General features: G+C 34.1%; 416 protein-coding genes, 6 tRNA genes, 1 pseudogene and 3 riboswitches (2 of these 426 running past the window's edge). Of the genes and pseudogenes, 202 read left to right on the forward strand and 221 right to left on the reverse strand.

Annotated elements, in window-relative coordinates; genetic code table 11:
- The 6 genes in view from J0383_RS07400 to J0383_RS07425 are tightly spaced (at most 34 nt apart) and all read right to left on the reverse strand, a layout consistent with a single transcriptional unit that may run on beyond the window.
- Positions 1–66 carry the 5' portion of a quinol:cytochrome C oxidoreductase gene (locus J0383_RS07400; protein WP_207297781.1) on the reverse strand. 1,329 nt of this gene lie to the left of the window's left edge, so the window shows 66 of its 1,395 coding nt (coding positions 1–66); its start codon is at positions 64–66; its stop codon lies off the left edge, out of view.
- A 27-nt stretch (positions 67–93) separates the two neighbouring features.
- A complete protein-coding gene (locus J0383_RS07405) occupies positions 94–639 on the reverse strand; it encodes a c-type cytochrome (protein ID WP_207297782.1) in 546 nt (181 codons plus the stop codon).
- Positions 640–647: 8 nt separating this feature from the next.
- Positions 648–1,172, reverse strand: a complete 525-nt coding sequence (locus J0383_RS07410) for a DUF3341 domain-containing protein (RefSeq protein WP_207297783.1) — start codon at positions 1,170–1,172, stop codon at positions 648–650.
- Positions 1,165–2,565: an NrfD/PsrC family molybdoenzyme membrane anchor subunit gene (nrfD, locus tag J0383_RS07415; protein ID WP_012023712.1), complete on the reverse strand. Its 1,401-nt coding sequence runs from the start codon at positions 2,563–2,565 to the stop codon at positions 1,165–1,167. The genes J0383_RS07410 and nrfD overlap by 8 nt, the downstream gene beginning before the upstream one ends.
- Before the next feature lie 34 nt (positions 2,566–2,599).
- On the reverse strand, positions 2,600–5,659 hold the full coding sequence (locus J0383_RS07420; RefSeq protein WP_207297784.1) for a TAT-variant-translocated molybdopterin oxidoreductase: 3,060 nt from the start codon (positions 5,657–5,659) through the stop codon (positions 2,600–2,602).
- 31 nt (positions 5,660–5,690) lie between these two features.
- The gene (locus J0383_RS07425; protein WP_207297785.1) at positions 5,691–7,025 is read right to left on the reverse strand and encodes a cytochrome c3 family protein; all 1,335 of its coding nucleotides are present in this window, start codon (positions 7,023–7,025) and stop codon (positions 5,691–5,693) included.
- A gap of 218 nt (positions 7,026–7,243) precedes the next feature.
- On the opposite strand from J0383_RS07425, the gene J0383_RS07430 reads away from it, so the two are divergent.
- Complete coding sequence (locus J0383_RS07430; RefSeq protein ID WP_207297786.1) at positions 7,244–7,633, forward strand: SPOR domain-containing protein; 390 nt, start codon at positions 7,244–7,246, stop codon at positions 7,631–7,633.
- Positions 7,634–7,772: 139 nt separating this feature from the next.
- Here the strand turns inward: J0383_RS07430 and J0383_RS07435 are convergent, their stop codons facing one another.
- From J0383_RS07435 to rimP, 4 genes are all read right to left on the reverse strand, one after another.
- Positions 7,773–8,282: a DUF4920 domain-containing protein gene (locus J0383_RS07435; protein WP_207297787.1), complete on the reverse strand. Its 510-nt coding sequence runs from the start codon at positions 8,280–8,282 to the stop codon at positions 7,773–7,775.
- A gap of 134 nt (positions 8,283–8,416) precedes the next feature.
- Entirely contained in the window at positions 8,417–11,293 is a 2,877-nt protein-coding gene (gene infB, locus J0383_RS07440; protein WP_239023269.1) for a translation initiation factor IF-2, read from the reverse strand.
- Positions 11,294–11,345: 52 nt separating this feature from the next.
- Positions 11,346–12,596 carry a transcription termination factor NusA gene (gene nusA, locus J0383_RS07445; protein WP_207297788.1) on the reverse strand — a complete coding sequence of 417 codons (1,251 nt, stop codon included), beginning with the start codon at positions 12,594–12,596 and terminating at the stop codon, positions 11,346–11,348.
- A gap of 13 nt (positions 12,597–12,609) precedes the next feature.
- Entirely contained in the window at positions 12,610–13,074 is a 465-nt protein-coding gene (gene rimP / locus J0383_RS07450) for a ribosome assembly cofactor RimP (protein ID WP_207297789.1), read from the reverse strand.
- A gap of 172 nt (positions 13,075–13,246) precedes the next feature.
- On the opposite strand from rimP, the gene J0383_RS07455 reads away from it, so the two are divergent.
- The gene (locus tag J0383_RS07455; RefSeq protein WP_207297790.1) at positions 13,247–14,071 is read left to right on the forward strand and encodes a universal stress protein; all 825 of its coding nucleotides are present in this window, start codon (positions 13,247–13,249) and stop codon (positions 14,069–14,071) included.
- A gap of 119 nt (positions 14,072–14,190) precedes the next feature.
- Here the strand turns inward: J0383_RS07455 and J0383_RS07460 are convergent, their stop codons facing one another.
- Positions 14,191–14,355 carry a hypothetical protein gene (locus J0383_RS07460; protein WP_207297791.1) on the reverse strand — a complete coding sequence of 55 codons (165 nt, stop codon included), beginning with the start codon at positions 14,353–14,355 and terminating at the stop codon, positions 14,191–14,193.
- 232 nt (positions 14,356–14,587) lie between these two features.
- Between J0383_RS07460 and J0383_RS07465 the strand changes: the two genes are divergently transcribed.
- Both J0383_RS07465 and J0383_RS07470 read left to right on the forward strand, forming a co-directional pair.
- Positions 14,588–16,009, forward strand: a complete 1,422-nt coding sequence (locus J0383_RS07465; RefSeq protein WP_207297792.1) for an aldehyde dehydrogenase family protein — start codon at positions 14,588–14,590, stop codon at positions 16,007–16,009.
- A 63-nt stretch (positions 16,010–16,072) separates the two neighbouring features.
- Positions 16,073–16,879 carry a helix-turn-helix domain-containing protein gene (locus J0383_RS07470; RefSeq protein WP_207297793.1) on the forward strand — a complete coding sequence of 269 codons (807 nt, stop codon included), beginning with the start codon at positions 16,073–16,075 and terminating at the stop codon, positions 16,877–16,879.
- A 55-nt stretch (positions 16,880–16,934) separates the two neighbouring features.
- On the opposite strand, the gene J0383_RS07475 is transcribed toward J0383_RS07470, so the two are convergent.
- Positions 16,935–17,005: transfer RNA gene (locus tag J0383_RS07475), tRNA-Gln, on the reverse strand.
- Positions 17,006–17,114: 109 nt separating this feature from the next.
- Positions 17,115–17,185: transfer RNA gene (locus J0383_RS07480), tRNA-Gln, on the reverse strand.
- 246 nt (positions 17,186–17,431) lie between these two features.
- On the opposite strand from J0383_RS07480, the gene J0383_RS07485 reads away from it, so the two are divergent.
- A complete protein-coding gene (locus J0383_RS07485; protein ID WP_207297794.1) occupies positions 17,432–20,713 on the forward strand; it encodes a glycosyltransferase family 117 protein in 3,282 nt (1,093 codons plus the stop codon).
- Positions 20,714–20,804: 91 nt separating this feature from the next.
- Entirely contained in the window at positions 20,805–21,443 is a 639-nt protein-coding gene (locus J0383_RS07490) for a polysaccharide deacetylase family protein (protein WP_207297795.1), read from the forward strand.
- Between the two features lie 17 nt (positions 21,444–21,460).
- On the opposite strand, the gene J0383_RS07495 is transcribed toward J0383_RS07490, so the two are convergent.
- From J0383_RS07495 to J0383_RS07525, 7 genes are all read right to left on the reverse strand, one after another.
- Positions 21,461–21,763, reverse strand: coding sequence for a thioredoxin family protein (locus J0383_RS07495; protein ID WP_207297796.1), 303 nt, complete (start codon positions 21,761–21,763; stop codon positions 21,461–21,463).
- Positions 21,764–21,836: 73 nt separating this feature from the next.
- Positions 21,837–23,072, reverse strand: coding sequence for a metallophosphoesterase (locus J0383_RS07500; RefSeq protein ID WP_207297797.1), 1,236 nt, complete (start codon positions 23,070–23,072; stop codon positions 21,837–21,839).
- A 170-nt stretch (positions 23,073–23,242) separates the two neighbouring features.
- The gene (locus tag J0383_RS07505) at positions 23,243–23,428 is read right to left on the reverse strand and encodes a hypothetical protein (protein ID WP_207297798.1); all 186 of its coding nucleotides are present in this window, start codon (positions 23,426–23,428) and stop codon (positions 23,243–23,245) included.
- A 102-nt stretch (positions 23,429–23,530) separates the two neighbouring features.
- Positions 23,531–24,868: a sensor histidine kinase gene (locus J0383_RS07510; protein ID WP_239023270.1), complete on the reverse strand. Its 1,338-nt coding sequence runs from the start codon at positions 24,866–24,868 to the stop codon at positions 23,531–23,533.
- Between the two features lie 10 nt (positions 24,869–24,878).
- Positions 24,879–25,553, reverse strand: a complete 675-nt coding sequence (locus tag J0383_RS07515; protein WP_207297799.1) for a response regulator transcription factor — start codon at positions 25,551–25,553, stop codon at positions 24,879–24,881.
- 187 nt (positions 25,554–25,740) lie between these two features.
- The gene (locus J0383_RS07520) at positions 25,741–25,923 is read right to left on the reverse strand and encodes a hypothetical protein (RefSeq protein WP_207297800.1); all 183 of its coding nucleotides are present in this window, start codon (positions 25,921–25,923) and stop codon (positions 25,741–25,743) included.
- 46 nt (positions 25,924–25,969) lie between these two features.
- Complete coding sequence (locus J0383_RS07525) at positions 25,970–26,167, reverse strand: hypothetical protein (protein WP_207297801.1); 198 nt, start codon at positions 26,165–26,167, stop codon at positions 25,970–25,972.
- A gap of 301 nt (positions 26,168–26,468) precedes the next feature.
- Here J0383_RS07525 and polA point away from each other — a divergent pair, with 301 nt between their 5' ends.
- Positions 26,469–29,318, forward strand: coding sequence for a DNA polymerase I (polA, locus tag J0383_RS07530; RefSeq protein ID WP_207297802.1), 2,850 nt, complete (start codon positions 26,469–26,471; stop codon positions 29,316–29,318).
- A gap of 116 nt (positions 29,319–29,434) precedes the next feature.
- On the opposite strand, the gene J0383_RS07535 is transcribed toward polA, so the two are convergent.
- Positions 29,435–30,460: a LacI family DNA-binding transcriptional regulator gene (locus tag J0383_RS07535; protein ID WP_207297803.1), complete on the reverse strand. Its 1,026-nt coding sequence runs from the start codon at positions 30,458–30,460 to the stop codon at positions 29,435–29,437.
- 191 nt (positions 30,461–30,651) lie between these two features.
- Here J0383_RS07535 and J0383_RS07540 point away from each other — a divergent pair, with 191 nt between their 5' ends.
- The 6 genes from J0383_RS07540 (at position 30,652) to tsf (ending at position 35,326) form a co-directional block, all read left to right on the forward strand.
- A complete protein-coding gene (locus tag J0383_RS07540; protein WP_207297804.1) occupies positions 30,652–31,398 on the forward strand; it encodes a ferritin-like domain-containing protein in 747 nt (248 codons plus the stop codon).
- A 25-nt stretch (positions 31,399–31,423) separates the two neighbouring features.
- Positions 31,424–32,236, forward strand: coding sequence for a ferritin-like domain-containing protein (locus J0383_RS07545; RefSeq protein WP_207297805.1), 813 nt, complete (start codon positions 31,424–31,426; stop codon positions 32,234–32,236).
- Positions 32,237–32,433: 197 nt separating this feature from the next.
- Positions 32,434–32,889, forward strand: coding sequence for a 50S ribosomal protein L13 (gene rplM / locus J0383_RS07550; protein WP_207297806.1), 456 nt, complete (start codon positions 32,434–32,436; stop codon positions 32,887–32,889).
- Positions 32,889–33,275: a 30S ribosomal protein S9 gene (gene rpsI, locus J0383_RS07555; RefSeq protein WP_012023687.1), complete on the forward strand. Its 387-nt coding sequence runs from the start codon at positions 32,889–32,891 to the stop codon at positions 33,273–33,275. The genes rplM and rpsI overlap by 1 nt, the downstream gene beginning before the upstream one ends.
- 176 nt (positions 33,276–33,451) lie before the next feature.
- Positions 33,452–34,222 (forward strand): 30S ribosomal protein S2, encoded by a 771-nt coding sequence (gene rpsB / locus J0383_RS07560; protein ID WP_008466790.1) that lies wholly within the window; start codon positions 33,452–33,454, stop codon positions 34,220–34,222.
- A 141-nt stretch (positions 34,223–34,363) separates the two neighbouring features.
- Positions 34,364–35,326 (forward strand): translation elongation factor Ts, encoded by a 963-nt coding sequence (gene tsf / locus J0383_RS07565; RefSeq protein ID WP_207297807.1) that lies wholly within the window; start codon positions 34,364–34,366, stop codon positions 35,324–35,326.
- A 63-nt stretch (positions 35,327–35,389) separates the two neighbouring features.
- On the opposite strand, the gene J0383_RS07570 is transcribed toward tsf, so the two are convergent.
- Positions 35,390–37,474 carry a M3 family metallopeptidase gene (locus J0383_RS07570; RefSeq protein WP_207297808.1) on the reverse strand — a complete coding sequence of 695 codons (2,085 nt, stop codon included), beginning with the start codon at positions 37,472–37,474 and terminating at the stop codon, positions 35,390–35,392.
- Positions 37,475–37,593: 119 nt separating this feature from the next.
- Here J0383_RS07570 and J0383_RS07575 point away from each other — a divergent pair, with 119 nt between their 5' ends.
- From J0383_RS07575 to J0383_RS07630, 12 genes are all read left to right on the forward strand, one after another.
- Positions 37,594–41,277, forward strand: coding sequence for a TraB/GumN family protein (locus tag J0383_RS07575; protein ID WP_207297809.1), 3,684 nt, complete (start codon positions 37,594–37,596; stop codon positions 41,275–41,277).
- Positions 41,278–41,322: 45 nt separating this feature from the next.
- A complete protein-coding gene (locus J0383_RS07580; RefSeq protein WP_207297810.1) occupies positions 41,323–42,003 on the forward strand; it encodes a queuosine precursor transporter in 681 nt (226 codons plus the stop codon).
- Complete coding sequence (locus J0383_RS07585; RefSeq protein ID WP_207297811.1) at positions 42,000–42,623, forward strand: hypothetical protein; 624 nt, start codon at positions 42,000–42,002, stop codon at positions 42,621–42,623. Before J0383_RS07580 ends, J0383_RS07585 begins: the two co-directional genes overlap by 4 nt.
- On the forward strand, positions 42,623–43,186 hold the full coding sequence (locus tag J0383_RS07590) for a DNA-3-methyladenine glycosylase I (protein WP_207298662.1): 564 nt from the start codon (positions 42,623–42,625) through the stop codon (positions 43,184–43,186). Before J0383_RS07585 ends, J0383_RS07590 begins: the two co-directional genes overlap by 1 nt.
- A gap of 100 nt (positions 43,187–43,286) precedes the next feature.
- Positions 43,287–43,384: riboswitch (TPP riboswitch) on the forward strand.
- 66 nt (positions 43,385–43,450) lie between these two features.
- Positions 43,451–43,657, forward strand: coding sequence for a sulfur carrier protein ThiS (gene thiS, locus J0383_RS07595; RefSeq protein ID WP_207297812.1), 207 nt, complete (start codon positions 43,451–43,453; stop codon positions 43,655–43,657).
- A 116-nt stretch (positions 43,658–43,773) separates the two neighbouring features.
- Positions 43,774–45,597: a phosphomethylpyrimidine synthase ThiC gene (thiC, locus tag J0383_RS07600; RefSeq protein WP_207297813.1), complete on the forward strand. Its 1,824-nt coding sequence runs from the start codon at positions 43,774–43,776 to the stop codon at positions 45,595–45,597.
- 30 nt (positions 45,598–45,627) lie between these two features.
- Complete coding sequence (locus J0383_RS07605; protein WP_207297814.1) at positions 45,628–46,239, forward strand: thiamine phosphate synthase; 612 nt, start codon at positions 45,628–45,630, stop codon at positions 46,237–46,239.
- Positions 46,197–46,937 (forward strand): hydroxymethylpyrimidine/phosphomethylpyrimidine kinase, encoded by a 741-nt coding sequence (locus J0383_RS07610; RefSeq protein WP_207297815.1) that lies wholly within the window; start codon positions 46,197–46,199, stop codon positions 46,935–46,937. The genes J0383_RS07605 and J0383_RS07610 overlap by 43 nt, the downstream gene beginning before the upstream one ends.
- Positions 46,930–47,568 (forward strand): thiamine phosphate synthase, encoded by a 639-nt coding sequence (locus J0383_RS07615; protein ID WP_207297816.1) that lies wholly within the window; start codon positions 46,930–46,932, stop codon positions 47,566–47,568. Before J0383_RS07610 ends, J0383_RS07615 begins: the two co-directional genes overlap by 8 nt.
- Complete coding sequence (locus J0383_RS07620; RefSeq protein WP_317196739.1) at positions 47,549–48,325, forward strand: thiazole synthase; 777 nt, start codon at positions 47,549–47,551, stop codon at positions 48,323–48,325. The genes J0383_RS07615 and J0383_RS07620 overlap by 20 nt, the downstream gene beginning before the upstream one ends.
- A gap of 136 nt (positions 48,326–48,461) precedes the next feature.
- Positions 48,462–49,574, forward strand: a complete 1,113-nt coding sequence (thiH, locus tag J0383_RS07625; protein ID WP_207297817.1) for a 2-iminoacetate synthase ThiH — start codon at positions 48,462–48,464, stop codon at positions 49,572–49,574.
- Between the two features lie 77 nt (positions 49,575–49,651).
- Positions 49,652–50,362: a HesA/MoeB/ThiF family protein gene (locus J0383_RS07630; RefSeq protein WP_207297818.1), complete on the forward strand. Its 711-nt coding sequence runs from the start codon at positions 49,652–49,654 to the stop codon at positions 50,360–50,362.
- Here the strand turns inward: J0383_RS07630 and J0383_RS07635 are convergent.
- From J0383_RS07635 to J0383_RS07650, 4 genes are all read right to left on the reverse strand, one after another.
- The gene (locus J0383_RS07635; RefSeq protein ID WP_207297819.1) at positions 50,359–51,153 is read right to left on the reverse strand and encodes an MOSC domain-containing protein; all 795 of its coding nucleotides are present in this window, start codon (positions 51,151–51,153) and stop codon (positions 50,359–50,361) included. The two genes, J0383_RS07630 and J0383_RS07635, sit on opposite strands and share 4 nt — an antisense overlap.
- Positions 51,154–51,792: a leucyl/phenylalanyl-tRNA--protein transferase gene (aat, locus tag J0383_RS07640; protein WP_207297820.1), complete on the reverse strand. Its 639-nt coding sequence runs from the start codon at positions 51,790–51,792 to the stop codon at positions 51,154–51,156.
- A gap of 148 nt (positions 51,793–51,940) precedes the next feature.
- On the reverse strand, positions 51,941–52,312 hold the full coding sequence (locus J0383_RS07645) for a DUF3127 domain-containing protein (protein WP_207297821.1): 372 nt from the start codon (positions 52,310–52,312) through the stop codon (positions 51,941–51,943).
- Positions 52,313–52,345: 33 nt separating this feature from the next.
- Positions 52,346–53,221: a flavin reductase family protein gene (locus tag J0383_RS07650; RefSeq protein ID WP_207297822.1), complete on the reverse strand. Its 876-nt coding sequence runs from the start codon at positions 53,219–53,221 to the stop codon at positions 52,346–52,348.
- A 159-nt stretch (positions 53,222–53,380) separates the two neighbouring features.
- Here J0383_RS07650 and J0383_RS07655 point away from each other — a divergent pair, with 159 nt between their 5' ends.
- The gene (locus J0383_RS07655) at positions 53,381–54,535 is read left to right on the forward strand and encodes a sensor histidine kinase (RefSeq protein WP_207297823.1); all 1,155 of its coding nucleotides are present in this window, start codon (positions 53,381–53,383) and stop codon (positions 54,533–54,535) included.
- A gap of 66 nt (positions 54,536–54,601) precedes the next feature.
- On the opposite strand, the gene J0383_RS07660 is transcribed toward J0383_RS07655, so the two are convergent.
- Both J0383_RS07660 and greA read right to left on the reverse strand, forming a co-directional pair.
- Positions 54,602–54,991, reverse strand: coding sequence for an HIT family protein (locus J0383_RS07660; RefSeq protein ID WP_207297824.1), 390 nt, complete (start codon positions 54,989–54,991; stop codon positions 54,602–54,604).
- A gap of 67 nt (positions 54,992–55,058) precedes the next feature.
- Positions 55,059–55,535 carry a transcription elongation factor GreA gene (gene greA, locus J0383_RS07665; RefSeq protein ID WP_207297825.1) on the reverse strand — a complete coding sequence of 159 codons (477 nt, stop codon included), beginning with the start codon at positions 55,533–55,535 and terminating at the stop codon, positions 55,059–55,061.
- A gap of 155 nt (positions 55,536–55,690) precedes the next feature.
- Between greA and J0383_RS07670 the strand changes: the two genes are divergently transcribed.
- Positions 55,691–56,104, forward strand: coding sequence for a Rieske (2Fe-2S) protein (locus J0383_RS07670; protein ID WP_207297826.1), 414 nt, complete (start codon positions 55,691–55,693; stop codon positions 56,102–56,104).
- A gap of 37 nt (positions 56,105–56,141) precedes the next feature.
- Here the strand turns inward: J0383_RS07670 and J0383_RS07675 are convergent, their stop codons facing one another.
- From J0383_RS07675 to J0383_RS07695, 5 genes are all read right to left on the reverse strand, one after another.
- Positions 56,142–58,304, reverse strand: a complete 2,163-nt coding sequence (locus tag J0383_RS07675; protein ID WP_207297827.1) for a TonB-dependent receptor — start codon at positions 58,302–58,304, stop codon at positions 56,142–56,144.
- A 279-nt stretch (positions 58,305–58,583) separates the two neighbouring features.
- Positions 58,584–58,988: an alternative ribosome rescue aminoacyl-tRNA hydrolase ArfB gene (arfB, locus tag J0383_RS07680; protein ID WP_207297828.1), complete on the reverse strand. Its 405-nt coding sequence runs from the start codon at positions 58,986–58,988 to the stop codon at positions 58,584–58,586.
- Positions 58,988–61,102 (reverse strand): DUF4301 family protein, encoded by a 2,115-nt coding sequence (locus tag J0383_RS07685; RefSeq protein WP_207297829.1) that lies wholly within the window; start codon positions 61,100–61,102, stop codon positions 58,988–58,990. The genes arfB and J0383_RS07685 overlap by 1 nt, the downstream gene beginning before the upstream one ends.
- Positions 61,063–61,686, reverse strand: a complete 624-nt coding sequence (gene pnuC, locus J0383_RS07690; protein ID WP_207297830.1) for a nicotinamide riboside transporter PnuC — start codon at positions 61,684–61,686, stop codon at positions 61,063–61,065. Before pnuC ends, J0383_RS07685 begins: the two co-directional genes overlap by 40 nt.
- Before the next feature lie 14 nt (positions 61,687–61,700).
- Positions 61,701–62,432 (reverse strand): geranylgeranylglyceryl/heptaprenylglyceryl phosphate synthase, encoded by a 732-nt coding sequence (locus tag J0383_RS07695; protein ID WP_207297831.1) that lies wholly within the window; start codon positions 62,430–62,432, stop codon positions 61,701–61,703.
- Between the two features lie 94 nt (positions 62,433–62,526).
- Between J0383_RS07695 and J0383_RS07700 the strand changes: the two genes are divergently transcribed.
- The 3 genes from J0383_RS07700 to J0383_RS07710 are packed head-to-tail and all read left to right on the forward strand — an operon-like array spanning position 62,527 to position 63,887.
- A complete protein-coding gene (locus tag J0383_RS07700) occupies positions 62,527–63,123 on the forward strand; it encodes a Crp/Fnr family transcriptional regulator (RefSeq protein WP_207297832.1) in 597 nt (198 codons plus the stop codon).
- 15 nt (positions 63,124–63,138) lie between these two features.
- On the forward strand, positions 63,139–63,492 hold the full coding sequence (locus J0383_RS07705) for a hypothetical protein (RefSeq protein WP_239023272.1): 354 nt from the start codon (positions 63,139–63,141) through the stop codon (positions 63,490–63,492).
- Positions 63,489–63,887, forward strand: a complete 399-nt coding sequence (locus tag J0383_RS07710; RefSeq protein ID WP_207297833.1) for a group III truncated hemoglobin — start codon at positions 63,489–63,491, stop codon at positions 63,885–63,887. Before J0383_RS07705 ends, J0383_RS07710 begins: the two co-directional genes overlap by 4 nt.
- 135 nt (positions 63,888–64,022) lie before the next feature.
- Here J0383_RS07710 and J0383_RS07715 read toward each other — a convergent pair whose 3' ends face one another.
- A complete protein-coding gene (locus J0383_RS07715) occupies positions 64,023–64,673 on the reverse strand; it encodes a 4'-phosphopantetheinyl transferase family protein (RefSeq protein WP_207297834.1) in 651 nt (216 codons plus the stop codon).
- A 306-nt stretch (positions 64,674–64,979) separates the two neighbouring features.
- On the opposite strand from J0383_RS07715, the gene ahcY reads away from it, so the two are divergent.
- The gene (gene ahcY / locus J0383_RS07720; RefSeq protein WP_207297835.1) at positions 64,980–66,296 is read left to right on the forward strand and encodes an adenosylhomocysteinase; all 1,317 of its coding nucleotides are present in this window, start codon (positions 64,980–64,982) and stop codon (positions 66,294–66,296) included.
- Between the two features lie 133 nt (positions 66,297–66,429).
- The gene (locus J0383_RS07725; protein ID WP_207297836.1) at positions 66,430–66,630 is read left to right on the forward strand and encodes a hypothetical protein; all 201 of its coding nucleotides are present in this window, start codon (positions 66,430–66,432) and stop codon (positions 66,628–66,630) included.
- Between the two features lie 372 nt (positions 66,631–67,002).
- On the opposite strand, the gene J0383_RS07730 is transcribed toward J0383_RS07725, so the two are convergent.
- From J0383_RS07730 to J0383_RS07830, 21 genes are all read right to left on the reverse strand, one after another.
- Entirely contained in the window at positions 67,003–67,398 is a 396-nt protein-coding gene (locus tag J0383_RS07730; RefSeq protein WP_207297837.1) for a hypothetical protein, read from the reverse strand.
- A gap of 71 nt (positions 67,399–67,469) precedes the next feature.
- Positions 67,470–68,108, reverse strand: a complete 639-nt coding sequence (locus J0383_RS07735) for a thymidylate synthase (protein WP_207297838.1) — start codon at positions 68,106–68,108, stop codon at positions 67,470–67,472.
- 192 nt (positions 68,109–68,300) lie between these two features.
- Positions 68,301–70,250 carry a hypothetical protein gene (locus J0383_RS07740; protein WP_207297839.1) on the reverse strand — a complete coding sequence of 650 codons (1,950 nt, stop codon included), beginning with the start codon at positions 70,248–70,250 and terminating at the stop codon, positions 68,301–68,303.
- 1 nt (position 70,251) lies between these two features.
- Positions 70,252–71,043 carry a hypothetical protein gene (locus J0383_RS07745; protein WP_207297840.1) on the reverse strand — a complete coding sequence of 264 codons (792 nt, stop codon included), beginning with the start codon at positions 71,041–71,043 and terminating at the stop codon, positions 70,252–70,254.
- A 1-nt stretch (position 71,044) separates the two neighbouring features.
- On the reverse strand, positions 71,045–71,530 hold the full coding sequence (locus J0383_RS07750; protein ID WP_207297841.1) for a hypothetical protein: 486 nt from the start codon (positions 71,528–71,530) through the stop codon (positions 71,045–71,047).
- Between the two features lie 3 nt (positions 71,531–71,533).
- Positions 71,534–72,394: a nucleotidyltransferase gene (locus tag J0383_RS07755; RefSeq protein ID WP_207297842.1), complete on the reverse strand. Its 861-nt coding sequence runs from the start codon at positions 72,392–72,394 to the stop codon at positions 71,534–71,536.
- Positions 72,394–72,675, reverse strand: a complete 282-nt coding sequence (locus tag J0383_RS07760) for a hypothetical protein (protein WP_207297843.1) — start codon at positions 72,673–72,675, stop codon at positions 72,394–72,396. The genes J0383_RS07755 and J0383_RS07760 overlap by 1 nt, the downstream gene beginning before the upstream one ends.
- Complete coding sequence (locus J0383_RS07765) at positions 72,657–73,118, reverse strand: hypothetical protein (protein WP_207297844.1); 462 nt, start codon at positions 73,116–73,118, stop codon at positions 72,657–72,659. The genes J0383_RS07760 and J0383_RS07765 overlap by 19 nt, the downstream gene beginning before the upstream one ends.
- Complete coding sequence (locus J0383_RS07770; protein WP_207297845.1) at positions 73,105–73,419, reverse strand: hypothetical protein; 315 nt, start codon at positions 73,417–73,419, stop codon at positions 73,105–73,107. The genes J0383_RS07765 and J0383_RS07770 overlap by 14 nt, the downstream gene beginning before the upstream one ends.
- 20 nt (positions 73,420–73,439) lie before the next feature.
- Entirely contained in the window at positions 73,440–73,769 is a 330-nt protein-coding gene (locus J0383_RS07775) for a M15 family metallopeptidase domain-containing protein (protein WP_207297846.1), read from the reverse strand.
- Positions 73,766–74,083 carry a hypothetical protein gene (locus tag J0383_RS07780; RefSeq protein WP_207297847.1) on the reverse strand — a complete coding sequence of 106 codons (318 nt, stop codon included), beginning with the start codon at positions 74,081–74,083 and terminating at the stop codon, positions 73,766–73,768. Before J0383_RS07780 ends, J0383_RS07775 begins: the two co-directional genes overlap by 4 nt.
- Positions 74,080–74,307: a hypothetical protein gene (locus J0383_RS07785; protein ID WP_207297848.1), complete on the reverse strand. Its 228-nt coding sequence runs from the start codon at positions 74,305–74,307 to the stop codon at positions 74,080–74,082. The genes J0383_RS07780 and J0383_RS07785 overlap by 4 nt, the downstream gene beginning before the upstream one ends.
- The gene (locus J0383_RS07790; protein ID WP_207297849.1) at positions 74,307–74,759 is read right to left on the reverse strand and encodes a hypothetical protein; all 453 of its coding nucleotides are present in this window, start codon (positions 74,757–74,759) and stop codon (positions 74,307–74,309) included. The genes J0383_RS07785 and J0383_RS07790 overlap by 1 nt, the downstream gene beginning before the upstream one ends.
- A 16-nt stretch (positions 74,760–74,775) precedes the next feature.
- On the reverse strand, positions 74,776–75,813 hold the full coding sequence (locus tag J0383_RS07795) for a hypothetical protein (RefSeq protein ID WP_207297850.1): 1,038 nt from the start codon (positions 75,811–75,813) through the stop codon (positions 74,776–74,778).
- Positions 75,814–75,824: 11 nt separating this feature from the next.
- Positions 75,825–76,424 carry a DUF6046 domain-containing protein gene (locus J0383_RS07800; RefSeq protein WP_207297851.1) on the reverse strand — a complete coding sequence of 200 codons (600 nt, stop codon included), beginning with the start codon at positions 76,422–76,424 and terminating at the stop codon, positions 75,825–75,827.
- A gap of 194 nt (positions 76,425–76,618) precedes the next feature.
- On the reverse strand, positions 76,619–76,957 hold the full coding sequence (locus J0383_RS07805) for a hypothetical protein (RefSeq protein ID WP_207297852.1): 339 nt from the start codon (positions 76,955–76,957) through the stop codon (positions 76,619–76,621).
- A 1-nt stretch (position 76,958) separates the two neighbouring features.
- A complete protein-coding gene (locus J0383_RS07810) occupies positions 76,959–77,375 on the reverse strand; it encodes a hypothetical protein (RefSeq protein WP_207297853.1) in 417 nt (138 codons plus the stop codon).
- The gene (locus J0383_RS07815; RefSeq protein WP_239023273.1) at positions 77,375–78,622 is read right to left on the reverse strand and encodes a DUF2586 family protein; all 1,248 of its coding nucleotides are present in this window, start codon (positions 78,620–78,622) and stop codon (positions 77,375–77,377) included. Before J0383_RS07815 ends, J0383_RS07810 begins: the two co-directional genes overlap by 1 nt.
- 1 nt (position 78,623) lies before the next feature.
- Complete coding sequence (locus tag J0383_RS07820; RefSeq protein WP_207297855.1) at positions 78,624–79,016, reverse strand: hypothetical protein; 393 nt, start codon at positions 79,014–79,016, stop codon at positions 78,624–78,626.
- 12 nt (positions 79,017–79,028) lie between these two features.
- Positions 79,029–79,910 (reverse strand): hypothetical protein, encoded by an 882-nt coding sequence (locus J0383_RS07825; RefSeq protein ID WP_207297856.1) that lies wholly within the window; start codon positions 79,908–79,910, stop codon positions 79,029–79,031.
- 23 nt (positions 79,911–79,933) lie between these two features.
- Complete coding sequence (locus J0383_RS07830; protein WP_207297857.1) at positions 79,934–81,076, reverse strand: Clp protease ClpP; 1,143 nt, start codon at positions 81,074–81,076, stop codon at positions 79,934–79,936.
- Between the two features lie 114 nt (positions 81,077–81,190).
- On the opposite strand from J0383_RS07830, the gene J0383_RS07835 reads away from it, so the two are divergent.
- From J0383_RS07835 to J0383_RS07870, 8 genes are all read left to right on the forward strand, one after another.
- A complete protein-coding gene (locus J0383_RS07835) occupies positions 81,191–81,628 on the forward strand; it encodes a terminase gpP N-terminus-related DNA-binding protein (RefSeq protein WP_207297858.1) in 438 nt (145 codons plus the stop codon).
- Positions 81,629–81,789: 161 nt separating this feature from the next.
- The gene (locus tag J0383_RS07840) at positions 81,790–83,187 is read left to right on the forward strand and encodes a hypothetical protein (protein WP_239023274.1); all 1,398 of its coding nucleotides are present in this window, start codon (positions 81,790–81,792) and stop codon (positions 83,185–83,187) included.
- Positions 83,188–83,199: 12 nt separating this feature from the next.
- The gene (locus J0383_RS07845; protein WP_207297860.1) at positions 83,200–83,625 is read left to right on the forward strand and encodes a phage protein Gp36 family protein; all 426 of its coding nucleotides are present in this window, start codon (positions 83,200–83,202) and stop codon (positions 83,623–83,625) included.
- Between the two features lie 18 nt (positions 83,626–83,643).
- Positions 83,644–84,894: a phage portal protein family protein gene (locus J0383_RS07850; protein WP_207297861.1), complete on the forward strand. Its 1,251-nt coding sequence runs from the start codon at positions 83,644–83,646 to the stop codon at positions 84,892–84,894.
- Positions 84,895–84,926: 32 nt separating this feature from the next.
- Positions 84,927–86,231: a phage head morphogenesis protein gene (locus J0383_RS07855; protein WP_207297862.1), complete on the forward strand. Its 1,305-nt coding sequence runs from the start codon at positions 84,927–84,929 to the stop codon at positions 86,229–86,231.
- 87 nt (positions 86,232–86,318) lie between these two features.
- Complete coding sequence (locus J0383_RS07860; protein WP_207297863.1) at positions 86,319–88,145, forward strand: phage tail tape measure protein; 1,827 nt, start codon at positions 86,319–86,321, stop codon at positions 88,143–88,145.
- Between the two features lie 12 nt (positions 88,146–88,157).
- Positions 88,158–88,715, forward strand: coding sequence for a phage virion morphogenesis protein (locus J0383_RS07865; RefSeq protein WP_207297864.1), 558 nt, complete (start codon positions 88,158–88,160; stop codon positions 88,713–88,715).
- 11 nt (positions 88,716–88,726) lie between these two features.
- Positions 88,727–89,254 carry a hypothetical protein gene (locus tag J0383_RS07870; protein WP_207297865.1) on the forward strand — a complete coding sequence of 176 codons (528 nt, stop codon included), beginning with the start codon at positions 88,727–88,729 and terminating at the stop codon, positions 89,252–89,254.
- 8 nt (positions 89,255–89,262) lie between these two features.
- Here J0383_RS07870 and J0383_RS07875 read toward each other — a convergent pair whose 3' ends face one another.
- The 22 genes from J0383_RS07875 to J0383_RS07980 all read right to left on the reverse strand — a co-directional run bounded on the left by J0383_RS07875 (position 89,263) and on the right by J0383_RS07980 (position 99,750).
- Positions 89,263–89,544, reverse strand: a complete 282-nt coding sequence (locus J0383_RS07875; RefSeq protein WP_207297866.1) for a DUF6150 family protein — start codon at positions 89,542–89,544, stop codon at positions 89,263–89,265.
- Between the two features lies 1 nt (position 89,545).
- Positions 89,546–89,773 carry a hypothetical protein gene (locus J0383_RS07880; protein WP_207297867.1) on the reverse strand — a complete coding sequence of 76 codons (228 nt, stop codon included), beginning with the start codon at positions 89,771–89,773 and terminating at the stop codon, positions 89,546–89,548.
- Between the two features lie 95 nt (positions 89,774–89,868).
- Entirely contained in the window at positions 89,869–90,393 is a 525-nt protein-coding gene (locus J0383_RS07885; protein WP_207297868.1) for a hypothetical protein, read from the reverse strand.
- 236 nt (positions 90,394–90,629) lie between these two features.
- Entirely contained in the window at positions 90,630–90,890 is a 261-nt protein-coding gene (locus J0383_RS07890; RefSeq protein ID WP_207297869.1) for a hypothetical protein, read from the reverse strand.
- Positions 90,887–91,171 carry a hypothetical protein gene (locus tag J0383_RS07895; RefSeq protein ID WP_207297870.1) on the reverse strand — a complete coding sequence of 95 codons (285 nt, stop codon included), beginning with the start codon at positions 91,169–91,171 and terminating at the stop codon, positions 90,887–90,889. Before J0383_RS07895 ends, J0383_RS07890 begins: the two co-directional genes overlap by 4 nt.
- A gap of 2 nt (positions 91,172–91,173) precedes the next feature.
- Positions 91,174–91,404: a hypothetical protein gene (locus J0383_RS07900; protein ID WP_207297871.1), complete on the reverse strand. Its 231-nt coding sequence runs from the start codon at positions 91,402–91,404 to the stop codon at positions 91,174–91,176.
- An 18-nt stretch (positions 91,405–91,422) separates the two neighbouring features.
- Complete coding sequence (locus J0383_RS07905; protein WP_207297872.1) at positions 91,423–91,929, reverse strand: hypothetical protein; 507 nt, start codon at positions 91,927–91,929, stop codon at positions 91,423–91,425.
- Between the two features lie 4 nt (positions 91,930–91,933).
- Positions 91,934–92,212, reverse strand: a complete 279-nt coding sequence (locus tag J0383_RS07910; RefSeq protein ID WP_207297873.1) for a hypothetical protein — start codon at positions 92,210–92,212, stop codon at positions 91,934–91,936.
- On the reverse strand, positions 92,212–92,529 hold the full coding sequence (locus J0383_RS07915; RefSeq protein WP_207297874.1) for a hypothetical protein: 318 nt from the start codon (positions 92,527–92,529) through the stop codon (positions 92,212–92,214). Before J0383_RS07915 ends, J0383_RS07910 begins: the two co-directional genes overlap by 1 nt.
- A gap of 128 nt (positions 92,530–92,657) precedes the next feature.
- Positions 92,658–92,870, reverse strand: coding sequence for a hypothetical protein (locus J0383_RS07920; RefSeq protein WP_207297875.1), 213 nt, complete (start codon positions 92,868–92,870; stop codon positions 92,658–92,660).
- A gap of 1 nt (position 92,871) precedes the next feature.
- Positions 92,872–93,207, reverse strand: a complete 336-nt coding sequence (locus J0383_RS07925; protein ID WP_207297876.1) for a hypothetical protein — start codon at positions 93,205–93,207, stop codon at positions 92,872–92,874.
- Positions 93,194–93,430: a hypothetical protein gene (locus tag J0383_RS07930; protein WP_207297877.1), complete on the reverse strand. Its 237-nt coding sequence runs from the start codon at positions 93,428–93,430 to the stop codon at positions 93,194–93,196. Before J0383_RS07930 ends, J0383_RS07925 begins: the two co-directional genes overlap by 14 nt.
- 2 nt (positions 93,431–93,432) lie before the next feature.
- Complete coding sequence (locus J0383_RS07935; protein WP_207297878.1) at positions 93,433–93,696, reverse strand: hypothetical protein; 264 nt, start codon at positions 93,694–93,696, stop codon at positions 93,433–93,435.
- A gap of 318 nt (positions 93,697–94,014) precedes the next feature.
- Positions 94,015–94,404: a hypothetical protein gene (locus J0383_RS07940; RefSeq protein WP_207297879.1), complete on the reverse strand. Its 390-nt coding sequence runs from the start codon at positions 94,402–94,404 to the stop codon at positions 94,015–94,017.
- Between the two features lie 8 nt (positions 94,405–94,412).
- Positions 94,413–95,087, reverse strand: a complete 675-nt coding sequence (locus tag J0383_RS07945) for a hypothetical protein (RefSeq protein ID WP_207297880.1) — start codon at positions 95,085–95,087, stop codon at positions 94,413–94,415.
- A 4-nt stretch (positions 95,088–95,091) separates the two neighbouring features.
- Positions 95,092–95,376 (reverse strand): hypothetical protein, encoded by a 285-nt coding sequence (locus J0383_RS07950; protein WP_207297881.1) that lies wholly within the window; start codon positions 95,374–95,376, stop codon positions 95,092–95,094.
- Entirely contained in the window at positions 95,360–95,635 is a 276-nt protein-coding gene (locus J0383_RS07955) for a hypothetical protein (protein WP_207297882.1), read from the reverse strand. Before J0383_RS07955 ends, J0383_RS07950 begins: the two co-directional genes overlap by 17 nt.
- Entirely contained in the window at positions 95,632–95,775 is a 144-nt protein-coding gene (locus J0383_RS07960) for a hypothetical protein (RefSeq protein WP_207297883.1), read from the reverse strand. Before J0383_RS07960 ends, J0383_RS07955 begins: the two co-directional genes overlap by 4 nt.
- 1 nt (position 95,776) lies before the next feature.
- On the reverse strand, positions 95,777–96,184 hold the full coding sequence (locus J0383_RS07965; protein ID WP_207297884.1) for a hypothetical protein: 408 nt from the start codon (positions 96,182–96,184) through the stop codon (positions 95,777–95,779).
- A gap of 5 nt (positions 96,185–96,189) precedes the next feature.
- Positions 96,190–96,819: a P-loop NTPase family protein gene (locus tag J0383_RS07970; protein WP_207297885.1), complete on the reverse strand. Its 630-nt coding sequence runs from the start codon at positions 96,817–96,819 to the stop codon at positions 96,190–96,192.
- 1 nt (position 96,820) lies between these two features.
- Complete coding sequence (locus J0383_RS07975) at positions 96,821–97,699, reverse strand: ATP-binding protein (RefSeq protein WP_207297886.1); 879 nt, start codon at positions 97,697–97,699, stop codon at positions 96,821–96,823.
- Positions 97,700–97,716: 17 nt separating this feature from the next.
- A complete protein-coding gene (locus tag J0383_RS07980) occupies positions 97,717–99,750 on the reverse strand; it encodes a hypothetical protein (RefSeq protein ID WP_207297887.1) in 2,034 nt (677 codons plus the stop codon).
- Between the two features lie 441 nt (positions 99,751–100,191).
- Here J0383_RS07980 and J0383_RS07985 point away from each other — a divergent pair, with 441 nt between their 5' ends.
- The 7 genes from J0383_RS07985 (at position 100,192) to J0383_RS08015 (ending at position 106,257) form a co-directional block, all read left to right on the forward strand.
- Positions 100,192–100,854, forward strand: a complete 663-nt coding sequence (locus tag J0383_RS07985; RefSeq protein ID WP_207297888.1) for a S24 family peptidase — start codon at positions 100,192–100,194, stop codon at positions 100,852–100,854.
- Between the two features lie 804 nt (positions 100,855–101,658).
- Complete coding sequence (locus tag J0383_RS07990) at positions 101,659–101,976, forward strand: hypothetical protein (RefSeq protein WP_207297889.1); 318 nt, start codon at positions 101,659–101,661, stop codon at positions 101,974–101,976.
- A 219-nt stretch (positions 101,977–102,195) separates the two neighbouring features.
- On the forward strand, positions 102,196–103,275 hold the full coding sequence (locus J0383_RS07995; protein WP_207297890.1) for a WG repeat-containing protein: 1,080 nt from the start codon (positions 102,196–102,198) through the stop codon (positions 103,273–103,275).
- A 249-nt stretch (positions 103,276–103,524) separates the two neighbouring features.
- Positions 103,525–104,367, forward strand: coding sequence for a bifunctional helix-turn-helix domain-containing protein/methylated-DNA--[protein]-cysteine S-methyltransferase (locus J0383_RS08000; RefSeq protein WP_207297891.1), 843 nt, complete (start codon positions 103,525–103,527; stop codon positions 104,365–104,367).
- Between the two features lie 154 nt (positions 104,368–104,521).
- Positions 104,522–105,235, forward strand: coding sequence for a 2OG-Fe(II) oxygenase (locus J0383_RS08005; RefSeq protein WP_207297892.1), 714 nt, complete (start codon positions 104,522–104,524; stop codon positions 105,233–105,235).
- A gap of 181 nt (positions 105,236–105,416) precedes the next feature.
- Entirely contained in the window at positions 105,417–105,662 is a 246-nt protein-coding gene (locus J0383_RS08010; protein ID WP_207297893.1) for an Ada metal-binding domain-containing protein, read from the forward strand.
- A complete protein-coding gene (locus J0383_RS08015) occupies positions 105,649–106,257 on the forward strand; it encodes an alpha-ketoglutarate-dependent dioxygenase AlkB family protein (RefSeq protein WP_207297894.1) in 609 nt (202 codons plus the stop codon). The genes J0383_RS08010 and J0383_RS08015 overlap by 14 nt, the downstream gene beginning before the upstream one ends.
- A 51-nt stretch (positions 106,258–106,308) precedes the next feature.
- Here J0383_RS08015 and J0383_RS08020 read toward each other — a convergent pair whose 3' ends face one another.
- Positions 106,309–107,064 (reverse strand): NUDIX hydrolase, encoded by a 756-nt coding sequence (locus tag J0383_RS08020; protein WP_207297895.1) that lies wholly within the window; start codon positions 107,062–107,064, stop codon positions 106,309–106,311.
- A 300-nt stretch (positions 107,065–107,364) separates the two neighbouring features.
- On the opposite strand from J0383_RS08020, the gene J0383_RS08025 reads away from it, so the two are divergent.
- From J0383_RS08025 to J0383_RS08035, 3 genes are all read left to right on the forward strand, one after another.
- Positions 107,365–107,622: a hypothetical protein gene (locus J0383_RS08025; RefSeq protein ID WP_207297896.1), complete on the forward strand. Its 258-nt coding sequence runs from the start codon at positions 107,365–107,367 to the stop codon at positions 107,620–107,622.
- Between the two features lie 134 nt (positions 107,623–107,756).
- Positions 107,757–109,820, forward strand: coding sequence for a hypothetical protein (locus J0383_RS08030; RefSeq protein ID WP_207297897.1), 2,064 nt, complete (start codon positions 107,757–107,759; stop codon positions 109,818–109,820).
- Positions 109,821–109,968: 148 nt separating this feature from the next.
- The gene (locus J0383_RS08035; RefSeq protein ID WP_207297898.1) at positions 109,969–111,990 is read left to right on the forward strand and encodes a hypothetical protein; all 2,022 of its coding nucleotides are present in this window, start codon (positions 109,969–109,971) and stop codon (positions 111,988–111,990) included.
- 43 nt (positions 111,991–112,033) lie between these two features.
- On the opposite strand, the gene J0383_RS08040 is transcribed toward J0383_RS08035, so the two are convergent.
- From J0383_RS08040 to J0383_RS08090, 11 genes are all read right to left on the reverse strand, one after another.
- Positions 112,034–114,265: a glycoside hydrolase family 3 N-terminal domain-containing protein gene (locus J0383_RS08040; RefSeq protein WP_207297899.1), complete on the reverse strand. Its 2,232-nt coding sequence runs from the start codon at positions 114,263–114,265 to the stop codon at positions 112,034–112,036.
- A 13-nt stretch (positions 114,266–114,278) separates the two neighbouring features.
- Positions 114,279–115,703 (reverse strand): glycoside hydrolase family 30 protein, encoded by a 1,425-nt coding sequence (locus J0383_RS08045; protein WP_207297900.1) that lies wholly within the window; start codon positions 115,701–115,703, stop codon positions 114,279–114,281.
- Positions 115,704–115,705: 2 nt separating this feature from the next.
- Positions 115,706–116,545: an endonuclease/exonuclease/phosphatase family protein gene (locus J0383_RS08050; RefSeq protein WP_207297901.1), complete on the reverse strand. Its 840-nt coding sequence runs from the start codon at positions 116,543–116,545 to the stop codon at positions 115,706–115,708.
- A 72-nt stretch (positions 116,546–116,617) separates the two neighbouring features.
- Complete coding sequence (locus tag J0383_RS08055) at positions 116,618–117,700, reverse strand: glycoside hydrolase family 16 protein (RefSeq protein ID WP_207297902.1); 1,083 nt, start codon at positions 117,698–117,700, stop codon at positions 116,618–116,620.
- 6 nt (positions 117,701–117,706) lie between these two features.
- On the reverse strand, positions 117,707–119,458 hold the full coding sequence (locus tag J0383_RS08060) for a cellulase family glycosylhydrolase (RefSeq protein ID WP_207297903.1): 1,752 nt from the start codon (positions 119,456–119,458) through the stop codon (positions 117,707–117,709).
- 29 nt (positions 119,459–119,487) lie between these two features.
- Entirely contained in the window at positions 119,488–120,954 is a 1,467-nt protein-coding gene (locus J0383_RS08065; protein WP_207297904.1) for a glycoside hydrolase family 30 protein, read from the reverse strand.
- Positions 120,955–120,979: 25 nt separating this feature from the next.
- Positions 120,980–122,452 (reverse strand): glycoside hydrolase family 30 protein, encoded by a 1,473-nt coding sequence (locus J0383_RS08070; protein ID WP_207297905.1) that lies wholly within the window; start codon positions 122,450–122,452, stop codon positions 120,980–120,982.
- Positions 122,453–122,528: 76 nt separating this feature from the next.
- Positions 122,529–123,983, reverse strand: coding sequence for a glycoside hydrolase family 30 protein (locus J0383_RS08075; RefSeq protein WP_207297906.1), 1,455 nt, complete (start codon positions 123,981–123,983; stop codon positions 122,529–122,531).
- Between the two features lie 138 nt (positions 123,984–124,121).
- Positions 124,122–124,979, reverse strand: a complete 858-nt coding sequence (locus J0383_RS08080; RefSeq protein ID WP_207297907.1) for a hypothetical protein — start codon at positions 124,977–124,979, stop codon at positions 124,122–124,124.
- A 39-nt stretch (positions 124,980–125,018) separates the two neighbouring features.
- Entirely contained in the window at positions 125,019–126,527 is a 1,509-nt protein-coding gene (locus J0383_RS08085) for a RagB/SusD family nutrient uptake outer membrane protein (protein WP_207297908.1), read from the reverse strand.
- 13 nt (positions 126,528–126,540) lie between these two features.
- Complete coding sequence (locus tag J0383_RS08090) at positions 126,541–129,651, reverse strand: SusC/RagA family TonB-linked outer membrane protein (RefSeq protein WP_207297909.1); 3,111 nt, start codon at positions 129,649–129,651, stop codon at positions 126,541–126,543.
- Between the two features lie 345 nt (positions 129,652–129,996).
- On the opposite strand from J0383_RS08090, the gene J0383_RS08095 reads away from it, so the two are divergent.
- Entirely contained in the window at positions 129,997–132,867 is a 2,871-nt protein-coding gene (locus tag J0383_RS08095; protein WP_207297910.1) for a helix-turn-helix and ligand-binding sensor domain-containing protein, read from the forward strand.
- Between the two features lie 33 nt (positions 132,868–132,900).
- Here J0383_RS08095 and J0383_RS08100 read toward each other — a convergent pair whose 3' ends face one another.
- Both J0383_RS08100 and gldJ read right to left on the reverse strand, forming a co-directional pair.
- Positions 132,901–134,187, reverse strand: a complete 1,287-nt coding sequence (locus J0383_RS08100; protein ID WP_207297911.1) for a UDP-N-acetylmuramoyl-tripeptide--D-alanyl-D-alanine ligase — start codon at positions 134,185–134,187, stop codon at positions 132,901–132,903.
- A gap of 115 nt (positions 134,188–134,302) precedes the next feature.
- On the reverse strand, positions 134,303–135,988 hold the full coding sequence (gldJ, locus tag J0383_RS08105; protein ID WP_207298665.1) for a gliding motility lipoprotein GldJ: 1,686 nt from the start codon (positions 135,986–135,988) through the stop codon (positions 134,303–134,305).
- A gap of 213 nt (positions 135,989–136,201) precedes the next feature.
- Between gldJ and porU the strand changes: the two genes are divergently transcribed.
- The 6 genes from porU (at position 136,202) to J0383_RS08135 (ending at position 146,638) form a co-directional block, all read left to right on the forward strand.
- On the forward strand, positions 136,202–140,041 hold the full coding sequence (gene porU, locus J0383_RS08110) for a type IX secretion system sortase PorU (RefSeq protein ID WP_207297912.1): 3,840 nt from the start codon (positions 136,202–136,204) through the stop codon (positions 140,039–140,041).
- Between the two features lie 41 nt (positions 140,042–140,082).
- Positions 140,083–141,291 carry a type IX secretion system outer membrane channel protein PorV gene (porV, locus tag J0383_RS08115; RefSeq protein WP_207297913.1) on the forward strand — a complete coding sequence of 403 codons (1,209 nt, stop codon included), beginning with the start codon at positions 140,083–140,085 and terminating at the stop codon, positions 141,289–141,291.
- Between the two features lie 75 nt (positions 141,292–141,366).
- A complete protein-coding gene (gene cdd, locus J0383_RS08120) occupies positions 141,367–141,849 on the forward strand; it encodes a cytidine deaminase (RefSeq protein WP_207297914.1) in 483 nt (160 codons plus the stop codon).
- A 157-nt stretch (positions 141,850–142,006) separates the two neighbouring features.
- A complete protein-coding gene (gene pdhA, locus J0383_RS08125) occupies positions 142,007–143,005 on the forward strand; it encodes a pyruvate dehydrogenase (acetyl-transferring) E1 component subunit alpha (RefSeq protein WP_207297915.1) in 999 nt (332 codons plus the stop codon).
- A gap of 6 nt (positions 143,006–143,011) precedes the next feature.
- A complete protein-coding gene (locus J0383_RS08130) occupies positions 143,012–144,655 on the forward strand; it encodes a pyruvate dehydrogenase complex dihydrolipoamide acetyltransferase (protein ID WP_207297916.1) in 1,644 nt (547 codons plus the stop codon).
- A gap of 135 nt (positions 144,656–144,790) precedes the next feature.
- Positions 144,791–146,638 carry a hydrolase/aminopeptidase gene (locus J0383_RS08135; protein WP_207297917.1) on the forward strand — a complete coding sequence of 616 codons (1,848 nt, stop codon included), beginning with the start codon at positions 144,791–144,793 and terminating at the stop codon, positions 146,636–146,638.
- Positions 146,639–146,835: 197 nt separating this feature from the next.
- Here J0383_RS08135 and J0383_RS08140 read toward each other — a convergent pair whose 3' ends face one another.
- Complete coding sequence (locus J0383_RS08140) at positions 146,836–148,077, reverse strand: glycosyltransferase (RefSeq protein WP_207297918.1); 1,242 nt, start codon at positions 148,075–148,077, stop codon at positions 146,836–146,838.
- Between the two features lie 113 nt (positions 148,078–148,190).
- Here J0383_RS08140 and miaE point away from each other — a divergent pair, with 113 nt between their 5' ends.
- Complete coding sequence (miaE, locus tag J0383_RS08145) at positions 148,191–148,772, forward strand: tRNA-(ms[2]io[6]A)-hydroxylase (protein WP_207297919.1); 582 nt, start codon at positions 148,191–148,193, stop codon at positions 148,770–148,772.
- A 43-nt stretch (positions 148,773–148,815) separates the two neighbouring features.
- On the forward strand, positions 148,816–151,575 hold the full coding sequence (locus tag J0383_RS08150) for an AsmA-like C-terminal region-containing protein (RefSeq protein ID WP_207297920.1): 2,760 nt from the start codon (positions 148,816–148,818) through the stop codon (positions 151,573–151,575).
- An 86-nt stretch (positions 151,576–151,661) separates the two neighbouring features.
- Here J0383_RS08150 and J0383_RS08155 read toward each other — a convergent pair whose 3' ends face one another.
- The 3 genes from J0383_RS08155 to rplU all read right to left on the reverse strand — a co-directional run bounded on the left by J0383_RS08155 (position 151,662) and on the right by rplU (position 153,843).
- A complete protein-coding gene (locus J0383_RS08155; protein WP_239023278.1) occupies positions 151,662–152,954 on the reverse strand; it encodes a hypothetical protein in 1,293 nt (430 codons plus the stop codon).
- 157 nt (positions 152,955–153,111) lie between these two features.
- Complete coding sequence (rpmA, locus tag J0383_RS08160) at positions 153,112–153,372, reverse strand: 50S ribosomal protein L27 (RefSeq protein WP_008466657.1); 261 nt, start codon at positions 153,370–153,372, stop codon at positions 153,112–153,114.
- A 24-nt stretch (positions 153,373–153,396) separates the two neighbouring features.
- A complete protein-coding gene (gene rplU, locus J0383_RS08165) occupies positions 153,397–153,843 on the reverse strand; it encodes a 50S ribosomal protein L21 (protein WP_207297921.1) in 447 nt (148 codons plus the stop codon).
- Positions 153,844–154,117: 274 nt separating this feature from the next.
- Here rplU and J0383_RS08170 point away from each other — a divergent pair, with 274 nt between their 5' ends.
- Both J0383_RS08170 and J0383_RS08175 read left to right on the forward strand, forming a co-directional pair.
- A complete protein-coding gene (locus J0383_RS08170) occupies positions 154,118–155,440 on the forward strand; it encodes a M16 family metallopeptidase (RefSeq protein WP_207297922.1) in 1,323 nt (440 codons plus the stop codon).
- An 11-nt stretch (positions 155,441–155,451) separates the two neighbouring features.
- Positions 155,452–157,500, forward strand: coding sequence for a M16 family metallopeptidase (locus J0383_RS08175; protein WP_239023280.1), 2,049 nt, complete (start codon positions 155,452–155,454; stop codon positions 157,498–157,500).
- 233 nt (positions 157,501–157,733) lie between these two features.
- Here the strand turns inward: J0383_RS08175 and J0383_RS08180 are convergent, their stop codons facing one another.
- Entirely contained in the window at positions 157,734–157,967 is a 234-nt protein-coding gene (locus tag J0383_RS08180) for a hypothetical protein (protein ID WP_207297923.1), read from the reverse strand.
- Positions 157,968–158,315: 348 nt separating this feature from the next.
- The gene (locus J0383_RS08185; protein ID WP_207297924.1) at positions 158,316–159,182 is read right to left on the reverse strand and encodes a DMT family transporter; all 867 of its coding nucleotides are present in this window, start codon (positions 159,180–159,182) and stop codon (positions 158,316–158,318) included.
- A gap of 103 nt (positions 159,183–159,285) precedes the next feature.
- On the opposite strand from J0383_RS08185, the gene J0383_RS08190 reads away from it, so the two are divergent.
- Positions 159,286–159,663 (forward strand): heavy-metal-associated domain-containing protein, encoded by a 378-nt coding sequence (locus tag J0383_RS08190; RefSeq protein WP_207298668.1) that lies wholly within the window; start codon positions 159,286–159,288, stop codon positions 159,661–159,663.
- A gap of 62 nt (positions 159,664–159,725) precedes the next feature.
- Here J0383_RS08190 and gldD read toward each other — a convergent pair whose 3' ends face one another.
- The 3 genes from gldD to J0383_RS08205 are packed head-to-tail and all read right to left on the reverse strand — an operon-like array spanning position 159,726 to position 162,046.
- Complete coding sequence (gene gldD, locus J0383_RS08195) at positions 159,726–160,286, reverse strand: gliding motility lipoprotein GldD (protein WP_207297925.1); 561 nt, start codon at positions 160,284–160,286, stop codon at positions 159,726–159,728.
- On the reverse strand, positions 160,287–161,582 hold the full coding sequence (locus J0383_RS08200) for a gliding motility-associated protein GldE (RefSeq protein WP_207297926.1): 1,296 nt from the start codon (positions 161,580–161,582) through the stop codon (positions 160,287–160,289).
- Positions 161,583–161,605: 23 nt separating this feature from the next.
- A complete protein-coding gene (locus tag J0383_RS08205) occupies positions 161,606–162,046 on the reverse strand; it encodes a single-stranded DNA-binding protein (RefSeq protein WP_207298669.1) in 441 nt (146 codons plus the stop codon).
- A gap of 224 nt (positions 162,047–162,270) precedes the next feature.
- Here J0383_RS08205 and J0383_RS08210 point away from each other — a divergent pair, with 224 nt between their 5' ends.
- Together J0383_RS08210 and J0383_RS08215 are read left to right on the forward strand one after the other, a co-directional pair.
- Positions 162,271–162,609, forward strand: a complete 339-nt coding sequence (locus tag J0383_RS08210) for a DUF2085 domain-containing protein (RefSeq protein ID WP_207297927.1) — start codon at positions 162,271–162,273, stop codon at positions 162,607–162,609.
- Positions 162,610–162,629: 20 nt separating this feature from the next.
- The gene (locus tag J0383_RS08215) at positions 162,630–162,869 is read left to right on the forward strand and encodes a hypothetical protein (RefSeq protein WP_207297928.1); all 240 of its coding nucleotides are present in this window, start codon (positions 162,630–162,632) and stop codon (positions 162,867–162,869) included.
- A gap of 35 nt (positions 162,870–162,904) precedes the next feature.
- Here the strand turns inward: J0383_RS08215 and mutY are convergent, their stop codons facing one another.
- Entirely contained in the window at positions 162,905–163,939 is a 1,035-nt protein-coding gene (mutY, locus tag J0383_RS08220) for an A/G-specific adenine glycosylase (RefSeq protein ID WP_207297929.1), read from the reverse strand.
- 140 nt (positions 163,940–164,079) lie between these two features.
- Between mutY and J0383_RS08225 the strand changes: the two genes are divergently transcribed.
- The 4 genes from J0383_RS08225 to J0383_RS08240 all read left to right on the forward strand — a co-directional run bounded on the left by J0383_RS08225 (position 164,080) and on the right by J0383_RS08240 (position 167,887).
- Complete coding sequence (locus J0383_RS08225) at positions 164,080–164,370, forward strand: HU family DNA-binding protein (protein WP_007805026.1); 291 nt, start codon at positions 164,080–164,082, stop codon at positions 164,368–164,370.
- Positions 164,371–164,777: 407 nt separating this feature from the next.
- A complete protein-coding gene (locus J0383_RS08230; RefSeq protein WP_207297930.1) occupies positions 164,778–166,322 on the forward strand; it encodes an Rne/Rng family ribonuclease in 1,545 nt (514 codons plus the stop codon).
- A 219-nt stretch (positions 166,323–166,541) separates the two neighbouring features.
- Entirely contained in the window at positions 166,542–167,078 is a 537-nt protein-coding gene (locus J0383_RS08235) for a hypothetical protein (protein ID WP_207297931.1), read from the forward strand.
- Positions 167,079–167,113: 35 nt separating this feature from the next.
- Positions 167,114–167,887 (forward strand): hypothetical protein, encoded by a 774-nt coding sequence (locus J0383_RS08240; protein WP_207297932.1) that lies wholly within the window; start codon positions 167,114–167,116, stop codon positions 167,885–167,887.
- 10 nt (positions 167,888–167,897) lie between these two features.
- Here the strand turns inward: J0383_RS08240 and pbpC are convergent, their stop codons facing one another.
- Positions 167,898–170,273 carry a penicillin-binding protein 1C gene (gene pbpC / locus J0383_RS08245; RefSeq protein ID WP_207297933.1) on the reverse strand — a complete coding sequence of 792 codons (2,376 nt, stop codon included), beginning with the start codon at positions 170,271–170,273 and terminating at the stop codon, positions 167,898–167,900.
- Positions 170,274–170,418: 145 nt separating this feature from the next.
- On the reverse strand, positions 170,419–176,106 hold the full coding sequence (locus tag J0383_RS08250) for an alpha-2-macroglobulin family protein (protein ID WP_207297934.1): 5,688 nt from the start codon (positions 176,104–176,106) through the stop codon (positions 170,419–170,421).
- A 219-nt stretch (positions 176,107–176,325) separates the two neighbouring features.
- On the opposite strand from J0383_RS08250, the gene J0383_RS08255 reads away from it, so the two are divergent.
- Positions 176,326–176,859 carry a hypothetical protein gene (locus tag J0383_RS08255; protein WP_207297935.1) on the forward strand — a complete coding sequence of 178 codons (534 nt, stop codon included), beginning with the start codon at positions 176,326–176,328 and terminating at the stop codon, positions 176,857–176,859.
- On the opposite strand, the gene J0383_RS08260 is transcribed toward J0383_RS08255, so the two are convergent.
- The 3 genes from J0383_RS08260 to J0383_RS08270 form a co-directional block, all read right to left on the reverse strand.
- On the reverse strand, positions 176,856–177,467 hold the full coding sequence (locus J0383_RS08260) for a suppressor of fused domain protein (RefSeq protein ID WP_207297936.1): 612 nt from the start codon (positions 177,465–177,467) through the stop codon (positions 176,856–176,858). The two genes, J0383_RS08255 and J0383_RS08260, sit on opposite strands and share 4 nt — an antisense overlap.
- Positions 177,468–178,124, reverse strand: coding sequence for a hypothetical protein (locus J0383_RS08265; RefSeq protein WP_207297937.1), 657 nt, complete (start codon positions 178,122–178,124; stop codon positions 177,468–177,470).
- 61 nt (positions 178,125–178,185) lie between these two features.
- Positions 178,186–178,629: a nucleoside deaminase gene (locus tag J0383_RS08270; protein WP_207297938.1), complete on the reverse strand. Its 444-nt coding sequence runs from the start codon at positions 178,627–178,629 to the stop codon at positions 178,186–178,188.
- A gap of 60 nt (positions 178,630–178,689) precedes the next feature.
- Here J0383_RS08270 and J0383_RS08275 point away from each other — a divergent pair, with 60 nt between their 5' ends.
- Genes J0383_RS08275 through J0383_RS08290 form a run of 4 tightly spaced genes read left to right on the forward strand, consistent with a single transcriptional unit; the run spans position 178,690 to position 183,136 of the window.
- A complete protein-coding gene (locus J0383_RS08275; protein WP_207297939.1) occupies positions 178,690–179,577 on the forward strand; it encodes a hypothetical protein in 888 nt (295 codons plus the stop codon).
- 2 nt (positions 179,578–179,579) lie between these two features.
- On the forward strand, positions 179,580–180,257 hold the full coding sequence (locus J0383_RS08280) for an energy transducer TonB (RefSeq protein ID WP_239023282.1): 678 nt from the start codon (positions 179,580–179,582) through the stop codon (positions 180,255–180,257).
- 51 nt (positions 180,258–180,308) lie between these two features.
- On the forward strand, positions 180,309–182,096 hold the full coding sequence (locus tag J0383_RS08285) for a 1-deoxy-D-xylulose-5-phosphate synthase (protein WP_207297941.1): 1,788 nt from the start codon (positions 180,309–180,311) through the stop codon (positions 182,094–182,096).
- A 38-nt stretch (positions 182,097–182,134) separates the two neighbouring features.
- Positions 182,135–183,136 carry a DUF3078 domain-containing protein gene (locus J0383_RS08290; RefSeq protein WP_207297942.1) on the forward strand — a complete coding sequence of 334 codons (1,002 nt, stop codon included), beginning with the start codon at positions 182,135–182,137 and terminating at the stop codon, positions 183,134–183,136.
- Between the two features lie 6 nt (positions 183,137–183,142).
- Here the strand turns inward: J0383_RS08290 and J0383_RS08295 are convergent, their stop codons facing one another.
- Both J0383_RS08295 and J0383_RS08300 read right to left on the reverse strand, forming a co-directional pair.
- The gene (locus J0383_RS08295; protein ID WP_207297943.1) at positions 183,143–184,489 is read right to left on the reverse strand and encodes a deoxyguanosinetriphosphate triphosphohydrolase; all 1,347 of its coding nucleotides are present in this window, start codon (positions 184,487–184,489) and stop codon (positions 183,143–183,145) included.
- A 201-nt stretch (positions 184,490–184,690) separates the two neighbouring features.
- Positions 184,691–185,152, reverse strand: coding sequence for an Lrp/AsnC family transcriptional regulator (locus tag J0383_RS08300; protein ID WP_012023598.1), 462 nt, complete (start codon positions 185,150–185,152; stop codon positions 184,691–184,693).
- Positions 185,153–185,309: 157 nt separating this feature from the next.
- On the opposite strand from J0383_RS08300, the gene metE reads away from it, so the two are divergent.
- Positions 185,310–187,631 carry a 5-methyltetrahydropteroyltriglutamate--homocysteine S-methyltransferase gene (gene metE, locus J0383_RS08305; protein ID WP_207297944.1) on the forward strand — a complete coding sequence of 774 codons (2,322 nt, stop codon included), beginning with the start codon at positions 185,310–185,312 and terminating at the stop codon, positions 187,629–187,631.
- A 204-nt stretch (positions 187,632–187,835) separates the two neighbouring features.
- Here the strand turns inward: metE and J0383_RS08310 are convergent, their stop codons facing one another.
- Positions 187,836–188,414: an outer membrane beta-barrel protein gene (locus tag J0383_RS08310; RefSeq protein WP_207297945.1), complete on the reverse strand. Its 579-nt coding sequence runs from the start codon at positions 188,412–188,414 to the stop codon at positions 187,836–187,838.
- A 148-nt stretch (positions 188,415–188,562) separates the two neighbouring features.
- Here J0383_RS08310 and gldA point away from each other — a divergent pair, with 148 nt between their 5' ends.
- Positions 188,563–189,459, forward strand: a complete 897-nt coding sequence (gene gldA, locus J0383_RS08315) for a gliding motility-associated ABC transporter ATP-binding subunit GldA (RefSeq protein ID WP_207297946.1) — start codon at positions 188,563–188,565, stop codon at positions 189,457–189,459.
- 331 nt (positions 189,460–189,790) lie between these two features.
- On the opposite strand, the gene J0383_RS08320 is transcribed toward gldA, so the two are convergent.
- The 18 genes from J0383_RS08320 to J0383_RS08400 form a co-directional block, all read right to left on the reverse strand.
- Positions 189,791–191,191 carry a pyridoxal phosphate-dependent decarboxylase family protein gene (locus tag J0383_RS08320; protein WP_207297947.1) on the reverse strand — a complete coding sequence of 467 codons (1,401 nt, stop codon included), beginning with the start codon at positions 191,189–191,191 and terminating at the stop codon, positions 189,791–189,793.
- Positions 191,192–191,269: 78 nt separating this feature from the next.
- Positions 191,270–192,493, reverse strand: coding sequence for a dicarboxylate/amino acid:cation symporter (locus J0383_RS08325; RefSeq protein ID WP_207297948.1), 1,224 nt, complete (start codon positions 192,491–192,493; stop codon positions 191,270–191,272).
- A 196-nt stretch (positions 192,494–192,689) separates the two neighbouring features.
- Positions 192,690–192,941 carry a hypothetical protein gene (locus J0383_RS23795; protein ID WP_317196741.1) on the reverse strand — a complete coding sequence of 84 codons (252 nt, stop codon included), beginning with the start codon at positions 192,939–192,941 and terminating at the stop codon, positions 192,690–192,692.
- A gap of 63 nt (positions 192,942–193,004) precedes the next feature.
- On the reverse strand, positions 193,005–193,343 hold the full coding sequence (locus J0383_RS23800) for a class I SAM-dependent methyltransferase (RefSeq protein ID WP_317196742.1): 339 nt from the start codon (positions 193,341–193,343) through the stop codon (positions 193,005–193,007).
- Positions 193,344–193,519: 176 nt separating this feature from the next.
- Entirely contained in the window at positions 193,520–194,476 is a 957-nt protein-coding gene (metF, locus tag J0383_RS08335; protein ID WP_207297949.1) for a methylenetetrahydrofolate reductase [NAD(P)H], read from the reverse strand.
- 68 nt (positions 194,477–194,544) lie between these two features.
- Positions 194,545–194,901 carry a four helix bundle protein gene (locus J0383_RS08340; RefSeq protein WP_207297950.1) on the reverse strand — a complete coding sequence of 119 codons (357 nt, stop codon included), beginning with the start codon at positions 194,899–194,901 and terminating at the stop codon, positions 194,545–194,547.
- A gap of 134 nt (positions 194,902–195,035) precedes the next feature.
- Positions 195,036–197,711 carry a methionine synthase gene (gene metH, locus J0383_RS08345; protein WP_207297951.1) on the reverse strand — a complete coding sequence of 892 codons (2,676 nt, stop codon included), beginning with the start codon at positions 197,709–197,711 and terminating at the stop codon, positions 195,036–195,038.
- A gap of 313 nt (positions 197,712–198,024) precedes the next feature.
- The gene (locus J0383_RS08350; protein ID WP_207297952.1) at positions 198,025–198,393 is read right to left on the reverse strand and encodes an NTF2 fold immunity protein; all 369 of its coding nucleotides are present in this window, start codon (positions 198,391–198,393) and stop codon (positions 198,025–198,027) included.
- Positions 198,384–198,806: a hypothetical protein gene (locus J0383_RS08355; protein ID WP_207297953.1), complete on the reverse strand. Its 423-nt coding sequence runs from the start codon at positions 198,804–198,806 to the stop codon at positions 198,384–198,386. The genes J0383_RS08350 and J0383_RS08355 overlap by 10 nt, the downstream gene beginning before the upstream one ends.
- A gap of 3 nt (positions 198,807–198,809) precedes the next feature.
- Positions 198,810–199,814: a homocysteine S-methyltransferase family protein gene (locus tag J0383_RS08360; protein ID WP_207297954.1), complete on the reverse strand. Its 1,005-nt coding sequence runs from the start codon at positions 199,812–199,814 to the stop codon at positions 198,810–198,812.
- Positions 199,815–200,073: 259 nt separating this feature from the next.
- A riboswitch (SAM riboswitch) is annotated at positions 200,074–200,191 on the reverse strand.
- A 336-nt stretch (positions 200,192–200,527) separates the two neighbouring features.
- Positions 200,528–201,580 carry an NAD(P)/FAD-dependent oxidoreductase gene (locus J0383_RS08365; RefSeq protein ID WP_207297955.1) on the reverse strand — a complete coding sequence of 351 codons (1,053 nt, stop codon included), beginning with the start codon at positions 201,578–201,580 and terminating at the stop codon, positions 200,528–200,530.
- Positions 201,581–201,778: 198 nt separating this feature from the next.
- Positions 201,779–202,360 carry a precorrin-2 dehydrogenase/sirohydrochlorin ferrochelatase family protein gene (locus J0383_RS08370; protein WP_207297956.1) on the reverse strand — a complete coding sequence of 194 codons (582 nt, stop codon included), beginning with the start codon at positions 202,358–202,360 and terminating at the stop codon, positions 201,779–201,781.
- 207 nt (positions 202,361–202,567) lie between these two features.
- Positions 202,568–203,341, reverse strand: a complete 774-nt coding sequence (gene cobA / locus J0383_RS08375; protein WP_207297957.1) for a uroporphyrinogen-III C-methyltransferase — start codon at positions 203,339–203,341, stop codon at positions 202,568–202,570.
- Positions 203,334–205,424, reverse strand: coding sequence for a HEPN domain-containing protein (locus J0383_RS08380; RefSeq protein WP_207298670.1), 2,091 nt, complete (start codon positions 205,422–205,424; stop codon positions 203,334–203,336). The genes cobA and J0383_RS08380 overlap by 8 nt, the downstream gene beginning before the upstream one ends.
- A gap of 83 nt (positions 205,425–205,507) precedes the next feature.
- Positions 205,508–206,752: a sulfate adenylyltransferase subunit 1 gene (locus tag J0383_RS08385; protein ID WP_207297958.1), complete on the reverse strand. Its 1,245-nt coding sequence runs from the start codon at positions 206,750–206,752 to the stop codon at positions 205,508–205,510.
- A 137-nt stretch (positions 206,753–206,889) separates the two neighbouring features.
- Positions 206,890–207,789: a sulfate adenylyltransferase subunit CysD gene (gene cysD, locus J0383_RS08390; protein WP_008466601.1), complete on the reverse strand. Its 900-nt coding sequence runs from the start codon at positions 207,787–207,789 to the stop codon at positions 206,890–206,892.
- 331 nt (positions 207,790–208,120) lie between these two features.
- On the reverse strand, positions 208,121–208,831 hold the full coding sequence (locus J0383_RS08395) for a phosphoadenylyl-sulfate reductase (protein WP_207297959.1): 711 nt from the start codon (positions 208,829–208,831) through the stop codon (positions 208,121–208,123).
- Positions 208,832–208,857: 26 nt separating this feature from the next.
- Positions 208,858–209,760, reverse strand: coding sequence for a sulfite exporter TauE/SafE family protein (locus J0383_RS08400; protein WP_207297960.1), 903 nt, complete (start codon positions 209,758–209,760; stop codon positions 208,858–208,860).
- A gap of 308 nt (positions 209,761–210,068) precedes the next feature.
- Here J0383_RS08400 and J0383_RS08405 point away from each other — a divergent pair, with 308 nt between their 5' ends.
- Entirely contained in the window at positions 210,069–210,851 is a 783-nt protein-coding gene (locus J0383_RS08405) for a sulfite exporter TauE/SafE family protein (RefSeq protein WP_207297961.1), read from the forward strand.
- Between the two features lie 92 nt (positions 210,852–210,943).
- Here the strand turns inward: J0383_RS08405 and J0383_RS08410 are convergent, their stop codons facing one another.
- The 11 genes from J0383_RS08410 to J0383_RS08460 form a co-directional block, all read right to left on the reverse strand.
- A complete protein-coding gene (locus tag J0383_RS08410; protein ID WP_008466594.1) occupies positions 210,944–211,354 on the reverse strand; it encodes an RrF2 family transcriptional regulator in 411 nt (136 codons plus the stop codon).
- Between the two features lie 135 nt (positions 211,355–211,489).
- Positions 211,490–211,996, reverse strand: coding sequence for an RDD family protein (locus tag J0383_RS08415; protein ID WP_207297962.1), 507 nt, complete (start codon positions 211,994–211,996; stop codon positions 211,490–211,492).
- Positions 211,997–212,150: 154 nt separating this feature from the next.
- On the reverse strand, positions 212,151–213,323 hold the full coding sequence (locus J0383_RS08420; protein WP_207297963.1) for a trans-sulfuration enzyme family protein: 1,173 nt from the start codon (positions 213,321–213,323) through the stop codon (positions 212,151–212,153).
- 116 nt (positions 213,324–213,439) lie between these two features.
- Positions 213,440–213,865, reverse strand: coding sequence for an OsmC family protein (locus tag J0383_RS08425; RefSeq protein ID WP_207297964.1), 426 nt, complete (start codon positions 213,863–213,865; stop codon positions 213,440–213,442).
- A gap of 83 nt (positions 213,866–213,948) precedes the next feature.
- The gene (gene thrA, locus J0383_RS08430) at positions 213,949–216,363 is read right to left on the reverse strand and encodes a bifunctional aspartate kinase/homoserine dehydrogenase I (protein ID WP_207297965.1); all 2,415 of its coding nucleotides are present in this window, start codon (positions 216,361–216,363) and stop codon (positions 213,949–213,951) included.
- A 1-nt stretch (position 216,364) separates the two neighbouring features.
- Complete coding sequence (locus J0383_RS08435; RefSeq protein WP_207297966.1) at positions 216,365–217,354, reverse strand: alpha/beta fold hydrolase; 990 nt, start codon at positions 217,352–217,354, stop codon at positions 216,365–216,367.
- Positions 217,355–217,426: 72 nt separating this feature from the next.
- A riboswitch (SAM riboswitch) is annotated at positions 217,427–217,535 on the reverse strand.
- A gap of 190 nt (positions 217,536–217,725) precedes the next feature.
- Positions 217,726–217,926 carry a hypothetical protein gene (locus J0383_RS08440; RefSeq protein WP_207297967.1) on the reverse strand — a complete coding sequence of 67 codons (201 nt, stop codon included), beginning with the start codon at positions 217,924–217,926 and terminating at the stop codon, positions 217,726–217,728.
- A 551-nt stretch (positions 217,927–218,477) separates the two neighbouring features.
- Entirely contained in the window at positions 218,478–219,566 is a 1,089-nt protein-coding gene (locus J0383_RS08445; RefSeq protein WP_207297968.1) for a homoserine dehydrogenase family protein, read from the reverse strand.
- 184 nt (positions 219,567–219,750) lie between these two features.
- A complete protein-coding gene (locus J0383_RS08450; protein WP_207297969.1) occupies positions 219,751–221,055 on the reverse strand; it encodes an O-acetylhomoserine aminocarboxypropyltransferase/cysteine synthase family protein in 1,305 nt (434 codons plus the stop codon).
- Positions 221,056–221,119: 64 nt separating this feature from the next.
- On the reverse strand, positions 221,120–221,308 hold the full coding sequence (locus tag J0383_RS08455) for a hypothetical protein (protein WP_207297970.1): 189 nt from the start codon (positions 221,306–221,308) through the stop codon (positions 221,120–221,122).
- 417 nt (positions 221,309–221,725) lie between these two features.
- Positions 221,726–224,572, reverse strand: a complete 2,847-nt coding sequence (locus J0383_RS08460) for a TonB-dependent receptor plug domain-containing protein (protein WP_207297971.1) — start codon at positions 224,570–224,572, stop codon at positions 221,726–221,728.
- Positions 224,573–225,114: 542 nt separating this feature from the next.
- On the opposite strand from J0383_RS08460, the gene metK reads away from it, so the two are divergent.
- On the forward strand, positions 225,115–226,365 hold the full coding sequence (gene metK / locus J0383_RS08465; RefSeq protein WP_207297972.1) for a methionine adenosyltransferase: 1,251 nt from the start codon (positions 225,115–225,117) through the stop codon (positions 226,363–226,365).
- A gap of 75 nt (positions 226,366–226,440) precedes the next feature.
- Here metK and J0383_RS08470 read toward each other — a convergent pair whose 3' ends face one another.
- From J0383_RS08470 to J0383_RS08485, 4 genes are all read right to left on the reverse strand, one after another.
- Positions 226,441–228,681: a hypothetical protein gene (locus J0383_RS08470; protein ID WP_207297973.1), complete on the reverse strand. Its 2,241-nt coding sequence runs from the start codon at positions 228,679–228,681 to the stop codon at positions 226,441–226,443.
- A 154-nt stretch (positions 228,682–228,835) separates the two neighbouring features.
- On the reverse strand, positions 228,836–231,088 hold the full coding sequence (locus tag J0383_RS08475) for a hypothetical protein (protein WP_207297974.1): 2,253 nt from the start codon (positions 231,086–231,088) through the stop codon (positions 228,836–228,838).
- A 90-nt stretch (positions 231,089–231,178) separates the two neighbouring features.
- Positions 231,179–233,866, reverse strand: a complete 2,688-nt coding sequence (locus J0383_RS08480; RefSeq protein WP_207297975.1) for a carboxypeptidase regulatory-like domain-containing protein — start codon at positions 233,864–233,866, stop codon at positions 231,179–231,181.
- Between the two features lie 38 nt (positions 233,867–233,904).
- Complete coding sequence (locus J0383_RS08485) at positions 233,905–234,795, reverse strand: GLPGLI family protein (RefSeq protein WP_207297976.1); 891 nt, start codon at positions 234,793–234,795, stop codon at positions 233,905–233,907.
- Positions 234,796–235,028: 233 nt separating this feature from the next.
- On the opposite strand from J0383_RS08485, the gene J0383_RS08490 reads away from it, so the two are divergent.
- Together J0383_RS08490 and J0383_RS08495 are read left to right on the forward strand one after the other, a co-directional pair.
- Positions 235,029–235,844 (forward strand): hypothetical protein, encoded by an 816-nt coding sequence (locus tag J0383_RS08490; RefSeq protein WP_207297977.1) that lies wholly within the window; start codon positions 235,029–235,031, stop codon positions 235,842–235,844.
- Positions 235,844–236,458, forward strand: a complete 615-nt coding sequence (locus J0383_RS08495) for a deoxynucleoside kinase (RefSeq protein WP_207297978.1) — start codon at positions 235,844–235,846, stop codon at positions 236,456–236,458. Before J0383_RS08490 ends, J0383_RS08495 begins: the two co-directional genes overlap by 1 nt.
- Before the next feature lie 67 nt (positions 236,459–236,525).
- On the opposite strand, the gene J0383_RS08500 is transcribed toward J0383_RS08495, so the two are convergent.
- From J0383_RS08500 to J0383_RS08525, 6 genes are all read right to left on the reverse strand, one after another.
- Positions 236,526–237,875, reverse strand: a complete 1,350-nt coding sequence (locus tag J0383_RS08500; RefSeq protein ID WP_207297979.1) for a hypothetical protein — start codon at positions 237,873–237,875, stop codon at positions 236,526–236,528.
- Positions 237,876–238,161: 286 nt separating this feature from the next.
- Entirely contained in the window at positions 238,162–240,681 is a 2,520-nt protein-coding gene (locus J0383_RS08505) for a sodium-translocating pyrophosphatase (protein ID WP_207297980.1), read from the reverse strand.
- A gap of 112 nt (positions 240,682–240,793) precedes the next feature.
- The gene (locus J0383_RS08510) at positions 240,794–241,324 is read right to left on the reverse strand and encodes an inorganic diphosphatase (protein ID WP_012023556.1); all 531 of its coding nucleotides are present in this window, start codon (positions 241,322–241,324) and stop codon (positions 240,794–240,796) included.
- A 132-nt stretch (positions 241,325–241,456) separates the two neighbouring features.
- Complete coding sequence (locus J0383_RS08515) at positions 241,457–242,056, reverse strand: DNA-3-methyladenine glycosylase family protein (RefSeq protein WP_207297981.1); 600 nt, start codon at positions 242,054–242,056, stop codon at positions 241,457–241,459.
- Between the two features lie 216 nt (positions 242,057–242,272).
- The gene (locus J0383_RS08520; protein WP_207297982.1) at positions 242,273–244,774 is read right to left on the reverse strand and encodes a DUF5686 and carboxypeptidase-like regulatory domain-containing protein; all 2,502 of its coding nucleotides are present in this window, start codon (positions 244,772–244,774) and stop codon (positions 242,273–242,275) included.
- 69 nt (positions 244,775–244,843) lie between these two features.
- Entirely contained in the window at positions 244,844–245,821 is a 978-nt protein-coding gene (locus J0383_RS08525) for a pyruvate dehydrogenase complex E1 component subunit beta (RefSeq protein ID WP_207297983.1), read from the reverse strand.
- A gap of 503 nt (positions 245,822–246,324) precedes the next feature.
- Between J0383_RS08525 and J0383_RS08530 the strand changes: the two genes are divergently transcribed.
- From J0383_RS08530 to J0383_RS08545, 4 genes are all read left to right on the forward strand, one after another.
- The gene (locus J0383_RS08530; protein WP_207297984.1) at positions 246,325–247,071 is read left to right on the forward strand and encodes an electron transfer flavoprotein subunit beta/FixA family protein; all 747 of its coding nucleotides are present in this window, start codon (positions 246,325–246,327) and stop codon (positions 247,069–247,071) included.
- Between the two features lie 126 nt (positions 247,072–247,197).
- Entirely contained in the window at positions 247,198–248,166 is a 969-nt protein-coding gene (locus J0383_RS08535) for an electron transfer flavoprotein subunit alpha/FixB family protein (RefSeq protein ID WP_207297985.1), read from the forward strand.
- Positions 248,167–248,328: 162 nt separating this feature from the next.
- Positions 248,329–248,952 (forward strand): bifunctional nuclease family protein, encoded by a 624-nt coding sequence (locus J0383_RS08540; protein ID WP_207297986.1) that lies wholly within the window; start codon positions 248,329–248,331, stop codon positions 248,950–248,952.
- Between the two features lie 77 nt (positions 248,953–249,029).
- Positions 249,030–249,881 carry a thymidylate synthase gene (locus J0383_RS08545; RefSeq protein WP_207297987.1) on the forward strand — a complete coding sequence of 284 codons (852 nt, stop codon included), beginning with the start codon at positions 249,030–249,032 and terminating at the stop codon, positions 249,879–249,881.
- Positions 249,882–249,918: 37 nt separating this feature from the next.
- Here J0383_RS08545 and J0383_RS08550 read toward each other — a convergent pair whose 3' ends face one another.
- Entirely contained in the window at positions 249,919–250,215 is a 297-nt protein-coding gene (locus J0383_RS08550) for an isoamylase early set domain-containing protein (RefSeq protein WP_207297988.1), read from the reverse strand.
- Positions 250,216–250,453: 238 nt separating this feature from the next.
- Here J0383_RS08550 and J0383_RS08555 point away from each other — a divergent pair, with 238 nt between their 5' ends.
- From J0383_RS08555 to porT, 4 genes are all read left to right on the forward strand, one after another.
- Positions 250,454–250,798: a 2TM domain-containing protein gene (locus tag J0383_RS08555; protein WP_207297989.1), complete on the forward strand. Its 345-nt coding sequence runs from the start codon at positions 250,454–250,456 to the stop codon at positions 250,796–250,798.
- Positions 250,799–250,810: 12 nt separating this feature from the next.
- On the forward strand, positions 250,811–251,293 hold the full coding sequence (locus tag J0383_RS08560) for a dihydrofolate reductase (protein ID WP_207297990.1): 483 nt from the start codon (positions 250,811–250,813) through the stop codon (positions 251,291–251,293).
- 572 nt (positions 251,294–251,865) lie between these two features.
- Positions 251,866–252,597, forward strand: a complete 732-nt coding sequence (gene ubiE / locus J0383_RS08565) for a bifunctional demethylmenaquinone methyltransferase/2-methoxy-6-polyprenyl-1,4-benzoquinol methylase UbiE (RefSeq protein ID WP_207297991.1) — start codon at positions 251,866–251,868, stop codon at positions 252,595–252,597.
- Position 252,598: 1 nt separating this feature from the next.
- The gene (porT, locus tag J0383_RS08570) at positions 252,599–253,312 is read left to right on the forward strand and encodes a type IX secretion/gliding motility protein PorT/SprT (protein ID WP_207297992.1); all 714 of its coding nucleotides are present in this window, start codon (positions 252,599–252,601) and stop codon (positions 253,310–253,312) included.
- A 9-nt stretch (positions 253,313–253,321) separates the two neighbouring features.
- Here the strand turns inward: porT and J0383_RS08575 are convergent, their stop codons facing one another.
- Positions 253,322–254,050 carry an RNA methyltransferase gene (locus J0383_RS08575; RefSeq protein WP_207297993.1) on the reverse strand — a complete coding sequence of 243 codons (729 nt, stop codon included), beginning with the start codon at positions 254,048–254,050 and terminating at the stop codon, positions 253,322–253,324.
- A gap of 37 nt (positions 254,051–254,087) precedes the next feature.
- On the opposite strand from J0383_RS08575, the gene tamL reads away from it, so the two are divergent.
- From tamL to J0383_RS08595, 4 genes are all read left to right on the forward strand, one after another.
- Positions 254,088–256,649 carry a translocation and assembly module lipoprotein TamL gene (gene tamL, locus J0383_RS08580; RefSeq protein WP_207297994.1) on the forward strand — a complete coding sequence of 854 codons (2,562 nt, stop codon included), beginning with the start codon at positions 254,088–254,090 and terminating at the stop codon, positions 256,647–256,649.
- 60 nt (positions 256,650–256,709) lie between these two features.
- Complete coding sequence (gene fbaA, locus J0383_RS08585) at positions 256,710–257,777, forward strand: class II fructose-bisphosphate aldolase (protein ID WP_207297995.1); 1,068 nt, start codon at positions 256,710–256,712, stop codon at positions 257,775–257,777.
- A gap of 111 nt (positions 257,778–257,888) precedes the next feature.
- Entirely contained in the window at positions 257,889–258,746 is an 858-nt protein-coding gene (gene accD / locus J0383_RS08590; protein WP_008466538.1) for an acetyl-CoA carboxylase, carboxyltransferase subunit beta, read from the forward strand.
- 358 nt (positions 258,747–259,104) lie between these two features.
- Entirely contained in the window at positions 259,105–259,506 is a 402-nt protein-coding gene (locus J0383_RS08595) for a helix-turn-helix domain-containing protein (RefSeq protein ID WP_207297996.1), read from the forward strand.
- 187 nt (positions 259,507–259,693) lie between these two features.
- Here the strand turns inward: J0383_RS08595 and J0383_RS08600 are convergent, their stop codons facing one another.
- On the reverse strand, positions 259,694–260,941 hold the full coding sequence (locus J0383_RS08600; protein WP_207297997.1) for an ABC transporter permease: 1,248 nt from the start codon (positions 260,939–260,941) through the stop codon (positions 259,694–259,696).
- Positions 260,942–261,105: 164 nt separating this feature from the next.
- Between J0383_RS08600 and purH the strand changes: the two genes are divergently transcribed.
- From purH to rodA, 6 genes are all read left to right on the forward strand, one after another.
- Positions 261,106–262,632: a bifunctional phosphoribosylaminoimidazolecarboxamide formyltransferase/IMP cyclohydrolase gene (gene purH / locus J0383_RS08605; protein WP_207297998.1), complete on the forward strand. Its 1,527-nt coding sequence runs from the start codon at positions 261,106–261,108 to the stop codon at positions 262,630–262,632.
- A 57-nt stretch (positions 262,633–262,689) separates the two neighbouring features.
- Positions 262,690–263,718: a rod shape-determining protein gene (locus J0383_RS08610; protein WP_008466528.1), complete on the forward strand. Its 1,029-nt coding sequence runs from the start codon at positions 262,690–262,692 to the stop codon at positions 263,716–263,718.
- 111 nt (positions 263,719–263,829) lie between these two features.
- Positions 263,830–264,660 carry a rod shape-determining protein MreC gene (gene mreC / locus J0383_RS08615; protein WP_207297999.1) on the forward strand — a complete coding sequence of 277 codons (831 nt, stop codon included), beginning with the start codon at positions 263,830–263,832 and terminating at the stop codon, positions 264,658–264,660.
- Complete coding sequence (locus J0383_RS08620) at positions 264,653–265,159, forward strand: rod shape-determining protein MreD (RefSeq protein ID WP_207298000.1); 507 nt, start codon at positions 264,653–264,655, stop codon at positions 265,157–265,159. Before mreC ends, J0383_RS08620 begins: the two co-directional genes overlap by 8 nt.
- Positions 265,156–267,120, forward strand: coding sequence for a penicillin-binding protein 2 (gene mrdA / locus J0383_RS08625; protein WP_207298001.1), 1,965 nt, complete (start codon positions 265,156–265,158; stop codon positions 267,118–267,120). Before J0383_RS08620 ends, mrdA begins: the two co-directional genes overlap by 4 nt.
- A gap of 15 nt (positions 267,121–267,135) precedes the next feature.
- Positions 267,136–268,371, forward strand: coding sequence for a rod shape-determining protein RodA (gene rodA, locus J0383_RS08630; protein WP_207298002.1), 1,236 nt, complete (start codon positions 267,136–267,138; stop codon positions 268,369–268,371).
- Between the two features lie 159 nt (positions 268,372–268,530).
- On the opposite strand, the gene J0383_RS08635 is transcribed toward rodA, so the two are convergent.
- The 6 genes from J0383_RS08635 to xrtF form a co-directional block, all read right to left on the reverse strand.
- On the reverse strand, positions 268,531–269,211 hold the full coding sequence (locus J0383_RS08635; RefSeq protein WP_207298003.1) for a DedA family protein: 681 nt from the start codon (positions 269,209–269,211) through the stop codon (positions 268,531–268,533).
- 131 nt (positions 269,212–269,342) lie between these two features.
- Complete coding sequence (locus J0383_RS08640; RefSeq protein WP_207298004.1) at positions 269,343–269,687, reverse strand: heavy-metal-associated domain-containing protein; 345 nt, start codon at positions 269,685–269,687, stop codon at positions 269,343–269,345.
- A gap of 34 nt (positions 269,688–269,721) precedes the next feature.
- Entirely contained in the window at positions 269,722–271,731 is a 2,010-nt protein-coding gene (locus J0383_RS08645) for a TonB-dependent receptor plug domain-containing protein (RefSeq protein ID WP_207298005.1), read from the reverse strand.
- A 112-nt stretch (positions 271,732–271,843) separates the two neighbouring features.
- On the reverse strand, positions 271,844–272,236 hold the full coding sequence (locus J0383_RS08650) for an HYC_CC_PP family protein (protein ID WP_207298006.1): 393 nt from the start codon (positions 272,234–272,236) through the stop codon (positions 271,844–271,846).
- 45 nt (positions 272,237–272,281) lie between these two features.
- Complete coding sequence (locus J0383_RS08655; RefSeq protein ID WP_207298007.1) at positions 272,282–272,728, reverse strand: exosortase F system-associated membrane protein; 447 nt, start codon at positions 272,726–272,728, stop codon at positions 272,282–272,284.
- On the reverse strand, positions 272,718–273,254 hold the full coding sequence (xrtF, locus tag J0383_RS08660; RefSeq protein WP_207298008.1) for an exosortase family protein XrtF: 537 nt from the start codon (positions 273,252–273,254) through the stop codon (positions 272,718–272,720). The genes J0383_RS08655 and xrtF overlap by 11 nt, the downstream gene beginning before the upstream one ends.
- A 71-nt stretch (positions 273,255–273,325) precedes the next feature.
- Between xrtF and J0383_RS08665 the strand changes: the two genes are divergently transcribed.
- The 4 genes from J0383_RS08665 to J0383_RS08680 all read left to right on the forward strand — a co-directional run bounded on the left by J0383_RS08665 (position 273,326) and on the right by J0383_RS08680 (position 277,273).
- Entirely contained in the window at positions 273,326–273,781 is a 456-nt protein-coding gene (locus J0383_RS08665; protein ID WP_207298009.1) for a GAF domain-containing protein, read from the forward strand.
- 33 nt (positions 273,782–273,814) lie between these two features.
- Positions 273,815–274,513: a toxin-antitoxin system YwqK family antitoxin gene (locus tag J0383_RS08670; protein ID WP_207298010.1), complete on the forward strand. Its 699-nt coding sequence runs from the start codon at positions 273,815–273,817 to the stop codon at positions 274,511–274,513.
- Between the two features lie 170 nt (positions 274,514–274,683).
- Positions 274,684–274,950 (forward strand): 30S ribosomal protein S15, encoded by a 267-nt coding sequence (gene rpsO / locus J0383_RS08675; protein ID WP_207298011.1) that lies wholly within the window; start codon positions 274,684–274,686, stop codon positions 274,948–274,950.
- A gap of 178 nt (positions 274,951–275,128) precedes the next feature.
- On the forward strand, positions 275,129–277,273 hold the full coding sequence (locus J0383_RS08680) for a polyribonucleotide nucleotidyltransferase (protein WP_207298012.1): 2,145 nt from the start codon (positions 275,129–275,131) through the stop codon (positions 277,271–277,273).
- An 82-nt stretch (positions 277,274–277,355) separates the two neighbouring features.
- On the opposite strand, the gene J0383_RS08685 is transcribed toward J0383_RS08680, so the two are convergent.
- Positions 277,356–278,429 carry a fatty acid desaturase family protein gene (locus tag J0383_RS08685; RefSeq protein ID WP_207298013.1) on the reverse strand — a complete coding sequence of 358 codons (1,074 nt, stop codon included), beginning with the start codon at positions 278,427–278,429 and terminating at the stop codon, positions 277,356–277,358.
- 105 nt (positions 278,430–278,534) lie between these two features.
- Between J0383_RS08685 and J0383_RS08690 the strand changes: the two genes are divergently transcribed.
- The 12 genes from J0383_RS08690 (at position 278,535) to rpe (ending at position 292,944) form a co-directional block, all read left to right on the forward strand.
- On the forward strand, positions 278,535–279,497 hold the full coding sequence (locus tag J0383_RS08690) for a hypothetical protein (RefSeq protein ID WP_207298014.1): 963 nt from the start codon (positions 278,535–278,537) through the stop codon (positions 279,495–279,497).
- A 187-nt stretch (positions 279,498–279,684) separates the two neighbouring features.
- Positions 279,685–280,080 carry a hypothetical protein gene (locus J0383_RS08695; protein WP_207298015.1) on the forward strand — a complete coding sequence of 132 codons (396 nt, stop codon included), beginning with the start codon at positions 279,685–279,687 and terminating at the stop codon, positions 280,078–280,080.
- Between the two features lie 95 nt (positions 280,081–280,175).
- Positions 280,176–281,906 (forward strand): tetratricopeptide repeat-containing sensor histidine kinase, encoded by a 1,731-nt coding sequence (locus tag J0383_RS08700; protein WP_207298016.1) that lies wholly within the window; start codon positions 280,176–280,178, stop codon positions 281,904–281,906.
- A 2-nt stretch (positions 281,907–281,908) separates the two neighbouring features.
- Positions 281,909–282,655 (forward strand): LytR/AlgR family response regulator transcription factor, encoded by a 747-nt coding sequence (locus J0383_RS08705; protein WP_207298017.1) that lies wholly within the window; start codon positions 281,909–281,911, stop codon positions 282,653–282,655.
- Between the two features lie 162 nt (positions 282,656–282,817).
- The gene (locus tag J0383_RS08710; RefSeq protein WP_207298018.1) at positions 282,818–283,063 is read left to right on the forward strand and encodes a hypothetical protein; all 246 of its coding nucleotides are present in this window, start codon (positions 282,818–282,820) and stop codon (positions 283,061–283,063) included.
- A 192-nt stretch (positions 283,064–283,255) separates the two neighbouring features.
- Positions 283,256–283,999 (forward strand): hypothetical protein, encoded by a 744-nt coding sequence (locus J0383_RS08715; protein ID WP_207298019.1) that lies wholly within the window; start codon positions 283,256–283,258, stop codon positions 283,997–283,999.
- Between the two features lie 5 nt (positions 284,000–284,004).
- Positions 284,005–286,788: a TonB-dependent receptor gene (locus tag J0383_RS08720; RefSeq protein WP_207298020.1), complete on the forward strand. Its 2,784-nt coding sequence runs from the start codon at positions 284,005–284,007 to the stop codon at positions 286,786–286,788.
- A 13-nt stretch (positions 286,789–286,801) separates the two neighbouring features.
- Complete coding sequence (locus J0383_RS08725) at positions 286,802–287,980, forward strand: DUF4249 domain-containing protein (protein ID WP_207298021.1); 1,179 nt, start codon at positions 286,802–286,804, stop codon at positions 287,978–287,980.
- 144 nt (positions 287,981–288,124) lie between these two features.
- Positions 288,125–289,219, forward strand: coding sequence for a DUF4249 domain-containing protein (locus J0383_RS08730; protein ID WP_239023286.1), 1,095 nt, complete (start codon positions 288,125–288,127; stop codon positions 289,217–289,219).
- Entirely contained in the window at positions 289,207–290,928 is a 1,722-nt protein-coding gene (locus J0383_RS08735) for a hypothetical protein (RefSeq protein WP_207298023.1), read from the forward strand. The genes J0383_RS08730 and J0383_RS08735 overlap by 13 nt, the downstream gene beginning before the upstream one ends.
- A gap of 165 nt (positions 290,929–291,093) precedes the next feature.
- Positions 291,094–291,957 carry a sigma-70 family RNA polymerase sigma factor gene (locus J0383_RS08740; protein WP_007804760.1) on the forward strand — a complete coding sequence of 288 codons (864 nt, stop codon included), beginning with the start codon at positions 291,094–291,096 and terminating at the stop codon, positions 291,955–291,957.
- 324 nt (positions 291,958–292,281) lie between these two features.
- Entirely contained in the window at positions 292,282–292,944 is a 663-nt protein-coding gene (gene rpe, locus J0383_RS08745; protein WP_207298024.1) for a ribulose-phosphate 3-epimerase, read from the forward strand.
- Here the strand turns inward: rpe and J0383_RS08750 are convergent.
- Positions 292,921–293,703 (reverse strand): DNA/RNA non-specific endonuclease, encoded by a 783-nt coding sequence (locus tag J0383_RS08750; protein WP_207298025.1) that lies wholly within the window; start codon positions 293,701–293,703, stop codon positions 292,921–292,923. The genes rpe and J0383_RS08750 overlap by 24 nt on opposite strands.
- An 89-nt stretch (positions 293,704–293,792) precedes the next feature.
- Positions 293,793–295,982, reverse strand: coding sequence for a carboxy terminal-processing peptidase (locus tag J0383_RS08755; protein ID WP_207298026.1), 2,190 nt, complete (start codon positions 295,980–295,982; stop codon positions 293,793–293,795).
- 211 nt (positions 295,983–296,193) lie between these two features.
- Between J0383_RS08755 and surE the strand changes: the two genes are divergently transcribed.
- Genes surE through J0383_RS08780 form a run of 5 tightly spaced genes read left to right on the forward strand, consistent with a single transcriptional unit; the run spans position 296,194 to position 300,969 of the window.
- Positions 296,194–296,973: a 5'/3'-nucleotidase SurE gene (gene surE, locus J0383_RS08760; RefSeq protein ID WP_207298027.1), complete on the forward strand. Its 780-nt coding sequence runs from the start codon at positions 296,194–296,196 to the stop codon at positions 296,971–296,973.
- Complete coding sequence (locus J0383_RS08765; RefSeq protein ID WP_207298028.1) at positions 296,966–297,238, forward strand: hypothetical protein; 273 nt, start codon at positions 296,966–296,968, stop codon at positions 297,236–297,238. Before surE ends, J0383_RS08765 begins: the two co-directional genes overlap by 8 nt.
- A gap of 34 nt (positions 297,239–297,272) precedes the next feature.
- On the forward strand, positions 297,273–298,388 hold the full coding sequence (gene lpxB / locus J0383_RS08770; RefSeq protein WP_207298029.1) for a lipid-A-disaccharide synthase: 1,116 nt from the start codon (positions 297,273–297,275) through the stop codon (positions 298,386–298,388).
- A gap of 12 nt (positions 298,389–298,400) precedes the next feature.
- The gene (locus J0383_RS08775) at positions 298,401–298,886 is read left to right on the forward strand and encodes a C40 family peptidase (protein ID WP_207298030.1); all 486 of its coding nucleotides are present in this window, start codon (positions 298,401–298,403) and stop codon (positions 298,884–298,886) included.
- A 55-nt stretch (positions 298,887–298,941) separates the two neighbouring features.
- The gene (locus J0383_RS08780) at positions 298,942–300,969 is read left to right on the forward strand and encodes a ComEC/Rec2 family competence protein (protein ID WP_207298031.1); all 2,028 of its coding nucleotides are present in this window, start codon (positions 298,942–298,944) and stop codon (positions 300,967–300,969) included.
- Between the two features lie 3 nt (positions 300,970–300,972).
- On the opposite strand, the gene J0383_RS08785 is transcribed toward J0383_RS08780, so the two are convergent.
- From J0383_RS08785 to J0383_RS08810, 6 genes are all read right to left on the reverse strand, one after another.
- On the reverse strand, positions 300,973–301,422 hold the full coding sequence (locus tag J0383_RS08785; RefSeq protein ID WP_207298032.1) for a thioredoxin domain-containing protein: 450 nt from the start codon (positions 301,420–301,422) through the stop codon (positions 300,973–300,975).
- Between the two features lie 276 nt (positions 301,423–301,698).
- Entirely contained in the window at positions 301,699–302,151 is a 453-nt protein-coding gene (locus tag J0383_RS08790; RefSeq protein WP_207298033.1) for a thioredoxin family protein, read from the reverse strand.
- A 216-nt stretch (positions 302,152–302,367) separates the two neighbouring features.
- Entirely contained in the window at positions 302,368–302,835 is a 468-nt protein-coding gene (locus J0383_RS08795; RefSeq protein WP_207298034.1) for a thioredoxin family protein, read from the reverse strand.
- A 57-nt stretch (positions 302,836–302,892) separates the two neighbouring features.
- A complete protein-coding gene (locus J0383_RS08800) occupies positions 302,893–304,377 on the reverse strand; it encodes a peptide MFS transporter (protein WP_207298035.1) in 1,485 nt (494 codons plus the stop codon).
- A complete protein-coding gene (locus J0383_RS08805) occupies positions 304,377–306,053 on the reverse strand; it encodes a peptide MFS transporter (RefSeq protein ID WP_207298036.1) in 1,677 nt (558 codons plus the stop codon). Before J0383_RS08805 ends, J0383_RS08800 begins: the two co-directional genes overlap by 1 nt.
- Positions 306,054–306,089: 36 nt before the next feature.
- Positions 306,090–308,261, reverse strand: coding sequence for a S9 family peptidase (locus tag J0383_RS08810; protein ID WP_207298037.1), 2,172 nt, complete (start codon positions 308,259–308,261; stop codon positions 306,090–306,092).
- 180 nt (positions 308,262–308,441) lie between these two features.
- On the opposite strand from J0383_RS08810, the gene J0383_RS08815 reads away from it, so the two are divergent.
- Complete coding sequence (locus J0383_RS08815) at positions 308,442–309,755, forward strand: hydroxymethylglutaryl-CoA reductase, degradative (protein WP_207298038.1); 1,314 nt, start codon at positions 308,442–308,444, stop codon at positions 309,753–309,755.
- Between the two features lie 89 nt (positions 309,756–309,844).
- Positions 309,845–310,759 (forward strand): GYDIA family GHMP kinase, encoded by a 915-nt coding sequence (locus tag J0383_RS08820; protein WP_207298039.1) that lies wholly within the window; start codon positions 309,845–309,847, stop codon positions 310,757–310,759.
- A 5-nt stretch (positions 310,760–310,764) separates the two neighbouring features.
- On the opposite strand, the gene J0383_RS08825 is transcribed toward J0383_RS08820, so the two are convergent.
- The 7 genes from J0383_RS08825 to J0383_RS08855 all read right to left on the reverse strand — a co-directional run bounded on the left by J0383_RS08825 (position 310,765) and on the right by J0383_RS08855 (position 317,719).
- Positions 310,765–311,208 (reverse strand): hypothetical protein, encoded by a 444-nt coding sequence (locus tag J0383_RS08825; RefSeq protein WP_239023288.1) that lies wholly within the window; start codon positions 311,206–311,208, stop codon positions 310,765–310,767.
- A 282-nt stretch (positions 311,209–311,490) separates the two neighbouring features.
- Positions 311,491–313,590: a peptidylprolyl isomerase gene (locus tag J0383_RS08830; RefSeq protein WP_207298040.1), complete on the reverse strand. Its 2,100-nt coding sequence runs from the start codon at positions 313,588–313,590 to the stop codon at positions 311,491–311,493.
- A 108-nt stretch (positions 313,591–313,698) separates the two neighbouring features.
- Positions 313,699–314,958, reverse strand: a complete 1,260-nt coding sequence (locus J0383_RS08835) for a hemolysin family protein (RefSeq protein ID WP_207298041.1) — start codon at positions 314,956–314,958, stop codon at positions 313,699–313,701.
- Between the two features lie 3 nt (positions 314,959–314,961).
- Positions 314,962–315,171, reverse strand: coding sequence for a hypothetical protein (locus tag J0383_RS08840; protein ID WP_394369547.1), 210 nt, complete (start codon positions 315,169–315,171; stop codon positions 314,962–314,964).
- A complete protein-coding gene (gene lptC / locus J0383_RS08845) occupies positions 315,164–315,715 on the reverse strand; it encodes an LPS export ABC transporter periplasmic protein LptC (RefSeq protein ID WP_207298042.1) in 552 nt (183 codons plus the stop codon). Before lptC ends, J0383_RS08840 begins: the two co-directional genes overlap by 8 nt.
- A 50-nt stretch (positions 315,716–315,765) precedes the next feature.
- The gene (locus J0383_RS08850) at positions 315,766–316,992 is read right to left on the reverse strand and encodes a hypothetical protein (RefSeq protein WP_207298043.1); all 1,227 of its coding nucleotides are present in this window, start codon (positions 316,990–316,992) and stop codon (positions 315,766–315,768) included.
- A complete protein-coding gene (locus J0383_RS08855; RefSeq protein ID WP_207298044.1) occupies positions 316,985–317,719 on the reverse strand; it encodes a type III pantothenate kinase in 735 nt (244 codons plus the stop codon). Before J0383_RS08855 ends, J0383_RS08850 begins: the two co-directional genes overlap by 8 nt.
- Before the next feature lie 98 nt (positions 317,720–317,817).
- Here J0383_RS08855 and J0383_RS08860 point away from each other — a divergent pair.
- Positions 317,818–317,890: transfer RNA gene (locus tag J0383_RS08860), tRNA-Phe, on the forward strand.
- A 122-nt stretch (positions 317,891–318,012) separates the two neighbouring features.
- On the opposite strand, the gene J0383_RS08865 is transcribed toward J0383_RS08860, so the two are convergent.
- Positions 318,013–318,573 carry a hypothetical protein gene (locus J0383_RS08865; protein WP_207298045.1) on the reverse strand — a complete coding sequence of 187 codons (561 nt, stop codon included), beginning with the start codon at positions 318,571–318,573 and terminating at the stop codon, positions 318,013–318,015.
- 187 nt (positions 318,574–318,760) lie between these two features.
- Here J0383_RS08865 and J0383_RS08870 point away from each other — a divergent pair, with 187 nt between their 5' ends.
- Together J0383_RS08870 and J0383_RS08875 are read left to right on the forward strand one after the other, a co-directional pair.
- Positions 318,761–320,257 (forward strand): MFS transporter, encoded by a 1,497-nt coding sequence (locus J0383_RS08870; RefSeq protein WP_207298046.1) that lies wholly within the window; start codon positions 318,761–318,763, stop codon positions 320,255–320,257.
- Positions 320,258–320,271: 14 nt separating this feature from the next.
- Positions 320,272–320,499: a DUF6814 family protein gene (locus tag J0383_RS08875; protein ID WP_207298047.1), complete on the forward strand. Its 228-nt coding sequence runs from the start codon at positions 320,272–320,274 to the stop codon at positions 320,497–320,499.
- Between the two features lie 113 nt (positions 320,500–320,612).
- On the opposite strand, the gene J0383_RS08880 is transcribed toward J0383_RS08875, so the two are convergent.
- The 4 genes from J0383_RS08880 to J0383_RS08895 all read right to left on the reverse strand — a co-directional run bounded on the left by J0383_RS08880 (position 320,613) and on the right by J0383_RS08895 (position 329,312).
- A complete protein-coding gene (locus tag J0383_RS08880; RefSeq protein ID WP_207298048.1) occupies positions 320,613–323,489 on the reverse strand; it encodes an alpha-amylase family glycosyl hydrolase in 2,877 nt (958 codons plus the stop codon).
- 83 nt (positions 323,490–323,572) lie between these two features.
- Complete coding sequence (locus J0383_RS08885; RefSeq protein WP_207298049.1) at positions 323,573–324,670, reverse strand: SusE domain-containing protein; 1,098 nt, start codon at positions 324,668–324,670, stop codon at positions 323,573–323,575.
- 20 nt (positions 324,671–324,690) lie between these two features.
- Positions 324,691–326,295 (reverse strand): RagB/SusD family nutrient uptake outer membrane protein, encoded by a 1,605-nt coding sequence (locus J0383_RS08890; protein WP_207298050.1) that lies wholly within the window; start codon positions 326,293–326,295, stop codon positions 324,691–324,693.
- Positions 326,296–326,330: 35 nt separating this feature from the next.
- Positions 326,331–329,312: a SusC/RagA family TonB-linked outer membrane protein gene (locus J0383_RS08895; RefSeq protein WP_207298051.1), complete on the reverse strand. Its 2,982-nt coding sequence runs from the start codon at positions 329,310–329,312 to the stop codon at positions 326,331–326,333.
- A gap of 235 nt (positions 329,313–329,547) precedes the next feature.
- Between J0383_RS08895 and J0383_RS08900 the strand changes: the two genes are divergently transcribed.
- From J0383_RS08900 to J0383_RS08965, 14 genes are all read left to right on the forward strand, one after another.
- Positions 329,548–330,579, forward strand: coding sequence for a LacI family DNA-binding transcriptional regulator (locus J0383_RS08900; protein WP_207298052.1), 1,032 nt, complete (start codon positions 329,548–329,550; stop codon positions 330,577–330,579).
- 175 nt (positions 330,580–330,754) lie between these two features.
- Positions 330,755–332,110 carry an MFS transporter gene (locus tag J0383_RS08905; RefSeq protein WP_207298053.1) on the forward strand — a complete coding sequence of 452 codons (1,356 nt, stop codon included), beginning with the start codon at positions 330,755–330,757 and terminating at the stop codon, positions 332,108–332,110.
- Positions 332,111–332,132: 22 nt separating this feature from the next.
- Positions 332,133–332,789 (forward strand): beta-phosphoglucomutase, encoded by a 657-nt coding sequence (gene pgmB, locus J0383_RS08910; RefSeq protein ID WP_207298054.1) that lies wholly within the window; start codon positions 332,133–332,135, stop codon positions 332,787–332,789.
- 55 nt (positions 332,790–332,844) lie between these two features.
- The gene (locus J0383_RS08915) at positions 332,845–335,148 is read left to right on the forward strand and encodes a glycoside hydrolase family 65 protein (RefSeq protein ID WP_207298055.1); all 2,304 of its coding nucleotides are present in this window, start codon (positions 332,845–332,847) and stop codon (positions 335,146–335,148) included.
- Positions 335,149–335,174: 26 nt separating this feature from the next.
- Positions 335,175–337,289: a glycoside hydrolase family 97 protein gene (locus J0383_RS08920; RefSeq protein WP_207298056.1), complete on the forward strand. Its 2,115-nt coding sequence runs from the start codon at positions 335,175–335,177 to the stop codon at positions 337,287–337,289.
- A gap of 182 nt (positions 337,290–337,471) precedes the next feature.
- Positions 337,472–337,921: a DMP19 family protein gene (locus J0383_RS08925; protein WP_207298057.1), complete on the forward strand. Its 450-nt coding sequence runs from the start codon at positions 337,472–337,474 to the stop codon at positions 337,919–337,921.
- 201 nt (positions 337,922–338,122) lie between these two features.
- Positions 338,123–338,968 (forward strand): hypothetical protein, encoded by an 846-nt coding sequence (locus tag J0383_RS08930; protein WP_207298058.1) that lies wholly within the window; start codon positions 338,123–338,125, stop codon positions 338,966–338,968.
- Positions 338,969–339,016: 48 nt separating this feature from the next.
- Positions 339,017–340,897, forward strand: coding sequence for a glycoside hydrolase family 13 protein (locus J0383_RS08935; protein WP_207298059.1), 1,881 nt, complete (start codon positions 339,017–339,019; stop codon positions 340,895–340,897).
- 257 nt (positions 340,898–341,154) lie between these two features.
- Entirely contained in the window at positions 341,155–342,822 is a 1,668-nt protein-coding gene (locus tag J0383_RS08940; RefSeq protein ID WP_207298060.1) for an alpha-amylase family glycosyl hydrolase, read from the forward strand.
- 121 nt (positions 342,823–342,943) lie between these two features.
- Positions 342,944–343,627 carry a glycerophosphodiester phosphodiesterase gene (locus tag J0383_RS08945; RefSeq protein ID WP_207298061.1) on the forward strand — a complete coding sequence of 228 codons (684 nt, stop codon included), beginning with the start codon at positions 342,944–342,946 and terminating at the stop codon, positions 343,625–343,627.
- A gap of 77 nt (positions 343,628–343,704) precedes the next feature.
- Complete coding sequence (locus J0383_RS08950; RefSeq protein WP_207298062.1) at positions 343,705–344,940, forward strand: BaiN/RdsA family NAD(P)/FAD-dependent oxidoreductase; 1,236 nt, start codon at positions 343,705–343,707, stop codon at positions 344,938–344,940.
- Positions 344,941–344,946: 6 nt separating this feature from the next.
- A complete protein-coding gene (locus tag J0383_RS08955) occupies positions 344,947–345,594 on the forward strand; it encodes an HAD family hydrolase (protein WP_207298063.1) in 648 nt (215 codons plus the stop codon).
- Position 345,595: 1 nt separating this feature from the next.
- Positions 345,596–346,168 (forward strand): Crp/Fnr family transcriptional regulator, encoded by a 573-nt coding sequence (locus J0383_RS08960; protein ID WP_207298064.1) that lies wholly within the window; start codon positions 345,596–345,598, stop codon positions 346,166–346,168.
- A 60-nt stretch (positions 346,169–346,228) separates the two neighbouring features.
- Positions 346,229–346,894 carry an MBL fold metallo-hydrolase gene (locus J0383_RS08965; protein ID WP_207298065.1) on the forward strand — a complete coding sequence of 222 codons (666 nt, stop codon included), beginning with the start codon at positions 346,229–346,231 and terminating at the stop codon, positions 346,892–346,894.
- Here J0383_RS08965 and J0383_RS08970 read toward each other — a convergent pair.
- Together J0383_RS08970 and J0383_RS08975 are read right to left on the reverse strand one after the other, a co-directional pair.
- Complete coding sequence (locus J0383_RS08970; protein ID WP_207298066.1) at positions 346,881–347,873, reverse strand: tetratricopeptide repeat protein; 993 nt, start codon at positions 347,871–347,873, stop codon at positions 346,881–346,883. The genes J0383_RS08965 and J0383_RS08970 overlap by 14 nt on opposite strands.
- A 51-nt stretch (positions 347,874–347,924) precedes the next feature.
- Positions 347,925–348,401: a TspO/MBR family protein gene (locus J0383_RS08975; protein WP_207298067.1), complete on the reverse strand. Its 477-nt coding sequence runs from the start codon at positions 348,399–348,401 to the stop codon at positions 347,925–347,927.
- 143 nt (positions 348,402–348,544) lie between these two features.
- On the opposite strand from J0383_RS08975, the gene J0383_RS08980 reads away from it, so the two are divergent.
- The 6 genes from J0383_RS08980 (at position 348,545) to J0383_RS09005 (ending at position 353,883) form a co-directional block, all read left to right on the forward strand.
- Positions 348,545–349,645: a diphosphomevalonate/mevalonate 3,5-bisphosphate decarboxylase family protein gene (locus tag J0383_RS08980; protein WP_207298068.1), complete on the forward strand. Its 1,101-nt coding sequence runs from the start codon at positions 348,545–348,547 to the stop codon at positions 349,643–349,645.
- 46 nt (positions 349,646–349,691) lie between these two features.
- On the forward strand, positions 349,692–349,946 hold the full coding sequence (locus J0383_RS08985; RefSeq protein WP_207298758.1) for a hypothetical protein: 255 nt from the start codon (positions 349,692–349,694) through the stop codon (positions 349,944–349,946).
- Positions 349,947–349,997: 51 nt separating this feature from the next.
- The gene (locus tag J0383_RS08990) at positions 349,998–350,936 is read left to right on the forward strand and encodes a mevalonate kinase family protein (protein ID WP_207298069.1); all 939 of its coding nucleotides are present in this window, start codon (positions 349,998–350,000) and stop codon (positions 350,934–350,936) included.
- Positions 350,937–351,001: 65 nt separating this feature from the next.
- A complete protein-coding gene (locus J0383_RS08995) occupies positions 351,002–351,592 on the forward strand; it encodes a DUF502 domain-containing protein (RefSeq protein ID WP_207298070.1) in 591 nt (196 codons plus the stop codon).
- Between the two features lie 61 nt (positions 351,593–351,653).
- The gene (locus J0383_RS09000) at positions 351,654–352,610 is read left to right on the forward strand and encodes a geranylgeranylglycerol-phosphate geranylgeranyltransferase (protein WP_207298071.1); all 957 of its coding nucleotides are present in this window, start codon (positions 351,654–351,656) and stop codon (positions 352,608–352,610) included.
- Between the two features lie 364 nt (positions 352,611–352,974).
- Complete coding sequence (locus tag J0383_RS09005) at positions 352,975–353,883, forward strand: pseudouridine synthase (protein ID WP_207298072.1); 909 nt, start codon at positions 352,975–352,977, stop codon at positions 353,881–353,883.
- A gap of 60 nt (positions 353,884–353,943) precedes the next feature.
- Here the strand turns inward: J0383_RS09005 and J0383_RS09010 are convergent, their stop codons facing one another.
- Both J0383_RS09010 and J0383_RS09015 read right to left on the reverse strand, forming a co-directional pair.
- Complete coding sequence (locus J0383_RS09010) at positions 353,944–354,546, reverse strand: DUF937 domain-containing protein (RefSeq protein WP_207298073.1); 603 nt, start codon at positions 354,544–354,546, stop codon at positions 353,944–353,946.
- A 273-nt stretch (positions 354,547–354,819) separates the two neighbouring features.
- Entirely contained in the window at positions 354,820–355,320 is a 501-nt protein-coding gene (locus J0383_RS09015; protein WP_207298074.1) for a DUF456 domain-containing protein, read from the reverse strand.
- A 181-nt stretch (positions 355,321–355,501) separates the two neighbouring features.
- On the opposite strand from J0383_RS09015, the gene J0383_RS09020 reads away from it, so the two are divergent.
- Positions 355,502–356,005: a hypothetical protein gene (locus J0383_RS09020; protein WP_207298075.1), complete on the forward strand. Its 504-nt coding sequence runs from the start codon at positions 355,502–355,504 to the stop codon at positions 356,003–356,005.
- On the opposite strand, the gene J0383_RS09025 is transcribed toward J0383_RS09020, so the two are convergent.
- Positions 356,006–357,109, reverse strand: a complete 1,104-nt coding sequence (locus J0383_RS09025; RefSeq protein ID WP_207298076.1) for a glycosyltransferase family 2 protein — start codon at positions 357,107–357,109, stop codon at positions 356,006–356,008.
- Complete coding sequence (locus tag J0383_RS09030; RefSeq protein ID WP_207298077.1) at positions 357,106–358,050, reverse strand: lysylphosphatidylglycerol synthase transmembrane domain-containing protein; 945 nt, start codon at positions 358,048–358,050, stop codon at positions 357,106–357,108. Before J0383_RS09030 ends, J0383_RS09025 begins: the two co-directional genes overlap by 4 nt.
- A 112-nt stretch (positions 358,051–358,162) precedes the next feature.
- Here J0383_RS09030 and ruvC point away from each other — a divergent pair, with 112 nt between their 5' ends.
- The 9 genes and pseudogenes from ruvC (at position 358,163) to J0383_RS09075 (ending at position 364,163) form a co-directional block, all read left to right on the forward strand.
- Positions 358,163–358,717, forward strand: coding sequence for a crossover junction endodeoxyribonuclease RuvC (gene ruvC / locus J0383_RS09035; protein ID WP_111288456.1), 555 nt, complete (start codon positions 358,163–358,165; stop codon positions 358,715–358,717).
- A 109-nt stretch (positions 358,718–358,826) separates the two neighbouring features.
- Positions 358,827–359,966 carry a radical SAM family heme chaperone HemW gene (gene hemW, locus J0383_RS09040; RefSeq protein ID WP_207298078.1) on the forward strand — a complete coding sequence of 380 codons (1,140 nt, stop codon included), beginning with the start codon at positions 358,827–358,829 and terminating at the stop codon, positions 359,964–359,966.
- Positions 359,967–360,136: 170 nt separating this feature from the next.
- Positions 360,137–360,946: a D-2-hydroxyacid dehydrogenase family protein gene (locus tag J0383_RS09045; protein ID WP_239023349.1), complete on the forward strand. Its 810-nt coding sequence runs from the start codon at positions 360,137–360,139 to the stop codon at positions 360,944–360,946.
- A gap of 19 nt (positions 360,947–360,965) precedes the next feature.
- Positions 360,966–361,790 carry a cyclase family protein gene (locus tag J0383_RS09050; RefSeq protein ID WP_207298079.1) on the forward strand — a complete coding sequence of 275 codons (825 nt, stop codon included), beginning with the start codon at positions 360,966–360,968 and terminating at the stop codon, positions 361,788–361,790.
- 49 nt (positions 361,791–361,839) lie between these two features.
- Positions 361,840–362,241, forward strand: a complete 402-nt coding sequence (locus J0383_RS09055) for a GNAT family N-acetyltransferase (RefSeq protein WP_207298080.1) — start codon at positions 361,840–361,842, stop codon at positions 362,239–362,241.
- Positions 362,238–362,588: a DUF4260 domain-containing protein gene (locus J0383_RS09060; RefSeq protein WP_207298081.1), complete on the forward strand. Its 351-nt coding sequence runs from the start codon at positions 362,238–362,240 to the stop codon at positions 362,586–362,588. Before J0383_RS09055 ends, J0383_RS09060 begins: the two co-directional genes overlap by 4 nt.
- 2 nt (positions 362,589–362,590) lie before the next feature.
- Positions 362,591–362,971, forward strand: a complete 381-nt coding sequence (locus tag J0383_RS09065; RefSeq protein ID WP_207298082.1) for a hypothetical protein — start codon at positions 362,591–362,593, stop codon at positions 362,969–362,971.
- 11 nt (positions 362,972–362,982) lie between these two features.
- Complete coding sequence (locus tag J0383_RS09070) at positions 362,983–363,351, forward strand: MmcQ/YjbR family DNA-binding protein (protein WP_207298083.1); 369 nt, start codon at positions 362,983–362,985, stop codon at positions 363,349–363,351.
- 111 nt (positions 363,352–363,462) lie between these two features.
- A pseudogene (locus J0383_RS09075) lies at positions 363,463–364,163 on the forward strand (PH domain-containing protein).
- A gap of 117 nt (positions 364,164–364,280) precedes the next feature.
- Here the strand turns inward: J0383_RS09075 and J0383_RS09080 are convergent.
- The gene (locus J0383_RS09080) at positions 364,281–365,381 is read right to left on the reverse strand and encodes a DUF4407 domain-containing protein (RefSeq protein WP_207298084.1); all 1,101 of its coding nucleotides are present in this window, start codon (positions 365,379–365,381) and stop codon (positions 364,281–364,283) included.
- A gap of 240 nt (positions 365,382–365,621) precedes the next feature.
- Here J0383_RS09080 and J0383_RS09085 point away from each other — a divergent pair, with 240 nt between their 5' ends.
- Both J0383_RS09085 and J0383_RS09090 read left to right on the forward strand, forming a co-directional pair.
- Complete coding sequence (locus tag J0383_RS09085; protein WP_207298085.1) at positions 365,622–368,432, forward strand: TonB-dependent receptor; 2,811 nt, start codon at positions 365,622–365,624, stop codon at positions 368,430–368,432.
- A 76-nt stretch (positions 368,433–368,508) separates the two neighbouring features.
- On the forward strand, positions 368,509–369,567 hold the full coding sequence (locus J0383_RS09090) for a phytase (RefSeq protein ID WP_207298086.1): 1,059 nt from the start codon (positions 368,509–368,511) through the stop codon (positions 369,565–369,567).
- A gap of 97 nt (positions 369,568–369,664) precedes the next feature.
- Here the strand turns inward: J0383_RS09090 and J0383_RS09095 are convergent, their stop codons facing one another.
- The 4 genes from J0383_RS09095 to J0383_RS09110 form a co-directional block, all read right to left on the reverse strand.
- A complete protein-coding gene (locus J0383_RS09095; protein ID WP_239023289.1) occupies positions 369,665–372,328 on the reverse strand; it encodes a TonB-dependent receptor in 2,664 nt (887 codons plus the stop codon).
- Between the two features lie 49 nt (positions 372,329–372,377).
- Positions 372,378–373,109: a GLPGLI family protein gene (locus J0383_RS09100; protein WP_207298088.1), complete on the reverse strand. Its 732-nt coding sequence runs from the start codon at positions 373,107–373,109 to the stop codon at positions 372,378–372,380.
- 83 nt (positions 373,110–373,192) lie between these two features.
- Positions 373,193–373,927, reverse strand: coding sequence for a GLPGLI family protein (locus J0383_RS09105; protein ID WP_207298089.1), 735 nt, complete (start codon positions 373,925–373,927; stop codon positions 373,193–373,195).
- A gap of 61 nt (positions 373,928–373,988) precedes the next feature.
- Positions 373,989–374,210, reverse strand: a complete 222-nt coding sequence (locus tag J0383_RS09110; protein ID WP_207298090.1) for a hypothetical protein — start codon at positions 374,208–374,210, stop codon at positions 373,989–373,991.
- 134 nt (positions 374,211–374,344) lie between these two features.
- Between J0383_RS09110 and J0383_RS09115 the strand changes: the two genes are divergently transcribed.
- Positions 374,345–374,650, forward strand: coding sequence for a helix-turn-helix domain-containing protein (locus J0383_RS09115; protein ID WP_207298091.1), 306 nt, complete (start codon positions 374,345–374,347; stop codon positions 374,648–374,650).
- A 52-nt stretch (positions 374,651–374,702) separates the two neighbouring features.
- Here the strand turns inward: J0383_RS09115 and pckA are convergent, their stop codons facing one another.
- Together pckA and J0383_RS09125 are read right to left on the reverse strand one after the other, a co-directional pair.
- Positions 374,703–376,307 (reverse strand): phosphoenolpyruvate carboxykinase (ATP), encoded by a 1,605-nt coding sequence (gene pckA / locus J0383_RS09120; RefSeq protein WP_207298092.1) that lies wholly within the window; start codon positions 376,305–376,307, stop codon positions 374,703–374,705.
- Positions 376,308–376,511: 204 nt separating this feature from the next.
- A complete protein-coding gene (locus J0383_RS09125; protein ID WP_207298093.1) occupies positions 376,512–376,898 on the reverse strand; it encodes a DUF423 domain-containing protein in 387 nt (128 codons plus the stop codon).
- A gap of 190 nt (positions 376,899–377,088) precedes the next feature.
- Between J0383_RS09125 and J0383_RS09130 the strand changes: the two genes are divergently transcribed.
- Positions 377,089–378,453 carry a saccharopine dehydrogenase family protein gene (locus J0383_RS09130; protein WP_207298094.1) on the forward strand — a complete coding sequence of 455 codons (1,365 nt, stop codon included), beginning with the start codon at positions 377,089–377,091 and terminating at the stop codon, positions 378,451–378,453.
- Between the two features lie 90 nt (positions 378,454–378,543).
- Here the strand turns inward: J0383_RS09130 and J0383_RS09135 are convergent, their stop codons facing one another.
- Positions 378,544–378,993, reverse strand: a complete 450-nt coding sequence (locus tag J0383_RS09135; RefSeq protein WP_207298095.1) for an energy transducer TonB — start codon at positions 378,991–378,993, stop codon at positions 378,544–378,546.
- Between the two features lie 850 nt (positions 378,994–379,843).
- Positions 379,844–381,232 (reverse strand): dipeptidase, encoded by a 1,389-nt coding sequence (locus J0383_RS09140; protein WP_207298096.1) that lies wholly within the window; start codon positions 381,230–381,232, stop codon positions 379,844–379,846.
- A 109-nt stretch (positions 381,233–381,341) separates the two neighbouring features.
- Here J0383_RS09140 and J0383_RS09145 point away from each other — a divergent pair.
- Positions 381,342–381,426 (forward strand) — tRNA-Leu (locus J0383_RS09145).
- Positions 381,427–381,528: 102 nt separating this feature from the next.
- Here J0383_RS09145 and J0383_RS09150 read toward each other — a convergent pair.
- The 3 genes from J0383_RS09150 to J0383_RS09160 all read right to left on the reverse strand — a co-directional run bounded on the left by J0383_RS09150 (position 381,529) and on the right by J0383_RS09160 (position 383,485).
- A complete protein-coding gene (locus J0383_RS09150) occupies positions 381,529–381,981 on the reverse strand; it encodes a hypothetical protein (RefSeq protein ID WP_207298097.1) in 453 nt (150 codons plus the stop codon).
- Between the two features lie 270 nt (positions 381,982–382,251).
- Positions 382,252–382,878: a hypothetical protein gene (locus tag J0383_RS09155; protein WP_207298098.1), complete on the reverse strand. Its 627-nt coding sequence runs from the start codon at positions 382,876–382,878 to the stop codon at positions 382,252–382,254.
- A gap of 352 nt (positions 382,879–383,230) precedes the next feature.
- A complete protein-coding gene (locus tag J0383_RS09160) occupies positions 383,231–383,485 on the reverse strand; it encodes a hypothetical protein (protein WP_394369548.1) in 255 nt (84 codons plus the stop codon).
- A gap of 66 nt (positions 383,486–383,551) precedes the next feature.
- Here J0383_RS09160 and J0383_RS09165 point away from each other — a divergent pair, with 66 nt between their 5' ends.
- Genes J0383_RS09165 through J0383_RS09185 form a run of 5 tightly spaced genes read left to right on the forward strand, consistent with a single transcriptional unit; the run spans position 383,552 to position 385,793 of the window.
- Complete coding sequence (locus J0383_RS09165; protein ID WP_207298099.1) at positions 383,552–383,782, forward strand: helix-turn-helix domain-containing protein; 231 nt, start codon at positions 383,552–383,554, stop codon at positions 383,780–383,782.
- A 14-nt stretch (positions 383,783–383,796) separates the two neighbouring features.
- Entirely contained in the window at positions 383,797–384,270 is a 474-nt protein-coding gene (locus J0383_RS09170) for a YcxB family protein (protein WP_207298100.1), read from the forward strand.
- A 30-nt stretch (positions 384,271–384,300) separates the two neighbouring features.
- The gene (locus J0383_RS09175; RefSeq protein ID WP_207298101.1) at positions 384,301–385,056 is read left to right on the forward strand and encodes a hypothetical protein; all 756 of its coding nucleotides are present in this window, start codon (positions 384,301–384,303) and stop codon (positions 385,054–385,056) included.
- A complete protein-coding gene (locus tag J0383_RS09180; protein WP_207298102.1) occupies positions 385,044–385,472 on the forward strand; it encodes a hypothetical protein in 429 nt (142 codons plus the stop codon). Before J0383_RS09175 ends, J0383_RS09180 begins: the two co-directional genes overlap by 13 nt.
- A complete protein-coding gene (locus J0383_RS09185) occupies positions 385,473–385,793 on the forward strand; it encodes a hypothetical protein (RefSeq protein ID WP_207298103.1) in 321 nt (106 codons plus the stop codon). It abuts the gene before it with no gap.
- Between the two features lie 296 nt (positions 385,794–386,089).
- On the opposite strand, the gene J0383_RS09190 is transcribed toward J0383_RS09185, so the two are convergent.
- The 5 genes from J0383_RS09190 to J0383_RS09210 form a co-directional block, all read right to left on the reverse strand.
- On the reverse strand, positions 386,090–386,749 hold the full coding sequence (locus J0383_RS09190) for an HAD family hydrolase (protein WP_207298104.1): 660 nt from the start codon (positions 386,747–386,749) through the stop codon (positions 386,090–386,092).
- A 455-nt stretch (positions 386,750–387,204) separates the two neighbouring features.
- Positions 387,205–388,788 carry an efflux MFS transporter permease gene (locus tag J0383_RS09195; protein WP_207298105.1) on the reverse strand — a complete coding sequence of 528 codons (1,584 nt, stop codon included), beginning with the start codon at positions 388,786–388,788 and terminating at the stop codon, positions 387,205–387,207.
- Between the two features lies 1 nt (position 388,789).
- Entirely contained in the window at positions 388,790–389,842 is a 1,053-nt protein-coding gene (locus J0383_RS09200; protein ID WP_207298106.1) for an HlyD family secretion protein, read from the reverse strand.
- A gap of 495 nt (positions 389,843–390,337) precedes the next feature.
- Complete coding sequence (locus J0383_RS09205) at positions 390,338–391,636, reverse strand: TolC family protein (RefSeq protein WP_239023290.1); 1,299 nt, start codon at positions 391,634–391,636, stop codon at positions 390,338–390,340.
- A gap of 567 nt (positions 391,637–392,203) precedes the next feature.
- A complete protein-coding gene (locus J0383_RS09210; protein WP_239023293.1) occupies positions 392,204–393,094 on the reverse strand; it encodes an AraC family transcriptional regulator in 891 nt (296 codons plus the stop codon).
- A 226-nt stretch (positions 393,095–393,320) separates the two neighbouring features.
- Between J0383_RS09210 and ureA the strand changes: the two genes are divergently transcribed.
- The 12 genes from ureA (at position 393,321) to J0383_RS09270 (ending at position 404,112) form a co-directional block, all read left to right on the forward strand.
- Positions 393,321–393,623: an urease subunit gamma gene (gene ureA, locus J0383_RS09215; protein WP_207298108.1), complete on the forward strand. Its 303-nt coding sequence runs from the start codon at positions 393,321–393,323 to the stop codon at positions 393,621–393,623.
- 17 nt (positions 393,624–393,640) lie between these two features.
- On the forward strand, positions 393,641–394,009 hold the full coding sequence (gene ureB, locus J0383_RS09220) for an urease subunit beta (RefSeq protein ID WP_207298109.1): 369 nt from the start codon (positions 393,641–393,643) through the stop codon (positions 394,007–394,009).
- A 1-nt stretch (position 394,010) separates the two neighbouring features.
- Positions 394,011–395,732 carry an urease subunit alpha gene (ureC, locus tag J0383_RS09225; RefSeq protein WP_207298110.1) on the forward strand — a complete coding sequence of 574 codons (1,722 nt, stop codon included), beginning with the start codon at positions 394,011–394,013 and terminating at the stop codon, positions 395,730–395,732.
- A 66-nt stretch (positions 395,733–395,798) separates the two neighbouring features.
- Complete coding sequence (locus J0383_RS09230) at positions 395,799–396,458, forward strand: hypothetical protein (protein ID WP_207298111.1); 660 nt, start codon at positions 395,799–395,801, stop codon at positions 396,456–396,458.
- Positions 396,455–396,964: an urease accessory protein UreE gene (ureE, locus tag J0383_RS09235; RefSeq protein ID WP_207298112.1), complete on the forward strand. Its 510-nt coding sequence runs from the start codon at positions 396,455–396,457 to the stop codon at positions 396,962–396,964. The genes J0383_RS09230 and ureE overlap by 4 nt, the downstream gene beginning before the upstream one ends.
- Positions 396,957–397,649, forward strand: coding sequence for an urease accessory protein UreF (locus J0383_RS09240; RefSeq protein ID WP_207298113.1), 693 nt, complete (start codon positions 396,957–396,959; stop codon positions 397,647–397,649). The genes ureE and J0383_RS09240 overlap by 8 nt, the downstream gene beginning before the upstream one ends.
- A gap of 63 nt (positions 397,650–397,712) precedes the next feature.
- Positions 397,713–398,351 carry an urease accessory protein UreG gene (gene ureG / locus J0383_RS09245; protein WP_207298114.1) on the forward strand — a complete coding sequence of 213 codons (639 nt, stop codon included), beginning with the start codon at positions 397,713–397,715 and terminating at the stop codon, positions 398,349–398,351.
- Positions 398,352–399,149 (forward strand): urease accessory protein UreD, encoded by a 798-nt coding sequence (locus J0383_RS09250; RefSeq protein WP_207298115.1) that lies wholly within the window; start codon positions 398,352–398,354, stop codon positions 399,147–399,149. It begins immediately after the preceding gene.
- A gap of 1 nt (position 399,150) precedes the next feature.
- Positions 399,151–399,852, forward strand: coding sequence for a hypothetical protein (locus tag J0383_RS09255; protein WP_207298116.1), 702 nt, complete (start codon positions 399,151–399,153; stop codon positions 399,850–399,852).
- Positions 399,853–399,886: 34 nt separating this feature from the next.
- Entirely contained in the window at positions 399,887–400,780 is an 894-nt protein-coding gene (locus J0383_RS09260) for an urea transporter (RefSeq protein ID WP_207298117.1), read from the forward strand.
- Between the two features lie 16 nt (positions 400,781–400,796).
- A complete protein-coding gene (locus tag J0383_RS09265; RefSeq protein WP_207298118.1) occupies positions 400,797–403,040 on the forward strand; it encodes a TonB-dependent receptor in 2,244 nt (747 codons plus the stop codon).
- A gap of 166 nt (positions 403,041–403,206) precedes the next feature.
- Positions 403,207–404,112 (forward strand): AraC family transcriptional regulator, encoded by a 906-nt coding sequence (locus tag J0383_RS09270; RefSeq protein WP_207298119.1) that lies wholly within the window; start codon positions 403,207–403,209, stop codon positions 404,110–404,112.
- Positions 404,113–404,271: 159 nt separating this feature from the next.
- Here J0383_RS09270 and J0383_RS09275 read toward each other — a convergent pair.
- The 6 genes from J0383_RS09275 to J0383_RS09300 form a co-directional block, all read right to left on the reverse strand.
- Positions 404,272–404,345 (reverse strand) — tRNA-Asp (locus J0383_RS09275).
- A 526-nt stretch (positions 404,346–404,871) separates the two neighbouring features.
- A tRNA-Asp gene (locus tag J0383_RS09280) sits at positions 404,872–404,945 on the reverse strand.
- 86 nt (positions 404,946–405,031) lie between these two features.
- Entirely contained in the window at positions 405,032–405,958 is a 927-nt protein-coding gene (locus J0383_RS09285) for a DUF58 domain-containing protein (protein ID WP_207298120.1), read from the reverse strand.
- The gene (locus tag J0383_RS09290) at positions 405,955–408,531 is read right to left on the reverse strand and encodes a M1 family aminopeptidase (protein ID WP_207298121.1); all 2,577 of its coding nucleotides are present in this window, start codon (positions 408,529–408,531) and stop codon (positions 405,955–405,957) included. The genes J0383_RS09285 and J0383_RS09290 overlap by 4 nt, the downstream gene beginning before the upstream one ends.
- Positions 408,532–408,628: 97 nt before the next feature.
- Positions 408,629–409,213, reverse strand: coding sequence for a DUF4082 domain-containing protein (locus tag J0383_RS09295; protein ID WP_207298122.1), 585 nt, complete (start codon positions 409,211–409,213; stop codon positions 408,629–408,631).
- A 44-nt stretch (positions 409,214–409,257) separates the two neighbouring features.
- The gene (locus J0383_RS09300) at positions 409,258–409,803 is read right to left on the reverse strand and encodes a hypothetical protein (RefSeq protein ID WP_207298123.1); all 546 of its coding nucleotides are present in this window, start codon (positions 409,801–409,803) and stop codon (positions 409,258–409,260) included.
- A gap of 194 nt (positions 409,804–409,997) precedes the next feature.
- Between J0383_RS09300 and J0383_RS09305 the strand changes: the two genes are divergently transcribed.
- Together J0383_RS09305 and J0383_RS09310 are read left to right on the forward strand one after the other, a co-directional pair.
- Positions 409,998–410,702 (forward strand): LytR/AlgR family response regulator transcription factor, encoded by a 705-nt coding sequence (locus tag J0383_RS09305; protein ID WP_207298124.1) that lies wholly within the window; start codon positions 409,998–410,000, stop codon positions 410,700–410,702.
- Positions 410,703–412,778, forward strand: coding sequence for an ATP-binding protein (locus J0383_RS09310; RefSeq protein ID WP_207298125.1), 2,076 nt, complete (start codon positions 410,703–410,705; stop codon positions 412,776–412,778). It abuts the gene before it with no gap.
- Positions 412,779–412,988: 210 nt separating this feature from the next.
- On the opposite strand, the gene trxA is transcribed toward J0383_RS09310, so the two are convergent.
- Entirely contained in the window at positions 412,989–413,306 is a 318-nt protein-coding gene (trxA, locus tag J0383_RS09315) for a thioredoxin (RefSeq protein ID WP_008466289.1), read from the reverse strand.
- A 245-nt stretch (positions 413,307–413,551) separates the two neighbouring features.
- On the opposite strand from trxA, the gene J0383_RS09320 reads away from it, so the two are divergent.
- A complete protein-coding gene (locus J0383_RS09320; protein ID WP_207298126.1) occupies positions 413,552–416,017 on the forward strand; it encodes an AsmA family protein in 2,466 nt (821 codons plus the stop codon).
- A gap of 81 nt (positions 416,018–416,098) precedes the next feature.
- Positions 416,099–416,872: an HNH endonuclease gene (locus tag J0383_RS09325; RefSeq protein ID WP_207298127.1), complete on the forward strand. Its 774-nt coding sequence runs from the start codon at positions 416,099–416,101 to the stop codon at positions 416,870–416,872.
- A gap of 57 nt (positions 416,873–416,929) precedes the next feature.
- Here the strand turns inward: J0383_RS09325 and J0383_RS09330 are convergent, their stop codons facing one another.
- Positions 416,930–417,286 carry a hypothetical protein gene (locus J0383_RS09330; RefSeq protein WP_317196744.1) on the reverse strand — a complete coding sequence of 119 codons (357 nt, stop codon included), beginning with the start codon at positions 417,284–417,286 and terminating at the stop codon, positions 416,930–416,932.
- A gap of 230 nt (positions 417,287–417,516) precedes the next feature.
- Here J0383_RS09330 and J0383_RS09335 point away from each other — a divergent pair, with 230 nt between their 5' ends.
- Positions 417,517–417,831, forward strand: coding sequence for an HPF/RaiA family ribosome-associated protein (locus J0383_RS09335; RefSeq protein WP_207298128.1), 315 nt, complete (start codon positions 417,517–417,519; stop codon positions 417,829–417,831).
- Between the two features lie 155 nt (positions 417,832–417,986).
- On the opposite strand, the gene J0383_RS09340 is transcribed toward J0383_RS09335, so the two are convergent.
- Positions 417,987–418,649 (reverse strand): hypothetical protein, encoded by a 663-nt coding sequence (locus tag J0383_RS09340; protein ID WP_207298129.1) that lies wholly within the window; start codon positions 418,647–418,649, stop codon positions 417,987–417,989.
- Between the two features lie 130 nt (positions 418,650–418,779).
- Here J0383_RS09340 and J0383_RS09345 point away from each other — a divergent pair, with 130 nt between their 5' ends.
- The 5 genes from J0383_RS09345 (at position 418,780) to J0383_RS09365 (ending at position 423,026) form a co-directional block, all read left to right on the forward strand.
- Positions 418,780–419,268: a nuclear transport factor 2 family protein gene (locus J0383_RS09345; protein ID WP_207298130.1), complete on the forward strand. Its 489-nt coding sequence runs from the start codon at positions 418,780–418,782 to the stop codon at positions 419,266–419,268.
- A 262-nt stretch (positions 419,269–419,530) separates the two neighbouring features.
- Positions 419,531–420,913 (forward strand): ammonium transporter, encoded by a 1,383-nt coding sequence (locus J0383_RS09350; protein ID WP_207298131.1) that lies wholly within the window; start codon positions 419,531–419,533, stop codon positions 420,911–420,913.
- A 363-nt stretch (positions 420,914–421,276) separates the two neighbouring features.
- Positions 421,277–421,954 carry a tRNA (guanosine(46)-N7)-methyltransferase TrmB gene (gene trmB, locus J0383_RS09355; RefSeq protein WP_111368046.1) on the forward strand — a complete coding sequence of 226 codons (678 nt, stop codon included), beginning with the start codon at positions 421,277–421,279 and terminating at the stop codon, positions 421,952–421,954.
- A 41-nt stretch (positions 421,955–421,995) separates the two neighbouring features.
- Complete coding sequence (locus tag J0383_RS09360; protein ID WP_207298132.1) at positions 421,996–422,634, forward strand: LysE family transporter; 639 nt, start codon at positions 421,996–421,998, stop codon at positions 422,632–422,634.
- Between the two features lie 65 nt (positions 422,635–422,699).
- Entirely contained in the window at positions 422,700–423,026 is a 327-nt protein-coding gene (locus J0383_RS09365; RefSeq protein ID WP_207298133.1) for an MGMT family protein, read from the forward strand.
- Positions 423,027–423,225: 199 nt separating this feature from the next.
- On the opposite strand, the gene J0383_RS09370 is transcribed toward J0383_RS09365, so the two are convergent.
- Both J0383_RS09370 and J0383_RS09375 read right to left on the reverse strand, forming a co-directional pair.
- Entirely contained in the window at positions 423,226–424,551 is a 1,326-nt protein-coding gene (locus tag J0383_RS09370; protein ID WP_207298134.1) for a sensor histidine kinase, read from the reverse strand.
- Positions 424,552–424,661: 110 nt separating this feature from the next.
- Complete coding sequence (locus J0383_RS09375; protein ID WP_207298135.1) at positions 424,662–426,005, reverse strand: sigma-54-dependent transcriptional regulator; 1,344 nt, start codon at positions 426,003–426,005, stop codon at positions 424,662–424,664.
- A gap of 157 nt (positions 426,006–426,162) precedes the next feature.
- On the opposite strand from J0383_RS09375, the gene J0383_RS09380 reads away from it, so the two are divergent.
- The 3 genes from J0383_RS09380 to J0383_RS09390 all read left to right on the forward strand — a co-directional run bounded on the left by J0383_RS09380 (position 426,163) and on the right by J0383_RS09390 (position 430,810).
- Positions 426,163–427,401, forward strand: coding sequence for an efflux RND transporter periplasmic adaptor subunit (locus tag J0383_RS09380; RefSeq protein ID WP_207298136.1), 1,239 nt, complete (start codon positions 426,163–426,165; stop codon positions 427,399–427,401).
- 140 nt (positions 427,402–427,541) lie between these two features.
- Positions 427,542–428,249, forward strand: coding sequence for an ABC transporter ATP-binding protein (locus J0383_RS09385; protein WP_207298137.1), 708 nt, complete (start codon positions 427,542–427,544; stop codon positions 428,247–428,249).
- Between the two features lie 134 nt (positions 428,250–428,383).
- The gene (locus J0383_RS09390; RefSeq protein WP_207298138.1) at positions 428,384–430,810 is read left to right on the forward strand and encodes an ABC transporter permease; all 2,427 of its coding nucleotides are present in this window, start codon (positions 428,384–428,386) and stop codon (positions 430,808–430,810) included.
- Between the two features lie 62 nt (positions 430,811–430,872).
- Here J0383_RS09390 and J0383_RS09395 read toward each other — a convergent pair whose 3' ends face one another.
- Entirely contained in the window at positions 430,873–432,492 is a 1,620-nt protein-coding gene (locus tag J0383_RS09395; RefSeq protein WP_207298139.1) for a L,D-transpeptidase family protein, read from the reverse strand.
- A 308-nt stretch (positions 432,493–432,800) separates the two neighbouring features.
- Here J0383_RS09395 and J0383_RS09400 point away from each other — a divergent pair, with 308 nt between their 5' ends.
- From J0383_RS09400 to J0383_RS09415, 4 genes are all read left to right on the forward strand, one after another.
- On the forward strand, positions 432,801–433,931 hold the full coding sequence (locus J0383_RS09400) for an Mrp/NBP35 family ATP-binding protein (protein WP_207298140.1): 1,131 nt from the start codon (positions 432,801–432,803) through the stop codon (positions 433,929–433,931).
- 83 nt (positions 433,932–434,014) lie between these two features.
- Positions 434,015–434,254 carry a NifU family protein gene (locus J0383_RS09405; protein ID WP_012023406.1) on the forward strand — a complete coding sequence of 80 codons (240 nt, stop codon included), beginning with the start codon at positions 434,015–434,017 and terminating at the stop codon, positions 434,252–434,254.
- A 218-nt stretch (positions 434,255–434,472) separates the two neighbouring features.
- The gene (locus J0383_RS09410) at positions 434,473–434,952 is read left to right on the forward strand and encodes a hypothetical protein (protein WP_207298141.1); all 480 of its coding nucleotides are present in this window, start codon (positions 434,473–434,475) and stop codon (positions 434,950–434,952) included.
- 60 nt (positions 434,953–435,012) lie between these two features.
- Positions 435,013–435,330, forward strand: a complete 318-nt coding sequence (locus J0383_RS09415; protein WP_091490641.1) for a 2Fe-2S iron-sulfur cluster-binding family protein — start codon at positions 435,013–435,015, stop codon at positions 435,328–435,330.
- Between the two features lie 142 nt (positions 435,331–435,472).
- Here the strand turns inward: J0383_RS09415 and J0383_RS09420 are convergent, their stop codons facing one another.
- From J0383_RS09420 to J0383_RS09440, 5 genes are all read right to left on the reverse strand, one after another.
- The gene (locus J0383_RS09420; RefSeq protein WP_207298142.1) at positions 435,473–436,333 is read right to left on the reverse strand and encodes a YwqG family protein; all 861 of its coding nucleotides are present in this window, start codon (positions 436,331–436,333) and stop codon (positions 435,473–435,475) included.
- A 158-nt stretch (positions 436,334–436,491) separates the two neighbouring features.
- The gene (locus tag J0383_RS09425) at positions 436,492–437,481 is read right to left on the reverse strand and encodes an aspartate-semialdehyde dehydrogenase (RefSeq protein ID WP_207298143.1); all 990 of its coding nucleotides are present in this window, start codon (positions 437,479–437,481) and stop codon (positions 436,492–436,494) included.
- A gap of 149 nt (positions 437,482–437,630) precedes the next feature.
- The gene (locus J0383_RS09430; protein WP_207298144.1) at positions 437,631–438,305 is read right to left on the reverse strand and encodes a hypothetical protein; all 675 of its coding nucleotides are present in this window, start codon (positions 438,303–438,305) and stop codon (positions 437,631–437,633) included.
- 121 nt (positions 438,306–438,426) lie between these two features.
- On the reverse strand, positions 438,427–438,813 hold the full coding sequence (mscL, locus tag J0383_RS09435; RefSeq protein WP_207298145.1) for a large conductance mechanosensitive channel protein MscL: 387 nt from the start codon (positions 438,811–438,813) through the stop codon (positions 438,427–438,429).
- A 68-nt stretch (positions 438,814–438,881) separates the two neighbouring features.
- Positions 438,882–441,350 carry a bifunctional UDP-N-acetylmuramoyl-tripeptide:D-alanyl-D-alanine ligase/alanine racemase gene (locus J0383_RS09440; RefSeq protein WP_207298146.1) on the reverse strand — a complete coding sequence of 823 codons (2,469 nt, stop codon included), beginning with the start codon at positions 441,348–441,350 and terminating at the stop codon, positions 438,882–438,884.
- Between the two features lie 165 nt (positions 441,351–441,515).
- On the opposite strand from J0383_RS09440, the gene J0383_RS09445 reads away from it, so the two are divergent.
- Positions 441,516–442,121 carry a hypothetical protein gene (locus J0383_RS09445; protein WP_207298147.1) on the forward strand — a complete coding sequence of 202 codons (606 nt, stop codon included), beginning with the start codon at positions 441,516–441,518 and terminating at the stop codon, positions 442,119–442,121.
- Here J0383_RS09445 and J0383_RS09450 read toward each other — a convergent pair.
- Positions 442,116–442,823, reverse strand: coding sequence for a porin family protein (locus tag J0383_RS09450; RefSeq protein WP_207298148.1), 708 nt, complete (start codon positions 442,821–442,823; stop codon positions 442,116–442,118). The two genes, J0383_RS09445 and J0383_RS09450, sit on opposite strands and share 6 nt — an antisense overlap.
- Positions 442,824–443,022: 199 nt before the next feature.
- Between J0383_RS09450 and J0383_RS09455 the strand changes: the two genes are divergently transcribed.
- The 4 genes from J0383_RS09455 to J0383_RS09470 all read left to right on the forward strand — a co-directional run bounded on the left by J0383_RS09455 (position 443,023) and on the right by J0383_RS09470 (position 449,307).
- Complete coding sequence (locus J0383_RS09455; RefSeq protein ID WP_239023295.1) at positions 443,023–443,400, forward strand: hypothetical protein; 378 nt, start codon at positions 443,023–443,025, stop codon at positions 443,398–443,400.
- Between the two features lie 146 nt (positions 443,401–443,546).
- Positions 443,547–445,754 carry a TonB-dependent receptor gene (locus J0383_RS09460; protein WP_207298149.1) on the forward strand — a complete coding sequence of 736 codons (2,208 nt, stop codon included), beginning with the start codon at positions 443,547–443,549 and terminating at the stop codon, positions 445,752–445,754.
- Between the two features lie 162 nt (positions 445,755–445,916).
- A complete protein-coding gene (locus J0383_RS09465; RefSeq protein WP_207298150.1) occupies positions 445,917–448,025 on the forward strand; it encodes a prolyl oligopeptidase family serine peptidase in 2,109 nt (702 codons plus the stop codon).
- A 286-nt stretch (positions 448,026–448,311) separates the two neighbouring features.
- Positions 448,312–449,307, forward strand: a complete 996-nt coding sequence (locus J0383_RS09470) for a Gfo/Idh/MocA family protein (protein ID WP_207298151.1) — start codon at positions 448,312–448,314, stop codon at positions 449,305–449,307.
- Positions 449,308–449,515: 208 nt separating this feature from the next.
- Here J0383_RS09470 and J0383_RS09475 read toward each other — a convergent pair whose 3' ends face one another.
- Positions 449,516–450,490 carry an outer membrane beta-barrel protein gene (locus tag J0383_RS09475; protein ID WP_207298152.1) on the reverse strand — a complete coding sequence of 325 codons (975 nt, stop codon included), beginning with the start codon at positions 450,488–450,490 and terminating at the stop codon, positions 449,516–449,518.
- 178 nt (positions 450,491–450,668) lie between these two features.
- On the reverse strand, positions 450,669–455,207 hold the full coding sequence (gene dnaE / locus J0383_RS09480; protein WP_207298153.1) for a DNA polymerase III subunit alpha: 4,539 nt from the start codon (positions 455,205–455,207) through the stop codon (positions 450,669–450,671).
- A 478-nt stretch (positions 455,208–455,685) separates the two neighbouring features.
- Here dnaE and J0383_RS09485 point away from each other — a divergent pair, with 478 nt between their 5' ends.
- The 5 genes from J0383_RS09485 to J0383_RS09505 all read left to right on the forward strand — a co-directional run.
- The gene (locus J0383_RS09485; RefSeq protein WP_207298154.1) at positions 455,686–456,489 is read left to right on the forward strand and encodes an SDR family oxidoreductase; all 804 of its coding nucleotides are present in this window, start codon (positions 455,686–455,688) and stop codon (positions 456,487–456,489) included.
- Positions 456,490–456,686: 197 nt separating this feature from the next.
- Entirely contained in the window at positions 456,687–457,607 is a 921-nt protein-coding gene (locus tag J0383_RS09490; protein WP_207298155.1) for a helix-turn-helix domain-containing protein, read from the forward strand.
- A gap of 551 nt (positions 457,608–458,158) precedes the next feature.
- Positions 458,159–459,553 carry a 3-isopropylmalate dehydratase large subunit gene (leuC, locus tag J0383_RS09495; RefSeq protein ID WP_207298156.1) on the forward strand — a complete coding sequence of 465 codons (1,395 nt, stop codon included), beginning with the start codon at positions 458,159–458,161 and terminating at the stop codon, positions 459,551–459,553.
- A 157-nt stretch (positions 459,554–459,710) separates the two neighbouring features.
- Positions 459,711–460,307: a 3-isopropylmalate dehydratase small subunit gene (gene leuD / locus J0383_RS09500; protein WP_207298157.1), complete on the forward strand. Its 597-nt coding sequence runs from the start codon at positions 459,711–459,713 to the stop codon at positions 460,305–460,307.
- A gap of 115 nt (positions 460,308–460,422) precedes the next feature.
- Positions 460,423–461,373: the 5' portion of an alpha-isopropylmalate synthase regulatory domain-containing protein gene (locus tag J0383_RS09505; protein ID WP_207298158.1), read on the forward strand. 570 nt of this gene lie beyond the right edge of the window; the window shows 951 of its 1,521 coding nt (coding positions 1–951); its start codon is at positions 460,423–460,425; its stop codon lies off the right edge, out of view.

Raw genomic sequence — 461,373 nt, forward strand, 5'->3', positions numbered from 1 at the left:
TCCTAATAGGCCAAGAACCATTAGGATGATAGAAAAAGTTTTTAATTTACTTGAAAATGTATACATATCTATTACGATCAGTTTGTTCAACAATTATAATTGGCTTTTTAGTTTCAGAACATAGTCAGCAACTAACCAACGTTCGTGAGCACTTAATTGATTTGCATGTGAACCCATTGCGTTTAAACCATAAGTCTCAACATGAAAGATACTTCCTTCAGTGATTTCTCTGTCTTTATAGCTAGGTACTCCAAGAAATTTTTCTCTTTCAACCAATTTACCTTTACCGTTACCAGCAGCACCATGGCAGCTGATACAGTAAATTTCGAAAAGCTCTTTACCTTTTCCTGAATTTCTTTCTTCTTCAGTCAAAGGTGATTTCAAATTAGCTTTTGCTAATTCGTAACCAGCAGTTGAATTTTCATATTCATAAGGTTCAAAACCTCTATTGATAGTTCCTGCAACAGGAAGCTGTCCTTCTTTTCCTCCTTTAAATACTTTTGCTTCTGTATACGGCTCGTAAGCAACAGACTCATACATATTTGGGAAATACTGATAGTTTGGTGCCGAATTATTGTGGCATGATGAAACTAAAATAGTTATACCAACTAAAAGTGTTATTTTATATATCCTTTTCATAGCTACAATTAATTCTTTTCAATTACTTTAACTTCAACAGCTCCAGTGCCTTCGAAAAAAGAAACAAGTTCTGCTTCGTTATCGTTTACAGCAACTTCCATTAAGAAGTGGTCATCTGTTGTTCTAACATCAGGATTCTCAGCTTGTTTAAACGGCCATAATCTACTTCTCATATAAAAAGTAATTACCATTAAGTGAGCTGCAAAGAATACAGTCATCTCAAACATAATTGGCACAAAAGAAGGCATGTTTTGGATGAAACTAAAACTTGGTTTACCTCCAATATCTTGTGGCCAGTCATGAATCATGATGTAACCCATCATAGTCGTTGCAACAGAAATACCAACACATCCATATAAAAAAGCACATATTGCTAATCTTGTTGGTGCTAGTCCCATAGCTTTATCCAATCCGTGAACCGGAAAAGGAGTAAAAACCTCTTCAATATGATGATGAGCAGCTCTGGTTTTTTTTACTGCATCCATCAAAACGTCATCGTCATTATAAATGGCGTATATAACTTTATTACTCATGATGTGAATCTTTATTTGCTCTTTCTCTAATGTAATTATCTCCTGTTCCTTTCAAAATTGTTTTTACCTCTGCCTGAGCAATTACAGGGAATGTTCTAGAGTATAATAAAAACAATACAAAGAAGAAACCAATTGTTCCAATGAAAATTCCAATATCAACAAATGTTGGTGAGAACATTGTCCAAGAAGATGGAAGGTAATCTCTATGTAAAGAAGTAACAATAATTACAAATCTTTCAAACCACATCCCGATGTTTACCACAATCGAAATAATGAATGAGAACATGATACTTGTTCTTAATTTTTTGAACCACATGAACTGAGGAGAGAACACGTTACATGTCATCATTGACCAATATGCCCACCAGTAAGGTCCAGTAGCTCTGTTTAAGAATGCATATTGCTCATATTCTACACCTGAATACCAAGCTACGAATAACTCAGTGATGTAAGCTACACCTACAATAGATCCAGTAATCATGATAATAATATTCATTAACTCGATATGCTGTAATGTAATGTATGCTTCAAGGTTAGAAACTTTTCTCATAACGATCAACAATGTATTTACCATCGCAAATCCAGAGAAAACCGCTCCAGCAACGAAATATGGAGGGAAAATTGTTGTATGCCATCCAGGAATTACAGAAGTAGCAAAGTCCATAGATACAATTGTGTGTACAGAAAGTACAAGTGGAGTAGCTAAACCAGCTAATACTAAAGATACTTCTTCAAAACGCTGCCAGTCTTTAGCTCTTCCACTCCATCCAAAACTTAAGATTGAATAAACTCTTTTGTTAAATGGAGTAATAGCTCTATCACGAAGCATAGCAAAATCAGGTAATAAACCAGTCCACCAGAATACTAATGATACTGAAAGGTAAGTTGAAATCGCGAATACGTCCCAAAGCAATGGTGAGTTAAAGTTTACCCATAAAGATCCAAATTGATTTGGAATAGGTAAAACCCAGTATGCTAACCATGGACGACCCATGTGAATAATTGGAAATAAACCTGCCTGAACTACTGAGAAAATGGTCATTGCTTCCGCAGAACGGTTAATAGCCATTCTCCAACGCTGACGGAAAAGTAAAAGTACTGCAGAAATCAAAGTTCCCGCGTGACCAATACCAACCCACCAAACGAAGTTAGTAATATCCCAAGCCCAACCAACTGTTTTGTTTAATCCCCATGTTCCGATACCGGTAGATACGGTGTAAATTATACAACCTAACCCCCAAAGGAAGGCTACTAATGCGATTGTAAATACAATCCACCATTGTTTATTTGCAGGTCCTTCAACAGGTGCTGCCACATCTACAGTTACATCGTGATATGATTTATCACCTATAACTAAAGGTTTTCTAATGGGTGCTTCGTAATGAGACGACATAATCCTTTATATTGTTTCTTAATTAATAATTTTACTAAGTGTTTCTAACTTTTACGTGATAGAAAACATTTGGTTTTGTACCAACATGCTCTAATAAATGATACATTCTTTCGCTTTCTGCTAATTTAGCAACTTCGCTTTCTTTATCATTTACATCTCCGAATACCATAGCACCAGAAGAACAAGCTGCAGAACAAGCACAAGCATTGTTGAACTCATCTTTACCTACAACTCTTCCTTGACGTTTCGCTTCAAGGATAACTGCTTGTGTACTTTGGATACAGAATGAACATTTTTCCATAACTCCACGAGAACGAACGTTTACGTCTGGGTTTAATACCATACGACCTAAATCATCATTCATGTGATAATCGAATTCACTGTTTTTGTTGTATAAGAACCAGTTGAAACGACGTACTTTATATGGACAGTTGTTAGCGCAGTAACGAGTACCAACGCATCTGTTATATGCCATGTGGTTTTGACCTTGACGACCGTGAGAAGTTGCAGCAACTGGACAAACTGTTTCACAAGGTGCGTGGTTACAGTGTTGACACATTACTGGCTGGAATGCTACTTGTGGATTATCTCCAGGTTTTTCCATTTCATTAAATGTAGATAATGAACTAGATAACCCAGCAATTCCTTCTTTTCTTTCGTTATCACCTTCAAAAGTACTTTCAGAAGAGTAGTATCTATCGATACGTAACCAGTGCATATCACGGCTTCTTCTAACCTCTGCTTTACCTACAACAGGAACGTTGTTTTCAGCGTGGCAAGCAATAACGCAAGCTCCACATCCTGTACAAGCATTTAAGTCAATTGATAAGTTGAAGTGGTGACCTGTAGAACGATCAAATGATTCCCATAAGTCAACAGTTGTAGCTTCAACCTCTTGGTGGTCTAAAGATACCATTGGTTGTTCATTCCAATGTTTAGCATCTTTAGTGTTGAAAATTTCAAGAGTAGTTTCTTTAATAATATCTCCTCTACCCATCAACGTTTTTTGTCCTTGAACACAAGCAAACTCGTGTTCTCCATTTGCTTGAGCAATGGTAACAGACTGAACATTGTTGAAATTTTTATATAAAGCGTAAGCATTAATACCTACTTGCATTTCTTCTTTTAAGCCCTCTTTACGACCATAACCAACAGCCAAACCAATTGTACCAACAGCTTGCCCAGGCTGAACAATTACTGGTACATTCTCTAATTTAAGACCATCAGCAGTAGTAATAGTAGCATAACTTCCGTTTAAACCACCATTTGCTACAATTTCATTTGATAAATTGTATTTTTTTGCATCAGCGTTTGAAACAGTCACATAGTTATCCCAAGAAACTCTTGTAATTGGATCTGGAAACTCTTGTAACCATGGGTTGTTTGCATGTTGTCCATCTCCCATACCTGTTTTAGTATACAATACTAATTCAAGTCCCGAATCAGCTTTTGATTTTGAAAGAGCAGACGCCGCTCCTGCGAAATCATAAGAACCTCCAGATAACGCACCAGTTTCAGCAACTAAAAGACCATCATGTAACACTTTATTCCAAGAAGAACCAGCAATAAATCCGGCAGAATTAGCTTTTACATAATCATAAAAAGTTCCTGGAGTTCCGTTTAGAGATAATAAAACATCTTGAAATTGTTTCGTATCAAATATTGGACGGATAGTTGGCTGTGTTAAGCTATAAGTTCCTTTAGTAAGAACTAAATCTCCCCAAGATTCTAAGTAATGAGGGGCTGGCGCAGCAACTTTAGAAATAGAAGCTGTTTCATCTTCTTTCAATGAAAAAGCAACTGATGTATCAACTTTTTTCAATCCAGAAACAAATGCAGCTGAATCTGCTAAAGTATAAACAGGGTTAACACCACTCATAATTAAGGTATGAACAGTTCCTGCATTCATATCTTTTATCAACTGAGCAACAGCAGCATTAGAACCTTTTCTAATTTGTCTTGTTCCAACAGTAGTGAAAGCCTCACTAGCTAAAATTTGGTTAATAGCCAAAACTAGCAGCTGAGCATTTTTATCTTCAATTCCAGAAACCAATACTCCTTTTGATCCTGCAGCTTTTAATTGTTGAGCCGCTTTCACAACTTCAGCTTTGAATTTTTCATCCAAAGAAACTGGAACAGAAGATCCTGCAATAATATTATAAATTTGAACTAAAGCTTGTTTTTGATTAGCTATAGTCATAGGAACACGCTTGTCAGCTGCTGCTCCTGATAATGTCATATTTGATTCAAACTGGAAGTGACGAGACATTTTTCCATTTTGTGGAATACGTCCTTTCACATATCCTGTATCATATCCACCACCTTGCCAATCTCCTAAGAAATCAGCACCAACAGATACAATTAAAGAGGCTTTAGAAAAATCGTAATCAACTAAAGCTCTTTCTCCAAATACTGTTTCAAAAGCATCTAAAGCCTCTGAAGAAGAAACAGCGTCATAAACAACGTGTTTTGCATTTGGATTTTTAGCAATAAATTCACCTATCAACTTTTCAGTAGAAGGACTTGCTAATGTATTAGTTAACAATACCACTTGTCCACCTTTTGCTTTCGCTCCAGCTAAACCAGATTTAATTTTCAACTCAACAGCAGACCAATTAGATTTTTTATGATCTATTTTTGGCTCTTTTAAACGCATGCTATCGTATAATCCTAAGATAGACGCATGAATTCTAGCATTCGCTGAAAACTTAGCTCCAGGGATAGTATTGTTCTCAATTTTAATTGGACGACCCTCACGAGTTTTCACCAATAAGTTTGCAAAATCAAAACCATCAAAAACAGTAGTTGCATAGTAATCCGCAACACCAGGAATGATCTGCTCTGGTTGTAAAACATAAGGGATAGACTTGTGCACAGGACCTTCGCAAGCAGCAAGTGTAACAGCTGCAGTACTAAACCCTACGTACTTTAAAAAGTCACGACGTGAAGTTCCTGATGAAGCTAATGCTTCAGCATTTCCTAAGAATTCTTCTGTAGGAATCTCTTCAACAAATTCGTTATTTCTAAGCGCCTCAACAATAGAACTATTTTCTAGTTCTTCAACACTTTTCCAGTATTTTTTGTTTGATGACATTGTATATAATATTAAAATCTTAATAATTCGATTAATAGTGGCATTTACCGCATTCTAAACCTCCCATTTGCGCTGCAGTTAATTTTTCTACACCGTATTTTTTAGAAAGTTCAGCATGAATCTTCTCGTAATATGCATTTCCTTCCATCTTAACATCAGTCTTTCTGTGGCAATCCACACACCATCCCATTGTTAATTTAGAATATTGTTTCATGATTTCAAACTCTTGAACAGGACCGTGACAAGTCTGGCACTCAACTCCTGCAACAGAAACGTGTTGAGAGTGATTGAAATAAACGAAATCAGGAAGATTATGAATACGAACCCATTTTACAGGTTTTTGCTTTCCAGTATATGCTTGTTTCGTTTTATCCCATCCAACTGCATCATACAATTTTTGGATTTGAGCATCGTAGAACGCTTTACTGTATTCTGCTGTAGCAGTAGTTTCAGCAACTTCAGAAATATTTTTATGACAGTTCATACAAACATTTAAAGAAGGAATACCAGCAGTTTTACTTACACGCGCAGCAGAGTGACAATATTTACAATTGATTTCATTATCTCCAGCGTGAATTTTGTGTGAGTAGTGAATTGGCTGAATTGGCTCATAGTTTTGATCTACACCAACCTGCATTAAGTATCCATACACAAAATAACCACTAGCCAAAAGTAAAAATATAGCAGTAACCAATACTAAGAACTGATTTCTTGCAAAAGCTTTCCAAATTGGAGTTCTACCTTCTTTTGGAGCAACTACAATTCCGTTATTTGCAGCAACTTTAGTCAATACTTTGTTCACCATGAACAACATAACAACCAAAATAGCCATTACAACAGCAAGAGCGCCTAAAATAACATTATTTGAGATTCCACCACCGTCAACTTGAGTACCCGGAGGCGTTGCAGCAGTACCAGGAGCTGGCGTTGGATCCTTTTTCTCTTCAGAAGTATAAGCAATGATATTATCAATATCACCTTCAGATAATTGAGGAAAAGAAGTCATTACTGCCTTATTATTTTCCTCGAAAAGTTTAACAGCAACTGGATCGCCTGATTTAATCATATCAGAGCTATTGTGCACCCACTTGTAAATCCAAGCCATATCATGCTTAGAAGCAACTCCTCTTAAAGCTGGACCTGTTGATTTAGCATCTAATTTGTGACATGCAGCGCAATTTGCATTAAAAAGTTCTTTCCCTTTTACCGGATCACCACCAGATGTCGCAGCCGGAGCAGCAGCTTCAGGTGCCGCAGGAGCTGCAGCAGGATCTTGAGCAAATGAAGTTAGGGAGAAAATTAACGTTAGCGACAAACTAAGTAATAATTTTCTTGAGATCGAATTATGGTTACCCACCTTTTTCATATAGTATAATAATTATCTACTAATTTTTGGTATGATTTTTTCTGTATTAAACCAGACAAAATACACACCCTCTTTTAAAACTTGCACAAAAATACGACTTATGAACTATTCTCAAAACCTTAAAATAGTCTTAAATATCAATTTATATCAATTCTAAATAATATTAAAATTTCGCACACAAACTTTAAATAGTATTTTTGCATAAAAACCATCACATTATGAGAATTTTAAGCCATACAAAAAACGTTTTCTTAACATTAACATTGACTGCATTAACACATAATATTCATGCTCAAGATCAAAATTTAACACTAAATCAAGACCCTAAATTTGAGCAGTTATTGAATGATAAACGTAAATTTAACACAGCAATAAGTACAAACGATTCTTATAGAATTCAAATTTTCAGCGGAAAGAGCGATGAAGCAAAAAAGACTTTAAGTGACTTCAAAAGAGAATATGCCAACATCGACGGAACTATCATCTTTAACACTCCAAATTACAAAGTTATTGTCGGTAATTTCAAATCGAGAATTGAAGCAGAACGCAATTTAATTGACATTAGAAAAAAATACAGAAATGTTTTCCTTCTTAAACCGGGAAAATAATAAACATTAAAAACACATATAAGAAGCGACACAAAACCCTCGCTTTTTTATAACTTCAAGATAATTTGCATTATCATCCTATTACAAAAAAAAGCTCCATCTTCATGGAGCTTTTTTCTTTTTCAACACAATAAAAAAGTTAATTTGTTACTTTAATACCAGTAGCCATAAATCGAATTTCTTCTTTTGGTTTGGTAATCGCATCTATTTCTGATTTTGTTTTTTTAGCATCTTTCGCATAATGCTTTAATTCTTCTACAGATGTTATTTTTCGCTCTGCCTTCCCTTCCAAAACAACATTTTTTCCTTTTAATGCAGTGGGCACAAAAAAAGCATAATCTTTCATCTTTACAAAAAACGAAGAGTTATCATCCGATTTTACTGTAATCCAGCAACCTCTTTTTTCACATACATCTGTCACCTCGCCTTTTACGGCAACGCTTTCTATTTTTGATGATTTTTTTAACGCATCTTCTAATTGGTTTACAGAAACAGCCCTGTCGATTGCATCATCAGAAACATCTTGTCCATAAAAATCTCCAATGACTGCATTACCTGCTGGCGGCGCTGGTTTCTCTACATCTTCTTGAGAAAATAGAAAACAAGAAGAACATGTAAACAGAACCGTCAATAATACTCTTAATTTCATATCTAAATAGTTTTATTAAAAAATAGCAAATTACAACAACCAAAAATACGTATTTAATTACAAAATAAACTTACAATACGTTCATAAAAAAAGCCCCAATTTTCATTGGAGCTTTTAAATATATTAACTGAATCTTATTTCAATTTCTTTTTAATTGCTACTTCATGGTATGCTTCAATAGCATCATTGATTTCGATATCATTAAATCCTTTTATCTGAATACCACAGTCATAACCTTTAGTAACTTCTTTAACATCGTCTTTGAAACGTTTTAAAGCAACTAGTTCACCAGTATGAACTACTACACCATCTCTAATAACTCTAATCTTAGAAGCTCTTAGAATCTTACCATCAGTCACCATACATCCTGCAATCGAACCAACTTTAGAAATCTTGAATATTTCACGGATTTCTGCTGTTCCCAGAATTTCTTCTTTCATTTCAGGAGCAAGCATTCCTTCCATCGCATCTTTCAAGTCATCAATAGCTGCATAGATAATAGAGTAGTAACGGATATCGATTTCTTCTTTCTCAGCAAGCTGTCTTGCATTTCCTGCAGGACGAACGTTAAATCCGATAATAATCGCATCTGATGCAGAAGCTAAGTTAACGTCAGTTTCTGTAATCGCACCAACTCCTTTGTGAATAATATTAATTTGAACTTCTTCTGTAGAAAGTTTAGAGAATGAGTCAGACAATGCTTCAACAGAACCATCCACGTCTCCTTTAAGGATTACGTTTAATTCTTTAAACTGACCAAGAGCGATACGACGTCCAATTTCATCAAGCGTAATATGTCTTTGTGTACGTACTGATTGTTCACGCATCAATTGAGAACGTTTTGATGCAATTTGTTTTGCTTCTTTTTCGTCTTCAAATACATTAAACTTATCACCCGCTGTTGGAGCTCCATCTAAACCTAAAACAGATACCGGAGTTGAAGGACCAGCCGTTAAAACTGTATGTCCTCTTTCATCATGCATTGCTTTCACTTTTCCATGATGTTTTCCTGCCAACATATAATCTCCAATTTTCAAAGTACCTTGCTGTACTAAAATTGTAGATACATATCCTTTTCCTTTATCTAAATAAGCCTCAACTACTGTTCCCTGAGCCGCTTTGTTTGGATTTGATTTTAAGTCTAAGATTTCAGCTTCTAATAAAACTTTCTCCAATAATTCCTTCACACCTGTTCCAACTTTCGCAGAAATATCATGTGATTGAATTTTTCCACCCCAATCTTCAACAAGTAAATTCATACCGGCCAAACGCTCTTTAATTTTATCAACATTTGCATTTGGTTTATCAATTTTATTGATTGCAAATATAATTGGCACTCCCGCAGCCTGTGCGTGAGAAATTGCCTCTTTTGTTTGTGGCATGATATCATCATCCGCCGCCACTACAATAATTGCAATATCTGTAACTTGAGCTCCACGTGCACGCATTGCGGTAAACGCCTCGTGACCCGGAGTATCTAAGAATGCTATTTTTTGTCCGTTATCTAAAGTAACTCCATACGCTCCAATGTGCTGTGTAATACCTCCAGACTCACCAGCGATAACATTTTCTTTACGGATATAATCCAGTAAAGATGTTTTACCGTGGTCAACGTGACCCATTACCGTAACAATTGGCGCTCTTGTTACTAAATCTTCTTCTTTATCTTCAACAACTTCAATTGCTTCTTCAATGTCAACTGTAATGAATTCTACATCATAACCAAATTCATCAGCAACGATTGTTAAAGTCTCAGCATCTAAACGTTGGTTCATAGTTACCATGATTCCAAGAGACATACACGTTCCAATTACTTTAGTAATCGGCACGTCCATCATAATTGCAATTTCACCAACAGTAACGAATTCTGTAACTTTAATAGTTTTACTTCCTTCATCAAGTGCTCTTTGCTCGTCGTCTGATTTTTGACGGTGAGTTTCTCTTTTATCTCTTCTGTATTTAGCCGCTTTTGATTTACCGCCTTTTCCTTGAAGCTTTTCAAGAGTTTCTCTAATTTGGTTTTTTACTTCTTCTTCGGTAGGTTCAACTTTAGCCACAATTGCTGGACGGTTTCCTTTTACAAAACCTGGTCTTGCACTTCTGTTAGCATTAAAACCACCTCCGTTATTTGAACCTGTTTTATTTTGTCCTTGCTGAGCTCCTTGCCCTTGAGGATTATTATTATTTCCTACAGCAGGTTTTTGAGCTCCCGGTGTACCCGGTTTAGGAGCAATTCTTTTACGCTTATTTTTATTAGCGTTATTTCCTGCTCCAGGAACTCCAGGTTTATTATTTTGAGCTGCTTTTGGATCTTCTTTCTTTTTCTTAGGCTTATTAAATTGAGACAAGTCAATTGTCTGCCCAGTAAGAGTTGTCCCTGAAAGCTTTTGATATTGCGTAGTAATAGTATCTTCTGAAGTTGCAGGATCTGTTGACACAATAGGTTCAGCAGTTTTAGCTTCAGGTTTTACTTCTTTTTTCTCAGTAATAATAGGTTTTTCTACCTTTTTCTCCTCAGAAACTACAGGAGCAACAGACTCTGGCTGTACATTTTCTTTTTGAGCAGGTTTTTCTGGCTGAGAAGGAGCAACAGTTTTAGGCTCTTCGGTTTTAACTTCTTCTGAAGGAGAAACGGCAGGTTTCTTTGGATTCAAATCAATTTTACCAACCTGAACAGGCCCAGTAACAACAGCTCTCGCTTTAATGATTTCTTGTTGTTTCTGACGCTCCTCTTCTTGTCTGCGTTTATCCTCTAATTCTTTCTCACGCTCAACACGTAAAGCTTCTTTTTCTTTTCTTTTTTCTTCTCCTACTTCTTTAGAAGCTTCCTTATTCCCCTTATCGCCCGCAAATTGGCTTTGTAGAATATTAAATTCTCCCTCAGAAATTTTGGCATTTGGATTTGCATCAATAGCAATTCCTTTATCTTTTAGATAATCTACCGCTCTTTCTAACGAAATATTTAATTCCCTTAAAACCTTGTTTATTCTTATTACTCTCTCTTCAGACATATAACCTTTTTATTATTACCTTTTTCGTTGTGTTGTTAGAGCAGATAACAAACTAGTTATCAAACTCTTCTTTTAGTATTCTAATAACATCCAGAATTGTTTCCTCTTCTAAATCTGTTCTTCTTACTAAATCTTCTACTTCTTGTTTTAAAATACTTTTAGCTGTATCCAAACCAATTTTTGCAAATTCTTCGATAACCCAGTCTTCGATTTCATCTGAAAACTCTGTTAATTCAACATCATCATCATCTTCACCGCTTTCAGTATCACCTTCTCTGATTACGTCTAATTCATAACCCGTTAATAGACCAGCCAATTTAATATTATGCCCTCCTCTACCAATTGCTTTAGAAACTTCTTCTAATTTTAAGAATACTTCAGCTCTCTTGTTTTCTTCATCAATTTTGATAGTAGAAACTTTAGCAGGACTTAATGCTCTTGTAATAAACAACTGAATGTTGTTTGTATAATTGATAACATCAATATTTTCATTTCCTAATTCACGAACAATTCCGTGAATACGCGATCCTTTCATACCAACACAAGCTCCAACTGGATCAATTCTGTCATCGTAAGAATCTACCGCTACTTTTGCTTTTTCACCTGGAATACGAACTACATTTTTTACTGTAATTAAACCGTCAAAAACCTCTGGAATTTCCTGCTCGAATAATTTTTCCAAAAACTTCTCTGAAGTTCTTGACATAATAATCTGCGGTTTATTTCCTTTTAATTCAACGCTTTCAATAATTCCACGAACGTTATCTCCTTTACGGAAAAAGTCAGACGGAATTTGTTTTTCCTTTGGAAGCACAATCTCGTTTCCTTCATCATCTACTAAGATAACTACTCTAGGACGAACGTGATGAACTTCTGCGGTGTAAATATCGCCAATAATATCTTTAAATTGTTTATAAAGATTTGTATTATCATGTTCATGGATTTTAGATATTAAGTTTTGACGTAAAGCCAAAATTGCTCTTCTACCTAAATCAATTAATTTAACCTCTTCAGAAACCTCTTCTCCAATTTCAAAATCCGCTTCGATTTTTCTTGCTTCAGTCAGCGTAATTTCCTCGTTCTCAAAATCTAAATCTTCATCAGCAACAATAACTCTTCTTCTCCAAATTTCCATATCACCTTTATCAGGGTTGATAATGATATCGAAATTATCATCTGAACCGTATTTTTTCTTTAATGCATTTCTAAACACGTCCTCTAAAATTGCCATAAGCGTTACACGATCAATAAGTTTATTATCTTTAAACTCTGAGAATGAATCGATCAATGCTAAATTTTCCATGCGAATTCTTTAATTAAAATGTTACTGTAACAACTGCTTCCTTAATATCCGTATAAGGTATTTGTTGTTGTTTTTGAACTGTTTCTTTTCCTTTTCCTACTTTTTTCGGTTCTCTTGCCTTCCAAGACAAAATTATAAAAACATCATTAGCTTCAACCAATTCTGCTTCAATTTTTTCATTATTTGTAGTAACAATCAGCGTTCTACCAATATTTTTCTTGTATTGTCTTATCAATTTTAAAGGTGAACCAACTCCAACAGATGCAACTTCAAGCGAAAAATCCTGCTCTTCACGATCCAGATTATTCTCAATTGCACGACTTATATCGATACAATCCTGTAATGCAACCCCATTATCTCCATCTAAACCAACACTAATCTTGTATGAATCTGACACATGAAGGTCAATCAAAAAGATAGATGGTTTTTCAAGAAGAGCCTCTTCAATTAATCCGTTTACTTTTTCTTTAAATGTCATAATTTTATAAAAAGAGGGGACATTTAGTCCCCTCATTATTTAGATTTCATTAAATAACGTTGCAAATATAGTGATTTTTTTATAAATCAAATAACTAGATTGCTCTAAAAATAATTCTTATCTTTATAATACCAAATAAAAAACATTATTTAAATAATTTAACCCCAACATCATGAAACGAATTTTAGTTCCTACCGATTTTTCAGAACATGCTGAACACGCGTTAAAAGTAGCCGCTCAAATTGCTAGAAAAAACAATTCCGAAATCATCATTTTACATATGCTGGAATTGCCGCATCAATCTAATGATGCCATATTTGGAGGAGTCAGCATTCCCGAAACAATGCTTTTTATGCAAAAAGCAAACGAAACGCTGGACAAAGTTTCCAATAGTGATTTTTTAGATGGAATTCCAGTAACAGAAATTGTAAAAATAGACAAACCCATACACGGAATCACCCAAGTAAGCAAAGAACAAGACGTAGACTTAATTGTTATGGGCTCTCACGGATCTACAGGCATTGATGAATTGCTAATTGGCTCTAACACCGAAAAAGTTGTTAGAAATTCAGACATTCCAGTATTGATAATCAAAAAAGAGATTCAAAATTTTGAGATAAAAAACATTGTTTTTGCTTCTGATTTCAGCGAAGAAACCAAAAAACCATTTCAAAAACTTTTAAAATTCACAAAATCATTTGATGCAAAATTACATTTAGTTACCATCTGCACCCCAAATAGCTTTAAACCGACACATATTATTAACAAAGCTGTGAAAGAGTTTACAGATGATTTTAACCTTACCAATTTCGAAACCCATATTTATAATGATACTAACATCGAAAAAGGCATTCTTAATTTCTCAAACAGTATAAATGCAGATGCAATTGGAATGTGCACACACGGCAGAACTGGATTTGCACACTTCTTCAATGGAAGCATAAGCGAAGGACTAGTAAATCACGCCATTAGACCTGTTATCACCTTAAAGATTTAAAAAAACCAAATCTATAAAAACAACAAAGAGGCTGTCTAGTTTTCACAGATAACCTCTTTTTTTCGTTTAACTAAATATTAGATTTTCTAGTTGCACAGCAATCCTGCCTTCTCATTTTTTTAAGGATTTGTTCCAGAACCTGCTAGCGCACTTATAATAGGAGTCACCACATCTTCAACACTCTTAACCGCATCTAATATCGTATCAAGCAATCCGCCTCCATGCACTTCTTTCATTTCAGAAGGACTTAATTTTTCAAAATTAAATTTTCCTAGATCATTCATAATAACACTCTTTAAAATTATCATTCAGTTAATCCCAAAAAAACATTTAGTATTTTTTTTAAGGACATCAAATTTACACAAAATACTATAAATCAAAAACATATATCCAAAAAAACATTCCTCCAAATAAAAAAATGAGCCCTACAACAAAGTTTATTTGAGCTTCACAACAAAGCAGAACACTTCTTTAATATAGAAATTTGTCAAATAAAAATTCATTAAATCATATCACATGAAAACAATAGACAAAATTTACATTAATGGAGAATTCGTAACACCTCAAGGAACTGAATATTTTAACCTTATAAGTCCAACCACAAACGAAATACTTGGAAAAGTTCTTTTAGGAAATATCAAAGACACTCAAAATGCAATAGAAGCTGCTAAAAATGCTTTTAAGACTTTCTCTAAAACTTCGGCTTCAGAGAGAATCCAATATTTGAAAAATATAAAAACTGCTGTTGAAAAAAGAAAAACCGATTTTATAGATATAATGGTCGAAGAATATGGAGGAACATTTCAATTTGCATCCGTAAGTTACGAATACATGCTAAAAAGCTTTGATTCAGCAATCAGCTTATTAAAAAGCTATGAATTTACTAAGCTTATGGGAGAATCCGAAGTTCAAATGACACCGATTGGAGTTGTCGGAATTATAATTCCATGGAATTCAAGCAATGGTTTTATATGCAGCAAACTATCAACAGCAATTGCAGCAGGATGCACAACTGTTATAAAACCCAGCGAGATGAGCGCACAGCAAACACAATTAATAATGGAATGCCTGCACGACGCCAAACTTCCAAAAGGAATAGTAAACATCGTGAACGGATTAGGAGAAATTGTTGGCGCAGAAATCAGCCGAAATCCTGATATTTCAAAAATTTCTTTTACGGGCTCAACAAATGTCGGGAAAATTATCGCCAAAGAAGCTGTCAACACCATGAAAAGAGTCACATTAGAACTTGGAGGGAAATCACCAAACATTATTCTAGACGATGCCGATTTCTCGAAAGCAATTCCATTAGCCTTGAGCGCTGCATTTATGAACAGCGGACAAGCCTGTATAGCAGGAACCCGACTTTTGGTTCCAGAAAACAAACTTGAAGAAACCAAACTCATCCTTAAAAATGTTTTAGAAAACATAATTGTAGGCGATCCCAAAAACAGCAGCACAGCCGTAGGACCAATGGTAAGCACAAAACAATACCAGCGTGTTCAGGACTACATTCAGGCGGGAATTAATGAAGGCGCCGAAATTCTCGCTGGAGGATTAGGAAAACCTGAAGGTCTTGAAAAAGGAAATTTTGTCAAACCGACTATTTTTGTGAATGCAAATAACCAAATGCGTATTGCAAAAGAAGAAATATTCGGCCCGGTGTTAACGGTCATTACATACAAAACCGAAGAAGAAGCAATTGAAATTGCAAATGATACCACTTACGGACTTCAAGCTTATGTTAGTTCTTCAGACGAAAAAAGAGCACATCGAGTTGCCTCACAAATTAACGCTGGTCGCGTGCAGATTAACGGAATTGGACACGACCCAATGGCGCCATTTGGCGGATTTAAGCAGTCAGGAATTGGTCGTGAATTTGGAACAATTGGACTTGAAGCTTATTTAGAACCAAAAGCCCTTATTCAGCCTAAATAATCATTATAGGATCTGGAAAATTTTCATTAAAAGATTTTCCAGATCTTTTGTAATTTTACGATTATGACAACAAAATCAAACCCAAAACCAAAAATACTATACTCCTGCTACTATGCACGCAGCCGGGAAGGAGAACATTTTATCCCTGAACATGTTTTCAGCTATCAAATTTCTGGAGAAATGACAGCTTGGGACAGCAAAAATACTTTTCACTCAAAAGCAGGCGATTTTCGCTTCAGCAAAAGAAATCATTTAGCAAAATTCACTAAAATTCCGCCAGAGAATGGTGAATTCAAAACCATATCACTTTTTTTAGATCAAGAGATTCTTCGCGAAGTAAACAAAGAATACAATTACAAAGCAAACAAAAAAGTCGATTCAGAAGCGATGATTACATTGGCTCCACATCCGCTCTACAAATCTTTCATGGAATCGCTCATCACCTATCTTGAAGTTGAACAAGAAAACAACGAAGCCTTGTTTAATTTAAAAATCAAAGAAGCCATCCATTTATTATTAAAAGTAAATCCCGAATTAAAAGACATTTTATTTGATTTTACAGAACCAGGCAAAATTGATTTGGAGGCCTTCATGAATAAAAATTTCCACTTCAATGTTCAAATGCATCGATTTGCATATTTAACAGGAAGAAGTCTGGCAACTTTTAAAAGAGATTTTCAAAAAATATTCCAGCAAGCGCCGGGAAAATGGCTCTTAAACAAACGACTTCAAGAAGCTTATTATTTAATCAGCCAAGGAAATCCGCCGTCAGAAGTTTATATTGGTGTAGGCTTCGAAGATCTATCTCATTTTTCATTTTCATTCAAAAAGAAATTCGGAATTGTTCCATCTTCCTTAAATCGCAAATAACTCAAGCAAAAATAACCCTATAAAAAAAGCCTCTCATTTCCGAGAGGCTTTTCTGTTGGTCTACTAGGACTCGAACCTAGAAAGACGGCACCAAAAACCGTAGTGTTACCATTACACCATAGACCAGCAGTGCTGTTAAGCGGGTGCAAAATTAGAACTTTATTTGTTTTATGCAAATTTTATTTAAAACTTTTTTCTGCATAAAAAAAGCCTCTCATTTTTGAGAGGCTTTATGTTGGTCTACTAGGACTCGAACCTAGAAAGACGGCACCAAAAACCGTAGTGTTACCATTACACCATAGACCAGCAATGCGGTTAAGCGAGTGCAAATTTAAGTCTTTATTTAGTTTTTACAAACTTTTTCGCCAAAAAAAATCATTTTTTTAGCTTTTTTTCAGTTTACAATTCTCCCAAACAACAAAAGATCCTTATAACCAATATATTACTATTCACACGTAGTTTTATAGAATTTTTTGTTAATGCTCGTTTCTTTCCATAAAAAAACATTTTCTTTGTAGGATAGAAAAACATACAAAATTTTAACACCTAAATATGGCACAATTCAATTTCAATAAATGGAATACAATTATTGGTTGGTTTGCATTTGCAATCGCTTTAATTACTTACACACTAACTGTTGAACCTACAATGAGCTTTTGGGATTGTGGTGAATATATTGCCACAGCGGCTAAACTTGAAGTTGGCCACCCACCAGGAGCACCTTTATTCCAAATGATGGGCGCGTTTTTTGCCATGTTTGCAATCGATGCCCAACATGTAGCTGTGATGGTTAACATGATGTCTGTTTTCTCTAGCGCATTTACAATTTTATTTATGTTTTGGTCTTCATCTATGATTTTGAAAAAGATTGTAGCTCGTTTTTCAGAAATCAACCAAAACAATTCTATTGTTATTTTAGGAAGTTCTTTTGTTGGTGCCTTAGCTTATACTTTTTCTGATAGTTTCTGGTTCAATGCCGTTGAAGCCGAAGTTTATGCAATGGCTTCTTTATTAATTGCTTTGCTTTTCTGGCTTGGATTACACTGGGAACAAGACATGGACAAACCAAAAGGAAACAAATGGCTTTTAATTATTTCTTTAGTTATTGGACTTTCGTTTGGGGTACACTTTATGGCGTTATTAACTATTCCGTCAATTGGATTTTTATACTATTTCAAACATTACGAAAAAGTTACTATTAAAAACTTTATCATTGCCAATATAGTAGTAATTGGAATCTTATTATTCATCTTTAAATTACTTCTTCCTCTAACCATGGCATCGTTTGGTAAAACCGAAATTTTCATGGTTAACAGTTTAGGTCTTCCTTTTAACTCAGGAACCATATTTGTGGTTTTGGTTTTAATCGCGTTTTTCTATTTCGGACTTAGATTCACCAAACAAAAAGGACTGATTTTTTACAATACCATCATCCTTTGTATCCTATTTATATTAATTGGTTTTTCTACTTGGATTATGCTTCCTGTTCGTGCCAATGCCAATACGGTTATAAATGAGAACAAACCATCTGATGCTGCCGAGGTTTTAGCATATTACAATCGTGAACAATATGGTGTTAATCCATTGTTTTACGGACCACAATACACAGAAGTTTTCGCTGGTCTTGATGCTACTACTCCATACTTAGATAAAAAACCTAACTACGAGAGAGATTACAAAACAGGTAAATACATCATTACTAATAATTATAAAAACGCAGAACAAAATACTGATGACAATCAGAAAACAATTCTGCCAAGAATGTGGAGTACCGAAACTGGACACATTCAAAATTATATCAGCTTTACAAATCCTCCTAAATTCAGAATCAACCCAAATTATGATTATGAAGAAGATTTAGGAAAATACGGAATTGACGCTAGTCAGTTAACCGAAGAAGAGTACAATAAAGCAATTGCACAACTTCGTAATGAGGTTGAAAAAACAGTTTCTGAATTTAGAAATGCTTATGCTCAAAAACAAATTGACAACGAAGGGTATGTTAAGTTCTTAAAAAGTTACGGCGATTATTTAATCGTAGAAAAACCATCGGCTGGAGATAATTTCAGCTTCATGTTTGAATATCAATTTGGGTACATGTACTGGAGATATTTAATGTGGAATTTCGTTGGACGCCAAAGTGATGTTCAAGGAAAATATGACAATCTTGACGGAAACTGGATCAGCGGTATCAAAGCTCTTGATTCTTTGCATTTAGGATCTCAAGACAATTTACCTTCTGATGTTTTAAATAACAAAGGGCGAAATGTTTATTATTTCCTTCCTTTCATTTTAGGTTTAATCGGAATAATGTACCATGCCAATAAAGACCTTAAGAGTTTTTATGTACTATTAGCATTGTTCTTGTTTACCGGAATTGCTTTAAAAATTTATTTGAATGAAAGACCTTTCGAGCCTCGCGAAAGAGATTATGCTCTTGTAGGATCGTTTTATGTCTTTGCCATCTGGATTGGGTTTGGCGTGTATTCTCTATACGAAAGCTTTCAAAAATACATTGCACCAAAAATTGCGGGGCCAATTATTATTGCCGGAAGTTTATTAGCTGCTCCTGTTTTAATGGCTTCTCAAAACTGGGATGATCACGACAGATCTGGCAGATATACTGCTGTTGCAATGGCAAAAGCATATTTGAGTTCTTGTGATAAAGATGCGATTTTGTTTACCATTGGAGACAACGACACTTTCCCATTATGGTATGCACAGGAAATTGAGCATTTTAGAACCGACGTTAAAATCGTAAACACGAGTCTTTTTATGACAGACTGGTATATCGATCAAATGAAGGCTAAATCATATGAGTCAGATCCTTTACCTATTTCTTTCAAGCATGAACAGTACGTGGGAGATAACTTGGATTATGTAGCTTATATTCAAAAAATTGACACACGCTGGAACATTAAAGATTTCCTTGATTTTATTAAAAATCCAAAATCAACGGTAGGCTTACAAAACGGCCAGACTATTCATTTTTATCCAACGAATAAAATCAGAGTAAACGTTGATAAAGATATGATTATCAAAAATAAAGTAGTAAATCCTAAATACAATGATTCGATTGTTCCTTATATGGACATCAACATTAAAGGAAGTGCTCTTTACAAAAACCGCTTAATGATGCTTGACATTTTAGCTAATAACAATTGGAAACGTCCAATTTACTTTAGTGGAGGTGCTTTTGATGATGAAGATTATCTATGGTTAAAAGATTATCTGCAGTTAGACGGAATGGTTTACAAATTAGTTCCTATTAAAAATACGCCTTCTAAAGATGGAGGGCCTATGGATATGGGGCAAATTGACGCCGATAAAATGTATGATATCGTAATGAAATGGGATTGGGGTAACAGCGAAAGCCCTAAAATTTATCATGACCCAGAAACCAGAAGAAACAGCATTACTTACCGTACTAACTTATCGCGTTTAATGTATGAATTGATTGCTGAAGGCAAAATTGACAAAGCTAAAAACGTGATCAATTTAGCAATGACCAAAATGCCTTTGGATAAATTTGGATACTATTCTTTAGTGGAATCTTTTGGTGATGGATATTACCAAGTTGGCGAAACTGCTAAAGCTCATGATTTACTAGACAAGCTGGTTAACAAATACAAAGAAAACCTAAACTACTACAAAACATTGAGTGGTGCTGACCAGACTGATTTAGCGATCGACATTATAACTGATATTGAGCGTTACAGAAGTTTATTGCATGTCATGCGAAATAACAAAGACAATGCATATTATGAAAACCATAAAAAAGTATTCAATACTTATGTAAATATTTTTGAGCGTTTTGGACGTGAGAAAGAATAATATACGAAAAATATATTGATTAAAAAAATGCCGTACTACTTGATAAACAGTACGGCATTTTTTAATTTTACGTATCACTAAATCAGTTAAAATGAGCTTTTATTGGGTAAAAACTAATTCATTTATTAAAAAGGTATTTTCTAAATATTGCTGGGATATTCCGAACAATGAAAAGAAAATATACTTGACTTTTGATGATGGCCCAACCCCAGAAATAACCGACTGGGTTTTAACTGAATTGAAAAAATTTGATGCCAAAGCTACTTTCTTCTGCATTGGCAAAAATATCAAAGCCAATTTATCTTTATTTGAAAGATTAATCAAAGAAGGACATTCCATAGGAAATCACACAATGAATCATGTCAATGGCTGGAAAATCCATACCAATGATTATATCGAAAACGTAAAAAACTGCGCCAAAATTCTGGAAGAAGAAATCAATCCAACCCGTTTATTGTTTCGTCCGCCTTACGGAAAAATCAAAAAAGCACAATCTAAGATTTTACGTAAATTAGGGTACAAAATAATTATGTGGGATGTTTTAAGCGCTGATTTCGATCAAAGTATTACTCCCGAAAAATGTCTTGAAAACGTTACTAAAAACGTAAAATCAGGAAGCGTGATTGTATTTCATGACAGTATAAAGGCATCTCCAAATTTAAAATTTGCATTACCTAAAACATTACATTTTTTAAAAGAAAACGGATATAAGTTTGATATTATTCACTAAATAATATCGTTCAGGATTTATACATTAAATTGTTCCTGAACAATCCCAATAAGAGTATTTGCGTCAAGTTCACCAGATTGTCTCCAGATCATTTGTCCATCTTTATAGATCATTAAAGTAGGAAGGCCTTTTATACGAAGTGCTTCTGCTAGTTCTTGATTTTTATCCACATCAATTTTAATAACCTTCGCTTTATCGCCTAACGCAGCTGCTACATCCTTAATTACCGGATGCATCAATACAGATGATTCGTTCCAGTCTGTGTAGAAGTCAATTAACACTGGAACCTGAGCATTTATAAGTTCTCCAAATTTTGACATAAAACCAAAAAATTTAATTCTTTTTAATCGATTAAAAAGACATAATTAATACAAATGTAGCATTTTTAACGAATTACGCCACATTATTGCCCTTTTTTAGTTCAATGACTGTTATTTCGGGCATAATTCCAACTCTTCCCGGATAGGCATGAAAACCAAATCCGCGATTCACATATACATATCTTCCAGCTTCTTCATATAATCCTGCCCATTGTTTGTAAATGTATTGTGCTAAACTCCATTTAAAATATCCTGGAATTTCGATTCCAAACTGCATACCGTGCGTATGTCCAGATAAAGTTAAATGAAACTTTTTAGGATGCTTTTTTATTTCAGCATCCCAATGGCTTGGGTCATGACTCATTAAAACTTTAAATTCATCTTCAGCAAGATTTTCTGATGCTTTATTTAAATCTCCCGCTTTCTTAAAATTCACTCCCCAGTTTTCAACGCCTACTAACGCTATTTTATTATCTCCCTTCTGAATATATCTGTTTTCATTCAGCATTAAATCAAAACCTATCTGTCCATACAGCTTTTTAATATCTTCGAAGTTCTTTTCTTTTTCTTTTTCAGAAGGCCAAGTTACATATTCGCCATAATCATGGTTTCCTAAAACAGCAAATTTTCCGTATTTGTATTGCTTTATCCTATTAAAAGTTTCCAGCCACGGATGCATTTCTTTGGCATGCGTATTCACAATATCCCCAGTAAATAAAATCATATCTGCTTCCTGCTGATTAATTAAATCAATGGCATAGTTTATTTTATCAGGATTATCAAAACTACCGCTGTGAACATCTGAAATCTGAGTGATTTTAAATCCATCAAATTCATCTGGAAGATCTGGAAAAAAAATAGTCTGTTTAATGACTTTAAAGTTGTATTTTCCTTCGAAGATCCCGTAAATTAAAGATAAAAACGGGACTGCCGCCAAACCCAATGCCAACTGACTCACGAATTTTCTTCGGTCTGGCATCATTTCTTTTCGAGGAGCTTGGTAAATAAAATAATTTACAATGCTGGCTCCAACTCTAAAAATATCTTCGCCAAACATAACCAGTGTCATGACAATTTTAGGCACATAAACCAAGAGCATTAAACCTGTAGTAAACATAAACTGTTTGGTCTGCCCTACAGAACGGTCAAATTGCGTAAAAGAATAAATGATAAAAATTAAAAGCAATAAGCTTATAACTTGGTAGGAAATCAACACCCATCTTAATTTGATTAGAGTACGGAAAGCCTGATATGAATAGAACTCTATAATTAAAAAAAGAGCACACAGAATTGCAAAGCGAAAGATCATTATTTATAGTTTTAAGCAAAGTAACAAAGAATGACAATTCTATCGCTTTTTATTATCAAAAATTTAACTCAAAAATAAAGCTGATGAATCTCTCCATCAGCTCTACTTCTACCAAATTTTTTAAAACCTTTTATCCCAAAACAAGTTTACTTAAGTAAACTTATATCGTCTTATTTTTGAGCTTTAGCAGCTTCTGGCTTAGCAGCCTCTGCTTTTTTAGCTTTTTTATCTGTTTTTTTCTCTTTTTTAGCCGCCTTAGTTTCTTTTGCTGGCGCTTCTTTTGCTGGAGTTGTTTGTGCATTTACCATTGCTGCTGTTCCTAAAACAGCTACTGCTAGCATAACTAATTTTTTCATGGTTATAAGTTTTATGATTATTATTTCATTTATTATACCTCAAAGATAGAATCGCTAAATGAAGACAAAATGAAGATTAATCCTTACCAAAAAAATTAACTTTTAATTATGATTTTCTGTTTCCGTAAACCATAATGTAAAGCTTGTACTTTGCTCCAGTTCTGATTTCACTTTAATATCAATATGATGAAAAACCGCAATACTTTTGGCAATTGCAAGTCCAAGCCCCTGCCCTTCTTGATCAGAACTTATTCTAGTGAATCGGTTAAATATATTTTCTAATTGTGATTCGTTTAAACCAATACCAGAATCAGTGATGGAAATAAAATATCGTTTTTCCTGATAGCCATCTTCTATAATAATTTCACCATTTTGCTTATTATATTTTATCGCATTTGTAACCAGATTGTAAATCAAAATATGAATCAAGGTTTTATTTCCTTTAAAAACAAAATCATGTTTCATATTATTTACAAACTGAATTCCTTTATCCTCAATTCTGTCTTGCAAATCTTCTTGCAAATCTGTTACAAGTTCATGAAAGTTGACTGATTCATTCAATTCATATTGATTGTTTTCGATTCTTGAAATCAATAATAAGTTATTGATGATTTTTTTGAGCATGTCTAATGTTTTCAGGGAGCCGGCGATTTTGTCTACTGCAGTATCGTCCAAAGAATCGTTCTGCAATAAGTTTTCGAGTTTGTTTTTTAACAAAGCAATCGGAGTTAAAAGCTCGTGCGAAACATTAGAAATAAATTGTCTTTCTTTTTTAAACAGCTCCGCAATTCTGTCCATCATTTGATTTAAAACCAAATCAAGTTCTCTAAAATCTCTCGATTTTGCTTTTATTGGTGTATGGTCAAACACTTCAGGTTCATTTACCCGCCTAATTTTCGTATCGATAATTTTGTAAAAAGGTTTCAGCAGATATTCGATATAAACCGTATCGGCCAAAAAGGTAACCAGAAGAATTATCATCAAAACGATAATAATAAACAGTCTTATAATAAACGTAAGATCATTTACTTCCCCTAAACTGCTTCCTATTTCAAGCAGGTATTTTTCATTTCCATAACTGAAATAATGATACAGAATTCGGTATTCATTTTCTTCACCTTCAATAATTCGATATTCATTCGTAAAAATTGTACGCTTTTGACTGGGTTTAAATGATTTTTTAGAAAGAACTAGAAATTCACTGTGAAGCGTGGTAAACTGTGAATACATTTCGGTAGAATCATCAGCATTTTCTATAAAATCATCGATTTCATGCTGATTTAGATTTTCAATGAATTTCTTCTTTTTCTCAATCAACCCATTATTAATATGTCTGTAAACGACATTTTCAACCAAAATAGGAAGCATCAGCCACAAAACTAAAATGACCAGTAATCTGGTAAGAGCATTAAAAATGGCTAATTGATGTTTTATTTTCACAGAAATCTATTTATTCATTAATACGATATCCAACATTTCGGACAGTTTCAAACCAATCGATGGAAGTATGTTTGTCAAGTTTTTTACGAAGATTTCGAACATGAACATCTATAAAATTAGAATCTGAATTCACTTCCAGAATATCTCCCCAAATATGTTCGGTTAACTGTAATCTTGTAATAACTCTGTTTTTGTTCAAAACTAGATATTGAAAAATATCAAACTCTTTTTTCGTCAAGTTGATTGGAGTTTCATCAAAACTGACTTTATAATCCTGAAGCTGCAGCAAAAAACCATGAATACTTAAATTGTTAAGAGTAAAACCATGAATCCTGCGGATTACAGCAAACAATCTTGCGGCAAGTTCCGTCAATGCAAAAGGTTTGGTCAAATAATCATCGGCTCCTAGATGAAGTCCATTAATACGATCGTCTAACTCTCCTCTTGCTGTAAGCACAATTACGGCCATTTTTGATTTGGTTTTTCGGACTTCTTTCAAAACTTCAAAACCATCACCATCAGGAAGCCCTAAATCCAGAAGCATGGCATCATAATCATTACTTCCAAATTCTTCGAGAGCATCAGCGCAGTTATTGGCAATTTTACAAATGTAACCTGCATTGCACAAAAAGTCATACACTTCTATGGCAAGTTCTCTATTATCTTCAACAATTAAAACATTCATAAACACAGTGTTTAAACGCAACTAAAATTAAGCAATTCTGAAAAAACCAATTGCGCGTTATTAAAAAATTAACGAATAAAAAAAGCTGACAAATTTCTTCATCAGCCTTCTTCAATCGCATTCTTCATAATCATTATTCCTGTTTTGTTTTCGTTAGAATGCTGCAAAAACAAAACGAGAACAATTCTTATTTTTTTGTTGCTGATTCTTCTTTTGGAGCTTCAGCTTTTGCTTTTTTATGTCCTTTATGATTATGGTGTTTAGTAGCTTTCACCTCTTTTGCTGGAGCTGTCTGAGCTGGAGTTGTTTGAGCACTTACCATTACACTTGTTCCTAAAACTGCTGCTAATACAATAAATAAATTTTTCATGATTTTAAATTTTTAAATTAATCTTTATTATAAATTTCTTGTTTGTTTATTTTTTTACTTTTGTCGTTTCTGCTTTTGGAGCTTCACTTTTTACTGATTTTGCTTTTTTATCAGATTTGTTTTTTGGGTGCTTTGTCGCTTTTACTTCTTTTGCTGGAGCTGCTTTTCCATCTTTTGCAGGAAATGCATGAACCATTGCACCTGTTCCTAAAACCGCCACTAATACCATCAATAAATTTCTCATGATTTCTAAGATTTAAATTAAATACCTTTTATTTTACAGTTCAAAATTACCTTCGTAACATGAAGAAAAAATGAAGAAATCCCTGAATAAAAAATTTTAACTTGATATTAACTATTTCGCCATTTTCAACCATATAAGTTATATAAGTTGAAGAAATAGAATGGCGCCTGTTTAGACGCAATGAAATGCGTTTCTTCTAAAATGAACTTATATAACTTATATGGTTCAAAAATTTATTTTTCGGAAAGCAAATCGTTTTTTAAAACCCAATTGTTTATTTTTACAGACTAATATTTTTTATATGTCGACTCAAAAACGCCTTTTTCTTCTAGATGCTTATGCATTAATTTTTCGTGGTTATTATGCCTTTATAAAAAACCCGAGAATCAACTCAAAAGGGATGGATACATCTGCAATTATGGGTTTTATGAACTCACTTTTGGATGTTATTAAAAGAGAAAAACCAGATCATTTGGCTGTTGCTTTTGATAAAGAAGGAAGCCATGCCAGAACAGAAATGTATTCTGATTACAAAGCCAACCGCGATGAAACTCCCGAGGCCATTAAAATTGCCATTCCTTATATTCAGGAATTATTAAGAGCCATGCATATCCCAATTATTGAACTTGCAGGTTGTGAAGCCGATGATTTAATTGGAACTATTGCCAAACAAGCCGAAAAACAGAACTACAAAGTCTATATGGTTACTCCCGATAAAGATTTTGCACAATTGGTTTCTGAAAACATATTTATGTACAAACCAGCCCGCATGGGTAACGGAATCGAAATTTGGGGTATTCCTGAAGTTTTGGCAAAATTTGAAGTTGAAAGACCCGAGCAGGTAATCGATTTTCTGGGAATGATGGGTGATGCTGTCGATAATATTCCAGGATTACCAGGTGTTGGAGAAGTTACTGCGAAAAAATTCCTTAAAGAATTTGGCTCAATGGAAAATCTTTTGGCTAATACAGATAAGCTGAAAGGTAAAATGAAAGAAAATATTGAAGCCAATAAAGACAAAGGTATTTTATCTAAAAAACTGGCGGCAATTATGTGCGATTGTGACGTTACTTTTAATGAAGAAGATTACGAACTTTCACGTCCAGACATCGAAAAAACCGATGCTATTTTTCAAGAATTAGAGTTTAGAAGAATGGCAGAACAATTTGATAATTTATTTAAAGTTGGAGCCGGAAGCGAATCTTCTAACACTGCTGCATCTGATGCCAAATTATACAAAAAACCACAGCCGAAAAACGAAGACCAATTTGATCTTTTTGGAGGTGGCGGAACAACTCTTGACGAAAGCGCCGAAGCGGCAAGAAATTCATTTTACAGTACTTTAGAAAACACTGAACATTCTTACCAAACCATTCAAGGTGATTTAGGAATTAAATTGCTTTTGCAGAATTTAGAAAAGCAAACAGCTGTTTGTTTCGATACCGAAACTACAGGAATTGACGCTCTTCACGCAGAATTGGTCGGAATGTCTTTTGCTTACGAAAAAGGAAAAGCATTCTACGTTCCGTTTCCAGAAAATCAGGAAGAAGCCCAAGCTTTGGTTAATAAATTTGTTCCGTTTTTTGAAAATGAAAACATTGAAAAAATCGGGCAGAATTTAAAATACGATTTAAAAATCCTTTCTAATTACGGCGTTACTGTAAAAGGAAAACTTTTTGATACGATGATTGCACATTATCTGATTAATCCAGATATGCGTCATAATATGGATATTTTAGCCGAAACGTATTTGAAATATTCTCCAAAATCTATTGAAACTCTAATTGGTAAAAAAGGAAAAAATCAGCTTAATATGCGTGATGTTCCTTTGGAAGATATTAAAGAATACGCTGCTGAAGATGCCGATATTACTTTGCAGTTAAAAGAAATCTTTACAACTGAATTAGATAAAACGGAAACTAAAAAGTTATTTGATGAAATCGAAATTCCGTTAGTAAGCGTTTTAGCCGACATGGAAACCGAAGGAATTCGTCTAGATGTTGAGTTCTTAAAAGCAATGTCTTCTGAAATGGATGTTGAAATCAAATCTTTAGAAGAAAAAATCTATGAAACTGCTGGAGAGAGATTCAATCTTGCTTCTCCAAAACAATTAGGAGATATTTTATTTGATAAACTTAAAATTGGCGGCGCAAAACAAAAGAAAACCAAAACCGGACAATATGCAACTGGTGAGGAAGTTTTGACTTATTTGGCAAACGACAACCCAATTGTAAAAGATATTTTAGACTGGCGTCAGATGGTAAAACTTCAAAGTACTTACATTTTGGCTTTACCAGAACAAGTAGACAAAAAGACTTTACGCGTTCATACTGATTATATGCAGACGGTTGCTGCAACAGGACGTTTGAGTTCTAATAATCCGAACTTACAGAATATTCCAATTCGTACCCAAAGAGGTCGTCAGATTCGTAAAGCTTTTGTGGCGCGCGATGAAGATTATACTTTAATCTCTGCCGATTACTCGCAAATTGAATTACGAATTATTGCGGCTTTAAGTGGTGAAGAAAACATGATTAAAGCGTTCCAAGATGGAGAAGATATTCACAGAGCAACTGCAGCAAAAGTTTTTAATGTGGCCTTAGAAGAAGTTTCTCGCGAACAAAGAAGCAACGCCAAAACGGTAAACTTCGGAATTATCTATGGTGTTTCTGCTTTTGGATTGAGCAACCAGACTTCACTTTCAAGAAGTGAAAGTGCGGCTTTGATTGATGCTTATTACAAAACATATCCTCGTCTTAAATCTTTTATTTCTGAACAAGTTGATTTTGCAAGAGAAAAAGGGTATGTACAAACTATTTTAGGACGTCGTCGTTATTTAAAAGATATCAATTCGGCAAATGCCGTTGTAAGAAGCGCCGCAGAACGAAATGCTGTAAATGCACCAATTCAAGGAAGTGCTGCCGATGTCATTAAAATTGCCATGATTAACATTCATAAAAAACTTCGTGACGAAAACTGGAAATCTAAAATGCTTCTTCAGGTTCATGATGAGCTTGTGTTCGATGTTCACAAAGACGAACTCGAAAAAATCCAGCCTATGATTAAACACGAAATGGAAAATGCATTTAAAATGTCAGTTCCTTTAGAAGTTGAAATTGGTTTAGGAAAAGATTGGCTAGAGGCACATTAATAATGGTAGATTTCAGATTGTTGATTTTAGACTTTAGATTTTTACAAACTGAAACAATCTTATTCAATACAAATCATAAAAAAAACCATCAGTTGAAACTGATGGTTTTTTAGTATTTATACTTTTCTAGTAGATTCTCTTTCTTTCAATTTTGTTTTGATTACGATGGTTTCGTATTCAGAAATCGTTCCTTCTGGCTCTTCTAATCTTTCGATTAATCTTTTTGCTGCGACTTCTCCAATTTCAACTCCATGCTGGCTTACCGTTGTTAAACTTGGCGACAAACGTCTTGAAGCTAAAATACCATCTGCAAATCCAATAATCGAAATATCCTCAGGAACTCTGAATCCTTTTTTCAAACTCACTCTTAAAGCGGCAACTGAATCATTTTCATCTAAAGCAAAAATTCCATCGATTTTATGATCAAAGAGACCATCAATTTTAGCTTTCATATCGTCCTCAGAATCCGTACGAAGAATAATTTTTTCGTTAACCGGAATATTATTGTCTTTTAAAGCTTTCAAATATCCATCGGCTCTTAATTTTCCAACGCTTAGATTATCTACAGAAGAAATCAGCGCAATATTTTTACATCCTAAATTTATTAAATGCTGTGTTGAATTTAAAGCTGAATCGAAATCATCAACCACTACCTTATCACAGTCTACTTCGTCAGCAATACGATCGAACATTACAATTGGAGTTCCATCATTTATAATTTCCGAAAAATGATTGTAATCCTGAAGTTTTTGTGCTTCCTGAGAAACAGAAAGAATAAAACCATCAATGGTTCCGTTACTCAGCATTTCCAGTGTATGAACTTCTTTTTCTAGAGATTCATTCGAAATACAAGTAATTACATTATAACCTTTTTTATCGGCCACTTTCTCGATTCCGCTAAAAACTTTAGCAAAAAATGAGTTTAAGATATTAGGTATAATTACACCTATCGTTTTGGTTTTACGATTTTTTAAATTCAGACCAATAACATTCGGCTTATAATTTTTGAGTTTGGCATACTCCTTAATCTTCACCTTCGTTTGCTCACTAATTTCCGGACTGTCATTCAATGCTTTAGATACAGTCGAAACCGAAACACCAAGTTCCTTCGCAATTTGTTTTAGAGTTGCTTTAGCTTTCATCCAATTGAATTTTATGTAATTAATACAAATATAGTAGAATTACCTAAAATAAAACAAAAACAACCTACTAGTATTTAAAAATATCTACGTCATTCGAAAAAATAATAAAATACTTATGATTTTTTAAAACCGTCCTTATTAAAATCTCGTTAATACCTGAATACATGTTATTTAACCTAAAAAACTTGATTATGAAAAACGAAGTTAAGATTCATGAAGTTAACCCTTCACTGGATAGCAGAAGGAGCTTTTTGAAGCTCAGTGGACTAACATTAGTTACTGCAGGTTTGGTTCTGGCTGGCTGCAGCGATAATGATAATGATGATGATATGAAGGACAACTCCTTACCCGGAATAAAAAATGGTATTTTCGACCTTGGCTCTGGTGATTTTGGCGTGCTTACTTACGCTTATGCTTTAGAGCAATTAGAAGCAGACTTTTATACGAAAGTTGTAAATGCCTCAAATTTTAATGCCACATTTAATGATACTGAACGTCAGGTTCTAACCGACTTATACCATCATGAAGTAATCCATAGAGATTTCTTTAAGGCGGCATTAAGCGGAGCGCTTCCAGATCCAAGTTCACAACTGCTTCCTTCTTTAGCCTTTACTTACGGTTCTTTGAATTTCAATAGCCGAACAGAAGTTTTAGCAACCGCAAAAGCCCTCGAAGACACAGGAGTGGCTGCTTATAATGGAGCTGGAAGATTAATTAAAACGCCAGATTATTTAGTACTTGCCGGAAAAATTGTTTCTGTAGAAGCGCGTCACGCTTCTGCCATAAGAAGCTTAATCAATCCTAATTCTAAAGATTTTGCAGGAGATGATATCGTAAGCGCTTCAACAGGATTAGATGTTGCAAAAGATCCTTCTAAAATCCTACCAGTTGCTGCTGGATTTATTACAACAAAATTTACTGCCAATTATCTTCCTTAATATTAACTGCTAAAACTTAGAAATTATGAACATTTTAAAATTTATAGAAACTTTTACGGATGACAGTTTAATGAAAAGTACTGGTTCCCGACGAGACAGTTTTACACAATTTGGAAACATTGGAAAAAATTTAGCATTAGCATCAATCCCTTTTGGTCTTTCAGCTTTGGCCAATAAAGCATTAGCAAAAGATATCACCGCAACTCCCGCAACTCCAATTGGAGCACTTCAATTTGCATTGACCTTAGAATATTTGGAAAATGAATTTTACGCAATGGCATTAGATTCAGGTGTTATTCCAGCATCTGAAAACGGAGGACGTGATTTAAAAGTTTTTCAGCAAATTGCAGCACACGAAGCTGATCACGTTTCATTTTTAATAGCCGGTTTAGGCGGAACCATGAGTGCAAATTTTGTTCCAAAACCAACTTTTGACTTTACTGTTGGCGGTGCATTTGATCCTTTTAATGACTATCCAACCTTTTTAGCATTGGCCCAAGCTTTTGAAGATACAGGCGTTAGAGCTTATAAAGGTCAGGCAGCAAACCTAATGTCTACACCTGATTTACTTACAGCGGCATTACAAATCCACTCTGTCGAAGCCCGTCATGCTTCTGAAGTACGACGCCTGCGCGGCTTAAAAGGATGGATCTCTAATGCCGAAAGAGGAGCCGGAATGCCTTCGGCAACACAGGCAGTATACGACGGAGAAGGAATTACAATACAGGCAGGTTTCAATACCGCAGCCGCATTTGGAGCTGCCGCAGGGTCAGAAGCTTACGACGAGCCGCTTACGACACAACAAGTGGTAGATATCGCTAATATATTTATAGTATAATTACACGAAATAATTCAAAAAAGCAGCGCACCTTTGCACCAAAATGCAAAGGTGCTTTTTTTATGCTTTTAAATAAAAAACTGAGAGCCTGATTTTCAGTATTTAAAATATTCTTTTCAGGTATTTGGTTTTAAAATAATTAATTGTACTTTTGCATCCCCTTTATTGGGGATGGAATGTTTAATTAAAATAATATTATGGACGCATTAAGCTACAAAACAGTTTCAGCAAATAAAGCCACTATAACTAAAGAGTGGATTGTTGTTGACGCTGAAGGTCATAACTTAGGACGTCTTGCTTCAAAGGTTGCTATGATCTTAAGAGGTAAGTACAAGCCAAGTTACACACCGCACGTTGACTGTGGAGATAACGTAATTGTTATCAACTCAGAAAAAATTAACCTTACAGGTACAAAATTGAATGACAAAATTTACATGCGTCATACAGGTTACCCAGGAGGACAAAGAACTTTAACTGCTAAAGTATTGCAAGCTAAAAATCCAGCTGCATTAGTAGAAAAAGCTGTAAAAGGTATGTTACCTAAAAACAAATTAGGTGCTGAACTTTTTAGAAATCTAAATGTTGTTGTAGGAGCTGAGCACAAACACGGAGCTCAAAAACCTAGAACTGTTAACCTAAATGATCTTAAGTAATGGGAGTTATTCACAAAATCGGTAGAAGAAAAACCGCTGTTGCACGTGTTTACGTTTCTGAAGGAACTGGAAACATCACTGTAAACAAAAAAGAATTCGCAACTTACTTTCCAACTGCAACTTTACAATACAAAGTTTTACAACCATTGTCTATGACAGAAAACGTAAACAACTTTGACGTAAAAGTAAACGTTTACGGAGGTGGTACAACTGGTCAGGCAGAAGCTGTAAGAATGGCATTAGCACGCGTAATGTGTGAAGTTAACGCTGAAAACAGAGGAATCCTTAAACCAGAAGGTTTATTAACAAGAGACCCTAGAATGGTTGAACGTAAGAAATTCGGTCAGAAGAAAGCTCGTAAGAGATTCCAGTTCTCTAAACGTTAATATTACCTGTCTTGTTCAAATGGGACAAGACATTATCAATTATTTATTGAAATTAAAAAACACAGTTATTGTTGCTCTCCTATCGAGGTAGGATATAGTTTAGCATCTAAATGCATGAAGCCAGAGAAATCGCCATTCATACATTGCTAATCAACAGAACGTAAACTAGTACAAAAATGGCAAACAAAATAGAAGTAAAAGAATTACTAGAAGCAGGTGTTCACTTCGGACACATGACTAGAAAATGGGATCCAAACATGGCTCCTTACATTTATATGGAGCGTAATGGTATTCACATTATCAATCTATATAAAACTGCAGCTAAAATTGAAGAAGCTAACGAAGCTTTGAAAAAAATCGCTGCATCAGGTAGAAAAATTTTATTCGTAGCTACCAAAAAACAAGCAAAAGACATCGTTGCTGATAAAGCAAAAGCTGCAAACATGCCTTACATCACTGAAAGATGGCCAGGTGGAATGTTGACTAACTTCGTAACTATCAGAAAGGCAGTTAAAAAAATGTCTTCTATTGATAAAATGAAGAAAGATGGTACTTTCAACACTTTATCTAAAAAAGAGCGTTTACAAGTGGATCGTCTACGTGCTAAATTAGAGAAAAACTTAGGTTCAATTGCTGATATGTCTAGACTACCTGCAGCATTGTTCGTAGTAGATATCAAAGCTGAACACATCGCAATAAAAGAAGCTCAAAAATTAAACATTCCAGTTTTCGCAATGGTTGATACGAATTCTGACCCAAGAGAGGTTGATTACGTGATTCCTGCAAATGATGACGCTTCTAAATCAATTGACAAAATTTTATCTTTAGTGACTACTGCAGTAATCGAAGGTCTTTCTGACAGAGGTGCTGAAAAAGAAGTTGAAGCTGCTGAAGAAGCTCCCGCTGTTGAAGCTGAAGCTGCTCCTGCAACTGAAACTGAAGAATAAATCAAATCTTAAATTCCAAATTTTAAATTCCAAAGTCCAAAACAAAATTAAAAACGTTATGTTGATAATTTATTAAAATTGGAGTTTGGGATTTAAAAGATGGAATTTTTTACTTTTAAACACATTAAAACTTAAAATATTATGGCAACAATTACTGCTGCAGACGTAAATAAATTAAGACAATCTACAGGTGCCGGAATGATGGACTGTAAAAAAGCTTTAGTTGAAGCTGAAGGAGATTTCGATAAAGCGATCCAAATCCTTAGAGAAAAAGGACAAAAAGTTGCTGCTAACCGTTCTGACCGTGAGTCTTCTGAAGGAGCTGCTGTTTCTTTTATCAATGCTGACCACACTAAAGGAGCTATCATCACTTTAAACTGCGAAACTGACTTCGTAGGTAAAAATGAAGCTTTCGTAACTTTAGCTAAAGATTTAGTTGAAAGAGCTATCAACTTCTCTTCTAAAGAAGAATTATTAGCTTCTGATTTCAACGGAATTACAGTTGCTGAAAAATTAATCGAGCAAACTGGAGTTATCGGTGAAAAAATCGAAATCGGTGGTTTCGAAATTTTAGAAGGCGCTTACGTTGGATCTTATGTTCACGTTAATAAAATTGCTGCTTTAACTGCAATTTCTGCTCCAGTTGCTAATGCTGAAGCTTTAACAAAAGATATCTCTATGCAAGTTGCTTCTATGGGAGCTGACACATTATCTTACAAAGATTTTGATCCTGCTTTCGTTGAATCTGAACTTGCTGCTCGTATTGCTGTAATCGAAAAAGACAATGAAGAAGCAAAACGTTTAGGAAAAACTTTAAAAAATGTTCCTAAATACATCTCTTTCTCTCAATTAACTCCAGAAGTTATCAAACAAGCTGAAGAAGATGCTAAAGCTGAATTAAAAGCTGAAGGAAAACCAGAGCAAATCTGGGACAAAATCCTTCCAGGAAAAGTTCAACGTTTTATCTCTGATAACACTACTTTAGATCAAGAAAAAGCTTTACTTGATCAAAACTTCATCAAAGATGACAGTAAAAAAGTTGGTGATTACGTAAAAGGATTCAATGTTGAAATCACAGGTTTCAAAAGAGTTACTTTAGGTTAATATATTATTTTTTCAATATTAAAAAGCCCGAATATTCAGTTATTCGGGCTTTTTTTATTTCTATTAACTTTCCACTGGAAAATTTCTTGCTCGCATCAACGCGTCAGAATTGGGAGCGTGTCCTCTAAAATTCTCATACATTTCTTCGTTATCAATCGTGTTACCAACACTTAAAACTGTTTTATAAAGACGTTCAGAAATATTTTTATCAAATGGTCCGCCAGCTTCCAGAAAAGCTTCATAAGCATCTGCATTAATGACATCTGCCCATAAATAACTGTAATATCCAGCTGCATATCCGTCACTTGAAAATATATGTGCAAACTGAGGAATTCTGTGGCGCATCACAATTTCTGAAGGCATATTAATTTCACTTAAAACTTTCTTTTCAAATTCATGCGGATCGATAGTTTCTGTTGTTAAATGCAGTTTCATATCAACAAATGAACTTGAAATCGTTTCTACAGTTGCAAAACCTTCATTAAAATTGGCTGCCAGAGCTATTCTCTCTACCAAAGACTGAGACAATGGTTCATTTGTTTTATAATGAAGTGCAAACTTATTTAAAACCTCTGGAGTTGCCAGCCAATGTTCTAATAATTGCGAAGGAAACTCTACATAATCTCTAGCCACTGAAGTTCCTGAAAGACTAGGATACATTACATTTGAACATAATCCGTGAAGTGCGTGACCAAATTCATGAAATAAAGTTGTGGCATCATCCCATGAAATTAAAACCGGTTCATCGCTGTTTCCTTTTATAAAATTGCAGTTGTTCGATACAATTGGAAGCACTTTTCCTTTAATTTTCTGCTGATCGCGATGCGAATTCATCCAAGCTCCAGAACGCTTTCCAACACGCGCATATGGATCAAAATACCACAACCCAATTGGCTCTCCAGTCAATTTATTATTTACTTCCCAAACACGAACATCTTGATGATAGACCGGAACATCAAATAATTGTTTAAATCCTAAATCGAACAACTCGCCTGCTGTCCAGAACATTCCTTCTCTTAAATTTTCTAATTGCAGATATTGTTTGATTTCGTTTTGGTCTAAATCGTATTTCGCTTTACGCACTTTTTCGGCATAATAACGATAATCCCAAGGCTGAATTTTAAAATTTCCTCCCGCTGCCTCTACCATTTCCTGCATAGCCAAAACATCATTTTTGACTTTATCAACAGCAGGTTTCCATACTGAATGCATCAAATCCAATGTTTTCTGTGGATCTTTTGCCATTTTATTAGACAAACTCCACTCTGCAAAATTAGTAAAGCCTAAAATTTTTGCCTTTTCTGCCCTTAATTTCAAAATAGACACCAATGTTTCATTTGTATCATTTTCGTTCTTATTATCACCTCTTTTTACAAAAATATCAAATGCTTTTTCTCTTAAATTTCTTTGATCAGAAAACGTCAAAAAGGGTTCAATCGAAGATCTTGTATTTCCAATACAACCTAAAACATCTAAGTTTCTTTCTTTAGCTTCGGCAATTGCAGCATTTTTAAATTCATCGGGCAAACCATCAAAATCGGCTTCTGTTTTTAATTCTAAAAATTGGCCGTTTTCTTCTGCTAATAATTTTTGGCTGAAAAGCGTAAAAAGTCCTGCAAGTTCTTGATTAATTTTTGCAACTTTCTTTTTATCATCTGCATTTAGCTCTGCTCCTTCTCTCACAAAATCAGAATAATATACCCAAAGCAGACGCTGTTGTTCCTTCGTTAGTTTTTTACTTTCATCTGATTTATATAACGTTTCAATTCTAGAAAAAAGTTTTTCATTCTGATATAATTTATCGCTTATTTCCGCCAGTTTAGGAGACATTTCTGTATCGACAACATTGAATTCAGGAGTACTTAAATTAGAACGATAAATTCCGTAAACCGCATGAATTCGATCCAGTTTTTCTCCTGAAAGCTCCAAAGCCGTAATTGTATTTTCAAATGTTGGTTCTTCAGGATTATTGGCAATTGTATCCAATTCAGTCAGTTTTTCCTGAATCGCAGATTCAATTGCGGGTTTAAAATCAGAAATTTTATATTTTGTAAAATCCGGAACACCTCCGTAAGGACCAGACCATTCTTTTAACAGTGGATTTTCAGCATTACTATCTCCAACTGCTGCTAATTTTTCTTTATTCATGACCAAAATAACATTGTCTTTCTGTTTGTACTATTTTTTTTAAATAACTGAATCAGTTCTACACTCAAAAATACCTAAAAATTCTATATTTGTTTATCAAAAACATTAAACTTACATCCTTGAAAAAGTTACTTTTAATAACCATCTTCATTACCTCATTTGTCTATTCACAAAATAAAAGTTTATTCTGGGAAATATCGGGAAACGGTCTGGCAAAAAAATCCTATTTATATGGCACTATGCACGTAAATGAGAGGGTTTCTTTTCATTTGTCGGATTCTTTTTTCAACAATCTGCTGGCATCTGATATTGTGGCAAATGAAAGCAATCCAGAAACTTGGAGCGACTTGAATGATATTATAAAAAATAACGAAACCAATTATAATCGATACAATAAACTGTATTCGGAGTTTTATTTATTCCCTGTGAGCAAAGAAAATATTAAAAGTATTTTCGAAAATGACAATGAAAAATACTTCAGAAATATGCTTTCTGGTGTAGAAGGAAATCAGGCTGATTTTCAAGAAAACACTGTTCTTGATATGTTTATTTTTCAAACGGGAAAAAAATACAAGAAAAAAATTGCAGGTCTTGAAGATGCCAAACAATCTATGATTTCTATTTTAAATATCATGGACAAAGATGCCATGCCAAAGGATGAAAATAAAATTCCTTTGATGAAAATATTGAAAAACAGAAATTTAGATGACGTCTTAAAAGAATATTACCGCGAGAAAGACATCGTTATGCTGGATTCAATCTATAAACTGATATTTTCCAAAAAAGCCCACGATGCTCTTATTATCAACCGTAATAAAGTAATGACAAGAAGTATTGACTCTATTGCCAAAACCGGAAGTTTATTTTCGGCAGTTGGAGCGGCGCATCTTGCTGGAAGCGAAGGAATAATTGAACTTTTAAGAAAAAAAGGATACACGGTAAATCCAATTATCGATGTTTTTACCGAAGCTGGAAAAAATAAAAAGAAAACCATAGAAGCTTATTTTCCAAATCCTACCTTCATTGCTGCATCTACTAGAGACAAAATGATACAATTACCGCTTTACAAAGCTGTTATTGAGGAAAAGCAAAATCTAGGATCACCAGATTTTACAAACGGAGCAGCAATCACCATCAAAAGAATGCCTTTAAATTATTTTTTAAAGAATAATGAGACGGCTTATAATGCCAAATCGTTAGACAGTTTGTTTTTTGAAAAAATTGCAGGAGATATTCTCGAAAAGAAATACTTTGAACAAGCCAGTTATTCTGGATACGATATAAAAAACGTTACAAAAACGGGAAACGCACAGCACTCAAAATTTATCGTTACACCACTTGAAATTATTTCGATTTTAATGACAGGTCCTGCAAATTATGTTCGCCAGTATGAAAATGACGTTTATGAAAACATCAAAGTAAAATCTTTTAAAAACGAATGGGAGAAAATAAAACCTTTAAAAGGCGGTTTTGAAACCGAAATTCCTTCCTTTAATCTTGTTTTTGGAAACATTCCAGAAAAAGGAAATGATATTGAAATTCAAGCGTATGATAATCAGGAAAAAGGATATTATTTTCTGAAAGAAAAAACATTAAGCAATACGGATGTTTTAGAAGATTCTGAATACGAACAGAAACAAATTCATTTTCAATTCTATTTACAACAAGATCAAGATTCGACAAACGTTCGATACAATAAAGCCGAAAATACACTTGTTTCTTCTTCAAAAATTGGAAATCGAAACATGAAACTAAAAACTGTTATTTCTGGAAGTAAATACTACTTACTAGGCACTGTAAATGCATCTGAAACAAATACAAATCGTTTCTTTAATTCATTTACCATCGCTCCATTTACTTATAAAGCAAAAACAAGAGTTTACACCGATTCGACTGCAAACTATAAAGTAGAAATTCCCGAAAAAGAAAATGAAAGTCTGTTTTGGAATTTAAAAAAGACCGATACTGATTCGAAAAACACTTTTACAGAAACTTATAAATTTCAGTCGTTCAATTCTGAAACTGGAGATAAAATTGGTTTGGTTTATTATAAATATCCTAAATACGAACACACTCTTTCTATCGATTCTATCCAGAAAAACCTCAAAAAGGATTTTCTAAAACAATCCGCTCAAGATTATGTAAGCAACGATTTTGACGACAACTACTATTTTACACCTACTTCTTTATTAAATAGTGCAGTATATTCGAAAATAGGATTCTCAAAATCAAACTGGAACAATCTGTTGGCCGATAAAAAAAATAATTACGATTTTTTATCTTACACTACGAAATACGACAAGACAAACGAATGTTATATTATTGATGCTTTGGTATCTAAACAAAGCAGTACGCAAGCCGTAAAATATAGAGTATTGTATAAAAATAACGCATACTGCACTTTAAGTGCGCTTGTCGATAAAAACTACAAAAACGAAAATCCTTTTATAGAAAAAACCTTCAATTCCTTGGTGTTACTCCAAGACAACAAAAAAGAGTCTGAAGACAAAATCACACTTTTTATGGAAGACGCTGGAAGTAAAAGCGATACCATTCGATCTTCGGCTTTACATGCGGTACACAATCTTGATATTACGCCAAATGATTTTGAAAAAGTTACTAACTTCATTAATACATTCAATTTTAAAGAAAGTGAAACCTATGTTAAAACCGCTCTAATTGAAAAAATCGGCGAATTAAAAGATGAAAGAGTTATTCCGTTTTTAGAGAATTATTATAAAAAAGAAAATACTAAGACTGAAGTTCAGGTTAGTATTTTAAGAGCACTTTCAAAACAAAAATCAAAAGCGGCTTATAAAAAAATCAATGAGTTATTAGATTATGATCTGCCAATTCCAGACAATCAATTTGATATACGAATGCTGTTTTCTGCCTTTGAAAGCGATGCTGAAAATAGCAAAGAACTCTTTCCTGAAATTTTTCAGTATTACAGCATCAAAGAATATCAAAATCCAGTTATAAGTTTCAGTAATTTATTATTAGAGAAGAAATTAATTTCAATCAAAAAATTAAAAACCTTCAAAAAAATAATCGTTACCAATACAAAACTCGAATACAAAAGAGCTTTGAGCTGGAACCAAAAAAACAAACCCGCTGAAGATGAAACCGACAGCGAAGAAGTAAAATCTGTATATCTAAACAATTATTCAGAATCGTTTTCTGACTTGGTTAATTATACCACGCTGGTGTACAATTATGCGGATGATAGTGCTGTAAAAGATCTCCTTAAAAAAATAAAAAAGCTGGACAATCTAGCCGTAAATACTGAATTGGTTAGACTTGGAATTACACACAACAATCTAACAGATTCAGAAATCAATGATTATTTAAAAGATCCTAAAACTCAGTTTGCAACAATTAACTTGTTACTGAACAATAATAAAAAAGATTTAGTAAATTTTACCGACGAAGAAATTTCGAAAGCAGCCGTAATCAACTTTCAAAACTTGGTAAGCAAGGATTCAATTAATTTATTAAACAAAAAAATCATTGAAAAAAATGGTCAGCAAATCTCCCTTTTCTTCTATAAAATCAAAAAGAAAAATGCAGAAGCTGGTTCGCTGAAAAGTCCGCTTTACACAATTGGTTTTATAAATAAAAATGGAAAAATAGATCCTCTTGCGTATACTATTATCAACTCTAAACAAGTGAATGATGACGAGGAAATTCTGGAGAAAAAGTACGATCTTATCGTAAGCGAATTTTTGAATGCAGAACATTTAAGAGCTAGTTTTTCGAAACAAAAAGACGAAGAAGAATCTTTTTATGATGAGGAATATTAAATTTGTAAAACTATTTCGAGACTTAAAATAAACCTTTAAAAACATATGTTTAAAACCCGAAAAGAAATCGTCTTTGTAATCTTGGCTGGAATTTTTATAACCAACGCCGTTGTTGCCGAACTTATAGGTGGAAAATTAATTCAGATTGGTCCTTTTGTAATGAGTATAGGAATTCTGCCCTGGCCAATTGTTTTTTTAACAACCGATTTAATCAATGAATATTTTGGAGAAAAAGGCGTTAAAAAACTTTCTTTTATAACTGCCTGTCTTATTGCATACGCATTTCTAATCCTTTTTATGGCCATTACAATTCCGGCTGCCAAAGGAATAAGTCCTGTTAATGACGAACAGTTCGAAGCCGTTTTTGGACAAAGTATGTGGATTATTGTAGGGAGTATAATCGCCTTTATGGTTTCGCAATTAATAGATGTGAGTGTTTTTTGGTTTTTCAGAAATCGTACTGGACATAAAAAAATATGGTTAAGAACCACCGGCTCTACAGTCATTTCCCAATTATTTGATTCGTTTATTGTGCTTGGAATTGCATTTTGGCTTCCAGGAAAAATTGATTTTGATACTTTTATCTCATCTGGTTTAATTGGATATGTTTTTAAACTATCAATTGCCATTTTATTGACTCCGGCGATTTATTTAGGACATCATTTAATTAAAAAATATTTGGAAAAAGACGATCTCGACAAAAAACAGGAAGGTTCACAAGAATGAAAACTTACAAAACATTTCTTTTAGCGATCGTTTTAAGCTTTGCAAGTTGTTCTAAAGATATCAAAAAGCAAATATTGGAAGTCACCGATAAGATTTCAAACAAAATAGAAAGTATTTCAGAAAGTACTGTCGAAACCGTAAAAGAATATAAAAATTCAATTGTAGACAAAATCACTACAACCGAGGTTTCTGCTGAAAATAAAGAAACCGTAAACGATACTATCGCAGAAGAAAAAATTGAAAATGAAAAGTTTATCGGAATTACCCATTTTAAAAAATTCATAGCTGAGTGTAAAACAGGCGAAACCATAACACAAAAAGAACTTATTGAAAACCATAATATTCCAGCTGACGGAATAAAACTCATAAAAAGCATTACCAAAACTGCCGAAGACGAAATTGAAATCAAATGGAAATCAACTTGGTTTATTGAAAGAATTTCGGACGCAAAATTTACCGATGCCAAAATAAAATTCAAGTTCGAAGCCAATAAAATGTATACTTCTGGAAAAGCCATCGGGATCAAATACAAAAAGAAAATCTATACCGATCTCATCATAATTGGCACAAAAGCTTACATACCGAGCGTAAAAGGTTATCACTGGAAAATTGGAAAATGATGGAGGATAAAATAAGATGCGGCTGGTGTACTTCCAGCGATTTATACAAAAAATACCATGATGAAGAATGGGGCGTTCCAGTTTATGACGACCCAACTTTATTCGAATTTTTAATTCTGGAAACTTTTCAAGCTGGATTAAGCTGGATTACTATTTTAAATAAAAGAGAAAATTTTAGAGCTGCTTTTGATCATTTCGATTATAAAAAAATGGCTAATTATTCTGAAGAGAAAATCGAAGAATTAATGCAGAACACAGGTATTATTCGAAACAAACTAAAAATCAAAGCCGCAGTTTCCAATGCTCAGGCTTTTATGAAAGTTCAGGAAGAATTTGGAACTTTCTCCGATTATATTTGGAAATATACTGATGGAAAACCAATTGTAAACCATCTGAAAAATTCAAAAGATGCTCCAGCCACTACGCCGCTTTCAGATGAAATCAGCAAAAATTTAAAAAAACGAGGATTTAAATTTGTTGGTTCAACCGTCATTTACGCACACATGCAAGCCACCGGAATGGTCAATGATCATGTGGAAGATTGCTGGACAAGAACAAAGTAAAAGTTGGTTTCAAGTTTCAGGTTTCACGTTATAACTGCACTCAAAAAAACAACTTGAAACCTAAAACTTGAAACTTTAAACAAAAATTATCTATATTTGCTTCACACTTTAGGGGTGTCTACAAACTTGTAGGCTGAGATTTTACCCTCTGAACCTGATCTAGTTCATACTAGCGTAGGGAAAAGTAAGATGACTTCTGCACGCATTTTTATGCGTTCTTGTAGCCATTCCTAAAGTGTATCTATACACTAAACTCAAAAAGGAATGGAACTAAAAATCAATCAACAAACCAAAAAATTCAATGCCGAATCGCTAAGCGTTCAATCATTGCTCGATCTCGAAATTCCGCACAAACAAAACGGAATAGCCGTTGCTGTCAACAATACCGTTGTTCCAAAAACCAAATGGAACGAATTCTTTGTACGCGAAACTGACGATATTTTGATTATTTCTGCTACCCAAGGTGGTTAAATTTCAATATAAAATTCCAATATAAAAAATCCAAATTCCAAAATTTCACTTTGCGTAGACGCACTTCAGTGCGCCTTTACAACACTCATAACTTATAACTCATAACTTCTTTTCTTATGACAAACGAAGAACAAATATCCAGAACCCCTTTTCCGAATTCTAAAAAAGTATATATCGATGGAGAAATTCATCCGATAAAAGTAGCGATGCGAGAAATTACTTTGAGTGATACTAAACTTTCAAATGGCGGCATTGAGAAAAACCCACCTGTAACTGTTTACGATACTTCGGGCGCTTATACTGATCCAAATATTGAAATTGACATTAGAAAAGGGCTACCTCGTTTAAGAGAAAAATGGATTTTAGACCGAAATGACGTTGAAATCCTAAAGGAAATTACCTCAGATTATGGACAAAGCCGATTAAAAGATGAAAGCTTAAATCACCTTCGTTTTGAATATTTACATCAGCCAAAACGTGCAAAAAAAGGCGCGAACGTTACACAATTGTATTACGCCAAACAAGGAATCATTACTCCAGAAATGGAATATATTGCGATTCGCGAAAACCAGCGTATCGAACTTTTAAATGAACAAACCAAAGCCATGCAATGCCAGCACGGCGGAAACAGTTTTGGTGCAAACACTCCAAAAAACAAAATTACTCCAGAATTTGTTCGTTCTGAAGTCGCTTGCGGAAGAGCCATTATTCCAAACAATATTAACCATCCAGAAAGCGAACCAATGATTGTAGGTCGTAATTTCTTGGTAAAAATAAATGCCAATATCGGAAACAGCGCAGTAACTTCAAGCATTGAAGAAGAAGTTGAAAAAGCCGTTTGGGCTTGCCGCTGGGGAGCTGACACAATTATGGATTTATCTACGGGAAAAAACATTCACGAAACCAGAGAATGGATTATTCGCAACTCTCCTGTTCCAATTGGGACTGTTCCGATTTATCAGGCATTAGAAAAAGTAAAAGGAATTGCTGAAGATTTAACTTGGGAAATTTTCCGCGATACATTGATTGAGCAAGCAGAGCAAGGTGTTTCGTATTTTACAATTCATGCAGGAGTTTTACTTCGATACATTCATTTAACGGCCAATCGTGTCACCGGAATCGTTTCTCGAGGCGGATCGATTATGGCAAAATGGTGTTTATTTCATCATAAAGAAAACTTCTTATACACGCATTTTGAGGAAATCTGCGAAATCATGAAGCAATACGATGTGGCTTTTTCTCTTGGAGATGGTTTACGTCCGGGTTCGATTGCAGATGCAAATGATGCTGCACAATTTGCCGAATTGGAAACTTTAGGCGAATTGACAAAAATTGCTTGGAAACATGATGTTCAAGTTTTTATTGAAGGACCAGGACACGTTCCGATGCACATGATTAAAGAAAACATGGACAAACAATTAGAACATTGTCATGAAGCTCCGTTTTATACTTTAGGCCCTTTAACGACTGATATTGCGCCGGGTTACGATCATATTACATCAGCAATTGGCGCTGCTATGATTGGCTGGTACGGCTGTGCAATGCTATGTTATGTTACGCCAAAAGAACATTTAGGCTTGCCAAACAAAAAAGACGTTAAAGACGGCGTAATCACGTATAAAATTGCGGCTCATGCAGCCGACTTGGCAAAAGGTCATCCGGGCGCGCAATATCGTGATAATGCGTTGAGTAAAGCCCGTTTTGAATTCCGTTGGGAAGATCAGTTTAATTTGGCTTTAGATCCCGATACCGCAAGAGAATTCCATGATGAAACACTTCCTGCCGATGGCGCAAAAGTGGCACATTTCTGTTCGATGTGCGGACCAAAATTCTGCTCTATGAAAATATCTCAGGAAATTCGAGATGTCGCTGCAGCAGAAAAAGGAATGCAGGAGAAATCAGAGGAATTTATTGAACAAGGGAAAGAGATTTATATCTAGAAAATAGAGTATAGAAGAAAGAGAAAAGACATGATAGTAATTACGAATCCTTTTTTTGTTAAAGATGAAATACATATTCTTCATTCTTTATTGGAGGAAGGATTGTCTTTGCTTCATATTCGGAAACCTGATTTTTCTGAATTGGAAATGGCGCAGTTTATTCATCGGATAAAATTGGAATTCCGAGCTAATTTGGTTTTGCATAATCATCATGATTTAGCAGAAGATTTTGGTATTGAACGGTTTCATTTTTCTGAAAAAGAAAGAAAAAGTCTTAATGACCTTCCTGCAAGGTTTTCAAAACCTTGTAGATATCAATATTCAACATCAACACATTCAATTGAAGACTTTAATTCGCTTGAAAATTTCGATTATGCTTTTCTGAGTCCGATTTATAAAAGTATTTCTAAAGAGAATTATTTTCCTGGAAAAGATCTTTTTGAAGCAATAAAATCAAGGACAAATCATCAAACAAAAATGATCGCTTTAGGCGGAATTGATTCAAAAAACATTTTGGAAGTCTTAGAAAAAGGTTTTGATGATGTCGCGCTTTTAGGAAGTATTTGGAAAAATGAAAATCCATTAAAACAATTTAAATTATGTCAACAGATCGCCCTTTCGTACTCACAATCGCAGGTTTAGACCCGTCTGGTGGAGCTGGGATTTTAGCAGATATCAAAACCTTTGAACAACACAAAGTAACTGGTTTTGCGATTTCGACGGCGAATACCATCCAGACTGAAAAGCAGTTTTATGAAATCCAGTGGACAGATTTGAGTTTTGTAATTCGCTCTATTGAAACACTGTTTTTGAATTATAAAATCAGTGCGGTAAAAATTGGAATTGTATCTTCTTTACACGATTTAAACCGAATTGTTTCGACTATAAAACTGCTTTCTCCTTCAACCAAAATGGTTTGGGATCCTGTTTTGAAATCGAGTACAAAATTTGAATTTATGAATATTGAAAATCGTTCTGACTTAACTAAAATATTGTCAAAAATCGATTTGATAACGCCAAACTATCTTGAAGCCGAAATTCTGTTTCCTGATTTTATTTCGAAAGAAAAGGAATTTTCAACGAACATTTTACTAAAAGGCGGACATAATGAAAAAGCTTTAGGAACAGATCGTTTATTTCTAAAAAATGAAGTTTTAGAATTGCTCCCATCAGAGAAAAACTGCTTCGAAAAACACGGTTCGGGCTGTGTGCTTTCTTCTGCAATTGCTTCCAATTTGGCTTTAAATCTAACAATAAAAGAAGCTTGTAAAAACGCTAAAATCTATATCGAAAATTACTTGAGTTCAACAACAACTTTAATCGGATATCACTATGTATAGCAAACTTCAATATATCTCTCAGGGCGAAACGATTGAAAAACAATTGTACAACATTCATCAAGCGCTTGATGCAGGATGCAATTGGGTACAAATGCGTTTTAAAAACCAGTCCGAAAAAGATGCGCTCACTTTAGCGGAAGCGGTAAAACCTTTATGCGAAAAATACACCGCCAATTTTATTGTAAATGACAATTTACATCTTACCAAAGAAATAGATGCTGACGGTGTTCATTTAGGTTTAACCGACACCAAAATCGATGAAGCGAGAACGTTGTTAGGAACCTCAAAAATCATTGGAGGAACTGCGAATACTTTTGAAGACATCGAAAATCACGTTAAAAATGGTTGTGATTATATTGGATTAGGACCTTTTCGCTTTACGGCTACAAAAGAAAAATTAAGTCCTATTTTAGGATTGTTGGGTTATTTTGACATTCTTCAAAAACTCAAAAAAAACAAAATCGAAATTCCTGTTTATGCTATCGGAGGCATCACATTGCAAGATGTGAGTTCGTTAATGGAAACAGGAATTCATGGAATTGCCGTTTCTGGAATCATTACCGAAAGTGATGAGAAAGAAAAATTAATTCAACAAATAAACGAAAAATTATATGCAAACATCATTGTTTAACATAGGAGACAAAACCTTCAAATCCCGCTTGTTTTTGGGAACGGGAAAATTTGGGTCTAATGAAGAAATGGAGCAAGCGATTTTAGCTTCGGAAAGCGAATTGGTTACCGTTGCCTTAAAACGTATCGATCTTGAAACGGATACTGATGCTATTTTATCGCATTTAAAACATCCGAATATCAATTTATTACCCAACACATCAGGAGCACGAAATGCCAAAGAAGCTGTTTTTGCTGCACAATTGGCGTGTGAAGCTTTAGAAACCAATTGGGTAAAACTGGAAATTCACCCAGATCCAAAATATTTAATGCCCGATCCTATTGAAACTTTAAAAGCAACTGAAGAGTTGGCAAAATTGGGTTTTATTGTGCTCCCATACATTCACGCTGATCCTGTTTTATGCAAACATTTGGAAAGTGCTGGAACTTCTGCTGTAATGCCTTTGGGTTCGCCAATTGGAAGCAATAAAGGTTTAAAAACGATCGATTTCTTAGAGATTATTATTGAACAAAGTACCGTTCCGGTTATTGTTGATGCCGGAATTGGAGCGCCGTCTGATGCGGCAAAAGCAATGGAAATTGGTGCTGATGCTGTTTTGGTAAATACTGCAATTGCTGTTGCTGGAAATCCTAGTTTAATGGCTGAGGCTTTTAAAGAAGCGGTTATTGCAGGAAGAAAAGCTTTTGAGGCTAAAGTTGCAAACCAGCAAAATTATGCTTCGGCTTCTAGTCCTTTGACTTCTTTTCTTTACGAATAATTTAACCGCAAAGTCCACAAGGTTTTTTCGCAAAGTTCGCTAAGCTTTGCGAACTTATTATTAATAATTAAGAACTCAAAGCTTAGCGAACTTTGCGTAATTCTTAGCGCTCTTTGCGGTAAAAAAACACAGTAGCATGAAAACATTCAAATCTATTTTCGAGCAATATAATTGGGATGAAATCCAATCTAGAATATATAAAACCACATCAAAAGATGTTGAACGAACTCTGGCTAATAGCAAATACAATCTCGATGATTTTTTGATTCTGATCTCTCCTATTGCTCAAAATTATTTAGAACAAATGGCACAGAAATGCCATGAAATCACCAAGAAACGTTTTGGAAAGACCATTCAAATGTATGCTCCGCTTTATCTGAGCAACGAATGCCAAAACATTTGTACCTATTGCGGCTTTAGCCTAGACAATAAAATCAAAAGAAAAACACTTACTGACGCTGAAATAAAACTTGAAGTCGAAGCTTTAAAAAATACTGGTTTCGATCATGTTTTATTGGTTACGGGCGAGGCAAATTATACCGTAAACATCAACTATTTCCTGAATGCAATTCATTTAATCAGAGAAGATTTCTCGATTATTTCTGTTGAAGTCCAGCCGCTTTCTACCGAAGATTATGAACGTTTGCATGATGCTGGAGTATATTCGGTTTTGGTTTATCAGGAAACATATCATCAGGAAGTTTACAAAAAGTACCATACAAAAGGTAAAAAATCAAATTTTGATTATCGATTGGAAACACCTGACCGAATTGGAACTGCTGGAATTCATAAAATTGGTTTGGGTGTTTTGTTAGGCTTGGAAGATTGGCGAACAGATAGTTTCTTTAATGCGCTACATTTAGATTATTTGCAGAAGAAATATTGGCAGACTAAATATTCGGTTTCTTTTCCGCGTCTTCGCCCTGCTGAAGGCATTATCGAACCGAATTTTATTATGGATGATAAAGATTTAACCCAATTGATTTGCGCTTACCGATTATGGAATGAAGATCTGGAAATTTCAATTTCAACTCGAGAAAATGAAAAATTCAGAAACAACATTATACCAATTGGCGTTACGAGCATGAGCGCGGGTTCTAAAACAAATCCGGGCGGTTATGTAGTTGATCCACAGTCTTTGGAACAATTCGAAATCAGTGATGAACGCTCTGCAGAAGAAATTTCAAAAATCATAAAAAATGCTGGCTATGAACCCGTTTGGAAAGATTGGACAAAAGCTTTTGTTTGAATATCAAATTCCAATCTAAAAAATTCCAAATTCCAAAATCAATCTAAAATCTAAAATCAGAAATCTAAAATTAAAACATGAGCATCATAAAAGAATTCCTTCGCTACAACAGACAAACCATTCTTCCTGAAATTGGCGACGAAGGTCAGGAAAAATTAAAAAAAGCACGTGTTTTAGTAATTGGAGCAGGCGGATTAGGCTGTCCGATTTTACAATATATTGCAACTGCTGGCGTTGGTTTTATCGGAATTATGGATTTTGATACTATTGAAATTCATAATCTTCATCGACAAATTTTATATACTGAAAATGAGATTGGCCAGCATAAGGCAATTGTGGCAAAAGAGGTAGTTTCTAAATTAAATCCTTTGATTGAAGCTGTGGCTATTAATGAAAAATTAACGGCTGAAAATGCATCTAAAATCATTCAGCAATATGATATTATTGTGGATGGTTCCGATAATTTCTCGACTCGTTATTTGGTGAACGATACTTGCGTTGAACTTAAAAAACCTTTGGTTTATGGAAGTATTTTAAAATTTGAGGGACAAATTGCTGTTTTCAACCATAACGGAAGTAAAAATCTTCGTGATCTGTTTCCAGAAATGCCAGATCCAAAAGATGTTCCAAATTGTAATTTAAATGGCGTTTTAGGGACATTGCCTGGAATTATAGGCAATATGATGGCACACGAAACGTTGAAATTGATTCTAGAATTGCCAACTTTAAATAATGAATTAATACTTTTTAATACTTTAAATTGGAATTTCACGAAATTGAATTTCTAAAAAACAACCTCATCACCAACATTAATAATTCCCGAATTTAGACTCACAAGATTAGTTCCGAATAAAACAGAATTATTTACATTTCTATATTTGCTCAAGGTTTTTAACGGTTCTTTTTTTACAATTGCTTTCTGCGGATCATTATTTACCATAATACATCTTCCGCACGGTTTTATGTTTTTAAATTGAACTTCTCCAATTGTAAAAGTTTTAAAATCATCCTCTTCGTGAGCACTTTTGGTACTTACAACAATGTTTGGACGAAATCTTTTTACGGTGATTTTTTCTTCTAATTTTCCATTTAAAAAATCAAGGCTTTCAGTTCCAATTAATAAGTACGGATATCCATCAGCTAAACTGACATTGTAGGTTTCATTTGTTTTGGAACTTTCATGTTTACGGGCTCCAATTTTATTGATTTTTACCAATCTGCATTCGATACCTAGTTTATCACTAAACCATTTTGAAGAATTTTTGCTTACTTCAAAAACCTCACTTTTATCCTCCCAAACATGCGAATTTATTGGATTTTCTAAATATTCATTAATAGAAAATTCATGCGTTTCTCCTTCAAAAGTAATTTGAATTTTATCTCCCAAAATCTCTGGATAAAATTGACTCATGATTGGATATTCTCTTTGTGTAACATGAATATTTTCAGCATTAATCAGCATCCATCTTCGGTCATTTTCAAATCCCATTTCTTCAGCTTTCGCGCTTTTTAAACTTATTCCGGCTAAACTTTTTATGGGATAAATATAAATTTCTTTTACACTGTAAACGGCACTCATTTATTCGCTTTTTAAAATGTCCATAAATTCTTCTCGATCAATTTCACGGCAGCCTAAACTGTCCAAATGTGGATTGTAAACCTGACAATCTAATAATTTATAATTCTTTTCTTCTAAATGTTTTACCAAAGATATAAAAGCCACTTTTGAAGCATTTGATACTTTCGAAAACATACTTTCTCCGCAGAAAACATGTCCTAAATCTACTCCATATAAACCTCCAACTAACTCCCCTTCCTGCCAAACCTCAACTGATTTTGCAATTCCCTGACGATTTAATTCGCAGTACGATTCGACAATATCATCTGAGATCCAAGTTCCATCCTGACCAATCCGTTGTATTTTCTGGCAGTTCGAAATTACTTCTTTAAAATTGGTATTAAAAGTAACGGTAAATTGTTTTCTATTTAAAATATTCCGCATGCTTTTAGAGATAATCAATTCATCTAAAAACAAAACCATACGAGGATCCGGCGCCCACCAAAGAATAGGTTCGCCTTCATTAAACCAAGGAAAAATCCCGTTTTTATAAGCTAGTTTTAAACGTTCTGGACTTAAATCACCTCCAACAGCCAGAATACCTTCTTCATCGGCTTCTGAAACGGGCGGAAAATATAAATTATCAAATAAGAAATACATTTTTAAAATAATCAGATTTTAAATTCCAAATTCCATTACTCTGCAATTTGGTCATTTATAACAAATTAACTCAAAAACAAAATTCCAAATCCCAGATTCACTTGAATGAATTGGAATTTGGAATTTAAAAATTTTGAGATTTACTTTCTTAGAATGGTAAATCGTCTGGTTCGTCTTCGTTTACATTTGAAGCAGGAGCAAATGTTTCTGCTGCTGGCATTGCAGGTGCTTGACCTGGAGCTTCAGATGCTAATCTTTCGATTCTCCAACCTTGAATACTATTAAAATATCTAGTTTCTCCTTGTGGATTAACCCATTCTCTTCCTCTTAAATTGATAGAAACTTTTACTGCCTCTCCTTGCTTATAGCTGCTTAATAAATCGCATTTATCTTGTGTAAATTCGATTAAAATGTGCTGTGGATACTGCTCATCTGTAGTTACTACTAATTCTCTTTTTTTGAATGAAGCACTAACTTGCTGCTCAGGATTTACCACTTTTACTTTTCCTATAACTTCCATCTTCGTCTATAATTATTTATTGTTTCTATTCATTTATTTTTTAGCTAAAAGCACTTTCCACGCTGAGATAACATCTTCTTTATCGAGATATTTTTTGGCTTCTAAATGTACTTTTTTCTGATCGTCTGAGCTTAAAACTCCTTTTACAGAAAAATTTTCTTTCACAAATATAGTAACTTCTTCCGTTGTAGGCAAGGCTTCAATGTTTCCTAATTTTCCTAAGTCATTTCCGTTAAACACAGGACTTTCCTTCACAAAATTCGGAATTGCATCTACTCCAACACCTAATGTTGTAAGTGGTTTTGCTACTTCAAATAGTCCTTGATTCGATCTCGAATACCAATTTCCTCCCAATCTTGAAACCAAATCAATTTTATGCTGATCGATTGCGCCGTTCTCGTCTAAAATCGATTCGTTGATATGAATTTTTACTACTTCACACAAAATCAGGTTTCCAGCTCCTCCTTCTGTTCCTAACGGAATAATTTGTGTAATCTTGCATTCAAATTGAACTGGAGATTCTTTTACACGATATGGTTTTACCAAATCAGACGGAATTTGTGTTAATCCGGCTTTAATAAATTCATTTACGCCGTCTCCATATTCGGTGCTAGCCAACGACGTTTGTTGTACCAAATCGTAGTTTACAACATTGATTACTACTTCTTTGGTCGCTTCGGCATTAATTAGAGTATGTTTAACGGTATTGTCACGAACACGTCTTGAAGGCGAAAAAACCAAAATTGGCGGATTAGCACTAAACACGTTGAAGAAACTAAATGGCGATAAATTAGGAATTCCTTTTTCGCTTATTGTACTTGCAAACGCAATTGGTCTTGGTCCTACTGCACTTTGCAGATAACCTTGCAGTTGTGCTGTAGGTATCTCTTTTGGATTGATGCTAATCATAATTTTTCTATTTAACCAAACCTCATTTTGGCAGTTACAAAAGTAGAGAAATGGTTTAATTTCCGAAAATAGTTTGAGCAGATAAAAACAAATCTTTTAAAGCCTCGCAAAATATAAAATGTGTTTATTTCGTTATATTTATACCTCAAAAATTAGTTTATGCGCTTTGCCGAAAGTAGAAATACAACCCGTTGGATAATCATATTCATTTCCTTTTTGATCATTTCTCTGATTCTCTGGAATACGTATACATTCTTCCAAATATTCAAAAACGAGGAACGATTAAAAATGAAGTTGTTTGTAAATGCGCAGATTACAATTGTGAATGCCGATGAAAATACGGATGTAGAACTTCCTCTACAGATTTTCAGCAACAATACTTCCATTCCTGTTGTGTTAATATTATATGATAAAGTGGTCAGCTCTAAAAATGTACCAAATGAAATTCTAAATGATCCTAAGAAAATAAAGGGATTTTTGAATAAGCTAAAAAATGAAAATGAGCCAATAACTTTTGAATATGCTCCGGGAAAGTACCAAACTTTATATTACGGAAATTCAGCTTTACTCAATAAACTAAAATACTATCCGGTTGCTTTACTGCTTATTATATTTTTATTTGGGGCTTTGATTTATAATTTCTATAAAAGCACTAAAATGGCGACGCAAAACAAATTGTGGGCTGGAATGGCGAAAGAAACGGCACATCAAATTGGAACCCCTTTATCCTCTTTAATTGGGTGGATTGAGATATTAAAAACCGAAGACATTGATCAGTCTATTACAACGGAAATAGAAAAAGATGTTGAACGTTTGCAAACTATAACCGATCGTTTTTCTAAGATTGGTTCTGTTCCAGTTTTAGAATCTCATGATATTGTTTCGGAAACTTTGAATACGTATGAATATTTGCAATCCCGTTTTTCTAAACAAGTCGAATTTACGTATCAAGCACCTCAGCAACCTCTGTTCGCATTTATAAATCCTACGCTTCACAGCTGGACAATCGAGAATTTAATCAAAAATGCCATTGATGCGATGAAAGGAAAAGGAACTTTGGATATTAAGATTGAACAGGATTCCCATCATATAAAAATTAACGTGAAAGATTCTGGAAGCGGTATCCCTAAAAATCAGTTCAGAACTATTTTTGAACCCGGATTTACAACTAAAAAACGCGGCTGGGGATTAGGACTTTCTTTAACAAAAAGAATCGTTGAGGAATATCACAATGGAAAAATCAAGGTTTTGCATTCTGAAATTGGAAAAGGAACTACTTTTCAGATTTTATATAAAATCAACAATCCAGTTTAAATAAAAAGCATAAAAAAACACCAATTCAAAATCTCGAACTGGTGTTTTTTTATACTGTAAAGTCTCTTAAAGATTTGCTTGAATATCTTTTGCTAATGCTTCAAATTCTTCTTTTGTAAGCGAAACTTTGTTTATAAAACGCATTTCATCCATATGATTCAACGGAATCAAATGTACATGTGCATGAGGTACTTCTAGGCCAACAACCGCAATTCCGATTCTCTTGCAAGGAACTGTTTTTTCTAAAGCTGCCGCCACTTTCTTAGAGAACTTCATTAATCCTAAATACAACTCGTCATCCATATCAAAAATCTTATCGATTTCTTGTTTCGGAATACAAAGCGTGTGTCCTTTTGCATTTGGGTTTACATCTAAAAAAGCCAAATAGTTATCGTCTTCCGCTATTTTGTATGCTGGAATTTCTCCGTTTACTATTTTCGTGAATATTGATGCCATTGTTTATTCGTTTATTTGGTTAATCGTTTAACCGATTTAACGATTCAACGGTTAAACTATAAAAAATTTATTCTCTTGTGATTTCAAGGATTTCGAATTTCAAAGTACCGTTAGGAACAGTGATTTCAGCAATTTCGCCAACAGATTTCCCAAGTAAACCTTTTCCAATAGGGGAAGTAACTGAGATTTTTCCAGATTTTAAATCGGCTTCACTTTCTGCAACAAGTGTATATTTCATTTCCATTCCGTTGCTTTGGTTTTTAATTTTCACATTTGAAAGCACCAAAACTTTAGAAACATCTAATTGTGATTCGTCAATTAATCTTGCGTTTGCATACACTTCTTCAAGTTTAGCAATTCTCATTTCTAATAAACCCTGCGCTTCTTTTGCAGCATCGTATTCAGCATTTTCAGATAAATCTCCTTTGTCTCTTGCGTCTGCTATATCTTGAGATGCCTTAGGACGCATTACACTTTTTAAATGCTCTAATTCATCTTTTAATTTTTTTAAACCGTCTGCGGTGTAATAAGATACTTTACTCATAACTTCATCGTTTATATAAATAGAAAAAATCCCATCGGGACGGGATTTTGTATTACAAATATACTATTATTTTTAATAGTACATAATTATATGTTAATCATATAAAAATCAAATCTAAATAAATTATTTTTGTTTCACTAATTCTTATTAAAATAATGAAAAAAATCTGGCTTTTAATCGTCTTTGTTTGTGTCCTTTCTGCTTGCAGCGAAAGTGACCGTAATAATAAAAACCCTTATATACCAAGCTATGCCGTTAATTTATCTGTAGATATGAATCTTCCTTTGTATTCTAATCTTAAGTATGCAAGTAATGGTGTTATTGTTCCAAATTATGGTGCAAAGGGAATTATTATTTTTAATACCGGAAGCGGATACAATGCCTTTGACGCTGCCTGCCCAAATCAGGAAATCAGTTCTTGCACGGCCATGACAATTGACGGTATAAATGCTGTATGTTCCTGCGACAAAACTTCTTACAGTTTATTTACAGGACTAGGAAATAAAGAATATCCTTTAAAACAATATAAAGTTCAAGTAAGCGGAACTGTAATTCACGTTTACAATTAAAACATAAAAAAAGCCTGAAATTCAGGCTTTTTTTATTTTAGAATTTCAGACTCAATCCAGCTAAGAAATTAATTCCTGCCTGCGGATAATAATAGGGATAGATATCCCACATCGCTCCGTTTGAAACATATTTTTTATCTAAAATATTATTTACCAAACCCGTAATCGTAATAGATTTAAATACTGATTTTGGTTGTATTTCGTAAGAGATATTCAAATCGTTTACAAAGTAATCAGCTAGTTTTGCCGAAGGTAATTCGATATTATTCATATACTGTTCTCCTACATATTTTTGTAATAATGAAATATACAATCTGTCAATAGGTTTGTAAACAATAATATTTCCTGCAATTACTTCTGGAGAATAGGCAATTTTAGTTGTTCCATAATATTGTCCTTCTACAGCCAGATCAACATTTTTATTACTGCTTAAAGTAAAGTTTGGTCGAAGTGTGAATTTTTCTGAAAGTAAAATAGTGGCATCAAATTCAAAACCTAAACGATAACTTTTCTCGGTATTGGCACGAATTGGGTTTCCAACATCATCTAATCTTCCTGTTAAGATTAATTGGTCTTTGTACCCCATATAATAAAGGTTAGAATTCAACTGAAATTTCTCTGAATTAAATCTCCATCCAAATTCAAAATCGTTTAATTTTTCAGGTTTTACATTTCCGCCTTCATAATCGGTTCTGTTAGGTTCGCGATTGGCACGAGCGTACGAAAAGTATAAGGTATTTTTTTGGTTGATTTCGAAATTTAATCCTGCTTTTGGATTAAAGAAATCAAAAGTATCATCTACTATACCTGTTTCATAGCTATTGGCTTTGTAATGAACTCTACGATATTGTAAATCACCATAAAAACTCAATTTTTCAGTTAATTGATAATTGGCTTTTGCAAAAATATTTCCATCTGTTTTTGTTGAGAAATCATCATAATAATGATCTCCAAGTTCTGATTGTGATGCGTATCTGGCCCAGATTACTTTTCCGTAATGATCGCCTTCGTATTTGTTCCAGCCTCCGCCAAAAATAGCGTCTAGTTTTTCTTCTTTATATTTTACTGAAAAGGTTGTTCCGTAAAAATCATTGTCTAACCATTTCTGACGTACTAAATCTGTTGTGGTAATAGTTCCAACAGGATTTAGATTGTAATCAGACATTTCAGCATCTTCTTTGTAATTTTCGTAATATCCCTGACCTTTTGTGTAATGAAAAGCAAGATTTGTACTCCATTTATCCGAAAGTGATTCGCTCCAATGCAGCTGATAATGGTTTTGTTTGTAATTATCAGTTTCATTATCATAAAAACGAACATTTCCAGCCTCATCTGTATACATTCCAGCCGAATTGAATGTTCGGTCTGAATTTAAGGTTTGAGCATCAATTCCGTTCCAAGATTGGTATGTTTTTTCGGTTCCGCCAAAAACCAAAGCTTTGATTAATGTGGTTTTCCCAACATACGTTCCTTGAAGGAAATACGATTTCAAATCAGAACTTGCACGATCAACATATCCATCAGATTTAATGGCAGACAAGCGTCCAGCAACTTCAAAATGATCATTTAATAATCCTGTACTGAATTTTACGGTGTTTTTCATCGAGTTAAAACTTCCGTAAGAACTTGAAATTTCTCCATTGGCTTTAGAAGCATAACTATCAGTCAGCATATTTAAACTGGCACCAAAAGCACCTGAACCATTTGTTGATGTTCCAACACCACGCTGCAGCTGAAGACTTTCGACAGAAGAAGCAAAATCAGGCATATTTACCCAAAAAGTTCCCTGACTTTCAGCATCGTTATATGGAATCCCGTTGATGGTAACGTTTACACGAGTTGCATCGCTTCCGCGGACTCTGATTCCAGTATACCCTATTCCGCCTCCTGCATCAGATGTTGTAACCACCGAAGGAAGATAGTTCATTAAAACTGGAATATCTTGACCCAGATTTCTGTATTTAATCTCTTTTTTATCCATATTACTAAACGTAACTGGTGTTTTAGAAGTCACACGAACTGCCGAAACCAAAACCTCATCAAGAGAATTTACTTTGGTAGAGTCTTGCTGTTGTGCAAAAGAGAATAGAGGAAAGAAAATAGAAGAAAGAAATAAAACAGACGACTTTTGGATCAGCTTTGAACCTTTGCGCCTTTGCAGCTTTGTACCTTTAAAAGTACCTTTAAATAAAGTTTTCATTCGTAAAAAATTACGAATAAAAGGGGGAATTATTCTTTTGTTAAATTAATAAATGTGTTTCACGACAAAATAAAGTGTGCACGCTCGATAGTGTCGTTTTCCCTTAGCAACATTACTCGCTCAGGTTCTTTGGGTATGATCTCAGCTCGTTATTTAGAGCACCCCTTTGAGACAGTGCAAAGGTAATGTTAAAATATTTAAAACTCCAAAAAAGAAATTCCAAATTCCATTGAAATGCTTTTAAAGCTGTTTTTGGAATTTGGAACTAAGTATTGGGATCTAATCTAAATTTGGTTTTTTGCGGGATTGTTTTAAATCAGAAAGATTCTTTTTATCCTTGATTCTTTTTTTGATTACAGACTTTGGAACTTTTGTAGCTTTTCTAACCTTTGGAACATACAATCCCTTTTTAAGGATTTCAAAAAATCGTTTGGTGACAATTTCTTTATTTTTGAGCTGGCTTCGGTCTTCGTCACAATTTAAAATCAAGATGTTTTCTGAAGTTAATCTTGCCGATAAATTTTCTTTTAATAATAACTTTTCATCATCAGATAACGCTTGTGAATTTTCGAGATCAAAAGACAAAATGACTTTTGATGAAACTTTGTTCACATTCTGTCCGCCCGCACCACTGCTTCTAACGGCTTTAAAGTTTAATTCTGATATGATTTTATCGTTATCCATTATTGTGGCTGATGTGCCGGTTTTAATAAATCATTTACCGTTTTTACAGGATTAAAAGTGATAAGCGGCACTGCAACAAAAACGGTCAGCCAATTTGCCATCGAACCATTCCATAATCCTGGAAGCTCGTAACTTCTTACTGGTTTTCCTTCAACACTTTTTTCAACAATAAATCCAGATTTATGATCTACAAATTCTTTTAAATCAAATTTCTGCCCTTTATAATTTTTAATTCCGCAGACCAAGTCTACAGGATTAAAATGTGTCGCTTCTTCGAGAATTTCCCGTTGTTTTTTATTTGATAAATCTACTTGAGAAGCTTCCACAATTTGAAGTGATATTTCTCCTTTTCGATTCATTATCCAGAACGGTCCTCCACCGGGTTCGCCTTCATTTCTAACCATTCCACAAACTCTGATTGGGCGGTCTAATACTTCTTTAATTTTGTTTATTTTATTTTCAAAAGTGAATTTATGAAAGTCTTTTCCTAATTCAATATTCAGCTTTTTCGATAAAAACTCAGTAAGATCAGACAAAGAATCTTCATTTATCTGTTGGTCTTCAATAACTTTTAAATATTTAAAAACTTTTTGCTGTACTTCAATCAACACTCCGCCTAAAGCTTTTTTATATAAAGTAATTTTATCAATATGGTTTTGGATTACATTATCGATGTTTTTAATAAAGATTATATCTGCATTCAAATTATTTAGGTTTTCAATTAAAGCTCCGTGTCCGCCCGGTCTAAAGATTAGATTTCCATTTGAACTTCTAACGATCTTATTTTTGGCATCAACATTTATCGAATCTGTACTTTTATTTTGATAAGAATACCCAATATTTATTTGTATTCCTGAAGGCTTTTCAATTTTCTCTCTTACTTCATCTACGGCTTTTTCAAATAAATTTTGATGAATTTCTGAAACGGTAAAATGAAGATTTGAAACATTCTTTGATGTTGCATAATGTACACATTCATTTAAATGTTCTTCAATTGGATTTGCAATATGATCGACATACTGATGAAATGGTAAAACTGCCTTCGGTTTATTGGCCGAATTAAAATATTCCGGCGACAATAATAATTTTATGAAATAATAGTTTTTAAAATCTCTCTCTAAACTTTCAAAATCAGGATAAATTTCTCTTAGTTTTTTATCTACCTCATCAAAAAACGGAAATTTCTCCATTCCAATAATAAAAATAGCAAGTTCTTTATCGTTATTTCGATTGATATAGGCATTTATCGTTTCCTTTTTAATGTCAAAATCATTTAAAAAGGCTGTTAGAAATTTATACATTCGGGTTGCAGCACCTGAAGCCGGAACAAATTTTTTGATTTTTAATTCCTCTTTTTGGCTGTCAAAAAAGGCTGCTTTCCTTTCAAAATCTGATTCTGTTAAACTTAAAATACCATTATTTACAGTAGCTGGACTTATTAAGTTACTTTTAGCAATTCCTTTTTTGAAAAATTTTAATTGTTTTAAAATATCATCAGAAGAGATTCCGTGATTATAAATTTCAACAAAGTCTTTTGAGGACAATCCTTTTTCTTTCAAAACACTCAAGGCATCAATAATAGCTGTTGCTTTTGCTAAACGGCTTTCTTTATTTCCAGAAAGTGTTATAAAAGGTTTTTTAGTATCTATTAAAGTTTGTTTGAAAACAGAAAATACAGTTTCTCTTCCTTCAGCTTTATCCCTAATATCATCTTTTTCCCAAGGAACATCAATATTCGTTAAAAAGAATAAATCATAATCGTGTTCCAATGCCGCTTCATTTAAAAGCGGATCGCAAAAACCATAATATACTTCCGAAAAAACTTTGGTAACCATTAAATTGGTATCACAGAACAAATATTTTTTAGCCGAAGAAAGCTTTTCATTTTCCAATGCCACTTGTCCGTACGCAATAGGCATCATATCATCGGCATTACAAACATGCTGGTTTTCTTCCCATTTTTTTTGCAGATAATCACGTGCAAATTCAGGAACCCATTCGGTTTCATAATACTCTGCAAGCTGTTTTGCTAAAGTCGTTTTGCCTGTACTTTCAGGACCAAACAAAGCAATTTTTATGATATTTGTTTTTTGCTGTCTAAGATTTTTCTCCATTCTAAATAAGCTGAAATAGCTAAAATTGTAAAAATTAAATATTGAAGTGACAACATCCCTAAGCCGCGATGAGCATAAAGAGGCACAACAATAATATCACCAATGATCCAGAGTGTCCAGTTTTCTATTTTTTTTCTGGCCATGTACCACATCCCTGCAAAGAATATTCCTGATGAAATCATATCTACATAATTGTCTTTATGAATTTCGTAATCAAAATATTTATAAATCCCGAAAACTACAAAAACGGTTACAATAAACAGTAAGAACCCTATTATTTTTTCATTAAAAGTTGTTCGGGTAATGGGAAGATTGTCTTCAACTGTTCCTCCTTTTGCCCACATATACCAGCCATATATACTCATAATTGAGAAATAAGCATTAATAATCATGTCTCCAATATATCCGGCAATATATAAAAGATATACTGAAATTACTGTTGCAATTAAACCCGTTGGATATACCCATATGTTTTCTTTTTTAGCAAACCAAACGCTTAAAATACCGCATACAAAAACCAAAAATTCAAGTATAATATGCCACAATGGAGCATTTTTATAGCTTTCTAAAAAAAAATCAATCATAAGAAACTTTAGGTTTAAGATTCAAAAAAATGGCTGTCATTCTCAAAAGCAGTTCCAATTACCACTAAATCAGCACCTGCTTTATAGGCATTTTGAATTCCGTGCAAATCTACAATTCCTCCGCCAACAATAATAGGAATTGTAATGTTTTGAGCAATCAGCGAAATCATCTCTAATGGCACTGGTTTTTTAGCACCACTTCCAGCTTCTAGATATATGAGTTTACTGCCCAGCATTTCTCCTGCTTGAGCTGTTGCCAAAGCCAAAGCTAAATTTTCACGATTGAGTGGTTCAGTTTTACTAACGCGCGCTACAGCAGTTTCGTTGCCACTTTCTATTAAAATATATCCTGTAGAAATGACTTCCAGATTTGTTCTTTTCAAAATTGGAGCTGCTTGAACCTGATATTCAATTAAATAATCTGGATTACGTCCTGACAATAATGATAGAAACAAAATAGCATCTGCTTGCGGAGAAATCTGCGAAGGATTTCCAGGAAAAATAACAACCGGTAGATTTGTTTTTCCCTTTAACTGTGCAATTAAATCTTCTAAAATAGTACTTTGAACAATACTTCCTCCCACAAAAATATGGGTTGCAGGCGATTGGTTTATTTTAAGTAATAAATGATCTAAGTTTTCCCAAACTATTTTATCAGGGTCCAAAAGTATAGCTAATAATTTCTCGCCTTTACTTTTAGCGTCTAAAATTTGCTGATGGATATTGGTACGTAATTTTTGTTCCATAATGGCTGTAAAAGTAAAGTTTTTGCTGTAGAAGAACTATTTTGAATGAATTATATTTGTAAAGTCTCTATAACCAACTCGAAGACACAAATCTATGATTGCTCCTGAATTACTAAAAAAATACGGTGCTGTAAAAAAGTCTTTCGGCAAAAACGAAATTATTTTTGAAGAAGGAAATCTGCCATCCTATTATTATCAAATCATTTCGGGCGAAATTAAAATGAGTAACTATAATGATGACGGACGAGAGTTTATTCAAGGCATATTTTATAAAGAGCAATCTTTTGGTGAACCGCCATTATTTCTAAACCAAAAATACCCTGCCAATGCTATTGCGGTTGAAGACAGTGAAATCATGCTTCTGCCAAAACCTGCATTTATGAAATTATTAGATGAAAATTCTTCTATCAGCCTTAAAATTATCGAAAATCTTGCACAGCGTTTGTATTATAAATCGGTTATGGCAGCTGAGATTTCGACACACGAACCAGAACACCGTGTGTTAAAATTAATCGATCATGGAATTGCTTATTTTAATTTTCAAAAAGATACAAATGGTTACCTGATTAATTTTACCCGTAAGCAAATTGGCGATTTAACTGGTTTACGAGTAGAAACGGTCATTAGAGCCATAAAAGCATTGGAGAAAAAAGGCGAATTGAAGATTATTAACCGAAAAGTATACAGATAAAAAAGTTCTTGTTTTATGATTTTAATCATAAAATGGAGCGGAAATGTGGACGTACCTTTGTCATATAAAAATCTGAATATCATGACACTATACCACACAACATTCGACATTTTCAACAAAAATTATATGGGTTCTGCTGCAATGGCAGTAATTGGACAAAGCTGTTTAGGAGGCGCTGCAGCCATGTACGTTTTAGCAAATGGAACTTCAATCCCGCAAATGATTCAGCTGGCTATTATCGTTTTGGCCTGTATCTTTGTAAACACTTCAATTTTGGCTCAAATGAAACATAAAGTAGTTTTTAATCTTTTAATTCTGAGTTCAGTATTAAGTGTATTATTTATTCTTTTAAACACAATTTTTCTGTGAAAAAACAAATAGAAAATAGAGCCGATATTACTTTTCTAGTAAATACATTTTACTACAAAATAAGAGCCGATCAAGAAATCGGCTTTTATTTTAATGAAATAATTACCGATTGGGATTTACACCTAGAAAAACTAACTGATTTTTGGGAAACCAATTTATTTGGTGTTCGTAAATACAAAGGAAATCCACATGCTGTTCATAATGAAGTTGATGCTCATTTTGATGAAAAAATCACGGCAAATGAATTCGGAATCTGGCTTAATCATTGGGCTCAGACACTAAACGAACATTTTGAAGGCGAAAATGTGGAAACTTTAAAAAGGCGCGCTAGAAAAATGAGTACTTTTTTATATATGAGTATGTTTCAGCATCGTCAAAAAGAAAGTGAAGTTTAAATGTCATTTCGAGAAACGAAGCAAACATCCAACTAACTTATCTAACAAATGGCGGAATTTCTTGTGCGACTTCTCCTTTCGGCGGAATGACAACATTCCCAAAATTGGAATTTGGAATTTGAAAAAATTTGGAATTTATTTTTCAAAAGCATAAACCAAAGTAAACTTACCATCAAAATTATCAGATTTGATTTCTTGGTAATGCACATCAAAATCCTTAATCAAATCATCAAAATGAAGACTTGCGTGCGTTTGGGTTTCTTCTAAAGAAAAATTATCTACGTTGATATGGTCTTTAAAACTGATTCCTTTTTCATTTCTGATTTTAAAGATCGCCTCTTTTGCTCCCCAGATTACGGTAAGTTTTTTTATGTATTCTTCGGTAGATGATGGATTTAAATAATCACATTCAAAATCTGTAAATTTATCTGCGATTCTCTGAATTTTTTCGCGTTGTAATTCCATATCAATTCCAACGGTTTCATGACTTATAATTATGGCCGCAAAATGATAGGAATGCGTAATTGAAATATAATTATGACAATCAAAATAGGGTTTGCCAAATTCGTCATAATGCAGATCTTTATCTGTAAAACCCATTTCCTGAATCAGCATACGAACACTCAAAAAAGCACGTTGATGCATTTGAGATTTCATTCCGTCTAATCTTTTCTGTGTTTTTTCTTTTAAAGTTACACAACTATACAGTTCATCAAAAGATTCTGTTATTTCCCAAATTAAAATTTTAGTTGTTTCGTTAAACTGTATGGTCTGAAATAGAGGCATTTCTTTTTAATTCTAAATGATGAGTGGTTAATTGTAATTTTTTTTAACCATATAAGTGATATAAGAAAATATAACTTTGGGGTTAAAATATCTCTTAAGTAAATTTAAGCAATTCTCTGTAAAGGTTTATAGTTAAGATCTTTTTTAAATGAACTTATATCTCTTATATGGTTCAAAACATTTTTTAAACTAACATTCTAAAGATTAAGAAATTAAAGATTTCACAAATCTTACAGAAAATAGTAAAATTCAAAAGCTATTCCTTAAATTTGCAAAAAATTTTACAATTATACAAATATAATATAAATGAGTACTACAACTACGCCTTATGTGGCTTTCAAAGTAAAAGACATTTCTCTAGCAGCTTGGGGAAGAAAAGAAATTGAACTAGCTGAAGCTGAAATGCCAGGTTTAATGGCACTTCGCGCTGAATACAAAGACGAACAACCTCTTAAAGGTGCGCGTATCGCTGGATGTTTACACATGACGATTCAAACTGCTGTTTTAATCGAAACTTTAATTGCTCTTGGTGCAGAAGTTACTTGGTCTTCTTGCAACATTTTCTCTACACAGGATCAAGCTGCTGCTGCTATTGCCGCTGCTGGAATCTCAGTTTATGCTTGGAAAGGTTTAAATGAAGAAGAATTTGACTGGTGTATTGAGCAGACTTTATTCTTTGGCGAAGACAGAAAACCATTAAATATGATCTTAGATGACGGTGGAGATTTAACTAACATGGTTATCGATCGTTACCCAGAATTAGTTCCTGGAATTAAAGGTCTTTCTGAAGAAACTACAACTGGTGTTCACAGACTTTACGAAAGAGTAAAAGCTGGAACTCTTCCAATGCCTGCAATCAACATTAACGATTCTGTTACTAAATCTAAATTTGATAACAAATACGGATGTAAAGAATCTGCTGTAGATGCTATTCGTCGTGCAACTGACTTAATGTTAGCTGGAAAAAGAGTGGTTGTTTGTGGATACGGTGATGTTGGAAAAGGAACTGCAGCTTCTTTTAGAGGTGCTGGTTCTATTGTAACGGTTACTGAAATCGATCCAATTTGTGCTTTACAAGCTGCAATGGACGGTTACGAAGTTAAAAAATTAGATACTGTAATTGCTAATGCTGATATCATCATTACAACTACAGGAAATAAAGATATCGTTGTGGGAAGCCACTTCGAAAAAATGAAAGATAAAACTGTTGTTTGCAACATCGGACACTTTGATAACGAAATTGATATGGCTTGGTTAAACAAAAACCACGGTGCTTCTAAAATCGAAATCAAACCTCAGGTTGACAAATATACTATCGCTGGAAAAGATATCATCATTTTGGCCGAAGGTCGTTTAGTTAACCTTGGTTGTGCTACAGGTCACCCAAGTTTCGTAATGAGTAACTCATTTACAAACCAGACTTTAGCTCAAATCGAATTATGGAACAACAGCGCAGCTTACAAAAACGAAGTTTACATGTTACCAAAACATTTAGATGAAAAAGTAGCTGCTTTACACTTAGCTAAATTAGGTGTTGAGCTTGAGGTTCTTAGAGAAGATCAAGCAGCTTACATTGGTGTTGAAGTTCAAGGTCCATTCAAACCAGAGTACTACAGATACTAATCTTACTTTTAGCACTAATAAAAAAAACCTTGTAATAAACACAAGGTTTTTTTTTGAAAAAAGTGTTGACATTAACAAACAAAAAAATTGATAATTTTTAATTGACTCTACTTTACCAAATAATAATTTAAAAATGAAACTTAACCATTACATTACATTAATAATTTTAACCATATCTGCAATCGCTTGTGAAGACGGAACAGATGGCACAAACGGACAAGAAGGAAAAAAATCATTAGTAAATTTAGATATTGAAGCTAAGGGAGCGAATTGCTCTACAGGAGGTTTGAAAATTACTTCTATAATCGAAAAATTGAAATGTACACAAATATAAATTGAAATGTTCATTTTTTGACGAAAGAAATATACATTTGACATCTGCAGTGGACAAACGGCAAAGTCTGAAAGTCGTAAGGCGAACATAGGCGATGGCAACATTGAAGGACTATGGTATTATAAGGTTCAAATCCTTATCTGCAGGACAAATAAAAAGCCAATGTTTCTTTAACATTGGCTTTTTTCGTCCTTTCATGTAGCGTTGCATGGCATTATCCTGACGGCGTGTTGATGTTTCGCTAGACTTTTCCTTTTTCAAAGATACAATTTAAACACCTTTTAAACAAGCTTTAAAAGCTCCAAAAAAAATGTAAAATTAGGGTCCTTTTTTATGCTTAAAATTTGGCTAACTCGTTACATTTCACTATCTTTAGAGTGTGTTAGAATTGTCCTTTTCATCTGGGTAACGTCTGTCACACCAACCCGGTTTATCAAAATCAGGCTGGTCTTTTCCTAATGGCTGAGGCTTTTTCGCATACGCCTGAATCACCTGCTGAGGCTTTCCATACATTACAGTACGCCTGTAGTTCTCTTTCGCATTTGGTTTTAACGCCACACCGTTTGTGATAAATTCATACTCTAAACGCAGGTGATCTAAAACTTTTGTAAAGTTTACAAAAACACTGTAGTCCTTACTTAACGAATCGTGCAGAATACTTCCATGCAGCAATAATCTTGTGAGGCCTCTGTAGCCGATTGATGTCGGACGCAGGTTTGACGAAAACAGTAAATGATAATCGATTTCTAATTCTTCCTGGGGTGTCATGATCTAATAATATTTAACCATGCAAAATTAATTAGGTCCTGCAGTATCTGATTGTCTCAAATTGTATCAAATTACCCCACGTTTAAGTTAAATTTTACTGATTCACCTGCAAGCAGCTGCTTTGTGAGGTCTAAATTGTTCTCATAAATATGAACATTCGCCAGAAAAAGAGTGATGCTTTTTAATTTGAGGTCGATTTTCTTGCTTATAAGATACAAATGATAGATATCTGAAGGCAAACCTAGATTAGCGTCAGAACTGCGCTGATATGCGCTTAAAATCAGTTTGTCGTTTTCTTTCTGGAATTGTATGAGACTTAAACACGGCTGCTGGTTGCTTTCAGTATCATTTGCGCCTAAATACAATACATAATTCTTTGACGGCCGTTTCTCCTGGTTGATCTTATCAATTAGTTTCGGCAGTTTTTCAAGATACGTCGGGTAGCTGTTAACCAGTATGGGTCCGCAGTAGTCCCACCAGCTTACACCGATCTCGCGGTACTTTTCCGTTGATCTTTCACCGGCCATGAAAAGCGATAATTCATCTTTTAATTTTTTCTTTGCAACCGCGTGGCCTTCGAAGAGTTCCAGCAGATCAATCGGCTTTAATTCTAAAACCTGGTTTTTCAGGTCGGTTATTTTTCCTTTTTTGTTATCCTGGTGTTTTCCTTTGGTGATAATTTTATTTAGTATCTGGTGATATTTGTTCATTTTTTTAATTCTGTTGTTTTTTGATTGATGATTGTTATATTTGCAGTTCCTACGATAATTAAACATGACGAAAAGCCACGTGTCAGAAGACTTTTACAGTCCTCCAACGCCGTGGCTTTGTCGCTATATATAATTACCGTAGGAAGTATTATTTATGTTGGAGGACTTCTTTCAAATCCTGTCCCCCTTGGATTAAATTATAAAGTTCTGCGCACCGTTAGACCTTATATTGATCTTATCATACTGCGCAGCCAGCACCTGGGTGTTAGATGCATTGATAAGTTCTGCACCGCTTCCCCTAACTGTTACCGTATTTGCCGAAACATCGGTTTTTACAACTCTTACCTCATAGCCCGGTGATGCAGCTGCTGCCGGAAGTGTAATTGTTAACGAACCGCCCGAGGCATTACAGAAAATTACCAGACAGTTATTGTTTGGAAAATCATTCATTAAAATCTGATAATCCGCTGTCTTTGTCAGATAATTATCTTTTTTCTCCAATAAGTTTAAACCGTTCGTGTTGATCTTGTTATTGATTGAACCGTACGAGCCTTTCCCATTATTGTACGCTGCGCCCTGGAGTAAAACAGTGTAATCGGCAAAGTTGTTATACTTCACTTTGATTAACTGTGCCGGCGCTGTCGTATCATAAATGTTGTATTCTCCGTTCAGAATAAGATAACCGTCTCTTGTTATCGAATTATCGTCCGTTATCGCAGAAGGCAGTGCGATAGCTTCCTCAGATGCTAATGTCGTACAGTCTAATCTCAGCAGTGACTTTCTGTAAACATTTGTTATCAAAAGCTTATTGTTAAAAATTCCCATCCAGTGCGGAACTGCATAAGTACTTCCTGAAACTATACTTACAAAAGGAATGTTTGTGCGCTCCCTTCTCAAATTTCCCTGCAGATCATAAACCCTCATTGCCATAAGATCACCTGCAAGCAGAAATGGAATATAAACTTCGTCACAGTAAATTAAGAAAGGAGAAGTCGGAGCTGTCCAGTAAGCTGCGTTGAAAGGTATGTTAAATACATTTCTGTACTGGGTCAGGTTATCTGATATTTCAACAAACTTTGAAGTCTGGTACCAGTCTGCAGTAACCAGAACATAGAGTTTATCTTTATATCCTAAGATATCCGTTGTCTGTCCGCCGTATGTTGCATCATTTGGAAGCGATAACGTTCTTATGTCTGTGAAATCATACGGGTTAATCTTAGCAATGTTGGTTGTTGTGGTTCTGGTAGCACTGTAAAGAAATCCGTTATGAAAAATTAATCCGTGTATAGGCGCAGGGAAAACTGCATACTTGGAAGAATCGAATACTAAAACATTATTTCTGATTCTGCAGTTAATGAGGCTTACAATAAATGCCGTTAAACTGTTGTCATAAGAATAATTCCCGACAACAAAAATATCATTGCCGTTTCGGACTATTTCATTAGTATTTGTGATCGCAGTTCCAACAAACGGCTGCAGATCAATTTCTCTGAATGTGTCAGTTTTATAAAGCAGTTTTGTACTGTCAATAAGAGTTGCGATGTAGAAATCTTCTGCTATCGGCGTAACTTCTAAAAGTGCAACCCGTGCCGCCAGAACTTTTCCCATTTCAGCAGTAAGCGCCTTAGTAGTTCCGCCCGTTGTCAGATCATTGACAAGAAAGGCGTCAAGACCTTCCTGTATTTCCTTAATCTTGTCAACGATCTCCTGGAGCGTATCAAGATCAATATCGTCAGTGCCGATTGCAAGGTTAATTGCGTCCAGCTGTATCTGGATTATTTTTCCCTGTTCTGCAGTCAGCGGATTGGAACCGCCTGTTATCAGATCATCGACCATATTCAGATAATCTGAAACAATTTTCCCGAATCCATCAAGCGGAGCGTAACCGCCCGGTGCGCCTTTGTTGATTTTATCCTCTTTTAAATTGAATAATCCGGCATGTGCATTCGTGTCGGTTTTATGAGCATCAAACTGGCTCTTTTCTGCCTTTGCATTCAGAACCGTAGTAAGATTAGAAATTGAACTCTGCGGGATTGCTTCATCCTTATGCCAGAATGAATCCCAGGTTGCCCAGAATTGCGATTGTGTTGGTTTTAAACCGGTTTTAAACCAGTTTTTAATTGTATTTAAGTTTGTTGCCATGTTATCCGATATATTCAATAAAGTAAACTACTCGATATGGGTTCAAAATTGAAAATGACTGACCGCCCCCAAACGGCTTGATAAGCTCTCCAGGATTAAAATTTGCTGTTCCGGTATCACCAACTGTAAGTCCCGTTGTTCCTCCAAAACCGGTGCCTTTCTTCAAGAATGTTCCGTTTATTGGTGATATCACCGGAAGTTCAGATTCAGAAAGCGTTTTGGTTTTACTTCCAGACGCAAAGCCTAATGTGTCAAATTCTGGCTGCGAAGCATCAAGACCAACAGGCATTTTTCCACGCCAGTTTACTACTTCCTGCCAGCCTTCCGGGATTTCATTTGCAGGTTTGTTCCATAACACCATACCGCCGCCGGCTTGAAATACTGCAGCTTTTTTTTCTAAAATTGCCATTCTGGCCATAAGTACTGCAATAGGGTCAAGTCTTTTAAAATCTGACCACAGCCATGAAGTATCTGCAGTTCCTATCGATGCGTAACGAACCGTATAAATTTCTTTAACTGTTCCATTTTTGAAAGGTTTCGATACTGGTTCCTCATAAATAATAACTGTGGAATCAGCATCGAATGCAGCTTCACGAAATTCTATTGGTACGCCGTCAATAATAACAGTACCGTCTTTAATTGTGGTCCCTACAATCTCACATCCTGTAACAATTGTCAGATCACCGGCAAGATTTCCAAAAGAGGTGAAGATTTGAAATGTTGTCTGCAGTTCCTGCAGTCTGTCAGCTGTCAGCGGATATCCTTCTGTTTGTACAAATTTTGAGTTATTCATTTTATGGAATTATTAGTATGGTGTAATTCTTTCCACCTGTTTTATAAAAATCAATGTGAGCTTTAAGCCCGTTAATCTGAGTGTCGAATACTTCTTGAGGCACCCACACGATAAAATCAAAGCCGCTGTCAGAGGTTTCTGCGTCAGTGTACAGCCATATTACTTCGTCTTCGGTTTCTGTGTGGAGCCATACTTCCTGATTTTCTGCCTCAGTGAAAATATAGAATGGTTCATTCTCCAAACCGTTACCGATATAAATTCGCCGCTGCTGCGGGTCGAACTTATCATTTAAAGAACCTCTCAGTGAACAGACCTGCCCGGTATGTTCTACCTTGTAAATATTCTCAACACGCCAGTTATACCAGAGATAGTATAAAAAATCAACCGGCTTTATTAAAGCCTGCAGATAAGAGACTAAAGCTTCTTTTCTTAAGAAGGTCGGCAGATATAGAACTACGAGTTTATTATAATCTATTTTGAACCACATAAGCTATACATAAGTAATGTTGTCAAATCCCTGAACTTCAAAATACCCGCTCACCGGAATAGTTTTAATATTAATTGGCTGCGGGGGTCCATAACCTCCCGCATCTGCATCAATCCAAGAACTCTGGGCACTTAAGATTGTCGGAATTTTTACACCGGGAACCTTCTGCAGTTTATCGGTCAGGTGCGCTAGTGCCAATTGTCCATCGAATGGAAGTTCTTTCATATACTGCTGGATTGCATCGTTAACAGGATAGTTACCGTTTAATATACTCATACCGTTTGCGTCCAATACCAGCGGGTCACATTCAATCTGAATAACCAGATACAGACGGTCGGGAAGAAAGTTGATTACATCAACATCGACACCGCCCCATTTGAATTCTTCAACATATTCCAGAAATGAAACCAGAGCTTCTGCAGGTATTGGAGCAAGGGCGTTATTAATCTCCCCGGCGATTTTGATAACAAGCCTTCCCGGAGGCTGGGTAACAGCAGCGTATTTTACAATCTTCGAAGCTTCGATCTGTTCTTCTGTGGCAGCTCCATTATCGAAATAATCTTTATCCGGTACCAGGGAAAACCCATATTGAAACTGCAGTGCCATGTATCTGTACCAGCTTGGCCTTCCTGATTTCTGATTGGTTAGTTTATCGTCAATTTCCGCTTTATGTTTATCAAAAAGTGTTTCAAGTGTAAAAACACAAAAAGCGATGATATCAAATAATATACTTTCAAGAGCGGTATTCGAAAAGGTTTCTTCGAAGGCTGCGCCGATCTGAAAACCGTATAACAGACTTAAAACCCCATTATTCATAAATGAGGCTGTAATTTCTTGTTTTATTTCTGCAGTTGTTCTTGCCATTATCGTACAATAAATGTGTTTTCTATGCTCATTGCACCTATACCGTCATCAGGTGTTATGATTGATGTGTCTAAATCGCTCAGCGCTGTAGCCGGCTCAATTTTGTTTCTCTGGTAATAATTGGAAATTGGTGCGTTATCAATTAGTACATTGTAATTCTCGCCGATCACCGGCTCATCTGTAATACTGATATTTGGATCAATATTAAGTATGTTTTCAAGCGATCCGCCCTGTAAGGCGATATCAAGAAAACTTTGCCCTTCTAACGCAGCTTTTTCCATTTTGCAGCAATTATAATTATCAGCCACACTAAAAGAAGAAAACAGAACAGTTTCCCAGTGCCTATCCAAAAACGCTGCAAAAAGCTGAGTTCTACGGTTTTTTGTGTATTGTTTACTTTCAGAGCTTCTGACAGCCTGTTAATCTCCCTGTCTTTACTGATTACTATTTTTTCGATACTGTCGCAGCTGGCCGTAATAATATAGCCGTTGCCATTAGGTTGTGCTTTTACTTTTGTCCTTCCCTGGAAAGAACTCTGCGGTTTAATCTGATCGCAGGGAAGTTCAATCTGGATTTTTTCACCAGGTATTTTAAGGGTATCGATTTTAACACGCTCAACATAACTTATACTGTCTTTGCGCTTTTCGTGAGACTGTTCGACCGTCTTTACGGTTTTGCATCCTATAAAAAGGATGACCAATAGAATGATGCTAATTTTGTTCATTGTTGATTTCTTTATTAATTTCATCAGCGAGGTCTGGGTCGAATTTCTGCAGTGCTTTTGTGAATTTTGCCACTGCAACATGCAGTCGCCTATTCTCATTTCTCATTTTCACAATGTCCTCACGTAATTCTTTTATTTCGGCCTGCAGATCAGTTGCTGTTTTCTGCCAGATTTCGATTGCCTTTTGAACTGAGTCCAGTTCGCTTAATTCATTTTCGATTTTGTTTTTCCTATATCCAACGATATAAGCGATTACTGCAGAAGCAACTGCAATAATCACCTGTCCTGCTATTTCTCCCATTTGTTTAGTTATTAGCAGCGTTATTTCATTTCAAAGTGGTTGGCGTCCCATCCCCAGTCATAACCCGCTACGTTATCCGGGTGCAGAGATTTCCACTTAACAGCCAAAGGCTTATAAGGCTCTCTGGAAGTTTGGTAAACTCCTTTTATAAAGAGGTTCAAATCACCTGCAAGCCTGTCCTGATGCTTGCTTCTTACGGCCTTTGTCAATCCTTTTTTGATATTGATTGCGTGCTGTTCATCTGTTCTGAACAGTTCACCTGCAGTTACCTCATAGCCGTTTTCATTAGCCCAGATTATTAGTAATGCGAAATTCTTTAGGAACGTAACTTGTTTATCTTTTAAACTCATTTTTGATTAATTTTAAATTCTGTACCGTCTGCAGAAACTATTACTTCTGCATTAATACCATCCGCTTTTAACTCTTTTTGAAGTTCTGTTTTAAACTTCTGATTATTATCTATTACAACACCACGCATATAGTTCTCAATCCCGAAACCAAGCGTTGGCGAGCCTTTCAAATCGCCTTTCTGGGCGATTGTAATCATGTGGCATCTTTGATAATCAATATTGCCAAGGACAAGGCCGCTTGTGATCTTTCCTGTGCTGTCTCTCACAACATCAATAATTAAATTGAAATCCTGGTCTACTTTTATCCCTGTCATATAATAATTCCTTTAGTGGTTGTCTGACCAGTCTGAGCAGCAGCGGTTCCGGTAGTACTCACACTCTGTCCCTCTTGTACTTCTGCAGTTTTTACAAAGTCATAAATGACTGTAGATAACCTATCTGCCAGTACTTCGATGGAGTTTTCCTGACTGTCATTTGTACTCATTTGCTGAAAAACAGTTTTAAGACTGTTTTTTAAAGTTTCTTTATTGAGTGCCATTACTTGAATATTTTTTTGAAATCTTCTTCAACTGCAGTAAGTTTCTGAATTGTTGCCGGGCTTACGGTTCCGGCTCCTGCAGGTGTGTTGATAATTGCGTTTTTAACTTCTGTAATAAAGCTGCTTAAGACATCAATAAAGGAAACTCCGCCGCATTTAATTCGCATGTTCTCAACTTCGGAGCACTTAAGTACTACGGCCTCGGTTTTCAGACCGTCCATTATACCTACCACCACATGACTTTTGTCTTTTGGATAGATCGTAACCTGATCTTCAATTTCATCATCGATCGCATTTAGCCTCACTCCTGTAAGGTCAGGCGAACCCTCTCTCTGTACCGTGCAGGTTGCTTCGGTGATATCTGTGGCAATTCCAGAAACAACCTGAATAAAACGCGAGGATTGAATCTGCTTTTTCATAACACGGCTGAATAATTCCTCAACGTCCGGCATGTTTTATTATTTAAGGTTAGTAAACTTTGTAGCTAAGGGTGTTCTTTCTTGAAAAACCGTTATCGTCATAAGAAATTTCGACTGTCTCAATCATGTAAGTTCCTTCGCGTTCCGGGTTCTGCTCGTCAATTATTTTAAGACAGTCCCCGCACCTGGTAAGAGGGTTTCCAAAACCGGTAACTGAGCCGGTATAACCATCGAATACCGCTTTTGCCAGTACAGCTTCTGCTTTCTGCTTTAATTCAGCTTCAGAAAAGTTTCCGGCAAAATTCAGGGTCTTTTCACTTGCATTTGGAAGTTTAGACCCCACCATTACGGTTTTCTTTTTACCGTTAGGCAGGTTGGCTACTGCTTTAAACCGTACCTGCATATCTTCCTTGCGCTTGTACTTTAACTCGTTTGCTTTTACATCACTTCGGATATCGTAGGTGTGGACTTTACTCAGGTCTGCAAAATCGTACGCTAAACCAACTTTTAACGTGTTTCCCGTAATTCTTGAATATAAACCGTGATCGTTCTGCAGGTCCTGGATAACATTATAAGAGCTGGCGTTGTCAATCTCCAGCTTTCCTAAATTAACCTGAGGGCTGTCAATTGTAAGACCGGGAAACAGCTCCTGCAGTAATGGTTTTAATTCTATCCTTTTGTAATGCTTTACCCAGTTGTTCTGTTTGTACGGCCACATTTTATCATCGCAATGAATAATCAGCGGCGCATCAGCTTCAATCTCACTGATATATCCTTCGAACTCCTGATTGTAGACTCCGTTATATCCGAGATCTATTTTGACAGGGTCACCGACTTTCATTAACTCTAAAATTGGTTTTTGGCCAATCTTACCATAAGCCTTCGGCACCACTAATTTTGCAGTGGAACTCAGTTCTTGCACTGTCTGGGTAATATTAAAGCTGGTAATGTTGTTTAACTGGATACTGCCTAATACGGCTTTTGAATTCATGTTTAAATACAGCATATCATTGGTATTTAAGTTTGTTCTGGCTTGTGTTAATGCTGTAGACAGCAGCGCCAAGCTGATTAAAATAATCTTTCTCATTTATTTGTTTTTTATTTTTGGGTTAATAATTGGTATTCTAAATCTTTGATCGCTTTCATTTTAAAGCTGTAGGCAATTGTATCTTCATAACCTTCTACAAATTCGATCTGTACTTCTGAAATGTATACTGCAGTAATTTCTAATGCGTCAAAAATTTCACTCGAGACATTCCAGATTCCATTAAACTTGAATATCTCATTTAACTGTTTAAGTTTGTCTGCAGGAAACGTATGGTTGTCCATATCGATTAGAAGACCTTTCCAGTCTATTTCATAAGGAGAGGTATTGTAACGCTCAACCCTTTCGATATCATCTACATTATCAATACTGGTAACAATAAGTTTTTTCTGCCTGCTGAAACTTAGCATCGGCGGTGTTGCAAAAACAGTGTTGTATTCTTCGGCAACCTGCCGGAATGCGAAATCAAATTCTATCTTGTCCCGGTAAAGTTTTACTTCGTCAAACTTTGTTTTATCGTTCCAAAGAAGAATCTGCGAGTTCTGGGGCTGTTCTACCTCGGCTTCAAAGCCTTTCGCTTTCAGCGGCGTGCTCATCTTAGCTGCAACAAAACCAAATGCTATCTTGAATCGATCTCCTAAATTTCCTGTCATTTATAGTGATTTTAATAAACCCTGTTCTGATAAAAATTTCAGCTCTTTAACTCTCCTGGCAAATTCATAGTCACATAGATTGTCGGGGTTTTCTTTGAAATAGAGTCGAATCATTGCATCATACTGAAAACAGAGCTGGTCAATATCCAGTGAATCGTCTGACTGTGCAATTAGAGGAATGTCCTCTAATTGCGTTAGACATTTTTTATGATACCCTTTCTAACAACGATTAATTCTGAAATAGTAGCCATTACTGCAGTAAAGAGATCATCATCACCCAAAACCTCGTCTTTATGCGAAAGCAGGCAGGCTTTCACTAAAATATCATCTGCCTTTTTCGGGTCTGTGTCCATGTATCTTCTGAACTGTCCTAAGACTGTTCGTGATGGTACACAAACTAAAAAGTCACGTGTATTGCCGTCATCATCGATCGGAACTTCTGCAAGTCTTACATCTAATCCTTTCCCTTTGGCAGCATCGATCATCTGCTGGGTGATACCTTCCGGTAATTGTTTTTCCGTTTCTTTTTTCATTTTAAACATTAAATTTCATTTCCGTTGGAAATAGTTCGTATTCTTTTTCGATATCGCCGTCATTGGTTACAGTACGGCCGTTGCCTTTGAATTTTGCTGTAATGATATCTTTTATCATTTCATTTTCAGAATTCAAAAAGGTAACAATGATTGGAAAAGGTCTGATTAAGGCGATATCGCCGTTAGGTGCGCTTTTCTCAATTTCGGCAATTGCGTCAAGAGGCAGTGTTATTTTAGCGTCCATTTCCTGAGCCCCCATTCTCCAAGCTCGAGCTTGTCTTCTGAGACCTTTTTGATATTCATGCGCATAATTTGAGTTGTACTCAATTGCTGAGGGATTAATATCATAAATACCGTTAACGGTCACTGTAACATCGCCTGATGAATAGGCCTCGTGCATTCTTTTTATTTTAGCCATTAGATACTGGTTTTAAGATTAATGGTTCCTACAAGTTCGTTAATGGTTCCCGTTGGGACTACTGTAAACTGTACGTCTAATTCTTTAATTCCGATTAGATCACTGTTAGGGTCTACATTGGTTTTTCCTTCACTGATAAGTCCGGCAGCTGCCATTCTTTTAAACATATCATCACCGATAGCATTGTAGTATTCTACCATGTCTGCCGGAAGCAGGCCGCCTTCGAGTGGAACCGGTTTTTTGATTTCCGGCAGATAGATCAGACGAAGTGCCCTTACGCACTGGTCAATGGTATGAGAGAAATAAATCGTATGCTGATTCATGTTACCCTGAGCATCAATAACGATTGGTGCCATAGTAGGTCCGTCATTAAACCAATATCCTGCAACGCCCTGGTATTTAATTGGAATGATATACCCTTTGTCGTTTAGTGTTTCCAAAGACTCGAATACATCTTTGTGTTTTTTATGATTGGAAAGCCCGCCGATCAGCCAAGAGCCTAAAGGGACATTCTGAATATTTTTGGTCGCTACTTCACCTGGGTTCCTGTTCCATGCGTGGGAAGCAATCACCCCTAAAAAGGTGCCAACATCAGCAAACTTCTTAGCGTTTCCAGTAAAGGCTTCTGCGTGGTTCCAGTCCTGGGCTATAACCATACTTACTTTTGTTGCAGATATTTTAACGGGGTCTTCATCAACTAAAATTTCAAAATCACGCAGATCAGCAAGATTGCTTAATGTATCTGTAATTCCGTAGCCTTCTACAATGGTATGAAGCGGCATGTCGTTCTGCGCTGCCCAAACTGCCAAGTTCTGCAGTTCCGGGATTGCTTCATTAAGCGTTGTTGGAAGCCCGTTAATTAGTGTAATGACCGCATCTGAATTGACGAAAAAGCCTAAATCTGAGATCATTCCCTCAGCACTTACGATAAGTGATTTAGCGGGTGTTATCATGTTTTTAAGTGCTACCGTGTCAGCAACAAGCAGTATATTTAAAATCCTGCCTGGTCCATTCATTCGATAGAATTCAGAGATATGACGATGCACATGCATGTTGTTCTCAAGATCATAAGCCGCTGTTATTCCAAGCGCTTCTGCATCTTCAATACGGCGAAGCGCGTACGCCGTATCGAGTGCTAATTTTCCAGCTATTGCAGCACCGTTTCCTATAAGACCAAACTGGCGGGTATCGCCGGTTTGATTTACTCCGATGTTACCTTCACTGATTGATACACCTCTTAAACTCATTTTAAACTGATTTTAAAGTTTCTTTAAAGTTTGTAAGAGCTGTTATTAAAGTATCGGCCTTGTGATCTTCAGTTGTGATCTCGAAAAACTTAACTAGAGCTTTCATAGTCTGGTAGTTCTCTTTTCTAAGTTCCGTTTCTGCTAATAGCTTTAAGTTTTTTTCTTTCAGCTCTGCAGCCTGAGCTTCTGCAGCTTCATCTTTTTTGTCTGTCGCAGTTGTGTCAGACTCTTTCTGATCTGCTTTAGACTTTTTAATGAATTCAGCTTCTTCGTCGCTTGCTTTTGCAAGACCTTCGTCGAAGAACAGTTCACCTGCTGAGTTTACCCAGACACCTTTTATTGATTTATCGGCCAGATATTCCTGGGCAATATCTTTTTCTTTTTCTGTTACCATTTTTCTTTAGGATTAAGCTACATCAGACATGATTGCACCCATACCTTTTGATTTCTTAGGCATAGCGATGTAACGGTGGTTAAAGTTGATTTTGTTTCTTTGGTAGTCAGTGTCATTCTCTGCAGGCGACCAGTACATTTTTGTACTGCCTGTACATTTGAATACAAATGGTTTGTAGTATGAAACTGATGCATTGAAATTAGTTGACGTAGGCAGCGACCCTAATGAACCTTTTGCACCTGCACTTGTATACACCGGGCATGAAATATGCTCGTAGATTGTAAAACCGTACATATTGGCAACCACGCCAGTTGTATAGTTGTAATACTGCTTTTCAAACTTCTGATCTGCTGCTAACAAATCGTTCACGTGGTCTGTACATAACACCAATACTAAATCAGAAGCGATTCCCATTTTATTGTATGCATTTTTAAGTGCTACAACATCTTTTGGAAGCAGTGTTTTTCTTCCATTAACAACCGGACCGGTAGTTTTAATAACCGGCGTGTCAGCTGTATTAGCTGCAGGCGCAATAGAGTGAAGTGCTTTTCTAAATTTAGAAATTGCAATCGCTGAGGCATGTTTATCTTTTACCGTTGCAATTTTGTCATAAGACAACGCATACAGCTCATCGTCTGAGATAGGGGTTGTTTTAGTTGTGAACTTATCCAGTTTAATCGGGATATCGTCATCATCTAATGACTGCAAGGGAATTGGATAAGTCGTGTTATTGATAATAACGTCCGGTTCCACACCAACATCCACTAAGTGGATAACATCATTTTCCGCATACTGCGAACTGTCCGGGATTGTTTCTAAAAACGTTCCTGATTCTGCTGTACTGATCGTCTTTACAAGTTCACCAGTCCAGACTTCTTTATATACATCTGCCATTTTTTAGGTATTTATTTTAATAATTAAAGTTTTGGTTCTACTCCGTATTTAGCCTTGTAAAGTGCTTGGAATACTTCAGGTCTGTTTTTCTTTACTGATTCGAGTTCCCCTGATTTTTTTGCTAGTGCGTCCCATGTTTCGGATGAAATTGGTAACTCACCGTCTGCAGAAACATTTACTGCTGCAGCAGCACCAGCTGCAGGCGCAGTTTTGACAAGAGCTGCCAATGGAACAGCCTGCTGTGCAGGTTTTTTAAGTACCGGCAGCATTGCTTTCATTTTGTCAATTCCCAATGCCTTACCAACTTCTTTGTAAGCTGCAGTCTGATCTTTTTTGATTGCCTCGGCAGTTACATATTCTTCCAGCAGGTCATCGATATTTTTTTCTTTGTCTGCCTCCGCTTTTTCCTGCAGTTCTTTGATTGTAGCATCCTGCTCCGTTCTTTGTTTTTTAATTGCTTCAATGATCTCTACATCACTTGAAGCCTCCGTTACACCTTCTAATTTTAAAGATGCGATTAGGTCTTTTTTCATACTTGTTTCTTTTAAAGTGTTAGGTTCCGAGACTGCAAGACGTGCAGTAAATTTTTCAAATACATTCTTAGTGTTGGCTAATACTTCTGCTTTGGAGATTGGTGCTCTGCCCGTTACAATGATTTCATCGATAAGCCCAGATTCCTTAGCCTCGGCCGCATCCATCCAGTTGTCTTTACCATTAAGCCAGAGTGCATTTACTTCGTCAATGGTTTTTCCTGAAATTTCAGCATAGCGTTTAGCCATGGTGCCTCTCATTGAGGTTAATATTTTAGCTGTTTCCAGCATTACATCTTCATCGCCTTCGACGTATGAAACTGGTCGATGCAGCATAATAAAGCTGTCATCATTCATTCGACGTCTGTCGGCAGGAAGCATGATAACCGTTGCCATACTTGCGGCGATTCCGGTAATATCGACCAGCTTTTTGACTTTGGTATTTGACAGGGTATTGTAGATAAGGTTTCCTTCTATTACCGAACCTCCAAAACTGTGGAGATCAATAAAAAGGTTACACTTTTTATCCTCTGCCATTGCAACGGCTCTAGTGAAGTCTGAATTCGAAATATCAAAGGGGTTTATATCACCGTGCGCCCGTACTTCGACTTGTTTGTTAATGAATTGAAATTGCATGTGTTTGTCTCATTTGAACGGCAAACCTACAAGCGTTAAATCGGAATCAGAAAACACTGTGACAGAGTGTCCTAAGTAATTTTTAAAGGGTCTTTTTAGTGACACATTTGCATCATGAAAAAGATAGAAGCACTAGAAAAAAGCGCCGAAGTTAACATTGCGGAAATGCTTTACATCGAGAAAAATTTCACGATAAAAGCTATTGCGGAAAAACTCGGTAAACACCCTAAAACAATCGCTGCCTGGCGTGATAAATACAATTGGGATGAAGCAAAAGAATTACTGCAGGGAAGTCCTTTGGAACTGAACAAACTGCTGCTGAAAGAAGCAATCAATATCAGCAAGGGAGGCAAAGCAACCTTTGATTCGGTTGCACTCGGCAGAGTGATGAAAGCCTTTGACTACATGGCCAAAAAGACCAACCCTACCGTGGTTATGGAGGTACTTATGGAACTGGACAACTTTCATTCAGCAATTGACCCTAAAGAGGCACACAAACAAACGGAAATCCACAGGCAGTTTTTGCTGCATAAAATTCAATTACAAGGATAATGGCGTTTATAGTAAATTATGATAAAATAACCAAGTTATACGATTCGCACTGCAAGCGCATCGAAAAGGCGTGTACAATTGATATACACGAAACACCCCACGAGAAAATTGCGAGGATCAAAGACCTGGAATCGGATTATATCAGATGGTTCGAATATTACATGAAAGATTTTGCGACCTGCAAGTCAGCACCATTCCACAAAACGATATCAAACATCATTATTAAGAACCCTGTCTGTAAACTTTTAAACGACGCTTTCAGGGGTTCGGCAAAATCAGTTCATACGATGCTGGGCGTGCCTTTATATCTGGGTTTTGTAAAAAAGGAAATGAATTTCATGCTGCTGATCGGTGAGAATGAAGAAAAAGCCAAACGCCTTATTTCTGACGTTCAGGCGCACCTGAAACATAACACCCGGTTCATAAACGATTACGGTGAGCAGTTCAATCAGGGTGACTGGGCAGAAGGAAACTTCACCACTAAAAATGGTATTCATTTTCATGCATTAGGTTTTGGGCAGGACCCGAGGGGATTAAGGTTTGGAGAGTTCAGACCCGACTACATCGGGTGCGACGATATCGACACGCTGAAACGATGCAACAATGACAGGCTTATACGTGAGGCAATCGATTATATCACTGGTACATTATGGGGCTGTTTTGACAAAGGAAAAGAGCGCTTTGTTTTCAATAATAACCTGATTCACAAAAACTCAATCATGGCAAAACTGATTGAGCTTTCTAAGGTTGCCAACAAAGAGAGTAAAAAACAAGGCTTCAAAAACCCGTATCACCATATCAAAACCAAGGCGGTTCTGGACGATCAGTTTACGCCGAGCTGGCCTGAAAAATACACCGCTCAGTACTGGCTTGAAAAGAGACTCGCTACACCGTATCGAAGCTGGATGCGTGAGTATATGTGCACCCCGCTTATGGATGGTGCGATTTTCAAACCCGAATGGATGCAGCATCGAAAGATGTCAAAACTCGATAAGTATGATGCTTTGCAGTTTTACGGTGATTTGAGCTACAAAGATAAAGGTGATTACAAGGCTATGTTCCTGATAGGTAAAAAAGGACGTGACTTTGATATCATTTTTTCATTCTGCAGACAGACCTCACGAAGTGTATGCGCGTCCTGGCTCTATGATCTGTACGAAAAACATAAACTGGAACGGTACCCGATCATTTATAAGATTGAAGGTCTTTTTGCTATGGATGAGTTTGTAAGTGATTTTGACGTCGAAGGGGATTACAGAGGGTACCACATTCCGGTTATAGCTGACAAAAGACCAAAGGAAGGCAAGTTTGAACGTATCGAGGCTAACTCAGGACATTTCGAGCGTCTGCGTGTGTATTGGAATGAAGACGAAAAGGACACCCTAGACCAAACAACAGCAATAGACCAGCATCTCGCGTTTGAAAAAGGTTCAGGAGCCAATGACGATGCACCGGATGCTGTTCAGGCAGATATGGCCGATCTGAACAAAGCCACTTTTGTAAGCAGTTTTGATATGCAGACCAATTCAAGATCAAGCATGAAAGAGAGACATTTTTAACAAGTTACCACTATGAGATATATACTAGAAGAAGATTACGAAATGCAGATCAAACAGGAAATTGTGCGCCTTTTGACTGCTCAGGATTTTTACAATTCTCCAAAACTCGTCAGAGCTGAGAAAACTGCTGCAGACCAGCTGCGCCAATATGTAGGTAAACGTTATGACCTGCAGGCCTTTTACGATCTGCCGGAACGTGACGAATTCATTGTAACACTGCTTATTGATGTGGCTTTATACCATCTGTATTCACAGACCGGCCTTAAAGATATTCCCAAACACAGGGATGACCGCTATCAGGACGCACTGGATTGGATGCGCGGTGTAGGTAAAGGCGAAATTCCTGCTGATCTGCCGGAGATAACAGACGATACCGGCGAAACCTATTCAGAGGTGAAAATATGGAGCGCAAGACCTCCGCAAGATCATAAGTATTAAAATTAAAAGCATTTTAAAATGACTATAAAAAGAAAGAAATATACTTCATCACGCGCATTTCAGGCAAAGACTTCTACAGCAAAACAAAGTGATGAAGCAATCATAAAGACGATAGTGGCCGAGTTTAAAGACATGACCCGAAAAGATATACAGAAGTGGCGAAAGGCAATTACTGCGGCTGAAAACCCAACAGAACCGCGCTGGGCTGCAATGCAGGATTTAATCGACGAAATGATTATGGACGGACATGTTGAAAGTGTTTTAACTATTCGTTATGCTGCAACGCTGAATCATCGTTTTTATGTCAAAGATTCAACCACCGGAAAGCCATTAGAAGAACAGACTAAACTCCTAAAAAAACAATGGTTTTATCAATTTTTAGAAGCTTGCTGCGACGCCCTGGTACATAAGTACAATGTCGTGCAGATCATTTCTGCAGAGGAAAAATTAAAAGTTGTTCCGGTGCCTTATCGCAATATTTCAATCACACAGCAGCGTATGTATCTGGAAGCTTTTGGGACTAAGTACGTTGATTACATGGAGGTGCCCGGAATTATTGAAATAAACCACCGGTCAAGGCTTGGTATTATAAACAGCGTAATTCCCAACATTATCTGGAAACGTAACGCAATGCAGGCATGGGCAGAATTTTCAGAAAAGTTTGGAATGCCTTTGATTACAGCTACCACAGCAAACCGAAATGATATCAAACGTATCGAAATGATGCTTAAGGCTCTCGGTGAAGCTGCACAGGCCGTAATGCCTCACGGAACCGATGTACAAATACATGATCTGGCCAATGCAGGAAACCCTGTAAACACTTACGAAAAGCAGATCAGACTGCATGACGAGCAGATCAGTAAGCCTATTGTTGGAAGCGCAACTATGACCGACACTGCGGGGAACCGAAGCCAGACTGAAGTTCATGAAAGAACGCTCGACGATAAAATTGCCACTAATGACAAGCGTTTTTTTGGTTTTATTATCAACGATCAGCTTTTCCCTGTACTGCAGCAGATGGGACTGCCATTTGATAATACTAAAATGGAATTTGTTTTCGATGATACTGAAACAATGACAATGTCTGAGCATTGGAAAATGGTTTTTGAGGCGATCAGCGAATTTGATATCGATACCGAGTGGATAGCAACGACTTTTAACATGCCGATAACAGGTGTTAAAACCACAACACCGGAGCCTGCTGCAGTAGATGATAAAAAGAAGACACCAAAGGCAAAAGCAAAAGGGCTCTTTGAAAATTTTCAGTAAGCCCCTTAGACGGTGAGGGGCATAAGCCAAAATTGTACGATGCCGGTTGTCCGAAATGTGCCGGCAGATCATTTACTGCAGACGCAGATAACGAGCCGTCAGAAGCCTATAAAAAAGCAGTTGAGGAAGCTGTAAACCGTGTTTTAAAAGACGCATATAACAAAGATTACAATGCAGAGCTTGCAAGTATAACCGCTCAGGAACTGGCACGAATAACAGCCAAAGAATACAGCAGTGTCAATGTTGACTGGAATGCACCGGACACAGAAATGCTGCAGCGCTTAACGCGTGATGTATGGCAGTTTTCAAGTGCAAAAAACTATCAGGAATTAAGTGATCTAACCTCGCTTTTAAAAGATGATAACGGAGAACTGCGCTCTTTTTCTGATTTTAAAAACGAAGCTTCAAAGGTAACGGAACGTTATAACGAGAATTGGATGCAGACCGAGTATAATACTGCAGTGGCAAGCAGTCAGAACGCTGCAAGATGGACAGAGTTTCAAAATGATAAGAGTGTAATTCCTAATCTTGAATATCAGACCGTCGGCGATGGTGCAGTAAGGGCAGAACATCAGGTATTGGACGGTATTGTTAAACATATAGATGACGTGTTCTGGGCTTCACATTATCCGCCTAACGGCTGGGGATGCAGATGTGAAGCAGTACAGACTTTAGAGACCAGTACAACGCCGGCCAATAAGACCCCAAGTATCGTAATACCAAAGATGTTCAGGACAAATTTAGCTGCAGACGGTCTGGTATTTCCAAAGGGGCATCCTTATTACGTTGAAATTCCGCAGCATGTTTTAATTAAAACCTTAAAACTGATTCCTGCAGAAGATGCCTTCCGGGTTGATTATTACAAAGACAAACCGGTACTAACTCACATCAACCACCATGCACACGAACTGCATAACAATAATGTCATTGCCAGGACATTGATTGATAAGTATAAATCAATCAGCAAAGTCGAGTTACTTCCCGATATCAGCAGTAAGGAAATGGAACTTAAAAAGAAGTTTTATCCTAAGCGATGGTTTGAACAGCTTGACGCTAAAAATGCCGATGCGCTGATTCAGATAAAAGGAAAAGACACTATCGTCGAATTCAAGTATTTGACCGGGAACGGGAAACATATTAAACGCCATTTGGAAAATGCTGCAGAAAAAAGCGAGTACGCTGTCATAATGCTGACAGAGGAAAGTACACTCAAAAAAGAATGGATTGAGCGCAAACTTGATGCATGGTTTTTAAATACTGATAAAACGCATTTTAAAGGGGTTTTAATTCTGGATGCCGATGGCAGAGAATTGTATAAAAAAAGCAGCCTATTGTAAAACAGGCTGCTTAATATCAGGAACCGCGGTCCGCAAACCTCGATGTTCAAGCCTGATAGTGCAAATATAACAAATTAAATTAATATAATGAGTGCAACAGCAAGAATGGAACTGCATATATCCCTGAGAGAAAAACTCTCGATGGGATTAAACAGTGCAAAAAACAAGGTTAACAAGGCTGTTAACCAGATGCAGGGGAAACTTAATTCCCTGCGGTCAAGCGGTGCAAAAATGCTTAGTGCTTTCGGAGCTGAAATACCACAGCTGGGAGAAGCATTAGCATTATTAACAAATCCGATTGCTTTGGTTGTAGCCGGAGTTGGTGCGGTTGCCGCTGCCATAGGCTACGCCACGAAACAAGCTAATGCCTGGTGGGAAAGTATGGCGCAGATTAACGTCACGGCTGAACTCTCCCGCGACAGACTCAAAAAGCTGTCCGATAAGCTGCTCGAGATCGGCAGCCGGAATGTTGCGCCGCTCGAAGAAATACCCAAGGCCTTTAACAGAATTATTTCTGCAGGTCTCACAGTTAAACAGTCAATGGAAGCCTTAGAGCCTACACTTAGAGCAGCAAAAGCAGGATTTACAGACATTGAAACAGTTGCCAGCGCGGCAATTTCTGTGATGTCATCGAGCGGGGAAAAGGTCAACAAGGTATATGATATCTTGTTTGCCACTGTAAAATCAGGTAACGCTGAGTTTAAAGACATTGCCAATTATCTGCCTAAGATCATTCCCCTGGCAAAGAATGTCGGGTTTGCTCTGGATGAAACTGCAGGCGCTTATGCAGCGCTTACGACCAAGCTTTCTGCAGAACAGTCGTCAACAGCGCTCGAAGGGATTTTACGATCACTGTCAAATACTAAAGTAGTGGGGCAGTTCAAGAAAATAGGTATTGACGTTTTTGATGTAAAGACTGGAAAGGTTAAACCTATTTTAGAAATTATGAAACAGCTTGATAAACAAATGGCTGGTCTTACAGACAATCAGAGAATGAAGAAAATGGCTTCTTTAGGACTTGACCAAAGCTCTGCAGTAGGTTTTGGAACGCTTATTCAGGATATTAAAGGACTTGAAAGTGCTGTAGATGCTTCCAAAAACAGTCAAGGCGCTTTAAGCAAAGCCTATCAGGATTCTTTAACACCAATGGAGTCCTGGAAAATAGTCTGGAACCAGATTCAGGTTCTTATTGTAAAATTTGGCGAGTTATTTCTGCCGATTATGACTAACGCTGGGAATAAAGTTTTAGATATGATGAACTATTTTAAGAAGTTATGGAATGAATCTGTAATTTTAAGGGACTATATATCATATCTGGGAACCGTATTAGAATGGCTGTTTCTGATAGCAACCTCAGGAATGAGAGCCTTGTGGAACGGATTAAAAATGGTAATTGGAGGCTTTATAAGTTTTTATTCAGCGGTGTGGAACGGTATTAAAGCTATCACGGGTTTCAAAGGTTCTTTTACTGACTTGTACTTAAAAGTCAAACCAATACTAATATGGATGAAAGAACTGCTGGGACAGATTGCCAGTATTATGTTTGATGTTTTCACTTTTGATTTTGCATCCGCCATGGATAAGATTAAAAACTTCAAATTTCCAAATTTGAAAGAAATCACCGCAAAGGTAATGCTTGATGCAAAAAATCCGTCAGATACTGATCTGGTTGATGACCCTGACGGGGAACCAGATGGAGGAATGCCCCCTGTAACACCTTCGAGTCCGGTCGATGATGCCAACACCATTTCAGGCGGAGGACAGGCCAAAAACCTAACAATTAACATTGGCAGTCTGGTTGAAAACTTATCAACTCGATCACAGGAATTTAACCAAATGAACCCGCAGCAGCTTGAAAAAGCAATGACAGAATTATTAATGCGTGTGCTTCGAAGCGGTGAGCTTGCATTTTAAATTGGGAGAGATATGAACGACTTTGTAAAAATGGTTGACAACCTTATAAAAGCCCGAAAATCTCTGCCAAACAAAGTTGCTGTACTGGCAGTCAGGTTCAGTAAAGAACGCTTTAGAGATCAGGCTTGGTATGACAGTAATAAAGAGGCGTGGAAGGCACGTAAGCGCAGGCGTGAAGGCGGCAAACGTAAGAGCCAGACGCTTTTGGTAAACTCCGGAAGATTAAAGCGGAGCATCCGTAAGATTGAGGCAAACATGAACTCGGTGAGGATTGGAACCGATGTGCCTTATGCCGAAATACAGAACAACGGCGGTAAAATTACCGCCTCTGCCAATGTCAGATCATACACCAAAAAAGCGCACAGCAGAAAAGCGCACAGCAGATCACGAAAAGGGCGTATAGAATCAGTTTCTGCTCACACAGTATCATCACACAGTGTTAAAGCATACCGCAGAAAAATGAATACTGTTATACCAGCGCGCCAATTTATAGGCAATAGTGCCAAACTGGCTTCTGACATAGAAAAACTCGTAAAAGAAGAAATGGAAAAAGCCATGAATACAACTTAAAAAGAAAAAAAATGAAAGTTCCTTTTATAAATTTATACAGCGTTATTGATGCTGAAAAGCAGAGATTTGAAGATCAGGGTTTGGATGGTAATTTTTATATGGACAAATATAGGGGCCAGCCTGCAGACCCCGAGCAGTTCGAATATTTTACACTGCCTGCTATCTTTGTCGATTACACCATTACCGGGCAGGGAAAAGATAAACCAAGACTTATTCAGATCACCCTGCATCTGTTAGTTGATGAAGAAAATGACATGAGTAATGTTGCGCCAAACTATATTGCAGGAATGAACAGTTTTGTTTACTGCGGTGTACTTCAGGAAATCTTAGAAGGAAGGAAACTTGTTGGAAATTCAGTATTGAAGTTTGTTTCTGAAGTTCCAATAGATAATCCTGTGGCAGATTACCACAGTATGATCTTCGAATTCGAAAGCTATGCAAAAGACCTGATCGCAAACCCGGTTTTTCAAACCGGAGAATTTGATAAACCAAATGTTACTGGTATGATTAAAGAACAAGAAAAAAAGGAGGCTGTTTAGCCTCCTTTTCAATTTTCTAACTGTTCTTTGGTGCGAACCCTGTATATTTTCACATCTGCCTGCTGGGGAAAATTAACGTACCTGATCGGTTTGCTTGTCGGGGTTTTTCTGTCGATATACCAGCATCCTTTTTTTGTGATCTGATTTTTATTATTGACAAAGTAAACCAAAATATCTGCCTGTTCCCTGGCACTGACTTCATACACTTTTAATGCCTTAATATCACTATTATCGATATGATACTCCTGCGAAAAGCAGACCATGCTGAAAAGTAAAAAAATGTATTTCATATTAAAATAAGGTTAACTGTGTTGCTGTTTTCTCAGTCTGATTTTTTGCAATTACAAGGTAGCGCTGCAGAGTTCTGTAGGACATTGGATATACCTTGCTTATTTTAGTTCTCAAAATCCCTGCCATCATTTTAGACTGGTTCCCTGCCTCATAATGCTCGTCCAGCATCTGTTTTACCAGCATTGCTTTTTTGATAGTATTGGCGTGGGATTGTTTGGAGGCTGACATGTGGACAAAATTATATTGTAATATAATACGTGTCAACCCAACTTTAGAGCAAAAAAAAACCATGCCAGGAAGCATGGTTTTAAGGTGATAAATATTTATAATTTTAAAAAGTCTGCTGTTGAAATGGAACCTATCAATTCATTTTTAAAGAAGTCATCAACAAATGTATAATTAGTTTGTTTTACAGTCAAATGATCGGCGTATCTTAAGTTTTCTCCGTAAGGTTCATAAACTCTGATTTCTTGTGATTTATTGTTTTTAAAAAACACTACGATTACAGTACTTGGATTTCCATATCCTGCTACACCAGGTATATCATTTTTATCATGTCTGTGATCTCCAATATATATATTAAAGAATTGATAGTTATTGCCTTCGTCTAAACATTTTTTTATTTCGGTTTTCAAAATATTAGCTGCGTTGACACTACCATAACCATTATAATGGGATTTCAACCAATTTTCAGTTTTGACCAATGTGCTTGGAGCTGTGTTGTCAACTATTACAGGAACCTCCTTTATAACCTCTACTGGAACTTCCTTAATTACCTCTTTTATGGTTTCATCACTGCTGCATGCAGTTAAAAATGTTAGTGTTAAAAACAGGATTACTTTTTTCATTTTATTTGTTTTGATTAGTTTATAAATTTCTATTCTTTTAAATAGAGATAAAGAAGGCAAATTAAGACAAATATTACAAAACCTGCAATATAAAGTCGTAGTAATTTTCTTTTCAAATCTCTTTTTAATTTATAGAGTTCATTATCACGCTGTAGATAATGTCTGTTTCTTATCTCGTCGTTTGTAAGTCTTATTTTGTCTTTATCTTCCATGAGTCCAAAACTAAAATATTATTTTTAATGCATTTTACGGAAATCCGTACTTATGGTTTCATCACACCAAAAAATTGCAAGCTGGTCATCAATGTCATTGAAAATCTCGTCGCAGTTTTCTTCCGGCATATCTGCAATTTCAACAAACATTCTCCACATTTGGGCTACTCCCGCATAGAATGCTCTTTTTGTTTCCTGCAGCTGAATATCAGACAAATTTTCTTTTTTAAGGTTTACCTTTTCCAGATAGAAATCAAATTGTTTTTCCAGATCAAATTTTTTCATATATCCTGCCATTCTACGTTATAAATTGATATATGAATTACATCTTCGACATAATACAAAATTTCCTTTTTATTAGCCTGATGGTTCTGCAGTTTTGGAACTGTAGCTTTGCCTTTGTAGTTATCCAAAGCCTCATCATAACGCCTTTTAATATCTTTTACCGCGTATTCTTTATTTGAAAATAAAGAATGATCTATACTGTCCATAGATTCTAAAATTGCAGTACACAGCCTGTTTTTTGCTGAATATGTTTTGGTAATTTTTACAAATTGCTTTGCCATTTTTATAAATTTTGATAGTGAATATAAAAACCAACTTTTGTCTGGTCGTAACCCATTTTTTCAAGTTCGGTTATTAACTTTCCCAAAGTGTCTTGGACAAGATCATGCGCTTTCGTTTGTGTCTCCTGCGATGGTAATTTGTCTCGTATTCCTTTTGTTTCATGGGTCATAAAACTTTGATATTTTACGTAACCTTTTCTCGGCGGTTTAGTTCTGTAAATTAATTTTGACATTGCGTAATTATTTAATTGTTAATATTCGTCGTTAAATCTTTCCTGATAAAGCCAGGTACTTAACAAGGCTTGAGATATAGTTCCTTTTGCAAGCTTCTTTTTGTATTTTGGAACTTGGATAAAGCATTTTATTTTTTGTTCTTCTGTTAATCGTTTAAATAATGCCTCTGCTTTTTTTTTGCTTTCTTTATAGTCGTAAAGATTCCACAATGCTTCAAAACTTAAATCTGCAGGTGAAACTTCGATCTCAAAAACCTTTAGATATTTTTTAAGTTTCATCCAAATTGTTTTCATAACACTTTCTTCATGTGGGAATCTTGGTTCTAGCTGTGCTAACAGTTCTTTCCCGTTTTCATATTTGGCATTTTCGGGCAGATATCCGGTTAAAAGCCATTGGCGCTGGTCACGGTTTAAAACTCCCTCACAGACTTCAAATAGTCTTAAATTACCCATTAAATCGTATTTAAAGAGAAATACTAAGCCTATTTCTTTTCCTTTTGCCCGGTAAGTTGTAAGCGGCTCCATTGTTTTAAGGATTTGGATTGTTACGTATGTAATCTAAAACCGTTGCAGTTGTCACTGCAAAATCAGAAACATGCCGAACTGTTAAGTAATCTTCATCATTATAACTGACTTTCACTTCTACATATTCATTATTTATAAAGTGACAAATCACATTGTATTTATTGATTGATATTACTTTATTCGTCTGAACTTTAACTTTGAATTCAGGAACTTTTAATGCAATTTGTTTTATACCCGTCATTAAAATCTGCCATTGTTCGATTAATTTTTCTTTTACTGCCATTACACTAATTTTTGATTAATAATTCCTATTATTTCACGTGTTACCCGTCTTTTTTCTGTCTGCTCATAATCAATGTAGAGCAAAAGAAATTGATGTACTGCAACTGCTTCATAATATTTTAAAGACAGTTTAAAGACCTTTTTAACGCCTCTTTTATCAATTGCTTTTTTAAGCAGCTTATTTGCGATCTCGATCATTAAATAAATGAAGCTCCTATTTTCCTTCGATGTGGCCTTAGACGGCTCGAGTAGATTATCAGCTATCATTTCATTTATAAATGATAACTGATAGTTGTTGATTTCAAATTCTATTTTCATATTAACATTCAGTTATTGGTTCAGTAATTCGTTTATTACATTTTACACAAAATACCGCCGTTTTCTCACAAGTTCCTGCAGTGTCAAGAACCCTTAAAACAGTGTTTTCATGCGGGCATTCTTCTAAATTATCCAAAGTTTCCATGTCTCATACCACAATTTGAACAACGCACATTGCCGTTTTTAACTTTTACCGGCATTTCAAACTCACATTGAAAGCAGTATTGATCTGGCAAGTCTGAATCTTTTGCAATAGCAGCTGAATATCCTTTTACATAGCCAAATCCAATGCATACAAAAATTAAAAATACCACTGCTGAAAAAATTGCTATTTCTTCCATTTTATTTACTCCATTTATGTCTGACAACTCCACTCATTGCTACGATAATTTTTGTTAGCTCCTGCGGTTTCATATCCATTAAAGGTTTTTTAACCGGTGAACGATCGGATTTTAAAAAGTCACTGAAAGCCCCGTCCATATCTGCAACCTGTCCCGAAGGGTGTTTATCATCTGGTTTAACCCACTGCCTGTTTCTACAGAGAGCCATAATTGTACGATGCTGTTTATTTTTCGCATCAAATACACCCCAATTCTCTGTTTTAACTGGTTTTTCTGAATTGTAATTGTCTATAGCGCTCCCAGAGCCTGAATAGACTATCGGTTTAGTTTTTGTCATTTATCACGTCTATTTTAATTATTGGATATTTGATTTGCTGAATACCATACTGATTGTTGATGGTTATGTATCTGCCTTCGATTACCTGGCTTTTCACTTGTGAATCTTTGTATATGTCATTGTGAAATGGTCCTGCCTCGGTTACGACTAAAGATGTTGAGTCTATCACAAAATATAACAAGTCTTGTCCCTGATCTTCAAAATTTACTTTTATCGTTGCCATACTTATACTATAATTGGAATTTCAGATGATTTGATAATTTTTTTGATATCTTCAAACATTAAATCTGATGTTATTTCATCAAATGTTAAGTCTCGATCTTCTTCATTTGGGAACTCTATATCATAACTGAATTCTATATGATCTGTTCCAGGCGTGTAACCATAAACACTTACTTTTATGCTGTCCCTTTCTTTTTCATTCATTTTTTTTAAAAGGGTTGCTTGTAAATACTCTGTAAAATGAAATAATTTGATTCTGCTTTTCATATCGATTTGTTTTAAAATTTGCTCCTGAGGCGGGATTCGAACCCGCACAGACCTTATTCTCAGGACACCCAACTAACTAACCTATTTTCCTAATATTGAGTAAACCCATACACAAAATGCTAAAAGAGCACATATAACAAATATTATCAGTATAAAAGCGATTGGGAGCAATATCGGAGACAGCACCCAAAACCAATCCCATTCAATTTTTCGCATTAATCGAAGTGCTATAAACAAAAAAGTCAGTGCTATCAAAAAGCCAAATCCCATCTTTTCGTTTGTTGAAGATTCTTTTTCCATATCTCTGTTGTTAAATTATTAGGAATTAAATCTTGGAAGTCGCTCTTTAACTTTCTCGTACAGTTCATTAACTGGTACTAAATCTCTCCCAGAAAAATCTTGTCTGCTACAGGCATCTTTTAACGTCCAAGTTTCAAAAATTCCCATCTGTGTGGCTCGCAGAACTGCGATCATTTTAACGATGTCTTGACCACATATATCACTATACAAAACATACAAATCTGTTCCGTATATGCCTAAAGAATCTAAAAACAGTAAAACACCTATTCCCCCTAAAGCGTTATCTGGATCAATATGATCTGATTCTAAAAGTTCAAGTAATGGTGTCACAGCACCGTAATTCCCATCCGCCATTTTTACAACCGCTTTCATTGTGGAATCTCCAAGTTGAATTTTATTATTTTTCATGTTCATTGTTATACTGAAAAGTTAAAAGTTAGTTTTTTTCGCTGGCCGTTTTCATCTGTGATATAGCTCCAACCGCGGACATACTGTGTTGTTCTTGTGAAAATCTGTGCTCTTTCGATTATTTCGATACCATCGTCAAATCCTTCGTCATTGTACTCGTCTCTTAAAGCTTTTAACTGCAGAACAACATTTGGTTTAAGCATCCCTGTTTTTCCGTTTGGTTTCAGCAGCACATTCAGACTTGCTGCAAGCTTTCTGGCATTGTTGTTATCACCTGAAAGCGTTGCCAGGTACTGCTTTATTTTTGTAATTCCTGCAGGTTCTGTTCCATCGAAGCTGATCGCAACGTTATAGCCAATAGTGATACTTTGTGAACCGTCCGGCAGTGTAGTTGTATAGCTGTCCTGATCGCTTGCACCGTATAATTCTTTTCGCATGGCCAGTGTAGGTTCGAAATCTTTAAATACATTTAAGATCACATTTTCATTAATCCCTCTGAGTTCTGTTAGTGAAGTGATATTTCTCTGCAGAAATTCAGCTCCGAGTTCTTTAAAGGCTTTATAATTTTCCTGCCTTTTTTTTCGCTCAGTTTTAGCAGCTTCTTTTGCCTGCAGGGTTAATTGTTTGACTTGCTCAGGTGACAAGTCAGAAAGGCTAATCGTTGGTTTTTCTTGATTTTCCATATTTTCAATTGTTAATTATTATTGGTTCAATTACTTCTATTTCCTTGGTATTAAACATTTCCGATTGAATGTTGTAATGAAATTTTGTCTGCAGTTCAATTATGTATCTGTTTGAAATTTCAGCCGCGTAATGCACTATGATGGTGCGCTGTTTGGATTTCAGTTCGCAGATATCTTTTACTTTTTGATGCAGTTTGTACCTGCGGTTATCAAAAGAAGATCTCTTTTTGCGGGATTTGGAAACTGGTTCTGATCTGGCTATGGGTTTTATGTCAAAAATTTTTAGCATATTCAATAGTTTTTAATGGTTTCCAATGGGTTTGTTTGATAATCAAAAGAATATTGAGTATTTTATACTCTAGTACAATATCCTGTTTATAAGAGTGGTCATTTGCCATAATCCGGGCACGTTCCCTGTTAATAAGCAAGCGTTCGTTCCATGTTAAGAAGTTTTCTTCTTTAAGCTCACATTTAAAGACTTCCTTGTCATACTGCAGTACCAAACCTAGATCAACAAGGCGCGGCGGTGGTAAGTAAATTTTCATCATTTGTACTCTGCTAGTTCTTGTTTTGCTTCTCTTAATTTTTCCTCCATCTGGGTGCGGGCTTCATGCTCTTTTGAATTGTCATTAAGCCATTGATTAAGTTCTTCGATAAGATTTTCAAGGCGTTGTCTGGTTCTTTTCATATTAGTTTAGTCTTAAGGTTATACTGTCTATTTTTACGCCTCTCACTGCTACGCAGAGCACACTGATATTGAACTCTCTGTTGACTGGCTGTGCAATGATCGCTGCTTCAATTAATGGAACTGGTCTGCACGTTTGGTGAACTATTTCCGTACATCGCTCATAAAGCCTTTTTTTATCCATTAGAGTCACTGTTTTACTATTCTGGTAGTTCTTTATCCTTAACCTAAATTCCTCCTCACATTTAGCGATTTCGGTCTTATAGTACCTGAACAATGGTGGATAACATATTAATTTCTGCGCATCTCTAAGGTTAACTGATACTTTTTCACACCATTTCAGATAAGAGTCGAAATAATAGATATCAAACTCGTCTGCAGTAATTCCTAAGATTTCATAAATAGTACTCATAACTTTTAGTTTTTAATTTGACTTCCGTGACATAGTTGTGCTGATTGTTCATCAATCATTATTGTTCCTCCTGGACAGCTGCCGGAAACGAAAGCCGTCATTCCTTTTACTCTTAAGATATATCTGGCTAACCTTTTACAGAGTTTGGCTGTTGCAGTGTATGGTTCGCCTCTTTCTTCATGTGCAATAAAAACCATTGTGGTTTTTGGGTATTTCATGGTAAATTTTCTAAATCTACCGTATGCCAGTTCATCATTATAAACCGTGATATTGTCAAAAAACATGGTCTTTGGAGGCTTTCGTTTAGATAGAATTTTTTCAACTTCATCAAGTTCCGTGTACTCTAAAAACTTGATATTTGCTTTCTTCACATCGAGCTTTGCTCTTTTCATTGCATTCTCCTGAAACGACTTTCCTGTACCTTCTTCTGCAGATATATAGTAAACAGGTTCAAATTGGCTTAGATATTCTGCAAGCTTTAGCGCAAACATGGTTTTCCCGTTCTTTTCATCCCCATAAATCAGCCAGACTTTACCTTTTTCCGGATTGCCGAGAACATCTAACCAAGGACCATTAAAATCATATACCTCATACCGTTTTTCATATAGTGTCTTTAGTGATATTGCTCTAGCCATATTATGCGCCTATTTTTATTAAAGTTTCTAAATATCTAAGTGTTGATTCTTTCTGCAGACACTTGTTAATTAGAGGTCTTACCTTGGTTTTATCTTCTAAATTTGCAGAGGCAACATCGCCAATCAATTTTGTATAGAATTCGATTCTTTTATCAGGTGCATTCGGGGTAAGTTTCACGTATTCATCTGAAAAACGGCTGAAAATCTCAGCATAACCCACTTTCTTATTGGTTATTCCCCGAGTGATTTTATCTCTTAGTCCGTCAGCTCCCATCATGTACCATCCGCACACACCATCTGTTCCGTTCCAGATACCTTTTAGTTCTAAAAAGGCAGAATATTCTAAGTCACCAGCTTCATCGATGATAATAAGAGGTTTTTCAAGGGTTGTGATGTAGTATTTAAGGTTTGCAAGTACATCATAGTACTTACCTGTATTGTCTATACCAACAGTTTTAGCAAGCAGACGAATAAAAAGCTGTTTTGATTTTGCCTGAGAACAGTCAACGTAAAAAGTATTTTTCATTTTTTTAATGATGTGTTTAGTACAAAAAGTTTTGCCTATTCCACAATCATCAACTAGTACCATTGATCGGCTGAAATCTTTACAGAAATTAAGATTGTCCTCAATTTCACTATAAACCGATGTTCGGGTAACTTTCCAATTATCTTCGAAAACTTTAACCTGCAGTTCACGTCCTATTGTAATCCAAACGGTGTCACTTATTATTCTTTCGATCTCACCGTTCTTTAAACGGCTGTATATTGAATGTTTTAATCCTAAACTTTTAGAAAAATCAGCGTCTGACCCTCCGTAATTTTCTCTTTTATCAAGTATTGCTTGTCTTACTTTTGCTCTGAATTCGTTTGATAGGTTCATGTTGTTATTTTTTTGGGTTACATAAAATTTCTTTTCCAGCTTGGTACCGCTGTTTGTTGTGGTGTATATAGTATTTCGTCGTCTTGATCGTCAGTAAAAACCTCTGCAGGTTCCTCACGTGCTTCATAACGCTTGACATTCTTAAACCTGAAATTTGAGTTAACTGTTTTAGGTGTGTTATCAATGATCTGCACGTTTTCAATTTTGCTTCTTTGTCTTTTTTCGAAAAGATCAACCGAGGCAACATAACTGCTTTGTAACTGCAGTGCTGCTTCGTCTGCAGCTGTTCGTTCAATCGTTGCCCTGTTGTATCGAGGCATTTCCATGATTTCGCAGACAAATCTTCCATTGAAATATACCAGTGCTTTTAAAACCTGTCCTTCGTTCCCATCCAGCCAGTACACCTCAAACTCTTTTCCTTCAATAACACGCATCTGCTGTATCAGAGCCTCACCGGTTAGTATTTTTCCGTTCTGAGCGATGGCCCTTTTCTTTCCTTGCAGCTTCACATAACCGGCATTACATGAGGTTAGTGTCTTATGACCCAAATGCGGCAGGATTAATTCCCAGTTTGTGGGTTTTAAATCTGCGTGCTGGTTCTGTTCGAAGTAATCCCAGCGGCTTATTGCTGGATTATCAGGATGCGCGCTGTTATTAAACTGCTCGATCTCCAACATTCGTTCATTTACCAGTATGTCAAAAGGAATAACTGTTTTTTTCTCACTGCTCAGCTGGTTAGCTTCGCTTTTTGCCTTTGGTCTGGCTATCCATCCCATAGCTGTTTTTTCAATTTCGTATCTCAGCTTTCCGTTAATCCTTTCGATGTATTTCCCGCGGGCATTATTAGCTTCGATCTTTACTTTTTGAAACATTGTTCCAGGTCTTAGCAGAGTATCTTTGTAACTGCTGTTCAGTGAGCTTTCACATTCTAGCTCATTAGGCAGACAGTAACCCCATTCAGTGTAATTGCGTACCATCTGGCGGTAAAAATCGATAAGAATAGATTCTTTACTCTTTCCATAGACTACCGTTGTGATCGCCTGTGAGGCTATGTCAACTCCAAGATAAAACCAAGCTCTGTCACCTTGTTTGTTGTAAATAAATGGCGGCTGTCTATCGTCAATTGAAATTATTGAACCCGCCATAGTGGGCATTTGCATTTGATGGTGCGGTTTAAACTTGCCCATGTAAACCTGACGATCTCCGCTTCTTGCTTTATAGGTTGCAAGCGTGTTTTCCCATTTATTTATATAATTTATGATCGTTGCCGGTGAAAGCTTTTTAAAATCTTTAGGATTGTACATTTCTCCGGTATCTTCGTTGTATACTTCTGCATACCCGTTCAAAAATGCATCATAGTTTCTTGCAATATCGGTAGGTGTAGGCTTATGAATCTGATTTTTAAACAGTGCATTTAAGATCATTTCTGTTTTTTCGTCTACTTTACGAGCGTTCTGTTTTCCTGTTCCGGTTGGGTCTTTAATTAGAGCCAGAAATTTATTCTGTTTAAAGTCTTTTAAAAGCTCTTTAAATCGTATTGAAACCGGAAGAGTGTGTTCAACCTCATGTTTTGATCTTAAGTAATTTTGAAAACTCTCAACATCATATCTTAAACTTTCGGTAAGGCCTACTAAAGTGTGTTTCATTTTTAAACGCTCCTGTATACGTGCCTGTTCCAATTTCAGAACTGCCTGCATTACGCTGGCATTAATAATATACCTTTCCTGCTCATCACTTTTTAATATCGTGGTACCGCCTCGTTTAAATTTTGAATAGTATTCCGGTGCCTCTGAGTCCCACTCAAAGAATGGCTGCAATGGATGCTCTGCTTTGCGCGGGTCTCCCAGAGAATCCTGTATATCACTTGGAAGGCTGTCAAAATCTACTAATAGTTTTCGGCCATTACCTCCCAATTGCAATCGCTTAATGCCGAATGGTTTATCTTTGTACCTGTACAGCTCTTGTTGAAGAGATTGTATTTTCTTCCAAAATCGTGGAACAAGTTCCTCGACTTCTACAGCTACGGTTTTATTTGAATATATATAAGGCATGATTTTGATTTTGGGAATTCAACAAATTTTAAATTGGCACAATTGAACTGCAGACAGTTGATACAATTGTACCGCAGCACAAAAACTGAGTTTCGATATACATGTAAGTGAACAGATCATTTACATGATAGATAGTTTTGGTTTTCATGACTCGTTGATTTGTTGCTTGATAGCTTGATTAGCTGCAGACAGAAGCGACCTATACTCTTCCTGAATTTTGATAGGTACTGTTCCCACGCGTTCACCTCTAATAGATTTTAAAATATAATCCCTTCCAAAACCATATTTATTTTGCAGTTCAATAAGGATTTCCGTATTGTAAAGTGATTTCTTTTTTCTAGATTTGTCCATTGTCTAAAGTGTATTTATATAAATACAAATATATAGACATTTTTCAATATAAAACAAATTATTATAGAAATATTTCAATATTCTTCTTTTATGAGTAAATCAACAACTGAGAGATTGTCTGAATATATGGCTTACAGAGGTATAAACAATAACGCTTTAACAGTGGCGGCTGAGCTTTCTGTAGGTCAGATAGGGAAAGCAATATCAAATAATTCCGGTATAAATAGTAGTTCTATTGAAAAAATTCTATACGCATACCCGGAGCTTAATGCGGAATGGTTGCTGACAGGAAATGGAAACATGATAAAAGAAAGTAGTGAACCCGTTAATAATAGATCAGAAGAAAAAAAAGGAATCCCACTTATTCCAATCGAGGCTATGGCAGGCTATGGGCAAGGAGATAGTCAAGTGATGCAATATGATATTAACAGTGGGTATAAAATACCTGAGCTTGAAGGTAAAGGAGTTAAATACTTAATTAGAGTTTCAGGCTCTTCAATGTACCCTAAGTACAGTAATGGAGATTTGTTAGCTTGCAAGCCATTAAAAGACTTAGCTTTTTTTCAATGGGGTAAACCGTATGTCCTAGATACAGAGCAGGGAGCAATTGTCAAACGCCTTTTTCCATGTGATGAAGATATAGAATGTTTAGAATGTCATTCAGATAACAAAACACATTATCCGCCCTTTAAAATTCCTAAAAGTTCTGTAAGAGCAGTTGCAATTGTGGTGGGAGTTATCCGATTGGAGTAACATTAATAGATATTGAAATGTATATGTACATAGGAAACACACATAACTTTTTAAAATTCAAAATCTAACTATGAATCATAACTAACTAATAAACAGATATTTATTTACTGTTTTAAATTTTCCTATATGTTTTTATCTATCGCGAATATGTCAAAAAACATGCAAAATGATACATTTTTATACACATAAACCTCATGAATGAGGTACTAAAAAAACATGCATGTGTCAATCCAACTGTCAACCCAACTGTCAACCCAACTTTTTTTTAGTGCAAAAATTAGTTTTGTGAAGGTTAAAATTAGCACAAAAAAAAGACCGTATTAATGGTCTTATGTTTCAAGTGTTATTTCTTAATATTGTTGCCTTAAATAGCGTTTTTATAGGCTTTTACGATTAAAAGCTATAGTAGTGCAGTAATAACAAACAGTCGAAGTTATTAATTGGAAGTATTGTTTTTGTAAAGGTATATCTGAGGCTATCAAAAGGCAGTATAAATGCACATTTTAATTTGTTGCGTTTTTGGACATTTTTTGGTGTGAATCCCTTATTTTATTGGGCTTTTCGGACATTTTTGGGTTATAGAGTATTATTACATTTTAATTTATTAATTATACTTCCGGAATTGACGTAAACAATAATAATATTTTAGAAGAGTCAGAAATACAGAATACCAAATATGTATGTAATGGAAATGATGGTGCATATGATAAACAAATAACATTAAAATTATTTGATTTCGTTACTAGCTCAAATACAGAGCCACTTGAAAGTATAACAAAATATAATTATGGCTATGGAGGCATTGTGAAATTTAACATCCAAAATTATATTAATATTGATTCCGCAACACTTGTTGCATATGACTTAAAGACGCGAGATGGTTATTATGGTAACAATGTGCCTGGAACAATAAAGCTTGAATTATACGATTGCAAGAATTCACAAATAATAAAAGGAAGCGAAATTATTTCAGGGGAAATTACTGAAGGTAGTTCAGTTTCTTCTAATAATTTTATAGAGAATTTACCTAATGAAGACATAGAACTAGGTGTAAAATTAACAAAAAGCAGTAATTTTTATGCTTCGACAAGTGATATTATTCTCATACTTAAAAGAAAATAATTAACAAAGTTATATTATTAGTTCTTAAATCATGATCACTTAAAATATTTTTTTAGATCCATTATAAGGTGTCTGAAACTTCAAAACAGATTTTATAATGCATATCAAACCCGACAGATTTTAAAATCTGTCGGGTTTTATTTTTTAAGAAAGTAATAAGTCTGTTAGAATATTTTCTTTTCAAAAACGTTGTATTATATTTATTGTAAATATTTTATTATGAAAAATTATATTTTACTCTATCTATTAATGGTTTTAAATTGTGCAGCTTTTGCACAAAACAATGATATTTGGACAGCATTTCCGAACAAAGACACTACTTTAATCGGGTTTAAAGATCAAAACGGAGTAATCAAAATAGAACCAAAATTTACAGGTTTTACAACGGCTCGCAAATTTGAAAATATAATGGCTGTTTCTGAAGATGAAAACGGAAAATGGAAAAGCTACTATCTAACCAAACAAGGAAAAATAGTGGGACGCGACAGCTTATATGTTTTTGATAATAGTCCAGATTGCGAAAACGAAGGTTTCATACGTTTTACAGATCGTAAAAGCGACAAAATGGGCATGTTTAATAGTAATGGAAAAATTGTAATTCCAGCACAATACAGTTCTTTAACCAAAGCTAGAAACGGGATGGTTGTTGTTTTAAAAGATGCTGTTAAAGAACAAGATGGTGAACATTTTTTCTGGAAGGGCGGAAAAGAATTTTTAATCGATACCAACAACAAAGTCCTCATTGAAAATTTCTCATTTACTGACGATTTGAATTTTTATTCTTTAGAAAAATCAAAAGAACCCAGTAAAGACCAAACAAAAGATAGTTTTCTGGGGCTTGATGGTTTATATTATTCCTTTATTAATTATGAGAAAGAATTTAAATATTGGCTGAAAAACACTTTGCTTTCTGATTTATCGAAAGCCAATTTAGAAAAACATTCTTTTGATAAAATCACCTATTGGAAAGAACCAAATGGATGGATAAGTGAGTCCAAAACGAAATTCATCAATCAAAATTATACCTATTTAAAGTTAAAACTTCAAGAACTCAAAAATCCAAAAACAGATTATTTTATTTCTTCTGATGGATTGAATCCCTTTATTTTCGAATCGAGTGAATATAGCGTTTATTTCAATAACTGTAATGAATCAAAAGATTGGCTTTACCCAATTAAAAGCATCATCATAAATCCAAAAAACAAAGCTGATTTTAAACAAGATCATTTTGAATTTTTAAGAACCGAAAACGGTTATAAATTAATTGGTATTTCTGCCGCAAAAGATATTTTTAAATAATTTATTTCTGCTTTAAAGCTACCTTTGTAATTAAAGTAAACTATGAAGAATTTTCTAATAATCTCACAAAGTCGCTAAGACACAAAGTTTTAATTTTACTAATAGTTACTGTCTTTCAAATTCGCTTAGAATTAGAATACCGAAAAAACTTTGTGCCTTCGCGCCTTTGTGGCAGAGAAAAACAAAGCAAGTTTCGGATTTTATACCTTTAAAAACCAATCGATATTTGTATTATAAAATTGAATGAAGATGAACACACAAGAAACCATCAATTATAATCGTATCGCCGAAGCTATAGATTATATCAAAGCTAATTTTAAAGATCAGCCTAATTTAGATCAAGTCGCGGAAAAAGTACATTTAAGTCCATTTCACTTTCAGCGACTTTTTAGTGAATGGGCAGGCACAAGTCCGAAAAAGTTTTTACAATATACAAGCATCGAACACGCCAAAAAGTTACTGAAAGAAAATCAGGCTACTATTTCTGAAACTGCTTTTGAAACTGGACTTTCAGGAACAAGCCGTTTACACGATTTATTTGTAAATATTGAAGGAATGACTCCGGCAGAATATAAAAACGGAGGAAAAAATCTGGAAATCAATTACAGTTTTGCCGAAAGTCCGTTTGGAAATATTATTGTCGCATCGACCCAAAAAGGTGTTTGTTTTATGGCTTTTGCCGAAGATGAAACAACTGGATTTATTGTTTTAAGAGATAAATTTCCTAATGCTCAATTTTCTAAAAAACTGGATTTATCACAACAAAATGCCTTGTTTATTTTTCAAAATGATTGGAGTAAATTATCTGAAATTAAACTGCATTTAAAAGGAACTGATTTTCAATTGAAAGTTTGGGAAGCCTTGCTTAAAATTCCAATGGGACAACTTTCTACGTATGGTTCTATTGCGAATCAAATTCAAAAACCAAATGCATCCCGCGCCGTTGGGACAGCAATTGGAAGTAATCCTGTTGCGTTTTTAATTCCGTGTCACCGCGTTATTCAATCTTCTGGAACATTTGGCGGTTACATGTGGGGAAATACCCGAAAAACAGCTATCATTGGCTGGGAAGGCGCGCAAATAAATCTATAATTTTTTTCGCCACGACTCGAGCGATAGCGAACAGGCGAAGTAATTCACGAATTATTTTTTTTAATCTATGCGATTATATATTCGAATAATATTTTGATAAAGTGTTTAAAAAGAAAATTCGTGAATTCGTGGCGAAAAAAAAATCTAAATCTCTATGCAAAATATACAATCAAAAATTGCTTCTCAAAACTGGGAAAGCATCACCGAATCTATGCACCAAAATGGTTTTGCTATTATTCCAAATATCCTCAATAACGAACAATGTGAAGACCTGAAATTTGATTATGACAATCCGAATTTATATCGAAAAACGGTTATTATGGAACGTCATCGTTTTGGATTGGGTGAATACCGATATTTCAATTATCCGTTGCCAGATTTAATTCAGAATCTTCGTTCGTCGATTTATCCAAAACTGGCTCCAATTGCCAATACATGGATGAAAGCTTTGAATATCAATACTGTTTTCCCAAAAACACATGCTGAATTATTACAGCAATGTCATGACAACAATCAGCTCAAAGCAACTGTTTTAATTTTAAAATATGGCAAAGGCGGATTCAATACTTTGCATCAGGATTTATATGGAGATGTTTATTTTCCAATTCAAATTGTACTTTTTCTAAATGAACCTGATGAAGATTTTACTGGTGGAGAATTTGTTTTAACGCAACAAACGCCAAGAGCACAATCTAAAGCCATTGTTTTAAAACCTAAAAAGGGAGACATTTTGGTTTTCACAACCAATTTCAGACCAGTAAAAGGCACAAAAGGATATTATCGCGTGAATATGAAACATGGTGTAAGCGAAATTCATTCTGGAGAACGACATACGTTGGGAATTATTTTCCATGATGCTCTTTCGTGAATATTTTTTTTTTGCCACGAATTCACGAATTATTCTTTTACATACTCAATCTTATATTATTCGAATTAATTCGAATAAATAATCGCAAAGATTTTAAAATAATAATTTGTGAATTCGTGGCGAAAAAACAAAACGTTAGACGCACTGCAGTGCGTCTCTATATTACAAAACGTACACTTTTATGATTAATCATCAAAAAATAACCGATTCTGAATTGTTTCGTAAAATTAAAAAAGGCGAAATTTGTTTCGGTGGCAACCAGAAATTAAAAATCTACGGAACATTGACATGTTCTTCGGGGAAAAGGATGAAACGTGAAAATCGGGTTTTCTTTTTATCTGAAAATGAAGCGAGAAAAAATGGCTTCAGACCTTGCGGACATTGTATGAAATTGGAATATCAAAAATGGAAAAATGGACTTATTTAATCCTCAAATAAACGAAACAACTAATCTGCTTCCAAAAGATGGAACGGTGAATTATTACGGAAAATTATTCTCTAGAGAAAAGGCTGATTTCTACCGCGATATTTTGCTAAATACAATCGAATGGAAAAATGACGAAGCCATAATCTTTGGTAAATTAATTCTAACCAAGCGGAAAGTAGCTTGGTACGGCGATCAAGAATTTGAATACACGTATTCGAATACCACCAAAAAAGCATTGCCTTGGACTCCAGAACTTTTAGAATTAAAGAAAATCATTGAAGAAAAAACAGGTGAAACTTTTAATTCTTGTCTGCTAAATTTATATCATTCAGGAGAAGAAGGAATGGCGTGGCACAGCGATGCTGAAAAAGATTTAAAGAAAAATGGTGCAATTGGATCGGTCAGTTTTGGCGCCGAACGTAAATTTGCTTTTAAACATAAAGAAACTAAAGAAACGGTTTCAATGATTTTGGAACATGGCAGTTTATTGGTTATGAAAGATGAAACACAAACGCATTGGCTGCATCGTCTTCCGCCAACAAAATCAACTCAAAAACCAAGAGTAAATTTGACTTTTAGAACTATTGTGACGTAATTATTCCGCAGCTCGGTATTTTTAAAGCTGGCTGATTTGTTCTAAATAATTTTACCAACCTTGATTTAATCCATTTTTAAGAACTTCATCGTACTTTTCTTTATCAAAAGAATATAAATTTGGTGCTTTGTGTGCCACATTGTTTTTCTTTTCTTCCAGTTTAGTCAAAATACCTATATTGGTTATTTTTCTCAAGAAGTTTCTTCGGTCAAGCTTTTTGTCCAAAATTGTTTCATATAGTTTTTGAAGTTCTGGAATTGTGAATTTCTCCGGAAGCAAATTATATCCAACTGGCATTAAATTCAATTCAATTCTTAACGTATCAAGAGCTTTATCGAGAATTTCTTTGTGGTCTAAAATCAGCTCAGGAACTTCTTTATGGTCAATCCATTCAATTTTTTCATGAACGCTAGCTTTTGTTGGAATGATTTTTAAAAAATCAACTAAAGCATAATATCCTATGGTAACAAAACGCTGAGTGAGCCATTTTCCTTCTTCGGGTTTTATATCCAGATATTTTAAGACTTCATTCCCAAAATGATTATCGTTGCGTTTAATTTTTCCAAACGTCGCAAATTGTCTTAAAAAGACACCTTCAACTCCGGTTCTTTCATTTAAAACGGTTACTGCTGCAGTATCTATATCCTGATCAATAGGAACAAATCCTCCTGGCAGTGACCAGCTTTCATTATGCGGTACTTTAATTAACAATACCTTCAGCTGATTATTATGAAACCCAAAAATCACGCAGTCTATTGAAAGACCCGGCTGGTATTTATCGTTGTTTTCTATAATATATTTCAGCATTAGATTTAAATGAATGGTTATTACTAATAGTTTGCAAATTTACTTCATTTTAAAAAAAGAAGACTCATCTTAAATTTAGTTCTTTAAAACTTCATAATCAGTAAAAAAAAGAGAAGTGTATAAATCACAATTTTAGTTAAAATTACAAATTGAATTAAAAAAATAAGTACATTGCGTCATAATAACACATTTGAATTTCAAATTGTTAAATTTAAAATAAAAGAAGGAAAAAGATTACTTTTTAATTTATTTTTGTAATGTTTATTTTAAGTCGAAGAATTAGTTAATGCAAGGAAAATTATGATTACCAATCCGTTAAAAAATATCAATCAAAAAATTAGAACCAAAATCTGGACTTCATTCGGGTTTGTATCTAAAACTTATCTTTTAGAAGCTTCTTTGAAATATAGCGAGGAGCAGGAAAGAATTTTCAATGAAATGATTGTTGAAACTGAAATAAAAGATAAAAAAGCAAAACGCGAAGCGTTTGACAAAGCTCTATATGCTTCTTACAAAGGAATTGGAGCAATGGATTTCATTAACACTGTCCTGAAATAATTGTAATAATTATTTTGGTTTTTATACGCAGCCTCACTTTATAGTGAGGTTTTTTTATTAGAATTTTTAATCGTTTTTAAAAATATGATTGAAAATAGTATATCTTTGAAAAAGTAAGATTATACTTTCATAAAATGAGTGCGCAATATTTTAAAATTAAAAAACCAGAGGCGTGGACTGAATCTCTTGACAACTCAAAAGTTATAGAACAAATTCAAGAATTTAACTTTGACCGAGAATCTTCTGATTATAATTACCATGACTATTATCACATACTAAACACAACTTATTATACTAATAATACAAAAAAATCAGAATACACCCTTAGAGCTTTCCCTCTAAACAAGATAACTTCTAATTCAAGAAAATCTGTTGTAAATATATTATTTGATGAACATCAAACTTATACACTACATCAAATAAGTATTTTGAGAGATGGCAAACTAATTGATAAAATTGCGGATAGCAAAATTATTGTCAGTCCACTAAGCAACGGAACTTCAGGACGAATAATTTTTGGGGAGTTTACAATTCAACCAAGATTGAAAAAATATAATTATAATGAACAAAAATTTATAAATATAACCATCGATAATTCATTCCCTAATGATGTCTTGATCGTCGAAATTTCTCGAAGTTCTTTAAAAGAAAATAATTCTTTAAAAGATGATTCTTTAAAATATATGTGGGTTAATCCCGATATCTGGTATTATTTCTCCACTAAAACAAAGTTTACGTTTATCAATGATTCTGACAAAACAATTGTTTATAAAAAATTCTTTTTTAAAGATGAACAACAAAATATAATAGAGTCGGAAATTAAACATTTAGAAAAAGGAGAAAAATTTGTACTAGAGAAAAATAACATTCTAACCAAAGATAAGATGAGGAGTGTTAGCGTAATTAGAGACCCTAAAGAATTATCTTTTATTGACTTTTCAAACAATACATGGCTGGAATTATCAAATCATATTTCACTAATGTATGCGGAAATTGAAAAGACATTTTCTTTATCTGAATCTGCCCCTGATTTATTAAAAGAAATTAATCGAATTAATAATAAGGAAGAAAAATTACAATTTGTTATCGAATACGTACAAAACCAAATTGCTTATATTTCTTGTGAAGAAATAATGAGTGATTATCCACAATCTCCATGTGAAACAATTAAAAAGAAATATGGGGATTCTAAAGCGAAATCACTTTTACTAAAAGTATTATTAAATCATATTAAAGTAGATGCATCTGTAATTTTTATAAATGCTGATCTTCAAAAAAAAATGACAGCACTTAGAGGGCCAAGTTTTAATTATTTCCCATATGAATATTTCCCCTCAATAGATGCTAACCTAAAACATTTTTTACCTTCTTTATTTATTTTTGATCAAGCAATAGTAAAAATAAATTACAAAGGAACAAGCTATTTCATTAATCCAACTCTTGAGGATGAATATGGATTAATTGAAAATCGTGGAGATTTTCTTTTTCATAATTATCTTGAAATTAAATATGGACAAGAAGAATTACAAAATAAAAATCCAACCAAAATTTCTTATTGCTGCAAAGATGTAAAAACAGAGTTTAGAATAAAAGATAATCGTGGCAGACTAAAACAAACTACTATCTACAGAGGTTACCTAGCCAATGAAATGCGAAGATATTTTAAGAAAGATAAAATTTCAATGATTAACTCTCTAAGGTATGAGCTAGTTTCAACATTTGGCTATGAAAGACCCCATGAAGCGACAATAAAAGATACTACATTTGAAATTCTAAGTGATAATAAAAAAGAAAATAAACTTATAGTAGAATTTAATGGTACTGTTATAAATCCATATTATCAAAACAAACGCTTTTTATTAAAGCCTTCTCCTTACTTAATAATCGATTTGCATAAAAATCAAATTGAAACGATGGATAATAAGTTTTTATTATTTAATTGCTTTAACCAAAAACATGAAATTAGTCTTTTTACTGATCAAAAAATTGACTTAGAAAAATTTAAAGAAGTTACACACACATTTAATCACAAGTACTTTAATATTATGATTCAGGAAAAAATTTATAGAAAAGGAATCACTCTGCATTTGGATTATTTGAAAAAGATTAATGATATTGAAATTTCTAAAAATGATTTGGAAGAGTATACTTTAGCAATACAACCTGTTATAGATATAATTAACAATTTTACTCTATAAAATAGGGGACTTTTATAATTAAAAGTGTTTAACTTGACCTATAAATTTTTATTATCACAAATTTCACAATACTAATAGAGTTAAATCGTTTATTATTATTTATTTTTATTTTTTTAAAGTAAGAATATACACCATTAAAATTATATGTATGGAAAATACTGTAGAAGTAGAAAATTACAAAATCGAGAAACCTGAAAGCTGGGCTCCTAACATCGATGACAATCAACTAATTGAATATATAAAAGAATCTGATTTCTCAAACAAACAAGTTGAGGAAGGAAGGGATTTCTGCTACTTTCTAGATAAGGTTTATTATACCAATGATAATGGAAACAGCGAATACGCCTGCGTTGCTTATACGCTTAATGAACCTTCAAACCTTGAAAGTGCATCTGTAAGAGATGTTGTGGTCGAAGAAAATGAAACTTACATCATTCATAGAATAAGTGTTTTAAGAGATGGTGTTTTAATTGACAAAATTGCAGATACTAAAATAAAGGTTCTTGACAGCGAAAATCAAAGTGAAGGCGGCGTTTTAAGCAGCAACAAAAAAGTAAATATTACGATTAAAGATCTGCGTCTTTATGATGTATTAATCACTGAAGATTCACGAGTAAAGGTATTTACAGATCGTGATTTTATGCGAAAAGAATTTCTTAAATACGTTTACGTAACACCAAGCACTTATTGGGCTTACGGAAATTATAAATTCAGTTTTATCAATGATCGTAAGGATCCAATTGCTTACAAAAAAGCTTTTTTTAGAGATGAGGAAGGAAATGTTTTAGAACCAGAAATTAATTATCTGAAACAAGGCGAGCGATTTGTAATTGAAAAAGAAAATTATATCAACTTTTTTGACACTAACAGAGAAGTTGCGCCTTTTATAGATTTTGCGACTGATAGTAACTGGATTGATCTCGCTAATTATATTGCTCCTCTTTATGAAGAAATCTATAATAAAGCTTCTTTAAAGGAATTTGCTCCAAAGCTTGTCGAAAAATTAGATGCCATTACTGATAAAGATGAACAGCTACAATTTGCAATCGATTATGTACAGAATCATGTTTATTATATTTTTAATGCTGATGAAATGAACGGTCACAAACCGCAGGAACCATCGGTAACATATGAGAATAAACAGGGTGATTGTAAAGCAAAATCGGTTTTATTAAAAGTTGTTTTAGATTACATCAATATTGATTCTTCTGTGGTATTGGTTAATTTTAATACAGATCACTACATCACGCATTATTTGCCATCTCTGTTGACTTTTAATCATGTGATTTTAAAAATCAATTATAAAGGTGAAACGTATTTTATAGATGCAACGTCTAGAGATGAATTCGGATTAGTTGAAAATCGCGGTTTTATTTATTTCCTGCATTATCTTGAAGTAAAACCAAATCAGGGATTACAAGTTAGAGAACCGCATAAATTTACGTATTATGGAATTAATGAAAAGGTAGATTTCAGCGCTCAAAATAACAAAGGTCAATTAAAACTGGTTACGACTTACAAAGGAAATCGTGCCAATTATATGCGTAAATATTTCAAGAATACAAATAAAAGAGAGATAATTGACAGCTGGAATAATTTCTTGTTTTATACTCTGAATTATTCAAATGACAGAAACGGAACTGATATCAGAACTATTTTTAAAGATGCTGTTATTGAAATTGTAAGCGATGATAAAAAGCTGAACGAATTTACGATTCAGTACTACTCTTCAATCGAAAATCCATATTTTACAGATCAGCAAAAGAATCGTTTTTTAATGTATTTCGACCGCAATCTGGTTAAAAATAATGCTCGTGATTTTATGCATACAGACATTCCTTTCTGGCATAATTTTGATAACGAGAAGTATGAAATTCATCTAACGACTGATGAAAAAATAGATGTTCAAGAAAAGTATACAATACAGGAAAGTACAATCAATAATCCTTATTTTGATTATACAAGCCGTAAAAAAGTAACTAAAAACGGTGCTTCAATATTTATTGATTACAAACCATTGGTAAATCTGGAAATTCCACTGAAAGATTTTGAAGATTTTAGAAATGCGCATCATACGGTTGCCGACAGTAATTTTGGTATTGGAATCGATATTATCGAACAAGGATTACTGAATATGCTGAAATACAGTTTCAAAAAACGCTTGAAATAATAGTATAAAAAACGGGGCTTTAAAGGCCCCGTTTTTCATTTCACTAATTTGCAAGTAATTCAAAATCTGATCTTAATTTAATATCTGCTGATGAAGAACCAATCATAAGTTCAAAGTCACCAGGTTCTGTTGTCCATTCTAATTTATTGTTGTAGAATGAAAGTTTTTCTTTGTCGATTGTAAATTCGATTGTTTTAGATTCTCCTGCATTTAATTTCACTTTCTGGAAATCTCTTAATTCTAAAACCGGACGTACTACAGATCCAAATTTATCTTTTAGGTATAATTGTGCTACTTCTTCTCCAGCGACTTTTCCAACATTTGATAATGTAAATGAAACTTTAATTGTTTCGTTGTTTTTTATTTTCGTTGAAGAAAGTTTCAAATCAGAATAATTGAATTTTGTATAGCTCAAACCATATCCGAAAGGAAATTTAGGTGAGTTTTTTAAATCAATATATGCCGAAACATAGTTGGTAGCATTTTCATCTTTAGCTGGTCTTCCTGTGCTGAAATGGTTGTAATAAATTGGCACCTGCCCTACTTCTCTTGGGAATGTCATTGGTAATTTTCCAGATGGGTTGTAATCTCCAAATAAAACATTTGCAATAGCATTTCCAGCTTCAGTTCCTAACCACCAAGTGTATACCACTGCAAGAGCGTTATCTGCTGTCCAGTTAAATACAAGAGGTCTTCCTGCATTTATTAAAACCACAACAGGTTTTCCGGTTGCCATAACAGCTTTTACTAAATCTTCCTGAACACCTGGAATGTGTAAATCGCTTCGGCTTTTTGCTTCACCGCTCATATTGTGTCTTTCACCAATACTTAAAATTACAACATCGGCTTGTTTTGCAACTGCTACAGCTTCTGCAAATCCGTCTTTATTATCTCCGTCTACTTCACAACCTTTTGCATAAAGCAGTTTTGTGTTTTTGCCTACTTTGTTTTGTAAACCATCCCATTGCGAAACTACCCATTTGTCATAGTTTACTTCAGGAAGTTCTACAGCCCAAAATCCCATATTGACTTTATATTCTTTTACCATCGGACCAATAAATGCAATGGTTTTAGTGTCTTTTGAAAGCGGTAAAGTCTGGTTTTCGTTTTTCAGCAACACGATACTTTTTTCTGCCATTTCACGTGCTGCTTTTCTGTTTTCAGGATTTCCTAAAACTTTTTCAGCTCGTTTATCATTAGAATATCGGTATGGATCATCGAATAAACCTAATTCAAATTTCTTGCGGAGAATACGTCTTACAGCATCATCAACTAAATCAATAGAAACTCTTCCTTCTTTAACTAATTCTGCCAGATTATAACGGTATGCATTACTTTCCATATCCATATCGCTTCCTGCCGTAATCGCAGAGTAAGCAGCTTCTTTAAGATCTTTAGAATACCCGTGTGCCACCATTTCTCCAATTGATCCCCAGTCAGAAACTACGAATCCTTGAAAGTTCCATTTTCCTTTTAAAATGTCACGTTGTAAATGTACATTTCCAGTTGCAGGAATTCCGTTTAAGTCATTAAATGAATTCATGAATGTGGCTGCACCCGCATCTAAAGCTGCTTTAAAAGGTGGTAAATACGTTTCCCAAAGCATTCTTTCGCTCATGTCAACTGAGTTGTAATCTCTTCCCCCAACTCCCGCTCCATATGCAGCGAAGTGTTTTACACAGGCCATTACTGAATTTAAATCTCCTAGTTTATTTCCTTGAAAACCTTTTACTCTTGCGTATGCAATTTTAGAACCTAGATAAGTATCTTCTCCAGCACCTTCCATTACGCGTCCCCATCTTGGATCACGGCTAATATCAACCATTGGAGCAAATGTCCAGTGAATTCCACTTGCAGAAGCTTCTTCAGCTGCTACTCTGGCTCCTTGTTCGATAGCTTGTAAATCCCAGCTTGCTGCTTCGGCTAAAGGAAGGGGAAAAGTAGTTTTATATCCGTGAATAACGTCTTGACCAAACAACAACGGAATTTTTAAACGAGACTGCATCGCCAATTCCTGATATTGTCTGGTATATTTTGTTCCGATGATATTCAGCATCGAACCAACCAAACCCGCTTTGATTTCAGATTGTTTGTTAGGATTAATGGTAATTGGTCCTGTTGCCTGATTATCTCCAGTGTATTGGTTAAGCTGGCCAATTTTTTCCTCAATTGTCATTTTTTTCAACAGATCATTTACTTTCTGATCTATTGTCTGCTGTTGTGCCGTCGCAAAAAGCGAAACCATCAACAAGGCAAATGTGGTTATTTTTTTCATGAAGTTAGTTTTGTTACCAAACGTAAGTGGCTACTGCACCTGCATTTAATGAAGTTGAAATTTGTTTTTGATTGTATTTTATATTGAATGTTTCTGCTGAAGCTCCATCATTTTCTACGATCAAAACAATTTGTCCTTGTGGTGTTTTAAAAGCAACATTATGAAGGTTTCCGCTCACATTACTTCCAATTCTCACAGAACCTTCCGGAACAAATTTAGAAGCATGTCCGATAATATAATATCCTACTTCTCTTTTGATATTTTGATTTTGATCAATCATTAAAGCACCTTTACAAGTGGTACAACCGCCTGGTGTAAAAGGTTTATAATTTTCATCGTTTGCTAATCCCCATGATAGGGCATTTTTACTCCAGTTACGCATTGAACCAATCACAACATTTTTTACTGTCCATTTTAAATCATTTTCAAAACTGCTTTTTGATCCTGTATATTGTTCTGTAAAGTATAAATCTTTATTTGGAAATTCATTATGAACTGTTGATAAGGCACTGATATCTCCTTCGTACAAGTGGAAAGCTGAACCTGCAACAAATGGATTTGCTTTGCTATCTCTTAAAACTGTCAAAGGATATTCTGGTTTGTTACAGTTATGGTCGTAAACAATAATTTTAGTTTTAATTCCTGCAGCTTTAAATGCTGGTCCTAAATGATTTCCAATAAAATCTGCTTGTTGTTCTGCCAGCATTAATAAACTTGGATTGTTCCCAGGATGCAACGGTTCGTTTTGAGGCGTAATAGCGTCAATAACGATTCCGTGTGATTTCATTGCTTGGATATATTTTACAAAATACTGAGCATACACCTCATAATATTTAGGTTGTAAACTTCCTCCTTTTGAGCTTCCATTATCTTTCATCCAAACTGGTGGCGACCATGGAGATCCCATTATTTTAATGTTAGGATTTATTTTTAAAATATCTTGTAAAACCGGAATCACATCGTTTAAATCTGGCCCTAAGTTGAAATGTTCTAATTTTAAATCGGTTTGTCCTTCCGGCATGTCATCATACGAAAAAACTTTCTCATTCAAATCAGATGCTCCAATACTAATTCTAAGGTAACTTAAACCAATTGCATCCTTTTTTCTAGAGAATAATTCGTGAAGCAAGGCTTCTCTTTTGGCTTTATCCAATTTCAAAATGGTTTGAGCACTTCCTCCTGTCAAAGAAAATCCAAAACCTTCTACAGTTTGGAATGTTTGAGAAGGATCGATCTCAATTGTTTGGTTTGCGTTAGTTTCTGAACTAAAAACTAAATCAGTTTGTTTTTGAAGTTTTGAAGTTTCATCTGTTGTTGTAATCCATGATTCTGCTTTTCCAGAATTGGATGCAACACTTTTTGAAGATCCGCATTTTATCTGCACCGCAATAAGAGGCAGTAAAAGTAAGATTTGAAGTTTTCTGTTGATGTTTTTCATTTTTAATCTATTTCTATTAATACAGGTAAATGGTCCGAGGGATATTTTAAATCTTTAGAATCACTCAGCACTGCATGTTTTTGAATTTTGAGTCCGCTGTTTTTTGAAATAAAAATATAATCCAGTAATAATGTTACAGACTCATTGTGTTTAAAATCGTTGAATGTTCCTGATGGTCCAAATGGTTTTTCTTTCGAAACATCTTTTGTGTCATCCATTACTTTTTTAATTGCAGCAATTTGAGCAGTTTCTGGTTCCGAGTTAAAGTCACCCATTAAAAAAGCTGGATAATTTTTTGTGTTTAATGCTGCTATTTTTGAAAGAACCAGCTCCACACCTTTCACTCTTGCCACTTCGCCCATGTGATCTAAATGCAAATTAAAAACATAGAATGTCTTTTTTGTTTTTAGATCTTTAAAAAGCCCATACGTACAAACTCGGTTACAGGCTGCATCCCAGCCTCTTGAAACCACGTTTGGTGTTTCTGACAGCCAGAATGTATTAGAATCTAATACTTTAAAACGGTCTTTCTTGTAATAAATGGTGCAGGCTTCTCCTAATCCTCCTTCTTCACGTCCTACTCCAAATTTGTCGTAATTTGTTAATGCTGATGCAATATCAATAACCTGGTTTGGTGTTGCTTCTTGAACTCCAAAAATATCTGGACTATAAAATTGTATTTGAGAAGTAAAATAATCTTTACGATTGGGCCATGCATTTTCTCCATCTGAAGCAACATCTAAACGAATATTGTAGGTCATGATTTTTAAAGTCTGACCATAAAATGTACCGCTTACCAAAAGCAGTATTACTACTAAAACAATTGAATTTATTTTTTTCATCTTTAAAAAATTTTGATCCGTAAAGCTAATGTTTCCAAAGCCTGAAAGAAAAAAACTTATTTAAAAGTTATGTTAATTATACACTCTTACATAATCTACTTCGAAAGTTGCATTTGTAAAATTAGGATCAACCGTTCCTCCAAAATTTCCTCCCATGGCTAGATTTAAAATCAGAAAGAATTTTTGATTGAAAGGTGTCGAAGCCGAATTTGCATATGTGTAAAATAATTTATCGTCTACATAAAATTTAATGCTTTCTGCCGACCAGTCTGCCGCATAAACGTGAAATTCTGTTGCTGAATTTGGCACTGTTGTAGTTGCTGTATCAGGCGTATTACCTGAGCGTCCTGGAGAATGCAGTGATGAATGGTTTACATTCGGATTATTCCCTACTGATTCCAAAATATCAACTTCTCCGCACAATGGCCATCCTGCAGTATCAATATTATCGCCAAGCATCCAGAAAGCAGGCCATGTTCCGCCTCCAACTGGTAATTTGGCACGAACTTCTGCACGACCATATTTAAATGAAAATTTTCCTTTTGTCAGCATTCTTGCAGAGGTATAGTGGCTTCCCATATACTCTTCTTTGATGGCTTTAATTTTTAAAGTTCCATTTGACACAATTACATTTTCAGGGCGATTGGTATAATATTCTAATTCGTTATTTCCCCATCCGTCCCCAGTTCCTGTATTGTATCCCCATTTGGATGTATCGGGAGTACCATCAACATCAAATTCATCCTGCCAAAGTATTTTTCTGGCTACAAAAATATTTACTGAAGTTGATGAACTAATAAATTGTCCGGCAGCATTGTAGGCTGAAACAATTATGGGATATGTTTTGGTACCAGAAGCTGTAAATGTATATGTGAAATCAGTACTTGTAATTTCTTTAAGCTGATTATCAATCAATACTTTGTATGAAACCGCATTTGATGCTGTAATTTTTAAGTTGATTTTTCCACTTCCATCTCCTTCAGGTGTCGCTGCGGTTTTACCTACTACTTCTACCTGAACTGACAAATTTGATGGAGCGGGATTAACCGCGCCTTCATCTGAACCATCATTACTGCTGCTGCAAGACTGAAAAATCAGCAATAAAATAAATGTCAATATTCCTGCTCTGTTCATAATATTTTTGATTTTTTTCATTTGTAATTATTTTTTAGAGGCTTTTTTTTGTCCATTTAAAAATTCTAGATAATTCAAATTAAAGCCACCTTGTTCAAAAACGGTTTTGATTTTATTCTCTCCAGTTTTTAAAACTACACCAGATAGAATAATGGTTTTCCATTTGTCTTTTCCTCCTGTTGCTGGTAATGTAAGTGTACTTGATTTTTCTCCATTGGTTTCTAAGTGAAGTTTTCCTTCTTTATCAGATGAATAACGAATAGCAACATTATATTTTCCTTCTGTTGTAACTTGAGCTGTAAACTGAAGCCACTCTCCATTTTCTATATAAGAAACCTGATACCCTGCTGATCCAGCATCTTTACAGGGTAGAATATCAACCCCATCATTACGCATTGTGTTACCAATATTCCATTCATCAAATTTGTTGGTTTCTACTCGGTAGTTTATAAAATCTTTGTCTGAATAGGCATATCCGTTTGTCCCTAAATCATAATGAACTGCTACTATTTTTCCAGGAATTACATGTTTTTTATAGGCTTTTGTATCATTGGTCTGAACTTGTCTAAACATGGCATCGATAACATCTGGCTTAACAGTTACGTTTTGCATTTTATAGTTATCTGCCATTTTCATTAATGCTTTTTTGGCAAATTCAGGAGATGGTTTTTGACCGCCATCTTTCCAATATTTCAATAAAACATCGTATTCTGGAATTTTGGTTACTGAGGTTACTCCGGCAATATTTTCGATTTTTTTCATTGGCCAGAACGCCCATCCAATGTTGTTGCTTTCAACTAAAGTCAAAGCGTCTTTAAACCATACATTTGAATTTTCTCCGCTTTCTCCTAACCAGATTGGCACATTGTATTGTGTTCTGTAATCAAGCATTTTCTGGATTGATTCTTTGGTGTTGTAGTTCCAATATTTATGAAAACTCAATGCCATATTATCATCCCATAAAGGAAAAATTCCGTTGTAATTGTTTCCCCAGCAATTTCCTTCGATAATGACCATGTGATTGGTATCTACTTCACGAATTGCTTTTGTAATGGCAACCAGTAAATCTCTTAATGGGCCGTTTGAGTTTTCATCGCATCCATTTTTATTTGATCCTGTAAAATTCCAATTTGGTTCGTTGATAATATCGTAACCTCCAATCCATTGGCTGTCTCTGTAACGTGAAGCGAGTTTTTTCCATAAAGCAATCATTTTTTTCTGATTGCCTTCGCTTTCCCAAAGAGATGGTTTTGTGGTATCGTAATCTGATATTGCGGCATCATTTCCTTGTCCACCAGGTGCTGCATGCAAGTCTAAAATAAGATACATTTTATTGGCTTCACACCATTTCAGCAAATCGTCAGTCATTTTGAAACCTTCTTCAATCCAAGTGATCTCACCATTTTTTTCCTGTTCGATTGGCGGTGTATACAGGTTATAATGCATTGGAAGACGAATTGAATTGAATCCCCATGCTGCTAAAGAATCAACATCTCGTTTTGTGATTCCGTTTGCTTTATAAGCTGCATAGAATTCTTTTGTTCCTTGTTCGCCAATAACATCTTGAATTTTTTGTCTAATCTGATATTGTGGACTTGCAAACGGCTGGGTTTGGAGCATGTATCCTTCCTGCACCATCCATCCCCCAAGTCCCAAGCCTCTCAGAATGATATTTTTTCCGTTTCCGTCAACAATTTTTTGTCCGTCTCTATGCAGAAATCCTTGTCCAAAAGATGCGATGGAAACTAAAAGCTGTAGTGTGATTAGTATTTTTTTCATCTGAAAATATTTTACTCACTTTTTGTTTTTTATTTCCATGTGTACGTTCCTACTCCTCCTGCAGGCAGAGAAGTGGTAACCCATTTTCCGTTGAATTTAATGTTGAAGATTTCATTTGTTGAGCCGTCATTTTCAACAATCAGTACTTTTGATCCTGAAGGGGTTACAAAAGCAACATTCTGTAAATTTCCGCTATTGTTACTGCCAATTCTAGTTGAACCAGCTGGAACAAATTTTGAAGCATGTGCAATAATGTAATAGGCTACATTACGCTGAAAATTATCTGTTGAAGTTATAGTTATGGCTCCTTTACACATTGTGCATCCTCCTGGTGTATGAGGCTCAAAAGATCCGTTGTTAGCCACGTTCCATTCTAGGGCATTTCTACTGTAATTTCTCATTGATCCAATTACAACATTTCTAAGATGCCATTTTAAATCGCCTGCAAAATCACCTGTTGACGAAGTCCACTGCTCTGTAAAATATACATTTTTAGTTGGATAAGAATTGTAAACATTTGTAAGAGCGCTAATATCTCCAGCATATAAATGGAAAGCAGAACCATCTACAAAAGGAAACGCATCGGCATCAGCCAAAATTGCTTTTGGATAGTTTGGATTATCGCAGTTGTGATCGTAAGCAATAATTTTTACGCTTAAGTTCGCTGCTTTAAATGCAGGTCCTAAACTGTTTTTAATAAAATTGGCCTGATCTGCTGCAGACATGTACATACTTGGATTGTTTCCGTCATGTAAAGGTTCGTTTTGAGGTGTTACAGCATCAATTGTAATTCCTTCGGCTTTCATTAATTGAATGTATTTTACAAAATATTTTGCGTAAACATCGTAATATTCTGTTTTCAATTTTCCTCCAATAAAACTGTCTTTGTCTTTCATCCAAATTGGTGCAGACCAAGGAGTTGCTAGAATTAAAATTTTCGGATTAATAGCCAGAATTTCTTTTAACATTGCAATGACCGCTTTGTCTTTTTCTAAACTAAATTTAGCGAGAGTTAAATCTGTTTCTCCTGTTGCAAGATCATTATAAGTAAAAGGTGCAGCATTTAAATCAGAAGCTCCAATACTAATTCTAATGTAGCTTACTCCAATTGAATTAGTTCCTGAACCAAATAGTTCTTGTAAAAGTGCACTTCTCTTAGATGCATTTAACTGATTGATTACTTCAACACTTCCACCTGTTAAGGTATATCCGAAACCGTCAATGGTTTGGTATTTTTGAGATTCATTTACTTCAATATTTGCATAAGTATTGTAGGTTGTTCCAAATCCTAAAGTCCCGCTTTGTTTTCCAAGTAAAACACTTTGATCGCCTTTTGTTAACCAAAAATCAACATCATTTGTTACCACAACTGGTGGGTCTACTGGCGGGTTTACAACTGGATCAACGGCATCATTTGATGTCGAACATTTTACTTGAGAAAATACTGCCATTGAGAAGAACAATACTTTTATAGTGTTTTTCAAATTTACTTTCATATTCATAGTTTTTTAAGGTCAGCAGTTAGTACACAATAGTTTGTATAGCATGTGCCGGGATAGTTATAGTATTTTGCAAATTGTGGTTTATTAAGGTGTAAACCACTTCTTCGTCTGATTGGTTCATGACAATAGTAACTACTTTGTCATCAGAGTTTTTAAAAGAAGTGCTTATGATTTTTTTATCGCTTACGTCTTCGAGTATTCTTTTTGCATTCGGACGGATGAATTTTGAAAAGTGTCCGATATAGTAGTACATCGGAGTATAAATAAGTTCATCTTTGGTTATATCAGCATGAATTGGCGCAAAACAGAAGTTTCCAACATGATTTGGCCCTCCGTTTTGATCTAAAAGAATGTTCCAATCTGTCCAGCCAACAGTTCCATTATTGAAATCGTTGATCATATTTAGCCCGTATCGTTCTGCATTTCCCCAGAATTGAAATCTAGATGCATCAAATTTTTCAATACAGCCTTCTGTAAAAAGTAAATTTTTATTTGGAAAAGCTTTATGCACTTCTCCTACAGCTTCAAATTTAGGTGTGCCTCCATTCCAAGTTTCGTACCAGTGAAATCCAATTCCCCAAGCATATTTAGAAACTTCTGGGTCTGAGAAAACTAAATTGGCTCTTTGTGTTAACATATCACCGCGGTTATGATCCCAGATGATTACGTTTTTAGAACCAAGTCCTTTTTTTTGTAAAGTTGGTCCCAGAAAGTTTTTCAGAAAATCTCTTTCGGCTTCAGGGGTATAAATGCAAGATTCCCAACGTTGTTTTGCCATTGGTTCATTCTGAATGGTTAATCCCCAAACCGGAATTCCTTCTTTTTCATAGGCATTAATAAACTTAACATAATAGTCTGCCCATGATTGTGCGAATTCAGGCAACAAAACGCCGCCGTGTAAAATATCATTATTGTCTTTCATAAAAGCTGGGGGACTCCATGGACTGACAAATAACGTTAGTTTTCCGCCGGCTGTTTCCATTGCGCTTTTTATTAATGGTATTCTATATTTTTTATCATGATCGATACTGAAGGTTTTTAGGTCTTTATCGCCCTCGGTAACATATGTATAACTATCACTGCTAAAATCACAGCTGTGGATATTGGTTCTGGCTAACGTATAGCCAATACCTTTGCTTTTATCGTAATACGCTGTAAGGAATTCTTTTTGTTTTTTGGGAGACAGTTTAGCAAAAACTTCGGCACTTGCGTCTGTAATAGCACCGCCAATTCCCAAAAATGTCTGATCGGTTTTTTCAGTATCTAAGGTTATAGTTACTGTTGATTTTTTTTGTTGTGAAGATGATTTTGAAATAAGGTTATTAGAGGATGATAATCTTAGATCAGTGTTTTCGGCTGTAGTATAGACCGTAATTTTTGTATTATTTTTTGGTTTAGAAGCGTTAGTAGTCTTTGTTGTTTTTTGTGCCAAACAACAAGTTACCTGCAAGATTAATATCGGGATTAATATGATTCTATTTATAGATTTCATTATTTACTATGCATACTTAAAAATTAGGGGCTGATATGGATGATTCAAACCAACCCCCGGATTAACTCAAAAAATATTAATAAACAAGTGTTTGAATAGCGTGCGCAGGGATTTTTACCACAGTTTTCTCTGCTGCTATAATCAAATTATAGGTTATTTCTTTGTCCGTTTTATTCATTACAATCGTTGCCATAGTGCCATCTGCATTTAAGAATGAAGTACTTAGTAATCCGCTTCGGCTTACTGCAGAACTTACTCTAACGGCATTTAGTCGGATGAATTTTGAAAAATGTCCAATATAATAATATGAAGGCGTATAGATTAATTGTCCTGTATTGGTATCAGCGTGTATAGGTGCAAAACAGAAATTTCCAACATGATTTGGCCCTCCATTTTGATCCAACAGAATGTTCCAGTCTGTCCATCCAACAGTTCCATTATTAAAATCATTAATCATAGAAGTTCCATATCTTTCGCCGTTACCCCAAAACTGATATTTTGAAGCATCGAATTTTTCAACACAGCCTTCTGTAAAAAGTATTTTTTTATTAGGATATGCTTCGTTTACTTTTCCAACGTTTTCAAACATTGGGTCTCCACCAGACCAGTTTTCGTACCAGTGAAATCCAATTCCCCAAACATATTTTGCAGCTTCTGGATCAGAATAAATTACGTTTGCTCTTTGGTTCATTAAATCACGGTTATGATCCCATGCAATGATTTTTACATTTCCAAGTTTTTCTTTTCTAAGTGTTGGTCCAAGGAAATTTTTAATAAAGTCTCTTTCGGCTTCGGCTGTATAAATACAGGATTCCCAAGTTTGAACAGCCATTGGTTCATTTTGAGTTGAGGTTCCCCAAATAGGAATTCCCTCTTTTTGATATTCTTTTATAAACTTAGCATAAAAATTAGCCCAAGTTTGATAGTATTCTGGTAATAAGGTTCCGCCTTTTAATACATTTTTATTGCTTTTCATAAAAGCGTTTGGAGACCATGGTGCTACATAGGTTAATAATTTGCCTCCTGCAGTCTGGATTGCCTGTTTGATTAACGGAATGCGAAATTGTCTATCGTGATCAATAGTAAACGTTTTTAATTCCTTATCGCCTTCTTCGATATAAGAATAGCTTCCACTGCTAAAATCAGAGCTTTGTATCGTGGTTCTTAGCAAAGAATAGCCAATACCTTTTTGTTTATCATAGTAGGCATTTAGAAATTCATTTTGTTTTTCTTTTGAAAGTTTAGCAAAAATTTCGGCACTCGCATCAGTTATCGCACCTCCAATTCCCATAAAAGTCTGAAACTTTTTAGATGGTTCTACAAAAACGCAGATTTCAGTTTCAAGAGGTTGCTTAGAAGCTGAAAATGACAGATTATCTGTTGGTGTTAATCTTAAATTTGAATTTTCAGCTGTAGTATAAACTGCTATTTTCTTCCCATTGGTTGTAAATTCCTTTTTCCCCTTTGTCTGTTGGGCAAAAGCCGTTATAGAAAACAAACAGCACAGAAATTTTAAAGTATTTTTTTTCATTCTTTTTCCCTATTTTTTAATTCTAAATAGAAGTTTTTATTCAGAAACTGATTTCCTTGATGCTTAAGGATTTAAAAATAGCCCATACTCATAATGATTATGGGCTATTTACAACCAAACTTAAACTTAACTTAAACTTTATTTTCCTCTAAATTCAACACTTTTGATGGTGATTCCTCCTGCCGCAATTCCACCACCACTTCTTATCATTAGATAAACTTTTCCGGTGATATCGAATTTAACAACATTGCTAATAGCATCTTTTGAAGCATTTTTAACACATCCAATAGCAGATAATTTGCCTGATACCGGAGCATTTCCACAACCACCCCAAGTGTTTAATCCCATAACAGTTCCTCCGTCTTTATAATCTCCGGAAGTTGTAGCTGGATCAGATTTACCTGCGTAAACTTCAAACCACATATCAGAAGAAGCACCACCAGAAATTGTCATATCAATCGTATATTCTCTGTCTTTTACAACATCAATCGCTTGATAAATTCCAGCATGTCCACCACTAACTGTAGCTCCTTTATCGCTATAAGTCCAATCAGCACCAGCATTGTAGATCACTTTTTTCCAGTTTGCTCTATCTTCTGCAGTTATAAAAGAGCCGCCTTTTACAAGGTTTCCTTTTGCAGGATCAGAATTTGCTACTACTACCTGAGCCGTAGCATTAGCTGTTGCCCCTCCTGCCGCAATTGCAGTATGAGTAATTGTGTAAGTTCCTGCATCTGGTAAAGAAATAGTCTCGATCATTTTACCTTGATAGGTTCCATCTCCAGTATTCCATTTTGATGCAATAACTCCTTTCGGCTGTGCAGTTAAAAGATATGTATTTACAGCACCTGCAACTGGCGTTACAGTAAATGATGCATCAACACTTGAAGCTGTCAGACCATTATTAGCTGGATCATCGTCGCAGCCAGTAAGCGAACCTAATGCTAAAGCCAGCATTAGGTACATCCCTTTTTTAAAATTAATACTTAGGTTCATTTTTGTTTTTGGTTTTTGGTTAGATAGTAGTTTTTGTTTTTATTGGTAGTTAGGGTTCTGTTTCAATTTAGTCCCAGTTAATTCTACATAAGGAATTGGGAAAATTTCGTCAGTACCTGCGTTGAATCCTCTATCAGCTAAAGCTGTAGCAGCATCACCCCATCTTACTAAGTCGAAGAATCTATGTCCTTCACCAGCAAGTTCCATTCTTCTTTCATTTTTAATCGCAGCCAATGTTACAGGGATTGATGGAAGGCCAACTCTAGCTCTAACAGCATCTAATAATGCCTGAGCTCTTGTTCCAGTAGCTCCTAATGCTTCAGCTTCTAGCAAATAAGTATCTGCTAATCTAATTACATAAGAATTTTGTTTGTAATTCAACTCTGCAGCTCCACCACCTGTACGAACGTCTGATTTTCTTGGAAGGAATTTATTCAAGAAATAACCAGTGTCTTGATAACCTGGAATATAGTCTGCTTGTCCAGCTGCTTTTAAAGCTTTTAAATCAAAAATAGTCGCAGCAAATCGAGGGTCATTTTTCATTGCATCGTATAATTTTTGAGTTGGAACACTAAAGCTCCATCCAGATGGAAGGTCAGCAGCAGGAGAGTTTGCTGGTCTTGAGTATCCACGAGGTCCAACCATTACGTTTAATGAATTTCCTTCGTCTCTTCCTGAACCCCAGAATCCCCAGTCAGAGTTACCTGCACTAGTGTGAGATACTTCAAGAAGTGACTCAGAATTGAATTTGTTAGCTACAACCCATAAATCATTGAAATTAGTAAGTAATTTGTTCCCGTATTGATTTGGCTGTCCTGGAGTACCGTTTACTTGTGCAAGAACAGCTGCAGCTTCGGCATTTTTTCCATCATATAAATAAACTTTTCCTAGTAAAGCTTGAGCAGCTCCTCTAGTTAAACGTCCAGATCCTGTTTCAGCATCCACACTAGTTGGTAAAGCTGGAATTGCTTCTACTAAATCTTTTTCAATTTGAGCATATATAGCTGTAGGTGCCGCCTGCTCTACATTTAACATTGTAGATGTTGTAAGAGGCTCTAAAATCAACGGAATGTTTTTAAACATTCTAACTAAATTGAAGTAATATAATGCTCTTAATGCTTTAGCTTCTCCTGTGAATCTAACTTTTAAAGCATCTGACATATTAACTCCAGACATTTTTGATAACAAAACGTTTGCTCTGTAAACGCCTTGATAGTGATCATTCCAGAAACTTCCAGGAATAATTAAAGATGTTAATGAATGTGTCGAGAAATTTTGAATTCCCATACCATCAGAAGCTCCACCACCACCAGCGTAGAAATCATCAGAACCGGCATTCAGCATAGCCACCATGTTCTCAAAACCACCTGTGTTTTTTCTTAACGGATCGTAAACCCCAACAAGAGCAGCAGTAGCTTGTTGTTCATCTTTATAATAACTAGTAGATAAGAAAGATCCTTTTGGGTCAACGCTTACGAAGTCTTCAGAACAAGATCCTAAAGCAGCCAAAGCAATGACAACGTATATGTATTTAAATTTATTTTTCATGATTCTTTAAGTATTAAAATTGTACGTTCGCTCCAAGCATGAAAGTTCTTGCTTGTGGATAAACACCTCTGTCTACACCAAATACCTGTCCTCCAATTTCTGGATCATATCCTGTGTATTTTGTAATCGTAAATAAATTCTCACCAGTTAGGTAGAAACGGATTTTATCAGCTCCAATATTAGAAGAAATATTAACTGGAAGAGTGTAACCTAATTGAACGATTTTTAAACGAGCATAATCACCGCTTTCTAAATAGAAATCAGACATTTTGCTGAAGTTACCATTACTATCATTGTTAGCAAGTCTTGGGTAATCATTTGAAGTACCTTCTCCTGTCCAACGCCCCAAAGCTTCTGTTTGATAGTTTGCATTCAAGATATCTAATCTGCGTAATCCTTGGAAGATTTTGCTTCCTGCAGCACCTTGGATGAATGTCATAAAGTCAAATCCTTTGTAATCTAAGTTAAGTGTTAAACCGAAAGTATATTTAGGAATACTTGTTCCTAAGAATTGTTTGTCATCATCAGAAATAGATCCGTCGCCATTGTTATCAACCCAACGGAAGTCACCTGGTTTTGCATTTGGCTGAATTAAACCACCTGATGCATTTCTGTAAGCATTAATCTCTGCTTGGTTTTGGAAGATTCCAGCAGTTTTGTATCCGTAGAATTCATTGTATGAATGTCCAACTTGAGTTCTTGTAACAGGTCCCATAGATTGGAATGAAGCATCACCAATAATGAAAGTATTAGAAGCACCAACGTAAGTAATTTCATTTTTAAGATAAGCTACGTTTCCGTTAACTCCTACGTTAAAATCACCAAGTTTTTTCTTCCAGCTTAATTCAAATTCGATACCGCTGTTGTTCATATCAGCAACGTTAGCCCATGGCTGTTCGGCAACCCCAACATATCCTGGAATTACAACTGGTCTTAAGATACCTGTAGTTTTCTTTTTGTAGAAATCTAATGTTAAATTGAAATCATTGAAAATTCTTGCATCAAGACCAATACTTGCTTGAGAAGTTTCTTCCCATTTCAAATCAGGGTTATCAAGAGTTACGTTAGCATAACCTGTTGTAATAGCACCTGCATTTCCGAAAGAATAGTTATAACCTCCAGATACTAATGAAATATATCTAAAGTCAGCAACTTGGTCATTACCTACAACTCCGTAACCTCCTCTAATTTTTAATGAATTTACAGCATTATTTTCTTTCCAGAAACCTTCTTTAGAAACTACCCATCCTAAAGAGAATGATGGGAAAACTCCAAATTTATGATTCTCTCCAAAACGAGTAGATCCATCACGACGAATAACTCCAGTTACAAGATATTTCTCCATATAATCGTAGTTTAAACGACCAAATAAAGATGTTACTTTATGCTGGATGAAATCATCTGTAGCACTGTTTCTGTCTGCTTGTGGAATATCAAATTTGAACGAAGCATCTTTGTAGCTTGTAATAGGCAAACCAAACATTGTAGCTCCAACATATCCACCAATATTATCAACATAAGATCCTTGACCAGCTAAAACACTTAAGTTGTGATCTCCAAATTTGTTAGAATATGTAATTACGTTTTCAATGTTCCAGTTAAATGATTTATTATTATTTTGATAATAACTGTTTTTAAGAACATTCACGTTTGAACTTAAGAAATATACAGGAGTAAATCCTTGATCTCCCCAGTAAGAAAGTTTACCTCCTAATGTAGATCTAACTTTTAAGTGTGGAGTAATAATAGCTTCTAAATACGCGTTTCCAACAAAATCATCAGACCATCCGTATCTTCCTAATCTTGTCTGGATGTAACCTAATGGGTTTGTCATTTCTTGACCAACAACGCTTGAAATTCCGTAAGGATTTCCGTTTGCGTCACGAACTACAGGGTTTGTAGAATAAGGTGCAGCATTTGCAACAGCAGGATCTGTAACTACAAGCGGAGTTAATGGATCAAGGTTGATAGCCGAACTTAAAGGACCTCCAAACTCACTGTTTGTATTTCCAATTCCAACAGTTTTTTGTCTTGTATATCCAAAAGTTTGTCCGAATGTGAAATATTTAGAAATTTTATGAGTAGAGTTTAAACGGAAATTCTTTTTTGTGTAATTAGAAATTTCTGTTGCCACGATACCTTCTTGATCTTGAATACCGAAAGAAGCATAGAATGTAGAAAATTCTCCACCACCACTAATACTTAATTCGTGAGTGTATCTGAAAGCGCTGTCGTTAAAAATAGCATCTTGCCAGTTTGTTCCTTTTCCAAATGCTGCTGGATTAGAATATAAGATTCCACCTCCGTCAGCAACTGATTTTTCATTCATTATCGTAGCATACTCAGTAGCATTCAATAAATCTAATTTTTTTGCTGGGGAAGACACACCTGCAAAACCATTATAGTTTACTGTAATTTTACCTGATTTACCTTTTTTAGTTGTTACTAAAATAACCCCTGTCGCAGCACGTGTACCGTAGATTGCAGCAGAAGCAGCATCTTTAAGTACCTCGATAGATTCGATATCTGACTGATTTAAAAAACCAATTCCACCAGCATCAACAACGTTACCGTCAACAACCCAAAGAGGGTTATTTCCACCATCACCAAAAGTGGTGATACCACGTACACGAATTGTAGATCCAGAACCTGGCTGACCTGAACTTGAAGCGATTGTTACACCGGCAACACGACCTTGTAACGCTTGTTCAACTCTTCCGTTTGGCACTTTCTCTAAGTCCGCAGCCTTAACGCTTGAAATTGCACCTGTAACAACTGCTTTCTTTTGAGTTCCGTATCCTACTACTACAACTTCATTTAATGACTGAGATTCAGGCTTTAATTGGATAGCAATTTTTGTTCTTCCATTTACAGCTTCATTTACTGTAGCATAACCTATAAAAGTAACAGTCAGTGTTCCATTAGAAGGTACTTGAATTTGAAACTTACCATCAAAATCAGACGCAGTCGATTTAGTAGTACCTTTTAATAAAACTGTTGCACCTGGAACAGGCATCCCACTTTCATCATTTATAACCCCGTTTACTGTGACATCCTGAGCCACTGCTATAACCGAGAATAACAAAGATGAAATACAAAAAACAAGTAATTTTGTTAATTTCATTTTTCTAAAAATTTTGGTTAATTAATTAGTAATTTGATGCAATAATAATCTAAAATTTTTACTATCAACATTTAAATTTCACTACAAAAACACATCAAATGAAAATTTATTACATTACAAAAACACATCATTTTTTTTATAAATTATTAATTTTCAATAATTTAAAAACAAAAAATAAGATGTTATGAAAATGTTAATTGTAAAAATAAACACTACAATAATATAAGATTCATTATTTTTATAAACGAAATGTGTTTCTACAACGTGATAGTACTAGAAATAATTTTACAAACACTTAAAAATAAGCACTTTAACCATACAAAAACAAAATAAATCGAATAATTAATGAAATTAACAATATCATATTTTTATATTACTTTTTTTACATTATTCACAATTTCTTTTTTTGCACAAGTAAAAAACATCGGACTTCCAGATGTAAGAAATTACAAGCGTAACGAATATAAAGGAGGAACTCAAAACTGGAGTATAGGACAGGACAAAAACGGAAATCTATATTTTGCCAACAATAATGGGCTTTTGCAGTTTGATGGGGCATCTTGGCGAAAATATACACTGCCTAATTTAACCTCTGTAAGATGTTTAAAAATTGATAACTCCGGAAAAATCTTCGTAGGCGGATATAATGAATTTGGATACTTCCAACCTAATACTAAAGGAAAACTTCAGTACACCTCACTTGCCAAAAAAGTTGATAAAAATAAAATCAAAATAATTGACTTTATCTGGAAGATACACACTATTGACAACCAGACTATTTTTCAATCATTTGCAAGGGCTTATATTTTTAAAGACAACAAACTTTCTATATTAAAAGCACCAAGACGTTTTCAATTCTCATTCGTTGTAAATAACAAATTATATTTTCAGGATGAAGAGCAGGGAGTTTTAGAATACAGAAACGGAAAGCTTTTCGCTTTACCAAATACTAAGAGCTTAAATAATACCGAGATATGGGCCATGCATTCTATTGGCAAAGACAAAACTTTAATTGTAACACTCGAAAAGGGACTTTTTATATACGAGAACCATACCCTTACTCCTTGGAATACTGAAGCCAATAACTTCATCAAAAAAAATAATTCATTAGGAGGCGTAATAATCAACAACAAATTCATTGTTTTAAATTCGGTTTTGGATGGAATTATCATCTGCGATTATAACGGAAAAATCATTCAGCACATAAATAGAAAGAAAGGATTACAGAACAATACTGTTTTAACTTCATTTATTGACAATAAAAACAATTTATGGCTTGGACTTGATAACGGTATCGCATACGTTAATCAAAGCTCTCCATTTACTTATTTTGGATTTAGTTATGATATTAGTACCGTATATGCTTCTGTTATTTATCAGGGAAATTTATATGTTGCAACCAACCAAGGTGTTTTTTATCATTCATGGGAAAACAATTTCAAACAAGATGTTTTTAAGCTTGTAGAAGGAACAACCGCACAGTCATGGAATGTACAAGTAATAGATAATGAACTAATTTGTGCTAATAACAGAGGAGCACTTTCTATAAAAGGAGGAAAAGTAACTCATGTAATCGACTCTAAGGGATATTTCGGATTCAAAAAAATACCAAGTCACCCAGGATTTTTTATAGGTTCTAATTATGATGGTTTTGCCATTTTTGAAAAAACTGGCAGTGGTTTGGTGTACAAAAATCAAATTGCTGGATTTGATAAATCATCTAACAGTTTTGAACTTGACAATTCATATTTATGGCTTAAAAAAGACGAATCTATTTACCGTATGACTTTAAGTGAAGATTTGTCAAGATTTTCAAGTATTAAAAAAATAGATAGACTAACACCTTTCTATAAAAATATAGGAAGCCTTCAAAAAATTGACGGAAAAATCTATTTTCAGACTCATAATCATTTCTACAAATATTCAATAGAACAGGAATTGTTTTATGAAGACAAACACTTAAGCAGTTTATTCAAAAATATTCCCGTTATAAATGCACTAAGCGAAGACAGCCAGTCTAATTTATGGTATGCATTTGATGAATCTTTAGGTGTTTTAATGAAAGACAAAAATGGCTACAAAAATATTGTTTCCCCTTTTTCAAATCTTACAGGAAACCTTGTAAGCAATTATTTATCTGTAAATACTATTGACGCGAACAATATTTTTATTGGCTTAACAGACGGTCTTGCCCATTATGATGCTGAACTTTTAAATAATTTTGGAAGTAAACCGAAAGCTTTTATTCGAAGTTTTTCTTTTCCAGGTGATACTATAACATTAGGAAATAATCAAAACAAAATTGAGAATATCAGAATTCCTTATTCTTCTAACCATGTCCGTTTTACATTTTCTTCACCCACATATGAAAACCTCGAAAATGTACAGTTTTCGTATCAATTAGAACCTTTTGATGAAAAATGGAGCAATTGGTCCACCATTTCAATAAAAGAGTACACAAATCTTCGCGAAGGCGATTATATCATGAAAGTTAAGGTAAGAAACAGTTATGGTGTGCAGTCTGATGCTTCGACAATATCATTTACAATTTCTCCGCCATGGTACAGACATTTTTTGGCATATATGCTTTATTTTATTCTTTTAATCATAGCGGTTTATGGAATTTCCAATAGAATTAAAATGAAAATTAGAAAGAATAAGTATTACGAAACTATTGAACAAAGAAGACTTTATCTGGAAAAGGAATCAAAAATTAGACAAGAACAATACGATCTTGAAAAAGAGATTGAAAAATTGAAAAATGATAAGCTGCAGATTAAAATTTTAGCAAAAGACAAAGAGTTGGTAAATAATTCTCTGCAAGTCGTTAAGAAAAATAAGATTCTTAATGGAATCATTCATAAACTTAAAGAAATCGACATTGAAGCTCTTGATGATTCGACAAAATTCCAAGTAAGCAAACTTAATAAAAGCATTGTAAAGGAAGTAAACACCGACAAAAGCTGGAAAGACTTAGAAAAACACATTAAAAACGTGCATTTTGAGTTCCTAAAGCGTTTAAAAGAAAAATACCCAACAATATCTCCTCGAGAACTTGATTTATCAACTTATCTATTAATGAACATGTCAACTAAAGAAATTGCTGAAATCATGAATATTTCAACCGGTGGTGTTGAGTTGGCACGTTACCGTTTGAGAAAGAAACTTGGATTAAACAAAAAAGAAAATTTAATCGGATTCTTGATGAGTATTTAAAAACAAAAAGCCATTCGTTTGAATGGCTTTTTATTATGAAATGTATTCTAAAGTTCGTTCCAAAGCCATTCCTCTGGAACCTTTAATCAGAATTGTATTTTCGTTGAAATGAATTGTTTTTAAGAACGCTGCAAATGCATCAAATGTTTCAAAAAACTTTATATTTTCTCCAGATACTTGATTCTCATAAAAAGATTTTCCAATTAAATAACATACCGATTTATCTTGTCCTTTTAAAGAATCCACAATTGCCTTATGCTCTGCATGACTTTCTTCCCCAAGCTCAAACATATCCCCCAGAATCATGATTTTATTTTGATTTTCTAATTGCAAAAAGTTGGTAATCGCAACCGCCATACTGCTTGGATTTGCATTGTATGCATCTAAAATAATTTCATTAGAACCTTTTTTCAATAATTGAGATCGGTTATTGGCTGGAATATAGTTTTCAATAGCGCTTTTTATAGCCGTATCTTCCACCTTAAAGTATTTTCCTATCGCAACAGCAGCATTTATATTATTAGCGTTATAAAGCCCTATTAAATGAGATTCAACTACAAAATTATTGTAGTTTATCTTCACAAAAGGATTCGCTTCAATACTTTTTATATTCAAATCTGCATTTTCTTTATTAATTCCAAAAGTGAAGGATTGTATCCCGGCTGATTTTTCAATCTGAATTGGATCTTCAAGATTTACAAAAACAGTTTTACCATTTTTTGACAAATACTGATACATTTCACTCTTTCCTTGGATTACTCCTTCAACTCCGCCGAAACCTTCTAAGTGCGCTTTTCCAAAATTGGTAATATAACCATAATCCGGCTGCGCAATTTCACATAAAAATTCTATTTCTTTTTTATGATTAGCTCCCATTTCAACAATACCAATTTCTGTTTCACTGTTAAACGAAAGTAATGTAAGCGGCACGCCAATATGGTTATTTAAATTTCCTATTGTCGCTTTAGTTTTAAACTTTTGAGATAAAACTACATTTATGAGTTCTTTGGTTGTTGTTTTTCCGTTACTACCTGTTAAAGCTACAATTGGAAGTTTTAAATAAGCACGGTGAAACTTAGCTAGTTCCTGAAGGGTTTCTAAGCTGTTTTCAACTACAATAGTTCTTTCGTCTATCCAATATGATTTATTGTCAATAATAACATATAACGCACCCAAATCAAGTGCCTGATGAGCAAAAGTATTGGCATCAAAATTTTCGCCTTTTATAGCAAAAAACATAGAATCCTTTTCAATTTTACGAGTATCGATTGAAAGTGATGTACATTGTAAGAACAACTTATGAATTTCCTGAATATTCATTTAATAAATTTTTATAGACCATAAAAATAGAAAAAAGCAATAAAAAAATTCCAAATTCCGAACTGAAATTATACAGTTTTGGAATTTGGAATTTTTTAAATGAAATTTCTAAATCTTAATTTCTTGGTGATTTCTTTCTTTCAGTTTTAGCACCTACTCTAGACATTGCACATCTGAAACCAATGTAATCAGTTGCCATATCTTGAGGAAAGTATCTTCTTTGAGCTGGATCTAACCAGTAAGCTCTATCTCTCCAAGAACCTCCTTTGTAAACTCTTACTTTATCATCGATTAAAGTAGTACGTTTACTAGAGTTATCATATTTTCTAATCATCTTACCTAAACTGTCAGTTGTAACATTGTGTTTAGGAGAGTTGTACATTGTTTGATCTGCTTTTGGACCTGATTCAGAATCACCAAAGTCAAAATATCTTGAAGATTGTTTATCACCATCTCTGTAGTTGATATTATCACTAGTGCTGAAGTTTTGTCTCAAATACGTTTCTTGCTCGTCAACCGGAACCTGAGCAATTTCTCCTGGAAGGTTTCTTGCAATAACTTTACCGTTACTTAAAGTATCGTATTTGATATTTGATGTTGTAACGATTTCAACTTTACCGTCTTTACCAATTTTATTTTTAGCATATTGATTTCCTCTGAAATAGTTGAAATCATTTGCTTCATTATCGATAACTGGTCTGTAAACGTCAGCAACCCATTCTGCAACGTTACCTGCCATATCATATAATCCGAAATCATTTGGAGCATAGCTTTTCACAGCATTTGTAATATCGGCACCATCATCAGACCATCCCGCAATTCCACCGTAATCTCCATTTCCTTGTTTAAAGTTAGCCAATTGATCACCTCTGTTTTTACGTTTAGCTGAACGAGTATAATCTCCAGACCAAGGATATTTCTTTTGTCCTTTATAAATGTTGTATTCTCTTTGTCCAACATCAGCAGCAGCTGCATATTCCCATTCTGCTTCAGTAGGAAGTCTGTACTCTGGTAAAATAACACCAGAAGAACGCTGTGCATAAACATTTTGAGCTTCAGGAACTACACCATCTTTTCCAGCTTTTGGTTTTCTTCCACCTGGATTTTTCTTTAATACAATCTCTTCGCTTCCACCACGTGATGTACTTGGAGACATTAAATATGCTTCAGTGTTAAATGCATTTTCAGCATTCACATCATTTGTTTTAGCACCTTTTTGTAAATATCCGTTTTTCTCTAAAACAGCCTCGTTTACACGGTCTGTTCTCCATTTACTAAATTCAACAGCCTGAATCCAGTTAACACCAACTACTGGATAGTTAGCATAAGAAGGATGTCTTAAATAGTTGTTAGTCATCGTTTCATTATACCCTAAACGATTTCTCCACACTAATGTATCAGGAGATGCTCCTTCGTAAATATTCTTGTAATTTTCTTCTGTTGGTGGAAAAACTTTCTTTAACCACTCTAGGTATTCTAAGTACATACCGTTCGTAACTTCAGTTTCATCCATGTAAAATGACTGAACGTGTTGTTGAGTTGGTGTGTTATTCCAATCATGCATAACATCATCCTGTACTTTACCCATCGTAAACGTACCTCCTTCAACAAAAACTAATCCAGGACCAGCCTGTTGTTTCTTTCCTGCATTTCTAGCAGCTGTTCCATTCTGACTGTCTACATCCCAGCCAGTTGCTCTAGAAGCGTGAGAGGAACTCGATTTTTTGCTACAACTAGCCGTGCCCAACATCAATACCATTGACATCATTAATTGCAAGACTACAATTTTGTTTACTTTCATACTCATTCTTAGGTGATAAATTTAGGTGCTGCAATATAATAATTAACATTTAATTAGCAACATCTGTTCTCATAATTTTATTTAGCTGTTTTTTACCAGAAAATAACCTATAGTTACGAACGCAAAAATATACTTTTTATTATTTACTGTAACATGAAATACTATATTTTTACTTACTAATTATTTTTTAATTAAATTTCGATTTTTCAACCCATGAAACAAACCTTTTTTATCTGTATATTATTAATCCCAATTCTCTCATTTTCTCAGATAAATGGGAGCTTAACGATCGATTGGCAGCATAAAAAAGAGATGAATTACGGCGATAATAAAATCATTATTCCGTACTTTTCAGGAAACAGTTTTCGCTTCGACATTACTAAAAAAAACATAACATTACTCCTTAATCTGAATCAGTCTAACGTTTCAAACGGCAGTTCGGTGCAAATTTCCAACGTGATTTACGAGTCGGTTTCACGAACAGATTTAGGAGATTTAGCCATTGAAAACATCCCTGAAAAACCAAACGAAAGCATACAAATAACCATTTCAAGAGATACCAAACAATCTTTTCTTTTTCTTTATCCTATTATAAAAGAAGGAAACAGCTTTAAACGCATACGATCTTTTTCCTACAATATCAGCACTAATTCAACAGCTAGGAACAACAATTCATCTTCTTATCAAAAAGCTGCAGTTATATCAAACTCCGTTCTGGCTTCTGGAGAATGGTATCGATTTTACATTGAAAAATCAGGGGTTTATAAAATTTCGCGCTCGTTTTTACAAAGTTTAGGATTTGATCCCAGCAAAAGCGATCCAAGAAAAATTAAAATCTACGGAAACGGCGGACGAATGCTGCCATTAGCAAACAATGCTTATTATCCTGAAGATTTAGCCGAAAATGCCATACAGATTATTGGGGAAAGCGACGGCACTTTTAACAATGAAGATTATATTTTGTTTTACGGTGAAGGAATCGAAAACTGGAGTTCCGAAAACCAAACTAATATTAACTTATACGACACGAAATCCTATTATTATATCACCGCTTCAGGAAATGATGGAAAACGAATTTCGAATTTAAATCAGCCCTTAGGAAGCAGTACATTAGAGCTGAACACGTTTGATGACTATCAATATCACGAAATAGACCAAAACAATCTAGTTCATCTAGGACGTCAATGGCTTGGCGAAGCTTTCGATATTAACCAAGATCAGGAATTTTCTTTTAATTTTCCAAATCTTGATACTACTGTGCCGGTAAAAATTGAATTAACAGCAGCTTCGGCGGCGTTTACCACGACTTCATTTGTTGTTTCGGCAAACGGGCAAAACATCGGAACTTTAAATTTTCCCAGTCTATCAGCAAGTTCAGAAATTAAATATTTTAATGCCAGTCTTCCTGCAAATACTACATTTACCGGAACAGACAATATAAAAATAAAACTCGTTTACAATAACAGCGGTGTGCCCGGATCGAAAGGCTATCTTGATTTCATTAACCTGACCGCCAAACGCAAGCTTTTAGGAACCGGAAAACAATTTAAATTTCAATATAACAACGCAGGTTCTGTTACAGGAATCGCTAATTATACTATTGGGAATGCGACAGGTATTTCGCAAATTTGGGACATAACAGACCTTTATAATGTGTTGAAACTAGAAAATACTAATCAAGCATCGTTTAGTTTTAAGGCGAATTTAGGAGAAGTTAGAAAATACATAGCCATTGATCCCGCCGATTATTACACCCCTTTAAAAGAAAGCCAGTCAAAAGTTACCAATCAAAATCTTAAAGGAACCATTTTTAGAAATAACCAAAACAGCTTTCAAGATATTGATTATGTTATCATAACACCAAAATCTTTAAGTTCCCAAGCAGAAAGATTAGCAGGTTTTCATCGTACAAATTCAAATTTGAATGTAAAAGTCATTCACTTAGAAAACATCTATCAGGAATTTTCTTCTGGAAAACAAGACATTGCCGCTATTAGAAACTTCATTAAATACATTTACGACAACGCTTCTTCTCCCGATAAAAGAATTAAATACGTAAATTTATTTGGAGATGCTTCGTATGATTATAAAAACCGAATTTCAAACAACACCAATATTGTACCTATATATCAGTCCTTAAATAGTAATTCAACTGGAGAAGCATCGTTTGCATCTGATGATTTCTTCGGACTGATGGATGCTGATGAAGGAATTGTAGCATATCCGTTTGGCGGAATTGATATTGCTGTAGGCCGAATGCTGGTTTCAGATAACGCACAAGCCCAAGAAATGGTCAACAAAGTTTTGGAATATCACGATGTTAAATCATACGGAAATTGGAGAAACAATTTTGTTTTAATCAGCGATGACTCTGATCAAAGTTCGGATGCTTCACTGCAATCTCGTCAAAACAGCTTAGCCGATTTAATTTCCACAGAAAAACCTTTTTTTAATGTAGAGAAAATTCTTTTAGATTCTTATACTCAAGAAGCATCTGCGGGCGGATCACGTTATCCTAAAGCCAGAACAGATATTTTTGAAGCATTCGAAAAAGGAGCTTTAGTTTTTAATTATTTAGGACATGGCGGCGAGGATGGATTGGCAAGCGAGCGAATCTGGGAAAAATCAGATGGTCAAAATCTAAATAATCAATACAAATACCCTTTATTCATAACTATTACCTGCGAATTTTCAAGATTTGACGATCCAACAAGACCAACAGCCGGAGAATATACATTTTGGAATCCGAAAGGAGGCGCTATCTCCATGTTAACCACAATTCGTACTATTGGTCAGTTTAATGCCGAAAATTTCAATGATAACCTAAGCAAAAACCTGCTGTCATACGGCTCAAACCAATACAACAGCATTGCCGAATCTCTTAGAATCTCTAAAAACGAAAATCCGAGTTCATCAAGCAACGTAGTCGTATATATAGGAGATCCTGCTTTGATGTTAGCAATTCCAAAACCGCGAATTAATTTAACGAAAGTAAACGATATTGTGATATCGCAGCCAATTCCAGATTTAAAATCACTGGCAAAAATTAAAATTTCGGGAGAAATCACAGATGAAAACAATGTGCTTTTAAGCAATTATAATGGAGAACTTGCAACCGCAATTTTCGACAAAATGATCACCTCTACAACCCTAAATAATGATGGATATAGCCCTGCAATGTCATTCAAAACCCTTGGCGAGACTATCTTCAGAGGAAATGCCTCTGTAACCAACGGTCAGTTTGAATTTAGCTTTGTTGTACCTAGAGATATCCGAATTCCGGTTGACAACGGCCGTATTAGTTTCTATGCCAAAAAGAACCAATCCTTAGAAAATCAATCTGGCTACAACAGCACTATAAAAATTGGAGGAATAAATGAAAATGCACCTCAGGACAATATAAGTCCAAAAGTGAAGTTATATATGAATGATGAAACTTTTGTGTCGGGCGGAATAACCAATTCCTCCCCTTTTCTATTGGCATTTCTTGAAGATGAAAACGGTATAAATACTGCCAGCGGAATAGGTCACGATATAACAGCTGTTTTAGATGGAGACGTAAGCAATCCGTACATTTTGAACGATTATTATCAGACAAAACTGGATGATTACACCAATGGAAATCTACGCTTTCCTCTTCGAAATCTGGCTGCGGGTCTTCACACCATAACTTTTACAGCGTGGGATGTTTATAACAATCCTGTGACTAGTGAAATTCAATTTATAGTAGTTGGCGATGAAGCGCTGACACTAACACACGTTCTTAATTACCCAAATCCGTTTTCGACCTATACACAGTTTTGGTTTTCACATAACAGGCCTTACGAACCTTTAGATGTTCAGGTTCAGGTTATGACCATTACCGGAAAAGTAGTATGGACAAAAAATCAAATTATTACCACAGAAGGTTTCCTTTCACGAGAAATAACATGGGACGGAAAAGATGATTTTGGAGATCGGATTGGTAAAGGAGTTTATATTTATAAACTTACTGTTAAATCGAATTTAACAAATAAAAAAGCAGAAAAATACGAAAAACTTGTCATTCTATAATATTATATATATTTGTAACATAAATACCATTAGTCCCAAAAATGAGAAAAATATCACCTTTACTAATTTGTTTATTAGTTTTTTCTTTCGCCAAGGCCCAAAACATTGAGCGACCGATTACTACAGGAGTACCATTTCTATTAGTCGCAGCTGATGCGAGAGCCGCCGGTTTAGGAGACCAAGGTGTTGCAACTTCATCAGACGTTTTTTCACAACAGTGGAATCCTGCAAAATACGCATTTGCCGAAGATGCGCAGGGACTTTCAATCAGTTACACTCCTTACTTAACTGATCTTGCCAACGATATTTCGTTAGGACAGTTAACGTATTACAACAAAATTAATGACCGAAGTGCCTTTGCAGGAAGCTTCCGTTATTTTGGATTTGGAGGAATCGAATTAAGAGAAACCGGAGATCCAAACGAAGCAACAAGAGAAGTAAATCCAAACGAATTAGCGTTAGACGGATCGTATTCACTAAAATTAAGCGAAACATTCTCGATGGCTGTTGCTGCCAGATATATCCGATCCAATTTAAAAATCCCTTCTGGAGAAGTTGATGCTTCAGCAGCAAGTTCATTTGCGGTAGATATTGCTGGTTTTTATCAATCAGAAGAAATTGCTTACAGCAGTTTCAACGGAAGATGGAGAGGCGGTTTCAACATTCAGAATTTAGGTCCGAAAATCAGTTATGATAACGACGATTTAAGCTCAAACTTTCTTCCAGCCAACTTAAGAGTCGGCGGAGGATTTGATTTTATCTTAGACGATTATAATAAGGTAGGTGTAAGTTTAGAACTTACTAAACTTTTAGTTCCAACTCCGCCGGGACCAGGAACTCCATATGACGCTAATGGAGATGGAGATTTTACTGATGATGGAGATATTTCACAATCAGAAGCAGACGCAGCCAACTATAAAAAATACAAAGACACAGGCTGGGTACAAGGAATTTTCAAATCATTTGGAGATGCGCCGGGTGGTTTCAGTGAAGAACTAAAAGAAGTTACTTATAGCGCTGCTGCCGAATACATGTACCAAGATTCATTTGCAATGCGATTAGGATATTATCACGAAAGTATAATGAAAGGTGCAAAACAGTTTTTCTCTTTAGGAGCAGGATTTAAATACAACATCATGAAAGTAGACGTTTCGTATTTATTCTCGGCATCAAAAGTTAAAAATCCTTTAGAAAATACACTTCGTTTCTCTTTAACCTTTAACTTTGGCGACAAATACGAAACTTATTAAAGAAATCACATAAAAAATAATAACAATCCAAATTTCTAATCATTTAGGAATTTGGATTTTTTTTCCCCTAAAAAAATGAAAGAAATAAGCATCACATCGTCATTTACTATTTATGACAACATAGATGAACTTCCACAAGACATACAGGATTTAATGAGCGAGGCTGTTGAAATTCGTAAAAAAGCGTATGCTCCGTATTCTCAATTTAAAGTTGGAGCCGCTTTATTACTTGATAATGGAAAAGTAATTTTAGGATCTAATCAGGAAAACGCCGCGTATCCTTCAGGATTATGCGCAGAAAGAACAGCCATTTTTTACGCTGGAAGTATGTATCCAGAATCCAAAATTCTTAAAATGGCTATCACAGCAGCTTCAGACACTAATCAAACCAAAGCACCTATTCCACCTTGCGGTTCTTGCCGTCAGTCAATTGCAGAATACGAAATAAAGCAAGACACCCCTATAGAAATTTATTTTATGGGTGAAATTGGTGAAGTTTACAAATCAGCATCCCTAAAAAATTTGCTCCCATTTATGTTTGATAAAAAGTTCTTGTAAAAAAAAGCCAAAAAGTAGCGTTTAAATTTTAGTTCTTAAATGTAATGTCTTATTTTTGCATCCCGACCTTTCGGGCGCAAATTTGTGGGAGGAAACTAGTTTGCGTTACAGGCAACAATTGATAACACAAACAACTTTAGCAAAAGAAAGAATTCAGATGAAAGAAGTTACAAAAGAGGTATATTTAAAGTGGTATGAAGACATGCTGCTTTGGAGAAAGTTTGAAGACAAACTTGCAGCATTATACATTCAACAAAAAGTTAGAGGTTTTTTACACCTATATAATGGCCAAGAAGCTGTATTAGCGGGAGCTCTTCACGCTATGGACCTGAGTAAAGATAAAATGATTACTGCTTACAGAAACCACGTACAACCAATTGGTATGGGGGTTGACCCAAGAAACGTAATGGCTGAACTTTTAGGAAAAGCAACAGGAACTTCTAAAGGCATGGGAGGTTCGATGCACATTTTCTCTAAAGAACATGGTTTTTATGGTGGGCACGGAATTGTAGGTGCTCAAATTCCTGTGGGAGCTGGTATTGCTTTCGCAGATAAATACTTCAACACCGGCGGAGTTACTATGACCTACTTTGGTGATGGAGCGGCAAGACAAGGTTCATTACACGAAGCTTTCAATATGGCTATGTTATGGAAATTACCAGTTGTATTTATCGTTGAAAACAACGGTTATGCAATGGGAACTTCTGTAGAAAGAACTGCAAACCACACTGACATCTGGAAATTAGGTTTAGGTTATGAAATGCCTTGCGGACCAGTTGACGGAATGAACCCTGTAAAAGTTGCCGAAGCTATGCACGAAGCAATCGAAAGAGCGCGTCGTGGAGACGGACCAACTTTCCTTGAAATGAAAACATACCGTTACAGAGGACACTCTATGTCTGATGCACAGTTATACCGTTCAAAAGAAGAGGTGGAAGAGTACAAAAAAATTGACCCAATTACTCAAGTACTTGATGTAATCTTGGATCAAAAATATGCTACACAAGAAGAAATTGATGTAATTGACCAAAGAGTTAAAGACTTAGTGGAAGAATGTGCGAAATTCGCTGAAGAATCTCCATATCCAGACTTACAACAATTATACGATGTAGTATACGCACAAGAAGACTATCCATTTACACCTCATAAATTATAATATATTATGGCGATTAAAGTAACAATGCCTCGCTTAAGCGATACTATGACGGAAGGAACGGTAGCGACTTGGTTAAAAAAAGTAGGCGACAAAGTTAGCGAAGGAGATATCCTTGCTGAAATTGAAACAGACAAAGCAACAATGGAGTTCGAATCGTTTAACGAAGGAACTCTTTTACATATCGGAATTCAAGCTGGAGAAACTGCTCCTGTTGATTCATTATTAGCAATCATTGGTAACGAAGGAGAAGATATTTCTGCTCTTTTAGCCGGTGGCGATGCTCCTGCTGCTGAAGCTCCAAAAGCGGATGCTCCTGCTGCCGAAGCAAAAACTGAAACTGCCGCTCCTGCAAAAGCAGCAACTGAATTACCAAAGGGTGTTGTAGTAGTAACTATGCCACGTTTGAGTGATACTATGACTGAAGGTACCGTAGCTACTTGGTTGAAAAAAGTTGGCGATGCTGTTGCTGAAGGCGATATTTTAGCAGAAATTGAAACTGACAAAGCTACTATGGAGTTTGAGTCTTTCAATGCTGGTACATTATTATACATAGGAATTCAAGAAGGAAGCACTGCTCCTGTTGACAGCTTATTAGCGATCATAGGACCTGCAGGAACTGACATTTCTGGAATTGCTGAAAACTATACTGCTGGAGGAGGCGCTTCAACTGCAAGTGCTCCTGCTGCAACGGAAGAAAAAGCTGCTCCTGCTGCTGAAAAAGCACCAGAAGCTGTTGCTGAAACTTCAAACGGAAGAATTTTAGCTTCTCCATTAGCTAAAAAAATCGCTTCTGATAAAGGAATCCAATTATCTCAAGTTAAAGGTTCTGGTGAAAACGGACGTATCGTAAAAAGCGATATCGAAAACTTTACGCCATCTGCACAAGCACAAACTGCTTCTTCAGCACCTGCTGCTAAACAAGAAACTGCTCCTTCATCTGCACCAAAAGTATTTGTTCCTGCAGGAGAAGTTTACACAGAAGAGATCAAAAACTCTCAAATGCGTAAAATCATTGCTAAACGTCTTTCTGAGTCATTATTCACTGCTCCTCACTACAACTTAGTGATTGAAGTAAGCATGGACGAAGCAATGCAGGCAAGAGCTGCTATCAACAGCGTTCCAGATACAAAAGTATCCTTCAACGATATGGTAATCAAAGCTTGTGCTTTAGCATTGAAAAAACACCCAAAAATCAACTCTACTTGGAAAGAAGACGCTATCATCATCAACCACCACGTAAATATTGGTGTTGCTGTAGCGGTTGAAGACGGATTAGTAGTTCCTGTATTGAAATTTACAGATGCTATGAGTTTATCTCAAATTGGCGGAAGCGTAAGAGATCTTGCTGGAAGAGCTAAAAACAAAAAATTAGGACCACAAGAAATGGAAGGAAGCACATTTACAGTTTCTAACCTAGGAATGTTTGGTATTACTGAATTTAATTCAATCATTAACCAACCAAACTCTGCAATCCTTTCTGTAGGTGCAATTGTTGAGAAGCCAGTAGTTAAAAACGGTCAAATCGTAGTTGGAAACACCATGATGTTATCGTTGGCTTGCGACCACAGAACAATTGACGGTGCAACTGGTGCTCAGTTCTTACAAACTTTAAAACAATACATCGAAAGCCCAGTTACAATGTTGGCATAATTCAGCTTTGTCAGTCTGAGCGAAGTCGAAGACACAAAAAGCCGATCGAATGTAATTCATAATTAAATCCCGTTTTGTTTGTTCAAAACGGGATTTTTTGTTTAATTTTCATCCCCTAATTCAACACCTCATAATATGAAGAAACTAATCCTTGTCACTTTATTTCTGACAGCAATTGCCTGCCAGAAAAAAGAACAAACCGAAAAAATAACTGCTGTTGTCGACGAACACAGTTATTCTAAACCAGAATTGGCTGTCGTAAAACATCTTGATCTTGACATTAAAGTTGATTTTAACACTCAGACTATTTCAGGAAAAGCATCTTGGACGATTGACAACATCAGCAAAGGAAATGAAATTATTTTCGACGAAAACACTTTAGATATTACAAAAGTAACTTTAGGTGATGACGAAAAAGAAACCAAATTCGAACTTGGAAAAGATCTTGAATTCCACGGTAAACCACTTCATATTACCATTGAACCGAATACAACTAAAGTAAATATTTACTACAACACTACTAAAGAAGCCGTTGCTTTACAATGGTTGAAACCAGAACAGACAGCCGATAAAAAGAAACCATTTTTATTCTCACAAGGAGAAAGCGTTTGGTCTCGTACTTGGATTCCTTGTCAGGATTCGCCAGGCGTTCGTTTTACTTATAATGCAAAAGTTACCGTTCCTAAAGATTTATTAGCCGTTATGAGCGCTGTAAATCCGCAGAAGAAAAACGATACTGGAGTGTATACTTTTAAACAAGACAAAGCAATTCCATCTTATTTAATGGCAATTGCCGTTGGAGATATTGAATTTCAAGCGATCGATAAAAGAACTGGAGTTTACGCAGAACCATCAATGCTGAAAAAATCGGCTTGGGAATTTGCTGAACTTGGAAATATGGTGAATGCGGCCGAAAAATTATACGGACCATATCGTTGGGGACGTTACGACGTTTTGGTTTTACCACCAAGTTTTCCTTACGGCGGAATGGAGAATCCAAACCTTACTTTCTTAACTCCTGGTGTAATTGCAGGAGATCGTTCGTTAACAAGCTTATTAGCACACGAATTAGGACATAGCTGGAGCGGAAATTTAGTTACCAATGCCACTTGGGATGACATTTGGCTGAATGAAGGCTTCACAACGTATGTAGAACATAGAATTGGAGAAGCAATCTTCGGAAAGAAAGAATTTGAAATGCAAAATGTTATTACCAATAAAGAATTAGTTGATAATGTGGCAGAATACGGAAATACAAGCCCAGATACAAGATTAAAAGTAAGCTTGACAGGAAGAAATCCTGATGATGGAATCAGCCAAATCCCGTATGTAAAAGGGTATGCTTTTTTAAGAGTTATCGAAAACGCTGTTGGTCGCGAGAAATTCGATCCGTTTATCAAAAACTATTTTGATTCTCATGCCTTTCAATCCATTACAACAGAAGATTTTGTAAAATACATTAACGAAAATCTTATCAAAGGCGATAAAGCATTAGCTGATAAAATCAAATTAGAAGACTGGATTTACAAGCCGGGAATTCCATCAAACATACTTCCTGTAAGTTCAGCAGATTTTGATGCGATTGATGCTATCCAAAAAAGCTGGAGAGAAACTGGAGTTGCAGGTTTAAGCAAAAAAATAACAACTACAGCAGAAAAACAGCATTTTATAGACCATCTTCCAGCTGATATTACAACTGCAGAAATGGACGCAATTGATAAAGAATTCAACTTTACAAAAGGCGGTAACTTTATTATAAAACGTCAATGGTTTGTTCAAGCATTAATTCATCAATACAAACCGGCTTATCCTGCGATTGAGCAATTCTTAATCGGAATCAGCAGAACTGGATCTGTAATGATGCTTTATAAAGAAATGGTTAAAACTCCAGAAGGAAAAGTTTGGGCAAAACAGGTTTTTGAAAAAGCAAAATCTGGTTATCATGCTACAACAATCCAGGCCGTTGAAGGTATTTTAAATTAAAAATCCCAGAGGGATTACATATCGGTAGAAAATCGATCGTTTTTTATTGTCCCGTCAGGGACTACACATTCCAAAGAATTGATGTAGTCCCTGACGGGACAAATGATTTAATGCAACCGTTTTTCTACCGATATATAATCCCTTCGGGATAAAATCATAAATGTTTAGAACCCTAAATTACTATGTAATTAGATTTTCTATTTATTCTTCTCCTCAATCCATTTTGACATATACATCGTGCTTTTATAGGCGTGATGCTGCAATAAATTACCCATAAAATTATGAAGACGATGATTTTCTGAATTTTTTAATAATTCATTTACCATCGAAATTAGCGAATCAGCATAATTGCTTGTTTGATAACAAACATTAATGATTTCAATTCCATTTTTTTGAGATTGTTTCCAAAGATTTTCATCCTGATAAAGCGCAATAGCTTTTTGAGCAAATTCAGCCGGATTATCTTCTACAAATCCATTCCACGGCAAAACAGAATGCATCGCTTCAGAACCAATCGAAGTTGTTACACTTGGCGTTCCGCATTGCATAGCTTCCAACAATTTCCCTTTTAAACCTGCCCCAAAACGAATTGGTGCTAAAACCACTCTGGCTTTTTTCACAATTTCATTGGCATCTTCTGCCCTTCCCATGATATAAAAACCATTTTTAGGCTGATGCAATTGCAATACTTTCTGCGAAGGATAAGCACCGTAAACTTCCAAAACAGCTTCTGGGAAATCTTTTTTAACAAGAGGCCAAACGGCTTCTTTTAAATATTGAACCGTATTCCAATTTGGTTCATGAAGAAAATTTCCAATGAAAACAAAACTTTTTCTTTCATCAAAAGAAGGCAGTTTCAAAAACTCCTCTTCTTTCATTTCATCTACTAAAAACGGAAGATAAAAGAGTAAATCTGCATTGATCCTGAAAACATCTTTCAAGATATTCATTTCAAATTCAGAAATAATCAGCGACACATCACATCTTAAAATACTGGCAATTTCTCGTTTTGCAACTTCTTCAGATAATAAATCACTAATTTCAAAATTTCTATTTTCTTTAAAAGCTTTTTGTCTGGCGGTTCTCAGACAATGCAAATCTTCTGTATCTAAAATTCGGATGGCTTTTGGACATTTTTCAGTCACTCGCCAGCCAAATTGTTCTTCAATCATAAAACGGTCAAATAAAACCACATCTGGGTGTAATTCAGCCATAAAATCATCAAAACTTGAAGAATTAAGTTCGATACTTTTTTTGATTACGCCAAATTCAGACAAATCAACCATAAAATCACTATCCTGAGCAGCACTCGCAAAAGTAATTTCGAATCCGTTTTGTTTGAAAATCGAAATCAGCTGCATCATTCTTCCACCTGCCGCAGAAGATTTTGGCTCAGGCCAGACAAATCCAATAATTAAAAGTTTTTTTATCTGATTCATGGTAATTTTTTTGAACATACAAAATAATGCTTTTTTAAGCGCAATCCCTCGATATTTACTGATTTTTAGCAATAAAAAACACTAATTTTGCAGAACTAAAATGCCGGGAAATTATGTTGGGATTAAAATTAGCTACAGACCCTCGCTGGGTAAATATTGTCGAGTCAAACATTGAAGAAATTTTGACCGATCATGCATGGTGCGAACAAAAAGCAGCTTCAAACGCGATTAGTATCGTTACCTATAATTCTGAAATAGAAGAGTTAGTAACCGAAATGCTGGTTATCGCAAGAGAAGAATTGGAACATTTTCAAATGGTTCATGACATCATAAAAGAACGCGGACTAACATTAGGCCGTGAACGAAAAGACCATTACGTAAATGAGCTTTTTAAATTCATGAAAAAAGATGGAAGCCGTCGAGATGCTCTTTGTGATCGTTTATTATTTTCAGCTATGATTGAAGCCAGAAGCTGTGAGCGTTTTAAAGTACTTTCAGAAAACATCAAAGATGAAAAATTAGCTAAATTTTATCGTGATTTAATGATTTCTGAAGCCGGACATTATACCACATTTTTAGGATTTGCCCGAAAATACCAAGACAATGTTGACATCGACAAACGATGGAAAGAATGGATTGAATATGAAGGTTCTATCATTACCAATTATGGTAAAAATGAAACCGTTCACGGATAATCTCTCCTAATTTTGATTTTTATATTAAATACTACAATTCACTATGCAAAAAAGTAAATCCAGATCAATCGTATTTAAAATTGCGAAGTATTTTGGGATCACTTTCGCCGTTCTTTTAGGGCTATTATTTTTAACTCCAATAGTTTTTGAGGACCAGATTAAAGAGCAAATCAAAAAAACGGCTAACGAAAGATTGAGCGCAGAATTAAATTATTCTGACGTTTCGGTTTCTTTTTTCCGCCATTTTCCGTCTCTTACCTTAACGCTTAACAACTTAAGCCTCAATGGTTCGGCACCATACAAAAATGAGAAATTCATTACTGCCAGCGAAGTTTCTTTTGGTATTAATGTCGCTAGTTTGATTTTCAGCAAATCGGTTAAAATTGACCAGATTTATTTATCAGATTCATTTATTAATGTTAAAGTAAATCCAGAAGGAGAAGCGAACTATAACATTTACAAGTCTCAATCTCAGGCTCCAGAATCAAATGACAGCACAGATACGGCTTTAAAACTAGAAAGAATCGAAATCTTAAACAGTAAAATTGTTTATGATGACAAATCTACCAAAGTACATTTTGATGCTTTTAATTTCAACTATTTAGGAAAAGGAGATTTAAATAAAGCTGTTTTCGATTTGTATTCTAAAGCCAAAATCGAAAAGCTAAATATCGTTTATGACAACGAACCGTATTTAATGAACAAAAAAATCGATGCCGATTTAATTACAAAAGTAAATGTAAACTCGTTATCATTTTTCTTCGAACAAAACAACCTCAAAATCAATCAGCTTTTAGTCGATTTCAAAGGAAAATTCGACATTTTAAAAGATGGTTACAACATGGATTTGGTTTTAAAATCAGACAATAGTGATTTGTATGATGTATTTACCGCTTTTCCACCAAAATACATTACTTGGCTTTCTAAAACTGATTTAAAAGGAAATACGAATTTACTTTTAACAGTGAAAGGCAAATACATTACATCCGAAAATATTGCTCCTGATTTAAATTTAGATGTAAAAGTCGGTAACGGATTTGTGAATTATAACAAAAGTCCAATTCCAGTTTCTAATTTAAATCTAGAGATTAAGACTAAAGTCCCGTCATTAAATCCAGATCTTTTGACGGTTGATGCTAAAAATGTTTCATTGAATATAAATCAGGATTATATAAAATCGAAGTTCTTTTTAAAAGGTGTCGATGCACCCGAAATCAATGCTGATTTTAAAGCAAAAATCGATCTTGAAAAACTAACAAAAGCGCTTGGAATTCCTGATATTGAGTTAAAAGGAGCTTTAATTGGCGATGTTAAAGCCGATGGAAAATTCGACCAAAAGAACAAACTTTTCCCAATTACCAAAGGAAATATTGACTTGGAAAAAGGATATTTAAAAACAAAATATTACCCAAATCCAATTACCAATATTGTTGTAAAATCTAAAATCGACAACCAAAAAGGAACTTTTGATGATTTAAAAGTTAAGATAAAACCAATTCAGTTTACGTTTGAAGGCAAACCAATTTTTGTTGAAGCTGATTTGAATAATTTCAACGATCTGGTTTACGACATTAAAGCAAAAGGCGAACTAGATGTTAACCGAATTTATAAAGTTTTCTCTCAAAAAGGACTTGATTTAGACGGTTTCATAAAAGCAGATTTAGCCTTAAAAGGAAAACAAAGCGACGCCGAAAAAGGCAATTACAGCAAACTACACAACAAAGGAACTCTTGAGTTGCGAAATATTGGCATTGCATCGGAATTTCTGCCTAAAAAATTCATTATCAAAGAAGGCATTTTCAGAATTAATCAGGATAAAATGTCTTTCAATAATTTCTTAGCCGCTTACGGGCAGTCAGATTTTAAAATGAATGGTTATTTACAAAACGTATTTAATTATGCAACAAGCCATACAGGGATTTTAAAAGGCTCTTTTAATGTTTCAGCGCGATACATCAACGTAGATGAATTTATGTCAAATACAGCTCCAAATACATCTGTAACACAAAATTCGGCTTCAAAGACAGAAACAAAAACTGGAGATAATAAACAAACAGGAGTCATTATTATTCCAACAAATTTAAATTTACAATTACTGGCAAATGCTCAAAAAGTAAATTTCGATAAATTAAACCTTCAGAATGCAACGGGAACTTTAACCATGAAAAACGGTAAATTAACCATGCAGAATACCGGCTTTAATTTAATTGGATGCCACGTAAACATGAATGCCAATTATCAGGCCGTGACTCCTCAAAAAGCCAATTTCGATTACGCTATAAAAGCTTCTGATTTTGACATTAAAAGAGCTTACAACGAAATTGATGTTTTTAGAAAAATGGCAAGTGCCGCTGAAAAGGCACAAGGAATTGTTTCGCTAGATTATCAGCTAAAAGGACGTTTAAATGGTAACATGGAACCTGTTTATCCTTCGCTTGTTGGAGGCGGAATTCTTTCTGTAAAAGATGTGAAAATACGAGGTTTGAAAATGTTTAATGCCGTAAGCAAAAAAACAAACAACGAATCGATGAAAAATCCTGATGTATCTAAAGTCGACATCAAAACGACCGTTAAAAACAACATCATGACCATAGAACGCTTTAAATTTAAATTTGCAGGCTTTAGACCAAGAATTGAAGGGACAACAAGCCTTGACGGAAAATTAAACTTAAAAATGCGTTTAGGATTACCTCCTCTTGGCATCTTCGGGATTCCGTTAACGGTTACAGGAACTCAAGATAATCCAAAAGTAAAAGTAGGAAGAAAAACAGAAGATCTAGAGGAAACAAAAGATACTGAATAACGAAATTTCAAGTTTTGAATTCTAATTACAATACTGCATATAAAACAAAACCTCGATTTTGACATCGAGGTTTTTTATTTTCAAACTTAATGAGCATACAATATTTTCGATACATACAAAATCCCTTTTCCTAAAAGCCATAATAAACCAGCTAAACCTAATAATTTCCAAGCCCAGGCTTCTCCTCTTTTCCAATTAGAGAAAAACGAAATGATTTCGAAATACTTCAGCACAATAAATAAACAAGCTCCAATTAGGGAGAACCAAATAATTTCATTCAACTGTAAATAAAAGTCATATAGAAAAATTCCCGTAAGAAAAATAACAGTCAACACTTGCAAATAATAATAGTTTTTAAAACTGTAGTATCTAAAATTCGTCTTTGAAGACAGTATCAAAAGTGATAAGAGTAACAAACTCATCAATGCTGTAATTACATTATAGAAAATAGGATTCCATTGAAATACAAGTATAAGCGCAACAATAATCGCGACAACTGTACAGCCAGCTAAAGAATTTACACTTCTAGTTCTATAACCATTCTTGTAAGGCAGTAAAACAGGATACAAATATTTCTCGAAAGAACGCCAAAACGGCAAAGCATATACCGCAACAATTCCAGACAAAACAATTTCGTAATTGTAAAAAATATCCGCCGGTAATTTGTACAATACATATACAAGAGCAAGCGTAACAATAATTGCTGGAAGGCAAATTATTTTCACTGTTTTCCATGAATCTGTTCCCCAAAAATTATTCTCTATTTCATAGATATATTTTTTAACCCAATATTCTCCAGTAACTATGGCTGTTGATTGGCTCCAAAGCAAAAATAAACCTAAATGAATCATCACGGTTCGCATTACAAACTCACTTATAGTGCAGCCATAAAAAACACAGACCACTGCAACTACAAACAATTCGCATGTTAAAAGAAAAGGCGAAAATAAAAATCGGAACAAAGGAGCTAAATGTTTAATCACAACTTCAATCAGTAAACTCCAATATTTTTTAAACAGCGCAATCAGAGCACAAATTGCAATAAATGCCGATAAATAAAACATCCAATTGGTAAGTAATTGTGTTTTCATCCAGAATTGAACTGCAGAATTTTTGGGCGGAGAATACACTATTTGAGAATTTACAAAAACCTGCCTAGCCAATTCGTCTCTTACTTGATCGCTAAACTTCGGAAATTCATGTTTATGTTTCAGCCAAAATTCATCAGCATTAAAACCATTCTTTTGAAGAACAGCCAATTCATACAAAACCGTTTTCTGCTCATTATTTAATGAATTCAAATGATTACTGATGCTATCTGAAACCGTTTTTCCATACATACTGAAACAGCACAGCAGTATAACTATTATTTTTTTCAATTTTTTAGAATTTTAAGAAATTCAAAATTTATACCCTACGCTACAAATGTAAGTTTTTACTAACATTTAAAAAATCCAGCCATTTAAAAAAACATTTCTAAAACAAAAAACCCGCTCTTTTCAGAACGGGTTTTGTAAAAAGTAATCTTTATGATTATTATGCCTCGAATGGGATAATAGATACATAAGATTTGTTATCTCTTTTCTTTTGGAACTTAACAACTCCATCAACTTTTGCATGTAAAGTGTGATCTTTACTAATGTAAACGTTTTCACCTGGATTGTGTTTTGAACCTCTTTGTCTAACGATGATGTTTCCAGCAATAGCAGCTTGACCACCATAAATCTTAACGCCTAGACGTTTTGATTCTGATTCTCTACCATTCTTCGAACTACCGACACCTTTCTTGTGAGCCATGACGTATGAGTTTAAATATTGTTATTATTCTTTAGTAGCTTCTTTTTTTGCTTTTGGAGCTGCTGCTTTTTTTGCTTTTGGAGCTGCTTCTACTTCTTCAGTAGCTGCTGCATCTTCTGCTACAACTGCTTTTTTAGCTGCTGCTTTTTTAGTTCCTCCAGCTGCAGTAATACCTTCAATTACAATTTGTGTAAGATATTGTCTGTGACCATTTCTTTTTTTGTATCCTTTTCTTCTTTTCTTTTTGAAAACGATAACTTTATCACCTTTTAAGTGTTGTAACACTTTAGCTTCTACTGAAGCACCTTCTATAGCTGGGGCGCCTAAAGTTACATTTCCGTTATCATCTAATAAAAGAACTTTGTCAAAAGAAACTTTTGAACCTTCTTCATTAGCTAAACGGTGAACATAAACCTTTAAGTCTTTGCTTACTTTAAATTGTTGCCCTGCTATCTCTACGATTGCATACATACCAAATTGATTTATTGATTTTTAAGGTTGCAAATATACAATTAAAATTTTACTACGCAATCTCTTGCAACAAAAATATTTTCAATCCTTTAAGGGCTGTTTTTCAAGGCATTTCAACTTTATTCTTACAACAATAAAAAGTAAAAGATTGTTAAAATAAGACCAAAATATTGACAAATCAATAAACCATAAGTAAAAAAAACTACTTTTGAAGTAACTATAATCAACTTTTAGCTACCTATTATTTTTTAGGTACTATAATTTATTAATCTTTATGAAAAATTCAATAATGATGTTAAGTGCGGCACTAATGCTTGGCGGAACTGCTCATGCTCAAAAGGTAGCTTTTGAAGAATACAATTTAGATAACGGCATGCATGTTATCCTGCATAACGATCCTTCGGCACCTGTAGTAATTACTTCTGTAATGTATCACGTGGGTTCAAAAGACGAACGTCCGGATCGTACGGGTTTTGCGCACTTTTTCGAGCATTTGTTATTTGAAGGCACACAAAATATCAAACGCGGCGAATGGATGAAAATCGTTACTGCAAACGGTGGTGTAAATAACGCTAATACATCTGATGATAGAACGTATTACTACGAAGTTTTCCCATCAAACAACTTAGAATTGGGTTTATGGATGGAATCTGAACGATTAATGCATCCTATTATTAATAAAATTGGAGTTGAAACGCAGAATGAAGTCGTTAAAGAAGAAAAAAGAATGCGTTACGACAATCAGCCATACGGAAATATTCTGCCTGAGGTGAAAAAGAATATGTTCAAAAATCATCCTTACCGCTGGACAACCATTGGTTCGATGAAGGATTTAGATGCCGCAACATTAGAAGAATTTCAGGCATTCAACAAAAAGTTTTATACACCAAATAATGCTGTTTTAGTAGTTGCCGGAGATTTCGACAAAACGAAAGCAAAAGAATGGATTCAGAAATATTTTGGTCCAATTCCGAAAGGCGAAGTCGTGAAGAAACAAACTTATACTGAAGAACCAATCACACAAACCATAAAAGCAACTTACGAAGACCCAAACATTCAAATTCCGATGGTTGTCGCTTCCTACAGAACGCCATCTATGAAAACCAGAGATGCAAGAGTTTTGGATTTGATTTCTTCTTATTTAAGTGATGGAAAAAGCTCTAAACTGTATAAGAAAATTGTAGACGACAAAAAAATGGCGCTTCAAATTGGCGCAGTTGGTTTTAGCCAGGAAGATTACGGAACTTATATTTTATACGGATTACCAATGGCGCCAAATACAACTGCCGACATTTTAAAAGAAATTGACGAAGAAATCGTAAAAATTCAAACCGATTTGATTTCTGAGAAAGATTACGAAAAATTACAAAACAAATTCGACAATAATTTTGTCAATGCCAATTCAAGCGTAGAAGGAATTGCCGAAAATCTAGCATCATACTACCTTTTGTATGGCGATGTGAATTTAATAAATACCGAAATCGACATTTACCATTCTATTACCAGAGAAGAAATTAGAGAAGTTGCCAAGAAATATCTAAACCCTAATCAGCGATTAATTTTAGATTATATTCCTTCTCCAAAGTCTCAAAACTAAGCCGTCGAATCATGAAATATATACATACTTTTTTAATCCTTTTTTTCCTAACTGGAATTATGCAAGCACAAGATCGTCCACAACCAAAACCAGGAAACCCGCCAGTAGTCAACATCAAAAAGCCTCAGACTTTTGTTTTGGCAAATGGTATGAAAGTTTTAGTTGTTGAAAACCATAAATTACCTCGAGTAAGTTTCAACCTGACATTAGACAATGCTCCTTTTACCGAAGGAAACAAAAAAGGTGTCGACGAACTTACCAGCAGTTTAATTGGTAACGGAACCAAAAAAACATCAAAAGAAGCTTTTAATGAAGAAATTGACTTTTATGGAGCCAATATCAACTTTACTTCGCAAGGTGCTTTTGCCAGCTCGCTTTCTAAATACTCAGGCCGTGTTTTAGAACTTTTAGCAGAAGGCGCTTTACAGCCAAACTTCACGCAGACTGAATTTGACAAAGAAAAAGCTAAATTATTAGAAGGGCTTAAAGCCGATGAAAAAAGCGTTCCTGCAATCGCAAACCGAGTGGTCGACGTTTTAACTTTTGGAAGAAACCATCCATTAGGAGAATATCTTTCTGAAGAAACCGTGAAAAATGTCACACTTGCCGATGTTCAAAATAACTACAATACCTATTTTGTTCCAGAAAATGCTTATTTAGTAATCATTGGAGATGTAAAACTAAAAGAAGTAAAACCGGCTGTAGAAAAACTTTTCAGCGGATGGAAAAAACAAGCAGCTCCAAAAAACAGCTATCCTGATCCGCAGAGAGCAGCAAATCTTCAAATTGATTTTGTAGATGTTCCAAATGCCGTTCAGTCTGAAATTGCTTTGGCCAATACCGTAAATTTACGAATGAGCGATCCTGATTTCTTTCCGGCTGTAATTGCCAATCAGATTTTAGGAGGCGATTTCAACAGTTATTTAAACATGAATTTACGCGAACAGCACGCTTGGACATACGGCGCAAATTCGAGCATTGGAAGCGGAAAATACGTAGCAAAATTCAAAGCGGCATCGGCGGTTAGAAATACGGTTACAGACAGCGCTGTGGTTCAGTTTATAAAAGAAATCAAAAGAATCAGAACCGAAAAAGTGTCTGATGAAGTTCTGAAAAATGTAAAAGCCGGATATATTGGCCGTTTTGTAATGCAGGTTGAAAAACCACAAGCAGTGGCACGTTATGCATTGAACATTGAAACCGAAAAACTTCCAGCAGATTTCTACGAAAAATACATTCAAACTATAAACAATGTAACTCCTGACGATATTTATCGTGTGGCCAACAAATATTTCCTTTTGGATAATATGCGAATTGTTATTGTGGGCAAAGGTTCTGACGTAATCGCAGGTTTGGAAAAACTACAAATTCCGATTCATTATTATGACAGATACGGTAATCCTGTTGAAAAACCAGCTGTTAAAAAAGAAGCTCCAACAAACGTTACCGCTAAAACTGTTTTTGAAAACTACATTAAAGCTATTGGCGGAGAAAAAGCCGTTACTGCTGTAAAAACGCTTTATATGAACGGAGGAACAACTATTCCGCAGGCTCCTGGACCATTGACTTTTGTTTCAAAATTAGATTCTAAAGGAAAAATGATGGTTTCACTTTCTATGGGAACCATGAATTTAATGAAGCAGGTTGTAAACGACAAAGGCGCTTATATTGAACAACAAGGAAAACGCAAAAACCTTGAAGGCGATGATCTTAAAGAAATGAAAGCAAACGCTGCTCCTTTTGAAGAATTGCAGTTAGTTAAAAGAACAGATCTTAAAGTACAAGGCATCGAACCCATTAACGGAAGTGATGCTTATGCTATAAAAGATGGAAATACGATTCATTATTACGATATAAAATCAGGATTAAAAGTAGCGAAATCGAAAATTCGCGAGCAAGGCGGAAAATCAGTTACGCAAATCACTAATTTCAACGATTACAGAGAAGTTAAAGGCGTGAAAGTTCCTTTTAACCTTGTACAAAACGTTGGTTTTGAATTGGATATTAAAATGTCTGATATCAAAATTAACGAAGATGTCTCTGATGCAGATTTTCAATAAAGGTTCTGAGGTTCTGAGATACTAAGGTTCTAAGTTTTTTTTCTCACAGGCTTTGTCAAAGTTGTAAACTTTGACAAAGCTTTTTCATTTTATTTCACAAAGTTTGTCAGACTGAGCGAAGTCGAAGTCCCATTACAATTGGCACATTCTTCTATCAAACTATCAGAATCGCTTAAAATAACATTCTCAAAAAACAAGAAAGGCTGTCATTTAAGACAGCCTTTCTTGTTTGATTATTCAACATCCAAATAAGGATTTAAAATTTCTGCTAATTCATTCAGCCAATAAAAACCATCCTGAAGACTTATCTTTTCGGTTTCCATTGTTTCGCAATCCCGCATAATACTTAAAGCCAGTATATAATTCAATTTCCGAATTGTTTTCGCCATAAGTTTAGGATCAATCGAATTGCTGAAAAAATCTTTCAATCTTAATTCTGTTTCTTTTGAAAGGGTGTTTGTAATCATGTTTTTTTTGCTTTAAGGAAAAGAACCCGTATAACTTAGGTGTCCTACGCTGCAAAAAGAGCGTTGCGGTTGTTTCCAATACCGTCACCATATTACACGGGTAAAAGTTTTTCGAGTTCATGTTTTTTGCATTTAGGAAACGCAAAGATATAAAAAAGAACGAAAAATATTACAATTGATGTGTTTTAAAGTGAATCGAATCTGAATGACGAGATCTTTGTTAAAGTTTAAAACTTTGAAAGATTATCATACGAATTTTGTCCGGCTGAGCGAAGTCGAAGCCCCATCCTAATTGGTATGCCCTTCGACTTCGCTCAGGGTGACAAACTAAACCTCAAACTATTTTAATTACTTCTTTGCCGATAAATAAACGCCAATTAAAATAATAAACGCACCAAAAAACTGAATTGGCGTTAGCATTTCATTATCTAATAATCCCCAAAAGAAAGCTACAATTGGAATTAAATACGTTACAGAAGTAGCAAAAACCGGAGACGAAATCTGAATCAATTTAAAGAATAAAATATTGGCGATTCCCGTTCCCACAACTCCTAAAATCATGACAAAGAAAATGGAATGCTGTGTTTCTACAAAACTCAATTTTTGGGAAATATCAGTTGAACCTAAAATAATTAAAGCCGGAATTAATAAAACAGTAAAGTTTCCTGTCGTAATACTCACCGAGTTTAAATCTGGCAGGTATCTTTTTATCAAATTAACGTTAGTTGCATAACAAATCGTTGCAATAACAACCAAACCTACATAATAATAGTTTTGTCCCGGATGCGCCGAAGCACCGCTTAAAACCAGCAACAAACAGCCGATTAAACCAATAAAAACACCCCAAACTTGTCTTCTCTGAAATTGTATCCCAAACAAAATAGCGCCCAAAACCAGCGTATTTAACGGTGTAAGCGAATTCATAATGGCTACTATCGAACTATCAACTTCGGTTTCGGCAATAGCAAAAAGAAAAGCTGGCGTAAAGGTTCCGAAGAAAGAAGTCAAAGCCACAAATTTCCATTGCTGGCGCGTGATTCTAGCCAGACTTCTAAAACAAAAAGTAAGCAGAAATAAAGCTGCAAAAATGATTCGGAAAGCACCAACCTGAACCGCCGACAAACCGACTAATCCTCTTTTAATTAAAATAAAAGAACTGCCCCAAACCAAAGACAATATTAATAAATAGGCCCACTTTAATTGTTTTGCATCCATACAAATCTATTTTACTGCAAATTTGTAATATTTTTAGAAACTGACCTCTCGTTTTTTATTAATTTTGCAAAGAACACAATTACTCAATTTAAATCTATATATGATGAAGATTACAAAGATTATAGCGGTTGCTGCCATTGCAGGTTTAACACTTGCTGGATGCAAAAAAGAAGTCGATAAAAACCTTGCCAACATAAAACCTGTAGAAACAACTACTAAAGAACACAAAGCGATTGCTCCTGAAAATGTACAAACAGCAAGTTTTGAGATCGAAGGAATGACTTGTGCAATGGGATGCGCTAAAACAATCGAGAAAGAATTATCAAATTTAGATGGTGTAGAAAAAGCCGCAGTTGATTTTGACAAAAAAACAGCAAAGGTTACTTTCGACAAAACCATCCAAAATTCTGAATCTTTAACAAGAGTAGTTCAAGCAACAGGAGACGGTAAAACATATAAAGTTTCGAATTTTAAATCGTAAGTTTTAAAATTTTATATTCATACAAAAAAGGCGTTCAGATTTGAACGCCTTTTTTAATATTTTTATTTCCATTTCAAAGTTTCCATGATTCGCTGCATATCGTTTTTGATATAACTTGCGGCTGGCATAATCGAATCGAAATTAGGTTTTGCGTAAAAATAAACCGAACCTGTTAAGAAATGTTTTGTACTGTCAGTAACATAAAACTGCGAATTGGTAGCTGCATTTCCGTTTACTTGATAAAACATTCCGTAAACCTTTTTTTCTGGATTTAAATACGGCTGTTCTAAAATATCATCGGCCTTAATAACATGCTCGTAAGTTAGTTTTTGAGCATCTTTTAGTAATTTTTCGATGTCGCCGTTTACGGGTTTATATGTTAGGTATATTGTCGCTTTCATTTTAGGATATGTGATGGTAAAACCACAGTCTTTTTCTCCTTTTATAATTGCTTCTTCATTCATTTCAAAACCAAACGGACAGTTATTCTGAAAATTAGCATATTTCGCTTCTGGATAATCCAGTCGAAGGAAACTTGCTGGTTTTGGCAATACATCATTTTTACAGCTCACAATGGATAACGCAAGCAAAATTGTGGTTACTGTAATTATTTTTTTCAACATTTATTCTATTGTTACTTTTATTTGTTTTACGCGTTTTTTGTCGACTGTTTCAATTGTAAAAATACAGTTTTCAAAAGGCACTTTTTGATCTTTCTTCGGAAAGTTACCTAAAATTTCGAGAATAAAACCGGCCAGTGTTTCGGCTTCACCTTTATGCGATTCGAATACATCTTCATCAACATCCACAATTCGGTAAAAATCCTTTAAATTTATCTTTCCTTCAAAAAGAAAAGTTTTATCATCGATCTGCGAGAAATTCAGGTTTTCGTCATCAAATTCATCGCTAATATCCCCTACTATTTCTTCGATTACATCTTCTAAAGAAACCAAACCAGAAGTTCCTCCATATTCATCAACTACAATAGCCAAATGACTTTTCAGACTTTGAAAATCTTTTAAAAGATTATCGAGTTTTTTATTCTCAGGAACAAAAAATGCTTCTCTTATTAATGATGCCCAATCGAAATCTTCTTTATCAATATGAGGCAGAAGGTCTTTTACGAATAAAACGCCTTCAATCTGGTCAATATTATCTCTGTAAACCGGAATTCTCGAAAATCCAGTTTCAATTATCTTAGGATAAATCGAACTAAACGATTCTGTTATTTCCAAGGCAAATATATCGATTCTCGGACTCATAACCTGTCTCGTGTCGGTATTTCCAAAAGAAACAATTCCTTCGAGAATTTTTTGTTCTTCTGTAGAAGTTCCTTCAGAATCGGTAAGTTCTAATGCCTGAGAAAGCTGATTGATTGAAAAATTATTTTTCTGTTTCCCTAGTTTATTTTGCAAATATAAAGTAACGCTTCGCATAGGCAAACTAATTGGCGAAAGGAGTTTGTCTAATAAGGAAATAGAATACGCAAAACGTCTGGCAAATTTTAAACTATTTCGGCTTGCATATACTTTAGGCAGTACTTCGGCAAACAGCAAAATAAGAATAGTAACCAGAATTACTTCGAGTATAAATTTTAAAGCTGGAGAATCGATGCCTGAAAAAATGTTTCTTCCAATGAAAGAAAACAAAATAACCACTCCAATATTTAAAAAATTATTGGCTACTAATAAGGTTGCTAAAAGTTTTTTGGGTTTGTCTAAAAGATTTGAAATGATTTTTCCTTTGGAAACATTTTCTTGAAGAGTATCGTCAATATCTTTTTGAGAGAGAGAAAAAAGTGCGACTTCGGCACCTGAAACAATTGCTGATAAAAACAGCAGAATAAATATTCCGACAAAACCAATTATTAAATTGGTATCTAAAGTGGTAGTAAAAAATAAACTGGGCTCCGGGTCCAAATTACATAAGATTAGTTAAACAATCAGAAGGGCAGGTCGTTTATGGGCAGCCCTTCACTTGGTGCATCAAAGTTAGTATTTTTTGCTGATTCTGCATCCTGATTTTGTTTGGTATGTGCAGTATCTTTTTTGGTAGTCAGAAAAGTAAATTCTGTAACCTGAATTTCGGTTGTATATTTAGTAGTGCCGTCTTCAGCCTGCCATTGTCTTGATTTTATTCTACCCTCAACATAAATTTTATCTCCTTTAGAAAGGTATTTTTCGCAGATTTCTGCTGCTTTATTGCGCACAACTAGATTATGCCATTCTGTTGACGTTATTTTCTCATTGGTTGTTTTATTAATATAAACTTCATTAGTTGCCAGCTGAAAACGCCCAATACAGTTTCCTCCATCGAAATAATGCATTTTTACATCATCGCCCAAATGACCAATAAGCATGACTTTATTTAATGTTCCATTCATAATTAATAGCGGTATTTCTATCAAAGATACATTTTTTTAGCAAATTAATTCTTGCTTTTCTAAAAATTGTAATGCGAAGCGCAAAAGAAATAATTTAGCCGAACTAAACCAATAACATTTGCAAGTTCTTAAGATATTTTCTTTTTTTAGTGTTTGAAAATGTAAACTTAAGCATTAAATCTTAATAAAATTTTGTTAAATGGAAAAATAATGTATTTTTGAGTATGAGAAAAATTGAATTTGTAAGCTGTCATAGACTTCCCGAAAGGTCTTTCTTTTTTAGAGGAAAACAGTTTCCGTTTTGCGCCCGCTGTACAGGAATTTACGTAGGATATGCGATATTTATTCCGGCATTATGGTTCATAAAAATTGATATTTACTGGGCTCTTTTAGCTATTTTACCTACTACTATCGACGGACTTACACAAGCTTATTTCAACAGAGAAAGCAATAATTTTCTTCGTTTCACAACCGGAATTCTTGCAGGTTACGGTTTGGCTGGTCTTTCCGATTTTATTGCTTATTGGATTGTGCACTTTTTTAAATACCTCTTTGTAAATTAATAACTAAAAACTATATAATTATGTCTGAAGGAAATTCTAATTTTGATGAGTTTGAGAAGAAAAACGACAAATCACAGGAAGATTTAAATACCGGATTAAAGGTACTGTCATTCTGTATTCCGCTAGCGGGGGCGATTATTTATTTTGTAAAAAAGGATAATGAGCCTGTAGCTGCAAAATCTGCCTGTAACTTGGCTTTAATAGGATTTGCAGTTGGAATTGTAGTGCGAATAATTCAGTTTGCAGTAGCTGGAAACTAAACAAAAAAGGGCTTCTCTTCGGGAAGCCCTTTTTATTATAGCATTTCTATAAAATTATGTATCGCAATAGGCACTGGAAATGTTTTTAATGCTTCGTATGAAATGCCATTTTCAATTACATCTGTTATTTTAATTTTCCAAAACTGAATATGAAGATGCTGATGTGATAGTTTGTGAATTACCGTCGCTCCACTATATTCTTCTACACTTATTATAGTATAATGAGGAAAAATATTGTTTTTAATTTCATGTGAAACAAAATCAAAATTGGCAATTTCAGTGGTTTCCAAAAGCGGGAATTCATATAAATTATGCCAAATCCCTTTTGCCGTTCTTTTTTGCAGAAGCGAATTTCCCAAAGCATCTTCCAAAACCAGATAATTAAAATAGCGATTGGTTACTTTTGTCTTTTTAGATTTTACAGGAAGCATATCTACTTTCTTTTTCTGCAGAGCCAGACAGCTGTCGTTAAAAACACAAACCGAACAATCTGGATTTTTAGGCACACATTGCAAAGCCCCAAATTCCATTATAGCCTGATTGAATGTCGCAGGATCATCTTTTGGCATTAATTCATAAGCAAGCTCCGCAAATTCTTTTTTTGTGGCTGGCTGCGCAATATCTGATTCAATATCAAAATAACGAGAAAGCACACGAAACACATTTCCATCGACTACAGGAACGGCTTCATTATACGAGAAAGATGCAATTGCCGCAGCTGTATATTCACCAACACCTTTTAAACGAAGTAATTCTTTATAGGTTTGCGGAAAAATTCCGTTTAAATCTTCTGCAATATATTTTGCTGTATTGTGCAGATTTCTAGCTCGAGAATAATAGCCAAGTCCCTGCCAAAGTTTTAAAACCTGTTCTTCTGATGCATTTGCCAGTTCAAAAACAGTAGGAAAATCCCTCGTGAAAGCAAAAAAGTAAGGCATTCCCTGCACGACTCTTGTCTGCTGAAGCATAATTTCTGATAGCCAAATTTGGTATGGATCGGCTGTTTTTCGCCATGGAAGATCACGTTTATTTTGTAAATACCATTTTATCAGCTTGTTATGAAAAATCATTGTTAAATCGTTAAAATACAAAAGTAAATGTTTATGTAATTAAAATTTAACGAATTAGCTTGATTAATTATTTTTTTAATTCCTATATTTGCAAACTCAAAAAAATAGTACACCATTTATAAAAATAAAAAGGAAAGAAAATGACGAAAGCAGATATCGTAGCGAAAATTTCAGAGAAGTTAGGTCTTGAAAAAGGAGATGTTCAAGCAACAGTAGAAACATTCATGGAAGAGGTTAAAACTTCTCTAGAAACTGGAGACAATGTTTACCTAAGAGGTTTTGGTAGTTTTATCGTTAAAACAAGAGCTGAAAAAACTGGAAGAAACATTTCTAAAAACACTACAATTAAAATTCCAGCACACAACATCCCTGCGTTTAAACCTGCAAAAGTTTTTGTAGAAGGAGTAAAAACGAACAACGAAGCAAAATAATACTATTTAATTAACATAAAATCTGACACGATATGCCAAGTGGTAAAAAAAGAAAGAGACATAAGGTAGCGACTCACAAACGTAAAAAAAGAGCGAGAGCTAACCGCCACAAAAAGAAAAAGTAGTTTTAAACTACTTTTTTCTTTTTAAACGTTCATTGAAATTTGGGAAATTTCAAAAGTTTCAAAAAATAAAATCCAAAATTCAAAAATTGAAAAATCAACAACGATTTAAATTGGAATTTGGGATTTGAAATTGAATTTTTCCCTTCGGGTTAATACCTGTTAAAATATTGTTTAATCCATCCTTGTAGAAGTTGATGGTTTTTGGTTTTTGGTTTTTGGTTTTCTTTACCAACAACTATCAACAAACAACCGACAACCAATTCACGGATAAAAATTTACAGTGTGAATAAAGAATTAATCATTAGATCTAGTTCTGAAGCCGTAGATTTTGCCTTATTAAAAGATGGAAAACTAATTGAATTACACAAAGAAGAAGAGAAAAGCAACTTTCAGGTTGGTGATATTTTTATTGCCAAAATCAGAAAACCAGTTGCTGGACTTAATGCTGCTTTTGTAAACGTAGGCTTTGAAAAAGATGCCTTTTTACATTACCATGATTTGGGTCCTAATCTAGCTTCTCAGCTGAAATTCATAAAACTTGTAAGCGCAGGTAAATTAAAAGATTTCTCCCTAAAAACCTTTCAGTTTGAAAAAGAGATTGACAAAGATGGCATCATTACTGATATTTTAAGTGCCAATCAATCTGTTTTAGTTCAAGTAGTTAAAGAACCTATATCGACCAAAGGCCCAAGAATAAGTGCTGAGCTTTCTCTGGCAGGAAGATTTATTGTTCTAGTTCCTTTTTCTGATCGCGTTTCTATTTCTCAAAAAATAGAAGACAAAAAAGAAAAGGATCGTCTAAAAAAACTTGTTCTATCGATCAAACCTAAAGGATTTGGTGTTATTGTTCGCACAGTAGCCGAAGGCAAAAACGTAGCCGAATTAGAAAAAGATTTGCAGAACCTGCTTGGCAGATGGTCTGCAATGTGTAAAAAATTACCAACTGCTCATCATCCATCAAAAGTATTAGGAGAGCTTAATAGAGCTTCTTCGATATTAAGAGATGTATTCAACGATACCTTCAGCGGTATTCAAATAGATGATGAAGAGTTGTACCATCAAACGAAGGAATATCTGCAAGAAATTGCACCTTCAAAACAATCGATTGTTAAGTTTTATCAATCAAATGACACTCCAATTTTTGAGAAATACAATATAGAGAGACAAATCAAAACTTCTTTTGGCCGAACTGTTTCTATGAGTAAAGGTGCTTATCTTATCATTGAACATACTGAAGCGCTGCACGTTATCGACGTAAACAGCGGAAACCGTTCAAACAAAGCGACCAACCAGGAAGATACAGCCATGGAAGTGAATATGATTGCCGCAGCAGAAATCGCAAGACAATTACGTCTGCGTGATATGGGCGGAATTATCGTAGTTGATTTTATCGATATGTCTAATCCAGAAAACAGGAAAGTTTTGTTCGACTTCTTGCGAGAAGAAATGAGCGACGATAAAGCAAAACATAAAATATTACCGCCGAGTAAATTTGGTTTGGTCCAGATTACCAGACAGCGCGTAAGACCAGAAGTGAATATCAAAACCAGAGAGGAAGATCCTAATAAACACAATGGCGAAATTGAAGCTCCAATTTTAATCATTGATAGAATCACCGCTGATTTAGAAAGACTTTTAAAAACCCACAATAAGGTTGTGCTAAACACACACCCGTTTGTGGCTGCATACCTCAGCAAAGGTTTTCCATCATTACGTTCAAAATGGTTTTTTGAACATAAAAAATGGGTGAAAATCATACCTCGTGACGCTTACACGTACTTAGAATACCATTTCTACGATAAACAAGGAAATGTTATTTCAGAATAAAAAACAAAAACCGCCTTTCGAAAGATTGGCGGTTTTTTTGTTTTTATTCTTGTTATCGACATTTAGTTTGAACTTATATTTATATAAAAAAAACTTTTAAGGGATAAGAAAAATAACATGGCTGGCTATTTTTGCAACTCATAAATTAATTTTAAAAACATGAGGATTAGTCTACATTCTTACTTTTTATTGATAATCCTTTTTTCATTTTCTTCAAAATTGTCAGCCCAAAGGGACACAATATCAAAAAGTAATGACAATGATCTTTTAGAATACAAAGCTAAACGGTTCACTGAAAATGTCAACAAAGCTGATAATATAGATTTTAATTATAAAGAAAGTAACAGTTCAAAATTTAAGTTTCCTATTCTCTATCTTGATTATAAAATAGCCAAGAAAAGTTTTTTATCTGGAGGCATAGAATTCTGTCTTAATCCAAAAAATGAAAACAATTTATTCTTGGGAGCCGGCTACGGAATCACAAACAGTTATAACGGAAATTATTATGGTCTTCCCGATATCCATTTATCATATAATACGAATCGAATCTGGTTCTATAAAGGCGGAGTATCTACAAAACATGCGTATGTTGTTTTTGGACCAACCTTTTTAAATTTAATAGACTTAGGGTTAGGTTATTCGCAACCATTTTCAGAAAACAAAACTCCTGAAATAAAAGGTTTTATATTTAACACTACCTTACGATTAACTTCTGTACCTAAAAGTGTACCTTATCAAAAGAGAATAATTCCATAAATCTAATTCTCTAACAACAAATTATGCTTCAAAACATGAAAAGAAATTTCAATCCCGTTTATCTATTTATCATTTTTTTTCTACTATCCTCAAAAATATTTGCTCAGAAGGATACTATCTATTTTGATAAAGACTGGCAAATTGTGAGCAAGGAAAACGCTTTATATTACCGAATTAAACCTTCAAAAATAAAAACAAAAAAAGCTGTAGGTTACAATATAAAAAACATTGATTCTCTTTTCGTAATTAATGATTACTATATAAAAACCAACACGTTACAATTTAAAGGTTACTCAGAAGACTATAATGCAAATTATTTAGCAGGAAAAGCAGAATGGTTTAATGAAAATGGAAACAAAATCGATACGAAAGATTTTAATTATAAAAACATCAACCACCCGAAATTTAAACTTCCTGAATTACCTATTTTTTATCTCGACTTTAAAGTGGCAAATAAAAGCCTGCTTACAGGTGGTTTAGAATTTTGTCTTGATTGTAAAAATAAAGATAAATTACTTTTAGGTGCAGGTTTTGGAATCACAAACAGTTATAACGGAAATTATTATGGTGTACCAGATATTCACCTTTCATACAATAAAAATCTATTGTTTTTAAAAACTGGAAGTTCTCATAAAAACGCTTATGTATTAGGCGGATTTTCTCTTTTAAATTTAATTGATCTAGGCATTGGCTACTCTTTTCCGTACTCAAACGAAAAAACACCTCTATACAAAGGTTTTACTACTGGAATTACTTTAAGATTTAATGGAGAACGACATCATGCCTACCAAACTTTAAAAATGTTTTAATACCAAAATTTTATTCCCTCACAATTTCAATTTTCCTTCTGATTTCATTTCCAGAAGCATCTACAACTGTAATAAAATGTATTCCCGTTGTTGGCGTAATTGGCAATTCATGAAATGTTTTGGTTGTGGCTTTGTATACATCATCAACATACCAAAATAATTCTTTATCTCTTTCAGAATAAGCCACTTTTAAGATTACAGGTTGTACGTTACTGTTAAAATCCTTTGTTAAATAGATTTTACTGTTTGCTTTTGGATAAATAAAATCCATTGTTGTGGTTTGTGTTCCTTCGCAACCTTCTTTGAATGGAGGTAACGGCAAATATTCTATGTGCTGGCTTTTGTAATACCACGCCATAACTGGAGGCAGTACAAACCAGTTTTTAGTCACAATATTATCGACGCTTTCGCAGCTACTGTTTACCTGAAACTGCTCTGTTTTATCTAAATGAATGGTTTTATGATACGGACAAACTTTGGTTGATTTTCCTTTTTTCGGAACCCATTGTTTAATTTTCGGACAGTTATCCTTTGCCAGATAACCGCTTAGACGGCAGACCTCAACTTCGGCTAAATCATTATACGGTGTATCAAACCATCTTTGTCTTGGCAGTAAATTAAAAACATCAAATAAAATTGGTGCGGCACTGGTAACGCCCGTGAGAGTTGGTCTTCCCTCGCCTGTTGCATTTCCAACCCAAACTCCAACTACATATCTGGAATTGGTGCCAATCGCCCAAGCATCTCTATTTCCGAAACTAGTTCCTGTTTTCCATGCAATTTTAAGCGAACTGTCGTAAAATTTCCAAGCCTCGTCTCCTTCAGGTCTATTGACTTCTTCCATGGCGTTGTACGTCAGCCAAATTGATCCTGCACCCAAAATGTTCTTCTGATTGGTTTCTGATCCAAAATCAGGCTTAAAATCGTTTTTATAATTGAGTTCGGTAAATTCGTTGGTTCTATATTGTCCTTTATTTTTAGTGTAATAATTAACCGTAGACGAAAGATTGGCATAGGCTCGGCATAAATCCCACAAATTGCTTTCTGCACCTCCTAGAATAAGCGATAATCCGTAATGATCAGGTGTTTTATTAATATTCCTTAATTTGAATTTCTGCAATTCTTCATAAAATTTGTTTACGCTAAAATCCTGCAACATTAAAACCGCGGGAATATTTAACGAACGTGATAAGGCACGATGTGCCGGAACTGCTCCGTCAAAAGTCAGATTGAAATTCTGCGGAGTATAACCCGAAATCTGTGTGGGAATATCTGCAATTAAAGTATTCGGCAGCAATTCGCCATCGTCTAACATTGCGCCGTATAAAAGCGGTTTTAAGATACTTCCTGTACTTCTTGGTGCATCGATAATATCTACGTCTTTTTGATGATCTGCATCTGCTGGGGAATTTCCAACATAGCTCATTACATTTCTGCTCTGAACATCAATGACCAAAATCGCCAAATTGTGAACTTCATTCTGTTTGTACTGACTGTAATAATATTGCGCAATTTGATTGACTCTGTTTTGAAGTGCGTAATCAATTGTGGTTTTAACTCTTGTTCCTTCTTCATTTTTAGCGACTCTTTGAAGCAAATGCGGAGCAATTTGCGGCAGATCATACGGTTTTTGAGGTAATGGTTCTTCTATCGAAAGTTCGTACGTTTGCTTGTCGATTATGCCTTCTTGATGCAGTTTTAGCAAAAGTCGATTACGTTTGTTTAATAGTTTTATTTGATTTTTCCCTGGATAAATTAAACTTGGTGCATTCGGCAGGACAGCTAGAACTGCACTTTCTGCCCATGACAATTGATTGGATTGAACGCCAAAATAACGCCACGAAGCCATTTCCAATCCCACAACATTTCCTCCAAATGGCGCATGAGCGGCGTACATTTCGAGAATTTCATTTTTGGAGTAGCCTAATTCTAATCTTGTTGCGAGAATAATTTCTATTAGTTTTTCAAAATAGGTTCTGTTTTTTCCTTTTCGGGATAATCGAATAACTTGCTGCGTTAGCGTACTTCCTCCTCTGACTACTTTTCCTGCTTTTCTGTTTTGTTTAAAAGCGTTGATCATTGCACCGGGATTGAAGCCGGGATGTTTATAGAAATATTCGTCTTCAAAATAAACAATGCATTTCTTGAACTTGTCAGGAACACTGTCTTGTTCTGGAAAACGCCATTGTCCGTCACGAGCAATTTTAGCGCCTAGCAATTCTCCTTCTTTGCTTTCTATTACGGTTGAATAGGGTTCTTTGAATAATGTTCGGGGTATCGAAAAATAGTAAATCAGCAAGAGCAGAAATGCAATTGCTGATTTTATTTTGTTCTTTTTTATCCAGTTTATAATGTGCTGGAGGAATGCTTTTAATTTATTTTTCAATGCTTGTTTTTTTTAACCGCAAAGACACTAAGTAATGCGCAAAGTTCGCAAAGTTTTTTCGCCACGAATTCACGAATTATTTTTTATAATTTAAATTCGTGAATTGCTTCGCCTGTTCGCTGTCGCTCGAGTCGTTGCTAATAATTTATTTCACCACCTCGACCCAGAATCCTTTTGTTCTTGCTAAGAATGTATTATCGTACATCGCTTCGCATTGCAATCCTGGCAGGTAATAATTTCCTAAATAGGATGCATTTAATAGAATACGGAAAACTTTCGTTTCTCTCGCTTTCATCCCGAAATAGAAATTCGTTCTGTCGTCGCGGATATCAATATAATCGGCAATATTATTTACTGCATCACCATAATCAGTGAAACGGGTATTTACAATTTCGAATCCTGAAGGCAGAATCTGCGATAACGCCACATTTTGAACGCTTTCTCCTCTTTGGTTTTTAATCGTTACCTCGGCAACAAATTCAGTTCCCTGATTAATTTTGGAAACATTAATCACACTTCCTTTTCTGTTTTTGAAAACTATAGAAGCCGTAACATCGCTTTGAACTGCATTTTCTTGTCCGATAGGCAGAATTCCAGTATTCAATACGCGAACATAAACTGTATTGGCTTTATTGTTTTTCAGCGTAATACTGTTTGTGCCAGAAGCAACAGACAAACTGCGATCTGCAACAGATTTACCTGTATTTATCGTTTCTCCTTTTCCATTTTTACTGAATTGGATATTGATTCCTCTTGGACCATTGCTAACCGCAAATTTAGACATTGCATATAAGCAATAAGCCGTTGTCTGCGTACTCATCCATTGATTAGCCGACATTTCTTTGGCTAATTTCGTTGCCGTTACAAATGCCTTTTGTTTTTGGTCTAAAAGAAGCATTGTTTCTAAAGCCATTGCTCTATTTCTTTCGCTTGAACCATAATAGTAATAGCTGTAATCGTCTGAACTTCCGTCGATGCTTGTTTTCAAGAATAAACTTTGTCCTGCCGATTTCTGACCTGCTAAAACATAAGCCGCTGCTAAACGAAGCATACTTTCGTTCGAAATGCCTTTTGTTTCTCTTAATCGGTTCATGGCTGATAAATCGGCATTTCCAGCTAGAGCTAAGGTATATAAACGATATGCCTGAGCTAAATCATTTCCGTATTTCGGTTCAAAACGCCATTGTTTCGCTTCCTTCTGCTGATACGACAGCCATTTTGATTTGAAGTTTATTGGCAATACATATCCTTTTTTCTCCGCTTCAATCAAGAAATGTCCAGCGTACGAAGTTCCCCAATCGTCTGCAATTGCATTTCCTTGCCAGTACGGCATTCCTCCGTTTGATAATTGGAAATTACCCAATCTTGCAATTCCAGCAGCAATATTTTTTTGAATCAAATCTTTACGTTTTGCATCAATATCGGCTACATCACCCAAATACAGTTGTGGAAAAACTGATGAAGTTGTTTGCTCCACACAGCCGTGAGGATACTGAATCAAGAATTGTAATCTTCCGTTCAAATTCATTGATGGCATTGACGAAACTTCCAATCGTGCTTTGTTGCTTCCTGCAATTCCAAAGGTTTTCCATGAAATTGTTTTAGCGCTATTTGGCGTTAAAACAACATCGGTAAAAGTACTCGTAACCGGATTCGGATTGGTCATATCGATTTCAACATCGTAAACTGATTTTTCACTTCCAGATGTTGCGATCACCTGAACTTTTGCAATTCCAGTTGCAGATCCTACAACCAAATTAAAATACGCCATTTTCTCATCTGGCTGAGCAAAATTCAATCTTTGAACTGCACTTCCCATTACTTTCAATCCGTTGCTTGTTTTTACCTGAATCGAAACATTTTTGATTTTATTCTCAGTTGCAAAAACCGTTACTGGAAGCGTTACTTTTTCTGATGGCGAAATTTTTCTTGGCAACGAAGCCAAAACCATCAACGGACTCTTAACTTGTGTCGCTTTTTCTACACTTCCGTAAGCGCTTGTTTTCGCATCTCCTGCCACAACCATTGTTCGAACAGAACCAATGTATTTAGGCAATTTTAATTGATGTGATTTCGTTTCTCCTTTTTCTAATTTAAATGGACCGTAATACAATACAACAGGCTTAAAACGGTTGGCTTTTTTAGCTTTTCCTCCGCCTAAATCCTGATCTCCACCAATACTGAAAATCTGATTTATTTTTCCGCCGTAAGCCCCAATCACATCATCGTAAATATCCCAAGTTTTTACACCTAAAGCTTCACGAACATAGAAACTATCCCACGCATTTGGCGTTTTAAAACGGGTTAAATCTAAAAGTCCTTCATCAACAACCGCAATTGTATACGTCATTTCTTTGCCTGATTTCTCGCCTACTTTTACTGTAAATGGCTGTTCTGGCCTTAAAACATCTGGCATAGTAAGAGTTGGTGCCAAAATGGTATTTTTATCTACCACTTCGATTGGCACAATTCCGTACATACGAATTGGCGAATCGTTTTTGGTTGAAGCGTGCGGCTGCAACAACGTAATATTGAAATAAACGTTTGGCGCCATTGCTCCCGTAATCGGAACTTCAACTTTGGTTTCTCCCTTTTTAGTTTCTGCCCAAATCGTCTGCACTACTCTTGATCCGTTTTCTACAGAAATCAATGCACGGCCACCTTCACTTGAAGGGAAAGAAATCTGTGCTTTTTCTCCAACGGCATAGTTTTTCTTATCGGTAGAAAATACTAACATATTGGCTGTAGAAGCATCTCTGTTACGGGTTTTCCCAGACCAGATCGGCCAGTCGATATTTACGGTTAACGAAGTCGCGTGACCATCTTCCTGATCGGCAACACGAATTAGGTAACGTCCCCATTCCTCATCCGTCAAAGCAAATTGAAAACTTCCTTTTCCGCTTGAATCGGTATTGATTACAAACGTTTTGTATGAAGTTGTTGCATCCGACGAATTATAATTGGATAAATTATCGCTTGAAGAATCCCACCACCATCTCCAGTCTACTTTGTAAACCCTAACTTCGAGATTACGAACCGATTTTGGCCTTCCGTTTTCATCAACTGTTACCACTTCAAAACGATTATTTGTTCTCGTTTCAAGCATACTGTATTTATTCAGTTCTGGCGTTTTAAGTCCAACATAGGTTTTGTATGGAGAATAAGTTGTTGACATTACATCGGTACTAAAATCTCCTCCTTCTTCATATACTTTTGTAATGAAAGAAGCGCGGAGCATTCCTGGTGCCTGACCTTGTAATCTTGGCTGAATATTTATCGAAGCTTTTCCGCTTTCGTTTAATTTTCCAGAGAAAACATTGATTTCTTCTGTACTGAATTGACGCGCTAAATCATCAAAAGTATATTTTTCGTATCCTTTGAAGGTTGTGGCTTGCTGAGAGAATTTTGCCTGCATTTCTACATTCAAATTCTTTGCAATTGCTCCGTGAAGCCATGTTACTTCCAGATTATCGGTATTTGGATACGATGCCGAAAGTGTTTTTCTGCTAAAGGTATTTTTGATTTTCAAACGATTTGGTTTGATCGTCTCAATCTTAATACTCTTATAGAATTTTGCGCCTCCAACGCTTACCATTGCTTCCCAGTTTCCTGTTGGCGCATCTTGGTTTGTTGGAACGGTAAAAGCATAATGATTTAAATCATTCGTTTTTTGAACCGTCTGATAAACTGTTTTTCCATTCGGATCATTTAATCGGAATTTAATGGGATGCGATTTTGGCAGTTTATTCGCAGCATCATTCAAGATAAAAGACAAATACAAATTATCTCCCGGACGCCAAACGCCTCTTTCTCCGTAAATAAATCCTTTTAAACCTTTTTGTAAAGTCTCTCCCGCAACATCAAAATTACTTACCGATAATGAAAGTCCGTCATCGAGCTTTACATAAGTTGATTGATCGCCTAAAGTTACAATGGCGAAATAAGCGAATTTATCCAATTGGAAAGACGCAATTCCTTCACTGCTTGTCGCTTCTGAACCTATTTTTTGCTGTTGGAAATTATACAAATCTACTCTCGCATTCGAAACCGGTTCTGTTGTAACGATATTGTTTACCGCAAATAAGTACGATTTGTTCTCTCCTCTTTTAGCAATAACACCTAAATCTGTAGCTAAAATATTGGTTGCAATTCTTGCATTATAGAAATACGAACCAGAGCACGGATCTTCACTTTCTCTCCAGTTATAATCATCATAGTACGAGTAATCGTCATACGAATTTCCACTGTAGTTTACGTCGTTTTCATCTACTTCTTCTTCCTCAGCTTCATCGTCATTTCCTTCTGATGTTTCACATTTATAAAGTGAATATTTCTTTTTATAAACAAACTCCACTCTGTAAATGGCTCCTGGTTCTGGTTTGATGATTTTAGATAAATCTAAAGCATAGGTGTTCCATTTTGAAAGATTTACGAGTGTGCTTTCCCTCAAATTAAGTGTTGTTTTGGCAATTGGCTGTGCTACTTTTTTGAGGTTTTGTCCGCCGTTTAATTCATTATATTGAAGGAACTGCAGAATATTATTTTTATAAATCTTATATACTTTTACATCTACAGCACTCAGATTTACAGCTTCAAAGTTCAGTTTTAAATTATTTGAACTTGGCAGAATCGTTCCGTTTTTAATAAAACGAATATTGGGTTTGATCTGGTCAAAAGAGATTTTTTTGCTGTAATTGTTCTCCAGTTTTTTGCCGTACTGACTTTCGATTCCTTGAAAAACTTCCAACAACAATTCTCCCGTCACAACTTGTTCCGGCGCTTCATCTGGAACCACTTCTACGATATCTTCAACCGGGGCTGCGGCTGAATCAACTGCCACTGCCGCCGAGTCTACTACAACTGCTGCCGAATCAACAGCCGCTGCATAAACAGGTTCTGCAACCACTGCTGCAGCTTCTTCTTTTTTAGTTGCATTTTGGTTTGTAAAATATACTTTCAGTAAATTTCCTTGAGTGGAGAATTTAAGATTATTGGTGTTTTGTATCGAAACCAATCCAGCAAAATCTTGTCCTTTTTCTAAAGGTTCGGAGAAATTAATTAAAACCTGCTGATTGTTTCCGTCTGGAACTTCAACTTTTATGACTTTAAATTCGTTTATGCTAGTAATAGGAAAATCGATTTGCCCTTTTTGATCAATATCGAAATCATTTCCATCATAGATAATTTCTAAATTTGAAGCTTCAGACTGACGTTGAATACTGTCAATTATAAAATGAAATTCTTTTCCCAAAGACACGTTTTTATCAAACTTAATCTTAAGATCGTTTCCGTTATGTTTGGCTTTTACCAATTTAATAGCCGTTTCTAAATCAATATTGTCTGCTGTTTTTAAGGTGCAGTTTAAATATTGGTATTCTTTGCTGTACGACTGAATATCTCCAGTATTAATGGTAAAATCCTGTTTAACCGTTTTAACTGTAAAATTGAATTTAGAAAGTTCCTTTTCTTTCTCTTTTGGAATAGCAGTTAGTTTATCTAGGTTTAAAGTAACCTGATATTCTGTTCCTGCTTTTAGTTTTTTCTCCGGAATAAAAGCCAAAGTATTGGTAGAAAGCGCAATGACTTTTCCGTGAACACTTGGCGAAATATCAAACAAATCGTCGTCTAATTCCTGATTGGGTTTCCAATCGTTTTTATCGAAAGCTAAAACCACTCGAATATCAGAATCTGCAGAAACGATACCGCCTGTAAAACTGGTAATGTAATCTTTGAACAATGAAAAATCGGAGTTGAAATCGGCAGCTGATTTTCGTCCGCAGGATTGAAAAATAAAAAACACAAAAAATACGATAGACAGTCCTTTTGCTTTCACTTTTATTTGGAGTTAATTGGTTAACATTTTTGTAGATTTAAAATGCATCTGTTAATGGCAATAACAGTAAAACACAAATTAAATTATTATAAAAGTAAAATATTTTCGCAATCTTTTAAGAAGAAAATTCTTTAGCCATAGTTATTTAACTTTTGTTGAAGTTCCTTTAAAAACTAATTATTAAAATATTATATTTCACAAGGCTTTAATAATATAAAAATGGCAAACAATTCTAACAAATATTCTACTGAAAATGAATTTATTATTAAAAATAAAAACATCATCATATATCTGATGGCTGTAATTTCATTTTTTGTTTTAGTTGCTTTTGTAGATTATTATGTTTTACCTTCTTCAAAAACTAACGATCTAATTACTCATTACTTTGTTCGAACTTCTGGAAAATCTAAACAAAAGGTTTCTTATCATTATCTGACACAAAAAGGTTTTACTTTTTCAACCGCAAAAGAATATATTGAAGAGAATAATATTGAGATTGAAACATCTTTATTATTTAATTCCGTGACAAAAATAAAGTCTAAGACACAAAATTACACCAATCTTCTTTCTAGTGGCTTAAGCATTAATGGGATTCAATTTTATATCTGCCTAATTTTGCTTTTTTCTTTAGGCATCAGCATAAAGATAATGCTTTCTAAAAAAGGCTTTTCTGAAAACACGTTTTACAATATCGTCTGCTTTAACTGCTTTATGATATTTATATGTTTTTATATGGGAGGTTTTTTGTTTTAAAGAATGAATGGATCTCTATTAACATCCACAATACTTACATCTGAATTTTGTTCGTGGTAATCAAATTCTTCAATTCCATTATTAACTATTGATAAAAATTCCGATTCATGAATGGGAACTACCCAAATGAACTCAGTTTTAAATAATTCTTCGCATAAAACAGAAGAAAAATTTTCATCTTCACCTCTTAATTCATCAAATAAAACTGCTTTCGTTCTCCATTCATTAGGAGCTAAACCGCTAGGTGGCATTACTCTTGGCGGAGTTATGTCTGATATTTCGGTTACTGTGTGTACTGCAATATCTAATAAATAATCGCAAACAGATTCAAGAGAAGCTTTTCCCAAATCGCAGGGAAGTGTAAAAATATATTCACATTCAACTTTTCCCATTAGTCCACTTTGAAGAGAAAGACCAATAGTTGCAATACGGCAGATTTTATTTCTTTCATTACAAGGAAAATAATAAACATATATTTTTTCATCGAACTTCTTCCTTGTAGAAATTACACGAGATTCCGGCAAGCCCCAATATTTAATATAATTACATAATACTGCGCTATGATAAATATCAAAAATAAATTCTTTCTCTTTATTTAGTAAATCCATTTATTGTCCTATCAAATATATGTTTTCTAAAATCTCATTAACGTTATCTTTTGAGGAATCTTTCATTTTTTTCGTTTTACAGTTTTTAATTACCGTCTCCAATAAGTCCATACGGTTATTAATTTTGCAAATCAAAGCAGAAAACAAGGTAGGATAAGAATAAGATTCATGGTTTGAAGCGATATCATTTATAGTTTCAAGATTTCCTGAAAATAGATGTAATAATTTAATTGAAATATTAGAATTAATTTGGTCAATCATTTCTAAAACTTTTTCCTCAATATTATCATGTGGATAAAACGTAATGACGCCATAATCTTTAAAAAATGCTTGATTTTTGAGCTTACCTGAATAAATCGAATAAAATCCTTCTGTCTCCAATAATGAAAAATCTATAAATGAAAAATTCATTTCAAACATTTTTTCATACAGAATACAAGACATTGCTTTTGCCTCAATTACAAAAGAAGAAATAGCTCCAAAACGCTGATGACTTCCAGTTAATTGACGTATAACTATTTCACCAATTTTTTTATCATTTAAATTTATACTAAGAGTATCTTTTTTAAATGTTTTATTGAAGTCATATGGAAAAATTAAAGTACTTTTCTTTTCTATTTCTCCTTTTAACCCTGATCTAAGTTTCTTTATTTCCAAAATAACTGCATTTTAAAAATTAATATGCAAAGTTAAATAAAAAGTAAGAAAAAACTCTAAGTCACTTCCTCCTTTCCAGAAAAAAACGTTTCATTAAATCAGTCGCTTCATTTGCCATTACTCCAGAAACAACAGTTGTTTTAGGATGAAGTTTTGTTCCCATATTCAAGAATCCGCGTTGTTCGTCGCGAGCACCAAATACAATTTTTGAAATCTGGCTCCAATACAAAGCTCCTGCGCACATTTGGCAAGGCTCGAGAGTTACATAAAGCGTACAGTCTTTTAAATATTTTCCGCCTAGAAAGTTTGCCGCTGCGGTTATAGATTGCATTTCGGCATGTGCTGTTACATCATTTAGCAACTCAGTCAAATTGTGACTTCTTGCAATTACTTTATCAGCAACCACAATAACTGCTCCAACAGGAATTTCGCCTTTTAAGTAGGCTTCTTCTGCTTCCTGCAGGGCTTTTTTCATAAAATATTCATCGGTGAAAGGATTTTCCATACTTGCAAAAGTAAAACTTTACACATTATTTTTATTACATTTAAATTTTGAAATTTGAATATGGAAAGAAAACATAAAATCTCAATACCTGAACCGTGTCATGAAAACTGGGATAATATGACGCCTACCGAAAATGGGCGTTTCTGTATGAGCTGTGCCAAAACAGTTATTGATTTTAGTGTTATGCTTCCCGAGGAAATTAAACGTTATTTTGCCGAACATCAAAACGAAAGAATCTGCGGAAGGTTTAAAAAATCGCAATTAGACGGAATTAGGATTCAAATTCCTAATCGTATTTTATATTCGCAGACAAACTACCATAATGTTTTTCTTTTGTCTTTGTTTATTGTAATGGGAACTACTCTGTTTAGTTGTCAGGACAAAGAAGGAAATAAGAAAAAAATAGATAAGATTGAAGTAGTTGAGGATAACAAATCAGAGCAAATTGATATTGAGAAAACAGTCTCAGAAAATAAAGATTCTATTCCCGTTAATACATCTCAAAAAGTTTCTTCAATCAAATTTGCAAAACCATTACCCACAAATTGTGGGGAGATTATTTATGAAGAAGACCAATCTTCATTAAAAATAAATGATCAAAAAACAATTGCACAAGATTCTATTGTTGAAGGCGATATTTACATTTCAGGAGCGGCAATAGAAACAAGTCCATATTATCCTGGCGGAATTACTAATTTTTATCAATTTTTCGTTAGTGAATTTAAATTTCCAGAAGATGCCGAAAGTCCAAAAAACCGTATTTTTGTCAGCTTTGTAATCGGAAAGGACGGTTCGTTATCATCATTTGAGTTTCCAAAAAATATTGATCCAAAAATAAAAGCAGAAATAACACGTGTTTTAAGTTTATCTCCTAAATGGCAACCGGGTGAACAGAACGGAAAAAAAACACGAACCAAGTATAGTTTACCAATAGCAATTCAAACATGAAAATGAAACACAAAATCACAATCTCAAATCGTGTTTTATATTCGCAAAAACATTATTATAAAATGTTTCTGCTTACTTTGTTTATTGCAATAGCAACCACTTTATTCAGCTGTGCCAATAAAGATGTCAACAAGAAAAAAACAGACCAAATAGAGACAGTCACCAATAGTGATTCTACCGAACACACTCGGGCAGATGAGTCTCTGACTGAAGAAAATCATACAAATCATGTGATTTCGCGACCTCCGTCAAAAATAGATCGGGTAAAATTTGTAAAACCGAAAGAAAACAATAATTCAAAATCTGAAAAAGAATTAGATTCAAGATCTGAAAAAACAAAAAATAGTTCTACAAAAGTGATGATTAAAGCGACTCCTAATGGAGAAGTTCCATCTCAAATCAATGCAGAATTTCCAGGCGGTATCGATCAATTTCATAGTTTTTTTATGAAAGAATACAAGAAACCTGAAAGTGTGGAATATTGGAAACTCAATTTTACACTTGCTTTTGCAGTAGAAAAAAATGGTAAAATGTCTTTTCTTGAATGTTCTCCAGCCGTCAAAGAACCTTTAGAAAAAGAAATTATCAGGATTTTAAGTTTATGTCCTAAATGGCAGCCTGCGGAACTAAATGGAAAGAAAATCAGAGTGCAGTATTCTGTTCCCATTTTATTGAAATAAGACTCACAAAGAAATTAAATTTAAAACCGTAAATTTGCTTTTTACCTTACAATGAAAAGCGATTTACTTTCCAATATATACAATCCTGCTGATTTACGTCTTTTAAAAGAAGAACAGCTTATACAGGTGGCTCAAGAATTACGTCAGTTTATTATTGATGTCGTTTCGGTAAAAGAAGGTCATTTGGGAGCAAGTTTGGGAGTTGTAGAACTTACAATTGCCCTGCATTATGTTTTTAATACTCCAAAAGATTTATTGGTTTGGGATGTTGGGCATCAGGCTTACGGTCATAAAATCCTGACCGAAAGAAGGGAAATTTTTCATACGAACCGACAATTAAACGGGATTTCTGGTTTCCCGAAAAGAAGCGAAAGTATTTACGATACTTTTGGCGTTGGACATTCCTCTACTTCTATTTCAGCAGCACTCGGAATGGCGATTGCTTCTAAACTAAAAGGCGATTTCGACAAAGAACATATTGCTGTAATCGGCGATGCTTCCATTGCCAGCGGAATGGCCTTTGAAGGTTTGAATCATGCCGGAGTTACAGATGCTAATATTCTGGTGATTTTAAACGATAACGCAATTGGAATTGATCCAAGTGTAGGTGCTTTAAAAAAATACCTGACTTCGGTTAAAAACGGGAAAAATCCAAGACAAAACAACATCATTAAATCTTTAAATTTTGATTATTCGGGACCAATTGACGGACATGATCTTCCGCTTTTGATTCAAGAATTAAATCGTCTTAAAAAGATTAAAGGTCCGAAATTCCTTCATATTGTCACCACAAAAGGCAAAGGATTACAGCAAGCCGAAGAAAATCAGGTAAAATACCATGCACCTGGAAAATTTGATGCTTTAACGGGTGAAATTCATTTAAAATCAGAAGAAAATCTTCCTCCAAAATTTCAAGATGTTTTTGGCCTGACTATTTTAGATTTAGCCCGAAAAAATGAAAAAATAATCGGAATAACTCCCGCTATGCCATCTGGAAGTTCTTTAAAATTTATGATGGAAGAATTACCGGAACGTGCCTTTGACGTGGGTATTGCCGAACAGCATGCCGTAACTCTTGCAGCAGGAATGGCTGCCGAAGGAATGGTGGTTTATTGCAATATTTATTCGACTTTCTTACAGCGTGCTTACGATCAGGTGATACACGATACAGCATTGCAAAATTTACCTGTTATTTTCTGTTTAGACAGGGCGGGATTAGTAGGTGAAGATGGCGCAACACATCATGGCGTTTTTGATATTTCGTATCTGCGTTCGATTCCAAATATGATTATTTACGCACCAATTAATGAAATTGAGCTGCAAAATATTCTTTATACAGCACAATTAGGTCTGAATTCTCCTATCGCAATTCGTTATCCAAGAGGTCGCGGTGTTATAAAAAACTGGGAAGTAGAAAATTTCGGACACTATGAAGCCATTCAAATTGGCAAAGCAAATTGTTTGAAAAAAGGAACCCAAACGGCTGTTTTATCAACTGGAACAATTGGCAATAATGTTATAGAAGCTTTACAAGAATGCACCCATTCAGACAGTATCGCTCACTATGACTTTCCTTTCATTAAACCACTAGACATCAATTGTTTAAATGAAATATTTTCGACTTATGAAAACATTATTACAATTGAAGATGGAGCAAAATCCGGTGGTTTTGGAAGTGCTGTTTTAGAGTTTGCAGCATCACATGATTTTAAAAACAATATACACATTTTAGGAGTTCCAGACGTGTTTATTGAGCACGGAACAGTGGCTCAGCTGCAACAATTGTGTAAAATTGACGTTAAAAGTTTAATAAATCTTTTTTCTAACGGCGTAAAATAATTATTTTGCGGCACCAAAAAAAAATTAAAATAAGCCTAATGAAATTATTGCGTTCTACTCTTTTATTTCTATTGCTTTTGTGTTCATCTAAGAACTTTGCTCAGTTGATACAAACGACTTTAGACCCTAATCAATTACCTAAACCACCCTCGAACTGGACTAAAAGAAATCAACTTGGTTTTGATATTTCAGAAATCGCGTTTGTAAACTGGAGCGCGGGGGGAACAAGTTCTATCTCAGGTTTATTTAAAGGTGAATTTGGAAGAACTTATGTAAAAGGAAATCACAAATGGGTTAACGAACTTATTGTGAAATATGGTTTAAACAAACAAGACGGTACAGAACTTAGAAAAACCGATGATGCCTTTCTATTAAACTCTACTTACGGTTTTAGAAAAGACACTATTTCAAACTGGTATTATTCTGCTAAGTTTAACTTCAATACACAATTTACAAACGGATATAATTATCCAAACAGAGAAATTGCAATCTCTAAACCTTTTGCTCCAGCATATATCTTTTTAGGAGCCGGAGCTGAGAATTCTAATAAAAAGAAAAACAGAACGTTTTACTTCTCTCCTATCACGCTAAAAACTACCTTAGTACTAGATCAATATTTGGCTAACCAAGGTTCTTTTGGTGTTAAAAAAGCCGTTTATGCACCAGATCCATTAGATCCAAACAATCAGATTTTGGTGGAAGAAGGGCAAAAAGTAAAAGCGGAGTTTGGTATCCTCTTTACAGGATATATGAAAAACGAAATCTACAAAAACGTCTTTTACGAAAACCGACTAAGTTTATACACCGATTATTTAAATCGTTTTGGAAATGTCGACGTCGATTACGACACCCGTCTGGATCTAGTTGTAAATGCATACGTGAAAGCAAATATTGGTGTGCACATAATTTACGACGACGATATTAAAACTAAAAAAGATGTTGTAGACCCTACAACAGGATCTACATCACAAGTTAATGACGGACCAAGAGCCCAGTTACGACAAGTATTAGGTGTTGGTTTGGTGTATGCTTTCCAATAAAAAATATTAACGCTTTTTACGACCGCTGATCATTTCATACAACTCCAGCGCGTTTCCATCTGTTAAAAGCGAAACATAATGGCAAATATGAAGCAAACGCTCATATAAATTACCTTTTTCTAAGTGGTGTTTTTCAGGAAGCATTTTCAGAATCAGCTTATCGTAATTTGAGGCCGTTCCTTCATATTTGTTATTAAATGCTGTTATAAACTTATCTAGTAAGGTCTGGATGATTTGATAGCCAACTATTTCTTTTTCAATTACTTCTCGGCTTTGGTAGATTTTATCAACACTCAATTTGATAATATCATTCATCTGTGCTTTATATTTACTTTTATCGGTTAAAGCAAAAGGAAAATTTCCTGCCAGAATTGCTTCTTCATTTTCAATAAAAACGTCAACCGCATCATTAATCAAAGCGCCAATTGCTAAAGCACGCAGATAACTGATTCTATCTTCTTTGGTTTCTAGCATATTGTATTTCTCAATTCCAATATTGTCTTTTACAAGTTTAATTAGGTATTCAAGAGCATAATCTTCAGAAACCAAACCAAGATTTATTCCGTCTTCAAAATCAATAATTGTGTAACAGATATCATCTGCCGCTTCAACTAAATACGCCAAAGGATGCCTTTCGAACCCCAGATCGCCTTCTTCTTTATTTGGAATTAAGCCCATATCTTCGGCAACTTCTTGAAAGAAAACTTTATCGGTTTGAAAAAAGCCGTATTTTTTATCGGCAATATTAGCAGTTGGTTTTTTCGGAAGACTTTCTTTTGGATATTTCATAAAAGCGCCCAAAGTAGCATACGAAATTCTAAGTCCGCCTTCGATTCCCGGACGGCTTGCTGTTAATACCGAAAATCCATTGGCATTTCCTTCAAAATCAATTAAATCCTGCCATTGTTTTGCGGTAAGTTTGTCTTTGTATTTTAATCCATTTCCGCTCGAAAAATATTCTCCAATCGCTTTTTCGCCAGAATGTCCAAAAGGAGGATTTCCAATATCGTGTGCCAAAGAAGCTGCAGCAACAATAGCTCCAAAATCATTCATATGATAACCATGAACTTCTTTTAGATACGGATATTTTTCGATGATTTTTTTACCAACCAAACGCCCTAATGATCTCCCAACCACAGAAACTTCTAGACTATGCGTTAATCGGGTATGTACGAAATCTGTCTTAGAAAGCGGAATAACTTGGGTTTTATCTTGTAAAGAACGAAACGCAGCCGAAAAAATAATACGGTCATAATCGACCTCAAAACCTAAACGTGTATCATCTTGTTCTGCACGTAATCTTTTACTTGTATCGCCTTGTCTTTTTAATGATAAAAGTTGTTCCCAGTTCATTTTTCTATTTTAGATTGTAGATTATTGATTTTAGATTGAGGATCTAGACCTCAAAAATACGTTTTTATTTTAGGATAATATTCAATAAAAATTGGCTGCAGATTAATTTGATTTAATTTTTTCTCGACGAATTCACGAATTAATTTAAGTACAAGGATTTGCATTAATTCGTGAATTTGCGGCAAAAAAACCTAAAAAACATTAAAACTCTAATGCTGTACTATGTTTGATTTCTCCCATTACAAAAATACTGTTCGTATTTCCTATGTTTTCGATTGTAGATAATTTATTCATTACAAAATCCTGATAACTAGCCATATCTTGCACCAAAATCTTTAGCATAAAATCATAATCGCCGGCGATATTATAACATTCTATAATTTCTGGAAGTGCTACAATATCTTTCACAAAATTGCTCCCTACATTTTTGGCGTGTTCTTTTAAACGAACATTACAAAATACCGTCATGCCTCTGTTCATCTTTTTCTTGTCCAAAAGTGCTACATATTTGGTAATGTAACCGTCTCTTTCAAGTCTTTTGATACGTTCGTAAACAGGAGTTACAGTCAAAAATAATTTACTCGCAAGATCTTTTGTGTTGATATTGCAGTCTTCTTGAAGGTATTTCAAGATCAGCAGATCGGTTTTATCTAGGTTTTCCATAGTTTTTTTTACGGCTAAAAGTTCATTTCAAACATTTTTAAAGTAATTAAATCTTTAAAAATTCATTTTAAAAACACATTTTACTGAAATAAAGCTCAAATATAAGTTTAAAAAACCAATACAATACATTTGTACAGTAAAAAATACTGAAATCAAAATGAAAACAAACAATTTAGGTTACCCAAGAATTGGCAGCAACAGAGAACTGAAAAAAGCCAGCGAACTGTATTGGGCTGGAAAAATTTCGGCAGAAGAACTTATTGACGCCGGAAAAGAAATCCGTCTTAAAAACTGGAAATTACAAGCTGAAGCAGGAGTTGATTTGATTCCTTCTAATGATTTTTCTTTTTACGATCAGGTGCTTGATTTAACGCTGACTGTTGGTGCAATCCCTTCACGTTATCATGAATTAGCAAAAAACAACTCATCGCTTGATTTGTATTTTGCCATGGCAAGAGGATCTCAAAAAGACGGACAAGATGTTGTGGCTATGGAAATGACAAAATGGTTTGATACTAACTACCATTATATTGTTCCTGAATTTACGAAGAGCCAAAAATTTGAACTGTTTTCTGAAAAAATAATCAATGAATTTAAAGAGGCAAATACAATTGGAATTAAAACCAAACCCGTTTTAATTGGACCTGTTTCGTATTTATTACTAGGAAAAGAAAAAGAAGAAGGTTTTAACCGAATTGATCTTATCGATGCTTTACTTCCAGTTTATTTCGAAATTCTTGAAAAACTGCAAACCGAAAATGCTGAATACATTCAGTTAGACGAACCGTTCTTGGCTTTAAACTTAACGGATAAAGAAAGAGGCGTTTTCACGAAAGTGTACAATGAAATACATACTCGTTTTCCAAAGCTTAAAATCGTTTTAGCGAATTATTTCGATTGTTTTGGGGAGAATTTAGAAACGGCTTTAGCACTTCCTGTTGATACTTTCCATTTGGATTTAGTGCGTTGCCCGCTTCAATTAGGCGATATTTTAGAATCAGGTAAATTGGCTTCACACGTAAATCTTTCTCTTGGAGTAGTTGACGGAAGAAACATCTGGAAAAACGATTTTAAAAAATCATTGGAATTAATTAAAAAAGCTACTGATGCTTTGGGAACTGACAGAGTTTTAATTGCTCCATCTTGTTCTTTAATTCACAGTCCGTGTGATTTAGATCTGGAAACAAACGATGAAACGTTAACTCCAGAAATCAAACAATGGCTGGCTTTTTCGAAACAGAAAATCAACGAAATTGTACTTTTAAAACAATTTGCTTCTAATGAAGTAAGCATCGAAAATTCTGTTGCTTACAAAGAGAATGTTACCGCAAATGAAAACCGAAAAACGTCAAAACTAATTCATAACAACGAAGTTAAAACACGTGCTGCTGGAATCACAGCTTCTGATGACAAACGTAAAAGTACATTTGCTGTTAGAAGAAAAAGCCAGGTTGAAGCTTTAAAACTGCCTTTGTTCCCAACTACAACTATTGGATCATTTCCTCAAACAGCAGAAGTGAGAAGCTGGAGAGCAAAATTCAAAAAAGGGGAATTGACGACTCAGGAATACAATGATTTAATCGAAAAAGAAACCGAAGCAACGATTCGTTTTCAAGAAGAAACCGGAATAGATGTTCTAGTTCATGGTGAGTTTGAACGTAACGATATGGTGGAATATTTCGGGGAACAATTGGCAGGTTTTACATTTACTAAAAATGGCTGGGTTCAGAGTTACGGAAGCCGTTGTGTGAAGCCTCCTGTTATTTACGGAGACGTTTCTCGTCCAAACCCAATGACGGTAAAATGGTCGCAATATGCACAATCTTTAACTCCAAAATGGGTAAAAGGAATGTTGACAGGGCCGGTAACCATTTTACAATGGTCATTTGTTCGTAACGATCAGCCACGTTCTGAAACTTGTACACAAATTGCATTGGCCATTCGTGATGAAGTGGTCGATTTAGAAAAGGCAGGAATTAAAATCATTCAAATTGACGAACCAGCAATTCGCGAAGGCCTTCCGTTACGAAAAGAAGAATGGGCAGCTTATTTGGATTGGGCAGTTCGTGCTTTCAGAATTTCAGCAAGCGGTGTAAACGACGATACGCAGATTCACACACATATGTGTTACAGCGAATTCAACGATATTATTCAAAATATTGCCGATATGGATGCAGATGTCATCACCATTGAATGTTCACGTTCGCAAATGGAACTTTTAGATGCTTTTGCCAACTTTAAATATCCAAACGAAATTGGACCTGGCGTTTATGATATCCACTCTCCTCGTGTTCCTTCAAGTGCCGAAATGGTTCGGTTATTAGAAAAAGCTTCAAACGTAATTCCAGTAGACCAGCTTTGGGTAAATCCAGATTGTGGTTTAAAAACGCGTCATTGGGATGAAACCAAAAAAGCGTTAATCGAAATGGTAAACGCTGCACAGGAAATGAGAGCCGCAGTAGAAAATCCAGTTAGTTAATAGTTTTACCAGAATATATTTTTGTTTTTAAGTCCGGAAGTGGAGTCGAAAGTTAGTTATGATTTAGTTTCGGCTTCATCCGGCATAAAGAATAAAGCCTAAAAACTTGATAGAACTGGAACTAAACCAGAAATTATTTCTAAAAAACACAACAAAAAAAAAGCACTCCAATTGGAGTGCTTTTCTATACTATTAAATTTAAGATTAGAAGTTTTTAGAAATTCCAATGTTAAATGTTTGTCCAAAGTTGAAGTTAAATCTGCTAACATCTGGACCATTGTTATCATAGCTTAATTGATCGTAGCTTAAACCTCCAATGCTGAAGTTAAGACCAAAACCTTTTTTCATGTTAATGAAAAGTGCTGGAGTTACACCAATGTACATTCCGTCTGCTTTTGATTTTGTGTAGTTATTTCCAACATAATCTTTCTCAGTTAAATTTTGGAAACCTGCTCCTAAATCAGCAAAAACAGCAAAAGTTTGGCTTAATGGCACAGAGTAACGTACAAATGCTCCAAATTTAGAGCTGTTAGTTTTGTATTCGTTTACTCCTTGATCATTTTTAGAAGAAGCTACAGTAAATTCACCCCCAACAGTCCAGTTATCATTAAATTGGTAACCTACTTTTGGAGAAAAGCTAAATTCATTTGATTTTGTTTCTCCAACATTGTAATCAACTGTTTCAGAAGAATAACCAATGTTACCTCCAACTAAAATTGTTCCTTTTTGTGCGTTTACAAAACCGCAGATAGCTAAAGCAGCCATCACTAAAAATTTTTTCATTTTTTTGAGTTTATTTTGATTTTAGCATTCCTTTAACAATAACAATGCCGTGAATAGTGGACTCTTTAATTTTTTTATAATTATTTTAAGAGACAAAATTTTAGCAATCGAGACTAATTCTCTTTACTTTTGTAACAAATAAAAAGTCATGTCGATAGAAGTAAACAGTATATCAAAAAGTTACGGAGAGCAAAAAGCTTTAAATGAAATTTCATTTAAAATTGAGAAAGGAGAAATTGTAGGATTTCTTGGTCCGAATGGAGCCGGAAAATCTACTTTAATGAAAATTTTGACCACCTATTTACTTGCCGATAGCGGCTCAGCCCTTGTAAATGGTCACGATGTCATGACAAACACCAAAGATGTACAACGTTCAATTGGATATTTACCAGAACATAATCCGTTGTATTTGGATTTGTATGTTCGTGAATATTTGGCATTTAATGCTGATGTTTATAATGTCGCAAAAACAAGAATTGAAGAAGTTATTCAACTGACAGGACTGACACCGGAAAGCCATAAAAAGATAAGCCAATTGTCAAAAGGCTACCGTCAGCGTGTGGGACTTGCTAATGCTTTATTACACAATCCGGATGTTCTAATTTTGGATGAGCCAACTACTGGTCTGGATCCGAATCAGTTAATGGAAATTCGAAATGTAATTAAAAATGTTGGTAAAAATAAAACTGTTTTTTTATCGACACACATTATGCAGGAAGTCGAAGCAATCTGTGATCGTGTCATAATTATTGACAAAGGACAAATTGTTGCAGACAATAAATTAGACCATTTGGTAGCTGATAATAAAGAGCAAGTCATTGAAGTTGAGTTTGATTACAAAGTCGAAGAACAGCTTTTAGCCAAACTAGAAAACATTACTTCATACATTAATACACATGACATGACATGGGAGCTTACTTTTGTTACCGAAAAAGATATGCGTCCGGCCATTTTTGATTTTGCCAATGAAAATGGTTTAAAAACCCTTCAATTGAATCAGAAAAACAAAAACTTAGAAGCTGTCTTTAGAGAAATTACGAAATAAGTATTTATCTCGGCCACGGTTTTCAGTTAGAAAAGCGGTTTGTTTTAAATAAAACAAACCGCTTTTTTTCTCTCTTCTTTTCTCTGTGAATCATAAAATAAAAATTCCTCTAAAAATATTTTTTATTTTTATTTAGACTTGTTATAAATAATATTATATTTGACTAATCAATTTTTAATGTTATTAATAATGTTTTAGGCGTGCGAAAAATGTGATTCGAATAACTGAATTCGATACTGTTTATAAAAATTTCGTTCTTTAAATACCTTGTTTTTTGTTTTTTTGTTAGTCAAGAGCCTGTTTTCAAACAGGCTCTTCTACCTTATAAAACTTATATATTAGAACGGATTTCTCGCATTTCCTGAATTACAAGCTTAACGTCATTTTGTGTTGTTCGCCAATTTACAAATGAAGCTCTGATCCCTTTTTTGTTTTGATAAACCGTTGGCGTCATAAATACTTTTCCAGTATCATTTAAAGCCAATAAAAACTGGCTTACTTTTTCCTGGTTGTGCTCCCCTTTCAGCGTGAAGCAAACATTATTTAAACGAATTGGCGCCAATAATTCAAAGTCATTTTCTATTAAAACATTTCCGAAGTGTAAGGCCAATGCAGTACTGTTTTCAATAATATCTCTGAAACCTTCTTTTCCATACGCTTTAAGTGAAAACCACGCTGGAAGCGCACGCATACGACGGGAATTCTCTGGAAGCACATTCAAATAATTAAAATTCTCTAAAGGATTGCCCAAATATGGTGCATTTGAATTCTGAAATGTTTCTATCTGAAGATTAGCATGTTCTTTTTTGATTAAGTAAAAAGCACTTTCGTATGGAACATTCAGCCATTTATGACAATCAATCGTAATACTGTCTGCTCCTTCCCAACCTTTTACCAAATGATTGTGTTTTTCTGAAACAGCAGCAAAACCTCCAAAAGCAGCATCAATATGCCACCAGAAATTATATTGTTCCTTTAATTTCGAAATCGCTTCAAAATCATCAAAATCGGCAGTATTAACCGTTCCGGCACTTGAGATCAGAATAAAAGGTTTTCCATTTAATTTCTTGATATTTTCTTCTAGATCGGCAATATCAAGCGCTTCACGATTGCCTTGGATAGTTTTTACAGTGGTATAATTCTGGCTTCCAATTCCCAGCATCGACAAACATTTGATAGAAGAAGAATGTGGTGTAGCTGTTAAAATATTAACCGTTTCTGAAATTCCGTTTTTAGCAAAATCTTTCCCGAATTGTTTTCCAAACCATTGTCGCGCTACTCCTAAAGAAGTGAAATTAGACATCGTTGCTCCCGTAACAAATCCGCCTAAAAATGTATCGGGAAGATCTAAAAGCTGTAACAGCAAATTAATTGTTTCAAATTCTATTAATGCCGATGCCCCGCCTTGCGCTTTTACCGCCTGCGTATTTTGATCGTAAACAGATGCAAGCCAGTCACCTACAATAGATGCTGGAGTGGATCCTCCTGTTACGAATCCCCAATATCTTGATCCAGATGATGAAACCATCAAAGGCGCCAATCTCTCATTAAACTCTTTTAAAGCATCAATAGAACCTAAGCCTACTTCATTTAAAGCCGTTTTTGGATCAATTGTATGAGTGTTAGAAGTTGGAATATTTTCGATATCGTTCAGAAAACCAACTCCTTGCTGTTTTGTTTTTTCTAAGATATTCTCAAAATCGTTGAGATCTTGCTGTAGTATTGAATTCATAAGTTTGTTGTATTAGTTATGTTGCGCAGATTGCGCAGATGAAAAGGGTTATTAAAATTTATATTTTTTAAAGAGAAGCTACCATTTCTTTTTTTCCGAAAACCTCGAAACGAGCATCGATGAAATCACATCGCCGTTGGCATTTAACAAAGTGGCAATGGGATCAACTAAAGTTCCTAGAATCATAGCAACTGGCAAAGCTTGTTCCATTGGAAAACCATAAACGGTAATGGCTAAAACTTCTCCAATGTAGCCTCCGTTTGGAATTCCGCCTTCTACAATAGAAACAATCACCGTAATTCCTAAGGCCAAAAGAATCGTTGAAGGTTCTGTGAAATCTTTTCCAAACATGGCAAACAGAAAGGTGATTTTTAGGATGGATGACATACTTGAACCATCTTTATGCAGTGGAGCACCAAGTGGAATTACAAGATTCCGCACATGTGTTGGAATTCCCATTTTTTGTGCTGCATCTAGATTTGCCGGAATGGTTGCGATACTGCTGCACGTTCCTATTGCGGTTAAAGAAGGTGTGATGTTATTACTCCAAAAGACTTTAAAAGCTCTTTTTCCGCCAGCCGCAAGCGCGTACAAACTAAAAAATGCGAAGAAGTAAAATACACAAGCCGCGTAATAAACCGCCATAGGTTTTGCATAAACACCAAACAATTGGGGGCCGAAAATACCAACCTGATAGGCAAAATAAGCTCCTAAACCTATTGGTGCTAATTTCATGATGATATGCAGCAATTGCTTCATGACTTCATTTCCAGAATCCAGAAAACTCTTGAAAGCACTACCTTTTTCTCCTGATTGTAAGGTGGCAAAACCAATTAAAAACGAAAATATAATGAGTGCCAGCATGCTCTTTCGAGACAATAATTCGAAGAAATCATTGGTTGTAACCAATTTTGCAATCTGATCGCCAACAGATCCGGATTCTATATTTTCAAACGGTACTTTCGCAACAGCAATATCTTGATGAATCGGGAAAAGGTAAACGGCAAAAATCATGATGATTGCTGAAATCAGAATAGTGGAAAGAAAAACCAAAATCATGATAAAGAATAGTTTTCCAAGCTTTTCTTTCTGTTCCAAATTTGCAATTGAAGAACCAATGGTAAAGAAGATAAGTGGGATAATTGCTGTAAAAAGCAAATTCAGAAAAATATCTCCAATTGGTTTTATAACTAGAACTTTTTCTCCAAAAACTAATCCAAAAATACTCCCAATGGCGATACCTCCAAGAAGCAGAAGTATACTGCTGTAACTTTGCAGAAAATTGATTTTTTTAGTTTCCATCGTGATACAATTGGGTTAAGATTCTGTGGCAAATAATTTTAAACACATAGAAACATAGTTCTCTGCCTACAAAGGTGTTTAACTTGTTTAAATGCACATAGCTATGTGTGAAAATATGTGTTTTTTCTTTTAATTCTTTTCGATTAAAATCAAAATAAATCTATGCGTCTATGTGTTTATAAAATGTATTTATTTTTTACTTCTCCAAAACTATGGTAGTAAAAGCTCTATCGACCAATTCGCCTGTTTTGCTTTTTACTTTTTCGGTCTGAGTTTCGGTGTAAACAATTTTGAAAGCTGTTTTCTCAATTAATTTCTGTGCTTTTTCGGTGCTATAAAGCTCAAATTCAAATTGAGTAAAAGGCAGTTTTTTCATAAAATCTTCTTCGGCAAACGTCAAACAGAAATTCCCATTTGGTTTTAAAACTCTGTAAATTTCTGAAAGCAATTCTTCAGGCTTCTGCCAAAAATAAATGGTATTTACAGTGAATATTTTATCGAAAGATTCGTCTTAAAATGGTATTTTATTTACGTCATAAATCGAAAAAAATGCCTGTTTTTGAGAAACAAAATTTCTATTGATTTGGCGTGCTTCCTTAAACATCAATTCAGACATTTCAAGTCCGTAATATTTTAGGTTTTGTGCTTGCTCAAAAAGAAATTCTACATGACCTGCATTTCCGTGCCCGAGTTCCAGAATTTTATTTCCTTGAGATATATTTAGATTTTGGATGGAATGTTTGGTCATATTGATGTTTGTTTCGTTCATCATATTTCCCATTTCAATTCCTTTCTCTCCTGTTGGATTTTTTAATTGAGAGGCTATGGCTTGTAATTCTTCATTTTTCATGGTGTGAAAATTTAGACTTCTAAATTAAACAATATCTCAATTCAAATTCCAAATTTGAAAATTGCTTCGCCTGTTCGCTATCGCTCGAGTCCAAATTTCAAATTCCAATTTTACAAACTACATTGGAATAACTTTGTCAAAGTTTAAAACTTTGACAAAGTTCTATGAGTGTGCAATTAAAAAACCTGACTCGCAATCTGACGGATATTCTCCGATTTACCCATTGAATAATAGTGTAAAAATGGAACTCCAGCTGCTTTTAATTCTAATGACTGCTGAATTGCCCACTCGATTCCGACTTGTTTAATCTCAGCGTTATTTTTGCATTTGTCTACTGCATCAATTAAATCTTCTGGCAAATCAATTCTGAAAATCTGTGGTAAAACTTGTAAATGTCTTTGAACTGCAATTGGTTTGATTCCTGGAATAATCGGGATTGTGATTCCCATTTCTCTTGCTTTTTCTACGAAAGCAAAATATTTAGCATTATCAAAAAACATCTGTGTTACTACATAGTCAGCACCAGCATCTACTTTTTCTTTTAATCTTTTTAAATCCGATTGTAAAGAAGGAGATTCTAAATGTTTTTCTGGATAACCAGCCACTCCAATACAGAAATCGGCTTTGTTGTCGGCATCGATTACTTCATGCAGATATTTTCCGCAATTTAAATCCTTAATTTGTTTTACCAGATCAATTGCGTAATGATTTCCACCCGCTTTTGGCACAAAAGATTGCTCGTCTTTCATGGCATCGCCTCGAAGAGCCATTACGTTGTTGATTCCTAAATAATGACAGTCAACCAGCATGTATTCCGTTTCTTCTTTGGTAAACCCGCCGCAAAGCAAATGCGGAACTGTGTCAACATTGTATTTATGTTTAATAGAAGCGCAAATTCCAAGCGTTCCCGGACGCATACGTGTCAATTTTTTATCCAAAAGTCCGTTACCGCGGTCAATGTAAATGTATTCTTCACGAGAAGTCGTTACATCAATAAAGGGCGGATTAAACTCCATTAACGGATCAATATTATCGTATAATTCCTGAATACTTTTCCCCTTTTGAGGCGGAATAATTTCAAATGAGAATAATGTTTTTCCTTTGGCGTTTTCTATATGTTCTGTTACTTTCATTTATTTTTGGTTGATGGTTGATGGTTGATGGTTGATGGTTCTTGTGGAACTTACAATCACAACTTCAACTACATTATTTTTTTATAATAATTAATAAATCCGTTTAATAACTTCTTGCAGATTTCAATCTGTTCAAGTGCGATGTTAAAATTATTTTCTCCGATATATTTTTGATCAAAGGCCAAATAAAATTGAGTTTCCAATTCATATAGCGATCCTCTTGAAATATGAAGAAAATGTATTGTCTCTTTTGATGTCTGCCTTCCGCAACCTTCTGCTATATTTGAAGGCACCGAAATTGCCGCTCTTCTCATTTGATTCGTCAATCCAAACAATTCTTCTTTTGGAAACAATTTCGAAAAATCATATAATAAATTCACCAACTTCCGAGCTTCCAACCACACATCCAATTTACTGTATTCCATTTTGTTTTGTTTGTTGTCGGTTGATGGTTGTTGGTTCTGATAGTTATCTATCAACCAAAAACCACCAACCATTCTAATCTGTGAAAATTGTTGGTTCTGCTAGTCAATCTATCAACTATCAACTATCAACCAATCTAATCTGCTAAATTAGGATTTAACCATTTCATTGCGTAATCAAGTGGTACATTTCGGCGTTTGGCATAATCTGTTACCTGATCTTCTTTTATTTTTCCTAGCCCGAAATATCTACTTTTTGGATTTCCAAAATAATATCCTGAAACCGAAGAAGCCGGCCACATTGCCATACTTTCTGTCAGTTTTACGCCTATTTGTTTTTCAACATCCAAAAGTTTCCAGATTGTTGGTTTCTCCAAGTGATCTGGACAAGCTGGATAACCTGGAGCCGGACGGATTCCTTTATAGCTTTCTTTAATCAATTCTTCGTTAGTTAAAGATTCTTCCGAATCGTAACCCCAGAAATCTTTACGCACTCGTTCGTGAAGATATTCGGCGAAAGCCTCTGCAAAACGATCGGCAAGCGCTTTAACCATAATCGAATTATAATCGTCCAGATTCTTTTCATATTCTGCAGCCCATTCATCTACACCAAAACCAGTGGTTACACAGAAAGCTCCCATATAATCCTCGATTCCGCTTTCTTTAGGCAGAATAAAATCGGCTAGAGCGATATTTGGCGCGCCTTTCGTTTTTTGTGACTGCTGACGAAGCGTTAAGAATTTCTCTAGAACTTTTCCGTTTTCATCACGCAATTCGATATCGTCGTCATTTACCTGATTCGCAGGGAAGATTCCGTAAATACCTTTTGCTTTTAGTTTTTTCTCTGCTAAAATTACTTTCAGCATTGCCTGAGCATCATTAAAAACAGAAGTTGCTTGTTCGCCCACAACCTCATCCGTTAAAATTGCTGGATATTTTCCATACAATTCCCAAGTTTGAAAGAATGGCGTCCAGTCGATATACGGAACCAAAACATCCAATTCTACTTCGATGGTTTGTGCACCAATTACTTTTGGTTTCACTGGAGTATATTCGCTCCAATCCAACGGTAGTTTGTTTTTACGAGCATCTTCGATCGTTAAGAAGTTTTTATCTCTCGAACGATTTAAAAATGTTTCTCTAAACGAATCATATTCTGCACGAATATCTGCCGCATATATTTTTCGGTTATGATCTAACAGGTTTCCTGCAACAGTAACAGCTCTTGAAGCATCGTTTACGTGAATAACAGTTTCTCTGTATTGAGGTGCAATTTTCACGGCGGTATGCGCACGCGAGGTTGTTGCCCCACCAATCATAATCGGGATTTTAATATCTTGTTTGTCTAATTCTTTGGCTAAATACACCATTTCGTCAAGCGAAGGAGTGATCAGTCCGCTTAATCCGATAATGTCTACATTATGCTCAATTGCAGCCGAAATAATTTTCTCTGGAGGAACCATTACTCCCAAATCTACAATCTCGTAATTATTACAGGCCAAAACTACCGAAACAATATTTTTTCCAATATCGTGAACGTCACCTTTTACAGTCGCCATCAGGATTTTTCCGTTTCCTTGTTTGTCGCCTGCTTGTTTACTTGCTTCAATAAACGGCAATAAATACGCTACTGCTTTTTTCATTACACGAGCCGATTTAACTACCTGAGGAAGGAACATTTTTCCGCTTCCGAATAAATCTCCAACGACATTCATTCCGGCCATTAAATTAATCTCGATAACTTCAATTGGTTTTGCAGCTGCTAAACGCGCTTCCTCAACATCTTCTTCAATAAAAGCATCAATTCCTTTTACCAACGAGTGTGTAATACGATCTTGAACCGATCCTAAACGCCATTCTTGAACCGCTTTTTCGTCGCTTTTTACTTCTCCTTTTACGTTTTCTGCAAAATCTAAAAGTCTTTCTGTAGCATCGTCACGTCTGTCTAGAATTACGTCTTCAACGTGTTCTAATAAGTCTTTCGGAATATCATCGTAAATCGTCAACATTTCAGGATTTACGATTCCCATCGTCATTCCGTTTTTGATCGCGTGATATAGAAATACCGAGTGCATTGCTTCACGAACCACGTCATTTCCTCTAAAAGAAAACGAAACGTTACTTACACCACCACTAATATGTGCATGCGGCAAGTTTTCGCGAACCCATTTTGTTCCTCTAAAGAAGTCCAGTGCATTCAGGCGGTGTTCTTCCATTCCTGTTGCCACCGGGAAAATGTTCAAATCGAAAATAATATCCTGCGGAGGAAAGTTCACTTTGTTTACCAAAATATCATACGAACGCTGACAGATTTCAACTCGGCGATCGTAATTATCGGCCTGACCTACTTCGTCAAAAGCCATTACAATAGCAGCCGCACCGTAACGTTTGATTAATTTTGCGTGGTGAATAAAGGCTTCTTCGCCTTCTTTTAGCGAAATCGAGTTTACAACGCTTTTTCCTTGTACTACTTTCAGACCCGCTTCGATAATCTCCCATTTCGAACTGTCGATCATAATCGGCACTCTCGAAATATCTGGCTCTGCAGCAATCAAGTTTAGGAATTTGGTCATGGCAGTTACACCATCCAACATTCCTTCATCCATATTAATATCGATAATCTGCGCTCCTCCTTCTACCTGCTGTCTTGCAATATCAAGTGCCTCATCATACTTCTCTTCCTTGATTAATCGCAGAAATTTTCGCGAACCCGTTACATTCGTACGCTCTCCAACGTTTACAAAAACGCTTTCCGGCGTAATAATCAAAGGTTCTAATCCTGATAATACAAGGTCTCTTCTTTTTTCTGTCATTTCTTTCAATTTTCAACGGAATAAATTCCGTTGCTACCAATATTTAGTTCCTCTCGGAACTTATTTTCATTGTCTTGCTTGTCCTTGCGTGGAACGAAGCAATCTCACTTTTTATTTATCTGTCCTGCAAGGTTTTCGAAACCTTGTAGGTATTTATGTTTATTGTTTTTGGCGTGTTCGCCGCGGCGAACCAGGCTATCCTCTTTTAGTCCTCGCTCTTCCTTCGTCAGGCTGTGGGCTAACCGCTTCTATCCCTCACGCAAACTAGGTTTTATAAGATTTTTTTATGTTTTTCTGTGTCTTAATTACCTTTTTACTTCCCATGTATCATATAGAGAACTTTGCCATTTTTTGCAGAGATTTTTATATCAAAAACACCTCCAAACCCAATACTATTAAAAGTCCCCTTAATATCCCAAATAGAATCATTTTCTATTGTTACTTTATAAGGTCTTTGATCTTCTATTTGATCTTTTCCATAGTTTTCGAACAAAATTGACTCAGCTATTCCAACAGCTGTTTCTTCTTTTGCGACTAAACAATTTTCGCATTTAATATTTTTTTGAAAAACTGTATTTGTTGTATAATTACAACTGATTAATATTAAACTAAACAGAAACAAAAGTCTCTTCATACCATTGAATATAATATCTCTTTCATACCTACGGAACTTCATTTCCATTTTGTTTTTTCTATATACTTGCACGTTACACCGGCATCGTATTCATAATATTTTATTTTAGTAAAACCAGCTTTAACTAATGCAATGGAATCTGGTTGTAATTCTTCTTCTAAAACAATGTAATTTTGTTCAGGATTATTTAAATCATATTTTACTTTATAAAACTTATTTACAAGCCCATAATTTTGACTAGAAACCTCTGATAAAATTTTCCTATCTGAATAGAAATAATATTTTAAATAATCTCTTTTCCCTTCGCGTTCAATTCTAGTTACAAATCCAATCGTTTCTCCTTCGAATGTCTTTTTATAGTCATCATACTTATTAGCATTTTTAATTGAAAAAATGATGAAAATTAGTATTACAATGAAAATTACAATTCCTGCTACTCTTTCAGATTGATCTTTTGTCATTTTTTACGATAAAATCGGCGCCACTCTCGGCTTATAATCCTTAGCCACTTCAGCAATTAATCGAATATGATCTGGAGTTGTTCCGCAACAACCCCCAATGATATTGATTAAATTATCTTCTAAATATTCTTTGATGAATGCCTGAGTTTGTTCTGGTGTTTCATCGTATTGTCCGAAAGCGTTTGGTAATCCAGCATTTGGATGCGCTGAAACATTAAAGCTTGTGTTGTGCGCCAATGTTTTTAAATACGGTTTCAACAAATCGGCTCCTAAAGCGCAATTGAAACCAACACTTAATAACGGAATATGTGAAACTGAAATCAAAAATGCTTCAACCGTTTGTCCAGAAAGTGTTCTTCCTGATGCATCGGTAATCGTTCCTGAAACCATAATTGGAATATCGATGTTGCGTTCTTCTTTTACTTCTTCAATGGCAAAAAGTGCTGCTTTTGCGTTTAATGTGTCGAAAATCGTTTCTACTAAAAGTAAATCGCATCCTCCGTCCATTAAAGCTTCTACTTGCTCTTTGTATGCAATTCGCAAATCGTCAAAAGTTACGGCTCTGTAACCTGGATCATTTACATCTGGTGACATACTTGCCGTACGGTTTGTTGGCCCGATAGAACCTGCTACGAAACGCGGTTTCTCTGGATTTTTTGCTGTGAATTCATCCGCAACTTCTCTTGCTAGTTTAGCCGATTCGTAGTTGAGTTCGTAAACTAAATCTTCCATATGATAATCGGCCATACCAATTGTAGTTCCCGAAAATGTATTGGTTTCTACGATATCTGCTCCTGCTTCGTAATACGCAGCGTGAACATCACGAATGGCCTGTGGCTGTGTTAGGGATAATAAATCGTTGTTTCCTTTTAACGGATGAGGGAAATCTTTGAAACGTTCGCCACGAAAATCTTCTTCTGAGAAGTTGTAGCGTTGTAACATAGTTCCCATCGCTCCATCAAGGATTAGGATATTTTTCTTTATTGCTTCTTGAATTGTAATCGACATATTTTTTTCTTTTAGATTCTAAGACACTAAGGTTCTAAGATGCTAAGTTTTTTAATTCTAATTAATTCCAAAAGTGCACAATTGCTGGTTCATTAGCCCTATTGAGCCGTTATCCTCGTAGTGAAACGGAGAGATATAGGCGAAAGCGGGAACTATTGACTGCAAAAATGCGCCAATGATTCGCTCCTTATTGAAATTGCTTTCAGTAAATTATTTGTATGTTGTCTAGAAAAGTTTTGGGAAATACGAGAATGTATTTGTGTTATCTATCTTAAATACCGTGTGTTTACGATACAAAGTAGAATTTAGCACCTTCTTTATAGTAAAGGGTTGCTAAGGTTTCATCGGGTCTATCCCTCCGCCTTTCGTGATAACGAACAATAATTTTAAGAACAGCGCAAAGGTATGAAATGGCAATACGATTTGCAAATGTTTTTTTAAGGTTCTGAGATTCTAAGATACTAAGGTTCTAAGTTTTAAAATTTGACTTCAGTTTTTCAAATATAGCCAAAGGTTTCAACCTTGGGTACACATTGTTATAATTCATGCGGATCGTGATAATATATTGTCTATCCGTTGCGTTCCAGTGGTTGAAACCACTGGCTATGTTTTTCCATTAATCGATAAAATAAAAAAGCTCAAACTATAAAAGTTTGAGCTTTCTATATATAAAACCTTAGCACCTTAGTTCCTCAGAACCTCAGCACCTCAGATTAAACAATTGCTTTAACAACTGCCTTAGGAGCTTCTTTACGAGTTCCGTCGAAACCGTCTACTCCAGATACTGTTGTATATTTCAATACGTATTTTTTACCTGGATTGATGATTTGGTAAGCCGCCTGACACATTAAAGTTGCTTCATGGAAACCACAAAGGATTAATTTTAATTTTCCAGGGTATGTATTTACGTCTCCAATGGCGAAGATTCCAGGAATATTGGTCTGATAATCTAATGCATTGTTTACTTTAATAGCATTTTTCTCGATTTCTAATCCCCAGTCTCCAATTGGACCTAATTTTGGTGTTAATCCGAAAAGCGGGATGAAATAGTCGCATTCGATTTTACGGTGTGCGCCGTTTTCTTCGATGTCTAAAGATTCTACGTGCTCAGCACCGTTGATTCCGATAACTTCTGCCGGAGTGATTAATTTGATTTTTCCAGCTGATTTTAATTCTTGTACTTTTTCTACAGAATCTAAAGCGCCTCTAAATTCGTTTCTACGGTGAATTAAAGTTACTTCTGAAGCTACGTTTGCCAAGAAAATAGACCAGTCTAATGCTGAATCTCCTCCTCCTGCAATAACAACTCTTTTATCTCTGAATTTCTCAGGATTTTTGATGAAGTATTTTACTCCTTTATCTTCATAAAACTCGATATCTTCGATAAGTGGTTTACGAGGCTCGAAACTTCCTAAACCTCCAGCAATTGCAATAACTGGTGCATGGAATTTAGTTCCTTTGTTTGAAGTTACTATGAAACTTCCGTCTTCTTGTTTATCGATTGTTTCTGCACGTTCTCCTAAAGTAAAACCCGGCTCAAATTGTTTGATTTGCTCCATTAGTCCATCTACAAGATCTCCGGCTAAAACTTCTGGGAATCCAGGAATATCATAAATTGGTTTCTTAGGATATAATTCTGAAAGCTGTCCTCCTGGTTGTGGCAAAGCATCTAGGATGTGACATTTCAATTTTAATAATCCTGCCTCGAAAACGGCAAATAAACCTGTTGGGCCTGCTCCAATTATAAGTATATCTGTTTTAATCATTATGTTGTTGTTTATAATCATTCTTAATAACGCAAAGAAACGAATAAATCCTTGTACTTTCAATGATTTTTATCATTAATTTCTTTCCGAAACTTTTTTTACTCTTTATTTTTTAATGAAGAGGTAATCTCATTCATTCTTTTACATCGGGTTAAAACCCGACGCTACAAAATCAGCCGTTCCTTCGGAACTTTTTTGTTATTCTTTATTTTTCAAAGAAGCTGTTATTTCATTCATCTTCCTTACTTTATCTTCAAAATTACCCTTAAGCGTTTTTCGGTATTCATTCAGATTTTCAACCATTTGATTGATATCTTCTGGAATTACTTCTTCAAAAAACTCTCGAAGCCTTTTGGCTGTTGTTGGCGATTTTCCGTTAGTCGAAATGGCAATTTTTACATTTCCTTTCGTTACGATGCCGCCCAGATAATAATCACATAAATCTGGCGTATCGGCTATATTGCAAATCAAATAACGTTTTCTGGCTAAATCGTACACTCTTTTATTGACTTCAAGATTATCTGTACAAGCGATTACCATGTGGCGCTTTTTGAGCATTTTCTTTTTGAACTTCGATTTGGTCAATGTAATCGAAGGATGTTTCTCAGCAAGAACTTTTATTTCTAAATGAAATTCTTTTGCTACTACCTCAACATTTGCATTCGGACTTGACTTGAGCAAGAATGAAAGCTTTTCCAGACCTACATTTCCTCCACCTACAATCAATACATTTAAATTATGAAGCTTTAGAAATATTGGATATAATTCGTTTTGTTCCATGTTACCAATATGTAGTTCCTAACGGAACAATTTTATGTAAATATCGGGTTTAAACCTGATGATGCAAAATCGGTCGTTCCTTCGGAACTTATCTTATTATTTCTTTTAATGCTTTTCGCTACATAGGGTTAAAACCCGACGCTACAAAATCACTCGTTCCTTCGGAACTTTATCATCAAACCGATATCTTTTCGTTCCTTTGGAACTCTATCTTGCGATTTCTTTTGATAAAAATTCTTCGTAAAACCCTTTTAGCTTGTGGCTTTCTTTTACCACTTCGCCTAAAACGATAATGGCCGGAGAACCTAATTCTTTTTCTTTTACGATTTCTAAAATCGAATCTACTGTTCCTACACCCACTTTTTCTTCTGCTGTTGTTCCGTTTTGAATGATGGCTACCGGCAGATTTCCTTTGTTTTCTTTTTCAAACAAATCGATAATCTGGGGCAGTTTATGCATTCCCATCAGGATTACAACCGTTGCAGAAGATTGTGCTGCCAAAGCTACATCTGAAGATAATTTTCTATCGGATGTAGTTCCTGTAATAGCCCAAAAGCTTTCTGAAACGCCTCGTTTTGTTATTGAAATTCCTTGACTTGCCGGAACTGCCACTACAGATGAAATTCCAGGAACGACAAGTGTTTCAATTCCAAAACTTTCTGCAAAATCAATTTCTTCCCCTCCTCTTCCAAAAATGAATGGATCTCCGCCTTTTAACCGAACTACATTTCTGTACGTCAACGCATTATCTACAATCAGTTGATTGATTTGATCTTGCGTGTAAGCATGGTTTCCAATTCTTTTTCCAACAAAAATCTTGATGGCATTTTTTGGTGCGTAATCCAGAATTTCTTCATTGGCTAAGGCGTCGTATAAAACCACATTAGCTTCAGCCAATGCTTTTACAGCTTTTAGCGTCAATAATTCAGGATCGCCCGGACCTGCACCGACTAAAGTTATTTTGGGTTTTATATTAAGCATTTGCTAATTCTTGTGCTCTGAATGTTTCGATTTTATCAAAGAAAACAATGGCTTGCGCGATGTAATCTTTAGCGAAAGCTTCAGATGGTTCATTTTTATTGATTTGGTAAACCAAGTCTTTAAAAGTTGAATTCAATTCGATTTTATTGGTATCAACAAAAACAGTGTCAAACAAATCAACGATTCCTGCGTGGTGGTTTGTTTTTTGGTTTTCTGCCAACAATAAAGCTTTTGCTCCATTTACAAATCCAGCGTAAGCATGATAAATCGCGTCTGACCATTTTTTCTCGTCGAAAGATTCTTGAGCTAATAGTAGTTTCTCTTTAGCTTCAAACAATAAAGTTGCCACTAAATCGATCACAACACCAGCACATTCTCCAACTCCAACTGCTTTTACATAATTATCCGCGTTACCCCAATCTACAAAATCAGCTTCTGTTAGATTCGTTACATCAGCTAACGGTTTTAAGATTTCGTAGAAGTATTTCTCTCCTTTTGCATCGTAATAGTTTAGGAATTTTTCTCCATTCGCATTAGCGTCAAAATCATTTAAGATGGTACGCAAAGCTTCTGGTCCTCTACGGCTAGGAATTTTTATTACTTTATCAGCAAAACGTCCTTCTCCGTTTCCTAATCTTCCTCCGCCCAACAAAACTTGTAAAGCCGGAGCCACTAATTTTCCTGAGTTGATAGACATTCCCTGGAATCCAATTGCAGACATATTATGCTGTCCGCAAGCGTTCATACAGCCCGAAATTTTAATTTCGATTTCGCGGTTGTTTAAATATTGAGGATATTCTGCACTTATCACTTTTTCTAATTCTTCGGCAATACCAGTACTGCTCGCAATCCCCAAATTACAAGTATCGGTTCCTGGACATGCCGTAATATCTACGGTAGAATTATATCCCAAATGAACAAAGCCCAATTTGGCTAATTCTTGATAAAAGAAAGGAAGATTTTCCTCTTTTACGTGAAGTATTACAATATTTTGACGCAATGAAAAACGTAATTCATTTGCTGCGTAATTTTTAACTAAATCGGCTAATAATCTGGCTTTATCCGTATAAAAATCTCCTAATAAAACTTTGATTCCGATAGCATAATATCCTGCTTGTTTTTGTGCAATTACATTCGATTTTTTCCAAGCTTCATAAGCTGCCTTATCTTCGATTGTAACTTGTGGCACTTCTAAAACTGGTTCTGGAATTGGACCGTCAAAAGCAGTGGTGTCAATTTCGTATGTTTCAAAAGCGATTGCTTTTTTCTCTTTTTCAACTAAATCAAGGAAAGCATCTTTCCCCATTTCTTTGATTAAAAATTTCATACGCGCTTTCATTCTTTTTGCACGTTCACCGTATCGGTCAAAAATACGGATGATTCCTTCTGCTGTTGGAATGATTTCGTTTACTGGAACAAACTCAGAAAGTAATTCTGCGTGCGCTGGCTGAGATCCTAAACCTCCACCGAACATGATTTTAAATCCTTTTTGTCCGTCTTTGATTTTTGGAATAAATCCTAAATCGTGCAAATAACTTAAAGCGGTATCTTCATCCGAAGAAGAGAACGAAATTTTAAATTTACGTCCCATTTCCTGACAAATTGGATTTCTCAATAAGTATTGGAACAAACCGTGTGCATAAGGCGAAACATCAAATGGCTCGTTTACATCTACACCTGCTAATTCGCTTGCTGTAATATTTCTAACCGTATTACCGCAAGCTTCACGCAACGTAATATCGTCTTTTGCCAATTCTGACCAAAGTTCAGGTGTTCTGTCCAAACTTACGTAGTGAATCTGAATATCCTGACGTGTTGTAATATGCAGACGTCCAGTAGAATATTTATCGGATACTTCCGTAATTCTTCTCAATTGCTCGCTGGTTACTTTACCATAAGGCAGTTTGATACGAATCATCTGAACACCTTCCTGACGCTGACCGTAGATACCACGCGCTAAACGAAGGCTGCGAAAACGCTCATCATCAATTTTTCCTCCACGGAATAAATGAATCTTTTTTTCTAATTCGATAATCTCTTTCTGAACTACCGGATTTTCTATTTCTGTTCTAAAACTTTCCATTTTGTCTTTAGTTGTTGGTTGTCTGTTGTTGGTTGTTGGTTTGCTGGCAGAATAACTATCAACCAAAAACCATCAACTATCAACTAGCGAATGAATCCTACTCCTGCTGTTGTATTCGTTGCTGTATCAATTAAGATAAAAGCTCCGTTTGATTTGTTTTCGTTGTAAGCGTCAAAATATAAAGGTTTGCTTAGTTTGATGCTTACTTCTCCGATTTCGTTTATCGCTAATTGCGAAGCTTCTGTTGTTCCTGAATAATCAGTTGCTATCGTGTTTTTAATGCTTTCTACTTTTGCTAAAACTCTGTTCGTATTGTGCTGTACAAGATATTTTGTTCCTGGAACCAGTTTTTTACTGTCCATCCAGCAAACTGTTGTTGTAATATCTTTTTCAATTCTTGGAAGCTCATCTGATTTTACAATCATATCACCTCTCGTTACATTGATATCATTTTCTAATTCGATTGTAATCGAAGAACCTGCAGAAGCTTCGTCAAATGATTTATCGAAGAAGTGAATTTTTGAAACTTTTGATTGTGTTAAAGAAGGAAGAACCGTTACAGCATCTCCAACTTTAATAGAGTTTCCGTATAATTTTCCAGCATAACCTCTGAAATCGTGGTATTCTTCTGTTTTTGGACGAATAACGGTTTGAACTGGGAAACGTGCTTTTCCTGCCTCATAAACATCATGAGAATGCAATCCTTCCAAATGTTCCAAAACAGTTTGTCCATTGTACCAAGGCATATTTTCTGATTTGTCTACAACATTTCCACCGTTGATTGCGCTTAACGGAATGTAGCTTACGTTTTGTTCTTTGAAAGTACTTTTTGCGTTTAATGCCTCAAAATCAGCTTTAATTTTATTGAAAACTTCTTCTGAGTAATCTACTAAGTCCATTTTGTTGATGGCCACGATTACTTCTTTTACTCTCAATAAATTGTTGATGAAAAAGTGACGATACGTTTGCTCGATAACTCCTTTTCTGGCATCGATCAAAATGATAGAAACCTGAGAAGTCGAAGCTCCTGTAACCATGTTTCTTGTATATTCTACGTGACCTGGAGTATCGGCAATAATGTAACTTTTCTTTGCAGTCGAAAAATAAATATGTGCAACGTCAATCGTGATTCCTTGCTCTCTTTCTGCTACTAATCCGTCAGTTGCCAAAGAGAAATCTAAATAATCGTATCCTTTTTGTTTACTGCTTTTTTCGATTGCTTCAATTTTATCTGTAGTCAATGATTTTGTGTCGTACAATAACCTTCCGATCAAAGTACTTTTTCCGTCATCTACACTTCCTGCTGTTGCTATTTTTAAAACGTCCATTCTAATATTTTTGTTTCAGGTTTAAAGTTTCAAGTTTTCTGTTGAAACTTATAATCTGTATGTTTTTGTTTTCTTGATTCTAACTTTTAATAGGTTCAGAATTGCATTCATAATTCACAATTCATAACTCATAATTATTAAAAGTAACCTTGTTGTTTTCTTTTCTCCATTGCCGCTTCAGAACGTTTGTCATCGATTCTGGCACCTCTTTCAGAGATAGTTGATGATCTGATTTCGCCAACCACTTCTTCGATTGTTGCTGCGTAAGATTCAACAGCCGCGGTACAGCTCATATCTCCAACGGTTCTGAAGCGAACAATTCTTTCTTCGATTTGTTCGTCTTCTTCTTGGTACACAAAAGGAGAATGCGACCAGATTAAACCGTCTCTCAAAAAAACTTTTCTTTTATGTGAGAAATAGATAGACGGAATCTCGATTTTTTCTTTTTCGATATAACTCCAAACATCTAATTCTGTCCAGTTTGAAATTGGGAAAACACGAACGTTTTGTCCATTTTCGATTTTTCCATTTAAGATATCAAACAACTCAGGTCTTTGATTTTTTTCGTCCCATTGTCCGAAATCATCACGAACAGAGAAAATACGTTCTTTAGCTCTTGCTTTTTCTTCATCACGACGCGCACCACCAATACAAGCATCAAATTTGAATTCTTCAATGGCATCCAAAAGTGTTGTAGTCTGTAAGCTGTTACGGCTTGAATATTTTCCAGTTTCTTCAACTACTTTTCCTTCATCAATAGCATCCTGAACATTACGAACAATCAACTCTAAACCTAATTCTTCTACCAATTTATCTCTGAAAGCAATTGTTTCAGGAAAATTGTGTCCTGTATCAACGTGTAATAGAGGAAACGGAATCTTGGCAGGAAAAAATGCTTTTTGTGCCAAACGCACTAATGTAATAGAATCTTTTCCTCCTGAAAAAAGTAAAACCGGTTTGTCAAACTGTGAAATTACTTCTCTGAAAATATATATCGCTTCACTCTCTAAAGCGTTTGTTTTTAATACTGAACTCATTGTTTTTTTGTTTGATATTTTTGTTGTGAAAATTTTGTTTCAGGTTTAAAGTTTCAAGTTTTTTGCCTGATCTAAAATCTCCACTCTTTATTCTATTCTCTTTAACCTCATCGGATTAAAATCCGGCGCTACACTATGAATCGTTCCTTCGGAACTAAAATCTAGATCTATATTTTTTGACCCTCCCATCGGGTTGAAACCCGACGCTACAATATGAATCGTTCCTCCGGAACTAAAATCTATATTCTTTATTCTATTTTCTATTTTCTATTTTCTATTTTCTATTTTCTTAAACGAAAGTCTTGCCTCTTGCCTCTTTCTTCTAAAAAATCTATTCTTTCTTAGCACTATGAAGTCCGCATTCTTTATGACTTGATTCCCACCACCATCTTCCAGCTCTAATGTCTTCACCAGGAAAAATGGCTCTCGTGCAAGGCGCGCATCCTATGCTTATAAAACCTTCTTTGTGTAAAGCATTTTGAGGGACATTAAATTCTTTCAGATGATTTTCAACTTCTTCTAAAGTCCATTTTAAAAGTGGATTGAATTTGATAATTTCAAAGTTTCCGTCGTATTCAAACAAGCTTAAATCGTGTCTGTTTTCTGATTGCTCTGCTCTTAAACCTGTAATCCAGACTGCATTTCCTGCCAAAGCTTTTCTTAAGGGAACTACTTTTCGAATAAAACAGCACTCTTTTCTGTTTTCAACCGAATCGTAAAAACTGTTTGGTCCTTTTGTTTGAAGCAGATTTTCTACTGATGCCGCTTCTGGGAAATAAACTTCAATTTGTTTTTTGTATTTCTTTAAAGTTCTATGGAAAACATCGTAAGTTTCCTGAAATAATCTTCCTGTATCTAAAGTAAAAACCTTAATTGCAATATCATTTTTGAAGATAAAGTCAGTAATTACCTGATCTTCCTGCCCAAATGAAGTTGAAAAAGTAACCTGATTTGGATATCTTTCTGCTAAAAAACGCAAAGTTTCTTCAAGGGAAAAATCTTTAGTTTTTTCTAATAAATCTTGTACAATACTCGCACTCATAATCTCTTTCTTTCTAAAATTATTTTTTACAATAATTTAGACAATGTTTTTAAACTCAATATTATAATTAGAACTCCAACTGCAACCATCATTGGTTTTCTTTTGATTTTATTCACCAAATAAGCTGCTAATGGCGCCGAAATAACTCCTCCTAAAATTAATCCGATGATTACCTGCCAGCCGTGGATTCCTCCAAAAAGCATGAAAGTAATACCGCTTGCAAATGAAATCGCAAACTCAGCTGCATTTACAGAACCAATTGTATATCTTGGATTTCTTCCTCTTCCTAATAATGTTGAAGTCACAATTGGCCCCCAGCCACCTCCTCCAATAGAATCCATAAAACCTCCAAAAACAGCCAAAACGCCTAATTTTTTAGTCTTCTTTTTTACAATGCTTTTTCTTAATGCCTTTTTGATAATTACAACCGCCAGAATAATCATGTAAACCGCAATAAATGGCTTAATAATATCTCCATCAATAACATCCGACAACAAATAAGCTCCTGTGATTGAACCTAAAACTCCCGGAATCAGCAAATGTTTTACCAGTTTTTTATTGATATTTCCAAAACGGTGATGCGAAAGTGCCGATGCTCCTGTTGTAAACATTTCCGAAACGTGAACCGCTGTACTGCTCACTACCGGTGGAACTCCATAAGCCAATAAAAATGAGGTTGAAGTCGCTCCGTAACCCATTCCTAAAGTTCCGTCAACTAATTGAGCGAAAACTCCAATAGCAAAAAATACTAAGAACTCTTCATTAAAACCATTTACAAATCCATCCCACGTAAATTCAGCGTGATGATTGTATATTAATACAGATAATAAACTTACTAGCAAAACGACAGGTATGACAACCCACAAATTTCCTTTTGAAAAAGCATTAGACTTGATCGCAGTGTTGTTCAATTTAAGTTCATTTTCCATATTTCTTAAGATTTTTTATTCTTAAAAATCTATTATCCTATCGGCTTAGTAGATTACTTTGCAAATGTACTATATATTTTGAAATATCAAAACAATATATTTAGTTTTTTACAGAAGCTATCTTACTATAAACCAAGACAAAAGAAATTTAATAAAGGATTAATAATTTATTTAACAAATTAGGCGCTGCTTTGTTAGATTATAACAGCGTACTTTAATTTTGTGATTTGTAAAAATACACATTTAATCTCTATAAAATCCATAGGATAATTATAAAATTGTTATTATTTTAGCTCCAAATTTTTATTATGGATTTTCAGATTGGTCTTGTAATTGCAGGTTTAACTGTGGGCTTTATTGTTGGATTAACAGGTGTTGGCGGAGGTTCTTTAATGACTCCAATTTTATTATATTTTGGTATTTCTCCAACAACTGCAGTGGGCACGGACTTACTTTATGCTGCTTTTACCAAAGCGGGAGGTGTATTTGTACATAACAAAAAAGGAAACATTAACTGGAAAATTACCGGATGGCTTACCTTAGGAAGTGTTCCCGCTGCTTTATTGACTTTATGGATATTAAACAGTATTAAAACCGATATTGAAACTATAAATCGTGTAATAAAATATAGTTTAGGCTGGGCATTATTGTTTACCTCGATTGCCATTATATTCAAAAATAAAATTTTAGTCTTTTCTCAAAAACATGCTGGAGATAAATTTCATAAAGAAAGTAAAACTCAAAACATGCTCACTATTGGAATAGGAATTTTATTAGGGGCAACTGTAACTTTAACTTCTATTGGAGCTGGAGCATTAGGAACGGTAACTTTATTTTTCCTCTATCCGCTTTTACCAACACCACGTTTAGTAGGAACTGAAATTGCACACGCTGTTCCTTTAACTTTAGTTGCCGGAATTGGACATGCTTCTATGGGAAATCTAGATTTAGTATTACTGGGGCAATTATTGATGGGATCACTTCCCGGAATCTATATAGGAAGTATGTTAAGTGGAAAAGTGCCGGATCAATTCCTTAGAAATGCGATTGCTGTAATGCTTTTCATGGCAGGATATAAATTGATCTTTTAAGATAAATTTTAAAATCAAGTTATATAAGTTCACTTAACAAGCTTTGCGCAAAGTTTAAAATGAACTTATATAACTTTTATGGTTTATTTTTTTTAGAATGCTATATCTGCTAAAGAATTACTTTCTAATATTTTAAGTGTATTATCACGAACTTCTGTCATTAAACGTCGTGCCGCACAGGTCGATTCATCATCGCAGTCATCACATCTTTCGTAGAAATTATGACTTGCACAAGGCAGTAATGCAATTGGCCCCTCTAGAATACGATAGACTTTCGCCATACTGATGTCCTTTGGATCTTTGATTAAATAATATCCTCCGCCTTTGCCTTTTTTTGCACCAAGAAATCCTGAGTTTCTTAAAAGCAATAAAATGCTTTCCAAAAATTTAATCGAAATGTGTTCACTCTTCGCAATTTCGGCTATTTGCACAGGTTCATTATTTTCCCGTCTAGCCAGATAAGTTAAGGCTTTAATTCCGTATTTTGTTTTCTTTGAAAGCACTTTTTTATGTTTTAGATTGAAGACTGCAAATTCTAGATTTTTCCTAAAACAAACAGCTTCATATTTTTCTGCAACAAAAATAGGATTTTTAAATGAGAAAAATAACAGTAGAATAGTTAAATTCTACTAAATCCATCAAATTACTTCGTTATTTCCGATTAAATTGAATTCGTGAAAGACTTTAACTTCTTCTTCTAATTCTTTTTTATTCACTACATAAGTGTCCGAAATTGAATCGTGCCAGCCTCTTCCTGAATTTCCTAAAAACGAAAGTCCGTCGAAGGGAATTATTCGGCTGAAGCTTCTTTTCAAAATATCTGCAAAATCAGGTTTAACACCATTTTCATCTACAACAATGGTTCCTGTTATTAATTTACCTAAAGATCTGCCAAAAATACCTTCTGTTACAGCATAGTAAACTATTGTGATTAGAATAAAAATCAATCTTCCTTCTAAATCCCCAATATTGTCTAACCAAACAAAAATTCCATGTAATTCAAAAAGACTTCCAATTAGTCCTAAAATAACACCTAACACAAATAATAAGGCAAGTACCATAATATTATCCAGAAGGTAATTCAGAAATCGCTGCCCTTTTGAAGCCAATAATTTTTCATCAAGAATGTAAGTAGAGTTACTCATAGGTTGGTTTGGTTTAGTTAAATGATTTTGAATATGGTTTTAACAAAAATAGATTTTTTACCGAAACAACCATAAAAAAGAATGACGATTTTTAACAGTAAAATAATTACTATCAAAAATCGTCATTGTATAATTTAGAAATCTAAAATTTCAATTAAGAAAGTGCTTGTTTTAAATCGGCAATTACATCTTCTACTGTTTCTAAACCAACAGAAACACGAACTAAACCTTGCGTGATTCCAACTGCTAGTTGATCTTCTTCAGATAATTTGCTGTGTGTTGTAGAAGCCGGATGTGTAACAATTGTTCTGGTATCTCCAATATTTGCTGACAATGAACAAAGTTTAATACTGTTTAAGAATTTTCTTCCTGCTTCGATTCCGCCTTTTATTTCAAATGCAATAATATTTCCACCCGCTTTCATTTGTTTTTTGGCAATTTCATATTGCGGATGCGATTTTAAGAACGGATATTTTACGCTATTTACATTTGGATGGCTTTCTAAAAATTCGGCTACTTTTAAAGCATTTTCGCAATGTCTATCCACACGAACAGCCAATGTTTCTAAACTTTTTGATAATACCCAAGCATTAAACGGCGCCAAAGCTGGTCCTGTATTTCTAGAAAATAAATAAATCTGTCTAATTAAATCAGCGTTTCCAACGGTTACACCACCAAGAACACGACCTTGTCCGTCGATTAATTTTGTAGCCGAGTGAATCACCAAATCCGCTCCAAATTTAATTGGCTGCTGTAAATAGGGTGTTGCAAAACAATTATCGATTATTAAAATCAAGTTGTGTTTTTTGGCTATATTTCCTAACAATTCTAAATCAATTACATCTACTCCAGGATTTGTTGGAGATTCAGCGTATAATATTTTGGTATTTGGTTTAATTAAGCTCTCTATTGTTTCTGGCTTATTAATTTCAAAATAAGAAGTTTCGATATTCCATTTTGGAAAATAAGTCATAAACAAAGCGTGAGTTGAACCAAAAACACTGCTCGCAGAAACAATATGATCTCCAGAATTTAATAACGCCGCGAAAGTAGAATATACTGCCGCCATACCCGTTGCAAAAGCATAACCCGATTCTGCACCTTCCATTTTGCAGATTTTATCGACAAATTCTGTTGTATTTGGATTGCTGAAACGGCTGTAAATATTTCTTTCTTTTTCTTCTGTAAATGAAGCTCTCATATCTTCGGCATCTTCAAAAACAAAGCTTGACGATAGGTACAAAGGCACCGAATGTTCTAAATATTGAGATCTTTCTAATTGTGTTCTAATGGCTTGTGTTTCAAAACCAAATTCTTCTGTATTCATTGTGTTGTTATTTTTTTTGTTTTTTTGTTTCAAGTTTCAGGTTTCAAGTTAAAACTGAACTTAAATTCAAATGTTTAGAATTAATTATCTAATTGTCTAATTAACTCATTTCTAATTTACAAAGCTTCTTTATTTAAAACTACTTTGTATTTAATGGTTGCTGTTGGTTCAACTGTTTTGGCAACTGAGCAATATTTCTCAAAAGAAAGCTGCGCTGCTTTTTTGGCTTTTTCTGGATTGATTTCTCCTTCTAAATAGAAAACCACATCGATTTCTTTAAAGGGCTTTGCTTCTCCAACTTGAACACGAAGTCCTTCAACCTCAGCATCAAATGAAGTGATTTCCTGACGCTGTTTTTTCAAAATTGAAATCATATCGATAGCGCTGCATCCTGCCACTCCCATTAGTACTAATTCCATTGGACTTGCACCTAAATCGCTTCCGCCAAATTCGGCTCTGCTGTCAACGTCAACTACGTGTCCGCGTTCATTTTTTACTTTAAAATGAAATGCGTCATTTACTCTGTTTAAAGTTACTTTCATTGTGTTGTTATTTTTTTTGTTTTTTATTCTTGTCATTGCAAGATCACCAATCTAAAATCAAAAATCTGCAATCTAAAATTCAATTATCCTTTATCAGATAATCTTAAAATATCTCCGAAAACGCCTCTCGCTGTAACAGCAGAACCTGCACCAGCTCCCTGAATAACGATTGGACGATCTCCGTAAGATTCTGTGTAAATTTCAAAGAATGAATCAGAACCTTTTAATCCGCCAAGAGCCGTGTCTGATGGAACCGAAACTAATTTTACTTCTAAATTTCCTTTGTCATTCTGCAAATCTCCAGACAATTCACCAATGTATCTCAACACGTGATTTGGCTGTTGTTCTGCTTTTATTTTAGCATAAATTGGATCAAATTCCTTCAATTTCGTTAAGAAATCGGCTGCACTTCCTTCACGCAAATGGTCTGGAATTAAATTCTGAATTGAGATTTCTTCAAATTCATTTTGCAAGTCTAATTCTCTAGCTAAAATTAATAATTTTCTACCAACATCATTTCCGCATAAATCTTCACGCGGATCTGGTTCTGTATATCCGTTGTCAATTGCTTCTTGTAAAATTTTACTAAACGGAGCATCTTTCGCAGAGAAATTATTGAATAAATAACTTAATGTTCCAGAGAAAACGCCTTTAATTTTAGTGATGTTTTCACCTGAAAGATGCAGTAATTTAATGGTGTCAATTAATGGCAATCCTGCTCCAACATTGGTTTCGTATAAATAATTCTTTTGATTTTCCGCCAATGCTTTTCTCAATTCTTTGTAAAAACCATACGTTAACGTATTGGCTACTTTATTTGAAGAGATCAAATCGAAACTGCTTTCTACAAGCGGAATGTAGTTTTCTACAAAAGAAGCACTTGCTGTATTATCTACTGCAATTAAATTTTCTAAATGATGTTCATTAGCATAAGCTATAATATCCTGAATCGTGTATGGCTCGCCTTTGGTTTCAATATCGGTTTTCCAGTTATTGTTAACACCGTGTCTGTTTAAAAGCAATTTTTTAGAATTGGCAATCGCAAATACATTCAGCTTAATATCTTTTCGTTTTTCGATTGATGAAGCCGATTCTAAAATTTGGTTAATCAAAGTTCCGCCTACTAAACCGTGTCCGAAAATCGCAATGTTGATTTTTTTAGAAACTCCAAAAATCTCTCCGTGAATTACGTTTAAGGCTTTCGTGAGTTCTTCTTTTTTAACCACCAAACTCACGTTTTTACCCGTAACGGTATTGTTGAATAAAATTGGAACAATTTTGTTTTTAATTAAAGCTGTATACGGTTTGTGGAAAGTACTTAAATCCTGACCAATGATTGAAATTACAGACACGTTATCGGTTACGGTAATCTGGTTTACGTCTTTAGAATAAAAGTCGTTTTCGAATTCTTTTTCCAATTCGACCATTGCCAGTGTTGCTTTGTCTTTTGCCACAACCAATCCGATTCCTCTTTCTGAAGAACCTTGCGAAATAATGCTTACACTAATGTTGTGATCGCCCATTACTTTGAAGATTCGGGCATCAACTCCGGCTTTTCCTAGTAACCCGCGTCCTTCAAGATTCACTAAAGAAACGTTTTCTAAAACTGAAAGTGTCTTGATTCCTTCTTTTTGAGAATTTGAAGTAATTAGAGTTCCGTGGTTTTCGTGATTGAAGGTGTTTAAAATACGAAGTGGAATATTCTTTTCTAATAACGGAATAATGGTTTTTGCATGCAGAATAGTGGCTCCAAAATTAGCCAGCTCATTTGCTTCGTTAAATGATAAGAATTCGATTTTTTTAGCATCGGCTACTAAATCTGGGTTTGCTGTGTAAATTCCGTCAACGTGCGTGAAATTTTGAAGCTCTTCTGCATCCAAATAGTTCGCAATTAACGAAGCGGTGTAATTGCTTCCGTTTCTTCCTAAAGTAGTTGTGTCGTTGTTGTTGTTAGATCCAATGAAACCTGTTACGATATTCACCGTTTCTCCGTTATGAAGCTTGAAATAATTGATAACGTTTTTCTTAGAAAGTTGTTCTAAAGGCTGCGCATCACCAAATTTAGAGTCTGTTTTCAACAGTTCTCTCGTATCTACGAAATTGGCAGGAATTCCTTTTTCAACTAAAATAGAAGTCAATAATTTCGCCGAAAGCAATTCTCCTTTTGATAAAATCTGATCTTTGATTTTATTGCTGTAATCTCCAATCAAACTTACTCCTTCAAAAAGTTTGTCTAAAACATTGAATTCTTCTGATAAATCAACTTGCGGATAATCGGAAGCTTGATATGCTTTAAAACTTTCCAAAAGAGGTTTGTAGTTTCCGTTTTTAGCGGCAATTCTTAGTATATCTTCTAGTTCATCTGTTGCATTTCCGCGGGCAGAAACGACTACGGCAATTCTTTCGCCTTGATTTACTTTATCTGAAATGATTGAAATTACTTTGTTAAGTCCTTCTCCGTTTGATAATGATTTACCTCCAAATTTTAATATTTTCATTTTATTTTGCTATTTTTTCTGCCTTAAAAATATCGGCAAGTAAATGATCTAATTGTTTGTACTCTATTAAAAAAGCGTCATGTCCGTGAACCGAATCTATTTCGCTGTATGAAACATTGTTTTTAAACTTCTTTAATTCATTATAAGTTTCCAGATTTTCTTTTGGCGTAAAAAATAAATCTGAGTTGATTGCAATAATGTGTATTGCGGCATTTGATTTGGAAATTAATGTCTCGAAATCCTCACTATTTCGAGTTATATCGATTGTTTTCAGCAATTGGTTCATCAATTTATAAGAAGCAAGCTGATAACGTTTCTGCAGCTTGTTTCCGTGATGTGCGAGCCAGCTTTCGATATTAAAAATCAAAAGATCCTGATTGATGGTTCGTTGAAATTTTTCTTTGAAAGATTCTGGAGAACGGTAACACAGCATAGCGTGAATTCTGGCATCTTCGATTGGTTTTGATGAATTGTTCAGAATCTGTTCTTGCAGGAAACAATTGGCAATCATCCAGTCGGTCGATTTCCAGTCGGTTGCAATTGGAATTAAGTGTTCGGTGATATTTGGCGCCAACGCTAGAATTTCCCAAGCTACTCCACCGCCAACAGAGCCGCCGATTATAGCAAATACCTGTTCGATTTGTAACGCTTCGAGACCTTGCAGAAAGATTCTAGCAATGTCTCGTGTTTTAAAATCGAGATAGTTTTCAATGATAAAAGAATCATTGCCGTTGCCTGGAACATTAAAGGCAAGAATCGTAAATTTATGGGTATCTATTGTTTTACCATCACCAATTAAATCGCTCCACCAACCATTCTCTCCAGTTACTTGTGCATTTCCTGTTAAAGCATGGTTTACCAGAACAATTGGGGCAGAATGCAACGGCTGGCCTGAAAGTGTAAAACTTAAAGGCAGGTATGGATAAACTGCACCACTTTCGGTGATGAAATTTTGAATTATAATGGGACTTGGTATATTTTCCAATTTCAAATCTTTTTTATTTTTGATTTGTATGTGGAAATATTAGAAAGAAAGTCTAGAGTGAAACTAGAAAAATTCTTGTTGTTATCTTTCCACGTTTGGGCGTGGTAGAATGCAGCACCTTCTTCGAATTAACGAAGGGTTGCTAAGGATTCATCGGGTCTAATCCCTCCTCCTTTCTTTATAACATTTCAATACGTTTTTGAACTTAACGGTGCAAATTAACTACTAATTTCTTAAACAAACAAATTTTATCGAAACTGATTCTTCAATTTCTTAGATATAATTCAATCAGAAACTATTGTACGCACAAAATTACCGAACGTTATGCCCAGTAATGTTATGCAGGTTTTTAACCTAATTTATGGTTCTTTTTCAACTTAGATGAAAAGCGTTTCATTTTCTTTTGAGTACATCAAAAACGTTAATGAATTTGGTAGGTTTTTCACCATTTTTTTATCCGTTTCTGTTATTCCAAAACTTGGATGGATTAATTCATTTGTTGGCGGCGGATTATTTCTTTCGTTTTTCCTGTTTCTGAATGTTGAAAGTTTTTTTCTTAGGAAGTTTATTGCACTCATGATATTTAAGTTTAAGTCAGTTATTATTATTTTATAATCTTTATTTTTTCTTTAATTCTTTGTTACTGTAACCAAAATGAATAAAAAAACCCTTTTGGATTTTTAATACCAAAAGGGTCTAAGTTTTTATGGAACTTATATATACTTTTAGTATCAACAGACGCATACACAAATACGTGCGACATTGAACATCTTGTTCATCTGAAGGGACTTATTCATTTGCGATTTGACTGTTATTTTAAAAAAATCTTGCATTTATTACTTTTTATAAACTTCCCGAATTGATTATTTTACCGAAAGTGTTTTATTCATTTTTAACAAACTATTCTCTGTTTTTAACAATTTTTAGTTTGTCTTACAAATGTGCGAATATTTTTCGAATATTCCAAGTTATAAAAGCCCAATTTTTCTAAAATAACGTTAAAAAACAGCTTTTTACCGCTAAAAAACATCTTACAAAATTTATTTTTGAATTAAAGAAGGTTTTATCTTACAAAAATTAACTGACTTTCTGTTTCAATCTTTCAAAGAACTACTAATATTAGAGCCACTTAAAGCCAGACAGCTTCTTTATTTTTAATTTTTTCGGCTACTTTTAAAATATCCGCTATAACTCCTCTTGCAATTGCTTGTCGGCTTGCCGCAGCACTTTGAATGACTATTGGAGTATTTGCATACGATTTGGTATAAATTTCAAAAATAGAATCAGAACCTTTCAATTGTCCAATTGCGGAAGTAACAGGTTCCGAAATCAATTTGACTTCAAGTGTGTTTTTCTCCACATCAAATTCGCCTACATATCGCAATACATGATTTTCTGCTTGTGTGATTTTGGCGATTTTAAAAGATTTGTCGATTGCTTCTTTATTTAGAATGCCATTTTTTTCTAAATGTTCTTCTTTAATAAGCGGATGGATTTTTATATCTGAAAATTCAAATTCTTTGCCTATTTCACGGGTAAGAATCAATAATTTCTTTGCGGTGTCATTTCCAGACAAATCTTCTTTAAAAGTAGATCGCATTAATCCTAGGAGACTAGCATCTTTTAAAACAGATGAAAAGGAGTTTTCTTCAGCCGAAAAACGATTAAAAACATAACTTAGATTATCTGAAAAGACGCCTCTTATTTTTGTTATTTTCTCGCCAGAGAAATACAAATCTCTTAAAGTTTGTAAAACCGGAATTCCGGTATCGACAGAGGTTTCATATAAAAACTCTTTATCATGCTTTTTGAGATTTTCTCTAAGCTTTTTATAAAGATCGATTGGAAGCGTATTGGCTTTTTTATTTACGGCAACAATATTAAATCCGTTTTCGATTAAAGTATTGTAATGTCCAATCAGTTCATCACTTGCAGTTGCATCGACTGCAATTAAATTTTCGAATTCATTTTCTTTGGCAAATTCGATAATATCTTCTACCCTAAAAGGAACGGCCAATTGTCGAAAATTGGTTTCCCAGGAATATCCAACACCTTCTTTCTCGAAAAAGGCAACTGTTGAATTGGTAATTATTGGAAAGTGAAAATCAACATTTCTACTCTGAAGAAAAAACTCTTGGCTTTCGATAATCTGATTGATTAAAGTGCTTCCAATATTACCAATTCCAAAAAGGATAATATTTATTTTTAGTTTTGACATAATTTTAATTTTTATATAAGTTCATTTAAATCAACGTTTATATTGAACCTGCCATGTTAGCGAGTAAACGCGGTGCGTTTCTAACTATATGGTTTATTTTATATCGATAGTCTTTTCATAAAAAATCACCCTTAGCAGAACTCACGCTGCTAAAGGCAATTTTTCAAACAAAAAACAAAAAAACCTAATTTTTATTAATGCTGTATTGCGATTGGGTTACGCTTTCAAAGACGGCTTGCAAATCGGCAATTAAATCTTCAACATCTTCTATTCCAACAGAAAGTCGGATTAAATCTTTCGAAACTCCTGTTGACAATTGTTCTTCTTCAGACAATTGCTGATGAGTGGTACTGGCCGGGTGGATAATCAGCGATTTGGTATCGCCAATATTGGCTAACAGCGAAAATAATCGTGTTTCATCTACAACTTTTTTGGCAGCATCAAATCCTCCTTTCAAACCAAAAGTTATGATTCCGCTTTGTCCTTCTGGAAGATATTCCTGAGCCAAATCATAATATTTATTGGTTTTTAAACCTGGATAGTTTACCCAAACCACCTCATCTTGCTGTTCTAACCATTCGGCTAATGCCAAAGCATTTTCACTGTGTTTTTTAATTCGGATTGGCAGTGTTTCTAATCCCTGAATAATCTGAAAGGCGTTAAAAGGACTCAGAGCTGATCCGAAATCACGCAGTCCTTCAATTCTGGCTTTTGCAATAAAAGCGGCATTACCTAAAGCTTCGTGATACACTAATCCATGATATCCGGCAGAAGGTTCTGTAAATTCAGGGAATTTCCCGTTTGCCCAGTCAAAATTTCCGGCGTCAATGATTACACCGCCTAATGAAGTTCCGTTTCCGGCAATATATTTAGTTAAGGAATGAATTACAATATCGGCACCGTATTTAATTGGGTTTAATAAATAAGGTGTCGCAACTGTATTATCTACTATAAACGGCACTTTGAATGCTTTGGCTTCTGCCGAAATTCCTTTTAAGTCTAATACGTCTAATTTTGGATTCCCCAGAGATTCTACAAAGAAGGCTCTTGTGTTTTCTTTGGCGGCTTTGGTAAAGTTTTCTGGATTAGAAGGATCTACAAAAGTGGTTGTAATTCCTAATCGTGGCAGCGTTACACTTAATAAATTATAAGTTCCGCCGTATAAACTGTTAGATGCTACGATATGATCGCCAGCTCTAAGTAAAGTCAATAAAGTAGTCGCAATTGCAGATGCTCCAGATGCTGTAACTACAGCTCCAATTCCGCCTTCTAGTGCAGCCAAACGCTGTTCAAGAATATCATTTGTTGGATTGTTTAATCTTGTGTAGATAAAACCAGCTTCGGCTAATCCGAATAAATTAGCCGCATGATCTGCACTGTTAAATACGTATGATGACGTTTGGTAAATTGGTACTGCTCTTGTTCCTCCGTTTTTCGTTACATCATGTCCTGCGTGTAATGCGTTTGTTGCAAATTTTTGTGTACTCATGATTTCTTAGTTTTTTAGGTATTGTTAATCCTATTATATATTGTAAATGAATTTTAGAATTGGTTTATGCAAAAAAGTCTTCGCCTTCTTCTTCCAGATAATACAGTTGAAAGAGTAATGATTGCTGATTTTTTAAATCTTGTTCTTGATGTAGTCTTGCCACTTCTCTTGTAATATTTTCTGATTTTGTATTGTTGTTTTGAGAATCGTTTCTCAATAAATATTCTACTGCTATTGAATTTAATGTTTTCATGATCTTAATTTTAAATATTGAAATTAAAAAAGCCCTTTCGGATGGCTACCAAAAGGGCTTATAGTGTAACTATAACTAAAGATTTGTATCTTTTTACTTTTGGCAACAGCAAATTGGGATGCACATCTGCATCATTCTACAACACATCATATTTCCTTTTGCTATTGTTTTCATTTTATTTAAAATTGATTTTTTATTTTTAAACTCGACTAATTTGATAGAGTAAATGTAATAAGTATTTTTTTAACGACCAAATAAAAATTTAATATTTTCAATTATTTTTTTTCAACCCTTATAAAATCAAGGATTCAACTTAGCATTGTGATTAAGTTTAGCCACAGATTAAAAGATTACAATGATTTAAAATCAATGCTAATTCGTCTAAACCTTTCAATCTGTGGCTTTTTTTTTAGGAGATTAAAATTTAAAGCTCAAACGGGCAAATCCAAATCTTCCATTTAGTCCAAACTGCGATACTGCTCTAGAATACGCAAATTGATTGGCGTTGCTTAAATCAGTACTTGGCGCAGGAGATAAAGTTGGAGTTGTATTAGTAAAGGCTGGCGTTGCCGGATTATTTCTATCTGGATAAACATCTCCTATATTATTAAATCCAATTGTAGCTCTAAAATGTTCGTTGATTTGATATCCTAATGATAAATCGGTTACTAGTTTTGCGCTGTATTCTGGGTGTTCGTATACTGAAGCTGATCCGTCTAAATTTACATCTGTCGCTCCTGGATCAGTTACTTTACCAAAATAGCTGTTTCTTAAATAGATATCCAGTTTTTTAATACTGAAAGTAGTCATTAAATTAGCTTTTAATTTTGGAATAGCTTCTTCTAAATAAATGCGGCTAGATTCTGGGAAGAATGAATATCTAAATGGTTCTCCCCCAGCATCGATAATTGATTGCGGCACATTTAAATCTCCGACTCTTTTGGTTTCATTATAACTTAAAGCCAAATCATTTTTAATTGCAAAATCTTGAATAACGTCGTATTTCTGAGAAATTACCAAATCTATTCCTTTAGTTTCAGAGTCAATTCCGTTTGTCCAGAAAGAAGCCCTTTCAACTCCTTTTAAATCAAACGCCTGCTGAAACAAGGTTAATGCATCTTTTTGTTCTTGCGATGTTGCAGCTGCAATCTGCGCATCTGTTGGTCTTGCGTATTGTCCTGACAATACAATTCGATCGTTGATTCTTGTAAAGTAAGCATCAGTCGCAATAGTTATGTTGGCTTCTGGAATTTTAAAAGTAAATCCTGTACTGATACTTTTTGATTTTTCTGGCCTTAAGTTTTCTACACCAATACTTTTTGCTGCTTGAGAATCATTTGTAAAATATCCCACTTGATATGGTGATCCGTTGATGAATTGTGTTGAGCTTGATTCAAAATATTTTTGTTGTAATGAAGGCGCTCTAAAACCTGTTTGCCCAGAAATTCTCCAGTTAATGTTGTTAGTTAATTTTAAAAGAGAAGCTAATTTAAAGGTAACGGTACTTCCAAAATCTGAATAGTTTTCATAACGTGCTGCTCCATCTATAAGCCAGTTTTCAGTAGCATTCAATTCTAGATCGATATAAGCAGCTCCACTTTTTCTGTCTTTTTCTTTAGCATCTGATGGCTGAAATCCTGAAAATCCCTGTGCTCCCGCTCCACGTTTGTTTCCGAAAAAGTCAGTAACAATTAAAGGTGAATTACTTGGCAGAATTCCTGAAACTAAACTTCCATTTACATCATATAATCCATAAGAAGCTTCTTCTCCCGCTTTTATCTGATAGTTTTCATATCTGAATTCTCCACCAAATGCAATGTTTAAACCAGATAAAACATCTACCTTTTTACTGAAATCTAAATTAGTTGTACTTTGCAAAAAGGAAACTTTTCCAGCATCAAAACTCGTTGGAGAATTTACTCCTAAAGTAGCATTGATGGTATTGTTTACATCATATTGAAAAGAGTTTGTTCCAAGATTTGTACTTAAATCAGTATCAAACCCAAACAATTGTGTATTCACTCCAACTGCTGCAGAAGCATCTAAAATTTTAGATTCTATTTCTGGTAAAAATCCGTTTTGATACACTTGCGTGAAAGTTCCTGAACCATTTGGAAGTCTATTAAAAGCATATGATTTACCATTTCTATAAGATACACCTCCAAAAGAATATAAAGATGTATTTTCGGTTAATGGGTATTTAGCATTATAATACGCTTGTCCCGAAGCCAGTTCTGACTGTCCCACACTCATATTATAGTCTCTTCTTTCCTGACCTCTATAGGCTAATTCATTATTCGTTACATCAAAATTCAAAGCGGTCTGCATTTGAGCAATTGTCGTGGCAGAAGAAATGGCATTTTGCTGTGCTGGAGTAAAATAACTTACCTGCGGTGCATATTGCTGCAATGAACTGATAATTTGTGCCGAGTTTGAAGTGTTATTGATATTGCTAAACAACGAATTGATTTGAACTCCATTTTGTGCTGCTCTGTTTTCTACTGCGTTGTAAGCATTAAAAATAGCGTTGCTTCTAATTCCTGCTCTGCTGGTTGTTTGTCTTGTAATGGCACTTCCGGTAATATTAAAGTAACTTCCTGGTTTTCCTAAAGATGTTCCATAGTTTAAATCGGCTTGAAGGGTTTCTCCATCAGCTCCGCCTTTAAAATTATTTGATCCTGAAGATAGGTTGGCACCGTACTGAATTCCTCCAGAAACATAATTGGCATTCTTTTTCAGTACAATATTAATAACTCCCGCAATAGCATCCGAACCGTATTGTGCAGCGGCTCCATCTCGCAAAACTTCAATTCTTTCGATAGCAAAAGAGGGAATGGCATTTAAATCTGTTCCTACAGATCCTCTTCCTGGAGATCCGTTTATGTTTACTAAAGCACTGGTGTGTCTTCTTTTTCCGTTTACTAAAATTAAAACCTGATCTGGTCCTAATCCTCTTAATTGTGCTGGATCAACGTGATCGGTTGCATCTGCTGTAGATGTTGCGTTACTGGTAAATGACGGCGCAACGTAATTTAAAATCTGGGTAACGCTGGTCTGTGGCGCTCCTTTTGTAATATCAGAGATATTGAAAACATCAACCGGAACAGGCACATCTGTTTTTACTCGGTTTTTACTTCTCGATCCAATTATGGTAACTTCTGATAATTCATTGTTTTTTAAAGTATCCTGCTCGGTTTTGTTATCCTGAGCATAAATTCCTGAAAAAGTCAAAAGACCTAAAACGATTATAACATTTTTCTTCATTTCTTTTTACTGATTAATTAGTTGTTTTTGGCTTACAAAAAAGTCTTACAATTTTATTTTTCGAACAAAAAAAACCTCTGCGATCTGGCAGAGGTTCTATATCTATTCAAAAAAAAGTTACAATAGAGTCTCTGCGGATAGTTCCGGCATCTTACAAGACATCATATTGCAAACTGTAAATTTCATTTCTTTTTTTATTTTAACGAGGCAAATGTCTGAACTATTTTTTAATCAGCCAAACAAAAACAGAAATATTTTCTATTGCCCTATCAAAGTAGTATGTTAATGTTAAATTTCTGTCATAAAAAATAAAAAAAGTTGAACTTTAATTTGCAAATCAAAATGGTTTCATACCTTTGCACCCGAAACAGAGGAAAAATTTGAACTGATTGCAACCTCTTCATAATGAAACGGTTTCGTTATGAATGCTGAAAGATTAATTTCAGCAGTAAAAAATGCTAAAGCAGCAACTCTCCTTTAGCCCTTTTTAGCAATTATTTTTCCCGCTTAATTTTAAACTAATACATTATTATTACATTATTATGGCTTATTTATTTACGTCAGAATCTGTTAGTGAAGGGCATCCAGACAAAGTTGCAGATCAAATTTCGGATGCATTAATTGACAACTTTTTGGCATTTGACGCTGACTCAAAAGTAGCTTGTGAAACTTTAGTTACAACAGGTCAGGTTGTTTTAGCAGGTGAAGTAAAATCGAATACTTATTTAGATGTTCAGCAAATTGCACGCGAAGTAATCCGTAAAATTGGATATACTAAAAGTGAATATATGTTTGAAGCGAATTCATGTGGGATTCTTTCAGCAATTCACGAGCAATCTGCAGATATTAATCAAGGTGTTGACAGAGCTAAGCCAGAAGAGCAAGGTGCTGGTGACCAAGGGATGATGTTTGGTTACGCTACAAACGAAACTGAAAACTACATGCCATTGGCTCTTGATTTGTCTCATAAATTATTACAAGAATTAGCCATTTTAAGACGCGAAAATAAGGAAATCACTTATTTACGTCCAGATGCAAAATCTCAGGTTACTTTAGAATACAGCGACGATAACAAACCAACTCGTATTGATGCAATTGTTATCTCAACACAACACGATGATTTTGATGAAGAAGCTGCAATGTTAGCTAAAATCAAAAAAGATATTGTTGAGATCTTGATTCCTAGAATTATTGCTAAGAACCCAGAGCACGCTCACTTATTCAATGATAAAATTAACTATCATATTAACCCAACAGGAAAATTCGTTATTGGAGGACCTCACGGAGATACTGGTTTAACAGGAAGAAAAATTATCGTGGATACTTACGGTGGAAAAGGTGCTCACGGTGGTGGTGCATTCTCTGGAAAAGACCCAAGTAAAGTAGATAGAAGTGGTGCATATGCAACTCGTCATATCGCTAAAAACTTAGTGGCTGCTGGTGTTGCTGACGAAATCTTAGTTCAGGTTTCTTACGCAATTGGTGTTGCTGAGCCAATGGGAATTTTCATTGAAACGTACGGAACTTCTAAAGTAAACTTAACTAACGGTGAAATCGCTAAAAAGGTAGAAGCTATTTTTGATATGCGTCCTTACTTTATTGAACAACGTTTAAAATTAAGAAATCCTATTTATAGCGAAACTGCTGCTTACGGACACATGGGACGTAAACCAGAAACGGTTACTAAAACTTTTTCTGCTCCAGGAGGAAACGAAAAAACAGTTACTGTTGAGTTATTTACATGGGAAAAACTTGATTTTGTTGACCAAGTAAAAGCTGCATTTGGATTATAATTCAATCTGAATTTTAAATACTAAAAAAGGCTGTCTAAAAATTTAGACAGCCTTTTTTTATTACATACTAGAAATTTAATACGTTCCGTTCTGCATTTTATCTAAAACATCTTTAATATCCTTTGCCGTTTCTCCATCAACATCTGAATTTAAATATTTTACAGCAAGAGTTTCCGTTGCAATTGCTTTGTCTTTTTGCCCATCTTTATAATACAATTGTGCCAAAGTATCTAAATAATACGAATTGTTTTTTGTTATGGCCACACTATATTCTGACCACTTGATAGCATCTTTTAGGTAACTTTCATTTATGGGATTCGTTACGATAGACCATGCCGCATTATTACATAAATCTGAATTATAAATTTTAAATGAGTTCCAACCATCATAAGCAAAATTAGAACTTGAATTTAAGCCAGAAAACAAAGTATCTAATTTCTCAATAGGATTTGTTCCTGATAAATTTGAATCGAAAAAGGTTTTAAATTCTTTTAAGTACTTCGTATTAGAACCTTCTTTTTCTTCAGTTTGACTTAAATATGTAAAATAGTTTCTATAAGTATCGAAATTTGCTTTTCCCGAATCGATGATTTTTTTATAAGTCGAAATGATTTTTTGTTTGTTTATTTCACTAGAAATTCCGTTTTGAGAATCAGAACTATTTTGCTGTAATGCATTTGAAACTTCCGAAACAGCATTCCCTATATTATGAACTTCAATTTCTTGGCCATTAAATGAATCACGATTTTCTTCAATCTTATCTGAATGTTTTAATACGTAATCGATAGCAAGGAAATCAGTATCAGTAAGGGATTTATCTTTATTAAAAAGTCCTTTTGTAAAACCTTCATTTTGGATTTCTCTTATAATTGTTTCTACTAAATACATATCTGGCTTTGTATCTTTTTCGTGCGCTTCAATCAGTTTTTTCCAAGCTTGGGCTACTTCTTTTTGATCTAAGGGCGTTTTTGTAATTATAAAATCTGTTGAATTGACATCTTGCTTGTATGTAGAATCATAATTATAAGTGCCCGCCAATAAAGCCCCTTTGTTAAAAGCTCTGATTGAATCTTCATCATTTGCATTTTTGTTCTTTAAGGTTTTCTCAATAGAAACAAAAGCATCTGCACGTTGTAATCGTTTGTAAAGATCTCCATAATTATTGAACTGATCTTTCTGAGTTTTCAAGTCTGATTTTGCAATAGCAAGCTTATCTCCTTCTGTGTTTAAAATAATTACACTTGGATCATTGGTGATTTTATTAGTTTTCAACCATTTTTTATCTCCTTCCCCAGCTAAATAATAGTTATAAACATCATATGCTGAATTGTATGCATCATACATATAATAACCCGTATCTTCTTCTTGATCTTTTATAAAAGTATCAAAGCTTTCTTTGGCTGTCTTTTTACTGTCGTTATAAACTACTAAATATTTATTGTTTGATTCCTTGGTTGCTTTAAGCGCATTACTTAAATTATTCTCAATCTTTAATTTAAAATCGTAATGCGAATTACGAGTTACTGCACTATACGCTGGCACCGCAGTAGTATCTATTGCAACATTTTTTGTGCTATCTATCGCAGTGCTGTAATAGTCAGTATTTTTACCTGGATATGTCCAGTCTGTAACAGATTTTGTTTCGAGAGGAACTATTGTTTCATTTTTAACTGGTTGCGAGTCTTTTTCATTAATAAAAACCAACGGATTTTGTCCCGATTGGTCAGAAATTTTCAGCTCGTTTGTTTTTTTATCAAAAAATCCAGTAATATTTAAATCTTCCAAAATCGACAAGTCGTAACTGACTGTTATTTCCGAAACATCTTTTGGCAATGCATATTTACAAACATCACTTTTTCCACTATAACTTTCATAAACTAGATATAGGATATCTGTTTTGTCTATTTCAAACTTAACATCTGCACTTTTCCAGTCAGGATCGTATTTTGCTCTAAGATCAGCTAATTTTTGATATTTGATTTCTTCATTTCCTTTTTGCGTACCAATGTAAAAAGAATAATAAGAAGGATCTAAAAACTTAATTTTAATATTTTTTGCTTTTTTATCGTTTTTAAACAAAAGATTAAAACGGCTCTCTGAAGATTGATTTTTGGCAAATAGCAACGAATCGCCTTTAATCTCGTATTTACCTGTATAATAAACCAGTTCGAATTTATTATCTTCTGATAAATTCAATTTTACTTTTTGCCCTTTATTTGTAGATACATAAGTTCCTTTTTCAAGGCTTTTGGTTTGAGAATAGGAAATTGTTGTCAACGAAAAAAACAACAAAAAACTCCATATAAAATTGCGCATGACTAATAATTATTTTTTATAAGTTATATCTTGCAAAATTATTTTATTACTATTCAATTAAAGCCAAAAAAATCATAATTTGTAAATTAAATATTACAAAAAAATCCAACAACTTATTAAGTCATTGGATTCTATTTTAAGATTTTAAATACTTTTAGTACGTTCCGTTCTGCATTTTATTCAAAACTTCTTTTATTTCATTTGCAGTTGTTTCTTCAACATTTGAGTCTAAATATTTTACAGCAAGAGTCTGTGTTGCAATTGCTTTGTCTTTTTGCCCGTCTTTATAATACAGCTGTGCCAAAGTATCTAAATAATACGGATTGTTTTTGGTAACTACCAAACTATATTCTGACCATTTAATGGCATCTTTAATAAAGCTAGAATTTAGAGGTTTTTCAACCACTGTCCACGCAGCAGAATTACAGATATTTGAATGGTATTCTTTGAATGAACTCCATCCGTTATAGGCGTACTCCGAAGTTGGATCCAAGTCTGTATACATAGCGTCTAATTTTTCAATTGGACTTGGTGAAGCTAATTTAGATTCGAAATAGGTTTTAAATTCTCTTAAATAAGTGGTGTTTGAGCCGTCTTTATCTTGAACCTGGCTTAAATATTCGAAATAATTTCGGTATGCTTCAAAATTCCCTTTTCCTGATGCAATTATGTTTTTATAAATTGAATTGATTTTTTCCTTATTTACATCACCCGAAATTCCATTTTGGCTGTTATAAACACTTTGTTGCAAAGCTGTAGAAATTTCTGAAATAGGATTACCCATAATAACATATGAATTATCACCTTTTGCTTGATTAAACGCTGCACGGCCTTCTTCAATTTTATCCGAATGTTTTAAAAGATAATCTATGGCAAGAAAATCAGTATCATTAAGGGTTTTGTCTTGGTTGAAAAGCTGTTTTGTAAAACCTTGATTTTTGATTTCTCTTAAAATGGTTTCAGCCAGATACATATTGGGTTTTGTATCTTTTTGGTGCGCTTCAATTAGTTTTTTCCAAGCTTGAGCAACGTCTTTTTTATCTACACTTGCTTTTGTAACAATAAATTCAGTCGAATTAGCGTCTGGAGTATATTCAGAATCATAGTCATACGAACTTTCCAATAAAGCAGCTTTATTAAAGGCTCTGATTAAATCTTCATCGTTTGCTTTTTTGTTTTTAAAGGTTTTATCAATAGAAACAAAAGCATCTGCACGCTGTAATCTTCTGTAAAGATCTCCATAATAACTAAACTGATATTGCTGTGTTGACAAATCAGATTTGGCGCTTCCCAATACATCACCGTTTGCATTTACTACAATTACACTTGGATCATTGGTAATTTTATTGTTTTTAAGCCATTTTTTGTCATCGTCTCCAGCGAGATAAAAATTATAAACATCATACTGCGGATTGTATGCATCATACATATTATATCCTGTTTGTGTTTCCTGATCTTTTACAAACTTATCAAAGCTTTCTTTGGCTGTTTTATTACTGTCTTTATAAACTACCAGATATTTATTGGTGCTTGATTCTTTGGTCGCTTTAAGTGCATTACTTAAGCTATTCTCTATTTTTAATTTAAAATCATAATTTGAAGCTGCCGGCGGAGCTACAGCATAGTCTGCAATTGCCGTGCTGTCTGCAGGAACAATGTCTGTATCGTAGTTATAATTTCCTAACGCATAATCTTCTTTGCCTACATAAGTCCAGTTTGGAACAGATTTGGTTTCAATAGGCGTAACGCCTACTTTTTTAACTGGCTGTGGATTTTTTTCATTAACAAAAACAAGTGGATTTTTTCCTGAAGGTTCAGAAATTTGCAATTCATTTTTCGATTTATCGAAAAAACCTGCCAATTTTAAATCAGTCACAGCACCCAATTCATAGCTGATTGTGATCTCAGAAACCTCTTTTGGCACTGCATATTTTGCAACAGTCGCAGGATTATAGTAATCTTCGTAAACCAGATAGATAAAATCTGCTTTATCAATTTCAAATTCTAAATCTGTTTTTTCCCAGTCAGGATCTTGTTTAGTTCTGATGTCAGAAAGTTTTTGATATTTTACGTCTTCAGTACCATTTTGAGTTCCAATGTAAAAGGAATAATAAGAAGGATCTAAAAACTTGATTTTTATATTTTTTGCTTTTTTATCATTCTTATAAGAAAGATTAAAATTGTTCTCTGACGATGGATTGTTTATAAAAACCAAAGAATCTCCTTTTATTTCGTAACTGCCAGTGTAAAAAACCAATTCATATTTACTGTCATCTAATAAATTCAGCTTTATTTTTTGACCTTTGTTTACAGAAAGATAAGTTCCTTTTTCAAGGTTTTTAATTTGAGAATAGGAAACCGTTGTCAACGAAGAAAACAATACTAAACTCCATATAAAATTGCGCATGATTTAAATTTTGTAGTTAATAACTTCACAAAGATATTCTATTCTTCTATAAAACAAATCACTCTGCATTATTAATATGTAGTTAAATTACTATAAATTATATTTCATCGAAAAGATGATGTAACGAGGCTGTACCGTGTATTGAGAAACTCGAGTTGAAAACTGCGAAAAGCTGTCATCATTGAGATATCTTGTATTTAACAGATTGGTTGCCGAAACTTTATATTCCCATTTGCTGTTTTTCTTCTGATAGATTAAACTCGCACTTAAGAAATCGTATTCATTATTAACCGATTTATTTCCGTTGTAATAATGGTAGAATTCGTACTCTGAAACAAAAGAGAAACTATCCAGAAAATAGTAATCTAATCTGGCAAAAGGCTTGTCGGTATAAAATGTCGAACCGCTGTATTTATTCACCAAAAGATTGTAACCAAATTCAATATTGGGCAGGTTTTTATAATTAGTCGAAGCTCTTACCGTATAACTCTGTACAAAACTTTCGGTTGTTGCTAATTTATCATTTTGAATGTTGTTGAATTTTGACCAGTTTAAACTCGCACTTGCCGATGCTTTGTAATTTTTTAAGAAAGAACGTCCGTAGCTTCCCATTCCTGAAAAAGTTTCATCGGCTAAATTGGAATTGTATGGAGATGATGATTGATTAATTCCTGTAAAATCAGCTTGTGTTTTAATAGCATCTACTTTTTTAGTATACGTTGCATTGGCAAAAATGTTCTCAAAATTGAACATATTGTATTTAAAATAACGCAGCGAATGTACTTGCGATGTTGCATTTTCCAGGAAGCGATTTCCACGAAACAAACTGCTGTAATCCGATAAAACATAACCTGCAGCTAACTGATTGATATCGGTAAAATCGTTTGACAATGAAAAATTATAAGTCAATGTTTCTGATTTTTTAATTTGGTATAAGGCAAAGAAATCAGGCAGTACTTTTACGAAATTCTGTGAATAATCCGATCCCAGCTGCGAATTGGTCATTTGATACGAATGCACGCTTACACCTGGCGTAAAAGTGAATTTTCCAGTCAGGATTTTGTAATGAAACCCAAGAAAAACATCATTAAAACTATAATCAACATCATTATTGTTTTCTGGTGTATTTAAATCATTTCGGTCACCATTATCCAGCATCTGAAAAATATGCGAATTAAAGTTCTGATATGAATACGTATTTCCTAATGTAATGTTGAAATTGCTTTTTGGTGTCACCATATAATAGTAATCCAGTTTAGCATCTACTTTATTCGTTTTTACAAAACGATCCTGATTAAGATCATTTCGGTTTTGTCCTGAAATATATCCCGATAAATCAAAAGGCTGTGATTTTAAATTAGCATTGTAAAACGGGTTTTCATCCTGATACAAATGCTGCATTTCAAAAGCAAAAATATTTTTATCGCTTTGTGTATAATACAAACTCAGATTTTGGTTTATTGAGGTTGGATCTTGTTTCTTTTCTGTCAAAATAGTTTCAACCGCCGAAATATTATTTACAACCGATTCACGCAACAAATCTGTATCTTCATCCTGTTTTGATAATTTTGTTAAAACATCATAATCAAACTGAAGTTTTGTATTCGGTTTGTAGGTTGAACTCAGCTTAAACAATCCTAGATTGTTTTTTTGATGGGTAAGTTCGTCTCTTTTCTGCTGATCTCCTGACTCTAAAATTGTAGTCTGTGATTTGGTTTCTAAATCGGTTTTTGAGGAAGAAAGAATCCCGAAACCGCTTAGAGTCCATTCTTTGGTTGGGGAATACGAAAAGTTGGTCGCGCCAAATTTTGTTTCGATTTCTTTTGCACGATTGTTTCGTAAGATGGAAATTCCGAGATCATTTGAAGAAACATTAAAACTGCTTCCTCCTTTTTTCATCAGATTTTTAAATCCTCCGGTAAATTTGAAATAGTCCTGAGCTGTAAGAGGCAGTTCGCCAATATTATTAAAATTCGTAATTAAATTAATACTGTATTTGGGACTGTAATAAAACAACTTCGGATTGATGATATACCGACTGTCCAATTCGGCAACGCCTATTCCAGCGGTTACATCTCCAAACCAAAAGTTCTTTTTACCTTCTTTTAGTTTAATATTCATCGCCACATTTTCCTGATCGTTCTCGAGTCCTTTTAAAGCGCTTACTTCATTAAAATTTCGTAAAACCTGAACTTTATCAATAGCATCTGCGGGAATATTTTTAACGCCTAATTTGGTATCTCCATCAAAAAAATCTTTTCCTTCTACCATCAATTTGCTGACTTTTTTTCCTTCTACTTCAATCTCACCATCGGCATTCACCTCAACTCCCGGCAACTTTTTCAAAACGTCTTCCAGCTTTTTTTCAGTTCCTGATTTGAAAGAATCAGCATTATAAACGATTGTGTCTCCTTTTATGGAAACAGGCATTTCGCGGACAATTTCCACACCTGCAAGTTCGATTCCGGCACCATCCATTACGATATTCTGCGTCATGTTTTCGGCTTTGGTGACCACCGCAATTTCTTTAGATTTCATTCCCAAATAACTTACCTTAACCGTATACGAGGTGTTGGGTTTTAAAGTAAGCTGAAATTTTCCTTTATCATTCGTAATCCCATACGAATCCATTGCTTTTGTAGTGTTGTTTACAGCCATGATATTGGCCATTTCCAACGGATTCTTTTGTTCGTCCTGAATGAAACCATCAAAACGAACACTTTGAGAAAATGAAAAAGAGGTAATTAAAAAGGCGAAGAAAAAATATATTTTGTTCATTAAAAAAGCTTAGAAATAGATAATAATTAGAAGACTATTTATCTTCCCATTGGCGGCGGTCCACCCGCACGTCCGCGGTTCATTTCTCTAAATTCTTCCATTTTTTTAATTACGGTTTCATCATAATCTTTCTGAGAAATTACTTTTCCTTTTTTAGACGGTTTTATTTCTACTTTATCTTTGGCATTCAAAACAATTTTAGAACATAAAATAGTAGTTCTTCCGTCATTCACTTCTAAAATTAATCCAGGAAGTCCCCAATAATTTTCAGGTCCTTGGTTTACGGGAACTTCTGGCGTATACCAAGCTGTAATTACGATTTCTTTTGGTATTTCGAAATTATCCTCAAAATTCGTTTTGGTTTCTCCTGAAGTTTTCTTGGCTTCATCCGTCTTTTTAGTTTCGTTGTTTTTAGGTCTGAAATTTCTAAAATCAGTTTTACTGGCTTGTTTTACAGCTGTTGCTTTGTAACAATTATAGCCTCCAATCTGTTTGGTTTCCTGTTCCAGTTTCCAATCTAGTTTTGGCAGGGAATCAACTACCAAAAATTCTTTCCCCATAAATTCTTTATCAACGGTATAGGTTTTGTTTTTTACATCTTTATAAAATGTACCTCCACCACCCATCATAGAGCTCATCATCATACGCATACCGCCGTTTCCTTGTCCCGGAGTTTCAAGTTTTTCTTCTTCTTTGTATATTGAAGCTGATTTGTCAAAATTCAAAATGAACGTTTTCTCAAGCATCTGCTTCATTCGTTCTTCGATGTTTTTCTGCATTTCAGGTGTAATATCGCGGTTTCCGGCTCTCATGCCTTCAAATTTAGGCGGCTGAGTTTTGGTCTCGTAAACGGCCATTCCTTGAAAATCTTTTTGTGCTTGTATTTGACTGAAAGCCAATACTAAAAGTAAATATGATAGTTTTTTCATCTTTTGTGGGTTTAAAAAGTTGTAAGTCCATTAAAACTTACAATCAAATTTATTACTAATTTTAAAATACTGAAAGTTAAATATATCAATTCCAAAATGGCATCGACAAAATCACATTTTTGTAAGACTATTGTAATTTATAAAGGTTTAAATGCTAAAATTGAGTAAATCCGTCATTTTAAAACCTACTTATGTCTAGTTTTTGTACTTTGGCTCTTTGAAATTGCATCATTATGAGTAAAACAATGCGTCTAGTTATTTTATTGTTGTTTAGTGCGTGTTCGTTCTCTTCGATTTTGGGCCAGAACCAAAAAATTACTCCTATTCTTGTTTCAAAATTTACGGCTGATGTTGATAAATTCATTGGTTATGATTCATTTGGTTATTCCTATCAAATCAAAAACAATGTTTTTAGTAAAATAAAAGGTAATGAAGTTTTTGAATATAAGAATGTTTCTCTGGGAAATATTACAAACGTTGACATTCAGAATCCGCTTAAAATTGTGCTTTTTTATGAAGATTTCAACAGTTGTGTTTTATTAGACAACCAGCTGAATAAAATGACGGAAATTAATTTCTCTCAAAATCCTGTTCCAATTGTCGCAAGTGCGGTAGGAATGTCTACTCAAAACCAGCTTTGGGTTTACAATACTTTAAACCAGCAGATCGGACTTTTTGATTATTTAAAAAATGAATACAAAACCGTTTCAATTCCGCTTACAGAAGTAATTAAATATTACCAAACCGACTTTAATACGTTCTATTGGATTGATAAAAAAAATAACTGGTTTTCATGTAATATCTTTGGCAAAATTTCGAGTTTGGGAACTGTTTCTGATTTCGAAAAAATGGAAATAATTGATACTCAAAAATACGTTTTCAGCAAGGACAATTCCTTGTTTTTCAGTGATATCAGTAAAGAAGATTCTAACCGTGTTTTTGAAATTGAAATTTTAGAAAAATCGTTCGACAAATTCTATTACAAAGACCAAATTTTATCTATTTTTACAGCCAAACAAATTGTAAATTATAAAATCGTAATACCGTAATGCACATAGCAATAGCAGGAAATATAGGCGCAGGAAAAACAACTTTAACCAAATTATTAGCCAAACATTTTAAGTGGGAACCGCACTATGAAGATGTAGTTGATAATCCGTATTTAGACGATTTTTACCACCAGATGGAACGCTGGTCTTTTAATTTACAAATTTACTTCTTGAACAGTCGTTTTCGCCAAGTGCAGCAAATTCGCGAAAGTGGAAAGAAAATCATTCAGGACAGAACGATTTATGAAGATGCGCATATTTTCGCTCCCAATTTATATGCCATGGGATTAATGACAAGCCGTGATTTTGAAAACTATACTTCTTTGTTTGAATTGATGGAATCGCTGGTAAAAGCTCCAGATTTATTGATTTATTTAAGAAGTTCCATTCCAAATTTAGTGGGACAGATTCACAAACGCGGACGTGAATATGAAAACTCTATTTCTATCGATTATTTAAGCCGTTTGAACGAAAGATATGAAGCATGGATTCAAACGTATACTAAAGGAAGGTTATTAATTATTGATGTTGACAATATTAATTTTGTCGATAATCCGGAAGATTTAGGAAACATCATTAATCGAATTGATGCTGAATTAAACGGGTTGTTTTAATCTAAAATAGTTTAATTTATAAAAAGAGAGGTTGCCTAAAATTAGACAGCCTCTCTTTTTATGATATTTAATTGATTTTTTGAAATGTAATATAGTCTTCACCCCAGTTACTACCTCCATACTTTAACACTGTACCTGCTCCATTAACACACCATGCATTTCCTGCCCAGTAATAATAGGTTTTATTAGCGCCAGTAGTATTGCTAATAATTACAGTTCCCATCGTCATTGCATAATAACTACTTGGTGGCAATAAACCACTTAAAAGGGAATTTGTAGAAATAATATCTGTACTACTAACATACGAAGTAGAGGTATCACTGAAGCCAGAACGTATCCACCAACTTTCATTTGAACCTGTTGCAGCTAATGTTCCAGACGACTTAGTAGCTAACATATTTATACTTACCAGCCATTTACCTGGTGGTAAAGTAATCGTTGTACCTGTATAAATATATGCTCCATAAGGAACAAGATCAGCACCAGCGCCTAATTTTGCAAAACCTAATGTAACCGCTGAAGCATCAATTTGCGATATTTTACGCAAATTACCATTACTGTCTACCGTTACAACATTATCTGTTACAGTACCTGTATCCATTGTACGAACTCTTGCATAACCATTTACATCCATAGCTGCTGTTGGCGCATTGGTATTTATTCCTATTTTTCCTGTTCCTATTGTATTGTTAACCGCAGTACCAAACAAGGTATTGCCAATGTTCATTTCATTGCTTGCTGTTGGCGAACTTACATTAGCTGTAGTTCCAGAACCTATTATAATATTGTTTCCACCTGTTGTAATGTTACTGCCAGAGTTATATCCAAAAGCTACATTTCCACTGCCTGAAGTGTTACCTGATAAAGCTAAATACCCCATAGCTGTATTAAACGATCCGTCGTTATTAGCAGCCAATGTCGAAGTTCCGAAAGCTGTATTTGCTGTACCTGTCGAAACAGGATTGAGAGCATTGTAACCAAAAGAAGTTGTTGCAGTAGATACCTTACCTGCATTTGTATTGTTAATTTTAAATTGAAGAGGCTGATTATCTGTAGTCCCTAAAAAGTTAACCGAGGAATTTGTGCCTGCATTTCCTAACAAATTCCAATCTGTTGCCGTTAATGAAGAAGCACTAACTTTTCTTAAAATATTATTTGAATCTACTACTAAAATATTATCTGTAGCAGAACCAGCGATTAATCCCTCTATTGCTAAAGTAAAATCACTAGTAGTAGTTAAAACAGAAGGTTTTGTTAAAGCACCACCTAACTGCACATAGCCATTATTAGCTTCCAATCCGTTATTAACATACGGGTTAATCTGTATTTTTTCTCCATAAGGACTTACTACCGTTTTTGTCTGCGCGATCATAAATCCACCCTGCATTAATAACAGCATACACATTATTTTTTTCATTTCTTAATTTTAAAAAATTTCTATACTATTTTGGCTTTTACTATTTCTTTATACTGTAAAAATATTTTAAATAATAAGGCTCCAATAGCCACAAGAAGTTTTTAAAATAACACTTTAGGACATTTAACGTAAATGCAAAAAAAATAATTAAGCTATCTTTTACTACTTTAAATACTTCCTATTTTGAGCATATGAACTAAAAAAAATCATAAAAAAAGCCTCTAAAACAATTTAGAGGCTTTTTGTTTTAAGAAACTTTGTCAAAGTTTAAACTTTGACAAAGTTATTATTTTGCGGTTTCAACTTTTGCTAAAACTTCTTCTTCAGTTCCTTCAAAAACTTCGGTTGTGGTTTTGCCATCAACTGTTTTAGTCACGGTTCCAGTTGTTTTGCCGTTGATGTTTTTAACCTCAACACGAACCGATTCACTTTCGGAATGAGCATATTTTCCGTTTGCATCAAAATGAGCCAGACATTTAGCAGTTTCTTCTGCTGAACATCCTTTTTCTTTGCACATTTTAATACATTCTTCTTTTGTCATTCCCGACATATCGCCACATTTCGAGATTCCTGCATGCATTTCTGTTTTAGCACAGCAAGAAGCTTTTCCTGCGATATCTGTTGGTGTGTGTCCTTCTCCTAAAATTGGAGCAATTACTAATCCTATTAAACAAGTTAATTTGATTAAAATATTCATGGAAGGCCCAGAAGTATCTTTAAACGGATCTCCAACTGTATCTCCGGTTACAGCAGCTTTATGTGCATCTGAACCTTTGTACGTCATTTCACCATTGATCATCACTCCTGCTTCAAAAGATTTTTTAGCATTATCCCAAGCACCTCCGGCATTGTTTTGAAAAACTGCCCAAAGTACACCAGACACAGTAACTCCAGCCATATATCCTCCTAACATTTCAGCAATTAATTGATTGTTGTCTGAATACACTAATTTGCCTAAAAGCACAATAGCAATTGGGAAACCAATGGTTAAAACTCCCGGAAGCATCATTTCGCGTAAAGCGGCTTTTGTAGAAATTTCAACACATTTTCCATATTCTGGTTTTCCTGTTCCTTCCATAATTCCGGCAATTTCTTTAAACTGACGTCGGACTTCGTACACCATATCCATTGCGGCTTTTCCAACTGAATTCATAGCCAAAGCTGAGAAAACAACTGGAATCATTCCGCCGACAAATAGCATCGCTAAAACCGGCGCTTTAAAAATATTGATTCCGTCAATTCCGGTAAAAGTTACATAAGCGGCAAATAAAGCCAATGAAGTTAATGCCGCAGAAGCAATAGCAAATCCTTTTCCGGTAGCTGCTGTTGTATTTCCTACCGAATCTAAAATATCAGTTCTGGTACGAACTTCTTTTGGTAATTCGCTCATTTCTGCGATTCCTCCAGCATTATCAGAAATTGGCCCGAAAGCATCGATAGCTAATTGCATAGCTGTTGTGGCCATCATAGCAGAAGCCGCTAAAGCTACTCCATAAAATCCTGCTAAAACATACGAAATCCAGATTGCGATTGCGAATAACAAAACAGTTGGAAACGTAGAGATCATTCCCGTTGCCAAACCTGCAATTACATTTGTTCCTGCTCCTGTTGATGATTTTTGAACGATTGCCAAAACTGGTTTTGTTCCTAATCCGGTATAATATTCTGTTACAGATGAAATAGCACCGCCCACAACTAATCCAACCAATGTCGCATAAAAAACACGCATTGACGAAATGGCTTTAGAACCTTCTCCGAAAAAAGTCATCTGCATTGTTTCTGGTAACATGTGCTGAACCAAGAAAAAACAAGCCACAGCTGTTAAAACAATAGAAACCCAGTTTCCTATATTTAATGCTTTCTGAACTTGTGCTTCTTTCGCATTATCATCTGATATTTTTACTAATGTTGTTCCAATAATTGAGAATAGGATTCCGAAACCGGCAATTGCCATTGGAAGTAAAATGGGTCCGATTCCGCCGAAAGCATCGTTAATACTTCCGCCCATATCTTTTATCACATAATTTCCAAGAACCATAGCTGCTAGAACAGTTGCCACATAAGAACCAAATAAATCAGCTCCCATACCAGCAACGTCTCCTACGTTATCTCCTACGTTATCTGCAATTGTTGCTGGATTACGAGGATCATCTTCTGGAATTCCTGCTTCAACTTTACCAACTAAATCGGCACCAACATCGGCTGCTTTAGTGTAAATTCCGCCTCCAACACGTGCAAACAAAGCAATAGACTCTGCACCAAGTGAAAACCCTGCAAGAGTTTCCAACACAACGGTCATGGTATCTGTATCTTTCCAAACTCCGTCTGAAAATAAATTAAAGAAAATAATAAAAAAGGCAGTTAATCCTAAAACGGCTAATCCTGCTACTCCAAGTCCCATTACAGTTCCACCGCCAAAAGAAACTTTTAAAGCCTGCGGCAAACTCGTACGTGCTGCCTGAGTAGTTCTAACGTTTGTTTTAGTGGCTATTTTCATTCCGATATTTCCAGCATAAGCCGAAAATAAAGCGCCAAAGATGAATGCTATTACGATTAATAAATGAGTTTTTACACCTGGAATAAAAGTAATTCCTGCAAGTGCCAAACTCGCAATAATTACGAAGATGGTTAATAGTTTATATTCGGCTTTCAGAAAGGCTAAGGCTCCTTCATAGATGTAATCTGAAATCTCTTTCATTTTACCATCACCGGCATCTTGTTTTAAAACCCAACTCCTTTTAATTCCCATGAAAAGTAATCCTAAAACTGCCATAACAATTGGCAGGTAAATCATAAATGCATTCATAATATTTTAATGGTTATGGTTAATAGTAAATAAACTGACTATAACGAATTTAAACAAAAAAGCAATACTCCTGACGGGGTATTGCTTTTTTTATAAAATATGTATGCTTTAATTATTTAATACTGAATAATCCTGCCGGTTTATTTTCAATATCATCAAAACGTTTAGTGCATTCAGCGATAATTTCGTAAGCTTCTTTAACATCTCCCCATCCTTCTACATCTACTTTTTTGTTTTCAAGGTCTTTGTAAACTTGGAAAAAGTGCTCAATTTCTTTTACTAAGTGCGGGTTAATATCAGAAAGATCGTTTAATGAATTCCAGATTGGATCTGATACTGGTACACAAATAATTTTTTCGTCTGGTCCTTTATCATCTGCCATGTGGAAAACCCCAATTGGTTTTACCTCCATAACACATCCAGGGAATGTTGGTTCGTTTACTAAAACCAATACATCAAGAGGGTCGCCATCTAAAGCTAGCGTTTCTGGAATAAATCCGTAATCTGCTGGGTACATCATTGAAGAGAATAGCATTCTGTCGAAACGCATTCTTTTGATTTCAAAATCGTACTCATATTTATTTCTGCTACCTCTTGGGATTTCGATTAATACATCGAAAGTCGTTAGTTTGTCTGCGGTCATTTTCGTTTTTTATTATTTCTAAAATTTCGATTGCAAAAGTAATTAAAGAATCCCTTTTCACAATGAAAAAAGTATATTAATCTGTGTATTTATACATTAATTAATATACTTTTCTTTTTATATAACAGACAGTTAATAGGTGATTTTCCTGTTTCGCTTTGTTAAGTAATGATGCCAGAGCAAATAGGTCGCATAAGATCTATATGGACTCCACTGTTCTGCATGGATTTCCATTTCCTGTTTATCGTGAATATTGAATAGTTCTTTCATGGTATTTACGACCGCAATATCACCAAGCGGAATCATATCGGGTTCTTCAAGACAGAACATTAAATAGATATCGATTGTCCAGTTTCCAATGCCTTTTAGCTTGATGAGTTCTTCCCTGACTTCTCTTGCTGTTTTTAAAGCGAGTCCTTCAATATCCAATTCTTTATTGAGAACTGCTTCGGCTAAAATTTTAATGTATTTTGTTTTCTGACGGCTTACTCCTAAGCTTCTAAATTCTTCATCAGATAAAACCGCCATATTTTCGGGATTACAGGTTTTATAAGCTTTGATTTTAAAAAATGTGGCTTTCGCCGAATCAATAGAAACCTGCTGCTCCAATATCAACAAAACCAAGGTTTCAAAACCTTGCGGACGTCTTGGAATTGGTGGTAATCCGTATTTTTCGATTATCTCTAGAAATACTGGACTTTTGGATGAAAGAAAATCTATGGCTTCTTGCATGATTATAGTTTTCGAAAGTAAATCAAATTTAAGAAAAATGGAGTTAGTTCCCGCAAAGTCGCCAAATCGCTAAGTTTTTTTATCTCTCGCAGATTTTGCAGATTAAGCAGATAAAAATCTGATCTGGAATCTCAATGATTATCAAAAGCTAGAAACAAAAAAATCGCAAAGATTTAAAACCTTTGCGACTTTGTAGCTTTGAGCCTTTGCAACTTTTTAAAAGTAGAATCCAAAAGATCCTTTTACTGCAAATTTATGAGCGTCTGGCATATCCAGATAATTTCCTCTCCAAGAAAAATCGATACGGAATACTTTGAAAATATTTCCAATTCCAGCATGGTATTCATAATATACTTTTTCCGGAGCGTTATAAGGCAATCCAGAAGCATTGATTGCGCGGTTGGCATCAGAAATTGTTCCGTGAACGGCTCTCACACCAACAAATTCTCTCCAATTCAATTTTCTCATAAATGGAATTCTGGCAAATAATCTTCCTCCAAAATCATGATTCCACTGCAGGGTTGTATATTGATCTGTAACGAATTCGTAGAAATTCAAGTTACTGAATGTATTTTCGATTGTAAAATAAGTTTGGTTACCCGGAATTACGCTCATCAATCCTAATGGAATGGTACCGAATGTTTTTCCTGTTTCCAAAATAATATTGGATCTTCCTAAAGGTCCAATGATAATAGGCTGTTTATAAAAAACTTGTATTTTTTCGTACGCAAAATCACTATCAAAAACCCCTTTAAGTCCATAACTAAAGTTTACAAAGAAATGACTGAACGGACTATCTACTAAATCTCTTTCTACTCCGTAACCAATTGTTTTACGGTTTGGCATATATTCAAACTGAATATTGGCTTCTGATTGCTTTACATCGCTCTTTACAATTCCCATTGGATTTGCGACGCTCGGCAATGTTGTATAATAGTCCAGACTAAAAGTCTTCGAAGCCGATTCTAAAGTTCGATATGAAAAACCTGCTTGAACAATAAAATTCTTTTTAGGTTCCATTTCGATCGAAACGTTACTTAAATTAATATTGGTCAGCTTTCCGTTACTTCCGGTTGTAAACAATGCCGAAGAAGCAAAACTTCGACCTAAAATATCATTTGTAGTGGTTAAACTTGCTCCAATCTGTTCAATATCACGTCTGTTTCCTCCAGAAATAATGACACGATTTTTCTTGTCAACCATCCATTTTCCCGAAAGTCCGTATTTGAATTTATTATCATCAAATCCGTAAGCCGTGTAAGCTTGTAAACGCCAAGGATCGTTTGGTCCAAAATACGTTCTTCCTCCTACCCTTAAACGTAAACCTTCAACTTCATTATAGCCAAATGTGGAATAAATAGGTCCATAATCGAAGTTCTTAAATTCGACGTAACCGCTTCCTAAAATGGAGACGATATTATACAACTGCTTAAATCGCTTGACCGTTTGCAGTGTGTCGAGCATTTTATAAATACCAGCTTCGTCTTTGTTTAATTTCTCAAAACGATTTTCTTCCCAAAATTCCGGCGGTCGTTCATAGACCGCATTATCTATGAAATTGACTTCTTCTTTATAGAATTTTTCAGGTTTCTGAATGTTGAATTTATGATTACGGTATAATGTTGTTCGTTTTCCATACACTCCTTTTGATTTTTCTTTTTTATTCAAAGCAAAATCAGACATCATATAATCACGTGTCAAAAGAAAAACTGAATCGTTTTCAACTTCAAATTCCTGTTCGATATAAATGTCTTTTACCCAGTTAATATTGGCGCTTTTGGTAACACCCATATTAATTTTTTTGATGGCAAAAGTGGTATCATTTACCCAGAAATCACCTTTAAAAGTCAATTCGTTTTTACGTCTTGGGTAAAAAACAATATTAAAACACCATTTTTTATCAATGTAAGCACTGTCTTTTAAAACGTAATTGTAAACATCAATTCCGGTTCTTGACAACGGACTCGTAAAGCTTTTATCAAAAAACTTGAGGTGATTGTCGTAAATATTATAATCCGAATAAAGGTCTTTTACAAAAGCCAGAATCTGCTGATTTCCGTTGAAACCAGACATTTTATTTCCGGTAAGGTTTTCTTTTACTTTCTTGATTCTGTTATCGCCGTAAACATCATATACCGATTCGTTAATGAAAATCGGAAGATAGGTTTTTCCTGTAACATCTGAAGTATCAACATGATCAAAAACGAATTCCATTCCTTTAAAAAGCTTGTTTTTCATGAAAGCACTATCGATAGTGTTCATATCAAATTCCACTTTTTCATACTTCTGCATTTGATATTGATTGAATTGGTAAAGTCCATTTTTACGTTTTCTTTCCCAGATTTTCCTTAAAATATCAATTGCCGGATTGTTCTTTTTGGATGTTTTTCCAGTATAAATCACAACTTCGCTAAGAGCTTCAGGATCACTTAAAACGATCGTAAAGTTATAATTTACGGCTTTATCAAGAGGAACTTCTTTATCTGAAAATCCTGCAGATGAAACTAGTAAAGCAGTATAGGTGTTTGGAGATTCAAGATAGAAACGTCCATCTTCATTTGAAACGATTCCAGTATTTGAGCCTTTAAAAACAATATTTGCAAAAGGTACAGGCTGATTCGATTTGTCCAAAACAACTCCACTCACCTTAGTTTGTGCAGTAGCAACATTCGCAAAAGCAAATACAATATATAAGAGAAGTAGAGTTAATTTGTTCATTATCATGTAAAAAAAAACTTCACCAATCCATGTTGTCTGATGAAGTTTTATGAGTATTTCGTATTTGTATTACTTGTATAATACTTTCTTAACCGCTTTTACTACATCACCTGCATTTGGTAACCATTCTTTAAGCAATACAGGAGAATATGGCGCAGGAGTATCTGCAGTTGTAATACGTTGAATTGGTGCATCAAGGAAATCAAATGCTTGCTCTTGCACGATGTATGTGATTTCAGAAGAAATACTAGCAACTGGCCAAGCTTCTTCAAGAATTACTAAACGATTTGTTTTTTTAACTGATTTAAGAATTGCATCTTTATCCATTGGACGAACAGTTCTTAAGTCGATGATCTCACAAGAGATTCCTTCTTTTTCTAATTCATCAGCAGCAATGAAAGCTTCTTTAATGATTTTTCCGAAAGAAACGATAGTTACGTCTTTACCTTCACGTTTAACATCGGCAACACCAATTGGAATTGTGTATTCTCCGTCTGGCACTTCACCTTTATCACCGTACATTTGCTCAGATTCCATGAAAATTACAGGGTCATTGTCGCGAATGGCAGATTTTAAAAGTCCTTTTGCATCGTAAGGAGTTGAAGGAACAATAACTTTAAGACCTGGAGTGTTAGCAAACCAGTTTTCTAAAGCTTGTGAGTGAGTAGCTCCCAATTGACCAGCAGAAGCTGTTGGTCCGCGGAAAACGATAGGCACATTAAACTGTCCCCCTGTCATTTGACGCATTTTAGCAGCGTTATTTATAATTTGATCAATACCAACTAAACAGAAGTTGAATGTCATATATTCTACAATAGGGCGGTTTCCATTCATTGCAGAACCTACTGCAATTCCTGAAAAACCAAGCTCAGCAATTGGAGTATCGATTACTCTTTTTTCACCAAACTCAGCAAGCATTCCTTTTGAAGCTTTGTAAGCTCCGTTGTATTCTGCAACCTCTTCTCCCATTAAATATATGGATTCATCGCGACGCATTTCTTCGCTCATCGCTTCGCAAATGGCCTCTCTAAATTGTATTGTTCTCATATTTTTTATTGTATGTTGAATTTTCTGAAGAGCAAAAATAAATATTTTAAATAACTTAAAAGCATAAATTGAATTTAAAATCGCACTAAGTTCTTTCTCGATTTTGGTTTTGACTTTTAAAAGTTTATGATGCTATTTACGAAATCGATATAATAGACGTATAATTCACACTTAATGCTGTTTTCGTCTGCTTTTTATACAAACTTCAACAGATTTGTTTAATTCTTGTTTCTTCAAATTCTGTCTTCATAACGGAACAAATCCAAAACTAGTATAAATCATTCGAAAAATTAACATATCGCAACTTTGCTTTTGTTGCAAAAAATGCTAATAATCAAGCAAAATGCTCTTATTTTCATTTTTTATTTTAAGAAAAAGCACCTAAACCTTTGCAATTTCCGAAATCGTAATAGTTTTCAAAAATATTATGCATGCATAGTATAATTATTCCAAATTAAATTCTAAATTTGTAAAAGCATATTACAAATTCAAAACATATACTTATGAAAATACTAGTTTGCATCAGCCATGTGCCTGATACTACTTCAAAAATTAACTTTACCAATGGTGACTCAGAATTTGACACTAACGGTGTACAATATGTAATTAATCCTAACGACGAATTCGGTCTTACACGTGCTATCTGGTTTCAAGAACAGCAAGGAGCAAATGTAACAGTTGTAAACGTTGGAGGTCCAGATACAGAACCAACATTGCGTAAAGCTTTAGCAATTGGTGCAAATGAAGCAATTCGTGTTAATGCAAATCCTACTGACGGTTTTTTTGTGGCAAAACAATTAGCTGAAGTAATCAAAAATGGTGGTTACGATTTAGTAATTGCCGGAAAAGAATCTTTAGATTATAACGGAGGAATGGTTCCTGGAATGATTGCAGGAATTTTAGGTTATAACTTCTTAAACTCTTGTACCGGTTTAACAGTTGACGGAAACAGCGTAAAAGCAATTCGCGAAATTGATGGTGGTAAAGAAACTGTAGGCACTGCTCTTCCATTAATTATTGGTGCTCAAAAAGGTCTTGTTGAAGAAAAAGATTTACGTATTCCAAACATGAGAGGAATTATGACTGCAAGAACTAAAGCGCTTACTATTCTTGAGCCGGTTGATGCAGCTGTAAATACAAAAGCGGTAAAATTTGAGAAACCAGCTCCAAAATCAGCAGTTAAATTAGTTTCTGCAGATAATTTAGATGAGTTAATCAATTTATTACACAGCGAGGCTAAAGTGATTTAAGATATTTATTGATGAATTAAGATTAACGATTTTTGATTTCAGATTTAAAATCAAAAATGAGTTAATCACAAATCATTAATCACAAATCTAAAATCGTTAATCACAAATCTAAAATCTAAAATTATTATGTCAATATTAATATATGCAGAATCTGCAGAAGGAAAATTTAAAAAAGTTGCTTTCGAATTAGCTTCTTACGCTAAAAAAGTAGCAGAATCATTAGGAACTACTGTTACAGCTCTAACTGTAAACGTTAGCGATGTAAGCGAATTAGGCAAATACGGAGTTGATAAAGTTCTTAAAGTAAGTAACGATAAATTAGCTGGTTTTAATGCAAAAGCTTATGCTGATGTTATTAAACAAGCAGCTCAGAAAGAAGGAACAAAATTAGTTTTACTATCTTCAACTACAGACAGCATTTACCTTTCACCACTAGTTGCGGTAGCTTTAGAAGCTGGTTTCGCTTCAAATGTAGTTGGGTTACCAATTAGCACTTCTCCTTTCCAAGTAAAAAGAAATGCTTTCTCAAACAAAGCTTTCAACATTACAGAAATCAGCACAGATGTAAAAGTGCTTGGTTTAGCTAAAAACTCTTATGGACTTTTTGAAAGCGCAGGAGCTGCTACAGCAGAAGATTTCAGTCCATCAATTGGAGATGATGATTTTGGTGTAAAAGTAGAATCTGTAGAAAAAGTAACTGGAAAAGTTTCTATCGCTGATGCTGATATCGTAGTTTCTGGCGGACGTGGATTAAAAGGTCCAGAAAACTGGGGATTAGTTGAAAATCTAGCTGAAGTTTTAGGTGCTGCAACTGCTTGTTCTAAACCAGTTTCAGATTTAGGATGGAGACCTCACAGCGAACACGTTGGACAAACAGGTAAACCAGTTGCAACAAACTTGTATATTGCGATTGGTATCTCAGGAGCCATCCAGCATATTGCAGGTATCAACTCATCTAAAGTAAAAGTAGTAATCAATAACGATCCAGAAGCTCCTTTCTTTAAAGTGGCTGATTACGGAATAGTAGGAGATGCTTTTGAAATCGTACCTAAACTAACAGAGAAATTAAAAGCTTTTAAAGCACAACATTCTTAATTAAAATTCTCTTTAAAAATATAGCTGCCTAAAAACAAGATGTTGTATCTTTGTTAATAGGCGGCTTTTTTGTTCCATATTTTTTGACTAAAATTGCAGCTTTATTTTTTAATCCAAAGAAGTATTAAAATGAGGCGCTAAGTGCCTTTTTTACAAACATATATGAGTCTAGTAAAATTATCCATAAAAGGAATTTCATACAGCCAAACTCAAAATGGCGCTTATGCCTTAATTTTGAATGAAGTCGACGGCGAAAGAAAATTACCAATTGTTATTGGCGCTTTTGAAGCTCAATCAATCGCTATTGCCCTAGAAAAAGAAATAAAACCACCGCGTCCGTTAACACACGATTTATTCAAAAACTTTGCTGAAAGATTTGATATTGTAGTAAAGCAAGTTATTATTCATAAATTAGTCGATGGTGTTTTTTATTCAAGTTTAATCTGCGAAAGAGATAAAATTGAAGAAATTATTGACGCAAGAACTTCAGACGCAATAGCTCTGGCATTACGTTTCAATGCCCCTATTTTTACTTACAAAAACATTCTGGATAAAGCTGGAATTTATTTAAAATCAAATACTGCCGAAAGCGATCAGGGAACTCAGGAAATTGATGATGTTCTTTCAAATCCTGAAACTTTTGGACGTGAAGAAGAAAGCAACCAATCTGGCGACGTGTATGCAAAACACAGTCTTCAAGAATTAAACGAACTTTTGGATCAAGCCGTTTCTCAAGAAGATTATGAAAAAGCAGCCAAAATTAGAGACGAAATTTCCAGAAGATAAATTCAATGTTTAATCGTTGAACCGTTTATTCGTTAAATCGATTAAACCATTAAACGAATAACCGAATAAACAAACACATGAAACAATACTTAGATTTAGTAAAACACGTTTTAGAAAACGGCAATCAAAAAGGAGACCGAACAGGAACAGGAACAAAAAGTGTTTTCGGCTACCAGATGCGTTTTGATTTAAGTGAAGGTTTCCCAATGGTTACGACTAAAAAACTTCATTTAAAATCCATCATTTACGAATTACTTTGGTTTTTAAAAGGAGATACTAATATAAAATACCTAAAGGAAAACGGAGTAAAAATCTGGGACGAATGGGCCGATTCTAATGGCGATTTAGGCCCCGTTTACGGTCATCAATGGCGTAATTGGAATAGCGAAGAAATCGACCAGATCTCTGAATTAATTACAGAATTAAAGACAAATCCGAATAGTAGAAGAATGCTAGTCTCTGCATGGAATCCATCGGTTTTGCCAGATACTAAAAAATCTTTTGAAGAAAATGTTGCCAACAACAAAGCCGCATTACCTCCATGTCATGCCTTTTTTCAGTTTTATGTGGCAAGTGCAGATCCTGAAAAAGGAGAAACAAAAGGAAAATTATCCTGCCAATTATACCAGCGAAGTGCAGATATATTTTTAGGAGTTCCTTTTAATATTGCTTCGTACGCATTATTAACGATGATGATTGCACAAGTTTGCGATTTAGAACCAGGCGATTTTATCCACACTTTTGGTGATGCGCATATTTACAACAATCATTTTGAACAATTGGAATTGCAGTTAACACGTGAGCCAAAACCATTACCAAAAATGATTTTAAATCCAGAGATTAAAAACATTTTCGATTTTGATTATGACGATTTTACACTTGTTGACTATGATCCACATCCTGCGATCAAAGGAAGTGTTGCTGTATAATATTAAAAAATCCGCTAAATAATTTAAGCGGATTTTTTTATACAACTACTACTCCATTTTCACTCCCAGCAAAATCATTCCATTTGTAGAAATCAGCTTCGGGATCGTTTACATAATTTCCGTCGATTACATACTTAAATTCGTAAATCGCATCTTTTACCAGATCGTAAGTAGCTTTGAAAGTTCCGTTTTTAAGTTTGCTTAAAACACCTTCTTCTGCGTTCCAATTATTGAAATCTCCAACAACTGCTGCCGAATCAGCATCTTTGGCATCGATAGAAAAGGTTACTTTACAAACTGGTTTAGTTTTGACAAATTGTTTCTTAAGAGACATAACTATTTAGTTTTTAGATTCATACACTAAATTAAAGAAATTCATCCGAACTCTGTACACTACTATAACCGATTTACGATTATAATAAAAAGACTACATGATTTTAATTGTATCTATAATTTAAAGTGCCTATTTTTTTCGGATTGAGAATTTAGATCTGTATTGAGTAGAATATTTATGTAGCCAAAATATGGTGTTTTCAAAATAAATTTTAACTTTATAATCTCATTTATATCTTATGGAAAAAGAAGTGCACGAACAATACGAGTATGCCAGAAGACGTATAAGACAAAAAAAAGTCCTGTATTTCCATTTTGTACTCTTTCTACTTGGAAGCTTATTTATATTTGTCGCTAATAAATTTTTCGGTTTTGGAGCATCATCAGAACACAACTGGTGTTTATGGGGAATTACATTATGGTTCTTTCTGTTTATTTTACACTTTATAAAAGTTTACATTACAGACCGATTTATGAATAAAAAATGGGAAAGAGAACAAATTGACCGATTAGTTGCTTTACAACAGAAAAGAATTAGTCAATTAGAATCTAAAATAAATGAAGATACTGAGAATAAAATTTAGTTTCAGCGTATTATGATTATAATGATTGCGGCTATTGCCGAAAATAATGCCCTTGGGAAGAATAACGAATTAGTATGGCATCTTCCAAATGATTTTAAAAGATTTAAATCTCTTACCACAAATCATCATATTATTATGGGCAGAAAAACTTTTGAAAGTTTTCCTAAACCTTTACCTAACAGAGTTCATATTGTAATAACAAGACAAACAGATTACAAACCTGAAGGCTGCATTGTGGTTGACAGTATGGAAAAAGCTATTGCATTATGTCCTGAAAATGAAGATTCATACATTATTGGCGGAGGCGAGATTTACACTCTTGGAATGCCTTTTTCTGATATTCTTGAAATTACGAAAGTACATCACACTTTTGATGCTGATGCTTTTTTTCCAAAAATTAGTAAAAGTGAATGGCAGTTAGTTGAAGCTGAAGAAAATTTCAAAGATGAAAAACATCTTTACGATTACACTTACGAAACTTACATTAGAAAATAAAAAAACATCCTCTTTTGAAGGATGTTTTTTAAAAACTGATTAATTTTGTATTGACTCGCTCAAGAAAATAGTTTTTGTAAAAAATCACAAACGCGTAAAAACATTTGAAATAACTGAATAACATTTAATGTTAAATGAGACTAAGAGTCTCAAAAGCCTTTAATAACAAATACCACTAAGATATTAAAGGCAAGAAAATTAAAATTTCCAAAAACAAATTTAATCCTAAGAACGTATTTCGCACTTTTAAAATTGTATTCCCCCAAGAACAACACTTTTAAAAACTACTAACCTGAACAGATGAATATCAGTGCAAAAAAAACACTCATCTGATTAAGTCAATGACAAGATCAATCATTAATTTTATCATTTTTACTTCAGCAAAGTTGGGCATAAAATCTACGTTGCACAATACCCACTTTTAGTGATTTTTTTCAAATCACTGTTTTTGGTGATGCTGAATAACTTCGTAAAAAACCCGTTTTAAACCTTGTTTTAAAACATTTAACGGACATTTTAAAAAACTCAATTACAGTTACAGCAGATTGTTTATATTTGCGTAAATTATAATAATGTCTGAAAAAGTAACTCCATATAAAGACTCTTCTTTAGGAAAGAAAGAGCAGGTTGCCCAAATGTTTGATAACATTTCTGGCAACTATGATAATTTAAACCGCGTAATCTCATTTGGTATTGATACGAAATGGAGAAAAAAAGTACTTAAAATAGTTTCTGATACCAAACCAAAAACTATTTTAGATATTGCTACAGGAACTGGTGATCTGGCAATTTTGATGGCTAAAACCAATGCAGAAAAAATTATTGGACTGGATATTTCTGCCGGAATGCTTGAAGTGGGAAAAAAGAAAGTCGAAGACAAAAAGCTTTCAAATGTAATCGATTTGGTTTTGGGAGATTCTGAAAACATTCCTTTTGAAGACAACCATTTTGATGCTATTACAGTAGGATTTGGTGTTCGTAACTTTGAAAATCTTGAAAAAGGTTTTGCAGAAATTTTACGTGTATTGAAGCCTAACGGAATTTTCGTGATTCTGGAAACTTCGGTACCAGAAAAAACACCATATAAACAAGGATATAAATTCTACACCAAAAATATACTTCCGGTTATAGGAAAGATTTTTTCTAAAGACAATTCAGCATATGGCTATTTATCTGAATCTGCCGCTGTTTTTCCTTATGGAGAAGCTTTAAACAATATTTTAAGAAAAACTGGGTTTATAGATGTTGTAGCAATGCCGCAAACTTTTGGTGTAGCAACCATTTATTCAGCATCTAAAAAATAGTATGAAAAAAATTGTAATTGTAGTTTTATTAGCCTTAACCACAAAGGGATACTCTCAGTTTGCTAAAAATATGTTTAGCAAAGATCCTATTATCAATCTCGAAAACTGGCAGAAACAACGTGTCTATTTTGGGTATTATTTAGGCTTTAACAGTTTCGACTTTAAGTTTGACTATAAAACTCCTGTTACAAATGATATTCAGGTAAAAAAAACAACTGGATTTAATGTTGGGGTTGTCGCTGACTTACGATTACAAGAATATATCAACCTGCGTTTCGAACCTGGTTTGTATTATACAAAACGTGATTTGTACTATCCAGGCTTTGATTTAGAAAAAGATTACTTAAGAGAAGTAAACAGCACCTATATTCACTTCCCTTTGCTGCTTAAATTTTCGTCGCTGCGTACAGGAAACATTCGTCCTTATTTAGTAGGCGGAATGTCTACCACTTTAAACTTATCCAGCAATTCAAAATCTCAAGATGACAACTTTGAAGGAAAATTTAGAGTCAAACAATGGACGGCCGCTTATGAAGTGGGTTTTGGAATTGATTTCTTTACAGAGTATTTTATTTTCTCTCCTTCAGTAAGAGGTATGTTTGGTATTGGCGATGAATTAATCCGCGACAAACCTATAAATGGTGCCAGTCCATGGACCGACAATATTGATTCGATGAAATCGAGAGCTATTTTAATAAATTTTACATTTCATTAAAACAAAATCTTAACTATTTCGTTTAAATTCACTAAGAATAATTGCTGTTGCTGTTGCTACATTTAAACTTTCTGTTTTTTGCAGCTCACCAAATCTTGGAATAGTAAGACGGCTGGTCACTATTTTTTCAATTTCTGCCGAAATTCCGTTGGCTTCATTACCCATAATAATGATTCCATCTTGAGGCAGGTTTGATTGATAAATATTTTCTCCATCCATAAATGTTCCAAAAACAGGTAATTTTGTCTGGCTAACAAACGTTTTCAAATCAACATAACTAACGTTTACTCTGGTAATTGATCCCATGGTGGCCTGCACTACTTTTGGATTATAAATGTCGACTGTTTCTTTGGAACAAACAATTTGTTTAATTCCGAACCAGTCGCAAAGACGCATAATCGTTCCCATATTTCCGGGATCACGAATGTCATCTAAAGCCAGAATTAACCCAGAATTAAGAATTTCTGTTTCTTGTGGCATTTTAAAAACTGCCAAACAAGTATTTGGAGTCGATAAAGCACTTATTTTTTTCAGTTCTTGATCATTAATTAAAGTTCGTTTTGAAGTTTGAACTTCTTCAAAATCATTTAAAGTGGTGTATAAATGCTCTAATTCAAAATTGGATTGCAATAATTCTTGAATTACCTTTACTCCTTCAGCAAAAAATAATCGATTAGCAAAACGCTGTTTTTTTTGATGCAAGCCTGATATAAGTTTTATTTGGTTTTTACTAACCATAAAATAATGTACTTTTGAATTAAATATTTAATAACACTTGAAAAATAATTCCACAAAAATAATAGCATTTCTTCTAATAGCAATACTTATTTGTGCTTGTAATGCTGTAAAAAGAGTTCCTGATGGAAAATATCTTCTTGTCAAAAATAATATTCTGGTAAATGGAAAATCTACCAATGACGAAAATGCAACTAATCAAATGTATCAAAAACCAAATGGTACCTTATTAGGATACAAACTTCGTTTAAATCTTTACAATCTGGCTAACTTAAATCCAGACTCTACTTATCAGGCAAAATTCAAAAAACACCCTGGATTATATGAGCGTCAGGCAAAATTATTATCTGCTAAACAAGTCGACAGACTCGGACAGTCTTTTTTATATAAAGGAATCCACGAATTTTTAAAAAACACCGGAGAACCTCCTGTAATTATTGACACATCCAAGACAAAAAAAACCTTAACTCGTTTGAAGTATTACTATTTCAACAGCGGTTATTTCAACGTTTCGACAGATTATACAATCGACAGTGTTGCCAAAAAGAAAGCTCAGGTAAATTACAATATTACGACTGGACCTGCGTACATTCTAGATACTATCAAATCTAAGATAATGACTCCTGCTCTTGATTCATTATTCAAAAACAACAATGAACCTTCTTTTATAAAATCAGGAAACCAATACAAAACTGCCGATTTTGAAGAAGAAAAAAACCGTATTACAACATATTTCAGAAATAACGGCGCTTACTTTTTCCAGCCTACTTATGTAACTTTTGATATTGATACGATTGGCAAAAAAAACAAAGCCGATGTTACACTTGTAATCAACAACAATAATATTCAGGAAAGAGATTCAAGCAGAACAGAACCTTTTAAACTTTACAAAATAAGCGACGTTAATATATACACTGACTATTCGCCTGCAAATGCCAAATCTAAAGTTAATGATAGTGTAACGTATAATAATTTTAATCTTTACAGCTATAAAAAATTAAAGTACAAACCTCGTGCTATTACTGATGCTATCTTTATTAATAAAGGAAGCACATATTCTGACACCAGAACAACACTTTCATCGCGATATTTAAACAACCTTAAAATATTTAATTATCCGTCGATTCAATATGAAGTTGACAAAAGAGATCCAACTGCAGAATCATTGATCGCAAATGTGTATTTAACGCCAAGGAAAAAATACAGTTTTGGTGCTACTCTTGATTTTACACATTCTAATATTCAGGATTTTGGTATTGGAGCCAGTATTTCGGAAACCATTCGAAATGTATTTAATAGAGCTGAAACTTTAGAGATTTCGGCACGTGCCAATATTGGTTCTTCAAAAGACATGGCAAATCCTAACAACACCTTTTTTAATGTTTCAGAATACGGATTGGATTTAAAACTGAATTTTCCAAGAATTCTACTGCCTTTTGGAACCGAAAAAATTATTCCGAAAAGAATGATTCCTTCGACTTCTATTTCGGCAGGTTTTTCAAAACAAACCAACATTGGTCTTGACAAAGAAAATTTCACTGGTGGTTTCTCATACAATTGGTCGCCTAAACGTCATAACACTGTAAAATTTGATCTGCTTAATGCGCAATATGTTCGAAACTTAAATCCTAATAATTATTTTAATGTTTACACCTCTTCTTATAGAGAGTTAAATAATATTGGTAAAGCATACAATGAAAATGAAAGCTATTTTGACAATCCAGAAGATCGAAACCTAAGAATTCCCGATGGAACTACTGGCTTTACAAATGACGTTTTAAGCAATAAAACTGCTTTACAACCTGGCTCGTCAGAATATAAAGATGTAGAAAGTATTGAAGAAAGAAGAGTTCGTTTAACAGAAAACGATTTTATTTTAGCCACTAGTTACACTTTTACTAAAACCACAAAAAAAGATTTAGCTGACAATAATTTCTATCAGTTTAAAACCAAACTAGAATCAGCTGGTACATTATTATCTGCCATTTCAACAATTGGAAGCCTTCCAAAAAATTCAAATGGAAACTATGAAATTTTCAATTTAGAATATGCCGAATATGCCAAAGCTGAATTTGATTATATCAAACACTGGGATTTTGGAAAAGAAAAAGTTCTGGCTGTAAGAAGTTTCTTTGGGATTGCTGTTCCGTTTGGAAATTCAAATTATGTTCCGTTTTCACGAAGTTATTATTCTGGAGGTTCAAATGATAACCGCGCTTGGCAGCCTTATTCACTAGGGCCCGGAAGCACAAACGCAGTTGACGATTTTAACGAAGCCAACATGAAAATTGCGCTTAGTGCCGAATACCGATTTAAAATATTTGGTGATGTGAAAGGAGCGATCTTTGCAGACGCAGGAAATATCTGGAATGTTCTCGATAATGTGATTGACAATAAAGCAAAATTCAACAACTTAAACGATTTAGATGAAATTGCTTTAGGTTCTGGATTTGGTTTACGATACGATCTAAGCTTCTTTGTTATTCGTTTGGATTTAGGCTTTAAGACTTATAATCCGGCGCATGACAAGGGCGATCGATGGTTTAAGGAATACAATTTTGGGCATTCGGTTTTAAATTTTGGTATAAATTATCCGTTCTAATGCTAATTAATTCTTATTTTTGCAACCTAAAAACTAAAAACAACTATAAAAAAAATTAAAATGGCACACAACATTAAACCAGGAGTAGCTACAGGAGATCAAGTACAAGAGATTTTTAACTATGCTAAAGAGAAAGGTTTTGCTCTTCCAGCAGTAAACGTTACAGGATCAAGTACAATCAATGGAGTTCTTGAAACTGCAGCAAAACTAAATGCGCCAGTTATTATTCAATTTTCAAACGGAGGAGCACAATTTAACGCCGGAAAAGGTTTATCTAATGCAGGTGAGAAAGCAGCTATCGCTGGTGGAATCGCTGGAGCAAAACATATTCATACTTTAGCAGAGGCTTACGGTGCAACTGTAATTTTACACACTGACCACTGTGCTAAAAAATTATTACCTTGGATTGATGGTTTATTAGATGCTTCTGAAAAACATTTTGCAGAAACAGGAAAACCATTATTCAGTTCTCACATGATCGATTTGTCTGAGGAGCCAATCGAAGAGAACATTGAAATCTGTAAAGAATATTTGGCTAGAATGAGCAAAATGGGAATGACATTAGAAATCGAACTTGGTATTACAGGTGGTGAAGAAGATGGCGTTGACAACTCAGACGTAGACAGCTCAAAATTATATACACAGCCAGAAGAAGTAGCTTATGCTTACGAAGAATTATCTAAAGTGAGCCCTAAATTTACTATTGCTGCTGCTTTCGGAAACGTTCACGGTGTTTACAAACCAGGAAACGTAAAATTAACTCCAAAAATCTTAAAAAATTCTCAGGATTTCGTACAGAAGAAATTCAACACAGGACACAATCCAGTTGATTTTGTTTTCCACGGAGGTTCAGGTTCTACACTTGAAGAAATCAGAGAAGGAATTAGCTACGGAGTTATCAAAATGAACATCGATACAGATTTACAATTTGCATACACTGAAGGAATCCGTGATTATATGGTAAAAAACCTTGACTATTTGAAATCTCAAATTGGTAACCCAGAAGGTCCAGATGCTCCAAACAAAAAATATTATGACCCAAGAAGATGGGTTCGTGAAAGCGAAGTAACATTCAATGCAAGACTTGAACAAGCTTTTGCTGACTTAAATAACGTAAACACACTTTAAATTTTAGATTTTTGAATTTAGATTTCAGATTTCTAATGGAGCCTGAAATTTAAATTTTGAATTCAGATTGAAAAATCTAAAATTTAAAATCTACATTCTAAAATTAAAAAAATGGCTTGGTTTAAAAGACAAGAAAAAGGGATTACGACCGCGACAGAAGACAAGATGGACGTTCCGAAAGGATTGTGGTACAAATCTCCTACTGGAAAAATTATTGATGCTGACGAATTAGCGAGAAATTTATTCGTAAGCCCAGAAGATGATTTTCACGTTCGAATTGGAAGCGCAACCTATTTTGAAATTTTATTCGACAACAACGAATTTGTTGAGTTAGATAAAAACATGACATCAAAAGATCCTCTGCATTTTGTGGATACAAAAAAATATGCAGATCGTTTGAAAGATGTAATGGAAAAAACTCATCTTAAAGACGCTGTTCGTACAGGAGTAGGGAAATCTAAAGGAAGAGAACTTGTAATCTGCTGTATGGATTTTGCATTCATTGGCGGATCTATGGGAGCTGTAGTAGGAGAAAAAATCGCAAGAGGTATTGATCATGCTATTAAAAACAAACTTCCTTTTGTAATGATTTCTAAATCTGGCGGAGCTCGTATGATGGAAGCTGCTTATTCTTTAATGCAATTAGCAAAAACTTCTGTAAAATTAGCTCAATTAGCTGAAGCTAAATTACCATACATCTCTCTTTGTACAGACCCAACGACAGGAGGAACAACAGCTTCTTACGCAATGTTAGGAGATATCAACATCTCTGAACCAGGCGCATTAATTGGTTTTGCTGGTCCGCGTGTTGTACGTGACACTACAGGAAAAGATTTACCAGAAGGGTTCCAAACTGCTGAGTTTCTTTTAGAGCACGGTTTCTTAGACTTTATCACGCCTAGAAAAGAATTGAAAGATAAGATCAACTTATATATCGATTTGATTCAAAATAATGATATTAGAAAATAGTTTTAAACTATTTAAAATTGAAAATCCCAGAAAATTGATTTCTGGGATTTTTTTATTTAAATCATATTAGTTTTAAGTATCCTGCAAGGTTTTCAAAACCTTGTACGTTTAGATTTTAATGCAACACTTCTAATCATTACAATCTTCAGAAATAATACCTACAAGGTTTTGAAAACCTTGCAGGAAAGCAAATAACCTTTTGTTTTTTTATATCCTCATAATACTTGTCCGAAAAATTGTATTTTTGTTCTGCAATAATAGTTTTATCTACGTGAACTATTAAAATGTATCTCACAAAAATGGATTTGTTTTTTACCAAAATCAATTTTTATTAAAGCATTATAAATATCTTTGAACCATGAGCATAACAACAAAACAAAATCACATAGGACGAAAAATAAGTCGTATTCGTGAACTTAGAGATATGAAGCAAGAAGCTTTAGCTCAGGCTTTAGGAACCAGTCAGCAAACTGTATCTGCAATAGAAAATAGCGAAACAATAGACGACACAAAACTTGCAGAAGTAGCAAAAGCACTTGGAGTAAGTGCCGAAGCAATAAAAAACTTTACAGAAGAAAATATGATAAGTTATTTTAATAATTTTTATGATAATAGTACCAGCACTGGAATAAATGGAATGTTCAATCCAACTCAATGTACATTCAATCCGTTAGATAAAGTTGTAGAACTTTACGAGCGTTTGGTTTTAGCAGAAAAAGAAAAAGTTGAATATTTAGAAAAATTATTAAAAGACAAATAAAAATCAACGATATAAAATTATAAAGAAATCCTAAGAAATTGCTTCTTGGGATTTTTTATGCTTTAAATATGTGACGTTTGCTACCGATATTTAATTCCTGCGGAATTTATTTCTCTGGATTAAATTAAAATCTTAAACTCAGAACCTTTGCCCCTTTGTTACTCTGAACCTTTGGACCTAAAAAAAATCACATTCCAGTTCGAATCGCTTCAACGGGATCTAAATTGGCTGCCGAAACAGCTGGAAGAATTCCCGAAATTAACCCGATAAGCGCCGCCAATCCTGTTCCTAAAAGTATATTTCCGAGACTTAAAACAAAATCAAAATCAAGTACTTTTGTTAGAATAAGGGCAATTCCCCAAACCATTAACAAACCAATAATACCGCCAATTACAGACAAAATTATTGCTTCAAACAAAAACTGAAACAGAATAAATTTGTTTTTTGCACCTAATGATTTTTGAATACCAATTAAATTGGTTCTTTCTTTTACCGAAACGAACATGATGTTAGCGATTCCAAAGCCTCCCACCAAAAGAGAAAAACCACTAATAATCCATCCTACAACATTCATCTGACCAATAATCCCGTCTATAAAATCTGTAAAACCAGAAAGGACATTAATAAAGAAATTATCCATTTCTCCTGCTTTTATACCACGGATAGCTCTTAATTTTTGCGCAATTTCAGCTTTATAAGCATCCATATCCACACCTTTTTCTGGTTTTAAAACAATAACCGGCGTCATTGAATCACTATCACCATACATTCGGCGTAAAAAATTAGCTGGCAGATAAACCGAAGTATCGTTACTATCTCCAAAAAAACCAGCGCCTTGTTTCGCCATTACCCCAATAACACTAAATCTTTGTCCATATAAGCGAATATTTTTTCCAATTGGATCACTGCCTCCAAAAAGACCATCGGCAACATCGTATCCTAAAACAATCACTGGAGTTCCTGAATTTGATTCGGATTCATTGTAAAATCTTCCTCTATCAAAACTTAATCCATCAATATCGACCATTTCGAAAGACGAAGGAATAATATTTACATCGGCAACGGTTTTAGAATCGTATTTTAAAGTTTCGTGATTTACAAAAAGCTGATATCCTACTTGCTCTGTATTATTCATGGAATTTTTTAATCCCACATATTCATCATACTTTACATTTGGGAACTGTTCTCTTTTCCATTGTGGAATTTCTGAAGGTCCAAAGTTAAACTTCATTAAATAAATCGTATTTTTATCTAAGCTGCTCAAATCTTTAGAGATTTTTTTATCTAAAGAATCAACGGCTGCCAAAACGGCTATAATTGAAAAAATACCAATTGTAACACCTAAAAGCGACAACAAAGTACGCAGTTTATTATTGCGCAGCGCATTGATGGCAAAACCTAAACTTTCTTTTAATAATCTTAGATAAAGAAGCATATAATTGTATTTTTCAATAAAGTAAAATTCAATAATTTAAAAACAAAAACCTAATAAAAGTTAACTTACTCATCAGTAGATTTTTTTACGAGAATGTTACACTAATTTTTTTAAAATAATATATAAAAAAACTACTTTTGCAGTCTGAAAATCATAACTACACAATGAGCACAACAAAAAAAATACAATCAGCGTTAATTTCTGTTTTTTCAAAAGATGGATTAGAGCCAATCGTTAGAAAATTACACGAGCAAAACGTAACACTTTACTCAACTGGAGGAACAGAAGAATTCATTAAAAACCTTGGAATTCCGGTAGTTCCAGTAGAAGATATTACATCATTTCCTGAAATTCTTGGCGGAAGAGTAAAAACACTTCACCCGAAAATTTTTGGAGGAATCTTAAACCGTCAGGATAACGAGAGCGATGTACAGCAAATGAAAGAATTTGACATTCCTCAAATTGATTTAGTAATTGTTGATTTGTATCCTTTTGAAAAAACTGTTGCTTCAGGTGCAAGTGAGCAAGATATTATTGAAAAAATTGACATTGGAGGAATTTCATTAATCCGCGCTGGTGCTAAAAACTTTAAAGACACTGTAATCGTAGCTTCTGTAAACGAATACAGCTTGCTTTTAGATATTATTACAGAACAAGACGGAAGTACAACTCTTGAAAACAGAAGATTGTTTGCTTCAAAAGCTTTCCATGTTTCATCTCACTATGATGGAGCTATTTTTAATTATTTCAATACTGACGAAACTATTTACAAAGAAAGCATTGCAAATGGTCAAGTTTTAAGATACGGTGAGAACCCTCATCAAAAAGGATTTTTCTTTGGCGATTTTGACGCTATGTTCAAAAAAGTGCACGGAAAAGAATTATCATACAACAATTTATTAGATGTTGATGCTGCTGTAAATTTAATTGCTGAATTTAAAACAGACGGACCAACATTTGCTATTCTAAAACACAACAATGCTTGTGGTTTGGCTTCAAGAAAAACAATCAGCGAAGCCTATTTAGCCGCTTTAGCTTGTGATCCAACTTCTGCTTTTGGTGGAGTTTTGATTTCAAACACAAAAATTGATTTAGAAACGGCACAAGAAATCAATAAATTATTCTGCGAAGTGGTAATCGCACCATCATATGATGATGAAGCAATCACAGTTTTACAAGAAAAGAAAAACAGAATTATTTTAGTTCAAAATGAAGTTGAATTACCATCTCGTCAAGTAAGAACTTGTCTTAACGGATTGTTAATTCAGGACAGAAATAATATTACAGATAATAAAGAGCATTTAAAAACCGTTACAGTTACAGAACCTACTGCTCAAGAGATCGAAGATTTGATCTTTGCTTCTAAAATCTGCAAGAATACAAAATCAAACACTATTGTATTTGCTAAAAACGGAACATTGATTTCTTCTGGTACAGGTCAGACTTCAAGAGTTGACGCTTTAATTCAAGCTGTTGACAAAGCAAAGGCTTTTGGATTTGATTTAAACGGAGCTTCGATGGCAAGTGATGCATTTTTTCCATTTCCGGATTGTGTAGAATTAGCCAAAAAAGCAGGAATAACTGCTGTAATTCAGCCAGGAGGTTCGATAAAAGACGAATTAAGCATAAATTATTGCAATGAAAACAATCTTGCAATGGTATTTACAGGAACACGTCATTTTAAACATTAATTTGTTTAACTTTGTTCGATAAATTATTTTATAACATTTTAAACCCCTAAAAAACTTATGGGATTTTTTGATTTCATGACCGAGGATATTGCGATAGACCTTGGAACCGCAAACACTTTAATCATTCATAATGATAAAGTTGTTATTGATAGTCCGTCTATCGTTGCACGTGATAGAGTATCTGGCAAAATCATTGCTGTTGGTAAAGAAGCCAACATGATGCAAGGTAAAACACATGAAAACATCAAAACTATAAGGCCTTTGAAAGATGGTGTAATCGCTGATTTCGATGCTTCGGAAAAAATGATCAATATGTTCATTAAAAGTATTCCTGCATTGAAAAAAAGAATGTTTACCCCAGCTTTACGTATGGTTGTGTGTATTCCTTCTGGTATTACTGAAGTGGAGATGAGAGCGGTGAAGGAATCTTGTGAGAGAGTAAATGGTAAAGAGGTTTATTTGATCCATGAGCCAATGGCAGCGGCAATTGGTATTGGTATCGACATTATGCAGCCTAAAGGTAACATGATTGTGGATATTGGAGGTGGTACAACTGAAATTGCAGTTATCGCATTAGGCGGAATTGTATGTGATAAATCTGTAAAAATTGCAGGTGACGTTTTCACAAATGATATCGTATATTACATGCGTACACAGCATAACCTTTTCGTAGGAGAAAGTACCGCAGAAAAAATTAAAATTCAAATTGGAGCGGCTATCGAAGATTTAGATGGACCACCAGAAGATATGTCTGTTCAAGGTAGAGATTTGCTTACTGGTAAACCAAAACAAGTTGATGTTTCTTACCGTGAAATTGCAAAAGCATTAGACAAATCGATTCAGCGTATTGAAGATGCGGTAATGGAAACATTATCTCAAACTCCACCTGAGTTAGCTGCCGATATCTACAACACTGGTATTTATTTAGCTGGTGGAGGATCAATGTTAAGAGGTCTTGACAAACGTATTTCTCAAAAAACAGATTTACCGGTTTACATTGCCGAAGATCCATTAAGAGCAGTTGTACGCGGAACAGGAATGGCTCTTAAAAACATTGCAAAATTTAAAAGCATCTTAATTAAATAAGATCTAAAATAACAATCAATTTACTTTTATAAGGGTCGGATTTTTAATATTTGACCCTTGTAAAATCTGAAACCTTAAAGCATATCCTGAAACAAAATAACCAGACAAGAAATGCAGCAAATTTTTAATTTCATTATAAGAAACAGTAATCGATTGCTGTTTTTGCTGCTTTTAGGTATTTCGTTGACGCTCACAATTCAATCGCATTCTTACCACAGAAGCAGAGTAATCAGTTCGGCTAATTTTCTAAGCGGAGGTGTTTATGAAAGAATTAATCGTGTAAACGAATATTTGAATTTAAGAGCCGAAAATGATGAACTTGTATTAGAGAATGCAAGGTTAAAAAGTCTTTTATTTAATAAAGAAGACACTACCAAAGCACCGCTACCTGATAGTATTAAAGGGGTAAAACCAGCAGATATCATCGTTTCCAAGGTAATTCATAACTCATACAATACACACGAAAACTATATCACATTAAATTCCGGAAGAAATGAAGGAGTTAAACAAGATATGGGAGTAATTAACAGTTTAGGAATCGTGGGTGTTATAGACAATACTTCTCCAAATTACTCAACTGTAGTAAGTATTTTGAATATGAAGTCTCAGATTAATGCTAAAATCAAAAAATCAAATCATTTTGGTTCTCTTACCTGGGACGGAAAAAGCACAGGATTTGTACAGCTTGAAGATGTCCCTAGATTAGCATCTATCAGAAAAGGTGATACTATTGTTACGGGAGGACAATCTGTAATTTTCCCTGAGGGAATCAACATTGGTACAGTAGATAAAATCTTTATTAAAAAGAACACCAGTTACTACGTCATAAATGTTAAATTATTTAATGACATGACGAATCTAGGACACGTTTACATAATTAAAAGTAAAGACAGAGAAGAACTTATTAATCTAGAAAACAAAAGCAAAGAAAAAAATGAATAGCGCTTTGTTAGTAAATATTTTTCGTTTCATTATACTGCTGGCAGTTCAAATTGTTATTTTCAATAACATGAATTTTCTAGGATACATAAGCTCATTCCCTTATATTTTATACATCATATTATATCCAGTAAACAGTAATAGAGCTGGTTTGATTATTTCGAGTTTCTTATTAGGGCTGGTAATGGATATGTTTTGTAATTCGGGAGGAACTCACGCAACAGCTTGCTTAATATTATCGTATTACAGACCTTATATTTTCAAGTTCTCTTTCGGATTAAGTTATGAATACCAAACCATTAAACTAAACGAATCATTAACACCAGAACGGTTTTCATTTATTCTGGTCTCGGTTTTATTACATCATATTGTACTGTTTACATTAGAAGCATTTCAGTTTAAGTTCATTATCGATGTATTGCTCCGAACACTCTTTAGCACCATTTTTACTATTATCACTTCAATTATAATAATTTATCTTATTAAGCCCAATAAACGATGAGAAAAGTCTTGCTGCCCTCTTTAATTATTATTGCAGCGTCTTTGCTAGTGATTCGGATATTCTATCTGCAGATTGTCGACGATTCATTTAAATTGAAATCAGAAAATAATGCGATAAAAAAGGTCTACGACTACCCGGAACGAGGTTATATTTATGATCGAAATGGCAAACTTATGGTTGCCAATCAAGCTTCTTATGACATCATGGTAATCCCAAGAGATATCAAAGAAGATCTTAATGTGGCCGAATTTTGCGCACTTTTAAATATTACAAGAGAAGAATACGATAAACGAATTGCAAAAGCAAAAGTTTATAGTCCGAGACTTCCATCTGTATTTTTATCTCAGTTAAATAAAAACGAATTTGCTGCTTTTCAAGAGAAAATCAGAAAATACGAAGGTTTCTACTTCCAGAAACGTTCTCTTCGTGATTACGAAGTAGATTATGGCGCGAATATTTTTGGTTTCATTACGCAGGTAAACGAAAAACAAATTGCACAGAATCCGTACTATAACAGCGGGGATTTAATTGGAAAACAAGGTGTAGAAGAAAGTTATGAAGAAATTTTACGCGGTATAAAAGGTGTAAAATACATTCAGAAAGACAAATACAACCGTGAAATTGGCCCTTATAAAGAAGGACGATACGATACGATTGCCGTTGCTGGAGAAGATATCAATTTAACTATTGATGCAGAACTTCAAAAATACGGAGAAGAATTAATGATTAATAAAAGAGGTGGAATTGTAGCAATCGAGCCTAAATCAGGGGAAATTCTTGCTTTAGTTACAGCTCCTTCTTATGATCCGGGAATTTTAGTTGGAAGACAAAGATCTAAAAACTACACGCTTTTATATCATGATTCTATCGCCAAACCATTATATGACAGAGGACTTTTAGCAGAATATCCTCCGGGTTCTCCATTTAAAATTTTAACTGGACTAGTGGCTTTACAGGAAGGCGTTGTAAACGAACAAACGACTTTTATGTGTCATCACGGATTTAGTTATGGAGGCGGACGTTTTATGAAATGCCACGGTTTTGGACCTCATCAGCTTCATAATGGAATTTACAATTCTTGCAACACCTACTTTGGCCAAGCTTACATGTTGACCATAAACAAATATGCAGATCCTGGAAAAGCGGTTGACGTTTGGAGTGATCACGTAAAAAGTTTTGGTTTAGGACAATTTATGGGATATGATTTACCAACAGGTAAAAGAGGAAATATTCCAACATCAAAAACATATAAAAGAATTTATCCTAATGGCGGATGGAGAAGTTCAACGATTGTATCTAACGCGATTGGACAGGGAGAGGTCTTAATGACGCCGATTCAGCTTGCAAACATGATGGCAACTGTTGCAAATCAAGGATATTATTACACGCCTCACATCATTAAGAAAATTGAGGGTAAGAAAATTGATGCTAAGTTTACCACAAAACATACGACTACGATTGACCAGAAATATTTCCCTCCAGTTATCAGCGGTTTGTTTGATGTATATAACAAAGGAACAGCTTATGCACTTAAAGTAAACGGAATTGATATTTGCGGAAAAACTGGTACTGCTGAGAACTTTGCTAAAATTAATGGTAAAAGAACACAGCTTAAAGACCACTCTATTTTCGTAGCATTTGCTCCAAAAGATAATCCAAAAATTGCTATTGCAATCATGATTGAAAACGGAGGTTTTGGTGCCAACGTAGCCGGACCTATTGCGAGTTTAATGATAGAGAAATATCTGAGACATAAAATTACGAGAACAGATCTTGAAACAAGAGTTTTAAACAAAAGTTTGGCTGCTGAATATGCTAAACTGGGCGGAATGAACGAAGCTAGCAAAATTGAATCGGTACCAAAAGATTCTATTTTACAAGCAAAAATCGTAAAACCAAAAACCGAAGCTCCTAAAACTGAAGCTAAGAAAACAACAATAGACACTACTAAACAGAACTAAGAAAGATTATTTCAAATGAAAAATCAAAGTGTAAAAAATAATATTGATTGGATAAGTGTCTTTATCTACATTGCGTTGGTAACTTTAGGCTGGCTGAATATCTATTCATCTTCTCTATTATCAACTGACGGCACTTATCAAAAACAGCTGATTTTCATTGGATGTACCATTCCTTTAATTTTTGTTGTGCTTTTTGTTGACGGAAAATTTTATGAAAAATACGCCAGTATAATTTTCGGTGTTTCTCTTTTGTCCTTAGCCGGATTATTTCTTTTTGGAAAAACAATTGCAGGTCAGCGATGCTGGTACGCTATTGGAAGTTTTACCCTTCAGCCTTCAGAGTTTGCAAAAGCCGCAACTTCATTGGCATTGGCCAAATATTTAAGTGACACTCAAATAAATTTAAAAGAAACCAACAGGCAGCTGCAGGCTTTAGCAATCGTCTTTCTTCCAGTAATGCTAATTTTACCACAGCCTGACCCAGGAAGTGCTTTAATTTACAGCGTTTTCATTTTGGTTTTATTTAGAGAAGGACTTCCTTCGTGGTATGTATGGACAGGATTTATTACCATTTTATTATTCGTCCTTACACTCGTATTAGAACCATATGTGGTTATTTTAATTTCACTTGGAGTACTATTGATTATTCATTTTAAAGGAAGAGCTGTAGACAGAAATATCATTTTAAGTGCTATTATGCTAGCGGTAATCTCTGGTTTTGTTCTTTCTGTTGATTATGTATTTGACAACGTTTTTAAACAGCACCACAGAGATCGTTTCAATATTTTATTGGGTAAAACCGTCGATATGAAAGGTATTGGATACAATACCAATCAATCTGAAATTGCGATTGGATCTGGAGGATGGCTTGGAAAAGGCTTCCTAGAAGGTACGCAGACAAAAGGAGGTTTCGTGCCAGAACAACATACAGATTACATCTTTACAACCGTTGGAGAAGAATGGGGTTTTGTTGGCTCTTTAGTCGTTATCTTGCTTTTCACTTGTCTGTTTTTAAGAGTAATTTATTTAGCTGAAAGACAGAAAACAAAATTCAGTCGGGTTTACGGATATTGTGTTGCCGGAATTCTGTTTATACATTTCTTCGTTAACATTGCCATGGTTATTGGTATTTTCCCAACAATTGGGGTTCCTCTGCCCTTCTTTTCTTATGGAGGTTCTGGACTCTGGGGATTCACCATTTTGCTGTTTATCTTCTTAAAAATGGATGCTAATAAGGTAAATGAATGGTAATCTTGAATACCAATATTTAAATTCCAAATTCCAATTGACTTACTATATAGGAGATTTAAAAATCTCTTTTTAGACAAATAATTTTATCTGTTTCACCAACAGATTGACATAAAAAAATCCCCGAAGTAATACTTCGGGGATTTTTATTTTTATGATATTTTATATTTGCTCTGTTGGTTTTTTCTTTAAAAGCTTAAGTAAAACCGGGAATGTAGAGATGATGATAATAACTATAATAATAACTTCAATATGCTCTTTTAAATCGATTCCTTGTTCTAAAAAGACACCATATAAATAATGTCCCGAAAAGATCAAAATAAACGACCACAAAAAAGAACTCAAAATATTATAGAACATAAACTTCTTTTTATCCATCGAAACAATTCCTGCAATTATAGGTGCAAATGTTCTGAAGATTGGCAGAAAGCGAGCATAAATAATAGCTTTTCCGCCGTATTTTTCGAAGAAATCTTTAGATTGTAAAAGGTATTTTTTCTTAAACCAGAAAGTATCTTCTTTCTTAAATAAGTAATAACCGCTTTTTGCTCCAAACCAGTAACCTGTCATGTTACCTAATACTCCCATTAAAGCTACTGCAGTAGAAAGCAAAAATACATTTATGAAATCACCTGGGATATAAACAACATTTTGAATTAAATCTCGGCTATAAATACCTGCTAAAAAAAGTAAACTGTCCCCTGGAAGGAAAAAGCCTGCAAAAAGTCCTGTTTCTGCGAATACAATAAACAGAACAATAAATAACCCAATCTGAACACCTCCGATACTTAAAGTTATATAAAATTCAGGGTTTAGTAACTGGGTCCATTGAAAGTTATTCATAAAATGAGTTTGGTTATACGTATCAGCTTGTGAAATTAACGATTATTTATTTTAACAACAATTAAAAGCAGTATTTTAAAGATAAATTAACTATTAAAAAAGCCCAAGTATCAACTTGGGCTTCTAAAAAATTATTGTTCTCTTTCGTATTTGCAGCAAGAATGTAAATTATTATAATCTGTATCTGTCGCTTTTACTTCCTTTGTATCGTGTCCGGCCTTTGCAACTGCCATATTTAAATCTTTTGTAGAAGATTTTTCTTCATTCAAAATAACACTCAGCTGGTGGGTGCTTACATCCCAAGAAGCAGTTTTTACACCTGGAACACCAAATGCGGCTTTTTCAATTCGTTTTTTGCACTGTTCGCAATTTCCGTTTACTTCTGTCGTGTATTTTAAATTCTTATTTTTTTTAGTTTGAGCCTCAGCCGTAAATCCTAAAAAACTAATTATCGCTATTAAAATTAAATTCTTCATTTTGTATCTATTTAGTGTGTAAAATTAATATTCTTTATTTGATTTTGAATCGTAATCCTGCATAATACATCTGTCCGAAAATTGGAGCGTATGCTACAGAAGCATCAAAGTTTGGACCGAATGGATCATTAGCGCCTAAAATTGCTTTTTGCTGTTTATAATTACCGATGTTCTCTCCTCCTATATATACTTCAAAAACAGGAGAAAAAATTCGTGTAACCTGAGCATTCATTACAGCATACGAAGGTGAAAAATCAGGAAACTGATCCTCAGCAGGATTAGAAGCCGTGTAAGGAAGCTGTTGTTTCCCAGACCAGTTAAATGTATAGTCGAATTTCCATTGTTTTCCTTCATCACTTGCAGTCGTTTCGTATTCTAAATTCCCCAAAAAACGATGTTTTGCTTGAAGCGGACGCTGGAAAGTTCCTCTCAAATAATCCGTCTGGATATCATAATATTTATAAGCTGTTCTCAAATTCAAATTTTGAATCAACTCATAATTAAATTCAACCTGCAGACTGTTGGCAAAAGAGCTTCCTTTCAGATTGTAAAACAAAACATCCTGCGGACTTTGCATAATATCTACTATCGCCTGATTTTGAAAATCGGTTCGGTATAAATCAAAACCAGCTTCGGCATTTTTATTAAATAGTTTGAATTTCTGAGAAAAACTGATTCCGTAATTCCATGCAATTTCTGGATTTAGCCCATATACTTTTCCATTATTATCTAAAATTGAAAAAGTTCTTGAACTGGCAAATAACTGCTGATTTTCGGCAAAAATATTAGCCGAACGTTTGCCTCTTCCAGCAGAAAAACGAAGTACTCCATTTTTCCAAGGATTGTAACGAACATGTAAACGCGGCGTTACAAAAAATCCTAATCGGTTGCTGTTGTCTACTCGTCCACCTAAAATTACACTGAAATTATCGGTATTATCATAGGTATATTCAAAGAAAGCTCCAACAGAATTATCAATTCGGCTGTAATCCACAATATTCACAAACTCTTGATATTGATCGTATGTAAAATTCAAACCCGTTGTGAATTTATGCATCGTATTATTAATAATCGAATTGAAAATCAAATTCGAATAGAAACTGTTTTGCCTGATATCATAGAGATTTAAACCAAAATAAGAATCTTGTTTGTGGCTGTTAAATGAGTTTTGAAAACCAATACTCTGATACGGCATATCAGGAAAAACATAACCAATTTTTGTAGAAACATCAAAACGTTCTGTATTGATTTCTGATCCCCAGTGATTGGTTGTACCACGATCACGATCTTTATCAAAATCAAGTTCTCCAGTTTGTTTTTTATCATTCATATATCGGAAATTGATAAAACTCACCAGTCCGCTTTCGGCATCATAATATTGGTACCGATTTAAAACATTGATTTGTTTTCCTAGCGGATTATCCAAGAAACCGTCGTTGTTCATATCATTTTTGGCGACACGTGCATTTCCATGAACGAATAAACTTGTGGCCCATTTATCTGATAATTTTTTATTGAAATGTGTATTCAATTCAAATCTTGAATCGGTAGCACCATACGCATTTAGAAAAAACGGAATGTCGTTTAATGGTTTTAGAAGTTCTGTATTAATTTGTCCAGAAATACTTTCATAACCATTGATAACGCTTCCTGCACCTTTGGTAATCTGAACACTTTCAATCCATGTTCCCGGTGTAAAAGACAATCCGTAAGCCTGTGAAGCACCTCGCACAGAAGGAATATTTTCTTCTGTAATCATTAAATACGGGCTTGTAAGCCCTAACATTTTGATTTGTTTTGTTCCTGTTAATGCATCCGAAAAATTGACATCAATAGACGGATTCGTTTCAAAACTTTCTGCCAGATTACAACAAGCTGCTTTTAAAAGCTCTTTACTCGTAATTAATGAAGTATTGGCTGTAAGTGTATAGGATTTTTTAATTCCTTTTTGCTTTTTTGTGATTTTTACTTCTTCCAGATTTTCTTGTGAAAACATAGGAACAGAAAGCAAAAACACCACAAAAAGCATGATATTTTTTTGCATAAAAAAAGACTTTAATGTTGTTTAGATTTTTGAATGCTGTTTCTCAAAATAAGAAACACACAAACATTACATTTCAAGCCACACGAAATGACTTGATTCTAAAACATTAAAATCAGGAATAAAAAATATACTGGTGATATAATTTGAATAAGGGGGGCGCATTCGCATCAGAATAATACGAAATAATCTGACTGCTTTTAAAATTCGGAACCGATAAAAAAGCAATTGGTTTGTATTCTTCAATTACAGCAGGAAATGCTAACTGAAAGAAGAAGATTTTTAAAGTCGCATCATCTGATTTTTTCTCAAAATGAACCACTTTATCTTTACAGCAGGAGGATACTTTTTCTTTTTCACCGCAACATTTTTTCTCTGGTTTAGCAGAAACGCTGGTATTTAAAGATACAGAAGCAATTTTTCCTCCACAATAATGCACATCAAAAGCAAACCCTATGTTGGAAACCAACAAGAGAAAAGCCAATAGTAAAACAGTGCATTTTTTCATACTGCAAATATATCTAAAGATTCTGCGATAAACTCTAATGAAATGTTATTTTTTTGAATTTTGAAGCTGGTAATAAAATGCCGGAATAAACAAAAGCACAAATATGGGCTGAATGATAAATCTTCGCACATAAAACAAAAGCCAATTGCTATTTGGGAAGTATTCTATAATTATAAAAAACGCCGCAAAAAGCAAAATCGAAAAAACAGAATATAAAATAGCCGTAAAATTTAAAATTCCTTTATCCTGAAAAAGTGTATAAATTAAAATCAGAGATAAAATTGTATTTAAACCAAAGCGAAATATCAAATTATAAAAAAGCTTAAAAGAGTCAACTTCAGGCAACGGCACATTCGTAAATTCTGATTCGAAATATTCTAAAAAAGGATCGTAAAACAATGAATTTTCGAATGTCCTGATTAAGGCAAAACAGAAAATAACTCCAATAGAAATTAGAATTTTACCTTTATGCTGTAAAAGACTATTTAGCATATTTAGAAAATTTATTTACCCAAATAACCCAAAGGATAAAAACAGCGCCATAGATAATTAAAGGAAAAACAACTCCGTGTAGAAAATGTCCTTTTTCGGGAAAATGAAATAACAAAACTGTCAATAATGCAATTCGTACAACGTTTAAAATATAAATCAATACGATTCCGAAAAGGATATATAATAAGGTAGCTTTTAATTTACCCGAAAAAGCAAGTACAAACGAAATAAATAAGATAATAACACTTATTGCATTACAGCCTTCAATAATTCTCACCAAATATTCATTCTGAAAAAAAACCTGAAGACCAGAAGCGCCTATATTTCTTTGAACATCGACATCGTAACCAAATGCTTCCAGCAAATGTTCGACATTCTTGCCGACAAACTGAGTAATTCCGTCCACTTCAGTCGTGCTAAAACTATTTAGATAAAGCTTATACAATACCGTAAGCACAATATAAGCCGCAAAGAAAGTGCCTATAAAAACTAGAAACGGCCTGAATTGTACCAAATATTTTTTCAATAGATTTTTTTTTCAAATTTATGTATTTTTTGAGTTTAGCTTTAAATACTTTTGTATAAAATTTTTAAATCATGACATTTCAAGAATTACAACCAAAAATAAGCGCAATAGTTTCTGACACTAAACTTGTTAGAGACGAAAAATTATTAGCAGTCTGCCAGTTATTAAATGAAAATGTAGAATATTACAACTGGGTAGGTTTCTATTTTGCTAATCACGAAGCCAAAACACTTCATTTAGGACCTTATGTAGGTGCTGAAACAGATCATACTGTGATACCTTTCGGTAAAGGAATCTGCGGACAAGTTGCTGAAAGCAATGCAAACTTTGTGGTGCCGGATGTTAAAGCACAAGATAATTATATTGCCTGCAGTCTGACTGTAAAATCTGAAATTGTAGTGCCTTTATTCGTAAACGGAGTAAATATTGGTCAAATCGATATTGACAGCCATGTTATTGACCCTTTTACTGAAGCTGACGAAAGATTCCTTGAATTTGTAAACCAAGAAGTTGCCAAATTATTCTAGAAGTCCTATTTTTAGTATAAAAAATAGCGCTGAATGAAAAAAAGCTTTTTCATACTATTTCACCTTATCATTTCGGTTCATCTGTCGGCACAGATTAATATGGTCTCGAAAAAGATCTTTCTGGACTCGTTAAATCGCGAAACCACACCTGATAACTATGCCTATACAAGGGTAATTACCAATTATTCTCAGAAAAACGTACGTTATGTTGTAACTGATTTTTACAAAAACGGAAGAAAGAGAATGACTGGTTCTACTTTGGACAGAGATATTCTAAAGAAAGATGGCGAGTTTATTTATTATTACAAAAGCGGATCTAAAGAATCTGTTGTAAATTATTCTGAAGATCATAAATCTGGAAAAGAGGTTAATTGGTACGAAAACCAAAATAAAAAATCTGAAAAACAGAATAGCTGGGATCCTAAAACAAAAAAATCGCAGACTCTGATTTTGAATTTTTGGAACAAAGACAACGAACAAACCGTAACGAACGGAGAAGGCGAATATGAAGAAACAGATACTTCTGTAACACAAAAAGGCTCCCTTAAAGACGGATTAAAACAAGGTGTATGGAAAGGAAATGACATCGTTCGCAAAATTTCTTTCACTGATAATTATAACAAGGGAATTCTAATTTCAGGAACAAGTGTTGATGAAAATAATATGAAGTTTTCGTATTCTTCTTTGGCAGAAAAACAAACTGGCAAAAAGGTTGTAAAAACCAATAAATAACACATGATTTGTCTTCAAAAATACCGCCAAATCATTAAAAAAGAATTTCTTAATGCCTTATTTTTAGATTCTTTTATTTTTTTTTGATTTTTCTGTTTTTTTAATCTAATTTTGCACCCGTCTTACAAAAGTTGTATTGACATACATAAAAATCATTAAATAATATTGGAATGTATTTAACTAAAGAAAAGAAAGAAGAAATCTTCGCACAACACGGTGGTGCAACAAACACTGGAAGCGCAGAAGGTCAAATTGCATTGTTCACTTACAGAATTTCTCACTTAACTGAACATTTGAAAAAAAATCGTCACGATTACAACACTGAGCGTTCTCTTGTACTATTAGTAGGTAAAAGAAGATCTTTGTTGGACTACTTGAAAAAGAAAGATATCAACAGATATCGTGAGATTATCAAAGTATTGAATATCAGAAAATAATCAATATAGAAAAGAGGTGCGAGAGTGCCTCTTTTTGTTTTTACATTACAGCTATTTATAATAAGCATATTACAAGAAAAAAAGTTTGGTTTTTCATTGGGTTTTAGATAACAACAACTACACACAACAACAACTACAACACAACTAAAACCCATTGTATAATCAAAAAGGAAAAATTATGATTCCACAAGTTTCACAAGAAATTATCGATTTGGGAGATGGAAGAAGCATCTCAATCGAAACTGGTAAATTAGCAAAACAAGCCGATGGTTCAGTTGTTGTACGTTTAGGAAACTGTATGCTTTTAGCAACAGCAGTTTCTGCAAGAACCTCTAACCCAGGTGTTGACTTTTTACCATTAACGGTAGATTACCGTGAAAAATTCGCTGCAGCGGGACGTTTCCCTGGAGGATTTTTCAAAAGAGAAGCAAGACCAAGCGACAGCGAAGTATTAACAATGAGATTAGTTGACCGTGTGTTACGCCCACTTTTCCCAGACGATTACCACGCAGAAACTCAGGTTATGATTCAATTAATGTCTCATGACGATGAAGTTATGCCAGATGCATTAGCTGGTTTGGCTGCATCTGCTGCATTAGCTGTTTCAGATATTCCATTTTACAACTTAATTTCTGAAGTACGCGTTGCTCGTATCGACGGAAAATTAGTAATCAACCCAAGCAGAACTGAATTAGAAAAATCTGACATCGATATGATGATTGGAGCTTCTATGGATTCTGTAGCTATGGTTGAAGGCGAGATGAAAGAGATCTCAGAAGCTGAAATGGTTGAAGCAATTAAATTTGCTCACGAAGCTATTAAAGTTCAAATTGTTGCTCAACAAAAATTAAGAGCAAAATTAAGCTCTCAAGAATACAGAACTTACGAAGGTGAAGTTGAAGACGAAGCTGTTTACGCTAAAGTAAAAGCTGCTGCTTACGATAAATGTTACGCAATTGCTCAAGAAGCTTCTGGAAAAGCAGAAAGAGGAGAAAAATTTGCGGCTGTAAAAGAAGAAGCAAAAGCTTTATTTACAGAAGAAGAATATGCTGAAAATGCAGAACTTGCAGGTTTGGTTGGAAAATACTTCTACAAAACAAACAAAGAAGCAGTTCGTAACGTAATTCTAGAAAAAGGAATTCGTCTTGATGGTAGAAAAACTACGGAAATTAGACCAATTTGGTGTGAAACTGATTATTTACCATCTGTTCACGGATCTTCTTTATTTACACGTGGAGAAACTCAAGCCTTGGCTACAGTAACTTTAGGAACTTCTAAAGAAGCTAACCAAATCGATTCTCCATCAGAACAAGGCGAAGAAAAATTCTACTTACACTATAACTTCCCTCCTTTCTCTACTGGTGAAGCAAAACCATTAAGAGGAACTTCAAGAAGAGAAGTTGGTCACGGTAACTTAGCTCAAAGAGCTTTAAAAAATATGATTCCTGCAGATTGTCCTTATACAATTCGTGTTGTTTCTGAGGTTTTAGAATCTAACGGTTCTTCTTCTATGGCAACTGTTTGTGCTGGAACAATGGCTCTTATGGATGCTGGAGTTCAAATGACAAAACCAGTTTCTGGTATTGCTATGGGATTAATTACTGACGGTGAGAAATTTGCTGTATTGTCTGATATTTTAGGAGATGAAGATCACTTAGGAGATATGGACTTTAAAGTTACTGGAACTGCCGACGGTATCACAGCTTGTCAAATGGATATCAAAATCGAAGGATTACGTTATGACATTATGGAACAAGCTTTAGCGCAAGCTCGTGACGGACGTTTACACATTTTAGGAAAATTAACTGAAACAATTGCTGCTCCAAGAGCAGATGTTAAAGCTCACGCACCTAAAATTATCACTAGAACTATTCCTGGAAACTTTATTGGAGCATTAATTGGACCTGGAGGAAAAGTAATTCAAGAATTACAAAAAGCGACAGGAACTACTATCGTAATCAACGAAGTTGACGAGCAAGGAGTTGTTGAAATTTTAGGAACTGATCCAGAAGGAATCAAAACGGTATTGGCTAAAATTGACGCTTTAACTTTCAAACCACAAGTTGGCGAAGCTTACGAGGTGAAAGTAATCAAAATGCTTGATTTTGGAGCTGTTGTAGAATACACTGCTGCACCAGGAAATGAAGTATTGCTTCACGTATCTGAATTAGCTTGGGAGCGTACTGAAAACGTTGCTGATGTAGTTAAAATGGGAGATGTTTTCCAAGTAAAATACTTAGGAATTGACCCTAAAACTAAAAAAGAAAAAGTGTCTAAAAAAGCACTTGTTCCAAGACCTCCACGTGAGGAGAAAAAAGAGTAATCAGATCTTAGTTTACTAAAGGTTTATTCATAGAAAACCCCAATTCATGTATTTGAATTGGGGTTTTTAAGTTTTGGAATTTCTAATCAGGTTTTCCCATTTTATACAAATGTTTGAAATGAGAATACATCATTTCAAATAATGTTTTATGATGATAGGGCTGTTTATATTCTCTTGTCGTTTCTTCAATTATGGCATTTATTTCACTGTAATTGGTGTGGCAGATATTTGGAAATAAATGATGTGCTGCATGGCAATTTGATCCTCCACTTAAAAATCTTGCCCACCCTTTATCTGCGTCCCAATCACAGCTGGTATAAAGCTGATGAACTGCCCAAGTGTGCTCCAGAAATTCTCCTTCAGGCTGAGGATAATCGGCTTCATCAAAAAAATGGGTACCAACGAGCATTATAATAAATATCATAGAAGTAAAAGCACTTGCAGAAAGATACGTCAGCGTAACAAAATTCCATGAAAAATGAGTATACAGTATTGGAAAAATTAAAACCAATGAAAAGTAGAATACTTTATACAATATAAATCTCAAATACAATTCAAACTTAGGAACTCCCCTTTTCATCCAATCATATTCATTTGAAAATAAATAGACCCAGTCACTCATAAAAACAGAATGTAACAGCGTAAACATATAAACAAAAGGCGCATAATAAACCTGATATTTATGTTTTGGTTTCCACGGATGCGTAGGACTCAATCTTAAAAAAGGATTTTTATCGATGTCGATGTCACTTCCTTCTACATTTGCATATAAATGATGAGAACGAATATGTCTTAATCCCCAAAGCATTGGATCTATTCCAACAGTAAGAAAACTATAAAAATGAAGTACCGAGTTTGCTTTCTTATTCTTGAATGCTGTATTATGAGACGCATCGTGTCCGAAACTAAAACCAATTAACAATCCAGATAACTGAAAAACAACATACAGCAACCAAAAGGTCATTTTACTTATGGAATCTGAAAAAAGAAAACCATAGCATGTATAACACACAATTGTCCAAAACACTCCTTTAAACCAAAATCTGGCATCTCCGTAAGAAGTATTTTTATCTTTAAATTTTTCATAGACTTTTTCTTTTAAAGCAGAGAAAAATATTTTTTCTTCTTCTGATTTATTAAAATATTTAGCTTTCATAATAACATACATTTTATATTACGAAGCAAACGTATTGTGTTTATCGCATTCAAATTTGCGCAAACCAATAAAACATTTTTATATATTTGTGATTATCGCAAAATCATGAATCATCAAGAAACTTTTTTAAAAGCTATTAGAAGCAAAATTTCTAAGTCAAATTCATTAATCGATGAAATAGCCACTATTTTGGAAATAAGCTATGATGCGTCACACAGACGAATATCTCAAAAGAGCAAATTTTCAATTGATGAAACCATCAAGCTCGCTAGTCACTTTAATATTTCGCTGGACAATATATTTTCTAAAAAAGAGAAGGTTATTATTGAAAAAACCATTGAAATTACATCCATGAAGGATATGCTTGAATATTTCAGATCGTCTGCAATCCAAATCGAAGCGTTAACAAAAAATCCAAGTACTACATTGTTTTATTCGGCTAAGGACATTCCTTTGTTTTATTTTATGGATGGAACAATTCTATCAAAATTCAAAGCCTTTGTATGGATTAATCTTTTGAACAACAATCAAAAAAAAATTTCTTTTGAAAAATTTATAATCGAAGAATCTTTTTCTGATTCCATGCAAAAACTAAAAAAGATTTACGAAAATACTATAGTAAATGAAATTTGGAACGATACAACCATAAACAGCAGTCTGCAGCAAATACTATATTTTTATGAAGCTGGTCTTTTGAATTTAAAAAGTGCCAACGCACTTTGCAAAGATTTAAAACGAATCATTAATTTGATACAGGAAAAATGTAATAATCCAGAGAATAACTTTTCTGTTTATTACAACGAACTGATTTTACTCAACAATAACATGCTTATTGAAACGGATGAAAAATTAACTATGTTTGTTCCTTACACACTTTTAGGTTATTTTATTACCGATAATGAGGATGGCTGCAAAAATGTCCATCAGTTTTTTAAACAACAGATTCAGAACTCAATACCCTTAAAACAATCTGGAATTAAAGAACAAAACCTCTTTTTCAACCGAGCAATCCGAAAAATTGACTATTACTTGGATAAGATAAATTCTCAGGTAGATTTACATTTTTAAATGTTAACTTCCAAATCTTCGAACTATGTTTTATTTTTTTTAATATTTAGGACAATCTTACAATTATTTATTCTTTCGTGAAGAAAATGTAAAAAATTAAAAAAAACACGTGAAAACTTACATTTTATTAAAGAAAAAAAATACCTTTAACCACCAAAAATAAATTATTAACCCTAAAAACCTTATTATGGATTTTAATATCATCCAAATTACCAAAATCAATAGTGAAGATTTTTCGTTTATCGATAAAACAAACCTTACTTTTCCAATAGCTCCTTTAGCTTCAGCATTTATTTATCAGAACAATGGAGTTGACACATTAAAGATTTGCGCTACTTTATATATTAACTCAAAAGATTCTCAAAGCCCTCTTGTTGGCACAATTACAGAACACGTTGATACTGTAGAAATTTATTTTGACTATGACTGGGATGAGAGCACACCAGAAACATACGACGTTTGGTATGTTGAAGTAGATTACAGTTCAGACACAATTGCAAATGTTTCAAGAGTTATTTCTTATTTGAGAGACATTGATCCAGAAACTTCAAGAGGTACAGAAACAACGGTTAAATATCCATGATAAATTGTATTTGTATAGTATAAAAAGAGCATCGATAAAAATTTCTTGTTAGGGATTTTTGCCGATGCTTCCTTTACTTTTATAAAACAAATATTATGTTTAGAACAAAACTAATTCTAAGTCTATTACTTTTATTTTTAAGCTTTTCCGTTTCTTCACAAGAGAAATACAACAATGATTTATTAAATTCAGAACTTAATAAAAAAATGTTGAAGTTTAAAGATGAAATTAATTTCAAAAAAGCACAGCAATTTTTCTTTCAAAAAAACTGGGATTCGACTTTAGTGTATTCTATGAAACAGCTAAATTCAGGAAAAGTGAAAGAACTGAAAGACTATTGCCATTTTTTAAGAGGAAGCAGTTTCAGAGAATTAAAACTTTTTGAAGAAGCAAAAAAAGAATTCAATTTGCTTTCAAAAGAATTTATTCTATATCCGTTGGTGTACAACAATCTAGGAATAATATCACTTGAATTAAAAGATTTCAAAAAAAGCATTTATTATTTCAATAAACTTGAGCAGCTTTCAGATAAGGATCAGAAAAAATACTACATCAAAAGTCTTCACGAAAATTTAGGAGTTTGTTATCTGCACTTAAACAAATTTTCTCAAGCAGAAACTTATTTTTTAAAAAGCAGTGAAATTTTAAAATTAGAAAAAGATACTATTTCCTTAATTGGAAGCTACAATAACATTGCAAATTTATATTATCAACAATATAAAGATAATTTAGCAATTCCATATTTTGAAAAAGCGTATCTTTTATCAGCTAAAGTAAAAGACTTTGAAGTAAAAAGACAGACTGCAAAAAACATGTCAGTCGTTGAAGAAAACAGAAACAATTTTAAAGCTGCTTTGACTTATAGAAAAGAATCTGAACAATGGAAAGATTCTTTAAACAACCAAAATAAAATCTGGGCTGTAGCCGATTTTGAAAAGAAGTTTGCAGTTGCTCAAAAACAAAAAGAGATAAAAGTTCTTCAGGTTGAGAATAAACTTAAAAACACGCAGCGAAATAGCTTATTCTTCTCTGCAGTTGGATTGCTTTTAATTTTAACCGGAGGTGTTTATTTGTATGCCCAAAAAGTAAGAAATGGTAAAACCATATTGCGCCAAAAAAATAAACTTGACGAATTAAATGCCACTAAAGACCAGCTTTTTTCTATTGTAAGCCATGATTTACGTTCGTCTGTAAATGCTTTAAAAACCAGTAATGCTAAATTATCGGCTACACTTGAAACTAAAAATTACGATGAATTAAGTCACCTGATTATTCAAAACAGCGGTATTGCAAATGGTGCTTATAGTTTATTAGACAATTTATTGCACTGGGCCTTATTGCAAACGAAACAATTGTATTTTCATAAAGAATCTGTTCATTTACATTCTGTTATTCAACAAATTGAATATAATTACAAACCATTATTAGTTGATAAATCTATTGATTTTGAAAATTTAGTTTCAAAGAACATATTTCTATTTGTTGATCTTGATTCTTTAAAAATTGTATTTCGTAATCTTTTAGATAATGCTATTAAATTTTCGAATGAAAACGGGCAAATAAAATTTCTATCGAACGATCTTGATTCTGATTATTGCCAGGTTATAATTCAAGATACCGGAATAGGAATGAGCGAAAAGACCATTACAGAATTACTTCAAGAGGGCGAATTACTGGCCAAAAAAGGAAATTCTGAAATTATTGGAACGGGTTTAGGATTACAATTATGTAAACAGATGATTGCTAAAAACAATGGAACATTTACAATTGAAAGTGAACCCAATAAAGGAACGAAAATGATTATAACATTACCCAAAAACAAATAAAAATGGACAATATTAATGTTTTGATTATAGAAGATACACCTGAACAAAGCGATATGCTTGTAAAAGTGCTGCTGGAAAATAATTATAGCATTGCAGGTGTGGCCGCAAATTTTGCCGATGCCCTAAAACTTTTTTATGAAAAAACGGTAGACATTATTATTATAGATGTTTTTCTTGACGGCAAACCAGAAGGAATTACTTTCGCCGAATCGATCAATATCATCCCAAATGCTTCTAAACCATTCGTTTTCTTAACGAGTTCACAAGATCGACAGATTTTTGAAAGGGCAAAACTCACAAAACCTTTCAGCTTTTTAATGAAACCTTTTAACGAATTGGAAATTTTATATGCCATAGAAATGGCTGTAGAAAAGTTCTACGAACAGACAAATGTTTTCTTGAGCGAAGAGCAGAACACGGTTATAAGCAACGATTCATTATTTATAAAAAAGAAAAATTCCTTAAAGAAAGTTGCTCTGGAAGACATTCTTTATATAGAAGTCGAAGAACGTTATTGTAACATTATTACCGAAAAAGAAAAATTTGTTATTTTAATATCATTGACCAAAATCAGTGAGTTATTGGATAAAAATAAATTTGTAAAAACGCATCGAAATACAATTGTAAATATTGACAAGATTGAAGAAATCATTTTGGCCGATAATCTTATCATATTAAAAGGAAACCACAAAATCAATCTAAGTGATACGTACAAAGATTTTATAAAGAAGATGAACATCTTATCTTAAAAAATATCTCCCAAATAAATTAAATCCTCTTACTAAGAGGATTTTTTATTTTGAATCCTGTTTTAGCACAATTCGTGACATAAAAAAAAGCTTTCATGACAATTGCACAAAAAAAAGAAAACATCAAACTTATTTTTACCACGATAATAAAACAAAAAACAGATGAAAACAGCCATAATTGTACAACCAGAGATGAAGCTTTTAACGATTCTTAAAAAAATAAAAAACAATCCTTGGATTGGAGTCACGGTATCTTTGGCAGTTATTATTCCAAGTTTATATAAAGTATTAGATGATGTAACGGTTTTCAGAATAGAATATATCTGGCTTGCAATCTTTTTTCCCTTGTATCTCAGATCTTTAAAAAAAATATTCGATGAAATTCTAGATAATCCAAATGAAATGTAATAGATCAAAGAAGAAAAACTAAATTCTCGCTAACTATATTCAGTAAAAAGCCTAAATCATTGTGATGATTTAGGCTTTTTTACTTAAAAAACAATTGATTTATCACATTTTAACAGATAACCGTTTTGTTTATAAGCTTTTTTTTATATTTTTGGAATCTACCAAAGACAATCATCAAAACCATCAAATCCTTTGAAAAATTATCAAAAAAAATCCGTTTTCCTCATATTATTTGGGGTATTCCTAAACATTTATATTAGTTACGGTCAAACAAACAATGATGTATATATTTACAATTGGTTTGACAAATCTGTTGGCAAAAACAATCTCGATATTAATAATGGGACGCCACACACGAATCCTTATAGAACTTTAAATGACAGCCATTTATATTTAATTGATAAATATGAATTAGGAAAAATTACTTATGAAGGACAAAATTACTACGAAGTAAATCTTAAATATGATATTTATAGAGATTTATTAGTTTTAAATCCTTATGGAGAATCTGAAAATACAGGTATTAATTTGATTCAAAATAAGGTTGAATCTTTTTCTATACTAGATAAAAATTTTGTCAAAATAGACAAAAAAAACAATACCGTACCAGAATTCACAACAGGTTATTATGAAGAAACTAAAATTGGACCTGATTTTACTTTCTATATAAAACACCATAAAGACATGCAAAAAACGGCTTCCGAAAATGGTCTTTACTACACTTTTAAAGAAAACAATACTTTTTTTATCGATTTTAAAAATCAAATATATGCCATTAAAGGAAAGAGCGATATTTTAAAATTATTTCCTGAGCAGAAAAAACAGATTAACGGGTTTTATTTAATGAATAGAGAATTAAGAAAATCTGATTTAAACCAGTTCATGAAAAATTTGATGAAATATACATATAACTCTCTTTCAACAGCAATCAAATAAGACAAATGAAAAAAATTTTACTCTCCTTAATTATTGTATTCTCCTTTCAATTGTCTTTTGCACAAAATACAAATGAGAAGTTATCTATTACTTTTAAAGATGAAACTTTAGCCAATGCGCTTAAACGTATTGAAGAAGCATCAGGATATAAATTTTACTTTGATCCAACTTGGGTTAATTCAGATAAAGAATTGATTTCAGGAACATATACTGATATAAAAATTGATGATTTACTTGACAAAGTACTTAGCAAAACCGATTTGAATTTTATCATTCTGAAAAACAAAGTTATTTTTACTTTAAACAGTACAATTCACGACACTTTACCTTCAAATTATTTCGCCGATGCTCCTGCCGAAACAGATCAAAAGGGTAATGACCAAAGCGAAAACCCAATTTTTCATCAGCAATATGATTCGATCAGCAATTATAGTGTAAACAAAAAATCTTCAATTGTTTTTATTGGTAAAGAAAACAAAGACAATGTTAAAAAAACATACACGGTTTCTGGATCAATTAAAAATGAAGAAACTGGAAAAGCAGAGCCAAATATCTATATTAAAATACGAAACAAAAATATCAGCACTTCAACTGATCTTGACGGAAACTATTCTTTACAGCTTCCTAGAGGAGTAAATATTATTGAAGTTAAATCTCTAAGCCATAAAGAAGTAGTAAGAACATTAATGGTATATGACGATGGAAAGTTTGATATTAATATCAACGAAAAATCGAATCAATTAGATGAAGTTGTAATTAAAAAGAAAGGACAAAAAACTACCGAAACAACTGTTTCTGGTCTAGTATCTATTGATATTGAAGGCATTAAAAATGTTCCTTTAATTCTTGGTGAACGAGATATTCTTAAAGTTGCCACAACTTTCCCTGGAATTAAAACTACAGGAGAAGGATCGGCAGGATTTAACGTACGAGGAGGAAAAGACGACCAGAACTTAATTCTTTTGGATAATGCAGTATTATATAATCCGCAGCACTTTTTAGGATTCTTTTCGGCGATAAACCCATATACAGCAAAAAAAGCAGATATCTATAAAGGAAGTATTCCTGCAGATTTTGGAGGAAGATTATCTTCTGTTTTTGACATCACTACTAAAAATGGAAATCCTGAAAAATTCTCTGGTGAAGGGGCTATTGGTCCTATAACTTCAAATCTTACCTTAAGCACTCCAATACAAAAAAACAAATCAAGTATTATTGTTGGTGGTCGCGCTACTTACTCTGACTGGGTTTTAAAAACTCTTGATGATGAAAATCTAAAAAACAGCCAGGCAGGATTTTATGATGGTATTATTAAATACAACAATGCTATTAATGCCAACAATAATTTAGAAGCTACAGCTTATTACAGCCATGATCGTTTCAGTCTAAGTTCGGATTCTATTTACAAATACAGCAATAGATTAGCTTCTTTGAAATGGGATCATACTTTCAGCAAAAAAAGTAAAGGAGCTTTAATTTTTACAAACAGCGAATACAAATTCAATATCGATTACGATTCAAATGATATAAATGCATTTGATTTCGGATATAAAATAAATGAATCACAATTACAGTTAAAACTTAACTATCAACTGAACCCAAAACATACTCTTTCTTACGGTATTGCAAGCAAATTATATAACATTTCACCAGGATATCAGCATCCAAAAGATCCAAATGCTACTTTAATTTCAACTGATATAGAGAAAGAAAGAGCATTAGAATCTGCGGTATACCTTGCTGACAGTTATAAAGTAAATGACAAATTACTTCTTGATCTTGGTTTAAGATATTCTTTTTATGCTTCTTTAGGAGAAGCTAATGTGAATACATACGAGCCTGGATTACCACTAAGTGATGAAACTGTTACCGGAACAGAACACTATGGAAAAAATGAGGTTGTAAAAACATATGGCGGACTTGAACCTCGCCTTGCTGCTCGATATTTTATTACCGAAGATTTTTCGATAAAAGCAGGGTATGATCTAACACGTCAATATATTCATTTATTATCAAGTAACGTTACCCAATCTCCAACAGATACTTGGAAATTATCTGATTCTAATGTAAAACCTCAAACTGCTCAGCAAGTTTCTTTAGGTTTATTTAAAACACTAAAAGATGAAGAATATGAAGTTAGTTTAGAAGGCTATTACAAAAAGTCGAGTAACATTCTTGATTATAAAGTAGGAGCTCAGATTCTTTTAAATGATAATGTAGAAACTGAATTATTACAAGGTGAAGGAAAAGCTTATGGAGTTGAGTTACTTTTAAAGAAAACAACCGGAAGATTAAACGGATGGATTGGATATACGTATTCACGTTCGTTTATCAAACTTGACAGTCAATTCAGTTCAGAAATCGTAAATAATGGGCGATATTTTCCAGCCAATTTTGACAAACCTCATGATTTAAGTGCTATTTTAAACTATAGATTTACAAAACGTTATAGTTTATCAAGCAACTTTTTATATCAAACAGGCCGACCAATTACCTACCCTATTGGAACTTTTCAATATGGAAATTCACAATACACTTTATATAGTGACAGAAATGCCTATAGAATTCCGGATTACATTCGTTTAGATATTGGAATTAACATTGAAGGAAACCATAAAATTAAAAAATTAGCACACAGTTTCTGGAATATTTCTGTTTACAATGTGCTTGGAAGAAACAATCCATACTCTATTTATTTCGTAACAGATCAAAATGGAAAAGTAAAAGGATACAAGACATCTATTTTCTCAATACCTGTACCAAGTATTACTTATAATTTTAAATTTTAATTCTTAGTTTAGAATGAAAAATTATAACCGAAATAGTATCATTATTTTAATTACATCAGCTTTTATTTCTAATAGCTGTACAGAAACATATCCTTTATTGACCAATACTTATGAAGAAGCAATTGTTGTTGAAGCTACGATTACGAATGAACTAAAAAATCAGGAAATTAAGCTTACTAAAACAGCGCGTTTTGAAGATGAAAGTTATATCCCTGAAAGTGGTGCTGAAGTATTTATAACAGATAATTCAGGAAAAAGATATGACTTTGAAGATCAATCTGATCGCTATGTTTCAAAAACAGAATTTCAAGCAGTACCAGAAGTAAAATACCAATTGCATATAAATACGAAAGACGGCAGATCTTTTGAATCGTCTATAGAAACTCTTTCAGCAGTAAATCCGATGCAAAGCGTAAAAGCGGCAGTTGAAACGAAGGAAAATCAAAGAGGTGTGAGTATAAGAATAAATAGTTTTGACCAGAACAATAAATCCAAGTATTACAGATATGAATATGAAGAAACATACAAAATTATTACTCCCAAATGGGTTAATACAAAAGCGGTCATAAGTCAAAATGGAGCACTTACTTTTGTACCTAATTCTACTGATACCAAAGTTTGTTATGGTTCTAAGAAAAGCACTAATCTAATTTTAGTAAGCACAAATAATTTAAATGAGGATCGTGTTAATTATATGATTCGGTTTATAAGCAATCAAGATTATATAATCACTACACGCTATAGTATACTAGTAAAACAATATGTTGAAAATTTGGCGGCATACAACTATTACAGCACACTAAAAAAAATGTCTGGAAATGAAAGTATTTTATCGCCTACGCAACCAGGAATTTTATTAGGTAATTTAAAATCTACTAAAAATCCAAACAACAAAATTGTTGGATATTTTGATGTTGCATCAGTATCTGTAGAAAGAATTTATTTTAATTATGCTGATTTATTTCTTGGGGAAGCACCGCCGCCATATTATACAGATTGCCAAGAATTTTGTTATGCCGACTATCCTTTCAATCCTGACCCATGTACACATGCAGGCCACTTTATGGACGATTTAAGCTTAAATAAAATTAGCTATTATTTATTTGGCAGATTTTACTTTTGGGTCAATATTCCCTGTGGAGATTGCACTACGATTGCATCGAATATAAAACCAACATTCTGGACAGACTAAAATATAAACTTACAAATTAAAATAGATTCTTCAAATTCAAAACCAGAAAACTATTTCTCTACAACTATGAATACTTTTTGCAAAAAAATAATATTTCTAATATCCGTCAGCTTTTTTCTAAACAGTTGTACAGAAACATATCCATTGTTAACCAATACATACGAGGAAGCTATCGTTGTTGAAGCCACTTTAACTAACGAGCTTAAAAATCAAGAAATTAAAATTACAAAAACTGCTCGTTTTGAAGATACATCAATTAAAACGGAAACCGGTGCCAAGGTTATTGTCAAGGATAATTTGAATAATGAATATGTATTCGAAGAAAATTCAGGAATCTATGTTTCGCAAACAGCATTTCAAATCTTACCTGACCGCCAATACACTTTGGAAATTACAGCAAAAGATGGGAAAATTTACCAGTCCAGTCCCGAAACACTTACAACAGTAACACCTATTCAAAGCATAGTCCCATCTCTCGCAACAAACAAAGACAATGAGACTGGAGTTCAAATTAATGTTAACAGCTACGATGCCAGCAGAACTTCTAAGTATTATCGTTATGAGTATGAAGAGAGCTATAAAATAATAGCTCCAAGATGGTCATTGTCAAAATTAATTGTTACAGGTCCAGAATCCATTCAACTCATTCCAAACTCTTCCAGCACTAGAACTTGTTATGCTACTAAAAAATCGACAGATATTTTATTGGTAAATACTAACGATCAAAGTGAAGACAAAGTAAATTTTCCTATTCGTTTCATAGAACAAAAAAATTATATTATCGGACACAGATATAGCATTTTAGTTAAACAATATGTAGAAAATTTAGCAGCTTATAATTTCCATAAAACCATGAGAGATATTGCAAGTTCGGCAAGTATTTTATCTCCAAAACAACCTGGAGTATTATCCGGAAACATCAAATGTATAAACGATCCTAATACGAAAGTAATTGGTTATTTTGATGTATCCTCTTTTTCAGAACAGCGAATATTTTTTAATTATACTGACTTTTTCCCAGGAGCAGACGCTCCTTATTTCAACACTTGCGAAGACATTCCGTTTAAATTTTGTTTTGCAGGAGAAGATTGTAATGCAGAAGGTTTAATATATAATATCGAAAATAATTTTATGACCTATTTTTCCAATAGCGGATCTGCTTATATACTTGTTGACGTTGTCTGCGGAGACTGTACATCATTTTCATCTAACGTAAAACCTTCATTTTGGATAGACTAAAACACATACTTTTATTGTTTGTATTGATAAATACACAATTAAGCAAAGCACAACAAACGATTTCTTTGGATGAAACTGTATATCTTCATTCTAATGCTTCTTCATTTGTTACAGGAGAAACCTTACTATACAAGGTATATTGTTTAAAATCATCTAATAAAACACCAAGCAGTATTAGTAAAATAGCATATGTAGAACTTGTAGATGACAGCAAAAAATCAGTTTTTAAAACTAAAATTGCACTGGAAAATTCTGTTGGACAGGGAGATTATTTTATTCCTACCACTTTAAAAACGGGTAATTATAAATTAATTGGATATACGAATTGGATGCTAAACAAACCCATTCCTGAATTATTTCAATTGAATATAAACATCATTAATCCGTATAAAACAGACGAAAAAACAAATACAGAAAAAGTTCTATCGGGCAGTTCTAGACTTTCTTCAGAAAATTTAAAAAACGAGAATGTTGCTTTTAACTTAAGTAAAAAAACATTTACAAATAGAGAATTAGTCGATTTAAAAGTCTTGACTTCAAATGCTAATTTTAAAGATGGAAGTTATTCGCTTTCTGTTCGAAAATTAGATAACATTCCAACACAGGATGAAATCTCCGCAGTTAAATTTGCTTCATTATCATCTTATCCGATCTTGTTAGATTTACAGAAACAAGATCAAAAAATAATTCTTCCTGAATTAAGAGGTGAAATGATTACAGGAAAGATTTCTTCAAAAAGTGAAAAAATTGAAAATGTTTCAGTTGGCTTATCAATTCCAGGAAAATCTTTCGCTTTCCAAGTGGTAAAAACTGATAGTAACGGAAACTTTATTTTCAATGTTGGTAAAACATTTTACACTTCTAATATAATTGTACAAATTATAGACGAGAAAGCAGCCAATTATGAACTTACAATAAACAATGCTCCTGAAATAGAATATTCAAAAATATCGTTTGATAAAAATACAAATTTGTCTTACGTTTTTAAAGAAAGTCTGTTGGAAAGATCTGTTTCAAGTCAGGTTGAGAATGCCTATTTTCATAAAAAAGTAGACAATATCGAAAAAAGTCCAGCGACGGATGCTTTTTATTATCCTCTTGCAAAAGAATATATTTTAGATGATTTTACTCGTTTTAAAACTTTAAAAGAAACAATAACGGAAGTTGCTGTTGAGATTTATTCGAAACAAAAAGATGATAAGCTTTATCTGCATGTGAACGATCCTAGTATTTTTCCGCAGTTACCAGAACCAGCACTTGTACTTGTTGATGGACAATATTTGGAAAATGTAAATGATCTGACTCTTTATAGCATGAAAAATGTTTATAAAATTGAACTTATTGTAGGAAGATACTATGTAGGCTCAAAATCATTTAACGGATTAATTAGTTTTACTACTTTCAACAAAGATTTCAAAAGCAATCAAACAGGAAGTTTTATAGCAAAACCAACTGTTTTAAGACCACAGCCTAAAAAGATTTACAATAAAGTAAAATATGAAAGTGGTTCTGATAATGCCCGAATTCCTGATTTCAGAAATCAATTACTTTGGAATCCGGATGTGAAGTTAAATACAGATGCTGAAACTTCATTCTACACCTCAGATTTATCAGGAACATTCGAAATTAGATTGGAAGGTTTTACCAAAAACGGAATTCCTGTATCAATTACAGAAAACATCGAGGTTCAAAATACCATCGCAAACTAAAATCTTATTTTTAAAAAATTATACAACACTCACAAAACCTGCTTCTTAGAGGCAGGTTTTTATTTTTTTCAAATATTTTCAAAATATTTTTTACAGAGTTGTAACTTTTTTGATACTTCATACGTATAATCACTTGTACACTTAAAAATTGAGGAGACAAATAAGATGAGACAACTTAAAATCACCAAGCAGGTAACCAATCGTGAAACTGCATCGTTAGATAAATATCTACAAGAAATCGGAAAAGTTGACCTAATTACCGCAGATGAGGAGGTAGAATTAGCACAGAGAATTAAGGCTGGTGATCAAAGAGCTTTAGAAAAATTAACAAAAGCCAACCTACGTTTCGTTGTATCGGTTGCTAAACAATATCAAAATCAAGGTTTAACACTTCCTGATTTAATTAATGAAGGAAACTTAGGACTTATCAAAGCAGCACAACGTTTTGATGAAACTCGTGGTTTCAAATTCATTTCTTATGCCGTATGGTGGATTCGTCAATCGATCCTTCAGGCTCTTGCAGAACAATCACGTATTGTTCGTTTACCCTTAAACAAAATTGGTTCTATCAATAAAATCAACAAAATGTATGCTTTATTAGAGCAATCTAACGAGCGTCCGCCTTCTGCTGAGGAAATTGCAAAAGAACTTGACATGACCGTAAATGACGTAAAAGAGTCTATGAAAAACTCAGGACGTCACTTATCAATGGATGCACCTCTTGTTGAAGGTGAAGATTCTAACCTTTATGACGTTTTACGTTCTGGAGAATCTCCAAATCCTGATAGAGAGTTAATTCACGAATCATTACGTACTGAAATCGAGCGTTCATTAGAAACATTAACTCCAAGAGAGGCAGATGTTGTTCGTTTGTATTTTGGTCTAGGCGATCAGCACCCAATGACTTTGGAAGAAATTGGAGAAACTTTCGATCTAACTCGTGAGCGTGTTCGTCAGATTAAAGAAAAAGCAATCCGTAGATTAAAACATACTTCTAGAAGTAAAATTCTTAAAACTTATCTTGGTTAATCACCAAAATTCTAATTCGAGAAATTACAAACTCCAAATTACTTGGAGTTTAATGTAAAATTTCTTAAATTGGATATTAAAGCAAACAACAGTTTGATTGACTGTTCGTTTTTTGATTGATGATTGAAACTCCGGCTGATTACCGGAGTTTTTTATTTATTCTATAAACCATTAAGACATTAAGTTTCATAAAGAAAAACTCAATGACCTCTTTCAATAAGCGAATTAAGATTTAAAAACTTAATTTTCTTAATCTCTTAATGATTCAAAAAACATGCGGTTAAAAAATTTATCTTTGTAAACAAAACAACACACTACACTACAATGAAAAATACATTTATTGCTCCTTCTGTTCTTGCAGCTGATTTTGCTAATTTACAACGTGATATTGAAATGATAAACAACAGCCAAGCTGATTGGTTTCATATCGATATTATGGATGGAGTTTTTGTTCCGAATATTTCTTTTGGAATGCCGGTTTTAGAAGCTATTTCTAAACATGCGAAGAAATATATCGATGTTCATTTAATGATTATTGATCCTGACAGATACATAAAAACTTTTGCTGATTTAGGAGCTAATGGATTAACTGTTCATTATGAAGCTTGCACGCACCTGCACAGAACACTTCAGGCAATTAAAGCGGAAGGAATGAAAGCAGGAGTAGCTATGAATCCGCATACTAATGTGGATTTATTAGAAGACATTATTAATGATATCGATGTTGTTTGCATAATGAGTGTAAATCCAGGATTTGGTGGACAATCATTTATCGAAAATACATATGACAAAGTAAAAAAACTAAAGGCATTAATTACACATAAAAACGCATCAACTCTTATCGAAATTGATGGCGGTGTAACCAATAAAAATGCGAAACAATTAGTAGAATCCGGAGCTGATGTTTTGGTAGCAGGAAGTTTCGTTTTTAGAGCCGAAAATCCAATCGAAACAATTGCTGATCTAAAAGTCCTTACTACTTTTTAAATTTTTCAAATTAGGAAAAAAGTCAATTCCCGTCATTTTTTCAATAGTTTCTATAGGAACTACAAAATCATAAATAGGTTTGTCACTATCTTCATTTGGAACTAAAAAGGCAATTGCTTTGTGTTCATTTCCTGATTTAGCCAGAACGATTTTATAAAAATATTTAGGGACAGAAACTTTTTCTGTTCCTATTTTATTATCTGAATCTTTCAAAACTCCGCCAGTCACTACATAAATATCATTGTATTTTCCTGCCCAATAACGTGTTTTCTGTTCGATTCTGTTCCAGATTCCGCTATTAAAATCATGTCTTTGAGGAGAAATATTGGAAGTATAAAAAGTATCATTATAAGCTTCTTCACTGAATTCCATATCACCAGCAGGACATAAATGCCCTTTATCATAACCTGATTTTTTATAATTTCTCCAATCAGCAGAACCTGTACTTACTTTAGGATCTTCAATAAAATACGGACGTTTGTAATTGCCATTTTTCAGGTATTCTTTCTTTAATTCATAAGCAACCCATTCAGCCTGCTCGTATTTTTCATTATATGAAAGTGTATAATATTTGTGATTTACAATTTGATTTGTCGTCGAAGTAGGCTGATAGTTTACGGAATATAATGATCCTGTATTACTTTGATTAGCTACAAAAGTATCCTTCTCTTGATTTGCAATTTCCACTGTTTCTGTATTTTCTTTTTTACAAGAAAACAAGATTAGACCAATCAAACTAAGTATATAAATGTTTTTCATAAATGCTTTTGGGTTACCATTAAAAAACGCTTCTTAAATTATATTCAAGAAGCGTTTTAATAACAAATTAATTTCTAAATGATTTTTCTTTATGATTTAACCAATTTATCTTTTTTCATTTTAGGAGAAACATTCGTTGTGGTTTTCACCACAGATTTAGCTTGCAAATCATCTAAAACATTTAATGCTTCTTCTACATAAACATCTTTAGATAATGCTTGGTGCCAAGCCTCTCTTTTCTCTTTCAAAGTAGCGTCGTTATTCATTTCCGTAACTTCATAAGGAAGTGATTTAAACACTAAATTGTTTTTGTAATCTGAAATTGGTTTATACTTTTTACCTTCATTTTCAACTTGCTCTTGAGTTTCTTTAAAATTCTTGATATTCAAGCTGTAAACGTTTTCTTTGTTTTTAACATCGATCCATTTTGCATTATCTTCAATTAGTTTGAATTGAGCATTTTGAGCAATCCTAGCTCTACTGTTTTCGATAGCTTTCATGAAATTTTGGTTTGATGTCCAAGTAGTATAATCAGCTGGATCAATCTTATCCCATGGCATTGCATTGTCGATGTCACGTTCACCCATTTTCAAGTACGCATAACGATCTGGCATAACAACATCACTATGAACTCCTTCTAATTGAGTAGAACCACCGTTGATTCTGTAAAATTTCTGACCTGTAATTTTCAAAGCTCCTAAATCACCATAGTTTGTATTACGAACAAATTGGTTCAAATCTAATACATTCTGAACTGTACCTTTACCGTAAGTTTGTTTACTTCCAATGATAATTCCACGTTTATAATCCTGAATAGCAGCCGCTAAGATTTCAGACGCTGAAGCAGAGAAACTGTTCACCATAATTACCAGCGGTCCGTCCCATTCGATTTTTTTGTCTTTATCGTATAAAACTTCTTTCTTTTTACCCGCAGATTTTACCTGAACGATTGGTCCTTCTTGAATAAACAATCCTGCAATATCAACTACCGTAGAAAGAGACCCTCCTCCGTCATCGCGAACATCCAGTACAATTCCGTTGATATTTTCTTTTTTCAATCTTTCTACTTCAAGAGCAATATCTTTTCCAGCATCACGACCGTCTTTATTTTCAAAGTCAATGTAGAATTTAGGCAGATAAATAACCCCGTATTTCAATCCGTTTTTCTCAACAATACTTGATTTTGCGTATGTTTCTTCAATTTCAACCACATCTCTGATAATTGAAATTACTTTGATACTCCCATCCACTTTTTTAACAGTAAGCTTAACCTCAGTTCCTTTGTGTCCTTTGATTTTTTTAACTACATCATCAAGACGCATCCCTACTACATCAACAGGTTCTTCATTTCCTTGAGCCACTTTTAGGATTAAGTCTCCAGCTTCAAGCTGTTTTCCTTTCCATGCTGGCCCTCCAGAAATTAATTCATCAATTTGAGTAAAGTCATTTTTCTTAGTCAATCTTGCTCCAATACCTTCTAATTTACCGCTGATATTTACATCAAAACGATCTTTTTCTTCTGGAGCAAAATAGCTTGTATGAGGATCAAAACGAGTCATGATTGAATTCAAATACACTGAGAACCAGTAATCCTTATTCAAATCTTTGATTACACTAAAATTATCATCTAATGATTTTAAAGAGCTTTCACGTGTTTCTTTTTCTAAAGTTTCAAAAGATTTTTCTTTATATGAAGGATCTTTTTTCTTCTTTTCTTCTTCAATTTTTTGTTTCGTTACAAGAGAAGAAAGCGTAGAAAGTTTAATTTGTTTTCTCCATCTCTCATTTATTTCAGTTAAGCTTTTTGCATACGGAATGTTCTCATAATCGGCATTAAAAGTCTCATCTGTAGTATAATTAAAAGGCTGCGCTAAAATAGTTTTATAGCGTTTTTTACTTTCTTCCATTCTCTTCATCAATCTAGTATAAGTTAGATTAAAGAATGTTAAATCTTTGTTTAAAAACTGATCATCGAGCATCAGCTCATATTGCTTAAATTCATCAATATCAGACTGAAGGAAGAATCGTTTAGAAGGGTCTAATGCCTCGATATAATCTTTAAAAATACCCTTTGAAAATTGATCATTAATTTCCGCTGGGCTGTAATGTCCTTTTTCAATAACAAAAGCCAATAATTCTAATAGTGTCTTGTCTTTATTAGGATCCGGATCTTCATTTTTATCTGCATTTATTTTAAAAGCAAACAAGGTCACAGACAAGCATAATACGGCTATAAGTATTTTATAATTTCTTTTCATAAACTCAATAATAGCATTCATCAAATTTTTTAATCTAAGTTACGGTAAAAACTATGCCAACATGCCAAGATCAGTATAATTTTTTGTTAAAGATATAAAAATGTTTATTCTCTAAAAGTGTTCTCGAATTTAGTTTGTAATTTTTATTTATTTGTTAGTATTCAACCAAAATCAGTTATTACATTTGTTGTAACAAGCCTTAATTTTGACAAATTGAAAATAGAATCGCAGCATGAAAAATGAAAAACCACTCATATTAGTCACCAATGATGATGGAATTTTGGCACCCGGAATTAGAGCTTTAATTAGCGTAATGGAAACCATAGGCGACGTTATTGTAGTTGCTCCAGACAAACCGCAAAGTGCCATGGGACACGCCATTACCATCAACAATACGTTGTTTTTGGACAAAATCTCTAAAGACGACGATGCCGTTACAGAATACAGCTGTTCAGGAACTCCCGTTGATTGTGTAAAACTGGCTGTTAATGAAATCTTGAAACGAAAACCAGATTTGTGCGTTTCGGGAATCAATCACGGGTCAAATTCTTCTATCAATGTGATTTACAGCGGAACTATGAGTGCTGCAGTCGAAGCCGGAATTGAAGGCATTCAGGCTATCGGGTTCTCTCTTTTGGATTTTGATTGGAATGCCGATTTTGAACCCGTAAAATCATTCGTTAAAAAAATAACTTTAGAAACTCTAAAAAATAAATTGCCTGCTGGTGTCGTTTTAAATGTGAATTTTCCAAGATTAAGTGAAAAAGACATTAAGGGAATCAAAATCTGTCGTCAGGCGAAAGCCTATTATGCACAGAAATTTGATAAAAGACAGAATCCTTTTGGGAAAGATTATTACTGGCTGACCGGTAAGTTTACCAATGAAGATCAAGGTGAAGATACAGATGAATGGGCACTTGAAAACGGATACGTATCAGTAGTACCAGTTCAGTTTGATTTAACGGCTCATCATTCTATGCAGCAACTTAATACTTGGAAATTAAATGAATAAGAAAGAATTTATTACAGGATTCCTTGTGGGGATTTTTACTGCGCTGCTTGGCAGTTATTTGTTTATTACGTTTTTTACAACTTTTGATTTTTCCACTGGAATTCAAACTATAAAAGAGCACGGTTATTTAGGAAAAGTAATTACAATTGGAACAACTTTAGATCTGGCAGTTTTCTTGCTTTTATTGAATAGAGATAAAGAAATGATGGCTAGAGGTGTGATTCTAGCGGTAATTGTTCTGGCAATTTCAACTCTAATTATTTAACCCTATCTTTGTGCTGCAATAAAATTTTGTCGATATGAAATACTACATAATAGCTGGTGAAGCTTCAGGAGATTTACACGGTTCAAACCTAATGAAGGCATTATTTGAGGAAGATCCTCAAGCCGAAATTAGATTTTGGGGCGGTGATTTAATGCAAAAAGCCGGCGGTACATTAGTAAAACATTATCGCGATTTAGCTTTTATGGGATTTGTAGAAGTGCTTTTTAATTTAAAGACCATTTTAAACAACATTAAATTCTGTAAAAAAGACATTGCTGAGTTCAAACCAGATGTAATCATTTTTATTGACTATCCGGGTTTTAATATGCGTATTGCAAAATGGGCTAAAGAATTGAATTACAAAACTCATTATTACATTTCTCCTCAAATTTGGGCTTGGAAAGAAAACCGTATCAATGCCATTAAACAAGACGTTGATAAAATGTTTGTGATTCTTCCTTTCGAAAAAGGGTTTTATGAAGACAAACATCATTTTCCAGTAGATTTTGTCGGCCACCCTTTGATTGATGCGATTCAGAATCAGCCTTCTTTTGATGAAGCCGCATTTAGAACAGAGAATAAATTAGGAGATAAACCAATCATTGCCCTTTTACCAGGAAGCCGTAAACAAGAAATTACCAAAATGCTGAGTGTAATGTTAAGTGTTGTTGATGATTTTCAAGATTATGAATTTGTAATCGCAGGCGCTCCGAGTCAGGATTATGAATTTTACCAGCAGTTTATCAAAAACAAAAATATTGCATTTGTTTCCAATAGAACTTATGATTTACTCCGTTCTTCAACAGCTGCATTGGTTACTTCAGGAACTGCTACTTTGGAAACAGCATTGTTTAAGGTTCCAGAATTAGTTTGTTATAAAGGAAGTGCGATTTCGTACCAAATTGCCAAACGAATTATTACTTTAAAATATATTTCGCTTGTGAATTTAATTATGGATCAAGAAGTGGTTACAGAATTGATTCAGAATGAATGCAATACAAAACGTATTAAAGAAGAACTTACCAAATTATTAGAACCAGCTTACCGCGAAAAACTTTTAAAGAATTATGATATTCTTGAAGAAAAATTGGGCGGAGTTGGCGCGAGTAAAAAAACCGCAAAACTCATCGTTGCAGATTTAAATGGCTAAAAATTATTTGTTTTGAAAAAGATATTCATTTTCCTCCTACTATCAATCATTTTTACTTCTTGTAAATCGACTTCTCCTGCTGTCAGCAAAAAGGAAACAAAACGAGAGAATAGAGCTTTGGTGAATAATTTGATCGAAAAGGCAACAAATAATATCGGCGTTAAATACAAAGCGGGCGGCACAAACAAAAGTGGTTTCGACTGCTCTGGATTAGTCTACACTACTTTTGAATCTGAAAATATAAAATTGCCCAGAAGTTCTTATGAACAAGCTAAAATTGGAAAAGTAATTCCGCTTAATGATGCCAAAAAAGGCGATTTAATTTTTTTTAAAACCAATAAAAGCCGACAAATCAATCATGTTGGACTTATCGTTGAAGTGAATTATGACGAAATAAAGTTTGTGCATTCATCCACCTCCAAAGGTGTCATAATTTCTTCTACTAAAGAAGCTTATTATAAAAACTCGTTCGAGCAGGTAAACCGCATAATCGAATAATTTCTTAATTCTAAAATATATTTATTTTCTTACAAATATTTAATACTTTCGCACTATGAAAGTATTAGATTTTCCGTTAGTCAAGCTAACAATCAGTTTTATAATTGGTATTTTAATTTCCTATTATTGTCATCCTTCTTTATCGATTGCCTTCAATATTTTAGGTTTTTCTACACTCTTATTTATCCTTTTCTATTTTTTAGCAAAACGCAATAAAAAGCAGATTCCTCTTTTCGGAATCAGTTCTAATTTGATTGCATTTTCGACAGGAATCTGTGTTCTTTTAATTCATACTGATAGTTTTGACAAACTGAATTACAGCCATTTTCAAAAAGCATTTGACGAACCGCATGTTTTGACTTTTACTTTACGCGAAAAACTCAAAAGCAATGATTATAATGATCGTTATACAGCGATTGTAAACAATATCGATCAACATTTTATGAGAGGTAAAATAATCGTAAATGTTCAAAAAGACAGTACTTCCAATTCGTTAATTATCGGAAACATAATTCGAGTTAAAACTGTTTTACAGCGAACGCCTCCCAGCAAAAATCCAAGTCAGTTTGACTACAGCAGATATTTGGCCGACAAACAAATTTATGCTCAGGTATTCTGTAAAAAATCTGAAATAACAATAAGTAAACACATAAAAAAAGACATTTGGTATTACTCTGGACGTCTGCATGCTTTGATTTTAAAAAACCTCGAAAAATCAAATTTTAATCCTGAAGAAATGAATGTTGCGCTTGCTTTAATACTCGGCCAGCAACAAGAAATCGCAGCTGATATTATTAAAGATTACCAATATTCTGGAGCTACACATGTTTTATCGGTTTCAGGATTACATGTTGGTTTTATAATGCTTTTTATAATGTTTATTCTAAAGCCAATTCCAAATACACGAAAAGGTTCTGCAATAAAACTGACTTCCATTTTAATCTCATTAGCCGGTTTTGCAGTGATTTCAGGATTATCACCTTCTGTTCTGCGATCTGTGGTTATGTTCTCATTTGTAGCTATTGGAAATCATTTACGCAGAAGCGGTAACATTTACCATACTTTATTGGTTTCAATTTTATTGATACTTTTATTTGAACCTTACTTTCTATTTGATGTTGGATTTCAGTTAAGCTATTTAGCTTTATTTTTCATAGTCTGGCTGCAGCCTGTACTTGCACAAATCTGGACTCCAAAAAACAAAATAGCTATTTATCTCTGGAATGCTCTAACGGTTTCTTTTGCGGCCCAAATAGGCACTTTACCTTTGTGTTTGTATTATTTCCATCAATTTCCAGGATTGTTTTTTGTAACGAATATTATCATTCTACCTGTTTTATCGTTTATCATGATTGCTGGAATAATCGTTATGCTGATTGCTATTTTCACCAATCCTCCTTTATTATTGGTTACTATATTTGAAAAAAGCATTTTCATTTTAAACAAAATGATTCATTATGTAGCTTCATTTGAATCATTTGTTATTCAAGATATCGGTTTTAATTTCTATTATTTGATTTCACTCTATCTCGTTATTATTACAGTGACAATTGGTTTCAAAAAACCAAATTTCAGAATCATAATAGTAAGTCTTCTGTCTATTATCTTATTTCAATTATCGTTAATTTACACTAAAAAAGAGCTGTCAGATCAAACTGAATTAATTGTTTATAATGCCAAGAAAAGTACTCTGATATCAATGAGAAAAGGGCAAAACATAACGCTTTTTACAAATGATACTAAAAAAGAAAAAGAAAACATTCTTAACTCTTATCTAGTTGGCAGTTTTAGTACGATCAGTCAAACGAAAATTATTAAAAATACTTTGTATTTCAATACTCAAAAAATACTTATAATTGACAGCAGTGGCATTTACGAAAACAAAATCGTACCGGATATCTTAATTCTGACACAGTCTCCAAAATTAAATCTGGATAGACTTTTAAATCAAATACATCCCAAAATGATAATTGCAGATGCTTCAAATTCTTATTCCATTCAAAAAGTATGGAAAGAAAGCTGTTTGAAAAAAAACATCCCTTTCCACGCTACTGCCGAAAAGGGATTTTATAAACTGAATTAAATTTTATTCTGGATTTAATATCTGATTACAATCTGTTATCCAAGCTTTTGCACCTCCCGAACTATAGGAAAGTTTTCCCAATGTATTGAAATTGGTTTTTCCTTTTCGTATAACTGCATTTGCAAAACAGACTTCAGGTAAATCTACAACCCCAAAAGCATTTTTCAACATAGCATTCTGTTCTCGCACTTCGCTGGCAATAGCCATATCAGATAAGTCGAGCTTGACTAAAATAACATTTTTACGGGACCATTTTTCAAAATCAGCAGTTTTAAACACTTCATTCTGCAAATTTTCTGATGCACCCGCACCAGTGAACAAAATAAGCATCGGTTTTCGTTCTTCATTACTGATTGCAATTGCATCAGTCAGATTGGTTTTCCATTCGAGATTCTGGGATTTCATCAGGAAGGTTACAAATAAAAATAGTAGAATGGGTAGTTTTCGGCTCATAAATTAATTGGTTTTAGTTAAGTTAATGAAACTAATTTAACATAAAACCAACACCGAACAATGTACTTTAATACAAATAGTTACGTAAAACATGCATTAAAATGAATTTGATTTTTTAAGCCCAAAAATTTAAAAAAAATGAAAATTTTACCCCATTTAAATAATAAATGTATAATACACATTTAAGTTTGTTTTGAAAAAATATCCCTTTCCAAATAATTTTGAAAAGGGATTCTACAAATTAAACTAAGAAACTTAATTTAAATTTATTGGTTTTTATTCGCTTGGATGCAAAATATTATTTGACTCAGCGATCCACGCTTTGGCACCGCCAGGTTTATAAGCTATTTTTCCAAGGGCGCTAAAAGTAGTTTTGTTTTTTCGTATGGAAGCAATTGCATAACATACTTCAGGCAGATCCTGAACTCCAAATGCATTCTTCAATCTAATATTTTGCTCTTTATCTCCATCTGAAGCTGTAGCATCAGACAAATCTAATTTCACAAGAATAACATTATCTCGTGACCAGACTGCAAAATCTGGTGTTTTAAAGATTTCATTTTGGAGATTTTCTGATACACCTGAGGCAGTGAATAAGATTAACATTGGTTTTCTTTCTTCATTACTAATGGCGATTGCATCTGTCATATTTGTTCGCCAGGCAAGGGTTTGTGCCTGCATGAAAAATGAACCTAAAAAAAACAGTAGGATAAGTAATTTTTTAGTCATATATAATTGGTTTTTGGTTAGTATAGCATGACGAAATTAACATAATATTTTAATTATCCAAATTATATAACTATAAAAAATACATTATATGTTTTTTTATTTACAAATAAATAACGAAATCACAATTGAATCTTTTTATTGAAAACTTTTTCTTATTAAACAAAAAAACTCCTCACATTTCTGTGAGGAGTTCCCTTAATAATTTTATCTATTTTTTTAAGACTTTTTCGGATGAACAATTCCTTCTGCGACAGTTAACCATGCTGATGGACCGCCGGCAACATATCCTGTTTTTCCAAGCCCTTTAAAGTTGATTTTTCCATCTTTAGATTCTGCACTTGTAAAAAACACCGTTGGAAATCCCTGAATACCAAAAGCTTGCTGCAATTCGTTATTCTGATTTTTTAACTCCGGAGTCTGCGGAACGCTTCTTGGGTAATCCAATTCTACTAAAACAACATTATCAGAAGCCCATTTTTTAAATTCAGCAGTTTTTAAAACTTCATTCTGAAGACGAATGCACCATCCGCACCAGTCGCTTCCTGTAAAAAACATCAACATTGGTTTTTGTTCTTTATTACTTACATTGATCGCTTCACGAACATCAGTATACCATTTTAATTCCTGAGCCTGAGTAGCAAAAGCACCAGCTATAAAAAAAGCTATTAGTAATATTTTCTTCATAATGCGTTTATTTTTAAGCAAATTTAAACAAAAATCAAATTGAAAATACAGTTAGTCTTATTTTACTTCTTGCATTAATCTTCTAATTAAAGGAGTCAAAACAATTAACGCAACTCCTGCAATTAAAGAATACAAAGCTAATTGATAATATCCGTCTGTATACGCGATAAGTTTAGACATTAGTGTCGTTCCGGTATTTGCATCGGATATTTCAGCTCCTAATTTTCCAGCAGCAAACTGGCCAAATGCACTTGACAAGAACCATAATCCCATCATCATACCAAATAATCTTTTAGGCGATAATTTTGTAATTACCGACATTCCGATTGGTCCAATGCACAATTCACCAAGTGTATAGACCAGATATCCTAAAGCAAAAACATCCAGAGAACTTAATCCATCTGCATCTACAAAAAATCTGGCACTGTAAAAAATAAAGAAACCTGCAGCCAGTAAAACAAATGATAAACCAAACTTAATAACAGTATTGGGTTCAATTTTTCGCTTAGCCATAAATATCCACAACAATCCTACTAATGGACTGAAAATAACAACATACAATGAGTTGATACTATTATTTACGACATTTGGATCAATATGAAAAAACAACATTTTGTTAGACAAATTATCTTTTGCAAACAAAGACAATGAACCTCCTGATTGCTCAGAAATGGCCATAAACATAAAGTATCCAAAAATAAATACAAATGCAGCTAAAAGTTTTCGCTGTTGTTTTCCGTCTTTTAACATTAGTAATTCATATCCAAAATATCCTAATGCAGCTATTCCCATAGTATACATAAAGTACTCTGTAAAATCAGAATTGATAACCATTATATACACTAATGGAATTACAACAAAAGAACCTACATAAACCGCTGTTTCATAAAGACTACGTTTTTTAGGCGCATAATGTTCTATTGGAGAATTTCCAATTGGTGCTAAATGCTTTTTCGTTAAAAGAAAAGTTATAACGCCAATTATCATAACAATTGCCGCAGAAAGAAAACAAAGACTCCAAGAATAGTTCTTTCCTAAATAAATAGGAATTGCACCACCCAGCATTCCTCCAATATTAATTCCTGCATAAAACAATCCGTAACCAGCATCTCGACGACCGTCGCTTTCATGATACAGCTCTCCCACCATTGAAGAAACGTTTGGTTTAAAGAAACCAGTTCCAATGATAGAAAGCGTTATTCCATAATAAAAGAAATCATGTGGAGAAGCTGCAATAAGTAAGTTTCCTAATATCATTACAATTCCTCCAAAAAGAAGCGATTTTTTAAATCCTAAAATTTTATCAGCGAAAATTCCGCCTATAAAAGTAAATGCGTAAACAAAAGCCTGAATAGCACCGTATTGCAAATTTGCTTTTCCTTCAAGCAAACCTAATTGGTCTACCATAAAAAAAGCTAAAACCCCTCTCATTCCGTAGAAACAAAAACGTTCCCACATTTCCACCAAAAACAAATACCATAATTGTTTTGGATATTTGCCTTTAAAATCCTGAATTTCTTCTAGTGTAATTGTGTCCTTCATTATCTAACTCCGTGCATCAATTTTTTTAATAATGGTGTTAGTGCAAATAATACGATTGCTGCAATACCTGTAAGTACGACAAATACCATGAAGAATTCGTATAAATTATGAATTTCAAATCCAGCGAAAACGGGATTTTGAGCGCTAATTTGGTGTTTATCCAATAATGCCAATTGCTCTGCTGTAGGCGTGATTGTTTTATTTAAAACCGCCTGAAGATCAATTCCTAATTCTTTTGCTTTTGCAAATTTATCTCCTGTAGCCGGAAGTATAGATCCTAAAGTTCCTCCCAAAGCATAACCAGATGCATTTGACAAAAAGAATACGCCATATAATAGAGAAGCAAAACGTTTTGGAGATAATTTACCTACTAATGATAATCCAATTGGAGATAAACACAACTCCGCACAAGTATTTAAGAAATACAATAGGATTAACCATTTTACAAGCAATAATCCCGAAGTTCCAAGAAAAGATACTTGAGTAGCAATCATAAAGAAACTTACTGAAATAATAACCAATCCTGCCGCTAGTTTTACTGGCGAAATTGGTTCCTTGTCTCTCGCTCTTAAGAAATCCCAAAGAATACTAAACGGAACTGCCATTACTACAACAAAAAGTCCATTAAAAATCTGAACCATTGAAGGCGGCATCAACCATCCGAAGAAATGTCTGTCTGTTTGGTTATCTGCAATAAATGTCAACGAAGAACCTGCTTGCTCAAACGCTGCCCAGAAGAAAATGATAAAGAAAGAAACAATGTAAATTACAATAATTCTATCTCTTTCAATTTTAGTTAATGAAGTATCAGAAATAATAAGTCCAGCTAATGCCAAACCACTTGAATAAATTAAAGTATAGATTAAATTCTGTCCTACTACATAATGAAAAAACAATCCTAAAGCAATAAATGCTACTCCAGCTAATAATAATGATTTAGAAGAGAAATTTGCTTTTTGAGCTTCTCCTTCTTCAAAATCTTCTGCTACATTTTTAGAAGGTAAACCTCCTAATGGTCTTCCTTCAGGAGAAACCACGTATTTGTTTTTCAGAAAGTAGAAAAGCACCGTTCCGATAAGCATTGCAGCAGAGGCCGCCATGAATCCCCATCTAAAAGCATGAATATCTCTAATTCCGCCAGCATCTTTTACGTCTCCTAATAAAGGACAAATTGACTGTCCTAAGAAAGCTCCCATGTTGATTCCCATATAGAAAATAGTAAAAGCGGTATCCAGTTTCGTTTTTTCTTGTTTTGGATACAAACTTCCCACCATACTTGAAATATTTGGTTTGAAGAATCCATTACCAAAAACAATTACTCCTAATGCAGAATACATGATGATTTTAGCCAGTTCTAAATTAGATTCAAAAACACTTCCGCTGGTAAACAAAAGCATTTGTCCGGTTGCCATTAACAAACCACCTAGGATAATACAATTTCTGTTTCCTAAATAACGATCGGCAATAAAACCTCCAAGCATTGGAGTTAAATAACAAAGTCCAAGGAAACCTCCGTAAATTAAAGAAGCTTCTTCTTCCTTCATCAATAATGAATTCACAAGGAATAAAGTTAATAAAGCTCGCATTCCATAAAAATTGAATCGCTCCCACATCTCTGTTCCAAACAATACCCAAAGTCCTTTTGGATGCGCGGTTTTTACTTGAGTTTCTCCCATATTATTCATTAATTAAATTAGGTTTATATTTTAAGATTATAGATTTTCTTTGATGAAATTGGTCATTTTATTATAAAGCTGTATTCTGGTTTTTCCACCATAAATACCATGATCTTTATCTGGATAAATTTGAGAATCAAATTGTTTGTTTGCCTGAATCAATGCTTCCATCATCTGCATTGTATTTTGAACATGAACATTATCATCTCCTGAACCATGAATCAACAAGAACTTTCCTTTTAATTTATCAACGTGATTTATAGGAGAGTTTTGATCGTATCCGCTTGCATTTTCCTGCGGAGTCTGCATGTATCTTTCTGTATAAACGCTGTCATAAAAACGCCAGTTGGTAACTGGAGCAACTGCGATTGCCATTTTAAATACATCATTTCCTTGAAAAATACAGTTAGATGCCATGAATCCACCATAGCTCCATCCGAAAATTCCAATTCTTGAAGCATCAACATATGGATAAGCACCAATTACTTTTGCGGCATCGATTTGATCTTCAACTTCGTATTTTCCTAATTCTTTTTGAGTCACTTTTTTGAAATCAGCTCCTTTGTAACCCGTTCCTCTTCCGTCAACACAAGCCACAATATAACCTTGCTGCGTTAATGAAAGGAACCAATAATCATTAGAGTTGTTCCATTGATTGTTTACCTGCTGCGATCCTGGACCAGAATACTGGAACATAAAAACAGGATATTTTTTTGAAGGATCGAAATCTTTTGGTTTTAAAATCCATGCATTCAATTCATTCCCTTTTGCTGTTTTTAAAACAAAATATTCTTTTGAAGGAAGGTTATACGCTTTTAATTTATCAGCAAGAACCTGATTGTTTTCGATAACCTGAATTTCTTTTCCTGTTTTAGCCTCGTTTAAAGTATAGGTAGTAGGCTGTGTATTACTTGAGAAAGTTGTAATAAAATATTGGAAATTAGGACTGAAAGTCGCTGCGCTTGTTCCTGTTTTTGAAGACAAACGTGTCTTATTTTTTCCGTCTAAACCAATTCTGTAAAGATCTCTGTTAATAGAACCATTTTCAGTAGATTGATAGAAAATAGTTTTTGTTTTTTCGTCGAAACCATAGTATGAAGTTACTTCCCAGTTCCCTTTTGTAACCTGATTTTTAAGTTTTCCGTTTTTATCATACACATAAATATGATTAAAACCGTCTTTTTCACTTGTCCAGATAAAACTGTTATCTTTTAAGAAAGTCAAATTATCTGTAACGTCAACGTATGCTTTGTCTTTTTCGTTTAGAACCACTTTTGCTGCAGCTGTAGTTCCGTCGATAAATACTAAATCAAGATTGTCTTGATGACGGTTTAAAACCTGAGCCGATAATACATTATTATCATTTGTCCACTGCATTCTTGCAATGTAGAAATCATTATAATTTCCTAAATCAACTTTTTTAGAAGTATTTCCTGCAGCATCATAAATATGTAATGAAACTACTGAGTTTTTCTCTCCTGCTTTAGGATATTTAAAAGTTTCAATTGTTGGATATAAGTCCTTATGAAACATTGACATTGAAAATTCTGGAACCTGGCTCTCGTCAAAACGAATGTAAGCTAGTTTTTTACTGTCTTTACTCCAGTCAAAAGCCCGGACAAAAGCGAATTCTTCTTCGTAAACCCAGTCAGTAATACCATTTATAACAGCATTTTTCTTTCCGTCAGTGGTAACTGGAGTTGATTTTTTTGAAGCAACATCATATATATATAGGTTGTTTTCTTTTGCGTAAGCTATTTTGGTTCCATCAGGAGAAAAAGTCGGCTCTTGAATCTGGAAATCAACCAGTTTTGTAAGCGTTTTAGCTGCGATATCATAAAGAAAATAATCTGCTGTAAAAGAGTGACGGAATATTTTTGTTGAATTACAAGCAATTAAAATCTTTTTTTCGGAAGCATCAAAAGTATAGCTGTCAATTCCGTCTACAAGTTCTTTGAAGTTTTTTGTATCAATTAAATTTGAGACTTTTTTTAAAGTTGCGAAGTCGTACAAATCAACCTGCATACTTCTGCTCGCCTGATCAACATTTAGAACTGTGTATTGATTTGTATTTTTTAACGATTGCAATTCGTCCATTCCTTTAGCACGAAAGGTTCCGCCAAAAACATTTTCGACAGTTATTTTTTGCTGTCCGAAAACGACTGCAGTTAAAAATAAAAGTACTGCAGTAAATTTACTTGTATTCATTATAATTATTTTAAATATAAAAAGAGTCCAATTTTAATAAAAAAAATAAACATAATACACATTTTAAGTGTTAAATGTTAAAAAAAATAACGATTGCGTATTTTGATCTTTCAAATAGATTGCAATCAAAACTCTTAAAATAGTATCTTTGCCGCAACATTACTATTTAATATATTGAGAATGAACAACGCTGTTGCCGGATTTTCTAAATTATCCAAAAAGGAAAAAATTGACTGGATTGCCAATGAATATTTTTCTGCACCTGAAGAAGCCCTAAATATTATAAGAAATTACTGGAATTCAGATGAAAAGCTTCAGCAGCTGCACGATGAATTTATTGAGAATACTATTACCAATTTATACATTCCGCTTGGAGTTGCTCCTAATTTTTTAATTAACGGGAAGTATAAAACGATTCCAATGGCCATTGAGGAGAGTTCTGTTGTAGCTGCTGCCTCAAAAGCTGCGAAATTCTGGGCAACACGCGGAGGCTTCAAAGCCACCATTATTAATACCGAAAAAATCGGTCAGGTACACTTTAATTTTAATGGTGATGCCGAAAAACTGCAATCTTTCTTTCAAGAAATAAAACCTAAATTTTTCTCCGAAACACAAAGCATTACCAAAAATATGCAGCAGCGTGGCGGAGGAATTCTAGATATCCATTTAAAAGACAAAAGAAACTTACTTGAAAATTACTTTCAGCTTCATGCTACTTTTGAAACCAAAGACAGTATGGGAGCAAATTTCATCAATTCATGTCTGGAGCAGTTTGCCTCGACTTTAAAAGATGAATTTCAAAACTCTAATTTGTTTTCGCCTGATGATAAATTAGAAGTAATTATGAGTATTTTATCGAATTATGTGCCGCATTGTTTGGTAAGAGCAGAAGTTTCTTGTCCTGTTGAAGATTTAGCCGAAAAACACATTACAAATCCGCAGGAATTTGCCGAGCGTTTTGTACAAGCTGTTCAAATTGCCGAAATAGAGCCTTTTAGAGCAGTAACTCACAATAAAGGAATTATGAATGGTGTTGATGCAGTAGTCTTGGCAACTGGAAATGATTTTAGAGCCATTGAAGCCGGAGTTCATGCTTACGCTTCTAAAAACGGACAATATGCCAGCTTATCTCATGCTAAAATCGAAAACGGAATTTTTACATTCTGGCTGGAAATTCCTTTAGCTTTAGGAACTGTCGGCGGTTTAACATCATTACATCCTTTGGTAAAATTATGTCTGGAAATGCTCGAAAAACCATCGGCTACTGAATTGATGGAAATTACGGCAGTGGCAGGACTGGCACAAAATTTTGCGGCTTTACGTTCTTTAACTACCACCGGAATTCAAGAAGGTCACATGAAAATGCACCTTAATAATATTATCAACCAGTTTGAAGCTACTGAAGAAGAACGTCGTTTAATTAAAACTCATTTTAAAAAAACCGCCGTTTCTCATAGTGCGGTAGTTGAGTTTATCGAAAATTTAAGAAAATAATTAGAAGCTGATCCCGCTGTCCGTTATATCTTTTATGGCGAACCCCGCCACAAAAGGATGTCACTCCCATCGGGGCTAAAAATATACGTATGCCAACCACTTTTTACAGTAACGGAAAATTATTTATCTCTGGAGAATATCTAGTTTTAGATGGAGCTGATGCTTTTGCACTTCCAACGAAATTCGGACAAAACTTAATAGTTGAAGAAACAACAGCTAAAATCATCGATTGGAAAAGTTATGATTACGATCAAAAACTTTGGTTTGAAACCACCATTACATTTGATGAAGTTATCAATCCTGTTAATCCAGAAACTGAAACTGTAAAAACTACTTTAATCAATATTCTTCATGAAGCGTATCTTTTAAATCCTGAATTTCTAGACAAGTCAGAAGGACTAAAAGTGACGACCAATCTTACTTTTCCAAGAAATTGGGGATTAGGCACATCATCGACTTTAATCAATAACATTGCGCAATGGGCCAAAATTAATGCTTTCACATTATTGAAAAACAGCTTTGGTGGAAGCGGTTATGATATTGCCTGTGCACAAAATAATACTCCTATACTCTATAAAATAGAAAACAACCAGGTAGAACCAGTAGCTTTTAATCCTGATTTCACAAAGAATATCTTTTTTGTTTACTTGAATAAAAAACAGAACAGTAAAGCCGCTATTCACGCTTACAACAAACACAAAGACCAAAATCTAGCTAAAAGCGTAACTGAAAACAATAAAATCACCAATGCAATTCTACATGCCGCAACTCTGAATGAATTTGCTCGTGCTGTAGAAAAACACGAAATTCATTTAAGTAACATTCTTGAAATAAAAACGATAAAAGAAATCGCTTTTCCTGATTTTAAGGGTACCATTAAAAGTCTTGGCGCCTGGGGTGGAGATTTTGTTATGGTAATCTCAAAAGAAAATCCTAAAGATTATTTCACCTCAAAAGGATATGACACAATCCTTACGTATGACGAAATGATTTTACAGGAATAAGTGTTTTAGTAATTTACTTTTTTATCTTCTAAAAGTTCAGCCTCTAATCGGCGGACGTTTTGTATCTCGTTTTCACTGTTAGATTCTATAAGAGTATTATGGAGACGTTCTGCCATTTTTTCTATGCTATTGGTAATAGAATCGTACACCAATTCCATTCGTCGGTGTTTTTCTTCTTTTACAGCTTTCAAAACATCTTCAACGAAAACCTTATCATACTTTTCGGCAACAGAATCACGAGTGTTAGTAAGCCTGATCACATAGTCGTTACTTAGTATAGTAACCTTAAAATGCTGCTCATCATTACTTAGATAATACTTACCCCCCAGCTCATCAACATTGATCTCTGTAGTGCTTACTTTTAAAAGTTCCGTAATGATCCCAAAAATATGATTTTCTATTTTGGAATATACTTTAGGTTTTCTTCTAAACAATTTAAACATATACATTAAATACCTGATTTTTAGAGTATTTGATTAAAAAATTGATATTATTTTTATTTATAATGGGGCTAAATAAGTTTTTTTGTTGTAACAAAAATTCGGACAAATTAACTGTAATAATTTGAATATCACAAATTTTTTAAATTATATTTCCATTATTCCCATATAGTTAAGAAAACTGTATAAGAATTTTACTATAATTAACATTCGACATATCTAAATGCAAAAAACCCGAAACGTTCTAATGAACATTTCGGGTTTTTAAGTATGTACTATTACTAGTAACTACTAGTAGTTAAATTGTAATCTGTTGTCTTCGATTTTAGCATTGTTTTTCAACGCTGGTAAAATTCTGCTTGCATCAGATGCGCTTTGAGCTTTTACTTTAGCTACATATTCTGCGTGGTTTGTTAAAGCCGGAGCTTTTACTGTGCTGATATTTTTCACTACATAAACTCCTGTATTTCCTTCAATTGGAGCAGAAATTTTGTTTGCAGCTAATGCAAATGCATTACCAACAACTTTAGGCTCTTGTCCAACTCCACCTGGCAATACTGGATTATCCATAGTCACGTTAGAAGCTTGTTGTACAGCTACACCAGCACTTTTCGCAATAGCTTCAATGCTAGAACCTGTCATTTTAGCTTTTAATATTTCAGCTTTTTTCTTGTTTTTCAAGATTGGCTCAACGTAAGGTCTTGCTAATGTAACAGATACTAAACCTGATTCATTTTCACCTTTGTACTGAGCAATTACGTGACCAACATTAGCAATTTCAAAACGTTTTACATCGTTTTTACCTGTTTCTTTATCAAATGCCCATCTTACGATGTTTCTTTGGTTTCCTAATGGTCCAAATTGTTCGTCCATCGCTTTTACAGAAACTGGAGGAGCAACTTTTAATCCTAATTCTTTTGCAGTAGCAGCAAAATCTTTATCAGCAGCTTCCATTTCGAATTTAGTTGCCAATGTAAATACTTTATCAGAAGTAGCTTCAGATGGCTCAATTTTTTGAGCAATTGTAGCTAAACGAATTCCGTCTTGTTTGTCTGTAATTTTGATTACGTGGAAACCAAATTGAGTTTCAACTATACCAATTTTACCAATACCGTTATTGAATACAAAATCATTGAATGGTTTTACCATTTGGTTTGGACCAAAATATCCTAAATCACCTCCTTGTTGTGCAGATCCATCATCAGAATTAGTGAATGCAAGCATCATGAAGCTATCTGGATTAGCCTGAACTTGTGCTAAGATTTCTTCAGCTTTCGCTTTAGCTTCTTCTTTAGTTCTTTTTTCTCTTTGGCTGGCTGCTTGCGATCCTTCATAACCAATTAAGATATGACTAGCTTTTGCATTAACTCCTGCTTTAAATCCTAATGATTTAGAGATCGCATAGTATTTTCCGTAAACGTAAGGACCATAAATAGCTCCAGCAGGCAGACTGAATAATTTATCAGCATCAACAGCTGGTAAAGCATTTTTAGGAACGTATGTAGAATCGTAAGGAACATCAGAATTTGCGTTAACAAATTCAGCGATGTTTGTTGCGTTTTTGAATCCTGGTAATGTATCATTTTTACCTGTTTTGGCATTGTAAACAACGCTTCCAGATAATAATGCATTCATTTTAGCTTTAATTTCAGCCTCGTCTTCTTTTGAAGGTTTGTCTTCCACTAAAACGTATTGAATTTCACGAGTTGCATCTGCTTTAAATTTTTTCTCGTTTTTCTTCATGTAATCAACGATTTCTGAATCAGAAATTTTTACTTCACTGTCTTTAATAGAAGAATATAAAGCTGCAGCATAAGAGAAGTTAACTTTGTTGGCTTCCATTTCGTATTTTAGTTTTCCTTCACTAGCAGTTGTGTAAAGTGCAGATTTAACTAAAGTACTATAGATTTGAAATTTTGCATTTAATTCAGCATCTTTTTCTTTGTCAGCAAGATATTGAGCCGCTTCAGGATTGCTTTTGAAGTAGTCTTTGAATTTGGCTACATCAAACATTCCTGCTGCGTTTAAAAACATTGGTGCTTTACCAATATTTGGATCTGCTTTTAAAACTTCGATTAAGTGCTTCTCACCAACTCTCAATCCTAATTTTTCAAATTGAGATGATAATAATGCGATCGAAACTTCTTGATCCCAAACTCTGTTTGCAGCTTCAGTAGAAGTAATTCCCTGACCACTTTTTTCAAGATTACTAACTTTAACTCTAAAGTCTTCAAATGAAATATCTTTTCCATCGATGCTTCCTACATCTTTTGAACTTTGACCAAATGTTCCTCTTGTAAATAGATCTTGTATTATAAATGCTAATAAAGCAAGAGCAATAACCCCTATTAATAAAGCGGAACGCTGTCTAATTTTTGCTAAAACTGCCATTTTAATTATCGTTAATTTTATATTCAGTTTGCGAAAATACAATTATCTAGTTAATAACAATACAACTAGCGTTTTATTTTGCACAATTTTTTTTAATTATTTAAAAAATCACTCTTTTATTGTCATTCTAACCAATTCAATTTTATGATTAGAAGCCTCTTCGATCACAAAACGAAACTTATCTATTACAATTTTATCTCCTTTTTGTGGGATTTCTTTTGTATAATTGACAATAAACCCGCCCAATGTTCCATAAGAATCTTCTTCAGGAATCATCAATTTATAGGTTTCATTTAAATATTCTACATCTAAACGGGTCGAAAACAAATATTTACCTCCGCCAAGTTCTTCTTCAATAAGTTCTTCATCTAAATCATGTTCATCTTCGATTTCTCCAAAAAGCTCTTCCACAATATCTTCGATCGTTATGATTCCAGAAGTTCCGCCATATTCATCTAAAACCACAGCAACGTTTTTTCTTTTTTTGATGAGAAGATTTAAAGCGTCTTTTATCAAAATAGTTTCTGGAACAAACTCAACCGTCATTAAAACTGATTTTATGCTGTTGGGCTTCTTAAACAAGTCAAATGAGTGCACGTAACCCACAATATCATCTAAAGAATTCTGGCTGACCACAATTTTCGAATAACCAGTTTCAATGAATAAGTCCCTTAGTTCTTGAACTGTATCAAATAAATCTACAGCGACGATTTCGGTACGCGGAGTCATTATATCTCTCGCTTTTACTCCTGAAAACTCTAGAGCATTTTGAAAAATCTGGATTTCCGAATCAACTTCTTCATCATCTTCTACTGAATTCATCTGTTCGGTTATGTAATTTCCAAGTTCAATTTTACTAAAATACATCTGCACATGATCGGCTTCGACTTTGAAAAATTTCTTTAAAACAAAATCGGATATCCAAATAAAAAAAGTTGATATATAATAGAATAGTCTGTAGAAAAGATACGCTGGAACTGCAAAAACCTTAATTAAAGTATTGGCATAAATTTGGAAAAGGACTTTAGGGAAAAATTCAGCCGTAACTAAAAGTATAAAAGTCGAAATAAATGTTTGAACTAAAATGGTGGTCAGATCTGAAAATTCAAAACCAAGTCCTATAATAAACCTCAGAACCATTTCTCCCATATAAAAAGCATATACAACCAATGCTGCTGTGTTACCAATAAGCATTGAGGCAATAAACTTAGAAGGATTTTCGGTAAGTTTGGTTAGAATTTGGGAAAGAAAATTATCTTGTTTTTTTTCGATTCCAAGATAAATTTTATTGGAGGAAATAAAAGCTATTTCCATTCCTGAGAAAAAAGCTGATAGTATTAAACACAATATTATAATACTAATCTCCATTTTTTATTGGTTTTTATTACGATCCTGATTTTTCTTAAGAAATCTTCTCCTGAAGAAAAACATAAAAATGGCCATTCCCGCAATTATAAAACTTAACGGATAGCTTTCATTTCCTTCATTGAGTTTTACCGCACCATCATACAGAAAGAAAACAGCAAAAAGGATGTAAACGTATTGTGTATATTTTAAATAACCCATAATATTTTTATTCATTTGATTCAATTTCACCGCTTATTCGCTGTGAATTAATCACTTTAAAATCTTTGCTAAAATCAATTCCCTGACCAAATGAAACTCCTTTAGCATCTGTAAGTTTGAATTTTCGTTCGGTGTAAAACCATTCGTTTTTCTGGTCAAAATACAATTGTTCTGTTTCAAGCACTTGTCCGTCTTCAGATGTAATTTTGACTTTCCCGATCAAATCAATTATTCCGGTGTCTTTATAAGAAACCGCATAATTCCCTTTTATAAAAGTACGTTTTTGTTTCTTATCATATAAAGTAACGTCTATTCCTTTAGGAAACTCTGTAAAAGGAAAATTCAGATTAGAATAATCGAGCATTTTAGGACTAATCAAAACCCCGGTAATCCGCCCTGAATCGGTGTATTTAATATTAACTGTATCTGCATCACTACCTGGAACAAATTCAGAAAAATTAATTTTCTGAACTTCCTTAAAATTGCTTTCACAGCCGTAAAAAGCTGTAAGAACAATACTAGCAGCAATCAATACACTATATCTCTTTGGTAAATTCATTTGCCAAAAGTACTAAATTGTAGTGAGCTTATAAAAATATAAACTTATGTTTAGTTGAATTTACTCTTCACAAACCATCTGTCGTTAAACGAGAAGCTTAAACTGAAGTTCATATAATTCTCTTGAACCAATCCTGCAGATGTGGTTCCTCTTTTACCAAATTCAATTCCAAAGTTTACATTTGAAAAAGTTCCAGTAATTGGAAACCCTGCTCCTAATGTCATTCCAACATCGTTTACAGATTCGTTATTTACTACTAAACCTAGTTTTTCATATTTCAAACCTGCTCTATAAACAATTCTGCTGAAGTAGCTTGCAAATGAACTGTAATTAGGAATATAATATCCTCCAAGAGCATATTTAGTATATTTCTCGTATCTTACGTTATCTCTTGTGTTGTAATAATTTGCTAGTTGTCCTTCTCCCTGAAAAGCCAGCGTTGTACCTACCAACCATTTTCTAGGCTGCCCGATACCTGCACCAAAAGTAATTTTGTTTGGAAGTTTCAATTTAGTGCTTACAGGATCTCCCATAGCAGCATCCGGATCACCATCTACCTCAATGATTCTTGAAGTATCTGAATTTAATGTACTACCGAATGTATAATTTAAAGTTGTATATAAGTTTAATTTTTTAGCTATTTTAGTTTGATACATCGTACCCAAATTAAAATTCACACCAGAAAGTTCCGAAGAATTGGTTTCTCTAGTGGCATTTTGAACATCAGTAACGGCTTCAATACTTGTTGTTGAAATTTTACCAAAGTTATATTGTAAATCAGCTCCAATATTCCATTTTGGAGTGATTTTATATCCTAATCCAAAGAACACTTTGTTCACACCACCTTTTCCTTCAAGCTGGCTGCTTACTGCTCCTGGAGCTGTATTTATATCTGAAATTTTATACCCGACTGACGACAAAGGCAGTAATCCGAAACCAGCACCAAATTTACCTAACGGAATTCCAACTGCTAAATAATCAAAAGTTGATCTTTGTGCTTTTGAAGATTCACTGCTGCTTTTTATTGTGTTTGTACCAAAAGTTCCTCCAACGGTAAAAGTAGTCTGACCAAGACTGGCATAACTTGCCGGATTTTCAATATTAAGGTGGATACTATCCTGCTCTACGGCAACTCCAGCCATAGTTCTATTTTCAAGAGTTCCTTTAAATCTTGTTTCTCCAATTCCGTAGAAAGAATATGGTGAAGAAGTACCTTGCTGAGCAAACGAAACGAATGAAATAAGCAGACAAGCGCTTATTATAATTTTTTTAATCATTGTCGATTTTATATTGATATGTTTGGTTCAAACTCTCTAGTAGGAAATTTGAATTGGCAAATATGGTATTTTTTAATCGTTTAGCCAAAAATTCTGCATCACCACCCGTTAAAATTATTATAAAATTTGAAAACTGTTCCCGATATTCATCGATAAAACCGTCAATCTCATAGACGAAACCGTTAACCACACCCGAATGTATAGCTTGTGCTGTTGAGTTTCCTATATAATTGTCAGGCGCTTCTAAAGTTAGTAACGGCAGTCTGGCCGTAAAATTATGCAGGGACTCATATCGCAAACGAAGTCCTGGAGAAATCGCTCCGCCCAGATAATTGTCATTTTCGTCGATAAAATCGTAGGTAATGCAGGTTCCAGCATCAATAACTAATCGGTTTTGTTTTGGGAATTGCAGGGTCGCTCCAGCTGCCAGAATCATACGATCGATACCTAAAGTTTTAGGTGTGGCATATTTATTATGAAAAGGAAAAACATCTTCATGGGTAAAAAAATGCACTCTTAACTGTTTTTCGAAAGCTAAAAAGGATTCTTTTTCGATTTCCCCTACTGATGCAGCAACCAAATCAGAGCAATTCGAAAATTTTTCTAAAATTTTTTCAATTTTTTCAGTGAGTTTACTTTTGTCAAAACTAAAATTCTCCAATACTGTACTTCCCTCAAAGACAGCTGCTTTAATTCTAGTATTTCCAACATCAACAGTTAAAATCATATTCTTTTTTTGTTTTTGCGAAGATACGAATTGATTTTTTCTTTAAAATGTTTTGCACAAATCAAAAATGGTTTTATATTTGCACCCGCAATAAGCACGGTACCTTAGCTCAGATGGTAGAGCAATGGACTGAAAATCCATGTGTCCCTGGTTCGATCCCTGGAGGTACCACAAAACCCGAATAGCAATATTCGGGTTTTTTGTTTTTTATAGTTTTTTTGTTTTATCACAAAGAATCAAAGAAAAAACGCAGAGAACACTAAGTTTAATATGGTTTTCAAACTCTTGCAATTTTATCTATAAAAACTCCTATCTATTATTTCAAATATTTTCTGAGTTAAATCAAAATTAACATCCGAATTTTTTATTTTGTATGGAAAAGTAAAAGGCGAATAATACTGGATTTTTATTTCGTCATCACGTTTTACAATTAACAAATACAAAGTAGAATGACCGTGGTTATCCAGACAATTTTGATAGTAGTCTCCCTTTTCAAGAGCTTCAAAAATAAACTGTAATCTCTTTTGATCTGCTAAAGTAAAATTTATGAGTTTGTTATAGCTTTTTGATTTTATTGAAGCATGAAAATTTTTATCAAGATCAATAAGCAAAAAATCACTATTTCCAGTTCCTTCTGTCCATTTATAAAACAAAATTCCATTTTTTATTTTGGTAAAATCTGCAAATTGGTTTTTACAAAAGTCACAATCCATTATAAAGTTGGTATATTGCTGTTTTAATTCATCCGTAGGCATTGAGACAACTTTACAGTCATATTCATCGGACACTATTTTTTTCTTATTTCCACAGAAAATAAATATCACACAAGCAAATAGCAGAACAACTTGTCTCATTTTTGTAAAATTTTTTAAAATTAGTCAAATATAGAGGTCTTCTTGTTAAATCAGAATCTATAATTTAGAAAGTCAATAAATAAATATATTTTGTTAAAAAAGTATTAACTGAATAAAAAATTATCCTCTATATTCGTAAAATCATATTTTTAGTTTCTAATAATTATTAAGAACATAAATTTATTTTATGAGTAAGACTTCTACTAAAGGGATTTGGAAAGTTATTTCGGCCTCTTCTATGGGCACCATGATTGAATGGTACGATTTCTATATTTTTGGAAGTTTAGCTGTTGTTATTTCTACTAAATTTTTTCCAAGTGATAATCCAACTGCTGCATTTTTATCTACTCTGGCCACTTTTGCAGCTGGATTTGTAGTAAGACCTTTCGGAGCTTTATTTTTTGGAAGACTCGGAGATATTATTGGCCGAAAATATACGTTTATGGCAACGCTATTGCTAATGGGAGGTTCAACTTTCTTAATAGGCTGTATTCCGAGTTATGAAACTATTGGTTTTTTAGCACCTTTATTAGTTTTGATTTTACGTTTATTGCAAGGACTTGCACTTGGAGGTGAATATGGCGGCGCAGCAACTTATGTAGCCGAACATGCTCCAGTGGGTCAAAAAGGATATTGGACTTCTTGGATTCAGACCACAGCTACCGTTGGATTATTTATTTCTTTAATGGTTATTTTGGCAACAAAAAGCATACTTTCGTCAGAAGCTTTTGATGTATGGGGATGGCGTGTTCCTTTTTGGGTTTCTATAGCAATGGTTGGCGTTTCGTATCTTATTAGAAAAAATATGGATGAATCTCCTGTTTTTGCAAAAGCCAAAAAAGAAGGAACAACAAGTGCTAATCCGTTAAAAGAAAGTTTTGGAAACCGATACAATTTAAAATTTGTGTTGCTGGCTTTGTTCGGTGCGACAATGGGACAAGGTGTTGTTTGGTATACTGGACAATTTTATGCAATGAGTTTTATGAAAACGGTTATGAATGTAGATTCATCTCAGGTTGATAGTTTACTTGGAATTGCATTGCTTCTGGGAACTCCATTTTTTATTGTTTTTGGATGGTTAAGCGATAAAGTAGGCCGAAAATATATTATGATGTTTGGAATGCTTCTGGCAATATTATTCTACAGACCAATTTATAAGATGATGTATAACACAACCGACATTTCATATAAAACTGAAATTGTAGAAAAAACCACACAAAGCACTGAAACAACGAAAGATAACAACAAAATAACCACTATATCGAAAACTTTTACTGACGGTACTACGTATATTCAAAAAAAGACAGATTTTAGCAATGCGAAAGAATCTCAAACCAGTACTGTAATCAATATTAATTCTTCTGATGAGTGGACGTTGATTTTTTTGGTTTTTATTCAAGTACTATTTGTTACAATGGTTTATGGTCCGATTGCCGCATTTTTAGTAGAAATGTTTCCAACTAAAATTAGATATACTTCAATGTCACTTCCTTATCATGTAGGAAATGGAATTTTCGGAGGATTATTACCGGCGATTTCAACGTATTTTGTAACGCATGCCAAGGCAGCCGGAAAAAGCGATTTTTACCTTGACGGACTTTGGTATCCTATTATTATTGCTTCTATCTGCTTTGTAATTGGAATGATTTACGTAGACAATAAAAATAAAACTAACCACCTTTAAATATTAAAAAAAACATGGACAAAATCAAACAAGCATTAGGCGTTTTATGGGTTATTTTAGCAATTGCAGCTGCTTATTTCTGTGTGTTTGAATTTGGCTTACCTAAATTATTATCAGATCAGCAGGACGATTTGGTTTTCGGGATTATTATACTCTTTATCCTCACTCCGCTGATTGTTTTAGGCTTAGGAACTTTTGGTTATTTTGCCGTGATTGGAGAATATAACGATAGAAAAAGATAAACAAAAACAATAAACAACTAAACCAGAAAAGGGCTGTCTATTTTTCAATAGAACAGCCCTTTTGCATTACTAACCAAACCAAATTTTTAATCTGTTAGATATATTTTCAAGATTTATTTTTTAATAAATTTCATTACCTGAGTTTTATTATTCTCGTCTGAAGCTTTTACAATGTATAATCCTGCTTGTAATTCACTCACTCCAAATTGGAAATCTTTATTGGCATTTGAGGCAAAACTTTTCACTAATTGTCCCGAAAGCGAATACACTTCAACTTTTGCAAAAGCAGTATTTAAAGTAAAATAATTAGAAACTGGATTTGGATGAAGATTTACTGAATTTCCTTTTTCAAAATCTTCTATTGCCAGATTTGCCGTTTTGTTTCCGTAAATTCTGTATTCTCCTGGATTCAGACTTATTGGTGTATTTACATTGGAAACAGTAATGGTTGTATTATCCATTAAATTATACCATGTTCCAGTATATTGAAATCCTGTTGCAACATTTTGTGTTGTAGTATCAAAATTGGCGATAATGACAACATCTTTTAATTGTGTTGCAGCAAGGCTCGCATTTGTAATTTTTATATTTACACTTAATGAGTTTGCATTTGCAATTGTTGGCGTTCCTAAAAACACAGGCTCGGTTGTTTTAAGGGTAATCATTTTTGCCCAATCATTGTAAATCTTGCTGCGGTTTGAATCGCCTAACCAGTTTTCTGTCCATTGAGGTTGTGGTTTCGTATCTAATTTACAATCTCCTTGAAGTGTTGCTGATTCATCATTTACCGTTCCGTTGTTGCAAGTAAAAATAGAATCATCCATTCCTAATTCTCCAAAATGCCAGATCATTTTTGGTCCTGGAACCAATAACGAAACTGCTCCAATTGCAGACATTCTTGATAAAGCCGTATTTAATGTTTTTACATTATAAGATCCATTTGAAGCTCCGTATTGTACATTTTTATACATTAAACGTTCTTCATCATGACTTTCAGCATATCCCATTAAACGATTTGCTGTAAAACCACGGCTTGAACTTGCCATTCTTGAAATGTTACTATCTGTAGCATATCCCATTGATAATTGATTGTAAGGATTGGTCATTTTTCCCCACAACATAATTCCTTTGCTTGGCGTTTCATTAACCTTATAATCTGCCCATTGTTTTTCTTCGGCATCTGTACCTAAATGCTCAAAAATAGTATAATGCGTCGGGTCGATACTCCATGAAAAATCAGCGTATTTTTTCAGAATATCTACTCTATCCTGCTGATATGCATTTGTACAGCTTTCGTCAGATGCTGTACAAGCCTGAGTGAATCCTTTAGTTAAATCCCAACGGAAACCATCTATTTTATATTCTTCAATCCATTGTTTGATAACACGATTCACATAGTATTGTGTTTTTAAAGACTGGTGATTAAAATCTTCCCCTACGCTATAACTATGTTTTGCAGTCATATTGAAATATGGATTTTCGGCTGAAGGTGATCCAAAACCGTCTCCATCAGGATCTGTCATCCACATTCTTACCATTGGATTTCGTCCAAAAGCATGATTTAAAGCTACATCCAGAATTACTGCAATTCCGTTCTGATGATACAAATCGATAAGTTCTTTCAATTTATCTGAAGTACCATAAAATTTATCCAAAGCCATATGAAATGAAGTATTATACCCCCAGCTTTCATTACCTTCAAACTCCATTACCGGCATTAATTCGATCGCATTAATTTTCAGGCTTTTGAAATAATCGATTTTATCAATTAAACTTTGATAATTTCTTGCTGCATCAAAATCACGAACTAAAACTTCATAAACCACCAGTTTTTCTTTTGCCGGCTTCACAAAATTGGTAACCTGCCAATTGTAAGGAGTCTGCCCTGTTTTTAAAACCGTAACTTCAAACTGTTGTCCAGTAGGATAAGCAGGTAAATTTGGGTAAGAAGTATTTGGAATCCAAGAATCATCATATGGTGATAAAACCAAAGTAGAATACGGATCAGCCGTTTTTACCATTGCAGGTGAATTAGCAAGCGGAGTTGCATCTACAACCCAATATTGATACGTATTGTTGACACCAGAAACCAATCCGGTTAATTCCAACCAGAATTTCCCTGACGCGGGATCTTTTTTCATGGCATACGCCGATGTTGGCTGCCAATTATTAAAACTTCCAGCAACATAAACAAAATCCTTTAAAGGCGCATCCAAAACCAAAGTTGCTTTTGTAGCATCTGAAGCATTGTAATTAATTCCATCAACCAAACCAGCCGGCATCGCTTGAGAAACTGTATTTGGGTTTACCACTACTGAAAATTTCTTCGAAATTGTCGTTGCTCCTTGAACTGCAATTAATTCATAAGTCTGATTTCCGGTAACATTCGTATGCGTATAAGAATAAGCAGAAGTACTGGCATTAGTATTCAAAGTTACTCCATTCGCTTTTAAAGTATAACTAGCTGCTCCGTTTGTATTTGTGGCTGCAATATTAAAATTCGTTCCAGAAGAAATAATTGTAGTACTGTTTTCTATGGGTGAAGTCAAAGAAACCTGAAAAGATCCTACTTCAACTAAAATATCCTGAGATTTTTTGTCGCCAGTACCATCTTTTGCTTTTACAAGAAAACCAATTCTGCCTATTCCGTTTCTGTTAAAATATACAGATGGTGTGAAAGTTTTTGTATATGTATCTGTTCCTGCGTTGTATGTAAATTTGCTGGCTTCATTTGAAGCAGTCCAAGAACCATTGGACGGAGAATCCATTTGATTTGTATCGTTTACATCATAAGACCAAGACCAAAGGTATAAGGCATGAGTTGCACTTATTCCCCATGAAGTTTCATCGACACTGCTGCCATTAATTGTAATTGTAATTGATGTAGTATCATCAAATGTTGCAGGATTTATTGTGTATGTTACTGTCTGCACTTGAGCAGAAACAGCAAAAGAAAGCAATAAAAATAGTATTAGTAAAGTTCTTTTCATAATATAGTGGTTAGCTAAATAGTTAGTTGGATTAAAAAAGGGCTATCTGGAGATAGCCCTTTTTCAGTTATTAACTGAAGTTTTTATTGATTAGGAATCATCACATAACTTCCGTCTAAATCATTAAAATAAATTAGATATTTAGATTTTGATACTGGAATATTATCTCCTGTTCCACCTCCAGAGAAAGCTGTTTTACCTCCCCATGAAACATCCCAAGCATCATTTGCTCTAAATTTCATTTCACCATCATTTAGTGAAGTTACACCCAGTGTCCAAATGTGTGCATTGAAAGAAGATTTTACCATTGCAGTAGAAGCATCCCATCCTTTAGAAGTAGCGCTTCCGATGATACCTACTGTAGAATATATCGGAGCTGTAGCACCAGCAGCGTATGGTTCAAATGTATAGGTTAACTTTTGAACATCCATTTTAAATTTATAGTATCCATCAGCAGGTACTTCAATGCTTGCAGGATCAGCGTCGCCGTCTGTCGCTCTATAAACTAAAGCACCATTAGCACCTCCATACATTGGAGCCCAACTTCCTAAGTTTTTAATAGTTTTGAAATATCCTTTTTTAAAGAATCCTGTAAACACATACTCATTAGCATTTGTTCCGCTTCTGAATAAGATTTGATTCCCTTTGTTGTTATCCCATCCAGAAACAGTTGCATCTCCAACTAAATACCAATCTGAGAAATTATAGTCAACTTTCCCAACATAAGGAGTTACCGAAATTGTGATTACATCTTTTCCGGTTTGCACAAATCCTCCAGACACATTAGAAGCAATTTTTACATCATACATTGCAGCAACTTCTGGTTTACCACCTAGATCAATTGCAACTTGGTTTAAATCTTTAACTAATACTGAAGCTTCTGTAATACTAGTCGTAGTTGCAAGAGTTTTTGCAGCTGTAAAATCTCCGCCTTTTTTATCTATCAATAAAGTATATTTTATTGCAACACTTGTAGAATATTTTGCTGCTGACCATGTAAATTTAACAGCTTCATCTGCAGCTTTATCTACTTCTAAAACATAATTTTGTCCTGTAGTAGGGGCAGTAATTTCTGGTGCCGTAACAGCGTCAAGTACTGGTCTTTCATCTACAGCATCAGCATTACATGATACTGCCAATATCCCAATAAATACAATTAAAATTTTATATATATTTTTCATTTTACGAATTTATATAGTTGTTAGTATCCTGGATTTTGTTTCAAAGTAGGGTTTGCTTGAATTGTTTTAGCAGGAATAGGCATAAGATCTCTATATGACTCTGTAGCATTCCCATTCATCGTACCACCTTTCCATTGCCAGATTTTATCTCCACCTGTGAATTTACCAAAACGAATTAAATCTGTTCTTCTATGGCATTCCCAAAACAATTCTCTTCCTCTTTCTGCTAAAATAAAATCAAGATTCAAATTTGCAGCAGATATTGTAGCCGCTTGTGCTCTTGTTCTAATTTGGTTAATATAACCTACTGCGGTTGCAATATTAGCAGTACTAGCTCCTCTAACTGCTGCTTCAGCATACATTAAATAAGCATCAGAAATTCTGAAAACAGGAAAATCTGTATCTGGAATGTCTGTTCTTTGAGCTGGGGAACCATCAGATTTTTTGTTAATATATTTAGTTACAGCGTAACCATCTGTAAAAGTTCCAACATTGTTAATATCTAAAGACTGACCATCAGTATAGAAAGTTCCTCTTTTATCTGCTGTCGCTGTCGCATCAGGGAAAAGAGCTACAAACTCTTTACGAGTTCTAATACCTTGCCATCCTCCGTCCATACCTCTTGAAGCCGCATCCATGCTTCCTCCAATAGAGGCATGAAGAATAAAACTCATTCCTCCACCAGTTGCTCTAATAGCATTTCCATCACTAATGATTGGGAAAATAAATTCGTTTTGAGCACCATTTTTGTCATTATCTGCTGAAAATAGATAAGCATAAGGAACGTTTGCAAATGTGTATCCTGAATTAATGATTTCAGTACATAAAGTACCTACTTCATTATTTCTTTCTGTTCCAGTATATACTTTAGAGTTTAGATAAATCTGAGCTAATAAAAATTTAGCAGCCACTTTATCAATTCTTCCATATTCATTTGTTCTTGCGTTTGGCAGACTGCTGTCTAAATCTTTTAATTCAGATTCTACAAAAGCAAAAACTTCTGCTCTTGATTTTTGTACTGGATAAAAGAATCCTACTGGATCTGCTTCTGTAGTAATTGGCACATTACCAAACAAATCCATTAAATTAACATAAGAAAAAGCTCTTAAAAAACGTGCTTCAGCTCTAAAAGTGGCGATTTCAGCTTTTAAATTAGCATCAACACCTCTTGCATTAAGTTTTTCTTCAGTAGTTTGTCTCAAAAACTCATTTGCCAAACTGATATGATACGATGCTCTAGAATAAGTTCCGTATAAAAACTCATTTTGAGGAGACCATGTTTGTGTATTTAAAGTTGGTAAAGTACCATCGGCCCAAGCAATAATAGCTTCGTCTGTTGTAAATTCTTGAGTTACAAAAAGAAGACGTAAGTAACTGCTGAAATCTCCACTAAGACCCGCAATATCTGCCTGTCCATCACCGTCATTACCTCCTACATATAAACCAGCGTATAGTTTTGCTAATACTTGTTTGTACGATGCAGGATCCTGAAAAAAGGTTTCAGATAAAAATTCATCATCATCCTTTGGCGTAACGTTTAAATCGTCCGTACACGAAGTAAACGTCATACTTATTCCTAGAATGAATAGAAAGAAATAAGATATATATTTAAATGATATTTTCATTTTGTATGTTTTAAATTTTGTTTTTCAATGTACTATTAGAAACTTGCATTCACTCCAAACAAGAAAGTTCTAGCTCTTGGATAAACGTTACCATCAATTCCGTTGAATTTCTCCGGATCTAAACCATCATATTTTGTAAGTACAAAAACGTTTTGAACACCTGCTGAGAATCTTAAAGATGCCGCTTTTAATAAAGCTTTATCTAAAGTATAACCTACAGTTACGTTGTCTAATTTTATGAAAGAAGCATCTTTTACATAGTAATTAGATAAATAACGTTGAGTTCCATTATCTTCATAAGTAAATCCTGTATTCAAGTAATCTGAACTTACGTTTGATAAATCTGTTTGTCTTCTTAAAGCAGCATCAGAATACCCCATATTAGAGTTTACGTTATCAAAAATGTAATTTCCTAAACTTGCTCTCCAGTTCATTGTAAAATCAAACTTTTTGTAGTTTAAAGTAGAGAACAAACCAAATGTATAATCTGCTGTTGGTTTCTTGTATCTGTAACGATCTGAAGCATCAATCTTACCATCTCCATTTCTATCTACATAAGCTCCTGCAATTGGCTTTTTGTTTGCATCATATAATTGTTCGTAAACAAAAAATGAATTTGGAGCATAACCAACAGTATTGATCAACACTTTATTTCCATTTCCTCCTTTAATATTATCTCCTACTTCGTAACCTTGGAAACCTTCAACTGTTTGACCTAAACTTTCAATTTTTTGATCTAAATAAGTAGCATTAACTGCAACATTCCATGTTAAGTTATCTTTCTTAATAATATCCGATTGAAGACTGAATTCAAGACCTTTAGTTCTTAAATCACCAATATTATTAAATCCTTGATTTCTTAAGTTAGCTCCGTCAGGAACCAATACATCAGCTAATAAATCTGATGACTTTTTATCAAAATAGTTAATAGATCCAGTGATTCTATCTTTTAAGAATCCAAAATCAAGACCAATGTTCATCTCTGCCAACTCTTCCCATTTGATATTTTGATTATATCCTTCTGGTCTAGCTGTTCTATAAACAACACCATTAAATACATACTGAGTATTAACTGTACCAAGTGTTACTCTTCGTAAATAATCGTACTGAGCAGAAATATCCTGCTGACCCGTTGTACCATAACCTACTCTCAATTTTAAACTTGAAAGTGTTTCGTTATCTTTTAGGAATGACTCTTGAGCGATATTCCACGCAAAAGCACCTCCCATAAAATTACCCCATCTGTTTTCTTCAGAAAAACGTGAAGTTCCGTCTCTTCTGTAGTTTAAAGTCAATAAATATTTGCTATCCCAACCTAAATTCAAACGACCAAAAAACGATTGTAAATTGATGTCTGGATCAGTTATAACATCTTCATTTCTAGTTGCAGCTGGCTGTGTAAGTGCTCCAGACTGGTATTTTTCTTTTTGAAACAACTGATAGTTATAACCAGCTGTAGCGTCTAATTTAAGTTTTCCTAAATTTTTGCTGTAAACAAAATAAGTATTTAAATTTTTGTTTTGAAGATCGTCAGTGTAAGTATCATAGTTTCCTAAATTTACCCAGTTCCCACTGCTGTAAGGATTTGGTTGGTATCCTAAAACGCTTTCTGTACTTTGTCTATTGTAACCGCTGCTGTCAAATCTATCAATACCAGCTTCTGCCACAACTCTTAAATCTTCAAAGAAGTGGAATTTATAGTCAATACTAATATTACCCCATTTTCTGGTAGATTTAGATCTTTTGTCTTCTTGATTTATTCTCGCAAGCGGGTTTTTCGCAGGTAATAAGGCTACGTTTCCGTTTGATTCTAACCATTCAAAATATCCTCCATAACGAGAACCTGCCTGATAAGGAGATTGTGTAGGATCAAAGCTAATTGCCGAACCGATAACTGCGTCTTCATCTTGAAATTGATTTTTGCTGAAAGATAAATTTCCGCTAATATCAATTTTTAAGTGATTATCAAATAAAACTGGATTTAACGATATCGATGTCGTAGTTCTTTCAAAAGAAGTATTTCTTAAAATTCCAGGATTATCAACATTTCCAACAGATAAACGTACTGGCAATTTATTAAATAAAGCACCACTTACAGAGATATTATTGTTTGTTGTCAAAGCGGTGTGGAAAATTTCTTTCTGCCAGTTTGTACTTGCTGTGCCCATTAATGCTTTTTGAGCATCAGATCCTTTTTCATTTACAAAAGCACGGAACTGATCTGCATTTAATACATCAACTGTATTAGCTATTGTATTTACACCAACTTGTGAACTAAAATTAACTTTTACACCACCTTTAGTTCCTTTTTTAGTAGTAATTACGATTACACCATTTGCTGCACGAGAACCATAGATTGCAGCTGCAGAAGCATCTTTAAGAACTGTAAATGACTCAATATCATTAGGATCAATTGTAGATAAGATACTTGTAGCACCACTTGGAACCGCATTACTTAAAGGAAGTCCGTCTAAAATAATCAATGGATCATTTGAAGCACTTAAAGAAGATCCTCCACGAATTCTAATATCAGCTTTTGCTCCAGGAGCACCTCCTCCAACAACATTCACACCAGCAATACGTCCGCCGATTAAACTTTCTGGAGTTACGTTAATTCCTTTGTTAAATTCTTTCGATGAGATTTGAGATACAGATCCTGTTGCATCTTTTTTCTTAACAGTACCATAACCTACCTGTACTACAACTTCTTGAAGCTGGTTTGTATCTTCTTCTAAAGAAACGTTAAGAGTTTTTTGACCAGCGTAATCAATCGTTTGCGTTTTGTAACCAATAAAAGAAACTACGATTTTACTTCCGCTTTTAACATTTGACAGCTGGTAATTTCCATCAAATCCTGTTGATGCACCATTTGGAGCACCTTGTACATTTACATTTACTCCCGGTATTGGCTGACCTGTCGCTTTGTCTACAACAGTCCCTGTAAGAGTGTTTTGAGCTAACACACTAAAAGGCAACAATAGGAATAAAAATAACAACTTTTTGTAAATTGTTTTCATACTTTTTGTTTAAATTAGTTTGAGTTTGTGATTGTTAGTTAAGTTTTTAATTTTACTTCGAATTCCAAAATTATGAATTTATTAACATGCTCAACGAGAGACAATTTTTATTACTTTACGAAAACGTGGTAGTGTTGAAAACTTTCTATATTTTGTAATCTTTTAGCGTTAAAATTGTCAATTATAAAAATATCAGATACCTTTATTATTAATTAGATTTTTTTCAACTAATACCATGAAACGCAAAATAACCCTAAAACAGATCGCAAAGGAATTAGACGTATCCATTTCAACTGTCTCTAAATCACTTCGAAACAGTCTTGAAATTGGAGAAGAAACACGTCTAAAAGTTCAGGCTTTTGCGAAGTTTTACAACTACAAACCAAACAACATTGCCCTTAGTTTAAAAAACCGAAAAACAAAAAGTATTGGTATCATTATTCCCGAAATTGTACATTATTTTTTCTCTACTGTAATCAATGGAATCGAACAGGTTGCCAACGAGCACGGATACAGTGTAGTTATTTGTGTATCAGACGATTCTTTCGACAAAGAAGTTCTAAATATGGAGATGCTTGCCAACGGAAGTATCGACGGTTTTATCATGTCTCTTTCTAAAGAAACTCAGTACAAAGGCGACTTTCATCATATCACCGAAGTAATCAATCAAGGAATGCCCGTTGTAATGTTCGATCGTGTTACAAACGACATTTTATGCGATAAAGTTATTATTGATGACAAAGCCGCTGCGTATGAAGCTGTTCAAAGCTTAATTGACAGTGGACGAAAAAAAATTGCCTTAGTGACAACAGTGGATTATGTAAGTGTGGGTAAGCTTAGAACCGACGGTTATGAAAAAGCACTTCTCGACAACGGAATTCCATTCAATGAAGAATTAATTATTAAAATTGAAGATGTAGAAACCTGCGAAATAACCATCAGCCAGCTTTTACATGAAAGAGCTTTTGACGCCGTTTTTGCTGTAAATGAGCTTTTTGCCGTAACTATTATCAAAACAGCTAACAAAATGGGATTAAAAGTTCCTGAAGATTTAGCCGTAATTGCTTTTACTGACGGAATTATTTCAAAATACTCAACACCAACTATTACGACTGTAAGCCAAAGTGGTGAAAAAATGGGCAACAAGGCTGCTAAAATGCTTATTGAGCGCATAGAAGCCGAAGAAGACGATGATGAAGAACATACCGAAAATTACACCACAGAAGTTATAGAAACACATCTCATAAAAAGAGAATCTACTGACTAATTTTCTTAAAATCAATAAATTCCAAAGCCATAAAAAATATTTATGGCTTTTTTATTAGCGTAAATAAAAAAATAATTTATACTTTTACGCCCGTCAAGGCTTTTAGTTTTACTTCGAAAAAAACAGTAAGTTTTGATAAGCAAAGCGCTTATCGTATAATTTTCAAATTACGATAATGGAAAAGCGTAAATTAAGTTTCTGGGAAATTTGGAACATGAGTTTCGGTTTCTTGGGAATACAAATGGGGTTTGCACTTCAGAATGCAAATGCCAGCAGAATTCTTCAAATTTTTGGTGCCGATGTACACGAACTTTCATGGTTCTGGATTATTGCTCCCCTAATGGGATTAATAGTACAGCCTATTATTGGTCATTACAGCGATAAAACCTGGGGAAGATTCGGCAGACGAAAACCTTTCTTTTTAGTAGGAGCCGTTTTAGCTTCGGTAGGATTAATTTTAATGCCGCAAGCTAATATCTTCATTTCTGTTTTACCTGCGTTATGGGTTGGAGCCGGAATGTTAATGATCATGGACGCTTCTTTTAACATTGCTATGGAACCTTTCCGCGCACTTGTTGGAGACAATTTAAGAACAGATCAGCGTACTGCAGGATTTAGTATCCAAACTTCATTAATTGGTTTTGGAGCCGTAATTGGTTCAGCACTTCCGTACATTTTAACGAAATATTTTGGTGTGCCAAACAGCACAGTTCCAGGAAGCGTTCCGTTAAATTTGACTTTATCATTTATCATTGGTGCCGCCATTTTAATAGGTTCAATCTTAGTAACCTTATTTACAACCAAAGAATATTCACCAGAAGAACTGGCAAAATTTGAAGATCCTCAAAATGATGTGATTTCTGATTCTGAGGAAAAATCAAAAATCACAGACATCTTTACTGATTTTGCAAAAATGCCTGTCACAATGCGTCAGCTTAGCTGGGTACAATTCTTTTCATGGTTTGGTTTATTCGGAATGTGGGTTTTTACCACTCCGGCTATTGCGCATCATATTTACGGATTACCATTAAATGACACTTCAAGCCAGCAATATCAAGATGCTGGAGACTGGGTCGGAATTCTATTTGGTGTTTATAACTTAGTTTCTGCTATCGTCGCTTTGTTTTTCTTACCCTACATCGCTAAAAAAATCGGTCGAAAAGCAACTCATTCACTTTCATTAGTAATTGGAGGAATTGGTTTAATCTCCATTTATTTTATGCCAAATGAAGACTGGGTTGTATTACCAATGGTTTTAATTGGAGTTGCCTGGGCAAGTATTCTCGCTATGCCGTACGCCATTCTTGCAGGATCTATAACTCCTAAAAAAATGGGTGTTTATATGGGAATCTTCAACTTCTTCGTTGTTATTCCACAGATTGTAAATGCATTAATTGGAGGTCCAATCGTAAAATATCTTTACAACGGAGATGCCATTTATGCTTTAGTTACAAGCGGTGTCAGCTTTTTGATTGCTGCTGCTTTAGTTTCTAAAGTAAAGGACGTAGACGACTTTTCTCAAAAATCATAATTTAAGATAATTTCCCCCTAAGATGAACAAAAAAGCATTTATATTCGACTTGGACGGCGTAATCGTTGACACCGCTAAATACCACTTTTTGGCGTGGCAAAAAATCGCTCAGTCATTAAATATAAACTTTACACACGAGGACAACGAACTTTTAAAAGGCGTAAGCCGAGTTCGCTCGTTGGATATTATACTTGGATTAGGCAATGTTCAAGCTTCGCAAGAAGACAAAGACAAATGGCTGATTCAAAAAAACGAAGATTACTTATCTTATTTAGTAGACATGGATGAAAGTGAGATTCTTCCAGGAGTTTTAAAAATTCTAAAACTATTAAAAGAGAAAGATCAAGGAATTGCATTAGGTTCTGCCAGTAAAAATGCAAGACCAATTTTAGAAAAAACAGGCATCATCTCTTACTTCGATGTTATTGTTGACGGAAACGACGTTACCAATGCAAAACCAGATCCTGAAGTTTTCTTAAAAGCGGCTCAATCGTTAAACATTGATCCAAAAAATTCAATTGTATTTGAAGATTCTGTTGCCGGAATTCAGGCAGCAAATATCGCAGAAATGGTAAGTGTTGGAATTGGTGAGGAAACAATTTTACATGAAGCTGATCATATTTTTAAAGATTTCACCTTTATGGAAGAAAGCTTTATAGAATCATTGATCAACAAATAAAAAAATTAATCAATCAATCATAATCAATCAATCACAAAAAACACTGTAAAAACAAATGAATCAAGATTATATAAAACCAGACAATTGGTCCATAATAGAAGAAGGATTTGATGTCGAGAGAGTAAAATCGTCTGAAAGTCTTTTTAGTATCGGAAACGGTGCTATGGGACAGCGTGCGAATTTTGAAGAAACATATTCTGGCGAAACTTTCCAAGGAAGTTACATTGCAGGTATTTATTATCCAGACAAAACAAAAGTGGGCTGGTGGAAAAACGGTTATCCGAAGTATTTCGCCAAAGTTTTAAATGCTCCAAATTGGATTGGAATTGATATTGAAATCAACGAAGAAAATCTTGATTTACACAATTGTACCGAAGTTAGAAATTTCCGCAGAGAATTGAATATGAAAGAAGGATGGTACAATCGTTCTTTTGAAGCTGTTCTTAAAAACGGAACTGAAATCGCAGTAAATATCCGTCGTTTTCTTTCCTTAGATTTAGACGAAGCCGGAGTAATCAAATACGATATTACACCTTTAAATAAAGATGCAAAAATCGTTTACAAACCATATATCGATGCTGGTGTAACCAATGAAGATGCCAACTGGGAAGAAAAATTCTGGGAACCGCTTGAAGTTAAAAAAGGTACAAATGAAGCTTTTGTAACCGCTCAAACTTTCAAAACGCATTTTAAGGTTACGACTTTCATGCACAATACGATTTTGGCAAATGGTGAAGATGCGCATATTTCACCTTCAACAATCGATTCAACAACGGATAAAGTTCAGTACACTTACGGAACTATTATTGCAAAAGGACAAACCTCAACAATTCAGAAAATTGGAGGCTATACGGTTTCTTTAAACCACGAAAATACTTTAGCCGGAGCAGAAAAAGTAATTAAATCTGCTGTCGCTTTAGGTTACGAAACGCTGCTTCAAAACCAAATTGATGCTTGGGCAAAAATTTGGGAAATGTCAGATATCACAATTGAAGGTGATGTTAAAGCACAACAGGGAATTCGTTTCAACATTTTCCAATTGAACCAAACGTATTCAGGAAAAGACAGCCGATTAAATATTGGTCCAAAAGGATTTACCGGAGAAAAATACGGCGGATCTACTTATTGGGACACTGAGGCATATTGTATTCCGTTTTACATGGCTACAAAAGATCAGCAAGTGGCAAGAAACTTATTGACGTATCGTTACAACCAATTGGATAAAGCGATTGAAAACGCGAAAGACAATTTAGGTTTCAAAAACGGTGCTGCTTTATATCCAATGGTGACCATGAATGGTGAAGAATGCCACAACGAATGGGAAATTACACACGAAGAAATTCATAGAAACGGAGCGATTGCTTTTGCCATTTACAACTATTACCGTTACACGGGAGATTACTCTTATATTCCCGAAAAAGGTTTAGAAGTTTTAATCGGAATTGCGCGTTTCTGGCATCAGAGAGCTTCTTTTTCTAATGAAAAAAATCAATATGTAATTCTTGGAGTTACGGGTCCAAACGAATACGAAAACAACATCAACAATAATTTTTACACCAATTATATTGCAAAATGGTGTATTGATTTTGCTTCGGAACAAATTGAAAAAGTCGCTTCAGAATATCCTGCAGATCACAAAAGAGTGATGGAGAAAGTTACTCTTTCATCAGCAGAAATTCAAAAATGGAAAAAAGTGGCAGACAATATGTACTTTCCAGTTTCTGAAAAACTTGGAATCTATTTACAGCAAGATGGTTTCTTAGACAAAGAATTAGTTCCTGTAAAAGATTTAGATAAATCACAGCGTCCTATTAATCAAAAATGGTCTTGGGATCGTGTGTTACGTTCGCCATACATTAAACAAGCCGACGTTTTGCAAGGTTTCTATTTCTTTGAAGATCATTTTTCGAAAGAAGAATTAAAACGCAATTTCGAATTTTACGAATCATTTACAGTTCACGAAAGTTCGCTTTCGCCTTGTGTGCACTCAATTCAAGCTGCAGCTTTAGATAAAATGGATATGGCATATACCTTTTATCTAAGAACATCTCGTTTGGATTTGGATGATTATAATAAAGAGGTTGAAGAAGGTTGTCATATCACATCAATGGCCGGCACATGGATGAGTATCGTGGAAGGCTTTGGAGGAATGCGCGTGAAAAATGACCAGCTTCATTTCTCACCAAAAATTCCAAAAGAATGGAAAGGGTATTCGTTTAAAATCAATTTCAGAAATCAAATTTTGAAAGTTGCTGTAAATCACAACGAAACCACTTTTACTGTAGACGGCGATCAGGATTTAACAATTGTAGTGAATGGAAAACCACAAACAATAAGTAAATTCGCTCAAATAAATTAAATTACATACTCTAAAATCTAAAAAACATGAAAAACTTATTTTTCGCAAGTTTAGTTTTGTTTGCGGTTAGCTCCATTGCTAAAGCGCAGCAATTAAAATCTCCCGAAGGCAAGTTCGTAATGGAATTTTCGCTTCAAAGCGACGGAACTCCAACTTACAACTTAAAATACAAAAACAAAGAAGTTGTAAAAACCAGTAAATTAGGTCTTGAACTTAAAGATGATAAAAAGTCTTTATTGAACGACTTTACAATTGCTGACACTAAAACCTCAACTTTTGATGAAACTTGGAAACCAGTTTGGGGCGAAGTAGATCACATTAGAAATCACTATAATGAGTTAGCAGTAACTTTAAACCAAAAAAGTACAGACAGACAAATCGTAATTCGTTTTCGTTTGTTTGATGATGGTTTAGGTTTCCGTTACGAATTCCCAGCACAAAAGAATCTTACTTATTTTGTAATCAAAGAAGAAAGATCTCAATTTGCCATGACGGGAGATCACACTGCTTTCTGGATTCCTGGAGATTACGATACTCAGGAATACGATTATACAAAATCAAAATTATCAGAAATTAGAGGTTTATCTCAAAAAGCATATACTGCAAACGTTTCTCAAAAATCTTTTTCTCCAACAGGAGTTCAGACTTCTTTGATGCTGAAAACGGCTGACGGAATTTATATCAACCTTCACGAAGCCGCTTTGATTGACTATTCTTGTATGCACTTGAATTTAGACGACAAAAACTTAGTTTTCGAATCTTGGTTAACTCCAGATGCAAAAGGAGATAAAGGTCATATGCAAGCGCCAAATCACTCGCCTTGGAGAACCATTATCGTAAACGATGATGCTAGAGAAATCTTAGCTTCAAAAATGACTTATAACTTAAACGATCCATCAAAAATTGAAAATACTTCTTGGATTAAACCTGTAAAATATGTTGGTGTTTGGTGGGAAATGATTACAGGAAAAAGCTCTTGGTCATACACAAATGATTTCCCAACAGTTCAGTTAGGTGTTTCTGACTTTTCAAAAGCAAAACCAAACGGAACACACGGAGCAAACAATGCTAACGTAAAAAAATACATTGATTTCGCTGCTGCAAATGGATTCGACGCTGTTTTAGTAGAAGGTTGGAACGAAGGCTGGGAAGACTGGTTTGGACATTCTAAAGATTACGTATTCGATTTCTTAACGCCTTACCCAGATTTTGACGTAAAAGGTTTGCACGAATACGCTAAATCTAAAGGTATAAAAATTATCATGCACCACGAAACTTCAGGTTCTGTTCGTAACTACGAGCGCCACATGGATGCTGCTTACAAATTCATGAACGATAACGGATACGATGCTGTAAAAAGCGGTTACGTAGGTGACATTTTACCTCGCGGTGAAAACCACTACAGCCAATGGATTGTAAACCACTATCAATATGCAATCGAAAAAGCGGCTGATTACAAAATTATGGTGAACGCTCACGAAGCAGTTCGTCCAACAGGAATCGCAAGAACGTACCCTAACTTAATTGGAAACGAAGCTGCAAGAGGAACAGAATACCAAGCATTTGGAGGTTCTAAACCAAATCACGTGACTGTTTTACCTTTTACAAGATTAATCGGTGGTCCAATGGATTATACTCCGGGAATTTTCGAAATGGATATCAGCAAAATGAATCCAGATAACAAATCGCATGTAAACAGTACAATCTGTAACCAATTGGCTTTATACGTTACCATGTACAGCCCGTTACAAATGGCTGCTGATACTCCAGAAAACTACAACCGTTTTCCAGATGCATTCCAGTTCATTAAAGATGTTGCTGTAGATTGGTCAGAAAGTAAATATATCGAGGCTGAGCCAGGAGATTTTATCACTGTTGCCCGTAAAGCAAAAGGAACAAACAACTGGTTCGTTGGAAACGTAAACGGAGAAACTGCACGTACTTCGAACATCGATTTCAGTTTCCTTGAAAAAGGTAAAAAATATACCGCAACAATTTACGCTGATGCAAAAGATGCGCATTACAAAACAAATCCGCAAGCTTATACCATCAAGAAAATTGCTGTAACCAATAAATCAAAATTATCTCAATTTTCTGCTCCCGGTGGAGGATATGCGATAAGTATCATTGAAACCAAATAACACTTTAAAGGCAAGTAATTTCCCCCAAGATTACTTGTCTTTTTTTAATCTGATATATTTTGAAAACCTTACAGGAAAACTGAATATGAGAAATACCATATAAACATCAAATTAATCACATTAAATAAGAAAAAACTTATTTTTAATTAAATTTGTTTATCTAAGAATTTAAAATTAATATAATGGAAGAAAAAGATAAGCAGAGACAGCAATTCGAAGACTATTCGTTTGAAGTAGTCGACAAATTATTTAAAATCTATGATGGTAAAATAGAAGCAATGCCAGAAAATGAAAGAGATGTTGTTCTTATTTGGCGCTTAGAAGCCGACATGTACAATGGCGGTTTTGTTCAATATTTCTGTAATTGGGGTTTTAATAATTTTGAAGATACCCAAAAAGTACTTGCAAAAATAAATGCCAAACAATCTTTAAATATCATTACAGAATGTGAACAAATTATTTCTGTTTTACAAGATGACGATCGGATTGAAGCATTATGGGATATTCCAAAATATCTCCCAGAGTACCTTAGTGAAGAACAAGATGCAAGGTTAGAAGAATTGGATGAAATGTATTGGAAAAATTTGGATGATATATTGTTAATAGGGTATAACTATTACTTAAAAAAGTAACTAAAAAAAGCCATGAAAAAATAAATTAGGCAAAACAAAAAACATAAACATTAATTTAAAAATTAGTCTTAAGAATCAAATTATCCATCTAAGAAACTTTATGATTATTTTAATGTAGGAAAAAACACATTATTTTACTTTTAATTTAAATTTGCTCAAGATTTCGAAAGTCGAAATTCAACAATTACAAATTAATATAAAATGAAAAATATTATAGGTTTCCTTTTAGCATCCTTACTGATTTCATGCCAACAAAAGAATGAGCAAATTGTTAAAGTAAATAATCAAAATCAAGTTCAAATTCAGAATAAAAAATCAAATGAACTAGACGAAATTCCTGCAGATAAAGCATTTTTTTCGGTTTATGATCTATCAAAGAAAACAACTGCCATTGTAGTGAATCTGAATGACAAAAACACTTATAATGGAGCAATGTTTAATAAGGTTTTCAACGAAGTAAGCACAAAAGATTCTATATACAAATTTATAGAAGATCCTACTGCTGTTAGAAATCAAAACCTTGAATACTATGATACATTAGGAGTTTACAAACTGACAAAAAACAAATCATTAGAAAATCAGATTAAAAAAATCATTCAACCTAGCTATTATGTTTATGGCACAAAAGGATTTTCAAAAATCAATATAAAAAACGTTGTTTATGCAATTGACGAATGCTTTACAAATATTATTGCTTTTCCAATTGAGAATTTTGACACCACTAAAAACGGAAAGCCAATTTTTTGTTCCTCAAAATTATTAGCAATAGAATACAGAAAAAATTACTCTGATATTGAGAAAAAAGTACAAGAATACGACGAAAAAGAAAATAAAAAACTAGATTATAAAGATGATATTAAAACGAAAATATTTGCAAATATTGGAGACGCTTATTTTTCGTATAATGATGATTTTGTCTGGGGAAAAGATTTTGAAAAAAGGAAATCTAAATTTCCTAAAAGAACAATATATATTGTAAAAAAGGATAAACCTATAAATAAATTCTGGCTCAATGGTTTAGACTTGCTCGGAATCAATTGTATTTAATAAAAGAGCTTATTAGCTTTTTTAATTACACTATCAAACCAAATTACTATGAAACCTTTAAAAACAAAATTTCTAAAAATAAGTTTTTGTACAATAAAAACAGCAATTATTGTATTATTATTTTCCGCTTCCGCGAAAGCGCAAATCCAAAAAGTAGAACCACCTTTCTGGTACGCAGGAATGAAAAATTCGGAACTGCAGATTATGTTCTACGGAAAGAACATTTCGCAATATGAAGCTTCGGTTTCCAACAATGTTGCAATTAAAAATGTCGAAAAAACAGAAAACCCAAACTATCTTTTTGTAACGATTGATACGAAAGATGTAAAAGCTTCTGAATTGATTTTTTCTTTTAAAAACAATAACAAAGTTGCTTTTAAACAAAAATATACGCTTAAAGAAAGAAGAACCAATTCTGCTGATAGAAAAAGTTACGATGCATCTGATTTAATTTACTTAATCATGCCAGATCGTTTTGCTAACGGGAATCCAAAAAATGACAGCGATCCTTCTTTAACTGAAAAAGCAAACCGTCAAGATCCAAGCGGACGTCACGGCGGCGATATCGAGGGAATCATCAAAAACTTAGATTATATTTCGGCTCTTGGTGCAACAACAATCTGGAGCACGCCACTATGCGAAGACAACGACAAACAGCATTCGTACCACACCTACGGACAATCTGATGTTTACAGAATTGATCCGCGTTACGGAACAAATGAAGATTATGTTCGCCTATCTTCTGAAATGCATAAAAAAGACATGAAACTGGTTATGGATTATGTAACCAATCACTGGGGAATTACGCACTGGATGGTGAAAGATTTGCCAACAAAATCATGGCTGAACCAATTTGAAAATTACACTCAAACACACCACAGACGTGAAGTAATTACAGATATCCATGCTTCAAAAATCGATCAGGAAGTTTGTATTGATGGCTGGTTTGTTCCTTCAATGCCGGATTTAAATTTAAGAAATCCGCTTGTTGCCAAATATTTAACTCAAAATGCCATTTGGTGGATTGAATACGCAAATTTGGATGGTTTCCGTGTAGACACTTATAATTATTCGGATAAAACGGCAATGGCAAATTGGGCAAAAGCAATTACAGACGAATATCCGAATTTTAATATTGTGGGGGAAATCTGGATGCACAATCAGGCAAATTTAGCTTTTTGGCAAAAAGACAGTAAAATTGGAGCAATCGAAAACTACAATTCAAACCTTCCATCTGTAATGGATTTTACGCTTCAAAGCCAAATTACTTCTGCTTTCAACGAAAATGAACCAAGCTGGGACAACGGATTGATCAAATTCTACAACAATTTTGCAATGGATTTTTTATATCCAAACCCGAACAACATTTTAGTTTTTGCCGAAAACCACGATACAGATCGTATGAATCATAATTTCAAATACGATTTACCAAAGTACAAACTGGCAATGACTTTACTAGCTACAGTTCGCGGAATCCCGCAGATTTATTACGGCTCAGAAATTGGAATGGGCGGTGATAAAGGCAAAGGCGGAGATGCCGATATTCGTCAGGATTTCCCAGGCGGATGGGCTGGCGACAAAAACAACGCTTTTACAAAAGAAGGAAGAACTCCAGAACAAGCGGCGTTTTTTGATTTCAGTTCAAAATTATTCAGATGGAGAAAAACAAACGAAGCAGTTCATTTCGGAAAAATGACACATTATATTCCTGAAAATAATACCTATGTATATTTCAGATATACCGATGCTAAAACCGTTATGGTCGTATTCAATAATAATGCAAAAGAGCAAGTTGTAAAAACAAGCCGTTTCAAAGAAAGCATCAAAAACTTCAAATCAGGAAAAGATGTTATTACAGGAAAAACATTCGATTTAGCTTCTGAAATTACGCTCGAACCAAAATCAGCTCTGGTTTTAGAATTGGAATAAAACTTTATTTAAACACGTAGAAACATAGATTTTCCAGCTCAACAAAAGGCGTTTCACTTATTTTAAATAAACATAGTTTTTAGTATTTAAGCTATGTGTTAATGATTGAAATCATTTTCTTTAAATCTTTTCAAGACAAAGTAAAGCCTATGATTCTATGTGCTCAAAAATATTTTCAGCTACAAATTCAAGTTTTTTATCCCAAAAATGGTCAAAAAATAATTCGTGAATTCGTGGCGGAAATTTATAGCCATGTTATGAAAAAATACGCTTTCCTTTTTTTATCTTTAGTATTCATAATTACGGGTTGTTCTGGCTCAAAATCAGTTACAATGAATAACGAAAATACTTCGAAAACACCTTTCGTTTGGGAAGGAGCAAATGTTTATTTTTTACTTACAGACCGTTTTTACAACGGCGACAAATCAAACGATTTAAATTTCAATCGAACCAAGACTCCAGGAAAACTGCGCGGATTTGAAGGCGGAGACATTATCGGAATCACTAAAAAAATCGAAGAAGGCTATTTCGAAAAATTAGGAATCAATGCCATTTGGCTTACGCCAATTGTCGAGCAGATTCATGATGGCGTTGACGAAGGAACCGGATTGAGTTATGGTTTTCACGGCTATTGGGCAAGAGATTGGACTGCTCTAGATCCAAACTTTGGGACAAAAGAAGATTTAGCCAATTTGGTAAAAAAAGCGCATGAACGAGGAGTCAGAATAGTTTTAGATGGCGTAATCAATCATACAGGTCCAGTAACTCCAGAAGATCCCGTTTGGCCTTCTGATTGGGTAAGAACTGGCGTGGTCTGCGATTACAAATCATTTGAAAATACTACAATGTGTACTTTGGTGGAAAATCTTCCAGATGTAAAAACCGAAAGCACTCAAAATGTGGAATTACCTCCTTTCTTAATTGAAAAATGGAAAAAAGAAGGCCGTTACGAAAAAGAAATTGCTTCTTTAAATGAATTCTTCAAAAGAACAGGTTACCCGAGAAGTCCGAAATATTACATCATAAAATGGCTTACCGATTACATTCTGGAATTCGGAATTGACGGTTACCGTGCCGACACTGTAAAACATACTGAAGAAGGCGTTTGGGCGGATTTTAAAAAAGAATGCGATTATGCTTTTGAAACTTGGAAAAAACACCACCCTTTACAAGTTCTAGATAAAAATCCATTTTATACAATCGCTGAAGTTTACGGTTACGGAATAAGCGGCGGACAGGATTATGATTTTGGAGATCGAAAAGTCAATTATTTTCAGAACGGCTTCAACAGCATGATTAATTTTGAATTTAAATGGAATGCCGCTCAAAGCGATTATGAAACCTTATTTTCGAAATATTCAAATCATTTAAATAACGAATTAAAAGGATATTCAGTTTTGAATTATGTTTCTTCTCACGACGACGGACAGCCTTTTGATGCCAATCGGGTGAAAGGTTTTGAAGCAGGAACAAAACTTTTGCTTTCACCAGGAATGTCACAAGTGTATTACGGAGACGAATCGAATCGTTCTTTGGTTGTGGAAGGAACTCAAGGCGATGCCACTTTACGTTCCAACATGAATTGGGACGATATTGAAAACAATCCTGATACAAAATTCATGCTTTTACACTGGCAGAAATTAGGTCAGTTTAGAAGAAATCACCCTGCGGTTGGCGCTGGAATTCATACACAATTAAGCAGTCAGCCGTATTTGTTTTCAAGAACTTATTCTAGAGGATCATATACTGATAAAGTACTAATTGGTTTAGATTTATCTGAAGGTCGTAAAGAACTGTCTGTGTATTCTCTTTTCGAAAACGGAACTAAATTACGTGATGGTTTTTCTAATCAGCAAACAGAAGTTATTGATGGAAAAGTAATTATCGACAGCGAATTTGGAATTGTTTTGCTCGAAAAAATTTAAAGTTTTTCCGCCACGAATTCACGAATTATTTTTTGACAATCTTCAGAAATAAAAATTCGTGAATTCGTGGCTATTATTTTCCTCTGCAACTTTGTACCTTTGTACCTCTGAACCTAGAAAAATGAATATTCTAAAAATAGCTCATAGAGGTGCAAAAGCATACGAACCTGAAAATACACTTCAAGCTTTTCAAAAAGCCTTAGATTTACATTCAGACGGAATCGAACTGGACGTTCACCTAAGCGCTGACGGACATATTATCGTAATTCATGACGAAACTATAGACAGAACAACTAATGGAAAAGGTTTGGTAAATACTTTTTCATTATCTGAATTAAAATCGTTTCTGATTGATGAAAAATACCAAATTCCAACTTTAAATGAAGTTTTTGATTTGGTTGACAAAAAATGTCTGATCAATATTGAATTAAAAGGTTTAGGAACTGCTCCTAAAGTTGTTCGGTTAATTGAAGAATATATTTCAGAAAAAAAATGGAATTACAATAATTTTATAATTTCAAGTTTCGAGTGGAATATGCTTCAGGAAACTTCAATTTTAAATCCAAATATCCCAATTGGCGTTTTAACAGAAGAAAATGTTGAAACTGCTTTGGCTTTCGCCGAATCGATAAAAGCAAAAGCAATTAACCCAGATTTTCAGTTATTGAATAAAGAAAATGTCCAGCAAATTCAAGAAAAAGGATTCTTAGTTTTTCCTTGGACAGTAAACTCAGAAGAAGACATTCAAAAAGTAAAAAGTTATCAAGTAAACGGAATTATCTCTGATAATCCAGACAAAATATAATAATAGCCACGAGAAACTTTGTCAAAGTTGTACAGAGTTCAATAAATAATTCGTGAATTCGTGGCGAAAACTAAAATATGATTAAAAATTTCGACATCATCATCGTTGGCGGAGGCGCTGCTGGTTTTTTTACCGCAATTAATATTGCCGAGAAAAGCCCGAAACTGAAAATCGCTATTTTAGAAAGAGGAAAAGAAGTGCTTTCTAAAGTCCGCATTTCGGGTGGCGGACGATGTAACGTTACGCACGCTTGCTTTGAACCCAACGAATTAGTGAAATTCTATCCGCGTGGCGAAAAAGAACTTCGCGGACCGTTTCATCAATTCTGCTCAGGAGATACAATTGAATGGTTTGAAAAACACGGTGTCGAATTGAAAATCGAAGAAGACGGCAGAATGTTTCCCGTTTCAAATTCGTCGCAAACTATAATTGACTGCTTTTTAAAAGCAACTGAAAAATTAGGCATAAAAGTACTTACGGGACAAAGTGTACAGTCGATTTTCAAAAAAGAAAATCACTGGAAAATTGATACACAAAACGAAAACTTTGCTGCTGAAAAATTGATTATGGCAACTGGAAGCAATCCCAAAATTTGGGAGATGCTTCAAGAACATGGTCATGCTATTGTAAGCCCTGTTCCTTCCCTATTTACTTTCAATATCAAAGATTCTAGAATAAAAGAATTACCAGGAGTTGCTGCAAATGTTACCATAAATGTAAAAGATACCAAATTAGAATCGACAGGACCTTTGTTAATCACGCATTGGGGAATGAGCGGACCGGCAATTTTGAAACTTTCAGCTTGGGGCGCACGCATTCTGCACGATAAAAATTATCAGTTTACGATTTTTGTGAATTGGTTAAATGATGTCGATTATGAAGATGCTGAAAAAATTCTAAAAGACCTTAAACAAGAACACGCTAAAAAAGCAGTTTCTAAAAAATCACCTTTTGACTTCCCGAATCGTTTGTGGGAAAGTTTGGTTTTGGCTTCAGGAATTGATTCTGACTCGAGCGACAGCGAACAGGCGAAGCAAACAAAATGGGCGGATTTATCTAAAAACCAATTGCAGAATCTGACTTTGCAATTAACAAAAGCCGAATTTAAAGTCAACGGCAAAAGTACTTTTAAGGAAGAATTTGTAACCGCTGGCGGAATCGATTTAAAGGAAATCAACTTTAAAACAATGGAAAGCAAAATTCACGAAAACCTTTATTTTGCTGGTGAAATTGTCAATATCGATGCCATTACAGGCGGATTTAATTTTCAGAATGCCTGGACAAGCGGGTTTATTCTGGCTCAAAATATGTAATGCAACATGAAATTTAAAGGAATTATTTTTGATTTAGACGGCACATTAGTCAATTCGTTAGAAGACATTTCAGATGCGATGAACAAAGTGCTACAAGGTCTAAATTTCCCAACTCATACTTACGATACGTATCAATATTTTATTGGAAGCGGATTGCGAAATTTGGTTAGCAAAGCACTTCCTTCAACCAACAATTCAGACGAACAGATTGAAATTTGTTTTGAATGTATGATAAACGAATATCGTGAAATCTGCACCCTGAAAACAAAACCTTATGATGGAATTGTGGAATTGTTAGAAAATCTGACTTCACAAAACATTAAAATGGCGGTTTTCTCTAATAAAGCTGATGAATTGACGAAGAAAATAGCATCAGAAATATTTCCAAATCATTTTGATATAGCGGTTGGTTTAAGCACAGAAGCGCTAAAAAAACCAAATCCTTTTGAGGCTTTAGCAATTGGCAAAAAATGGAATTTAAACCCCGAAGAAATTCTTTTTGTGGGCGATTCTGATATCGATATGCAAACAGCTGTAAATGCCAACATGTTTCCTGTAGGCGTTACTTGGGGCTACAGAACCGAAGAAGAATTAAAAAACAGCGGTGCAAAACTGGTTGTGAATAAAGCTTCCGAATTAATTGAAATTTTATAAAATGAATTCTTTATTACAAAAACAAATTACAGCAATTGCCCCTTTTTCTGAAAATGAAATTGAGACAATTGCTTCTTGTTTTGAATATCAAAAGTTTAATGCCAAACAATATCTTTCGTCAATGGGAAAAATCAGTAATAAGATTTTCTTTATTTTGAACGGATTGGCAAGAGTTTATTACTTAAAAGACGGAAAAGAAATTACGGCGTATTTAAGTACTGACGAAGGTTTTATTGCTTCTTATTCCAGTTTTATCAATCAAACGCCTTCTTTTGAGAATATTCAATGCATTGAAGATTGCGAAGTGCTTTCGATTTCTTTCGAAAAAATGCAATTTCTCTATAACGAAATTCCAAATTGGGATCGTGTCGGAAGAATTCTGGCCGAGCAGAATTACCTTTGTATGGCAGATCGCGTTTTAAAATTGCAAATGATTCCTGCCAAAGAAAAATACCAGACTTTTTTAGCTTCGGCTCCAGCCAAAATCATTCAGCGAACGCCTTTAATTTATATCGCTTCCTTTCTCGGAATTACTCCAGAATCGCTAAGCAGAATCCGCCAAGACATTTCTTAACATTTATCAAGTGGATTGAAAAACCGAATTCGAATCTTTGCCAAAACAAAATTTGAAAAGATGAAGAATATTGCAAAAGACGTTTACCAAATCCCTTTATTTCCTAGAAACGCTATAAACTGTTATTTGATTGAAGATGTTTTAATTGATGCTGGAATTAGAAGTTCTGCTAATAAAATATTAAAAGCAATAAAAAATAAATCAGTAAATAAACACGTATTGACGCATGCTCATGCCGATCATCAGGGAAGCAGCAAGGCAATCTGCGAAACGCTGAATATTCCACTTCTATGTAGCGAACCTGAAAAAGAATTTGCCGAAAACGGAAATGTAATTACAGAATACCCAAATCCAAATCATATTATTTCAAAATTTCAGAAAAATTTCTGGGCTGGGAAAGGACATCCCGTTTCTCAAACTTTAAAAGAGGGAGATCAAATAGGCGGGTTTACGGTTGTTGAAACTCCTGGACATTCAAGAGGTCATTTGTCTTTTTTTAGAGAAAAAGATGGTGTTTTAATTGTGGGCGATGTTATGACCAATATGAATCTTTTAACCACAAAAGTTGGCCTTCACGAACCGCCTCATTTATTTACTTCAGATCAAGAAACCAATAGAAAATCAATATTAAAATTGGCTTCACTACAACCTAAAATATTGTGTTTTGGTCACGGTCCCGTTTTATTTAACAATGGTGAATTAGAGCAATTTATTAAGAGGTTTTAAGTTTTTTTAATTTTTTCCATTTTAAGAAAAATACCCCTGAGCAGATTAATAATATTAAAGTGATTATTGAAAAACCGATTAATACTTCATTGAAAATATTATCATTTTTTCTTATTCTTTTTGCTAATTTATCGTTCAATGTGTCTGCATGAACAGCGCTTTCATACAATTCTTTGCCATTTTTTAGACAATACTCATTCATTTTTTCATAACAAACGAGCAATCTCTCATTAAGTAAATTACTTTGGAAGCCATATTTTCTTGATAGCTCAAAGATTTCCGAGGTTTCACTAAATACATTTTCATTCATTGAAGATATATTCCCTAATTCAAAAAGTAAAACAGAAATAATCTGATCTTTTGGCTTTATAAACGAAATTCTTTCATTTAACTGAAAAAATATAGCATCTTGCAACTTTGTCAATTCTTCATCAGAAAGATTTGTCTTCGCAACAATTTCTGAACCGAAATTAGTACCAATAAAAAATTCTCCAGTTGGATTTTGAATTTTCTTAATCTTCGCTTCCAATATTTTAATATGAAGCCATTCCGATCCTTCGTGGGAGTTTGGATTAATTTTAACAGACTTTTGAATCCATTCATAAGCCTTTTGGTTTTCTCCCATTAACTCATACAATGTTCCTATATTTGAAGCTGTTGAATATCTGTTAGGCTTAATTTTTTCAATCTCTAAATATAATTTTAATGCTTCATCATATTTTCCTTGAATGATTAAGACATAACCTTTATCAGATAAATAATCTAAATCTCTAGTTTTTTCATATCCTCTTTCAAGATCTAAAATTAACGCTGGAAAATCTTTAATTTTAAAATTATGTCCTTTTGGCACATAATATTCTTTATGATCATGATAAACTTCAACCTTATTTTTTAATCTCTTAATGTCCCAATTCAAACAAGCAAAGGTTTTAAATGACATTAAAACCAAAACCACTAGAAAAAAATTAAATCTATTCATAAAGTAAACGCATTGATTAAACTTGAAACAAAGAAAACCTAAAACTTGAAACTACTTATTAAGCCACCAAATACTAGCATTTAAAATTGCTGCAAAAGCAACCCAAGCTAAATATGGAATCAATAAATAACCCGCTGTTTTATTAATCTTGATGAACTTCAAATACGTTTCATAAATCATCAGCCATAAAAGGATAATCTCGATTAAAGCTAACATTGGATTTTTCAATCCGAAGAATAAATAAGACCAAATGGAGTTTAAAATCAATTGAATGATGAAGAAAAGCAATGCTTTCTTCACTTCTTCGGTATTTTCCTTTATTTTGTCCCAAACTAAAGCAGCTGCAACGGCCATTAAAATATAAAGTAAAGTCCAAACAGGCATAAAAATCCAATTCGGCGGATTAAAAACCGGCTTTTTCAGCAATACATACCACGTTTCAATACTTGGTCTTGTAACCAAACTTGCAGAATATCCTACTGTTAAACAAATAATTATAGCGATAGCGATTTTTACAAACTTATTCATGATCTCAAATTTTGAATTCAAAAATAGGCAAAAGAAAAATTTAAACCATATAAGTTATATAAGTTCATTTTAGTAAAGCTGCTTATAATTTCTTATATGACTTATATGGTGAAAAAACTATCTTTGCCAAAATTTTATAATTCATGTATTCAGCAGCTGATTTTATACCAACTTCATATACTTCAACGATCGAAAACGGAAACTTTGAATGGAGCGCACCAAGCAACATTGCATTAGTGAAATACTGGGGAAAAAAAGACAACCAGATTCCGGCAAATCCATCCGTAAGTTTTACGCTTAACAATTGCAAAACGATTACAAAGTTAGGTTTTGAAAAAAGAGCCACTTCGACTCCGCTCAGTGTGACAAACGGTTTTTCTTTTGATTTGCTTTTTGAAGGAAAACCAAAGGAAGATTTTAAACCAAAGATTCAGAAGTTTTTAGAAAGAGTTGAAGCTTATCTGCCGTTTTTGAAAGATTATCATTTTACAATTGATACTCAAAATACTTTTCCGCATAGTTCGGGAATTGCTTCTTCGGCTTCTGGAATGGCGGCTTTGGCTATGAATTTTATGAGTTTAGAAAGAGAACTAAATCCAGAAATGACTGATGCTTATTTCTATCAAAAAGCTTCATTTTTGGCTCGTTTAGGTTCTGGAAGCGCTTGCAGAAGTGTAAAGGGAAATGTGGTAGTTTGGGGAAATCAGGCGAATATTGAAGGAAGCACCGATTTATTTGGTGTTGAATTTCCATATACTATTCACGAAAATTTCAAGAATTACCAAGACACTATTTTATTGGTTGATAAAGGCGAAAAACAAGTTTCGAGTACCGTGGGACACGATTTGATGCACAATCATCCGTATGCTGAAAGACGTTTTGCACAAGCACACGAAAATCTAGATAAATTAATCGCGATTTTTAAAAACGGAAACATTGATGAATTCATTAAAGTTGTAGAAAGCGAAGCATTGACTTTACACGCCATGATGATGACTTCGATGCCTTATTTTATTCTGATGAAGCCCAATACACTGCAAATCATAAATGCGATCTGGAAATTCAGAAACGAAACCCAGATTCCGGTTTGTTTTACGCTTGATGCGGGAGCAAATGTGCATGTATTATATCCTGAAAACGTTAGCGAAAAAGTATTGCAATTTATTCAAGACGAATTAGTTGTATTTTGTCAGAATAGTCAATACATTTGCGACAAAATTGGAAGTGGTGCGATTGCATTATAATTTTGCGTATCTTTATATATTATAATACATTTTTTTAAGTCAGAACATGAATACTGCAACTATAAAACTTTACGATTTATTTAGAAAAGAGCTTAATCTTGACGAAAGTAAGGCTAAGGAATTTGTTGAGGCGATTGACAGAACTATTAGCGAAGAAATTAGACAAGATAAAAATGAAATTGCGACCAAAGATTTCGTAAAGAAAGAAATTATAGACGCAAAAAATGACATGATAAAGTGGTTTGTTGGTCTTTTTTTTGCATTGGCTATGATGATAATTGGATTATATATTAAAGGCTAATTTTTGGAACCAAATAAAATTTTACTTTTAAAGAAAGACATAAAATAAATCATGAAAGGACCCTTATTTTACTCAAAAATATTACTCTTTGGAGAATACGGAATTATCCGCGACTCTAAAGGACTTTCTATCCCTTATAATTTTTATAATGGCGCTTTGAAAAAAAGCGAAGAACCTACTGCAGAAGCAATTTCATCTAACAAAAGCTTAAGAAGTTTTGCTTCTTATCTTGAAGTTTTGCAGACTCAGCAGCCGGAATTGGTCACTTTCGATTTAGAAACTCTAAAAAATGATGTCGAAACTGGAATGTATTTCGATTCTAGTATTCCTCAAGGATATGGTGTTGGAAGCAGCGGTGCGCTTGTAGCAGCTATTTATGATAAATATGCTACAAACAAAATCACAGTTTTAGAGAACCTTACACGTGAAAAATTATTACAGTTAAAAAATATATTTTCTCAAATGGAAAGCTTTTTCCACGGAAAAAGTTCTGGTTTAGATCCGCTAAACAGTTATTTGAGCATTCCAATTCTTATTAATTCAAAAGATAATATTGAAGCAACTGGAATTCCAACTCAAAGTTTCGACGGAAAAGGCGCCGTGTTTTTATTAGACTCAGGAATTGTTGGCGAAACAGCTCCTATGGTTAATATTTTTATGGAAAACCTAAAAGACAAAGGTTTCCGTGCGATGCTTAAAAACCAGTTTGTAAAATATACAGATGCTTGTGTAGAAAACTTCCTGCACGGCGACATGAAATCTTTATTTACCAATACTAAAAAACTTTCTAAAGTAGTTTTAAACAACTTTAAACCTATGATTCCAGAGCAATTTCACGGAATCTGGCAGCACGGAATCGATACTAACGATTATTACCTAAAACTTTGCGGTTCTGGCGGAGGTGGTTATATCCTTGGTTTTACCGAAGATTTAGAACGTGCCAAAGTTTCATTAAAAGACTATAAGTTAGAAGTTGTCTATCAGTTTTAATTCCTTAAAAGCCGAAATTATTTGAGTAGATTTTCATAAGTATCCATCCTAAAAAGTTAAGTATTATGAAAAGCATTTTTAAAATAATCAAAGCAACTTTTTTAGGAGGAATTCTCTTTTTAGCACCCTTAGTGGTATTACTGATCATTCTTGAAAAAGGATATCACATTATTCAAAAAGTAACTCTTCCTTTGGTGAGTAATCTGCCAAGAGTACACGTTTTAGGATTAGCGCTTCAGGAACTTTTTGGAATTCTATTAATCATTATTTTCTGTTTTATTGCAGGTGTATTAGCCAAAACTACTCTTGCCCAAAAATTGATTTTAAAAATAGAAAACAGCATTCTGAGTTTTATTCCCGGCTATTCGTTTATGAAAGGCATAAATGAAAATATTATGGGAATTGAATCTAATAAGGACTTAAAAGTCATTTTAGTTCCTACAGATGCTGGATGGCAATTTGCGTTTTTAATCGAACAAATTGACGAAAACAACTTTACCGTTTTTGTTCCAGATGCACCAAATCCATGGAGCGGCTCAGTTGTTTTTGTAGAAAAGAAAGACATTCGAGAAGTTGGAATTTCTCAAAAAGAAGCCTTGGCATGCATTCGAAAACTGGGTTATGGTTCTAAAGAATTGTTAAAAAACAGGCTCTAAATTTCAGATTCAAAAAATATCTTTTAATTTCAAATCTAATTTAATCCACAACTTATAATTTATGTTAAGCAGACAGCACAAACTTTTAGTAATGAAAATTGTTAGTTTGTTTTCTGTGGTACGCGGTTATAACATTCCTATTATCATTCTAGCGCAATATTTATCGGCGATTTTTATTCTGGCGCCAGAAAAAAGAGCCCTTGATATTTTATTGGATTTTTACCTTTTTCTGATTGTTTTTGCTTCTGCTATTACAATCGCTTCTGGATATATTATTAATAATTTTTACGACAGCCAGAAAGATTTAATAAATCGACCAAACAAATCAATGCTGGATCGTTTAGTGAGTCAGAAAACGAAATTGTCGGTTTATTTTAGTCTGAATTTCTTGGCTGTTCTAATGGCTGGGATTGTTTCATGGAGGGCTTTTTTATTCTTTTCGGCTTATATTTTCTTGATTTGGTTTTACTCTCATAAAATAAAGAAATATCCAATTATAGGAAATCTAACAGCTGCTTTAATGGCGGTAATTCCTTTTTTTGCTATTTTATTGTATTTCTACAATTCAATTTCGTTTGAAGAAATTGAAAATCATAAAAGCCATTTTGCTGTTATTTCGGCTCATGCTATGTTTTTGTTTTTATTGCTTTTGATTCGGGAAATGATAAAAGATTTGGAAAACTTAAAAGGAGATTTAGCAAATGATTATCATACTATTCCAATTATTTATAATGAAACTGTGTCGAAACAGATTATTACGATTCTAACGTTTTTAACGATTATCCCGGTTTATATTTTAGTGGATATTTACGATGTGGGTTACATGGATATTTACTTTTATGTCTGTTTCATCGTTTTACTTTTCTTTTTACTGTATTTATGGAAATCCAATTCGAAAGAGCAATTTTTATTACTTCATAATGTTTTGAAATTCCTAATTGTTTCGGGAGTTTTCTGTATTGTTTTGATTAATCCGAGTGTTTTGTGGCACGGACGCGAGTTGATTTCTAACTATTAAGTTTTTTTGTTCCACAGAGATACACTAAGAGGTTTCGCAGAGATTCGCAAAGTTTTTTTTGTATTGCTTTGTGTTGTTTTGTGAAACAGCTAAAATGTTTAAAAGAAGCCAATTGCTTGGATCTAGCCCGATTACTTCACTTAGCATTTATTTTCATGGGAGTTCAGTGAACATGTTTGAAATGAAAATCCTTTTATGGCGGGGTTGGCCATAAAAGATTGTAATGGAAAGCGGGAAACCATGTTAAAAAAATGCCTTTTGTGACCCTTCTTATTCCTCTAAAAATCAAAGCTATTAATCTAAGAACAATGAACTTAAGTTTTATTAGCAGGAAAAAACTATCTTTGCACAAATTAATGATTTTATGAACAACAAGGAAGGCAATAATAAAAGAGGCGGATCGAGACCAAACAGCTCAAGATCAAACTCAAGCAAGCCAAAACCTCCTATGCCTAAGCGTGCGCAAGGCCCTAAAAAAGTGAAACCAGAAGTTAAAGCGGCGCAGGAAGCTGCTGCTGAAAAATTTAGAAAGCAGAATCAGCCGGCAAAAAGACAAAAAGCTTCTGATGAAATTCGCTTGAATAAATACATCGCCAATTCTGGTGTATGTTCTCGTCGTGATGCTGATATATACATTCAGTCAGGAAATGTTAAGGTAAATGGTGTTCCAGTTACTGAAATGGGTTATTTGGTAAAATTAAATGATGTGGTAAACTTTGACGGCGTGGTTATAACTCCTGAAAAGAAAGAATATATTTTATTAAACAAGCCTAAAAACTTTACTACTGCTCAAGACGAAGGTCAGGAATACCGTAACGTTTTGGAATTGGTTCGTGGTGCTACAAATGCAAAAATTGCTCCTGTTGGAAGAATGGACAAGAATACTACGGGATTATTATTGTTTACAAATGACAATGATTTGATTCGTAAGTTTACTTTACCAAATCAGAAATCTTCTAAAATTTATCAAGTTTCTTTAGATAAGAATTTGAAATATGAAGATCTAGAAAAAATCAGTAAAGGTCTTGTTATTGAAGGACACCGCGTTTCTGTTGAAGAAGTTAGTTATATTGAAAAAGAAGCAAAAAGCGAAGTGGGATTAAAATTACGCACTTCAAATGTAAAAGTGGTACGTGCTATTTTTGAACATTTAGAATATAATGTGCTACGTATTGACCGTGTTTCTTTTGCTGGTTTAACCAAAAAGAATCTTCCAAGAGGAAACTGGCGCTTTTTAACAAATCAAGAAGTGATCAATTTAAAGAATGCTTAAAAATCTTTAAACCAATTAAAATACAAATCCTGTTTTACTTTGTAAGGCGGGATTTTTTATTTAGAAACTGAAAAAGTTGTGTCCGAAAAGTGTAAAGATTGATCTTCCGATGTTTTGGTTTTTTTCTTCAACGGATTCGTAAGATGAAAATCCAAGTATGATTTTAATTCCAGGTTGAATGCTGTTTAAAATATCTCTTTTTTGTTCTTCCAGTAATAATTTCAAACTGTCTAATAACTGGATATTGTTTTTAAGATAAGAGATTACAAGTAGTGCAGAGAAGTTAAGTATTTCGCGGGCAGTTTCGCTTTTAATTCCGACTTCGTTTGAAATCATTTCAGAAATTCTTCCTTTTTTATTGGTAAAGATTTCTTTTAATATTGCGTTACCTTCTAAGCGGTAACAATCATCGACTGATAAAATTCTGCCGGAAGTAAAATCAACTTCCTGATAAAAGTTTGAGTTGTCCTGAATCTGAGAGACGATTTCTTTATAAAATCCTGATTCTTCGGCTTTGTTGTACAGACCCATTAAAACTGTACCTATCGAAACATCAATTCCTTTGATTAGAAGTGCATCATTTTCAAAATAAAACTTGTTTAGTTTTGAAACAACATTAGAAGAAATAAAACGTCTAAGTTCAATTTGTAGGTTTGGGGTCATACTCATAACTTATAATATAATTATTTATACTCAATCAAAATAATCGATAAAGTGGGGCTTTTTATCGTTTATCGTGATAAAAATATAAAATAATACAACATATCCAAAAAATAAGTTAAATTTTTAGTTGAGAGATTTTCAGTGTTTTAGCAAAAAATCTTATAACTCCCAATAAATAATAACCCTTTCGAAATCAAATCCTATAAAAAAAATTTAACATATTTTTCGAAAATTTAAAAAAATAAGAAAAAGCTTAAACAAATTTTAACATTATCAGAACAAACCTGTTCTATTTTGCCATACTATGGTGAAGAAAATACCGAGATAAATTATACAAAACATAAAGTTTACAAAACTGGAAGCCAAAAAGCCTAAAAGTGACCCGGTTGCGGCCTTAACAGCACGTTTATGGTTAGAAGAATCGTAAAGCAACTCACCAATTAATGCTCCCACAAAAGGACCAATAATAACTCCAAATGGTATTGGAGCGATAATTCCAACAATCAAACCAATATTGGTGCCCCAAACGCCATACGAACTTCCGCCGAACTTTTTGGTTCCTTTCGCGGGAATAACATAATCTAGAATGGTAATGATAACCATGAGCACAAATGTTATTCCTAAAACCCAGTAATTAATTGCTACAGCATCAGTCAAATATAACAAAAGCAATCCCACCCAGCAGGAAGAAAGTCCGGGTAAAACAGGTATAAAACTTCCTAAAACCCCAACAATTATGCATATAAATCCTAATGTTGTTAATAGTAAATCCATATTGAACTTGTAATTTTGAGCTTAATTTTTTAATTTCATTCATAAAAATAGCAAGAAAAAACTTTTCAAAAAATTTAATGTGTTTTTCTTCGTTTTATAGTATTGAAATCCAGACATCTCAAAAAAATAATCGTATTTTTATAATCTTAATTTTTTATTCATTCAATTCAACATCAAAGCCTTGAGACCGTTTTTTATTTTTTCAATTTTCATATTTTTCAATTCTTGTCAATATTTTGAGAAGCAGGTACCATCTGAAAAAGAATTACTTCAAAAAGAATTAAAATCTATTAACTGGAAAGAAGTTGATGAATATCCTACTGTTGCTGATTGTGAAACTATTACAGACAAAAAAGAACGCCAGAAATGTTTTTTTGATTTTATGTCACAGCAAATCCAGCAAAAATTAGACACAGACACTTTGTCTTTGTTATATCCCGAATTGGATACAGTTAATGTAAAAGTGACTGTTTTTCCTAATGCTAAAATTAAATTTGAACCTCAGTTTTCTAAAGACTCAACTTCTTATAATAAAACCGAAATAGACAGCATTCTGCAGGCACGTTTGGTAGATTTTCCAAAGGTAAATCCAGCGATAAAAAGAGGTCTTCCGGTTAAAACACAGTTTATTTTACCTGTAATTCTTAAATCTAAAGAAGCAAAAAATCAACTACATAAAAAATAGCTATTTTTTAAACTGACGGTCTTTCCATTCGTAAGAACCGAACAAACTGTACAAAGCTACTGTTGAACTGAAAAACGGATACAATAAACTGTTCAGTAAAAGACTTTTAATTTTGGTTTTTGTCAAAAATTGATTTGTGATTGAAAGCAAAACGAAATCAATTGTAACTTTAGAAAAAGCAAAAATCACAAAAATTGGATACGGCCAAATTCCGACAAGAAGCAAGAAAAATCCAATTACGAAACTCAGATTTCCGAAGAAAACAATTAAACCTAAGAATTTACCAAAAATACTGTTATACGAGCTAGTTTTCGCAGCCCAGCGCACCCTTTGATGAAACAATGCTTTCCAATTTTCAGTTGGTTTTGTGGTTACAATGGCGTCATGAGCTTTTAAATAATGAACTTGGTTTGGAAATTTTTCAATTGCTTTTTGAAGTAAAAAAACATCGTCTCCACTCGCAATTTTATCATTTCCTTCAAAGCCATTTAAGCTTTCAAATAATGATTTTGTATAAGCAAAATTGGCTCCATTACACATAAAACCTTTATTTAAACCAAAACTGCCAATCGTCGCACCTTGCAGACTTGTTAAATCTAATTGCTGGAAATGATCTAAAAAAGAATTTCCGCATTTGTATATTACAGCGCCCGCCAGCATTGAAATTTTGTTTTCTTCAATATAATTATCAAAGGTCAAAAGCCAGTTTTTCGGAACAATACAATCAGCATCGGTTGTAATAACCCAATCCGTTTTTACATGCTGCATTGCGGTGGTAATGGCATCTTTTTTTGGAGAATTTGAAACCCGAATATTGTCGATTTGTGAAACGTCAAATGTGAAATGTGAAATGTGAAATTTCTCGTCTGAATTATCGTCTACCAGAATTACTTTAAATAAATCTGTCGGGTAATTTAAATTCGAAAAACTTTCCAAAAGTATCGGCAGATTTTCTTTTTCGTTTCGAAAAGGAACTATAATTGTAAAACTGTTTTTTGGTTTTAAATTCTGTTTTTGATACGTTTTTATTCTGAAAAAACCATAAATGAGCAACGCAATGCTCACTACATAAATGGCTAATATGAAGAATAATCCAAGAATCATTCTGTTGCTTTAGTTTTAAAATTCAGTACAAAATAACTTCCTAAAACTACTGGAAGAACTACATTTAAAAACCACATTAAAGTGCTGATGAAAATAACAATCCATTCGTTTACGCCCAAAATTCCGAAGAAATAAATAGCTACACTTCCTTTTACGGCAAAATCCAAAAATTGAAATGTAGGTAGTGAAGAAGCTAAAAAATAAACCGATGTAATCGCTGCCATTAAAGTTAAATAAGGCAAATCGACATCAAAACCCAAGAATAAAAAATAATATTGATGTGAAAAAACCAAATAACGGCAGATTCCCAAAAAGATGTTTTTTTGATGAACTGATTTTGGAATTTCGTTGATCTTATGAATCAGTTTTTCAATCGAATATCCTTTGACTTTTATCTTTTTAATGAAGAATAAAATAATCACAAGCAATACAAATCCACCAAATAGAATTAAAACTGTTTTAGTTGTGATTACATTAAATTGTGCATTGAAATACAGCAGTCCAAAAATCCCAAAAATGATCGTTAAAATCATCTGGATTCCGTTGCAGATTAAATTTAAGAAAACAACTTTTTTGGCTTCAGATTTTGGATAATACAATGCTTTTCCGGCATACTCTCCTACTCCATTTGGTGTGAAAATCCCAGCTGTTAAAGCGGCTAAAACCTGTTTTGTAGATTCGTAAACAGATATTTTATGAATAACCTGAGCCAGATTCTGCCATTTCAAAATCTCGAAATAACGGTTCAAAACACTCAAAAGCAAAATAAATCCAATTCCTAAAACGGACTGATTTTTTTGAAACAAAACAATAAACTTCTGCCAGTCTAATTTGTCGTTGTTAGCCAGCTGATTATAAATAAAATAAAATGCACCGCCAACAATTAAAAGTTTGGCCAGAAGAACTAGGAATTGCTTAGCTTTGTGAGGAATTGAAATCATGCCGCAAAAGTAATTGAATTTGATAATGTGGCAATTAAAATGTGCCAATTTGAAAATTAGAAAATGAGTTAATTTTCTACACTTGAAACAAAAACTTGAAACAAAAACTCTCTTGACACAAGAACGCATCATATTAGGTATTGACCCTGGAACCACTATTATGGGTTTCGGATTGATTAAAGTAATCAATAAAAAAATGGAATTTCTGCAATTGAACGAATTGCAGCTTTCCAAATACGACAATCATTACCAAAAACTAAGAATCATTTTTGAAAGAACGATCGAACTTATCGAGACGCATTGTCCTGACGAAATCGCAATTGAAGCGCCTTTCTTTGGTAAAAACGTTCAATCGATGCTGAAATTAGGCCGTGCGCAAGGTGTTGCCATGGCAGCGGGACTTTCAAGAGGTATTCCGATTACAGAATATGAACCGAAAAAGATTAAAATGGCCATTACTGGAAACGGAAATGCCAGCAAAGAACAAGTGGCCAAAATGCTACAGCAACTTTTAGGTTTAAAAGAATTACCTAAAAATCTCGATTCAACAGATGGTTTGGCGGCAGCGGTTTGCCATCATTTCAATTCAGGAAAAGTTGTGGCAGGAAAGAGCTATTCGGGTTGGGATGCTTTTGTGAAACAAAACGAAGATCGAGTGAAAAAATAATGTGTCAATGAGAAAATTTGATAATTAGATAATTCTATAGACAACGAAAAAAATTATCTAATTATCAAATTGACACATTTTCTAATTGACTAAATTATCTAATTAAAAAATGTCGGGTATCTACATTCACATACCATTCTGCAAGCAGGCTTGTCATTACTGCGACTTTCATTTTTCGACTTCGATGAAAAAGAAATACGATATGGTTTTGGCTTTGGCTAAAGAAATCGGTATGCGTAAACCCTTCGACTCCGCTCAGGATGACAATATCATCGAAACAATATATTTTGGCGGCGGAACACCTTCGGTTTTAAGTAACGAGGAAATTAACTTTCTGATTTCTGAAGTTTATAAAAATTACAAAGTCATTGAAAATCCTGAAATTACGTTGGAAGCCAATCCAGATGATTTGTCTGCAGAGCGAATCTTAGAATTATCCAAAAGTCCGATAAATCGTTTAAGCATTGGAATTCAGTCTTTTTATGAAGAGGATTTGAAGATGATGAACCGCGCTCATAATTCGGCGGAAGCTAAAAAATGTCTGGAAGAAGCAACAAAATACTTCGATAATATTTCATTGGACTTGATTTACGGAATTCCAGGAATGAGCGACGAAATGTGGAGACAGAATATTCAAACCGCTCTAAATTACGGAATTCCGCATATTTCAAGTTATGCTTTGACGGTTGAACCAAAAACGGCTTTAAGCAAATTAATCCAAACTGGTAAAATTGCTGAACCCCAAGATGAAGTTGCTTCGAACCATTTTATGATTTTGGTTGAAATACTTCAAAACAACGGTTTTATTCATTACGAATTGTCGAATTTTGGAAAAGAGAATTATTTTTCTAAAAATAATTCGGCGTACTGGCTGGGTAAAAAATACATCGGAATTGGTCCTTCGGCTCACAGTTATGATGGTGAAAAAAGAGGCTGGAATATTGCTAATAATTCGCTTTATATAAAAGCAATTCAAAACAATGAACTTCCTATTGAAACGGAAATCTTGACTATTTCTGATCGTTATAATGAATATATAATGACGGGATTACGAACGATTTGGGGCGTTTCTTTGGAAAGAATCGAAAAGGAATTTGGTTTGGAATATCTGAATTATCTAAAAAAGCAATCTCAAAAGTTTTTAAATGATGATCTGCTTTCAATTGAAAACAACATCTTAAAACCAACTCCAAAAGGAAAATTTTTAACGGATGGAATTGCAAGTGATTTGTTTTATTTAGATTTGTAATAAAAGGTTTCTTTCATGAAAATTACAATTTTAGACGATTATCAAAATGCTGTTGAAAAACTTGAATCTTTCAAAATTCTAAACGGACAGGGTGTTCAAGTTTTAAATTATACAGAAAAGACAATTCAAAATTAGCTGCTCTTTTAAAAGATTCTGAAATTATCGTTTTAATTCGAGAAAGAACGCAAATCACTGACGATTTACTTTCTAAATTGCCAAATCTAAAACTGATAAGTCAGACAGGCAAAAAATCAAACCATTTAGATATTGACGCTTGTACAAAACACAAAGTTGCTGTTGCAGAAGGAATTGGTTCTCCAATTGCTCCATCAGAATTGGCTTGGGCATTGATTATGAATACTGTTCGTAAAATTCCGCAAGCAATTGAGGGAATGAAACAAGGAAAATGGCAAGTTAATATTGGTTCCACTATTAAAGGAAAAACAATCGGCATTTGGGGCTACGGAAAAATTGGCCAGCAAATTGCAAAATATGCTGCTGTTTTTGGTGCCGATGTTTTAGTTTGGGGAAGTGAAAGTTCTAGAGAAAAAGCTGTTGCAGATGGTTTTCAAAAAGCAGATTCTAAGGAGTCTTTTTTCTCAGAAAGCGATGTCATTACTTTACATTTACGTTTAAACGAAAGCACATTTGAAATCGTTAAAAAAACAGATTTAGCATTAATGAAATCAACTGCTGCTTTAATCAATACAGCAAGAGCAGAGTTAATTGAACATGGAGCATTAATTGCAAGCCTAAAAGAAGGAAAACCTGGGTTTGCAGGTTTAGATGTCTATGAAGATGAACCTGTTTACAATACAAATTTTGAATTATTACAAATGTCAAATGTAGTTTGTACACCGCATATTGGTTACGTAGAAGAAAATAGCTATGAGTTGTATTTCGAAAAAGCTTTTGAAAATGTAATTAATTATATCAATAACAATCCAACTAATATTGCAAACCCAGAAGTATTAGTTTAGATGAAATAAATTAAGTAATATGATTGCTAAAATCAATAACTTTGAAATAGATTTATCAAAACCCATTGATATCTCGATTCCTTTAACCAATACAGATGAAAATCCGATTGCTTGGTATATTGAAAAACCTTCAATTGAACCTGTTGTTTTTGGCGATTGGATTGGGAAAGTTTCGGAAGGAAAATCATCTACAAATTTCAATAATATTTTCTTTAACCCGCACGGACATGGTACGCATACGGAATGTTTGGGGCATATTACGAATGGTTTTTACAGCATCAATCAATCGCTGAAACAGTTTTTCTTTACTGCAAAATTGATTACGGTTGAACCTGAAAAAATTGGTGATGATTTTGTGATTACGAAGAAATGCATTTCGACTTCACTCAATGTGACATCAATGGAAAGCACTTCGGCTTCGCTTAGTGTTACAAATGCTTCGACTCCGCTCAGCAAGACAGAGGCAATAATTATTAAAACACTTCCAAATGAGTTGGACAAAAAATCAAGAAAATATTCGAATACAAATCCGCCGTATTTGGCTGAAGAGGCCGCAATTTTCATCCGCGAAAGCGAAATTCAGCATTTATTGATTGATTTGCCAAGTGTTGATAAAGAACATGACGAAGGAAAATTATTGGCTCATAAAGCATTTTGGAATGTAAAAGACACTGTAAATCTCAATCAAGACGCACGATTACATGCAACAATCACAGAAATGATTTATGTTCCTGACGAAATTGAAGATGGAAATTATATACTAAATCTTCAAATCGCTTCGTTTGAAAATGATGCTAGTCCGAGTAAACCAATATTATATAAAATTGCAGATTTTAGATTTTAGATTCTGCTTCTACAAAATCTAAAATCTGAACTCTAAAATCTAAATTAAAATGATCACCGTTTCTACAGATAAAACAAAACTCGATGTTCCGTTTATACAAAACTTTTTAAAAGACATTTATTGGGCGGCGGGACGAACAATGGAAGAAGTGCAACGTACAATTGATGCTTCGGTTTGTTTTGGAATTTACTTAGACGCAAAACAAGTCGGTTTTGCACGAGTCATAACTGATTATGTGGTTTTTGCTTATGTAATGGATGTTTTTATTATAGAAGAACACCGCGGAAAAGGATTTTCATCTATTTTAATCGAAACGATGATGAACGATCCTCAATTACAAGAAGTCAAAATCTGGCGATTGGCAACCACAGACGCTCACTTTTTATACGAAAAATTCGGATTTACAAAACTAAATCATCCTGAAAAGATGATGGAAAAAATAGTCAAATGAAAACAGTTTTAAAACTCGAAGAAGCTGCTTTGTTTATTCTCGGCATCTTTTTATTCAACCGTTTAAATTATGAGTGGTGGTGGTTTCTGGCTTTAATTTTAGCTCCCGATTTATCGATGATTGGTTATGCATTTGGAAACAAAGCTGGAGCATTTCTTTATAATGTCTTTCATCACAAAGGAATTGCACTTTTAATTTATGCTGTCGGATGTTATTTAAATATTGAAATGGTGCAGTTAGCCGGAATTATTTTATTTTCACATGCTGCAATGGATCGTATTTTTGGTTATGGTCTGAAATATAAAAAAGGTTTTAAATACACGCATTTAGGTGAAATTGGCAAATAAAAATGATTAACGAGATAAGAGATAGTATTTTATTCATTAACCCTGATAATAATAACGAGTCAATTATTTTTAATCTAAAGTCTTGGATTAGAATAATAGAGGCAATTATTGAGAAATATGCTAACAAAACATATGAGGAATCAAGAAATATGGTACTTTCTTCTTCTCTTATAAAAAATTTAGACTTAAAAAATTATCATGATCTAACTTTTTATAGTCATGAAACTGAATATCACTGGGCAATGATGATTGCCTATGGTAATTTATATTGGAAAAAAGGGATTAATAGTGATGAACCTGAAGATTTTTCTGAATGGGAAAATAAATTTAGGAAAGATCATAATTTAGCCGAAGAAAGCTTCGTATTTAATGAATTACATTAAAACAAACAATTATGAATTTAGAAACGTTTTACGAATATTGTCTTTCTAAAAAAGGAGTGAGTGAACATTTTCCTTTTGATGAAGATACTTTGGTTTTTAAAGTAGGCGGAAAAATGTTTGCTTTGTCTTCTCTTTCTCAATGGGAAAAAAATGAACAATCGGTGAATTTAAAATGTGATCCAGACCGCGCACAAGAACTTAGAGCTGAATATGATGAAATACAACCCGGTTTTCACATGAGTAAAGTGCATTGGAATACGGTGGCTTTAAACGGAAATTTAGCTGATAAATTCGTAAAAGAACTTATCGACCATTCATATGAATTGGTTTTCAAAAGTTTGACAAAGAAAATTCAGAATGAAATTGTTGACCTGCGGTAAAATTTTTTTACCGAACAGGCGAAGCAATTAGAAAATTAGGCATTACATTTGTAGCGTCAGTAAAAAAAACTTAGCAGCTCAGCAGCTATGAAACTTAGCAACTTATAAGCAATGAAAGAACAATTTAAAAAATTTCTGAACGAAGAACAAGACCCAAAAGCGATTGAAAAAATCACTTCGAAACTTAACGATTTATTGATGAGAGGCGAAGAAGTTGGATACATTGCAGTACAAAAAAAACCTGCAATTACTGTTTTTCCTGATAGTATTGTATTAACAAACAAGCGTATCATTATCTGCAAGCCTAAAAATTTAGGTCTTTCTATGGATTTTACAGATTATGCATGGGATGATATTGCGAGTACTTTTGTAAAAGAAAACATTTTAGGTTCTGAATTTTCATTTGGTACAAAAACTGACTTAGCGGTTTCTATTGATTATATTCCGAAAATTCAGGCTAGAAAAATTTATACGTATGCTAAAGAGCAATTGGATTTATTAAAAAATCCTGCTTCAACAGCAGCACCAATACAAGAAATTGTTGAAGAAGCTGAACCAGAAATTGAAGACGAAATCGAAGAAGTAGAAACAGAAGAAGTAACCAGTTTGCTGAAATTTTACCTGCAGCTCCTGTTGTTACCGAAACTTACGAACCGCTTCCGACTCAACCAGCTGGAGAACGCAAATTAAGCGATTTAACTAAAGAAGAGCTTTTCGATAAATTACAGAACTACAAAAAACTTCTTGATAATGGTTTAATCATGCAAGGAGAATATGATGCTTACAAAAAAGAGATCTTGAGCTACATGTAAGTCGAAAGTCTTAAAGTTTTTGACTTTGTCTAAAATAAAAAGTCCGAAATAGAATTCTATTTCGGACTTTTTATTTTTCTGTTTTGACTTTATGACTTTAGACTTTCCAACTTTAGACTAAAGCGTAGCTTTCTGCTTATCTACAAATTTATGCGATTGTAATTCCAGTAATTCTTTTGCATTTTTACGCTGCAGGTCAAATAATCCTTTGTCTTCTGAAATATCAGCATACACTCTGTCGTGCATTTCTGCACTTGTTTTCACCAATAAATCACGTTGGTATTTGTTTTGAGCCAAAGTGGCTTTCATAGCTGTTTCGGCTTCTTCTTGTTTGAAATCGAATTCTCCTTTTGGTGCTAATAATTTGGCAATAATTGGAGATGTTTCGATTGCTAAAAACAACAGCATAATAAAAAATGATGGCAGCCAAGGCAATTTATTCAAAGCGTTAATACGCGCCATTAATCCGTCGAAACCTTCAATAATGGGTTGTGTCTGCGAAACTTTTTTGTCTAAATCAGCTTGGAGTTGTTTTCCAGCTTTTTCTTTTTCGGCGATTTTAGCTTCGTTTGTCGTTTTTAAAGTTTCATATTCTTTAAGCGCTGCATCGTGTTTTTCGCGTTTTTCTTTATAAACCGGGCCTTTTCCTAATTTCTTAGTTCCAGCAGTTCCTTCGGCTTCGGTAATATAAGTAGAATACAAAGCGTTTACTTCTTTCTCTTTCTTTACAATATCGGCTTTAAGCGCTGCAATCTCGGCTTTATTTTTATCTAAATCTGTTTTGAAATACGTTCCAATTTGCTTTTTATTGGCCAATTCCATTTCATTTTTCTCTTTTAATAAAACAGTATTGATTTCTTTTTCAAAGATTTTAATCTCCAAAGGTTTTGATATTACGATTGCAATAATAATCGCCAAAGCAATTCGCGGAGTCGCCTGCAGGAATTCATCCATAAAACGATCTCTTTTCTTAATGGTAGAAACAATAAATCGGTCTAGATTAAAGATCAGCAAACTCCATACAAATCCGAAAATCAAAGCGGGATAAATAGAATCGAAAACCGTAAAAAGCGCATACGCAATGGCTAAGAACGCCATAACAGCTGTAAAAAATACGGTAGCGCCAATACCAACGTATTTAGTCTGTTCACCTTCTGAACAGTCTTTCAGAATGTCGCGGTCGACTCCTGAACATAGGATAAAAAATTGTTTCAACATGATTGATGATTTTTGATTGTGATTGATACGGCAAATTTAACGCCAAATTTTTAATTATGGCCAATTTATTTTTTTCTTTTTAATTGTGAATCAATTATTTGTCTGCTGAAGTGTTATTTAAACATTAATAAATTTCAAATACTGCAAACCAATCATAACACTATGTTAATTTTTTTTCAAGGGTTTAGTAATACAGGGGTCTTAGTTTCGCACCAAATCAAATAAAAACTAAACACAACGATGAAAAAATTCTTTTTATTAACAGCATTTTTATTATTGACCTTAACAGGTTTTGCTCAGAAAGCGATAATATCAGGAAAGGTATTAGATGCTGATGACAAGCTGCCTCTGCCTGGAGCTATGGTTCAAATTGTAGGTGAAAAAAAATATACCGTTTCTGACTACAACGGTCGTTTTGAATTATTAAATATTAACGAAGGAACATATACTGTTGAAGTTAAATATATTGGATACAGCACTTTATCTCAACAAATTAAAGTCGAACAAGGAAAAAACAACGTAATTGATTTTTCTCTTAAAGCTTCTGAAAATGAATTGAAAGAAGTTGTAGTTGGAGACATCTTAAAAGGTCAGGCAAAAGCACTGAACCAGCAGAAAAACAACAAAAACATCGGAAACGTAATTTCTTCTGATCAAATGGGTCGTTTTCCAGATGCTAACGTGGGAGACGCTTTAAAACGTGTTCCGGGTATCACTATGCAGAATGACCAAGGCGAAGCTCGTAATATTATTATTAGAGGTTTGGCGCCATCTTTAAACTCTGTCACTTTAAATGGCGACCGTATTCCATCTGCTGAAGGCGATAATAGAAACGTGCAGATGGACTTAATTCCTTCTGATATGATTTCTACAATCGAAGTGAACAAAACCCTTACATCAGACATGGATGCCGATGCAATTGGAGGTTCTGTAAACTTAATTACTAGAGCAACTCCAAACGGAGAAAGAATTTCGGCAACGCTTGCGGGAGGATATTTACCAATTCGTGAGCATGCTTCTTACACCGCAGGATTCGTTTATGGTAACCGTTTTGCTAATGATAAATTAGGAGTAGTTTTTAGCGGATCGTACAATAATGTAGATTATGGTTCTGATAACATTGAAAACGAATGGGTAAAAGATGATTTTGGAAATGAATATCTACAAGCATCTGAAATCAGAAAATACGATGTACAGCGTATTCGTCGTAGTGCATCTGTTGCTTTAGATTATAAATTCAACGAAAACAATACGATTTTTGCGAATGCAATTTACAACTGGAGAGATGATAGAGAAAACCGTTTCAGAACGACAATTGATGATATTGAGCCTATTTACAATGGTGAAGAAATCACAGGTTTTGAAGGTCGTGTAAAACGTCAGACAAAAGGCGGTATAGATAACAGCAGAAACAAAAACAGAAGATTAGAAGACCAGAGAGTTCAAAACTATTCACTTCGTGGAGAGCACTTAATCAACTCTACATTAGATTTAGATTGGTCTGCTAACTATGCAAAAGCTAGAGAATATCGTCCGGGAGAGCGTTATATCGAATATCGTCAAAAAGGGCTTGATGTATTTCAAAACTTAACCGATCAAAGATTTCCTTTGGTTACAACATCGGGAGAAGCGCTTGACCAATTCAAATTTGATTCAGTTACTGAAAATACAGACGATACAAGCGAGAGTGAATTTGGGGCAAAAGTAAATATTCGTTTCCCATTCTCTGTAATTGCCGGAGAAAAAGGAAGATTGAGAACAGGTCTTAGACTTCGTTTGAAAGAAAAAGAAAGAAACAATATGTTTTATGCTTATGAGCCAATAAATGGCGGAATGGATTTATTATCTGAAGTTCCAACTTCTTATTTTGACGGACAAGGATTCAATCCAGGAAGTAAATATGTACCGGGAACTTTTGCTTCTGCTTCGTATTTAGGAAGTTTAGATTTAAACAACCCAGCTTTATTTGATAAAGAAGCAGATCCAGCAGAATATTTAGCAGTAAACTACAATGCAAAAGAGCGTATTTATGCTGCTTATGTACGATGGGATCAAGATTTCAACGATAAACTTTCGATGGTTTTAGGTTTCCGCATGGAAAACACACACATTGATTACACAGGAAACCGTGTATTAGATGAAGAAGAACTAGAAAATAAAATCAATAATACAAACTCTTATACGAATTTATTACCAAGCATTTCATTCCAATACAACGCAACAAAAGATTTAGTTTTAAGAGCTGCTGCAACTACAGCGCTGGCAAGACCTAATTATTATGCATTGGCGCCTTATGTAAACAACATTGCTGCCGATAAAGAAATTACAGCTGGAAATCCAGGTCTTAAAGCAACGTATTCATACAACTATGATTTCATGGCAGAGAACTATTTTAAATCTGTTGGTTTAATTTCTGGAGGAGTTTTCTACAAAAGGTTAAATGATTTCATTTACAATTACAGCGACAATCAATATACAGATGCGAAATTTGCTGCTGATTTTCCAAATCAATCAAACCCAATTCCAGCGGGAGAAAACTGGTCTTTCTTACAATCAAGAAATGGAGATAACGTTGATGTTTACGGATTTGAAGTTGCTTTCCAGCGTAAGTTAGATTTCCTTCCGGGGAAATTCTTAAAAGGTTTTGGTATCTATTTGAACTATACTTATACGAAATCTAAAGCAAGCGGAATTGCAGATGAAGATGGAAACGAAAGAAACGACATCAGTCTTCCTGGAACAACTCCACACATGTTTAACGGATCTTTATCTTGGGAAAACAAACGTTTCTCTGCAAGAATCTCGACAAACTTTACATCAGATTATTTAGATGAATTAGGTTCAGAGTCTTATAAAGATAGTTACTATGACAAGCAGTTTTTCTTGGATGCAAATGCTTCTTATAAAATCACTCCAAAACTTCGCTTTTTTGCAGAAGCTAATAACTTAACCAACCAGCCGTTACGTTACTACCAAGGAGTTGCTGCCCATACAAAACAAGCTGAATATTACCAGCCACGTTACAATTTCGGATTGAAATTAGACTTGTAATCTGGACTTTTTTAAAATTCTTAAATTAGACAGAGTTTAGCGCTCTGTCTAATTGCATTAAAATAGATAAACACAAATGAAAAATAAATCTTTAATTGCTCTTTTACTTCTAGCCGTTTCATTTACAGCTTGTAAAGATGATAAATTAGCACCAGTGCAGCCAAATGCTGTAAAACCAACAACAGTTACCGAAGCCTTACCGCATGATACCGATGACCCTTCTATCTGGATTAATCATGCCGATGCTTCAAAAAGTATTATTGTTGGAACCGATAAAGACACAGACGGTGGTTTATATGCTTTTGATTTGAATGGAAAAATCCTTAAAAAATCAATTCCTTTAAAACGTCCAAACAATGTTGATATCGCTTACGGATTAATTATTGACGGAAAAAAAGTAGACGTTGCCGTTACAACTGAGCGTGAAGAAAATAAAATCAGAATCTTCAGTTTACCTGATTTACAACCAATCGACAATGGCGGAATTCCTGTTTTTGAAGGAGAAGCACAGCGCGACCCAATGGGAGTTGCGTTATACACACGCCCAAGCGATGGAAAGATTTTCGCCATCGTAGGAAGAAAAACTGGACCTTCTGGAAGTTATTTATGGCAGTATGAGCTTTCTGGAAAAGGAAAATTCGCGACAGCAAAAGTCGTTCGCAAATTCGGAGCGTACAGCGGTAAAAAAGAAATCGAAGCTATTGCAGTTGATAACGAGCTAGGAACAGTTTTATATTGTGACGAACAATTTGGAATTAGAAAATACAAAGCAGATCCAGCTTTAAACGATAATAAAAAATTAGCTCTTTTTGGACAAAAAGATTTCAAAGCAGATCATGAAGGAATCGCAATCTACAAAAAAACAGATTCTACAGGTTATATTTTAGTATCGAATCAGCAAGCTAATACTTTTATGGTGTATCCAAGAGAAGGTGCAAAAGGAAACCCAAACCGTTATCCTTTATTAGCAGAAGTTCCAACTTCTACAATTGAATGTGATGGTGCCGATGTAACGAGTATTAACTTAGGAGGAGCTTACCAAAACGGACTTTTCGTAGCGATGAGCAACGGAATGACTTTTCATTACTATGCTTGGGATTTAATCCAAAAACGTATTGACGAAGCCAAAAAATAAAGTTTAGCGTTTTCAGTCGCAGTGCCTGTGTTAGTGTTTATTTTTTTAGCTGCGATTGGAAACCAAACAAAAAAGCTGTTCATTTCTGAACAGCTTTTTATATTTTATAACCCATAGAAAACATCAGAACTCTTGGCAAAATATAGGCTGACTGTTGACTAATAACATAATCAGAAAACGAATAACTATTTTTTTGTTGTATGTTGAACAAATTATTACATATCAATTCAAATCCAAAGGGACTATTCTTTTTTTGATATCGTAAAGATGTATTTGTTATTTCGTAAAAATTACTCTGATTATTTGAGTTGATGTTTTTAAGATTTTGATATTCTAATTTATAGCTCCAAAATTTAAAAAATGTAATGTCAAAATTTCCATTTATAGCGTCCGATTTATAATTTGAAATTGTCAATCCACTAAAATGACTAAATCCTTTTTCGTATCTTAAATTAAAATTTGGCCATTCTTTATAAACTGTCCTAAAAGTCAACCCCAGATTTTGAGCGTTTCTCTCATTTAACGTTACTACATTATTTAGCTTTTGATAATAACTTAGCCAATTTAAATTGGCATTTAGTTTGAGTTCAAATCGATATATTTTCTTTGCTACGCTGCCATTTAAAAGTATTGATGTTTCTGGATCGTTCCCTAAAAATGGCGAATTATACTGATTAATCCCATTAACAATTACTTCGTTTCTTATAATCGATGTTCGCTTAGTATAATTTGAAAAAACATTTAACCAAAGTCCTTTATAGAGGTTCATTTTATTATAAAACACATTAAACGAATGAAATTTTCCATTTTCAAGCGACGCATTTCCTTTATATACTAAATTATATTTTTGGAGAGTAAAACCATCCGAAAGAGATGGCACTTCTGAAAAGTTTGTTTCAAGTTTGTAATTAAATGTTATTTTTTCTGATTGATTAAATTCAAATTCACTATTCCATTGCGGTAGTACTATTTTACGTGAAAAATTATAATTTCCACTTAATTGTTCTGTTTTTGAATTGTACCAATGATAATATAATCCTACTTTATTTGCCCATTTTCGTATTTTAAATTTACACTCTAAACCACCATAAACATCTGCAAATTGATATCTTGTTTTATTTCCAAAACCTGCATTAATAAAATCATTAATGGTATTATCGCTTAAAAGTTGTTTCTCTGAAGTTTCAAAATTTGAAGTTTCAAATGTATTTCCAATATTTAGATACAGATGATTATGATTGTTGATTATCCAATAATGTTTAAAAACAGCATCAATAGTATTTCTTTTTAGTTGTTTTAATTGCTCAATATTATACATCATATCTTTCTCCAATGGAAGCACCCCCATTAAGAAAGGCTTATCAGTTAACCATTGATTTTGAGGCTTAATGTCTTCGTAAAATTGATGAATAGCAAACGTTTGAATGTGTGACATACTATAATTTTTATGCCATTCCAAATATTGTTTAAAAGATTTATTATCTGTATTACTAATTGTCTTGAAAACATTTGAATTTGTAATTGTTGACGAGTTTAAAACACCATTTAAATTATTTACTCCCAATTGGAACTGCCCATTATAAAGCCATTTTTGGTTCTTATCTGGCATGTAATCCAATTTTAAATTGGTAATATTTAAAGTATTTCTGTCGTTATTAATTTCTATTTTATTTTCAAAAGTCTGATCATTATTCTCTAAATATTCATTTTGAATAATGTTTTTAGTTTCTGTTAAAACCTTTGAAAAAATTGAATATACTGAAACATTAAATTTAGCAGAAAAATTATAACTAATATTTAAAGCTTCAAATTGTGATTTATTTTCAACAACATCAACATTATCTTTGGTAAGTTCATACAGCAAATCATTCGAAGTTTTCTTTTTTATTATATAATTACTTGTTCCACCTGTAAATCTTCGTAAATCACTATAGGTGAAAGTACTTTTTCCAATATTATTTACGTCTCCAATAAAACTTATATTCAATTTAGGAGCATAGTAAAATAATCCTGAATGTAACAAGTTTGATTTATCAACTCCAACACCTAAGCCTCCTTCAAGATCCCCAAAAACAAACTTCTTTTTTTCTTCCTTCAGCTTTACATTCATAGCTAAATCTTCACTGTCAGAAACTTTTTTCATAAAACCGACCTCATTAAAATTATCAATGACTTCAATTTTTTCAAGAGCATCAGCCGGAATATTTTCAACCGCCAACTTAGAGCCTCCCCCAAAAAAAGCTTTTCCTTCTACAAGCATTTGGGTGACTTTTTTTCCCTGAACTGTTACAGTTCCATTTTTATCAACTTCAACTCCAGGAAGTTTCTCTAATATTTCTTTCATTTTGCGTTCATTACCATTCGCAAAACTTTTAACATTAAAAGTAATAGTGTCTTTCTTTATTTCAATGGCTTTATATTCATGCTTTATGACAATCTCCTTTAATTTTTCACCACTTGACTGTAACTTAAAATTATATGTTGTCATGTCTGAATTAGATTTAAGCACTAACAATTCATCTTTAAAACCAATATAGGAAGCAACAATTTCGTAATCTATATTTTTATCGAGCTCTAAAAGATATCGTCCCTTATTGTCGGTTATGGCAAACCTTACACCTGCTTTATCCTGCAAAGGTCTAGCAATCACATTAGCTGATTCTAAAAAAACATCTGTTTCAGAAGATATTGTCCCTCTTAAAGTTTTTACTTGAGAAAAACAAATTATAGGAAGTAAAAAGAAAAGGGCAACTTTAATCATTAGCATTACCTCTTTTGGAGGTGTTAATTATTATTTTAAAAACCAAACCCTAAAACTTATCATCAGGTTTTTTAAAACCATTAATAGAATTCCTGTTTTTCATTTGTTTCATTATTATTTCGTCAAATTCTTCTTGATTAATTATAGGATAGTCCTGTGGCTTCCCTAAAATCGGTGGCTTTGATAAATTCAAATCAATTTTTTTGACTCCGTAAACAACGTTTCGTACTTGTAATTCTAATATCAGACCAGGCAGATTGCCATATCCATTAGGTCCAAATGAAACAGGAATTTTGGGACAATACCAAGCAATAATTGGAAAGACAAAACTTCCTTTGCCATTATTTACTTTTTTAGTTGAAGTTGCTTTATAACATAGAAAACCTTCAATTTCTTTAGTTTCATTTTCTAGTACCCAATCTTTTATCGCGTCTGTTTTTAGCACATAATTACCAAAACCGAAAACAGCGCAAAGCGAAAAATCTTTATATTGATACACCTCATTCATATAACCAGCAGCCACTTTAGACATAAAAAGGTCAGAATTGTCAATTGCTAAACCTTCATTGAAAGAAAAAATCGCTCTTTCTTTATCAAAATTTAATGAAAAAGACAAGTACTTCGCATTGCTAATAGATTCACCATATGACTTTTCTGCTCTAGTTCCTATAAAGCCATCTATCATTTCGATACTAACTCCATATTCAACTTTGCCATTTTGTACTTGTCCAAAAGAAATAAAAGAACTTATAAAAACTATATTAATTAATTTATCTATCATGTTAAATATTTTAAATAATTGGTTTCTTAATAGAAAACAAATTATAGAAGTAAAAAGAAAAGGGCAACTTTAAAAACCAAAACCTAAAACTTATCATCAGGTTTTTTAAACTCATTTACAGAATTTCTATTTTTCATTTGTTTCATTATTATTTCGTCAAATTCTTCTTGATTAATTATAGAATAGTCCTGTGGCTTCCCCAAAATCGGTGGCTTTGATAAATTCAAATCAATTTTTTTGACTCCGTAAACAACGTTTCGTACTTGTAATTCTAATATCAGACCAGGCAGATTGCCATATCCATTAGGTCCAAACGAAACAGGAATCTTTGGACAATACCAAGCAATTATAGGAAAAATGAAAGTTTTTTCAGTATGTATCACTTTTTTACTAGAAGTTGCTTTATAACATTGAAATCCTTCAATTTCTTTTGTTTCATTTTCTAGTACCCAATCTTTTATGGCATCAGTTTTTAAAAGATACTTGCCAAAACCATTAACAGGGCAAAGAGAAAACTCTTTATTTTGATATACCTCATTCATATAACCAGCACTAACTTTAGATAATCCAACGTCTGTATTTCCAACTGCTAAATCATCATTATAGGAAAAAACTGCTCTCTCTTTATCAAAATCCAATGTAAAACTTAAGTATTTAGCATTATTCATTGATTCTGTATATAACCTCTCTAATACAGATCCTTTAAATCCTTCTATCATTTCAATTGTTACTCCATATTTAATTCTACCATTTTGAATTTGGGCAAAAGAATTAAACGTTATAAAAAAAATCAAGATGATAATTATTCTATTTATCATAATTTACAGTATTTTAAATGGGTCTTTTGTAACGAAGACCCATTTGTTTATTTGAATTGAATTATGCTCCCATACATCTACCCCATACTCCAGCACCATAAAAATAGGCTTCATATGGACTACATCCCATTTCAAGACAAAGTGCCTCTGCATCAGCCTGATCTTGCTTGCAGTCTGCAAACACAATAATTTTAGCTTCAAGTTTTGTACTCTCTAATTGATTTGCAGATGCTGTAAAACTGATAGAACTAACAGCAAAAACTGTAAATAATAATTTTTTCATAAATTAAATTTGTAATATTAATACTAATTTTTTGTATTTTACAAAGATATTTTTATAGATTTTTTCTTACTATATAGATATAGAATATAATTTATTCTGATTTAAACTAATTATTTACCAATAAACCTGTTATTATGCCTGTAGGATTTAAAATCAAAAAATTAAGAGAAGAGAATAATTTATCTCAAAGCTTATTAGCTGATCAATTAGGAATATCACAAAGTGAGTTGTCAAAAATTGAGAATGGAAGGGCAAAAAAAATTGACATTTATCTCATGATTGAGATATGTAAGTATTTCAACAAGTCCTTAGATTTTTTTACTCCAGAAAAAAAATCAGAAGAAGAAGAGGAAAATTTTAGTATCGAAATTTCTTCTAGTATAGTACTGGATGAACTAAAAAAAATAATTAATGAATTTCAAAAGAAAAACAAAAAATAAAAAAAGCTGTTCATTTCTGAACAGCTTTTTTTATTTGAATTAATAAAATCCTTTATTCTGTAATTGGTGCGCCAGCTAAAATTTCAGCATTGGCAAACTCTTCAAATTTCGCAAAATTAGCTTTGAATTTATGAGCTAATTCTAACGCTTTTTTATCGTATAAATCTTTGTCTTCCCAAGTATTTCTAGGATTTAGAATTTCACTTGGAACGTTTGGACAAGATTGTGGTTTTGCAATTCCAAATACTTTGTGGTTTACGTACTCAACATTATCCAATTCTCCGTTTAATGCTGCCGTAATCATAGCACGAGTGTATTTTAGTTTCATACGGCTTCCAGTTCCATAAGCTCCGCCTGTCCATCCAGTGTTGATTAACCACACTTTTACTCCTGCATCTTTCATTTTTTTGCTTAACATTTCGGCATATTTAGTTGGATGCAAAGGCATAAATGGCGCTCCAAAACAAGCTGAGAAGTTTGGCTGTGGTTCTGTAACTCCTGCTTCTGTTCCAGCAACTTTTGCAGTATATCCAGAAATAAAGTGGTAAGCCGCCTGACCTGGAGTTAATCTTGAAATTGGAGGCAGAATTCCGAATGAATCCGCTGTTAAGAAAAATATATTTTTTGGATTATGACCAATAGAACCCGGCTGAATATTATCAATATGTGTTATTGGGTAACTTACACGTGTATTTTGTGTGATTGAAACATCATCATAATCAACTTCATTTGTTCCTGCTTTAAAAACCACATTTTCTAAAAGCGCACCTTTTTTAATGGCTCTAAAAATATCTGGTTCATTCTCTTCAGATAAGTTGATTACTTTAGCGTAGCAACCGCCTTCGAAGTTGAAAACTGTGTTCTCGCTTGTCCAACCGTGTTCGTCATCGCCAATTAATTTACGTTCTGGATCAGCAGATAAAGTTGTTTTTCCAGTTCCTGAAAGTCCGAAGAAAATTGCTGTATCACCCTCTTTACCTACGTTAGCGCTACAGTGCATTGGTAATGTATTTTCGAAAACTGGTAAAATGAAGTTCAAAGCAGAGAAAATTCCTTTTTTCATTTCTCCTGTATATCCAGTTCCGCCAATAAGAGCTATTTTTTTAGTAAAATCCAAAATAGCAAAATTAGACTGGCGTGTTCCGTCTAGAGCTGGATCTGCCATAAAACTTGGAGCACAAACTACGGTCCATTCTGGAGTAAAATTCGCTAATTCAGAATCCTCTGGTCTTAGGAACATATTGTAGCAGAATAAGTTTGACCATGCAGTCTCTGTTACAACGCGAACATTTAATCTGTAGTTTTTATCAGAACACACATAAGAATCACGAACAAAAACCTCTTTGTCTGATAAAAATGCTGTTACCTTATTATATAGTTTTTCAAAAGCTTCTGGAGCAAAAGGAATATTTACATTTCCCCACCAAACTTTATCTTCTGTAATTTTATCTTTTACAATATAACGATCTTGTGGAGATCGTCCTGTAAATTCACCTGTATTAATCGCCAAAGCACCTGTAGAGGCCTCAACACCTTGTCCTGACTGCACAGTAATCGCATGTAATTCTTCTGGTGATAACTGGTAGCGAACTGTCGCATTTTCAATCCCTAAGTCTTTTAACGAAATCGATTGCGCGAATAGGATATTATTGTCCATAAATTTTAATGTTGTTGTGTTATTTTTTCGGTGCAACAAAATATAATTTTACTTTATTTAAGGCATAAACCTCAAGTTTGCAAATTGTTATATTTTTTATCAAAGGAGATAAAAAGCAATAAAAATTCACATAAGCAACCTTATATGTTAATTATGAGACAAAATTAAAGATTAATTTTTATACAGAATTTTTTTTTCGGGATTTTATGATTTTTTCCTCAAAATAGTAAGAAATAATACCGCCCAGCCTATAATTAATAAGAATCCACCCAAAGGTGTTGCGAATACTATAATTTTAAAGTCGAATAATGTGAGACTTTTAGTAGCTAATAAATAAATAGAACCGCTAAAAAGAACCACACCAGCCAGAACCAGATTATAGATTGTTTTTAAGGTTTTTTCGGCAATTTCTTTTCTCGTAGAAAGGAAAAGAAGAAAAAGAGCATGGTACATTTGATAACGCACACCGACCTCAAATGTATTCAGTTCGTCAACCGTTAAATATTTTTTTAATAAATGCGCTCCAAAAGCACCTAATATAATGGCCAACATTCCGATAAAAGCTCCAGTGAGAACGATTCTTCTTTTCATGTTTTCTTAACTTTAAAATTTAAGCAAAAATACAGCATCGCGCTCAATATTCATTTGACTTTTCTCAAAAATATTTCAGTTAAAAAACATTCTTTTTTCATCAAAAAATCACAGAAAAAATAATCATTTCTTTAAAATTTATTTGTTACAATTATAACATTTTAGTATGTTTGTGTTAAATATTTAAATTATGAGAAGCGTTTTAATAATTGGAGCCGGCAGATCTGCATCTTCTTTGATACGGTACTTGCTTGCAAAATCAGAAAGTGAAAATCTTCATCTTGTTGTTGCCGACTTATCTTTGGCTTTGGCCGAAAAAAAAACGCAGAAACACCCTAACGCTACTCCTATTGCTTTAGATATTTTTAATAAAGAAGAAAGACAAGCCGCGATCGAAAAAGCTTCAATAGTCATTTCAATGCTTCCGGCACATCTGCATATCGAAATTGCCAAAGATTGTCTTTATTTCAAAAAACATCTGGTAACGGCTTCTTATATAAGCGATGCCATGCAGTCTCTTGATGAAGAAGCGAAGAAAAACAATCTTATTTTCATGAACGAAATTGGTCTTGATCCTGGAATCGACCACATGAGCGCCATGAAAGTAATTGATGAAATCCGATCAAAAGGCGGTAAAATGCTTTTGTTTGAATCGTTCTGTGGCGGTTTAGTCGCACCAGAATCTGATAATAACTTGTGGAATTATAAATTTACTTGGGCGCCAAGAAACGTCGTTTTAGCCGGACAAGGCGGTGCGGCCAAGTTTATTCAAGAAGGTACTTATAAATACATTCCATATAGTGCTTTGTTCCGAAGAACTGAATTTCTGGAAGTCGAAGGTTACGGAAAGTTTGAAGCGTATTCTAACCGCGATTCGCTTAAATACAGATCCGTTTATGGTTTAGACGATGTTTTAACATTATATAGAGGAACAATTCGAAGAGTTGGTTTTTCAAGAGCTTGGAACATGTTTGTCCAATTAGGAATGACCGACGACAGTTACATTATGGAAGATTCTGAAACCATGAGTTACCGTCAGTTTACAAACTCGTTTCTGCCTTATCACCCGACGGATTCTGTTGAAATAAAAACTCGTTTGATTTTAAAAATCGATCAAGACGATATTATGTGGGACAAACTTTTGGAACTGGATTTATTCAACCCAGATAAAATTGTAAATCTTCCAAATGCTACTCCGGCTCAGATTTTAGAAAAAATCCTGACCGACAGCTGGGCTCTTGAACCAGATGATAAAGATATGATAGTAATGTATCATAAATTTGGTTACGAATTAAACGGCGAAAAGAAACAAATCGATTCGAAAATGGTCTGCATTGGCGATGACCAAACGTATACTTCAATGGCCAAAACAGTTGGACTTCCTGTAGCAATCGCAACTCTGCTTATTTTGAACGGAAAAATTACAACTCCAGGTGTACAGCTTCCGATAAGAAAAGAAGTTTACGACCCAATATTAAAAGAATTAGAAGACTATGGTGTAATTTTTAACGAACAAACCATGCCTTATTTTGGATATAATCCTGACTTATTTTAGTCGGGATCGCCTTTTTATTTTTAGAATTTTTTTTTAGTTTATTTTATCCGCTTCTGTCTTTTTAGAAGCGGATTTTTTATTTCTCACATCTTATTTCTTTTCAAAATAAATACGTTTGTCTTTTTCATTTTCGGTATCTATATATATTCTGAAGGTGATCAAACTCTTAGATTTTTTTCCGTTAAAAGAAGCGGGTTTCCATTTTGGCGAAAGTTTAAAAACTCGGATAACCTCTTCGTTTAATCCAAATCCTAAATCTGTTAAAACTTTAATATCCGACAATGAGCCGTCTTTTTCTACTATAAATTGTACTGGAATTTCTCCTTTTACTTTTTTCCGAACTGCTTTCTTCGGAATCTCAAAATTACTCTTTACAAAATTTCGAAAACTATAAATACTTCCCGGAAAATCGGCAGCAATTTCGACTGCAACAAATACATCATTTGATTGATCATTACTGATTGATAAATCTTGAGCTGCACTTTTACCGCCCAACAACATTGCAATGACAATCAAACTCTGACTAAAAATTTTTCTCATATTCTTTAAATTATTCTGGGGATTTTGGAATTACAAATATAATTTTAAACTTGTTTCCTTTGTGTTTTTTAACCGCAAAGAGCGCAATGATTTTCCTCAAAAGTTACGCTTATAAACGCAAAGTTCGCAAAGCTATATCTATATAACTTTGCGAACTTTTATAAATCTTAATTAAAAAAAAATTGCAAACTCTGCGTAAATACTTAGTGTGCTCTGTGGTCAAAAATAACCGCAAAGAGCGCAAGGATTTTTCTCAAAAGTTACGTTTATAAACGCAAAGTTCGCAAAGCTTCATGGATAAAACTTTGCAAACTTTAATAAATCTCTTTTAAAAAACTTAGCGGTCTTTGCGTAAATACTTAGTGTGTTCTGTGGTCAAAAATAACCGCAAAGAACGCAAGGATTTTTCTCAAAAGTTACGCTTATAAACGCAAAGTTCGCAAAGCTATATCTATATAACTTTGCGAACTTTTATAAATCTTAATTTAAAAAAATTGCGAACTCTGCGTAAATACTTAGTGTGCTCTGTGGTCAAAAATAACCGCAAAGAGCGCAAAGATTTTTCTCAAAAGTTACGCTTATAAACGCAAAGTTCGCAAAGCTATATCTATATAACTTTGCGAACTTTTATAAATCTTAATTTAAAAAAATTGCGAACTCTGCGTAAATACTTAGTGTGCTCTGTGGTCAAAAATAACCGCAAAGAGCGCAAGGATTTTTCTCAAAAGTTACGTTTATAAACGCAAAGTTCGCAAAGCTATGTGATAAGCTTTGCGAACTTTTATAAATCTTGCTTAAAAAATTCTTCGCGAACTTTGCGTAATTCTTCGCGCTCTTTGCGGTTAAAAAACTATTTGCTCAATTCCACAAAATACTTATAAAACAACGGAATAGTTTCAATACCTTTCAAGTAATTAAAAATTCCGAAATGTTCGTTTGGAGAGTGAATGGCATCGCTGTCTAACCCGAAGCCCATTAAGATGGTTTTGCTTTTTAATTCTTTTTCGAATAAAGCCACAATCGGAATACTTCCTCCTGAACGAACCGGAATTGCAGGAACTCCAAAAGTTTCAGTATACGCTTTGTTTGCAGCCTGATATCCGATGCTATCAATTGGTGTCACATAACCTTGACCACCGTGGTGAGGCGTTACTTTTACCGTAACTCCAGCTGGAGCAATGCTTGTAAAATGTTTTGTAAACAATTCTGTAATCTCTTCCCACTCCTGATTTGGAACCAAACGCATTGAGATTTTAGCGTAAGCTTTGCTCGCAATAACCGTTTTAGCACCTTCTCCGGTATAACCGCCCCAAATTCCGTTTACGTCTAATGTCGGACGGATTGAGTTTCTTTCGTTGGTTACATATCCTTTTTCACCGTAAACATCAGCAATGTTTAAAGCGTTTTTATATTTTTCTAGGCTGAAAGGCGCTTTTGCCATTTCGGCTCTTTCTTCTGCAGATAATTCCTGAACTTTATCGTAGAATCCTGGAATCGTAATATGATTATTTTCGTCGTGAAGAGAAGCAATCATTTTTGCCAGAATATTAATTGGGTTTGCCACAGCACCACCGTATAAACCAGAATGCAAATCACGGTTTGGTCCAGTAACTTCAACCTCAACATAACTCAAACCTCTTAAACCTGTTGTAATTGACGGCTGTTGATTAGAAATCATTCCGGTATCTGAAATAAGGATCACATCATTTTTTAGTTTTTCTTGATTGCGTTCTACGAACCAAGCCAAACTTGCAGAACCAACTTCTTCTTCTCCTTCGATCATGAATTTTACGTTACAAGGCAAAGTATTGCTTTGTACCATTAATTCAAGTGCTTTTACGTGCATGTACATCTGACCTTTGTCATCACACGCTCCACGAGCAAAAATCGCTCCTTCTGGATGAATATCTGTAGTTTTAATAACAGGTTCAAATGGTGGTGAAGTCCATAATTCTAACGGATCTGGCGGTTGTACGTCGTAGTGTCCGTAAACTAAAACCGTTGGAAGATTTGGGTCGATTATTTTTTCTCCGTAGATAATTGGGTAACCTGGAGTGTCGCAAGTTTCGACGTAATCGCATCCTGCTTTTGATAAACTTTCTTTTACAGCCTCTGCTGTGTCAATAACATCTTGAGAATATGCAGTGTCGGCACTTACCGACGGAATTTTTAATAATTCGATCAATTCATTGATAAACCGATCTTTATGTTGTTGAACGTAGGACTTAATATTTTCCATTTAAATTATTTTTATAGAAAACCAAATGTACAAAAAAGAGAATTAAAAAAAATTTTGAAAAAATGCTTTGATTATTCAAAAGTATGCCTATCTTTGCACCCACAATTCCGCGGATATGGTGAAATTGGTAGACATGCCAGACTTAGGATCTGGTGCCGCAAGGCGTGTAGGTTCGAGTCCTATTATCCGCACCAAAAAAAGCTTCTGAATATTTTTCAGAAGCTTTTTTGTTTTACGGCATATTTAAATTCTAATCTTTTTGGTATAGATCTCATTTGAGGCCGTAAAAAATTAATTTACTTTTTTGCATCAATGCCAAATAACTTCTGCAAATTTTTTAAAGTAAGCGGGCCTCCAATATGCTCAACAAACTCCTTTTCTCTTTTTACGAATTGAATACTTTTGACACCCATTGTTTTATCATAAAGAATTGTCACCATAGCTCCTTCCCAATTTTTATAATCAAAACTCTCTCCCTTTTTATACTCATCACTATTCATTGCCCTAGATACCTCATTGTAAATCTCTGTAATTTCTTCTTTTTTAAACATAAAATACCATCTTACATCACTTTTAGAAGTCCCATCTGGCATATTTAAAACATAGATTTCACCGAATCTATTCATTTTTGTAGTGCCCATATTTACCGAAATCACTTCATCTGGTTTTCTTTCTTCGGAACGTTTCATTATTTGCGCATTAAGACTAAAACACATGATCAAAACAACAGCCAATAATAATTTTTTCATTTTTTTTCATTTAAATTAATAATAGGCAAATGTAATGTAGCATAAATCGCCCATTTTACGTAAAATCGTAAAATGGGCGATTTATTAATTTCTAATAAATTTTTACTAAATACTCTATTCTATTTCAAACATTGCCCAAGGTTTCAACCTTGGGAGACAAAGATTGTCGACAATGATTGCGTTCCAATGGTTGAAACCATTGGCTATGTTTTTAACTGAAAACTTGTCATTCCGAAGAACGAGGAATAACAAATAATGAGAAAATCTTCTTTATTTCTCCATCGCCTTCTTCACAATCTCCAAAAGCTCTTCTTTGGTCATAAATAAATTCATAAAATCTTCGAGATTTCCTTCATTGGTTATTTCACTAAAAAAACCTGTGCGATCAGTACCGAATAAAGTTGGGTTTTCTGGGTTTGGGTCAGATAAAGCAATATAAAAACTATCTGGAAAACCGTAGCTTGTCGCGAGCAGAATAAAATCTGGGGTTGTGTCGTTGGTTACTTTTGTGATTTCGCTTAAATCCGTGTATTCGTCTGTGAAATCTCTATACCATTCTTTATAATCTGCAGTGCCTTCTTTGAAAGGTGTAAAAGAACTAACTTCCCAAAACATCTGTCCAAATCCTTCGGTCGTTTTGCAGAAATATTTCTGAATGAGCTTATCGTAAAAAGCTTCGTTGTTTTCTTTAAAAAGAGCTTCATTTTCATCGACGAAATCTCCAATCCCGAAAATAGGTTCTTGATCTTCAGCAGAAGCCCAAGGTGCATCTTCTGGTTTTGGATAAAGAACAGTATCAAAAGTTATAGATTGTAAATCTTCTTGAAGCGAATTTCCTTTTACATTATCGATGTTTCCGCCTAATTTTTTAATTCGTTCCAAGATTTCCTTTTTCATATTTCATTATTTTTAAATCGCGGGTAAAAATAAGATTTTTCTGAATTAATAATTTATGGATTGATGTAATTTAACTTTTATTTATCTGGTTTTCTCACCTTGACGAAAGGAGTTTTTTATCAGCATCGCCAACTGGTTGTACATATAAGAAAAAAATGTTGAAGTCTCTCCTAATTTTTGTTGGTTTGCTGTTTGGCTTCTCCTTTCGTCGAAATGAAAATCTATAATATCAATCATCTTGACGAAAGGAGATTAACATATTGGCAGCTTTTATATCATGAAAAAAAATTGTGGGGACAATTTCTATATACCAATTTGCTTTTGTTTCTCCTTTCGTCGAAATGAAAGTATTTTAATCAATCTCTAAATAAGGATCAAGAACTTCTGCCAATCGATTGAGCCAGTAAAAGTTATCATCGATATTCTTGAATTCAGATTCTATCGTTTCGCACCCGCGCATCGAACACAACGAAAGCACATAATTTACTTCTCGAATGGTTTTCGCCATATCTTTTGCATCAATTACATCAGTAAAAAAATCTTTTAGTCTGGTTTCAAGTTCTTTTGAAATATTTTCTGTAACTATTATCTTATTTTTTAAAGTCATCAAATATAATACTTTTGAGCACATAAATGTGACCTAAGCAAAAATAAATCTTAGGAATTTTGAAATATGGATATTTCACAAGAAACTTTTATTGCAAGTCTTGGCGTTCACATTAGACAATTACGAGAAAAGAAAGGCATGTCTCAACAAGATTTGGCTGATGATAGTGAAATTCGTAAAACTCAAATAGGTAGAATAGAAAGAGCTGAAATAAATACCACCATAAAAACTCTTATAAAAATCGCCAATGCTTTAGATGTTGAACCTAAAGAATTGCTTGATTTTCCTTTGAAATAAATCTTTAAATTCTAATGATCAAAACCAAAAAATTTCAACTTACCCAAAAAGAATACTTCTCATTTATTATTAGAATTTTATTAAAAAAGAGATGGTGGCTTTATGCTTTTATCATATTTCTTTCTGTTGCAATCCTTTTTAAGGACAACAAAGATTCTTCAGACACTTTTATTATTGTTTTTGGTTTTCTTTATCCGCTAATTATATTATTTCAATATTGGCGATTGACATATTCAAAAGAAAATAAGATCATTTATAAAGAAAGACAATATGAAATTTTCTCCGATAGAATTATTGCTTACATGGGAGAAATCTCAGAAGGAACAATTGACAATCAAAATTTTATAAAGACTTTCGAATTAAAAGATCTTTATCTTTTATATATTTCAAAAGGTCAATGTTTTTACTTTCCAAAAAGAATTTTCGAATCTCACGAAGATGAAAATTGGTTTAGAAATGAAGTCTTTTTAAAAATTAAGAATAAATGATTATTGCTAAAGCTGTTTGACTGAAACTTTATGAAAAAACATCTTCTAAGTTTTTTTGATGATTGGAAGAAGCCAATATTATTTTGGTTTATTTCAATCCTTCTTTTGTTATTTTCCAGCTCATTAAACAATCCGCTTATTGAAAATATCATTTTCGGATTATTTTGTCTTGCCATATTCTGTTTATTAGTTTCGGCTGTTTATCAGCTTTCCAAAAAACGATGGCTCAAAAGTCTTGTTAGTTTATTTCTATTTGGCGTAACAGTATTGATATTGATTCTGTTTTCACTCGCATCATTTTTTATAACAGACGAAACACCAGATACTTGGGCAAAAAACCTAACAATTCCAAAAAACATTCAAATAGATAATCCAGTTGATTTGGATAATTATGCAAAATTCGAAGGACAAAGACCTGACAGCATAACAAATAGAGTTGTAGAAAAAATTGACTTTCAACTTTATAATTCATTCCAACCTGGACTTTATGAATTTGATTTTTGGATAGGAAAAATTGAAAGCGGTTCCATTTATTTAAAAGTATTTGAAATTACTCATAACGAGGCTCTTTCTACTGACGATTTGCCCAGAACTAGTTCGATTCAAATTTACAATCCAACTGACAGCATAAAGAAATTTAGCACCAGTGATGATTTTACAATTTACGAAGGCGATTGGGGACAACCATACGCTGCAAGGTTTGAAGTTTGGTTCAAACCAGATAATGGAAAACAAGAAAGAAAATTATTCTCTAAAAATTATAAAATTGAAGGATGGATGAGATAAAATCAAAACGAAGAAACACACAATTGGTTATTTTGTTATTATCTAGTATTGTAATACTAACCAGCTTTATAAATTTTAGAGGTTTTCATGCTAAATTCTATAATAAAACCGGAGAGAATCTTGATTCTTTGGTAATTGCAGGAACGTTTATGGGCAGTTTAAAAAATGATGAATCAACAAAAAACATTGATTTTAAGAAATTTGGTTTTGATGGTTCAATACCATACGAAGAAATTAGCGCTAATTCGAATACTAAAAAATTAAACAATCTTCATTGGAGTTGGTGTGGCACCGAAAGAAATACAAAATCAAGAGGTTCGTATAATTTTGACATCAAAAAAGTTTTAGATGAAGACGGAAATACTTGTTTGTTTTTAGTGGAACATAACAAAAAGATATTCTGGGAGGAGAAATAAATGAAAAATCTCAAAAATCTTCATTTAACTCAGAAAATTGCAATTGCAATTCCTGTTTTATTTATTTTAAGCGGTTTGACAAAACGTTATGTCGAAAGATTTCGATTTTCAACAGATTTTCGCTGGATCTATGAATACGGAAGTAACGGTGCTTTTCTTTTAATCATATTCCTTGTTATTTTTTCTTTCGCTAATTCTATTTTGATGCTTCGAGATTTAAAAATAGAATGGCCTAAAAAAATGTTGTGGCTATTATTAAGCTCTTCCGTTTTTCTTTTAGCAGCAGGTTTAATGATCGCAATAGAATTCGACATCGTTTAATTAATTCTAAAAACTTCGGCTAAAGCCTTTCCTAAAAACCATAAAAAAAATCTCCAGCTAAAGCAGGAGGCAATTCAGTGATTTTGTCATTTCGACTTAAGGAGAAATCTCACGCGGGATTCGAGACAGATTGAAGATTTTCCTTGTGGAATTTCTAGTATTATTCTCCTCCGTCGAAATGACAAACTTTGCAGCAAATACTTTGGCACATAAAAAAACCTTTGTCAAAGTTTAAAACTTTGACAAAGGTCTCAACATATAGTTTTTTGGAATTTGGGATTTAAAAAAATTGGAATTTACTTCCCTAACAATTCTAATATCTTATCCACATTCACTTCGCTATAATCATTGATATAAAAATCACATATCGGAAGTTCTTCTTTGGTATGCGTACTTAAAACACCAACGACTTTCATTCCCGCATTTAATCCTGCTGTAACGCCCGAAAAAGAATCTTCGAAAACCACACAATCAAATGGAGAAACGCCCACTCGTTCTGCCGATTTTAAATATACTTCTGGATTTGGTTTATGAAATGTAACATCTTCGCTAGACATCATCGAATCCATTTTTTGGTCGAGTTTCAGGAAATTGGCAATCAAATCTAAATTGGCACGCGGCGCCGAAGTGGCAACCGCTGTTTTGAATCCGCGTGATTTTAGCTCTTCTAAAAACTGCATATAATGCGGAATTGTTTCGACTTTGTCTTTGTAAATCTCACGAAACATTCCTTCTTTTTCGTCTTCAAGTTTCGTCAATTCTTCTCCTTCGATTGGGCGTTTGAAGAAATGCGACATAATGTAACTATTGTGTTTTCCGTACATATGCTCTTCAAATTCTTGATTGGTATACGGAATTTTATATTTATTGAAAAATTCTTCAAAAGCGACTACATGATGCGGATTGGTGTGGCAAATCACGCCGTCCATATCAAAAATTACACATTGCTGGCTCATAATTTTATTTGTTTTAAACGGGTGCAAGATACGAGCATTTATATTGTTTCTAGTCTTAAAGTACGTTAATAAAGTCTTATTTCTCGCAGGATTTTGTTTAGAATCTCGCAAAGTCGCTAAGACGCAAAGTTTTTTTGTTTCACGCAGATTTTAAAAAGATTTAAGAGGATATACGCAGATTTTTTGAATCTCGCAAAGTCGCTAAGACGCAAAGTTTTTTTACGCAGATTTAAAAAGATTTAAGCAGATATGCACAGAGTATTTATTTCTACAATCTCAAAAATTAAATCTGCTAAAATCTGCAGAATCTGCGTGAAACAAAAAAAAATCTTTTAATCTTATTATCCCGATAGCTATTAGGAGTGGCAAAAAAATCTTTGCGACTCTGCGACTTTGCGAGATTAAATCACGTTTTTTTTTGGAATTTGGAATTTAAAAAAATTGGAATTTGCATTTTAGCCGATCCAAATTTTACTTTTCACCAAAGTCATTGTCTGTCTCAAATGCTGATTACACGCAATTAGAATAATCAAAACCACTAAACCGTAACCAACAATAGTATAAATTTCCATATCGGCCAATAAAGTCGATTGTTTGGCGATTGTGCCGAAAACCTTTTTCATGGCCAGAACATTCGCATTATCTGCCGAATAACCTTTGGCCATAAAACTTTGTGTTGTGGAAGTAATTGTGTTCTGTGCTTCGGGATTTTCTCCAGATACAAATTGGCTTAGCTTCAAGAAATGTTTTTTATTTAAGAAAACAATCGCATTCTGCATAACGCAGAAACCAACTGTGCTTCCCCAGAAACGTCCTGAAACCCCAACAATCCCAGAAGAAACCGCCATATTTGCCGGAACCGATGATGTGGTAAATAAGATGAGCGGAACAAATAAAAACCCAACACCAATTCCTTGCAAAATATAGGGAACAATAATATCGCTCAGCGCAACATCTGGTACAAAAAGAAACGTAAACCAGAAGTGGAAAATAGCAATGAGCGAAAAACCAATCATGAAAATAATTTTAGTTGAAACAGATTTCATCAGGAAAAAAGCAGCCAGAACTAATCCGATTACATTTCCTAGTCCGTTTATGTATTGTACGCCTGCCACACGCGATGGATCCCAATTCCAGATGGAAAACATCGCCGAATGACAAAGACTCAACGTCGCTCTGCTGATATAGAAAAGGAAAAACAATAAAAATCCTATTCGTAGATTGGCGTATTTTATGACTTCAAAATCAAAACTTGGTCTTTTTACCAAACGTTCTTTAAAGATGAACAACCCGCCTGTGATGAGCGAAATCATCAACGCCAAAACCATTTCTGACGATTGAAACCAATATTTTTTTTCGGCATACACAAAAAAGTAGGCACCGCAAAGAATCGAAATTAAAACCAAAAAATAACTCATCCAGTCGATTTGATACAACGGAATCTTCTTTGTAATTCGGTGCCCTCTGAAAGTAACTAAGATTAAAAAGACGTTTAAAACCTGCAGTCCGCCCGAAACATACAGCATGTATTTCCAATCGTAATGATCGAGAAACCACACAGCAATATTCATAATAAAGGGCGTAGACAACAACAGCGAGCCATAATAAAATGAAAACCCGATGATAATGGCGTTTTTAGAATTGAATTGCTGAATAATCAATTGTCTGATTGTAATAGCAGGAAGCGCCATAAGAACACCTTCGGCAATTCTTAACAATAAAAAAACCGAAAAATTGGTAACATAACCCGATAAAACAATCGTAATTCCGATTAGAGAATATACGCCCATCAGATAATTTTTGGTTGGAAAAAAGCTCGAAAATCGGCTTTCTATCAAGATAGTTGCCAGCAAAGTTCCGTAGGTAACGCACATCGCGAACTGCAAATCTTCAGGCTCAATATCCAGAAAACTCGCCGCATACGTTACGTTTGACGTGTAAACTCCCAATAAAATCATGGAATGCAGCAAACAAACGAACAAAATAGTAATGATCGCCCATTTTGGAACCCATGATTTAAATATACTTTTATCTTCCATTTTATTTGTGCGCAGCAACAATCGTAATGTTCATTCCTGCTCTTAAAAAATCGGTTTGCTTGTCTTGTTCTTTTAACTGAATTCGAACTGGAATTCTCTGTTCGATTTTCACAAAGTTTCCAGTCGCATTATCAGGAGGAAGCAGCGAAAATCTCGCACCGCTCGCAGGCGATAACGAAGCAATTGTTCCCGCAAAAGTTTTGTCATTTATAGCATCAGCTTTGATTTCTACTTCTTGCCCAACGGTTAAATACTGCAATTGTGTTTCTTTAAAATTGGCTGTAATCCATTTTTCTTTACTTACAATAGAAAGCAAAGACTGCCCTTCTTTTACCAGTTGTCCTGGCTGTAAAGTTCTTTTTCCAACCCATCCGTCATAAGGTGCTGTAATTATGGTGTACGAAAGAAATAATGCCGCATTATCTGCAACCGCTTGCTTTGAAGCAATATTAGTTTGCGTTGTTGGAACATTCGCTTCGGCAACTGAAGTGCTTAATGAAGCCGAATGAATTCTGTTTTTCATTTCCGAAAAATGTGCCTGAGCCGATTCGTAATCTGCTTTTACTTTTTCTAATTGCTGAGAAGTTGCCGCTTCTTCGGTTACCAAAGCTTTATATCTTTCGTATTCTAATTTTGTTTTCCAAAGGTTTGCTTTTGCAGCTTCCAATTGTGCTTCGTTAATTGCCGTTGCACTTGCTGTGTTAATAGCATTTTTCTGAGCCACAACACTATTTTGCTGTGCATTTTGAACATCGGCAAGAGCCACATTCAATTTCGATTTGTATTCTCTGTTATCAATCACTACCAAAGTATCGCCTTTATGCACAAATTGGTTTTCGTCAAAACGAACTTCCTGTACATAACCTGTAATTCTCGACATAATTGGCGTAACGTATTGTTCTACCTGAGCGTCATTGGTTTCTTCGTGATTTCTATTAAACACATAAAACCAAATTCCCAAAATAACTCCGCTTATAACCAGCGTACACGCAATAATTGTTATCAGTATATGAAACGTTTTATTTCTTTTAGTTTCATTTTTTATCTTAACCATTTTTTTTATCTCTTTAATTTTTTTTCCCCGAATTGAAATCCGGCGCTACAATATGAAAACTATATTCTTTAATCTTTTCTCTCCCCGGATTGAAATCCGGCGCTACAATATGGAGCGTTCCTACGGAACTGAGAAACAATACTTTTAATCTTTTTTCTCCCCGGATTGAAATCCGGCGCTACAACATGAAGCGTTCCTACGGAACTGAGAAACTATACTGTTAATCTTTTTTCTCCCCGGATTAAAATCCGGCGCTACAACATGAAGCGTTCCTACGGAACTGAGAAACAATACTTTTAATCTTTTTTCTCCCCGGATTGAAATCCGGCGCTACAACATGAAACGTTCCTACGGAACTGAGAAACAATACTTTTAATCTTTTCTCTCCCCGGATTGAAATCCGGCGCTACAATATGAAGCGTTCCTACGGAACTGAGAAACAATACTTTTAATCTTTTCTCTTGCTTCTTTCTTCTAACTTTTCACATCTAACATTTAACTTCCCGCATTAGGCATAATCCCCGCCGTGTGCATCATTTCGTAATGTTTCAAAACAGCATCCAAATGCGTAGCAATTTTGTTGTATTTCGCTTGAAGCAGAGCATTATCAGCATCTACCATTTCGGTAATTAAAACCAACTGGTTTAAGTATTTCAGCTTTACGATTCGGTAGTTTTCTTCGGCTAAATCCAAAGCTTTGTCAACCACAACAAACTTTTCAAGGATTTCCTGATACTGTGTATGATCTTTGTACAACTGATCCTGAATTTCATCTTTTATGATTTCATTCTGCATTTTCTGCATATCGATTTTAGTATTCGCTTTGGCTACTTTCGTTTTGTTTTTGTACAAAGCCGAAAGATCAAAACGTGCCTCGATTCCCACCTGACCTAAAGTGTACAAATACGGATTTGGCGGAAAGAATTTGTAGTTGGGATAATAAAAACCATAATTTCCGAAGAAGTTTACGCTTGGCAGATAATTCCCTTTTACCAATTTCAATTCAGTTTTACTGATGTCTAATTCTTGGCTTGCCATTCTCATTTCTTCGTTCTGCATCGCTTTACTCAAGTAAAAATCGTACGGATCTACGCCGTTCATTTCATCCAGACTTGCAGTGGTGTCAATTGCAATTTCTTCATTTTCCGGAATTTGAATTAAAGTCTTCAGATCGTGAAGCGCTATTTGAATGTTTTTGGAGTTTGTAAGCGCATTTAGCTCACGATCTGAGAGCTGTAATTCGGCACGTATAACCTCATTTTTGGTTACCGTTCCGTGTTTTTGAAGCGATTGCACTTCCTTTAATCGGTTCTTTTCTTCTTTGATATTTTCTTCAAATATTTTTTGAAGTTCCATCATTTTATAAATCGCTAGATAATTGGCCACAACTTGCAGCTCAATATCATTTTCTGTTTTTTCCGATTTTATTTTGGCAATTTCGTTTTCCTGATTCGCAATTTTAATCGCGTTATTAATCTTGTTTCCAACGTAAATTGGCATTTTAAAAGTTGAATTGACCTCATAGATTTCAGGAATTGCGGGCGTAACTTCTTTGTCTTTTAAGAAACCGCTTCCTTTAAATTCTGTAATGTTGGTAATTCTAGAGTACATTCCGTTTAGTTGTACATCTGGCAATCTAAGTTCTTTTCTTTCTTTGATGTTTTGCTCAGCGAGCGTAATCTCCAGTTGAGATTTAAGGACTTTTTTATTGTTTTCCTTCGCCAGTTTCATCGCTTCTTGTAAAGAAACCGTATGAACTTCCTGAGCTTGTAAACTATTGAATACTAACATCATTAGTAAAATCAATAGGCTTCTGGGAAAACAATCTTCTTTAGAGTTTGTTTTTGTAAGGAACATGGATATTTAAATAATTTATGCTGCAAAGTTCTTTCATTTTTTTGTTGGCTGAAGATTATAAAAAGTCAATAACATATTCATTTCGGACAAATGTTAAAATTCCATTTTTCGAAAACGATATATTAAAATACTGAAAAACAAATAGTTGAAAATAATAATTATTTCACGCAGATTTAAAGCGATTTAAGCAGATGAGCACAGATTTTTGTTTTTTCTCTTGCAGATTTACATAGAAAATAATCTCGAAAAGACGCTAAATCGCAAATATATATTGAATTGCCTCCAGCTTTAGCTGGAGGTTAATAAAGGAAGCTAAAAGGCTTTAGCCAAATGTAGAGTTTGGCTAAAGCCCTTTTTATAAGCTTTTGCAATACCTCCAGCTAAAGCTGGAGGCAATTCAATATTTCGAAAATCAACTTAAATCTGTAAAATCTGCGAGAGAAAATTTCAGCTTCGAATAAAGAAAATCAGCTTAAATCTAAATAGATCTGCGTGAAATAAAATCTATTTACCGCGTTCCAAAATTTCCTCTCCGTTTAAGTAATCAGAAGGTCTTTGTCCTAAAATTTTGAAAAAAGTATTACTGAAAGTTGGAACACTATTATAACCAACTTCCAGAGCTACCTCTTTTACAGAAAGCTTTCTTTCTAATAAAAGTTCGATGGCTTTAAGGATCCTTCGAATGGTGTAATATTGAATAAACGACATTTTGAGATCTTTCTGAAATAAGCGATACAAAGAACGTTCGCTATAACCGAATTCATGTGCCACATCTGCAAAAAGAATCGTTTCTCCCAGATTATTTTCGATATATCGAAGAATTTTTCCCAAACGCGCATCTTTAGCCTGAGGCAATTCTAAAGGCAAGTTGGTATGACATATCTGCGGAAGAATTGCTTTTATGGCTTTTGCAATAACAAAACTCGGGCTTCCTTTTTTCAAATCACCATTCCACTGATTGGTAAACATCATCATTTGAAGCAATAAATTGTTTACTGGATAAATGCCTTCGCTTCTGTAGAATTCATCTTCATCTTTTTCAACCGGAAAATAGAGATTTCGCATCATCACTTGCTCCGACTTCGGATGAATACTATGCTCTACTCCACTCGGAATCCAAATAAAATGTCTTGCAGGCAGGAAGTACGATTTTGTTTCAGTAGTCACAAAAACTACATCGCCTTCAGCGTATAACATTTGCGCTTTGTCGTGTTTGTGCGTTGGAACCAGCAATTCGCCCATTATATCATGATGACAGTAAATGCTCTTTTTATCGGCATCTACTTTCTTGATATAATATTTGTCTACTTTGAAAGGTGGTTGTTCCATTCTGAAATCGAATACAATTTGTTTTTTGAGCATAAAGGTACAGAAGATCTCAATTCTAGATTTCAAGTTTAACAAAAACGTTTTTTACGTATTAGCAAGATTATCAAAACAATAGAGTTTTTTCTTTCTTATTTAAGTTAAAAAAATCCAAAAATCAAGTCTTCATTTGTCACGTTTTTGAACATTCTAAATATTTTTTTTGATAGCCTGCGGGCTCACTGCCTTTCTAATTTTACCATGTTAATGATCGAGATCTAACAGGTAAATATTATCCAACTTAAAAAAAATAATTATGCATTTAACTCCGAGAGAAACAGAAAAGCTTATGCTTTTTTTGGCAGGTGAGCTGGCTCTTAAAAGAAAAGCCAGAGGTCTTAAATTGAATTATCCAGAATCTGTAGCGCTTATAAGCCACTTTTTACTGGAAGGTGCCAGAGACGGGAAAAAAGTAGCACAACTAATGCAGGAAGGCGCACAAATCCTAACTATTGATGATGTAATGCCGGGTGTAGCCGAAATGATTCATGATGTACAGATTGAAGCCACTTTTCCTGACGGAACCAAACTGGTAACGGTTCATAACCCTATACGTTAATCCTTAAAAATCAAAACATGATACCAGGAGAAATTTTTGTAAAAGAAGGCACTATTATCTGCAATGAAGGCAGAGAAACTGTAAAAATAAAAGTAACAAACACAGGCGATCGTCCTATTCAGGTGGGCTCTCATTTTCACTTTTTTGAAGTAAACAAAGCAATGCGTTTTAATCGCGAAAAAGCTTTTGGAAAACGATTAAATATTGTAGCAAGCACCGCTGTTCGTTTTGAACCGGGAGAAGAAAAAGAAGTAGAATTGGTAGCAATTGGCGGACGCAAAAAAGCAATTGGATTTAATAATCTGGTATGCGGACAAACCGATTCTGAAAAACAGAAACAAGAAAGTATTGCAAAAGCTGCACAGTTAAATTTTAAAAATCAGTAAGATGAGCTTAAAGGTAGATAGAAAACAGTATGCCAATATATTAGGCCCAACAGCAGGAGATAAAATCCGTTTGGGAGATACAGATCTAATTATTGAAATTGAAAAAGATTACACAAGTTATGGTGATGAAGCTGTTTTTGGCGGTGGAAAAACGGTACGTGATGGAATGGGACAAAATGTTACAGCAAAAAGAAACGAAGGTGTTCTTGACCTTTGTATTACAGGAGCGGTAATTATTGACCACTGGGGAATTGTAAAAGCTGATATCGGTATTAAAGACGGGAAAATCGTAGCTATTGGTAAAGCTGGAAATCCTGATACAATGGATGGTGTTTCTCCAAATATGATTATTGGAGCATCTACAGAAGTTCATGGAGGAAAAGGTTACATTGTAACAGCGGGAGGAATTGATACACACATTCACTTTATTTGTCCGCAGCAAATTGAAACTTCTTTGTACAGCGGTATCACCACTATGATAGGTGGTGGAACGGGTCCAAATGACGGAACAAATGCAACTACTTGTACACCTGGAAAATTCAATATTCAGAAAATGCTTGAAGCATCGGAAGAATATCCTATGAATCTTGGGTATTTTGGAAAAGGAAATTGTTCTGCCGAAGAACCTCTTGAAGAACAAGTTGAAGCGGGTGCTCTTGGTTTGAAAATACACGAAGATTGGGGAGCAACTCCTGCCGTAATAGATGCTTCTTTAAAAGTGGCTGATAAATATGATGTACAAGTTGCCATTCATACCGATACTTTAAATGAAAGCGGTTTCCTTGAAGACACAATGCATGCGATTAACGGCCGAGTAATTCATACTTTCCATACAGAAGGTGCTGGTGGTGGTCACGCTCCAGATATTATTAAAGCAGCAATGTATCCAAATGTGCTTCCTGCGTCTACAAACCCAACTCGTCCTTACACAGTCAACACAATCGACGAGCACTTAGATATGTTGATGGTTTGCCACCACTTGAGCAAAAACATTCCAGAAGACGTCGCTTTTGCTGATTCTCGTATTCGTCCTGAAACAATTGCGGCAGAAGATATCCTTCATGACATGGGAGTTTTCAGTATCATGAGTTCAGATTCTCAAGCAATGGGAAGACCAGGTGAAGTCATTACAAGAACTTGGCAGACTGCCAGTAAAATGAAAGATCAAAGAGGGTATTTAACCGAAGACAAAACTTCTGAAAATGACAATTACCGCGCAAAAAGATATGTTGCCAAATACACTATCAATCCGGCAATTGCTCACGGAATTTCAGAATATGTGGGTTCTATCGAAGCAGGAAAACTAGCTGATCTTGTGATCTGGAAACCTGCATTATTTGGAGTAAAACCAGATATTATCGTTAAAGGCGGATTTGTAATTGCTAGCAAAATGGGAGATCCTAACGCTTCTATTCCAACACCTCAGCCTGTAATTTACAGAAATATGTTTGGAGCTCACGGAAAAGCCAAATTTGGTACTTGTGCCAATTTCGTTTCTCAAATTTCTATTGATAACGGAGCTGTGGCGTCTTACAAATTAGAAAAAATGATTCTGCCGGTAAAAAACTGCCGAAACATTTCTAAAAAGGATCTTATCCATAACGACAAAACTCCAGTAATTGAAGTTAATCCTGAAAACTATAAAGTAACTGTAGACGGCGAATACATTACCTGCGAACCAGCAGAAAAACTGCCGCTAACACAATTGTATTATTTGTTTTAGAAATAAGGGTTTTAAAAGGCTCGGAACAATTCCGAGCCTTATTTTAAAAATTAAAAAGACATCAAAATGAAAAATATTCTTAACAAAACATTATTTGCATTCGCAGTCGTAATTACTCTTTTTTCAGTTTCGATGAATGCGCAAACATTAGGCGGTTTACGATTAAAAGATACTGATGACGGACCAAAAGGACAATTCATGATTTATGGTTCATTAGATTATTCGAAAACCAATACACCTTCTACAAGCAGTAGTTCTTTTGGTACCAGTGCCAATGCAGGCGTGCCTATTGGAGTGGGATATTTTATTAATAACAACGATGTGGTGGGGGTAAATTATGCCTATGCTCAAAATGTTTTTAATGATAAAACCATTTACAAACAAAATGAAGCTGGAATCTGGTACAGCCCTTCGGTTACTTTAGGGAAATATTTTGCCTTAATTGGTCAGGTAGACGCGCATTATGTATGGGGACAAAAACAAACAGATGACACCGCTTCAATGAAAGATTTTAACGGATATCGTTTACGTGCTTATCCTTTATTTGCGGTTTTTCTAGGAAGTGGATGGGCTTTGAAATTTAAGTTTGGAGAGCTTTCTATGCTTGATACAAAAACTAAAGGTGAAGGATGGACTAAGAATTATGTAGCGGGTATCAGCGGTTCAACATTTGGTGTTGGAATCTCAAAAAACTTCAATTTCAAAAAAAAATCTAACCATTCATGATCATTAATGAAACTATAGGAAACATTTCGCAGTACCCAACAATTGAAAAACAAATCGATTATCTGGACTTGGAATGGTTTGAATGCACCAAAAGGATACAACGCAAGAAAACCCGCAGCGGAATTGAGATTGCCATTAAATTTCTAAAAGAAGGACAGCGTTTAAGAGAAGGCGATATTCTTTTTGAAGATGAAGAAAAAATAATAGCTGTCAACGTTTTGGAGACCGATGCAATTGTAATGAATCCGCATTCTATGATGGAAATGGGAACTATTTGTTATGAAATTGGGAACAAACACATTCCGCTTTTTATTCAAAACGGAAAAGTATTACTTCCATTTGAAATGCCCATTTTCAGATGGCTCGATGCTGCCGGTTTTTCGCCCAAACAACAATCTGTAAAACTGTTGAATCTTCTTAAATCAAACGTAGAACCTCACGGTCATGGAAATTTAGGTTCTTCAATATTTACCAAGATCTTAAAAATGGCTTCAAAAGATGAATAATTTAAACTTTTTATCGGCGCTGCTTCATCTTTCTGATCCCACATTGCCAATTGGAGGATATACACATTCTAACGGACTCGAAACGTATGTACAGAAGAGGATTGTTTGTAATCGAGAAACCGCAAAGGAATTTGTAGAAAACATGCTTCAATACAATCTCAAATACAACGATGGTTCTTTCATGAAATTGGCTTATGAAGCAGCAGAGAACAATGATCTCGAGTTACTATTAAAACTTGACAATGAATGCAATGCCTTAAAATGTGCCAAAGAAATTCGAAATGCAAGCCAAAAACTAGGAGTTCGTTTAATTAAAATATTCAAACGAAAAGAAAACTCTTCTTTGGTTGAATCATACGAGAAAGCTGTCCAAAATCAAGAGGCAACTTCGCATTACTGCATTGTATTTGGCATGTACGCTGCCTTAATGAAAATTCCTTTGTACGAAGCGCTTTTAGGATTTTATTACACCTCTGTTTCGGGAATGATTACCAATGCTGTAAAACTAGTTCCGCTTGGGCAGATTGACGGACAGGATATTCTATTCGCTCTTTATCCTACTATAGAAAAAACAGCTTTGGAAACCATTGCATTGGATCGAGACTCAATAGGAATATGCAGCACTTCATTCGATATTAATTGCATGCAGCACGAAAGGCTTTATTCGAGACTTTACATGTCTTAGTCTTAAATTAAAGACAAATTATACGATCTGATTTTTATCAGAGACGATTTAAATCTAAAAAAAATGAAAAATAGAAAATATATAAAAATTGGCGTAGCAGGACCTGTAGGTTCTGGAAAAACAGCTTTGCTGGAACGCTTAAGCAGAAGTTTATTTGGTAAATATGATCTTGCCGTTATTACGAATGATATTTACACCAAAGAAGATGCAGAGTTTATGGCAAAAAACAGTCTTTTGCCACGCGAAAGAATTATTGGCGTTGAAACTGGCGGATGTCCGCATACTGCAATTCGCGAAGATGCCAGTATGAACCTTGAAGCGGTAGATGAATTGGCAGCTCGTTTTCCTGACATCGAACTGATTCTTATTGAAAGCGGTGGTGACAATTTATCGGCAACCTTTAGTCCGGATCTTGCCGATGTCAGCATTTTTATCATTGACGTAGCCGAAGGTGAAAAAATACCAAGAAAAGGCGGTCCTGGCATTACAAGATCTGATCTTTTAATTATTAATAAAATCGACCTTGCACCTCATGTTGGCGCCAGCCTTCAGGTAATGGAAAATGATGCTCGAAGAATGCGAAACGGAAATCCTTTTGTATTTACTAATCTAAAAACCGACGAAGGTCTTGATAAAGTAATTGGCTGGATTCAAAAATATGCTCTTCTTGAAGAAATTGAAGAACCCAATCTGGTACGATAAATGAACAGCCATTTAAAAATCATAGCCGGATTTAAGCAAAGCAAATCGTATGTGAAGGACTTATATGTTTCGCTTCCTTTTAGAGTAGTTTCGGTTGGACAACTTAAAAATGATGGCAGATTGTACCAAATGGTAATGAGTTCTTCACCTGGAATTCTGGATGGAGATCATTATGACTTACAGGTTGCTTTAGAAAAAGGTGCTTCGCTGCAATTACAGTCACAATCCTATCAGAGGCTTTTTAACATGAAAGATCAGGCGAGTCAAGAACTAAATGTTTTGATGGAAGACGAAACCTCATTTTCATATGTTCCTCATCCTATAGTTCCTCATGAAGCTTCGAACTTTAAAAGTACAGCCAAAATTCATATCGGAAAAAAAAGCGACATCATCATCAGCGAGATTATTACCTGCGGGCGCAAACATCATGGGGAAGTTTTCAAACTAAAACGCTTTCAAAACCTGATGGAAATTTACCATGAGAATAAATTAATGGTAAAAGATAATGTGGTAATTCAACCCGATCTGATTCCTATTAACAGTATTGGAAATTTAGAACAATATACGCATCAAGGAACATTTATCTTTTTTAGTACAAAAGAAAATGTAAATAAAGAAGATCTGGCAGAAAACATCATCAATATGTCTAAAAATCAGAGCGAAATGGAAATTGGAATTTCAACAATGGAAAATAACGGTTTTGTATTGAGAGCAATAGCTCATGGAGGCGAAATAATGTATAATTTTTTCCTTCAGGTTCAGGAAATGCTCTGGTCATTAGATCAAAAACAACAATAAAATGAATAGTACAATTTGGGCGCTTTTGTTAAGTGCTGTTTCGATAAGTTTTATACATACGGCTTCTGGGCCAGATCACTATCTTCCTTTCATTGTATTGTCCAAATCAAAAAAATGGAGTAAATCAAAAACAGCCATTCTAACCATCACCTGCGGATTAGGACATGTTTTGAGCTCGCTGATATTAGGATTTATAGGTGTTTTTCTGGGTTGGCAATTAAATAAGATTTCATGGTTTCAGGATTTGAGAGGAAACTTTTCGGCATGGGCATTATTACTTTTTGGAGGTGCTTATCTTGTTTACGGTTTCGTTCAAGCTATTCAAAACAAACCTCATAAACACTTTGATGTTTTGGGCGATGATGTATATGTATTTGAACACAATCATACTGAAATTGTAATGCCGCAAAAACGAATAAAAGTAACGCCGCTGGTTCTCTTCATGATTTTTGTAATGGGACCAAGCGAACCTTTAATTCCACTCTTATTTTACTCAGGTGTAAAACATTCAGTCTATGAAATCACGGTCTTAATTACTTCATTTACGATAACAACAGTATTAACAATGTTAGGAATGGTTCTTCTAGGACGTTACGGTTACACAACTCTATTCAATACCGAAAAAATTGAACGCTACATGTCTTTAATAAGCGGTGCAGTTGTCACAATCTGCGGTATTGGAATGGTCTTTTTCGAATGGTAAAAAATAAATATTGACATTTTAAAAATTAAATACAATGAACAAGTTTTTTGAAAAAATACCTTTTGTAGACATTATCTTAAAAGGAATTGGGCAAATTATGCTTCAGGAAAATGCATGGACAGGATTATTATTCCTTATTGGTATTTTTCTAGGAAGCTGGCAAAGCGGTATCGCCATTTTACTTTCAACCGTAACAGGAACTTTTATTGCAATACAACTTAAGTACGATCAATCTGAAATCAATGCTGGATTGTATGGTTTTAGTGCTGCACTTGTGGGCGTTGCGTTATCTTTTATATTTCAGACTACTTGGCTTATCTGGATTCTTATCATTGTTGGAGGTGCTTTGGCAAGTATTATACAGCACTTTTTTATTCAGAAAAAAATTCCGGTTTTTACCTTTCCTTTTATCATAATAATTTGGTGTTGTGTGTTTGTTTTACATCATTTTACCAACATTCCTCCTTCTGATTTAATAACTGCGAAAGCAATCACTACTACTGATGATTTTTTAACTTCAACAAATAGTTTTGGAGAAGTTATCTTTCAAGGAGGTGCACTATCTGGAATTATTTTCTTCATTGCTGTTTTTATTAATTCTCCTTCTGCAGCTTTGTATGGATTTGTAGGATCATTGGTAGGAGCTTATATTTCACATCTTTACGGCGAACCTATTGATAAAATCCACATGGGATTATTTGGCTTCAATGCAGTTCTTTCGGCAATAGTTTTTTCAGGATTCAAAAAAATCGATGGATTATGGGTACTTTTGGCGGTAATATTTACTGTTCTTATAGATGATTTTCTGGTAAACAACAATGTATTGAACATTGTAGGCGGTGTATTAACATTTCCTTTCGTGTTAGGAACATGGATAGTTTTATTGCTGCAGAAAATCGCTAAACCCAAAACCCAAGAGCAGTTTTAAGAATAATACAAGATCTATGAAAATAAAGATTGCTTTTTTACTCGCATTTATAAGCGGGATTGTTTCGGCTCAGAAAACAGGATTCGAGAAACAACTAGTAATTAAAGATGCTGAACACAAACTTCCCATTGCTGGTGTTTTAGTTACTTATAATAACGGAAACAGTCATACGCACTCAGAAACTAATGGCGTAGTAAAAATCAATATTAAATCACTGCCAGATACGCTCACATTTAGTCACGAGACATACGATGATCTAAAATTGGTGATAACGAACGAAGAGAATAAAAATAATGTGATTTTTTTAGAACACAAACCTTTTCAGCTTTCTGAAGTATCGGTTGTTCATAGTTCTTTTTTATCGGCGATTACAAAAGTAGATTTGAATAAATTTCCTGTCAACTCGGCTCAGGATTTACTTCGAAAAGTTCCCGGACTTTTCATCGCCCAGCATGCTGGAGGTGGAAAAGCAGAACAATTATTTTTGAGAGGTTTTGATGCCGATCATGGAACTGATGTGAGTGTAAATGTAGACGGAATGCCGGTAAATATTGTCTCTCATGCTCACGGACAGGGATATTCAGATCTGCATTTTGTTATTCCCGAAACAGTCAATAATATTGATTTCGGAAAAGGTGCGTATTATATGGACCGTGGTGATTTTAATACCGCTGGATATGTCGATTTTAAAACATTCGATAAATTAAACAATAGCACAATCAAATTGGAAGGCGGGTCTTTTAACACCAAAAGAATCCTAGGAATGTTCAATATTATGAATGATCCTTCGGGAAAAAGCGGTGCCTATCTGGCTGCAGAATACAATTATTCCGATGGCCCTTTTGATGTGAAACAAAACTTTAACCGAGTAAATATTTTCGGAAAATACAACAAATGGATTACCGATAACGATTATTTTAATATCCAATTTTCGACTTTTAACTCATCGTGGAATGCTTCTGGACAAATTCCTGAGCGCGCCGTTGCAGAAGGTATTATTAGCCGCTGGGGAAGTATCGATCCTACTGAAGGAGGAAATACCTCAAGAACCAATCTCCAAATGAATTTTAAACACATTATATCATCAACAGAGCAAATTGATGCGATGGCGTGGTATTCAAAATATAATTTTAATCTATTTTCTAATTTCACTTTTTATCTAAATGACAAAGATCATGGCGATGAAATTCAGCAAACGGATGGAAGAAATATTTATGGAACTGAATTAAAATACACCAAAAACTTCTCAACTTCCAACGGAACATTGGATTGGATTTCAGGTATTGGATTCAGAAATGATGATATTAATACTTTACAGCTAAATCATGTATATCATAGAGATTTGCTACTCGATAAATTGGCCGATGTAACTGGAACAGAAACTAATATGCATGCTTTTACCGGAGTAATTTGGCAAACTGGAAAATGGACTATTAATCCTGCTTTGCGATTAGATCATTTTATTTTCAATATGCATGATTTATTAAATCTAGAACAATTGCCTTCTGAACAATCTTCTGAAGCAACCAGACTAAGTCCGAAACTTAATTTTTCTTTTGCCCAAAACGACAATGTAATGTGGTTTCTTAAAACCGGAATGGGTTTTCATTCTAACGATATGAGAGTGGTGGTTACTAATAAAGACCAGAAAACACTTCCTTATTCAATTGGCGGAGATTTCGGCGTAAGATTGCATCCATTCAGTTCGCTAATTATTACTCCTACAATATGGTATCTAGATCTTCAGCAAGAATTTGTATATGTTGGAGACGAAGCTGTCGTTGAGCCTTCAGGAAAATCAAGACGTTACGGTGCCGACTTAGGAATACGTTTTCAGCCCTTTAAAAACTTTTATTTAAATGCCGACATCAATTATTCTCACGCCAGATTTATTGATGAAGAAAAAGGCCAGGATTATATTCCTCTTGCTCCTATCATAACAAGTACTGGTTCTGCCAATTGGGATTTCTTAAACGGTTTTTCTTTAGGATTGCAATATCGTTATATGGGTGCTAGACCAGCGACGGAAGATGATAGTATTAGAACAAAAGCGTATTTTGTAAATGACCTTATGCTTTCGTATAATCGTCAGAAATGGGGAGCAAACCTGCAGTTTAGCAATCTTTTCAATGTTAAATGGAATGAAGCACAATTTGCAACAGAAACACAGCTAAAAAACGAACCAGAACCTATTACTGATCTTACGTATACGCCTGGAAATCCTTTTGGAATCAAGGCTGGAGTGTACTATAAATTCTAAAATAACCGCTCATAAACTTTAAGATTTTCTTATTACAATTTTGTAACCATTTTTTTACATTTTAATTTACATTTGTATCCGATTAATCGTTTTTCTACCAAAAAAACAAAACCTTTTATCCATACATAATAAATATAAATGAACCTCAAATACGTAAATAAGAAATATGGAGTTTCTCTCTAATTTTGAATATAAGAAACTGTTTCTTCCAAATATAACGGAGCAAATATTAGCCAATAATGCAGATATACAACTTTATCGTATTGAGAATTATCTCAAAGGAATTTTAATGCCTGTTATTCCTTATCGTACTGCATTTAATTTTGTCATTTTTGTTACAAATGGGCATATCAAACAACATCTTGAAAATAAGGAATATCATGCACAAGAAGGCGAAATTATCTTTATTAAACAAGGAAGCATTACTGCTACCCTAGAATTATCTGATGATATCGAAGGCTTTTTTCTGGCTTACGAAAACAATGTTCTTTCAGAACAGGAATTACCAAAACACAAAACCAGTATTTTCTTTATATCTCCGTTTCTTAAACTTGATCATCTTTCATACCATACCCTTACACAGCTTTTACCTGTAATGGAGCAAGAATTAATGCTCAACAATCTTAATACAAATGATGTTATAATTTGTATGCTTCACCTTATTTTAGTGAAAATTCTATGCATAAATTCAGGAGTAGCACATACATCAGCAACCCGACAAATGGAAGTTTCATTACAGTTTCGAGATTTACTTATTAAATATCATTTAGAAGAAAAAAAAGCTGGTTTTTATGCCCAGAAAATGTCTGTTACGGAAAACTACCTTAATAAATGTGTCAAAAATGTAACCTTGAAATCCGTTAAACATTGGATTAACGAAATAGACATCAATTATAGCAAGGCACTTCTCTATTCTAGTAAAGATATCGCCGAAATTGCATACGAACTTAATTTTCATACGGCTTCCCACTTTACTCAATTATTCAAAAAAATAGCTGGTATAACCCCAAAAGAATATCGAACTCAGTTTTTAAATAATAAAACCAATCCTGCTATTTTAAATGAAATTTAGTGATAAGACACAATTATTTAACCGCAAAGTCCGCAAAGCTATATATAAAGCTTTGCGGACTTTGCGTAAAAATCTTAGCGCTCTTTGCGGTTAAATCAGACAAAAAGTTTACATAAAAAAAAATGCCTCTCGTAATGAGAGGCATTTTACAAACTTAGGCGGTCTGGACGGGACTCGAACCCGCGACCCCATGCGTGACAGGCATGTATTCTAACCAACTGAACTACCAAACCCTGCGTTATTGTGGGTGCAAAAATACAACAGAATTTCGTTTCTGCAAGCGTTTTTGGGAATAAAATTTGAGAAATTTTTAATCGACTAAAATCCAATATTTTAAAAACTCAGGTTTTAAACAAAAAGTAGGAACTTTCTTTTGCTCAACCGCAAAGGCACAAGGTTAAAAGCGCAAAGTCCGCAAAGCTTTATAAAAAACTTTGCGGACTTTGCGTACATCTTCGTGTGCTTTGCGGTAAAAATCTTTATGGAATTTCGTATGCTATTTCTCCTCTCGGTCGAAATGACAAACTATATGTAAATCGGAATTTGGAATTTATTTTGAGGATTCAATATCTTTGGAATTTACCTTTTACAAATAGTCTTAAATCAAAAAAGCCATCCACAAAAGTGGAAAGCTTTTCATTGGTCTAACTACTAAACCAGCTGCGAGTTACAAAGTCGCAGCAAAACAACACAACTAATCTTAGATACCGATTTTGGGCAAAAAAGCCTTTCCGTTAAGAAAGGCTTTTCCCAATATTGCGGTCTGGACGGGACTCGAACCCGCGACCCCATGCGTGACAGGCATGTATTCTAACCAACTGAACTACCAAACCTCTGCGTTATTGCGGTTGCAAAGATATAACAGAATTTCATTTCTGCAAGCGTTTTTATAAAAAAAATCAAAAATTTGTTTGAAAAATTACCCAAAGTTTTGTTTTTCAACCAAATATGTAGTCAATATTTTTTCGAAATTATCGCCAACATTTACCGGAACGTACTTAATTTGGTTCTTTGCACAGGTTAAAGCCAAGTTTTTAAAATACCCTTCTACTCTCTTTTCGTATGCTTCTTTTACATTATCAGCAAAAATCGAAACTTCTTCTCCTGATTCTAAATCGATAAATTTCCTTGGCGTATTATCAAAATCAAACTTCAATTCGGTTTGATTATCAACCACATGAAACAAAACTACTTTATGTTTATTGTGTTTTAAATGCTGCAGGGCATTGAATAATTTTTCATCATCCTGAGTTTGGAACATATCTGTAAACAAAATAATCATCGAACGACGGTGCATTTTCTCCGCAATCTGATGCAGATACGTAATAGTATCCGTAGTTTTCTTTGCTTTTGGCTGTTCTAATAATTGTTCCAGTTTATTCAACAACATTCTGTGGTGGCGATCGCTTCCTTTTTCTGGAGCATAATATTCGTAATGATCTGAGAAAACGCTTAAACCAACGGCATCACGTTGTTTCTTTAAGATATTCATCAAAACTGCAGAAGCCAAAACCGCAAAACCAATCTTCTTTTCATAAAAAGGCTGATTTGATTTCAGTTCAGGATAATGCATTGATGACGAATTATCAACAATTAAATGACAGCGTAAATTGGTTTCTTCCTCAAAACGTTTCGTGTACAAACGATCGGTTTTGGCAAATAATTTCCAGTCGATATGTTTCGTGCTTTCGCCTGCGTTATAAACCTTATGCTCGGCAAATTCTGCTGAAAATCCATGAAACGGACTTTTGTGCATTCCAGATATAAAACCTTCCACAACCTGATTTGCCAGCATTTCCAGATGCTGAAAACTAGAGACTTTCTCTATTTCCGATTCAATTTTCATTCAGTTTCTTTTTTAATATTTTGCGCTTTATAAAGCAAATCTGTCGCCATGAATAACTTGCGTTTCAAGATCGGACTAAAATTAGGGTTTTCTTTTAAGAATCGCTGTACTTCATCAAAAGCATATTTCGACGAATATTTTCCAACCGTATTATCCAGCCAATCTTTTGGAAAGAAAATATCTCCCGTGCGCTGAATTTCGTCTACCAAATCTAGTGAAAATCTAATATACTTTTGAGCGCTTTCCTGACGAAGCGGATGATTTACATTGGCCAAACCAACCGAAACCCAAGATTCTTTTTCTCGGTTGGCATCGTCTTTTAAAGATTCAATGAAAGCATTTCGAACCGATTCGTCTTTTGATAATGATGGAAGCAGAAATTCAAATCGCTTTTGCTTATCTGGATTTGTGATCGTTGTTCTTGTTTTTTCCAAAATTTCATCGGCTTTTTCATGTTTAAAAATCGCCAGATTCATTGCGATATTGGTAAAATCGTCTTCGTTTAATTTTAAATTCGGAATGACAATTTCTTTATTCCAAATCTGATATAATTTGGCTTTCGCCGAATCGGAATACGCAATTGAACTAAACAATCCAAACAAGGTCTTTTTAATATTAGCTGATAAATTCGCTGGTAAACGAGTAAACAAAGTGTAAGTAAGCTGTTTCTGCACTTTGTTTTGTTGTTTTTCTGTGAAGAATCTCCAATAAATCGTATTCAAATTATTAGACGCAATTCGTAATACCAATTCATTTTCTTCTGTTTGAATTCCTTTAAAAAAAGAATCAAAGGCTTTTTCTGGAGAAATATTTCCAATCAAAGTATTTTCATAAAGATTACTATAAGCAGAAGCTCTCGCCGCCTCATCTTTTAAACTTGAAATTGCATTTAAATAATTCCCGTCAAGCGGAAAAACACCGTATCCAAAACCGTTATAATTGTAAATAATAAAAAGCGGTTTTTTAAGTCCAATGGCTTCTTTTAAAACCAAACTTTTATCTATGATATTTGCGGTCAAAACTTTTACTTCATTTGAATAAACCAATCCTATTTGAAAAATCTGAGGCCAAACGTTATTCGATTTATCTTCTGCTTGTTGTCTAATTTCAAAGTTTTTAATTTTGTTTTGAGCATCGTATTCGATATTATCTGAAAAAATTGCTCTTCCCGATTGGTTTACCCAAACTTCGCTCCATTTCTTCATATCCAAAGGCGTTTCGGCATCTAGAATTTCTACCAGATTATTCCAGTCCGCATTGTCGTTGGCATATTTGTGAATGTATTTTTGAATTCCTTTTTGGAAAGCTTCTTTTCCCATTGACGCTTCTAACTGACGCATCATAATTGGGGCTTTATTATAAATCATAGCACCATAAAGCGAACCTGCATCTTTCAAATTAGCCAAATGCTGTCGTATTGGATGTGTACCCAAAGAGCGATCTTCCGCGAAAGCGCTAGGATAATGCGCCGTGAAAAACTGCAGATTATGATTTACTTTCGGGAAAATTGGATTCATGATTTTATCTGCCATAAAATTCGCAAAAACCTCTTTCATCCAAACATCATCAAACCATTTCATCGTAACCAAATCGCCAAACCACATGTGTGAAGTTTCATGTGCAATGAGTTTGGCTCGGTTTAATTTCTCGCTGTCGGTGGCACTGTTATCCAAAAACAAAGAAGATTCACGGTATTGAATCGCACCAACATGTTCCATTCCGCCATATTGAAAAACAGGAATTGAAGCAAAATCCAACTTCTGAAAAGGAAATTTATAGTTTGTATATTTTTCTAAAAAGTCTAACGATTGCTGGTGCAGATTGAAAATAGTATCAGTACTGACTTTTATTTTTTCAGGATTATTTTCGCGATACAGCATTGTCATTTCCATATTTGCTGGCTTTTGCTTTGTGCTTTTAAATTTTCCAGCCACAAATGAAAATAAATACGTACTCATTTTATCCGATTCTCCAAAAATGTATGAAGTAAAATCACCTTTTTCAACTTTCTCTTTTACATCGGCTCCAGCCAAAACCGACCAATCTTTTGGTACAGAAAGACTTAATTTATAAGTTGCTTTTATATCAGGCTGATCTAAACACGGAAATAAAGTACTTGCTCGATCTGGGACTAACAAAGTGTATAGAAAATCATCATTTCTGTTTAAAGATAAATTTCCTGCAATGAAGGTAATTGAAATGGTATTTTTTCCTGAAATCAAATTTTGAATAGGAATTACAATGTGTCCGTTTTGATGAACAATCGCAATATTTTTTGCATTAGCAGAAACTGATTGTATGTTTTGTGTCTTCTCTTTAAAATCTAAGATAAGAGGCTGACTTAAATCTGACAAATTGAGATTTAGAGTTAAATCTGATTTGATGTTTTCATTCTTCTGATTCGGGATTTCAAAAGACAATACATATTGTACATCCGAAATCTGCTTTTTACGAAATTGAGCCAATTGTTCTGAAACACCATTTTCTACAAGCACACTTTCTTTTAATTTAGATTGAGAGAAACCAATCGCAATAATCATCAAAAAACAGAAAGAAGTGTATAGAATTTTCATTTTTAAAGGAATATATAAGATTCGTTAAAAATAAAAAAAAGGCTTGATTATTCATCAAACCTTTTACAAACTCACTAATTAAATATCCAAAAATAAATTATTCAGTTTGTTGAAAATCGAAACTTAAATCTCCTGCATTGTAACTAGAAGAAACATTGGTTGGGAAAGTCTGTGTCGTACCGCTTAACCATCTGTATTCGTTAAATGTTATATTTCCGGCTACGATAGGATATGTTACAATACTATTATCGGCTTTGCTTTTTTTATACCAATCATTAGAATTCATGGTAATCATGTATTTTTTATCTTTTTCCAAAGCCAATTCACTGATTTCTTTGGTTACCTGAACATCTGCTGTTGCTACATTTAAAGTTTCGGTACGAAGTACAGTTTTTGCTGTATAGTCCCAGATCGTTACACGCAGAGCAGAATTCGTCGCGGGTAATTTTAAGGTAATCGCCTTGATTTTTCCTTTTACAGTTGGCGTAAATGCCAATCCGAATTCATAATCCCCTGAGTTTACAAAATTAGTTACTGTAGAAAAACCTGTTTGAGTATAATAAGCTGCTAATGGATTTTCTGTTTCAAACTTTGGTGTATTATCCTTATCGTCGTCACTGCTGCATGAAACTGCTAGTGCTGCGGTAATTAAAATTGCAAAAATTGTTTTGAAAGTTTTCATAATAGTATCTTTTAATTAGTTCCCTGATTTGGTTTTTTTATTGATTAAGGTTGAATATTAAAGCGTGCACAAACTTCTTCGTAGCTCATTTTAGAATAGTCTACTTTTGCAGCTTTTGATGTCGCTGCGGCAACGCCTCCAGGAATCAAAATATAGCGCCAGTTAAGACTTGCAGGAAGTGCTACTGTAGTACCATCATTAGCATGTTTAAATCGGAATAATTTGATAGTATTAAGGCTGCTAATCGCTGTAATGGTATTAATTGATCCTCCTGCTGTTGAGGTATAAGCAAGCGGAAAAACATTTGTTCCTGAGCCAAAAGTCATGTAAACTAAAACAGTTCCTTTAGACATAATATCGGCTGTTAATTGTGGCACCGAAATAGTAGTAGATAATCCATAAGTACCGTCAATTGTTTCTGGTGTTCCCGCCGGAGCATTTATCCAGCTGCTGTAAATTACATTTGCGGTTCCTGCAGCACCTTGTGCTCCTTGTGCTCCATCAACTCCGTCTGTTCCGTCATCTCCGCTGCAAGAGATTATTGTAAAAGCAGCTAATAAAATTGTAAAAATGGTTTTAAAAGTTTTCATAATAATTTTAGTCTTAAAAAATTAGTCAAATGATTCTTATTTAATTCAATAACCTTATTTTTGTAAAACCCAAAAGCTTGTTGAACAGCTTCTGAATTAATTACAAGACAAATTTGCGCCAATAAAATCAGGGTAAAAACAGCCAATCGACAAACAACATTTTAAATAGACAGACAACATAAATTGAGTTTCGAATGATGAAAAAATACAGTTGTATTATTATTGATGATGACGAAATTGATAGATTAACCGTATTGTCTTTTGCCAAAAAATTTCCTGCTCTGGATATTATTGGTGTTTTTGAAGATGCCGAAGATGCACTTCCTTTCTTAGAAAAAGAAAAGGTAGATATTTTGTTTCTGGATATCGATATGCCAGGTTTAAACGGAATTGATTTTAGAAAACAAGCTCTGGAAATTCCAGTTTGTGTATTCATAACCGCACATCCTGAACATGCAGTTGAAAGTTTTCAGATAGAAACTCTTGATTTCATTGTAAAACCTCTAAAACTAGATCGCTTTACACAAACCATGAACCGCATTGAGGAGTTTATGGAAATCAAACTCAAAGCTTCTCTTTTTGAAGCCAGCATTGGCGGCGATACTATTTATATTAAAGAAGGCCACGAACAGACCAAAGTAAAACTGCACGAAATTTTATATCTCGAAGCGCTAAAGGATTATACCTTAATAATCACAAACAAAAAAAGACATTGCGTGTTGTCGAGTATTGGAAATTTATTGAAAGAAGATCATTTTCAATCTTTTATTCGTATTCACAGAAGTTATGCCGTACAGAAACAGTTTATCCAGAAAATGAATTCTTCAGAAATTATCCTGAACAACAATGTTTCTATTCCGGTTGGCAGAAGTTACAAAGAAAACCTAAACCTGATTTAAATGACGCAAGCTCGATTTTTGTTTTTGTTTCTCATTACTTTTTCTGTTTTTGGGCAGCAAGAACCAAATTTGGCAAGACTTAAATCTACTGATGAAAAACTAAAAGTTTGGCTCAAATACACCAATGAACTTTTGGATTTGGAAGATTATCCAAAACTAATTATTGAAGCACAAAAGGGAATTCGACTGGCTAAAAATCATCCCGCTTATATCAGCCGATTTTATCTTCAAATTGGGACTGCTTACGAATTCAGCAATAATCAATATCCAAAAGCATTAATCAATTACGAGCAATCGTGGAAATACGCCCGAAAAGCCAATCATCTTAAAAATGAAACTTCAGCTATAATGCGCTTAAATTATGTGTATTATTCTGTTCAGGATACCATCAAAAGAAAAAATCTGATTGATTACATCAAAAAGGTACTCGATACTACAAAGAATGTTTATACGCAATCTGTTCTAAACGGAAGTCTTGGCGAATATTATCTTGATTATGCTGAATACGAGAATTTTATTAAGTATCAGCTAAAAGCAATCAATTATAAAAAACAACTTCCGAAAAGCATTCCAAACACCGAAAATATTGGGGTTTCCTACAGTCAGATTGCCAGCGCTTATATTAAAATGAAACAATTTGATAAGGCAATCGAATATTTAAATGAAGCCGCTCCTTATATTAAAACTTCGCCTTATGTAAGTGCTTTTTCGTGCAACTATTATATGCAATGCTTTTCGGCCCAGAAAAAAACAGATAGTGTTCTTAAATATTACAAGTTAATATATACTTACCCTACGGTTAAAGATTCGCTTTATCTTAATCTTAGTTTTGCCAACCAAAGCATGTCTAAATTTTATGCAGACAAAAGACAGATTAATACCGCTTATAATTATGCCAAAAAAGCAGTTTTGTTTGGGCAAAAATCAACAGATGAGGAAATTCTAATGGAAGCCAACACCATTATGGGAAGGGTTTTATATGAAAAGAAAGATTATAAAAATGCGATTGAAACATTAAAAAAAGCGTCTGTTAATGCGCTTAATTACGATAAAGAATTCTTTGTAACCATAAACAAAAAACTTTCGCAGAGTTATGCCGCACTCGGACTTTGGAAAGAAGCCTATTATTATAACGAAATCTACAGTAAATATAATGATGAAATGATGCAGGAATCTGCCAAGCAGAATATTGCCAATGCCGAATCTCGTTATCAGAACAAAACCAAACAGCAGAAAATCCAAAACCTTTCAACCGAAAACACAATTAAAAACATACAAATTTCCGAAGCCAAAAAACAGCGTTTGTTTCTAATTTCGGGATTGGCGCTTGTTGGCATTATTGGATTATTATTGTTTAGGCAAAGTCAAATTAGAAAGAAAACCAATAAAAAATTACAGCTTTTAAATCAAGAACTTGATGAAGCCAATAAAATAAAAGCACGATTCTTCAGCATTTTAAACCATGATTTAAGAAGTCCTGTTTCAAATCTGATTCATTTTCTGCATCTTCAAAAAGAAAGTCCTGAATTGATAGACGAAGAAACCGCTCAGCGAATGCAGACCAAAATCATTTCGGGTGCGGAGAATTTATTATCGTCTATGGAAGATATCCTGCTTTGGAGCAAAGGACAAATGGAAAATTTCAAACCTCATTTTAAAGAAATTCCTGTTGAAACAGTTTTTGAAGAAACACAGAAACATTTCTCAAGCATTGAAAACATTTCGATTTCATTTGAAAATCCAGAAAATATCATTCTAAACACCGATGCAAATTATCTGAAAACCATCATTAGAAACCTTACCGGAAATGCCATAAAAGCATTAGATAAAACCAAAAACCCAAGCATAATCTGGAAAGCCGGACAAAAAGATCATCAATTTTATCTTTCCATAACCGATAATGGTCCTGGAGGAACTCAGGAAAAATTCAAAGCGCTGTACGACGAATCAGAAGTTATAGGAATTAAATCTGGTTTAGGACTGCATTTAATTCGTGATCTGGCAAACGCTATTAACTGCAAAATAGAAGTTTGTTCTAAGCCAGGTTTAGGAACAACTTTTACGATTAAGTTTTAAATAAATTTTCGCCACGAATTCACGAATTGTTTGTTGCTTAAAAACCAGATTGGGATAAATTTCACGGATAAATTAGCTGCGATTTTAATTCGTGTAATCTGAGCAAAAACATTTCCTGTATCAATAATTCGTGAATTCGTGGCGGAAAAAACCAAATAAAAAAGGCTTGACTTTCGTCAAACCTTCTTTATATCAAATATAATCTTCTGATTATAATAAAGCGTCTAAGCTGTCAGCGTAGGCTTGTTTAGGAGCTACTCCTACTTGTTTGCCTACCACTTCACCATTTTGGAAAACCAAAACAGTTGGTATGTTACGCACACCATATTTAGCAGCGAATTCTTGGTTAGCATCTACATCTACTTTACCAACAACTACTTTACCTGCATACTCTTCGCTTAATTGGTCGATGATTGGACCAACCATTCTACAAGGACCGCACCATGCTGCCCAAAAATCTACCATTACTGGTTTATCTGATTTTAAAACTACTTCATCAAAAGTAGCATCTGTTATTGCTAATGCCATAATTATTTTTCTTTAAAGTTATCTTCAGTTCCTTATCTCGGAGAGACTTTCAAAAAACTTTCAGAACTGAGGTACAAAGTTAAAAATTAAAAACAAATCATACACTATCCCGAAATTAGTTTTGATTATAAATGCATCGTCAATAATTATACTATTCACATGTGCTTTATTTACAAGCATTAATGTGTTGTAAAATAAAATCGTTTTTTATTAGTACCTTTAATCATCCTGAAAATACCACACTTATGAAGGAAACTCTACTTCAGATCAAAACCTTTTTCCAATCTCAGCGTTTTAAAAGATATGCAAAACGTTTAGGATTTGCTTTTTTAGGATTGATTGCATTATTATTACTTGCCTCTGGAGGATTATCGATTTATTTCAATCAGAACAAAAAAGAAATCATTGCCAAAATAAACGATAAAATCAATGAAAATATCAATGGACAATTTCATGTAGGTGATTTTCATTATAAGTTTTTAACCGGTTTCCCGAATTTTACTCTGGCTTTAAAAGATGTCGAAATCAGAGACAATCAATGGAATATTCACAAACATACTTTATTAAAAGCGGATGAAATTGAAGCTCGTTTAAACATTTGGAGCTTGCTGAAACAAGAAATCAACATTCATAAAATCTTGATTAACGATGCTGATATTTACATTTATAAAGCCGAAAATGGGTATTCGAATGTAAACATCTTTAAACCCAAAAAGAAAAAAACAAAATCTGAAAAAGAAAAAACCGAAACGACCATTGAAAATGTAAACCTCAATGATGTTCATATTACAATCGACAATCAGCTGGGACATAAATTATTTGATTTTGAAGTTGCGAATCTGCAATCGAAAGTAGAATATGAAAACAACAACTGGCGTACCAACCTGTATTTAAAAACCAAAATAAACAGCCTCGCTTTTAATACCGTTCACGGAAGTTTTGCTAAGAGCAAAGATCTTGAAGGTAATTTTGATATTGCTTACTCTGAAGAGAAACAGAAAATAAATATCGAAACCCAAAAGCTCAAAATTGGTTCTGATGCATTCGACATTAAAGCTTTTTTTGATATTGGGAAAAACAGTTCCCTTTTCGGAATCAATATCGACACCAAAATTCTGTGGCGAAATGCTTCTAACCTTTTGTCGGCTAATATAACGTTTAAACTCAATCAATTCGATTTAAAGAAACCTATAAAGGTAAATTGCAGTCTGTTAGGCGATCTTAATGCGCAAGGCGATCCCAAAATTGTAGTGCAGGCACTCATAAAAAATAACGAACTTTCCATTCCCGACGGTTTGTTTACCAATTGCAGTTTCAGAGGAATTTTTACCAATAATTTCAAACCTCAAAACGGATTTAACGATCCCAATTCGGCTATTATTTTAACGCGTTTTACAGGAGATTACGAGAATATTCCGCTTACGATTCCGCAGGCTGTCATCAATAATTTAGAAAAACCTATTGCTACCGGACTTGTAAATGCCGATTTTGATGCTGCCAAACTTAACGGAATGGCAAATGAAAAAATACTTCATTTTGAAAGCGGCCATGTGCGTGCCAACTTAAAATTTCAGTTTGATATTGTCGATTTATACATCAACAAACCGCGAGTTTTAGGAAATGTTGATATTGATAAAACAACTTTCGATTATATCCCGAAAAACATTCGCGCCGAAAAAACCGATGTAAAACTATCTTTTACAGAACAAGCGCTTTACATTCAGAAGATTGCTTACAAACACAAGAAAAATATCATTCAGATCGACGGCCGAATCGATAATTTCCTAAACCTATATTACGATGCTCCCGAAAAAATGGTCGTAAACTGGAATATCTATTGTCCGAACATTGATGTAAAACAATTTTTGGGTGTTTTAAAAAGAAATCCAGCGCAAAGACCCGTCCAGAAAAAGGCGACGCAGAAAAATGTCAATTTCTCAAACCAATTAAAATCGGTAATTGAAAAATGTACTGCTGTTATCAATCTAAAAGCGGATAAAATCAATTACGGAAAACTAACCGCAACCAATACACGCGCCACTTTGCAAATGCTCAACTCAAAACTGCTGCTCAAAAACGGAAATCTGCAGACTTCTGGTGGATCTATCAATTTTAGCGGTGCTATCGAACCAAACGGTAATCATTATGTTTTCAGTTCAATGGCACAGGTAAATCGAGTGGATATTGCAAGCTTTTTAAAGTCATTTAATAACTTCGGAATTACATCTTTTAGTCCGAAAAACCTACGCGGAAAACTCAGCAGTAATGCCAATGTCACTGGATTAATGAGCAGTAAAGGCGATTTGATTGTGAATTCGATGAGAGGGAAATTAAATTTCAAAGTCACACAAGGCGCTTTACTTCACTTTGAACCCATTGAAAAAATAGGCAAACTTGCTTTTCCGCTGCGTGATGTCGAGAATATTACATTCAGCGATTTATCTGGCGATCTTAATCTGCGCGGAGAACAAGTCGATGTCAAAAATCTAACCATAAGTTCCAGCGTACTAAATTTCGATATTGAAGGAATTTATTCTTTCGGCCGAGGCACTAATCTCGCCCTTACCATCCCACTCCGAAATTCCAAAAACGACGCCCAGCTTTCCCAATCCGAACGCGACGCCGTCCGCGACCGTGGAATTGTCCTTCATTTACTAGCAGTTGATGATAATGGAAAAATGAAAATTAAGTGGGGGAAGAAGGGGAAGTAGGATTGTTTTTGTAATTTTTACTCAAAAGATATTGCACTTATTTTTATATTTGAATTTTAGCAAATTGAAATCACTACAAGAATGGCTGCAACAAGACTTTGGACAAAAGACGAATTAATTCTTGCTTTTAATTTATATCTAAAAATTCCCTTTGGAAAAACTCACACTGGTAATCCCAAAATAAATGAACTTGCGAAACTAATTGATAGAACTCCAGCATCAATTGTTATGAGACTCGGCAATTTTGCCAGTATCGATCCATTTCACATAAATAGAGGCATTAGTGGCCTACAAAATGGAATGAATCAAGTTCGTCCCATTTGGGATGAATTTTTCAACAATCAAGAAGAATTAATTTTTCAGAGTGAAAAAATTCTTGCTCAAAAACAGAATACTTCAATTGAAAACAAATATCAAGATTTACTTTCTGATATAAATAATGTGAAAGGAATAGATGTTTTAAGAACAGTAAAAACAAGAGTAAACCAATCTGTATTCAGAGAAATAATTTTAGCCAATTACAATACTAAATGCGCTATTTCAGGTATTGATATCCCAGAACTTTTATTAGCAAGTCATATAATGCCTTGGTCAAGAAATGAAGAACATCGTTTAAACCCTGAAAATGGAATTTGTTTTTCTGCTCTTTACGATAAAGCATTCGACAAAGGTTTGATTGGCATAAACCTAAACCATGAAATAATTCTTTCTGATACTATTAAAAGAAAAAAAGATACCGATTTCTATGCGCAGCATTTTAATTCTATTGAAAATCAAAAAATAATTAAAGCTCAAAAATATTCGCCAAGAAAAGAATTTCTAGAATATCATTTAGACACAATCTTCAATAAATAATTAATATTACAAAAAACCAAAAAGCCACTTCATCAGTGGCTTTTTCAATTCTATACATTATTCAACCTCAAAATAAGGATTCAATATCTCAGCTAACTCATTCAGCCAGAAATAACCTTGTTCAACCGACTTTGGATCGATTTGCAGGGTTTCACATTCTCGCATCAGAGACATGGCCAGAAGATAATTTACTTTTCGGATTGCTTTTGCGAAACTTTTAGGATCTGTGGCCTGATTGAAAAATTCATTTAACCGCAATTCTGTTTCTTTCGAAAGGGTGTTTAGACTCATAAATTTGAAGTTTAGGGATATAAAACCCATACGGGTTAGCTGTCCTACGCCTTCAAATACGCGTTGCAGTTGTTTCCAATACCGCCAGCATACCGCATGGGCAAGAAGATTTTTTGTGTTCATAATTTGAAGTTTAGGACTGCAAAGATATTAAAAAACTCCAGTGATTACATGAGATTCTTACAAATTACTTTTACACATTGCTATACATTTTTCCGTTCAATCTACTCACGAAACTTTTGGATCAAAATGAAAAATTAACCCTAAACTTTTCATAATGTTTCCTTAACTAGCTTGGCTTTTCAGGCGAAAAAAGATAAGTTTGAGTAACAATCATTAAATATAAAAGCGTTATGAAAATTCAGATCAACACCGACAAAAACATTGATGGACACGCAAGATTAGAAACCTACTTTTCTGGAGAATTAGAAAAAGGTTTAGCACGTTTTGAAGATAAAATAACTCGTATAGAAGTGCATTTTGGAGATGAAAATGGCGAGAAATTCAGCTTGCATGATAAAAAATGCGTAATTGAGGTACGTCCTGTAAAATTACAGCCAATCACTGTTACAGAACACGCCGAAACACTTGAAAAAGCCTTTAGCGGTGCTTTGAGCAAAATAAAAAAATCCCTTACTACCACATTCGAAAAAATAAAAGCGCATTAAATTTCGAAATAGATAAAAAAAGACGTTTCAATCGAAACGTCTTTTTTTATCTATTTCGAAAAGGTTCAGAACTACAAAGTGATAAAGATGCAAAGTTTTCTTTGCGCTTATTTTCGCTTTGAACCTTTGTCACTTTGCTCCTTTGTACCTCTTCCCTATGATTTTGGCAGAGGCGCTCCCACAGCAATATCGCATCTATGGCCCGGTTGTCCGTGAGGCGGGTTCATTCCTTCTGCAACTGTTTGATTTGCATCTGAACTTAACAATGCCGGAACCGGATTTGAAGCCGGCTGAGAAACTGTAAAGTTTTGTGTTGAGGTTCCGCTTACTGGAGTTGAGGTCGATGCTGTAGTTTTAGCAGCTGGAGAATTTAAAGGCGCTCCAACTGGAATATCACATCTGTGTCCTGGCTGACCATGAGGCGGATTCATTCCTTTTGCTGTTTTAACCTGAGCAGTTGTCGTAGTAGTTGTTACTATATTTTGCTGGTTCGGGTTTACTTGTACAGTCTGTCCTTGAGTTGCTGTAGTTTGTCCTTGCGCAGGCGTATTTAATGGCGCTCCAACTGGAATATCGCAACGGTGTCCCGGTTGTCCGTGCGCAGGATTTAATCCTTTAGTGTCTGCTAATACAGAATTTGGATTTGTGGTCTGCGTATTTTGCACAGCCGTTGCAGCTGGTTTAGTAGTATCTTTTGCAAGTCCTAGTCTGACTAATTCAGATGTTGCCGTAGTCTCTTGTGGTTCTAATTCTTTTTTGCAGGAAATGAAAACCATCGAAGCAATAACAAGAGAGGTTATAAAGATTTTCGAATTCATATTTGTGGTATTTTTTGAAGCACTCAAATATACTGGTTTTTTCGGGATTACACTATATATCTACTTAAAGCGTAAAACAAGTTTCATCTTTTTAAAAAATTAATACCTTTAAAGTCAAATACAATCTCTCATGAAAAAAACAATCCTATTTCTTTTATTAGCCGTTTCATTTGCAAACGCTCAAACCAACAAAGATCAAATCAACAAAACCTTAGATGCATGGCATAAAGCTGCAGGTGAAGTCAAATTTGATGCTTATTTTAATGTTTTGGCCGATGATGCCATTTACATTGGTACTGATGCGACAGAAAATTGGACCAAAAAAGAATTTTCTGTTTGGGCAAAACCTTTTTTTGACAAAGGCACAACATGGAATTTTAAAGCTCTAGAACGTCATATCTTTTTTGACAAATCTGGAAAATTAGCATGGTTTGATGAATTACTAGATACTCAAATGAAAATCTGCCGTGGTTCTGGTGTTTTAGTTAAAGTAGGAAAAGAATGGAAAATCAAACATTATGTCTTATCCATGACAATTCCGAATGATGAGGTTGATGCCGTAACCAAAATAAAATCGCCAATTGAAGATGCTTTGATCGCAAAGCTTCAAAAAAAATAAACATTTTTTGGTTTTATTCTTATAAACATAACTTTTAGAGCAGTTTACAGCATTAGATAAGAAATTAATTATAACATATTCTGCAAAAACAGCATATTTTAGAAAGTTAAAAATAAGATAGTCTCAAAAAAACAGAACGAATTTTAAAAAATTAACCAAAATTAAACAACAACCTCTAATTTAACAGCCTTCAAAACAACAATCTTTATTTTTTTTTAACTTTGACCCCAAAAAAAATAGGGTTAACAAAGTATTTTTAAAAATGAAAATAGAAAAACGCTGGATCATTTCTTTTATCATGATAAGTGTCGTGTGCACAATAGGTGCATTTTGGCCAACGGTAACAGAAAATAATTATGTTTTATCAGAATTTGGCACAACAGACAATATTGTTCCTGCCGATGTTGCTTGGATGCTTACTTCAAGTTGTCTTGTATTAATTATGACACCGGGATTATCTTTCTTTTACGGCGGAATGGTAGGCAGAAAGAACGTGATTTCTACAATGCTTCAAAGTTTTATCTGTCTTGGTGTGGTAACTCTTTTATGGGTTGTGGTGGCTTTTAGTCTTGCTTTTGGAGAACCGGTTGGTTTTGGTTCAGGAGATCATTTTTACAGTTTCTTCGGAAATCCAACTACGTTTGCTTTTATGGATTATGTGGGTGTTCTTCCTCATAAACAATTAGCAAGTACGATTCCGTTTATGCTTTTTGCTTTGTTTCAAATGAAATTTGCAATTATCTGTCCTGCAATTATCACAGGTTCATTTGCAGAACGTGTTCGTTTTATCTCGTATTTGGTATTCATTAGTTTATTTACCATTTTTATATATGCTCCTTTATGTCATGCTGTTTGGTATCCAACAGGTGTTTTAGGAAGCTATTTTGGAGTTAAAGATTTCGCTGGAGGAACTGTAGTTCATATGAGTTCTGGTTTTGCGGCTTTGGCGGGAGTTATTGTTTTAGGGAAAAGAAAAAACAGCCAGCACATTCCAACTAATATTCCGTTTGTATTATTAGGAACCGGAATGTTATGGTTTGGATGGTTTGGTTTCAACGCTGGATCGGCACTTGCAGCTAACGGAACTGCTGCTATGGCTTTTGCTACGACTACAACTTCATCTGCTGCTGCAATGTTAACTTGGATTTTCTTTGACAGAATGAACGGAAGAAAAGTTTCTGCTCTTGGCGCTTGTATTGGTGCTGTTGTAGGTCTGGTTGCAATTACACCAGCCGCAGGATTTGTTTCTGTTCCAGAAAGTATGTTCTTCGGATTTGTAACGGCTTTGGTTTCTAACACAGCTGTAAACTGTAAATATTCAAAAAGATTCGACGATACACTTGACGTTTTTGCGTGCCACGGTGTAGGCGGAATCATGGGAATGATTTTAACTGCTATTTTTGCTCATGGAGAAAATGCAAGTTTGCTTCACGGAGGATGGAGCGTTTTCGGGCATCACATGATGGCATTGGTTTTAGTATCTATCTTTACTTTCTTTGGAGCCTATTTCTTATTTAAAGTAACGAACTTCATTATTCCGTTACGAGTTTCAGAAGAATCAGAACATATCGGATTAGATTTATCGCAGCACGATGAAACACTTGACCCAAAATTAAAACCAATTACAGAACCACATTACGGTTAAAAAATTTTTTTTCCGCCACGAATTCACGAATTATTTTTAAAATAAAATTCGTGAATTCGTGGCGGAAACATTTAAAAAATATAGTCCCTACGGGACATTTTTTATTTATACATCGTTTTTTACCGATATTTTATTCCTAACGGAATAATTATAAAACACCTCATTCCTTAAATAAATCTCGTAGAGATCGAATACTTGGTAAAACAGATAATCTTCAAGTTCAAATTGTCCCGTAGGGACTATACGCAACAAACGTTAAAAAATCTTTTTTATTCGTGAATTCGTGGCGGAAAAACTTTAAAACGTAATTCCGCTATTTTCATTCGTTTATATTCCTTAATTTTGCCCAAAATTTTTGAAAAAGTGGGAAGTAAAAACAAACTAAAAAGATTCAGAGAAAACGAAACGTTCCAAAACGTTTTTCAACCAACGAGAGAAGAAGTGGTAGGCGATTTAATGCCTTTAAAAGGAAAATGGAATTCGGATTTCTTTAAGAATGATAATCCTTTGGTATTGGAATTAGGATGTGGAAAGGGTGAATATTCAGTTGGATTAGCAGAAAAATATCCCAACAAAAATTTTATCGGAATTGACATTAAAGGTGCCCGTTTCTGGCGTGGTGCTAAAACTGCAGTAGAAAACGGCCTTCATAATGTGGCTTTTGTTCGTACTCAAATCGAATTGATCGATCATATTTTTGCCGAAGGCGAAGTTGATGAAATCTGGATTACTTTCCCAGATCCGCAGATCAAATACAAAAGAACTAAACACAGAATGACCAATTCTGAATTTCTAAAATTGTACAAAAAAATCCTGAAAAAAGACGGTGTCGTAAACCTAAAAACCGACAGCGAATTTATGCACGGTTATACGCTTGGATTACTTCACGGAGAAGGCCACGAGGTATTGTACGCCAACCATAATGTTTACAAAAATGAAGGAAGCCCAGAAGTAGTAACTTCGATTCAGACATTTTATGAAAAACAATATTTAGAAATTAACAAGGCAATTACGTATATTCGTTTCAAAATTAAAGACTAATTTAATTTTGAAAAATATCTTTTAACCGCTTAAACAATTTAATGGTATATCTTACTCCATTACTTTCGGGCTTTATTGCCGCCGCAATTGGGATTATTCCTCCAGGATTAATCAACATGACGGCAGCCAAAATAAATCTGAAAGAAGGAAAAAAGAATGCCCTTTGGTTTGTCATTGGAGCGGTTTTGGTGATATTTTTTCAGGTTTATATCGCCGTTTTATTTGCGCGTGTTATAGACAATCGTCCAGATGTAGTTACACTGCTGCGTGAAGTTGGTTTTATTATCTTTTCAATCCTGACTATTTATTTCTTGTTTATTGCTAAAGAACCAAAAACAAAGAAAAAATCAAAGATTAAAAAAAGCAGCCGCAAAAGCCGTTTCTTTCTAGGAATGTTACTTTCTGCATTAAATTTTTTTCCTATTCCCTATTATGTGGTTGTAAGTGTTACACTAGCTTCATACAACCTTTTTGTATTTGAAAACACGATTATAGTAGCTTTTGTTTTAGGATCAGTTTTAGGATCTCTTGCGGTTTTATACAGTTATATTGCTTTTTTTGGAAGAATAGAAAAGAAAACCGATTATATCATGCGAAACATGAATACTATTATTGGAAGTATTACCGGTTTAGTCGCTGTTGCAACACTTTTTAATATTCTGAATTATTACTTCGGATAGAAAAATCATGGTTTTGATGGCTATTGAAATTTGAAACTTCAACAATACGTAATTTAAGATATATCATGGCTGAAGAGAATTTTTTCGAAAAAGTATACGCTGTCGCCAGACAAATTCCGTATGGAAAAGTAACTTCTTATGGCGCAATTGCTAAAGCTTTAGGAACAGCTCGTTCTGCACGAATGGTAGGCTGGGCAATGAATGCGTCTCATAATATGGATGATGTTCCAGCACATCGAGTTGTAAACCGAAAAGGACTTTTGACAGGAAAACACCATTTTGACGGAACAAATTTAATGCAGCAACTTCTAGAAAACGAAGGCATAGAAGTAGTCGATAATCAAATTGTTGATTTCGAAAAACATTTCTGGCAGCCTGAAATTGAGCTTTAACTTTTTCCTTTGTCAGGCTGAGCGAAGTCGAAGCCACGTGCCAATTGGAATGCCCTTCGACTTCGCTCAGGGTGACAATGTTTTACTTTAATTCCTGCAAGGTTTTTCAAACCCTCTAGATCTAAATATTCTTTCGTTTTACAAAAAACTTACTCAACACATTAATACCTACAAGGTTTGAAAAACCTTGCAGGAGAATCTAGATTAAACAAATTATAAAACTAGTTTTATCTTCATCGGTTTGGTAGCTTAAATAACCACCATGCGCTTCGATGATGTTTTTAGAAAGCGTTAAACCAATTCCTGCGCCATCTTTTCTGGTGGTGAAAAACGGAAGAAATACTTTGTCTTGAATCTCCGGATCGATTCCTTTTCCGTTGTCTGAAATCGTAATGAAAAAACGATTGTTTTCAGTATGACTTGACACATATAATTTCTTTTCTGACTTTTCTTTTAAGGCATAAATGCTGTTGGTAATCAAATTGATAATCACCTGCTCCATTTGATTTTTATCAATCATTATCGATCTTGAACTGTGAATTTCGTTTATCAATTCGATATTTTCGGCTTTTAAGATTGGACTCATCACTCGAAGACAATCTTCAAAAAGAGCATTTATCGGAACCATTTGTTTGGCTGGTGTGGGCAGCATCGCCAGTTTACGGTAATTTTCTACGAAAACCTGTAAGTGATCACTTCTATTGATAATGGTCGAAATACTTCCTTTTATATCTTCAAAATCGTCTTCTTCTAACTTTTCCTGATCGACAATGTGAAGTAAATTCTGCGAAAGCGCGCGAATAGGCGTTAAGGAATTCATCAATTCATGCGAAATAATTTTCATCAGGTTTATCCAGGCTTCTTTTTCTTTTTTCTCGATCACACGCTGAATACTATCCAATAAAATGATAAAATATTCTTTGTTATACGTTTTTGTTTTAGACGTTTGAAGCATAAAAGTCTGGAGATCTTGTTCTTCAATTTTAATCGAAATCGCTGATTTTAATTCGCTGAAATCTTCTTTCTCTATTTCATGACAAAGCGAAGGCAGATAATTTTTAAGGTATTTCCAATGGCTGATTTTCGGCACTTTAAACAAATCCGAAAAGCAGTCATTCATTAAAAAAACACCCCATTCTTCATTTTCTTTTTCAAGAATCAAAGCAGCTGTATCAATATTGTTCAAAAGCGAACGATAGATCAATTCTTTTGAAGTTTGTTCCTGCTGTCTTTCTTTCAGCGTTTCGTATAAAAGATACAAACTCTGGAAATTGTCTTTTTTATTTTCTTCTGGAAAATTCGTCGAAAAATCGTTCTGCAGAATCGAAAGTAATGTACGATCGTAAAACTGAAGCTGGTTTTTGACATAAAAATACATTTCGGCCAGCATCATAAAAACGAAAAAACCAACCAAAAGGGCGTTGTAGTAAAATGTTTTATATATCAGGAAAACGCAGAAAAAAAAGAGTATCATTACAAATAAAACTCTAACAAATAATGCGTTATAAAATTTCCAGTTTTTCATTGGTATATTTTTGTTTTACTGCTAAAAATTTAGTTTCAGCAGATAAAGAAAAACTTAATTCTTAATTCTTAATTCTTAATTCTTAATTCTTAATTCTTAATTCTTAATTCTTAATTCTTCAAATCGTATTTTTCAATTCTTCTGTACAAAGCAGCTCTTGATAATCCAAGTTCTTCGGCTGTTTTACTAATATTGCCGTGGTGTTTTAAAAGTGCTTTTTCAATGGCAGTTTTTTCCATTTCAGACAATGGATTATCATCATTTTCTTGAATATCTTCAAAATCAAGAATATTCAAATCCGTTACAGAAATTGTATTGTTATCCGCCAGAATTAAAGCGCGTTCGATTTTATTTTCCATTTCACGCACATTTCCTTTCCACGGATAACGTTCTAAATAAGGCGCTACATTATCATCAAACTGCCAATTTTCCTGATTGTATTTTTGAGCAACTTGTTTGAGGATAAAATTTGCCATTGGAACAATATCTTCTTTTCGTTCTCGTAAAGGCGGCAGATTAATATCCATTGTATTAATGCGATACAGTAAATCTTCTCTAAAAGTTTTGTTTTTTACCTCTGCTTTAATGTCATTATTAGTTGCCGAAACGATTCTGACATTCAAAGGTCTAGCTTTGCTTTCGCCCAAACGTGTCACCGTTTTAGTCTGCAATACATGTAATAATTTCGATTGAAGATGAAGCGGAATATTTCCTATTTCATCTAAAAAAATCGTTCCGTTTTGCGCGGCTTCGAATCTTCCGGCAGTATCGGTTTTTGCATCGGTAAAAGCTCCTTTTGTGTAGCCAAAAAGTTCGCTTTCGAATAAATTTTCACTTAAAGAACCTAAATCAACATGTACAAAAGGCTGATTTTTTCTTTCTGAATTCTGATGAATAAATTCGGCAAAAACATATTTTCCGGTTCCGTTTTCACCTAAAATCAAAACATTTGCATCCGTTTTAGCCACTTTTTCGGCAATGGCGTATGCTTGTTTTATTTTTTGTGAAGTTCCTGTAAAATACCTTCTTTCGGTATTTTCAACCACAGTTTTTTTATTGTTTTTCCTGCTTTCGGCGACAGCCTTATCTATGGTTTCCAGTAGTTTTTCGTTATTCCAAGGTTTCAAAACATAATCAAAAGCACCAATTTTAATTCCTTCAACTGCCGTTTCGATTTTACCAAAAGCGGTCATTAAAATAACTATTGTATTAGGCGAAAGCGTTTTAATTTCTTTCAGCCAGTGAATCCCTTCTCTCCCATCTTCAAAACCAATTCTGTAATTCATATCCAATAAAACCACATTGATTTCATTTTCGGTCAATGCCGAAATAATATTTTTAGGACTGTTTGCTGTAAAAATGGTTTCGAAATGTTTCTTGAGAATCATTTTTGCCGAAAAAAGGATTTCTTCCTGATCGTCGACAATTAATATTTGGGCCTGCTTTTTTCTCATGCTGTATTTTTTTGTTCGATTCTGAACGGTCAACTGTTCATTATCGAACACTCATTTTTTGGATTGTTTTTAGAGTCTCTTTAAAATCAGTGCTTTACAAAAAATAAATTTTGTGGCACAGTATTTACCTATTGGTAATCAGTAAATTATTTAAAAAATGGACAAGGTAATTCCTCGTAAAAATAGAAAATTTAGATATCTCTCAATAGCAATTGGAGTTTTTTTAGTTTTGGCTGTCATTGTATTTTTTTCTTTTAATTCAAAAAGAACTTTAAATGTAAAAGCTGATGAACTATCTATTCAAAAAGTAGAAAAAGCATATTTTGAAGATTTTGTTGTTTTTCAAGCCAAAGTCGAACCTCTAAATGTTATGCTGGTAAATGTTACAGAAGGAGGATCTGTAAAAGAGATTTTTGTCGAAAATGGCGCTATGGTTACCAAAGGACAATCTTTGGCTCGTTTGTACAACCCCAACACAGAATTGAATTACCTGACTCAGGAAACTGCCATTATTGAACAAATCAACAATTTAAATACTGGAAAATTAAACATTAGAAATCAGGAATTGAATTTAACCAAAGATTTGGTTTTGATCGAACATGATTATAACGATGCTAAAAGATTGTATGATGTAAACGCTAAATTGTTTGCTAAAGATGTGATTTCAAAAAACGACTGGAATACTTTTAAAGAAAGTCTTCGTTTTCAAGAAGAGCGTCGAAAAACGATTCAGCAGAGCATTCAAAAAGAAAAACAATCGAATCAGGTTCAGATTTCACAAATTAACCATTCTATCCAAACTATGGAAAAAAGTCTTGATATTTTAAGAAACAATAAAAAGAATTTCTTGATTACAGCTCCAGCATCGGGTCGATTGACTTCTTTTGAACCTGTTTTAGGAAAAACATTTCAAGCGGGTGAAAGCATCGGAAAAATCGATTCTAAACAAGGTTATAAATTAGCTGCAAATGTGGATGAGTTTTATCTAGAAAAAATTCGCGAAGGTTTAAAAGGCCAAGTTGAATTTAAAGGAAAAACACTTGAGGTAATTGTAACCAAAGTAATTCCAGAAGTTAAAAACGGACATTTTATTGTCGAACTGGCTTTTGCTTCTAAAGAAGATATTACGCTGCAGGATGGTTTAAGCTTTGGAGTAAAACTGGTATTATCTGAGAAAAACAAAATTTTAGTACTTCCAAAGGGTATTTTCAGTCAGGAAACTGCCGGAAAATGGATCTTTGTAGTGAAAGGAAATAAAGGAGAAAAGCGTTTCATAAAATTAGGTCGAGAAAATCCATCGTATTATGAAGTTCTAGAAGGTTTGAAAGAAGGAGAATCGGTAGTGATTTCATCTTATTCGGATTATAAAGATATTGAAGAGCTTTCTATTCAGTGATTTTCAGTCCCAGTTTTCAGTTTCAGTTGACAGTCGCAGTAAGCATTAATACACAATTCACAACTTACAATTCACAATTCACAATTATAAAAAATCAATCATCAATCAAAAAACGTAATAATAACTAATCTTTAAAAACTATGATAACAATACAAAACTTAACCAAAGTATTTAGAACAGAAGAAGTTGAAACTGCTGCATTGAGCGGTATTAATTTAGAAATCAAAAAAGGAGATTTCCTAACTATCATGGGACCTTCTGGATGCGGAAAATCAACTTTATTAAATATCATTGGTCTTTTGGACAGTGCTACTGACGGAAGTTACAAACTTCTGGATCAGGAAATGATTGGTTTAAAAGAAAAAGGAAGAGCACAGGTGCGTAAAGAAAACATCGGGTTTATTTTCCAGAATTTTAACTTGATCGACGAACTTTCGGTTTATGATAATATCGAATTACCGCTGCTTTACAACAACGTAAAAGCTTCTGAAAGAAAACAAAAAATTGAGGCCATTGCCGAAAAATTAAATATTTCTCATCGTTTAAAACATTTTCCGCAGCAACTTTCGGGAGGTCAGCAGCAAAGAGTTGCCGTAGCAAGAGCTTTGGTAAATGATCCTAAAATTATTTTAGCCGATGAGCCTACAGGAAATCTTGACAGTAAAAACGGTAACGAAGTAATGGAACTTTTAACGGATTTACATGCTAAAGGTGCTACGATTTTGATGGTTACCCACTCTGATTATGATGCTTCTTTTTCGCAAAGAACCATTCATATGAAAGACGGAGTTATATTCTCTGAAAAATTAAATCAGAGAAATGTAGATGTTTTTATGGACGCTAAATAATCAAAAGATGATCAAAATTATTGTTACTGCACTCGTAATTCTGGTAGAATTTGTATGCAAAATTTTTACTCTTTTATAAAATATAAAAGTCTTACCATTTTAAAAAATAACCAACAACTATAAAAACCCATACCATGATTTTTAACTGGTTTAAAATATTTATTTATCATTTAAAGCAAAGCAAACTTTTTTCGTTTTTAAATGTTTTAGGATTAAGTATTGGGATTGCCAGTATCATTTTTGCCATTTTGTACTGGAATAATGAACACTCTTATGATCAATGGAATCCTGAAAAAGAGAATTCTTATTTGGTTCTGAACAAAATTGGCAGCGGAGATATCTGGCCTACAAGTTCAATTCCGTTTGGAGAAGCTTGTAAAGCTACTATTCCTGAAATCGAAAAAGTTTGTTTTCTGAACACTTGGTACGACGAAGAGGTAATCAAATACCGCGAACAAAAAATGTTAGTGAAAAAGATCATGGTTTCTGACGAGAATTTCTTTGATTTTTTCCCTTTTGAAATTATAAAAGGTGCCAAACAAAATATCCTGAAAGAGAAAAATAGTGTTGCCGTTTCTGATGAACAAGCACAATTACTTTTTAAAGATGAAGACCCAATTGGCAAATCTATTTCATATAATAACAACGAGTATACTGTAAAAGCCGTTTATCATCTCATCAAACCATCATCTATAGAACCTAATTATGTATTCAGCGGTGTAAAAAGAGAAAACGATTTAAACAGCTGGGGGAATTTTAATTATGGTTTAATGATTAAAATTAAAAAAGGCGCTGACGTTGCTTCCGTTTTAAAGAAAATGCACCACGTAAATTATGTAAACAGAACTGTAAAAGATGCTAAAGAAAGCGGTCAGACTGTTGAACAATACATTAAAGAAAATGGTGAAATTGAGATTATTTTAGACCAATTGAAAAATTCACGTTTGTATGGCACAAAGAGTTCTGGAGGAGCTAATTTCCCAGAAGGATATGGTAATTTAAAACTGCTTTACATTATGGCCGGATTATCGATTTTGATTTTGGTTTTATCTCTTGTAAATTATATCAATCTGGCAACGGCTTCGGCTATAAAACGCGCTAAAGAAGTAGGTGTTCGTAAAATTGTGGGTGCTTCAAAAAACCAGATAATTGTACAGTTTATTTTCGAAACGGCTATTATTGTTACCCTTGCTATTTTGTTTGCACTTGCCATTGTCGAACTTTCTCTGCCATATTATAATACATTTTTGCGAAAAACTTTGACTATGAATGGCGGCGAATTTTACCTGCAGCTCATTTTGATTTTTGGATTAGTAATCATTCTTGCGGGTATATTCCCTGCCATTTATATCTCAAATTTTGAAACTTTAAAAGTTTTGAAAGGCAATTTCTCCAGAAGTAAAAGCGGTATCTGGATTCGAAATTCAATGCTAATCTTCCAGTTTGGAATTGCGGCCTTTTTCATTATTGGAGCTTTGATTGTTAACTCTCAGGTTGATTATATGATGAACAAAGATTTGGGATTTAGCGGCGATCAGGTGATTTCTATTCCGTACAACAAACCCGACAGGTCTAAAAGAACCGAACAATATTTAGTTGATAAAGAAGAAATCAAAAAGATTCCTGGTGTTGTAGATGTAACTACTTTTGCGGGTTCTTTTGGCGGAAGCACCAATTCTAGTTCTGGATTTAAACACAATGGTATTTTCGTACAGCCCCGAAATGTTGAAATGGATTTTGGCTTTCTTGATATGATGAAAATCAAAATTGTTCAAGGACGTGATTTATCGCCAAAGTTTGCCTCAGATACCGTAAGCAGTATGTTAATGAACGAAACACTGGTTAAAGCACTTAATCTTAAAAATCCAATTAATACTATCATCACTTCAGGATGGGGGAATGAAAAAGGAAATTTAAAGTTTAAAATTGTTGGGGTTGTAAAAGATTTCAATATAACAGGATTACAGAACAAAGTACCACCAATGGTTTTTATAAATCTTGAAACTTTGAAGTGGAATAATTTTAATGATGTACTGGTAAAAGTTTCTGCAAATAATTTAACAGAAACGTTAGAAAAATTGAAATCATACTGGGAGAAAAACGTAAACTCAGATTATCCTTTTGATTACGAATTTGTTAATAAAAAATTTGCTAAAACTTATGAGGAGCAAGTAAATCAAAAAAACCTGTTTTTCATTCTAAATTTAGTCGTAATCATAATTGCCGTGTTTGGATTATTTGCTTTGGCATCATTTTCGATGGAAAGAAGACTGAAAGAAATTGCAATTCGTAAAACATTAGGAGCAGAAACCGATATCCTGCTGAAGGAATTATCAAAACAATACATTGTTTTCTGTTTAATGGGATTTGCAATAGGAATTGTACCAGCTTATATTTTATTACAAAAATGGCTGGAAGATTTTGCTTTCAGAATCAATATTTCAGTTGTTCCGTTTAGCGCGGCATTACTTTCATTGTTAATCCTGACCTTGCTGATTGTTTTGGCAAAAGCCTATCAGGTAACTAAAATAGATGTATTGAAATATTTAAAATACGAATAACTTGTAGACCATTTTTTTATAAAAATCCCCTTTAGATACGAGAATCTAAAGGGGATTTGGTTTTATTTCATACTTACAGAATCATTAGAATACAGCAGTTTATCTAAACTTGAATCACGATCGTAAACATCTGGATAAAAACCAATTTCTCCGTCATCGTTTACCCAAGCAGTAAAATATCCTATGTAAATTGGAATTTTATTTTTAAGAATACAAGGTGTTTCTTTTTCTCCGCTCATCGCGCTATTAATTTTATCAACTGGCCAATCTGGATCGTCTTTTAATATTTCCATCGCCAGCTTTTTGGCATCTCTTACATTAATACAGCCATGGCTAAAAATACGTTTTTCAAAGTCAAACAAACTTTTCGCTGGAGTATCATGCAAATAGATATCATTTGGATTAGGAAACATGAATTTAACTAATCCTAACGAATTATTGGGTCCTGGTTTTTGTCTTACAGCACCTCCATTCCATTCCATATTATGATCGGCCAAATAATTTTTATCCTCGGCCATTTTAAGTTTCAGCTCATTTTTTATAATGCTGGCAGGCACATACCAGTAAGGACTGAATACAATTCTGTCGATTTTCCCGCTAAAAATAACCGTTTCGGTCATTCGTGTTCCTACGAATACGTCAGATACTAAATCGTATTTTCCGTCTTTCACATACACCAATCTGAAAGAAGGAATATTTACCATTATGTATTCTCTAGCGCTGGCAAGTTCTGTTGGAATCCATCGGCATCTTTCCATATTCAGCATAATCGTTTTAATTCTATTGCTGATGGGTTCATTCATTTGATCGATTTGTTCTTTTGTAAAAGTATAATTCAGTTTCAGTCCATATCGTTTTTTATACTTCAAAACGGCATCCATCATTTCTTGGTCATAATATTGACTTTTCGAATCTTCTTTTAAATCACCCACTACAAATAAACGTTCCCTAATCTGTTGAACGACTTTTCCGCTGTCTAAAGGTTTTAATTCTTTGTAATTCGCTTCATCAATTTCGATTTTTTTCCAAAGACCTTTTTTCTCAAAACTTCGATATTTTTTTAATACGTTCTGAAGTCTGTAATATTGATCCACCAACAGATTTTCGTCCTTATTCAATCGATCTGGATCTGCCATAAGCGAATCTAGAATTTTGTCATACGAAATAGTTTTGGCAGGCAGAAACCAGCCAATTTTTTTTAAAGTCTGAGCATCAACGCCTGAATACACGTTACTGGCGTAAAACACATACATGTTCGACAATAAAAGTTCGGTCTCTGATTTTGGAAGTTTATTCGATACGTTTTCATTAAAAATATCATCAATCAAATCTTTATAAGGCATTTGGGCTTTTATTCCCTGATCGTTTAAAAGATTCACTTTATGATACAATAGTGCCCCAAATTCGCTGACATTTTTATCATCGTGCCAAATCAAGTTGTAGTCCTTCTTTTTATACAATTCTTCAACATCTTTCTGGTATACTTTCAATTTAGGATACTTTTTATAAAAGCTGTTTATTTCAGCCACGCTGATCGTGCCAAAAGAAAAAGCATTTATCTTGTACACATTTTCAAATTCAGTGAGATCGTTTTTTAGCTTTTTAGCATTTGCAGCTGGGCTAAAGGAAAACATTAAAAAACAACCAGCAATAATTACAGATAAGAAAGTAAAATTTCGCATATTTTTAAGGTTTAAATTTTAAACAAAAACTATTTGGAAATCTTAGATTTAAGGCAAATCAAATTTAATCAAGATTATCGAGAATTCTTACATTTTAGAGTACGAATTTCATACCTGTTTATATTGCATGTTCTTCAAAGGAATCCTCAAAAACAAACATCCATCATTTTGAATAATCTCAATATCAATAAATACAATTCAAAAGTCGGTAAATCCGAACTTAATCTGTTATCTTTGCAGTCTGAAATCAGTTTAAATTAACATAGGATTTTCAAATTGATTTCATTCATACATAATAGCACAATAAAATGAAATTAGATAGAAAAGAAATTCTTAAAGCTTTAGAATCAATTACTATAGCCGGAGAAGGAAAAAATATGGTCGAAAGCGGTGCCGTTGCAAACGTTCTCACTTTTGGTGATGAAGTTGTAGTTGACTTAGTATTGCATACACCAGCCATGCATATCAAAAAAAGAGCAGAAGACGATATTAAAAAAACAATCCACGAATTGATATCGGCTGATGCAAAAGTAAAAGTAAATATTAAAGTTGAAACTCCTGAAAAAGCCGAAATTAAAGGTCGCGCTATTCCAGGAATTAAAAATATTATTGCTGTTGCTTCTGGAAAAGGAGGAGTTGGAAAATCAACTGTTACAGCAAACCTTGCCGTTACATTGGCTAAAATGGGGTTTAAAGTTGGGGTTTTAGATGCCGATGTTTACGGCCCTTCAATGCCTATTATGTTTGATGTTGAAAACGAAAAGCCGGTTTCGACAACAGTTGACGGAAAGTCAAAAATGAAGCCAATTGAAAGCTACGAAATCAAAATGCTTTCTATCGGATTTTTTACAGCTCCAAGCCAAGCAGTAATCTGGAGAGGTCCAATGGCTGCTAAAGCCTTAAACCAAATGATTTTTGATGCAGACTGGGGCGAATTAGACTTTATGCTTCTTGATTTACCTCCAGGAACAGGAGATATCCACCTTTCTATCATGCAGTCGCTTCCAATTACTGGAGCGGTTGTAGTAAGTACACCTCAAGCAGTTGCTCTTGCCGATGCTAAAAAAGGAGTTTCTATGTTTATGCAGGACAATATTAACGTTCCAGTTTTAGGAATTATTGAAAACATGGCTTATTTTACGCCAGAAGAATTGCCAAATAACAAATATTACATCTTTGGGCAAGAAGGTGCAAAAAACCTTGCTGCTGATTTAGATGTGCCATTTTTAGGTGAAGTTCCAATCGTACAATCCATTCGTGAAGCGGGTGACTACGGTCGTCCTGCTGCATTGCAGACTGCATCGCCAATCGAAGGTGTTTTTGAAGCAATTACACGAAATGTAGTGCAGGAAGTAGTAAGCAGAAATGAAAGTCTTCCAGCTACTGAAGCAATTAAAATTACAACAATGGCAGGTTGTTCTGCAGTTAAGAAAAATTAGATAATTGAGATAATGTGTCAATTAGATACTGTAAAATAATTTTCTAATTAGCACATTTCTTTAATATTGATACTTTAAATATTATGACAACAGAAGAATTAACAAATAATGTTTTATTGGCCTTAGACGAGATTAGGCCTTTCTTGAAATCTGATGGCGGAGATATTACATTAATCTCCATCGACGATGATAAACATGTTAAGGTGCGTCTTGAAGGAGCCTGCATTAGCTGCAGTGTAAATCAAATGACATTAAAAGCTGGAGTAGAAACTACTATTAAAAAATATGCACCTCAAATTGAAACTGTGGTGAATATAATGTAACAAAAACAATCTTTTTGTTTCTTACACCGCGGTCTTTCAATTAACAAGAATAGTAGGCCTTTAATGGATTAAAATCAAAATAATTCATTTAAAAGCCAATTTTATATAGTGTTTTTGAGGATTTGATAAAAAACAATACAAAGTTTTAAGAGTTTTAGTTCATTATTTGTTACATTTTTAACTTAAATTTGTGACATAACCCTAAAAATCTTAAATGTATGAAGAATTTTTACGCTCTATTTATTTTATTGTTCGTTGCAGCAGGGAGTTACGCGCAAAATAAAACAGTTGTTGTGGACAAGGCTTGGGTAAATGAGTCTGAAGAATGGTCAGATTTTACGTATTCTGGAAAAATTGTCTTTTCGATTAATCCAAATGACCCGCCTGGAACCTTAAGTATTGGAAATTATGATTTCTTGTACGATTTTGTAGAAGGAAAAGGAAAATTCGCAAATAAAACAACTTACAGTTCTGCTCAGTTTTTAAATCCAAGAAAGGTTTCTGTAACTACCGACAAACAGGGAGTTTTAAACTCTACTTACGAAGGAACATTAATTTTTCAATCTGATAGAGATTATTACTCTGTAATAGCAGTTGTCACTATTCTTGAAAAGAACGACAGTGTTTTAGGAGTAAAAATGCGCCTTAAAGAAAGTAACAGAAAAGAATACGCGTTTAGCACAAAACCTACGAGTTAATATTAAATACAGGATTTTTTCACGTTATAAAATCCTACCAATAAAATTCCAATAATTAAAATGGATGTATTAATCAAGATTAAAGATCGAGAAGGAGTTATACACGAATTACAAGCTCCAACTGATATGGCAATGAACATAATGGAGTTATGCAAAGCATACGAACTTCCTGTTGAAGGAACCTGCGGAGGAATGGCAATGTGCGCTTCCTGCCAGTGTTATGTTTTAAATGATGTTGCATTACCAGAAATGGGTGACGATGAAGAAGCCATGCTGTCGGAAGCATTTTATGTTAAATCTAATAGTCGTTTAGGCTGTCAGATACCAATTACTGAAGATTTAGAAGGTTTAGAGCTGGAATTAGCTCCTGAATACTAAAAAAAAATCCAACTATTTAAAAAATCCAAATTCCAATACTTAGGAATTTGGATTTTTTTTAGTTCTCACTTAAACCACTTGGGTCAAAAGGCTCAAATTCTCTTTCTGCCTTTTAAGTATTCAGCAATTTGCATAATGATTTTTAGCTACATTGCAAGATTAACCAGTTTTTTTCAAATCTTTCTTCTTTCAAATCTTCTTCTTTTATCCAGAAATATAAGCGCCCCGCATCTCCCCACATCATGCCTGATTGATCTTCATTACTATCAATTTGAAAAAGTAAATTCCACTTATCAATATTTTTAGATAGTGCTTTCGCTCTTGAGTCATTGTATCCTGATTGATCTCCACAATACAATCCATTGGTTACTAATTCACATTCTAATTCCATTCCATCTTGAATATTGTCGGAATGTCCCAATATTTTATTAATAATTGGTTCTTCTCCATTTATTTGATCCATGATTTCAAAATATCTTTCATTTTCATAATCATTCAACTCTAATCCTTCCATTAAATCGCTGAAATAGTTAGGAAAACCAATTACACTTTGAAATTTTAATTTACAGCTATAAAATCTCTGATAATCTTCTAAATCTTCGGGTATTTTTTTTCTTTCAAGATTTTTCAAATTGCCTTTATAAAAGTATACTTTAGAACATTCCTTGTCTTTTGGGTCAAATCCCCAAGCTTCTCCTTCTGAGTCGTAAAAAAAATACAAAATACCTTCGTTAGGCAATTTATTATCTAAATCAAAGGATTTTATTTCCGCTAAATTTATTTGAGCTAAAAATGACATTGATTTTTCTTTAGATTTAAACCATTCTATTTCCTTTGGTAAATCAGGACAACCACCAATTTTTGATCGCCCAATATGAAGATTATTTTCATCTTCTTTCTGCAGATGAATATTTATTGCATTTTTAATTTTCGATTTTGCGATATTCCAAAACTTAGAAAGTCCATTTCTATTAAATAATTCTTTTATTTCTTTTGCGTCCATAATTTGTGTTTTTTTCAAAAATAGTTTATTCCACAGTCACAGATAACCCATAAAAAGCTAAATACTAAAACAATAAGACATTTATAAACTCAAAAAAGCCGTAACTACTTATCGTAATTACGGCCTTCTTTATAACAATTTTCTTTAATCTCAACGGATTAAACCAAACCTGCCTTTATTAAGTATTCAGCAATTTGGATCGTGTTTGTTGCTGCACCTTTTCTTAAGTTATCGGCAACAATCCACATGTTTAATGTATTTGGCTGGCTTTCGTCACGACGGATTCTTCCAACAAAAACATCATTTTTACCTTCTGCGTACAAAGGCATTGGGTATGTAAATGTATCTAAATTATCCTGCACCACTACTCCATCAGTATGGTGTAGAATTTCACGAACTTCATTTACATCAAAATCGTTTGTAAACTCAACATTTACCGCTTCACTGTGTCCGCCTACAACTGGCACGCGAACTGCAGTAGCTGTAACTCTGATTGTATTATCACCTAGAATTTTTTGAGTTTCACGCACTAATTTCATTTCTTCTTTAGTGTATCCGTTATCTTCAAAACTGTCGCAGTGTGGAATGGCATTTCTGTGGATAGGATATTTGTAAGCCATATCGCCTTGAACTCCTGCGTACTCGTTTTCTAATTGTTTAACCGCTTTTACACCAGTTCCTGTAATAGATTGGTACGTAGAAACGATGATTCTTTTAATGTTGTATTTTTTATGTAAAGGTGACAAAGCCAAAACCATTTGAATAGTAGAACAGTTTGGGTTTGCAATAATTTTATCTTCTTTAGTTAAAACGTCAGCATTGATTTCTGGAACTACTAATTTTTTAGTTGGATCCATTCTCCACGCAGATGAGTTGTCAATTACAGTCGTTCCGGCAGCAGCAAATTTTGGAGCCCATTCTAATGAAGTATCTCCTCCTGCAGAAAAAACAGCGATATCAGCTTTCATATCAACAGCTGTCTGTAAACCTACTACTTTATATTTGGTTCCTTTGTATTCGATTTCTTTTCCCACTGATCTTTCTGATGCAACAGGAATTAATTCTGTAACAGGAAAATTTCTTTCTGCTAAAACTTTAAGCATTACTTCGCCAACCATTCCGGTAGCACCTACAACTGCAATTCTCATTTTTATATTTTTAAATAATCAATTAATCAAATTTGTAACGCAAAAGTAAGTATAATAAAAGTCTCTGCAAGGTGATTCACAAAAAATAACAAAATGTTATAATTTAAACAAATTTTGAAAATATTAAAATCACTTGGGATTTCTGTATATTAGTCAAACTCTTCATCTGCCCATATAAGCCTTCTATCAATATTTGAGATACTGAGGTTCTCCTTTTCATTAATTTTTATAAGTTGGTCTGCAAATATCTGTAAGATTTTGTTTGCCTCGGCAATTGCTAATTTTAAATCTATTTTTTCAATTTCAACTATATTTACAGGAACTGGGGGAGCAAAACTTTCTCTTATTTCAATGTCAATAAAATCAAAACGAATTTTATTCTCGTTCTCGGTTACCCGCGGAAAAGGATGACCTGGATAAAAACTATTTGTTTTTCCTAATATCAAACCTTCCCATTCTTTTATATCGGCTAAGCAGCCACAACATTGAGGAAAATAAACATCAACATCATCAAGTCGTAAAACATAACCTCCACTAAAAGAGCAAGCTAAATCTTCTATTCCATTATTTTCTTCTGTTTGTTGCGTTTCAATTTCTTTATAAATAAGCAACAGTAAATCTTCGTCTGATATTTCATCCACTTTATACAGCCAAGAGCCTTTAGTATAGGATTTAAGCTTCTCAGAAAAACCATCCGCTTTATTACATAAATAATGATAAGTTTCCCATTCGTCCTTGTATTTCCAAGAAGGTCCTAAATCAGGGAGTTTTATATTTTCATTACTATTAAAAATTTCAATTACAGGTATTAATTCCACTTTCATTATTAATCAAAATTATAGATTATTTTTTTGCAAAAATATTACTTTTCCTACAAAAATTATCTATAAACCAAAAAAAACCGCCTCTTTAGAAGGCGGTTAAGTTAGACATAGTGTAGCGGTATTATATATTTTTATTTTTCAAAAGATCTCTAATTTGTGTAAGCAGTTCTTCCTGAGTTGGAGCTGCAGGCTGATTCGGAGCTGGTTCTTCTTTCTTTTTAAGATTACTTATCCCTTTAATAATTAAGAACAAAACAAATGCTACAATTATAAAGTTAATTACCGCCGAAAGAAACATTCCGTATTTTACGCCTCCAAAAGCCGTAAGATCTTGAATTTTTTCTAAATGTGCTGCTTCTAGAGCGGGTTTTAATACCAAAGGTGTAATTACGTCTTCAATGAATGAACTTACAATTTTACCAAAAGCAGCTCCAATAATTACAGCAACGGCAAGGTCAACTACATTGCCTTTCATTGCAAATGCCTTAAATTCTGAAAAAAATCCCATATCTGATTTGTTTAGTTTAACATTAAATGAATATCGAAAATACGCAAATTAATTGAAAATTCTTAACGCTATCGGAAAAATACGCGCTTTACTCTTTGCGAAATACTGGTCATAATTTCATACGGAATGGTTTTTAACGCCGCTGCCATTTCGATAACAGTTGGGCTTTCGCCAAAAATAATCACCGAATCGCCTTCTTTGCAATCGATATGGCTTACGTTTACCATTAACATATCCATGCAGACGCTTCCTACAATTTTGGCTTTTTGATTTTTAATCGTCACATACCCAACTTCATTTCCCCATAGTCTTGCAATTCCGTCGGCATAACCAATAGGAATGGTTGCGATTTTGGTTTCTCTATCGGCCATAAAACGACGTCCGTAACCTACGCTGTCGCCGGCAGGAATAGTTCGAACCTGCGAAATAATCGATTTTAAAGTTCCAACATTTTCCAAATATTTCTGTTCTGCTGGATCGTTGGAAACTCCATATAAACCAATTCCTAAACGTACCATATTATATTGTGCATCTGGAAAATTACTGATTCCAGAGGTATTTAAAGTATGTCGGATTGGGTTTATGTTTAATTCTGTCATTAATTTTGAAGACAGTTTTTCAAACAACGCAATCTGCTGTCTCACAAAATCAAAGTACTGCGGATCATCACTTGTTGCCAAATGCGATAAAATGCTTTGTACACGAACGGTTGAATTTCCTTTTAAAGTTGCAATCAATTCATCGATTGTATTGTTTTCAAAACCTAAACGATGCATTCCAGTGTCCATTTTAATATGTATTGGATAGTCTTTTAAGTTCTTTTCTCTGGCAATCTTCAAAAAAGCATTCAATCCTTTTAAGCTGTAAATTTCAGGTTCTAACTGATATTGAATAATTGAAGGAAAACTGGTCGATTCAGGATTTAAAACCATTATAGGCAGTTTGATACCGCCATTTTTCAATGAAATTCCTTCATCGGCGAAAGCCACACCTAAATAATTTACTTTATGATGTTCGAGTAATTTAGCAATTTCAAGTCCGCCATTACCATAACCAAATGCTTTTACCATAACCATCATTTTAACGTCTGGTTTCAGCTTTGATTTGAAATAATTGAAGTTATGAGTTATGGCATCTAAGTTAATTTCCAAAACGGTTTCGTGTGTTTTCTCTTCTAGAAGCGATACAATTTCTTCAAACTGAAAAGATCTTGCTCCTTTTATCAAAATGGTTTCATTATTAAAATCAAACCTTTCTATTTCATTGATAAAATCGGCTGTATTTTGAAACATAGTACTGTTAGCAAATTTATCTTTGAAAGAAGAAATCGTAGGGCCAATTCCAATTACACGATGAATTTTATTGTCTGAAATTAACTGGGAAACTTTTGAATACAATTCTTCATTCGAAAATCCGCTTTGAAAAATATCCGATAGAATCACGGTTTTTGAAGCATTCTTTTTCTGGCTTTCCAGAAAGTCCAAAGCAATTTTTAAAGATTGGAAATCAGAACTATAACTATCGTCTATAAGACTGCAATTGTGAATTCCGTTTTTAACTTCCAAACGCATTTCAACTGGATATAGTAGTTTCACACGGCTTTGAATAACTTCAAAATCGTATTTGAAATACAATAAGACCAACAGACAAGAAATCGTATTTTCTATGGAAGCCGAATCGCTGAACGGAATTTCTAAATTGAATATTTCGTCATTATATTGATATTGAATAGTCGTAATATCGTCTTGGGTTTCTTTTTTCAGAATATAAACAGAAGCTAAATCATCTGTAAAACTCCATGAAAAAAGTGTTCTTTCTGGAAGGGGATATTCGGCACAAAAATCTGCCAGACATTGATCTACCAATTTATTTTTTTGGTACACAATAACTTTTGATTTTTTGAAAAGCTGTAATTTCTCTTTGATTTTTTGTTCAGCATTTTCGAATCCTTCATCGTGAGCAGAACCAATACTAGTTAAAACACCAATGCTGGGTTTGATGATTTTTTCAAGATTCACCATTTCATTAACCGTTGAGATTCCGGCTTCGAAAATTCCTAAATTGTGTTTTTCGTTTATCGCAATAACTGATAATGGAACTCCAACTTGCGAATTGTAACTTTTCGGGCTTCGAATGATGTTATAATCGGGACTCAGCAAAAAATTAAGCCATTCTTTTACAATTGTTTTTCCGTTACTTCCCGTTAAACCAATGACTGGAATATCGAATAAATCACGATAATAGGCTGCTAATTCCTGAAGTGCTTTCAGCGTATTTTTAACTACTAAAAAGTTGGCTTTTCCCTTTACATTTTCGGGAATATATTGCACCACAAAGTTCTGAACTCCTTTTTCTATAAGTTCTGAAATGTATAAATGAGCATCGTTATTAACACCAGAAAGGGCAATAAACAAGGTTTGCGACCCGTTTTGTAAAGAACGGCTGTCGATCGAAACGTGATCGATAAAAGTGTCAGTATCAGAACCTGTCCATTCAGCATTAAAAACTGAAATCAGGTTTTTTAGGTTTATGCTCATTTTGAAATTTCTTTTTGTCAAATTTAAAAAAAGGTTTGCCACGAATCTCTCAATTTTTCGCTAATTTATTTTTAAGTTAGAAAGATGTTTAGTCATAGAAATTCTTGTAATTGCTAACAAAAACATTATTTGATTATATTTGTTTAATACCACAAAAATTACGTTTTGAAAAAAATCCTAGTTTTATTCTCCTATATATTTCATCCGATTTTTATATCGATGTATGCCACATTGTTTTACTTGTATTGTAAAGATGATATTTTTACAACGCAGGAAAAATATTTTGTCCTTTTTCAAATTTTGGTCATTACCATTATTGTCCCAATATTATTTTTTATGCTATTGCGTTCTACCGGACATGTAAAATCGATGATGCTTCCTGAGAATTCTCAAAGAAGGGTTCCGCTTATACTGCAGTGTTTTTTATATATTTTACTGGTAAAAAGAAGTATTGTAATTGTTCGTTATCCCGAACTGCATTTCTTTTTTCTAGGCGCTTTGTTTACCACCATTGCGGCATTGGTATTGTCATTATTCAAAATTAAAGCAAGTCTGCATGTGGCTGCCATAAGCGGTTTTATGGTATTTGCTGCGGGATTAAATCTGCATCTTCAAATGCAGAATCCGTATTGGTCCGCTTTTTTAATTTTAATGACTGGAGTTGTGGCTTCATCACGACTCGAGATGGAAGCACATACACCAAAAGAACTCGTAGCAGGATTATTAATTGGTGTTCTGCCTCAGGTATTATTTTTATACCTGTGGTTATAAGATGTAGAAGATCAAACCTGCATTTAAGGTTTTTAAATTCAGTTTTTCTCCTGTTAATAAAGTAGTGGAAGAATCAAACAACGGATTTAAACCATAATACACATAAATATTCCAAGTGTTATACCCTGCCGAAAGATAAGGTCCGTATTGAAATTTATTAATGTCTGGATTATTATTGATTCTGTATTTATTTTCGCCATCATCTAAAAGTGATGTGTTTGAAAAGGCATAACTGAATTTCATTCCTAAATAAACACGCCAGAATTTATAACTTTCAAAAGTGGAATTACGCCATCTAAATTCTATTGGAAGTTCTACAGAATATTGTCGGTATCGGTTAGAAACAAATTCTCCGTAATTATTAACGGCATAAACAGGTGCTCCTGCCGGATCTTTAGAAATTGTAAGGTTTTGATAATAATTTTGATAACTCAATCCTAAACCTGCTGCAATAGCAATTGTTCTCGATTTGTTAATAGGCATATCGCGCAGAAAACCTCCAGAGAGTCCTAGTGAAAATTTATTTTGTTTGAATTTATCTGGAAGATCTGTAAACATGTTATAGGTTACCGAAAAATAAAACTGGTCTTCTCTGTACAAAGAATCTATTTTAACTATAGGTTTTATTTCTGGTTTAGCACTTTCCTGCGCAAAAACATTGAAAAACAAGATTAAAAACAAACAGCTAAACAGTGATCGCATATATTTTTTAGATTTTAAAACAGAATTAAATATTGAAACGTTTTTAAGATTAGTTTTATTTCACTTACAAATATAATATAATGCCAGTTCAGGATGCGATTCTAAACAAAATATTCTGTTTTTGATGACGAATAAAAGGGTTTACTGAACTTTTTTCAAATAATACGCAGCTGAAAGCAAAAAATCAATCCGTATTTGTATGATCTTTTATACCTTTGTTGCTACGATGAAGAAAAAACAGCTCATATTAAGTTTCTCTTTTGCTGTAACAGTATTGTTCTCAATATTGTTTCAGTCGATACACAGTTATGAGCATATTGTAAAACAGCTTTCCGAAAAGCAGTGTCATCATAGTTACAACGACCCAAGCGGCGAAATAACACACCAGCACCATAATTACGACGTTTGTTTTGTTTGTAATTTTGCTTTTGAATCATTCACTGTTCCACAGAGCTTTTCTTTTCAGTTTTATTATTTCAACAGCGATATTCCTTATTTCTTTCCGCTGACTGAAAAGATTTTTTCAATTTCAAAAACCCCGTATTTATTACGAGGACCTCCTGCTGTAGTTGCTTAAACTCCACCATCAAAAAAATCTTTCTTTCATTTAAATTCAAAACTACGTTGAGTTTCCTAATCCTATTTTAAAAATCAGGATCAGAATACTTTGCTGTATGTTTCAATTTTGTTGAAGGAAAAACAATTAACTATAGCATCATCCAAATGAAAAAATTCATATTAGCCCTTATTTTAGGGATCTCGAGCATTGTATCTGCTCAAAATTCAGTTTCAGGAACTGTAACTGATACACAAAATAATCCATTGCCTGGAGTCTCTGTTTATGCTCCTGAATTACATAAAGGAACTACAACTGACGCAAACGGAAAGTACGAATTAAACAATCTTCCAAACGGAAGTTTACGTATTGCTTTTACCTATGTTGGTTATGCCAATCAAAATAAAACAATCGCGAAATTATTAAAACAGAATACTTTAGATATTATACTTGAAGAATCTATTTTAGAAATGGATGAAGTGGTGGTTTCTACACCTTTCAACAAACTCCAATCACAGAACGTAATGAAAATTGAGCATGAAAGCATCAAAACATTACAACAAAAAGGAACCTCTACTTTAATTGAAGGTTTAGCCACTATTCCGGGAGTTTCTCAAATTTCAACTGGAACTTCGATTGGAAAACCAGTAATCCGAGGACTTAGCGGCAATCGTGTTTTGGTGTATTCGCAAGGCGTTCGTATCGAAAATCAGCAGTTTGGAGACGAGCATGGTTTAGGTTTAAATGATGCTGGAATAGAAAGTGTTGAAGTTATCAAAGGTCCGGCATCGCTATTATATGGTTCTGATGCTTTAGGAGGAGTTTTATACTTTAATCCTGAGAAATTTGCCGATGCCGGTACTTTTAAAGCCAATTTTAGTCAAAAATATTTTACCAATACAGAAGGAAGCAACTCTTCTATCGGATTAAAAACCTCAACTGACAATTGGAAATTCTTAGCTAGAGGAAGCTACAATACCCATTCTGATTATAAAATTTCAGGCGGCGACCGCGTAACCAATTCACGTTACAACGAAACCGATTTTAAAACCGGAATTGGATATAGCAATTCAAGTTTTTCAAGTGTTTTAAGATACAATTACAACAAATTGGATATTGGAATTCCAGAAGAAGGAATCGCTGAACAATCGTCAAGCAAGGACACACAATTTCCAAGACAAGGAATCTTCAATCATTTATTGAGTTTAAACAATGTTATTTTCTTCGAAAACTCAAAATTAGATGTCGATTTAGGATATATTTCTAATGACCGAAGCGAGTTTGAAGACAGCAACGAAGCATCTTTACACATGAAATTGAACACTTTCAATTACAATGCAAAATATCATTTTCCTAAATTCGGAAAAATTGAGACTATTGTAGGAGTTCAAGGAATGCACCAAACCAATAAAAATTCTGGTGAAGAATATTTAATTCCAGATGCTACAACGAATGATTTTGGTGTTTTTGGAACTGCAAATTACGAATGGGACAACAGCGTTATTCAAGCTGGATTACGTTTCGACAATCGAAATATTACTTCTATCGCCCACGGAACTGAAGGTGAAGAAGGATATTTTCTGCCTCTTGACAGATCATTCGATAGTTTTAATGCATCGTTAGGTTACAAAACCAAATTGGCAGAACCATTTACGCTTCGTTTAAATGTGGCAACTGGATTTAGAGCGCCAAACTTAGCCGAATTAACTTCAAATGGTGTGCATGAAGGAACAAATCGTTACGAAATTGGAAATGCCGCTTTGAAAACCGAACAAAACGTTCAAACCGATTTAAATTTAGAATATAAAAACACCCATTTTGAGTTTTTTGTAAACGGATTTTACAACCACGTAAACAATTACATTTATACTTCGCCAACTGGAGAAACTCGTGATGATAATGATGTGTTTGCTTACGTTCAAGATAATGCACAATTATACGGTGGTGAAGTTGGTTTACATTTTCACCCGCATCCTTTAGATTGGCTGCATTTTGAAACGAGTTTTGAAACGGTTACCGGTAAAAAAGAGAACAAAGATTATCTTCCTTTGATTCCTGCAAACAACTGGAATAATACACTTAGAACAGAATTCAATATCAAAAACTGGTTAAGTGAAGGTTTTGCTTCTTTAAACGTTTCTTCAACTTTCAGCCAAGATAATGTAAGCGGTTTCGAAACAGCTTCAAAAGGATATACTTTGGTAAATTTAGGTTTTGGAGGAACTGTTAAATTAGGAAAAACGGCTTTCGACATTAACTTAAACGGAAACAATTTATTTGATAAAAAATACATTGCGCACCTTTCAAGATTAAAAACAGATGGTATTCCGAATATTGGAAGAAACATCGTTTTGGGAGTTAATTTCAATTTATAAGATTTTTAATTTAACCGCAAAGACGCTAAGATGAGCGCAAAGTTCGCAAAGCAAATAAAAAACTTTGTGGACTTTGCGCTTTTTTCCTTTCGCCCTTTGCGGTTAAAAACTTATCCATTCTCACAAAAAGCATTATTTTTGTTACAACAGATAAAACTAACTATGAAAAAAACATTTTTATTAATGGCAATAACAACTGCAGGGATTTCATTTGGACAAGGTAAAATTCAATATCCTCAAACTAAAAAAGGAGAAACTGTTGATGTTTATTTTGATACTAAAGTAAGCGATCCGTACCGTTGGCTAGAAGATGATAAATCTGCCGAAACAGCTGCTTGGGTAAAAGCTGAAAATGAAGTGACCTATGGTTATTTAGATAAAATTCCGTTTCGTGAAGAATTAAAAAAGCGAATGGAAAAACTTTGGAATTACGAAAAAATCGGAGCTCCATTTAAAGAAGGAAAGTTTACCTATTATTATAAAAACAACGGACTTCAAAATCAGTCTGTGGTTTATAGAAAAGATCAGAACGGTAAAGAAGAAATTTTCCTAGATCCGAATACATTCTCAAAAGACGGAACCACTTCTCTTGGAGGATTGGATTTTTCGAAAGACGGAAACAAAGCGGCTTATTCTATCTCTGAAGGCGGTAGTGACTGGAGAAAAGTCATTATCATTGATGCCGTTTCTAAAAAGGTTTTAGAAGATACTTTGGTGGATGTAAAATTCAGCGGTATTTCTTGGTATAAAAATGAAGGTTTTTACTATTCAAGTTATGAAAAGCCAAAAGGAAGTGAATTATCTGCCAAAACAGATCAGCATAAATTGTATTTCCATAAGTTAGGAACTTCTCAAAAAGAAGATAAAGTCATTTTTGGTGCCGATCAAAAACGAAGATATGTTAGCGGTTATGTTACCGAGGATGATCATTTCTTAATTATTACAGCTGCCAATTCTACTTACGGAAATGAATTATATATCAAAGATTTAACTAAACCAAACAGTCCGATTGTTACTATTATAGACAACTTTGATAATTCATATTCCATAATAGAAAATGAAGGAACAAAATTATTTATCGAAACAGATTACAAAGCGCCTAACGGACGTGTAGTTTTAGCTGATGCCAATAATCCAAAACAAGAAAACTGGAAAGATTTCATCAAAGAAACCGAAAATGTACTCAATCCATCAACTGGAGCTGGATACTTTTTTGCAAACTATACAAAAGATGCCGTTTCGTTTGTGCTTCAATATGATTATAACGGAAAATTAATCCGTGAAATCAAACTTCCAGCTGTAGGAACTGCCAGCGGATTTGGCGGTAAAAAAGACGAAAAGATTCTATACTACAGTTTTACCAATTATACCACTCCAGGAACTATCTTTTCTTTTGAACCAAAATCAGGTAAATCAGAAATTTATCAGAAACCAAAAGTAGATTTTAAAAGCGAAGATTACGAGTCTAAACAAGTTTTCTATACTTCAAAAGACGGCACAAAAGTTCCAATGATTATTACGTATAAAAAAGGAACAAAATTAGACGGTAAAAACCCAACAATCCTTTACGGTTACGGCGGATTCAATATTAGTTTAACACCAAGTTTCAGCATTGCAAATGCAGTTTGGATGGAAAACGGCGGCGTTTACGCTGTTGCCAACTTAAGAGGTGGCGGTGAATACGGAAAAAAATGGCACGATGCAGGAACCAAACTTCAAAAACAAAATGTATTTGATGATTTTATCGCTGCCGCAGAATATCTAATTACCCAAAAATATACCTCATCTGATTATTTAGCAATTCGCGGAGGATCTAATGGAGGTTTATTAGTTGGTGCTACAATGACACAACGCCCAGATTTGATGAAAGTAGCTTTACCAGCTGTTGGAGTTATGGATATGCTTCGTTACAATGCTTTTACAGCCGGTGCAGGATGGGCTTTCGACTACGGAACTGCTCAGGATAGCAAAGAAATGTTCGAATATTTAAAAGGATATTCTCCGGTTCACAACGTAAAACAAGGCACTCATTATCCTGCTACTATGGTAACGACGGGAGATCATGACGATCGTGTAGTTCCAGCTCATAGTTTCAAATTTGCATCTGAATTGCAAGAAAAACAAACAGGCAACAATCCGGTTTTAATTAGAATCGATGTTAAAGCAGGACACGGAGCAGGAAAATCTGTTGCGGCTACCATTCAAGAGAATGTAGACATTCAAGCATTCACACTTTACAATATGGGGTTTACTTCTTTGCCGAAAAAGTAAAACTTTAAGCTTAATTTTTTTATTAGCCACGAATTCACGAATTATTTTCTGAATATCGTGGCTATTTTATTTCACGCAGATCTGGCAGATTTAGGCAGATCTAAATTGATTTAATTTAAAAATCTGAGAGCATCTGCTTAAATCTTTTTAAATCTGCGTGAAATAAATTCGAGCAATTAGCCACAGCATTTTTAAACTCATAGATTAAAATAAAATTCGAGAATTCGTGGCTACCTTTTTTATACAAAGCTTTTATACTAAATTTGAGAAACTAAAAACTTAAAGAATGGAAATTATAAAATGGGGAATTATTGGCTGCGGAAATGTTACCGAAGTTAAAAGCGGACCTGCTTTTCAGAAAGCTTCAAACTCTGCTTTAGTTGCCGTCATGCGAAGAGATGCAGCTCTTGCTGAAGATTACGCAAAACGTCACAACGTTCCGAAATGGTATTCAAATGCTGAAGATTTAATAAACGATCCAGAAGTAGATGCTGTTTATATTGCCACTCCTCCATCTTCTCATAAAGAATACACCATTTTATGCGCCAAAGCCAGAAAACCGGTTTACGTTGAAAAACCAATGGCTTTGACATTTGAAGAATGTAACGAAATGATCAGTGCCTGCAAAGAACATAATGTACCTCTATTTGTGGCATATTACAGAAGAGGTCTGCCTCGTTTTTTAAAAATTAAAGAAATAATCGATCAAGGAAAATTAGGAACTATTAGACACGTAAATTGTGTTTTATACCATCCGTTTGAGAAACGCTACGATGATGAAATCAATCTTCCGTGGACTGTTTTGCCACATATTTCAGGTGGAGGAATTTTTGTGGATTTGGCTTGTCATACTCTTGATTTCTTGGATTTTGTTTTAGGTGCCATAAAATCTGTCCGCGGGCATGCAACTTCTCAATTACTAGCTTATCCTGCAGAAGATGCAGTTTCGATGTCGTTTTTATTTGAAAACGGAATTCACGGATCTGGAATTTGGAATTTTGCCAGTTTCGAACGTTACGACAATACCGAAATTGTCGGTGATAAAGGAAAAATCTCTTTTTCTACTTTCGGAAATGATCCAATTCACATTCAATATGCAAATGGAGAAAAAGAAAGTATTACGATAGAAAATCCGCTACATATTCAGCAGCCGTTTATAGAAACTGTTATTGCTGAACTTTTGGGTAATGAAGGCGCTTCTCCATCAAAAGGAGTTTCTGGTGCAAGAACAACCTGGGTTATTGATCAGGTTTTGAAGGAATTTAGAGAAACTTCGAGATAATTATTATGTTCTAATTTGAATTGCTTCCTGCTTTAGCTGGAGGAATTTTTTCAAAGAATTTTAAGGCTTTAGCCAAACTGGTAGTTTGGCTAAAGCCTTTCATTTTAATCCATTTTCTCAACCTCCAGATAAAGCAGGAGGCAATTCAAATAAAAAAGAGGATATTCTTTCGAATATCCTCTTTTGTAAACTATAAAAAACTTGGAAATTATAGGCTGTATTTTAAACCTACAGTTAATCCTAAACCAGAGATTCCAACATAAGAACTTAATTCGTCCATTTTGTCATTAGGTCTAGTTGTATCTGTTGTATCGTTTGTAGTTGCTGTATTTGGGTTAAATAAAGCATTATTAGAATTTGAATTTAATTTATCATGATATACTGTATATCTTTGAGATGTATTTCTTGTTGCCAAAGCATCTTGACCATTCACAGTATATTCAGTAGTTTCTTTAGTTTTACCATGTACAGTAAAATTACGATACTCTAATTCAGCAAAAGCAGAAATGTGTTTTCCTAATTTATAAGATGTACCTAAAGATGCCATGAATCCAATTGTTGGATTTGGTTTTACAACATCTTTCGAATAGATATTATTTTTTGCTACTTGATTAGTACCTACATAAGACAAAAGCTCTCTATCTGTTTTAATATCTAATGTACCGTGAATTGGTACAATAACTCCAACTTTAGTATATGGTTCAAAACCATGCGCTTCACCTAAAAACATTACAATTGCAGGAGCTACATCAAAAGCTTTAATCTGCCCGTTTGCCTCAAAACTAATATATGTAGCAACAGTAGTAGCTGGATCATAAGAATAAAGTCTATTAGTAGTTTGAGCCATAGTTTTACTATTGCTGATATAATAGTTTGCAGATAGCTCTACTCCTAAACGTGTAGAAAAACGATATCCTGCCGTAATTCCACTTCTAAAACCTTGTCCAAAAGACCCCGTAATACTTTCTCTTGAAACTAGTTTATTATTTGATAATGTTCCTGAATAAACATCTCTATTTGGTGCCTGACCTCCTACTTCTGGAAATTCAGTTGATGCAGTTTGGTTGAAATATGATCCACCCAATTTAAAATACCAGCTTTCTGGTTTGTCCGCACTTCCTGTCTGCGCCATGGCGGTCATAGAGCAAACTAATAATCCTAATAAAAATAGGTTCTTTTTCATAATTCTGATTTAATTGATTTATACAAACTTAGGACAATTTAACATATTCCTATAATTTGCCTTGTTAGACATTCAACGAAAACGTTGTAATTTCCGACAATATTACTAAAAAAGTATTATGCATGCATATTTTTAACATAAAAAATTAACATACGTTTAAATTTTAACTGTTAATTTTTTAGTTCAATTTAAAATTAATCTGCATTTTCTCTAATTCTGCCAGTAATTCGGCTGAAATCTTAACTTTTAACCTACGACTTGGCATGGTTAATTTGGTCACTACTTTGACTTCTTCAACCTCTTTCACCTCCTGCATTTTGGCTTCACCTGCGGCAGTTTCTACATCATCATTTTCATCTTCAAAAACGGCATCTTCATTATCTTCAAATTCACTTGTTGTTTCTACTTCAATCAAGCGTTTTATGTTTTCTAGTTCCATGATTTCAAAGGTTACCGAATTATCTCCTTTATTTTCATTAAAAAGATGGTTTAGTTTGTGGATAAAATCAGGATGTAAATCTTTAATATTCAACAATAAAATCAGTTTTTTGGCTAAAGTCTCCAATATATCCTGCAATTGTTTTACCTCAACAAACTGCATTCTTGGATCTGATTTTTTACCGGTTTCATGATTTACCCAGCCTTCTTTAATTAGAATTTTCATGAATGCAAAGTTGTTCTGAATTAAGAAATGGCGGAATTTTAAATATTCCTCACCAAAAATCTTGAACTCAAAACTTTCATCATATCCTTCTAAATTAAAAGCTGCCCAGCCTTTTCCGTTTTTGGCCACGCGATGCTGGACGTTATTGATAATTCCTGCAACAGTCAGGTTCTTACCAACATAATCGTTCATATTTTTCAGCGCTTCTAATCGGGCATTACAGAAATATTTCATTTCAAATCTAAAATCATCAAGCGGATGCCCTGAAATATAAATTCCAACAACTTCTTTTTCCTTTGCCAGTTTTTCCATTGTGCTCCAATCTTCACATGGAGGAACAACAGGTTCTGCAATTTGAACTTCGCTGGTTTCTCCGAACAAACTTACTTGAGATGAATTTTCATTTTCTTGAAATTTCGATCCGTAACGCATTGCTTTTTCGTAGAAAGTAATTCCGTCGCCATCATCGTGAAAATATTGTGCTCTTGTTGTTCCTTCAAAAGAATCAAAACCTCCTGCCAATGCTAAATTCTCAATCGCTTTTTTGTTGGCTGCACGAAGGTCAATTCGCTTTGCTAAATCAAAAATCGATTTATATCTTCCGTCTTTTCGATTTTCTACAATGGTTTCTACAGCTCCTGCTCCTACTCCTTTAATAGCTCCCATTCCAAAACGAACCGCATAATCATCGTTTACGGTAAATTTATAGTATGATTCATTTACACATGGTCCTAAAACCTGCAATCCCATACGTTTACATTCTTCCATAAAGAACGAAACCTGTTTGATATCGTTCATGTTGTTCGAAAGTACGGCCGCCATATATTCTGCAGGATAATGTGCTTTTAAATAAGCGGTTTGATACGCAATCCAAGCATAACAGGTCGAGTGCGATTTGTTGAAGGCGTAACTCGCAAAAGCTTCCCAATCTTTCCAAATCTTCTCTAGAATTTTAGCATCGTGTCCTTTTGCTGCCGCTTGTTCAACAAACTTCGGCTTCATTTTATCTAGTACGTCTTTTTGTTTCTTACCCATCGCTTTACGCAAGACGTCGGCCTCACCCTTTGTAAAACCTGCCAAAGACTGAGACAAAAGCATTACCTGCTCTTGGTAAACTGTAATTCCGTAGGTTTCTGATAAATATTCGGCACAGGCATCCAAATCGTATTTAATTTCCTCATCTCCATTTTTTCTTCGAACGAAAGACGGGATATACTCTAAAGGTCCCGGACGATACAAGGCATTCATGGCAATTAAATCCCCGAAAACCGTTGGTTTCAGATCTTTCATGTATTTCTGCATCCCAGGCGACTCGTATTGGAAGATTCCAACGGTTTCACCTCTTTGGAAAAGCGCATAGGTTTCTTCGTCATCAATGGGGAAAGTATCTGGATTGAGTTCAATTCCTGTTCTGTATTTTACCAGTTTTACGGTATCTTTTATCAGCGTCAGGGTCTTCAGACCCAAGAAGTCCATTTTCAGCAATCCAGCACTTTCTGCAACCGAGTTGTCAAACTGTGTTACATATAAATCCGAATCTTTTGCGGTGGTAACCGGAACGTAATTCGTAATATCCGACGGCGTAATAATTACCCCGCAGGCGTGAATTCCCGTGTTACGCATCGATCCTTCAAGGATTTTTGCCTGCTGAATGGTTTCTCCTGCCAAATCATCTTCATTGGCAATCGCGATTAATTCTTTTACATTATCAAATTCGTCAGAACGAAGTGCTTTTTTAACTTCATCTTCACTTTCCGAGATAAAACGCGCCAAATTCCATTTTGACGGCATCATCCCCGGAATCAGTTTTGCAATTCTATCGGCTTCAAATAAAGGTAAATCCAGTACACGAGCCGTATCACGAATCGCCGATTTGGTCGCCATTTTACCATACGTGATAATCTGCGCCACCTGTTTTTGACCGTATTTGTTGATTACGTATTCCATTACACGTCCACGACCCTCGTCATCAAAGTCAATATCAATATCGGGCATCGATACACGGTCAGGATTTAGGAAACGCTCAAAAAGCAAGTCGTATTTAATTGGGTCAATATTGGTAATTCCGAGACAGTAAGCAACCGCAGAGCCGGCTGCAGAACCACGTCCTGGCCCCACCGAAACGTCCATTTTTCTAGCTTCGGCAATGAAATCCTGTACAATCAAGAAATAACCTGGATATCCTGAATTCGAAATCGTCAATAATTCAAAATCCAGACGTTCCTGAATTGATTCAGTAATTTCTCCATATCTTCTTTTCGCACCTTCCATTGTAAGGTGACGTAAATAAGCATTTTCACCGCGAACGCCATTGTCTTTCTCGTCTTCCGGATCAACAAATTCTTCTGGAATATCAAATTTTGGAAGTAGTACATCTCGATAAAGTGAATATACTTCTACCTTATCTACAATTTCCTGAATGTTTATAATCGCTTCAGGAAGATCGGCAAAGAGCTTTTTCATCTCTTCTTCGGACTTGAAATAGTATTCCTGATTTGGAAGTCCGTAACGATAACCACGACCACGACCAATTGGTGTGGCTTGCTTTTCACCGTCTTTTACACACAATAAAATGTCGTGTGCATTGGCATCCTCTTTATTTAAATAATAGGTATTGTTGGTAGCAATGAGCTTTACATTGTGTTTTTGAGAGAACTCAATCAGAGTTTTATTAACACGGTTTTCATCTTCCTGATTATGGCGCATGACTTCCAGATAGAAATCTTCGCCAAATTGTTCTTTCCACCAAATTAAAGCTTCCTCAGCTTGGTTTTCACCAATATTCAAGATTTTACTCGGAATTTCTCCGTATAAATTCCCAGACAAAACCATGATATCGCCTTTGTATTGTTCCACAATCTTTCTGTCAATTCTGGGAACATAATAAAAACCATCCGTATAGGCAATCGAAGCCATTTTGGCTAAGTTGTGATATCCTGTTTTGTTTTTAGCCAATAAAACAACTTGGTAACCGTTGTCTTTTTTACTTTTATCCAAATGGTTTTCACAGATATTAAATTCACAACCTACAATAGGTTTAACCTCTGTTTCGGTTGGCTCTTCTCCTGCTTCTACTAAAGCTTTGTTTTTTCCAGAAGCCGCTTTGTTGTGATTCATAACAGCACTCACAAAATGAAACGCTCCCATCATGTTTCCAGTATCGGTCATGGCTACGGCCGGCATTCCGTTTTTCGCGGCAGCGGCAACGATATTTCCAATTCCGATTGTAGATTGAAGAACCGAAAACTGTGTATGATTGTGTAAATGTGCAAATTTTGCAGCCTTAAAATCAGCTTTATCTTCTTCTGAAACTACAGTCTGCTGACCTTCTCCGGCTAAAGCCTTAAGCTGTTCTCTGATTTTATCAGAAGCTGCTTTTAAGTTGATGTGTTTTAAACCAATAAGCTGAAATGGCTGTGGATTTCTTTCTTGAAAATCTTTGAAATACTCCTTCGGAACATCCAGTTCTTCTTTGGTAAAAACCTCTCTTCTAACCAATTCCAAGAAACAGCGCGTAGTTGCCTCAACGTCGGCAGTTGCGTTGTGCGCTTCCGCGAAAGGCTGATCGAAAAGGTAGCTGTGTAATTCTGTTAAGGTTGGAAGTTTAAATTTTCCTCCACGTCCCCCAGGAAGCTGTAATAATGAAGCAGTAACTTCGGTACAAGTATCCAGAACAGGAATGGAAGCCATAGTAGAATCTACTCCCATTCTATGGAATTCGGCTCCCATAATATTAACGTCAAAACCTAAATTCTGACCTACGATAAACTTAGTTTTTCCTAAAACAATATTAAATTTCTCTAAAACTTCGGCCAAAGTGATTCCATCGGCCTCAGCCAATTCAGTAGAAATTCCGTGAATACGCTCAGCATCGTACGGAATATTAAATCCTTCAGGTTTTACCAAATAATCCTGATGCTCAATAAGCTGTCCCATTTCGTCATGAAGCTGCCAAGCAATCTGTATACATCTAGGCCAGTTATCAGAATCAGTAATTGGGGCATCCCAGCGTTTTGGTAATCCGGTTGTTTCGGTATCGAATATTAAATACATAGAATTCTAAAAAGTCAAATTTTGAAACTCCAAATCTCAAGTCTTCCATATTGCAAAACACTGACAACATGAAACATAACAAAATACGAAATGAAAAATGGAAAGAATTCAAATTTACGCTTTTTTTAGAGAAATAACGAAGCGAAAGTTGTTAACAAATGCGTTAAATAAAGCCTGTCAAATGCAACTCTTAAAATTTTAAACACATAGAAATATAGATCTCGATCTTGTAAAAAGAAGTTTGAAAAAAAATCTAGATTTTCACACATAGCTACGTGTATTTAAAATAAGCGAAACGCCTTTAGACCAAGAAAAACTATGTTTCTATGTGTTTAAAACAATTACGCTCAAAGTTTTTTAATCAAAAAACTTCGATTATTCATTTTGAACACTCATTGCTCCAAAATGAACACTTTTAAGCTCTGATGTATCCTGAACTTTGCTTCATCAAATTATAACAATTAAAAAAACAATAATCATGAAAACAATTTTTATCACAGGGGCATCATCAGGTTTAGGAAAAGCAACAGCAAAATTATTCCACGAAAAAGGATGGAATGTAATCGCAACCATGAGAACTCCAGAGAAGGAAACCGAACTTTCTCAATTAAAAAACGTAACGCTTTTACCATTAGACGTTACCAATTATGAGCAGATTCAAAGCACCGTAAAAAAAGCATTAGAATTAAGCGATATAGATATTGTTTTCAACAATGCTGGCTATGGCTTGATTGGCCCTTTGGAAAGTCTTACAGATGATCAAATTACAAAACAGCTAAACACTAATTTATTAGGAGTAATACGCGTTACAAATGCTTTTATTCCGTATTTCAGAGAAAGAAAAAGTGGTTTGTTTATTTCTACAACTTCAATTGGCGGTCTAATCGCTTTTCCTTTAAGCTCAATCTATCACGCCACAAAATGGGGACTTGAAGGCTGGAGCGAAAGCATGGCTTTCGAACTAAATCAATTTGGGATAAACATTAAAACAGTTTCTCCAGGCGGCATTAAAACCGAATTTTTACACGGTTCGCTAGACACAGGAATTCAGCCTGAATATGAAACATTGTCAAATAAATTGTTTGCCAATGTTGACACGATGTTTGAAATGGCGTCAACAGCAGAACAAATTGCCGACGTAGTTTACGAAGCCGCAACCGACGGAAAAAAACAATTAAGATACGTTGCCGGAGAAGATGCAAAAGCAATGTACAAACAAAGACTAGAAGTTGGAGACGAAGTTTTTCGTACTGAATTTAGCAAACAATTTTTTGGAGAATAATAAATCTTATCAAGCTTCAGCGGAGCGTAATATACTCGCATCATAATGGATATTATGCTCCGCTGGAGCTTTGCTCTCAATGTTAAATATCTTCCTATAAATATTTTGCTTCTCTGAAGCTACTTTTTAAAATCAAAGAGATTGTCCAATACTTTACTGAAAACCTAATTACTTTTAAAATTTCGTACTTTTATATCATGGAAAAGAAAAACAATACTCCTGCAAAAATTTCTTCTATATCACAGTTTCATGACTTGCTTCGACTGCCAAAACCACTTCACCCGATGGTGAGTTTAGTGGACAATGCGAAATTGGTCGTAAATGAGGATTTAGCTAATTTTTCTTTTTTGCTTGACTTTTATAAAATATCCTATAAATTTTCGGCCACTGGAAAAATGGGTTATGGTAAGGGATATTACGATTTTAATGAAGGCGGGCTTATGTTTGCTTCTCCCAACCAATTAATTTTTACCGAAAACGAGGAAGGTGCCAAATATGGAGGCTATACGCTTTTGTTTCATCCTGATTTTATTAGAAATTATCCTTTAGGGAAAAGTATCAAAAAATATGGTTTCTTTTCATATGACACCAATGAGGCACTGCACCTTTCAGACAGCGAAAAGACAATTATTATTGGTTTATTAAAAAGCATCGAAAATGAACTCAATACGGCAATTGACGAAATGAGCCAAGATGTTATCGTTTCTTATATTGATGTACTGTTAAATTACAGCAATCGTTTTTACAAACGCCAATTCATCACCAGAAAAACAATCAGCCACGATTTATTATTAAAAGTTGAAGAAACTCTTGATAATTATATCAGCAACGCCGAAACTTTAAAAAAAGGATTACCAACTGTAGAATTTCTGGCTTCACAAATTAATGTTTCGAGTCATTATTTAAGCGATATGCTTCGGAATTTAACGGGACAAAATGCACAACAGCACATTCATTCCAAACTCATCGAAAAATCAAAAGATTTCCTAATTACAACCAATCTTTCAGTTGCTGAAATAGCATATCAATTAGGTTTTGAATATCCACAATCCTTCAGCAAACTATTCAAAAAGAAAACCAGTCTTACTCCTTTAGAATTTAAAAACTCATTAAATTAATCCAGCCGATTTCTTTTTATTTATCAAAAAAAAGAAATCGGTTTTTGTTTTTTTCTGAATGCAATTTTGAACTCTTATTTCATAAAAATTCATAAAAATTCACTTCTTGGATGTCGTAGTATTTCAATTGTTTATTGAATCTAAATAACGCCCAAAAAACATCATTTTAAGCTTTATAAAAGTGAAAAAGCACAAAAGAGACCACAAAATCAAAACTAACAATTATTACTATTTTTATTTGTTTTGTTACATTTTTTCGAATTAAACCCTCCATTTTATGGTGATTATGAGATAAATTTGCAAACTATTAAAACAAAAAACAATCAAGCAGAATTAAATCTGAAAAAGAAAAACAAAATCAGTTTCTAAATCATTTTTCTTTCAAATTTGAAGTTGCAAAAGCCTATTGGCAATTTGTAATTTAGTTTGGGTATCGTATATAATGAAATATTGAAATTGACGCTTTTTTATCTTTTTTTACTTTTGTTTTGCTATTATAATGAACAGGAAATTGCTGTGGTTATAGAAATTACAATTTAAAAAAATAAAAAATGAGTAAGACATTATTTGACAAAGTATGGGATTCACATGTTGTGCGTAAAATTGAAGATGGGCCAGATGTGTTTTTTATTGACCGCCATTTCATTCATGAAGTTACGAGTCCTGTTGCTTTTTTAGGATTAAAATCAAGAGGCGTTAACGTTTTATACCCAGAACGTACTTTTGCCACTGCAGACCACAATACACCAACCATAAACCAACATTTACCAGTTCAGGATCCTCTTTCTGCAAACCAGCTGAAAGCTCTTGAAGATAATGCGAACGAATACGGAATTTCGCACTGGGGATTAGGTCACCAAAAAAATGGAATTGTACACGTAGTGGGTCCTGAAAACGGAATTACTTTGCCAGGCGCTACTATTGTATGCGGAGATTCGCATACGTCTACTCACGGTGCTTTTGGAGCTATCGCTTTCGGTATCGGAACTTCTGAAGTTGAAATGGTGCTTTCTACTCAATGTATTATGCAGCCTAAACCAAAGAAAATGCGTATTAACGTAAACGGACAACTTAGTAAAGGTGTTGGACCAAAAGACGTTGCGCTTTACATTATTGCTCAATTAACTACTTCTGGAGGAACGGGTTACTTTGTTGAATACGCTGGTGATGTGTTTGAAAACATGACTATGGAAGGTCGTATGACGGTTTGTAACTTAAGTATCGAAATGGGTGCTCGCGGCGGAATGATCGCCCCTGACCAAACTACTTTTGATTTCTTAGAAGGAAAATTATACGCTCCAAAAGGAGAAGCCTGGACTAAAGCTGTTGAATATTGGAAAACACTAAAAACAGATGCTGATGCGGTTTTTGATGCTGAATTAAACATCAACGCTGCTGATATCGAGCCAATGATTACTTATGGTACTAACCCAGGTATGGGAATTGGTATTACAAAACATATCCCAAGTGCAAAAGAAGTTGAAGGCGGTGAGGAAACTTACAAAAAATCTTTAGCTTATATGGGCTTCAACGAAGATGATGTAATGATTGGAAAACAAATCGATTACGTTTTCTTAGGAAGCTGTACAAACGGACGTATTGAAGATTTTAGAGCTTTCGCTGAAATTGTAAAAGGAAGAAAAAAAGCAGATAATGTTACCGCTTGGTTAGTTCCTGGATCTCACGTTGTTGAAGCACAAATTAAAGAAGAAGGAATTTTAGATATCCTGACAGAAGCTGGTTTCGTACTACGTCAACCTGGATGTTCTGCTTGTTTAGCCATGAACGACGATAAAGTTCCTGCTGGCAAATATGCAGTAAGTACTTCAAACAGAAACTTTGAAGGTCGCCAAGGTCCCGGTTCTAGAACTTTATTAGCGAGTCCGATTATGGCTGCTGCAGCTGCTGTTACAGGAAAACTAACGGATCCAAGGGAGCTTTTTTAATTTTAGATTGAAGATTTTAGATTGCTGATGTAACTGAATCCAAATGTCTTCAAATGAAATTGACTAACATTATTAAAACAAAATATTTTAGATTCAAAGTTTTACGTTTTCAAAAGAAAATCTAAAATCCAAAATCTAAAATCTAAAATTCCAAAAAATGGCATACGATAAATTTAATATACTTACAAGCAGCGCAGTGCCGTTGCCAATTGAGAACGTAGATACAGATCAAATTATTCCAGCTCGTTTCTTAAAAGCTACAAAACGTGAAGGCTTTGGAGATAATCTTTTTAGAGACTGGAGATACAATGGAGATGATACTCCAAAAGCAGATTTCGTTTTAAACAACCCAACTTATAGTGGAAAAATCCTTGTAGGGGGAAAAAACTTCGGTTCTGGATCTTCTAGAGAGCACGCTGCATGGGCAGTTTATGATTACGGATTCCGCGCTGTAGTTTCTAGTTTCTTTGCTGATATCTTCAAAGGAAACTGTTTAAATATAGGTGTTTTACCAGTACAAATCAGCCCAGAATTTTTAGCGAATATTTTCAAAGCTATCGAAGCTGATCCAAAAACAGAATTAGAAATTAATCTTCCTAACCAAACCATTACTTTATTGTCAACTGGCGAGCAAGAATCTTTTGCTATTAACGGTTACAAAAAGAACAATCTAATTAATGGTTTTGACGATATTGATTACTTACAAAACATGAAAGAAGAGATTAAAGCTTTTGCTGATAAACTTCCTTACTAATAGCAATATCATTCAGTCTATTAGACCCGAAAGGCTTCAAAACCTTTCGGGTCTTTCTAAATTAATAATACGAACCCACTATCATTTCGAAATTAAAGAAATATAGAATATCAATATGGAAAAAAGAAAAATTGAAATAATGGATACGACGCTTCGTGATGGTGAGCAAACCTCGGGAGTATCATTTTCTGCTGCAGAAAAACTGACCATTGCGCAATTGTTGTTGGAGGAATTAAATATTGATAGAATCGAAATTGCTTCGGCGCGCGTGAGCGAAGGAGAATTTCAAGCTGTAAAAGGCATTACTTCTTGGGCTGAAGAAAAAGGATACATTAATAGAATTGAAGTTTTAACGTTTGTTGACGGAGGAGTTTCAATCGACTGGATGAAAAAAGCGGGTGCCAAAGTGCAGAATTTATTGACCAAAGGTTCAATGAATCACTTAACGCATCAGTTGAAAAAAACACCCGAACAGCATTTTTCAGAAATCGCTCAAATTATTGCTTTAGCCAAAAAAAATAACATTGAAACCAATGTTTACTTGGAAGATTGGAGCAACGGAATGCGAAATTCTCCTGAATATGTTTTTCAGTTTTTGGATTTCTTAGCAACTCAACCAATTAAAAGAATATTACTTCCGGATACTTTAGGGGTTTTAATTCCGTCTTTGACTTTTGAATTTATTTCAAAAATTAAAGCAAAATATCCAAATATCCATTTTGATTTCCATGCACACAACGATTACGATCTAAGTGTTGCCAATGTTATGGAAGCTATAAAAGCGGGAATCAATGGACTTCACGTAACGGTAAACGGAATGGGAGAACGTGCCGGAAATGCACCTCTTGAAAGCACAGTTGCGGTTATCAACGATTATTTGCCACAAGTAAATATCAATGTAAAAGAAACTTCATTGTATTCTGTCAGCAAATTGGTTGAAACGTTTACAGGTTACAGAATTCCTGCGAATAAGCCAATTGTTGGCGACAACGTCTTTACACAGACAGCCGGAATTCATGCTGATGGAGACAACAAAAACAATCTTTATTTTAATGATCTTCTTCCA

It is taken from the genome of Flavobacterium endoglycinae (assembly GCF_017352115.1).
GTDB lineage: Bacteria > Bacteroidota > Bacteroidia > Flavobacteriales > Flavobacteriaceae > Flavobacterium > Flavobacterium endoglycinae.

Bases quoted from the DNA above. Each gene is read 5' to 3' on its own strand.
- J0383_RS09320 (WP_207298126.1), top strand. From the start codon at position 413,552: ATGAAGGAAACTCTACTTCAGATCAAAACCTTTTTCCAATCTCAGCGT.
- J0383_RS08695 (WP_207298015.1), top strand. From the start codon at position 279,685: ATGGATTTTAATATCATCCAAATTACCAAAATCAATAGTGAAGATTTT.
- J0383_RS07900 (WP_207297871.1), bottom strand. From the start codon at position 91,404: ATGTCAAAATTAATTTACAGAACTAAACCGCCGAGAAAAGGTTACGTA.
- J0383_RS08255 (WP_207297935.1), top strand. From the start codon at position 176,326: ATGGCAAACAATTCTAACAAATATTCTACTGAAAATGAATTTATTATT.
- J0383_RS09090 (WP_207298086.1), top strand. From the start codon at position 368,509: ATGAAAAATAAATCTTTAATTGCTCTTTTACTTCTAGCCGTTTCATTT.
- J0383_RS08025 (WP_207297896.1), top strand. From the start codon at position 107,365: ATGATTACCAATCCGTTAAAAAATATCAATCAAAAAATTAGAACCAAA.
- J0383_RS09125 (WP_207298093.1), bottom strand. From the start codon at position 376,898: ATGAAAAGAAGAATCGTTCTCACTGGAGCTTTTATCGGAATGTTGGCC.
- J0383_RS07435 (WP_207297787.1), bottom strand. From the start codon at position 8,282: ATGAAATTAAGAGTATTATTGACGGTTCTGTTTACATGTTCTTCTTGT.
- J0383_RS09150 (WP_207298097.1), bottom strand. From the start codon at position 381,981: ATGAAAAAATTATTATTGGCTGTTGTTTTGATCATGTGTTTTAGTCTT.
- thiS (WP_207297812.1), top strand. From the start codon at position 43,451: ATGGAACTAAAAATCAATCAACAAACCAAAAAATTCAATGCCGAATCG.
- J0383_RS08365 (WP_207297955.1), bottom strand. From the start codon at position 201,580: ATGATTAAAACAGATATACTTATAATTGGAGCAGGCCCAACAGGTTTA.
- J0383_RS07705 (WP_239023272.1), top strand. From the start codon at position 63,139: ATGATTTTAATCATAAAATGGAGCGGAAATGTGGACGTACCTTTGTCA.
- J0383_RS08150 (WP_207297920.1), top strand. From the start codon at position 148,816: ATGCAAAAAAGTAAATCCAGATCAATCGTATTTAAAATTGCGAAGTAT.
- J0383_RS09270 (WP_207298119.1), top strand. From the start codon at position 403,207: ATGGAGTTTCTCTCTAATTTTGAATATAAGAAACTGTTTCTTCCAAAT.
- J0383_RS07880 (WP_207297867.1), bottom strand. From the start codon at position 89,773: ATGTCAGCCTCCAAACAATCCCACGCCAATACTATCAAAAAAGCAATG.
- J0383_RS09015 (WP_207298074.1), bottom strand. From the start codon at position 355,320: ATGGATTTACTATTAACAACATTAGGATTTATATGCATAATTGTTGGG.
- nrfD (WP_012023712.1), bottom strand. From the start codon at position 2,565: ATGTCGTCTCATTACGAAGCACCCATTAGAAAACCTTTAGTTATAGGT.
- J0383_RS08915 (WP_207298055.1), top strand. From the start codon at position 332,845: ATGAATCAAGATTATATAAAACCAGACAATTGGTCCATAATAGAAGAA.
- J0383_RS09470 (WP_207298151.1), top strand. From the start codon at position 448,312: ATGGAAATTATAAAATGGGGAATTATTGGCTGCGGAAATGTTACCGAA.
- J0383_RS09425 (WP_207298143.1), bottom strand. From the start codon at position 437,481: ATGAGAATTGCAGTTGTAGGTGCTACCGGAATGGTTGGCGAAGTAATG.
- J0383_RS07985 (WP_207297888.1), top strand. From the start codon at position 100,192: ATGAGTAAATCAACAACTGAGAGATTGTCTGAATATATGGCTTACAGA.
- J0383_RS08010 (WP_207297893.1), top strand. From the start codon at position 105,417: ATGATTAATCATCAAAAAATAACCGATTCTGAATTGTTTCGTAAAATT.
- J0383_RS07490 (WP_207297795.1), top strand. From the start codon at position 20,805: ATGAGCTTTTATTGGGTAAAAACTAATTCATTTATTAAAAAGGTATTT.
- J0383_RS07505 (WP_207297798.1), bottom strand. From the start codon at position 23,428: ATGAAAAAATTAGTTATGCTAGCAGTAGCTGTTTTAGGAACAGCAGCA.
- J0383_RS08070 (WP_207297905.1), bottom strand. From the start codon at position 122,452: ATGAAATCTATAAATAGAATCATATTAATCCCGATATTAATCTTGCAG.
- mutY (WP_207297929.1), bottom strand. From the start codon at position 163,939: ATGATTTTTCATAACAAGCTGATAAAATGGTATTTACAAAATAAACGT.
- J0383_RS08170 (WP_207297922.1), top strand. From the start codon at position 154,118: ATGAAAAATTCAATAATGATGTTAAGTGCGGCACTAATGCTTGGCGGA.
- J0383_RS07455 (WP_207297790.1), top strand. From the start codon at position 13,247: ATGAAACGAATTTTAGTTCCTACCGATTTTTCAGAACATGCTGAACAC.
- J0383_RS07820 (WP_207297855.1), bottom strand. From the start codon at position 79,016: ATGGTAACAGAAAAAGAAAAAGATATTGCCCAGGAATATCTGGCCGAT.
- J0383_RS08755 (WP_207298026.1), bottom strand. From the start codon at position 295,982: ATGAATGCTATTATTGAGTTTATGAAAAGAAATTATAAAATACTTATA.
- J0383_RS09370 (WP_207298134.1), bottom strand. From the start codon at position 424,551: ATGAAAAACTGGAAATTTTATAACGCATTATTTGTTAGAGTTTTATTT.
- porT (WP_207297992.1), top strand. From the start codon at position 252,599: ATGAAAAAAATTGTAATTGTAGTTTTATTAGCCTTAACCACAAAGGGA.
- J0383_RS08535 (WP_207297985.1), top strand. From the start codon at position 247,198: ATGTCAATATTAATATATGCAGAATCTGCAGAAGGAAAATTTAAAAAA.
- J0383_RS09140 (WP_207298096.1), bottom strand. From the start codon at position 381,232: ATGGAAAATATTAAGTCCTACGTTCAACAACATAAAGATCGGTTTATC.
- ureB (WP_207298109.1), top strand. From the start codon at position 393,641: ATGATACCAGGAGAAATTTTTGTAAAAGAAGGCACTATTATCTGCAAT.
- J0383_RS08885 (WP_207298049.1), bottom strand. From the start codon at position 324,670: ATGAAAAATATATATAAAATTTTAATTGTATTTATTGGGATATTGGCA.
- J0383_RS09070 (WP_207298083.1), top strand. From the start codon at position 362,983: ATGAATTTAGAAACGTTTTACGAATATTGTCTTTCTAAAAAAGGAGTG.
- J0383_RS09105 (WP_207298089.1), bottom strand. From the start codon at position 373,927: ATGATAAATAGAATAATTATCATCTTGATTTTTTTTATAACGTTTAAT.
- J0383_RS08560 (WP_207297990.1), top strand. From the start codon at position 250,811: ATGATTATAATGATTGCGGCTATTGCCGAAAATAATGCCCTTGGGAAG.
- aat (WP_207297820.1), bottom strand. From the start codon at position 51,792: ATGTATTTCTTATTTGATAATTTATATTTTCCGCCCGTTTCAGAAGCC.
- metH (WP_207297951.1), bottom strand. From the start codon at position 197,711: ATGACAGAAAAAAGAAGAGACCTTGTATTATCAGGATTAGAACCTTTG.
- J0383_RS08540 (WP_207297986.1), top strand. From the start codon at position 248,329: ATGAGTCTAGTAAAATTATCCATAAAAGGAATTTCATACAGCCAAACT.
- J0383_RS08445 (WP_207297968.1), bottom strand. From the start codon at position 219,566: ATGTCAAAACTAAAAATAAATATTATCCTTTTTGGAATTGGTAATATT.
- J0383_RS08905 (WP_207298053.1), top strand. From the start codon at position 330,755: ATGGAAAAGCGTAAATTAAGTTTCTGGGAAATTTGGAACATGAGTTTC.
- J0383_RS08790 (WP_207298033.1), bottom strand. From the start codon at position 302,151: ATGACTAAAAAATTACTTATCCTACTGTTTTTTTTAGGTTCATTTTTC.
- J0383_RS07700 (WP_207297832.1), top strand. From the start codon at position 62,527: ATGATTGCTCCTGAATTACTAAAAAAATACGGTGCTGTAAAAAAGTCT.
- J0383_RS08360 (WP_207297954.1), bottom strand. From the start codon at position 199,814: ATGTCGATTACAATTCAAGAAGCAATAAAGAAAAATATCCTAATCCTT.
- J0383_RS07890 (WP_207297869.1), bottom strand. From the start codon at position 90,890: ATGAAAAAATTTGATCTGGAAAAACAATTTGATTTCTATCTGGAAAAG.
- J0383_RS08225 (WP_007805026.1), top strand. From the start codon at position 164,080: ATGACGAAAGCAGATATCGTAGCGAAAATTTCAGAGAAGTTAGGTCTT.
- J0383_RS08855 (WP_207298044.1), bottom strand. From the start codon at position 317,719: ATGATTTTAACTGTTGATGTTGGAAATACTAGAATTAAAGCAGCTGTC.
- J0383_RS08530 (WP_207297984.1), top strand. From the start codon at position 246,325: ATGAAAATACTAGTTTGCATCAGCCATGTGCCTGATACTACTTCAAAA.
- J0383_RS09430 (WP_207298144.1), bottom strand. From the start codon at position 438,305: ATGAAAGTGGAATTAATACCTGTAATTGAAATTTTTAATAGTAATGAA.
- J0383_RS09450 (WP_207298148.1), bottom strand. From the start codon at position 442,823: ATGCGATCACTGTTTAGCTGTTTGTTTTTAATCTTGTTTTTCAATGTT.
- J0383_RS08780 (WP_207298031.1), top strand. From the start codon at position 298,942: ATGAAAGTATTAGATTTTCCGTTAGTCAAGCTAACAATCAGTTTTATA.
- J0383_RS08985 (WP_207298758.1), top strand. From the start codon at position 349,692: ATGAATACTGCAACTATAAAACTTTACGATTTATTTAGAAAAGAGCTT.
- J0383_RS09335 (WP_207298128.1), top strand. From the start codon at position 417,517: ATGAAAATTCAGATCAACACCGACAAAAACATTGATGGACACGCAAGA.
- lptC (WP_207298042.1), bottom strand. From the start codon at position 315,715: ATGAATTTACCAAAGAGATATAGTGTATTGATTGCTGCTAGTATTGTT.
- J0383_RS08680 (WP_207298012.1), top strand. From the start codon at position 275,129: ATGATTCCACAAGTTTCACAAGAAATTATCGATTTGGGAGATGGAAGA.
- J0383_RS08520 (WP_207297982.1), bottom strand. From the start codon at position 244,774: ATGAACAAATTAACTCTACTTCTCTTATATATTGTATTTGCTTTTGCG.
- J0383_RS07980 (WP_207297887.1), bottom strand. From the start codon at position 99,750: ATGCCTTATATATATTCAAATAAAACCGTAGCTGTAGAAGTCGAGGAA.
- mscL (WP_207298145.1), bottom strand. From the start codon at position 438,813: ATGGGATTTTTTTCAGAATTTAAGGCATTTGCAATGAAAGGCAATGTA.
- tsf (WP_207297807.1), top strand. From the start codon at position 34,364: ATGGCAACAATTACTGCTGCAGACGTAAATAAATTAAGACAATCTACA.
- J0383_RS09365 (WP_207298133.1), top strand. From the start codon at position 422,700: ATGGCTGAAGAGAATTTTTTCGAAAAAGTATACGCTGTCGCCAGACAA.
- J0383_RS08370 (WP_207297956.1), bottom strand. From the start codon at position 202,360: ATGGAACAAAACGAATTATATCCAATATTTCTAAAGCTTCATAATTTA.
- J0383_RS07885 (WP_207297868.1), bottom strand. From the start codon at position 90,393: ATGAAAAAAGTAATCCTGTTTTTAACACTAACATTTTTAACTGCATGC.
- J0383_RS09025 (WP_207298076.1), bottom strand. From the start codon at position 357,109: ATGATTCTTGGATTATTCTTCATATTAGCCATTTATGTAGTGAGCATT.
- J0383_RS07940 (WP_207297879.1), bottom strand. From the start codon at position 94,404: ATGAAAAATAATAAAATTCAACTTGGAGATTCCACAATGAAAGCGGTT.
- J0383_RS07770 (WP_207297845.1), bottom strand. From the start codon at position 73,419: ATGGGAGAAATAGCAGGACAGGTGATTATTGCAGTTGCTTCTGCAGTA.
- J0383_RS08185 (WP_207297924.1), bottom strand. From the start codon at position 159,182: ATGGATGCAAAACAATTAAAGTGGGCCTATTTATTAATATTGTCTTTG.
- thrA (WP_207297965.1), bottom strand. From the start codon at position 216,363: ATGAAAATATTAAAATTTGGAGGTAAATCATTATCAAACGGAGAAGGA.
- J0383_RS08130 (WP_207297916.1), top strand. From the start codon at position 143,012: ATGGCGATTAAAGTAACAATGCCTCGCTTAAGCGATACTATGACGGAA.
- J0383_RS08575 (WP_207297993.1), bottom strand. From the start codon at position 254,050: ATGGTTAGTAAAAACCAAATAAAACTTATATCAGGCTTGCATCAAAAA.
- J0383_RS08485 (WP_207297976.1), bottom strand. From the start codon at position 234,795: ATGAAAAAACTATCATATTTACTTTTAGTATTGGCTTTCAGTCAAATA.
- J0383_RS08030 (WP_207297897.1), top strand. From the start codon at position 107,757: ATGAGTGCGCAATATTTTAAAATTAAAAAACCAGAGGCGTGGACTGAA.
- J0383_RS08085 (WP_207297908.1), bottom strand. From the start codon at position 126,527: ATGAAAAATAAATTTAAATACATATACGTTGTCATTGCTTTGGCTGCT.
- J0383_RS07585 (WP_207297811.1), top strand. From the start codon at position 42,000: ATGAAAACTTACAAAACATTTCTTTTAGCGATCGTTTTAAGCTTTGCA.
- J0383_RS08400 (WP_207297960.1), bottom strand. From the start codon at position 209,760: ATGGAAAATGAACTTAAATTGAACAACACTGCGATCAAGTCTAATGCT.
- J0383_RS09395 (WP_207298139.1), bottom strand. From the start codon at position 432,492: ATGCGAAATTTTACTTTCTTATCTGTAATTATTGCTGGTTGTTTTTTA.
- J0383_RS09360 (WP_207298132.1), top strand. From the start codon at position 421,996: ATGGTATATCTTACTCCATTACTTTCGGGCTTTATTGCCGCCGCAATT.
- J0383_RS07655 (WP_207297823.1), top strand. From the start codon at position 53,381: ATGCGCTTTGCCGAAAGTAGAAATACAACCCGTTGGATAATCATATTC.
- J0383_RS08720 (WP_207298020.1), top strand. From the start codon at position 284,005: ATGAAAAAAATTTTACTCTCCTTAATTATTGTATTCTCCTTTCAATTG.
- J0383_RS09410 (WP_207298141.1), top strand. From the start codon at position 434,473: ATGAAGAATTTTTACGCTCTATTTATTTTATTGTTCGTTGCAGCAGGG.
- J0383_RS08475 (WP_207297974.1), bottom strand. From the start codon at position 231,088: ATGCGCAATTTTATATGGAGTTTAGTATTGTTTTCTTCGTTGACAACG.
- J0383_RS09160 (WP_394369548.1), bottom strand. From the start codon at position 383,485: ATGACTTTAAAAAATAAGATAATAGTTACAGAAAATATTTCAAAAGAA.
- J0383_RS09050 (WP_207298079.1), top strand. From the start codon at position 360,966: ATGATTGCTAAAATCAATAACTTTGAAATAGATTTATCAAAACCCATT.
- J0383_RS08450 (WP_207297969.1), bottom strand. From the start codon at position 221,055: ATGAGTACACAAAAATTTGCAACAAACGCATTACACGCAGGACATGAT.
- J0383_RS08710 (WP_207298018.1), top strand. From the start codon at position 282,818: ATGAAAACAGCCATAATTGTACAACCAGAGATGAAGCTTTTAACGATT.
- J0383_RS08980 (WP_207298068.1), top strand. From the start codon at position 348,545: ATGTATTCAGCAGCTGATTTTATACCAACTTCATATACTTCAACGATC.
- J0383_RS08060 (WP_207297903.1), bottom strand. From the start codon at position 119,458: ATGAAAAAAATACTAATCACACTACAGCTTTTAGTTTCCATCGCATCT.
- J0383_RS08875 (WP_207298047.1), top strand. From the start codon at position 320,272: ATGGACAAAATCAAACAAGCATTAGGCGTTTTATGGGTTATTTTAGCA.
- J0383_RS08825 (WP_239023288.1), bottom strand. From the start codon at position 311,208: ATGTATATGTTTAAATTGTTTAGAAGAAAACCTAAAGTATATTCCAAA.
- J0383_RS07485 (WP_207297794.1), top strand. From the start codon at position 17,432: ATGGCACAATTCAATTTCAATAAATGGAATACAATTATTGGTTGGTTT.
- J0383_RS08140 (WP_207297918.1), bottom strand. From the start codon at position 148,077: ATGAATCAGATAAAAAAACTTTTAATTATTGGATTTGTCTGGCCTGAG.
- J0383_RS08340 (WP_207297950.1), bottom strand. From the start codon at position 194,901: ATGGAATACAGTAAATTGGATGTGTGGTTGGAAGCTCGGAAGTTGGTG.
- rpmA (WP_008466657.1), bottom strand. From the start codon at position 153,372: ATGGCTCACAAGAAAGGTGTCGGTAGTTCGAAGAATGGTAGAGAATCA.
- J0383_RS09005 (WP_207298072.1), top strand. From the start codon at position 352,975: ATGAACAACAAGGAAGGCAATAATAAAAGAGGCGGATCGAGACCAAAC.
- surE (WP_207298027.1), top strand. From the start codon at position 296,194: ATGAAAAATGAAAAACCACTCATATTAGTCACCAATGATGATGGAATT.
- J0383_RS08665 (WP_207298009.1), top strand. From the start codon at position 273,326: ATGACATTTCAAGAATTACAACCAAAAATAAGCGCAATAGTTTCTGAC.
- J0383_RS09010 (WP_207298073.1), bottom strand. From the start codon at position 354,546: ATGACCCCAAACCTACAAATTGAACTTAGACGTTTTATTTCTTCTAAT.
- trxA (WP_008466289.1), bottom strand. From the start codon at position 413,306: ATGGCATTAGCAATAACAGATGCTACTTTTGATGAAGTAGTTTTAAAA.
- J0383_RS07525 (WP_207297801.1), bottom strand. From the start codon at position 26,167: ATGAGAAATTTATTGATGGTATTAGTGGCGGTTTTAGGAACAGGTGCA.
- J0383_RS07865 (WP_207297864.1), top strand. From the start codon at position 88,158: ATGAACGACTTTGTAAAAATGGTTGACAACCTTATAAAAGCCCGAAAA.
- J0383_RS09380 (WP_207298136.1), top strand. From the start codon at position 426,163: ATGGACAAGGTAATTCCTCGTAAAAATAGAAAATTTAGATATCTCTCA.
- J0383_RS07535 (WP_207297803.1), bottom strand. From the start codon at position 30,460: ATGAAAGCTAAAGCAACTCTAAAACAAATTGCGAAGGAACTTGGTGTT.
- J0383_RS07910 (WP_207297873.1), bottom strand. From the start codon at position 92,212: ATGGCAGTAAAAGAAAAATTAATCGAACAATGGCAGATTTTAATGACG.
- J0383_RS07745 (WP_207297840.1), bottom strand. From the start codon at position 71,043: ATGAATAACTCAAAATTTGTACAAACAGAAGGATATCCGCTGACAGCT.
- leuC (WP_207298156.1), top strand. From the start codon at position 458,159: ATGAGTAAGACATTATTTGACAAAGTATGGGATTCACATGTTGTGCGT.
- rimP (WP_207297789.1), bottom strand. From the start codon at position 13,074: ATGACATTTAAAGAAAAAGTAAACGGATTAATTGAAGAGGCTCTTCTT.
- J0383_RS07905 (WP_207297872.1), bottom strand. From the start codon at position 91,929: ATGGAGCCGCTTACAACTTACCGGGCAAAAGGAAAAGAAATAGGCTTA.
- J0383_RS09440 (WP_207298146.1), bottom strand. From the start codon at position 441,350: ATGAGCATAAACCTAAAAAACCTGATTTCAGTTTTTAATGCTGAATGG.
- J0383_RS07615 (WP_207297816.1), top strand. From the start codon at position 46,930: ATGTATAGCAAACTTCAATATATCTCTCAGGGCGAAACGATTGAAAAA.
- J0383_RS07605 (WP_207297814.1), top strand. From the start codon at position 45,628: ATGATAGTAATTACGAATCCTTTTTTTGTTAAAGATGAAATACATATT.
- J0383_RS08935 (WP_207298059.1), top strand. From the start codon at position 339,017: ATGAAACCTTTAAAAACAAAATTTCTAAAAATAAGTTTTTGTACAATA.
- J0383_RS09415 (WP_091490641.1), top strand. From the start codon at position 435,013: ATGGATGTATTAATCAAGATTAAAGATCGAGAAGGAGTTATACACGAA.
- J0383_RS08685 (WP_207298013.1), bottom strand. From the start codon at position 278,429: ATGAAAGCTAAATATTTTAATAAATCAGAAGAAGAAAAAATATTTTTC.
- J0383_RS08740 (WP_007804760.1), top strand. From the start codon at position 291,094: ATGAGACAACTTAAAATCACCAAGCAGGTAACCAATCGTGAAACTGCA.
- J0383_RS08670 (WP_207298010.1), top strand. From the start codon at position 273,815: ATGAAAAAAAGCTTTTTCATACTATTTCACCTTATCATTTCGGTTCAT.
- J0383_RS08795 (WP_207298034.1), bottom strand. From the start codon at position 302,835: ATGAAGAAAATATTACTAATAGCTTTTTTTATAGCTGGTGCTTTTGCT.
- thiH (WP_207297817.1), top strand. From the start codon at position 48,462: ATGAAAACATTCAAATCTATTTTCGAGCAATATAATTGGGATGAAATC.
- J0383_RS07795 (WP_207297850.1), bottom strand. From the start codon at position 75,813: ATGAGAAAGATTATTTTAATCAGCTTGGCGCTGCTGTCTACAGCATTA.
- J0383_RS09490 (WP_207298155.1), top strand. From the start codon at position 456,687: ATGGAAAAGAAAAACAATACTCCTGCAAAAATTTCTTCTATATCACAG.
- J0383_RS23800 (WP_317196742.1), bottom strand. From the start codon at position 193,343: ATGAAAAATGAAGAATTACAAGCCATAGCCTCTCAATTAAAAAATCCA.
- rpsO (WP_207298011.1), top strand. From the start codon at position 274,684: ATGTATTTAACTAAAGAAAAGAAAGAAGAAATCTTCGCACAACACGGT.
- J0383_RS08000 (WP_207297891.1), top strand. From the start codon at position 103,525: ATGAACACACAAGAAACCATCAATTATAATCGTATCGCCGAAGCTATA.
- J0383_RS08840 (WP_394369547.1), bottom strand. From the start codon at position 315,171: ATGAATAAAAATATTATGGGTTATTTAAAATATACACAATACGTTTAC.
- J0383_RS08970 (WP_207298066.1), bottom strand. From the start codon at position 347,873: ATGAATAGATTTAATTTTTTTCTAGTGGTTTTGGTTTTAATGTCATTT.
- J0383_RS09310 (WP_207298125.1), top strand. From the start codon at position 410,703: ATGACGCAAGCTCGATTTTTGTTTTTGTTTCTCATTACTTTTTCTGTT.
- J0383_RS08035 (WP_207297898.1), top strand. From the start codon at position 109,969: ATGGAAAATACTGTAGAAGTAGAAAATTACAAAATCGAGAAACCTGAA.
- J0383_RS08515 (WP_207297981.1), bottom strand. From the start codon at position 242,056: ATGCAAGAAGCCATAGATTTTCTTTCATCCAAAAGTCCAGTATTTCTA.
- J0383_RS07960 (WP_207297883.1), bottom strand. From the start codon at position 95,775: ATGAAAAGAACCAGACAACGCCTTGAAAATCTTATCGAAGAACTTAAT.
- J0383_RS08455 (WP_207297970.1), bottom strand. From the start codon at position 221,308: ATGAAAACATTAAATTCAATAGCAGTAGAATATTTATTGAGAAACGAT.
- J0383_RS08355 (WP_207297953.1), bottom strand. From the start codon at position 198,806: ATGACAAAAGATCAATCTGAAAGAGTAGCAGGAATTGTAATTTTCATT.
- J0383_RS07500 (WP_207297797.1), bottom strand. From the start codon at position 23,072: ATGATCTTTCGCTTTGCAATTCTGTGTGCTCTTTTTTTAATTATAGAG.
- J0383_RS09185 (WP_207298103.1), top strand. From the start codon at position 385,473: ATGAAAAATCTCAAAAATCTTCATTTAACTCAGAAAATTGCAATTGCA.
- J0383_RS07695 (WP_207297831.1), bottom strand. From the start codon at position 62,432: ATGGAACAAAAATTACGTACCAATATCCATCAGCAAATTTTAGACGCT.
- J0383_RS07810 (WP_207297853.1), bottom strand. From the start codon at position 77,375: ATGGCTAAAATAAAAAGAATGCACGAGGCCTATTCATCAGGCGATGTT.
- pdhA (WP_207297915.1), top strand. From the start codon at position 142,007: ATGAAAGAAGTTACAAAAGAGGTATATTTAAAGTGGTATGAAGACATG.
- J0383_RS08295 (WP_207297943.1), bottom strand. From the start codon at position 184,489: ATGAACTGGGAACAACTTTTATCATTAAAAAGACAAGGCGATACAAGT.
- miaE (WP_207297919.1), top strand. From the start codon at position 148,191: ATGTTGGGATTAAAATTAGCTACAGACCCTCGCTGGGTAAATATTGTC.
- J0383_RS07645 (WP_207297821.1), bottom strand. From the start codon at position 52,312: ATGGAAGTTATAGGAAAAGTAAAAGTGGTAAATCCTGAGCAGCAAGTT.
- J0383_RS08290 (WP_207297942.1), top strand. From the start codon at position 182,135: ATGAAATTATTGCGTTCTACTCTTTTATTTCTATTGCTTTTGTGTTCA.
- J0383_RS08810 (WP_207298037.1), bottom strand. From the start codon at position 308,261: ATGAATACAAGTAAATTTACTGCAGTACTTTTATTTTTAACTGCAGTC.
- J0383_RS09475 (WP_207298152.1), bottom strand. From the start codon at position 450,490: ATGAAAAAGAACCTATTTTTATTAGGATTATTAGTTTGCTCTATGACC.
- J0383_RS07650 (WP_207297822.1), bottom strand. From the start codon at position 53,221: ATGATTAGCATCAATCCAAAAGAGATACCTACAGCACAACTGCAAGGT.
- J0383_RS09350 (WP_207298131.1), top strand. From the start codon at position 419,531: ATGAAAATAGAAAAACGCTGGATCATTTCTTTTATCATGATAAGTGTC.
- cdd (WP_207297914.1), top strand. From the start codon at position 141,367: ATGAAAGAAATAAGCATCACATCGTCATTTACTATTTATGACAACATA.
- J0383_RS09000 (WP_207298071.1), top strand. From the start codon at position 351,654: ATGTTAAGCAGACAGCACAAACTTTTAGTAATGAAAATTGTTAGTTTG.
- J0383_RS09405 (WP_012023406.1), top strand. From the start codon at position 434,015: ATGACAACAGAAGAATTAACAAATAATGTTTTATTGGCCTTAGACGAG.
- J0383_RS09295 (WP_207298122.1), bottom strand. From the start codon at position 409,213: ATGAAAACTTTCAAAACAATTTTTGCAATTTTAATTACCGCAGCACTA.
- J0383_RS07545 (WP_207297805.1), top strand. From the start codon at position 31,424: ATGAACATTTTAAAATTTATAGAAACTTTTACGGATGACAGTTTAATG.
- J0383_RS08420 (WP_207297963.1), bottom strand. From the start codon at position 213,323: ATGAATACAGAAGAATTTGGTTTTGAAACACAAGCCATTAGAACACAA.
- J0383_RS09375 (WP_207298135.1), bottom strand. From the start codon at position 426,005: ATGAGAAAAAAGCAGGCCCAAATATTAATTGTCGACGATCAGGAAGAA.
- J0383_RS08950 (WP_207298062.1), top strand. From the start codon at position 343,705: ATGATTAAAAATTTCGACATCATCATCGTTGGCGGAGGCGCTGCTGGT.
- J0383_RS09085 (WP_207298085.1), top strand. From the start codon at position 365,622: ATGAAAAAATTCTTTTTATTAACAGCATTTTTATTATTGACCTTAACA.
- J0383_RS07620 (WP_317196739.1), top strand. From the start codon at position 47,549: ATGCAAACATCATTGTTTAACATAGGAGACAAAACCTTCAAATCCCGC.
- J0383_RS08100 (WP_207297911.1), bottom strand. From the start codon at position 134,187: ATGAATATTCAGGAAATTCATAAGTTGTTCTTACAATGTACATCACTT.
- J0383_RS08080 (WP_207297907.1), bottom strand. From the start codon at position 124,979: ATGAACCTAAGTATTAATTTTAAAAAAGGGATGTACCTAATGCTGGCT.
- J0383_RS07825 (WP_207297856.1), bottom strand. From the start codon at position 79,910: ATGGCAGATGTATATAAAGAAGTCTGGACTGGTGAACTTGTAAAGACG.
- J0383_RS09400 (WP_207298140.1), top strand. From the start codon at position 432,801: ATGAAATTAGATAGAAAAGAAATTCTTAAAGCTTTAGAATCAATTACT.
- J0383_RS09115 (WP_207298091.1), top strand. From the start codon at position 374,345: ATGCCTGTAGGATTTAAAATCAAAAAATTAAGAGAAGAGAATAATTTA.
- J0383_RS07470 (WP_207297793.1), top strand. From the start codon at position 16,073: ATGACAACAAAATCAAACCCAAAACCAAAAATACTATACTCCTGCTAC.
- J0383_RS08610 (WP_008466528.1), top strand. From the start codon at position 262,690: ATGGGATTTTTTGATTTCATGACCGAGGATATTGCGATAGACCTTGGA.
- J0383_RS09290 (WP_207298121.1), bottom strand. From the start codon at position 408,531: ATGAAAATTCTATACACTTCTTTCTGTTTTTTGATGATTATTGCGATT.
- J0383_RS09285 (WP_207298120.1), bottom strand. From the start codon at position 405,958: ATGAAAATTGAATCGGAAATAGAGAAAGTCTCTAGTTTTCAGCATCTG.
- J0383_RS07970 (WP_207297885.1), bottom strand. From the start codon at position 96,819: ATGGCTAGAGCAATATCACTAAAGACACTATATGAAAAACGGTATGAG.
- nusA (WP_207297788.1), bottom strand. From the start codon at position 12,596: ATGGAAAATTTAGCATTGATCGATTCATTCTCAGAGTTTAAAGATAAT.
- J0383_RS09465 (WP_207298150.1), top strand. From the start codon at position 445,917: ATGAAAAAAACATTTTTATTAATGGCAATAACAACTGCAGGGATTTCA.
- J0383_RS07580 (WP_207297810.1), top strand. From the start codon at position 41,323: ATGTTTAAAACCCGAAAAGAAATCGTCTTTGTAATCTTGGCTGGAATT.
- J0383_RS07920 (WP_207297875.1), bottom strand. From the start codon at position 92,870: ATGGAAGAAATAGCAATTTTTTCAGCAGTGGTATTTTTAATTTTTGTA.
- J0383_RS07670 (WP_207297826.1), top strand. From the start codon at position 55,691: ATGAAAAAAATCTGGCTTTTAATCGTCTTTGTTTGTGTCCTTTCTGCT.
- leuD (WP_207298157.1), top strand. From the start codon at position 459,711: ATGGCATACGATAAATTTAATATACTTACAAGCAGCGCAGTGCCGTTG.
- J0383_RS08960 (WP_207298064.1), top strand. From the start codon at position 345,596: ATGAATTCTTTATTACAAAAACAAATTACAGCAATTGCCCCTTTTTCT.
- J0383_RS08240 (WP_207297932.1), top strand. From the start codon at position 167,114: ATGAAAAGAAATTTCAATCCCGTTTATCTATTTATCATTTTTTTTCTA.
- J0383_RS07975 (WP_207297886.1), bottom strand. From the start codon at position 97,699: ATGAACCTATCAAACGAATTCAGAGCAAAAGTAAGACAAGCAATACTT.
- J0383_RS08945 (WP_207298061.1), top strand. From the start codon at position 342,944: ATGAATATTCTAAAAATAGCTCATAGAGGTGCAAAAGCATACGAACCT.
- J0383_RS08215 (WP_207297928.1), top strand. From the start codon at position 162,630: ATGTCTGAAGGAAATTCTAATTTTGATGAGTTTGAGAAGAAAAACGAC.
- J0383_RS07775 (WP_207297846.1), bottom strand. From the start codon at position 73,769: ATGAGTTTAAAAGATAAACAAGTTACGTTCCTAAAGAATTTCGCATTA.
- J0383_RS08620 (WP_207298000.1), top strand. From the start codon at position 264,653: ATGAATAGCGCTTTGTTAGTAAATATTTTTCGTTTCATTATACTGCTG.
- J0383_RS08930 (WP_207298058.1), top strand. From the start codon at position 338,123: ATGAAAAATATTATAGGTTTCCTTTTAGCATCCTTACTGATTTCATGC.
- J0383_RS08310 (WP_207297945.1), bottom strand. From the start codon at position 188,414: ATGAAAAAATTTTTAGTGATGGCTGCTTTAGCTATCTGCGGTTTTGTA.
- J0383_RS07790 (WP_207297849.1), bottom strand. From the start codon at position 74,759: ATGCCGGACGTTGAGGAATTATTCAGCCGTGTTATGAAAAAGCAGATT.
- J0383_RS08440 (WP_207297967.1), bottom strand. From the start codon at position 217,926: ATGAGTGCAATAAACTTCCTAAGAAAAAAACTTTCAACATTCAGAAAC.
- J0383_RS09325 (WP_207298127.1), top strand. From the start codon at position 416,099: ATGGCTGCAACAAGACTTTGGACAAAAGACGAATTAATTCTTGCTTTT.
- J0383_RS09340 (WP_207298129.1), bottom strand. From the start codon at position 418,649: ATGAATTCGAAAATCTTTATAACCTCTCTTGTTATTGCTTCGATGGTT.
- J0383_RS09095 (WP_239023289.1), bottom strand. From the start codon at position 372,328: ATGATTAAAGTTGCCCTTTTCTTTTTACTTCCTATAATTTGTTTTTCT.
- J0383_RS08510 (WP_012023556.1), bottom strand. From the start codon at position 241,324: ATGACCGCAGACAAACTAACGACTTTCGATGTATTAATCGAAATCCCA.
- J0383_RS08700 (WP_207298016.1), top strand. From the start codon at position 280,176: ATGTTTAGAACAAAACTAATTCTAAGTCTATTACTTTTATTTTTAAGC.
- J0383_RS09385 (WP_207298137.1), top strand. From the start codon at position 427,542: ATGATAACAATACAAAACTTAACCAAAGTATTTAGAACAGAAGAAGTT.
- J0383_RS07735 (WP_207297838.1), bottom strand. From the start codon at position 68,108: ATGAACAAATATCACCAGATACTAAATAAAATTATCACCAAAGGAAAA.
- J0383_RS09055 (WP_207298080.1), top strand. From the start codon at position 361,840: ATGATCACCGTTTCTACAGATAAAACAAAACTCGATGTTCCGTTTATA.
- J0383_RS07590 (WP_207298662.1), top strand. From the start codon at position 42,623: ATGGAGGATAAAATAAGATGCGGCTGGTGTACTTCCAGCGATTTATAC.
- J0383_RS07570 (WP_207297808.1), bottom strand. From the start codon at position 37,474: ATGAATAAAGAAAAATTAGCAGCAGTTGGAGATAGTAATGCTGAAAAT.
- J0383_RS07675 (WP_207297827.1), bottom strand. From the start codon at position 58,304: ATGAAAACTTTATTTAAAGGTACTTTTAAAGGTACAAAGCTGCAAAGG.
- J0383_RS08545 (WP_207297987.1), top strand. From the start codon at position 249,030: ATGAAACAATACTTAGATTTAGTAAAACACGTTTTAGAAAACGGCAAT.
- J0383_RS08595 (WP_207297996.1), top strand. From the start codon at position 259,105: ATGAGCATAACAACAAAACAAAATCACATAGGACGAAAAATAAGTCGT.
- J0383_RS08940 (WP_207298060.1), top strand. From the start codon at position 341,155: ATGAAAAAATACGCTTTCCTTTTTTTATCTTTAGTATTCATAATTACG.
- fbaA (WP_207297995.1), top strand. From the start codon at position 256,710: ATGGCACACAACATTAAACCAGGAGTAGCTACAGGAGATCAAGTACAA.
- J0383_RS07805 (WP_207297852.1), bottom strand. From the start codon at position 76,957: ATGAAAAAAGAAACGGAAAAACAATTACCGGAAGGTATCACCCAGCAG.
- J0383_RS08280 (WP_239023282.1), top strand. From the start codon at position 179,580: ATGAAACACAAAATCACAATCTCAAATCGTGTTTTATATTCGCAAAAA.
- J0383_RS08500 (WP_207297979.1), bottom strand. From the start codon at position 237,875: ATGAAAAAAATAATGTGTATGCTGTTATTAATGCAGGGTGGATTTATG.
- J0383_RS09390 (WP_207298138.1), top strand. From the start codon at position 428,384: ATGATTTTTAACTGGTTTAAAATATTTATTTATCATTTAAAGCAAAGC.
- J0383_RS08005 (WP_207297892.1), top strand. From the start codon at position 104,522: ATGCAAAATATACAATCAAAAATTGCTTCTCAAAACTGGGAAAGCATC.
- porU (WP_207297912.1), top strand. From the start codon at position 136,202: ATGAAACAAACCTTTTTTATCTGTATATTATTAATCCCAATTCTCTCA.
- J0383_RS07610 (WP_207297815.1), top strand. From the start codon at position 46,197: ATGTCAACAGATCGCCCTTTCGTACTCACAATCGCAGGTTTAGACCCG.
- J0383_RS08015 (WP_207297894.1), top strand. From the start codon at position 105,649: ATGGACTTATTTAATCCTCAAATAAACGAAACAACTAATCTGCTTCCA.
- J0383_RS07875 (WP_207297866.1), bottom strand. From the start codon at position 89,544: ATGAAATACATTTTTTTACTTTTCAGCATGGTCTGCTTTTCGCAGGAG.
- J0383_RS07465 (WP_207297792.1), top strand. From the start codon at position 14,588: ATGAAAACAATAGACAAAATTTACATTAATGGAGAATTCGTAACACCT.
- J0383_RS08705 (WP_207298017.1), top strand. From the start codon at position 281,909: ATGGACAATATTAATGTTTTGATTATAGAAGATACACCTGAACAAAGC.
- J0383_RS08890 (WP_207298050.1), bottom strand. From the start codon at position 326,295: ATGAAAATATCATTTAAATATATATCTTATTTCTTTCTATTCATTCTA.
- mrdA (WP_207298001.1), top strand. From the start codon at position 265,156: ATGAGAAAAGTCTTGCTGCCCTCTTTAATTATTATTGCAGCGTCTTTG.
- J0383_RS08725 (WP_207298021.1), top strand. From the start codon at position 286,802: ATGAAAAATTATAACCGAAATAGTATCATTATTTTAATTACATCAGCT.
- J0383_RS08995 (WP_207298070.1), top strand. From the start codon at position 351,002: ATGAAAAGCATTTTTAAAATAATCAAAGCAACTTTTTTAGGAGGAATT.
- J0383_RS08550 (WP_207297988.1), bottom strand. From the start codon at position 250,215: ATGTCTCTTAAGAAACAATTTGTCAAAACTAAACCAGTTTGTAAAGTA.
- J0383_RS09110 (WP_207298090.1), bottom strand. From the start codon at position 374,210: ATGAAAAAATTATTATTTACAGTTTTTGCTGTTAGTTCTATCAGTTTT.
- J0383_RS07725 (WP_207297836.1), top strand. From the start codon at position 66,430: ATGAAACTTAACCATTACATTACATTAATAATTTTAACCATATCTGCA.
- J0383_RS08285 (WP_207297941.1), top strand. From the start codon at position 180,309: ATGAAAAGCGATTTACTTTCCAATATATACAATCCTGCTGATTTACGT.
- J0383_RS09175 (WP_207298101.1), top strand. From the start codon at position 384,301: ATGAAAAAACATCTTCTAAGTTTTTTTGATGATTGGAAGAAGCCAATA.
- J0383_RS07925 (WP_207297876.1), bottom strand. From the start codon at position 93,207: ATGACAAAAACTAAACCGATAGTCTATTCAGGCTCTGGGAGCGCTATA.
- rplU (WP_207297921.1), bottom strand. From the start codon at position 153,843: ATGTATGCAATCGTAGAGATAGCAGGGCAACAATTTAAAGTAAGCAAA.
- J0383_RS09205 (WP_239023290.1), bottom strand. From the start codon at position 391,636: ATGATGTTAGTATTCAATAGTTTACAAGCTCAGGAAGTTCATACGGTT.
- J0383_RS07430 (WP_207297786.1), top strand. From the start codon at position 7,244: ATGAGAATTTTAAGCCATACAAAAAACGTTTTCTTAACATTAACATTG.
- J0383_RS07930 (WP_207297877.1), bottom strand. From the start codon at position 93,430: ATGGCAACGATAAAAGTAAATTTTGAAGATCAGGGACAAGACTTGTTA.
- J0383_RS09330 (WP_317196744.1), bottom strand. From the start codon at position 417,286: ATGAACACAAAAAATCTTCTTGCCCATGCGGTATGCTGGCGGTATTGG.
- J0383_RS07630 (WP_207297818.1), top strand. From the start codon at position 49,652: ATGAGCATCATAAAAGAATTCCTTCGCTACAACAGACAAACCATTCTT.
- J0383_RS08815 (WP_207298038.1), top strand. From the start codon at position 308,442: ATGAACAACGCTGTTGCCGGATTTTCTAAATTATCCAAAAAGGAAAAA.
- J0383_RS07660 (WP_207297824.1), bottom strand. From the start codon at position 54,991: ATGGCATCAATATTCACGAAAATAGTAAACGGAGAAATTCCAGCATAC.
- J0383_RS08040 (WP_207297899.1), bottom strand. From the start codon at position 114,265: ATGAAAAAAATAACCACATTTGCCTTGTTGATGGTTTCGCTTTTTGCG.
- metE (WP_207297944.1), top strand. From the start codon at position 185,310: ATGAAAACAAACAATTTAGGTTACCCAAGAATTGGCAGCAACAGAGAA.
- J0383_RS08865 (WP_207298045.1), bottom strand. From the start codon at position 318,573: ATGAGACAAGTTGTTCTGCTATTTGCTTGTGTGATATTTATTTTCTGT.
- J0383_RS09260 (WP_207298117.1), top strand. From the start codon at position 399,887: ATGAACAAGTTTTTTGAAAAAATACCTTTTGTAGACATTATCTTAAAA.
- J0383_RS07515 (WP_207297799.1), bottom strand. From the start codon at position 25,553: ATGAATGTTTTAATTGTTGAAGATAATAGAGAACTTGCCATAGAAGTG.
- J0383_RS07755 (WP_207297842.1), bottom strand. From the start codon at position 72,394: ATGGCAAGAACAACTGCAGAAATAAAACAAGAAATTACAGCCTCATTT.
- J0383_RS08205 (WP_207298669.1), bottom strand. From the start codon at position 162,046: ATGAATGGAACATTAAATAAAGTCATGCTTATTGGTCATTTGGGCGAT.
- J0383_RS08270 (WP_207297938.1), bottom strand. From the start codon at position 178,629: ATGGAAAATCCTTTCACCGATGAATATTTTATGAAAAAAGCCCTGCAG.
- J0383_RS08090 (WP_207297909.1), bottom strand. From the start codon at position 129,651: ATGAAATTAACAAAATTACTTGTTTTTTGTATTTCATCTTTGTTATTC.
- dnaE (WP_207298153.1), bottom strand. From the start codon at position 455,207: ATGTATTTAATATTCGATACCGAAACAACCGGATTACCAAAACGCTGG.
- J0383_RS08690 (WP_207298014.1), top strand. From the start codon at position 278,535: ATGAATCATCAAGAAACTTTTTTAAAAGCTATTAGAAGCAAAATTTCT.
- porV (WP_207297913.1), top strand. From the start codon at position 140,083: ATGAGAAAAATATCACCTTTACTAATTTGTTTATTAGTTTTTTCTTTC.
- J0383_RS07780 (WP_207297847.1), bottom strand. From the start codon at position 74,083: ATGACAGGGATAAAAGTAGACCAGGATTTCAATTTAATTATTGATGTT.
- J0383_RS07950 (WP_207297881.1), bottom strand. From the start codon at position 95,376: ATGCTAAAAATTTTTGACATAAAACCCATAGCCAGATCAGAACCAGTT.
- J0383_RS07845 (WP_207297860.1), top strand. From the start codon at position 83,200: ATGAGATATATACTAGAAGAAGATTACGAAATGCAGATCAAACAGGAA.
- J0383_RS07715 (WP_207297834.1), bottom strand. From the start codon at position 64,673: ATGCCTCTATTTCAGACCATACAGTTTAACGAAACAACTAAAATTTTA.
- J0383_RS09420 (WP_207298142.1), bottom strand. From the start codon at position 436,333: ATGGACGCAAAAGAAATAAAAGAATTATTTAATAGAAATGGACTTTCT.
- J0383_RS08895 (WP_207298051.1), bottom strand. From the start codon at position 329,312: ATGAAAACAATTTACAAAAAGTTGTTATTTTTATTCCTATTGTTGCCT.
- J0383_RS08075 (WP_207297906.1), bottom strand. From the start codon at position 123,983: ATGAAAAAAAATACTTTAAAATTTCTGTGCTGTTTGTTTTCTATAACG.
- J0383_RS07860 (WP_207297863.1), top strand. From the start codon at position 86,319: ATGAGTGCAACAGCAAGAATGGAACTGCATATATCCCTGAGAGAAAAA.
- J0383_RS09345 (WP_207298130.1), top strand. From the start codon at position 418,780: ATGAAAAAAACAATCCTATTTCTTTTATTAGCCGTTTCATTTGCAAAC.
- J0383_RS08990 (WP_207298069.1), top strand. From the start codon at position 349,998: ATGAAAGGACCCTTATTTTACTCAAAAATATTACTCTTTGGAGAATAC.
- J0383_RS08870 (WP_207298046.1), top strand. From the start codon at position 318,761: ATGAGTAAGACTTCTACTAAAGGGATTTGGAAAGTTATTTCGGCCTCT.
- J0383_RS08820 (WP_207298039.1), top strand. From the start codon at position 309,845: ATGCCAACCACTTTTTACAGTAACGGAAAATTATTTATCTCTGGAGAA.
- pckA (WP_207298092.1), bottom strand. From the start codon at position 376,307: ATGGACAATAATATCCTATTCGCGCAATCGATTTCGTTAAAAGACTTA.
- J0383_RS07460 (WP_207297791.1), bottom strand. From the start codon at position 14,355: ATGAATGATCTAGGAAAATTTAATTTTGAAAAATTAAGTCCTTCTGAA.
- J0383_RS08325 (WP_207297948.1), bottom strand. From the start codon at position 192,493: ATGGAAACTAAAAAAATCAATTTTCTGCAAAGTTACAGCAGTATACTT.
- J0383_RS08495 (WP_207297978.1), top strand. From the start codon at position 235,844: ATGCACATAGCAATAGCAGGAAATATAGGCGCAGGAAAAACAACTTTA.
- J0383_RS09195 (WP_207298105.1), bottom strand. From the start codon at position 388,788: ATGGAAGATAAAAGTATATTTAAATCATGGGTTCCAAAATGGGCGATC.
- cysD (WP_008466601.1), bottom strand. From the start codon at position 207,789: ATGAGTTCAGTATTAAAAACAAACGCTTTAGAGAGTGAAGCGATATAT.
- J0383_RS07945 (WP_207297880.1), bottom strand. From the start codon at position 95,087: ATGGAAAATCAAGAAAAACCAACGATTAGCCTTTCTGACTTGTCACCT.
- J0383_RS09130 (WP_207298094.1), top strand. From the start codon at position 377,089: ATGAGAAGCGTTTTAATAATTGGAGCCGGCAGATCTGCATCTTCTTTG.
- J0383_RS08645 (WP_207298005.1), bottom strand. From the start codon at position 271,731: ATGCAAAAAAATATCATGCTTTTTGTGGTGTTTTTGCTTTCTGTTCCT.
- J0383_RS08965 (WP_207298065.1), top strand. From the start codon at position 346,229: ATGAAGAATATTGCAAAAGACGTTTACCAAATCCCTTTATTTCCTAGA.
- J0383_RS08210 (WP_207297927.1), top strand. From the start codon at position 162,271: ATGAGAAAAATTGAATTTGTAAGCTGTCATAGACTTCCCGAAAGGTCT.
- J0383_RS07740 (WP_207297839.1), bottom strand. From the start codon at position 70,250: ATGGCAACAAACTTAAATACAATTAAAAACTGGTTTAAAACCGGTTTA.
- J0383_RS08480 (WP_207297975.1), bottom strand. From the start codon at position 233,866: ATGAACAAAATATATTTTTTCTTCGCCTTTTTAATTACCTCTTTTTCA.
- J0383_RS08260 (WP_207297936.1), bottom strand. From the start codon at position 177,467: ATGGATTTACTAAATAAAGAGAAAGAATTTATTTTTGATATTTATCAT.
- J0383_RS07635 (WP_207297819.1), bottom strand. From the start codon at position 51,153: ATGAGTGCCGTTTACAGTGTAAAAGAAATTTATATTTATCCCATAAAA.
- rplM (WP_207297806.1), top strand. From the start codon at position 32,434: ATGGACGCATTAAGCTACAAAACAGTTTCAGCAAATAAAGCCACTATA.
- rpe (WP_207298024.1), top strand. From the start codon at position 292,282: ATGAAAAATACATTTATTGCTCCTTCTGTTCTTGCAGCTGATTTTGCT.
- J0383_RS08350 (WP_207297952.1), bottom strand. From the start codon at position 198,393: ATGGAAATGAAGTTCCGTAGGTATGAAAGAGATATTATATTCAATGGT.
- J0383_RS09165 (WP_207298099.1), top strand. From the start codon at position 383,552: ATGGATATTTCACAAGAAACTTTTATTGCAAGTCTTGGCGTTCACATT.
- J0383_RS08650 (WP_207298006.1), bottom strand. From the start codon at position 272,236: ATGAAAAAATGCACTGTTTTACTATTGGCTTTTCTCTTGTTGGTTTCC.
- J0383_RS08765 (WP_207298028.1), top strand. From the start codon at position 296,966: ATGAATAAGAAAGAATTTATTACAGGATTCCTTGTGGGGATTTTTACT.
- ahcY (WP_207297835.1), top strand. From the start codon at position 64,980: ATGAGTACTACAACTACGCCTTATGTGGCTTTCAAAGTAAAAGACATT.
- J0383_RS09460 (WP_207298149.1), top strand. From the start codon at position 443,547: ATGAAAAAATTCATATTAGCCCTTATTTTAGGGATCTCGAGCATTGTA.
- J0383_RS07835 (WP_207297858.1), top strand. From the start codon at position 81,191: ATGAAAAAGATAGAAGCACTAGAAAAAAGCGCCGAAGTTAACATTGCG.
- J0383_RS08180 (WP_207297923.1), bottom strand. From the start codon at position 157,967: ATGATTACAAACACCCTTTCAAAAGAAACAGAATTAAGATTGAAAGAT.
- J0383_RS07850 (WP_207297861.1), top strand. From the start codon at position 83,644: ATGACTATAAAAAGAAAGAAATATACTTCATCACGCGCATTTCAGGCA.
- gldD (WP_207297925.1), bottom strand. From the start codon at position 160,286: ATGTTGAAAAAAATAATTACAGTAACCACAATTTTGCTTGCGTTATCC.
- J0383_RS08065 (WP_207297904.1), bottom strand. From the start codon at position 120,954: ATGAAAGTAAATTTGAAAAACACTATAAAAGTATTGTTCTTCTCAATG.
- J0383_RS07425 (WP_207297785.1), bottom strand. From the start codon at position 7,025: ATGAAAAAGGTGGGTAACCATAATTCGATCTCAAGAAAATTATTACTT.
- arfB (WP_207297828.1), bottom strand. From the start codon at position 58,988: ATGGATAACGATAAAATCATATCAGAATTAAACTTTAAAGCCGTTAGA.
- J0383_RS08975 (WP_207298067.1), bottom strand. From the start codon at position 348,401: ATGAATAAGTTTGTAAAAATCGCTATCGCTATAATTATTTGTTTAACA.
- metK (WP_207297972.1), top strand. From the start codon at position 225,115: ATGGCTTATTTATTTACGTCAGAATCTGTTAGTGAAGGGCATCCAGAC.
- J0383_RS08470 (WP_207297973.1), bottom strand. From the start codon at position 228,681: ATGCGCAATTTTATATGGAGTTTTTTGTTGTTTTTTTCGTTGACAACA.
- J0383_RS08750 (WP_207298025.1), bottom strand. From the start codon at position 293,703: ATGAAAAACATTTATATACTTAGTTTGATTGGTCTAATCTTGTTTTCT.
- J0383_RS08955 (WP_207298063.1), top strand. From the start codon at position 344,947: ATGAAATTTAAAGGAATTATTTTTGATTTAGACGGCACATTAGTCAAT.
- J0383_RS07405 (WP_207297782.1), bottom strand. From the start codon at position 639: ATGAAAAGGATATATAAAATAACACTTTTAGTTGGTATAACTATTTTA.
- J0383_RS07410 (WP_207297783.1), bottom strand. From the start codon at position 1,172: ATGAGTAATAAAGTTATATACGCCATTTATAATGACGATGACGTTTTG.
- J0383_RS08190 (WP_207298668.1), top strand. From the start codon at position 159,286: ATGAAGATTACAAAGATTATAGCGGTTGCTGCCATTGCAGGTTTAACA.
- J0383_RS09200 (WP_207298106.1), bottom strand. From the start codon at position 389,842: ATGGTTAAGATAAAAAATGAAACTAAAAGAAATAAAACGTTTCATATA.
- J0383_RS08880 (WP_207298048.1), bottom strand. From the start codon at position 323,489: ATGAAAAGAACTTTACTAATACTATTTTTATTGCTTTCTTTTGCTGTT.
- purH (WP_207297998.1), top strand. From the start codon at position 261,106: ATGAGCACAACAAAAAAAATACAATCAGCGTTAATTTCTGTTTTTTCA.
- lpxB (WP_207298029.1), top strand. From the start codon at position 297,273: ATGAAATACTACATAATAGCTGGTGAAGCTTCAGGAGATTTACACGGT.
- J0383_RS07840 (WP_239023274.1), top strand. From the start codon at position 81,790: ATGAAAGATTTTGCGACCTGCAAGTCAGCACCATTCCACAAAACGATA.
- J0383_RS08805 (WP_207298036.1), bottom strand. From the start codon at position 306,053: ATGGGAGAAACTCAAGTAAAAACCGCGCATCCAAAAGGACTTTGGGTA.
- J0383_RS08020 (WP_207297895.1), bottom strand. From the start codon at position 107,064: ATGCTGAAATATATTATAGAAAACAACGATAAATACCAGCCGGGTCTT.
- ubiE (WP_207297991.1), top strand. From the start codon at position 251,866: ATGTCTGAAAAAGTAACTCCATATAAAGACTCTTCTTTAGGAAAGAAA.
- J0383_RS08275 (WP_207297939.1), top strand. From the start codon at position 178,690: ATGGAAAGAAAACATAAAATCTCAATACCTGAACCGTGTCATGAAAAC.
- J0383_RS09155 (WP_207298098.1), bottom strand. From the start codon at position 382,878: ATGAAAAAGGAAATCTTGGAACGAATTAAAAAATTAGGCGGAAACATC.
- J0383_RS09190 (WP_207298104.1), bottom strand. From the start codon at position 386,749: ATGAGCCAGCAATGTGTAATTTTTGATATGGACGGCGTGATTTGCCAC.
- J0383_RS08300 (WP_012023598.1), bottom strand. From the start codon at position 185,152: ATGGAAAACCTAGATAAAACCGATCTGCTGATCTTGAAATACCTTCAA.
- ureC (WP_207298110.1), top strand. From the start codon at position 394,011: ATGAGCTTAAAGGTAGATAGAAAACAGTATGCCAATATATTAGGCCCA.
- cobA (WP_207297957.1), bottom strand. From the start codon at position 203,341: ATGCTTAATATAAAACCCAAAATAACTTTAGTCGGTGCAGGTCCGGGC.
- mreC (WP_207297999.1), top strand. From the start codon at position 263,830: ATGCAGCAAATTTTTAATTTCATTATAAGAAACAGTAATCGATTGCTG.
- J0383_RS09250 (WP_207298115.1), top strand. From the start codon at position 398,352: ATGAACAGCCATTTAAAAATCATAGCCGGATTTAAGCAAAGCAAATCG.
- J0383_RS07895 (WP_207297870.1), bottom strand. From the start codon at position 91,171: ATGGCAAAGCAATTTGTAAAAATTACCAAAACATATTCAGCAAAAAAC.
- J0383_RS07935 (WP_207297878.1), bottom strand. From the start codon at position 93,696: ATGAAAAGCAGAATCAAATTATTTCATTTTACAGAGTATTTACAAGCA.
- J0383_RS09265 (WP_207298118.1), top strand. From the start codon at position 400,797: ATGAAAATAAAGATTGCTTTTTTACTCGCATTTATAAGCGGGATTGTT.
- J0383_RS09135 (WP_207298095.1), bottom strand. From the start codon at position 378,993: ATGAGAAAAATTTTTAGTCAGAGTTTGATTGTCATTGCAATGTTGTTG.
- J0383_RS08635 (WP_207298003.1), bottom strand. From the start codon at position 269,211: ATGAATAACTTTCAATGGACCCAGTTACTAAACCCTGAATTTTATATA.
- J0383_RS07815 (WP_239023273.1), bottom strand. From the start codon at position 78,622: ATGAGTTTAAGAGGTGTATCAATCAGTGAAGGTAACATCGGAGTAAAT.
- J0383_RS08460 (WP_207297971.1), bottom strand. From the start codon at position 224,572: ATGAAGAAAAATGTTATAATCGTTTTAGGTCTTTTGACTTTTTCAGGA.
- J0383_RS08830 (WP_207298040.1), bottom strand. From the start codon at position 313,590: ATGGCAGTTTTAGCAAAAATTAGACAGCGTTCCGCTTTATTAATAGGG.
- J0383_RS08555 (WP_207297989.1), top strand. From the start codon at position 250,454: ATGGAAAAAGAAGTGCACGAACAATACGAGTATGCCAGAAGACGTATA.
- rodA (WP_207298002.1), top strand. From the start codon at position 267,136: ATGAAAAATCAAAGTGTAAAAAATAATATTGATTGGATAAGTGTCTTT.
- greA (WP_207297825.1), bottom strand. From the start codon at position 55,535: ATGAGTAAAGTATCTTATTACACCGCAGACGGTTTAAAAAAATTAAAA.
- J0383_RS09100 (WP_207298088.1), bottom strand. From the start codon at position 373,109: ATGATAGATAAATTAATTAATATAGTTTTTATAAGTTCTTTTATTTCT.
- J0383_RS08525 (WP_207297983.1), bottom strand. From the start codon at position 245,821: ATGAGAACAATACAATTTAGAGAGGCCATTTGCGAAGCGATGAGCGAA.
- J0383_RS08785 (WP_207298032.1), bottom strand. From the start codon at position 301,422: ATGAGCCGAAAACTACCCATTCTACTATTTTTATTTGTAACCTTCCTG.
- J0383_RS09170 (WP_207298100.1), top strand. From the start codon at position 383,797: ATGATCAAAACCAAAAAATTTCAACTTACCCAAAAAGAATACTTCTCA.
- J0383_RS07750 (WP_207297841.1), bottom strand. From the start codon at position 71,530: ATGTGGTTCAAAATAGATTATAATAAACTCGTAGTTCTATATCTGCCG.
- J0383_RS07685 (WP_207297829.1), bottom strand. From the start codon at position 61,102: ATGGAGAAAAATCTTAGACAGCAAAAAACAAATATCATAAAAATTGCT.
- accD (WP_008466538.1), top strand. From the start codon at position 257,889: ATGGCTTGGTTTAAAAGACAAGAAAAAGGGATTACGACCGCGACAGAA.
- J0383_RS08920 (WP_207298056.1), top strand. From the start codon at position 335,175: ATGAAAAACTTATTTTTCGCAAGTTTAGTTTTGTTTGCGGTTAGCTCC.
- J0383_RS07760 (WP_207297843.1), bottom strand. From the start codon at position 72,675: ATGGAAAAAGCTGCGTTAGAAGGGCAAAGTTTTCTTGATATCGCCTTA.
- J0383_RS09230 (WP_207298111.1), top strand. From the start codon at position 395,799: ATGAAAAATATTCTTAACAAAACATTATTTGCATTCGCAGTCGTAATT.
- J0383_RS08415 (WP_207297962.1), bottom strand. From the start codon at position 211,996: ATGAGTAACTCTACTTACATTCTTGATGAAAAATTATTGGCTTCAAAA.
- J0383_RS08395 (WP_207297959.1), bottom strand. From the start codon at position 208,831: ATGAGTGCGAGTATTGTACAAGATTTATTAGAAAAAACTAAAGATTTT.
- J0383_RS07765 (WP_207297844.1), bottom strand. From the start codon at position 73,118: ATGAACAAAATTAGCATCATTCTATTGGTCATCCTTTTTATAGGATGC.
- rpsB (WP_008466790.1), top strand. From the start codon at position 33,452: ATGGCAAACAAAATAGAAGTAAAAGAATTACTAGAAGCAGGTGTTCAC.
- J0383_RS07800 (WP_207297851.1), bottom strand. From the start codon at position 76,424: ATGACAGGAAATTTAGGAGATCGATTCAAGATAGCATTTGGTTTTGTT.
- J0383_RS08380 (WP_207298670.1), bottom strand. From the start codon at position 205,424: ATGGAAAGTTTTAGAACAGAAATAGAAAATCCGGTAGTTCAGAAAGAG.
- ureE (WP_207298112.1), top strand. From the start codon at position 396,455: ATGATCATTAATGAAACTATAGGAAACATTTCGCAGTACCCAACAATT.
- J0383_RS08900 (WP_207298052.1), top strand. From the start codon at position 329,548: ATGAAACGCAAAATAACCCTAAAACAGATCGCAAAGGAATTAGACGTA.
- J0383_RS08640 (WP_207298004.1), bottom strand. From the start codon at position 269,687: ATGAAGAATTTAATTTTAATAGCGATAATTAGTTTTTTAGGATTTACG.
- metF (WP_207297949.1), bottom strand. From the start codon at position 194,476: ATGAAAGTAACAGAACATATAGAAAACGCCAAAGGAAAAACATTATTC.
- J0383_RS08405 (WP_207297961.1), top strand. From the start codon at position 210,069: ATGGATTTTCAGATTGGTCTTGTAATTGCAGGTTTAACTGTGGGCTTT.
- hemW (WP_207298078.1), top strand. From the start codon at position 358,827: ATGTCGGGTATCTACATTCACATACCATTCTGCAAGCAGGCTTGTCAT.
- J0383_RS08095 (WP_207297910.1), top strand. From the start codon at position 129,997: ATGAAATTAACAATATCATATTTTTATATTACTTTTTTTACATTATTC.
- J0383_RS08175 (WP_239023280.1), top strand. From the start codon at position 155,452: ATGAAATATATACATACTTTTTTAATCCTTTTTTTCCTAACTGGAATT.
- J0383_RS08045 (WP_207297900.1), bottom strand. From the start codon at position 115,703: ATGAAAAACATCAACAGAAAACTTCAAATCTTACTTTTACTGCCTCTT.
- J0383_RS09030 (WP_207298077.1), bottom strand. From the start codon at position 358,050: ATGATTTCAATTCCTCACAAAGCTAAGCAATTCCTAGTTCTTCTGGCC.
- J0383_RS09300 (WP_207298123.1), bottom strand. From the start codon at position 409,803: ATGAAAACTTTTAAAACCATTTTTACAATTTTATTAGCTGCTTTTACA.
- ureG (WP_207298114.1), top strand. From the start codon at position 397,713: ATGAAAAATAGAAAATATATAAAAATTGGCGTAGCAGGACCTGTAGGT.
- J0383_RS09180 (WP_207298102.1), top strand. From the start codon at position 385,044: ATGGATGAGATAAAATCAAAACGAAGAAACACACAATTGGTTATTTTG.
- J0383_RS07785 (WP_207297848.1), bottom strand. From the start codon at position 74,307: ATGGCACTCAATAAAGAAACTTTAAAAAACAGTCTTAAAACTGTTTTT.
- J0383_RS07915 (WP_207297874.1), bottom strand. From the start codon at position 92,529: ATGAAAATAGAATTTGAAATCAACAACTATCAGTTATCATTTATAAAT.
- J0383_RS09240 (WP_207298113.1), top strand. From the start codon at position 396,957: ATGAATAATTTAAACTTTTTATCGGCGCTGCTTCATCTTTCTGATCCC.
- J0383_RS08835 (WP_207298041.1), bottom strand. From the start codon at position 314,958: ATGGAGATTAGTATTATAATATTGTGTTTAATACTATCAGCTTTTTTC.
- J0383_RS07730 (WP_207297837.1), bottom strand. From the start codon at position 67,398: ATGACACCCCAGGAAGAATTAGAAATCGATTATCATTTACTGTTTTCG.
- J0383_RS08490 (WP_207297977.1), top strand. From the start codon at position 235,029: ATGAGTAAAACAATGCGTCTAGTTATTTTATTGTTGTTTAGTGCGTGT.
- J0383_RS07995 (WP_207297890.1), top strand. From the start codon at position 102,196: ATGAAAAATTATATTTTACTCTATCTATTAATGGTTTTAAATTGTGCA.
- polA (WP_207297802.1), top strand. From the start codon at position 26,469: ATGTCGACTCAAAAACGCCTTTTTCTTCTAGATGCTTATGCATTAATT.
- J0383_RS07870 (WP_207297865.1), top strand. From the start codon at position 88,727: ATGAAAGTTCCTTTTATAAATTTATACAGCGTTATTGATGCTGAAAAG.
- J0383_RS08600 (WP_207297997.1), bottom strand. From the start codon at position 260,941: ATGCTTCTTTATCTAAGATTATTAAAAGAAAGTTTAGGTTTTGCCATC.
- J0383_RS08850 (WP_207298043.1), bottom strand. From the start codon at position 316,992: ATGATTAAAAAAATTATAATAAGCGCTTGTCTGCTTATTTCATTCGTT.
- J0383_RS07955 (WP_207297882.1), bottom strand. From the start codon at position 95,635: ATGATGAAAATTTACTTACCACCGCCGCGCCTTGTTGATCTAGGTTTG.
- rpsI (WP_012023687.1), top strand. From the start codon at position 32,889: ATGGGAGTTATTCACAAAATCGGTAGAAGAAAAACCGCTGTTGCACGT.
- J0383_RS07540 (WP_207297804.1), top strand. From the start codon at position 30,652: ATGAAAAACGAAGTTAAGATTCATGAAGTTAACCCTTCACTGGATAGC.
- J0383_RS07520 (WP_207297800.1), bottom strand. From the start codon at position 25,923: ATGAAAAATTTATTTATTGTATTAGCAGCAGTTTTAGGAACAAGTGTA.
- J0383_RS08320 (WP_207297947.1), bottom strand. From the start codon at position 191,191: ATGAATTCAATACTACAGCAAGATCTCAACGATTTTGAGAATATCTTA.
- gldA (WP_207297946.1), top strand. From the start codon at position 188,563: ATGTCGATAGAAGTAAACAGTATATCAAAAAGTTACGGAGAGCAAAAA.
- J0383_RS08135 (WP_207297917.1), top strand. From the start codon at position 144,791: ATGAAGAAACTAATCCTTGTCACTTTATTTCTGACAGCAATTGCCTGC.
- J0383_RS09080 (WP_207298084.1), bottom strand. From the start codon at position 365,381: ATGTTGAAACAATTTTTTATCCTATGTTCAGGAGTCGACCGCGACATT.
- J0383_RS07830 (WP_207297857.1), bottom strand. From the start codon at position 81,076: ATGCAATTTCAATTCATTAACAAACAAGTCGAAGTACGGGCGCACGGT.
- pnuC (WP_207297830.1), bottom strand. From the start codon at position 61,686: ATGATTGATTTTTTTTTAGAAAGCTATAAAAATGCTCCATTGTGGCAT.
- J0383_RS08925 (WP_207298057.1), top strand. From the start codon at position 337,472: ATGGAAGAAAAAGATAAGCAGAGACAGCAATTCGAAGACTATTCGTTT.
- J0383_RS09485 (WP_207298154.1), top strand. From the start codon at position 455,686: ATGAAAACAATTTTTATCACAGGGGCATCATCAGGTTTAGGAAAAGCA.
- J0383_RS09065 (WP_207298082.1), top strand. From the start codon at position 362,591: ATGATTAACGAGATAAGAGATAGTATTTTATTCATTAACCCTGATAAT.
- J0383_RS09455 (WP_239023295.1), top strand. From the start codon at position 443,023: ATGATCTTTTATACCTTTGTTGCTACGATGAAGAAAAAACAGCTCATA.
- J0383_RS07420 (WP_207297784.1), bottom strand. From the start codon at position 5,659: ATGTCATCAAACAAAAAATACTGGAAAAGTGTTGAAGAACTAGAAAAT.
- J0383_RS08385 (WP_207297958.1), bottom strand. From the start codon at position 206,752: ATGGACGTTTTAAAAATAGCAACAGCAGGAAGTGTAGATGACGGAAAA.
- ureA (WP_207298108.1), top strand. From the start codon at position 393,321: ATGCATTTAACTCCGAGAGAAACAGAAAAGCTTATGCTTTTTTTGGCA.
- gldJ (WP_207298665.1), bottom strand. From the start codon at position 135,988: ATGAAAGTAAACAAAATTGTAGTCTTGCAATTAATGATGTCAATGGTA.
- J0383_RS09255 (WP_207298116.1), top strand. From the start codon at position 399,151: ATGAATAGTACAATTTGGGCGCTTTTGTTAAGTGCTGTTTCGATAAGT.
- J0383_RS08505 (WP_207297980.1), bottom strand. From the start codon at position 240,681: ATGAATGCATTTATGATTTACCTGCCAATTGTTATGGCAGTTTTAGGA.
- J0383_RS08800 (WP_207298035.1), bottom strand. From the start codon at position 304,377: ATGAAGGACACAATTACACTAGAAGAAATTCAGGATTTTAAAGGCAAA.
- pgmB (WP_207298054.1), top strand. From the start codon at position 332,133: ATGAACAAAAAAGCATTTATATTCGACTTGGACGGCGTAATCGTTGAC.
- thiC (WP_207297813.1), top strand. From the start codon at position 43,774: ATGACAAACGAAGAACAAATATCCAGAACCCCTTTTCCGAATTCTAAA.
- J0383_RS08425 (WP_207297964.1), bottom strand. From the start codon at position 213,865: ATGAAAGTAACTTTAAACAGAGTAAATGACGCATTTCATTTTAAAGTA.
- J0383_RS09060 (WP_207298081.1), top strand. From the start codon at position 362,238: ATGAAAACAGTTTTAAAACTCGAAGAAGCTGCTTTGTTTATTCTCGGC.
- J0383_RS08050 (WP_207297901.1), bottom strand. From the start codon at position 116,545: ATGAAAAAAATAAATTCAATTGTTTTAGTAGTAATACTGCTTTTGGTA.
- J0383_RS08655 (WP_207298007.1), bottom strand. From the start codon at position 272,728: ATGCTAAATAGTCTTTTACAGCATAAAGGTAAAATTCTAATTTCTATT.
- infB (WP_239023269.1), bottom strand. From the start codon at position 11,293: ATGTCTGAAGAGAGAGTAATAAGAATAAACAAGGTTTTAAGGGAATTA.
- J0383_RS07495 (WP_207297796.1), bottom strand. From the start codon at position 21,763: ATGTCAAAATTTGGAGAACTTATAAATGCTCAGGTTCCAGTGTTAATT.
- J0383_RS08055 (WP_207297902.1), bottom strand. From the start codon at position 117,700: ATGAAAAAAATCAAAAATATTATGAACAGAGCAGGAATATTGACATTT.
- J0383_RS07965 (WP_207297884.1), bottom strand. From the start codon at position 96,184: ATGAGTACTATTTATGAAATCTTAGGAATTACTGCAGACGAGTTTGAT.
- J0383_RS09305 (WP_207298124.1), top strand. From the start codon at position 409,998: ATGATGAAAAAATACAGTTGTATTATTATTGATGATGACGAAATTGAT.